Source organism: Nocardioides conyzicola (assembly GCF_039543825.1).
Taxonomy (GTDB): Bacteria; Actinomycetota; Actinomycetes; order Propionibacteriales; family Nocardioidaceae; genus Nocardioides; species Nocardioides conyzicola.
Genome location: NZ_BAABKM010000002.1, coordinates 736,745 through 1,188,998 on the forward strand (window position 1 = coordinate 736,745; position 452,254 = coordinate 1,188,998).

General features: G+C 70.2%; 448 protein-coding genes and 6 tRNA genes (2 of these 454 cut by a window edge). 202 read left to right on the forward strand and 252 right to left on the reverse strand.

The features are described from left to right. The 6 genes in view from ABEA34_RS06620 to ABEA34_RS06645 are tightly spaced (at most 23 nt apart) and all read right to left on the reverse strand, a layout consistent with a single transcriptional unit that may run on beyond the window. A protein-coding gene (locus ABEA34_RS06620) for a GH39 family glycosyl hydrolase (protein ID WP_345520449.1) crosses the window boundary here: on the reverse strand, positions 1-298 show its beginning. It extends 1,529 nt beyond the left edge of the window; the window shows 298 of its 1,827 coding nt (coding positions 1-298); it begins with the start codon at positions 296-298; its stop codon lies off the left edge, out of view. Further along, positions 295-1,842, reverse strand: a complete 1,548-nt coding sequence (locus tag ABEA34_RS06625; protein WP_345520450.1) for a glucoamylase family protein — start codon at positions 1,840-1,842, stop codon at positions 295-297. The genes ABEA34_RS06620 and ABEA34_RS06625 overlap by 4 nt, the downstream gene beginning before the upstream one ends. Before the next feature lie 23 nt (positions 1,843-1,865). Beyond that, entirely contained in the window at positions 1,866-2,762 is an 897-nt protein-coding gene (locus tag ABEA34_RS06630; protein ID WP_345520451.1) for a carbohydrate ABC transporter permease, read from the reverse strand. A gap of 4 nt (positions 2,763-2,766) precedes the next feature. Then, entirely contained in the window at positions 2,767-3,669 is a 903-nt protein-coding gene (locus ABEA34_RS06635) for a carbohydrate ABC transporter permease (RefSeq protein WP_345520452.1), read from the reverse strand. A gap of 1 nt (position 3,670) precedes the next feature. After that, positions 3,671-4,954, reverse strand: coding sequence for a sugar ABC transporter substrate-binding protein (locus tag ABEA34_RS06640; protein WP_345520453.1), 1,284 nt, complete (start codon positions 4,952-4,954; stop codon positions 3,671-3,673). Beyond that, on the reverse strand, positions 4,951-5,928 hold the full coding sequence (locus tag ABEA34_RS06645) for a LacI family DNA-binding transcriptional regulator (RefSeq protein ID WP_345520454.1): 978 nt from the start codon (positions 5,926-5,928) through the stop codon (positions 4,951-4,953). The genes ABEA34_RS06640 and ABEA34_RS06645 overlap by 4 nt, the downstream gene beginning before the upstream one ends. A gap of 117 nt (positions 5,929-6,045) precedes the next feature. Between ABEA34_RS06645 and ABEA34_RS06650 the strand changes: the two genes are divergently transcribed. Further along, complete coding sequence (locus tag ABEA34_RS06650) at positions 6,046-6,675, forward strand: maleylpyruvate isomerase N-terminal domain-containing protein (RefSeq protein WP_345520455.1); 630 nt, start codon at positions 6,046-6,048, stop codon at positions 6,673-6,675. 96 nt (positions 6,676-6,771) lie between these two features. Here the strand turns inward: ABEA34_RS06650 and ABEA34_RS06655 are convergent, their stop codons facing one another. Together ABEA34_RS06655 and ABEA34_RS06660 are read right to left on the reverse strand one after the other, a co-directional pair. Next, positions 6,772-7,161, reverse strand: a complete 390-nt coding sequence (locus ABEA34_RS06655) for a DUF2237 family protein (RefSeq protein WP_345520456.1) — start codon at positions 7,159-7,161, stop codon at positions 6,772-6,774. A gap of 14 nt (positions 7,162-7,175) precedes the next feature. Next, entirely contained in the window at positions 7,176-7,604 is a 429-nt protein-coding gene (locus ABEA34_RS06660) for a hypothetical protein (protein WP_345520457.1), read from the reverse strand. 31 nt (positions 7,605-7,635) lie between these two features. On the opposite strand from ABEA34_RS06660, the gene ABEA34_RS06665 reads away from it, so the two are divergent. Beyond that, on the forward strand, positions 7,636-8,058 hold the full coding sequence (locus ABEA34_RS06665) for an SHOCT domain-containing protein (protein WP_345520458.1): 423 nt from the start codon (positions 7,636-7,638) through the stop codon (positions 8,056-8,058). On the opposite strand, the gene ABEA34_RS06670 is transcribed toward ABEA34_RS06665, so the two are convergent. Then, positions 8,055-11,180, reverse strand: a complete 3,126-nt coding sequence (locus tag ABEA34_RS06670; RefSeq protein WP_345520459.1) for a heavy metal translocating P-type ATPase — start codon at positions 11,178-11,180, stop codon at positions 8,055-8,057. The two genes, ABEA34_RS06665 and ABEA34_RS06670, sit on opposite strands and share 4 nt — an antisense overlap. Positions 11,181-11,420: 240 nt before the next feature. Here ABEA34_RS06670 and ABEA34_RS06675 point away from each other — a divergent pair, with 240 nt between their 5' ends. After that, on the forward strand, positions 11,421-11,588 hold the full coding sequence (locus ABEA34_RS06675) for a hypothetical protein (protein WP_345520460.1): 168 nt from the start codon (positions 11,421-11,423) through the stop codon (positions 11,586-11,588). A 2-nt stretch (positions 11,589-11,590) separates the two neighbouring features. Here the strand turns inward: ABEA34_RS06675 and ABEA34_RS06680 are convergent, their stop codons facing one another. The 3 genes from ABEA34_RS06680 to ABEA34_RS06690 are packed head-to-tail and all read right to left on the reverse strand — an operon-like array spanning position 11,591 to position 13,619. Continuing rightward, positions 11,591-12,574, reverse strand: coding sequence for an aldo/keto reductase (locus tag ABEA34_RS06680; protein WP_345520461.1), 984 nt, complete (start codon positions 12,572-12,574; stop codon positions 11,591-11,593). An 18-nt stretch (positions 12,575-12,592) separates the two neighbouring features. Further along, positions 12,593-12,736: a hypothetical protein gene (locus ABEA34_RS06685; protein ID WP_345520462.1), complete on the reverse strand. Its 144-nt coding sequence runs from the start codon at positions 12,734-12,736 to the stop codon at positions 12,593-12,595. 46 nt (positions 12,737-12,782) lie between these two features. Then, positions 12,783-13,619 (reverse strand): methyltransferase domain-containing protein, encoded by an 837-nt coding sequence (locus ABEA34_RS06690; protein WP_345520463.1) that lies wholly within the window; start codon positions 13,617-13,619, stop codon positions 12,783-12,785. A 31-nt stretch (positions 13,620-13,650) separates the two neighbouring features. Here ABEA34_RS06690 and ABEA34_RS06695 point away from each other — a divergent pair, with 31 nt between their 5' ends. Then, complete coding sequence (locus ABEA34_RS06695) at positions 13,651-13,983, forward strand: TfoX/Sxy family protein (RefSeq protein WP_345520464.1); 333 nt, start codon at positions 13,651-13,653, stop codon at positions 13,981-13,983. On the opposite strand, the gene ABEA34_RS06700 is transcribed toward ABEA34_RS06695, so the two are convergent. Together ABEA34_RS06700 and rlmC are read right to left on the reverse strand one after the other, a co-directional pair. Next, entirely contained in the window at positions 13,964-14,308 is a 345-nt protein-coding gene (locus ABEA34_RS06700) for a TraR/DksA family transcriptional regulator (RefSeq protein WP_345520465.1), read from the reverse strand. The genes ABEA34_RS06695 and ABEA34_RS06700 overlap by 20 nt on opposite strands. Continuing rightward, positions 14,305-15,429, reverse strand: coding sequence for a 23S rRNA (uracil(747)-C(5))-methyltransferase RlmC (rlmC, locus tag ABEA34_RS06705; protein WP_345520466.1), 1,125 nt, complete (start codon positions 15,427-15,429; stop codon positions 14,305-14,307). The genes ABEA34_RS06700 and rlmC overlap by 4 nt, the downstream gene beginning before the upstream one ends. Before the next feature lie 90 nt (positions 15,430-15,519). On the opposite strand from rlmC, the gene ABEA34_RS06710 reads away from it, so the two are divergent. Beyond that, entirely contained in the window at positions 15,520-16,974 is a 1,455-nt protein-coding gene (locus ABEA34_RS06710) for an MFS transporter (protein ID WP_345520467.1), read from the forward strand. On the opposite strand, the gene ABEA34_RS06715 is transcribed toward ABEA34_RS06710, so the two are convergent. The 3 genes from ABEA34_RS06715 to ABEA34_RS06725 all read right to left on the reverse strand — a co-directional run bounded on the left by ABEA34_RS06715 (position 16,964) and on the right by ABEA34_RS06725 (position 20,230). Beyond that, the gene (locus ABEA34_RS06715) at positions 16,964-18,604 is read right to left on the reverse strand and encodes an alpha/beta hydrolase (RefSeq protein ID WP_345520468.1); all 1,641 of its coding nucleotides are present in this window, start codon (positions 18,602-18,604) and stop codon (positions 16,964-16,966) included. The genes ABEA34_RS06710 and ABEA34_RS06715 overlap by 11 nt on opposite strands. 396 nt (positions 18,605-19,000) lie before the next feature. Further along, the gene (locus ABEA34_RS06720) at positions 19,001-19,612 is read right to left on the reverse strand and encodes a hypothetical protein (protein WP_345520469.1); all 612 of its coding nucleotides are present in this window, start codon (positions 19,610-19,612) and stop codon (positions 19,001-19,003) included. 27 nt (positions 19,613-19,639) lie between these two features. After that, complete coding sequence (locus ABEA34_RS06725) at positions 19,640-20,230, reverse strand: RNA polymerase sigma factor (protein ID WP_345520470.1); 591 nt, start codon at positions 20,228-20,230, stop codon at positions 19,640-19,642. Between the two features lie 96 nt (positions 20,231-20,326). On the opposite strand from ABEA34_RS06725, the gene ABEA34_RS06730 reads away from it, so the two are divergent. The 4 genes from ABEA34_RS06730 to ABEA34_RS06745 all read left to right on the forward strand — a co-directional run bounded on the left by ABEA34_RS06730 (position 20,327) and on the right by ABEA34_RS06745 (position 23,407). After that, positions 20,327-20,860 (forward strand): hypothetical protein, encoded by a 534-nt coding sequence (locus ABEA34_RS06730; protein WP_345520471.1) that lies wholly within the window; start codon positions 20,327-20,329, stop codon positions 20,858-20,860. A 106-nt stretch (positions 20,861-20,966) separates the two neighbouring features. After that, a complete protein-coding gene (locus tag ABEA34_RS06735) occupies positions 20,967-21,383 on the forward strand; it encodes an ATP-binding protein (protein ID WP_345520472.1) in 417 nt (138 codons plus the stop codon). 45 nt (positions 21,384-21,428) lie between these two features. Beyond that, positions 21,429-22,298 carry a DUF1295 domain-containing protein gene (locus ABEA34_RS06740; RefSeq protein WP_345520473.1) on the forward strand — a complete coding sequence of 290 codons (870 nt, stop codon included), beginning with the start codon at positions 21,429-21,431 and terminating at the stop codon, positions 22,296-22,298. Then, positions 22,295-23,407, forward strand: a complete 1,113-nt coding sequence (locus tag ABEA34_RS06745) for an NAD(P)/FAD-dependent oxidoreductase (protein WP_345520474.1) — start codon at positions 22,295-22,297, stop codon at positions 23,405-23,407. The genes ABEA34_RS06740 and ABEA34_RS06745 overlap by 4 nt, the downstream gene beginning before the upstream one ends. Positions 23,408-23,537: 130 nt before the next feature. Here the strand turns inward: ABEA34_RS06745 and ABEA34_RS06750 are convergent, their stop codons facing one another. The 7 genes from ABEA34_RS06750 to ABEA34_RS06780 form a co-directional block, all read right to left on the reverse strand. Then, the gene (locus ABEA34_RS06750; RefSeq protein ID WP_345520475.1) at positions 23,538-24,692 is read right to left on the reverse strand and encodes a fatty acid desaturase family protein; all 1,155 of its coding nucleotides are present in this window, start codon (positions 24,690-24,692) and stop codon (positions 23,538-23,540) included. Between the two features lie 65 nt (positions 24,693-24,757). Next, positions 24,758-26,308, reverse strand: a complete 1,551-nt coding sequence (locus ABEA34_RS06755; RefSeq protein ID WP_345520476.1) for an alkaline phosphatase D family protein — start codon at positions 26,306-26,308, stop codon at positions 24,758-24,760. 74 nt (positions 26,309-26,382) lie between these two features. Beyond that, the gene (locus tag ABEA34_RS06760) at positions 26,383-27,342 is read right to left on the reverse strand and encodes a hypothetical protein (protein ID WP_345520477.1); all 960 of its coding nucleotides are present in this window, start codon (positions 27,340-27,342) and stop codon (positions 26,383-26,385) included. A 19-nt stretch (positions 27,343-27,361) separates the two neighbouring features. After that, positions 27,362-27,763 carry a hypothetical protein gene (locus tag ABEA34_RS06765; protein WP_345520478.1) on the reverse strand — a complete coding sequence of 134 codons (402 nt, stop codon included), beginning with the start codon at positions 27,761-27,763 and terminating at the stop codon, positions 27,362-27,364. A gap of 60 nt (positions 27,764-27,823) precedes the next feature. Then, on the reverse strand, positions 27,824-28,756 hold the full coding sequence (locus ABEA34_RS06770) for a nuclease-related domain-containing protein (protein WP_345520479.1): 933 nt from the start codon (positions 28,754-28,756) through the stop codon (positions 27,824-27,826). A 50-nt stretch (positions 28,757-28,806) separates the two neighbouring features. Then, positions 28,807-29,295 carry a TspO/MBR family protein gene (locus tag ABEA34_RS06775; RefSeq protein ID WP_345520480.1) on the reverse strand — a complete coding sequence of 163 codons (489 nt, stop codon included), beginning with the start codon at positions 29,293-29,295 and terminating at the stop codon, positions 28,807-28,809. 2 nt (positions 29,296-29,297) lie between these two features. Further along, positions 29,298-30,677 carry an NAD-dependent succinate-semialdehyde dehydrogenase gene (locus ABEA34_RS06780; protein WP_345520481.1) on the reverse strand — a complete coding sequence of 460 codons (1,380 nt, stop codon included), beginning with the start codon at positions 30,675-30,677 and terminating at the stop codon, positions 29,298-29,300. Positions 30,678-30,712: 35 nt separating this feature from the next. Between ABEA34_RS06780 and ABEA34_RS06785 the strand changes: the two genes are divergently transcribed. After that, positions 30,713-31,135, forward strand: coding sequence for a DoxX family protein (locus ABEA34_RS06785; RefSeq protein WP_345520482.1), 423 nt, complete (start codon positions 30,713-30,715; stop codon positions 31,133-31,135). 50 nt (positions 31,136-31,185) lie between these two features. Further along, positions 31,186-31,605: a ScoMcrA-related endonuclease gene (locus tag ABEA34_RS06790; protein ID WP_345520483.1), complete on the forward strand. Its 420-nt coding sequence runs from the start codon at positions 31,186-31,188 to the stop codon at positions 31,603-31,605. A gap of 10 nt (positions 31,606-31,615) precedes the next feature. On the opposite strand, the gene ABEA34_RS06795 is transcribed toward ABEA34_RS06790, so the two are convergent. Together ABEA34_RS06795 and ABEA34_RS06800 are read right to left on the reverse strand one after the other, a co-directional pair. Continuing rightward, entirely contained in the window at positions 31,616-32,815 is a 1,200-nt protein-coding gene (locus ABEA34_RS06795; RefSeq protein WP_345520484.1) for a cysteine desulfurase-like protein, read from the reverse strand. Positions 32,816-32,838: 23 nt separating this feature from the next. Further along, positions 32,839-33,393, reverse strand: a complete 555-nt coding sequence (locus tag ABEA34_RS06800; RefSeq protein ID WP_345520485.1) for an RNA polymerase sigma factor — start codon at positions 33,391-33,393, stop codon at positions 32,839-32,841. A gap of 123 nt (positions 33,394-33,516) precedes the next feature. Here ABEA34_RS06800 and ABEA34_RS06805 point away from each other — a divergent pair, with 123 nt between their 5' ends. Continuing rightward, entirely contained in the window at positions 33,517-36,042 is a 2,526-nt protein-coding gene (locus ABEA34_RS06805; protein ID WP_345520486.1) for an ATP-binding protein, read from the forward strand. A gap of 61 nt (positions 36,043-36,103) precedes the next feature. Further along, the gene (locus ABEA34_RS06810; RefSeq protein WP_345520487.1) at positions 36,104-36,715 is read left to right on the forward strand and encodes a GNAT family N-acetyltransferase; all 612 of its coding nucleotides are present in this window, start codon (positions 36,104-36,106) and stop codon (positions 36,713-36,715) included. Here ABEA34_RS06810 and ABEA34_RS06815 read toward each other — a convergent pair. The 7 genes from ABEA34_RS06815 to ABEA34_RS06845 form a co-directional block, all read right to left on the reverse strand. Next, positions 36,683-37,522 carry a helix-turn-helix transcriptional regulator gene (locus ABEA34_RS06815; RefSeq protein WP_345520488.1) on the reverse strand — a complete coding sequence of 280 codons (840 nt, stop codon included), beginning with the start codon at positions 37,520-37,522 and terminating at the stop codon, positions 36,683-36,685. The two genes, ABEA34_RS06810 and ABEA34_RS06815, sit on opposite strands and share 33 nt — an antisense overlap. Beyond that, positions 37,522-38,283, reverse strand: a complete 762-nt coding sequence (locus tag ABEA34_RS06820; protein WP_345520489.1) for an SDR family NAD(P)-dependent oxidoreductase — start codon at positions 38,281-38,283, stop codon at positions 37,522-37,524. Before ABEA34_RS06820 ends, ABEA34_RS06815 begins: the two co-directional genes overlap by 1 nt. A 77-nt stretch (positions 38,284-38,360) precedes the next feature. Then, a complete protein-coding gene (locus tag ABEA34_RS06825) occupies positions 38,361-38,747 on the reverse strand; it encodes a type II toxin-antitoxin system VapC family toxin (protein ID WP_345520490.1) in 387 nt (128 codons plus the stop codon). Beyond that, a complete protein-coding gene (locus tag ABEA34_RS06830; protein WP_345520491.1) occupies positions 38,744-38,989 on the reverse strand; it encodes a type II toxin-antitoxin system Phd/YefM family antitoxin in 246 nt (81 codons plus the stop codon). Before ABEA34_RS06830 ends, ABEA34_RS06825 begins: the two co-directional genes overlap by 4 nt. 35 nt (positions 38,990-39,024) lie before the next feature. Then, complete coding sequence (locus ABEA34_RS06835) at positions 39,025-40,212, reverse strand: hypothetical protein (protein WP_345520492.1); 1,188 nt, start codon at positions 40,210-40,212, stop codon at positions 39,025-39,027. Between the two features lie 101 nt (positions 40,213-40,313). Beyond that, positions 40,314-41,267, reverse strand: a complete 954-nt coding sequence (locus ABEA34_RS06840) for an SDR family oxidoreductase (RefSeq protein WP_345520493.1) — start codon at positions 41,265-41,267, stop codon at positions 40,314-40,316. Continuing rightward, on the reverse strand, positions 41,264-41,674 hold the full coding sequence (locus ABEA34_RS06845; RefSeq protein ID WP_345520494.1) for a MerR family transcriptional regulator: 411 nt from the start codon (positions 41,672-41,674) through the stop codon (positions 41,264-41,266). Before ABEA34_RS06845 ends, ABEA34_RS06840 begins: the two co-directional genes overlap by 4 nt. Positions 41,675-41,950: 276 nt before the next feature. Between ABEA34_RS06845 and ABEA34_RS06850 the strand changes: the two genes are divergently transcribed. Both ABEA34_RS06850 and ABEA34_RS06855 read left to right on the forward strand, forming a co-directional pair. Further along, a complete protein-coding gene (locus ABEA34_RS06850) occupies positions 41,951-43,360 on the forward strand; it encodes a gamma-glutamyltransferase (protein ID WP_345520495.1) in 1,410 nt (469 codons plus the stop codon). A gap of 58 nt (positions 43,361-43,418) precedes the next feature. Next, positions 43,419-45,701 carry a TPM domain-containing protein gene (locus ABEA34_RS06855; RefSeq protein ID WP_345520496.1) on the forward strand — a complete coding sequence of 761 codons (2,283 nt, stop codon included), beginning with the start codon at positions 43,419-43,421 and terminating at the stop codon, positions 45,699-45,701. Positions 45,702-45,871: 170 nt separating this feature from the next. On the opposite strand, the gene ABEA34_RS06860 is transcribed toward ABEA34_RS06855, so the two are convergent. Both ABEA34_RS06860 and nrdR read right to left on the reverse strand, forming a co-directional pair. Further along, positions 45,872-48,769, reverse strand: a complete 2,898-nt coding sequence (locus tag ABEA34_RS06860; RefSeq protein WP_345520497.1) for a vitamin B12-dependent ribonucleotide reductase — start codon at positions 48,767-48,769, stop codon at positions 45,872-45,874. A gap of 150 nt (positions 48,770-48,919) precedes the next feature. Continuing rightward, the gene (nrdR, locus tag ABEA34_RS06865) at positions 48,920-49,402 is read right to left on the reverse strand and encodes a transcriptional regulator NrdR (protein WP_345520498.1); all 483 of its coding nucleotides are present in this window, start codon (positions 49,400-49,402) and stop codon (positions 48,920-48,922) included. A gap of 458 nt (positions 49,403-49,860) precedes the next feature. Here nrdR and ABEA34_RS06870 point away from each other — a divergent pair, with 458 nt between their 5' ends. After that, positions 49,861-50,643 (forward strand): sigma-70 family RNA polymerase sigma factor, encoded by a 783-nt coding sequence (locus ABEA34_RS06870; RefSeq protein WP_345520499.1) that lies wholly within the window; start codon positions 49,861-49,863, stop codon positions 50,641-50,643. Positions 50,644-50,649: 6 nt separating this feature from the next. Here the strand turns inward: ABEA34_RS06870 and ABEA34_RS06875 are convergent, their stop codons facing one another. Continuing rightward, positions 50,650-53,355 carry an AAA family ATPase gene (locus ABEA34_RS06875; protein WP_345520500.1) on the reverse strand — a complete coding sequence of 902 codons (2,706 nt, stop codon included), beginning with the start codon at positions 53,353-53,355 and terminating at the stop codon, positions 50,650-50,652. 107 nt (positions 53,356-53,462) lie between these two features. Between ABEA34_RS06875 and ABEA34_RS06880 the strand changes: the two genes are divergently transcribed. Further along, on the forward strand, positions 53,463-54,332 hold the full coding sequence (locus ABEA34_RS06880) for an alpha/beta hydrolase (protein WP_345520501.1): 870 nt from the start codon (positions 53,463-53,465) through the stop codon (positions 54,330-54,332). On the opposite strand, the gene ABEA34_RS06885 is transcribed toward ABEA34_RS06880, so the two are convergent. After that, positions 54,329-55,279, reverse strand: coding sequence for an ATP-binding protein (locus ABEA34_RS06885; protein WP_345520502.1), 951 nt, complete (start codon positions 55,277-55,279; stop codon positions 54,329-54,331). The two genes, ABEA34_RS06880 and ABEA34_RS06885, sit on opposite strands and share 4 nt — an antisense overlap. A gap of 91 nt (positions 55,280-55,370) precedes the next feature. On the opposite strand from ABEA34_RS06885, the gene ABEA34_RS06890 reads away from it, so the two are divergent. Then, entirely contained in the window at positions 55,371-55,736 is a 366-nt protein-coding gene (locus ABEA34_RS06890; RefSeq protein WP_345520503.1) for a hypothetical protein, read from the forward strand. Here ABEA34_RS06890 and ABEA34_RS06895 read toward each other — a convergent pair. Both ABEA34_RS06895 and ABEA34_RS06900 read right to left on the reverse strand, forming a co-directional pair. Next, positions 55,733-56,140, reverse strand: a complete 408-nt coding sequence (locus ABEA34_RS06895; RefSeq protein WP_345520504.1) for a DUF3052 domain-containing protein — start codon at positions 56,138-56,140, stop codon at positions 55,733-55,735. The two genes, ABEA34_RS06890 and ABEA34_RS06895, sit on opposite strands and share 4 nt — an antisense overlap. A gap of 109 nt (positions 56,141-56,249) precedes the next feature. Beyond that, complete coding sequence (locus ABEA34_RS06900; protein WP_345520505.1) at positions 56,250-56,603, reverse strand: LysM peptidoglycan-binding domain-containing protein; 354 nt, start codon at positions 56,601-56,603, stop codon at positions 56,250-56,252. Positions 56,604-56,836: 233 nt separating this feature from the next. Between ABEA34_RS06900 and ABEA34_RS06905 the strand changes: the two genes are divergently transcribed. The 8 genes from ABEA34_RS06905 to ABEA34_RS06940 all read left to right on the forward strand — a co-directional run bounded on the left by ABEA34_RS06905 (position 56,837) and on the right by ABEA34_RS06940 (position 65,372). Further along, complete coding sequence (locus ABEA34_RS06905; protein ID WP_345520506.1) at positions 56,837-57,226, forward strand: GntR family transcriptional regulator; 390 nt, start codon at positions 56,837-56,839, stop codon at positions 57,224-57,226. Beyond that, complete coding sequence (locus ABEA34_RS06910; protein WP_345520507.1) at positions 57,223-58,131, forward strand: ABC transporter ATP-binding protein; 909 nt, start codon at positions 57,223-57,225, stop codon at positions 58,129-58,131. Before ABEA34_RS06905 ends, ABEA34_RS06910 begins: the two co-directional genes overlap by 4 nt. Then, complete coding sequence (locus ABEA34_RS06915; protein WP_345520508.1) at positions 58,128-59,159, forward strand: ABC transporter permease subunit; 1,032 nt, start codon at positions 58,128-58,130, stop codon at positions 59,157-59,159. The genes ABEA34_RS06910 and ABEA34_RS06915 overlap by 4 nt, the downstream gene beginning before the upstream one ends. A gap of 69 nt (positions 59,160-59,228) precedes the next feature. Continuing rightward, positions 59,229-59,945, forward strand: a complete 717-nt coding sequence (gene lexA, locus ABEA34_RS06920) for a transcriptional repressor LexA (RefSeq protein WP_345520509.1) — start codon at positions 59,229-59,231, stop codon at positions 59,943-59,945. An 88-nt stretch (positions 59,946-60,033) separates the two neighbouring features. After that, positions 60,034-60,843: a phosphatase PAP2 family protein gene (locus ABEA34_RS06925; protein WP_345520510.1), complete on the forward strand. Its 810-nt coding sequence runs from the start codon at positions 60,034-60,036 to the stop codon at positions 60,841-60,843. A 3-nt stretch (positions 60,844-60,846) separates the two neighbouring features. Beyond that, on the forward strand, positions 60,847-62,532 hold the full coding sequence (locus ABEA34_RS06930) for an alkaline phosphatase D family protein (RefSeq protein WP_345520511.1): 1,686 nt from the start codon (positions 60,847-60,849) through the stop codon (positions 62,530-62,532). Further along, positions 62,529-63,767 carry an alkaline phosphatase family protein gene (locus ABEA34_RS06935; protein ID WP_345520512.1) on the forward strand — a complete coding sequence of 413 codons (1,239 nt, stop codon included), beginning with the start codon at positions 62,529-62,531 and terminating at the stop codon, positions 63,765-63,767. Before ABEA34_RS06930 ends, ABEA34_RS06935 begins: the two co-directional genes overlap by 4 nt. A 57-nt stretch (positions 63,768-63,824) precedes the next feature. After that, positions 63,825-65,372 carry an MXAN_6640 family putative metalloprotease gene (locus ABEA34_RS06940; protein ID WP_345520513.1) on the forward strand — a complete coding sequence of 516 codons (1,548 nt, stop codon included), beginning with the start codon at positions 63,825-63,827 and terminating at the stop codon, positions 65,370-65,372. Here ABEA34_RS06940 and ABEA34_RS06945 read toward each other — a convergent pair. From ABEA34_RS06945 to ABEA34_RS06990, 10 genes are all read right to left on the reverse strand, one after another. Then, a complete protein-coding gene (locus tag ABEA34_RS06945) occupies positions 65,358-67,340 on the reverse strand; it encodes an ATP-dependent DNA helicase (protein WP_345520514.1) in 1,983 nt (660 codons plus the stop codon). The genes ABEA34_RS06940 and ABEA34_RS06945 overlap by 15 nt on opposite strands. A gap of 142 nt (positions 67,341-67,482) precedes the next feature. Continuing rightward, entirely contained in the window at positions 67,483-68,445 is a 963-nt protein-coding gene (locus tag ABEA34_RS06950) for a sugar phosphate isomerase/epimerase family protein (RefSeq protein WP_345520515.1), read from the reverse strand. A gap of 57 nt (positions 68,446-68,502) precedes the next feature. Then, a complete protein-coding gene (locus ABEA34_RS06955) occupies positions 68,503-69,507 on the reverse strand; it encodes a sugar phosphate isomerase/epimerase family protein (protein ID WP_345520516.1) in 1,005 nt (334 codons plus the stop codon). Positions 69,508-69,530: 23 nt separating this feature from the next. Next, a complete protein-coding gene (gene xylA / locus ABEA34_RS06960) occupies positions 69,531-70,694 on the reverse strand; it encodes a xylose isomerase (RefSeq protein ID WP_345520517.1) in 1,164 nt (387 codons plus the stop codon). Further along, entirely contained in the window at positions 70,691-71,878 is a 1,188-nt protein-coding gene (locus ABEA34_RS06965; RefSeq protein WP_345520518.1) for a Gfo/Idh/MocA family protein, read from the reverse strand. Before ABEA34_RS06965 ends, xylA begins: the two co-directional genes overlap by 4 nt. Before the next feature lie 71 nt (positions 71,879-71,949). Further along, positions 71,950-73,017, reverse strand: coding sequence for a substrate-binding domain-containing protein (locus ABEA34_RS06970; protein ID WP_345520519.1), 1,068 nt, complete (start codon positions 73,015-73,017; stop codon positions 71,950-71,952). A gap of 63 nt (positions 73,018-73,080) precedes the next feature. After that, complete coding sequence (locus tag ABEA34_RS06975; protein WP_345520520.1) at positions 73,081-74,106, reverse strand: ABC transporter permease; 1,026 nt, start codon at positions 74,104-74,106, stop codon at positions 73,081-73,083. Beyond that, a complete protein-coding gene (locus ABEA34_RS06980; RefSeq protein WP_345520521.1) occupies positions 74,103-75,626 on the reverse strand; it encodes a sugar ABC transporter ATP-binding protein in 1,524 nt (507 codons plus the stop codon). The genes ABEA34_RS06975 and ABEA34_RS06980 overlap by 4 nt, the downstream gene beginning before the upstream one ends. After that, positions 75,623-76,831, reverse strand: a complete 1,209-nt coding sequence (locus tag ABEA34_RS06985) for an ROK family transcriptional regulator (RefSeq protein WP_345520522.1) — start codon at positions 76,829-76,831, stop codon at positions 75,623-75,625. Before ABEA34_RS06985 ends, ABEA34_RS06980 begins: the two co-directional genes overlap by 4 nt. 185 nt (positions 76,832-77,016) lie before the next feature. Next, positions 77,017-78,207: an ROK family transcriptional regulator gene (locus ABEA34_RS06990; RefSeq protein WP_345520523.1), complete on the reverse strand. Its 1,191-nt coding sequence runs from the start codon at positions 78,205-78,207 to the stop codon at positions 77,017-77,019. Positions 78,208-78,275: 68 nt separating this feature from the next. Between ABEA34_RS06990 and ABEA34_RS06995 the strand changes: the two genes are divergently transcribed. Together ABEA34_RS06995 and ABEA34_RS07000 are read left to right on the forward strand one after the other, a co-directional pair. After that, positions 78,276-78,788, forward strand: coding sequence for a hypothetical protein (locus tag ABEA34_RS06995; RefSeq protein ID WP_345520524.1), 513 nt, complete (start codon positions 78,276-78,278; stop codon positions 78,786-78,788). Positions 78,789-78,802: 14 nt separating this feature from the next. Continuing rightward, a complete protein-coding gene (locus ABEA34_RS07000; RefSeq protein WP_345520525.1) occupies positions 78,803-79,513 on the forward strand; it encodes a hypothetical protein in 711 nt (236 codons plus the stop codon). A gap of 51 nt (positions 79,514-79,564) precedes the next feature. On the opposite strand, the gene ABEA34_RS07005 is transcribed toward ABEA34_RS07000, so the two are convergent. Next, positions 79,565-80,833 carry an HNH endonuclease signature motif containing protein gene (locus tag ABEA34_RS07005; protein ID WP_345520526.1) on the reverse strand — a complete coding sequence of 423 codons (1,269 nt, stop codon included), beginning with the start codon at positions 80,831-80,833 and terminating at the stop codon, positions 79,565-79,567. 250 nt (positions 80,834-81,083) lie between these two features. Continuing rightward, complete coding sequence (locus tag ABEA34_RS07010) at positions 81,084-81,767, reverse strand: SGNH/GDSL hydrolase family protein (protein ID WP_345520527.1); 684 nt, start codon at positions 81,765-81,767, stop codon at positions 81,084-81,086. A gap of 116 nt (positions 81,768-81,883) precedes the next feature. Here ABEA34_RS07010 and ABEA34_RS07015 point away from each other — a divergent pair, with 116 nt between their 5' ends. After that, the gene (locus tag ABEA34_RS07015) at positions 81,884-82,768 is read left to right on the forward strand and encodes an alpha/beta hydrolase (protein WP_345520528.1); all 885 of its coding nucleotides are present in this window, start codon (positions 81,884-81,886) and stop codon (positions 82,766-82,768) included. On the opposite strand, the gene ABEA34_RS07020 is transcribed toward ABEA34_RS07015, so the two are convergent. Further along, complete coding sequence (locus ABEA34_RS07020) at positions 82,765-83,976, reverse strand: MFS transporter (protein ID WP_345520529.1); 1,212 nt, start codon at positions 83,974-83,976, stop codon at positions 82,765-82,767. The two genes, ABEA34_RS07015 and ABEA34_RS07020, sit on opposite strands and share 4 nt — an antisense overlap. 71 nt (positions 83,977-84,047) lie before the next feature. Here ABEA34_RS07020 and ABEA34_RS07025 point away from each other — a divergent pair, with 71 nt between their 5' ends. Further along, the gene (locus ABEA34_RS07025; RefSeq protein ID WP_345520530.1) at positions 84,048-84,902 is read left to right on the forward strand and encodes a LysR family transcriptional regulator; all 855 of its coding nucleotides are present in this window, start codon (positions 84,048-84,050) and stop codon (positions 84,900-84,902) included. Here ABEA34_RS07025 and hflX read toward each other — a convergent pair. Continuing rightward, positions 84,899-86,371, reverse strand: coding sequence for a GTPase HflX (gene hflX / locus ABEA34_RS07030; RefSeq protein WP_345520531.1), 1,473 nt, complete (start codon positions 86,369-86,371; stop codon positions 84,899-84,901). The two genes, ABEA34_RS07025 and hflX, sit on opposite strands and share 4 nt — an antisense overlap. Positions 86,372-86,426: 55 nt before the next feature. On the opposite strand from hflX, the gene ABEA34_RS07035 reads away from it, so the two are divergent. Beyond that, entirely contained in the window at positions 86,427-86,987 is a 561-nt protein-coding gene (locus ABEA34_RS07035) for a nucleoside/nucleotide kinase family protein (protein WP_345520532.1), read from the forward strand. Here the strand turns inward: ABEA34_RS07035 and ABEA34_RS07040 are convergent. Further along, complete coding sequence (locus tag ABEA34_RS07040) at positions 86,984-87,802, reverse strand: helix-turn-helix domain-containing protein (protein ID WP_345520533.1); 819 nt, start codon at positions 87,800-87,802, stop codon at positions 86,984-86,986. The two genes, ABEA34_RS07035 and ABEA34_RS07040, sit on opposite strands and share 4 nt — an antisense overlap. A gap of 50 nt (positions 87,803-87,852) precedes the next feature. Here ABEA34_RS07040 and ABEA34_RS07045 point away from each other — a divergent pair, with 50 nt between their 5' ends. Then, positions 87,853-88,377 carry a maleylpyruvate isomerase family mycothiol-dependent enzyme gene (locus ABEA34_RS07045; RefSeq protein ID WP_345520534.1) on the forward strand — a complete coding sequence of 175 codons (525 nt, stop codon included), beginning with the start codon at positions 87,853-87,855 and terminating at the stop codon, positions 88,375-88,377. 83 nt (positions 88,378-88,460) lie between these two features. Here ABEA34_RS07045 and ABEA34_RS07050 read toward each other — a convergent pair whose 3' ends face one another. The 7 genes from ABEA34_RS07050 to miaA are packed head-to-tail and all read right to left on the reverse strand — an operon-like array spanning position 88,461 to position 95,036. Continuing rightward, positions 88,461-89,237, reverse strand: coding sequence for an SDR family NAD(P)-dependent oxidoreductase (locus tag ABEA34_RS07050; RefSeq protein WP_345520535.1), 777 nt, complete (start codon positions 89,235-89,237; stop codon positions 88,461-88,463). 46 nt (positions 89,238-89,283) lie between these two features. Then, positions 89,284-90,102 (reverse strand): diaminopimelate epimerase, encoded by an 819-nt coding sequence (dapF, locus tag ABEA34_RS07055; protein WP_345520536.1) that lies wholly within the window; start codon positions 90,100-90,102, stop codon positions 89,284-89,286. Further along, the gene (locus ABEA34_RS07060; RefSeq protein WP_345520537.1) at positions 90,095-90,745 is read right to left on the reverse strand and encodes a pyridoxamine 5'-phosphate oxidase family protein; all 651 of its coding nucleotides are present in this window, start codon (positions 90,743-90,745) and stop codon (positions 90,095-90,097) included. Before ABEA34_RS07060 ends, dapF begins: the two co-directional genes overlap by 8 nt. Positions 90,746-90,766: 21 nt before the next feature. Continuing rightward, entirely contained in the window at positions 90,767-92,587 is a 1,821-nt protein-coding gene (ggt, locus tag ABEA34_RS07065; RefSeq protein ID WP_345520538.1) for a gamma-glutamyltransferase, read from the reverse strand. Between the two features lie 43 nt (positions 92,588-92,630). Next, positions 92,631-93,182 carry a dihydrofolate reductase family protein gene (locus ABEA34_RS07070; RefSeq protein WP_345520539.1) on the reverse strand — a complete coding sequence of 184 codons (552 nt, stop codon included), beginning with the start codon at positions 93,180-93,182 and terminating at the stop codon, positions 92,631-92,633. Next, a complete protein-coding gene (locus ABEA34_RS07075) occupies positions 93,179-94,084 on the reverse strand; it encodes a helix-turn-helix domain-containing protein (protein WP_345520540.1) in 906 nt (301 codons plus the stop codon). Before ABEA34_RS07075 ends, ABEA34_RS07070 begins: the two co-directional genes overlap by 4 nt. Before the next feature lie 4 nt (positions 94,085-94,088). Then, on the reverse strand, positions 94,089-95,036 hold the full coding sequence (miaA, locus tag ABEA34_RS07080; protein WP_345520541.1) for a tRNA (adenosine(37)-N6)-dimethylallyltransferase MiaA: 948 nt from the start codon (positions 95,034-95,036) through the stop codon (positions 94,089-94,091). 18 nt (positions 95,037-95,054) lie between these two features. On the opposite strand from miaA, the gene ABEA34_RS07085 reads away from it, so the two are divergent. Genes ABEA34_RS07085 through ABEA34_RS07110 form a run of 6 tightly spaced genes read left to right on the forward strand, consistent with a single transcriptional unit; the run spans position 95,055 to position 96,577 of the window. Next, positions 95,055-95,234, forward strand: a complete 180-nt coding sequence (locus tag ABEA34_RS07085) for a hypothetical protein (RefSeq protein ID WP_345520542.1) — start codon at positions 95,055-95,057, stop codon at positions 95,232-95,234. 1 nt (position 95,235) lies between these two features. Next, the gene (locus ABEA34_RS07090) at positions 95,236-95,439 is read left to right on the forward strand and encodes an antitoxin (protein WP_345520543.1); all 204 of its coding nucleotides are present in this window, start codon (positions 95,236-95,238) and stop codon (positions 95,437-95,439) included. Positions 95,440-95,448: 9 nt separating this feature from the next. Beyond that, positions 95,449-95,592, forward strand: a complete 144-nt coding sequence (locus ABEA34_RS07095; protein ID WP_345520544.1) for a hypothetical protein — start codon at positions 95,449-95,451, stop codon at positions 95,590-95,592. Further along, positions 95,589-96,062 carry an NUDIX hydrolase gene (locus tag ABEA34_RS07100; protein WP_345520545.1) on the forward strand — a complete coding sequence of 158 codons (474 nt, stop codon included), beginning with the start codon at positions 95,589-95,591 and terminating at the stop codon, positions 96,060-96,062. The genes ABEA34_RS07095 and ABEA34_RS07100 overlap by 4 nt, the downstream gene beginning before the upstream one ends. A 24-nt stretch (positions 96,063-96,086) precedes the next feature. Next, positions 96,087-96,353: a hypothetical protein gene (locus tag ABEA34_RS07105; protein ID WP_345520546.1), complete on the forward strand. Its 267-nt coding sequence runs from the start codon at positions 96,087-96,089 to the stop codon at positions 96,351-96,353. Then, positions 96,350-96,577 (forward strand): hypothetical protein, encoded by a 228-nt coding sequence (locus ABEA34_RS07110; RefSeq protein ID WP_345520547.1) that lies wholly within the window; start codon positions 96,350-96,352, stop codon positions 96,575-96,577. Before ABEA34_RS07105 ends, ABEA34_RS07110 begins: the two co-directional genes overlap by 4 nt. Before the next feature lie 3 nt (positions 96,578-96,580). Here ABEA34_RS07110 and ABEA34_RS07115 read toward each other — a convergent pair whose 3' ends face one another. Beyond that, a complete protein-coding gene (locus ABEA34_RS07115) occupies positions 96,581-97,270 on the reverse strand; it encodes a hypothetical protein (RefSeq protein ID WP_345520548.1) in 690 nt (229 codons plus the stop codon). 100 nt (positions 97,271-97,370) lie between these two features. Next, a complete protein-coding gene (gene miaB / locus ABEA34_RS07120; protein WP_345520549.1) occupies positions 97,371-98,846 on the reverse strand; it encodes a tRNA (N6-isopentenyl adenosine(37)-C2)-methylthiotransferase MiaB in 1,476 nt (491 codons plus the stop codon). Positions 98,847-98,909: 63 nt separating this feature from the next. Here miaB and ABEA34_RS07125 point away from each other — a divergent pair, with 63 nt between their 5' ends. The 5 genes from ABEA34_RS07125 to ABEA34_RS07145 are packed head-to-tail and all read left to right on the forward strand — an operon-like array spanning position 98,910 to position 103,593. Continuing rightward, entirely contained in the window at positions 98,910-100,394 is a 1,485-nt protein-coding gene (locus ABEA34_RS07125; RefSeq protein ID WP_345520550.1) for a CehA/McbA family metallohydrolase, read from the forward strand. A 41-nt stretch (positions 100,395-100,435) separates the two neighbouring features. Further along, on the forward strand, positions 100,436-101,548 hold the full coding sequence (locus tag ABEA34_RS07130; protein ID WP_345520551.1) for a TIGR03857 family LLM class F420-dependent oxidoreductase: 1,113 nt from the start codon (positions 100,436-100,438) through the stop codon (positions 101,546-101,548). Then, positions 101,545-102,564: a phosphotransferase family protein gene (locus tag ABEA34_RS07135; protein ID WP_345520552.1), complete on the forward strand. Its 1,020-nt coding sequence runs from the start codon at positions 101,545-101,547 to the stop codon at positions 102,562-102,564. Before ABEA34_RS07130 ends, ABEA34_RS07135 begins: the two co-directional genes overlap by 4 nt. A gap of 10 nt (positions 102,565-102,574) precedes the next feature. Next, positions 102,575-103,417, forward strand: a complete 843-nt coding sequence (locus ABEA34_RS07140) for a patatin-like phospholipase family protein (RefSeq protein ID WP_345520553.1) — start codon at positions 102,575-102,577, stop codon at positions 103,415-103,417. Continuing rightward, positions 103,414-103,593, forward strand: coding sequence for a hypothetical protein (locus ABEA34_RS07145; protein WP_345520554.1), 180 nt, complete (start codon positions 103,414-103,416; stop codon positions 103,591-103,593). The genes ABEA34_RS07140 and ABEA34_RS07145 overlap by 4 nt, the downstream gene beginning before the upstream one ends. A 59-nt stretch (positions 103,594-103,652) precedes the next feature. Here the strand turns inward: ABEA34_RS07145 and ABEA34_RS07150 are convergent, their stop codons facing one another. After that, positions 103,653-104,435, reverse strand: a complete 783-nt coding sequence (locus ABEA34_RS07150) for a trans-aconitate 2-methyltransferase (RefSeq protein ID WP_345520555.1) — start codon at positions 104,433-104,435, stop codon at positions 103,653-103,655. Between the two features lie 64 nt (positions 104,436-104,499). On the opposite strand from ABEA34_RS07150, the gene ABEA34_RS07155 reads away from it, so the two are divergent. The 5 genes from ABEA34_RS07155 to ABEA34_RS07175 all read left to right on the forward strand — a co-directional run bounded on the left by ABEA34_RS07155 (position 104,500) and on the right by ABEA34_RS07175 (position 109,608). Then, on the forward strand, positions 104,500-104,988 hold the full coding sequence (locus ABEA34_RS07155) for a MarR family winged helix-turn-helix transcriptional regulator (protein ID WP_345520556.1): 489 nt from the start codon (positions 104,500-104,502) through the stop codon (positions 104,986-104,988). Between the two features lie 5 nt (positions 104,989-104,993). Next, on the forward strand, positions 104,994-106,205 hold the full coding sequence (locus ABEA34_RS07160) for a sensor histidine kinase (protein WP_345520557.1): 1,212 nt from the start codon (positions 104,994-104,996) through the stop codon (positions 106,203-106,205). Further along, positions 106,202-106,867 (forward strand): response regulator, encoded by a 666-nt coding sequence (locus ABEA34_RS07165; RefSeq protein ID WP_345520558.1) that lies wholly within the window; start codon positions 106,202-106,204, stop codon positions 106,865-106,867. The genes ABEA34_RS07160 and ABEA34_RS07165 overlap by 4 nt, the downstream gene beginning before the upstream one ends. A gap of 96 nt (positions 106,868-106,963) precedes the next feature. After that, positions 106,964-107,716 (forward strand): ABC transporter ATP-binding protein, encoded by a 753-nt coding sequence (locus ABEA34_RS07170; RefSeq protein ID WP_345520559.1) that lies wholly within the window; start codon positions 106,964-106,966, stop codon positions 107,714-107,716. A 5-nt stretch (positions 107,717-107,721) separates the two neighbouring features. Further along, positions 107,722-109,608, forward strand: a complete 1,887-nt coding sequence (locus ABEA34_RS07175) for an FtsX-like permease family protein (RefSeq protein WP_345520560.1) — start codon at positions 107,722-107,724, stop codon at positions 109,606-109,608. On the opposite strand, the gene ABEA34_RS07180 is transcribed toward ABEA34_RS07175, so the two are convergent. The 3 genes from ABEA34_RS07180 to rsmA are packed head-to-tail and all read right to left on the reverse strand — an operon-like array spanning position 109,609 to position 113,121. Next, entirely contained in the window at positions 109,609-111,399 is a 1,791-nt protein-coding gene (locus tag ABEA34_RS07180; protein ID WP_345520561.1) for an ABC-F family ATP-binding cassette domain-containing protein, read from the reverse strand. Next, complete coding sequence (locus ABEA34_RS07185; protein WP_345520562.1) at positions 111,392-112,294, reverse strand: 4-(cytidine 5'-diphospho)-2-C-methyl-D-erythritol kinase; 903 nt, start codon at positions 112,292-112,294, stop codon at positions 111,392-111,394. The genes ABEA34_RS07180 and ABEA34_RS07185 overlap by 8 nt, the downstream gene beginning before the upstream one ends. Continuing rightward, positions 112,291-113,121: a 16S rRNA (adenine(1518)-N(6)/adenine(1519)-N(6))-dimethyltransferase RsmA gene (gene rsmA, locus ABEA34_RS07190; protein WP_345520563.1), complete on the reverse strand. Its 831-nt coding sequence runs from the start codon at positions 113,119-113,121 to the stop codon at positions 112,291-112,293. Before rsmA ends, ABEA34_RS07185 begins: the two co-directional genes overlap by 4 nt. Before the next feature lie 156 nt (positions 113,122-113,277). On the opposite strand from rsmA, the gene ABEA34_RS07195 reads away from it, so the two are divergent. Next, positions 113,278-116,157 carry an immune inhibitor A domain-containing protein gene (locus ABEA34_RS07195; RefSeq protein ID WP_345520564.1) on the forward strand — a complete coding sequence of 960 codons (2,880 nt, stop codon included), beginning with the start codon at positions 113,278-113,280 and terminating at the stop codon, positions 116,155-116,157. Positions 116,158-116,219: 62 nt separating this feature from the next. On the opposite strand, the gene ABEA34_RS07200 is transcribed toward ABEA34_RS07195, so the two are convergent. Then, entirely contained in the window at positions 116,220-117,362 is a 1,143-nt protein-coding gene (locus ABEA34_RS07200; RefSeq protein WP_345520565.1) for a resuscitation-promoting factor, read from the reverse strand. A gap of 190 nt (positions 117,363-117,552) precedes the next feature. Here ABEA34_RS07200 and ABEA34_RS07205 point away from each other — a divergent pair, with 190 nt between their 5' ends. After that, positions 117,553-118,839 carry an alpha/beta hydrolase domain-containing protein gene (locus ABEA34_RS07205; protein ID WP_345520566.1) on the forward strand — a complete coding sequence of 429 codons (1,287 nt, stop codon included), beginning with the start codon at positions 117,553-117,555 and terminating at the stop codon, positions 118,837-118,839. 85 nt (positions 118,840-118,924) lie between these two features. On the opposite strand, the gene ABEA34_RS07210 is transcribed toward ABEA34_RS07205, so the two are convergent. From ABEA34_RS07210 to rsmI, 3 genes are read right to left on the reverse strand one after another with little or no spacing between them, the layout of a single operon-like run. Next, a complete protein-coding gene (locus ABEA34_RS07210; RefSeq protein WP_345520567.1) occupies positions 118,925-119,746 on the reverse strand; it encodes a TatD family hydrolase in 822 nt (273 codons plus the stop codon). Further along, the gene (locus tag ABEA34_RS07215; RefSeq protein WP_345520568.1) at positions 119,743-120,594 is read right to left on the reverse strand and encodes an alpha/beta fold hydrolase; all 852 of its coding nucleotides are present in this window, start codon (positions 120,592-120,594) and stop codon (positions 119,743-119,745) included. The genes ABEA34_RS07210 and ABEA34_RS07215 overlap by 4 nt, the downstream gene beginning before the upstream one ends. Continuing rightward, on the reverse strand, positions 120,591-121,448 hold the full coding sequence (gene rsmI / locus ABEA34_RS07220; RefSeq protein ID WP_345522765.1) for a 16S rRNA (cytidine(1402)-2'-O)-methyltransferase: 858 nt from the start codon (positions 121,446-121,448) through the stop codon (positions 120,591-120,593). Before rsmI ends, ABEA34_RS07215 begins: the two co-directional genes overlap by 4 nt. 15 nt (positions 121,449-121,463) lie before the next feature. Between rsmI and ABEA34_RS07225 the strand changes: the two genes are divergently transcribed. Then, positions 121,464-123,176, forward strand: coding sequence for a dolichyl-phosphate-mannose--protein mannosyltransferase (locus tag ABEA34_RS07225; protein WP_345520569.1), 1,713 nt, complete (start codon positions 121,464-121,466; stop codon positions 123,174-123,176). On the opposite strand, the gene ABEA34_RS07230 is transcribed toward ABEA34_RS07225, so the two are convergent. Next, positions 123,173-124,117 carry an SDR family NAD(P)-dependent oxidoreductase gene (locus ABEA34_RS07230; protein WP_345520570.1) on the reverse strand — a complete coding sequence of 315 codons (945 nt, stop codon included), beginning with the start codon at positions 124,115-124,117 and terminating at the stop codon, positions 123,173-123,175. The genes ABEA34_RS07225 and ABEA34_RS07230 overlap by 4 nt on opposite strands. Before the next feature lie 39 nt (positions 124,118-124,156). Here ABEA34_RS07230 and ABEA34_RS07235 point away from each other — a divergent pair, with 39 nt between their 5' ends. Both ABEA34_RS07235 and ABEA34_RS07240 read left to right on the forward strand, forming a co-directional pair. Further along, positions 124,157-124,564 (forward strand): pyridoxamine 5'-phosphate oxidase family protein, encoded by a 408-nt coding sequence (locus ABEA34_RS07235; RefSeq protein WP_345520571.1) that lies wholly within the window; start codon positions 124,157-124,159, stop codon positions 124,562-124,564. 10 nt (positions 124,565-124,574) lie between these two features. Beyond that, on the forward strand, positions 124,575-124,835 hold the full coding sequence (locus ABEA34_RS07240) for a DUF3263 domain-containing protein (protein ID WP_345520572.1): 261 nt from the start codon (positions 124,575-124,577) through the stop codon (positions 124,833-124,835). Positions 124,836-124,844: 9 nt separating this feature from the next. On the opposite strand, the gene ABEA34_RS07245 is transcribed toward ABEA34_RS07240, so the two are convergent. The 6 genes from ABEA34_RS07245 to ABEA34_RS07270 form a co-directional block, all read right to left on the reverse strand. After that, positions 124,845-126,284: a PepSY-associated TM helix domain-containing protein gene (locus tag ABEA34_RS07245; RefSeq protein WP_345520573.1), complete on the reverse strand. Its 1,440-nt coding sequence runs from the start codon at positions 126,282-126,284 to the stop codon at positions 124,845-124,847. A 78-nt stretch (positions 126,285-126,362) separates the two neighbouring features. Beyond that, positions 126,363-127,058: a hypothetical protein gene (locus tag ABEA34_RS07250; protein WP_345520574.1), complete on the reverse strand. Its 696-nt coding sequence runs from the start codon at positions 127,056-127,058 to the stop codon at positions 126,363-126,365. 34 nt (positions 127,059-127,092) lie between these two features. Beyond that, complete coding sequence (locus ABEA34_RS07255) at positions 127,093-128,841, reverse strand: hypothetical protein (RefSeq protein WP_345520575.1); 1,749 nt, start codon at positions 128,839-128,841, stop codon at positions 127,093-127,095. Further along, the gene (locus ABEA34_RS07260) at positions 128,838-129,902 is read right to left on the reverse strand and encodes a WxL protein peptidoglycan domain-containing protein (RefSeq protein ID WP_345520576.1); all 1,065 of its coding nucleotides are present in this window, start codon (positions 129,900-129,902) and stop codon (positions 128,838-128,840) included. The genes ABEA34_RS07255 and ABEA34_RS07260 overlap by 4 nt, the downstream gene beginning before the upstream one ends. An 86-nt stretch (positions 129,903-129,988) precedes the next feature. Further along, positions 129,989-131,827, reverse strand: coding sequence for a purple acid phosphatase family protein (locus tag ABEA34_RS07265; protein ID WP_345520577.1), 1,839 nt, complete (start codon positions 131,825-131,827; stop codon positions 129,989-129,991). 197 nt (positions 131,828-132,024) lie between these two features. Then, entirely contained in the window at positions 132,025-133,239 is a 1,215-nt protein-coding gene (locus ABEA34_RS07270; RefSeq protein ID WP_345520578.1) for a HupE/UreJ family protein, read from the reverse strand. A 142-nt stretch (positions 133,240-133,381) separates the two neighbouring features. Between ABEA34_RS07270 and ABEA34_RS07275 the strand changes: the two genes are divergently transcribed. Both ABEA34_RS07275 and ABEA34_RS07280 read left to right on the forward strand, forming a co-directional pair. Next, positions 133,382-134,056: a type 1 periplasmic-binding domain-containing protein gene (locus ABEA34_RS07275; RefSeq protein ID WP_345520579.1), complete on the forward strand. Its 675-nt coding sequence runs from the start codon at positions 133,382-133,384 to the stop codon at positions 134,054-134,056. Positions 134,057-134,076: 20 nt separating this feature from the next. Then, the gene (locus ABEA34_RS07280) at positions 134,077-134,814 is read left to right on the forward strand and encodes an alpha/beta fold hydrolase (RefSeq protein WP_345520580.1); all 738 of its coding nucleotides are present in this window, start codon (positions 134,077-134,079) and stop codon (positions 134,812-134,814) included. A 47-nt stretch (positions 134,815-134,861) separates the two neighbouring features. Here the strand turns inward: ABEA34_RS07280 and ABEA34_RS07285 are convergent. The 8 genes from ABEA34_RS07285 to ABEA34_RS07320 form a co-directional block, all read right to left on the reverse strand. After that, positions 134,862-134,937: transfer RNA gene (locus tag ABEA34_RS07285), tRNA-Ala, on the reverse strand. Between the two features lie 60 nt (positions 134,938-134,997). Beyond that, positions 134,998-135,471: an SRPBCC family protein gene (locus ABEA34_RS07290; protein WP_425576882.1), complete on the reverse strand. Its 474-nt coding sequence runs from the start codon at positions 135,469-135,471 to the stop codon at positions 134,998-135,000. Next, positions 135,468-136,301, reverse strand: coding sequence for a divisome protein SepX/GlpR (gene sepX, locus ABEA34_RS07295; protein ID WP_345520582.1), 834 nt, complete (start codon positions 136,299-136,301; stop codon positions 135,468-135,470). Before sepX ends, ABEA34_RS07290 begins: the two co-directional genes overlap by 4 nt. 67 nt (positions 136,302-136,368) lie before the next feature. Beyond that, complete coding sequence (locus tag ABEA34_RS07300; RefSeq protein WP_345520583.1) at positions 136,369-136,971, reverse strand: GNAT family N-acetyltransferase; 603 nt, start codon at positions 136,969-136,971, stop codon at positions 136,369-136,371. Next, complete coding sequence (locus ABEA34_RS07305; protein WP_345520584.1) at positions 136,968-137,444, reverse strand: MogA/MoaB family molybdenum cofactor biosynthesis protein; 477 nt, start codon at positions 137,442-137,444, stop codon at positions 136,968-136,970. Before ABEA34_RS07305 ends, ABEA34_RS07300 begins: the two co-directional genes overlap by 4 nt. Beyond that, entirely contained in the window at positions 137,441-137,914 is a 474-nt protein-coding gene (gene moaC / locus ABEA34_RS07310; RefSeq protein WP_345520585.1) for a cyclic pyranopterin monophosphate synthase MoaC, read from the reverse strand. The genes ABEA34_RS07305 and moaC overlap by 4 nt, the downstream gene beginning before the upstream one ends. Next, positions 137,914-139,155, reverse strand: a complete 1,242-nt coding sequence (glp, locus tag ABEA34_RS07315; RefSeq protein WP_345520586.1) for a molybdotransferase-like divisome protein Glp — start codon at positions 139,153-139,155, stop codon at positions 137,914-137,916. The genes moaC and glp overlap by 1 nt, the downstream gene beginning before the upstream one ends. A 4-nt stretch (positions 139,156-139,159) precedes the next feature. Beyond that, positions 139,160-140,548 (reverse strand): UTP--glucose-1-phosphate uridylyltransferase, encoded by a 1,389-nt coding sequence (locus ABEA34_RS07320; protein WP_345520587.1) that lies wholly within the window; start codon positions 140,546-140,548, stop codon positions 139,160-139,162. A gap of 32 nt (positions 140,549-140,580) precedes the next feature. Here ABEA34_RS07320 and ABEA34_RS07325 point away from each other — a divergent pair, with 32 nt between their 5' ends. The 4 genes from ABEA34_RS07325 (at position 140,581) to ABEA34_RS07340 (ending at position 142,615) form a co-directional block, all read left to right on the forward strand. Continuing rightward, positions 140,581-141,159, forward strand: a complete 579-nt coding sequence (locus tag ABEA34_RS07325; protein ID WP_345522766.1) for a 5-formyltetrahydrofolate cyclo-ligase — start codon at positions 140,581-140,583, stop codon at positions 141,157-141,159. A gap of 72 nt (positions 141,160-141,231) precedes the next feature. Then, entirely contained in the window at positions 141,232-141,537 is a 306-nt protein-coding gene (locus ABEA34_RS07330) for an FmdB family zinc ribbon protein (protein ID WP_345520588.1), read from the forward strand. Positions 141,538-141,601: 64 nt separating this feature from the next. Continuing rightward, positions 141,602-142,231: an SAF domain-containing protein gene (locus ABEA34_RS07335; protein ID WP_345520589.1), complete on the forward strand. Its 630-nt coding sequence runs from the start codon at positions 141,602-141,604 to the stop codon at positions 142,229-142,231. A gap of 9 nt (positions 142,232-142,240) precedes the next feature. Then, a complete protein-coding gene (locus ABEA34_RS07340; RefSeq protein WP_345520590.1) occupies positions 142,241-142,615 on the forward strand; it encodes an MscL family protein in 375 nt (124 codons plus the stop codon). Here ABEA34_RS07340 and ABEA34_RS07345 read toward each other — a convergent pair whose 3' ends face one another. The 4 genes from ABEA34_RS07345 to ABEA34_RS07360 all read right to left on the reverse strand — a co-directional run bounded on the left by ABEA34_RS07345 (position 142,616) and on the right by ABEA34_RS07360 (position 145,670). Next, on the reverse strand, positions 142,616-142,777 hold the full coding sequence (locus ABEA34_RS07345; protein ID WP_345520591.1) for a hypothetical protein: 162 nt from the start codon (positions 142,775-142,777) through the stop codon (positions 142,616-142,618). Positions 142,778-142,787: 10 nt separating this feature from the next. Then, positions 142,788-144,038 carry an LCP family protein gene (locus tag ABEA34_RS07350; protein ID WP_345520592.1) on the reverse strand — a complete coding sequence of 417 codons (1,251 nt, stop codon included), beginning with the start codon at positions 144,036-144,038 and terminating at the stop codon, positions 142,788-142,790. Positions 144,039-144,285: 247 nt separating this feature from the next. After that, positions 144,286-145,167, reverse strand: coding sequence for a hypothetical protein (locus ABEA34_RS07355; protein ID WP_345520593.1), 882 nt, complete (start codon positions 145,165-145,167; stop codon positions 144,286-144,288). Beyond that, on the reverse strand, positions 145,164-145,670 hold the full coding sequence (locus ABEA34_RS07360) for a SigE family RNA polymerase sigma factor (protein WP_345520594.1): 507 nt from the start codon (positions 145,668-145,670) through the stop codon (positions 145,164-145,166). The genes ABEA34_RS07355 and ABEA34_RS07360 overlap by 4 nt, the downstream gene beginning before the upstream one ends. 393 nt (positions 145,671-146,063) lie before the next feature. On the opposite strand from ABEA34_RS07360, the gene ABEA34_RS07365 reads away from it, so the two are divergent. Then, positions 146,064-146,139, forward strand: a tRNA-Arg gene (locus tag ABEA34_RS07365). Positions 146,140-146,500: 361 nt separating this feature from the next. Next, positions 146,501-147,253, forward strand: coding sequence for a hypothetical protein (locus tag ABEA34_RS07370; RefSeq protein WP_345520595.1), 753 nt, complete (start codon positions 146,501-146,503; stop codon positions 147,251-147,253). Positions 147,254-147,664: 411 nt separating this feature from the next. On the opposite strand, the gene ABEA34_RS07375 is transcribed toward ABEA34_RS07370, so the two are convergent. Beyond that, a complete protein-coding gene (locus ABEA34_RS07375; RefSeq protein ID WP_345520596.1) occupies positions 147,665-148,261 on the reverse strand; it encodes a hypothetical protein in 597 nt (198 codons plus the stop codon). Positions 148,262-149,045: 784 nt separating this feature from the next. Here ABEA34_RS07375 and ABEA34_RS07380 point away from each other — a divergent pair. The 5 genes from ABEA34_RS07380 to ABEA34_RS07400 all read left to right on the forward strand — a co-directional run bounded on the left by ABEA34_RS07380 (position 149,046) and on the right by ABEA34_RS07400 (position 152,833). Then, positions 149,046-149,525 carry a hypothetical protein gene (locus ABEA34_RS07380; protein ID WP_345520597.1) on the forward strand — a complete coding sequence of 160 codons (480 nt, stop codon included), beginning with the start codon at positions 149,046-149,048 and terminating at the stop codon, positions 149,523-149,525. 377 nt (positions 149,526-149,902) lie between these two features. Further along, entirely contained in the window at positions 149,903-150,679 is a 777-nt protein-coding gene (locus tag ABEA34_RS07385; protein ID WP_345520598.1) for an aldo/keto reductase, read from the forward strand. A 158-nt stretch (positions 150,680-150,837) separates the two neighbouring features. Continuing rightward, on the forward strand, positions 150,838-151,593 hold the full coding sequence (locus ABEA34_RS07390; RefSeq protein ID WP_345520599.1) for an SDR family oxidoreductase: 756 nt from the start codon (positions 150,838-150,840) through the stop codon (positions 151,591-151,593). A 9-nt stretch (positions 151,594-151,602) separates the two neighbouring features. Continuing rightward, a complete protein-coding gene (locus ABEA34_RS07395; RefSeq protein WP_345520600.1) occupies positions 151,603-151,815 on the forward strand; it encodes a hypothetical protein in 213 nt (70 codons plus the stop codon). 49 nt (positions 151,816-151,864) lie between these two features. Beyond that, positions 151,865-152,833, forward strand: coding sequence for a cytochrome c oxidase assembly protein (locus tag ABEA34_RS07400; RefSeq protein WP_345522767.1), 969 nt, complete (start codon positions 151,865-151,867; stop codon positions 152,831-152,833). Positions 152,834-152,984: 151 nt separating this feature from the next. On the opposite strand, the gene ABEA34_RS07405 is transcribed toward ABEA34_RS07400, so the two are convergent. Further along, complete coding sequence (locus ABEA34_RS07405; RefSeq protein WP_345520601.1) at positions 152,985-153,440, reverse strand: MarR family winged helix-turn-helix transcriptional regulator; 456 nt, start codon at positions 153,438-153,440, stop codon at positions 152,985-152,987. Positions 153,441-154,215: 775 nt separating this feature from the next. On the opposite strand from ABEA34_RS07405, the gene ABEA34_RS07410 reads away from it, so the two are divergent. Then, positions 154,216-156,666 carry a glycoside hydrolase family 3 C-terminal domain-containing protein gene (locus tag ABEA34_RS07410; RefSeq protein WP_345520602.1) on the forward strand — a complete coding sequence of 817 codons (2,451 nt, stop codon included), beginning with the start codon at positions 154,216-154,218 and terminating at the stop codon, positions 156,664-156,666. A 163-nt stretch (positions 156,667-156,829) separates the two neighbouring features. Here ABEA34_RS07410 and ABEA34_RS07415 read toward each other — a convergent pair whose 3' ends face one another. From ABEA34_RS07415 to ABEA34_RS07445, 7 genes are all read right to left on the reverse strand, one after another. Further along, positions 156,830-157,852 carry an amidohydrolase family protein gene (locus ABEA34_RS07415; protein WP_345520603.1) on the reverse strand — a complete coding sequence of 341 codons (1,023 nt, stop codon included), beginning with the start codon at positions 157,850-157,852 and terminating at the stop codon, positions 156,830-156,832. Beyond that, positions 157,849-160,062, reverse strand: coding sequence for a xanthine dehydrogenase family protein molybdopterin-binding subunit (locus tag ABEA34_RS07420; RefSeq protein ID WP_345520604.1), 2,214 nt, complete (start codon positions 160,060-160,062; stop codon positions 157,849-157,851). Before ABEA34_RS07420 ends, ABEA34_RS07415 begins: the two co-directional genes overlap by 4 nt. Before the next feature lie 29 nt (positions 160,063-160,091). Beyond that, entirely contained in the window at positions 160,092-160,586 is a 495-nt protein-coding gene (locus ABEA34_RS07425) for a (2Fe-2S)-binding protein (protein WP_345520605.1), read from the reverse strand. Next, positions 160,579-161,454, reverse strand: a complete 876-nt coding sequence (locus ABEA34_RS07430) for an FAD binding domain-containing protein (RefSeq protein WP_345520606.1) — start codon at positions 161,452-161,454, stop codon at positions 160,579-160,581. Before ABEA34_RS07430 ends, ABEA34_RS07425 begins: the two co-directional genes overlap by 8 nt. 96 nt (positions 161,455-161,550) lie before the next feature. Continuing rightward, the gene (locus ABEA34_RS07435) at positions 161,551-162,378 is read right to left on the reverse strand and encodes an ABC transporter ATP-binding protein (RefSeq protein WP_345520607.1); all 828 of its coding nucleotides are present in this window, start codon (positions 162,376-162,378) and stop codon (positions 161,551-161,553) included. Then, positions 162,375-163,367, reverse strand: coding sequence for an ABC transporter substrate-binding protein (locus ABEA34_RS07440; RefSeq protein ID WP_345520608.1), 993 nt, complete (start codon positions 163,365-163,367; stop codon positions 162,375-162,377). Before ABEA34_RS07440 ends, ABEA34_RS07435 begins: the two co-directional genes overlap by 4 nt. 50 nt (positions 163,368-163,417) lie before the next feature. Next, the gene (locus tag ABEA34_RS07445; RefSeq protein ID WP_345520609.1) at positions 163,418-164,188 is read right to left on the reverse strand and encodes an ABC transporter permease; all 771 of its coding nucleotides are present in this window, start codon (positions 164,186-164,188) and stop codon (positions 163,418-163,420) included. Between the two features lie 216 nt (positions 164,189-164,404). On the opposite strand from ABEA34_RS07445, the gene ABEA34_RS07450 reads away from it, so the two are divergent. Continuing rightward, entirely contained in the window at positions 164,405-165,031 is a 627-nt protein-coding gene (locus ABEA34_RS07450; protein WP_345520610.1) for a TetR/AcrR family transcriptional regulator, read from the forward strand. 394 nt (positions 165,032-165,425) lie between these two features. On the opposite strand, the gene ABEA34_RS07455 is transcribed toward ABEA34_RS07450, so the two are convergent. Beyond that, the gene (locus ABEA34_RS07455; RefSeq protein WP_345520611.1) at positions 165,426-166,334 is read right to left on the reverse strand and encodes a LysR family transcriptional regulator; all 909 of its coding nucleotides are present in this window, start codon (positions 166,332-166,334) and stop codon (positions 165,426-165,428) included. Positions 166,335-167,111: 777 nt separating this feature from the next. Here ABEA34_RS07455 and ahpC point away from each other — a divergent pair. Genes ahpC through budC form a run of 3 tightly spaced genes read left to right on the forward strand, consistent with a single transcriptional unit; the run spans position 167,112 to position 170,055 of the window. After that, positions 167,112-167,675 (forward strand): alkyl hydroperoxide reductase subunit C, encoded by a 564-nt coding sequence (ahpC, locus tag ABEA34_RS07460; protein WP_345522768.1) that lies wholly within the window; start codon positions 167,112-167,114, stop codon positions 167,673-167,675. After that, positions 167,675-169,249 carry an alkyl hydroperoxide reductase subunit F gene (gene ahpF, locus ABEA34_RS07465; protein ID WP_345520612.1) on the forward strand — a complete coding sequence of 525 codons (1,575 nt, stop codon included), beginning with the start codon at positions 167,675-167,677 and terminating at the stop codon, positions 169,247-169,249. Before ahpC ends, ahpF begins: the two co-directional genes overlap by 1 nt. 35 nt (positions 169,250-169,284) lie before the next feature. Beyond that, positions 169,285-170,055, forward strand: coding sequence for a meso-2,3-butanediol dehydrogenase (budC, locus tag ABEA34_RS07470; RefSeq protein WP_345520613.1), 771 nt, complete (start codon positions 169,285-169,287; stop codon positions 170,053-170,055). Between the two features lie 348 nt (positions 170,056-170,403). On the opposite strand, the gene ABEA34_RS07475 is transcribed toward budC, so the two are convergent. Next, positions 170,404-171,162 carry an IclR family transcriptional regulator gene (locus tag ABEA34_RS07475; RefSeq protein ID WP_345520614.1) on the reverse strand — a complete coding sequence of 253 codons (759 nt, stop codon included), beginning with the start codon at positions 171,160-171,162 and terminating at the stop codon, positions 170,404-170,406. A 104-nt stretch (positions 171,163-171,266) separates the two neighbouring features. Here ABEA34_RS07475 and ABEA34_RS07480 point away from each other — a divergent pair, with 104 nt between their 5' ends. The 6 genes from ABEA34_RS07480 (at position 171,267) to ABEA34_RS07505 (ending at position 177,628) form a co-directional block, all read left to right on the forward strand. Then, a complete protein-coding gene (locus ABEA34_RS07480; RefSeq protein ID WP_425576862.1) occupies positions 171,267-172,034 on the forward strand; it encodes a CoA transferase subunit A in 768 nt (255 codons plus the stop codon). A gap of 136 nt (positions 172,035-172,170) precedes the next feature. Next, positions 172,171-172,833 carry a 3-oxoacid CoA-transferase subunit B gene (locus ABEA34_RS07485; RefSeq protein WP_345520616.1) on the forward strand — a complete coding sequence of 221 codons (663 nt, stop codon included), beginning with the start codon at positions 172,171-172,173 and terminating at the stop codon, positions 172,831-172,833. Between the two features lie 325 nt (positions 172,834-173,158). Next, positions 173,159-173,962 (forward strand): cyclase family protein, encoded by an 804-nt coding sequence (locus ABEA34_RS07490; protein WP_345520617.1) that lies wholly within the window; start codon positions 173,159-173,161, stop codon positions 173,960-173,962. 9 nt (positions 173,963-173,971) lie between these two features. Beyond that, positions 173,972-174,487 carry a gamma carbonic anhydrase family protein gene (locus ABEA34_RS07495; RefSeq protein ID WP_345520618.1) on the forward strand — a complete coding sequence of 172 codons (516 nt, stop codon included), beginning with the start codon at positions 173,972-173,974 and terminating at the stop codon, positions 174,485-174,487. Then, the gene (locus tag ABEA34_RS07500; RefSeq protein ID WP_345520619.1) at positions 174,484-175,728 is read left to right on the forward strand and encodes a glycerate kinase; all 1,245 of its coding nucleotides are present in this window, start codon (positions 174,484-174,486) and stop codon (positions 175,726-175,728) included. Before ABEA34_RS07495 ends, ABEA34_RS07500 begins: the two co-directional genes overlap by 4 nt. A 346-nt stretch (positions 175,729-176,074) precedes the next feature. Beyond that, positions 176,075-177,628: a DHA2 family efflux MFS transporter permease subunit gene (locus ABEA34_RS07505; RefSeq protein WP_345520620.1), complete on the forward strand. Its 1,554-nt coding sequence runs from the start codon at positions 176,075-176,077 to the stop codon at positions 177,626-177,628. Here ABEA34_RS07505 and ppc read toward each other — a convergent pair. The 14 genes from ppc to ABEA34_RS07575 all read right to left on the reverse strand — a co-directional run bounded on the left by ppc (position 177,560) and on the right by ABEA34_RS07575 (position 194,779). Further along, on the reverse strand, positions 177,560-180,250 hold the full coding sequence (gene ppc / locus ABEA34_RS07510) for a phosphoenolpyruvate carboxylase (protein ID WP_345520621.1): 2,691 nt from the start codon (positions 180,248-180,250) through the stop codon (positions 177,560-177,562). The genes ABEA34_RS07505 and ppc overlap by 69 nt on opposite strands. A 305-nt stretch (positions 180,251-180,555) precedes the next feature. Beyond that, a complete protein-coding gene (locus ABEA34_RS07515) occupies positions 180,556-181,260 on the reverse strand; it encodes a GntR family transcriptional regulator (RefSeq protein WP_345520622.1) in 705 nt (234 codons plus the stop codon). Between the two features lie 66 nt (positions 181,261-181,326). Continuing rightward, entirely contained in the window at positions 181,327-182,238 is a 912-nt protein-coding gene (gene kce, locus ABEA34_RS07520) for a 3,5-dioxohexanoate:acetyl-CoA acetone transferase (protein WP_345520623.1), read from the reverse strand. Between the two features lie 18 nt (positions 182,239-182,256). Next, on the reverse strand, positions 182,257-182,910 hold the full coding sequence (locus tag ABEA34_RS07525) for a histidine phosphatase family protein (protein WP_345520624.1): 654 nt from the start codon (positions 182,908-182,910) through the stop codon (positions 182,257-182,259). 69 nt (positions 182,911-182,979) lie between these two features. After that, positions 182,980-184,248, reverse strand: coding sequence for a Tm-1-like ATP-binding domain-containing protein (locus tag ABEA34_RS07530; protein WP_345520625.1), 1,269 nt, complete (start codon positions 184,246-184,248; stop codon positions 182,980-182,982). 113 nt (positions 184,249-184,361) lie between these two features. Beyond that, positions 184,362-186,752, reverse strand: coding sequence for a xanthine dehydrogenase family protein molybdopterin-binding subunit (locus ABEA34_RS07535; protein ID WP_345520626.1), 2,391 nt, complete (start codon positions 186,750-186,752; stop codon positions 184,362-184,364). A gap of 23 nt (positions 186,753-186,775) precedes the next feature. Further along, positions 186,776-187,297, reverse strand: coding sequence for a (2Fe-2S)-binding protein (locus ABEA34_RS07540; protein ID WP_345520627.1), 522 nt, complete (start codon positions 187,295-187,297; stop codon positions 186,776-186,778). Further along, positions 187,294-188,166: an FAD binding domain-containing protein gene (locus ABEA34_RS07545; RefSeq protein WP_345520628.1), complete on the reverse strand. Its 873-nt coding sequence runs from the start codon at positions 188,164-188,166 to the stop codon at positions 187,294-187,296. Before ABEA34_RS07545 ends, ABEA34_RS07540 begins: the two co-directional genes overlap by 4 nt. 42 nt (positions 188,167-188,208) lie before the next feature. Continuing rightward, positions 188,209-189,264, reverse strand: a complete 1,056-nt coding sequence (locus ABEA34_RS07550) for a zinc-dependent alcohol dehydrogenase (RefSeq protein WP_345520629.1) — start codon at positions 189,262-189,264, stop codon at positions 188,209-188,211. A gap of 621 nt (positions 189,265-189,885) precedes the next feature. Continuing rightward, the gene (locus ABEA34_RS07555) at positions 189,886-190,587 is read right to left on the reverse strand and encodes an ABC transporter ATP-binding protein (protein WP_345520630.1); all 702 of its coding nucleotides are present in this window, start codon (positions 190,585-190,587) and stop codon (positions 189,886-189,888) included. Between the two features lie 49 nt (positions 190,588-190,636). Continuing rightward, complete coding sequence (locus ABEA34_RS07560; RefSeq protein ID WP_345520631.1) at positions 190,637-191,389, reverse strand: ABC transporter ATP-binding protein; 753 nt, start codon at positions 191,387-191,389, stop codon at positions 190,637-190,639. Then, a complete protein-coding gene (locus ABEA34_RS07565; RefSeq protein WP_345520632.1) occupies positions 191,389-192,732 on the reverse strand; it encodes an ABC transporter substrate-binding protein in 1,344 nt (447 codons plus the stop codon). The genes ABEA34_RS07560 and ABEA34_RS07565 overlap by 1 nt, the downstream gene beginning before the upstream one ends. Beyond that, complete coding sequence (locus tag ABEA34_RS07570; protein ID WP_345520633.1) at positions 192,732-193,799, reverse strand: branched-chain amino acid ABC transporter permease; 1,068 nt, start codon at positions 193,797-193,799, stop codon at positions 192,732-192,734. Before ABEA34_RS07570 ends, ABEA34_RS07565 begins: the two co-directional genes overlap by 1 nt. Next, on the reverse strand, positions 193,796-194,779 hold the full coding sequence (locus ABEA34_RS07575; protein ID WP_345520634.1) for a branched-chain amino acid ABC transporter permease: 984 nt from the start codon (positions 194,777-194,779) through the stop codon (positions 193,796-193,798). Before ABEA34_RS07575 ends, ABEA34_RS07570 begins: the two co-directional genes overlap by 4 nt. 1,474 nt (positions 194,780-196,253) lie before the next feature. Between ABEA34_RS07575 and ABEA34_RS07580 the strand changes: the two genes are divergently transcribed. Continuing rightward, on the forward strand, positions 196,254-197,006 hold the full coding sequence (locus tag ABEA34_RS07580) for a metallophosphoesterase (RefSeq protein WP_345520635.1): 753 nt from the start codon (positions 196,254-196,256) through the stop codon (positions 197,004-197,006). 67 nt (positions 197,007-197,073) lie between these two features. Here ABEA34_RS07580 and ABEA34_RS07585 read toward each other — a convergent pair whose 3' ends face one another. Then, positions 197,074-197,961 carry a helix-turn-helix domain-containing protein gene (locus tag ABEA34_RS07585; protein ID WP_345520636.1) on the reverse strand — a complete coding sequence of 296 codons (888 nt, stop codon included), beginning with the start codon at positions 197,959-197,961 and terminating at the stop codon, positions 197,074-197,076. A gap of 368 nt (positions 197,962-198,329) precedes the next feature. Between ABEA34_RS07585 and ctaF the strand changes: the two genes are divergently transcribed. From ctaF to ABEA34_RS07615, 6 genes are all read left to right on the forward strand, one after another. Further along, the gene (ctaF, locus tag ABEA34_RS07590; protein WP_345520637.1) at positions 198,330-198,725 is read left to right on the forward strand and encodes an aa3-type cytochrome oxidase subunit IV; all 396 of its coding nucleotides are present in this window, start codon (positions 198,330-198,332) and stop codon (positions 198,723-198,725) included. Between the two features lie 56 nt (positions 198,726-198,781). Then, positions 198,782-200,209 (forward strand): Fe-S cluster assembly protein SufB, encoded by a 1,428-nt coding sequence (sufB, locus tag ABEA34_RS07595; RefSeq protein ID WP_345520638.1) that lies wholly within the window; start codon positions 198,782-198,784, stop codon positions 200,207-200,209. 5 nt (positions 200,210-200,214) lie between these two features. Continuing rightward, positions 200,215-201,393 carry a Fe-S cluster assembly protein SufD gene (gene sufD / locus ABEA34_RS07600; RefSeq protein WP_425576883.1) on the forward strand — a complete coding sequence of 393 codons (1,179 nt, stop codon included), beginning with the start codon at positions 200,215-200,217 and terminating at the stop codon, positions 201,391-201,393. A gap of 47 nt (positions 201,394-201,440) precedes the next feature. Then, the gene (gene sufC / locus ABEA34_RS07605) at positions 201,441-202,199 is read left to right on the forward strand and encodes a Fe-S cluster assembly ATPase SufC (protein ID WP_345520640.1); all 759 of its coding nucleotides are present in this window, start codon (positions 201,441-201,443) and stop codon (positions 202,197-202,199) included. A 355-nt stretch (positions 202,200-202,554) separates the two neighbouring features. Then, a complete protein-coding gene (locus tag ABEA34_RS07610; RefSeq protein ID WP_345520641.1) occupies positions 202,555-203,745 on the forward strand; it encodes an acetyl-CoA C-acetyltransferase in 1,191 nt (396 codons plus the stop codon). 78 nt (positions 203,746-203,823) lie between these two features. After that, positions 203,824-205,020, forward strand: coding sequence for an XdhC family protein (locus ABEA34_RS07615; protein WP_345520642.1), 1,197 nt, complete (start codon positions 203,824-203,826; stop codon positions 205,018-205,020). 337 nt (positions 205,021-205,357) lie between these two features. On the opposite strand, the gene ABEA34_RS07620 is transcribed toward ABEA34_RS07615, so the two are convergent. Continuing rightward, on the reverse strand, positions 205,358-206,173 hold the full coding sequence (locus ABEA34_RS07620) for an NAD(P)H-binding protein (RefSeq protein ID WP_345520643.1): 816 nt from the start codon (positions 206,171-206,173) through the stop codon (positions 205,358-205,360). Positions 206,174-206,359: 186 nt separating this feature from the next. Between ABEA34_RS07620 and ABEA34_RS07625 the strand changes: the two genes are divergently transcribed. Beyond that, the gene (locus ABEA34_RS07625; protein ID WP_345520644.1) at positions 206,360-206,680 is read left to right on the forward strand and encodes a winged helix-turn-helix transcriptional regulator; all 321 of its coding nucleotides are present in this window, start codon (positions 206,360-206,362) and stop codon (positions 206,678-206,680) included. Between the two features lie 145 nt (positions 206,681-206,825). Here ABEA34_RS07625 and mobF read toward each other — a convergent pair whose 3' ends face one another. Continuing rightward, positions 206,826-210,359, reverse strand: coding sequence for a MobF family relaxase (gene mobF / locus ABEA34_RS07630; protein WP_345520645.1), 3,534 nt, complete (start codon positions 210,357-210,359; stop codon positions 206,826-206,828). Between the two features lie 515 nt (positions 210,360-210,874). Between mobF and ABEA34_RS07635 the strand changes: the two genes are divergently transcribed. The 32 genes from ABEA34_RS07635 to ABEA34_RS07790 all read left to right on the forward strand — a co-directional run bounded on the left by ABEA34_RS07635 (position 210,875) and on the right by ABEA34_RS07790 (position 243,229). Beyond that, complete coding sequence (locus ABEA34_RS07635; protein WP_345520646.1) at positions 210,875-211,303, forward strand: hypothetical protein; 429 nt, start codon at positions 210,875-210,877, stop codon at positions 211,301-211,303. Next, on the forward strand, positions 211,288-212,241 hold the full coding sequence (locus ABEA34_RS07640; protein WP_345520647.1) for a hypothetical protein: 954 nt from the start codon (positions 211,288-211,290) through the stop codon (positions 212,239-212,241). Before ABEA34_RS07635 ends, ABEA34_RS07640 begins: the two co-directional genes overlap by 16 nt. A gap of 132 nt (positions 212,242-212,373) precedes the next feature. Further along, the gene (locus tag ABEA34_RS07645; RefSeq protein WP_345520648.1) at positions 212,374-212,955 is read left to right on the forward strand and encodes an SAF domain-containing protein; all 582 of its coding nucleotides are present in this window, start codon (positions 212,374-212,376) and stop codon (positions 212,953-212,955) included. Positions 212,956-212,996: 41 nt separating this feature from the next. Further along, positions 212,997-213,719: a MinD/ParA family ATP-binding protein gene (locus ABEA34_RS07650; protein WP_345520649.1), complete on the forward strand. Its 723-nt coding sequence runs from the start codon at positions 212,997-212,999 to the stop codon at positions 213,717-213,719. After that, positions 213,716-215,200 (forward strand): TadA family conjugal transfer-associated ATPase, encoded by a 1,485-nt coding sequence (locus ABEA34_RS07655; RefSeq protein WP_345520650.1) that lies wholly within the window; start codon positions 213,716-213,718, stop codon positions 215,198-215,200. The genes ABEA34_RS07650 and ABEA34_RS07655 overlap by 4 nt, the downstream gene beginning before the upstream one ends. Further along, entirely contained in the window at positions 215,197-216,072 is an 876-nt protein-coding gene (locus ABEA34_RS07660; RefSeq protein WP_345520651.1) for a type II secretion system F family protein, read from the forward strand. The genes ABEA34_RS07655 and ABEA34_RS07660 overlap by 4 nt, the downstream gene beginning before the upstream one ends. Beyond that, positions 216,069-216,971, forward strand: coding sequence for a type II secretion system F family protein (locus tag ABEA34_RS07665; protein WP_345520652.1), 903 nt, complete (start codon positions 216,069-216,071; stop codon positions 216,969-216,971). The genes ABEA34_RS07660 and ABEA34_RS07665 overlap by 4 nt, the downstream gene beginning before the upstream one ends. A 72-nt stretch (positions 216,972-217,043) precedes the next feature. Then, complete coding sequence (locus ABEA34_RS07670) at positions 217,044-217,250, forward strand: hypothetical protein (RefSeq protein ID WP_345520653.1); 207 nt, start codon at positions 217,044-217,046, stop codon at positions 217,248-217,250. 10 nt (positions 217,251-217,260) lie between these two features. Continuing rightward, complete coding sequence (locus ABEA34_RS07675; RefSeq protein WP_345520654.1) at positions 217,261-217,662, forward strand: TadE/TadG family type IV pilus assembly protein; 402 nt, start codon at positions 217,261-217,263, stop codon at positions 217,660-217,662. A gap of 38 nt (positions 217,663-217,700) precedes the next feature. Then, positions 217,701-218,135 (forward strand): TadE/TadG family type IV pilus assembly protein, encoded by a 435-nt coding sequence (locus tag ABEA34_RS07680; protein ID WP_425576863.1) that lies wholly within the window; start codon positions 217,701-217,703, stop codon positions 218,133-218,135. Then, entirely contained in the window at positions 218,132-218,581 is a 450-nt protein-coding gene (locus ABEA34_RS07685; protein WP_345520656.1) for a TadE/TadG family type IV pilus assembly protein, read from the forward strand. Before ABEA34_RS07680 ends, ABEA34_RS07685 begins: the two co-directional genes overlap by 4 nt. Next, on the forward strand, positions 218,578-221,922 hold the full coding sequence (locus ABEA34_RS07690; RefSeq protein ID WP_345520657.1) for a LysM peptidoglycan-binding domain-containing protein: 3,345 nt from the start codon (positions 218,578-218,580) through the stop codon (positions 221,920-221,922). The genes ABEA34_RS07685 and ABEA34_RS07690 overlap by 4 nt, the downstream gene beginning before the upstream one ends. Positions 221,923-222,294: 372 nt before the next feature. Continuing rightward, positions 222,295-222,534 (forward strand): hypothetical protein, encoded by a 240-nt coding sequence (locus ABEA34_RS07695; protein WP_345520658.1) that lies wholly within the window; start codon positions 222,295-222,297, stop codon positions 222,532-222,534. A 227-nt stretch (positions 222,535-222,761) separates the two neighbouring features. After that, a complete protein-coding gene (locus ABEA34_RS07700; RefSeq protein WP_345520659.1) occupies positions 222,762-223,709 on the forward strand; it encodes a bifunctional DNA primase/polymerase in 948 nt (315 codons plus the stop codon). Positions 223,710-224,127: 418 nt separating this feature from the next. Continuing rightward, positions 224,128-224,946 carry a serine/arginine repetitive matrix protein 2 gene (locus ABEA34_RS07705; RefSeq protein ID WP_345520660.1) on the forward strand — a complete coding sequence of 273 codons (819 nt, stop codon included), beginning with the start codon at positions 224,128-224,130 and terminating at the stop codon, positions 224,944-224,946. Beyond that, positions 224,939-225,949, forward strand: a complete 1,011-nt coding sequence (locus ABEA34_RS07710; protein ID WP_345520661.1) for a ParB N-terminal domain-containing protein — start codon at positions 224,939-224,941, stop codon at positions 225,947-225,949. The genes ABEA34_RS07705 and ABEA34_RS07710 overlap by 8 nt, the downstream gene beginning before the upstream one ends. A gap of 296 nt (positions 225,950-226,245) precedes the next feature. Continuing rightward, positions 226,246-226,695 carry a hypothetical protein gene (locus ABEA34_RS07715; protein WP_345520662.1) on the forward strand — a complete coding sequence of 150 codons (450 nt, stop codon included), beginning with the start codon at positions 226,246-226,248 and terminating at the stop codon, positions 226,693-226,695. A gap of 13 nt (positions 226,696-226,708) precedes the next feature. Then, positions 226,709-227,854 carry a C40 family peptidase gene (locus ABEA34_RS07720; protein WP_345520663.1) on the forward strand — a complete coding sequence of 382 codons (1,146 nt, stop codon included), beginning with the start codon at positions 226,709-226,711 and terminating at the stop codon, positions 227,852-227,854. A gap of 39 nt (positions 227,855-227,893) precedes the next feature. Then, complete coding sequence (locus ABEA34_RS07725) at positions 227,894-228,184, forward strand: DUF6112 family protein (protein WP_345520664.1); 291 nt, start codon at positions 227,894-227,896, stop codon at positions 228,182-228,184. A 46-nt stretch (positions 228,185-228,230) separates the two neighbouring features. Then, the gene (locus ABEA34_RS07730; protein ID WP_345520665.1) at positions 228,231-228,536 is read left to right on the forward strand and encodes a DUF6112 family protein; all 306 of its coding nucleotides are present in this window, start codon (positions 228,231-228,233) and stop codon (positions 228,534-228,536) included. 77 nt (positions 228,537-228,613) lie between these two features. Next, on the forward strand, positions 228,614-229,876 hold the full coding sequence (locus ABEA34_RS07735; protein WP_345520666.1) for a conjugal transfer protein TrbL: 1,263 nt from the start codon (positions 228,614-228,616) through the stop codon (positions 229,874-229,876). After that, positions 229,873-231,357 carry an SCO6880 family protein gene (locus ABEA34_RS07740; protein ID WP_345520667.1) on the forward strand — a complete coding sequence of 495 codons (1,485 nt, stop codon included), beginning with the start codon at positions 229,873-229,875 and terminating at the stop codon, positions 231,355-231,357. The genes ABEA34_RS07735 and ABEA34_RS07740 overlap by 4 nt, the downstream gene beginning before the upstream one ends. A gap of 111 nt (positions 231,358-231,468) precedes the next feature. Then, positions 231,469-231,888, forward strand: a complete 420-nt coding sequence (locus tag ABEA34_RS07745; protein ID WP_345520668.1) for a hypothetical protein — start codon at positions 231,469-231,471, stop codon at positions 231,886-231,888. Beyond that, positions 231,885-233,417 (forward strand): ATP-binding protein, encoded by a 1,533-nt coding sequence (locus ABEA34_RS07750; protein WP_425576864.1) that lies wholly within the window; start codon positions 231,885-231,887, stop codon positions 233,415-233,417. Before ABEA34_RS07745 ends, ABEA34_RS07750 begins: the two co-directional genes overlap by 4 nt. Then, a complete protein-coding gene (locus tag ABEA34_RS07755) occupies positions 233,414-234,505 on the forward strand; it encodes an ArdC-like ssDNA-binding domain-containing protein (RefSeq protein WP_345520669.1) in 1,092 nt (363 codons plus the stop codon). Before ABEA34_RS07750 ends, ABEA34_RS07755 begins: the two co-directional genes overlap by 4 nt. A gap of 11 nt (positions 234,506-234,516) precedes the next feature. Further along, positions 234,517-234,981 (forward strand): hypothetical protein, encoded by a 465-nt coding sequence (locus ABEA34_RS07760; RefSeq protein ID WP_345520670.1) that lies wholly within the window; start codon positions 234,517-234,519, stop codon positions 234,979-234,981. Continuing rightward, positions 234,978-236,708: a type IV secretory system conjugative DNA transfer family protein gene (locus ABEA34_RS07765; protein ID WP_345520671.1), complete on the forward strand. Its 1,731-nt coding sequence runs from the start codon at positions 234,978-234,980 to the stop codon at positions 236,706-236,708. Before ABEA34_RS07760 ends, ABEA34_RS07765 begins: the two co-directional genes overlap by 4 nt. A 259-nt stretch (positions 236,709-236,967) precedes the next feature. After that, positions 236,968-238,971, forward strand: a complete 2,004-nt coding sequence (locus tag ABEA34_RS07770) for a KAP family P-loop NTPase fold protein (RefSeq protein WP_345520672.1) — start codon at positions 236,968-236,970, stop codon at positions 238,969-238,971. Further along, positions 238,955-239,677, forward strand: a complete 723-nt coding sequence (locus ABEA34_RS07775) for a hypothetical protein (protein ID WP_345520673.1) — start codon at positions 238,955-238,957, stop codon at positions 239,675-239,677. Before ABEA34_RS07770 ends, ABEA34_RS07775 begins: the two co-directional genes overlap by 17 nt. Then, entirely contained in the window at positions 239,674-241,047 is a 1,374-nt protein-coding gene (gene qatC / locus ABEA34_RS07780; RefSeq protein WP_345520674.1) for a Qat anti-phage system QueC-like protein QatC, read from the forward strand. Before ABEA34_RS07775 ends, qatC begins: the two co-directional genes overlap by 4 nt. 14 nt (positions 241,048-241,061) lie before the next feature. Then, the gene (locus ABEA34_RS07785) at positions 241,062-241,820 is read left to right on the forward strand and encodes a TatD family hydrolase (protein ID WP_345520675.1); all 759 of its coding nucleotides are present in this window, start codon (positions 241,062-241,064) and stop codon (positions 241,818-241,820) included. Positions 241,821-241,972: 152 nt separating this feature from the next. Next, the gene (locus tag ABEA34_RS07790; RefSeq protein ID WP_345520676.1) at positions 241,973-243,229 is read left to right on the forward strand and encodes a DUF5677 domain-containing protein; all 1,257 of its coding nucleotides are present in this window, start codon (positions 241,973-241,975) and stop codon (positions 243,227-243,229) included. Between the two features lie 70 nt (positions 243,230-243,299). On the opposite strand, the gene ABEA34_RS07795 is transcribed toward ABEA34_RS07790, so the two are convergent. Next, on the reverse strand, positions 243,300-243,665 hold the full coding sequence (locus ABEA34_RS07795) for a hypothetical protein (protein WP_345520677.1): 366 nt from the start codon (positions 243,663-243,665) through the stop codon (positions 243,300-243,302). A gap of 432 nt (positions 243,666-244,097) precedes the next feature. On the opposite strand from ABEA34_RS07795, the gene ABEA34_RS07800 reads away from it, so the two are divergent. Then, the gene (locus ABEA34_RS07800; RefSeq protein ID WP_345520678.1) at positions 244,098-244,634 is read left to right on the forward strand and encodes a hypothetical protein; all 537 of its coding nucleotides are present in this window, start codon (positions 244,098-244,100) and stop codon (positions 244,632-244,634) included. A 104-nt stretch (positions 244,635-244,738) separates the two neighbouring features. Further along, positions 244,739-245,197 (forward strand): DUF488 domain-containing protein, encoded by a 459-nt coding sequence (locus tag ABEA34_RS07805; RefSeq protein WP_345520679.1) that lies wholly within the window; start codon positions 244,739-244,741, stop codon positions 245,195-245,197. Here ABEA34_RS07805 and ABEA34_RS07810 read toward each other — a convergent pair. The 3 genes from ABEA34_RS07810 to ABEA34_RS24130 all read right to left on the reverse strand — a co-directional run bounded on the left by ABEA34_RS07810 (position 245,194) and on the right by ABEA34_RS24130 (position 247,363). Continuing rightward, positions 245,194-246,027 carry a hypothetical protein gene (locus tag ABEA34_RS07810; protein WP_345520680.1) on the reverse strand — a complete coding sequence of 278 codons (834 nt, stop codon included), beginning with the start codon at positions 246,025-246,027 and terminating at the stop codon, positions 245,194-245,196. The genes ABEA34_RS07805 and ABEA34_RS07810 overlap by 4 nt on opposite strands. A gap of 66 nt (positions 246,028-246,093) precedes the next feature. Beyond that, positions 246,094-246,723, reverse strand: a complete 630-nt coding sequence (locus ABEA34_RS07815) for a HEPN domain-containing protein (RefSeq protein ID WP_345520681.1) — start codon at positions 246,721-246,723, stop codon at positions 246,094-246,096. Between the two features lie 376 nt (positions 246,724-247,099). Continuing rightward, positions 247,100-247,363 (reverse strand): helix-turn-helix domain-containing protein, encoded by a 264-nt coding sequence (locus ABEA34_RS24130; protein ID WP_425576865.1) that lies wholly within the window; start codon positions 247,361-247,363, stop codon positions 247,100-247,102. Positions 247,364-247,584: 221 nt separating this feature from the next. Here ABEA34_RS24130 and ABEA34_RS07820 point away from each other — a divergent pair, with 221 nt between their 5' ends. The 4 genes from ABEA34_RS07820 (at position 247,585) to ABEA34_RS07835 (ending at position 250,221) form a co-directional block, all read left to right on the forward strand. Beyond that, positions 247,585-247,986 (forward strand): single-stranded DNA-binding protein, encoded by a 402-nt coding sequence (locus ABEA34_RS07820; RefSeq protein WP_345520682.1) that lies wholly within the window; start codon positions 247,585-247,587, stop codon positions 247,984-247,986. An 8-nt stretch (positions 247,987-247,994) separates the two neighbouring features. Then, a complete protein-coding gene (locus ABEA34_RS07825) occupies positions 247,995-248,492 on the forward strand; it encodes a hypothetical protein (RefSeq protein WP_345522770.1) in 498 nt (165 codons plus the stop codon). Between the two features lie 113 nt (positions 248,493-248,605). Next, positions 248,606-248,917, forward strand: coding sequence for a hypothetical protein (locus ABEA34_RS07830; RefSeq protein WP_345520683.1), 312 nt, complete (start codon positions 248,606-248,608; stop codon positions 248,915-248,917). Further along, the gene (locus ABEA34_RS07835) at positions 248,914-250,221 is read left to right on the forward strand and encodes a hypothetical protein (RefSeq protein ID WP_345520684.1); all 1,308 of its coding nucleotides are present in this window, start codon (positions 248,914-248,916) and stop codon (positions 250,219-250,221) included. The genes ABEA34_RS07830 and ABEA34_RS07835 overlap by 4 nt, the downstream gene beginning before the upstream one ends. Positions 250,222-250,285: 64 nt before the next feature. Here ABEA34_RS07835 and ABEA34_RS07840 read toward each other — a convergent pair whose 3' ends face one another. Both ABEA34_RS07840 and ABEA34_RS07845 read right to left on the reverse strand, forming a co-directional pair. After that, entirely contained in the window at positions 250,286-251,281 is a 996-nt protein-coding gene (locus ABEA34_RS07840; protein WP_345520685.1) for a tyrosine-type recombinase/integrase, read from the reverse strand. A gap of 336 nt (positions 251,282-251,617) precedes the next feature. After that, positions 251,618-251,980: a helix-turn-helix transcriptional regulator gene (locus ABEA34_RS07845; RefSeq protein WP_345520686.1), complete on the reverse strand. Its 363-nt coding sequence runs from the start codon at positions 251,978-251,980 to the stop codon at positions 251,618-251,620. A gap of 334 nt (positions 251,981-252,314) precedes the next feature. Here ABEA34_RS07845 and ABEA34_RS07850 point away from each other — a divergent pair, with 334 nt between their 5' ends. Together ABEA34_RS07850 and ABEA34_RS07855 are read left to right on the forward strand one after the other, a co-directional pair. After that, a complete protein-coding gene (locus ABEA34_RS07850) occupies positions 252,315-252,965 on the forward strand; it encodes a hypothetical protein (RefSeq protein WP_345520687.1) in 651 nt (216 codons plus the stop codon). Beyond that, positions 252,952-253,767, forward strand: coding sequence for a hypothetical protein (locus ABEA34_RS07855; RefSeq protein WP_345520688.1), 816 nt, complete (start codon positions 252,952-252,954; stop codon positions 253,765-253,767). Before ABEA34_RS07850 ends, ABEA34_RS07855 begins: the two co-directional genes overlap by 14 nt. Positions 253,768-253,811: 44 nt before the next feature. Here ABEA34_RS07855 and lhgO read toward each other — a convergent pair whose 3' ends face one another. Continuing rightward, positions 253,812-255,002: an L-2-hydroxyglutarate oxidase gene (gene lhgO / locus ABEA34_RS07860; protein ID WP_345520689.1), complete on the reverse strand. Its 1,191-nt coding sequence runs from the start codon at positions 255,000-255,002 to the stop codon at positions 253,812-253,814. A gap of 10 nt (positions 255,003-255,012) precedes the next feature. Further along, positions 255,013-256,188 carry a saccharopine dehydrogenase family protein gene (locus ABEA34_RS07865; RefSeq protein ID WP_345520690.1) on the reverse strand — a complete coding sequence of 392 codons (1,176 nt, stop codon included), beginning with the start codon at positions 256,186-256,188 and terminating at the stop codon, positions 255,013-255,015. 43 nt (positions 256,189-256,231) lie between these two features. On the opposite strand from ABEA34_RS07865, the gene ABEA34_RS07870 reads away from it, so the two are divergent. After that, positions 256,232-256,501 carry a DUF2277 domain-containing protein gene (locus ABEA34_RS07870; RefSeq protein ID WP_345520691.1) on the forward strand — a complete coding sequence of 90 codons (270 nt, stop codon included), beginning with the start codon at positions 256,232-256,234 and terminating at the stop codon, positions 256,499-256,501. After that, positions 256,498-257,313, forward strand: coding sequence for a Sir2 family NAD-dependent protein deacetylase (locus tag ABEA34_RS07875; RefSeq protein WP_345520692.1), 816 nt, complete (start codon positions 256,498-256,500; stop codon positions 257,311-257,313). The genes ABEA34_RS07870 and ABEA34_RS07875 overlap by 4 nt, the downstream gene beginning before the upstream one ends. Here ABEA34_RS07875 and ABEA34_RS07880 read toward each other — a convergent pair. Then, positions 257,310-257,996, reverse strand: a complete 687-nt coding sequence (locus ABEA34_RS07880) for an iron-dependent transcriptional repressor DtxR (protein WP_345520693.1) — start codon at positions 257,994-257,996, stop codon at positions 257,310-257,312. The genes ABEA34_RS07875 and ABEA34_RS07880 overlap by 4 nt on opposite strands. Positions 257,997-258,043: 47 nt before the next feature. Between ABEA34_RS07880 and ABEA34_RS07885 the strand changes: the two genes are divergently transcribed. From ABEA34_RS07885 to ABEA34_RS07900, 4 genes are all read left to right on the forward strand, one after another. Further along, positions 258,044-259,384, forward strand: coding sequence for a cryptochrome/photolyase family protein (locus tag ABEA34_RS07885; RefSeq protein WP_345520694.1), 1,341 nt, complete (start codon positions 258,044-258,046; stop codon positions 259,382-259,384). Between the two features lie 68 nt (positions 259,385-259,452). Beyond that, positions 259,453-260,439: a hypothetical protein gene (locus ABEA34_RS07890; protein ID WP_345520695.1), complete on the forward strand. Its 987-nt coding sequence runs from the start codon at positions 259,453-259,455 to the stop codon at positions 260,437-260,439. Next, positions 260,432-261,133, forward strand: a complete 702-nt coding sequence (locus ABEA34_RS07895; protein ID WP_345520696.1) for a hypothetical protein — start codon at positions 260,432-260,434, stop codon at positions 261,131-261,133. Before ABEA34_RS07890 ends, ABEA34_RS07895 begins: the two co-directional genes overlap by 8 nt. A 26-nt stretch (positions 261,134-261,159) precedes the next feature. Continuing rightward, entirely contained in the window at positions 261,160-262,761 is a 1,602-nt protein-coding gene (locus ABEA34_RS07900; protein WP_345520697.1) for a glycoside hydrolase family 13 protein, read from the forward strand. On the opposite strand, the gene ABEA34_RS07905 is transcribed toward ABEA34_RS07900, so the two are convergent. The 5 genes from ABEA34_RS07905 to ABEA34_RS07925 form a co-directional block, all read right to left on the reverse strand. Beyond that, on the reverse strand, positions 262,762-263,226 hold the full coding sequence (locus ABEA34_RS07905; protein WP_345520698.1) for a MarR family winged helix-turn-helix transcriptional regulator: 465 nt from the start codon (positions 263,224-263,226) through the stop codon (positions 262,762-262,764). After that, positions 263,223-264,776 carry an MDR family MFS transporter gene (locus ABEA34_RS07910; RefSeq protein ID WP_345520699.1) on the reverse strand — a complete coding sequence of 518 codons (1,554 nt, stop codon included), beginning with the start codon at positions 264,774-264,776 and terminating at the stop codon, positions 263,223-263,225. The genes ABEA34_RS07905 and ABEA34_RS07910 overlap by 4 nt, the downstream gene beginning before the upstream one ends. Positions 264,777-265,225: 449 nt before the next feature. Beyond that, positions 265,226-267,217, reverse strand: coding sequence for an ABC transporter ATP-binding protein (locus tag ABEA34_RS07915; RefSeq protein ID WP_345520700.1), 1,992 nt, complete (start codon positions 267,215-267,217; stop codon positions 265,226-265,228). After that, positions 267,214-268,950, reverse strand: a complete 1,737-nt coding sequence (locus tag ABEA34_RS07920; RefSeq protein WP_345520701.1) for an ABC transporter ATP-binding protein — start codon at positions 268,948-268,950, stop codon at positions 267,214-267,216. Before ABEA34_RS07920 ends, ABEA34_RS07915 begins: the two co-directional genes overlap by 4 nt. Further along, a complete protein-coding gene (locus ABEA34_RS07925; protein ID WP_345520702.1) occupies positions 268,950-269,540 on the reverse strand; it encodes a TetR/AcrR family transcriptional regulator in 591 nt (196 codons plus the stop codon). Before ABEA34_RS07925 ends, ABEA34_RS07920 begins: the two co-directional genes overlap by 1 nt. 69 nt (positions 269,541-269,609) lie before the next feature. Between ABEA34_RS07925 and ABEA34_RS07930 the strand changes: the two genes are divergently transcribed. Further along, a complete protein-coding gene (locus ABEA34_RS07930) occupies positions 269,610-272,531 on the forward strand; it encodes a hypothetical protein (protein WP_345520703.1) in 2,922 nt (973 codons plus the stop codon). Here ABEA34_RS07930 and pdxH read toward each other — a convergent pair. Next, positions 272,509-273,150: a pyridoxamine 5'-phosphate oxidase gene (gene pdxH, locus ABEA34_RS07935; RefSeq protein ID WP_345520704.1), complete on the reverse strand. Its 642-nt coding sequence runs from the start codon at positions 273,148-273,150 to the stop codon at positions 272,509-272,511. The genes ABEA34_RS07930 and pdxH overlap by 23 nt on opposite strands. A 77-nt stretch (positions 273,151-273,227) precedes the next feature. Between pdxH and ABEA34_RS07940 the strand changes: the two genes are divergently transcribed. From ABEA34_RS07940 to ABEA34_RS07950, 3 genes are read left to right on the forward strand one after another with little or no spacing between them, the layout of a single operon-like run. Continuing rightward, on the forward strand, positions 273,228-274,334 hold the full coding sequence (locus ABEA34_RS07940) for a citrate synthase 2 (RefSeq protein ID WP_345520705.1): 1,107 nt from the start codon (positions 273,228-273,230) through the stop codon (positions 274,332-274,334). Then, on the forward strand, positions 274,322-275,182 hold the full coding sequence (locus ABEA34_RS07945) for an SDR family NAD(P)-dependent oxidoreductase (RefSeq protein ID WP_345520706.1): 861 nt from the start codon (positions 274,322-274,324) through the stop codon (positions 275,180-275,182). Before ABEA34_RS07940 ends, ABEA34_RS07945 begins: the two co-directional genes overlap by 13 nt. Continuing rightward, positions 275,179-275,598 (forward strand): GNAT family N-acetyltransferase, encoded by a 420-nt coding sequence (locus ABEA34_RS07950; RefSeq protein ID WP_345520707.1) that lies wholly within the window; start codon positions 275,179-275,181, stop codon positions 275,596-275,598. The genes ABEA34_RS07945 and ABEA34_RS07950 overlap by 4 nt, the downstream gene beginning before the upstream one ends. Here ABEA34_RS07950 and ABEA34_RS07955 read toward each other — a convergent pair. Further along, positions 275,585-276,688 (reverse strand): NAD(P)H-dependent amine dehydrogenase family protein, encoded by a 1,104-nt coding sequence (locus tag ABEA34_RS07955; RefSeq protein WP_345520708.1) that lies wholly within the window; start codon positions 276,686-276,688, stop codon positions 275,585-275,587. The two genes, ABEA34_RS07950 and ABEA34_RS07955, sit on opposite strands and share 14 nt — an antisense overlap. Before the next feature lie 72 nt (positions 276,689-276,760). Between ABEA34_RS07955 and ABEA34_RS07960 the strand changes: the two genes are divergently transcribed. Further along, on the forward strand, positions 276,761-277,498 hold the full coding sequence (locus tag ABEA34_RS07960; protein ID WP_345520709.1) for an SDR family oxidoreductase: 738 nt from the start codon (positions 276,761-276,763) through the stop codon (positions 277,496-277,498). Here the strand turns inward: ABEA34_RS07960 and ABEA34_RS07965 are convergent. After that, entirely contained in the window at positions 277,495-278,091 is a 597-nt protein-coding gene (locus ABEA34_RS07965; RefSeq protein WP_345520710.1) for a hypothetical protein, read from the reverse strand. The two genes, ABEA34_RS07960 and ABEA34_RS07965, sit on opposite strands and share 4 nt — an antisense overlap. Before the next feature lie 9 nt (positions 278,092-278,100). Then, positions 278,101-278,568, reverse strand: coding sequence for a GNAT family N-acetyltransferase (locus tag ABEA34_RS07970; RefSeq protein ID WP_345520711.1), 468 nt, complete (start codon positions 278,566-278,568; stop codon positions 278,101-278,103). A 51-nt stretch (positions 278,569-278,619) separates the two neighbouring features. Here ABEA34_RS07970 and serC point away from each other — a divergent pair, with 51 nt between their 5' ends. Further along, positions 278,620-279,741 carry a phosphoserine transaminase gene (serC, locus tag ABEA34_RS07975; RefSeq protein WP_345520712.1) on the forward strand — a complete coding sequence of 374 codons (1,122 nt, stop codon included), beginning with the start codon at positions 278,620-278,622 and terminating at the stop codon, positions 279,739-279,741. Positions 279,742-279,750: 9 nt separating this feature from the next. On the opposite strand, the gene ABEA34_RS07980 is transcribed toward serC, so the two are convergent. After that, on the reverse strand, positions 279,751-280,455 hold the full coding sequence (locus tag ABEA34_RS07980; RefSeq protein ID WP_345520713.1) for an NUDIX hydrolase: 705 nt from the start codon (positions 280,453-280,455) through the stop codon (positions 279,751-279,753). Positions 280,456-280,549: 94 nt separating this feature from the next. Here ABEA34_RS07980 and ABEA34_RS07985 point away from each other — a divergent pair, with 94 nt between their 5' ends. Then, complete coding sequence (locus ABEA34_RS07985) at positions 280,550-281,557, forward strand: SPFH domain-containing protein (RefSeq protein WP_345520714.1); 1,008 nt, start codon at positions 280,550-280,552, stop codon at positions 281,555-281,557. Beyond that, a complete protein-coding gene (locus ABEA34_RS07990) occupies positions 281,557-282,435 on the forward strand; it encodes a diacylglycerol kinase catalytic domain-containing protein (RefSeq protein WP_345520715.1) in 879 nt (292 codons plus the stop codon). The genes ABEA34_RS07985 and ABEA34_RS07990 overlap by 1 nt, the downstream gene beginning before the upstream one ends. Here ABEA34_RS07990 and ABEA34_RS07995 read toward each other — a convergent pair. Then, on the reverse strand, positions 282,432-283,277 hold the full coding sequence (locus tag ABEA34_RS07995; RefSeq protein ID WP_345520716.1) for an NAD(P)H-binding protein: 846 nt from the start codon (positions 283,275-283,277) through the stop codon (positions 282,432-282,434). The genes ABEA34_RS07990 and ABEA34_RS07995 overlap by 4 nt on opposite strands. A gap of 84 nt (positions 283,278-283,361) precedes the next feature. Here ABEA34_RS07995 and ABEA34_RS08000 point away from each other — a divergent pair, with 84 nt between their 5' ends. Both ABEA34_RS08000 and ABEA34_RS08005 read left to right on the forward strand, forming a co-directional pair. Beyond that, positions 283,362-284,078, forward strand: coding sequence for a TetR/AcrR family transcriptional regulator (locus ABEA34_RS08000; protein WP_345520717.1), 717 nt, complete (start codon positions 283,362-283,364; stop codon positions 284,076-284,078). A 122-nt stretch (positions 284,079-284,200) separates the two neighbouring features. Next, positions 284,201-285,463, forward strand: coding sequence for an MFS transporter (locus tag ABEA34_RS08005; protein WP_345520718.1), 1,263 nt, complete (start codon positions 284,201-284,203; stop codon positions 285,461-285,463). On the opposite strand, the gene ABEA34_RS08010 is transcribed toward ABEA34_RS08005, so the two are convergent. The 3 genes from ABEA34_RS08010 to ABEA34_RS08020 are packed head-to-tail and all read right to left on the reverse strand — an operon-like array spanning position 285,406 to position 286,798. After that, positions 285,406-286,077, reverse strand: a complete 672-nt coding sequence (locus ABEA34_RS08010; RefSeq protein ID WP_345520719.1) for an alpha/beta fold hydrolase — start codon at positions 286,075-286,077, stop codon at positions 285,406-285,408. The two genes, ABEA34_RS08005 and ABEA34_RS08010, sit on opposite strands and share 58 nt — an antisense overlap. 47 nt (positions 286,078-286,124) lie before the next feature. Next, entirely contained in the window at positions 286,125-286,511 is a 387-nt protein-coding gene (locus ABEA34_RS08015; protein ID WP_345520720.1) for a hypothetical protein, read from the reverse strand. Next, positions 286,508-286,798, reverse strand: coding sequence for a YiaA/YiaB family inner membrane protein (locus ABEA34_RS08020; RefSeq protein ID WP_345520721.1), 291 nt, complete (start codon positions 286,796-286,798; stop codon positions 286,508-286,510). The genes ABEA34_RS08015 and ABEA34_RS08020 overlap by 4 nt, the downstream gene beginning before the upstream one ends. Before the next feature lie 72 nt (positions 286,799-286,870). Between ABEA34_RS08020 and macS the strand changes: the two genes are divergently transcribed. The 3 genes from macS (at position 286,871) to ABEA34_RS08035 (ending at position 289,560) form a co-directional block, all read left to right on the forward strand. Beyond that, entirely contained in the window at positions 286,871-288,010 is a 1,140-nt protein-coding gene (gene macS, locus ABEA34_RS08025; protein WP_345520722.1) for a MacS family sensor histidine kinase, read from the forward strand. A gap of 20 nt (positions 288,011-288,030) precedes the next feature. After that, positions 288,031-288,663 carry a response regulator transcription factor gene (locus ABEA34_RS08030; protein WP_345522771.1) on the forward strand — a complete coding sequence of 211 codons (633 nt, stop codon included), beginning with the start codon at positions 288,031-288,033 and terminating at the stop codon, positions 288,661-288,663. 210 nt (positions 288,664-288,873) lie between these two features. Next, positions 288,874-289,560 carry a hypothetical protein gene (locus tag ABEA34_RS08035; protein WP_345520723.1) on the forward strand — a complete coding sequence of 229 codons (687 nt, stop codon included), beginning with the start codon at positions 288,874-288,876 and terminating at the stop codon, positions 289,558-289,560. Between the two features lie 5 nt (positions 289,561-289,565). Here the strand turns inward: ABEA34_RS08035 and ABEA34_RS08040 are convergent, their stop codons facing one another. From ABEA34_RS08040 to ABEA34_RS08055, 4 genes are read right to left on the reverse strand one after another with little or no spacing between them, the layout of a single operon-like run. After that, positions 289,566-290,534 carry an aldo/keto reductase gene (locus tag ABEA34_RS08040; RefSeq protein ID WP_345520724.1) on the reverse strand — a complete coding sequence of 323 codons (969 nt, stop codon included), beginning with the start codon at positions 290,532-290,534 and terminating at the stop codon, positions 289,566-289,568. A gap of 1 nt (position 290,535) precedes the next feature. Further along, positions 290,536-291,414, reverse strand: coding sequence for an aldo/keto reductase (locus tag ABEA34_RS08045; protein ID WP_345520725.1), 879 nt, complete (start codon positions 291,412-291,414; stop codon positions 290,536-290,538). Between the two features lie 10 nt (positions 291,415-291,424). Next, positions 291,425-292,675 (reverse strand): RNA polymerase sigma factor, encoded by a 1,251-nt coding sequence (locus tag ABEA34_RS08050; RefSeq protein ID WP_345520726.1) that lies wholly within the window; start codon positions 292,673-292,675, stop codon positions 291,425-291,427. Continuing rightward, positions 292,672-293,091 (reverse strand): YciI family protein, encoded by a 420-nt coding sequence (locus tag ABEA34_RS08055; RefSeq protein ID WP_345520727.1) that lies wholly within the window; start codon positions 293,089-293,091, stop codon positions 292,672-292,674. Before ABEA34_RS08055 ends, ABEA34_RS08050 begins: the two co-directional genes overlap by 4 nt. 135 nt (positions 293,092-293,226) lie before the next feature. On the opposite strand from ABEA34_RS08055, the gene ABEA34_RS08060 reads away from it, so the two are divergent. The 3 genes from ABEA34_RS08060 to ABEA34_RS08070 are packed head-to-tail and all read left to right on the forward strand — an operon-like array spanning position 293,227 to position 294,343. Beyond that, positions 293,227-293,706, forward strand: coding sequence for a DUF2975 domain-containing protein (locus ABEA34_RS08060; RefSeq protein ID WP_345520728.1), 480 nt, complete (start codon positions 293,227-293,229; stop codon positions 293,704-293,706). After that, on the forward strand, positions 293,706-293,939 hold the full coding sequence (locus tag ABEA34_RS08065) for a helix-turn-helix domain-containing protein (RefSeq protein ID WP_345520729.1): 234 nt from the start codon (positions 293,706-293,708) through the stop codon (positions 293,937-293,939). Before ABEA34_RS08060 ends, ABEA34_RS08065 begins: the two co-directional genes overlap by 1 nt. 47 nt (positions 293,940-293,986) lie before the next feature. Continuing rightward, complete coding sequence (locus ABEA34_RS08070; protein WP_345520730.1) at positions 293,987-294,343, forward strand: YciI family protein; 357 nt, start codon at positions 293,987-293,989, stop codon at positions 294,341-294,343. A gap of 21 nt (positions 294,344-294,364) precedes the next feature. Here the strand turns inward: ABEA34_RS08070 and ABEA34_RS08075 are convergent, their stop codons facing one another. The 7 genes from ABEA34_RS08075 to ABEA34_RS08105 form a co-directional block, all read right to left on the reverse strand. After that, complete coding sequence (locus ABEA34_RS08075) at positions 294,365-295,459, reverse strand: acyltransferase family protein (protein WP_345522772.1); 1,095 nt, start codon at positions 295,457-295,459, stop codon at positions 294,365-294,367. Continuing rightward, a complete protein-coding gene (locus tag ABEA34_RS08080; protein WP_345520731.1) occupies positions 295,452-295,958 on the reverse strand; it encodes a macro domain-containing protein in 507 nt (168 codons plus the stop codon). Before ABEA34_RS08080 ends, ABEA34_RS08075 begins: the two co-directional genes overlap by 8 nt. Before the next feature lie 2 nt (positions 295,959-295,960). Further along, a complete protein-coding gene (locus ABEA34_RS08085; protein WP_345520732.1) occupies positions 295,961-296,965 on the reverse strand; it encodes a DNA topoisomerase IB in 1,005 nt (334 codons plus the stop codon). Next, complete coding sequence (locus tag ABEA34_RS08090) at positions 296,949-297,923, reverse strand: hypothetical protein (protein ID WP_345520733.1); 975 nt, start codon at positions 297,921-297,923, stop codon at positions 296,949-296,951. Before ABEA34_RS08090 ends, ABEA34_RS08085 begins: the two co-directional genes overlap by 17 nt. Continuing rightward, positions 297,923-299,134 carry a class I SAM-dependent methyltransferase gene (locus ABEA34_RS08095; protein WP_345520734.1) on the reverse strand — a complete coding sequence of 404 codons (1,212 nt, stop codon included), beginning with the start codon at positions 299,132-299,134 and terminating at the stop codon, positions 297,923-297,925. Before ABEA34_RS08095 ends, ABEA34_RS08090 begins: the two co-directional genes overlap by 1 nt. A gap of 79 nt (positions 299,135-299,213) precedes the next feature. After that, on the reverse strand, positions 299,214-301,934 hold the full coding sequence (locus ABEA34_RS08100; RefSeq protein WP_345520735.1) for an FAD-binding and (Fe-S)-binding domain-containing protein: 2,721 nt from the start codon (positions 301,932-301,934) through the stop codon (positions 299,214-299,216). Position 301,935: 1 nt separating this feature from the next. Beyond that, the gene (locus ABEA34_RS08105) at positions 301,936-303,192 is read right to left on the reverse strand and encodes a hydroxyacid-oxoacid transhydrogenase (protein WP_345520736.1); all 1,257 of its coding nucleotides are present in this window, start codon (positions 303,190-303,192) and stop codon (positions 301,936-301,938) included. A 59-nt stretch (positions 303,193-303,251) separates the two neighbouring features. Here ABEA34_RS08105 and ABEA34_RS08110 point away from each other — a divergent pair, with 59 nt between their 5' ends. The 8 genes from ABEA34_RS08110 (at position 303,252) to ABEA34_RS08145 (ending at position 313,276) form a co-directional block, all read left to right on the forward strand. After that, complete coding sequence (locus tag ABEA34_RS08110; RefSeq protein WP_345520737.1) at positions 303,252-304,427, forward strand: glycoside hydrolase family 5 protein; 1,176 nt, start codon at positions 303,252-303,254, stop codon at positions 304,425-304,427. A 146-nt stretch (positions 304,428-304,573) separates the two neighbouring features. Next, positions 304,574-304,825 carry a hypothetical protein gene (locus ABEA34_RS08115; RefSeq protein ID WP_345520738.1) on the forward strand — a complete coding sequence of 84 codons (252 nt, stop codon included), beginning with the start codon at positions 304,574-304,576 and terminating at the stop codon, positions 304,823-304,825. Beyond that, positions 304,822-306,963 carry a glycosyltransferase gene (locus ABEA34_RS08120; RefSeq protein ID WP_345520739.1) on the forward strand — a complete coding sequence of 714 codons (2,142 nt, stop codon included), beginning with the start codon at positions 304,822-304,824 and terminating at the stop codon, positions 306,961-306,963. The genes ABEA34_RS08115 and ABEA34_RS08120 overlap by 4 nt, the downstream gene beginning before the upstream one ends. Further along, entirely contained in the window at positions 306,960-308,684 is a 1,725-nt protein-coding gene (locus ABEA34_RS08125; RefSeq protein ID WP_345520740.1) for a hypothetical protein, read from the forward strand. Before ABEA34_RS08120 ends, ABEA34_RS08125 begins: the two co-directional genes overlap by 4 nt. Then, positions 308,684-309,634: a hypothetical protein gene (locus ABEA34_RS08130; RefSeq protein WP_345520741.1), complete on the forward strand. Its 951-nt coding sequence runs from the start codon at positions 308,684-308,686 to the stop codon at positions 309,632-309,634. The genes ABEA34_RS08125 and ABEA34_RS08130 overlap by 1 nt, the downstream gene beginning before the upstream one ends. After that, complete coding sequence (locus ABEA34_RS08135; protein ID WP_345520742.1) at positions 309,631-310,779, forward strand: hypothetical protein; 1,149 nt, start codon at positions 309,631-309,633, stop codon at positions 310,777-310,779. The genes ABEA34_RS08130 and ABEA34_RS08135 overlap by 4 nt, the downstream gene beginning before the upstream one ends. Continuing rightward, positions 310,779-312,236 (forward strand): substrate-binding domain-containing protein, encoded by a 1,458-nt coding sequence (locus tag ABEA34_RS08140; RefSeq protein WP_345520743.1) that lies wholly within the window; start codon positions 310,779-310,781, stop codon positions 312,234-312,236. The genes ABEA34_RS08135 and ABEA34_RS08140 overlap by 1 nt, the downstream gene beginning before the upstream one ends. Beyond that, complete coding sequence (locus tag ABEA34_RS08145; protein WP_345520744.1) at positions 312,233-313,276, forward strand: hypothetical protein; 1,044 nt, start codon at positions 312,233-312,235, stop codon at positions 313,274-313,276. The genes ABEA34_RS08140 and ABEA34_RS08145 overlap by 4 nt, the downstream gene beginning before the upstream one ends. On the opposite strand, the gene ABEA34_RS08150 is transcribed toward ABEA34_RS08145, so the two are convergent. The 25 genes from ABEA34_RS08150 to ABEA34_RS08270 form a co-directional block, all read right to left on the reverse strand. Then, positions 313,273-314,154, reverse strand: a complete 882-nt coding sequence (locus ABEA34_RS08150; RefSeq protein ID WP_345520745.1) for an NUDIX domain-containing protein — start codon at positions 314,152-314,154, stop codon at positions 313,273-313,275. The genes ABEA34_RS08145 and ABEA34_RS08150 overlap by 4 nt on opposite strands. A gap of 10 nt (positions 314,155-314,164) precedes the next feature. Further along, complete coding sequence (locus tag ABEA34_RS08155; RefSeq protein ID WP_345520746.1) at positions 314,165-315,400, reverse strand: geranylgeranyl reductase family protein; 1,236 nt, start codon at positions 315,398-315,400, stop codon at positions 314,165-314,167. Between the two features lie 12 nt (positions 315,401-315,412). Further along, positions 315,413-316,447 (reverse strand): hypothetical protein, encoded by a 1,035-nt coding sequence (locus ABEA34_RS08160; RefSeq protein WP_345520747.1) that lies wholly within the window; start codon positions 316,445-316,447, stop codon positions 315,413-315,415. A 14-nt stretch (positions 316,448-316,461) separates the two neighbouring features. Continuing rightward, complete coding sequence (locus ABEA34_RS08165) at positions 316,462-316,938, reverse strand: DUF4232 domain-containing protein (RefSeq protein ID WP_345520748.1); 477 nt, start codon at positions 316,936-316,938, stop codon at positions 316,462-316,464. Positions 316,939-317,059: 121 nt separating this feature from the next. Further along, positions 317,060-320,947 carry a DNA-directed RNA polymerase subunit beta' gene (locus ABEA34_RS08170; protein WP_345520749.1) on the reverse strand — a complete coding sequence of 1,296 codons (3,888 nt, stop codon included), beginning with the start codon at positions 320,945-320,947 and terminating at the stop codon, positions 317,060-317,062. Positions 320,948-321,054: 107 nt separating this feature from the next. Further along, complete coding sequence (rpoB, locus tag ABEA34_RS08175; protein WP_345520750.1) at positions 321,055-324,543, reverse strand: DNA-directed RNA polymerase subunit beta; 3,489 nt, start codon at positions 324,541-324,543, stop codon at positions 321,055-321,057. Between the two features lie 223 nt (positions 324,544-324,766). Next, positions 324,767-325,549, reverse strand: a complete 783-nt coding sequence (locus tag ABEA34_RS08180) for a J domain-containing protein (protein ID WP_345520751.1) — start codon at positions 325,547-325,549, stop codon at positions 324,767-324,769. Then, positions 325,546-326,142 carry a hypothetical protein gene (locus ABEA34_RS08185; RefSeq protein ID WP_345520752.1) on the reverse strand — a complete coding sequence of 199 codons (597 nt, stop codon included), beginning with the start codon at positions 326,140-326,142 and terminating at the stop codon, positions 325,546-325,548. The genes ABEA34_RS08180 and ABEA34_RS08185 overlap by 4 nt, the downstream gene beginning before the upstream one ends. Beyond that, complete coding sequence (locus ABEA34_RS08190; RefSeq protein ID WP_345520753.1) at positions 326,139-327,410, reverse strand: MCE family protein; 1,272 nt, start codon at positions 327,408-327,410, stop codon at positions 326,139-326,141. The genes ABEA34_RS08185 and ABEA34_RS08190 overlap by 4 nt, the downstream gene beginning before the upstream one ends. 11 nt (positions 327,411-327,421) lie before the next feature. Further along, complete coding sequence (locus ABEA34_RS08195; RefSeq protein WP_345520754.1) at positions 327,422-328,843, reverse strand: MCE family protein; 1,422 nt, start codon at positions 328,841-328,843, stop codon at positions 327,422-327,424. Beyond that, positions 328,840-329,964, reverse strand: coding sequence for an MCE family protein (locus ABEA34_RS08200; RefSeq protein ID WP_345520755.1), 1,125 nt, complete (start codon positions 329,962-329,964; stop codon positions 328,840-328,842). The genes ABEA34_RS08195 and ABEA34_RS08200 overlap by 4 nt, the downstream gene beginning before the upstream one ends. Before the next feature lies 1 nt (position 329,965). Next, positions 329,966-330,931, reverse strand: a complete 966-nt coding sequence (locus ABEA34_RS08205) for an MCE family protein (RefSeq protein ID WP_345520756.1) — start codon at positions 330,929-330,931, stop codon at positions 329,966-329,968. A 61-nt stretch (positions 330,932-330,992) separates the two neighbouring features. After that, entirely contained in the window at positions 330,993-332,027 is a 1,035-nt protein-coding gene (locus ABEA34_RS08210; protein ID WP_345520757.1) for an MCE family protein, read from the reverse strand. Continuing rightward, on the reverse strand, positions 332,024-333,325 hold the full coding sequence (locus ABEA34_RS08215; RefSeq protein ID WP_345520758.1) for an MCE family protein: 1,302 nt from the start codon (positions 333,323-333,325) through the stop codon (positions 332,024-332,026). The genes ABEA34_RS08210 and ABEA34_RS08215 overlap by 4 nt, the downstream gene beginning before the upstream one ends. Before the next feature lie 4 nt (positions 333,326-333,329). Beyond that, positions 333,330-334,157, reverse strand: coding sequence for an MlaE family ABC transporter permease (locus ABEA34_RS08220; RefSeq protein WP_345520759.1), 828 nt, complete (start codon positions 334,155-334,157; stop codon positions 333,330-333,332). A 5-nt stretch (positions 334,158-334,162) separates the two neighbouring features. Continuing rightward, positions 334,163-334,948: an MlaE family ABC transporter permease gene (locus ABEA34_RS08225; RefSeq protein ID WP_345520760.1), complete on the reverse strand. Its 786-nt coding sequence runs from the start codon at positions 334,946-334,948 to the stop codon at positions 334,163-334,165. 15 nt (positions 334,949-334,963) lie between these two features. Continuing rightward, complete coding sequence (locus ABEA34_RS08230; RefSeq protein ID WP_345520761.1) at positions 334,964-335,917, reverse strand: ABC transporter ATP-binding protein; 954 nt, start codon at positions 335,915-335,917, stop codon at positions 334,964-334,966. Between the two features lie 234 nt (positions 335,918-336,151). After that, positions 336,152-336,541 carry a 50S ribosomal protein L7/L12 gene (rplL, locus tag ABEA34_RS08235; protein WP_345520762.1) on the reverse strand — a complete coding sequence of 130 codons (390 nt, stop codon included), beginning with the start codon at positions 336,539-336,541 and terminating at the stop codon, positions 336,152-336,154. An 89-nt stretch (positions 336,542-336,630) separates the two neighbouring features. Then, positions 336,631-337,323, reverse strand: a complete 693-nt coding sequence (gene rplJ, locus ABEA34_RS08240) for a 50S ribosomal protein L10 (RefSeq protein ID WP_345520763.1) — start codon at positions 337,321-337,323, stop codon at positions 336,631-336,633. A gap of 219 nt (positions 337,324-337,542) precedes the next feature. Then, positions 337,543-338,502 carry a D-2-hydroxyacid dehydrogenase family protein gene (locus tag ABEA34_RS08245; RefSeq protein WP_345520764.1) on the reverse strand — a complete coding sequence of 320 codons (960 nt, stop codon included), beginning with the start codon at positions 338,500-338,502 and terminating at the stop codon, positions 337,543-337,545. A gap of 76 nt (positions 338,503-338,578) precedes the next feature. Next, the gene (gene rplA / locus ABEA34_RS08250; protein WP_345520765.1) at positions 338,579-339,298 is read right to left on the reverse strand and encodes a 50S ribosomal protein L1; all 720 of its coding nucleotides are present in this window, start codon (positions 339,296-339,298) and stop codon (positions 338,579-338,581) included. 58 nt (positions 339,299-339,356) lie between these two features. Beyond that, entirely contained in the window at positions 339,357-339,785 is a 429-nt protein-coding gene (gene rplK / locus ABEA34_RS08255; protein WP_345520766.1) for a 50S ribosomal protein L11, read from the reverse strand. Between the two features lie 134 nt (positions 339,786-339,919). After that, positions 339,920-340,810 carry a transcription termination/antitermination protein NusG gene (nusG, locus tag ABEA34_RS08260; protein ID WP_345520767.1) on the reverse strand — a complete coding sequence of 297 codons (891 nt, stop codon included), beginning with the start codon at positions 340,808-340,810 and terminating at the stop codon, positions 339,920-339,922. 36 nt (positions 340,811-340,846) lie between these two features. Continuing rightward, the gene (secE, locus tag ABEA34_RS08265) at positions 340,847-341,095 is read right to left on the reverse strand and encodes a preprotein translocase subunit SecE (RefSeq protein WP_345520768.1); all 249 of its coding nucleotides are present in this window, start codon (positions 341,093-341,095) and stop codon (positions 340,847-340,849) included. Positions 341,096-341,151: 56 nt separating this feature from the next. Continuing rightward, positions 341,152-341,224 (reverse strand) — tRNA-Trp (locus tag ABEA34_RS08270). 157 nt (positions 341,225-341,381) lie between these two features. Between ABEA34_RS08270 and ABEA34_RS08275 the strand changes: the two genes are divergently transcribed. From ABEA34_RS08275 to ABEA34_RS08290, 4 genes are read left to right on the forward strand one after another with little or no spacing between them, the layout of a single operon-like run. Beyond that, the gene (locus ABEA34_RS08275; protein ID WP_345520769.1) at positions 341,382-342,590 is read left to right on the forward strand and encodes a pyridoxal phosphate-dependent aminotransferase; all 1,209 of its coding nucleotides are present in this window, start codon (positions 341,382-341,384) and stop codon (positions 342,588-342,590) included. Positions 342,591-342,592: 2 nt separating this feature from the next. Beyond that, on the forward strand, positions 342,593-343,606 hold the full coding sequence (locus ABEA34_RS08280; RefSeq protein WP_345520770.1) for an adenosine deaminase: 1,014 nt from the start codon (positions 342,593-342,595) through the stop codon (positions 343,604-343,606). Between the two features lie 13 nt (positions 343,607-343,619). Continuing rightward, complete coding sequence (locus ABEA34_RS08285) at positions 343,620-344,156, forward strand: DUF4190 domain-containing protein (RefSeq protein WP_345520771.1); 537 nt, start codon at positions 343,620-343,622, stop codon at positions 344,154-344,156. Then, entirely contained in the window at positions 344,153-344,566 is a 414-nt protein-coding gene (locus ABEA34_RS08290; protein WP_345520772.1) for a DUF4190 domain-containing protein, read from the forward strand. Before ABEA34_RS08285 ends, ABEA34_RS08290 begins: the two co-directional genes overlap by 4 nt. Positions 344,567-344,569: 3 nt before the next feature. Here ABEA34_RS08290 and ABEA34_RS08295 read toward each other — a convergent pair whose 3' ends face one another. From ABEA34_RS08295 to ABEA34_RS08335, 9 genes are all read right to left on the reverse strand, one after another. Further along, the gene (locus tag ABEA34_RS08295; RefSeq protein ID WP_345520773.1) at positions 344,570-345,595 is read right to left on the reverse strand and encodes a UDP-N-acetylmuramate dehydrogenase; all 1,026 of its coding nucleotides are present in this window, start codon (positions 345,593-345,595) and stop codon (positions 344,570-344,572) included. Continuing rightward, positions 345,588-345,977 (reverse strand): MaoC/PaaZ C-terminal domain-containing protein, encoded by a 390-nt coding sequence (locus tag ABEA34_RS08300; RefSeq protein ID WP_345520774.1) that lies wholly within the window; start codon positions 345,975-345,977, stop codon positions 345,588-345,590. Before ABEA34_RS08300 ends, ABEA34_RS08295 begins: the two co-directional genes overlap by 8 nt. Next, positions 345,974-346,375: an FAS1-like dehydratase domain-containing protein gene (locus ABEA34_RS08305; RefSeq protein WP_345520775.1), complete on the reverse strand. Its 402-nt coding sequence runs from the start codon at positions 346,373-346,375 to the stop codon at positions 345,974-345,976. The genes ABEA34_RS08300 and ABEA34_RS08305 overlap by 4 nt, the downstream gene beginning before the upstream one ends. A 72-nt stretch (positions 346,376-346,447) precedes the next feature. Next, a complete protein-coding gene (gene rpmG / locus ABEA34_RS08310) occupies positions 346,448-346,618 on the reverse strand; it encodes a 50S ribosomal protein L33 (RefSeq protein ID WP_345520776.1) in 171 nt (56 codons plus the stop codon). Between the two features lie 47 nt (positions 346,619-346,665). Then, positions 346,666-346,739 (reverse strand) — tRNA-Met (locus ABEA34_RS08315). A 55-nt stretch (positions 346,740-346,794) separates the two neighbouring features. Continuing rightward, positions 346,795-346,867 (reverse strand) — tRNA-Thr (locus ABEA34_RS08320). Between the two features lie 74 nt (positions 346,868-346,941). Further along, positions 346,942-348,342: an amidase gene (locus tag ABEA34_RS08325; protein WP_345520777.1), complete on the reverse strand. Its 1,401-nt coding sequence runs from the start codon at positions 348,340-348,342 to the stop codon at positions 346,942-346,944. Between the two features lie 18 nt (positions 348,343-348,360). Then, positions 348,361-348,741, reverse strand: a complete 381-nt coding sequence (locus tag ABEA34_RS08330) for a DoxX family protein (protein ID WP_345520778.1) — start codon at positions 348,739-348,741, stop codon at positions 348,361-348,363. 10 nt (positions 348,742-348,751) lie between these two features. Further along, positions 348,752-349,966 carry an ROK family protein gene (locus ABEA34_RS08335; protein WP_345520779.1) on the reverse strand — a complete coding sequence of 405 codons (1,215 nt, stop codon included), beginning with the start codon at positions 349,964-349,966 and terminating at the stop codon, positions 348,752-348,754. Between the two features lie 88 nt (positions 349,967-350,054). On the opposite strand from ABEA34_RS08335, the gene zwf reads away from it, so the two are divergent. Genes zwf through ABEA34_RS08360 form a run of 5 tightly spaced genes read left to right on the forward strand, consistent with a single transcriptional unit; the run spans position 350,055 to position 355,656 of the window. Continuing rightward, positions 350,055-351,551 carry a glucose-6-phosphate dehydrogenase gene (gene zwf / locus ABEA34_RS08340; protein ID WP_345520780.1) on the forward strand — a complete coding sequence of 499 codons (1,497 nt, stop codon included), beginning with the start codon at positions 350,055-350,057 and terminating at the stop codon, positions 351,549-351,551. Beyond that, a complete protein-coding gene (edd, locus tag ABEA34_RS08345; RefSeq protein WP_345520781.1) occupies positions 351,548-353,419 on the forward strand; it encodes a phosphogluconate dehydratase in 1,872 nt (623 codons plus the stop codon). Before zwf ends, edd begins: the two co-directional genes overlap by 4 nt. Continuing rightward, positions 353,403-354,038, forward strand: coding sequence for a bifunctional 4-hydroxy-2-oxoglutarate aldolase/2-dehydro-3-deoxy-phosphogluconate aldolase (locus ABEA34_RS08350; RefSeq protein ID WP_345520782.1), 636 nt, complete (start codon positions 353,403-353,405; stop codon positions 354,036-354,038). The genes edd and ABEA34_RS08350 overlap by 17 nt, the downstream gene beginning before the upstream one ends. After that, positions 353,986-354,807, forward strand: coding sequence for a class I SAM-dependent methyltransferase (locus ABEA34_RS08355; protein WP_345520783.1), 822 nt, complete (start codon positions 353,986-353,988; stop codon positions 354,805-354,807). The genes ABEA34_RS08350 and ABEA34_RS08355 overlap by 53 nt, the downstream gene beginning before the upstream one ends. Before the next feature lie 24 nt (positions 354,808-354,831). Beyond that, on the forward strand, positions 354,832-355,656 hold the full coding sequence (locus ABEA34_RS08360; RefSeq protein WP_345520784.1) for an alpha/beta fold hydrolase: 825 nt from the start codon (positions 354,832-354,834) through the stop codon (positions 355,654-355,656). Here ABEA34_RS08360 and ABEA34_RS08365 read toward each other — a convergent pair. Genes ABEA34_RS08365 through ABEA34_RS08375 form a run of 3 tightly spaced genes read right to left on the reverse strand, consistent with a single transcriptional unit; the run spans position 355,637 to position 359,600 of the window. Beyond that, positions 355,637-356,212: a DNA-3-methyladenine glycosylase I gene (locus ABEA34_RS08365; RefSeq protein ID WP_345520785.1), complete on the reverse strand. Its 576-nt coding sequence runs from the start codon at positions 356,210-356,212 to the stop codon at positions 355,637-355,639. The two genes, ABEA34_RS08360 and ABEA34_RS08365, sit on opposite strands and share 20 nt — an antisense overlap. Positions 356,213-356,244: 32 nt before the next feature. Continuing rightward, on the reverse strand, positions 356,245-357,216 hold the full coding sequence (locus ABEA34_RS08370) for a pirin family protein (RefSeq protein ID WP_345520786.1): 972 nt from the start codon (positions 357,214-357,216) through the stop codon (positions 356,245-356,247). Positions 357,217-357,230: 14 nt separating this feature from the next. Next, positions 357,231-359,600, reverse strand: coding sequence for an FdhF/YdeP family oxidoreductase (locus ABEA34_RS08375; protein WP_345520787.1), 2,370 nt, complete (start codon positions 359,598-359,600; stop codon positions 357,231-357,233). A gap of 126 nt (positions 359,601-359,726) precedes the next feature. Here ABEA34_RS08375 and ABEA34_RS08380 point away from each other — a divergent pair, with 126 nt between their 5' ends. Continuing rightward, a complete protein-coding gene (locus tag ABEA34_RS08380) occupies positions 359,727-360,572 on the forward strand; it encodes a DUF2189 domain-containing protein (protein ID WP_345520788.1) in 846 nt (281 codons plus the stop codon). Positions 360,573-360,649: 77 nt separating this feature from the next. Then, positions 360,650-361,069, forward strand: coding sequence for a nitroreductase family deazaflavin-dependent oxidoreductase (locus tag ABEA34_RS08385; protein WP_345520789.1), 420 nt, complete (start codon positions 360,650-360,652; stop codon positions 361,067-361,069). On the opposite strand, the gene ABEA34_RS08390 is transcribed toward ABEA34_RS08385, so the two are convergent. Beyond that, positions 361,050-362,279, reverse strand: coding sequence for a homogentisate 1,2-dioxygenase (locus tag ABEA34_RS08390; RefSeq protein WP_425576866.1), 1,230 nt, complete (start codon positions 362,277-362,279; stop codon positions 361,050-361,052). The genes ABEA34_RS08385 and ABEA34_RS08390 overlap by 20 nt on opposite strands. 16 nt (positions 362,280-362,295) lie before the next feature. Here ABEA34_RS08390 and ABEA34_RS08395 point away from each other — a divergent pair, with 16 nt between their 5' ends. The 6 genes from ABEA34_RS08395 to ABEA34_RS08420 all read left to right on the forward strand — a co-directional run bounded on the left by ABEA34_RS08395 (position 362,296) and on the right by ABEA34_RS08420 (position 367,729). Then, a complete protein-coding gene (locus ABEA34_RS08395) occupies positions 362,296-363,153 on the forward strand; it encodes a hypothetical protein (protein WP_345520791.1) in 858 nt (285 codons plus the stop codon). Next, on the forward strand, positions 363,146-364,252 hold the full coding sequence (locus ABEA34_RS08400; protein ID WP_345520792.1) for a fumarylacetoacetate hydrolase family protein: 1,107 nt from the start codon (positions 363,146-363,148) through the stop codon (positions 364,250-364,252). The genes ABEA34_RS08395 and ABEA34_RS08400 overlap by 8 nt, the downstream gene beginning before the upstream one ends. 64 nt (positions 364,253-364,316) lie before the next feature. Further along, on the forward strand, positions 364,317-364,721 hold the full coding sequence (locus ABEA34_RS08405; RefSeq protein WP_345520793.1) for a hypothetical protein: 405 nt from the start codon (positions 364,317-364,319) through the stop codon (positions 364,719-364,721). A 132-nt stretch (positions 364,722-364,853) separates the two neighbouring features. Further along, complete coding sequence (locus ABEA34_RS08410; RefSeq protein WP_345520794.1) at positions 364,854-366,038, forward strand: GNAT family N-acetyltransferase; 1,185 nt, start codon at positions 364,854-364,856, stop codon at positions 366,036-366,038. A gap of 21 nt (positions 366,039-366,059) precedes the next feature. Next, positions 366,060-367,001, forward strand: coding sequence for a phosphodiesterase (locus ABEA34_RS08415; protein ID WP_345520795.1), 942 nt, complete (start codon positions 366,060-366,062; stop codon positions 366,999-367,001). A gap of 2 nt (positions 367,002-367,003) precedes the next feature. Further along, a complete protein-coding gene (locus tag ABEA34_RS08420; protein WP_345520796.1) occupies positions 367,004-367,729 on the forward strand; it encodes a ZIP family metal transporter in 726 nt (241 codons plus the stop codon). 67 nt (positions 367,730-367,796) lie between these two features. Here ABEA34_RS08420 and ABEA34_RS08425 read toward each other — a convergent pair whose 3' ends face one another. Together ABEA34_RS08425 and ABEA34_RS08430 are read right to left on the reverse strand one after the other, a co-directional pair. Further along, a complete protein-coding gene (locus ABEA34_RS08425; protein ID WP_345520797.1) occupies positions 367,797-368,507 on the reverse strand; it encodes an acyltransferase in 711 nt (236 codons plus the stop codon). Positions 368,508-368,601: 94 nt separating this feature from the next. Beyond that, positions 368,602-368,684 (reverse strand) — tRNA-Tyr (locus tag ABEA34_RS08430). Positions 368,685-368,803: 119 nt separating this feature from the next. Between ABEA34_RS08430 and ABEA34_RS08435 the strand changes: the two genes are divergently transcribed. After that, complete coding sequence (locus tag ABEA34_RS08435) at positions 368,804-369,295, forward strand: YajQ family cyclic di-GMP-binding protein (RefSeq protein ID WP_345520798.1); 492 nt, start codon at positions 368,804-368,806, stop codon at positions 369,293-369,295. A 12-nt stretch (positions 369,296-369,307) separates the two neighbouring features. Next, on the forward strand, positions 369,308-370,381 hold the full coding sequence (locus ABEA34_RS08440; RefSeq protein ID WP_345520799.1) for a hypothetical protein: 1,074 nt from the start codon (positions 369,308-369,310) through the stop codon (positions 370,379-370,381). Here ABEA34_RS08440 and ABEA34_RS08445 read toward each other — a convergent pair whose 3' ends face one another. From ABEA34_RS08445 to ABEA34_RS08460, 4 genes are all read right to left on the reverse strand, one after another. After that, complete coding sequence (locus tag ABEA34_RS08445) at positions 370,382-371,362, reverse strand: sulfate/molybdate ABC transporter ATP-binding protein (RefSeq protein WP_345520800.1); 981 nt, start codon at positions 371,360-371,362, stop codon at positions 370,382-370,384. 82 nt (positions 371,363-371,444) lie between these two features. Beyond that, a complete protein-coding gene (locus ABEA34_RS08450; protein WP_345520801.1) occupies positions 371,445-372,275 on the reverse strand; it encodes a sulfate ABC transporter permease in 831 nt (276 codons plus the stop codon). Further along, the gene (gene cysT / locus ABEA34_RS08455; protein ID WP_345520802.1) at positions 372,268-373,113 is read right to left on the reverse strand and encodes a sulfate ABC transporter permease subunit CysT; all 846 of its coding nucleotides are present in this window, start codon (positions 373,111-373,113) and stop codon (positions 372,268-372,270) included. Before cysT ends, ABEA34_RS08450 begins: the two co-directional genes overlap by 8 nt. Further along, entirely contained in the window at positions 373,113-374,123 is a 1,011-nt protein-coding gene (locus tag ABEA34_RS08460) for a sulfate ABC transporter substrate-binding protein (protein WP_345520803.1), read from the reverse strand. The genes cysT and ABEA34_RS08460 overlap by 1 nt, the downstream gene beginning before the upstream one ends. A gap of 313 nt (positions 374,124-374,436) precedes the next feature. Here ABEA34_RS08460 and ABEA34_RS08465 point away from each other — a divergent pair, with 313 nt between their 5' ends. The 3 genes from ABEA34_RS08465 (at position 374,437) to rarD (ending at position 378,486) form a co-directional block, all read left to right on the forward strand. Next, entirely contained in the window at positions 374,437-376,368 is a 1,932-nt protein-coding gene (locus tag ABEA34_RS08465) for a 2-oxoacid:acceptor oxidoreductase subunit alpha (protein ID WP_345520804.1), read from the forward strand. After that, entirely contained in the window at positions 376,365-377,453 is a 1,089-nt protein-coding gene (locus ABEA34_RS08470) for a 2-oxoacid:ferredoxin oxidoreductase subunit beta (protein ID WP_425576867.1), read from the forward strand. The genes ABEA34_RS08465 and ABEA34_RS08470 overlap by 4 nt, the downstream gene beginning before the upstream one ends. 124 nt (positions 377,454-377,577) lie before the next feature. Beyond that, entirely contained in the window at positions 377,578-378,486 is a 909-nt protein-coding gene (rarD, locus tag ABEA34_RS08475; RefSeq protein WP_345520805.1) for an EamA family transporter RarD, read from the forward strand. Positions 378,487-378,489: 3 nt separating this feature from the next. Here rarD and ABEA34_RS08480 read toward each other — a convergent pair whose 3' ends face one another. Then, positions 378,490-378,951, reverse strand: a complete 462-nt coding sequence (locus ABEA34_RS08480; protein ID WP_345520806.1) for an SRPBCC family protein — start codon at positions 378,949-378,951, stop codon at positions 378,490-378,492. 60 nt (positions 378,952-379,011) lie between these two features. On the opposite strand from ABEA34_RS08480, the gene ABEA34_RS08485 reads away from it, so the two are divergent. Then, positions 379,012-379,464 (forward strand): DUF6174 domain-containing protein, encoded by a 453-nt coding sequence (locus tag ABEA34_RS08485; RefSeq protein ID WP_345520807.1) that lies wholly within the window; start codon positions 379,012-379,014, stop codon positions 379,462-379,464. Here the strand turns inward: ABEA34_RS08485 and ABEA34_RS08490 are convergent. From ABEA34_RS08490 to ABEA34_RS08580, 19 genes are all read right to left on the reverse strand, one after another. Continuing rightward, positions 379,461-380,465 (reverse strand): polyprenyl synthetase family protein, encoded by a 1,005-nt coding sequence (locus ABEA34_RS08490; RefSeq protein ID WP_345520808.1) that lies wholly within the window; start codon positions 380,463-380,465, stop codon positions 379,461-379,463. The genes ABEA34_RS08485 and ABEA34_RS08490 overlap by 4 nt on opposite strands. Next, the gene (gene nuoN, locus ABEA34_RS08495; RefSeq protein WP_345520809.1) at positions 380,462-382,060 is read right to left on the reverse strand and encodes an NADH-quinone oxidoreductase subunit NuoN; all 1,599 of its coding nucleotides are present in this window, start codon (positions 382,058-382,060) and stop codon (positions 380,462-380,464) included. Before nuoN ends, ABEA34_RS08490 begins: the two co-directional genes overlap by 4 nt. After that, on the reverse strand, positions 382,060-383,589 hold the full coding sequence (locus ABEA34_RS08500) for an NADH-quinone oxidoreductase subunit M (protein WP_345520810.1): 1,530 nt from the start codon (positions 383,587-383,589) through the stop codon (positions 382,060-382,062). Before ABEA34_RS08500 ends, nuoN begins: the two co-directional genes overlap by 1 nt. Then, a complete protein-coding gene (gene nuoL / locus ABEA34_RS08505) occupies positions 383,586-385,517 on the reverse strand; it encodes an NADH-quinone oxidoreductase subunit L (protein WP_345520811.1) in 1,932 nt (643 codons plus the stop codon). The genes ABEA34_RS08500 and nuoL overlap by 4 nt, the downstream gene beginning before the upstream one ends. Positions 385,518-385,530: 13 nt before the next feature. Continuing rightward, positions 385,531-385,830 carry an NADH-quinone oxidoreductase subunit NuoK gene (gene nuoK / locus ABEA34_RS08510; RefSeq protein ID WP_345520812.1) on the reverse strand — a complete coding sequence of 100 codons (300 nt, stop codon included), beginning with the start codon at positions 385,828-385,830 and terminating at the stop codon, positions 385,531-385,533. Then, positions 385,827-386,660, reverse strand: a complete 834-nt coding sequence (locus ABEA34_RS08515) for an NADH-quinone oxidoreductase subunit J (protein WP_345520813.1) — start codon at positions 386,658-386,660, stop codon at positions 385,827-385,829. The genes nuoK and ABEA34_RS08515 overlap by 4 nt, the downstream gene beginning before the upstream one ends. Then, positions 386,660-387,235 (reverse strand): NADH-quinone oxidoreductase subunit NuoI, encoded by a 576-nt coding sequence (gene nuoI / locus ABEA34_RS08520; RefSeq protein WP_345520814.1) that lies wholly within the window; start codon positions 387,233-387,235, stop codon positions 386,660-386,662. Before nuoI ends, ABEA34_RS08515 begins: the two co-directional genes overlap by 1 nt. Further along, on the reverse strand, positions 387,235-388,518 hold the full coding sequence (nuoH, locus tag ABEA34_RS08525) for an NADH-quinone oxidoreductase subunit NuoH (RefSeq protein ID WP_345520815.1): 1,284 nt from the start codon (positions 388,516-388,518) through the stop codon (positions 387,235-387,237). Before nuoH ends, nuoI begins: the two co-directional genes overlap by 1 nt. Further along, entirely contained in the window at positions 388,515-390,908 is a 2,394-nt protein-coding gene (locus ABEA34_RS08530) for an NADH-quinone oxidoreductase subunit G (RefSeq protein ID WP_345520816.1), read from the reverse strand. Before ABEA34_RS08530 ends, nuoH begins: the two co-directional genes overlap by 4 nt. After that, positions 390,905-392,215 (reverse strand): NADH-quinone oxidoreductase subunit NuoF, encoded by a 1,311-nt coding sequence (gene nuoF, locus ABEA34_RS08535; RefSeq protein ID WP_345520817.1) that lies wholly within the window; start codon positions 392,213-392,215, stop codon positions 390,905-390,907. The genes ABEA34_RS08530 and nuoF overlap by 4 nt, the downstream gene beginning before the upstream one ends. Then, positions 392,208-392,960, reverse strand: a complete 753-nt coding sequence (nuoE, locus tag ABEA34_RS08540) for an NADH-quinone oxidoreductase subunit NuoE (RefSeq protein WP_345520818.1) — start codon at positions 392,958-392,960, stop codon at positions 392,208-392,210. Before nuoE ends, nuoF begins: the two co-directional genes overlap by 8 nt. After that, positions 392,957-394,309 (reverse strand): NADH-quinone oxidoreductase subunit D, encoded by a 1,353-nt coding sequence (locus tag ABEA34_RS08545; RefSeq protein ID WP_345520819.1) that lies wholly within the window; start codon positions 394,307-394,309, stop codon positions 392,957-392,959. Before ABEA34_RS08545 ends, nuoE begins: the two co-directional genes overlap by 4 nt. Next, positions 394,309-395,022, reverse strand: a complete 714-nt coding sequence (locus ABEA34_RS08550; RefSeq protein ID WP_345520820.1) for an NADH-quinone oxidoreductase subunit C — start codon at positions 395,020-395,022, stop codon at positions 394,309-394,311. The genes ABEA34_RS08545 and ABEA34_RS08550 overlap by 1 nt, the downstream gene beginning before the upstream one ends. A 67-nt stretch (positions 395,023-395,089) precedes the next feature. Then, a complete protein-coding gene (locus ABEA34_RS08555) occupies positions 395,090-395,644 on the reverse strand; it encodes a NuoB/complex I 20 kDa subunit family protein (protein ID WP_345520821.1) in 555 nt (184 codons plus the stop codon). 9 nt (positions 395,645-395,653) lie between these two features. After that, a complete protein-coding gene (locus tag ABEA34_RS08560; RefSeq protein ID WP_345520822.1) occupies positions 395,654-396,013 on the reverse strand; it encodes an NADH-quinone oxidoreductase subunit A in 360 nt (119 codons plus the stop codon). A 218-nt stretch (positions 396,014-396,231) separates the two neighbouring features. After that, a complete protein-coding gene (locus ABEA34_RS08565; RefSeq protein ID WP_345520823.1) occupies positions 396,232-396,708 on the reverse strand; it encodes a hypothetical protein in 477 nt (158 codons plus the stop codon). Beyond that, positions 396,705-398,210 carry a hypothetical protein gene (locus ABEA34_RS08570; RefSeq protein ID WP_345520824.1) on the reverse strand — a complete coding sequence of 502 codons (1,506 nt, stop codon included), beginning with the start codon at positions 398,208-398,210 and terminating at the stop codon, positions 396,705-396,707. Before ABEA34_RS08570 ends, ABEA34_RS08565 begins: the two co-directional genes overlap by 4 nt. Next, positions 398,203-398,508 carry a hypothetical protein gene (locus ABEA34_RS08575; RefSeq protein ID WP_345520825.1) on the reverse strand — a complete coding sequence of 102 codons (306 nt, stop codon included), beginning with the start codon at positions 398,506-398,508 and terminating at the stop codon, positions 398,203-398,205. The genes ABEA34_RS08570 and ABEA34_RS08575 overlap by 8 nt, the downstream gene beginning before the upstream one ends. A 109-nt stretch (positions 398,509-398,617) precedes the next feature. Continuing rightward, positions 398,618-399,307, reverse strand: coding sequence for a demethylmenaquinone methyltransferase (locus tag ABEA34_RS08580; RefSeq protein WP_345520826.1), 690 nt, complete (start codon positions 399,305-399,307; stop codon positions 398,618-398,620). A 168-nt stretch (positions 399,308-399,475) separates the two neighbouring features. On the opposite strand from ABEA34_RS08580, the gene ABEA34_RS08585 reads away from it, so the two are divergent. Beyond that, complete coding sequence (locus tag ABEA34_RS08585; protein WP_345520827.1) at positions 399,476-400,369, forward strand: L,D-transpeptidase family protein; 894 nt, start codon at positions 399,476-399,478, stop codon at positions 400,367-400,369. Here ABEA34_RS08585 and ABEA34_RS08590 read toward each other — a convergent pair. Beyond that, positions 400,357-401,004: a hypothetical protein gene (locus tag ABEA34_RS08590; RefSeq protein WP_345520828.1), complete on the reverse strand. Its 648-nt coding sequence runs from the start codon at positions 401,002-401,004 to the stop codon at positions 400,357-400,359. The genes ABEA34_RS08585 and ABEA34_RS08590 overlap by 13 nt on opposite strands. A gap of 64 nt (positions 401,005-401,068) precedes the next feature. On the opposite strand from ABEA34_RS08590, the gene ABEA34_RS08595 reads away from it, so the two are divergent. Beyond that, on the forward strand, positions 401,069-402,295 hold the full coding sequence (locus tag ABEA34_RS08595) for an isochorismate synthase (protein WP_345520829.1): 1,227 nt from the start codon (positions 401,069-401,071) through the stop codon (positions 402,293-402,295). A gap of 18 nt (positions 402,296-402,313) precedes the next feature. Beyond that, positions 402,314-402,670 carry a hypothetical protein gene (locus ABEA34_RS08600; protein ID WP_345520830.1) on the forward strand — a complete coding sequence of 119 codons (357 nt, stop codon included), beginning with the start codon at positions 402,314-402,316 and terminating at the stop codon, positions 402,668-402,670. An 87-nt stretch (positions 402,671-402,757) separates the two neighbouring features. Here ABEA34_RS08600 and ABEA34_RS08605 read toward each other — a convergent pair whose 3' ends face one another. After that, complete coding sequence (locus ABEA34_RS08605) at positions 402,758-403,396, reverse strand: MBL fold metallo-hydrolase (protein WP_345520831.1); 639 nt, start codon at positions 403,394-403,396, stop codon at positions 402,758-402,760. A gap of 18 nt (positions 403,397-403,414) precedes the next feature. Here ABEA34_RS08605 and ABEA34_RS08610 point away from each other — a divergent pair, with 18 nt between their 5' ends. Both ABEA34_RS08610 and ABEA34_RS08615 read left to right on the forward strand, forming a co-directional pair. After that, positions 403,415-403,909, forward strand: coding sequence for a GNAT family N-acetyltransferase (locus tag ABEA34_RS08610; RefSeq protein WP_345520832.1), 495 nt, complete (start codon positions 403,415-403,417; stop codon positions 403,907-403,909). Further along, a complete protein-coding gene (locus ABEA34_RS08615; protein WP_345520833.1) occupies positions 403,906-405,132 on the forward strand; it encodes a cytochrome P450 in 1,227 nt (408 codons plus the stop codon). The genes ABEA34_RS08610 and ABEA34_RS08615 overlap by 4 nt, the downstream gene beginning before the upstream one ends. Here the strand turns inward: ABEA34_RS08615 and ABEA34_RS08620 are convergent. The 3 genes from ABEA34_RS08620 to ABEA34_RS08630 form a co-directional block, all read right to left on the reverse strand. Continuing rightward, entirely contained in the window at positions 405,081-406,859 is a 1,779-nt protein-coding gene (locus tag ABEA34_RS08620) for a hypothetical protein (protein WP_345520834.1), read from the reverse strand. The two genes, ABEA34_RS08615 and ABEA34_RS08620, sit on opposite strands and share 52 nt — an antisense overlap. A gap of 31 nt (positions 406,860-406,890) precedes the next feature. After that, positions 406,891-408,759 (reverse strand): Na+/H+ antiporter, encoded by a 1,869-nt coding sequence (locus tag ABEA34_RS08625; RefSeq protein ID WP_345520835.1) that lies wholly within the window; start codon positions 408,757-408,759, stop codon positions 406,891-406,893. 81 nt (positions 408,760-408,840) lie between these two features. Then, positions 408,841-409,200 carry a hypothetical protein gene (locus ABEA34_RS08630; protein WP_345520836.1) on the reverse strand — a complete coding sequence of 120 codons (360 nt, stop codon included), beginning with the start codon at positions 409,198-409,200 and terminating at the stop codon, positions 408,841-408,843. A gap of 22 nt (positions 409,201-409,222) precedes the next feature. On the opposite strand from ABEA34_RS08630, the gene ABEA34_RS08635 reads away from it, so the two are divergent. Beyond that, positions 409,223-409,840 (forward strand): hypothetical protein, encoded by a 618-nt coding sequence (locus ABEA34_RS08635; protein WP_345520837.1) that lies wholly within the window; start codon positions 409,223-409,225, stop codon positions 409,838-409,840. Here the strand turns inward: ABEA34_RS08635 and menD are convergent. The 3 genes from menD to ABEA34_RS08650 are packed head-to-tail and all read right to left on the reverse strand — an operon-like array spanning position 409,821 to position 413,295. Further along, on the reverse strand, positions 409,821-411,386 hold the full coding sequence (menD, locus tag ABEA34_RS08640) for a 2-succinyl-5-enolpyruvyl-6-hydroxy-3-cyclohexene-1-carboxylic-acid synthase (protein ID WP_345520838.1): 1,566 nt from the start codon (positions 411,384-411,386) through the stop codon (positions 409,821-409,823). The two genes, ABEA34_RS08635 and menD, sit on opposite strands and share 20 nt — an antisense overlap. Beyond that, the gene (locus tag ABEA34_RS08645) at positions 411,383-412,324 is read right to left on the reverse strand and encodes an o-succinylbenzoate synthase (RefSeq protein ID WP_345520839.1); all 942 of its coding nucleotides are present in this window, start codon (positions 412,322-412,324) and stop codon (positions 411,383-411,385) included. Before ABEA34_RS08645 ends, menD begins: the two co-directional genes overlap by 4 nt. Then, the gene (locus ABEA34_RS08650; RefSeq protein ID WP_345520840.1) at positions 412,321-413,295 is read right to left on the reverse strand and encodes an AMP-binding protein; all 975 of its coding nucleotides are present in this window, start codon (positions 413,293-413,295) and stop codon (positions 412,321-412,323) included. Before ABEA34_RS08650 ends, ABEA34_RS08645 begins: the two co-directional genes overlap by 4 nt. A 36-nt stretch (positions 413,296-413,331) precedes the next feature. Here ABEA34_RS08650 and ABEA34_RS08655 point away from each other — a divergent pair, with 36 nt between their 5' ends. The 4 genes from ABEA34_RS08655 to ABEA34_RS08670 are packed head-to-tail and all read left to right on the forward strand — an operon-like array spanning position 413,332 to position 415,917. After that, positions 413,332-414,573, forward strand: coding sequence for an MFS transporter (locus ABEA34_RS08655; protein WP_345520841.1), 1,242 nt, complete (start codon positions 413,332-413,334; stop codon positions 414,571-414,573). 10 nt (positions 414,574-414,583) lie between these two features. Beyond that, on the forward strand, positions 414,584-415,459 hold the full coding sequence (locus tag ABEA34_RS08660; protein ID WP_345520842.1) for a 1,4-dihydroxy-2-naphthoate polyprenyltransferase: 876 nt from the start codon (positions 414,584-414,586) through the stop codon (positions 415,457-415,459). 39 nt (positions 415,460-415,498) lie between these two features. Beyond that, positions 415,499-415,744, forward strand: a complete 246-nt coding sequence (locus ABEA34_RS08665) for a hypothetical protein (protein ID WP_345520843.1) — start codon at positions 415,499-415,501, stop codon at positions 415,742-415,744. Positions 415,745-415,782: 38 nt separating this feature from the next. Next, on the forward strand, positions 415,783-415,917 hold the full coding sequence (locus ABEA34_RS08670) for a hypothetical protein (protein ID WP_345520844.1): 135 nt from the start codon (positions 415,783-415,785) through the stop codon (positions 415,915-415,917). Positions 415,918-416,002: 85 nt separating this feature from the next. On the opposite strand, the gene ABEA34_RS08675 is transcribed toward ABEA34_RS08670, so the two are convergent. After that, complete coding sequence (locus ABEA34_RS08675; RefSeq protein WP_345520845.1) at positions 416,003-416,263, reverse strand: DUF4229 domain-containing protein; 261 nt, start codon at positions 416,261-416,263, stop codon at positions 416,003-416,005. A gap of 44 nt (positions 416,264-416,307) precedes the next feature. On the opposite strand from ABEA34_RS08675, the gene ABEA34_RS08680 reads away from it, so the two are divergent. Next, the gene (locus ABEA34_RS08680; RefSeq protein ID WP_345520846.1) at positions 416,308-416,523 is read left to right on the forward strand and encodes a hypothetical protein; all 216 of its coding nucleotides are present in this window, start codon (positions 416,308-416,310) and stop codon (positions 416,521-416,523) included. A 67-nt stretch (positions 416,524-416,590) separates the two neighbouring features. Here ABEA34_RS08680 and ccsB read toward each other — a convergent pair whose 3' ends face one another. From ccsB to hemL, 6 genes are read right to left on the reverse strand one after another with little or no spacing between them, the layout of a single operon-like run. After that, the gene (ccsB, locus tag ABEA34_RS08685; RefSeq protein ID WP_345520847.1) at positions 416,591-417,610 is read right to left on the reverse strand and encodes a c-type cytochrome biogenesis protein CcsB; all 1,020 of its coding nucleotides are present in this window, start codon (positions 417,608-417,610) and stop codon (positions 416,591-416,593) included. Next, positions 417,607-419,208 carry a cytochrome c biogenesis protein ResB gene (gene resB, locus ABEA34_RS08690; RefSeq protein WP_345520848.1) on the reverse strand — a complete coding sequence of 534 codons (1,602 nt, stop codon included), beginning with the start codon at positions 419,206-419,208 and terminating at the stop codon, positions 417,607-417,609. Before resB ends, ccsB begins: the two co-directional genes overlap by 4 nt. Further along, positions 419,205-419,966 carry a cytochrome c biogenesis CcdA family protein gene (locus tag ABEA34_RS08695; RefSeq protein ID WP_345520849.1) on the reverse strand — a complete coding sequence of 254 codons (762 nt, stop codon included), beginning with the start codon at positions 419,964-419,966 and terminating at the stop codon, positions 419,205-419,207. Before ABEA34_RS08695 ends, resB begins: the two co-directional genes overlap by 4 nt. Beyond that, positions 419,959-420,549: a TlpA disulfide reductase family protein gene (locus ABEA34_RS08700; RefSeq protein WP_345520850.1), complete on the reverse strand. Its 591-nt coding sequence runs from the start codon at positions 420,547-420,549 to the stop codon at positions 419,959-419,961. Before ABEA34_RS08700 ends, ABEA34_RS08695 begins: the two co-directional genes overlap by 8 nt. Further along, positions 420,546-421,244, reverse strand: coding sequence for a histidine phosphatase family protein (locus ABEA34_RS08705; protein ID WP_345520851.1), 699 nt, complete (start codon positions 421,242-421,244; stop codon positions 420,546-420,548). Before ABEA34_RS08705 ends, ABEA34_RS08700 begins: the two co-directional genes overlap by 4 nt. A 10-nt stretch (positions 421,245-421,254) precedes the next feature. Beyond that, on the reverse strand, positions 421,255-422,577 hold the full coding sequence (hemL, locus tag ABEA34_RS08710; protein ID WP_345520852.1) for a glutamate-1-semialdehyde 2,1-aminomutase: 1,323 nt from the start codon (positions 422,575-422,577) through the stop codon (positions 421,255-421,257). Positions 422,578-422,849: 272 nt separating this feature from the next. Between hemL and ABEA34_RS08715 the strand changes: the two genes are divergently transcribed. Together ABEA34_RS08715 and ABEA34_RS08720 are read left to right on the forward strand one after the other, a co-directional pair. Beyond that, positions 422,850-424,037 carry a lytic transglycosylase domain-containing protein gene (locus ABEA34_RS08715; RefSeq protein WP_345520853.1) on the forward strand — a complete coding sequence of 396 codons (1,188 nt, stop codon included), beginning with the start codon at positions 422,850-422,852 and terminating at the stop codon, positions 424,035-424,037. Between the two features lie 364 nt (positions 424,038-424,401). Continuing rightward, positions 424,402-425,658, forward strand: a complete 1,257-nt coding sequence (locus ABEA34_RS08720) for an HNH endonuclease signature motif containing protein (RefSeq protein ID WP_345520854.1) — start codon at positions 424,402-424,404, stop codon at positions 425,656-425,658. A 112-nt stretch (positions 425,659-425,770) separates the two neighbouring features. Here ABEA34_RS08720 and hemB read toward each other — a convergent pair whose 3' ends face one another. The 7 genes from hemB to ABEA34_RS08755 form a co-directional block, all read right to left on the reverse strand. After that, on the reverse strand, positions 425,771-426,760 hold the full coding sequence (hemB, locus tag ABEA34_RS08725) for a porphobilinogen synthase (protein WP_345520855.1): 990 nt from the start codon (positions 426,758-426,760) through the stop codon (positions 425,771-425,773). 20 nt (positions 426,761-426,780) lie between these two features. Further along, the gene (locus ABEA34_RS08730; protein ID WP_345520856.1) at positions 426,781-428,433 is read right to left on the reverse strand and encodes a bifunctional uroporphyrinogen-III C-methyltransferase/uroporphyrinogen-III synthase; all 1,653 of its coding nucleotides are present in this window, start codon (positions 428,431-428,433) and stop codon (positions 426,781-426,783) included. Continuing rightward, the gene (gene hemC, locus ABEA34_RS08735) at positions 428,430-429,389 is read right to left on the reverse strand and encodes a hydroxymethylbilane synthase (protein ID WP_345520857.1); all 960 of its coding nucleotides are present in this window, start codon (positions 429,387-429,389) and stop codon (positions 428,430-428,432) included. The genes ABEA34_RS08730 and hemC overlap by 4 nt, the downstream gene beginning before the upstream one ends. Further along, positions 429,386-430,678, reverse strand: coding sequence for a glutamyl-tRNA reductase (locus ABEA34_RS08740; protein ID WP_345520858.1), 1,293 nt, complete (start codon positions 430,676-430,678; stop codon positions 429,386-429,388). Before ABEA34_RS08740 ends, hemC begins: the two co-directional genes overlap by 4 nt. Before the next feature lie 76 nt (positions 430,679-430,754). Further along, positions 430,755-431,432, reverse strand: coding sequence for a redox-sensing transcriptional repressor Rex (locus ABEA34_RS08745; RefSeq protein ID WP_345520859.1), 678 nt, complete (start codon positions 431,430-431,432; stop codon positions 430,755-430,757). Between the two features lie 165 nt (positions 431,433-431,597). After that, entirely contained in the window at positions 431,598-431,840 is a 243-nt protein-coding gene (locus ABEA34_RS08750; protein ID WP_345520860.1) for a glutaredoxin family protein, read from the reverse strand. After that, positions 431,837-433,435: a class I adenylate-forming enzyme family protein gene (locus ABEA34_RS08755; protein WP_345520861.1), complete on the reverse strand. Its 1,599-nt coding sequence runs from the start codon at positions 433,433-433,435 to the stop codon at positions 431,837-431,839. The genes ABEA34_RS08750 and ABEA34_RS08755 overlap by 4 nt, the downstream gene beginning before the upstream one ends. A 53-nt stretch (positions 433,436-433,488) precedes the next feature. Here ABEA34_RS08755 and ABEA34_RS08760 point away from each other — a divergent pair, with 53 nt between their 5' ends. The 3 genes from ABEA34_RS08760 (at position 433,489) to ABEA34_RS08770 (ending at position 436,533) form a co-directional block, all read left to right on the forward strand. Beyond that, complete coding sequence (locus tag ABEA34_RS08760) at positions 433,489-434,379, forward strand: HAD family hydrolase (protein ID WP_345520862.1); 891 nt, start codon at positions 433,489-433,491, stop codon at positions 434,377-434,379. A gap of 110 nt (positions 434,380-434,489) precedes the next feature. Beyond that, the gene (locus ABEA34_RS08765; RefSeq protein WP_345520863.1) at positions 434,490-435,260 is read left to right on the forward strand and encodes a sigma-70 family RNA polymerase sigma factor; all 771 of its coding nucleotides are present in this window, start codon (positions 434,490-434,492) and stop codon (positions 435,258-435,260) included. Between the two features lie 79 nt (positions 435,261-435,339). After that, positions 435,340-436,533, forward strand: coding sequence for a DUF5667 domain-containing protein (locus tag ABEA34_RS08770; RefSeq protein ID WP_345520864.1), 1,194 nt, complete (start codon positions 435,340-435,342; stop codon positions 436,531-436,533). 13 nt (positions 436,534-436,546) lie between these two features. Here the strand turns inward: ABEA34_RS08770 and ABEA34_RS08775 are convergent, their stop codons facing one another. The 5 genes from ABEA34_RS08775 to ABEA34_RS08795 form a co-directional block, all read right to left on the reverse strand. After that, positions 436,547-437,698, reverse strand: a complete 1,152-nt coding sequence (locus ABEA34_RS08775) for a lysophospholipid acyltransferase family protein (RefSeq protein ID WP_345520865.1) — start codon at positions 437,696-437,698, stop codon at positions 436,547-436,549. After that, the gene (locus tag ABEA34_RS08780; RefSeq protein ID WP_345520866.1) at positions 437,691-438,743 is read right to left on the reverse strand and encodes an NAD-dependent epimerase/dehydratase family protein; all 1,053 of its coding nucleotides are present in this window, start codon (positions 438,741-438,743) and stop codon (positions 437,691-437,693) included. Before ABEA34_RS08780 ends, ABEA34_RS08775 begins: the two co-directional genes overlap by 8 nt. Before the next feature lie 22 nt (positions 438,744-438,765). Next, positions 438,766-438,867 (reverse strand): 30S ribosomal protein bS22, encoded by a 102-nt coding sequence (locus ABEA34_RS08785; protein ID WP_008356322.1) that lies wholly within the window; start codon positions 438,865-438,867, stop codon positions 438,766-438,768. A gap of 157 nt (positions 438,868-439,024) precedes the next feature. Beyond that, positions 439,025-439,228, reverse strand: a complete 204-nt coding sequence (locus tag ABEA34_RS08790; protein ID WP_345520867.1) for a helix-turn-helix domain-containing protein — start codon at positions 439,226-439,228, stop codon at positions 439,025-439,027. Positions 439,229-439,420: 192 nt separating this feature from the next. Further along, positions 439,421-440,620: an acetoin utilization protein AcuC gene (locus tag ABEA34_RS08795; protein ID WP_345520868.1), complete on the reverse strand. Its 1,200-nt coding sequence runs from the start codon at positions 440,618-440,620 to the stop codon at positions 439,421-439,423. 166 nt (positions 440,621-440,786) lie between these two features. On the opposite strand from ABEA34_RS08795, the gene trpS reads away from it, so the two are divergent. The 5 genes from trpS to ABEA34_RS08820 all read left to right on the forward strand — a co-directional run bounded on the left by trpS (position 440,787) and on the right by ABEA34_RS08820 (position 443,749). Then, the gene (gene trpS, locus ABEA34_RS08800; protein WP_345520869.1) at positions 440,787-441,755 is read left to right on the forward strand and encodes a tryptophan--tRNA ligase; all 969 of its coding nucleotides are present in this window, start codon (positions 440,787-440,789) and stop codon (positions 441,753-441,755) included. An 84-nt stretch (positions 441,756-441,839) separates the two neighbouring features. Next, positions 441,840-442,256, forward strand: coding sequence for a hypothetical protein (locus ABEA34_RS08805; RefSeq protein WP_345520870.1), 417 nt, complete (start codon positions 441,840-441,842; stop codon positions 442,254-442,256). Further along, positions 442,253-442,702, forward strand: a complete 450-nt coding sequence (locus tag ABEA34_RS08810; protein ID WP_345520871.1) for a DCC1-like thiol-disulfide oxidoreductase family protein — start codon at positions 442,253-442,255, stop codon at positions 442,700-442,702. Before ABEA34_RS08805 ends, ABEA34_RS08810 begins: the two co-directional genes overlap by 4 nt. Next, positions 442,668-443,342, forward strand: coding sequence for a TetR/AcrR family transcriptional regulator (locus tag ABEA34_RS08815; protein ID WP_345520872.1), 675 nt, complete (start codon positions 442,668-442,670; stop codon positions 443,340-443,342). The genes ABEA34_RS08810 and ABEA34_RS08815 overlap by 35 nt, the downstream gene beginning before the upstream one ends. Beyond that, the gene (locus ABEA34_RS08820; protein ID WP_345520873.1) at positions 443,339-443,749 is read left to right on the forward strand and encodes a hypothetical protein; all 411 of its coding nucleotides are present in this window, start codon (positions 443,339-443,341) and stop codon (positions 443,747-443,749) included. The genes ABEA34_RS08815 and ABEA34_RS08820 overlap by 4 nt, the downstream gene beginning before the upstream one ends. Here the strand turns inward: ABEA34_RS08820 and ABEA34_RS08825 are convergent. The 9 genes from ABEA34_RS08825 to ABEA34_RS08865 form a co-directional block, all read right to left on the reverse strand. After that, positions 443,703-444,260, reverse strand: a complete 558-nt coding sequence (locus tag ABEA34_RS08825) for a TerD family protein (protein ID WP_345520874.1) — start codon at positions 444,258-444,260, stop codon at positions 443,703-443,705. The genes ABEA34_RS08820 and ABEA34_RS08825 overlap by 47 nt on opposite strands. A gap of 41 nt (positions 444,261-444,301) precedes the next feature. After that, positions 444,302-444,862: an SRPBCC family protein gene (locus ABEA34_RS08830; protein WP_345520875.1), complete on the reverse strand. Its 561-nt coding sequence runs from the start codon at positions 444,860-444,862 to the stop codon at positions 444,302-444,304. Beyond that, positions 444,862-445,665 (reverse strand): pyrroline-5-carboxylate reductase, encoded by an 804-nt coding sequence (proC, locus tag ABEA34_RS08835; protein ID WP_345520876.1) that lies wholly within the window; start codon positions 445,663-445,665, stop codon positions 444,862-444,864. Before proC ends, ABEA34_RS08830 begins: the two co-directional genes overlap by 1 nt. A 5-nt stretch (positions 445,666-445,670) precedes the next feature. After that, positions 445,671-446,606, reverse strand: coding sequence for a proline dehydrogenase family protein (locus tag ABEA34_RS08840; RefSeq protein ID WP_345520877.1), 936 nt, complete (start codon positions 446,604-446,606; stop codon positions 445,671-445,673). Between the two features lie 39 nt (positions 446,607-446,645). Further along, positions 446,646-447,377: an ABC transporter permease gene (locus tag ABEA34_RS08845; RefSeq protein WP_345520879.1), complete on the reverse strand. Its 732-nt coding sequence runs from the start codon at positions 447,375-447,377 to the stop codon at positions 446,646-446,648. Beyond that, positions 447,374-448,084 (reverse strand): ABC transporter ATP-binding protein, encoded by a 711-nt coding sequence (locus ABEA34_RS08850; protein WP_345520881.1) that lies wholly within the window; start codon positions 448,082-448,084, stop codon positions 447,374-447,376. Before ABEA34_RS08850 ends, ABEA34_RS08845 begins: the two co-directional genes overlap by 4 nt. A gap of 141 nt (positions 448,085-448,225) precedes the next feature. Further along, entirely contained in the window at positions 448,226-448,822 is a 597-nt protein-coding gene (locus ABEA34_RS08855) for a TetR/AcrR family transcriptional regulator (RefSeq protein WP_345520882.1), read from the reverse strand. After that, positions 448,819-449,613 carry a sugar phosphate isomerase/epimerase family protein gene (locus tag ABEA34_RS08860; protein WP_345520883.1) on the reverse strand — a complete coding sequence of 265 codons (795 nt, stop codon included), beginning with the start codon at positions 449,611-449,613 and terminating at the stop codon, positions 448,819-448,821. Before ABEA34_RS08860 ends, ABEA34_RS08855 begins: the two co-directional genes overlap by 4 nt. After that, positions 449,610-450,545 (reverse strand): Ppx/GppA family phosphatase, encoded by a 936-nt coding sequence (locus ABEA34_RS08865; RefSeq protein WP_345520884.1) that lies wholly within the window; start codon positions 450,543-450,545, stop codon positions 449,610-449,612. Before ABEA34_RS08865 ends, ABEA34_RS08860 begins: the two co-directional genes overlap by 4 nt. Positions 450,546-450,592: 47 nt before the next feature. Here ABEA34_RS08865 and ABEA34_RS08870 point away from each other — a divergent pair, with 47 nt between their 5' ends. From ABEA34_RS08870 to ABEA34_RS08880, 3 genes are all read left to right on the forward strand, one after another. Next, the gene (locus ABEA34_RS08870) at positions 450,593-451,357 is read left to right on the forward strand and encodes a DUF3109 family protein (RefSeq protein ID WP_345520885.1); all 765 of its coding nucleotides are present in this window, start codon (positions 450,593-450,595) and stop codon (positions 451,355-451,357) included. 72 nt (positions 451,358-451,429) lie between these two features. After that, entirely contained in the window at positions 451,430-452,068 is a 639-nt protein-coding gene (locus tag ABEA34_RS08875) for a VOC family protein (protein WP_345520886.1), read from the forward strand. Between the two features lie 112 nt (positions 452,069-452,180). Next, positions 452,181-452,254: the 5' portion of a class I SAM-dependent methyltransferase gene (locus ABEA34_RS08880; RefSeq protein ID WP_345520887.1), read on the forward strand. It continues 514 nt past the right edge of the window; only the first 74 of its 588 coding nucleotides appear in the window; it begins with the start codon at positions 452,181-452,183; its stop codon lies off the right edge, out of view.

Sequence of the window (452,254 nt, forward strand, 5' to 3'; positions counted from 1 at the left end):
CGGCGTACCACCGTTCCTCGCCCGGCGCGCCGGTCGTGTCGACGTACGGCGGGTGCGGGACGGCGAGCACGTCCCGGCCGGCGTGGTCGAGCTCCGACCACGGGCCGTCCGGTCCGTCGGCCACGTGGACCTGGTAGCCCACGGCGCCGTCGACCGGCTTCCAGTCGAGGGTCACCTGCGAGCCGCCGGCGACGGCGACCAGGCCGTCGGGCGGCTCGAGCTCCGGCGCGTTGCCGGCGAAGGCGACGCCCGTGCGGACGCCGATCCGGTCGTCCCAGTCCTGCTTCGCGTCCGTCATCGGGCGAACACCTCCTGCTTCATCAGCGGGTGCAGCGACGACTCCATCGCTCCCTTGGCGACGTAGCGCCGCATGTCGTTGCCGGCCAGCGCGTTGCCGAGCGCGGCCATCACCATCCCCTGGTCGAGCGACAGGTAGTGCTTCGACACCTGGCCGCTGCGGACGGCGACGGCGTCGTAGAAGCCGCCCTTGCCGTAGGCGTCGAAGTGGCGCCTGAGCTTGGCCAAGTTGGCCAGCGCCGCCTTCGGCGCGTAGCGCAGCGCCAGGAACGACGCGTGCGGGGTGACCACGCCGTCGCCGTACGACGTCGGGGCGGGCGAGCCCGCACGGTCAGGGCAGCCCTCGAAGGGCTGGTCGACGGTGGTGCGCTCCTGGTCGGAGGTGTAGCCGGGACCGTCGAGGCCGAGCTGGTCGACGCCGTACTCGCGGTAGCCGCCGGCGGGGTTGTTGGACGGCGAGAAGCCCCAGTAGCCGTACTTCGCCTCCTTCAGCCCGTGCTGGATCTGGCCGCGCACGTAGCGCGGGTGGTTGACGGCCCACGAGCGCGGGCCCCACTTCTCCTCGGGCACGAACAGCGGCACCATCAGCGCCTCGAACATGCTGCCGCCCCAGGTCGGGACGATGTGGGTGCCGCGATAGGGCAGCGCCCCCTCGAAGACGTCGATCTTCTCGCCGCCGGCCGTGTAGGTCCGCCACGAGCCGACCGGCTTGGTCTCGGTCCACGCGTAGTCGCAGCTGTCGTTGGGGAAGGTGCGGAACGTGCCGTAGTAGTGCTTGGCCGGGATCTGCCCCGAGGCGATGCCGAGGTACGACGCCATCCGCGGCTCGGTGTTGAACGCGCCGTAGTGGTGGCCGGTGTACCAGACGTCGGTGCCGAGGCCGCAGTAGTCGCCGGGGACGGCGGCCGACTCCTGCGGGTCCTCGTCCCAGAAGCCGCCACGAATCTGGCCGCCCTGGCCCTCGGCCTCGTTGTAGTAGCAGCCGAAGTCCATGCCCTTGCGGATCGCATCGGCCTGCCTCTTCAGCGACGGGTCCGCGCGTGAGACGAGCAGCAGCGCGGTCGCGAGCCACCCGTTGTCGACGCTCGAGAGGAAGGGCTTGATCGTGCTGCCGTCGGTCGGGAAGGTGCGCAGCTTGGCGCCGGTGGTGGGGCTGTACCAGTTGTAGAACATCCCCGAGCCCTCGTGCCGGTCGAGACCCGCGACGGTGTGCACGGTCCGGGCGAGGCGGCGGTGGGCGGCCCGGTCGCTGATCAGCCCGATGTCGCGGGCCGCGACGGTCGACCAGAGGTAGGCGCCGATGTTGGTCGGCGAGGTGTACGCCGCGCGCGACGAGGCCTTCAGCCCGCCGCCGACGTTGTCGGCCGGCAGCCCGGTGCGGGGCACCACCATGGCCCGGACCGAACGCCACGTGTCCGCGGCGTACCTCTCCAGGGTCTGGTCGTGGCCGCGGCGTTCGGTCTCCAGGTCGGCCGAGGCCGAGAGCGGAGCGAGCAGGACGGTCGCGAGAGCAGCGACCAGGACGGTGCGCACCGAGTTGCGCATGTGGATCTCCTGACGGGTGATGGTTACTTGATTCCGGTCATGGCGACGCCCTGCATGATGAAGCGCTGCAGGAGCAGGAAGACGACGAGCACGGGGATGACCACGACGACCGAGCCGGCGAGCAGCAGGCCGTACTGGGTGGCGTTCTGGCCGACGGCGTAGAGCGCAAGGGCGACGGGCAGCGTGTACTTGTCCTCCGAGGTGGCGACCACCAGCGGCCAGAGGAAGTTGTTCCACGACGCCAGGAAGGTGAGCACGCCGAGGGTGGCGATCGCCGGCCCGCACAGCGGCATGATCACCCGCGCGAAGATCGTGAGCTCGCCGGCGCCGTCGACGCGGGCGGCCTGGATCAGCTCGTCGGGCAGGCCGAGGACGTACTGCCGCATCAGGAACACCCCGAACGGCCCGGCCAGGAACGGCAGGATCATCCCGGGCAGGGTGTTGGTCAGCCCGAGGTTGGTGGTCAGCACGAAGAGCGGCACGAACGTCACGACGCCCGGCACCATCAGCGTCCCGAGCACCAGCGCGAAGAGCACCCGCTTGCCGGGGAACTCCAGCTTGGCCAGGGCGTAGCCGAGCATCGAGCAGAAGACGACGTTGCCCAGCGTCACGGCCAGCGCCACGATCGCCGAGTTCAAGAAGTACGTCGGGAAGTCGAGCCGCGTGAAGAGCTGGTCGTAGTTCTCGGTCGTGACGTCGTGGGGCCACCAGGTCGGCGGGATCGCGCGCACCTCCGGCTCCGGCTTGAACGACGACAGGACCATCCAGATGAACGGCACGACGACGACGAGCAGGCCGACGGCCATGACGACGTACAGCCAACCGGGCGTGCGCAGGCCGTCGGCGCCGCGCTTCTGCTTCGGCGGTCGCTGGGCCGGCTCGACCGGGTCGACCGTGGGAGCATCGAGGGTCTGGGTCATGTCATCAGTCCTTGGTCCGCAGCACGCGGAACTGGAAGAAGGTGAGGAGCACGATCGCCAGGAAGAGCAGGTAGCTGGCGGCCGCGGCGTACCCGTAGTTGCCGTAGCCGAACTGGTCGAACGCGAAGAACGTGACCGACCTCGTCGAGTCGAGCGGGCCGCCCTTGGTCATCACGAAGGCCTCCTCGAAGAACTGGAGGTAGCCGATGCCGGTGATCACCGCCCCGAAGAGCAGCACCGGACGCAGCGCCGGCAGCGTGATGTAGCGGAAGCGGCTCCAGCCCGACGCGCCGTCGACCTCGGCCGCCTCGACCTGCTCGCGCGGGACGGTCTGCAGCCCGGCCAGGAAGATCACCATCAGGGTGCCGAAGTTGCGCCACGCCGCCATCACGACCAGCGACGGCAGCGCGGTGCTCGTGGAGTCGAGCCAGGCCGGCCCGTTGATGCCGACCCAGCCGAGCGCGGCGTTGAGCAGGCCACCCTGGTCGCGGAGGATGTACTTCCAGACCACCGAGACCGCGACGATGCTCGTCACGACCGGGAGGTAGAAGCCGACCCGGAAGAAGCCGCGCGAGCGGCTCAGCCCGTTGAGGCCGACGGCCACCGCGAGCGCGATGCCCATGGTCAGCGGCACGCCGAGCACCAGGTAGAGCAGCGTGTTGAAGGTGACCTTGCGGAAGAGCGGGTCCTGGACCAGGTCGACGTAGTTGGCCAGGCCGACGAACTCCACCGAGAACGGGTGCCGCAGGTCGGTGCTGCGCATGTCGGTGAAGCTCATCCCGAGGCTCGCGAGCACCGGGCCGGCAGTGAAGACCAGGAAGAGCACCACGAACGGCGACGCGAGGATCCACCCGGCCACGGCCTGGCCGCGCCGGGTGGGGTCCTGGTGGACGGCGGTGGCGCTCATCTCAGAGCCCGGTGCCGATCGACTTGGCCTCGGACTGCATCTGCTTCACGGCGTCCTCGCCGGACAGGTCGCCGCGCGACGCCTGCTCGACGAGACCGTCGATGGAGGCCGCAACCTGCTCCCAGGTGGGGACGGAGGGCGGCGACTGCGCGTCCTTGAGCTGCTCGCCGAAGACCTTCAGCTGCGGGTCGGTCGACAGCTCGCCGGTGTCCCAGGAGGCCTGCACGGCCGGCAGGTCGCCGACCTCGTCGTAGAACTCCTGCTGGACGTCGGGCTCGGAGAGCCACTGCACGAACTTCCAGGCGCCGTCGGCGTTGTCGGTGTCCTTGAAGACGGCGAGGTCGCCGCCACCGACGAACGACGTGCCCATGCCGTCGTCCTTGCCGGGCAGCGGTGCGACCGCGTAGTCACTCTCGTCGACCCCGGCGTCCTCGACCAGCCCGGCGTGCCAGGGACCGGAGATGAAGGAACCGATGCTGCCGTCGGCGAAGCCGCTCTCGAGCTCGCCCGGGTCGAGGGTGCGCGTCATCGACAGCCCGTCGTCGAAGTAGGACGTGTAGTAGTCGAGCGCCTCGGCCATCTCGGGCGAGTCGATCGTGTACTCGGTGCCGTCGTCGTTGGTCAGCGTCGCGCCGTCGGTCCAGGCGAAGGGCAGGTAGCTCTGCCACGAGCCGGTCTGGCCGGGCTGGAGGTTGAGGCCGTACTTCGCGCCGCCCTTGGACTTGAGGTCCTCGGCGAACTGCTTCAGGTCGTCCCAGCTCGTCGGCGCCTGGTCCCACCCGGCCTTCTTGGCGAGGTCGCTGCGGTAGTAGAGGACGCGCGTCTCGACGTACCAGGGCACGCCGTACGACGTGCCGCCGACCTCGGTCGACTGCCAGGCGCCGGGAAAGAAGTCCGCCTCGTCGACGAGGCCCTCGGGCGTCGGCATCAGCCCACCGGCCTCGGCGAACTCGCCCATCCACGTGGTGCCGATGAGGCTGACGTCCGGTCCCTCGCCCGCGGCGATCGCGTTGGAGATCTTGTCGTGCGCGGCCTCCCACGGGACGGCGGTGACCTTCACGTCGGCGTCGGGGTTGGCGTCCTCGAACTCCTCGACGAAGTCACCGAGCTTCTCGCCCTCGGTGCCCATCGCCCAGACCTCGATGGTGCCCTTCGCCTTGCCGTCGGCGATCGCGGTGCTCTGCGCCTCGCCTCCTGCTCCGGCGTCGTCGTCGCGTCCGCAAGCGGTGAACGCGAGGCTGGCGGCGGTGGCGAGGCCGACCAGGGTGATGGTGGTGCGCTTCATGCGTGTTCCTTCCCGAGAGTGGTGCTGGTGCGAATCACGAGCTGCGTGGGCAGGACCTCGTGTCGTGGGGTGCTGCGGGTGCCGACGATCAGCTCGTCGAGCAGGCGCGCGGCGGTGGAGCCGAGGTCGCGCATCGGCTGCCGCACGGTCGTCAGGCCGGCGTACCGCGCGGCCATCACGTCGTCCCAGCCGGTGACCTTCACACGCCCCGGGATGTCGACGCCGGCGGCGCGGAGCCGACCGAGCATGCCGAGGGCGAGCTCGTCGTTGGCGCAGATGAAGGCGTCGGGCAGCGCGCGGTTGAGGTAGTCGCCCACGAGGTGGGCGCCGGCCGTCTCGTCGAGGTCGTCGACGTGGTGGAGCTCGACGTCCGTTGAAACCTCCTGGACCCCGGCGAAGCGCTCGGCCACGTCGGGGGAGGTCGAGGGATCCCCGACGAAGACCAGGCGGTGGGCGCCGAGGTCCAGGAGGTGCTGGGTGAGCGCGCGGGCGCTGGTGTGGTTCTCCGCGTTGACGGAGTCGACGCCGCCGACGGGCGGGCGGGCGACCAGGACGACGTGGGCGCCGCGGGCGGCGAGCCGCTCGACGCTCTCGTCGGAGACGGTGCGGCCGAGGATCACCAGCCCGTCGCAGCGCTCGGCCATGGCGTGCACGGCGGCGTCCGCCTCCTCACGGCCACGGGTCGAGAGGATCAGCACGGACCGGCCGAGCTCGGCGGCGACCGACTCGTAGCCGAGCACCACCTCGGCGTAGTAGGGACCGGACAGGTCCGGGAAGACGATCCCGTTGGCCGCGTGCCGGCGCTCGGCGAGCTGGCGGCCGAGCTGGCTGGGCACGAACTCGAGGGCCGACGCCGCGGCCCGGACCCGGTCGCGCGTGGCCGGCCGGACGGCGTCGGAGTCGCGCATCACGCGGGAGACGGTGGCGATGGAGACGCCCGCCTCACGCGCCACGTCGCGGATGGTGGCTCGCACCGGCGCTCACCTCCCGAGTGGTTGCCTGGATGAAACCGGTTACATGACCGTACTACCCGGACGTGTCGGGCGTCACACCTCGACGTCGAAAATCCCCCGAGGCTTTACCTTCGGAGGATGACCAGCCTCGACGACAGCCGCGCGACGTACGAGCTCGCGGCGGCAGCCTTCCTCGACCTCGCCGAGCGGGTGCCGCTCGAGAGGTACGCGGAGCCCGGGCTCGGCAACTGGGACCTGCGCGCGCTGATCGGGCACACCGGGCGCTCGTTCGTCACCGTCGCGACCTACCTGGCCACGCCGGTGGCCGTGGTCGAGGTGGAGGACGCGGCCGACTACTTCTCGGTCGTCAACCGGCTCGTCCACGGGGCCGCCCGCGACTCCGTCCACCAGCGGGGCATCGAGGCCGGGGTCGCGCTCGGCGACGACCCGCTGGCCACGCTGCGCCGGTCACGCGACGAGGCCGAGCTGGCGCTGGACATGCTCGAGGGCGTCGACGCCGTCGTCACCACCGCCGCCGGCGGGATGCGCGTGAGCGACTACCTCCCGACCCGGACGTTCGAGCTCACGGTCCACTCCCTCGACATCGCCCGCGCGACCGGCCTCGCCTTCGAGCCGCCCACGGACGCGCTGGCCGACACCCTCGCGCTGGCGAGCGCCAGCGCCCTGCAGCAGGGGCTCGGCACCGACGTACTGCTCGCGCTCACCGGCCGCCAGCCGCTGCCGGAGGGGTCGTCGGTCGTCCCCTGACCGTCGAGTCGGGACTTGTGACGGTCGAGTCGGGACTTGTGACGGTCGAGTCCGCCAGAACTCCCGACTCGACGGTCGAAACTCCTGACTCAACCCTCAGAGCAGCGAGCTGGGGTCCCCTGGGACGTCGACGGAGTGCTGCTCGAGGTGCGCGAGCGGCACGATCTCAAGGGCGCGGGCGTTCGTCGACGCGAGCACCACGGGCGGGGCGAGGCCGTCCTCGAACGCCTCCAGCCACCGCGAGGCGACGACGCACCACCGGTCGCCCGGGGCGAGGCCGAGGAAGCCGTACTCCGGCCGCGGCGTCGACAGGTCGTTGCCGACCGTGCGCTGGTGGCGCAGGAAGTCCTCGGTCACCACGGCGCACACCGCGTGCAGCCCCACGTCCTCGGACCCGCACGAGCAGTAGCCGTCGCGGTAGAACCCGGTCATCGGCTCGGTGCCGCACGGCTGGAGATCGCCACCGAGGACGTTGCGCTCTGCCATCGGTGAGGTGCCGATCAGTCCGCGAGCGCCCAGATGCCGGGCTGACCCTTGGTCATCACGCCTTCGGCGAGCAACGCCTGGCGGGCCCGGCGGGCGGCGTACCGCCAGCGCAGCTCGCCCTCCGGCGTCGTGTCGTGGTCGGCGGTCGTCAGCCGCTCCCCCATCGCCGCCTCGAGGGCGACGAAGAGCTCGTCCTGCTCGAGGCTGCCGCCGTGCTCGCGCAGCACCTCGAGGATCTGGAGCCGGAAGGCGTCCGGCGGCGTCCACTTGCGGGGTACGGCGCGGGCAGAAGCGGCGGCGGGGGCCACCTTGCGGCGGGTCACCGGCGTGGCCCGGGGAGTGCTCGCCCGGCTCGCTGCCGGCGGGGGCGGCGGTGGTGGGTTGCCGTGGATGCACGTGCTCCGCGGAAGGTCGCACAGGTCGCAGTAGTCCGGCTCGCTCATCGATGCCAACAGTAGCCGTAGGCTGGCAGGCGTGGACGAGGAGAGCCGTACGGCGACCGGGCGGCTGCAGGGCATGCCCGCTCACCTCGAGCTCACCGACGAGCGACTCGTCGTCCGGATCGGCGACGAGGCGGTCCCGCGCCACGACGTGCCCTTCCACCAGATCACCGAGGTCGAGGACGTCGTCGGCCTCTGGACCGGCTACCTCACCGTCCACATGGGCGAGGCGAAGCTGATCTTCGCCCGCGTCCCGAAAGCCGAGGTCAAGCCGATGGCCCGGACGCTGCGCCGGCTCGTGGCGCAGGCCGGGCCGGCACCCGACGAGGCTCCGGTCGCCGGGCACAGCCCCACCCCGCTCGAGGAGCTGGAGCGACTGGGCCGGCTCCGGGACGCAGGAATGCTCACGCCGCAGGAGTTCGACGAGGCCAAGCGGAAGTTCCTCGACAAGCTCTAGCTCGCGTGCACCACGAACGGCGCGGTCACCACCGTGCCGTCGGCGAGGCGCACCTGCGCCCAGAGCCGGTAGGCGCCCGGCCGGTCGAAGCGCACGTGCAGGTCGAGCTCGGGCCCGAACGTCGTGCCCGGGAGCGCCGGCACTGGCCGCCCGCGGTCGTCGTACGTCTCCGCGTGCCGGTGCTGGAAGCCACTGCCGTCGGCGCGCATCACCACGACGTGACCGGCCGCGCCGAGGTAGGGCTGCAGGCCGTCGGGCACGCCCAGGGTGAAGTCGCTGGTCTCACCGACCCGCGCGTCGCCGTCGAGCGTGAGCCGGACGCCGTCGACCGTCGCCTCGCGGACGTCGGAGGCCGGCACCGGTACGGCGGGCGGCGGGTCCCCGGCGACCGTGACCTCGTGGACGTCCAGGACGTCGGCCAGCTGCCCCTGCTGGCGCAGCTCCGTGTGGAGCGCGTACGTGCCGGCGGTCGGGAACGTCGCGTCGACCGCCAAGACCCCCGCCTCGCCGGTCGGCTCGGGGTGCAGGTGCGCGAAGGTGCCCAGGTCGGCGCGGGTGACGATCAGGTGCATCCAGACCTGGTGGGTGCGGACCAGGTCGTCGACCGGCTTCCCGTCCGCGTCCCGGACGGCGATCGTGATCGTGACCGGCTCTCCGGGACGTACGACGGCGGGCACGTCGTACGCGACCGTCAGGCCGGCGTCGTGGGCGCTCATCGGCGGGATGTCGGTCTCCTCCATCACGCTCATCTGCGGCCGCATCGGCATGCCCATGCCCTCCTGGAAGGACAGCACACCGTTCATGCCGCGCTCGGCCTGGTCGGTGCGGCTGAGCCAGGTGAACCCGACGCCGATCGCGACCGCGAGCACCGCGATCCCGGCCAGGTAGGCGCCGTCGAGGACGCGCCCCCGGCTCGGCCGACGCAGCCGGAGCGCGTTGGTCACGACGCTGACCGAGCTCATCGCCATGGCCGCGCCGGCCAGGACCGGGTCGAGCAGGAGGCCGTCCCACCAGTAGAGGGCGCCGGCCGCGACCGGGATGAGCAGCACGTTGTAGGCGAACGCCCACACGAGGCCCTGCTTGATCGTGGTCACCGTCCGGCGGGACAGCTCGATCGCCGACACGACGCCACCGAGGTCGCCACCGACCAGGGTGACGTCGGAGGCGGCCACCGCGACGTCGGTGCCGGTGCCGATCGCGATGCCCAGGTCGGCGCGGGCGAGCGCCGGGGCGTCGTTGACGCCGTCGCCGACCATCGCCACGACGTGGCCGGCGGCCTGGAGGTCGGCGACCCGGTCCGCCTTGTCGCCGGGGCGTACGCCGGCCAGCACGTGGTCGATGCCGACCTCGGCCGCGATCGCGCGCGCGGTCGCCTCGTGGTCGCCCGTCACCATCCAGACCTCGAGGCCGAGCTCCCTGAGGGCCGCGATCGCCGCGGCTGACGTGGGCTTCACGGTGTCGGCGACCTCGAGGCGGCCGGCGTACGCGCCGTCGACGGCGACCAGGACCCCGGCCCCGTCGGCCGTGACGCCGTACGCCGAGAGGTGGGCGGCGTTGCCGGCGACGACGGTGCGTCCGGCGACGCTGGCGACCACGCCGTGACCCGGGGTGGAGTCGAAGCTCGTGACCGGGGGGATCGCCAGCCCGCGCTCGTGTGCGGCCCGCACGACCGCCTCGCCGACCGGGTGCTCGCTGCCGACCTCGGCCGCGGCGACCAGGGCCAGCAGCTCGTCGCCGGCCCAGCCGTCGACGGTGGTGATCGTGTGCAGGTCGGGCTGACCACGGGTGATGGTGCCGGTCTTGTCGAGTACGACGGCGGTCAGCCGGCGCGCGGTCTCGAGCGCGAGGCCGTCGCCGATCAGGATGCCGAGCTCGGCGGCGCGGCCGGTCCCGACCATCACCGCGGTCGGCGTGGCCAGCCCGAGGGCGCACGGGCAGGCGATGATCAGCACCGCGACCGTCGTACCGATCGCGAGGGTCAGGCGATCACCGTCGGGACCGAAGGCGAGCCAGGCGAGGAACGTCGCGAGCGCGACCACCAGGACCGCCGGCACGAACCACGCAGAGACGCGGTCGGCCAGGCGCTGCATCGGCGGCGCGGACGCCTGGGCGTCCTCGACCAGCCGCACGATCTGCGCGAGCGCGCTGTCGGCGCCGACCGCCGTGGTGCGGACGACGAGGGTGCCCGTGGTGTTGACCGTGGCGCCGATGACCGTGGCCCCGACCGTCTTCGCGACGGGCTCGCTCTCGCCGGTCAGCATCGACTCGTCGACCGCTGAGCGGCCGTCCGTGACGACGCCGTCGACGGGCAGCTTCTCCCCCGGGCGCACCCGGACCAGGTCACCGACGGCGACCGCGGCGAGAGGTACGTCGACCTCCGCCTCGCCGCGCAGCACCCGTGCCGTCGCGGGAGCGAGGTCGACCAGGGCGCGGAGCGAGGAGGCCGTGCGCTTCTTGGCCTTCAGCTCCAGCCAGCGGCCCAACAGGATCAGCGCCACGACGATCAGGGCGCTCTCGAAGTAGAGGTGCAGGGGCAGGCCCCACCGCTCGGCCAGCCCGGGCCAGAGCACCACGAACGCGCCGTACCCGTAGGCCACGCCGGTGCCGAGCGCGACCAGCGTGTCCATGCTGGTGGCGCCGTGCTTGAGGTTGGCCCACGCCTGGCGGTAGATGTCCTGGCCGGCCCAGAACTGGACGACCGTCGCGACGACGAGCAGGAGCGGCATCAGCCAGTCCATGGTGTCGAGGTGGAGCGGCAGGTACATCACGGCCATGAACACCAGGCCGGTCGCCAGCGCGACCTGCCACCGACGGCGCAGCTTCGCGATCTCGGTGTCGCGGCGCGCGTCGAGCTCGGCGGCGGGGTCGGTCCGCTGCTCGGGCCGTGCTGCCTGCCGCAGCGTCCCGGCGTACCCCGCCTTCTCGACGGCGGCGCTCAGCATGGCGGCGTCCACGGCCTGCGGGTCGTAGGTGACCGCCGCGGTCTCGGTCGCGAGGTTGACCGACGCGTCGACGACGCCGTCGACCCGGGTGAGCGCCTTGGTCACCCGGTTGACGCAGGACGCGCACGTCATCCCCTCGATGTCGAGGGTCGACTCGGTCAACGTCTGGGTGGTGCTCACCCGACCGACCGTAACATACCCCCAGGGGGTACCCAAGCCTGTCGGATCGATCCGGATAGCCACGGGCGAGATGGCTGTCCCCCTGCCCTCAGAGCGACCAACTCGTCCGTGGCTATGCCGACGAGCCGGTCTGAGGTACCCCGGCCACGCGCACGGCCGGACAACCTAGGGAGTTCCTCCGATGTGGGCGGGTGCCTCAGACGAGCACCTTGGGGTCATCGACAACGACCTCTCAAGGAGATGACCACGATGATCGCCTCGATCTCGATCGCCGACCCCACCGCCGCCCTCATGCTCGCCGAGCTCGAGGTCGACCACTACGGCACCGTCCGCACCCGCCGCAGCAACCTGCGCCGCCGGCAGCGCCGCTTCCAGCAGCAGGCGCGGCTGCGCAAGCTGCTGGCCTGAGCTCACCAGCGGTGGTGCACCGCTGCCCGGAAGTGCTCGTCATAGATGCGGCGGACGCCGTCGAGCAGCGCCGCGGGCAGCGGGTCCGCGTCGCCGGCCGCCGCGTTGGCGCGGGCCTGCTCGGCGTTGCGGGCCCCCGGGATCACGGTCGTCACGCCGGGCTGCTGCCACGTCCATGCGAGCGCGACCTGGGCCGGGGTGAGGCCCGTCGGGCCGACCTCGTCGATGAGCGCCGAGAACTCGCGAGCCGCCCGGACCCCGGTCTCGAAGTCCACGCCCGCGAACGTCTCCCCCACGTCGAACGCGCTGCCGTCGCGGTTGTAGGTCCGGTGGTCGTCGGCGGCGAAGGTCGTCTGCTCGTCGTACTTGCCCGACAGCAGCCCGGACGCCAGCGGGACCCGAGCGATGATCGCGACGCCGGCCTCCTGGGCCGCCGGCAGGACCTCATCCAGCGGCTTGAGCCGGAACGCGTTGAGGATGATCTGGATCGAGGCCACGTGCGGCCGAGCGATCGCCGACAGCGCCTGGTCGCAGGTCTCGACGCTGAGCCCGTACGCCGCGATCGCCCCCTCGTCGACCAGCGTGTCCAGGGCGTCGTACGTCGCGTCCGCGTCCACGGTCGCGCTCGGCGGGCAGTGCAGCTGCACCAGGTCGAGGGTGTCGACGCCGAGGTTGCGCCGGGACCGGTCGGTCCAGGCGCGGAAGTTGTCGAGGGAGTAGTTCTCAGGCACCTGGTCCATCCGGCGGCCCATCTTGGTGGCGACCGTGATCCCGTCGTGGGACTTCAGGAACTTGCCGATGACCTGCTCGCTGCGCCCGTCGCCGTACACGTCGGCGGTGTCGAAGAAGGTCACCCCCGCGTCGACCGACGCCTCCAGGACCGCGAGGGCGTCGTCCTCGGAGACGTCACCCCAGTCCGCGCCGAGCTGCCAGGTGCCGAGGGCGACGACGGAGATCTTGCTCTTGCTCAGGGTGCGCTGCTCCATGGCAGCGAGTGTGTCAGGTCAGCTGTGGCGCACGAAGAGCAGCACCCGCGCATCGCGGGCCACCTGCTGGTGCTGGCGCTGGCGGAGCCCGGCGAGCCGGCGCTGCTTCTCGGCGGCGGTGAGCGAGCTCCAGTCCGGGCGAGTTGCGCTGAGAGTCTGCATGTCGCTCAGGAGCGAGCGACACGACGGCAGATACCTCGGGCTTCGGCTAGTCCTTGCGGCACACGAACCCGAAGACCGTGATCGCCGAGAAGGCCCAGCCCGCATCGGCCGCGGCGGACTGGGTGCGCAGTGTCTCCTCGGCCTGCGCGGGCGTGATGGTCCCGTCGGTCACCGCCTGGTCGGCGGCGAGCCGGGACATGTGCGAGCCCATGAGCACGTCCTGCGGATAGACCAGCGCCGACGAGCCGACGTCGGGATCGACGTGCAGCCCGGCGGTCATCGCCTGGCGCGGCAGGTGCCGCGCAGCCGTCGGGTTGGCGATCTGGGACATGAAGGCGTCGAGCATCGCGCGGCCGACAACCGGGTCGATGTCCGACTCCACCCGCGAGGCGTGGTCGGAGTCGAGCAGCAGCGCGCGTCCGCCCGGCCGCAGCACCCGCGCGATCTCGACCACCGCGGCCTGGGCGTCGGGCACGTGCTGGAGCACCCGCTCGCACCAGACGACGTCGACGCTCTCGTCGGGCAGGGGGAGCTCGGTGGCCAGCCCCTGGCAGAACTCGACCTCGACCCCGTGGGACGCGCAGCGCTCCTCCGCCACCCGCCGCAGCATCGCGTTGGGCTCGATGCCGAGCACCCGGGCGTCCGGTCCCGCCAGCCGCGCCAGGCGGCGGGTCATCGTCCCGGTGCCGCTCCCGATGTCGACACAGGTGTCGCCCCGGCGTACGTCGGCACCCGCCAGCGCCCACGCCCGCAGCCGCTCGATCGACGGCGCGGCATCCTGGGCGTCGAGCACGCTGACCATGGCGTGCACGGCGTCCGCATCCACGGTCCCCGGCCGGAAGGCCGTGCCCAGCGTGAACGACGTGCCGCTGACCTCACTCATGCTCATGCTCCAGGTTGGCACAATCGGGACCATGGCGTACGACGAGAAGCTGGCCGACCAGCTGCGCGAGATCGCGGCCGGCGTGCCGGGTGTCAGCGAGCGGAAGATGTTCGGCGGGCTGGCCTTCCTGGTCGAGGGCAACATGGCCGTCGCCGCCAGCAAGGAGGGCGGGCTGCTGCTCCGGGTCCCGCCCGAGCGCACCGACGAGCTGCTGGCCGAGCCGCACACCGACGCGTTCGTCATGCGCGAGCGGTCGATGACCGGGTGGCTGCGGGTCGACCCGCCCGGCGTCGCGACGTACGCCGACGTGGAGCGCTGGGCCGGGATCGGGCTCGACTACGCCGCTACGTTGCCGCCGAAGTAGCGCACCCGACGCAGGTCGTGGCCGTGGGTCGCACCTCCAGCCGCGCCGCCGGGATCGGCTGCCCGCAGACCGCGCAGACGCCGTACGTACCGTCGTCGAGGCGACCCAGGGCCGCGTCGATCTCGGTCAGGTGGGTCTCGGCCTGGCGCACCAGGGCGCCCACCTGCGACCGCTCGAAGGCGATCGTCGCACCCTCGGGATCGTGCTCGTCGTCGGCGTTGGTGTCCTTGGACGCCTCGACGAAGCCGCGGTAGTCGCCCCGCAGCTCGGCCAGCCGTTGCGTGGTCCGTCGCCGCTCCTCGGCCAGCCGGTCCCGGGCGCTCATCGGCGCCGCAGCAGGGCGAGCACCTCGTAGTGCCCGGTGTTGGGGAACATGTCCAGCAGCTGCCCGCGCACCGGTCGCAGCGACGGCATCGCGGCGAGGTCCTTGGCCAGGCTGACGGCGTTGCAGCTCGAGTAGAGGACGTGCTCCACGCCGGACGACTCCAGCCAGCCGCTGAGCTCCGGCCCGATCCCGCGACGAGGCGGGTTGACCACCACGAGGTCCGGAGGGGCGCCGGAGCCGAGCGCGTACGCCGTCGCGTCGCCGACCTCGAAGCGCACGTCGGCGAGCCCGGAGTCCGCCGCCGTCAGGTTCGCGCTCGCGACCGCCTCCCGGCTGACCTCGATGCCGGTCACCGCCACGCCAGCCCGCGCGAGCGACAGGGCGAAGCCGCCGACGCCGGAGTAGAGGTCCCACACCGAGGCCGGTGCGAGGTCGGCCGTCCAGGCCCGGGCCCGCTGGTAGAGCTCGGCCGCCATCGCCGTGTTGGTCTGGAAGAAGCTCTGCGGCCGCAGGTGCAGGTCCAGCCCGGCGACCCGCATCCGCAGCGTCTCCTGCTCGGTCAGCACGATCTCGTGGTCGCCCTCGAGGATCGCCTTGTGCTCGGGCTGGATGTTGACCGACGCCACGACCAGGGCCGGCAGCGCCGCCCGGAGGGCGGGCAGGTGCTTGCGGATCCGCGCCACCGGCTCCTGGGAGCGCAGCACGCAGCGGACCATGAGCTCGCCGTCGGGCGACTCCGTGACGATCAGGTGCTTGAGCTCGCCCCGCCTGCCCGGCACGTCGTACGGCGTGAGCGCGGCCGTCCGCACGAAGTCGGCCAGCACGGGGAGGGCCGCCCGGATCCCGGCGGTGTGCAGCGGGCAGTCGCGCAGGTCGGTGCCGCCACCGGCAGGGTTGAGGATGCCGAGCGTCGGGTCGTCCACCGATCCGCTGACGACCATCTTCGCCTTGTTGCGGAAGCCGAGCTGCGCGCTCGCGACCGCCGGCTCCCAGGGCGCCTCCACGAGCGCGGCCACCTGGCGCTGCTTGTCGACCAGCTGCACGCCGTACGGCAGCCCGAGCCAGCTGCACGACCGGCAGCGTCCGGCGTCGAAGTGGTGGCAGAGCTGGTCGAGTGACATGGCGCGCCCAGGCTACGGGGAGGGACGGATCACACTGGATTCGCGAAGGTTGACGGAATCAACCGATACCGCGAGGGGTTGGACGCTGAGATGACTACTGCACTCGCCCGCCGGACCGACTACCGCCTCACCTTCCTGGTGCTGTGCGTCGGGGTCGCGTCGTTCTCGCTCCTCCAGTCCATGGTCAACCCGGTGCTGCCCACCATCCAGGCCGCCCTCCACACGGACCAGGCCACGGTGACGTGGGTGCTGACGGCGTACCTCGTGTCCGCCTCGATCTTCACCCCGATCATCGGCCGCGTCGGCGACAAGGTCGGCAAGGAGCGGATGCTGGTCGTCGCGCTCGGCGCGCTGGCCGTCGGCTCGCTGCTGGCCGCCGTGGCCGGCACCATCGGCGTGCTGATCGCCGCCCGGGTCATCCAGGGCATCGGCGGCGGCGTGCTGCCGCTGACCTTCGGCATCATCCGCGACGAGTTCCCCCGCGAGAAGGTCGCCTCGGCGATCGGCATGGCCGCCGCGCTGCTGGCCGTCGGTGGCGGCGTCGGCCTGGTCATCGCCGGACCGCTGGTCGACGCGCTGAGCTACCACTGGCTCTTCTGGATCCCGATGGTGATGACCATCGTCGCCGCCGTCGCCGCGGCCGTGTGGGTCCCCGAGTCGCCCGAGCGCACCCCCGGCCGCATCAACGTCGGTACGGCGCTCCTCATGTCGGTGTGGCTGGTGGCGCTGCTGGTCGGCGTCAGCCAGGGCCACCACTGGGGCTGGTCGTCGGGCAAGGTCATCGGCCTGTTCGTGATCGCCGCCGTCATGCTGCCGGTCTGGGTGATCGCCGAGGCGCGCAGCAAGGAGCCGCTCATCGACATGCAGATGATGCGCATCCCGACCGTGTGGACCGTCAACCTGGTCGCCCTGCTCTTCGGCATGGGCATGTACGCGATGTTCGCATTCGTGCCGCAGTTCCTGCAGACCCCCGAGGTCGCGGGCTACGGCTTCGGCGTCAGCGTGAGCGAGTCCGGGCTGCTGCTGCTGCCCCAGACCGTCGCGACCTTCATCGGTGGCATCGCGGCCGGGCGCCTCGCGGCCCGCTTCGGCTCCAAGGCCCTCCTCGTCGTCGGCGCCACACTGACTGCGGTCGGCACCTTCGGGATGGCCTTCGCGCACGGCGAGCTCTGGATGGTGCTCATCGAGACCTCGATCCTCGGACTGGCCTTCGGCCTCGCGTTCGCCGCGATGTCCAACCTCGTGGTCGCCGCGGTCCCGCAGAGCCAGACCGGCGTCGCGAGCGGCATGAACACCAACATCCGTACCGTCGGCGGCGCGATCGGCTCGGCCGTGATCGCCACCGTGGTCACCAGCAGCCTGCTGCCGACCGGCGTGCCGACCGAGTCCGGCTACACCCACGGCTTCCTGCTGCTCGCGATCACCTCCACGGCCGCGGCCGTGGTCTCCGTGCTGGTCCCGGTCGTGAAGGCCGTGACGCACGTCGTGCCCGGCCCCCAGGCGGAGGCCGAGCACGACGACGCGGTGGCGACGACTACCGCTTGAGCTGGGCCGCCGTGATCAGGTCCCGGAGCGAGCCGAGCCGGTCCTGAGCCGCGGCCGACCTGCGCGCGGTCGCGGTCGGTGACGTCGCCTCCGGCGGCGGCACCGGCTCACACTGCGCGTCGGAACGGTTGCCGCGCACCCGCGTCGGCAGCGCACCGGTGAGCAGGTAGGCGGCGATCTTGTCGTCGGTGCAGGCGACGCCGGACAGCGACCCCGCGTGCGTCGTACCGCCCACGCCCTCGATCAGCACCGAGCGCGGGAAGCGCTTGCGCACCTCCAGCGCGCCGGCGTACGGCGTCGCCGAGTCCTCGGTCTCCGAGATCAGCAGGATCGGCGGCGCGCTCTTGCCCTTCACGTCCACCGGCCGGGCGGACGGGGCCGCCCAGTCGAGGCACGGCGTGTTGTACCAGGTGTTGTTCCAGGCGAGGAACGGCGCGTACGAGTGGATCCGCCACGCGTCCTTCTCCCAGGTCTTCCACTTCGACGGCCACGGCGCGTCGGTGCACTGCACCGCGAGGTAGTTGGCGAAGGTGTTGTCCGAGCCGGGCCCGGTCGGGTCGCCGTAGTACTCCTTGGCCGGACCGAGGTCCCCATCCGCTGCCGCCACGAGCACGTGCGCGACGGCGTCCCAGTCGTAGACGTAGTAGGCGGCGCCCACGAAGACGTCGTTCCAGTCGGCCGCACCGAAGTCGGCCTCCGGGTGGTCGGTCAGCTGGTCGAGCACGTCGTAGTAGAGGTCGCGCACGGCGTCACCGTCGGTGCCGAGGCCGTACGCCGCGTCGTTGTCGGCGATCCAGTCGAAGTAGGTGTTGATGTTCTTGTCGAACTGCTTCTCCTGCTCGAGGTTGGCGTCGTACCAGACGTCGGTCGGGTTGACCACGCCGTCGAGCACGAAGCGGCGCACCCGGTCGGGGTACTTCGTCGCGTAGACCTGCGCCAGGTAGGTGCCGTAGGAGAAGCCGTAGAAGTTGATCTTCTTCGCGCCGAGCGCCTTGCGGATCGTGTCCATGTCCTGCACCCAGTCGGTGGTGTGGGTGTGGCGCAGGAGCTTGCCGCCGGCGGCGGCGCAGTCGTCGGCGTACGCCGAGGACTTGGCCCACCAGAACTCACGGACCCCGCGGTGGTCCGGCACGTACGCCGGGCGCCCGGGGGCGAAGTAGTCGGGATCGCAGCTCAGCGACGGCACGCTGCGGCCGACGCCGCGCGGGTCGAAGCCGATCCAGTCGTAGGGGTCACCGCCGCCGTTCGGCACGAACGCCCCGAGCCGGGCCAGCCCGAGCCCGGAGCCTCCGGGACCGCCGGGGTTGACCAGCATCGGGCCCTGGGCGGCGGCGTCGGAGGTCTTGTGCGCGATCTTCGAGACCGCGAGCTGGATCTTCTCGCCGCGCGGCTTCGCGTAGTCGAGCGGGACGGTGAGCATCCCGCAGGTCGCGCCCGCGTTGCGCAGGCTGGCCGTCGGGCACTCGCCCCACGCGATCGGCGGCGGGGTGTAGCCGGGGTGCCCGTGATGCTTGGCGTGGTGGGGCTTCGCGTGGTGCGGGGCCGCGGTGGCGACGCCGGTGGCGGCGAGCCCCAGCGCGAGCCCGAGGGTGGCGGCCGCAGCGAGGACGCCCGAGATGCGTCGGTTCACGTATTTCCTCCGAGCAGGTGGTCGGCCTCCACGAGGGGACGCCGGGTGGACCCCGATGTCCACCTCGGGCACCACATCACGGCGATTCGTCCGGTGTAAACCCCCATATGGTGCAACAACGTGCGGCGCAGAGAGATGAGGCGGCCCCCTACGCTGGCGGGGTGGAACCCGACTTCGGCGTGCTGCTGGCCGTCGCGCACGGCACCTTCTTCGACCGCCTGCACCGGCACATGGCCGCGGCGGCGGCGAGCACCCCAGGATGTCAACCATGGTGAGCGGCTGGTGTGGCCACCCGAGCGGACCCGCAGCTGTAACGCCGGGTTACTGACTCTTCAGCGGGGGTTGCAACCCCCTGGGAACAAGCAGTAACCCGGCGTTACAGCCGACGCGCGCCCCTCAGCCGAGGCCGAGCTGCGCCAGGATCTGGTTGAGCAGCGCCACGAGCTGGGCGAGCAGCCCGAAGTCGTCGAGCAGACCCGTGACGGCGCACAGCAGGTTGCCGAGCAGGTTGCCGGCGCCGGCGACCGCCACGATGTTGAGCACGACCCGGTCGAGGTGGACCTGGAGGCCGAGGACGTCGAGGTCGAGCGGCGCCAGCACCAGGTGCAGGATGTCGCAGGTCGCGAGCGCGGCGGCCCGGTCGCCCGCCCGCACCGGGGTGCCGTTGATCGACTTCACCCGGAGCGTCTTGAGCTGGGCGAACCGGGTCGTCGAGCCGTTCTTCTCGTGCACGACGCCCTGGACCAGGCCGCGGACGAAGACCTTGCCGTCGTGCCGCGAGAACTTCAGCGGCACGAACGCGCCGGTGACCTGCCGACCCTTGCTGGTCTCGCCGACCACGCGCGAGGTGAGCTTCCCGGCCTTGGTCTGGGCGACCGGGGCGGCCGTGGCCCGGTGGGTCGAGCCGGAGCTCGAGGCGTCGGCGGCCTGGAAGCCGACGAGGCAGAGTGCGAGGGCGAGAACGACGGCCGTGAGCCGGCCGGCGGGTGAGACGAAGAGCTTGGACATGATGCCTCCCGAGAGTGCGGTTTCCCCTCACATGCCTGAGACGCCGCCGATCGTTACATCGACGGCGGTCCCGCCTGCCGCAACGAGCTTGCGGAGGCGCCGCAGCCCGCGGTGGTGGGCGACCCGGACGGCGGTCGCGCTGATGCCCAGCGCCAGGCTGGTGGCGGCGACGTCGAGGCCCACCACGTCGATGCAGGCGACGACCTGGGCCTCCCGCTCCGGGAGCGTGGCGACCAGCCGACGGGCCAGGTCCGCGCCGACGACCTGCGGCGCCGGATCGCCGGTGCCACCCGACGCCGCCTCCAGCTGGTCGGCGGCCAGCGGCGTCGTACGCCGCGCGTGGGACACGCGGTAGCGGCTCCGCGACACGTTGCGGGCGATCCCGAAGAGCCACCCGGCGAAGTCGTGGCGGTCGCCCTCGAAGTCGGCGACCCGCCGGGCCGCGGTCAGCCACGCCTCGGCGGCGATGTCCTCGGCGTCGGAGGCCGGGTCCTCGTGGTGCAGGTGGCGCAGCCAGACCACGAGGCGCTCCGCGTGGTCGCCATACAGCTCGGCCCAGGCCGCCTCGTCCCCGTCGCGGGCGCGCGCGACCAGCTCATCTCCCTGTGCGCGCACCATCAACGGCACCCTCCCGAGCGGGCCTCCCGGTCGAACTGTGCCCCTCTCGGGCCCTCTCCTCACCCGTTTGCCGCAATCGCGTGGCATCGTCGGGGCATGGGGAGTCCGGGATCGCGTCGGCAGCTGCGTCGCGGCCTCCGCGCGGACACCTCGCGGCGCCGGTCGGACCCGGACCTCACCCGGCGGCTCGCCGCGGAGGCCGCCGCGTCGACACCGGCTCCCGCGACCTCCCGCCGGAGGACCGTGCTGGTCGCCGTCGCATCGGTCCTGCTGGCCGTGCTCGCCACGCTGGGCATCGCGTCCGCGACCGGGGCGTCGTGGGCACCCTGGTCGCCCGACGCGCCCGAGCCGACGCATCCACCGGCACCCGCGACGCCCACCACCGCCGACACCGCCGGCACCTCCGGGACCCCGGAGCCGACGACTCCCGGTCCGAGCGAGACCTCGACGCCGTCCGATTCGGCGCCGCCACCGTCGAGCAGGACATCGTCGCCGACGAGATCGGCGACGCCGCACGCACCGCCGTCGCCGCGCGGCGCGGGTCCGTCCGGCAGCCCGACCCTGCCCACGGTGCCCTCGCTGCCGCTCTCGGGGCTGCCGTCCGCTTCGGTGCCTGCCTCGGTGGGGTGAGTTCCCGCACAAACTTGGATCCGTCGCTGGACATCAGTTTCCGAGCCGTTGTACGGGGCACACCCTGTGTAGCCGAAGACCGATCAGGTCCGGAAATGAGGAGATCATGAGCTGCACCGGTGGGTCGACGTCGAGCCACTCGACGCGACTGTCGACGCGGATGGCCCTCGAGCCGTCGGCGCAGACCGGGTCGCTCGCTCGTCGAGAGCTGCGCCAGCTGCTCGACACCGCGCAGGTCGACCGGGACATCAGCGACACCGCTGTCCTCCTGGCCACCGAGCTCGTCACCAACGCTGTCGAGCACGGCCGCGGCTCGGCGTACCTCGATGCCGCCGTCCGGGACCGGGCCATCCGGCTCGAGGTCAGCGACAGCAGCACCGTCGTGCCCCGGCCCAACACCGGCGTCTCGGAGCTCGATGAGCGCGGTCGCGGGCTGATCCTCATCGACGCGCTCGCCTCGCGCTGGGGCGTCCTCCCCCGCCCGGACGGCAAGACCGTCTGGTGCGAGCTCGACATCGCCTGACCCTTTCGGGCCCAGAACAAGAACCTGTTCTAGTACCGTCTGCCCGTGAGCAAAGCTGCGTCGCTGACGCGAGTCGGCCTGGCCTACGTCCTCGCGATCGCCGTCGGCGCCGCCTGGCTGTACCTCGGCCCGGACACCGACCACCTGTGGCTGGACGGCCTGATCGCCGACGTCCTGGCGACGCTCGTGATCTTCGTCTTCAGCCGCATCCACCACAACTCGAGCTTCTACGACGCCTACTGGAGCGTGCTCCCGCCGCTGCTGGCGATCTACTGGTGGAGCGAGAGCACACCGGACGTCAACGACCTGCGCGCCTGGCTGGTCATCGGCGTGATCCTCGTCTGGGCGGTCCGGCTCACCGGCAACTGGATCTATGCGTTCCCGGGCTTCCCGCACGAGGACTGGCGCTACCCGCTGCTGAAGGACGGCAAGGGCAGCATGGAGCCGCTGGTCGACCTCTTCGCGATCCACGTGGTCCCGACGTTGCAGGTCTTCCTCGGGATGGTGCCGGTGTACGTCGCGGTCACCCGCACCGGCCGCGACGTCGGCTGGCTGGACATCGTGGCCGTCGTCGTCGGCCTCGGATCGGTGGCGCTCACGTACACCGCCGACCTGCAGATGTACCGGTTCGCCCGCACCAAGCAGCCCGGCCAGGCGATGGACCAGGGCTTGTGGGGCTGGTCGCGCCACCCCAACTACCTCGGTGAGATCGGCTTCTGGCTCTCGCTGGGCATCTTCGGCCTAGCGACCTCCCCGTCCGACTGGTGGTGGGTCTTCGTCGGCGCGCTTGCCATGGTCGCGCTCTTCCTCGGCGCGAGCATCCCGATGATGGAGGAGCGCAGCCTCGAGCGCCGCCCCAGCTACCAGGACGTCATCGACCGGGTGCCCAAGCTGCTGCCCCGGCCACCGCGATGACCCGCCCCCGGGTCGTCGTCGCCGGCCTCGGGGACAGCGGCCTGCTGACCGCGATCCACCTGGCCCGGTACGTCGACGTCGTCGGCATCTCGGCCAAGTCCGCCCTGGTCAGCGGCCAGGAGCTCGGCACCCGCCTGGCCCGGCCCGACCAGTGGGCGCGCGACTACTACGTCCCGTTCGACCGCTACCGCCGGCTCGACGGCGCGCGGACCGTGCACGGCACGCTCACCGGCGTCGACCTGGAGGCCCGCACGGTCGGCGTACGCCTCGCCAGCGGCAGCGCGTCCGAGGAGGCGTACGACGTCCTCGTCGTCTCCACCGGCGTCACCAACGGCTTCTGGCGTCGGCCGGACCTCCAGTCGGCCGACGAGGTCGAGGCCTCGCTGGACGCCGCCCACCAGCAGCTCGCGGCGGCCTCCTCGATCAACGTCGTGGGTGGCGGCGCGGCGGCCGTCAGCACGGCCGCCAACCTCGCGACGACCTGGCCCGACAAGCTGGTCGCCCTCTACTTCCCCGGCGACCGGCCGCTGCCCCGGCACCACCCGGCCGTCTGGACCACGGTCGAGCGCCGGCTCGCCGACCGGGGGGTCGCGCTGCACGCCGGCCACCGCGCCGTCGTACCCGACGGGTTCGCGTGCGACCGGATCACCACCGAGCCCGTCGAGTGGAGCACCGGCCAGCCGGCCGCGGCCGCCGACGCCACCGTCTGGGCGATCGGCCGGGTCCGGCCCAACACCGGCTGGCTCCCCCCGGAGCTGCTCGACGACGACGGCTTCGTCCGGGTCTCCCCCGACCTCCGGGTGGTCGGCACGGACGACGTCTTCGCCATCGGCGACGTCGCCGCGACCGACCCGATCCGCTCGTCGGCGCGAAACCGCGCCGACAAGCTGCTCGCGAAGAACATCCGGGCGCACCTCGCCGGCAAGCCGCTCGGGGAGTTCAAGGCACCCCGCGGTCGCTGGGGGTCGGTGCTCGGCGTCCAGGACAACGGCCTGGAGGTCTTCGCCCCCAATGGCAAGGCGTTCCGCTTCCCGGCCTGGTCGATCGACAGCGTGCTCCAGCCGTGGATCGTGCGCCGCGGCATCTACGGCGGGGTCCGCCGTCCCTGATGCGACGCCCATCGCGCTTGTAACGCCGGGTTACCGGCTGTTGCCCCGTGCTGCAACCCCCAGGGTAGAGCACATAACACGGCGTTACAGCCGGCGGCGACCCCCACCAGGCCAGCGCTCCGCAGCAGGGTCAGACGGGACGCTTGACCAGCTGCCGCAGCTGCGGGACCAGGTTGCGGCGGTTGGTCTGCTCGAGCCAGCCGTTGGGCAGCGAGAGCCGGATGACCTTGTGCCAGGCGCTGGCGACCTGCTTGACCAGCGGCCGCGCGTTGTAGTCGAGGTCGTACTTGTCGAAGAGCGCCCGCACCTTCGGCGCGATCTCGAAGTAGCGGTTGCTCGGCAGGTCGGGGTAGATGTGGTGCTCGATCTGGTGGGACAGGTTGCCGGTCATCAGGTGCAGGAAGCGGGAGCCAGAGATGTTGGCCGAGCCGAGCATCTGACGGACGTACCACTCCCCCTTGGTCTCCTTCTCGTCCAGCGCCGGCTGCTCGAAGGTCGACACTCCCTCGGGGAAGTGGCCGCACATGATCACCGAGTGGCTCCACAGGTTGCGCACCAGGTTGGCCGTCGCGTTGGCGGCGAGCGTCGAGCGCCACGCGGGGCCCGACAGCGCGGGGTAGACCACGAAGTCCTTGCCCAGCTGGCGCCGCGCCTTGGCCAGGGTCAGCCGGACCTCGGCCTTCTTCTCCGGCGACATGTCGCGCTTCTCGCGGATGTGGTCGCCGAGGTCGAGGTCGAACATGGCGATGCCGTACTCGAAGATGCACGCCGTCACGAAGTTCCAGGCCGGCTGCACCAGGTAGCGGCGCTTCCACTCCTGGTCCTCGTCGACGCGCATGATGCCGTAGCCGAGGTCGTTGTCCTGGCCGATGATGTTGGTGTACGTGTGATGGGTCTCGTTGTGCGCCTTCTTCCACTGCGCCGCCGGCGAGACGTGGTCCCACTCCCAGGTCGACGAGTGGATCTTGGGGTCGCGCATCCAGTCCCACTGACCGTGCAGGACGTTGTGCCCGATCTCCATGTTGTCGAGGATCTTGGCCAGCGACAGGCCCGCCGTGCCCAGGACCCACATGCTGCGGCTGCGGCTGCGCATCAGCACCGCGCGGCTGCCCAGCTCGATCAGCCGCTGTGCCCGCACCACGCGCCGGATGTACGCCGCGTCGCGCGCCCCGCGGCTGTCGAGCACGTCCTGCCGGATCGCGTCCAGCTCCGCTCCCAGGCGCTCGACCTGCTCCGGGGTCAGTCCTCCGGCGATGGTGGTCGGGCGCTCGAGCGTGGCCGTCATGCTCCTCAGTGTGCACCCGCCGGCAAGGGTCACCTAAGTTGCGGGTGTCTCCGTATAGACCGCCGTCACTCCGGGTCCAGCTCCTTGCTGAAGAGCACCGCACCTGACAGGTCCCTCAGGGTGACGGTCATGCGCCCGTCGTCACCGACCGCGGCGTGGCCGAAGAACTGGTTGCCGGTCCGCGGCGACTCGTTGGCGGTGGCGGCGGTCTTGCTGAAGACCACCCTCGGTCCGAACGTCGCGTCGAGCTCGTTGGGCCCGAACGTGCCTGCGGCGATCGGCCCGGCGACGAACTCCCAGAACGGGTCGAAGTCCGTGAACGCGGCGCGCGAGGGGTCGTAGTGGTGCGCCGCGCAGTAGTGCACGTCCGCCGTCATCCAGACGACGTTGCGCACCCCGGCCTTCTTGAAGGCCGACAGGACGCCGGCGATCTCGAGCTCCTTGCCGAGCGGAGCGCCGGGGTCGCGATTCGACAGGCTCTCCTGGTTGACCGGCCCGTCCGGGACGACGAGCCCGAGCGGCAGGTCGTTGGCGATCACCTTCCACGTGGCACGCGAGCGCCGTACCTCGCGGATCAGCCAGTCGGTCTGCTCGGCACCGAGGATGTGCGTGCCTCCCGGCTCGAGGCCGGAGGTGTTGGGGTCCTTGAAGGTGCGCATGTCGAGGCAGAAGACGTCGAGGTGCCGGCCGCGCTCGACCTTGCGGTAGATCCGGGACGGCGCGAACCCGTCGCCACGGCGGTGGGCGCGTGGATCGGCGATCGGCTGGTACTCCTGCCACGCGCGACGCGCCCGTAGCGCCAGCACGTCCACGCGCTTCTCCGTGTACCGGTCGTCGACGAGGACCTGCCCCGGGTACCAGTTGTTGTGGGTCTCGTGGTCGTCCCACTGCGCGATGATCGGCACGTCCGCGGCGAGGTCGCGGAAGTTGGCGTCGAGCCGGGTGTAGCGGTGCCGGCCGCGGTACTCGTCGAGGGACTCGGCCACCTTGCCCACGCCCTCCGCCACGACGTTGCGCCAGACCGCACCACCCGGCTCGGTGACGGTCTCCGCGATCGGGCCGTCGGCGTAGATCGTGTCCCCGGAGTGCAGGAAGAAGTCCGGGCGGGTGTCGAGCATCCGCCGGTAGCCGACCAGGCCGCCGAGGTCGGGATTGATCCCCCACCCCTGGCCACAGCTGTCCCCGGTCCACACGAAGCTGGTCGCATCGCGCCGCTCGGAGGCGGTGGCGAAGCTCGCCACCTGGCTCTCGCCGCGCCGCCCGCGCTCGTCCTCGAACGACAGCCGTACGTCGTACCCGCGGCCCGGTGTCATCCGGTCGAGCGCGATCTTGGCGGTGTAGTCGGTGTCGGGGGTCGCCCAGGGCCCGAGGATGCGCTCGCGGTGGCGCCCGCTGCTGATCTCGGCGACGAGCCGGCCGCGCCCCGACGACCGGGCCCAGAGCACGGCCTCGCGGGTGGTCACGTCGCCGGTCTGCACGCCGTACGGCAGCTCGAGCCGGCGGGAGATCAGGCCGGCGGCTCTGGCAGCGCCGGCCGGGATGATCGCGGCGCCAGCGCCCAGGGCGCCGGCGCGGAAGAGGGTACGTCGGTGGAGGTGGTTCCCGAGAGTGGACATACCGGCCACGGTGCGCCTCCCAGGCAGCATCCCGGTGACGACGAGGTGACCGGTCGTCGTACCTCTGGGAAGGTTCAGTACTCCGCGTCGACGCCGGGGAACACGACCTCCCGCGCCCCCTTCACCTCGAGCAGCTGCTTGCAGGTGGCGGCGTCGAGGTCGCAGGCCAGCAGGTAGCCGGGGATCGTGTCCGGGACGGTCGAGTCGAAGCTCATCGGGAAGCGGTCCTGCGCCAGCACCAGCATCGTGTGGTCGTCGAGCCAGCCGCCCTGGGTCTGGAAGCGGTGGCCGAAGTCGACCTGGCGGTGCCTGACCCGCAGCTTGCCGGTGGTGCGGGCGTCCACCCGGTAGCGTCCGTCGGGCGACCAGAAGTCATAGCCGGTCGTCGGCTCGAGCCTCGGCCCGTGCTCCGAGGTGGTGCTCTCGCCGGTGGTGAGGTCGGAGGTCACGATCGCGCCGCTGCCTTCGGCGTTGCGCCAGACCAGCCTCTCGTCGGTCAGGTCGATGACGCCCGGCGACAGCTCCTCGTAGCGGTCGGCCAGGTCGTCGCCCTTCTCGCCGCCCATGCCGTCGGCGTTCTCGTAGACCCGTTCGCCGGTCGCGGTGTCCACGACCACGGCCTGGGCGACCCGTCCGGCCGGACGCTTCGGGCCGTTGCGCTCGACCCAGGCGGCCAGCCTTCCGCTCGGCGAGGTGATCACGCGGTCGAACGCGTAGACGTCGCGGACCGGCTCCAGGGTCGTCCCGTCGAAGAAGGACTCGTGGAACGGCCCGTTGTCGGGGTCCTTCGTGAGCCTCAGGTAGAGCCCGTACGGCGTCCAGCTCATCGACTGCACGAGCTGCGGGCTGACGTCGTACGTCTTCTCGCCGACGTGGATCGTCGAGCGCTGCGCCCAGACCAGCTGGCCCGGCTCGAGGACAACGGGCCGCGGTTGCCCGGTCGGCTCGCGCATGCCGGACGGCTCGGTCGTCCGGTCACCGCAGCCGGCGACGAGCACGAGCCCGAGGAGGAGGCCCACCCCACGCCACGTCATCGATCGATCGTGCCACGCCTCAACAGCGGTCGAGGGCACCCAGGCCGTAGGCGCGCTCGCCGGTGATCCCGACCTGGCTGCCGACGATCAGCCAGACGCGCGATCCCCGCTGGAAGTCGAGCGTCACGGCGTTGCTGACGGCGCCGGGGCGGACGGTGCGCGTGTAGGTCCAGGCGTTGCCGGGCTGGCCGTTGGCACGCACCCGGTTGAGGCCACCGGCCGCGCGGTCGGTGCCGTGGGTGTTGTTGACCCGCACCCGGACCCGGACCTTCCCGTTGTCGAGTGGCTTCTTGCAGGCCTGGGTGACCGCGCCGTGCCAGCGCACGGTCGGGGTCCATGCCGCCTGCGCGGGCGCCGCCAGGGTCGTGGCGACGACGACGCCGGTGGTGAGGAGGCCGACGGTCACGCTGCGAGGAGTCATGCCGCGACCGTGCCCGGCGGCCGACGCCGGCAAACCGGACTCGTGTCGTCCGCCTTCCGGCTAGGACACGACCCAGTGCGCCTCGTCGGTCGGCCTGCCGCTGACCGCGACGGAGAACGTCTCGGCCGCCCGGTCCGGCGGCAGCGCGAACCGGTAGGTGACCACCCGCTCCTTGCCGGGCTCGAGCCGGACCCCCGCGAGGTCGCTCCCCGACCGGCCGACCGACGCGGCCGCGCGGAGGTCGTCGAGGCCGAGGCTCGCGACCAGGCTGTCCATCGCGAACGACTCGCTGCCGTCGTTGCGCACGGTCAGCCGCACGACGTACCGCCGTCCCGGGCCCTCGACCCGTTCGGCGGTGAGCTCCAGCGGTGGGCGGGTCGTCGTACCGGCCACCCAGATCGTCTCCCCGACCCGGGGCGTCTCCGGCAGGTTGCCGGCGCGGGCCTGCTCGTACCGGGCGGCCGCCCACGGCACCGCGGCGATCGTGGCGGCGGTCAGCAGCAGGAAGAGCGCCAGGCGGCCGGTCGATCCGATGTGCCGGACGCGGCGCTTGCCGCCGCCGGTCAAGGTACGGCGAGGCCCGCGTCCGCGCCTTACCACCGACGTGACGGTGGCGCGGGCCGCGACCAGCTGGTCGCGCTCGAGCACCCGCGGCCGGCCGAGCAGCATCGCGACGATCGTCTCGGGGGTGCACACGAGGACGCCCGACGGCTGGTCGTCGCCCGGCTCGGCCGCACAGAGCACGGCGTGCACGGTCCTCCGGCTGAGCCGGGCGCCGCTCGCGAGCGCGTCGGCGGCCGCCGTACCTGCCGCCACGGCCGACCGGCCGGTCCGGCCCGACACGACCACGAAGGCCCCGCCCGGCCCGACGACCACGTGGTCGATGTCGGCGACCTTGCGGCCGGGCCAGGCGACGTCCTCCAGGACGGTCCACTCCGACGGCAGGGCGAGCAGGGCACGCGCGGTCTCGTCCTGAGTCTCCGCCTCGGTCATCGCGACCTCCCCGTTCGGGTCGGACGCTAGGCCGCGAGCACTGCCCGGTGCTATGGATGCGGCCCAGAAATGGCCGAATGGCCGACCCGGTTGCGCCACCAGATCGAGGCGTTGAGCGCGGTGGCGAAGCCTGACCACACGGCGTACGGCTTCAGCGCGAGGGCCGCAGTGAGGTCGTGCTTGGCCGCCTCGCGGACCAGGGCGACGTTGACGACGTCGAGCGCGACGATGACGCCGAGCCCGGTCGCCGGTGACTGGCGCACGAAGAACGCCCAGCACCAGCCCGCGTTGAGCGCGAGGTCGGCGGTCGTGAGCGCCAGCATCCGCCCGCCGTCCGGCCCGGCCTTGTCCAGCGCGCGCCCGGTGCCCCAGCCGATCAGCCCGTAGAGCGGCGTCCACACCAGCGGGAAGGCGACGGCGGGCGGCTGCCAGGCGGGCTTGTCGAGCGAGCGGTACCACGCGCTGTCCGGCTTGGTCCCGAGGAAGCCGATGCCCGCGGCCGCGGCGGTGATGCCCGCGGCCACGAGCCGGGCGCGCATGGTCAGCCGACCTTCGGCTTGTAGATGAGCTTCTTGTTGACGAACTCGTCGATGCCGTAGGCCCCGAGCTCGCGCCCGACACCGGAGCGCTTGGTGCCGCCGAAGGGCAGGTCCGCGGCCGAGCCTTGCGCGGTGTTGATCCAGACCATGCCGGTGTCGAGGCGGTCGGCGACCTCCTCGGCGTACGACGGGTCCTCGCTCCAGACGACGCCACCGAGCCCGAAGGGCGAGCTGTTGGCCAGCTCGACCGCCTCGTCGGCGTCGGCGACCTTGTAGACCACCGCGGCCGGCCCGAAGAGCTCCTCCTTGTAGGCGCGCATCTCCGGCGTCACGTCGGTCAGCACCGTCGCCTCCATGAACGAGCCGGGCCGGTCCACCCGCTTGCCGCCGACCTTGACCGTCGCGCCCTTGTCCACGGCGTCCTCGATCTGGGAGAGCAGGTTGGTGAGGGCGCCCTCCGAGGAGAGCGGCCCGTACGCCGAGCTCGGGTCGGTCGGGTCGCCCGGCGTGAGGCCGGACATCGCCGCGGTGAACTGCTCCACGAAGTCGTCGTACAGCTCGTCGACGACGATCATCCGCTTGGCCGCGTTGCAGGCCTGACCGGCGTTGCCCATCCGGCCCTGGACCGCGGCCTTCACGGCTGCACCGAGGTCGTCGGCGCCGAGCACGATGAAGGCGTCGGAGCCGCCGAGCTCGAGCACGACCTTCTTCAGGTTGCGTCCCGCGACCTCGGCCACGGCGGCACCGGCGCGCTCGCTGCCGGTCACGGAGACGCCGACGAGGCGCTCGTCGGCGATCATGTCCGCGGCCTGGTCGTTGGTGGCGAAGACGTTGATGTAGGCATCGGCCGGCAGCCCGGCGTCGTGGAAGATCTGCTCCATCGCGAGCGCCGACTCCGGGCACTGCGGCGCGTGCTTGAGGATGATCGTGTTGCCGATCATCAGGTTGGGCGCCGCGAAGCGGGCCACCTGGTAGTAGGGGAAGTTCCACGGCATGATCCCGAGCAGCGACCCCACCGGCTCCTTGCGGACCAGCGCGTCGCCGCCCATCGCCGGGTTGAGCGGGGTGTCAGCCAACAGCCCCGGACCCTCCTCGGCGTAGTAGCGGTAGATCGAGGCCACCAGCCTGATCTCGCCCTTCGCCTCGGCGAAGCGCTTGCCCATCTCCCGGCCGATGATCGCTGCGAGCTCGTCGCGGCGCTCGTCGTACAGCTCGGCGACGCGCAGCAGCACCTTCGTCCGCTCGCTCTTGTCCGTCGCCTTCCAGGAGGCGTACGCCGCGTGCGACCGCGCCAGCACCTCCTGGACCTCCGCATCCGTCGCCGTCTCGAACTCTCGCTCGACCTCGCCCGTCGCCGGGTTGACCACCTGGTAGTCGCTCATCCCGCCACGGTACGTCGGCGACCTACAGTCGGGACATGTCGCTCCTGGATGCGCCGCCCACCTCCGCCCCGCGCACGGTCGCCCGGAGGGCCCTCGGGGCCATCCTGGTCTTCGCCGGGATCAGCCACCTGACCTTCGCGCGCGACGAGTTCGTCGCCCAGGTCCCGGACTGGTTCCCCGTCGCCGACGACCCGGTGGTGCTCGTCTCCGGGATCGTCGAGATCAGCCTCGGAGCCGCGCTGATCGCCTTCGGCCGCGGGCGGATCGGCGTCGGCCTGCTGGCCGCCGCCTTCTTCATCGCGATCTTCCCGGGCAACATCGCGCAGTACGCCGAGCACACCGACGCGTTCGGGCTCGACACCGACCAGAAGCGCTTCATCCGGCTCTTCTTCCAGCCGGTGCTCGTCGCCTGGGCGCTGTGGTCGACGGCCGCCTGGCGGGACCGCCCGCGGCGCTGACGCCCCGCGCGGAATGACGGAACGCACCCTCGCGGACCTACTGTGAGCACATGGTCGCCTGGACAGCAGTAACTCGTCAGCACGTGCTCGCCGCGATCCACGAGTACGACGAGGTCGGCCAGGACGAGTTCCTCAGCAAGTACGGGTTCACCCCGTCGAAGGACTACGTCCTGCGGCACGCCAGCAACAGCTACGACCCGAAGGCGATCGTCGGCGCCGCGCTCGGCTACGCGACCGGCACCGCGGCGACGTCCGCGGACTTCTCCGGCGGCAAGACCGGCCCCGCCAAGGTGCTGCGCAACCTCGAGTTCGACGTCCTCTCCCCGGAGAAGGCCGAGACCGCCGAGGTCGTCCCGACCACGACGATCGCCAACGCCCGTCGCACCAACGGCATCGAGCCCGTCGTGGCCATCTGCCCGACCTGCTTCCTCGCCCTCTCCGCCAACGGCACCTGCGACAACTGCGACTGACCGGCCGCGTCTAGGACGCGATCGCGGCGATCCCGGTCAGCAGTCGGTCGACGTCGTCGGCGTTCGTGTACGGCGCCAGCCCGGCGCGTAGCGCTCCGCCGTCCCCGAGGCCGAGCCAGCGCGACGCCTCGATCGCGTAGAAGTTGCTGGCCGGCGCGTTGACGCCGAGGCCGGCCAGGTGCTCGTAGACCTCCCGGTCGCTGCGCCCCTCGACCGAGAAGTAGACGGTCGGCGTACGTCGCGCGGGCGCGCCGTGACGGCGTACGGCGTCGATGTCCTGGAGCCCGGCGAGCAGCCGCTCGAAGAGCCGGTCCTCGTGCTCCTCGAGCGCCCGCATCGACTCGAGCACCCGGGTGCGGCGGTCCGGCGCGTCAGAGGCGAGCCCCGCGATGTAGTCGACCGCGGCCGTCGTGCCCGCGAGGACCTCGTAGGGCAGGGTGCCGAGCTCGAACCGCTCCGGCACCCGCTCCGTCGCGGGCAGCAGCTTGTCGGGGTGCAGCCGCTCGAGGAGCTCGGGGGCGGCGACCACGATGCCGTGGTGGGGCCCGAAGAACTTGTAGGGCGAGCACCCGAAGAAGTCGGCGCCCAGCGCCACGACGTCGAGCGGTGCGTGCGGCGTGAGGTGCACGCCGTCGACGTACACGAGCGCGCCCACGGCGTGCGCGGCCTCGGCGATCGCGGGGAGGTCCGGACGGGTGCCGAGCACGTTGGAGGCGCCGGTGACCGCGACGACCTGCGTGCGCTCGGTCAGCTCGGCACGGACGTCGTCGACCGAGAGCTCGCCGGTGCCGCGGTCGAACCCGACCCACCGCACCTCCGCCCCCGCCGACTCCGCCGCCTGCACCCAGGGGCGGATGTTGGAGTCGTGGTCGAGCCGCGTCACCACCACCTGGTCGCCGGGCACCCACTGCCGCGCGAGGGCGCGGGAGACGTCGTACGTCGCCTGGGTCATCGACCGCGCGAAGACCACCCCGTCGGCGTCGCAGCCGAGGAGGTCGGCGACCGCGCTGCGGGCACCGACGACGACGTCCTCGGCCCGGCGCTCGGTGGCGGTGACCGTGCCGCGGTTGGAGAGCCCGGCCGTCATCGTCGCGGCGATCGCCTCGGCGACCTGGCGCGGGACCTGGCTTCCGCCGGGGCCGTCGAAGTACGCCGTACCGCCGTCGAGGGCCGGGAAGTCGCTGCGCACACGCGCGAGGTCGAAGGTCATGGCGCCATCATGACGGGGACGGCTCAGCAGGGCACCGGCGGCGCCAGCGCGACCCGGAGCCGCTGCAGGCCGTAGTGCACCCGGGTGCGCAGGGTGGCGGGGTTGATGCCGAGGTCGTGGGCCACCTCGCCGCCCGGCCGGTCCAGGACGATCGTCTCGACGACGGCCCGTCGCTGCTCCTCGCTGATGGCCAGCAGCGCCTCGCGCAGCTCGGCCCGCAGCAGGAGCCGGTCGATGTCGCCGGTGTCGTCTCCCTCCTGGACGCCCGCGTCCCCGGGCGCGACCGGCGGCCGCCGGGTGCGTGCGCGGACCAGGTCGACCGCCACGTTGCCGGTGATGGTGAGCAGCCACCCGGTGAGCGGGCCGACGGCGGGGTCGAAGGTCGAGCAGGCCCGCCAGGCCCGGGTGAACGCCTCCTGCACCGCCTCCTCGGCGAGGTGCGGGTCGACGACGATGCGCCTGGCCCGGGCCAGCATCCGGGGGTGATGCTCGGCGTACGCCCGGGCCAGGCCGTCCTCGGTGCACAGCCCGGCGCAGCCGCCGGGACGGCAACCGCTGGGGGTGGGGTGTGCGTCCATGCCACCCAGGCTCGGCCGGGTGGCCGGTCGCCGGCATCGGCAACGGCTGCCCATCCGAACGCGGTGGACTGCCCATCCGAAACAGCGGTGACGCGCCCACGCTGCCGGTGCCACGATTGACCGGTGGCGCTTGACCTCCTGGAGCGGCAGGGCGAGCTGCGGACGCTGACGGCGCTCGCGGCCCGGGCCGCCACCGGCCACGGCGCCACCGTCCTGGTGTCGGGCGAGGCGGGCATCGGCAAGACCAGCCTGCTGCGGTCGTTCGCCGAGACCCTCCCCCGCGGGACCCGCGTCCTGGCCGCCGGCTGCGAGGACCTGCTCACGCCGCGGGCGCTCGGCCCGCTCCGCGACGCCGTCCGCGGGTACGACGGCGCGCTGGCGGCCGCCCTCGCCGGTGACCCCGGACCGGACGCGGTGTACGCCGCGGCGCTCGACGACCTGGCGGCCGCGCCGAGCGTGCTGGTCGTGGACGACGCGCACTGGGCCGACGGCGCGACCCTCGACGTGCTCCGCCTGCTCAGCCGCCGGATGCCGGACCTGCCGGCGCTGCTGCTGGTGACCTACCGGGACGACGAGGTCGTGGGCAGCCACCCGCTGCGCAGGGTGCTCGGCCGGATGACCGGCGCCGACGTCGTCCGCCTGCGGCTCGACCGGCTCAGCGCGGAGGCCGTCGGCGAGCTCGCGGCCGGCGTCGACATCGACGCCGAGGAGCTGCACCGGCTGACGCTGGGCAATCCCTTCTACGTCACCGAGGTGCTCGCCGCTCCGGAGCAGGAGGTGCCTGCGACCGTCGTCGACGCGGTGCTGGGCCGGGTCGGGCAGCTGAGCGACGACGCCCAGCGGGCCGTGCAGCGCCTGGCCGTGGTGCCCCGAGGCGTCGAGCTCGGCCTGCTCCGGACGCTGCAGCCGGACCTCACGCCGATCACCGAGGCGGAGGCCGCGGGGGTGCTGACCATGCGGGGCGACCTGGTGCGCTTCCGGCACGAGCTGGCTCGCCGTACCGTCGACGCCTCGTTGCCCGCGAGCCTCTGCGCCGAGCTCAACGCCAACGTGCTGCGCGCGCTGCTGTCGATGCCGTCGCCCGATCCCTTCCGCCTGCTGCACCACGCCGTCGCCGCCGGTGACGACGACGCGGTCGTCACCCACGGGCTGGTCGCGGGGCGTACGGCGGCGCGGTCGGGCGCCTACCGCCAGGCCGCGTCGTGCTTCCGCCTGGTGCTCGACCGGGACCCGCAGCTGCCGGCAGAGCGACGGGCCAGGCTGGCCGAGGCGTACGCCTGGGCGCTGTCGCACAGCAACGAGCTGCACGCGGCCGCCGCGGCGGCGCAGGACGCGGTCACCCTGTGGGAGCGGGCGGAGGGCGGTGGCGAGTTCGTCCGGGCGGTGGTCACGCTCTCGCGGCAGCTCTGGCTGACCGAGCGCACCGCCGAGGCGCGGGTGGCCGCCGTCCGCGCCCTCGACCTCGCGCGCCGCCAGGGGCGGTCCACGGACCACGCGCTGGCGCTGGTCAACCTCGGCGGGCTGCTCGTCGTCGTGGACGACGAGACCGCCGGGCTCGTGCACCTGGACGCCGCCCGCGAGCTGGCCGACGAGCTCGGGGCTCGCGACATCGGGGTGCTCGCCCGCAACTACACCGGCTCGGCACGGTTGCAGCTCGGCGACCTCGGTGGCCTCGACGACCTCCACGCGAGCATCGAGATGGCCCGCGCCGACGCCCACCACGAGGGCGTGCTGCGCGGCTACTACAACCTGGCCGAGGGGACCTGGCGGCTCGGCCGGTACGACGAGGCGCTGGCGTTCATCGCGCAGGGCGAGGAGTACGCCCGGGACCGCGACTTCCCGGTCCACGCCTACATGTTCGAGGCGCGGCGCTACCGCCGGCTGGCGATGCAGGGCCGGTGGGCCGAGGCCGTCGCCGGGCTGCGCGAGCTGGTCGACGGACGCGGGGACCCCGGCATGATCGGGCGCGAGACGCTGCCGGTGCTCGCGCGGCTGCTGGTGCGCCAGGGCCACCCCGACGCTCCCGCACTGCTGGCCGAGTGCGTCCGGCACGCCGAGCGCGCGGACGTCCTGGAGTGGCTGGTCCCCACGGGCGTGGTCGTGCTCGAGGACGCGTGGCTGCAGGGACGCCCCGAGCTGGCCGGCCACTGGCCCGAGCTCCTGCTCGCGCGGACGGACCGGCCGGGCTGCGACGTCCAGCGCCGCGAGGTACGCCGCCACCTCGCCCGGCTCGGGCACCCGGCCGGGGCGCGCGGCGACGGGTCGGCCGACGGGGACCCGTACGAGCAGGCGCTGGACCTCCTGGAGTCGGCTGACCCGGCCGTGGTGCAGCAGGCGATCGGGGTGCTCGACGGCCTGGCCGCGCGCCCGGCCGCCGACCTGGCCCGGGCGCGGCTGCGCGACCTCGGCGTACGACGGGTGCCGCGTCGGCCCGCGGGCGAGGTCGTCGAGAACCCAGCCGGGCTGACCGCCCGACAGGTCGAGATCCTGCGGCTGCTCGCCGCCGGCCTGTCCAACGGCGCGATCGCCGATCGCCTCGTGCTCTCCACCCGGACGGTGGACCACCACGTCGCCGCCGTGCTGGCCAAGCTCGGCGTGCACTCCCGGCACGAGGCCGCCGCCGAGGCGACCCGTCTCGGCCTCGCGTGAACATCGCGCTCCTCGCCGTCGTGCCCCTCCCGACAGACACCTGACTGATGGGAGCAACGACATGTCCGTGTCCACGTACGTGGAGGAACCGGCCGGCTGCGGCGCGGTCACCGTCCGCCTGGCGACCCGGGACGACCACGCCGCGATGCGCGCGGTGATCACCGCGGCGTACGCGCAGTACGAGATGGCGGTCGGCCCGGAGGCCTTCGACCGCTACCTCGCCGACCTGCTCGACCTCGACCTGCACGCGAGCCACGGCCCGCTGGTCGTCGCCGAGGTCGACGGGGTCGTGCGCGGCTCGGCCGCGTTCTACCCCGAGAGCGCCGCCCAGGGCCTGGGCTGGCCCGCCGGCTGGTCGGGCGGCCGCGCCCTCGCCGTCCACCCCGACGCGCGGGGCCACGGCGTCGCCCGGGCGCTGGTCGCGGCGTGCGAGGAGCTGGCCCACGAGTACGGCGCGCCGGTCTTCGCGTTCCACACCCTGGAGCTGATGACCGACGCGATCCGGCTCTACGAGCGGCTCGGGTTCGTCCGGGCGCCGGCGTACGACCGCGACCTGCTGCCGCACTTCGGCGTCACCGCGGGCCCGCCGCTGCGCGCCATCGCCTACCAGCGGACGTTCGCCGCGACCGAGCGCCGGCCCTCAGGACTGCAGCTGCTGCGACCCGATCACTGAGATGAGGCGCAGCTTCTCGGCGCTCTCGCTGCCCGGCACGGCGGTGAAGACGAGCAGCCCCTGGGACTGGTCCAGGTCGAAGAGGGTCTGGCAGTAGACCTCGACGACGCCCACCTCGGGGTGTCGGATCCGCTTGAACTTGGTGTGCTTACCGCCGACCTCGTGCTCGGCCCAGACCCGCGCGAAGTCCGGGCTGGTCGCGAGCAGCTCCTCCACCAGCTCCTCGGCGCGCGAGCCCGCCCCGTCGCGGGTGTAGGCCGCGCGCAGGTCGGCGGTGAAGATCCGGCCGTGGAGGTCGTGGTCCTCCTCGGGGTAGAGGTCCCGCGAGGAGGGATCGGTCCACCAGCGGTAGACGACGCTGCGCGCCAGCCCGGCGTACGACGTCTCGTCGCCGACCAGCGCGACCGCGGGCGGGGTCTGCAGCAGCGTCTCGCCGAGCCCGTTGACCACCATCGCCGGGGTGTCCTGGAGGCGGTCGATGACGCGCATCAGCCCGGCGTCGACGTGGTCCGTGCGCAGCGCACGCTGCGGGGCCGCGTGCCCGCCGAGGCGGAAGAGGTGGTCGCGCTCGTCGAGCGAGAGCCGCAGCCCGCGGGCGAGCGCGGCCAGCATCTGCTCGGACGGCGTGGTGCTCCGCTGCTGCTCGATCCGCGAGTAGTAGTCCACCGACATCCCGCACAGGGCGGCGACCTCCTCGCGGCGCAGACCGCCGGTACGCCGCCGCGGCCCGCGCGGGAGACCGACGTCCTCCGGCTGCAGCGCCTCGCGCCGGGTCCGCAGGAAGTCGGCGAGCTGGGCGCGGTCCATCACAGGTTCATACCACCGGATGCCTCCACCCTCTGGCCGGTGACCCAGCCCATGGCGTCCGAGGCGAGCGCCGCGACCGCGGCACCGATGTCGTCGGGGTCGCCGACGTGGCCCATCGCGATCAGCCCGGAGAGGTGGTCGCGGACCTGGTCGCTGTCGCGCAGGTAGCCGCCGCCGAAGTCCGTGCCCGTCGCACCGGGCGCGATCGTGTTGACCGCGATCCGCCGCGAGCCGAGGGCCTTGGCGAGGTAGCGCGTGTAGACCTCGATCGCGCCTTTCATCGAGGCGTAGACGGCGTACGAAGCGTCGCCGGTGAAGCGGGTCAGCCCGGTCGAGGTGTTGATGATCCGCCCTCCGTCGGCGACCAGCGGCAGCAGCTCCTGGGTGAGCAGGACCGGTCCGGTGAAGTGGACCGCCGTCATCTGCTGCACCTGGTCGGACGTCGTCTCGCCCAGCGGGGTCTCCAGCATCGCGCCGGCGTTGTTGACGAGGACGTCGAACGTGTCGCGTCCCCAGTCCGTCAGACCCCGTCGTACGTCGTCGGCGAACGCCGCAAAGGTGTCGGTCTCGGTCGTGTCGAGACGGTACGCCGCGGCCCTCCGGCCCAGCGCCTCGATCCGCGCGACGACGTCCTGCGCCTCGTCGGCATTGCTGCGGTAGGTGAGGATGACGTCGACGCCGGACGCGGCGAGGGCGAGCGCCTCGCTGCGGCCCAGGCCGCGGTTGGCTCCGGTGACAAGGGCGATCTTCTGAGTGGTCATGCCTCCACGGTGCCCCGGTCGGCGGACCGGATGAAGGCCGCGTCCATCCCGGGACTCAGAGTCCCTGGATGAGGCGATCAGGCGGGCGCGACGACGGTGATCCCGACCTCGGCTCCGGCAGCTGCCAGACGGTCGTCGTACGTGACCAGGAAGTCGACGTCGAGTCGCAGTGCACCAGCGAGGTGCAGTGCATCGAGCGAGCGCAGGTCGCGTCGCGGCATGGTCCCGGCTTCCCGGTAGGCGGTGTCGGCGAGCGCGTACAGCTCCACTCCCGCGAGAACACCGGTGACCGCCTGCTGGCTGAGGCCGAGACGTACGGCGAGCCGGCGCAGCTCGGTCTCGAGCAGCAAGGTCGCGACAGGTCGTAGAGCCGGCTGATCGAGCCACCGCGCCAGCGCCACGGACTCCGGCTCGGCGACGAGCAGCTTGGCCGCAGCGGACGTGTCGAGGTAGCAGCGGGTCACAGGCGTTCGTCACGCAGCGCGTCGAGCTCGCCCTGCACCGTGCCCTTGAGCTCCACTCGGGGGAGATCGGAGAACCCGCCCTGCCGGCGCGCCGGACGGACTCGCCGCAGCTCCGGCGTCGGGTCGGAGACAGGGACGAGTCGGGCGACGGGCACGCCGGCGTTGGTGATCGTGAACGACTCGCCTGCCTCGACCGCACGCAGCACCTCACCGCTGCGGTTGCGCAGCTCGCGATGACTCACCGTCTCCACCTGGTCAACGTAGCACGCGTAGCACACTAGGCGGCCGCTCGGCTGAGCTCGGCAAGCCGAAGCAGCCGGCCACGCGCGGGATCCGGGACCCGGTCGGCCCAGTGCTCCCACCTCGCGCCATGCTCGCCCAGGACCAGGCCGCCACGGGCCTCGGCGTACCCGTGCGCGTTGACAGCCGCCGCCCCGACGTACGGCGCATCGCCGTTGCCACCGAACGAACCTGCCGCGACATCACGCAGGATCCGGTACGCCGCGCGTCCGACCTCGTCGCGACCGCGCGCGAGCTGGTCCAGGGTGCTGGCCAGCGCTCCCTTCGGCGTCGCCCGTGTGACCAGCGCGAGGCTGGGGACGTCGGTGACGAGCTCACGGTCCTCGCTCCAGACGACTGCCGGATCAACGCGCCCCGAGCTCATCGCCTCGACGAGAGCAGTGATCCAGGCACCTCGCCGGTCTCCGGTCGAGGCTGCGCGGGCCGTCCGCTCGTCCACCGGCAGCGGACGGGTGTCGAACATCAGCGCCGGTGTCGTGCCGCTCGGCACCAGCCGCCCGAGGAGCCAGCCGGCGTCGTCGGCGTGGACCTGTCCGCCGAGGTCGAGAAGCTGGATCGACCGGTCCTCGGCGAGACCTCGCACCACCAGGGGCTCCGGGGCGCTCGACTCCACTCGGTACCCGCCGATCCGCGCGTCAACCCAGCCACGCGCCAGCGAGGCGCTCTCGGCGAGACGCCCGGTCGCCGTCGTGTCGAGGAAGCACTCGAGCCCTTGGAGCTCGTAGCTGCAGATCTGGTGGAAGGCCCAGTGCTCGCCGGCGGTCCGTGCGGCGATCTTCACCGGATCGCCACCGTCGAGGTAGGTCGCCTCGATCTCGTCGACGCAGAACATCTTCAGCGTGTAGTCGAGTGCGACGTGGGTGATAGCAGCGCCCTCACTTCCACGATCCTCCGATCGGGTGCACTGGTAGGCAGCCCAGCGCGCCCACATCCACGGCGTCATCTCGTCAGCCAGGTCCGCCAGCTGCCTCAGGAGGACGACGTGGCCACTCCGCTGGAACATCGGGATGCCGCGGTGGTACTCGAGCGCAGTAGCGGCGTCACCGGCGCGCTCGGCGGCGAACGAGCTGTCGAGGAACGCGTGGTAGTCGTGCGTCATCAGGTCGCTGATGCGACGACCGCGGCGGAAGCCCGGGTTCGTCCGGGAAGAGTGGTCACGAGTCATGTCCACCACTGAACGTCGCGGAGGCCGGCGTCGCCAGACCCATTCGGCGATCTGTGGAGAACTCGCAGGTATCCGCCAGGCCTGTGGATGAGCGGGTTGCCTCAGCCCAGCAGCCCGAACCGGTCCAGGCTCGCGACGGTGTCCACGATCGTGTCGGCCGCTGGCCGCGGGTCCCAGCCGAGGGCCGCGCGCGCCTTCGAGACGTCGAACTCGTTGACCGGCACCGGGTCGCCGTCGACCTCGCGGGTCGGCGCCAGTGCCGCCCGCTCCCCCAGCCGCTCGCGCAGCGTGTCGGCCATGCCGAGCCACGACGTCGCGGGCGGCGAGGTGAGCAGGAACCGCTGACCCGCCGCTTCCGGCGCCGTCAGCGCGCGTACGTGGGCCTGCGCCACGTCGCGGACGTCCGCGATCCCGAAGGACTGCCGCGGCGCCTCGGCGAACTGCCCCGACAGCAGGCCGATCACCAGGCCCGCGGAGCTCCCGACGCTCGCCCCCAGGACCGGCCCGAAGATCCCGGTCGGGTTGAGCACGACCAGCTCCGGACCGCCATCGGCGTAGTCCCACGCGGCCCGCTCGGCGATGACCTTCGAGAGCGGGTACGGCGCGAGCGACTCGCTCGGCTCGGTCCAGTCCTCCTCGGTCCACGGCCGGCCCACCGATCGTCCGTAGCCGATCGCGGCGAACGACGACGTCAGCACGACCCGCCGTACGCCGCCGGCCCGGGCCGCGGCCAGCACCCGCAGCGTCCCCTCTCGGGCGGGGACGACCAGGTCGTCCGGGTCGTCCGGCTGCGCCAGCGGGATCGGCGACGCCACGTGCAGCACGCCGTCGCACCCGGCCACCGCGTCGACCCAGCCGCGGTCGTCGGTCAGGTCGGCGGCCACGACGTCGATCCCCGACGGATCGGCGCCACCCTCCGCCACCATCGCGCGCACGTCGTCGGCGCGAGCGAGGTCGCGAACGGTCGTGCGCACGTCGTACCCCTCGCCCAGCGCGGCGACGACCGTGTGGGACCCGAGGTAGCCCGAGCCACCGGTCACCAGGACCCTGGTCATCGGATGTCCCTTCCTGCTTGGAGCTCGGCGACGACGGCCGCCTCGGCCACGGCGTCCCCGGCCTCGCGCGCGGCCCACAGCCGCTCCTTGGTCTCGATGTAGTGGAGCCGGGCGTGCAGCTGGTCGAGCTCGGCGCGCAGGCGTACGGCGTGCCGCTGCAGCAGCAGCTTCTGCTCGCGCGCGTCGCCGTCGGCCCGCTGGTCGCGGTAGCGACGCAGGTCCTCGATGCCCATGCCCGTGGCCCGCAGGCACGAGAGCCAGGTGAGGTCGTCGACGACCTCCTCGCTGTAGAAGCGGTGCCCGCTGCTCTCGTCGCGCGGGATCGGCGGGACCAGCCCGATGCGTTCGTAGTAGCGCAGCGTGGCCTGGCTCAGGCCCGTGCGCTCGGAGACTTCATGGATCAACACCCCTCCACTGTGCCGACCCTGAAGCGCTTCAGGTCAAGTCCAGGCTCAGGGCCCCCGCACGCTGATCGGTGAGGTGATGACCGAGGCCCTGCCCGCCGCCTGTCCCACGGCAGGCAAGGCCCCGGCGCTCTGCACGACGCCGACACAGACGACGACCACGGATGCCGCCGGTCCACGAGTGCGCATGGCCGATGCTCCCTCCGTTGCCGAGGTCGACGGTGGCTTTGCCCCAGGATCTACCGAGATTCCGGTAGGCGCCTGCCGTACGGTGCGCTCATGCCCGATGTCGCGATCGCCGCCCCCAACGAGGCGGCCGCCGACGCCGGCGAGCAGGTCGCACGGGCCGGCGGCAACGCCGTCGACGCCGCGCTCGCCGCGTCCCTGGTGACGATGGTCAACGAGGTCGGCCTGGTCTCGCTGAGCTCGGGCGGGTTCGTGACGATCCAGCCGTCGGGCGGCGGCGCGCCGTACACGGTGGACGGCTGGATGGACATGCCCGGCCGCGGCGGCGGACCGCTCGGCGGCGGCACCTGGGACATCCACACCGGGTACGGCGGCGGCGTGGACATCACCATCGGACCCGGGTCGGTGGCGGCGCACGGCTCGGTGGCGGCGTTCGAGGAGGCGCACCGGCGCGACGGGCGGCTGCCCTGGCGGGAGGTGGTCGCGCCGGCGATCGACGTCGCGCGCGGCGGCTTCCGGCTGAGCGCCGCGTCGCGCTACTACCTGGAGTACGTCCACGACTCGATCTTCGGCTGGGACGAGACCAGCCGTGCGGCGGTCCACGACCTCCAAGGCGAGATCGTCACCGACCTCGTGGTCGTGCCCGACCTGGCCGACTCGCTCGAGCTGATCGCCACCGAGGGCGCGGTGGCGCTCCACACCGGCGACCTCGCCCGGCTGATCGCCACCGACGTCCGCGCGCGCGGTGGCCTCCTCGGCCCGGACGACCTGGCGGCGTACGCGCCCGTCACCCGCCCCTCCCTCGCCACCCGCGCCGGTCGCTGGACGCTCGCCACCACGCCGCCGCCCACCGTGGGCGGCATCAGCGTCGCCGCGATGCTCGGGCTCCTCGAGGGCCGCCCGCAGGGCGCCTGGACCGACGCCGACGTCGAGCTGATGATCCGTATCCAGCGCGAGGTCCTCGGCCGGGGTCCCGCCTCGCTCCTGGAGTCGAGCTCGACCACCCACTGCTCCGCCACCGACACCGAGGGCGGCGCCTGCGCGGTCACGGTGTCGTCGGGCTACTTCTCCGGGATGATCGCCCAGGGCACCGGCATCTGGCTCAACAACACCCTCGGCGAGCAGGAGCTCAACCCCGGTGGCCTCCACGCCCTGGCTCCGGGCACCCGCTTGCTGTCCAACATGGCGCCGACCGTCGGCCGTCACGCCGACGGCTCGGTCCTCGCCATCGGCTCCCCCGGCGCGGGCCGGATCGCGACCGCCATCACCCAGGTCCTCGCCGGGATCGCGGGCGGCCTGAGCCTGCAGGAGGCGGTCCACCACCCCCGCGTGCACGTCCACCACCCCGGCCGTCCCGACGAGGTCGTCAAGCGCGAGACCGAGGAGGGCCTGACCATGTACTACGGCGGCGTCGGCGTCACGCTCGTCCACCCCGACGGGCACCTGGTCGCCGCGGCCGACCCGCGCCGCGAGGGCGCCGTACGCCTGGTCCGCAGCACCTAGCCGCGGAGACCGCCTGAGACGTCGGGTTGCGGCAGGTCCAGACGGGCACGATGTGCGCATGCGCAGGTATCTCGTGGCCCTCGGCCTCGCCCTCGTGGCCTCGGCAGGGAGCCTGGGCTTCGCGGCCTCCGGCACGGCCGCCGCTGCGCCGCTCTGCTCCGACAAGGTCGTGACCGACCGCGCCGACGTCCTCGACGACGCCGCGGTCGAGCGGGCGGCCGCCCGCTTCGACGACCAGGTCGTGGTGAAGGTCCTGTCGTTCAGGACGACCAACGGCCGCGACCTCTACGACCTGCTCCTCGACGCCCGGGCACAGTGCCACGGCTGGGGCTTCCAGGCGGACGGCTCGAGGTCGCTGCTGATCCTCGGCGTCGCCACTCAGGACCGCAAGCTCGGCAGCCACTACGACGGGGCAGCGCTGGAGACGTTCGAAGCCGCCCGCGACCACGCCGAGGTCGACGGCATGGGAGCCAACTTCGGCAACGGCGACTGGACCGCCGGCATGGTCGACGGGCTGACGATCTACGCGCGGGCCTACGCCCGTACGCCCACGCCGAGCACCGACCCGGACCCTGACAGCTCGATCCCGCTCGGCGGACCCGAGCAGGCCTCCGGCTCGGGGACCGGCAGCAACTGGGTCCTCGGCGGGCTGGGCGGCCTGTGCGTCGTCGGCGCCGCGGCGTACGGCGGGACGAGGCTGTGGCGATGGCGGGCCGCGACCACGAACGCGCGCGCCACGCTGAGCGGCGCGACCGACGAGATGGCGACGACGTGGGTCGAGGTCGACGGCGGGCGGGAGTACGTCGCCGCCCGGGTCGACGCGCTGCCCCAGGTCTCGGACGCGACCGTCACCCGGATCCGGACCGAGCACGCGGCAGCGGTCGCGGCGCTCGAGGCTGCCACCGCCGGCTACCTGGAGAGGTCCCAGACCTACTCGACCGAAGCCGTCGCGAAGATGGATGCGGACGAGGCGTCAGGCGGAGTGGTCCCCGTCCAGCAGACCACCGCCCAGCTGCGCGCAGCACGAGAGGCGCTGACCCGGGTCGAGCAGTCCGTCACAGCGTTCGAGCAGGTCCGCGACCAGCTCCCGGCCCGGGTGGCCGAGCTGCGCGCCGCGGCCACCCGCCTGACCACGCTCCTCGCGGAGCGGCAGGGCGAGGGCTACCGGACCGCCGACATCGACGGTGCGCGGACGGCGGCCGAACAGGCCGCCCGCGACGCGGAGACCCTCGGCGGCCAGCTGCGATGGGGCGACGCCGACGCCGTGGTGGCGGCGGCGATGACCACCGTCGCCGGACACGAGGCCTGGCTGACCGGCCTCCCCGGCTACCTCGCCGACCTGGGCACCGACACGGCCGCCCTGGAGGCCCGGGCGACCGAGCTCGACACCGCGATCGCCGAGGCCTACGTGACGACCGAGCACCTCGAGGCGACGTACGACGCGTCGTGCCTCGAGGGGGTGCGCGGCCGGGTCGACGCTGCGAAGGTCGCGCGGGTCGCACTGACCGACGCGCTGGCGACCATCCGGGCGAACTCGTCGATGACGACCCAGGAGTTCCGGCTGGCCCGGGAGCAGATCACCGCCGCCCGCCTCGCCGCGGACGCCATCGCGACGGACGCGGCGACGGCCGGGGTGCGGGAGCGCGAGCTCGAGCAGCTCACCACCGAGCTCCCGCTCACCGGACAGCGGCTGGCCGCGGAGGCCTACGCCCTCACCGGTCAGGTCGAGGACAACGCGGCGGCGATCTCCTACCTGGCCACCGCCCCCGACATCCGCCCCATCGGTGCCGAGGCCGCCGCGCTCGGCGAGCAGGCGGCGGCCCCCAAGGCGCCGCTGCTCCGACTCAAGACCGACCTCGACGCCGTCGCGGCGCGACTGGCCGCCAGCACCGCCACCGTCACGGCCGCGATCACCGACTACGAGGAGACCCAGCGCTCGTTGCGCGCGGCCGAGGCGGCCGTCACCGAGGCCCGGAGCGAGGTCGGCCGCCCCGACATCGGCAGCCACGCCCGTGCCGCCGCCGAGGAGGCCGCGGCCCTGCTCGACCAAGCCTCCGGGCTCGCCACCCTCGATCAGATCCGACGCGGGGCCGACGCGGCTCGCAGCACGGCCAACGACGCCGTCGCCATGGCCCGCCGCGACCGGCGCGAGGCCGAGGAGGAACGCGACGCCGCGCGCCGCCGAGCCGCGGCGGCCAGCGCCTCGCGCCGGTCCTCGTTCTCCAGCTTCGGCAGCAGCAGCGGCGGCTCCCACCACTCGTCGGGCGGCGGAGGTGGCTCCCGGAGCTCCGGCGGCGGGGGCTCGCGCGGGTCGGGTGGCGGAGGTTCGCGCGGCTTCTGACCCACGACGCACAAGCGTGCCCGCTAGATTCGCGCGACCGTCGAGGGCACCCAATAACGTCATACGGATGGAGCGTTCTAGGGCTCTTTCCGTATGACGTTATTCGGGACCTACGCCGAAATGGGACGAGGCCCCCGACTGTCGCCGGGGGCCTCGTTCAACACGCGTGATCAGCTGCAGCCGCTGGTGCTGCCGCAACCCTCGCAGACGTAGCAGGAGCCGGCGGGGCGCATCTTGGTGCCGCAGGTGAAGCAGAGCGGCGAGTCGACGGCGGTGCCGGTGATCTGCTCGAGGAGCTCGGCCGAGGTGTGGGCCGTGGCCGGGGCGGGCTTGGCGGCGGCTGCCTCCACGTCCGGGGTCTCGGCCACGGGGGTCTCGACCACGGAGGTGCCCGTCTCGACGACGGGGCCGGCGTCGAGGACGTCGATCTCGATGAGGTCGGCGGCGTTGTTGCCGGTCTCGGGGACGGGCTCGTAGGAGCCGGTCTCGAGGTAGCGCTGGCGCTCGTCGGCCGAGTAGATGCCGAGGCCCTCGCGGGTCTCAAAGTCCAGGTAGTCGAGGGCCAGGCGCCGGAAGACGTAGTCCATGACGGACTGGGCCATCCGGATGTCGGCGTCGTCGGTGAGGCCGGCGGGCTCGAAGCGCTGGTTGGTGTACTTCGAGACGAAGGTCTCCAGCGGCACGCCGTACTGCAGGCCGATCGAGATCGAGATCGAGAACGCGTCCATCACGCCGGCCAGGGTCGAGCCCTGCTTGCCCAGCTTGAGGAAGATCTCGCCGAGCGTGCCGTCCTCGTGCGCACCCGAGGTCATGTAGCCCTCGGCGCCACCCACGGTGAAGGAGGTGGTGCGCGCGATGCGGGACTTCGGCAGGCGCTTGCGGACCGGGGCGTAGACGACCTTCTCGATCACCTTCGGCTCGGCCTCGACCACGGCGGCAGCGTTGGAGTCCGCGCCCTTGTTCTCGCCCTTGCCGGTCGCCAGCGGCTGGCCGACCTTGCAGTTGTCGCGGTAGACGGCCGTCGCCTTGAGGCCGAGCTTCCAGGACTGCAGGTAGATGTCCTCGATCTCCTCGACGGTCGCCGACTCCGGCAGGTTGACCGTCTTGCTGATCGCGCCGGACAGGAACGGCTGGGCCGCCGCCATCATCCGGACGTGGCCCATCGGGGCCAGGGCGCGGGCGCCCATCGCGGTGTCGAAGATCTCGTAGTGCTCGGTCTTCAGGCTCGGGGCGTCGATCACGTGGCCGTGCTCGGCGATGTAGCTGACGATCGCCTCGACCTGCTCCTCGACGTACCCGAGCTTGCGCAGCGCCCGCGGGATCGTCTGGTTGACGATCTGCATCGAGCCGCCGCCGACGAGCTTCTTGAACTTGACCAGCGAGAAGTCCGGCTCGATGCCGGTCGTGTCGCAGTCCATCATGAAGCCGATGGTGCCGGTCGGCGCGAGCACCGAGGCCTGCGCGTTGCGGAAGCCGTTGACGGCGCCGAGCTCCTGCACGTCCGCCCAGGCCTGGGTGGCGAGCTGGTGGACCTGGCGGTCGGCGATGCCGAGCGTGCGGACCGTGTCGTTGGCGGCCTGGTGCTTGCGCATGACCCGCTTGTGGGCCTCCGCGTTGCGGGCGTAGCCGTTGTAGGGGCCGACGATGCCGGCGAGCTCGGCCGAGCGCTTGTAGGACTGGCCGGTCATCAGCGACGTGATCGTGGCGGCCATCGCGCGGCCACCGTCGGAGTCGTAGCCGAGGCCCATCGCCATCAGCAGGGCGCCGAGGTTGGCGTAGCCGATGCCGAGCTGGCGGTAGTCGCGGGTGGTGTCGCCGATCGCCTCGGTCGGGAAGTCGGCGAAGCAGATCGAGATGTCCATCGCGGTGATGATGAAGTCGACGGCCTTGGCGAAGCGCTCGCCGTCGAAGGTGTCGTCGTCCTTGAGGAACTTCAGCAGGTTGAGCGACGCCAGGTTGCACGAGGAGTTGTCGAGCGACATGTACTCCGAGCACGGGTTGGACGCGGTGATCCGGCCCGTCTCCGGGTTGGTGTGCCAGTCGTTGATCGTGTCGTCGTACTGCAGACCCGGGTCGGCGCAGGCCCAGGCGGCCTCGCTGATCTTGCGGAAGAGCTCGCGGGCGTCGACGGTCTCGATGACCTCGCCGGTGCCGCGCGAGCGCAGCCCGAACTCGGTGCCGTCCTCGACGGCGCGCATGAAGGCGTCGTTGACCCGGACGGAGTTGTTGGCGTTCTGGTACTGGACGCTCGTGATGTCGGCGCCACCGAGGTCCATGTCGAACCCGGCGTCGCGGAGGGCGCGGATCTTGTCCTCCTCCTTGGCCTTCGTCATCACGAACTCTTCGATGTCCGGGTGGTCGACGTCGAGCACGACCATCTTGGCCGCGCGACGCGTGGCGCCGCCCGACTTGATGGTGCCGGCCGAGGCGTCCGCGCCACGCATGAACGAGACGGGACCGCTCGCCGTGCCGCCGGAGGAGAGGAGCTCCTTGGAGGAGCGGATGCGGGAGAGGTTGAGGCCGGCGCCGGAGCCGCCCTTGAAGATGAAGCCCTCTTCCTTGTACCAGTTGAGGATCGAGTCCATCGAGTCGTCGACGGAGAGGATGAAGCAGGCGGAGACCTGCTGCGGCGACGGGGTGCCGACGTTGAACCAGACGGGGCTGTTGAACGAGAAGTACTGGTGCACGAGCAGCCAGGTGAGCTCGTGCTCGAAGACCTCGGCGTCGGCCTCGGCCGCGAAGTAGCCGTGGTCGATGCCGGCCTTCGTGTAGGTCTTCACGATGCGGTCGATGAGCTGCTTGAGGCTCCACTCGCGCACGTCGGTGCCGACGGCGCCGCGGAAGTACTTGGTCGTGACGATGGTCGAGGCGTTGACCGACCAGAAGTCGGGGTACTCCACCCCGCGCTGCTCGAAGACCGTGACACCGGTCTTCCAGTTGGTCTGCACGACGTCGCGACGCTCCCACGTCAGCTCGTCGTACGGGTGCACTCCCGCAGTGCTGAAGACCCGTTCGATCTTCAGTCCGGCCCCTGCCTTGGCGGCCTTGCCGCTCACCGTCTCCGTCATCCCTCTTGCGTCCCGTCTTTCGAGGTTGGTGTTGCTTCGATCATTACTGCTGCCACCGACACCGGCTCCGGTCGTGCGGAGCCTCGATGGCGACGATTGGTGGGCCCGGCGCACGTAGCTTCCCCACTGCGCACGCCGGGCCGTCTGTGGTCAGCCCGTGGGAACGGGCTGAGGGGTGTCGGCCACGCCGCGCTCGGCGCGCAACGTGGCGATCTCGTCCTCGAAGTCGTCCGCGGACTCGAAGGCCCGGTAGACGCTCGCGAAGCGCAGGTAGGCGACCTCGTCGAGGGCGCGGAGCGGGCCGAGGATGGCCATCCCGACCTCGTGGGCGGGGATCTCGGCGGCGCCGGCGAGCCGGAGCGCGTCCTCCACCGCCTGGCCCAGGCAGGCCAGCTCGTCCTCGGAGACCGGCCGGCCCTTGCAGGCCTTGCGGACGCCGGCGATCGCCTTGTCCCGCGTGAACGGCTCGCTCGCGCCGGAGCGCTTGAGCACGGTCAGCTGCATCAGCTCCACGGTGGTGAAGCGACGCTCGCAGGACGAGCAGGTACGCCGGCGGCGGATCGAGCCGCCGTCGTCGGCCACCCGCGAGTCGAGGACCCGGGTGTCGGTGTGGCGGCAGTACGGACAGTGCACGGGTCTCTCCTCTCGACGGATGTGGGCGCGCTACAAACACCCCGTGACGGGGTGCGCTGGCCTGTGGAAAACGGGGGTCACACTGTGTACAACAAGCCTTCACCTGTGGGTCTTCCGCATCCATCTGTGAACTAGATGTGGATAACTACATCGGTGTAAGTACTAGATGTAGTGGTAACCGTACGCCCGCTCGGGGGCGGGTGCAAGTGGTCGCGAGAAGTTCCTGGGCCGGGGCGCCGCGGCGTCGCAAAACCGCAGGTCAGCGGCCCGCCGTACGCCGAAATCCGTGTCGGGCGCGCGCGTGTCGCGGCGTGTCGGTCCGGCCCCTCTCCGCCTGAGCACGAGAAGCGATGACGTCTTTCACCCGGAGGGGTGGTTTTACTTTGCACTACCGACGGCAAATCACAGGTGACGGCCCACCCCCGAGCCGCGCAGTGAGAACGAAGAAGGTCACCGCGATGCCCGCAGCACCGACCGCCGTCCCGAACGAGACCCGCTCCGAGACGACTGCTCGACTCTTTGCCGAACGACGCGACGCCGACGCCGGCGAGCGCGCCCAGATCGACGAGGCGCTGATCCGCCTCAACATGAAGGTCGCCGTCGACGCGACCCGCCGCTTCCGCAGCCGGGGCATCGCGACCGACGACCTCGAGCAGGTCGCCTACCTCGGCCTGGTCAAGGCCGTGCGCGGCTTCGACCCCGACCGCGGCTTCGACTTCCTCAGCTTCGCGATCCCCACGATCCGCGGAGAGGTGCGCCGCCACTTCCGCGACCTCGGCTGGATGGTCCGCCCGCCGCGGTCGATCCAGGAGACGCAGAGCAAGATCATCGGCTGCGAGAGCGAGCTCTTCCAGATCCACGGCCGGGCGCCCCGACCCTCTGAGATCGCCGCCCACCTCGGCCTCGAGCTCGACGCCGTCGTCGAGGCGCTCGGCGCCACCGGCTGCTTCGCCCCCGTCTCCCTCGACGCGCCGGTCGGCGCGGACGACGAGTCGCTCACGCAGCGGCTCGGCGGCCTCGACCACGACTTCGACGTCGCCGAGGCGCGGGCCGTGCTGGCCCCGTTGCTGGCTCGCCTCACCCCGCGTGAGCGCAAGATCGTGGAGCTGCGCTTCTTCCGCGGCGCCACCCAGTCGGAGATCGGCAAGGAGATCGGCGTGACGCAGATGCAGGTGTCGCGGCTGCTCACCCGGCTGATGTCGCGGATGCGCGAGCAGCTCGAGGTCCCCAGCGCCGCCTGACCGCGATCAGGACCCTTCGCGGGCCTCGACGATGTCGCGCAGCTGCGACCGGGCGGTCACGCCCAGCTTGGGGAAGGCGTTGTAGAGGTGCGCCGACACCGTCCGCGGTGAGAGGTAGAGCGACGCACCGATCTCGCGGTTGGTCAGCCCCGACGCCGCGAGCCGCACCACTTGGCGCTCCTGCGCGGTGAGGTCGCCCCAGGCCGACGACGAGGACTGCGCCGTCGCGACCCCGGCCGCCCGCAGCTCGGTGCGAGCGAGGTCCGCCCAGGCCCGGGCGCCGAGACGCCCGAAGACCTCGTACGCCGCCCGCAGCTGCGTGCGCGCGGCCGTCGGCCGGTGCTGGCGACGCAGCCAGACGCCGTACTCCAGCTGCGCGTTGGCCAGCTCGAACGGCCACTGCGCGGCCTCCGGGTCCGCGGTCGCCTCGAGGTGGAAGGGCTCGGGATCGTCGGCGATCAGGGCGCGGGCCCGGGCCAGCTGGAGCCGGTGCCGCGGCCCGGGATTCGTCATCCGGAGCGCGGCCACCTCCATCACCGGCCCGACCTCGTCGGCCGCCCCGGCCCGGACGGCGGCCGCGACGTAGTCGGCGAGGTGGCGGTAGCCGAGGTACTGGTGCACCGGCTCGCCGTCGGGACGGAAGAGGCCGCGCAGCTGCTCGTGCACGCCGACCGGGTCGTGCTCGTCGAAGTGCACGTAGGACATCGCCACCCGCACGCTCATCTCCAGCGCCAGGCACTCGCCGATCTCGATGTCGAGCAGGACCTCGGCGCACAGCCGGCGAGCGAGCGCCACGTCACCGCGGACGCCCGCGACCCGGGCCCGCAGCTCGCGGGCGTTGCCGGCGGCGTACGACAGCTGCTCGACCTCGGCGACGTCGGAGAGCATCCGCGCCGCCTGCTCCACCTCGTCGTACAGCCCCACGTCGAAGTGCAGGAGCGCCAGGCACGCCAGCGTCTGGCTCAGCTGCCCCGACCCCTCCGCGCGCTGCATCAGCTCGACGGCCCGGCGCTGCCGGGTGCGCGCGACGGTCGGCTCGTCCAGGATCCATGCGGCGGCGCCCAGCAGCATCTCCTGCGAGGCCACGAGCTCGGGCGGGTACGACGCGTCGAACGGCGGGGCGTCGCGCACCAGCGCCAGGACGTCGGCGGGCCGGGCGAGCGGGTCGATGAGCGCGCGGACCCAGGCCCGGGCGGCCCGCTCCATCACCAACGCCGGTCCCTCCGAGGGCGTCGCCTCGCGGTCGTAGCGCTCCAGCCAGTCCGCGACCAGCCGGGTGTCTCCCCCGGTCGCATAGGTCAGCGTCGCGAGCGTCGTCAGCGAGGCCCAGCCGAAGCCCTGGTCGACGTGCACCAGCTGGTCGAGCGCGTCGACGAGGGCGAGCCGGGCGTCGGTCTGACGCATGGTCTGGGCGAGCGCGTAGGCGACGAAGTGGCTCGCCCGGGCCCGCGTCGCCGGGTCGTCGCTCTCCTCGCGCAGCCGCGCCGCGGCCTGGGCCAGCCACTCGAAGTGCCCGACGGGGAAGCCCATCGCCAGCGCCGCGAGCATCCGCTCGTCGTGGTCGGCGCGGAGCGGGCTGAGCTCCGCCGCCCGCATCATCATCCGGGTCGCCTCGAAGCCCGCGCCCCGACGCTTCGCGCGCTCGGCGGCGGCGACCAGCTGGACGGCGACGTCCTCGTCGGCGACGACCGTCGCCTCGGCGCGGTGCCACGCCCGGCGGTCGGGGTCGTCGTCGTACGCCGTCGCGAGGTCGTCGTGGGCGCTCAGCCGCTCCTCGGTGGTGGCCACGGAGTACGCCGCCGCGCGGGCCAGCGGGTGCCGGAACTGCACCTGCCGCTCGACCACCCGCACCAGGCCCGTCGTCTCGGCGACCGCCAGCGCGGCCACCATCTGGCCGGGCCGACCGACGCGGCCCAGGACGCCCAGGTCCCCGCCGCCGGCCGCGGCGAGCAGCAGCACCCGCCGGGTCGGCGCGGGCAGGTCGACCAGCTCGGCGGCGAAGGCCGCCTCGACCGTCGAGAGGCCCAGCTCGTCGACCCCCGAGCTGGCCGCGCGGCCGAGCTCGAGCAGCGCGAGCGGGTTGCCGGCCGACCGGTCGATGACGGCCGCGAAGGCGAGGGCGTCCAGGTCGAGGCCGGCGCGCCGCAGAACTAGCCCGGCCTGGCTCTCCGACAGCGCCGGGACCTCCACGGTCGGGTGGCCGAGGAACGCGTCCGGCGGCTGCTCCCCTCGGGCCGCCGCCACCACCGACACCTGCGTGCCGGCGAGCCGGTTGGCGACGAAGCCCAGCACCGCGAGCGAGCTCTCGTCGAACCACTGCACGTCGTCGAGGACGACCAGCAGCCGGCCGGACCCGGCCCGCTGCTCGAGCCGGCCGGCCACGTCGAGCCGCAGCCGCAGCGGGTCGCCGGCGAAGACCTGCTCCAGCGCGTCGGTGGCACCGGCGCCGGCCAGCAGGTCGACCAGCGCCGCGAACGGCAGCCCCTGGTCGGCGGCATGACCGGTGACGGTGAGGACGGTCCACCCCTCGGCAGCCGCCGCGCGCGCCGTACACCCGAGGACCGCGCTCTTGCCCGCACCGGGGATGCCGACCAGCGCGGCGCAGCGCCCACCCTCGCCGAGCAGGTCGCGCAGTCGGGCGAGGAGGTCGTCGCGACCCACCAGCCCGTCGAGCTCGCCTGCCCAGAGACCCGATCCGGCGGACCCTGACATGCGATTCATCGTAGGGGCGGCACACCTAGGTCAGGTGACGGATGTGCAGAGGGTGGACGGCTCTCTAGCGTCGGAACCTCACCCCCTCCACGCATCCGGGAGCACCCATGACCGACCCGACACCCACCCTCACCGACAACGAGCTCGCCGAGATCGAGGTCGCCAACTCCTCCGGCAAGCAGCCGGTCGTCTTCGTGCACGGCCTGTGGCTGCTCTCCAGCAGCTGGGACCGCTGGCGCGAGCTCTTCGAGGAGGCCGGTTACGCGACCATCGCGCCCGGCTGGCCCGACGACCCGGAGTCGATCACCGAGGCCCGGGAGCACCCCGAGGTCTTCGCCCACAAGATGGTGCAGGGCGTCACCGACCACTACCTGGCCGCGATCGCCCGGCTGTCGACGAAGCCGGCCGTCGTTGGCCACTCGTTCGGGGGCCTGATCGCCCAGAAGATCGCCGGCGAGAGCGTCTCGGCCGTCACCGTCGCCATCGACCCGGCACCCTTCCGCGGCGTGCTGCCGCTGCCGGTCTCGTCGCTCAAGTCGGCGTTCCCGGTGCTCGGCAACCCCGCCAACTCCGGCAAGGCCGTCACGCTGACGCTCGAGGAGTTCACGTACGGCTGGGCCAACGCGCTCGACGACGACGAGGCGCAGCAGCTCTACACGGAGTACCACGTCGCCGCCCCTGGAGCCCCGCTCTTCGAGGCGGCCTCGGCCAACCTCAACCCCTTCAGCCAGGTGAAGGTCAAGACCAAGAAGGCCGAGGACCGCGGCCCGCTGCTGCTGATCTCCGGCGAGAAGGACCACACGGTCCCGTGGGCGATCACCAACTCCAGCTACAAGCGGCAGAAGCGCAATGACGCCCTCACCGAGATCGTCGAGATCAAGGACCGCGGCCACTCGCTGACCATCGACCACGGCTGGCGCGAGGTCGCCCAGACCGCGCTCGACTTCGTGCAGAAGCACGGGCCAACGACAGCCTAGGAGGCAGCGGAGCGGGCGTCGTCGGGGAGATCGAGCACGAACCACGAGGTCGTGCCGACGGCGTCCTGCTCCGAGCCCCAGCTGTCGCTGAGCGCGTCGACGAGCACCAGCCCGCGGCCGAAGACGCGCAGCGGGTCGTCGTCGCCGAGGACCTCGGCCGACGTGGCGGCCGCGCCGCCGTGGTCGCGTACGGCGACCGTCAGCATGCCGTCGTCGAGGGTCAGGATGAGCTCGCTGGTCGCGCCGGCGTGGATGACGGCGTTGGTGACGAGCTCGGAGAGGCAGAGCTCGGCGGTCTCCGTCGGGTCGTCCGCGACGCCCCAGCCGGCCAGGGTCTGACGCAGGAACCTCCGGGCCAGGCCCGGCGCCCGCGGGTCGTCCTCGAGCGAGAGCGAGGCGGTCTGTGCGGGTGCGGCGGCGCCGGTCGGGGCCGTGCCCTCCGGTGCACCCACGCCGCGCGCCCGCACCCGGCGTACGGCGTCCGCGGCCTGCCGGGCCAGGGTCGTCAGCACGCCGCGCTGCGCGTCGGAGAAGTCCTGCGGGCGGTCGTAGTAGACGAGCAGCCCACCGATCGGGCTGGCGATGCCGGGCAGCGGGAGCACGGCCAGGGCGCGGGTGCCCGCCTCGCGCTGGGTGGCGACCAGGCCGGCGTACCGCTCGCCGAAGCCGTCGAGGTCACCCAGCACCGGGACACCGGTGCGCACCACGCTGGTGAGCGGGACGTCGTCGTACGCGTCGATGTGGCACCACTGCGCCGGCTCGTCCAGCACGTCGTCGGGAGCGGTCAGGAAGCGGAGCCGCCGGCCACCGCCCTCGACCAGCGCGACGCCGACGCGGCGGACGTCCGGCAGCGCGAGGAGCTCGCGCAGCACCGCTCGCGCGACCGAGTCGACGTCGGCCGCTCCCGCGAGTCCGACGGGGCCGGAACCTTCGCGGTAGCTCCCCACCCGATCAGGGTAGATCACCCTTTCGGATGAACGGCGCGTCGCGGTGACGCGGCATCCCAGGACGTCAGGGTCCATCGGTGACAATGGCGCGGTGACGGGTGCAACGGGTGGCAAGCGGGTGGGGTCGCGCCGTGGCCCGCGACGAGGAAGATCGTTCCGGCCCGTCCTGCTCGTGCTCGCCCTCGGCATCACGCTGGCGGTCGTGGCCTGGGGCTACCTCGTGTACGCCGCGATCGACTTCGGCTCGACCGCGCGCGGCGGCGACTCCCAGGCATGGTGGTTCCTGGCGATCGCGTCGGTCGGCGCGGTGGCGTGCCTCTTCTTCGGGCTGATGCTGGTCGCCCGCCTGCTGCGCCAGCTCGGCATCACCCGGGCTCCGGCCCCTCGGGAGTCCGCCGACTCCCCCGTCGACCCCGACGCTCCTCGGCCGATCGGCGGGCGCCGGGCCGCTCGCTAGCGATCCCGGAGCCGGCGCACGAACTTCAGGCCGGACCAGGTCTCGTCGATCGCGGCCACCTTCACGTCGACCCAGCCGAGCCGCAGACCGAGGTCGCGCACCGCGCCCTCGCCGAGGTCGCTGGCGATGCCGAGCCGGCGCTGCGCCGCCTGCTTGGGCCAGCAGACCCAGACCATCCCCGCCGTGACGGTGCGGTCGAACAGCACCGGCAGCCTCGCCTCGAGCTCGGCCAGCCGGGTGTGGAAGGTCAGGGTCACGTCCAGGCCCGACGCCGGCAGCCGGCGTACGACGCGCGCGCCCGTCTCCTCCAGCTCGAACCCGTCCGGAGCCCGGTCGAGCAGCACCCGGTGGTCGTCCTTGACCCCGAGCTTGCGCAGCAGCGCGGTGCCTGAGTAGCCGGCCATGCGCTCACGATAAATGCCGCGAGGGGCGGAGCCTCACGGCTCCGCCCCTCGTCTTCCCCGGTCCGTCGGGCGGGGTCGAATCGCCCGACGAAATCTGTGTGTCGCCCGGTCAGCTGACGGGGACGAGCAGGCGCTGCCCCGACTGGAGCGAGCTGTGGTCGAGCGCGTTGAGCTTCTCGATCCGGTCCATCATCGACGCGACGTCGCCGTCGTCGGAGGCCGCGGACGCGATCCCCCAGAGGGTGTCGCCCGGCTCGACGAGCACGACGGTCGTCGGCTCCGGGGTGCCGGCGTCGCCGGTGGCCACGGAGCCCGAGGCGACCATGATGCCGACGGCGAGGACCGCCATCAGCGCCAGCACCACGACGACGGCGCGCCCGCGGCGGGTGAGCCGGACGCTGCCGCTCGGCCGGGCCTGGACCCGCTGGAAGGTGAGGGTCTGGTCGATCGTCATCGTGCTCATGTGGGGCTCCTGGGGAAGGTGGTCTTCTCGTTGACACCAGTTCTAGTGGCGACCACCGACAGTCGGTCCTGCTCCGTCTGGGCCACCGTCTCGATCAGGTGTTCGATCGAACGTGTGTACGACGTTAGAGCACCTGTTCGAACGACGCAAGCATTTCGGCCGAACAATTGTTCGATGGACTTGTCGGGCGACATCGATCTATTGTGCTAGTCACCTAGATGAATGGAGTCCTGATGATCGAGTTCTCGTTGGACACGCGGTCCGGCGTCTCGCCGTACCTCCAGGTCGTCCACCAGGTACGCCGGGCCCTGCGGCTCGGCCTGCTGAGCGAGGGCGACCAGCTGCCGACCGTCAAGGACGTCGTCGCGAGCCTGGCGATCAACCCCAACACGGTCCTCAAGGCCTACCGCGAGCTGGAGCGCGACGGCCTGGTCGCCGCCCGTCCGGGCGTGGGCACCTTCGTCACCCGGACCCTCGCCGACTCCTCGCTCGCCGCGCACGAGCCGCTGCGCCGCGACCTCGCCCGCTGGCTGGTCAAGGCGCGGATGGCCGGGCTCGACGAGGAGAGCATCGAGGCGCTCTTCGTGAGCACCTTTCGCTCCGTGAACGAGGACATCGCATGACCGCCGTGGTCGCCGCGCGAGGCCTGGGCAAGCAGTACCGCCGGCGGCTGGGACAGAAGAAGTGGGCGCTGCGGGACTGCTCGCTCGAGATCCCCGAGAGCCGGGTCACCGGGCTGGTCGGGCCCAACGGCGCCGGCAAGACCACGCTAATCGACCTCGTCGTCGGCCTGCTGGCCCCGACCGTCGGGTCGATCGAGGTGTGCGGCGGCGTCCCCGGCGCCGGCGCGGCCCAGCTGGCGAAGGTCGGCTTCGTCGCGCAGGACACCCCGACGTACGCCGGGCTCACCGTCGCCGAGCACCTGCGCCTGGGCGCCCGGCTCAACCCACGCTGGGACGACGCGATCGCCCGCGGCCGGATCGAGCGTCTCGGCCTCGACCCGGGCCAGAAGGCCGGTCGGTTGTCCGGCGGCCAGCGCGCCCAGCTCGCCCTGACCCTCGGCCTCGCCAAGCGCCCCGAGCTGCTCGTCCTCGACGAGCCGGTCGCGAGCCTCGACCCACTGGCGCGTCGGGAGTTCCTCTCGGCGCTGATGGAGGCGGTCGCCGAGCACGAGATCAGCGTGCTGCTGTCCTCCCACGTGATCTCCGACCTCGAGCGCGTCTGCGACCACGTGGCCGTCCTGGTCGACTCCCAGATCCGGGTCGCGGGCGACGTCGACGACGTGCTCGCGACCCACCACCGGCTCTCCGGCCCGCGCCGCGAGCCGGACACGCTGCCGGCCGACCTCCACGTCGTCTCGGCCAGCCACACCGACCGGCAGTCGACGTACGTCGTCCGCACGACCGCGCCGATCCTCGACCCGGCCTGGTCCGTCACGGCCCTGAGCCTCGAGGACCTCGCCCTCGCCTACATGGAGCGCGCTGCGGCCGCCGCCTCCCCCCGTCCCGAGCTCGAGGTGCTCCGATGATCTGGCTGACCTGGCGGCAGTTCCGCACCCAGCTCCTCATCGCCGTCGGACTGGCGGCGGCGGCCTGCGTGGTCCTCGCGGTCACCGGCCCGAGGCTCGCCGACCTCGCGAGTCGCGACGTCAGCATCTACGACCTGCTCACCAGCAACGACCGGCTGCTCTTCTACGGCGGCGTCCTCCTGCTAGCGGTCGCGCCACCGCTGATCGGGGTCTTCTGGGGTGCGCCGCTGGTGGCGCGGGAGCTCGAGACCGGCACCTTCCGGCTGGTCTGGAACCAGTCGGTCACGCGCAGCCGGTGGCTCGCGGTCAAGCTCGGCCTGTCCGTGCTGGCCACGGTGGTGGTCGTCGGAGCGCTGAGCCTCGCGATCACCTGGTGGGCACACCCGCTCGACGGGGTGACCGGCGCCCAGCACGGCAGCCTGCCGCTTCGGCTCACCCCGGTCTCGTTCGCGATGCGCGGCCTCGTGCCGGTGGGGTACGCCGTGTTCGCGCTGCTCCTCGGGACCCTGCTCGGCCTGGTGCTGCGGCGCTCGCTCCCGGCGATGGCGCTGACCCTGGCGGTCTACGTGTGCGTCCAGGTCGCGGTGCCGCTGTGGGTGCGCCCGCACCTCGTGCCGGCGACCACGTCGTACACGGTCATCTCCGAGTCCAACCTCGACGGCATCCTGTCGGACGGCTCGGGGACGTGGCGGATCAGCGTGCAGGCGAAGGGGCCGGGCGACTGGGTCCTGTCCAACCAGACGGTCGACGCCGACGGTGACGTCGCCGCCCTGCCCTCGGCGGTCACCGACTGCCTGCCGCAGCCCCCGAGCGAGCACGAGAGCGGCACCGCGCGCGTCGAGCCGGCGCCCGGGACCCTGGACACCTGCCTGGGCAAGCTCGCCGACGCGGGCTACCGGCAGCGCCTCGTCTACCAGCCCCGCACCCACTTCTGGCCGCTGCAGTACGCCGAGACCGGGCTCTACCTGGTCGCGTCCGCCGGCCTCGCCGCGCTCACGTTCTGGCAGATCCGGCGGCGGCGGACATGAGAGCGGGGCCGACACGCCCGTTCGAACAAATGTTTGAACAGAGCGCCCGTGATGGCTAGCGTGACCCCCATGGTCAAGAAGATGACGGTGCGCGAGCTGCCCGACGGGCCGCCCGACGCCACGGGGCTCACCCCCCGCCAGCAGCGCGTCCTCGCGACGATCAAGGACGCGATCGAGACGCGCGGCTACCCGCCGAGCATGCGCGAGATCGGCGAGGCCGTGGGGCTGACCAGCTCCTCGAGCGTCGCCCACCAGCTGAAGGTGCTCGAGGCGAAGGGCTTCCTCAAGCGCGACCCCAACCGGCCGCGGGCGCTCGAGGTGTTCCTGCCCGAGGTGATGGCGGCCCGGCGCTCGCTCGGCAGCGCCGACGAGTCGTCGTACGACGAGACCGGTCTGGGCGACCAGGTGCCGGCCGCGGCGTACGTCCCGCTGGTGGGTCGGATCGCGGCCGGCGGCCCGATCCTGGCCGAGGAGACCTACAACGAGGTCTTCCCGCTCCCCAAGCAGCTGGTCGGCGACGGCGAGCTCTTCCTGCTCGAGGTCTCCGGCGACTCGATGGTCGAGGCGGCCATCTGCGACGGCGACTACGTGGTCATCCGCAAGGAGCAGACCGCCGACAACGGCGAGATCGTCGCGGCGCTGATCGACGGCGAGGCCACGGTCAAGACACTGCAGCGCAAGGACGGAAAGGTGTGGCTGCTGCCACACAACGCCAACTACGATCCCATTGACGGGACCAACGCCACCATCCTCGGGAAGGTGACCGCGGTCCTGAGGCGGGTCTGATCACCCGGGAATGACCTGATCGGACCCTGGGTTGCTTTAGGGGGAGATCCCCGATGCCACGGGAGGGCCGATGAAAGACGCTGGTGCTGTGACCACGGCACCTGCTCTCGCCCGCCAACGGACGATGCCCGGCTGGGCGCGCGCCATCATGGAGCTGCTCCTGATCCTGGCGCTCTGGGTCTTCTACAGCCTGGCCCGGCTGCTGGCCGACACCAGCCTGCAGCCGGCGCTCAACCGCGCCAACGACCTGCTGCACATCGAGGACCTCCTGGGCATCAGCTGGGAGGGCCCGCTCAACCAGCTCTTCACCGACCACACGGTGCTCGGCCTGGCCGGCAGCTACTGGTACGCGACGCTGCACTACGTCGTCACCGCCGCCGTGCTGGTCTGGCTCTGGCGGCTCGGCGCCGACCGCTACGGTCCGGCCCGGCGGGCCCTGGTGATCGGCACGCTGCTCGGCCTCGCGGCCTACCTGATGATGCCGACGGCGCCGCCGCGCTTCCTCAGCGGGTACGTCGACGTGCTCAGCCTGCACGCGGCCGACGGCTGGTGGGGTGCCGATGCCTCGGCTCCCCGCGGTCTCGGCGGTCTGACAAACGAGCTGGCGGCGTTCCCGTCGCTGCATGCCGGGTGGTCGCTGTGGGTGGCGCTGGCGCTGCAGGTCTACGCGACCCGCAAGTGGGTCCGGGTCCTCGGCTGGGCGTACGCCCTCGGCACCGCGATCGTCATCGTGGGCACCGGCAACCACTGGGTGATCGACGCGCTGATGGGCTGGCTGGTGATCCTGGTGGGCTGGGCGGCCGCCCAGGCGATCGGCCGGATCTCGCTGCCGTCGCTCTGGCCTCGGAGAACATTGGATGAACGACCATCACGCGAGGAGTCAACGGTCGTTGATTGAGGCATGACTGAGGACATGCCACCGTCGCTCCCCCTCGCCGACGCCCAGCTGCGCCGGCGCGCCGTCCTCGCCACCGGCACCGCGGGTGCCGCGGCACTCACCGTCGCCGGCCTCCCGTCCGGGCCGGCCGCCGCAGCCGGCCACCGGCCTTTCCGCCACGGGATCGCCTCCGGTGACCCGCTCCCCCACGCCGTCCTCATCTGGACCCGGGTGACGCCGACCGCGGCCAGCACCCCCGGCTCCGGCAAGGGCCCGCGCGTCAAGGTCGCGTGGGAGGTGTCGACCGACCGCCGCTTCCGGCACGTCGTACGTCGTGGCACGTTCAGCACCGGGCCGAGCCGCGACCACACGGTCAAGGTCGACGTGACGGGGCTGAAGCCGGCGACCTGGTACCACTACCGCTTCCTGCTCGACGGCCACACCAGCCGGGTCGGGCGGACCCGGACGGCGCCCGCGGTCTCGGCCTCGCCCAAACACCTGCGCTTCGGGATCGTCTCGTGCGCCAACCTCCAGGCGGGCTGGTTCAGCGCCTACCGCGGGCTCGCGGACCGCGACGACCTGCACGCGGTCATCCACCTCGGCGACTACTTCTACGAGTACGGCCCGGGGCAGTACGGCTACGGCAACGACGACCGCGACATCCGCAAGCACGTGCCGTCGCACGAGGTCCTCTCGCTCGCCGACTACCGGCAGCGGCACGCGCAGTACAAGCAGGACGGCGACCTCCAGGACCTGCACGCGAAGTACCCGTGGATCATCACCTGGGACGACCACGAGGTCGCCAACGACCAGTGGAAGGCCGGCGCCGAGAACCACACCACCGGCGAGGGCTCCTTCGTACGACGCCGGGCCCGCGCACACCGCGCGTACGACGAGTGGATGCCGGTCCGGATGAACGGCACCGCGGCCCTGCGCGACGGCGACCGGCTCTTCCGGCGGTTCCGCTTCGGCCGGCTCGCCGAGCTGAGCATGCTCGACCTGCGCACCTACCGCGACGAGCAGCTCAAGGTCCCGGACGGCCACGTGAGCGACCCGGACCGCACCATCACCGGTCGGCAGCAGATGGACTGGCTCAAGAAGGGCCTCCGCCGCGGCGGCGGGCAGTGGAAGGTCGTCGGCAACCCGGTGATGATCGCGCCGGTCGACTTCGGTGCCCTGCCCGACGGCCTGGTCGACCCGGTCGACGACGTGACCGGGCTGCTGCCGCGTGACGGCGTCGCCTACAACGTCGACCAGTGGGACGGCTACACCGACGACCGCCGCGAGGTCTTCGCCCACATCCGCGACCACCAGGTCACCGACGCGCTCTTCATCACCGGCGACATCCACTCGGGCTGGGCGGCCGAGCTCCCGTACGACGCGTCGACGTACCCCCTCGGTGACTCCGCCGGCGTCGAGTTCGTGTGCTCGTCGGTGACCTCCAACAACCTCAAGGACATCACCGGCACACCGCCGCGGACCACGAGCGTCGCGGTGGAGGAGCTGATCAAGGCCAACAACCGGCACATCCAGTACGTCGACTTCGACAGCCACGGCTTCTCGGTGCTCGACCTGACGGCGACTCGGGCGCAGATGGACTGGTACGTCATCGGCGACCGGGCCGATCGGGACACCCCGATCACCTGGTCGACGTCGTACGCCACGAAGACCGGCACGGGCCGCATCGAGAAGGTGGCGAAGCCGCTGTGAACCTGGAGCGCCGTACCTTCCTCCAGGCCGGCGCCGCCGGCCTCGTGTTCTCCAGTCTGCCCGGCGCCGCGGCGTACGCCGCCCGTCCGCGCAAGCGCGCCTACGTGCTGGTCATCGACGGCTGCCGACCCGACGAGCTCGACAGCGGGCTGACCCCGCGGCTGGCCGCGCTGCGCGGCAGCGGGCTGCGCTTCCCGCGGGCCGCGTCGATGCCCGTGATGGAGACCATCCCCAACCACGTGATGATGATGACCGGGCTGCGCCCCGACCGGACGGGCGTGCCGGCCAACTCGATCTACGACCGTCGCGCCAAGGTCGTGCGCGACCTGGACCGGGCCAGCGACATCCGCTGCGACACGATCATCGAGCGGCTCAACCGTCGCGGCGCCACGACCGGCACCGTGCTGTCGAAGGAGTACCTCTACGGCGTCTTCGGCGGTCGCGCCACGCACCGGTGGGAGCCGCGGCCGACGCTGCCGATCACCGAGCACGCGCCCGACGTCTTCACGATGGAGGCGGCGCTGACGATGCTCGAGGACTTCGACCCGAACCTGATGTTCGTCAACCTCGGCGACATCGACCGGTTCGGGCACGCCGACATCACCGGGCCGCTCGGGCTGAAGGCCACCCGGCGGGCCGCGCTGGCCGACACCGACGCGCAGGTCGGCCGCTTCATCGACGCGCTGCACGACCAGGGCAAGTGGAGCCACTCGATCGTGATCGTGCTCGCCGACCACTCGATGGACTGGTCGACGCCCGACCACGTGATCAGCCTGACCGCGCCGCTCGCCGCGGACCCGCTCCTCGCCGGCAAGGTCCAGATCGCCGACAACGGCGGCGCCGACCTCCTCTACTGGACCGGTCCGGCGTCGCAGCGCGCGGACGCCGTACGCCGGATGCGGCGGATCGCCCGGGCCCAGCCCGGGGTGCTGTCCGCCCACGACCGCCGCGAACGCACCCTGCGGCTCGGCCCGCAGGCCGGCGACGTGGTCGTCTTCTGCAAGGCCGGCTGGCGCTTCAGCGACCCCGACCCGGCGACCTCCAACCCGATCCCCGGCAACCACGGCCACCCCGCCACCCGAGCGATCCCCTTCTTCATCGCCGGCGGCCACTCCGTCGTACGCCGTCGTGCGGACACCCGCGTCGCCCGCACCGTCGACGTCGCCCCGACCCTCGCCTCCTTCTTCAAGGCCGGTCACCCCCGAGGCGGCTACGACGGCCGCGCCCTGCTGTAGGCGCCGGCCGACACGCCGGGTTGGGCGTTTCTTGGTCCGGTCGTGGACAGTAGGGGGGTGCGTATTCCTCTCGGTCGCCTGACCCTGCCCGCAATCACGCTGCTCGCCGCCACGCTCGTCGGCGGGGCTCTGTCGATGCCCGCTCACGCCGAGACGGGCAACCCGGAGCCCACCGCGTCGACCGATGCCGCGGCGGACGCGCTGGACCAGGTGCAGTCGATCCTCGCCGACCCCGCAGCCGCCGACGCCGACGGCCGCGACCTGACGCTCGCGCTGCGCGACCTGCGGATCCGCCAGGACCAGCTCTCCCGCACGGACCGCGCCCAGGCCTCCCGGCTGCTGAGCCGCCCGCCGCAGGTCTACGGGTGGACCAACGAGCAGACCCGGGCGTTCGGCGACAACGTCCTGGTCCACTGGGACAACGGCCAGGCCACCTCCGACTTCGTGAACGACGCCGGCAACGTCGCCGAGCACGTGCTGGCGACGTACAAGGCGGCCGGCTACCGCGCCCCGATGCCGGACGGCACGGCGGGCGGCGACAGTCGGCTCGACATCTACCTGGTCGACTTCAGCGCCGCCGGGCAGCAGGGTCTCTACGGCTTCTGCGACGGCTCCGTGGCCCCGCCGCGCAACGGGCCGTACAACACCCCGGCGTACTGCGCGTTCGACCACAACTTCTCGAGCTTCCCGGCACTGACGCCGGCGCAGAACCTCCGGGTGACCGCGGCGCACGAGCTCTTCCACGCCACCCAGTTCGCCTACGACTACTACGAGGACGCCTGGTTCATGGAGGCGACGGCCACCTGGGCGGAGGACGAGGTGTACGACGACATCAACGACAACCGTCAGTACCTCCCCCTCAGCCCGCTGGCCCAGCCCCGCCAGTCGCTCGACCAGTTCAACAGCAGCAGCCTGCGGCAGTACGGCGAGTGGATCTTCTTCCGCTACCTCTCCGAGCGCTTCTCGAAGTCGCAGGGCGGGCTGCCGGTGATCGTGCGCAGGATCTGGCAGCGCGCGGACAGCACCCGCGGCACCCAGCACGACCTCTACTCGATCCGGGCGGTCAGCAAGGAGCTCGCCTCGCAGGGCACCGACCTGCGACGGGTCTACGCCCAGTTCGGCGACGCCAACCGGCGGCCGGCCCGCGCGTACGAAGAGGGCTCGCACTACCGCGCCGCCGGTGCCGCGCACACCTGGACCTTCACCCCGCGGAGCCACGACACGCGCTGGAAGACCTCGCGCGTCGACCACCTGGCCACCTCCACCCTGGCGGTGAAGCCCAGCGCGAGCATGAAGCGCTGGCGGCTCCGGGTCCAGGTCGACCTGCCCAACCGCGCGAGCGGCGTGGCGGCGATCGTGACGAGGTACGACGCCAAGGGCCGTCCCAGCAGCAAGCTGGTCAAGCTGTCGAAGTCCGGCAACGCGACGATGCGGCTGCCCTTCGACTCACGCCACCTCACCCGGGTCGACGTCACCCTCTCCAACGCGGGGATCCGCTACGCCAGGTGCTTCAGCGGACCGGTCGACGGGGTCTCGTACTCCTGCAGCGGCGTCCCGAAGGACGACAACCGCCCGATGCGCTACCGGATCTCAGCGATCCGCTGACAACCGCTTCAACGCCTGGCGTACGACGGCGGGGTCGGTCGTCGTCCACATCGGCGGCAGGCTCGCCCTGAGGAAGCTGCCGTAGCGCGCCGTCGCGAGCCGCGGGTCGAGCACGGCGACGACGCCGCGGTCGGTGCTGGTGCGGATCAGCCGGCCGGAGCCCTGCGCCAGCAGGAGCGCGGCGTGGGTGGCAGCGACCTGCATGAACCCGTTGCCGCCGGCCTGGTCGGCCGCCTTCTGGCGGGCGCTGAGCAGCGGGTCGTCGGGCCGCGGGAACGGGATCCGGTCGATCAGCACCAGCTGGCAGGTGTCGCCGGGCACGTCGAGGCCCTGCCACAGGCTGAGCGTGCCGAAGAGACAGGTGTGCGGGTCGCCGACGAACTGCGCGGCGAGCTCAGGCAGCTGCGCGTCGCCCTGGGCGAGGGTGGTCAGGTGGGGCAGCCGCTCGCGGACCGCCTCGGCCGCGGCCTCGGCGGCGCGCCGTGAGGAGAACAGCCCCAGCGTCCGGCCCTCCGCCGCGTCGACCAGCTCGACGATCTCGTCGACCATCGCCGAGCTCATGCCGTCGCGGCCCGGCGGCGGCAGGTGCTTGGCGACGTACAGGATCGCCTGCCGGCCGTAGTCGAACGGGCTGCCCACGTCGAGCCCGCGCCACGGCATCGCGTCACCCGATGGCGCCGGCGCGGCGTCGCTCCCCAGGACCCGCTCGGACGGCTTGAGGCCGACGCTGGTGGCCACGGTCGCGAAGTCGCCGCCGAGCATCAGGGTCGCGGACGTGAAGACGACCGTCTTGTCGGTGAGCAGCCGGTCGCGCATGGGCCCCCACACCTGCAGCGGCGCGACGCACAGTCGCGGCGGCATCCGCTCGGTGCCCTCGGACATCCAGAGCACGTCGGAGTCGAGGTCGGCGGCCATCCGCTCGGCGGTCGCGAAGACCTCCTGCACGGCGCCCTTCGCCTGGGTGAGGCCGGCATCCGCGTCCTCGCCGGCCTTGGGGTAGGCCGAGACGCACGCGCGGGCGGCGTCGCGCACCAGGACCAGCGCGTCGGACAGCTCCTCGGGGATCCGGTCGAACCGGCCCGGGCTCGCCTCGGCGATCGCGTCGCGCAGGGCGTCGGCGGCGTCGGCCAGGTCGTTGGCCTGGTCGCCCTCGATGTGGCGCTGGCTGCGCCGGGCGGCCCGCTCCACCTCGGCGGCCCAGAGCTCGTCGGTGGCGGCCTGGGTCACGCGGGTGGTCAGCTCGTGGGCCTCGTCGATCACCACGACGTCGTAGTCGGGGATCATCGGGACGCTCTCGATGGCGTCGATCGCGAGGAGCGAGTGGTTGGTGACGATCAGGTGGGAGCGGTGCGCCTTCTCCTTGGCCACCTCGGCGAAGCACTCCTGCCCGAACGGGCACTTCGCGGCGCCCAGGCACTCGCGGTGGTTGACGCTGACCTGGCGCCACTCGCGGTCGGTGTGCCGCGGCGCCCGGTCGCGCTCGCCGCTGCCCTTGCCCTCGACCTCGGCCTCGGCCCAGGTGCGCAGCTCCAGCACCTTCTTGCCGAGCGACCCCTCCGGCAGCACGACCTCGAGGGCGCCCTGCTCGTCGGGCACGCCCTCGCGGATGCGGTGCAGGCAGGCGTAGTTGGAGCGGCCCTTGAGGACGGCGTACGACGTGTCGACGTCCCCGCCGATCGGGGCGGCCTTGACCGCCTCGACGAGCCGCGGGAGGTCGCGCTCGACCAGCTGGTGCTGCAGCGCGAGCGTCGCGGTGGCGACGACGACGCGGTCCTTGTGCAGCAGGCTGGGCACCAGGTAGGCGAGCGACTTGCCGGTGCCGGTGCCCGCCTGGACGAGCAGGTGCTCCTCCTGCTCCATCGCGTGCGTGACCGCCTCGGCCATCTGCACCTGGCCCGGGCGCTCCTGCCCGCCGAGCGCCGCCACGGCGGTCGCCAGCAGCTCGGTCACGGTGGGGGCGTCAGGCACCCGAGAACCCTAGCCGCGGGGTACCCCTCTCGCTGAGGCTGTCCCCAGGAGCGGCTGTAACGCCGGGTTAGCTGCTGTTCCCAGGGTGTTGCAACCTGGTGGGAACAGTCCGTAACCCGGCGTTACAGCCCGCGCGTGCGCCTCAGTACTCCACGTGGTCGAGGTAGAGGTGCCCGACGGCGGCGGTGGTGAGCGGCGTGACGTCGGGGGTGTCGTTCTCGACGATGTACTCCTCGACCTCGTGGCTGCGGAAGATCCGCGGGAAGTCGAGCACGCCGGTGCCGAGGTCGCACATGTCGCCGGTGGCGCCGTCGCGGTCCTTCACGTGGAACTGCCGGACGGTCTGCGGCGCCTGACGGACCACGTCGATCGCGAACCCGTTGGGGTCGGCGGCTCCGGTGTTCACACCACCGGTGTAGGCCCAGTAGAGGTCGACCTCGAGGTGCACCAGCCGCTTGTCGAGCCGTGACGTCAGCACCTCCCACGGGGTCAGCCCGCCGCCGAGGTCGATCGTGAACTCGTGGGCGTGGTTGTGGTAGCCGTACCTCAGCCCGTACCGCTTCGCGACCGCGGCCTCGGCGTTCATCTGGTCGGCCCAGGTCTGCCAGTCCGACAGCGACGTCGAGTTGAGGTAGGGCACGACGACGTACTTCTGGCCGAGCGTGACCGCGTTCTCCAGCTTGGTCCGCAGCGCGGCCGCGTCGGCGCTGATGCCGTCGTGGCTCGACGACGCCTTGATGCCGATGCCGCGCAGGAAGTCCCGCATCTGCACGGCCGTCTTGCCGTAGTAGCCGGCCATCTCGACCTTCTCGTACCCGTACTGGGCGAGCCGGGTCAGGACGGCGTCGAAGCCGGGCGACCCGCCGAGCGCGGCCCGCAGCGTGTAGAGCTGGATGCTGATCCGGTCGTGCTCGACGGTCCGCTTGCGCGGGCGGTGGCCGTGGCCGCGGCCGCCGTGGGCCTCCGCGGGCGCGACCAAGCCGGACCCCAGTACGGCGGCGCCGGCGACTCCCGCGGCCGCGCCGCGGAACAGCGTGCGCCGACTGGCGCCCTTCTCCTCGAGCGAGCGGCGCAGGGCGCCCTCGCCGTCATATCCGAAACACATGACGAACTTCCTTCCCGAGACGTGCACGTGCTCCCGGACCGGTCGGTCCGGGACGATTCAGTCCTTCGTGGAGAACGCCGCGTCGAAGGCGGCGGTGGGTGCGTCGAACGCGAGCCGCCTCACGAACTCCAGCGCCTCCGGGGCACCGACCAGGCGGTCCATCCCGGCGTCCTCCCACTCCACCGAGATCGGCCCGTCGTACCCGATGGTGTTGAGCATCCGGAAGCACTGCTCCCACGGCACGTCCCCGTGCCCGGTGGACACGAAGTCCCACCCACGGCGCGGGTCGGCCCACGGCAGGTGCGAGCCCATCCGCCCGTTGCGGCCGTTGCCGGTCTGACGCTTCGCGTCCTTGCAGTCGACGTGGTAGATCCGGTCCTTGAAGTCCCACAGGAAGCCGGCCGGGTCGAGGTCCTGCCACACGAAGTGCGACGGGTCCCAGTTGAGCCCGAACGCCTCGCGGTGCCCGATCGCCTCCATCGTCGCGACCGTCGTCCAGTAGTCGTAGGCGATCTCGGAGGGGTGCACCTCGTGCGCGAACCGCACCCCGCACTCGTCGAAGACGTCGAGGATCGGGTTCCACCGGTCGGCGAAGTCGCGGTAGCCGGCAGCCACCATCTCCTCGGTCGCCGGCGGGAACATCGCGACGTACTTCCAGATCGCCGAGCCGGTGAACCCGACGACCGTCTTCACGCCGAGCTTCTGCGCGAGCCGGGCGGTCATCTTCATCTCCTCGGCCGCCCGCTGCCGCACCCCCTCGGGGTCGCCGTCGCCCCACACCTTCGCCGACAGGATCGCCTCGTGCCGCTCGTCGATCGGGTCGTCGCAGACGGCCTGGCCCTTGAGGTGGTTGGAGATCGCGTAGACGGACAACCCGTGCTTCTCGAGCAGGTCGAGCTTGCCCTGCACGTAGGCGTCGTCGTCGGCCTGCCAGGGGTCGAGGTGGTCGCCCCAGCAGGCGATCTCGAGCCCGTCGTACCCCCACCCGGCCGCCAGCCCGGCGACCTCCTCGAACGGCAGGTCGGCCCACTGGCCCGTGAACAGCGTGATCGGTCGTGGCATGTCAGTTCCTTCCGGTGGTGGGCTCAGCGGACACCGAGCAGGTGCTCCATCGCGAGCTGGTCGAGGGCTTCCATGGCGACGCTGCGGGCACGCAGCGCATCGAGGTCGTACGCAGCGTTGCGGACGTCGTCGAGCGACTCCCCCGGTGCGACCGTGGGCTGCTCGAGCTCCATGACGCCGGCGGCCTCGACCGCGGCGACGACCTCCGGGTCGGCCCGGAACGCCTGCACCTTCTCGCGCAGGATCAGGTAGTTGCGCATGCAGCCACGCGCCGACTCCCAGACGCCGTCGATGGCCTCGGCCCGCGGCGGCTTGTAGTCGAAGTGCACGTAGCCGTCGTAGCGCCGGTCGGTGCCAGCACCGAGCATGGCGTCCACGGTCCAGAAAGCGCCGCGCAGGTTGCCGGCGCCGAAGCGGAGGTCCTGGTCGAAGCGCGGCCCGTGCTGCCCGTTGAGGTCGATGTGGAAGAGCTTGTCGTGCCACAGCGCCTGGGCGATGCCGTGCGCGAAGTTGAGCCCGGCCATCTCCTCGTGCCCGACCTCGGGGTTCACGCCGACCATCTCGGGGTGCTCGAGCTCGGAGATCAGCGCGATCGCGTGCCCGATGCTCGGCAGCAGGATGTCACCGCGCGGCTCGTTGGGCTTCGGCTCCAGCGCGAACCGCATGTCGTAGCCCTGCTCGATCACGTAGGCGCACACGGTGTCGAGCGCGTCACGGAAGCGGTCCATCGCCGCGGGCACGTTCTTCGAGCCGCCGTGCTCGGCACCCTCGCGGCCGCCCCACATCACGAACGTCTTCGCGCCGAGCGAGGCCGCCAGGTCGATGTTGCGCAGCACCTTGGCCAGCGCGTAGCGGCGCACCTCGCGGTTGTTGGCCGTGATCGCGCCCTCCTTGAAGACCGGGTCGGAGAACGTGTTGGTGGTGACCATCTCGACGACGAGCCCGGTGTCGGAGAGCGCCGTGCGGAAGCGGTCGAGCGTCGCCTCGCGCTGGGCGTCGTCGGGCAGCAGGTCGTCGTCGTGGAAGGTCACCGCGGCCGCGCCGAGCTCGGCGAGCGTGTACGTCGCCTCCACCGGGTCGAGGAGGTCGCGGGAGGCCGGACCGAACACGTCGACGCCCTGCCAGCCGACGGTCCAGAGGCCGAAGGAGAACTTGTCGTCGGGACTGGGGGTGAAGCGGTCGCTCATGCGGGGGGAATCTCCTGCCAGGTACGGGTGTCGGAGCTGGACTCGACGGCGGCCAGCACGCGTTGGACGTTGAGGCCGTCGGCGAACGACGGACTGGGATCGGTGCCGTCGGCGATCGCGGTGACGAGGTCGACGACCTGGTGGGTGAAGCCGTGCTCGTAGCCGAGCCCGTGTCCCGGCGGCCACCACGCGGCGACGTACGGGTGCTCGGGCTCGGTGGCGAGGATGCGCCGGAAGCCGGCGACCTCCGCGTCGTCGGAGGCGTCGAAGAACTCGAGGACGTTCATGTCCTCGAAGTCGAACGCCACGCTGCCGGACGAGCCGTTGACCTCGATCCGGATCGCGTTCTTGCGGCCGGTCGCGAAGCGGGTCGCCTCGAAGACCCCCATCGCACCACCGGCGAAGGTCGCCAGGAACGACGCGGCGTCGTCGACGGTGACCGGCCCGCGCTCCGTGCCGGTGCCACCGCCCCCGAGGCTGCCGGAGGTGTCGCCCGCGGCGTACGGGCGCTCCTTGACGAACGTCTCGAGACGGCCGGTCAGCTCGGTGATCCGGGTGCCGGTGATGAACTGGGTCAGGTCGACGATGTGGGCGCCGATGTCGCCGAGGGCGCCGGAACCGGCCTTCTCCTTGTCCAGGCGCCACGACAGCGGGGCCTCGGGGTCGGCGATCCAGTCCTGGAGGTACTGCGCGCGTACGTGGCGGACCTCCCCGATCCGTCCCTCGGCGACCAGCTGGCGGGCCAGGGCGATCGCCGGGACCCGGCGGTAGGTGAAGCCGACCATCGCGCGCACCCCATGTGCGCGTGCCTGGTCGGCCGCGGCGCTCATCGCCTCGGCCTCGGCGACGGTGTTCGCCAGCGGCTTCTCGCACAGCACGTGCTTGCCCGCCTCGAGCGCCGCGATCGCGATCTCGGCGTGCGTGTGGCCGGGGGTGCAGATGTCGACGATGTCGATGTCGTCGCGCGCGATCACCTCGCGCCAGTCCGTCGAGCTCTCGGCCCACCCCAACCGCGCTGCCGCCTCGGCGGCCCGGTCGGCGTCGCGACCGACGACCACCGCCATCACGGGGTGGGCGGGCAACGCGAAGAAGTGCGGAGCGGTGCGCCAGGCCTGCGAGTGGGCGTTGCCCATGAACGCGTGCCCGATCATCGCGACACGCAGGGAACTGCTCGGGTCGGTCATGCGGTCTCCCAGGTGGAGGTGCCCGCCCCCGGCCCCTGACGGAGAGGGGGCCGGAGGCGGGCAGGTGTCGGTCAGGACTTGAAGGCGGAGCCGATGAACTGGTCGACGTTGTCCGCGGTCACGACCGGCGCGTAGAGCTGGACCTTGCGAGGAACCTCGACCTCGACCAGGTCGCTCATGGCCTTGCCCTGCACCAGCAGGCGAGCGAGCTTCACGCCGTCGGCGGCCTGCGTCGACGGGTAGATGACCGTCGCCTTGAGCACGCTGTCGCCGCTCTTGATGAGATCCATCGCGTTCTTCGAGCCGGCGCCGCCGATCATCTCGAACTCGTCCCGGTCGGCGTTCTTGATGGCCGCGAGGACGCCGACACCCTGGTCGTCGTCGTGGTTCCAGAGGAAGTCGATCTTCGGGGCCGCCTGGAGCAGGTTCGTGGCCGCCTCCTCGCCACCCTCGACCGTGAAGTCGGCGGCGACGCGGTTGTCGACGTCCAGGCCACACTCGGCCAGCGCGTCCTTGAAGCCCTGGCTCCGGTCCTGGGTGAGCGGCAGCGAGTCGATGCCCGCGATCTCGGCGACGACGGCGTCCTTGTTGCCGTCGGCCTCGCTGCAGACCCACGCACCGGCCGAGACGCCCATGCCGTAGTTGTCACCGAGGACGGTCACGCGCGCCGCGTTGGGGTCGTCGAACTCGCGGTCGACGTTGATGACCGGGATGCCCGCCGCCATCGCCTTAAGGGCGATCGGGGTCATGGCCGCGCCGTCGAAGGGCAGGAGCACGATCGCGTCGACCTTGTCGTTGATGAAGGTCTCGACCTGGCTGATCTGGACGTTGACGTCGTTGGTGCCCTCGGCGACCTTGAGCTCGACGTCGTCGTACTTCGCGGCCTCCTTCTTGGCGGAGTCGGTGATCGATCCCATCCAGCCGTGGTCGGCGGCGGGTGCCGAGAAGCCGATGACGACCTTGTCGCCGGACTCGTCGTTGGAGCCCGCCGCGGCCGCGGTGGTGGGGGCGTCGGCCGCGTCGTCGTCGCCCCCGCCGGAGTCGTTGCTCGTGCAGGCAGCGAGGGACAGGACCGCGACGCCGGCGACCAGGCCGGAGGCGATGCGCTTCCTTCTCAGGGTGGTGGACCGCAGGGACATGGTGGTGCTCCTTGAGTGGTGCGGAGGTGTGATGCGGATGTGAGGTGGTGCGGTGATGTTTCGCTAGGTGCTGCTCCGAGACGCCAACCGCTGCTGCAGGAGCACGGCGGCGACGATGATGGCTCCCTTGAAGAGCGACTGCTCGGAGAAGGAGCGGTTGTTGAGGATGAAGATGTTCGTGATCGTCGAGAAGATCAGGACGCCGAGGACGGTGCCGACGATCGTGCCGCGGCCGCCGGTCAGCAGGGTGCCGCCGATGACGACCGCCGCGATCGCGTCGAGCTCCAGGAGGGTGCCGTGCGTCGAGCTGCCGGTCGTCGTCTTGGCGACCAGCATCAGGGCGGCGATGCCGCAGCAGAAGCCGATCAGCACGTAGAGGTAGACCGTGTGCCGCTTCACGTTGATGCCGGCCAGGCGCGCGGCCTCGGGGTTGCCCCCGACGGCGACCGTACGGCGCCCGAACGTGGTGCGGTTGAGCAGGACCCAGCCGGCGGCGGAGACCAGGGCGAACAGCCAGATCTGGACGTCGATGCCCAGGACGTCCCGGTCGAAGAAGTCGTCGAACCCCGGGACGTTGACGATCTGGGTCTTCTTGTCGCTGATGATCTCGGCCAGGCCCCGGGCGCTGGCCAGCATGGCCAGGGTCATGATGAACGGCACGATCCCGCCGTACGCGATCAGGAGTCCGTTCACGAGGCCGCACGCCGAGCCGACCAGCAGCGCGACGACCACCATCCAGACCCAGGACGTGTCCTGCGCGAGCTCCTGGGTCGCGACCGTGGTGCACCAGACCGACGACAGGGCGACGATCGCGCCGACCGAGAGGTCGATGCCGCCGCCGATGATGACGAACGTCATCCCGATGCTGACGACGCCGGTGACCGCCGCCAGCCGCAGGATCGTCGTGGCGTTGTCCCAGTCGGCGAACCGGCTCCCGGCCGTGATGGAGCCGACGATGCAGATCAGCAGCAGCGCGACGACCAGCCCCGCGTTGCGTCCGACGCTGGAGCGCAGCACGGCGAGCACCGGGTTCGGCTCCCGTGCGGTCTCGAGTGCGGCCTTCTCGACCCTGACGCTGTCTTGGCTCATGCCGAGACCTTTCCTTCCATGACCAGGTCCAGGACCCGGGACTCGTCGATCTCGCTGGCGCCGGACTCGTGCACGACCTCGCCCTCACGGACGACGAGCACCCGGTCGGCGAGCCCGAGCACCTCCTCGATCTCGCTGGACACGACCACGACGGCGACGCCGCTGTCGGCCAGCGTGCGGATCAGCTGGTAGATCTCGCTCCGGGCGCCGACGTCGACGCCGCGGGTGGGCTCGTCGAGCAGGAGCACCCGGCACTCGCGCAGCAGCCAGCGGGCCAGCACGACCTTCTGCTGGTTGCCGCCGGACAGGGTGCGGACCGCTCGGGTCACACCGTCGGGGCGTACGTCGAGGCTGGCCGTGAGCTCGGCGGAGCGACGGCGCTCCTCGCCCTGGTTGAGGAACCCGAGCCGGGCGAAGCGCGTCATCGACGACACCGTGATGTTGCGGTAGACCGCCTCGTCGAGCAGGAGGCCCTGGCTCTTGCGCTCCTCGGGCGCCAGCCCCATCCCGGCGTGCACCGAGGAGGTGACCGATCCCCTGCGCAGTCGCTTGCCGTCGACGTGGACGGTCCCGGTGGTGGCCCGGCGCGCGCCGTACACGGTCTCGAGGATCTCGGACCGACCGGCGCCCACGAGACCGGCGAGGCCGACGATCTCGCCGGCGTGCACGGTGAGGTCGACTCCCGTGAACACGCCGGCGAGGCTGAGGTCCCGCACCTCCAGCACCGGCACGCGACCCTCGCGGGGCGTCTCGGTGCGGGGCGGGAAGACGTACTCGATGGAGCGGCCGGTCATCAGCCGGATCAGCTCGGCGGTCGGGGTGTCGGCGACGGCGAGGCCGGTCGAGACCGTGCGGCCGTCCTTGAGGACCGTGATCCGGTCGCCGATCTCCCGGATCTCCTCGAGGCGGTGCGAGATGTAGACGACCGCCACCCCCTCGGCGGTGAGCCCGCGGATCACCCGGAAGAGGTTGTGCACGCCCTCCTGGTCGAGCACCGCGGACGGCTCGTCGAGGACGAGCAGCCGGGTGTCGTGGGAGAGCGCGCGGGCCATGCTGACGATCTGCTGCGAGGCCGGGGGCAGCTCGTCGACGATGCGCGACGGCGAGATCTCGGGGTGCCCGAGGCGGGTCAGCAGCTCGCGCACCCGCTTGTTGACCCGGCTGCGCTGGGTGAACCCGGCCCGCGAGACCTCGTGGCCGAGGAAGACGTTCTCGGCGACGTCGAGGTGCGGGACGAGGTCGAGCTCCTGGTAGATGGTCGCCACACCGTGCCCGATCGCCTTGGCGGGCGAGGAGAACCGCGTCTCCTCGCCGTCCCAGGAGATGGTCCCCTCCTCGGGCTGGTGGAAGCCGGAGAGCACCTTGATCAGCGTCGACTTGCCGGCGCCGTTCTGGCCGAGGAGGCAGTGCACCTCGCCGGGGCGGACGTCGAGGTCCACGCCGTCGAGCGCACGGACGCCCGGGAACTCCTTGACGATCCCGGTCATCTGCAGCAGCGGTGCCGTGGTGGTGGCGGTCATCGAGCTCCTCCCATGAGTGCGGCGGGCGGCGACGCCACGATCGTGGGGTCGTCGAAGACGGCCTCCAGGGCGACGGCGGCGCCACCGCGCACCGCGGCGGTGAAGCCGAGCGTCGAGATCTCGACCCGGGTGCCAGCCGCCTGCGGGGCGACCACGCCGCCGAGGAGGTGCTCCTCGATCGCCGGGCGCATCCGCTGGCCGATCTCGGCGAAGTAGCCGCTGAGCACGATCGCGGCCGGGTTGAGCGCGTTGGTCAGCATGGCGGCACCGACACCGACCCAGCCGCCGACGCTGTCGAGCGCGGCGATGGTGCGCATGTCGCCCAGGTCGGCGCGGCGGTTGAGCTCGACGAGGCGGTCGTCGAGCGACATCGCGGGGTCGCGCATCGGGTCGTCGGGGTCGGCGGCCGCGTCGAGGAGCGCCCGCAGACCGCTGACGGTCTCCCAGCAGCCGACCCGGCCGCAGCCGCAGCGACGGCCGCCCTGGTCGACGATCATGTGGCCGAACTCGCCGGCGTACCCCTGGTGTCCGCGCAGCAGGCGCCCGCCGGCGATGATCCCGCCACCGACGCCGACCTCGCCGAAGATCACCAGGATGTCCTGGCGGTTCGGGTCACCGGGCGTGGCCTCGGCGATCGCGGCGAGGTTGCCCTCGTTGTCGATGGAGATCGGGTACGCCGCGCCGAGGCGGCCGCGCAGCTCGGCGCCGACCGGGACGTCGCGCCAGCGCAGGTTGGGTGCGACGGTCAGCATCTCGCGCGTCCGGTCCAGCAGGCCGGCGACGCCGACCGTGGCGCCGACGACGTGGCCGCCGCGTGCTCGGACGTCGGCCTCGGTGCGCTCGATGAGCTCGACCAGCCGGTCGAGGACCTCGTCGACGGCGACGCGGTGGGCGTCGAGCGGGAGCCGGTGCTCGGCGACCACGTTGCCGGCCAGGTCGAGGGCGATGGCGGCGACGTGGTTGACGTTGATCTCGGCGCCGATCCCGCAGACGGCGGACCCGTCGAGCTCGACGGAGGTGCCGGGGCGACCGACCCCGCCGCGCTCGATGCCGGCGGCCCGGACCAGGCCGAGCTCGGCGAGCTCGGCGACCAGGGCCGACGCCGCGGAGCGGGTCATCCCGAGCTCGGCGGCGAGCCGGGCGCGCGACCGCGGGCCGTGGTCGCGCAGCTGGCGCAGGACGAGGGAGAGCTTGGCGCTGCGCACCCGGCGACCTCCCGACCCTCGCGGCGAGCGCCGTCAGTCCCTGTGACTGCGGTCACTCATTTGTTGAGATGCCGCACAAAGTAGGCCGAACGAGACGGCGCCCGCAAGCGTTTCGGGCGAAAGAATGCAAAGTCGTGCACAAACTTTGCAAAGTAACCTTCGAAAGTTCGGGCTCTGTGGTCGCCCTAGGGTGCGTACACCGACGAACTGATCATCCGCGCCGCGCCGATGACGCCGCCCTCGTCGCCGAGCTCGCTGAGCACGATCGGCAGGTTGCCGGTGGCCAGGGGGAGGGAGCGTCGGTAGGTGACGCCGCGGATCTCGGCGAGCAGCGCGTGCCCGAGCAGGGTGACCCGACCGCCGACCACGATCAGGCCGGGGTTGAAGAACGACACCAGGCCGGCCAGCACCTCGCCGATGTGCCGCCCGCTCTCCCGGATCAGCTGCACCGCCTGCGCGTCGCCCTGGGAGACCGCGAGGCCGACGTCGGCGGCGGTGAGCTCGCCCTTCTCGGCGAGCAGCGCCGCCAGCACCGGCGACCGGCCGCTGCGGGCGGCGCTCGTGGCGTCACGAGCCAGCGCCGCACCGCCCGAGAAGGCCTCCAGGCACCCGGTGTTGCCGCACGCGCAGGTCGGGCCGAAGTCCTCCACCCGGATGTGGCCGATGTCGCCGGCGCACCCGTTGACGCCCCGGTAGAGCTGGCCGTCGATGACGATGCCGCAGCCGATGCCGGTGCCGATCTTGACGAACAGGAAGTCCTGCGCACCCTTGGCGACCCCCGCGTGCTGCTCGCCCACGGCGAGCACGTTGACGTCGTTGTCGAGCACGACGGGGCAGCCGAGCTCGCGGGAGACCGCGTCCCGCACCGGGTAGCCGTCCCACCCGGGCATGATCGGCGGCGACACCGAGACGCCGCGGCTGAAGTCGACCGGACCCGGTACGCCGATGCCCGCGCCCATCACCTGCTCGACGCCGACCTCCGCAAGCACCTCGCGCACCAGCTCCAGAGCCGAGGCCAGCACCACCTCGGGTCCCTGCCGGATGTCGCTCGCCCGGTCCCGGGTCGCGAGCACCGTCAGCCGGCCGTCGGTGACGCCCACGGACATGCCGGTGGCGCCGATCGAGATCCCCACGAACCGGATGTCGGGCGACAGGTCGACCAGCGTCGAACGACGCCCCCCACGCGACGCCGCCGGTCCCGCCTCCTGGGCGAGGCCGAGCTCCGCCAGACGGGCGACCTCGGCCGCCACCGTCGTACGGCTGACCTCGAGTCGGTCCGCGAGCTGGGCCTTGGACAGCGGCCCCTCGTCGCGGAGCTGGGCGAGGATCCGGGCCTGCATCGGGCTCTCGGCCCGGCCCGCCAGGGAATGACGCACGCCGGGAGTCTCGCACGGTTGTCCACAGGTCGGCGTCGTCGCGGTTTTGTGGACCTGCCCGGCGGGGCATGATCGGCGACGTGAGCCGTACTCGGGCGGCCCTCACCGCCCTCTTCCTGATCCCGGTGCTCCTGCTCGCCGGATGCTCCGACGACGAGCCCAAGCCGAAGTTCGCGCCGCCCTCGTCGGAGGCTCCGACGTCGCCGACTACAACTGAGGTGGACCCACAAGCAGCCTTCATCGATGAGTTCTTCTCCGAGGTCACCAACTCGATCTCATCAGGAGATCCCACGCCATTTCTGGAGATGGCGCCAGGCTGCAAGAACTGCCAGGTCATCGCTCGGAACCTCTCCGCCGCATACGAGGACGGCGGACGCATCGAAGGTGGACGCTGGACGGTCGAGTCGGCCACTAAGTCCAGCGAGTCGGAATGGAGCCTTTCGCTACGAACGGCCGAGGAGCGATGGCTGGATGCAGACGACCAAGTCGTCAAGATCGTCGATCCCGCCACGTTGCAAGTGAGTTTGCTACTCAAGCCTGCCGGCTCCGGTTGGACGGTTCAGGAGATGAAGCTCGGGTGATTACACGACTTATCGTGGCCAGCCTTGTGAGTGCGGTGATGGCCGCACTCACAACCAGCGCAGCAGCCCTTGGGTCCAACGAGAAGAACAAGCCGGTACACGTCGGCACCACGATCGGCGGGCTTTGGGCCGGCGTAACCGAGGAGACCAACGAATCCGCGACCACCGCTCAGACTGCGGTGTTCGCCGGACATGTCGATGTTGGCAGTGGCCTGTTCAACGGCTTCTGCGCTGGCGCGAACTGGACGGTTGCCTGCGACCCTGAGGACGTGGAGACGCCGCCGGCGTTGACTCCCGGCATCGTTGCTTCGGCGTTTAGCCGCATCCCGTTGCCGGAGGCGAAGCTGGTGATCCAGCCACCGAACGGCCGCACGTTGGTGAACTTCGAGACGAACTTCTACACCGAGCAGGGCGAGTTCACCCGCGCGGTGACGCTGCTGGGGCAGCGGGTGGAGCTGCGGATCTGGCCGGCGTCGTTCGGGTGGCGGTACGGCGACGGTGAGTCGGAGCGGACGACGAGCCCGGGTGCGGCGTACCCGGACCTGAAGATCACCCACACCTACCTGGAGAAGGGGCGGGTGAGCCCGCGCGTGGACGCGACGTACGCCGCCGAGTTCCGCGTCGGCGGCGGCCCGTGGCGCGACGTCGCGGGCACGGTCACGATCCCAGGCACCCCGCAGCAGCTGCGGGTGGTCGAGGCGCGACCGGTGCTGGTCGGCGGCTGACGCCACCCGCGACATGGCTGTGACCCCGTCGGCGGTGCCGGCGGGGTGGTTTCAGTGGGTATGTCGGGTGTGGGTGGTGTCCCAGGCGTAGGAGTACCCGTACGGGGTGGTCCAGGTGAACCATGTGGGTCCGGTGCGTACGACGGTCCATCCGCCGTGGGTCTTGTACCGGTGGTGGCCTCTGCAGAGGGGTGCGAGGTTGGGGGACTCGGTGTTGGTGCCGTCGAAGTTCTCGAGGTGGTCGAGGTCGGCCGGCCGGGCGGGTCTGGTGCAGTGCGGGAACACGCAGGTGGCGTTGGTGAGCACCGCCTGTTCGCGCATCCGGTCGGTGGGCCGGTAGGCGTCGGTGTGCAGGTGCTCGTTGAGGTCGATGACCGGGCGGATCGTGACCCGGGTGTTGGTGCCGGCGCACCAGCCCTTCACCTGCTCGACGGACACCGCGGAGCGGCTGTTCTCGACACCCGCGGCGCCACCCGTGACGGCGTGCTCGGAGAGGTGGACGTAGATCACCAGCTCCCGCTTCCGCGGCGCCGGCCGCTCTCCCGTCTGGAGGTCGAGGGTCAGCTCCCGGCGGGCCAAGGCCCCGGCGGCGAGGGAGCGGCGGACGTTGAGGGACTCGGTGGAGCCGAGGTCGGCGAGCTCTTTGGCGCCGGCGGTGATGGCGTCGTTGAAGTCGATCGCATCGGCCAGGTCCAGCTCCCCGTCGACGTGGACGGTCCCGTTGAACGACACCTGGTCCAGGTCGACGTCGAGGCAGCGTTCGTCGGCGGCCTCCCGGCGCCGCTTCTCGGCGAGGTCGGGGTCGAACCGGCGGATCGCGTCCTCGACGGCGCGGTCGATCTGCGCGAACGAACACCGCCCCACGTCGTGCGCGAGGTGAGCGTCCACGTGCCGCGCACCCGCTGCACAGAGCGGCTTGGTGGCCTGGGCGATCTTGCGGGCCTTCCACACCTGCACCCGACCCGACGTGACCGCGGCCCAGATCTTCGGGAGCCGGTAGCGGATCTCCACGGCGTCCCCCAGGTACGTGCGCCCCGCGTCGGTCGACATCCCCAACGCCAACGCGAGGTCACCGACGCAGAACTCCGCCACCAGAGGTGCCCCAGGTCCGGCGACCGCGAGCTCGCCCTGAGTGCCGTCCACGGTGGCGGCATCGTCCAGGGTGTCGGTCGGGTTCATGACCGCCCACGCAACGGCAAGGTGCAGCCGGTCAACCTCGGCAGTTGCGAGGACCTGGTGGTTGGCGTGAAGCGCGGCCAGCACCTGGTCCGGCGAGTCGTACGACTCCCCGGATCGAGTGGCGTCCTGGCCTTCGCTCATAGGTCAACCCAAGCACTGGCCACCGACATTCAGACCCTGAAAACCCTTGTTTTGACCGGGATGTGGACACTTTCCCGAAATATTTCCGCGGGATTTTCGCGGCCTCCGGTGGGGTGGTTGCCGGCGACCGGAAACCCGGCCGCGGACCGCAACCCACCGCCCGCCGTACCCGGCGTAGCTGCCTATCGGCGGCCGACCCGAGCGGACCCGCAGCCGACTGGCAGCCGACTGGCAGTCGACGATGGTTTCCTCAACCACCGAGGGCGGCGAGCTGGCTGGCGACATAGTCGCCGAACTCGGTGTGCCCGGCGGGGGTGAGGTGGAGGCGGTCGTCGCGGTAGGGCAGGTCGAGGCTGGTGGTGCTGATGTAGGGGACGTCGTAGCGGGCGGCGAGAGAGGCCAGGAGGGCGTCGACGTGAGGGACGGCTCGGGCGCGGGAAGGGGCGCTGGCGGGGCCGACCACGACGACGCGGTGGCCGCGGAGCTGGTGCATCAGGCGGTAGAAGCCGGCGCGGATGGCGGCGTCGGGCTGGTCGTAGTCGTTGAGGCCGCCCTCGACCACGACGAGGGATGCGCCGCCGCGCACGGCGCGGGCCGCGCGGTCGGCGAAGTCGACGTGGGCGCACGGGCTGGCGTGGGAGCTGAAGCCGGAGCCGGAGAAGCCGGCGACGTGCACCCGGCCGTCCAGGCGGGAGGGCCAGGACCTCGACGAGCGGTCCAGGCCGAGCCCGGCCGACCACGAGTCGCCGATGACGACGACGCGCTCCCCCGAGCCGGTGACGGCTGCCGCACGGGTCCGCGAGTCGGCGCTGAACCGCTCGCACCGGGTCACGTCAGCACTCTGGGCGCGCACGCCCAGGGCGACCGTCAGGGCCGCCGCCATCACCGTGATCGCGATCGCGCCCACCAGCCACGACCGTCGTACTGACTCCATCAAGCTCCTACGCTCCCCGAGTGCTTCACCACCAGACTCAGCGTTAGGACGGCTGAGATGTTCCGGAATGACGGAGATTGGGCGGCTCCGCTATCGAATCGTGATCTTCTAGGGCCGTGAGCGACCTCCTGAACGTCCCCGGACCCGACGGCCGCACGATCGAGATCCTGGTGGGAGGGGACCCGGACGGGTTCGGCCTCCTCTTCCACGGCGGCTCTCCGTCGGCGGCCGCGGCGTACCCACCGTTCGACGCGACGGCGCGGGCGCTCGGCCTGAGGTTCGTGACGATCTCGCGACCCGGGTACGGCGGCTCGACGCCGCGACCCGCACCGGGGCGGTACGTCGACGACGTGGTCGAGTCGGTGGCGGTGCTCGACCACCTCGGCATCGACGAGTTCGTCACGCTCGGCTGGTCCGGCGGTGGACCGCGGGCGCTCGCCTGCGCCGCGCTGCTGCCCGACCGGTGCCGTGCGGCGACGTCCCTGGCCGGGGTCGCGCCGTTCCACGGGGAGGGCCTGGACTGGTTCGCGGGCATGGCGGAGGAGAACCACGAGGAGTACCACGCCGCCGAGCAGGGGCCGGAGGTCTACGGGCCGTTCGTGGAGGAGCACATGCTGCCGATGCTGGCGGCGTCGCCGGACGAGGTGGCCGAGGCGATGGGCGGCCTCGTGACGCCGGTCGACAAGGCGATGGTCACCGACGAGTTCGCTGACTGGATGAGCCGCACCTTCAACGCCGCCGGCGCGCAGGGAGCCGTCGGCGTCCGCGATGACGGCATCGCCGCGGTCAGCCCGTGGGGCTTCGAGCTCGCCGACATCCGGGTGCCGGTCGCGATCTGGCAGGGGCGCCAGGACGCGATGGTGCCCTACGAGCACGGCGAGTGGCTCGCCGCGCACGTCCCGGGCGCCCGGGCCCACCTCTTCGAGGACGAGGGACACCTGTCGCTCGTCGGCAGGCTCGAGGAGATCCTCACCGACCTCAAGGCGATCGCCGGGGTCTAGGGCGCGGCGACCAGGGCGGGCGTACGACGCAGGACGCCGGCGAGCACGACGGTGACCCCGAGCAGCAGCAGCGCGAGCAGGACGACGCCCAACCAGCCCGCGCCGGTCCACGCGGGGCCGGCGACGCTGCCGAAGACCGACGACCCGAGGTAGTAGGCGAAGAGGTAGAGCGACGCCGCCTGGGCGGCCGAGACGCCGCCCGCGTGGGCGCGCGCCGGCACCCAGCCGCTGGCAATGCCGTGGACGACGAAGAAGCCGGCGACCAGCAGCCCGAGGCCGACGACGATCGCGGTCAGGGAGTGGGAGAGCGTCAGCAGCAGTCCGACCAGGGCGAGGACGCACCCGAAGGGGAGCACGGCCCGACGGCCGAGCTGGTCGGCCATCCGGCCGGAGACCGCGGAGCTGAGCGTGCCGAGCGGGTAGACGAGGAAGACGAGGCTCGCGGCGCCCAGCCCGAGGTGGAAGGGCGCCGCCTCGAGCCGGAAGCCGAGGGTGTTGAAGACGGCGACCAGCATGCCCATCGAGCAGCCGCCGATCCCGTAGAGCGCCAGCAACGCGGGGTCCGAGACGGCGCGCAGGGTCCGGCCGAGCACCAGCCGGAGCCCGGGCGGCGAGGCGACGAAGTGGGCGGACGGCGGCAGCAGCACGCGTACGGCGAGCGCGCAGCCCACCGCCAACAGACCGGACGCCGCCAGCGCCCAGCGCCATCCCGCGAGCTCGCCGACCGCCCCTGTCAGCAGGCGGCCGGACATGCCTCCGAGCGCCGTACCACCGATGTAGAGACCGGCCGCCCGGGCGTGCGCCGAGACGTGCAGCTCCTCACGGAGGTACGCCGTCGCGACGGCGGGCAGCCCGGCGAGGGCGACGCCCTCGAGGAACCGCAGGACCAGGACGCTCGACCAGGTCGGCGCCACGGCACAGGCGAGCGCCACGACCGCCGAGGCGGCCAGGGACCCGTGGATGAGCCGGGTCCGGCCGAGCAGCTCGGAGGCCGGTCCCGCCACCAGGAGGGCGAAGCCGAGCCCGAGGGTCGTGAGGGAGAGCGTGAGGGTGCTGGCGGAGGTCGAGACCCCGAAGGCGGTGGCGAGGTCCGGGAGCAACGCCTGCGTGCTGTAGAGCAGGGCGAAGGTCGCGAGGCCGGCGACGAAGAGAGCCGCGACCACGCGGCGGTAGTCGGCGCTCCCCGGGCGATGTCCCTCGATCTCCACGGCGTCGACTGTGCCGCGCCGATCGTCATACTTCCAATGTGTCGAATGCCTGATCGTCATACGATCCGTGCATGATGCTTCGCGACCTCGACTGGCTGCTGACGGTCGCCGACCTCGAGCACGTCACGGATGCCGCAGCGGTGCTCGGCGTCCCGCAGCCGACGCTCTCGCGCGCCATCGCGCGGGTCGAGGCCGAGCTCGGCGTCCGGATCTTCGAACGCGTCCCCGACGGCGTACGCGTCACCCCGGCGGGCGAGCTCGTCGTCACGGCCGCACGCGAGCTGGGCACCCGGCACACCCAGCTGGTCGACGACCTCGCCTCGATGCTGGACCCCGATGCCGGTGTCGTGCGCCTGGCCTTCCTCGACTCGATGGCGGGGCTGCTGGTGCCGCGGCTGCTGCGCGACTTCCACCGGGTCGCCCCGCGCGTGCGGCTGGTCCTGCGCCAGGAGCCCTCGCGGGAGATCGTCGACGACCTGGCGACCGGCGCCGCGGACCTCGCGATCACGACCCGCCAGGACGGCCTGGGATGGGCGCCCCTCCTCGACGAGCGCGAGGTGCTCGTGGTCCCCGCGGGGCACCGGCTCAGCGGCCGCAAGCGGGTCGCGCTCAGCGAGCTCGCCGACGAGGAGCTGGTGATGATCCCGCCGGGTTTCGGCTACCGGCAGCTGGTCGACGACCTACTGCGGGCGGCGGGCATCGCCCCGGCGATCTCCTTCGAGAGCCAGGACCTCGCGACGATCGAGGGGCTAGTGGCCGCCGGCCTGGGCATCGCGATCGTGCCCGAGCACTTCGCCGGAGCGTCCGGCACCGTCGGGATCACCTTGGCCGGCGCGAGCGTACGGCGCTCGATCGGCCTGGTCTGGCGCACGGACCGGGAGCTCTCCCCCGCCGCCGCGAGATTCCGCGACTTCGTGGGCTCCTAGAGCGCGTAGGCCTCGAGCTCGCCGGCGAGGTCGGCGTTGGCCCGACCCGCGACGATCGTGCCGTCGCCGGTGTGGTCCATCGAGGCGATCTCGCCCTGCTGGTGCAGGCGGTTGATCAGGTCGCCGCGCTCGTAGGGCACCAGCGCCCGGAACTCGACCTGCGGCCGCGGCAGCTCACCCTCGATCAGGGCAAGTGCGTCGGCGATGCCGTCGCCGGTCTTGGCCGACACGACCACCGAGTGCGGCTCGCGCTGGCGCAGTCGAGCGAGCACCATCGGGTCGGCCAGGTCGGCCTTGTTGATGATGATCAGCTCGGGGACCTTGGTCGCGTTGATCTCGGCGAACACCTCGCGGACCGCGGTGATCTGGCCCTCGGGGTCGGGGTGGGAGCCGTCGACGACGTGCAGGATCAGGTCCGAGTCGGCGACCTCCTCGAGCGTGCTCCGGAACGCCTCCACCAGCTGGTGCGGCAGGTGCCGGACGAAGCCGACGGTGTCGCTCATCGTGTAGACCCGGCCGTCAGCGGTCGACGTACGACGCGTCGTGGGGTCGAGGGTCGCGAAGAGCGAGTCCTCGACCAGGACGCCGGCGTCGGTCAGCCGGTTGAGCAGCGACGACTTGCCGGCGTTGGTGTAGCCCGCGATCGACACGCTCGGGATGTGGTTGCGACGGCGTTCCTGGCGCTTGGTGTCGCGGGTGCCCTTCATCTCGCGCAGGTCGCGGCGGAGCTTGGCGATCTTGGTGTTGATCCGGCGGCGGTCGGTCTCGATCTTGGTCTCACCGGGACCACGGCCACCGATACCGGCACCGCCGGCGACCCGGCCACCGGCCTGGCGGGAGAGGTTGCCACCCCAGCCGCGCAGGCGCTGCTTCATGTAGTTGAGCTGCGCCAGCTCGGTCTGCGCCTGGGCCTCGCCGGAGCGGGCGTGCTGGGCGAAGATGTCGAGGATCAGCGCGGTCCGGTCGACGACCTTGACCTTGAGCTTGTCCTCGAGGTTCCTCAGCTGGCTGGGGGCGAGCTCGCCATCGCAGATCACGGTGTCGGCGCCGGTCGCCTGGACGATCTCGGCGATGCCCTCGACCTTGCCGCGCCCGACGTACGTCGCGGGGTCGGGCGTCTGCCGGCGCTGGTAGATCGCCTCGAGCACCTCGGACCCAGCTGTCTCGGCGAGGAGCGCGAGCTCGGCCATGGAGTTCTCGGCGTCCTCGACGGAGCCCTCGGTCCAGACGCCGACGAGCACGACGCGCTCGAGCCGGAGCTGGCGGTACTCGACCTCGGTGATGTCCTCGAGCTCGGTGCGCAGGCCGGCGACCCGGCGGAGCTGGTGCCGCTCAGCGAGCTGCATGGCGCCGACGGTCGGGTCCTCCTCAGGATCCGCCCCGGAGTAGCCCGACTCGACGATCTCGTCGTCCCAGTCGGCGGTCTCCTCGAGCTCGGAGTCGAGGGTGAAGTCAGATGCGTTACTCATACGCCCTCAAGAGTACGTTCGCGCGCCTGAGCGGGCGAACCCTTAACGTGACCGCATGCACCTGCCCGACCTACCGCGCGGGATCCGCCTCCTCGGCATCACCGGCGCGCCCGGGGTCGGCAAGACGACCGCGGCCGCCGCGCTGGGGCTCCCCGTGGTGCCGATGGACGGCTTCCACTACGCCGACGTCGAGCTCGTACGGCGCGGCCTGCGCGACCGCAAGGGTGCTCCGGACACCTTCGACGCGGAGGGGTACGCCGCGCTGCTGCGCCGGGTGCGCGCCCGGGAGCCGGACGTGGTGGCGCCGATGTTCGAGCGCGGCCTCGAGCAGCCGCTCGCCGGCGCGATCGCGGTCCCGGCCAGCGGGACGGTGGTGACCGAGGGCAACTACCTGCTGCTCGACCAGCCGCGCTGGCTCGCCGTACGCCGTGAGGTGGAGGTGGTCTGGCACCTGCACGTCGACGACGCCGTACGCCGTGAGCGGCTGGTCGCGCGGCACGTCGAGTTCGGCAAGACGCCCGACGAGGCGCGGGCCTGGGTCGCGCGGGTCGACGACGCCAACGCCGCCCTCGTCGAGGCCGCGGCCGACCGGGCCGACCTGGTGATCGAGCTCTAGCTCGGCGGGCGGGGCTCGGCGGCGAACTCCCCCGGCGTGAGCCCCGTGACGGCCCGGAAATCGCGGCCGAAGTGCGCCTGGTCGGCGTACCCGAGGTCGGCGGCGACGCGGGCGAGGTCGGGCCGGTCGTCGATGGCCAGCCGCTCGGCGGCCTCGTGCAGGCGGCGCCGCTGGATCAACCACTTCGGCGACAGCCCGATGCGGCGTGCGGTCAGCCGCTGCAGGGTGCGCTCGGCGATCGCGAACTTCTCGCAGACCTGCCCGACCCGCTGGACGGCGGTGTCGCCCTCGACGTACTCCACGATCGCGTTGACCAACCGGCCCTCGTCGTCGACGGGCAGCAGCGCGGACAGCGCCTCCTCGACGGCGGCGACGGCGACCTGCCGACGCGCGGGGTCGTCGGGGTCGTCGCCGATCGCCTGCCGGATCGCCTGCACGAGTTCGTCGTCGGCCAGCGGCACCGCCGCGTCGGTGAGCTGGTCGACGGGGCCGCCGACGAGAGCGAGGCCCGCCGCGGGCTGGAGCATCGTGCCGAGCGCCCAGCCCGAGCCGGCGAGCTCCGTCGTGGACAGGCCGGTGCTCGGGCCGACGAGCAGGGCATAGCTGTCGGACACGACGATGAGGCAGACGGGGTACTGCAGCACCCGCTGGGTGGAGGTCGCACCGTCCGGGAACGACCAGACCGGCATCCAGTAGCGGCGTACGACGTCGGCGAGGCCGGGGCTCGGCGCATAGCGGTGGATCGGCGGGGTGTAGCCGGACGCGTCGAGCAGGTGCGCCCGCTCGGTCGGGTCGATCGGTCGCGCTCCGGTCATGTGTCGGATTCTTTCAATCCCCACTGACACCGAAACGCCATCGTGGAGGCATGAGCTTCTACCTCGATGCCGCCGACCGCTTCTCCGCCACCGTGGACGCCACCGACGACTGGTCCGCGACCAGCCCGTGCGAGGGCTGGACCGCCGCCGACGTCGTTGACCACGTGGTCGACACCGAGCGCCAGTTCTTCGAGACCCACGGCGCCGACCTCGGCGAGCGCCCTGCGGGCGCACCTCCCGAGGTGTGGGCGGCCCACCTGGCCGCCGTACGACCTCTCGTGTCGGACGACGACTTCCGGGGGCGCGAGTACGACGGCTTCTTCGGGCGGACGACGATCGGCGCCACCCTCGACGCGTTCTACGGCTTCGACCTGGTCGTCCACGGCTGGGACCTGGGGTCCGCGACCGGGCGGCCCACCACCTTCACCGACGCCGACATGGATGCGATGGAGCAGGCGTTCGTCGGCTTCGGCGACCACGCGTACGACGAGGGCGTCTTCCGCCAGCCCGTCGAGGTGGCCGACGACGCCCCGCGCCAGGAGAGGCTCCTGGCGCGGATGGGGCGCCGCGCCTGACCGGGTGATGTCGTCGAGTGACGCGAAACGGCCCTCGATCACGCGGATCGAGGGCCGTTTCGCGTCACTCGACGCAGGTGGGGCTACTTCGGGGGCATCCGGATGCCGCCGTCGACGCGGATGACCTCGGCGTTCATGTAGCTGTTGGTGATGCACTCGACCACCATGCTGGCGAGCTCGTCCGGGACGCCGAGGCGCTTGGGGAAGAGCACGTTGGAGCCGAGGTTGGCCTTGAACGCCTCGGAGTCCGGGCCCTCGCCGTAGATCGGGGTGTCGATCAGGCCGGGGGCGACCGTGTTGAGGCGGATGCCGGAGGCGGAGAGGTCGCGGGCGACCGGGAGGGTCATGCCGACGACGCCGCCCTTGGAGGCGGAGTACGACGCCTGCCCGATCTGGCCGTCGAACGCGGCCACGCTCGCGAGGTTGACGATCGCACCGCGGCAGCCGTCGGCGTCGGGCTCGTTGCGGCTCATCGCGGTCGCCGCGAGGCGCACCACGTCGAAGGTGCCGATGAGGTTGATCGCGATCACCTTGGTGAAGGCCGCGAGGTCGGCGGCCGAGTCGAACTCGCCGTCGCGGCCGATGGTCCGCTGCGCCCACCCGATGCCGGCGGAGTTGACGACCGCGCGCAGCGGCGCGATCTCGGCGGCCGCGTTGACCGCGGCCTTGATCTGGTCGGTGTTGGTCACGTCGACCTGGGCGAACACGCCGCCGATCTCCTGGGCGAGGGCTTCACCCTTGTCGGCCTGCAGGTCCGCGACCACGACGATCGCGCCCTTGGCGGCGAGCTGGCGGGCGGCTGCTGCGCCGATGCCCGACGCGCCTCCCGTGACGATGGCACTGGCTCCGTTGATGTCCATGGTCCCGGAGCATAGCCACCGAGACAGCGGAACTGTCACGGTCGGGTCAGAGGTCGGTGGTCCCCCGGGCCACGACGACTGCCGGACCGGTCAGCAGGACCCGGTCCTCCGCGGTCCAGGTCACGGTGAGGGTGCCGCCGGGCACGTCGACCCGGTAGGCGACGTCCTCCGCGGGAGGTCCGACGACTCCGTCGGCCACGGCTGCAGCGACCATCACGGCGCCGGCGCCCGTGCCGCAGGACCGGGTCTCGCCCGAGCCGCGCTCGTGGACGCGCATGGCGACGTGCCGCTCGGCGCGGCGTACGACGAACTCCACGTTGACGCCGTGCGGGTACGTCGCCTCGTCGTGGTCCGGGGCCTCGAGCAGGGTGCCGGCGTCGTCGAGCGAGTCGACGAACGCGACGGCGTGCGGGTTGCCCATGTCGACGTGGCGGGCGACCCAGGCGTGGCCGGGTACGGCGACCTTGGACTCACCGAGCACCGTCGGCTCGCCGAGGTCGACGGTGATCAGGTCACCCTCGACGGTCAGCGTCTTCACGCCGTCGCGGGTGCCGACCGGGACCGGCCGGGACGGATCCACGAGGCCCTCCTCGACGAGGTGGCGCACGAAGACCCGGATGCCGTTGCCGCACATCTCCGACAGCGAGCCGTCGGCGTTGCGGTAGTCCATGAACCACTGGTCGTCGTCGCGTACGACGCGCAGCACGCCGTCCCCGCCGATGCCGGCCCGCCGGTCGCAGAGCGCCCGGACCCGCTCCGCCATCTGCTCGTCGGAGAGGTCGCCGTGCACCGAGCCGTCGTGGTCGGGCAGCAGCACGAAGTCGTTCTCCGTGCCGTGGCCCTTGAGGAACGCGTACTCAGGCATGGGACGCTCCGTAGAGGCCCTTCGCGTAGTTGTCCTCGGCGTAGTAGGCGTCGAGCTCGTCCAGCGACATCCCGCTGGGCTCGACGTCCTTGGCGATCACCGCGCGCCGCGGGACCGTGCCGTTGGGGTCCCAGGTCTCCGGCTTCCACAGGCCGGAGCGCAGGAACGCCTTCGCGCAGTGGAAGAAGATCTCCTCGATCTCCACGACCACGGCCAGGATCGGACGGTGTCCCTTCACGAGCATCTCGTCGAAGAACGGTGCGTCGCTGACGAGCCGGGCGCGGCCGTTGATGCGCAGGGTGTCGCCGCGGCCGGGGATGAAGAAGTTCAGGCCGACGTGAGGGTTCTGGAGGATGTTCTTGTAGCCGTCGGCCCGCTTGTTGCCGGGTCGCTCGGCGAGCGCGATGGTGTGGTCGTCGATGACGTGCACGAGCTGACCGGCCGGGTCACCCTTCGGGGAGGCGTCGCACTCGCCCAGGGCCGACGCGGTCGCGAGCACGCAGAACGGCGTGGCTGCGAGCCAGTCACGGTCGACGTCGAGCAGTGCCGTACGACCCTTGTCGCGGGCGCGCTCGTTGGGCTCACCGAGGAGGCCGACCAGGTCGTCGACGGTCGTGATCTCGGTCCAGGTGGAGGTGGGCACGCCTCCACGATACGGGCCGAGTCACCGCCTTTTCCTGGTGACGACCGCTGCCGCACCGCCACCGCGGCGGTCCGGCTCGGCCGCGACGGTCACCTGCCGGCCCGGACCGAACTCGATCCCCGTGGCGGCACCGATCTCGTGGGTCCCCGTGAACTGGTCGTCGTAGGTCACCACGTCGTGCCCGAGCGCATCGAGCGCACCGCCCCAGCGCTTGGCGAACGCCGGCTCGGCCAGGTCCTGGGCGGTGTTGCGCTGCGTGGCCCGGGGCGCCGCGATCGCCCGCGGGAGCGTCATGCCGAGGTCGAGCCGGTTGACGAGCACCTGCAGCACGGTGGTGATGATCGTGGAGCCGCCGGGAGATCCGACCGCCAGGAAGGGCTTGCCCTTCTTCAGCACGATCGTCGGCGACATCGACGAGCGCGGCCGCTTCAGCGGCTCGATCCGGTTGGGGTCTGCGGCGTCGTACTCCGTGCTGAAGTCGGTCAGCTCGTTGTTGAGCAGGAACCCGCGACCGGGCACCACGATGCCGGAGCCGCCGGTCTGCTCGATGGTCAGCGTGTACTCGACCACGTCGCCCCACTTGTCGGAGACGGTGAGGTTGGTGGTCTGGGTGTTCTCCGTGTCACCGGTGCGGGTGCCGGTGGTGCGCGCCTTGTCGCACTGCCCGTCGTACGACGTGACGTCGCCGGCCTCGACCGGCTTGGCCAGCGTCGCCGTGGGGCTGATCTCGCACGCGCGCTCGGCGGCGTACTTGTCGGAGAGCAGGTCGCGCAGCGGGACGTCGACCTGCGCGGGGTCGCCGACGTACGTGCCGCGGTCGGCGAAGGCGAGCGCGCTGGCCTCGAGGTAGCGGTGCAGCGCCTGGACCCGGGGCAGGCCGCCGAGGTCCGAGCGCTCGAGGATGTTGAGCGCCTCGCCGACCGTGGAGCCACCGGACGACGACCCGCCCATGCCGAAGACCTGCAGCCCGCGGTAGCCCACCTTCGTCGGCTTCCGGTCGAGGGCGCGGTAGCGCTTCAGGTCGCGCTTGACCAGGAAGCCCTTCGGGACGGGCAGCTTCGTGGACTTCGTGGTCGGAGGCTTGCGGACGGCCCGGACGATCTCGCTGCCGATCGCGCCGTCGTAGAAGGGCTTCAGCCCCTTCTTCGCCAGCAGCCGGTACGTCGCCGCGAGGTCCGGGTTGCGGAACGTGCTGCCGACCCGCGGGGCGTGCCCGCCGCGCCAATAGAGCTTCCTGGTCGAGGTGAAGGCCTTGAACCGCTTCTCGTTCTGCTGCACCTGGCCGCGGAATGTCGGGTCGACCTCGAATCCCCGGTCGGCGAGCCGGGCGGCCGGGCGCAGCGACGCGCCGAGCGAGCGGCTCCCCCACCGGTCGAGCGCGCGCTGCCAGGTCGCCAGGGTGCCGGGCACCCCGACCGACACGCCGCTGGTGACGAGCTCGGGCGAGAAGTTGTAGGGATCACCGGTCTTCGGGTCGATGAACGCGTCGTGCGGCATCGCCGCCGGCGCGGTCTCGCGACCGTCGATGGTCTGCACCTTGCCGGTCCTCGCGGAGTAGTGCACGAAGTAGCCGCCACCTCCGATGCCGGCGCTGAACGGCTCCGTGACGCCGAGCGCGGCCGCCGTGGCAACCGCAGCGTCGGTCGCGTTGCCGCCGGCGCGGAGCACCCGCAGCCCGACCTGGGTGGCGTACGGGTCGACCGAGGTCACCGCTCCCCCGGACCCACGTGCGGTGGCGTGCTTCGGTGGTTCGCCGGCCGTCGGAGCCGCGTGCGCGGGACCCGACAGCGAGACCAGGGTGGCAGAGACGGACAGGGCCGCGAGGGCAGCGACGACGCGCATGGATCAACTCCCGAGAAGTAGGTGCTCCTCTGCCCGTGCCCCCTCAGCCAGGAGGTAAACGCGGTCCCACGACGCGGTAGCGCGCACCGACGAACGCCCGGTTGCGGTCGACCTCGAGCAGCTCCAGGTCGAAGCGCCGCGGGAAGAGCGGCTTCCCGGACCCGAGCGTGACGGGCGCGATCGACACCACGACCTCGTCGAGCAGGCCCGCCTCGGCGAACTGCGCGGCCAGGTCGCCGCCGCCGACCATCCACAGGTCCTTGCCGCCGGCGGCGGCCACCATCTCCGCGTGCACCGCGGCCACCGGCGCGGCCGTCAGCTCGATGGTGTCGGCCACGACCCGCAGGTCGCGGTGCGTGAACACCCAGCAGGGCTGCTCGTACGCCCACACGTCGCCGATCCGGTCGTTGTGGTCGAGGACCCACTCGTACGTCGTCGATCCCATCGCGATCGCGCCGATCGTCGCGATGAACGCGCCATAGCTGAACGGGCCGTCCTCGTCGATCGGCTGCGTGAGCAGCCAGTCGAGGGAGTCGTCGTCGTCCGCCAGGAACCCGTCCAGCGTCGTCGCCGTGTAGAAGACCGTCTTGCTCACGCGTTCCCTCCGGTACGTCGTCGCAGCCACTCGATCGGGTCGCCGTGGTCGAGGTCCAGCCCGGCGGAGCGCATCAGGAGGCGGGTCAGCTGGCGGCGGTGGGCGGCGTACGTGAGCACGTGCGCCACCACGCTGCCCAGCTGGAAGCTCTCGGGCGGCTCGCAGAGCGCGTCGACGAGCACGTCGTCCCACCCACCGCGGCGGTCGATGTCGCGGACGGCGGCCAGCCAGCGCGGTGCGATCTCGTCGTGGCGCTCACGTAGGGCCGCCGGCTCGTCCCCGCGGCGCTCCGGGAGGTCGGCGCCCTCGATGGCCGCGACCCAGACCTCCTTGGTCCACACGTGGTGCTCGAGCACGGACGCGACCGAGCTCTCGTCGCCGTCCCACGACAGCACGACGGCACCAGGCAGCCGGATGGCCCGGTAGTCCTCGTCGGAGAGCTGCTTGGCCCGGTCGATCAGGTCCGCGGTGTCGTCGAGGTCGTGCTGGACGAGCTGTTCGGTGAGCGGGTTCATGGTCACCTCGTTGGAGTGCACCCACAGAGATGTCGGTGGGTGGAAGTGGATGCCGTTGGGCGCCGGGAGCCAGTGGTGCCCGGACGTCGGCCGGCTCGGCGGCTGGCCGTACGCGCGGGAGAAGGCCCGGCTGAACCCCTCGACGGAGTCGTAGCCCGCCCCGAAGGCCACGTCCGTCACGCTGGCGCCCTGCCGCAGCTGCCAGGCGGCGCGTTCGAGCATCACCCGGCGCCGCATCGCGACCGGAGGCTCACCGGCGCCGGCCGTGAGCTGGCGGGTGAAGTGGTACGGCGAGGAGTACGCCCCCTCGGCCATGTCGTCGAGCCGGTGGTGGTCCTCGTCGAGCACCGCGTCGAGCAGCTCCCGGAGCCGATCCCGTCCCGTCATGTCCTCAGTCTGGCGCCGGGGCAGCCTCGCGCACCCGACCGATCTTGCTCAGGGCGTGCTCGACGAGGTCGGGGTCGTCGTACCGGAGCCAGGTGATCCGCGGGTCCTTGCGGAACCACCCGTCCTGGCGCCGCGCGAACCGCCGGGTGGCGTACATCGTGCGGTCGCGGGCCTCCTCGAGGGTGAGCTCTCCGCGCAGGTGCGCCACCACCTCGCGGTAGCCGATCGCCACCGAGGCGGTGCGGCCGTCGGCCAGCCCCTCGTCGAGCAGCCGCTCGACCTCGGCCACGAAGCCGGCCTCGAACATCAGGTCCACGCGCCGCTCGATCCGCTCATCCAGGGTCGGGCGGTCGATGTCCACGCCGATCTGGACGGTCAGCGGGTCGGCGTACTCCAGGGTCGGCAGCGAGGCGCTGTAGGGCCGGCCGGTGATCTCGATGACCTCGAGGGCGCGGACGGTGCGTCGCCCGTTCTCGACCAGCATCCGGCCGGCGGCCTCCGGGTCGAGGGTGCGCAGCCGGTCGTAGAGGGCGGCCGGTCCCAGCTCGGCGAGCTCGGCCTCCAGCCGGTCGCGGACGGCCGTGTCGGTGGCGGGGAACTCGAAGCGGTCCACGATGGCCCGGGTGTAGAGCGCCGAGCCGCCGACGAGGACCGGGGTCCGCCCCACGGCGCGCAGGTCGTCCACGACGTCGCGCGCCCACACCTGGAACTGGGCCACGGTGGCCGGAGCGCGGACGTCGAGGGTGTCGAGCAGGTGGTGCGGGATGCCGCGGCGCTCGGCGGGCGGCAGCTTCGCCGTACCGATGTCCATGCCGCGGTAGACCTGCATGGCGTCCGTGTTGACCACCTCGCCGCCGAGGCGCTCCGCGAGGTCCAGCGACAGCTTGGTCTTCCCGGACGCGGTCGCGCCGACCACGGCCACGATCGGCACGCGGTCGGGGGTTGGCTGCACGTGGCTAGTGTGGCAAACATGACTGCACCGGTGCCCGAGGAGAACGACGAGCCGACCGCGACCCAGGACGACCGCACGCCGCCGGGCGAGCACCCGAGCGAGATGACGGAGGGCAACGACGCGACACCTCCGGGCGAGCAGGAGGAGAATGCGGAGACGTCGCTCGACGAACCGTCGGACGGCAGTGGAGGTGAATGACATGAGCTTCATCGACAAGGCGAAGGACGCGGTCTCGGACGCCGTGGACAAGCACGGCGACAAGATCGCCGAGGGGATCGACAAGGCGGCCGGCCTGGCCGACGAGAAGACCGGCGGCAAGCACAGCGACAAGATCGCCGGCGGCGCCGCAAAGGCCAAGGACGCCCTCGACAAGCTCGACGGCAAGAACGACGACATCCGCTGAGGTGGTCCCGTGAGTGAGTTCGACATCGAGGAGACACCGCCCGACGAGGACGTCGCGGAGGACGAGGTGCTCTCCGAGGACACCGGCACGATCTACGACGCCACCGGCGAGGCGGAGACCACGCCGCACGAGCTCGTCGAGGACGACGAGTGACGCAGGGCCCGACGCACGGCCGCTTCGTGGTCGTGCCGGCGGCGTACGTCTTCCTCCTTCGTGACGGGGACGCCGGCACCGAGGTCCTGCTGCAGCTGCGGCAGAACACCGGCTACATGGACGACCACTGGGCCGCGGCCGCGGCGGGACACGTGGAGCGCGGCGAGACGGCGTACGACGCCGCGCACCGCGAGGCGCACGAGGAGCTCGGCGTCTCCGACCTGGACCTGGTGTTCGTGACGTCCATGCAGCGCACCGGTCACGACGAGCCGATCGACGAGCGCGTCGACTTCTTCTTCACCGCCCGCTCGTGGTCCGGCGAGCCGCGGATCGTCGAGCCCGACAAGGCCGCCGACCTGCGCTGGTGCCCGCTCGACGCACTGCCGGACCCGGTCGTGCCGCACGAGCGCTCCGTGTTGGAGTCGCTCCGAACGGGTACGACCACGGCGTACTCCACCTTCGGCTTCTGAGCCACTTCCTGCGAGGAGATCCACGTGACGCCCGACGACCTCGGCCCCATGCCCGACCCGGTCATCGAGCCCGGCGAGCCCAACCCCGGGGGCGTCGACGCCCTGCAGGACGACAGCGGTCCGATCGCGATCCCCGACCTCACCCCGGACGAGAACCCGGCCCTCGACGACAAGGCGCCCGAGACCGTGAAGAAGGAGGTCTCGGACAGCGAGGACACCTCCACCGAGGCCACCGAGTCGGGCGACGGTGACGAGACCGACCACCAGCCGGAGAAGGAGTCCCCGGCGTGACCGGCCGCGACGACAGCGACGAGGAGCTCCAGCGGTCCACGCCCGGCTCCAGCGGACCCGAGCGCGCCGCCGGCGGGATGGGTGTCAGCAGCGAGCGGGTCGGTCCGACCGGCCCGGGCCAGACGGCGACCGACGGGCTGCGCGACGTCTCCGAGGACGAGCGCGAGCCCGGCGAGGAGACGCCCCCCGAGCAGTCCGCCGATGGGGCCTCGCGCTCGGAGTGATCGCTACGGACAGCTGACGCTCGCGACGTCGGTCGACAGCACCCTGCTGCCGCGCGCGGTCACCTCGACATGCGTCGATCCCCCGGAGGGAACGGGCAGGTAGTAGTTGACGCTCGACGTGGGCCGGACTGCCAGCGAGGCCGAGGAGTCGCCGTACGACGACGCGACCGTGTACCCGACCGTGGCGTCGCTCGTGCCTCGGTTGTCCAGCACGATCCTGGCGACCGAGTCGTGGCCCTGGCACCCAACGCCGCCGAGCGCAGCCACCGGGTGGACCGTCGCGACGTAGCACGACGACTGCGCGGGGACGATGGCCGAGAGCACGAGGCTCTTGCGACCCATCTCCGGGACCCGGACCCGCACCGAGGCCGTGGCCCGTTGCGCGACGGACACGACGACGGTCCGCTTCCGGTGTGCGGCGACCCACCGGTAGACGACCGGATCCGCGTACCGGTCACCGGCGCGAACGACCCTGAACTGCACGCGGCGCGAGGAGCGTCGGTTGTCGAGGACGATGGTGCGTCTGGTGATGCCCGCGGAGGCGCCCTGGACACAGGTGACGTGGCGCGACAGCTTCGCGCGCGCGTCGTACACAGGCGCTGCGGCGCCGGCGTCCGCAGTGGTCAGCGTGGCGGTCAGCAAGCTGGCGACGGTGCCGAGGACGGCGGTCGCCCCGATCGTGGTGGTGCGCATGGAGGAGGTCCCTTCCCGAGACGAGATCGATGAGGGCGACAGCCTCTGCCTCGCTCGTGCGCCGATCAAGGACGCTCTCGGGACCTGTGGACAACCCGTGTCAGCGGCAGGCGGGAGCGTCCGGAAGTGGCGCCGGTACGCCGAGGGTCGGCATGCCGAGGCCGACGCCGACCGGCGTGGCTCCCGGTTCCTGAGCCTGTCGATGGGCCCACGCGTCGCCGGATCGCGTCCGTCGTACGGCGAGGACCGGGCCGTCGGCGACCAGGTGGTGCGGGGCGGCGTACGTGATCTCGACGGTCACCCGGTCGCCCGGTCGCACCTCGACGTCCTCGGGCGGGGTGAAGTGCACCAGCCTGTTGTCGGGGCCGCGGCCGGAGAGCCGGTGGGTCACCTTGTCCTTGCGGCCCTCGCCCTCGGAGACCATCAGCTCGACCCGTCGGCCGACGAGCCTCTTGCCCTCGTCCCACGCGACCTCGTTGACCAGCGCGGCCAGCCGGTCGTAGCGGTCCCTGACCACCTCGGGCGGGATCTGGCCGTCGAGGGTGGCGGCGGGGGTGCCGGGACGCTTGGAGTACTGGAAGGTGAAGGCCCCGGCGAAGCGGGCCTCGCGCACCACGTCGAGCGTCGCCTGGAAGTCCGCCTCGGTCTCGCCCGGGAAGCCGACGATGATGTCGGTGGTGATCGCCGCGTCGGGCATCGCGGCGCGGACCCGCTCGATGATGCCGAGGTACTTCGCCTGCCGGTAGGACCGGCGCATGTCCTTGAGCACCTTGTCGGAGCCGGACTGCAGCGGCATGTGCAGGGAGGGCATCACGTTGGGCGTCTCGGCCATCGCCTCGATGACGTCGTCGGTGAACTCCGCCGGGTGCGGGCTGGTGAAGCGGACCCGCTCGAGACCCTCGATCTCGCCGCAGGCGCGCAGCAGCTTGGAGAACGCCTGCCGGTCGCCGAACTCCACGCCGTACGCGTTCACGTTCTGGCCCAGCAGGGTGATCTCGGAGACGCCCTCGGCGACCAGCGCCTCGACCTCGGCGAGGATCTCGCCCGGGCGGCGGTCCTTCTCCTTGCCGCGCAGCGCGGGGACGATGCAGAACGTGCAGGTGTTGTTGCACCCCACCGAGATCGACACCCACGCGGCGTACGCCGAGTCGCGCTTGGTGGGCAGGGTCGACGGGAAGACCGCGAGCGACTCGAGGATCTCGACCTGCGCCTCCTCCATCACCCGCGCGCGCTCGAGGAGCACGGGCAGCGAGCCGATGTTGTGGGTGCCGAAGACGACGTCGACGTACGGCGCCTTCGTGGTGATCGTCGAGCGGTCCTTCTGCGCCAGGCAGCCGCCGACGGCGATCTGCATGCCCGGGTTGGCGGCCTTGATCGGCGCCAGGTGGGAGAGGTTGCCGTAGAGCTTGTTGTCCGCGTTCTCGCGCACCGCGCAGGTGTTGAAGACGACGACGTCGGCCTGCGCGTCAGCGGGGGCAGCGACGTAGCCCGCGTCCTCCAGCAGCCCCGTCAGGCGCTCGGAGTCGTGGACGTTCATCTGGCACCCGTAGGTGCGGACCTCATACGTACGTGCCATGGCCAGAAAAGGGTACGGCGGTCCTGCCCACCCGCCGAAAACCAGGGCTACGCTGCCGCCACCATGAGCTCCCACCTCGACCGTCGCGCCCTGCTCCTCGCCGGAGCAGGCGTCGCCACCAGCGCCGCCCTGATGACCTTCGAGCCGGCCGCCGCCGGCACCACGACGACGAAGGTGTTCAAGGGCAGGTTCGCCGGCTCGCACGTGCCCGACTGGGTCTACCTGCCCTTCCACGTGCCGGCCGGCGTGCGCGAGATCAAGGTGAGCTACAGCTACACCCCGACCACGGGCGGCGTGACCACCACGAACGTCGTCGACATCGGGATCTTCGACCCGTCCGGCGCCGGGCTCGGCAACGCGGCGGGCTTCCGCGGCTGGTCGGGCGGTGCCCGCAGGTCCTTCCGGCTGAGCCGGACCTCCGCGACGCCGGGCTACCTCCCGGGCCCGATCAGCAAGGGTCGCTGGCGGATCGCGCTCGGTCCCTACCAGATCAACGGCGCGGGCACGCCGTACGAGGTGCGGGTGACGCTCCGGCACGGCAAGCCCGGCCCGAAGTTCAAGCCCGTGATCGCACCGACGTCGGTCCCGGGCACCGGTCCGGGCTGGTACCGCGGCGACCTGCACGTCCACACCGTGCACTCCGACGGGTCGCAGACGCAGCGTCAGGCGTACGTCGCCGCCAAGGCGGCCGGCCTCGACTTCATCGGCAGCTCGGAGCACAACACCAGCTCGGCGCAGCTCACCTGGGGGAAGCACGTGCCCGCCGACTTCCTGGTCGTCCCCGGCGAGGAGGTCACCACCCGCGCCGGCCACTGGCTCGCGGCCGGGCTCCCGGTGCGGCGGCCGAACGGCACGTGGATCGACTGGCGCTACCGCCCGGAGGACGGCAGGCTCGCGCGGTTCGCCCGGCAGGTGCGCGGCGCCGGTGGCCTCGCGATCGCCGCCCACCCGGCCACCCCGGTCGACTCGATCCGCTGGGACTTCGGGTACGACGACATGGACGCGATCGAGGTCTGGAACGGGCCGTGGTCGGGGTTCAACGCGGTCACCAACAGCAACGCCGTGGACCAGTGGCACCAGCTGCTGGTGGACGGCACGTTCCTGCCCGCGGTGGGCAACTCCGACTCCCACAGCTCCGGCCAGAAGATCGGCGCCGCGCACACGGTCGTGCGGGCCGCGTCGCTCTCGGTCGGCGCGGTCATCGCCGGCTACCGCGGCGGGCACTCGTGGATCACGGCGTCATCGGGCATCGACCTCGACTTCACCGCGACCCTCGGCGACGTCAGTGGTCAGTGCGGCGACCGGGTGCCCAGCGGGCCGGGTGACAGCGTCGCCGTACGCCTCGAGGTGAAGAGCGGCCTCACGTCCGGAGACACCGCCACGCTGATCGGTCCCGACGGTGTCCTCGGCACCGCCGTCGCCGCGGGCAGCGCCGTCACGCTCACGGCCGACGTGACGGGCGGTACGGCGTTCGTGCGGGCCGAGGTCAGGCGGGGCACGACGATGCTCGCGCTGACCAACCCGATCTTCCTCACCGGCACGGGGTAACTACCTGACGCGTGTCAATTCGACTGCTAGCGTGCCCGGCTGTGACTGACACCACGTCCCCGCCGGACGGCCAGGACCTCCCGGAGCTGGGCTGCTACGGACTCGCCGGTCACTCCGCGAGCCCGCGGGACCTGCTCGCCGAGGTCCGCCTCGCCGAGCGCCTCGGCATCGGCTCGGTCTTCCTCTCCGAGCGCTTCAACGTCAAGGACGCCGCCGTGATGGCCGGCGCGGCCGGCGCGGTGAGCGAGAACATCGGCATCGCCACCGCCGCCACCAACCACAACACCCGGCACCCGCTGGTCACCGCGACGTTCGCGACGACCATGCACCGGATGACCGGCGGCCGGTACGCCTTCGGGCTCGGCCGCGGCTTCGACCTGCTCTTCGACGTGATGGGGGTCCCGAAGATCACCGGGGCGCAGATGGAGGACGCGATCGGGATCTACCGGTCGCTGTGGCACGGACAGGCGGTGATGGGCCACGACGGCCCCGCCGGCCACTACCCGTACCTCTCGCAGGACAGCTCGTTCGACGAGGACATCCCGGTCCTGATGATGGCGATCGGGCCGCGGTCGCTCGAGCTCGCCGGCCGCGTCGCGGACGGCGTCGTCCTGCACACGTTCCTGTCCGACGAGACCCTCGCGCGCTCCGTCCGGATCGTCCGCGACGCCGCCGAGACGGCGGGTCGGGACCCGGCGTCGGTCCGGGTCTGGGCCGTGATGGCGACCGTCGAGGAGTCGATCACCGAGGAGGCCCGACTGCGCAAGCTGGTCGGCCGGCTGGCGACGTACCTCCAGGGGTACGGCGAGGTGCTGGTGCGGGCGAACGGCTGGGACCTCGCCGCGCTGGAGCGCTTCCGCGCCGACGACCTGGTGCAGGGCTACCCCGGTGCGTTCGACGCCATCGGGACCGTCGAGCAGCTGAGCCACCTGCGCGACGACGTCCTGCCCGCGGAGTGGCTGGCCGCCTCGGCGACCGGCAGCGCCGCCCAGTGCGCCGTACGCATCCAGGACCAGCTCGACGCCGGTGCGGACAGCGTCATCCTGCACGGCGCCACACCCACCGAGCTCGCGCCGGTGCTGGACGCGTGGCGCGAGATCCGCCCGGCCGAGCGGCTCGCCGGGCTGCCCACCAACCCGGGGCGGTCGCGATGATGCTCGAGGAGCTGACCGCCGCCTGGCTCGGCGAGGTCCTGGGCCGCGAGGTCGGCGAGCTGGCCGTCGAGCAGGTCGGCACCGGCCAGATCGGGACCTGCTTCCGGCTCCGCTTCGGCGCGGACGAGTCGGTGCTCGTCAAGCTGCCCCCTCCCGACACGTCCGCCCGCGACATGATGGCCGGCGCCTACCGGGGCGAGGTGCGGTTCTACCAGCAGCTCGCCGCGACCGTCGCCGTCCGCACCCCTGACTGCCACCTCGCGGAGATCGCCGAGGACTCGGGGGACTTCGTGATCGTCCTCGAGGACATGGCGCCCGCCGAGCAGGGTGACCAGATCGCGGGCTGCACCGGCGCCCAGGCCCGCGATGCCGTGGTCAACCTCGCCGGCCTGCACGGCCCGCGATGGTGCGACCCGACGCTGGCCGACATCGACACGCTCTCGGTCAACGGCCCGGACGACATCGCCCTGCTGCTCGACATGTGGGAGCCGACCTGTGAGCTCTTCCTGTCCGGCCTCGGCGACCTCATCCCGGCCGAGGACGCCGCGACCCTGCGCGCCTGCGGGACCGTCATCGAGCGCTGGCTGCTGGCGCGCAGCGAGCGGTTCGCGCCGGTGCACGGCGACTACCGCCTCGACAACCTGCTCTTCCCGCCCGACGGCGGGGCCGGCGTGGTCGCCGTGGACTGGCAGACCCTGAGCCTGGCCCTCCCCGCCCGCGACCTCGCCTACTTCGTCGGCACCAGCCTCACCACCGACGACCGGCGGCTCCACGAGCGCGAGCTCGTGGCCGCCTACCACGCCGCGCTCACGTCGTACGGCGTCGAGGGCTACTCAGCCGAGCAGTGCTGGGACGACTACGTGTTCGCCATGATCCAGGGACCGCTCGTGTCGATCTTCGGCTGCGCCTACGGCACCCGGACCGAGCGGGGCGACCGGATGTTCGCGGTGATGATCGCCCGCACCTGCGCGGCGATCCGCGACCTCGGCACGCTCGCGCTGGTCGCGGGCCAGTAGGTTCGCAGGCATGACGCTGCGACGTGGGTTGGTGCTGGGTGGCGGCGGGATCACCGGGATCGCGTGGGAGACCGGCCTGCTGTTCGGCCTCCAGGAGCTCGGGGTCGACGTGACCGAGGCCGACGCCGTCGTCGGCACGTCGGCCGGGTCGGTCGTCGGCGCCCAGGTCACCACGGGCAACACGCTCGCGGACCTCTACGCCTACCAGGTCTCCACGCCTCGCCCGGCGCCGCTGGCGTCGATCGGGCCCGGCGTGATGGTCGGGTTCGCCTGGTCGATGCTGCGGGCCCGCGGCGAGCTGGAGGCCTTCGGCCGGCTGGTCGGCCAGTGGGCCGTGCGCCGGGCCGCCGCCGGCAGGACGCCGACCGTGGAGGAGCGCTTCGCCGCCATCCGCGAGCGGCTGCCGGTCCAGGAGTGGGCCGGCGACGGCCGGTTGCTGGTCACCGCCGTTGACGCCACCAGCGGCGCGCTCCGCGTCTTCGACGGCTCCGACGGCGTCTCGCTGGTCGAGGCGGTCGCCGCGAGCTGCGCCGTACCCGGCGTCTACCCGCCCGTCCCGATCGACGGCCGTCCCTACATCGACGGCGGCGCCCGGTCGGGCTCGAACGCCGACCTGCTCGCCGACTGCGACCGAGTGCTCGCGTTCACCCCCGTGGACCGCGCCTTCGGGCCGATGCGGACCGCCGGCCAGCTGCTCGGGTCGGTCCCCCACCTGGTGGTCTCACCCGACGCGGACTCGGTGGCCGCGATCGGCAAGAACGTCCTCGACCCCGCCCGGCGCCCGGCCTCCGCACGGGCCGGCTTCGCGCAGGCCACCGCCGTCGCGCCGCTCGCCCGGGAGATCTGGTCGTGAGCGAGCGCAAGGTCAGCTGGTCGCTCCTCGTGGTCGCGCTGCTGCTGCTCGTCCCCGTCGCGGGCGGCGTCGCCCTGCTGACGTACGACGGCGGCAAGGCCCTCGGCCTCGCGCTGATCGGGTTCTTCGGCGCCGGCGTCGTCGTGCTGGGGCGCAAGGCACTCACCGGAGGTTGATTCGTGAGTGGTGACCGTTGAGTCGGGAGTTCTGACCACCAGAAGTCCCGACTCGACCGTCAGAAGTCCCGACTCGACGCGAGCTGGGCCACGACGAAGACCCGGCGGAAGGGCAGCACGACGCCGTACGCGTGCTCGGGGTACGCCGCCGCGAGCCGCCGCTTGAACTCCGCCTCGAAGCCCGGCCGCAGGTCGTCGGGCAGCGCCTGCAGGGTGGGCCGGGCGCCGGTCCCGGAGACCCAGGTGAAGACCGGGTCCGGGCCGGTGAGCAGGTGCAGGTACGTCGTCTCCCACGCATCGACCCGGCAGCCGAGGCCGGCGAGGACGTCGAGGTAGACGGCCGGGTCGTGGCTGCTCGGGACGGCGACGCCGGCGGTGTGCTCGGCGTACGGCGCCTCCGCGGCCAGCTCGTCGCGGATCGTGTGGCTGGGCTCGTCGAAGTTGCCGGGCACCTGGAAGGCGAACCACCCGCCGGGTGCGACCTGCCCGACGAGTGCCGGCAGCAGGTCGAGGTGGCCGGGGACCCACTGCAAGGTGGCGTTGGAGACGAGCACGTCGACGCGCTCCGGGGGCGCCCACGACCGCAGGTCGGCGACGTCGAAGGCGACCCGCGGCTCGGTCGCGCGAGCGGACGCGATCATCTCCGGGCTGGAGTCGAGCCCGACGACGTCGGCGTCCGGCCAGCGGTCCGCGAGCAGCGCGGTGAGGTTGCCGGGACCGCAGCCGAGGTCGACGACGGTGCGCGGTGCGGTGGCGCCGATCCGCGTCAGGAGGTCGACGAACGGGCGGCCGCGCTCGTCGGCGTACGTCAGGTAGCGGTCGGGGTCCCAGGTGTGCGTCATGACGTCATCGTCTGCCCGATTTATCTTGATGTCAAGATTCTCGACGCTCCGGTACGCTCGACCCATGCGGGACGAGGTCGACGAGCTGGTCGAGGCGTGGGCGAGCCAACGCCCCGACCTCGACCTCGCGCCGGTCGAGGTCTTCAGCCGGATCAGCCGGCTCGGCCGCCACCTCGACCTGGCCCGCAAGGACGCCTTCACCTCCGCGCAGGTGGAGTCCTGGGAGTTCGACGTGCTGGCCGCGCTGCGGCGGGCGGGCGCGCCGTACGAGCTGTCCCCCGGCAAGCTGCTGCGCGAGACGCTCGTGACCAGCGGGACCATGACCAACCGGGTCGACCGCCTCGTCGACCGCGGCCTGGTCGAGCGCCTCCCGGACCCGCACGACCGCCGCGGCGTCCTGGTGCGACTCACGCCGGAGGGCAAGGTCGCGGTGGACAGCGCGTTCGAGAAGCTCCTGGACGCCGAGCAGACGTTCCTGGCCGGGCTCCCCGAGAAGGACCGGGTCAAGCTGGCCGGGCTGCTGCGCACGCTGCTGTCGCCCTTCGCGGGCTGAGCACCGTGGAGTCTCGACGTCGCGCCGTCGCCGGCGGGTGCTGGCTGCTGGTCGCCGCGGCGTTCCTGCTGCTGCCCGCGCTCGCCGAGTCGGACCCCACCGCGCATATCCCGGCGGTGGCGTCGCTCGGGTGGTGGGCCGGCGCCGTCCTGCTGACGGCCCAGGCCGGCCTGCTCCTCCGGGCCTGGCACACGCCGCGGGCCGTGCTGGTCGCCGTCGCCGCGATGGCGCCGCTCGCGGCGCTGGCCGGCCTCGACGACGCCACCAACCTGACCTCGCTGGCCGTCATGGTCGCGACGTACGTCGCCGCGACGTGCCGCCCGGTCGCCACGCTGTGGCCCGCACTCGTGGCCGCCGCCGCGCTGGTCACCGCCGGCGGGATCATCAGCGGCGTCCGCACCGACACCGAGGCCTCGGCGGCCGTCGGCGGGTCGCTGCTGCAGGCGGTCGGCTCCGTCGGCCTGGCCCTGCTGGTGGCCCTGATCGTCAGCTCGCGACGCGAGGTCCGGCTGGCGCGGGAGCGTCAGGTGGAGGCGCTCGAGCGCGAGCAGACCGCCTTGGTGCAGGCGGCGATCGCGCGCGAGCGGACCGCCATGGCCCGGGAGCTCCACGACATCGCCGCGCACCACCTGTCGGGGATCGCCGTGATGACGGCCGCCATCGCGACCCAGATCGACACGGACCCGGCCGCGGCCAAGCTCGCGGTCGGGCAGGTGCGCCGGGAGAGCACCGAGGTGCTGCGCGACCTGCGCAGCCTGGTCGGCCTGCTGCGCGAGGACCAGGAGGCCGGCGACACCCGTCCCGAGAACCTCCAGGGCATCGCGGCCCTGGTCGGCGACCGCGCCGGTGCCGGGCAGCCGGTCGACCTGACCGTCCTCGGCGGCCCCGAACGGCCCGACCCCGGCGTGGGTCCGCTCGCCCAGCTGGCGGCGTACCGGATGGTCCAGGAGTCGCTGGCCAACGCGGCCCGTCACGCGCCCGGTGCGGCGACGCACGTGGTCATCGACGAGCGCGAGCCCACGACGGTCCGGGTGACCGTCGCCAACGACCCGAGCCTCGGCGCCCGTGCGCAGCCCGGGTCGGGCTTCGGGCTGGTCGGGATGCGCGAGCGCGCCGAGCTCACGGGGTCGGCGCTCGAGGCCGGCCCCACCGACGAGGGCGGCTGGCGGGTGTCGCTGGTGCTGCCGCGCGAGCAGACGGACGAGGAGGACGCATGATCCGGGTCGTGGTGGCCGACGACCAGGCGCTGGTGCGCGCCGGCCTGAGCACGCTGCTCGGTGCCGAGCCCGACATCGAGGTCGTGGGCACAGCGGCGGACGGGGACGAGGCGGTCGCGATGGCGCGCGAGCTGCGGCCCGACGTCGTCTGCATGGACATCCGGATGCCGGGCCGGGACGGGATCAGCGCGACCCGGGCGCTGTGCGGCCCGGGGGTCGAGGACCCGGTGCCGGTGCTGGTGCTGACGACGTTCGACATCGACGACTACCTCTTCGGCGCCCTGGAGGCCGGGGCCTCCGGCTTCCTGCTCAAGGACGCCGACCCCGCCGTGCTGGTCCAGGCGGTGCGGTCCGTGGCTGCGGGCAACGGCACCCTCGACGACGCCCTGACCAAGCGGGTGCTGCGCGAGGTCGTCGACCGACGGCAGACCCAGCCGGTCAGCGCCGGCCGCGGGACCGACCTGCTCACCGCGCGGGAGCTGGAGATCGTGCTGCTGCTGGCCCAGGGCATGTCCAACGACGAGATCGCCCGCGAGCTGGTGCTCGAGCAGTCGACGGTGAAGTCCCACCTGGCCCGCATCCTGCCCAAGCTGGGCGTCCGCTCCCGCCTGCAGGCAGCCGTCTGGGCCTACCAGAACAAGGTCGTCGACCTCCCGGACTGACCGGTCGACGCGGGTGCCTGCATCGAAAGATGCAACCTGGGGATCTCCTCACGACGGCTCTCGTACGGCGGTCGCGCGGCTCCTAGCGTCGATGACATGAACTCCCCCACCAGCACCGCCACCATGGCCCCACCGGCCGTGCACCTCATCGACGTCCACAAGACCTATCCCGGCGCCGAGCCCGTGCACGCCGTGCGCGGCGTCTCGCTCGCCCTCCCCACCGGCTCGTTCACCGCCGTCATGGGCCCGTCCGGGTCCGGCAAGTCGACCCTGCTCAGCTGCGCCGCCGGCCTCGACACCCCCACCAGCGGCCGGATCCTGGTCGGCGACCGCGAGATCGGCTCCCTGTCGAGCGACGCCCTGACCCGCTTCCGTCGCGAGCACGTCGGCTTCGTCTTCCAGTCCTACAACCTGATCGGGCACCTGACGGTGATCGACAACATCCGGCTGCCGATGGTGCTGGCCCGCCGCGAGCCCGACCCGGGCTGGCTCGCCGAGCTGGTCGCCGCCGTCGGGCTGACCGGGCTCGAGGACCGCCGCCCGGGGGAGCTGTCCGGCGGGCAGGCCCAGCGGGTCGCCATCGCCCGGGCGCTGCTCCCCCGCCCCACCGTGGTCCTCGCCGACGAGCCCACCGGTGCCCTCGACTCCCGCACGGGCACCCAGGTGCTCGAGGTCCTGCGCGAGACCGCACGGCGCCTCGGTCAGACCGTCGTCGTGGTCACCCACGACCCTCGCGTCGCGGCTGCCGCCGACCGGGTCCTCTTCCTCGCCGACGGCCGGCTCGTCGACCAGCTCGACCAGCCCACCGTCGAGCAGATCACCGCGCGCATGATCGCGCTGGGGCGGTGACGGCGATGACCACGACAGACGTGAAGCAGGCCTGGACGTCGGTGCGCGCCCACCGTGGGAGCCTCACCGGGACGTTCCTGGTGATCGCGCTCGCGGCCGCGCTGCTCGCCGCGACCGGTCGCCTGCTCGAGTCCGGGCTGCGTGCCTCCGGCACCGAGGACGACACCGGGATGCTGGCCGCCCTCGCCGGGTCCTTCGCCGGCACGGCGCTGGTGGTCGTCGTGCTCGTCGTCGCCTCCACGGTGACGCTGGCGCTGCGCCAGCGCCGCCGCGAGCTGGCCCTGCTGCGCGCTGTCGGCGCCACCCGGACGCAGGTACGCCGCGCGATCGGCACCGAGCTGCTGCTGCTCACGCTGCTGGCCGCACCGCTCGGTGCCGTCCCCGGGCTCGCCGCTGCCGGGCTGACCCGGCCGCTGCTCCGCGACGCGGGCATGCTGGGTGACGGCACCCCTCTCGTGCTCGCCCCCACGGCGGCTGTCGCCGCGGTCGTGCTGTTGCTCCCCGTGGCGCTCCTGGCCGGCCGGCTCGCGACCCGCGAGACGCTGCGGCAGCCCCCGACCGCCGCCGTGCGCGACAGCGGCGTCGAGCAGCGTGAGGTCGGGAGGGTGCGGCGCACCCTCGCGACCGTCCTGGCCGCTGTCGGGTTGCTGGCCGCCGGCTCGCCCCTCGTGGTGCCGGGCACGGTCGGCAGCGCCTCCGCCGCCACGTCCGCGCTGCTGCTCGTCGCGGCCGCGGCACTGGCCGGGCCGCTCCTGGTCACCTGGCTGCTCGACCGCACGGGTGCGCTCTCCGGTCGGGTACGCCGCCCCGCCGCGCGGCTCGCCCTCGCCAACAGCCGCGGCTTCTCGCGTCGTCTCGCCACCGTCGTCGTCCCGCTCGCGGTGATGGTCGCCGTCGGCACCGTGCAGGGCAGCGTCAACAGCGCCGTCGTCTCGGCCGGCAACGAGCAGCTGCGCGCCGGGCTGAAGGCCGACCTGGTCGTCTCGGCCACGGACGACGCTCCCCTCGACGCGGGCGCCGTGGCGGCTGCTCCCGGCGTCGAGCACGCCTACCCGCTGGCCGGCGTCACCGCGCAGGTCCGCACCGACGACGAGGACGTGCCGGGCCTCTCGGCCCTGTCCTGGGAGTCGATGCCGCTCAGCGTGCTGCCCGAGGGCGGCACCGGCACGGCGTACGACCCCGGGGTGGTGGCGGGCTCGCTGAAGGCGCTCGACGAGCCGGGCACCGTCGCCGTCAGCACGGACGCCCGCTTCGAGACCGGGCACGGGCTCGGCGACGAGGTCGAGGCACGGCTGCCCGGCGACCGCGTCACGACGATGCGCGTCGTCGCCGTCTACGAGCGGGGCCTGGGCTTCGGTGGCTACCTCGTCGGCGCGCCGACGATGGCCGCCGAGGGCGTCCCGACGCCGACCGACACCGTCCTGGTGGAGACCGCCGACCCGACCTCGGTGCGCCAGGAGCTGGCGGACCAGGGCATCACCGCGACCGCGCCGGCGGCGTACGCCGACAGCGCCACCACCGCCGACGCCGGTGAGCAGCGGCTCTCGCTGGTGCTGCTGCTCGCGCTGCTCGCGTTCGTGGCGGTCGCCGCCGCGAACGCCCTGGTGATGGCCACCGCGGGTCGGCGCGACGAGCTCGTGCTCCTGCGCCGCACCGGCGCGACCCGTCGCCAGCTGGTGACGATGTCGCTGGTCGAGGCGCTGGTGACGGCAGCCGTGGCGTGGCTGGTCGGCACCGTCGCCGTCGTGCCCGCGGTGATCGGGGTCAGCGCCGGGCTGCTCGGGTTCGCGGTCCCCGCCGTCGACCTCACGACGTACGGCGTGCTCAGCCTGGTCGTGCTGGTGGTGTCGGTCGGCTCCATCGTGCCGACCGTCGCCGCGCGGTCGAGGTGACTACTCCAGCAGCTCGGAGGCGTCGAGCCACTCGAGCTCGAGCTCGTCCTTCTCCGTCGCCAGCGCGGTGAGGCGAGCGCTGAGCCCGGCCAGCCGCTCGTAGTCCTGCGCGTGCTCCAGGATCTCCGCGTTGATGGCGGTCTCCTCGATCGTGATCCGGGCCAGCCGCTTCTCGATCCGGGAGACCGCCTTGCGGGCGGCCCGCTCCTCGGCGCCCCCCACCCGGGCCTTGGTCGCGGTGCCGGCGGCGTTGGCGGCCTGCTGCGAGGTGGTGCCCACGTCGAGCTGGCCGGACGCGAGACCGCCGGCCCGGCGCTCGAGGTACTCGTCCACGCCGCGGGGCAGCATCGAGATCTGGCCGTCGCCGAGCAGCGCCCACACCGAGTCGGTGACCCGCTCGAGGAAGTACCGGTCGTGGGAGACCACGATCAGCGTCCCCGGCCAGCCGTCGAGGAAGTCCTCGAGCACGTTGAGGGTGTCGATGTCGAGGTCGTTGGTGGGCTCGTCGAGCAGCAGCACGTTGGGCTCGTCGAGCAGCAGCATCAGCAGCTGGAAGCGCCGGCGCTCGCCACCCGACAGGTCGCCGATCCGCGCGGTCAGCTTGTCCCCCGTGAAGCCGAAGCGCTCCAGCATCGAGGTCGCGGTGATCTCCTGCCCGTCCGCGGTCTTGGTGACCCGGCGGTAGGACTCGACCATCGGCAGCACCCGGGCGTCGGGGTCGAGCTCGTCGAGCTGCTGGGTCAGGTGCCGCATGGCGACCGTCCGCCCCTGCTTGACCTTGCCCGCCGCGGGAGCGAGGGCACCGGAGATCAGGTTGAGGACCGAGCTCTTGCCGGCGCCGTTGACGCCGACGATGCCGACCCGGTCGCCGGGACCGAGGCGCCAGGTGGCGTGCTTGAGGAGCGTGCGCTCGCCCCGGACCAGGTCGGCGTCCTCGATGTCGATGACGTCCTTGCCGAGCCGCTGGGTCGCGAACTTCTGCAGCTCGAGGCGGTCGCGCGGCGGCGGCACGTCCTCGATCAGCGCGTTGGCGGCCTCGATGCGGAACTTCGGCTTCGACGTCCGCGCCGGCGGCCCGCGGCGCAGCCACGCCAGCTCCTTGCGGGCGAGGTTCTGCCGACGGATCTCGGAGGCCGACGCCTGCCGGGACCGCTCGGCCTTGGCCAGCACGAACGCGGCGTACCCGCCCTCGTAGGCGTCGACCACGCCGTCGTGGACCTCCCACGTCCACTGGCACACCTCGTCGAGGAACCACCGGTCGTGGGTGACGACGACCATCGCGGACGGACGCTTGACCAGGTGCTGGGCCAGCCACGCGACGGCCTCGACGTCGAGGTGGTTGGTGGGCTCGTCGAGCACGATCAGGTCGTGGTCGCCGAGCAGCAGCTCGGCCAGCGAGCACCGGCGGCGCTCGCCACCCGACAGCCCGTTGACCTCCCGGTCGAGCGCGACCCCGGCGAGCAGCACCTCGACGATCTCGCGCATCCGGTAGTCGGCGGCCCACTCGTGGTCGGAGCGGCCGCCGAGGACGGCCTCGCGCACGGTGTGGGTGTCGTCGAGCTCGTCGCCCTGGTGGAGGTAGCCGATCAGCAGCCCGCGCTGCTGGGAGACCCGGCCGGCGTCGGGTTCCTCGATGCCGGTCATCACCTCGAGCAGCGTGGTCTTGCCGTCGCCGTTGCGGCCGACGATGCCGATCCGCTCACCGACCCCGATGCCCAGCGAGACCTCGGTGAGCAGCGGGCGGACGCCGTACGACTTGGAGACGCGCTCGAGGTTGAGGAGGTTAGACATAGGTCACCGTGTGCGCCCCGGCGACCGCGCCCGTGGTCACGAGCACGACGTCGTACGCCGCGCGCAGCTCGGCCGCGGTCTCGCGGGCGTCGTCGGCCGACTCGGTCAGGAAGACGCAGGTCGGTCCCGACCCGGTCACGACCCCTCGCAGCGCGCCGGCGGCCTCGCCGGCGTCGATCAGCAGCTGCAGGTCGGGCCGCAGGTCGAGCGCGGCGGCCTGCAGGTCGTTGTGGAGGGCGCTGGCGAGGGCGTACGGGTCTCCTGCGGCGAGGGCGGCGAGGAGCGCCTCCGGCACCGGGGGTACGGCGGGGGCGTCCGGGAAGAGCCGGTCGAAATGGCGGTAGATCTCGGGCGTCGACAGCCCGATCGGCGAGGGCACCAGCACCCACCACCAGGTGCCGGCGTCGGCCACCGGCTCCACGACCTCGCCGCGCCCGGTCCCGAGCGCGGTGCCGCCGAGCAGCGCGAACGGCACGTCGCTGCCCAGCTGCGCGGCCAGCGCGAGCAGGTCGTCGTCCGTGGTGTTCGCACCCCAGAGCCGGTCGAGGGCGACCAGCGCGGCGGCGGCGTCGGCCGACCCGCCGGCCATCCCGCCGGCGACCGGGATCGCCTTGTCGATGTGCACGTCGCCGCTGATCGCGAGCCCGTGGTGGGCGGCGAGCAGCGCGGCCGCCCGGTCGACGATGTTGTCGCCGGCCAGCGGCACGTGGCTGCGGTCCATCCAGTCGGACACGGAGACGTCGACCGACCAGCCGTCGGCGTCGTCGACCGTGAGATCGTCGTACACGCCGACCGCCTGGTAGACGCTCGTGAGCGGGTGGAACCCGTCGTCACGCGGGGCCCCCACGCCGAGGTGGAGGTTGATCTTGGCCGGCGCACGCACCGTGATGCTCACGTGGGGAGTCCTTCTGCGATGCGGACGAAGTCGTGGATGGTCAGGGTCTCACCCCGGGTGAGCGGCTCGACCCCCGCCTGCTCCAGCGCGGCGTCGACGGCCTCCCCCGGGGCGAGGGAGCGCAGCGCTCCGCGCAGCGCCTTGCGCCGGTGCGCGAACGCCGCGTCGACGACCTCGAAGACCCGCTCGCGCGGCACGGTCGTGGTCGGCGGCTCGTGCTGGGTCCACGCCACCAGGCCGGAGTCGACGTTGGGCGCGGGCCAGAAGACGTTGCGGCCGACCGTGCCCGCGCGGCGTACGTCGGCGTACCAGGCGGCCTTCACCGACGGCACGCCGTACACCTTGGAGCCGGGGCCGGCGGCCAGCCGGTCGGCCACCTCGGCCTGCACCATCACCAGTCCGTGCCGCAGCGAGGGCAGCAGTGCCATCAGGTGCAGCAGCACCGGCACCGAGACGTTGTAGGGCAGGTTGGCGACCAGCGCGGTCGGCGGCGGACCCGGCACGGAGTCGACGCGCAGCGCGTCGGCCAGCACCACCTCGAACCGGTCCGCCTGGGCCGGTGCGTACGCCGCGATCGTCTCGGGCAGCAGCCCGGCCAGCTTGGGGTCGAGCTCGATCGCCACCACCCGTTGGGCCACCTCGAGCAGGGCCAGCGTCAACGAGCCCAGACCCGGACCGACCTCGAGGACCACGTCGTCGGCGGTGATCCCGGAGTCCCGGACGATGCGACGCACCGTGTTGGCATCGATCACGAAGTTCTGTCCGCGCTGCTTCGTGGGCCGCAGGTCGAGGCGCGCGGCGAGCGCCCGGACGTCGGTTGCACCCAAGAGTCGTGGGTCAGATGACGTGTCGGGCACAAGTCCCAGCGTAACCAGCAGATTTCGCCAGAAGTTTTGCGGTCACATTCCGTCCATCCGTAGGTAAGGTCCTCGCACCAGACCAGGCGACTCGGGGTTGCCTGACAAACTCGGAGGAATCAGTTGATGAGACGTGCCACATCGGCGGTGAGTGCACTGGCGGTGGCCGCAGTGCTGCCGTTCGTCACCACCGCACCGGCCAACGCCGCAGACTCGGGTCTGCGCTCGGCACCACAGGCGGACCACAGCGCGAAGAAGCTGGACAACCGCCCGAGCCCGCTGGCGTCCCAGCGGAGCTCTGCGCGCCAGCAGGCCGTGCAGGAGCTCGCCAGCGGCGACGCCACCCTCAAGGGCCGGGGCAAGAGCCGGACCATCCAGCGCGCCGACGGGTCCGAGGTGGACTACCCGGTGAGCCAGTCGGCCAAGCTGCTGACCTTCCTGGTCGACTTCGGTGACGGCGCGGGCAACCCGGCCTTCCCGACCCAGACCGCCGGCCCGGTCAACAACGAGATCCCCGAGCCCGCTGCGTCGGACAACACGACGTACTGGAAGGCGGACTTCAACCGCGAGCACTACCTGGACATGTTCTTCAACGGCATGCCCGAGCAGGACGGCGAGTCCTTCAAGGACCTCTACGACGAGATGTCCAGCGGCCGGTTCGACCTCGAGGGCGACGTGTCCGACTGGGTCACCGTCGACCACCCGGAGTCGTACTACTCGGACGCAGCGGGCGCCGAGAACCAGCCGGAGATGACCAACTTCATCGGCGACTCCGCCAACGCCTGGTACGCCGCGGCGACCGCGGGCAAGACGCCGCAGCAGGTCAAGGACTACCTCGCCCAGTACGACGTCTGGGACCGCTACGACATGGACGGCGACGGCAACTACAACGAGCCCGACGGCTACATCGACCACTTCCAGGCGGTGCACGCCGGCGAGGGCGAGGAGGCCGGTGCGGCACCGTGGACGATCTGGTCCCACCGCTGGTCGGCCAACATCGCCGGCTACGGCACGGACGGGCCCGCCGAGGGCTCGTGCGACGCCTGCTTCCCGGTGGGTGGTGTCGAGATCGGTGACTCCGGCTACTACATCTACGACTACACCACGGAGCCGGAGAACGGCGGCCTGGGTGTCTTCTCGCACGAGTTCGGTCACGACCTCGGCCTGCCGGACTACTACGACACCGGCGACGGCGACAACAGCAACGGCTACTGGACCCTGATGGACTCCGGCTCGTGGCTCGGCCACGGCCAGGACTCGATCGGCTCCGGCGCCGGGCACATGGGTCCGACCGAGAAGCTCTTCCTCGGTTGGTACGGCACCGAGACCGATGACGGCTTCGACGACCTGGCCGTCGTCGATGGTCTCGGCGACCCCCAGGAGGTCACGCTCGGCCCGTCGTACCACGCGACCTCGGCAGGCAAGCAGGCCGTGATGGTGACGCTGCCGGACGGCCACGACACGGCCAACGGTCCCGCGAGCGGTGACTACCTCTACTCCGGCACCCGTGACGGCACGACGGTCACCGCGACGAGCCCGACGATCACCCTGCCCAGTGGCTCGCCGCAGCTCACCGCAAGCGTCGCCTACAGCATCGAGAACGGCTACGACTTCGCCTACCTGCAGGTCTCGGACGATGGTGGCGGGACGTGGACGAGCGTGCCGACCAGCAAGTCGGCCGCCGGCACCACCGGAATCACCGGCAGCCAGACGACCTTCTCCGACCTCACCGCCGACCTGAGCGCGTACGCCGGGGACGCCGTCAAGCTGCGCTGGTCGTACGTCACGGACGGCAACACCCACGGGGCGGGCCTGCTGGTCAAGAACCTGTCGGTGGGGTCCTACACGACCTCGTTCGGCGCGAGCAACGACTGGACCCTCGACGGGTTCTTCTCGGTCGTCGGTGGCACGTACACGTACGACTTCTCGCAGTCCTACATGGCGGAGAACCGCACCTTCGACGGCTACGACAAGACCCTCACCCAGGGCCCGTACAGCTTCGACTACGCGAGCTCTGCCCCCAACAAGGTCGACCACTACTCCTACGAGGACGGCCTGCTGCTCTACTACACGAACGGTGCCTACGGTGACAACAACACCAGCGAGCACCCCGGTCACGGCGCCAACCTCCCGGTGGACGCCCAGCCGGACATCCTCACCTGGAGCGGCACGGGAGCGTCGTCGGCGGGCAACGGTCGGTTGCAGTCCTTCGACGCGACCTTCGACGTCGACCAGAACAGTGCGCTCAACCTGACCAAGGAGGTCAGCGGCGGCACGCAGTCGGTGTCGGCGCCCGCTCGGGCAGCGGTCCCGGTGTTCGAGGACAGCAACCCGGACGCGTACTACCGGGCCGACGCTGGCCACGGCTGGTTCTCGACCAAGGTCGCCGGTGTCGGCACCGAGATCCAGGTGGTGTCGTCCAACGAGACCACGGACACGAAGGTGCTCAAGATCGGCGCCAAGTTCGTGGCCGCGACGTCGGCCGCCACGATCAGCGGCTCGCCCAAGGTCGGCAGCGTCCTCACGTCGCAGGCACCGAAGTGGTTCCAGTCCGGAGTGACGTCTTCGGTCAAGTGGCTGCGTGACGGCAAGGCGATCAAGGGTGCGACCGGCGCCAAGTACCGGGTCCAGCCTGCGGATGCGGGCCACCGGATCTCGGTCTCGGTGACGGGCGCCAAGTCCGGCTACACCTCGACCACCGCGACGTCCGCCAGCACGGCGAAGGTCGCGAAGGGCAAGGTGACCCTGTCGGTCAAGCCCGGCAAGGCCAAGCCTGGCAAGAAGGTCGCCGTCACCATCAAGGCGACCTCCGGGTCGGAGAAGGCCACCGGGAAGGTCAAGGTGACGTACGCCGGCAAGAGCCTCGGCAAGGTCACCCTGAAGAACGGCAAGGCCACGGTGAAGCTGCCCGGCAAGAAGAAGGGCAGCTACAAGCTGAAGGTGTCGTACCCCGGCGCGACGGGCTTCGGCTCGGCGAGCAAGACGATCACCGTCAAGGTGAAGTAGCAGCACCATGAAGAAGGGCCCCGGTGCACTGCACCGGGGCCCTTCGTCATGTCAGGCGCGGATCAGCGAGGCAGTCCCAGGGAGGCCGCGCAGCCCGGCCACGCGCCGTACCCGCCGGACGCGTCGCGGACCTTGGTCGCGATCGCGATCTGGGTCTCGCGGCTGGCGTTGCTCGGCAGGCCCGAGCCGCCGTTCGCGCGCCAGGTGCCGAGGTTGAACTGCAGGCCGCCGTAGTAGCCGTTGCCGGTGTTGATCGCCCAGTTGCCGCCGGACTCGCACTGGGCGAGCCGGTCCCAGACGGTGTTGCCGCCGCCGAAGTTCGTCGCCGGCGCCTTGGTGCCGACCTTGACGATCTCGTCGACCGGCGCGCGCCGGACGTCCTGGCTCAGGACCTTCTTCACCGTGACGTCGCCGTTGCGGTAGACGATGCGGTAGGTGACGTCGCGGATGCCGGTCCGCCCGTCGCGGACCACGGAGGTCTCGCCCTCGTACATCGAGGAGTCCTCGCGCTCGACGGTGTGGAAGTCCACGGGCTCACCGGCCACGTGCTTCTTCACCACGCGGATGCTGGTGAAGACGAGCTTGTCGCCGTCGTGGAGCACGTGGTCGGCCGCGGGCCGGGTCTGGTCGTTCTTGTCGGCGTCGACGCCCAGCTCCTCGAGCGCGTCCTCGACCGTCAGCGCGGTCAGGGTGCGGTGGACGGATTTGCGGTCGCCGATCTTGACGACCAGGTCCTTGGGGGTGACGACGTCGAGCTTCATGCCCTTGCGGTCGATGCCACCGCCGCGGCTGGTCGAGAGGTCGGCGCCGGCGTACGTGTGGCCGATCTCGTCGAGCGCACGGGAGACGGTGGTCGAGGTGACCCAGTACGTCGTCGGCTTGCCGTCGACGTTGACCTCGAAGGGCCGGGCGAAGTGCACCGAGATGCGGCTGCCGTCGCTGATCGCCTCGTCGGGTGCCGGGAGGACGTCGTCCTTCGGGCCGATCTCGACGCCCTGGGCGTCGAGCACGTCACCGACGGTGCCGCCGAAGGCGGTCACTTCCTCGGACTTGCCGTCGAGGGTCAGGGTGACGGTCTTGCTCAGTGCGGTGTAGCCCCAGGTGCTGCCGGCGACCGCCAGGACGACGACCGCGGCGAGCGCGATCATCAGGGGTCGACTGGTGGTGGCCTTGCGCAGCCAGGTCGTGTGCTCGTTGTCGGGCACGTTTCTCCGAACGTCGTGCTCCCCGGGCCTCGGGCGTCGGCGGCCAGGAAACAGCCGCCGACAGCAGGTGAAATCAGGTCCCGATCCCGGCCATCAGTGGTTCAGACCACCAAGGTTCGGCGGCGAAAGCAAACCGAACTTGTCATCTTTCGGGCCTCCGTGACAGGGATCTCGTGAGTAAAGTCGCCGCGTGCCCGCTCCCCGAACAGCCGCCTTCACCCCTCTGACCAGCGGAAACGGCGTCTCGCTGATGGCCGCGACGCCCGGTCCAGACCTCGATGCCGCCAGCTGGGTCGAGACCGAGCTCTCCGCCGCCGGGACGGCGGTCTCGTACGCCGAGGAGCCGCACCCGGACGCGGCGTACCGGACCCGCGTGGTGGTGCGCCGACCGGCCTCGCCAGCCTCGTCCAGCGGCACCCTGGTGGTCGAGTGGCTCAACGTCAGCAGCGGCTCGGACGCGGGTCCGGACTGGACCTACCTCGCCGACGAGCTGGTCCGGCAGGGCCACGCCTGGGCGGGGGTGTCCGCGCAGTTCATCGGGGTCGAGGGCGGGTCGGCCGCGGTCGACGCCGGGGCCGGGCCGTCCGGGCTGAAGACGGTCGACCCGGAGAGGTACGGCGCGCTGCTGCATCCCGGCGACGCCTACTCCTACGACATCTACACGCAGGTCGCGCGTGGGCTCGCCGAGTCGCTCGGGGCCACGTGCGTGCTGGCGATCGGTGAGTCGCAGTCGGCGTTCGCGCTGACGACGTACGTCAACGTGGTGCATGCGCAGACCGCTCTCTTCGACGGCTTCCTGATCCACAGCCGCCCCGGCTCGGCGATGCCGCTCGGCACGCCGGGTGCCGGCATCGACCTCGCCGTGCGGATCGGCGCCCGGCCGACTCCGGTCCGCGACGACACGGACGTGCCGGTGATCATCGTGCAGACCGAGGGCGACCTCTTCGGACGGATCGCCTACCTGCCGGCCCGCCAGCCGGACGCGACGCTGCTGCGGCTGTGGGAGGTGGCGGGCGCCGCGCACGCGGACCGGTTCCAGATCGGCGAGTTCGAGACGTTCCTGGGCTGCCCGGACCCGGTCAACCGTGGGCAGCAGGCGTACGTCGTGCGCGCGGCCCTGCGGTGGCTGGAGTCGTGGGCGCGGGGCGGCGCGCCCGCTCCGTCCGCGCCGCGGCTGTCGGTGGAGGGGGACGGCTTCGTGCTCGACCCCGTCGGCAACGTGGTCGGTGGGGTCCGGACACCCGTGGTCGACGCGCCCGCCGACGTCCTGTCCGGCTATGCCGCGCCCGGCGCCTCACCGATCTGCGCGCTCTTCGGTCGGACCCTCCCCCTGCCGCACCCGATCTGGTCGTCGCACGACGACTACCTCACGGCGTACGCCGCCGCCACGGACGCCGCGATCTCGGCCGGCTTCGTGCTGGCCGAGGACCGTGACGCCGTACTCGCCGAGGCCCGGCCGGACCCGCTCCCGGCCTAGCTCCTCAGGCACTTCCTCAGCTTCTGGGGCCTTGCAGTGCCCGAGAAGCTCAGGGATACCCGGTTAACCGGGTATCCCTGACCACCTACCAACCCCCACCGAACGCCACCTCGGTGTTGGCGTCGAGGGCGGCGCAGAGGTCACCCAGGTCATCCCCGCGGACGGAAGCCATGGCGCGGACGGTGAGCGGCACGAGGTACGACGCGTTGAGCTCGCCGCGGTGCGGCGTCGGGGTGAGGTACGGCGCGTCCGTCTCCACCAGGACCCGGTCGAGCGGGGCGATCGCAAGCGCCTCGCGCAGCCCGGACGCGTTCTTGAAGGTCACCGTGCCGGCGAAGGAGAGGTACGCCCCGCGCGAGAGGCACGCGCGAGCGAAGTCGGCGTCGCCCGAGAAGCAGTGCATCACCCAGCGCTCCGGGACGCCCTCGCTGTCCAGCACCCGCAGCACGTCGTCATGGGCGTCGCGGTCGTGGATCACCAGCGTCTTGTCGAGCCGCTTGGCGAGGTCGATGTGCCGGCGGAACGACTCCTCCTGCACGGCCCGCCCCTCCTCGCCGGTCCGGAAGTGGTCGAGCCCGGTCTCGCCGACCGCACGCACCCGGTCGTGCGCGCCCGCGAGCGCCTCGATCTCGGCCATCGCGTCGTCGAGCGACGCCAGCCGCGGCGCCTCGTTGGGGTGCAGCGCGACGCCGGCCACGAGAGCGTCGTACGTCGCGGCCGCCTCGACCGCCCACCTCGCGCCCGGCAGGTCGCAGCCGATCTGGACGATCCGGGGCACGCCGACGGCCGCGGCCGCGGCGAGCGCCTCGACCACGGGCACGGCGGGCTCGTCGCCGCGCGCGATGTCGAGGTGGCAGTGGTTGTCGACGACCGGGTGCGGCAGCGGCTCGGGGGCCGGAGGCCTCATGCTCCGACCTCGGAGGCCAGCACCCGCTCGATGATGGCGGCGGCGCAGTCGTCCGGCGCCTGGGTCGGGATCCAGTGGCTGACCCCGCTCAGCTCGAGGAACTGGTACGGCGCGTCCACCCACTCCCGGGTCGCCTCCGCGCCGCCGCGGGTGATCGCGATGTCGCGGTCGCTCCAGAGGAAGGTGGTCGGGACGGTGGTCTTGTAGTCGGTCGAGCCCGGCTTGAGCAGCGGGAGGGCGCGGTACCACCCCAGCGCGTGCGGCAGCGCGCCGTACTCGACGATCTCGCGGCGGAAGCGCTCGACCTCGTCGGCCGTCATCCCGGCCTTGCGCATGCTCCGGTCGAAGCGGCCACCGACCGAGCGCGCGCTGAGCTCCGGGACCAGCGGGACGTTGAAGAAGAGCATGTAGCGGGACCGGCGGCGCTGGCTCTTGGTCTTCATGGCACGCGCGAAGGCCGCCGGGTGGGGCACCGACACCGCGGTCCAGCTGCGGACCAGGTCGGGGCGACGCAGGGTGACGGCCCAGCCGACCGCCGCGCCCCAGTCGTGGCCGGCGAGGTGCACCGGCTCGCCGACCTGCTCGATCAGCGCGACCACGTCACCGACCAGCTTCGACATCCGGTAGTCCCGGCGGCGCCGCGGCCGGGCGCCGGGCGAGTAGCCGCGCTGGTCCAGCGCGAGCGTCCGCAGCCCGGCCTCGTGCAGCAGCGGCGCGACCAGGCGCCAGGTCGAGCTCCGCTCGGGGAAGCCGTGCAGCAGCACCACCGGCTTGCCGTCGCGGGGCCCCTCGTCGAGGACGTCGAACGTCAGGCCGTCGTGGTGCAGGACGCGGATCCGGTCGGTCATGCCTTCCTCTCTCCCCCGTGCACGAGGTTGTAGACCTCGCGCTTCGGTACGCCGGCGCGGCGGGCGACCTCGACGATCGCGTCCTTGCGGGGCTCGCCGTCCGCCTCGAGCTCCGCGACGGCCGCCAGCAGGCTGGCGGGGTCGGAGCCGACCTCGGCGTACGGCGCGGCTCCGGCGACCACCATCGTGACCTCGCCCCGCACCCCCTCGGCCGCCCAGGTCACCAGGTCCGCGAGCGGCCCACGGCGTACCTCCTCGTGGGTCTTGGTCAGCTCCCGGCACACGGCGGCCGCGCGGTCGCCGCCCCACGCCTCTGCCATCGCGGCCAGCGCCGCCTCCGTGCGGTGCGGTGCCTCGAAGAAGACCATCGTGCGCTGCTCGCGGAGCAGGTCGGCGAGCCGCCGCGAGCGCTCCCCCGCCTTGCGGGGCAGGAAGCCCTCGAAGCAGAACCGGTCGACCGGCAGCCCGCTCACGGCGAGGGCGGTCAGCACGGCCGAGGGGCCGGGCACGGCGGTGACGACGACGTCGTGCTCGACCGCGGCCACGACCAGCCGGTAGCCGGGGTCGGAGACGCTGGGCATCCCGGCGTCGGTCACCAGCAGCACGCGCTCGCCGGCGAGGAGCGCCTCCAGCAGCACCGGCGTCCGCGCCGACTCGTTGCCCTCGAAGTACGACACGACCCGGCCGGTGACCGTGACCCCCAGGTCATGGGTGAGGCGACGCAGCCGCCGGGTGTCCTCGGCGGCGACCACGTCGGCGGTGGCGAGCTCCTCGGACAGCCGGGGCGGGGCGTCGGCGACCCGCCCGATCGGCGTCGCTGCGAGGACGAGCACGCCGGGGTCAGGAGTCACGATCTAGAGTCTTCCACCGTGACGACCGCCGCGCCGCCTGAGCCTCCGCAGGAGCGTGTCGGCCTCTCGACCAACGCGGCGGGCAGGGCCGTGCCGTCGGCGTGGGAGCGGGCCCGGAGCCGGATGCGTGCCGAGGACCCGTTCGTCGGCTGGGCGGGCAGCATCTCGGTCGCGCTGCTGGCCCTCTTCCTGCGGTTGTGGCACCTCGGCCAGCCCCGGGTCTTCGAGTTCGACGAGACGTACTACGCCAAGGACGGCTGGTCGCTGCTGCACTACGGCTACGCGCGCGACTACGTCACGAAGGCCAACGAGCACATCCTCGCCGGGCAGACGACGGGGCAGTGGAAAGACACCCCCGAGATGGCGGTCCACCCGGACGTCGGCAAGTGGCTGATCGCCCTGGGCGAGAAGGCCTTCGGGATGGACCCGTTCGGCTGGCGGGTGTCGGCCGCCGTCGTCGGCGCGCTGATGGTGCTGGTGATGTGCCGGCTCGCGCGCCGCCTGACCGGCTCCACGCTGCTCGGCTGCATCGCCGGCCTCCTGCTGTGCTTCGACGGGCTGCACTTCGTGCTCTCCCGGCTCGCCCTGCTCGACATCTTCGTCGCGTTCTTCATCCTCTGCGGCGTGCACTGCATCGTGGCCGACCGCGACTGGCACCGCGCCCGGATGGCCCGCCTCGTCCCGGAGCAGCTCGACGGCCGGGCGTGGGGACCCGTCCGCGGCCTGCTCTTCCGCCCCTGGCTGGTCGCGGCCGGGGTCGCCTGGGGACTGGCGTGCGGCACGAAGTGGGAGGCGGTCTACCCGATGGCGGCCTTCGGGCTGCTCGCCTGGGTCTGGTCGGCCGGCGCCCGGCGCTCGTTCGGGGTCCGCTGGTCGGTGCCGAAGTCGGTGCTCGCCGACGGGATCCCGGCCTTCGTGCAGATCGTCCTGGTCGGCCTCGTCGTGTACGTCGCGAGCTGGACCGGCTGGCTGGTCAACGCCCACCAGTACGAGGAGAACCTCTCCTCGACCCAGTACACGCGCTTCGTCGCCGAGGGCAAGACCTGCGACGACCCGGCCAAGCTGAACGACGACCGCTGGCCGACCGCCGGGGAGCCCGACGCCCACGGGCTCGGCGAGGTGACCCAGTCGCTGCGGTCGCTCTGGTACTACCACCACGACGTCTACGAGTTCCACACGCACTTCCTCAACTGCAGCAGCCACACCTACGCCTCGAAGCCGTCCGGGTGGCTGCTGCTCAACCGTCCGGTCGGGGTCGCCGCCGACACCGATATCCAGCCGGGCACGCAGGGCTGCGACGCGCCGGCCGGCAGCACCTGCCTGCGCCAGGTGCTGCTGCTCGGCTCTCCCACGATCTGGTGGGCAGGGTGCCTCGCCCTGCTCCTCGCCCTGGTGACGTGGATCGGCGCCCGGGACTGGCGGTACGGCGTCGTCGTCGTCGGCGCCGCGTCGACCTGGCTGCCCTGGCTGCAGTACGACGACCGGCCGATCTTCTCGTTCTACGCGGTCATCACGCTGCCGTTCATGGTCCTCGCGATCACGATGGCCATCGGGCGGATCCTCGGGCGGTCGACCGCACCCAGCCCCCGGCGTACGGCCGGCGTGGTCGTCGTCGGCGCCTACCTGGTGCTGGTGCTGCTCAACTTCGCCTGGTTCTGGCCGATCTGGACCAACCAGCTGCTCACGCACAGCGAGTGGCTGGACCGGATCTGGTTCTCCAGGTGGATCTAGAGACCTAGCTGCTCCGACACCCAGGCCCACATGCGGTCCCGCTCCACGTCGCCGGTCCTCGTGCGCCGGAGCAGCTGGGTCGGCCGCGGCTGCCGGTCGTGCCACAGCCGGCCACCCTCGGGCGGCGGCTCGGTGGCGGAGATCCAGACGGTCGTCTCGGCGCCGCCCGCGGCGTCGCGCAGGAGCGGGCCGGTGATCTTGCGGAAGGTCGGCAGCGACTCGGCGACCCCGGGGGTGTCCGCCCACCCGGGATGGGTCGCGTGCACGTCGACACCCAGCGGCTGCCAGCGCCGCTGCAGGATCGGCAGCAGCTCGATCTGCGCCCGCTTGCTGCGCGCGTAGGCCGTCGTCCCGGAGTACTCGCCGGTGAGGAACTCGGGGTCGTCGTCGCGCAGCCGCTGCGTGTACATGCCGCCGGACGTCACCAGCACCACCCGTCCGTCCCGCAGCCGCTCCCCCATCAGCTCGGTCATCAGCACCGGCGAGAGCACGTGCAGCGCCATCGTCATCTCGTGGCCCTGGGGCGACTCCGTGCGGGTCGGCGGCATCGCGCCGGCGTTGTGGACCAGCACGTCGACGTGGTCGGTCGACGAGGTCGCGAACCGGCGTACGTCGTCCAGGTCCGCGAGGTCGCAGCGCTGCACGTCGAGCCGGGCGAGCGGCAGCCGGCCCTGGACCTCGCGCACGACCCGGGCGCCCTTGTCGGTGTCGCGGACGACCAGCACGACCTCCGCACCCAGGGCGGCCAGGCCCTCGACGGTCGCGGCGCCGAGCCCGCTGCTGGCCCCGGTCACCAGGGCGCGACGCCCGACCAGCGCGTCCGGCTCCGGATCGTCCGGCCAGGTCGCCAGGTGCCGGCGTACGGCGGGGCCGATCCTGGTGTAGCCGGGGGCGACCGTGCGGTCCAGGAGGGTGTCGACGAGTCGCGCGAAGCTGGGCATGCCTCGAAGGTATCCGCCCACCCGTGCCAGCATGTGCGCGTGACGTCGTGGCAGCCTGGCTGGGAGGCCTTCCCCCCAGCGCTCCTGGAGTTCTGGACCGAGCGGCATCTGTGCACGCTGACGACCCTGCGAGCGGACGGGCGCCCGCACGTCGTCCCCGTCGGGCTGGCGCTCGACCACGAGGAGCGGTGCGCGTGGGTGATCACCAACGGCGCCTCCCGCAAGGCGCACCAGGCCGCCGCCGACCCCCGGGTCGCGGTCTGCCAGGTCGACGGGGGTCGCTGGTCGACGCTCGAGGGCCGCGCGGAGGTCCGGAGCGACGAGGCCTCCGTGCAGCGGGCGGTCGAGCGGTACGCCGCGCGCTACCGGACCCCGAAGCCGAACCCGCTCCGGGTGGCCCTGCGGATCGAGGTGGACCGGTTCCTCGTCTCCAGCGGCCTCGTGTGAGGATTTCTCCATGCACGGAGAAGGTGACCAGCTGACCGACCTCGACCGCGAGATCCTCGCGTTCGAGGAGGACTGGATCTCCCACGCCGGTGCCAAGGACGAGGCCGTCCGCGAGCGGTTCGACCTGTCGCCGACCGGCTACCACCAGCTGCTCAACCGGCTGATCGACCTGCCGGCGGCCGAGCAGCACGCCCCGCGGCTGGTCCGCCGCCTGCGCCGGAGGCGGACCGCGCGCCACGAGGAACGCAGCGCGCGGCGCGCCTCCCACTGACCAGGGCGCTCAGGTCACGGCGAACCACCGGCCGAGCGCCGGCACGCGTCGCAGCACCAGCTGGTCGAGGACGAGCACGACCAGCAGCGACAGGCCGAAGAACGGCAGGAAGACCCCGAGTGCGACCAGGCCGACCGCGAGCAGCGGGGTGCCCTTCACGGGCATCCGCCCGCGCGGCGCACCGAGCGTCGCCGCGCCTCTCGGCCGGCGGCGCCACCACATCAGCGGCCCGCTCAGGCACATGAAGATGATCCCCGCGCACATCAGCGCCGAGCCCCAGAACGACCACAGTCCCAGGCTCCTGCCCTCGTGCAGGCCGATGCCCTGCGCGACGACCTTGGCCAGCACCGGGTAGTCGTCGAAGCCGTACGTCGAGAGCACCTCGCCGCCGTACCGGTCCACGTGCACGGTCTTCTCGTCCGACGGTGCGTCGAACGCGTAGCCGATCACGGAGAACACCCCGCCGGCGTCGTCGGCCGCGGGGAGGGCGACGGTCATCGGGTGCCGCAGCCCCGCGCGGTCGGCGACCTCCAGGGCGGTGTCGACGTTGGCGACGCTGCGCTCCTCGCCGTCGGCCGGTGGTGTGGACGAAGGGACCTCCGAGTCCTGCTGCGCCCACGGGATGTCCTTCGCGTGGCTGTGCGGCAGAGACTCGTCGAGGGTCGAGGACGGGTTGCTGGCCGCGCCGGGGTCGACGCTCCACAGCGACGTGCCCCGCTCGGTCGCGAGGGTCTGCACCTTCGCGCCCCAGAAGTCGGTCCACGGCAGCCCGCTGACCAGCAACGTCAGCAGCCCGACGCCCGCCACGGCCCCCACCAGGCCGTGCCGCCAGCGCAGCCGTGCGCCGCGCCGGTCCGCCTGGCGCGCGCGCCGCCGGGCGCGGAAGCCGCGCACGAAGAGGTAGTAGCCCGTCAGCGCCATCACGACGGCCCAGCACGCGCCGAGCTCCAGGACGTACCCGCCCCATCTGCTCCCGGTCATCAGGTCGGCGTGCAGCCGGATCGCGGTCCCGGAGAGGGTGGCGTCGGGGTCCAGGGAGCCGAGCACCTCGGGTCCGTACGGGCTCACGTACACGTCACGACCCTCACCCGCGGCCGTCGTGATCGAGACGACGGTCGGGCTGTGGGCGTTCTTGGGCTCGGTCAGCGAGACCGCGGTGGAGCCGGGGTACGCCGACTCCACGACGGCGAGCTGCTGGAGGTAGGGCTGCGCCACGGCCCCGGCCGGCGGGTCGACCTTCATCAGGTCCGGGTGCAGCAGCGGCTCGAGCTGGAAGCGGAAGAGGTAGATCAGGCCGGTCACCGCGAGCAGGAGCAGCACGGGGACGACCAGGAAGCTGGCGAAGAAGTGCCACCGCCACACGGCTCGGAACCAGCCGCCGGAGGTCGTTGGCCGGGTGGGTCGGGGTGGGTCTGCGGGGTCGCGTCGGGACGCGAGCACGTCGGTCATGGTTCTCCTCGAAGTGGTGGGCGCGCGGGAACGCGCAAGTACGCCACGGCCCTGTGCGGGCGCGGCGTGGTCTGCTGGTCAGGCAGGGAGGAGAGGTGGCCCGCGTCGTGAGTCGGGGCGGACCAGCCAGACCGAGCGCGGCCCGGTGAGGGTGCGCTCGGCCGTGACCGAGGTGAGTCGAGGAGCGGTGACGACGGGCCGCAAGGCCCAGGCCGCGGCGAGGATCCGCCGGCCGGTGAGGGCGACCAGCGTCCAGAGGCAGCGTTCGCCGTACCCGAGCCAGAGGCCGACGAGCGCGGCGACGACGAGGTGCGCGGCCATCATCGGTGCGTGCGCGGACAGGTCGCCGATCAGGTGGCCGATCGGCAGCGTGGGAGCCAGCCCGCCGGGCTGGTCGCTCGCGCCGGTGTAGGCGTCCTGGAGCGAGCCGACCCGTCGGCCGTCGAGGACCGGCAGGGTGCCCAGGGCGCTCGACCGCGGGGCGGCGGCGCTCGCCGTCGACCGGTCGCCCGCGTGGCCGGCGGTGACCGAGAGCACCAGGTGGAGCAGGGTCTGGCCGCCGACCAGCATCGCCACGATCCGCACCGAGGAGGCCGGCCGGCTGAGCATCGGCGCGCTGAGCAGCACGGACATCGCGAGGAGCACGGCGAGGAAGAACGGTCCGGGGAGAAGACCGTCGGCGCTCACGTGACCGATGACGCCCAGGACGAAAGAAAGGGAGCCCACCACGAGTGCGCGCGCCCACAGCACGGCGGGGTCGACCCGGGCTTCCACGGCGCTCAGTCTTCCATGCGTCCGACGCAGCCGATCAGGTCACCTTCCCGGTGGGCCGGCTCGTCCTGGTGACGGTGGCGTAGCCGGTGAGCCGGCCGGTCACCTGGACGGTGATCCGCTTGTGGTCGAGCTTCCTGGTCAGCCGGAGCCGCGAGGAGGTCGCTCCGCTGATCCGCTTGCCGTTGGCGAACCAGCGGTAGGTCAGCCTGACCCCGGGCGTCCAGCGGCCCGGCTTGGCGGTCAGGATCCGGCCGACCTTGGCCTTGCCCTGGATCTTGGGCGTCGCCGCCGTCAGCGTGCCCGCGGCGACCTTGGCGCTCGCGGCCGAGACGACCGAGGCCGGCCGGTAGCCGGTCAGCGACCCGGTGACCGTCACGGTGATCCGCCTGCCGACCTCGCGGGCGGTCAGGACGACCGTGGACGAGCTGGTGCCGAACGAGCGACCGTCCGCCTTCCAGGCGTAGGTGAGAGTGGCCCCGGGCGTCCAGGAGCCCGTGGTGGCGACCGTGAGCGTCCGCCCGACCTTCGGCGTGCCGGCGACCGTCACCTTCGACGGTGCCGTCAGGTCCGGGAGGGGTACGCCGGCGACGGGGCCGACCGCCGCGGACTCGATGCTCCGACCGGTGTAGCCGGCGAGGGAGCCGGCGATCTCGACCGAGATCGACCGGCCGGCCTCGGCGTTCGTGAGCGTGATGGCGCCCGGGGCGGTGCTGAACGCGACGCCGTCGGCCTTCCAGGTGAAGACCACCTGCGTGCCCGGCGTCCACTCGCCCGCGACGACGGCGCTCAGGGTCGAACCCACGGTCGGCGTACCCGTGATGGTGACCGACGTCGGCGCGGCGAGCTCGCCCGGCGTCACGGTGGCCGTCGCGACGGACGGGGCCGACCAGGCGGAGGTGGCGTAGCCGGTCGCGGAGACCCGGTCCTCGACCGTGATCGCGTGGCCGACCTGGCCGGCGGCCAGGGTCACCTGCGGGCCGGTGGCGAACTCCGCGCCGTCGGCGAGCCAGCGGTACTCGTACGCCGCGTCGTCGGGCACGTCGTCGCCCGCGGCCGGGCTGGCGGTCAGCGTGCCGGCCATCGAGGCGGTGCCCGCGATCGACGGCGCGCCCGGCTGGGCGAGCGTGGCCTCGACGACCTGCTCGGTCACGGTCGGGGCCGACCACTCCGAGTCCAGCCGGCCCGGGGCGGTCACGAACGTCTTGAGGGTGAGCGGGCTGCCGACCAGGGCGCGACGGAGCTCGAGGTCCGGACCCGTCGCGAAGGCGCTCGGGCTGTCGCCGGCGAACCACTCGTAGTGGTAGGTCGCGCCGTCGGGCAGGTCGACCTGTGCCCCCGGAGCGGCGTGGAGCGTCTCCCCGAGGACGAGCGCACCGATGACCTTCGGGGCAGCCGGCTTCGCGAGGTGGCCCCAGGCGACGCGGGGGAAGTCGCAGCTCGCCGCGAACGTGCGACCGCCTGCGCCCCGGACCTGGACGGCGAGGTGCACGGGCGCGCCCACGACGTCGGGGCGCGCGGTGAGGGTCGAGCCGTGGACCGGGGCGCCGAAGCCGGTGCCGGACCAGGTGTAGCGGGTCTGGCCCGCACCGGCGCCGACCACGGTCGCGGTGACCGGGGCACCGACCGCCGGAGAGCCGTCGAGGTCGACCGAGCCGGCGCCGTCGTACGAGCACGGCCCGTCGGCAGCGGACGCCGGTGCGGCGAGACCGAGCTGGGTGAGCCCGGAGAGGGCGAGCGTGGCCGTGACGAGACCCGCGGCCCACCGGCTGCGACGGAGCGTCACTTGCCGGCTCCGGCGCTCTCGCGGACCGCCTGCGCGACCGCTTCCTGGACCCGCGCGTCCTCGCGGCGCTTGGCCTCGGCGCGGCGCCGTCGGGTGAGGACGACACCGAGGGCGACCCCCGCGGCGACCACGAGGAGCAGGACCAGCAGCGCCCAGGGGACGGCCCAGGCGTGGGTCGTGGTGTCGACGGGCGCGAGCGGGTTGACCGAGCCGGCGGCGTCGGTCATCAGCGGCGTCAGGGTGACGGTGCCGGTCAGGCGTACGGCGGGCCGCAGCCCGTGGATTGGCACCGAGACCTGCCACTTCTCCCCGGGCAGCAGCTCGGGCGAGTCGGGTACGTCGGCGGCGTCGACGCCGAGCCGGCCGAACGGGCCGGTCACGGAGACTTTCTGCCCAGCGGCGAGGATCGCGTTGCCGGTGTTGTGGATCGTGTAGTCCACGGTGGCGCCAGAGGTCCCGAACGGGTTCTTCGGGCCGTCGAACGAGACGTGCAGGCCCTCGACGCTCAGTCCCGGATCCAGGTCGCCGCCGACGCGCAGCCGGACCTTGAGGGCGAGCCGGCGGTCGACGTTCATGTTGGCGCCGGTCCCCTCCTGCCGCAGCGAGGTGATGATGCCGCCGAGGTAGTCGCCGGGCGTCGCGTTGTCCGGCAGCGTCAGCCGGAACGGCACCTCGACCGACTTCCCGGGCTGGATGCGGACCGTGTCGCGGTCGGCGTGCACCCACGCGCCGATGCTGGCCGACTTCTGGTCCGGGGTGAGCAGGTCGAGCTGGCCGCCGTCGGTCGTGAAGCCGTCCGCCGCGTAGACCGCCAGCTCGATCGGCTTCCTGCCGTGGTTGGCCACCACGAGGCCGTCCCGGACCGAGCCGCCGGGGTTGACCGTGTAGCGGTAGTTCTGCCGGTCCGCCCCGAACGTGTTGGAGGCGGTCCGGACCGCCCAGGCGACGTCGTCGTCGGCGGCGTACGCCGTGCCCGCGCCCACGCCGACGAGTCCGACGGTCGACAGCAGCGTGGCGAGCAGGGCGAGGACGACGGTGCGGGACTGGCGGGTGCGCGGCATGTGGTGTTCCTCGTGAGACGTGCAGCAGGTGAGAGGGGGTGGTGGGGTGGGCGCCCGATCGCCCACCCCACCGGGGTGGTGGTGCGTCAGCTCACCGCGGTGATGGTGAGCGTGGAGCGGTAGTTGCCCTTGTCGATCGACGTCGGGAACTTCAGGTTGAGGTCGGCACCGAGCTCGGCGTCGCCGAGCGAGTGACCGGCCGCGGCCGAGCCCAGGGTCCGCGAGACCGACAGGCCGGTGCCGGCGCTGAACCCGGACTCGACCGGGTCACCGGCCGCGGCGCCCGCACCCTCGCCGAAGACGTGCGGCTGCCAGCCGAGGAACTTGCTGGAGAACGTCTTGGCGCCGTCCTTGAAGTCGGCCACCTGGCCGTTGACCGCCCACGCCGCGCCGGAGGGCCGGGTGTCGGTGACGGTGATCGGGTTGATGTCGCCCGAGGCCAGGAAGAACCCGTGGCCCTCGGCCGCCCGGCCCAGGTCGACCAGGTCGTTGTTGCCGTCGATCGACCAGCCGAACTCTCCCGGGCCGGCCTGCGGGACGTCGACCGAGATGGCCTGGCCCTCGCCGTTGTACGGACGGATCGCGACCTTGTCGATCGTGGAGCCGACGGTGCCGTTGGGCGAGACCTCGCTGCGGATGTCCTCGACGACCAGCTTGTCGTGACGCACCGCGACCTTCACGTAGGACCGCTTGTTCTCCTGGCTCTCCACCGAGTTGGCGTAGTGGCGCTTGCGGCCGGAGCTCGTGTCCGTCGGGTCGGGGCCGAACTCACCGGCGACCGGAGCGGTCAGGGCGTAGTACTTCGACCCCGAGGCGGAGTTGCCGGTCACGTAGACCACGCCGCCCGGACCCTGGAAGACCTCGGCCGCGCCGGCCTGCTCGTCCGGGTTCGCCTTCTGGCCGTTCTTGATCAGGTAGCTGCGCGAGTAGGCGTGGTCGTGACCCTGCAGGACCAGGTCGACGCCCAGGGTGGAGAACGCCGTCGGGAAGTCCTGGCGGCGGACCTTCGCGTCGCCGTCGTTGGCGTGCGAGGCCGGCGAGTAGATCGAGTGGTGGTAGACCAGCACGGTGTACTTCGCTGCGGCGCCGTGCGCGTTGATGACGTCGGTGACGTACTGGATGTGCGCGGCGTCGGAGCCGGCCGCGTAGGCGTTGCTGTTCAGGTCGATGAACAGCACGTCCTTGTAGATGTACCAGTAGTCACCGCCCGAGTTGGTGGCGCCGGTGTAGAAGGCCGCCGACCGGTCGGTGTTCGGCGTCCAGAAGTGCTGCTCGTAGGCCTTGCCGCCCACGTCGTGGTTGCCGATCGTCGCCGCCCACGGGTACTGGCGCAGCTGCGACGGCGCGAGGAACGCGTCCCACTGCGACTCGGTGTTGGCGGTCTCGACCTGGTCGCCGCCCGAGACCAGCAGCTCGCTGTCCGGGTTGGCCGCCAGGGCAACGTTCAGCGTGTCCGCCCAGCCGGCGCCGTCGTTGGCGACGTTGCCGGAGGCGCCGATCTGCGGGTCACCGAAGAAGAGGAAGTCGAAGTCGCCCTCGAAGTCCTGGGTCTTGAAGGAGTACGTCGGCGACCAGGCGCCAGCGGCCCCGGCGCGGTAGGAGTACGCCGTGTCCTCCTGGAGGCCGTCGATCGTGGCGTGGCCGTTGAAGCCGCCGTTGACCGAGTTGGCGGCGACCGTGGCCGAGAAGGTCACCGCGTCGGACGGGAACTCACCGGCGACCAGCGACGCGGTCGGGGCGACCTGCACCACCTGGGCGGTGTTGGTCGAGGCGTACCACGACACGACGCGCTGCGACTCCGAGGAGCCGACGGTGAGGACGACACCAGAGAGGGTCGCCGGGTCGTCGGCGTTGGCCGTGGACATCAGGCCGGTGCCGAGCACCGACGTGAGGCCCAGGACCGCCGCGGTGGCGCCGAAGGCCACGCGACGTCGTACAGACCCGGAGGCCTGCACACATTCGTTCAACTTCATCGAGTTCCGTCCGTTCGGGGTTCGAGAGAGGAGAGGGGTGCTGTCCGCCCGAGTTGGTCAGCGGGCCGAATCTCTCGGTGGCGGATGTACTCGAGATGAACTCGGACGAGCGTGTCGGCGGCACGTTCCGGAAGACGTGGCGGAATTGCTCAGACCCCTAGCAAACGCTGGACGAACCAGACAAGGCCCATCGCTGACACACCGGCTGCGATGGCACCGGTGACCCACAGCCCGACGGTGGGCGCGCGGTGTCGGAGGAGGGCCAGCAGCGGGAACACCAGGATGATGATCGAGAGCTGCACGGACTCGATCCCGATGTTGAAGACGAGCAGCGACCACAGCAGCGTCCACGACCAGGCGGCGTCGATCCCGAGGGCGCCGGCGAAGCCGAGGCCGTGCACCAGGCCGAAGCAGAACACCACGGCCAGCCGGCTCCAGCCGGCCCGGTCCAGGCTGAGGTGGCCCTCGCCGCTGTCGATGTCGAGGGCCCCGGAGCCGTGCCGCCAGAGCCGCCAGAGGTACCAGCCCGCGACGACCGCGATCGACAGCGCGATGATCGGCTCGACGACCTCGGACGGCACGTCGACCAGGCCGAGCGCGGCCAGCACGAAGGTCACCGAGTGGGCGATCGTGAACGTCGTCGCCGCGAGCACGATCTCGCGCAGCCTGCGCGACCCGGCGATCAGGGCGAGCAGGAAGAGGATGTGGTCCAGGCCGAGGAGCAGGTGCTCGGCGCCGAGCTTGAAGAACTCCCAGAACCGCTCGGCGGTGGACTGATGGGTCGAGAACGATGGCTGCTGGGCGTCCAGCGCGGCGCTGCCGGACCGGAGGTCGAGGTCGTAGGTGACGATCGTCTTCGTGCCCTTGACGTAGCCCTCGGAGTCCGGGAAGAGCCGACTGCTGATCTCGTGCTCCTGCGCGGCGCCGGGGCACGTGTAGTCGAGGACCAGGAACGCGTACGGCACGCCGTCGCGCTGCTCGATCGTGGCGCCGCCGTCCTGGCTCGGCGTGCAGTCCGCGCCGCCGGCCGCGACCCCGAAGCGCTCGGTCACGTAGGCGAGGACGGTGTCGGCGTGGTCGTCGAGCGCGGCTGCCTGCGCCTTCGTGTCGCCGGCCTGGAACGCGCCGTCGCCGTCCTGGAAGAGCGGGTCGTCGTCCTCCGCGTCGGCCGCCGAGACGACGAGCAGGTCGTACTCGAGACCGACCTCGGCGCGGACGTGGCCGGACCCGGGCGACGTGACGTCGGCGTACACCACCGAGGAGAAGCCGTGAGCCAGCGCCGGGGCCGCGGTCAGGAAGACGGCGGTGAGGACGAAGACGGCCGCGAGGGCGGCGTGGACAGCGCGGCGTACAGGGTTCGGCACGGCTCCTCTTTCGTGTTGGCGAGCGCAAGTTGTCGGTCCCAGGTGAACGGACGGCAGCCCACCGGCGAACCCGTCACGAAAGGACTCCGACCAACCCCTCTGCGGGCCCAGATCCCAGCCAGACATGGGATAGGAACCTCCTGTGCACCTGCGACATCGCCCTGCCCTCACGCTGGCCGCCACCATCGCGATGCTCGCGCTGGCGGCCGGGTGCGGCTCGTCCGACGACTGGTCCGGACCGCACGCGGAGCCCTCGGCCATCGGCGCTCTCGGTGACGGGTTCACCGCGTCCGCGCTCCCCCCGGCGCCCGAGTCGACGATCACCCCGCGCCCCGGCTCCTGGGACGACGTGCGCCCGTCGGCGGACTACCGCGTCGTGTTGCTCACCGCCGGCGACGACGACGCCACCGGCACGCTCGTCGACGCCGTCCGCGACTGGGCCGACGACGAGGACGTCAGCCTCAAGACCGTCACGGCCACCGACCCGCACCACTACATCGCGAAGATCGACCAGGCCATCAAGATGGGCCCGGACCTGATCATCACGGCCGGCAACGAGCTCGTGGACCCACTGGCGACGGTGACCGCCAACCACCTCGACCAGCCCTTCCTGGTGGTCGGCGCCGAGCTCGCGGAGCCGACCCACAACGTCACCGCCGCCGACTGGACCGGCGCCTCCTTCCGGGGCGAGGGGCTCGGCGCGTCCTCGACGTACGACCCGTCGTCGTTCACGCCCGAGCGGGCGCGGGACGCCGTACGGTCCGGCGTCGCCGCGGTCCTCAGCGGCCTCACCGGGATCGTGATCTGGCTCGACTGACGCCATCTAGAGTGCTCGCCGTGCCCTACGTCGACCTCCTCGGTCACCCGAGCTACCACGAGATCGTCGGCGCCGGCGAGCCGCTGATGCTCCTCCACGGCGGCTACTGCTCGATCGAGCACCTCCGCCCGCTCGGTGACGCCCTGGCCGACACCTACCGCGTGCACGCCCCCGAGCGCGTCGGTCACGGGCGTACGGCGGACCGCGACGGCCCGTTCAGCTACGCCGCCGGTCTCGAGGAGACGGTCGCCTACCTCGACGCCGTCGGGCTGGCCTCGGCGCACGTGGTGGGGTTCAGCGACGGCGCCATCCTCGGGCTGCTGCTCGCGCTGGAGCACCCGGGGAGGGTTCGATCGCTGGTGTCGATCAGCGGCAACGTCGACACCGACGCCTTCGTCTCCGACGAGGAGGCCGCGCACACCATGACGGCGGAGGCGTCCGCCCAGCTCGACCGCGAGTACGCCGACCTCTCCCCCGACGGCCCCGAGCACGGTGAGGTCGTCGTCGCGAAGCTGACCCAGATGTGGCTCACCGAGCCGCGGATCACCCCGGAGGTGCTGGCGACGATCACCGCGCCGACGCTGGTGATGGCCGGCGACCACGACATGGTCCGACCCGACCACACGCTGCTGATCGCGCAGAGCATCCCCGGCGCCCAGCTGGCGATCGTCCCCGGCGCCGGCCACCTGGTCGCCCACGACCGGCCGACTCTGGTCGGGCTGACGGTGCGGGAGTTCCTCGACGCGCACCGCGGCTGACGGACAAAAGCATCCGGCCCGCCGCTGAGCGACGGGCCGGACCACACTGGTGGAGCTGAGGGGATTCGAACCCCTGACCTTCTCATTGCGAACGAGACGCGCTACCAACTGCGCCACAGCCCCAAGTGCGTCGGAAACGTTAGCACCCGGATTCGGGAGCGGCCGAATCGCCCCACGACACGCTCAGGAGAGCAGCAGTCCTTCGAGGCGCTCGAGGGCCTGGCGGGCGTAGCCCTGCCACATCCGGCCGAAGGCGGGCATCAGCAGGGACGTGGCCGAGGACGACGGGTGGACGGACCAGGACCAGGTGATCCGGACGCCGGTGCCGGCCTTCTCGAAGGTCCAGAGGCCGTCGATGGAGGACGCCAGCGGACGCATCGGGCCGTGCACGCCGTCGATCCGGTAGCCGAAGGAAGTCGGCCGGTCCAGGGACACCAGCGTCTCGCGCATGGTGCCCCGGTCGGCGAGCACGATGGTGCGGGTCTGGCCGACGATGCTCCACTCGCCGCCCTGGTCGCGCACCTCACGGATCGCCGGCAGCGCGGCGTACCGGCGCGAGAAGAGCGTGGGCAGCGGCAGCGGCAGCAGGGTGTCGAAGGCGCGGGCCACCCCGACCGGATAGGTCCGGCTCCGGGAGAGGGCCAGCGCTTCGGTCAGGAGCCGACCGCCTGCTGGTCGTCGCCGTCGCGACGCGACTTCCGCGCGGCCTTGTCGGCCTCGTCGGCCTCGCGGGCCAGCTGGGAGTCGGCGTCGGTGCGACCGGAGGTCCACACGCCGGTGGAGTCCAGGTCGATGGTGCGAACGGTACGGCGCGTGGCCGTGGGCTTGGTGACGTACGTCGGCAGCGTGACCGGCACCGGGTCCCACATCGCCGGGTCGACGATCGCCGCGATGCCGGCGGAGGTGTCGACCATCGGGTCGATCTCGTCGTCGAGCTCGGTCTCGGCGACGGCGGGCACGGGAGCCTCGACCGGCTTCTCCTCGACCGGGGCGTCGGCCGGCATCCTCGTGGTCGGCGCGAGCACCTTGCGCTCGCCCTTGACCATCAGGCGGCACGCGACCAGCCAGGCGACGAGCAGCGCCGCCGGGATGGCGACGTACGGCCACGCGATGACCGAGAAGGCGGCGACGGCGACCACGGCGAGGTTGACGACCAGCAGCGCCGCCAGGACGTTGCGGCGGCGCTTGGTCGCGCGCTTCGCGGCGGCGCGGCGGGCAGCGGTCGGTGCGACCGGAGCCGCCTGGACCGTCGGCTCGGGCGTCGGCTGGGCCGCGGGCTCGGCAGCCGCCGGCGCGGTCGCCTGGGCGGGCGTCACCAGACGGGCCGTCTTCTTGTCGACCGGCTCGCGCCGGGCGAGCACCCGCATCGTGTGCGAGAAGCGGTCCACCGTGCGGCTCCGGGCGACCTCGTCGTGGTGCTTGAGCGCCTTGGGCACGAGGTAGACGGCCCACGCCACGGCGAGGGCGACGAAGATCAATGCGCTCATGTCCACGAGAGAGAGGTTATGAGTGCTGCCTCATCGGACCTCGGATGTCAACAGGTGTGTCGCAAATTCACTCGTGTGACTGTTGGGATTCGAGCCGGGCGATCATCCCGCCCGGGCACTCCTCGACGGTGACCGCGTAGATGCGGTGGTCGCGCCACGCGCCGTCGATGTGCAGGAACCTCGGGGCGTAGCCGACCTCCCGCAGGTCGAGCTTCTCCACGACCCGCAGCGAGTTGGAGTTCTCGGGCCGGATCGCGATCTCGATCCGGTGCAGGCCGGCGACCGTGAAGCAGTGGTCGATCACCATCGCCACGGCGCGCGGCATCACCCCGCGCCCGGCGTACTGCTGGTCGATCCAGTAGCCCACCGACGCGAACTGCGCCGAGCCGCGCACGATGTTGTTGACGGTCACCTGCCCGGCGAACCGGCCGTCGACGTCGATCGCGAAGGGGTACGTCGTGCCGGCGCGCGCCTGCCGGTGGAGCCGTCGCACGAGGCTGCGGAACGTCGCGGGCCGCGCCTCCGCGCCGGGCGGCACGGTCGCGTCCCAGGGGATCAGCCAGGCCGCGTTGCGGCGGCGGGCGTCGCGCCAGGCGCGCGCGTCGGAGGCGGCCAGCGGCCGCACCGTCACGTCACCCGTGCGCAGCCGGGCCGGCCAGCCGCGGCTCAATGATCGCTCCCGACGACCTGTTCCACGGCGTGCACGAGGATCGGCCGCAGCACGGCGAGGCCGTCCTTCACTCCCCCGCGCGAGCCCGGGAGGTTGACGACCAGGCAGCTGCCCACGACGCCGGCCACGCCGCGCGACAGCACGGCGGTGGGGATGCCGGTGGCGACGCCGTACGCGCGGATCGCCTCGGCGATGCCGGGCACCTCACGGTCGAGCAGCGGCCGGGTCACCTCGGGCGTGCGGTCGGTGGGGGTGAGGCCCGTGCCACCGGTGGTGAGCACGACGCGGGCGCCGCCCTCGGCGGCGGCGGCGATGGCGGCGCCGACGGGCTCGCCATCGGGCACCACGACCGGCGCGTCGACCACGAAGCCGAGCTCGACCAGGAAGTCGACGATCAGCGGGCCGGTGGTGTCCTCGTAGACGCCGGCGGCCGCGCGGTTGGAGGCGACGACGACCTCGGCCCGCATCGTCATGGCCGGGCCCAGTCCCCGGACTTGCCGCCCGTCTTGGTCTCGACCCGGATGTCGGTGATCACCGCGCCCTTGTCGACGGCCTTGACCATGTCGACGACGGTGAGCGCCGCGACCGAGACCGCGGTCAGCGCCTCCATCTCGACGCCGGTGCGGTCGGTCGTCCGCACCGTGGCGCTGATCTCGACCGCCTCGTCGGCGACGGCCAGGTCGACGGTGACGCCGGAGACGGCCAGCGGGTGGCAGAGGGGGATCAGCGCCGGCGTCTGCTTGGCGCCCATGATCCCGGCGATCCGGGCGACCGCGAGCGCGTCGCCCTTCGGCACGCCCTCCCCGCGGAGCAGCGCGACGACCTCCGCCGACACCAGCACCCGACCGGACGCCGTGGCCGTGCGCGCGGTGACGGCCTTGCCGGAGACGTCGACCATCCGGGCTGCGCCCGATGCGTCCACGTGCGTCAGACGGTCGGCCATCAGAACTCCTCGTCGAGCCTCAGCACCTGCACCTGCTCGCCGGCCGCGACCGCGGTGACGTCGGCGGGCACCACGACCAGCGCGTTGGACGATGCCAGATCGCCGATCAGGTGGGAACCGTGTCCGCCGACCGGAGTCACGGAGGCACCGCCCCGGTCGACGTCGTACTCCGCCCGCACCATCTGCTCCCGCCCGTCCGGCGACGAGATCGCGTGAGTGAGCCGGGCGGATACCGCCGGCCGGACGTAGGGCGTACGCCCCATCAGCTTCCGGATGGCGGGCAGCACGAACTGCTCGAAGGAGACGTACGACGAGACCGGGTTGCCCGGCAGCGTGAAGATGGGCGTCCGGTCGTCACCGACGAACCCGAAGCCCTGCGGCTTGCCGGGCTGCATCGCGACCGAGCCGAACCACACCGTGCCGAGCGGCCGCAGCGCCTCCTTGACGACGTCGAAGTCGCCCTGCGAGACGCCACCGCTGGTGACGACGATGTCGGCCCGGACGAGCTGGTCCTCGAGCGCGTCGAGGAAGGTCCGCGGCTCGTCGGGCACGATGCCCACGCGGTAGGCGATGGCGCCGGCTCGCCGGGCGGCGGCGGCCAGCAGGAACGAGTTGCCGTCGTAGATCGAGTCCCGGCCCAGCGGGGTGCCGGGCTCGCGCAGCTCGGACCCGGTCGAGATCACCACGACCCGCGGCCGGGGCCGCGACCGGACGGTCGCGCGGCCGACGGAGGCGAGGAGGCCGATGTGGCGCGGGCCGAGGACCGTGCCGCTCGAGACGAGCATGTCGCCGACCGAGACGTCCTGGCCGGCCGGGCGCACGTGCTGGCCCGCGGTCGACGCGCGGTCGATCCGCACCTGGGCGACGCCGCGGTCGGTCCACTCGTAGGGCACCACGCTGTCGGCGCCCGCGGGGATCGGCGCACCGGTCATGATCTTGGCCGCCGTGCCGGGCGCGAGCGCCATCAGGCCGCCCTGGCCGGCGCCGATCTCACCGATGACCGGCAGGTGCACGGGTGCCGCCTCGGTCGCGGTGACGACGTCCTCGGCGCGGACGGCGTACCCGTCCATCCCGGAGTTGTCGAAGGACGGCAGTGCCACCTCGGCGATGACGTCCTCGGCCGCGGAGAGGCCGAGGGCCTCCATCAGCGGCTGGGGGAAGTCGGTCAGCGGCTCGATCGCCTCGAGGATGCGCGCACGGTGCTCGTCGACCGTCCAGAGCTCGGGTTCCGGTCCACCCATCCCGTCAGGCGTCCGAGCCGGTCGAGAGCACCGAGTCGGCCGGGATCCGCTGGGCGGACGTGGCGTCGAGGTCCACGTCGCCGACGACCTGGACGCCGTGCCCGAAGGTCCAGTCCCCTGCGACGCGCAGCGACTGCGCCTTCCGCATCGAGGGCGCGCCCTCGGGGAAGCGCTTGTCGAAGTCGCCGACCAGCTTGTAGAAGTGGCTGTCGAGGTCGACGTACGGCAGCTCGACGGCCACCTGGTCGAGCACGAAGTCGCGGCCGATGTCGTAGACGTCGGAGCGCAGCACGAGCAGGTCGTTGGTGGTCTTCACCGGCACGAACCGGTCGCGGCCGACCTCGATCAGCTGCGACCCCTCGAAGACCTCGATGGCCGCACCCATGGCGGTCTCGATCTGGATCACCTCGGGGGTGGTCTTGTCGCTGGGGTCGAGGTTCTTGACGTTGCGGATCATCGGGAGCCCGAGGATGCCGTCGCGGCGGTCGAGCTCGTTCTGCATCGCCACCAGGTCGAACCACAGGTTGTTGGTCGAGCAGAACCGGTGCCGGTCGAGGTCGGCCAGCGCCTCGAGGTCCTCGGGCAGCGTCTGCGCGGTCTCGCGGAGCACGATCCGGCCGTCGGACTTGCGGCGCGCGAAGTGGCCGCCCTTCTTGTCGGACGGCGTACGGCGGACCGCCTCGATCGCGAACGGTGCCCCGCTGGCGGCGAACCACCCGGCGACGCGGGGATCGGGTACGGCGCCGAGGTTGTCGGAGTTGGAGACGAAGACGTAGCGGTAGCCGGCCTCGATGAGCTGGTCGAGCAGCCCGGTGCCGCGCAGGGCCGTGTAGAGGTCGCCGTGGCCGGGCGGGCACCACTCGAGGTCGGGTTCCTTCGGGTAGGTGGCGGGGCTCAGGTCCTTCGCCAGCAGCTTGGGCTCCTTGTTCTGCAGGAACTCCAGCGGCAGGCCCTCGACCGGCAGCGCGTCGTAGCGCGCCAGCGCGGCCATGGTGTCGCCCGAGGTGCGGAAGCTGTTCATGAAGATCAGCGGCAGCGGCGCGTCGTACTCCCCGCGCAGGTGCAGCACCTGGCGCGCGATGATGTCGAGGAAGCTCAGGCCGCGGCGGACGCAGAGCAGCGACTTGGCGCGGTCCATGCCCATCGAGGTGCCGAGGCCGCCGTTGAGCTTGATGACCGCGGTCGCGCGGATCGCGGCGGCGCCGTCCTCGTCGGACACGGCGACGTCGCCGAGCGACTCGATCGACACCGGGTCGATCGACGACTCGGGGATCATCCCGGTCTCCCCGTGCTCGAGGAGCCGGAAGTAGTGGGCGAAGGTCTCGATCGCGACCTCGTCCACACCGGCCGCAGCCATCTTGTCGCGCGCCTTCCGCAGGCCAGCACTACCCATGTTCACGATCGTAGGCTTCCCTCGTGGCGCCCATGCAATCACCTGCCAAAACAGCGGTCCGGGACCGGCTGCTGACCGACCGGCGACGGCGTCCGCTCGCCGAGGTGGTCGCGGCCGCCCGGGCGACGGCGGACCACCTCCTCGCCGTCCCCGAGGTACGCCGGGCGGCGACCGTCGCGGCGTACGTCTCGATGAACGGCGAGCCCGGCACCGCTCCGCTGCTGGACGCCCTGAGGGCGGCCGGCAAGCGCGTCATCCTGCCCGTGCTGCTCCCCGACGGCGACCTGGACTGGGCGGCGTACCGGAGCCCGGAGGACCTCGCGCCGGCCCGGCTCGGACTGCTGGAGCCGGTCGGCGAGCGGCTGGGTCCGGACGCGGTGGCCACCGCCGACGTGGTGCTGGTGCCGGGGCTGGCCGTCGACCGCACCGGCCTCCGGCTCGGCCGCGGCGGGGGCTCCTACGACCGCGCGCTCGGCCGGGTGCCGGTGGGCACCTTCACCTGCGTGCTGCTCTACGAGAGCGAGGTCGGCGTGCCGGTGCCGGCCGAGCCCCACGACCGTGCGGTCGGCTGGGCGGCGACGCCGGCAGGGGTCGTCCGCCTCGGCTCCTGATCCGCTGGCCTCCTCGGGTATCCTTGGCACTCGTCCGGGTTGAGTGCCAGACGAGATGCCTCGAGGAGAACCGTGCCCACCTATCAGTACGCCTGCACCGAGTGCGGCCACGCCTTCGAGCAGGTCCAGAGCTTCTCCGACGACGCACTGACCGTGTGCCCGGAGTGCGAGGGCAAGCTGCGCAAGGTGTTCAACGCCGTCGGCGTCGTCTTCAAGGGCTCCGGCTTCTACCGCACCGACTCCCGCGCCGGCTCGACCGCGACGGACCCTGCGGTCGCGAAGTCGGAGACGAAGACCGAGACGAAGTCCGAGTCCAAGAGCGAGACCAAGAGCGAGTCGAAGCCGGCCCCGGCCGCCGCCAGCAGCTCCTCCGACTGACCTCGTCCACGCACCCTGTGGAGAGCGGGAGCGCCGACTGCCGGTCCTCTCCTAGCGTCACGGCATGGCCGTCCGTGACCGTCTCGCCACCACCCGCCGCACCCTCCGCCGCGCGGTGCTCAGGCGCCGCCGGCTGCTCGCCGGGCTGCTGACCGCCGTCGCGGTCGCCGCCGGCCTGCACGCCACCACGGCGAAGCCGCCGCCGCAGGTCGCGGTCCTGGTGGCCGCCCACGACCTCCCGGCCGGGGCGGTCCTCGAGGCGGACGACGTACGCCGGGCCGCGTTCGCCCCCGGCTCGGTCCCCGACGGTGTGGCCGACGACCCTGCCGGGCGCACCCTGGCGGCACCGATGCGGGCCGGCGAGCCGGTGACCGACGTTCGCCTCGTCGGTCCCGCCCTCACCGACGGCTACCCCGGGCTGGTGGCCGTGCCCGTCCGGCTGCCGGACGCCGGCATGGCGGGGCTGCTGCGCGTCGGCGACCGGATCGACCTGGTGGCCGCGGACCCACAGGGGAGGTCGGCCGAGACGGTCGCGGCCGGCGTACCGGTGCTCGCCCTGCCGGACACCCCCACCGAGGTCGGCGCGGCCGGCCTCACCGGGCGGTTGGTGGTCGTCGGAGCCGCGCCGGGAGACGTCACCCGGATCGCCGACTCCTCGGTGCGGGCCTTCGTCACGATCGCATTTTCGGACTAGCGTCAGTCCATGACCGGTTTCAAGAACTTCATCCTCAAGGGCAACGTCATCGAGCTCGCCGTTGCGGTCGTGATCGCCACCTCGTTCGGCGCGGTGATCAAGGCAACGGTCGCGCTCCTGCTCGGGCTCGTCGGCAAGCTCGGGGACCAGCCGGACTTCAGTGACTGGAAGCCCTACGGGCTGCTCTTCGGCGTCTGGGTGACCGCGGTGGTCTCGTTCCTCATCCTGGCGGCCGTCGTCTACTTCGTCGTGGTGCTGCCGTACACGAAGGCCAAGGAGCGATTCTTCCCGAGCGACGCTCCGGGTGCGCCCGCCGACGTGCAGCTGCTGGAGGAGATCCGCGACCTGCTGGCCGCCCAGCAGGGCCGACCGCCGACGGCCTAGTCAGTCACCGTGGTGCGGCGGCACCTGTCGCCGCAGCCACTCGTCCGAGGCCGACTCCCCCCGGGCCGGCGCCTCGTCGCGCTCGTCCCCGGTCGTGTCCGGCAGGGCGTCGCCGAATACCTCGGCGAGCCGTCGCCGGCGCTCCCAGTCGCTCTCGGTCATCTGCTCAGACTCACACGCAGAGGCCGGCGTTGGCGAGCGCCTGGGCGCTGGCCTCGTCCTCGGGCTTGCTGGTCGGGCTCGAGCTCGGGCTCCCTGACGGGCTCCCGGAGGGGCTGGACGACGGGCTGGAGCCGGGCAGGTCGCCGGCGCTGATCACGTCGGAGCTCAGGCGCCGCGTCAGCGGCTCGTCCTTGCGGACCTTGGCCCAGACCTGGTTGGCCTGCGGCTGCACCAGGGCCAACCGGTTCGGGTCGCTCGGCGCCGCCATGATCGGGATCGTGAGGAACTGGATGTTGTCGAGGCCGATGCTCTTGAACTGGTTGCCCAGCTCGGCGATCTTGACGACGTTCTTCAGGCCGGGGTCCACGGTGAGCGACTTGGTGGCCGAGTCGAGGAAGCGCACCAGCCGGTCCGGTCGCGCCAGGGTGCCCGCGGTGACGACCTGGTGGGCCATCGAGGCGATGAACGCCTGCTGCCGCTTCATCCGGCCGACGTCCGAGCCGTCACCGACGACGTACCTCTCCCGCACGTAGTTGAGGGCCTCGTTGCCGTGCAGCTTGCGGGTGCCTGCGGGGATGTGGATGTGGTGGTCGGGATCGTCGATGTCCTCGGGGATGCACATCGAGACGCCCCCGATGGCGTCGACCATGCCGCGGAAGCCCTCGAAGTCGACCTTGACAAAGTGGTCGAGGCGGATGCCGGTGACCTGCTCGAACTGCTGGATCGTGCAGGCGGGGCCACCCACTGCGAAGGCCTCGTTCCACATCACCTGGTCGGCGCCGGCGATCTTCTCCCCGTTGGCCTTCTTGCACTCCGGCCGGTCGATCAGCAGGTCACGCGGGATGCTGATGCCGTAGGCACGCTTCCGGTCGGCCGAGAGGTGCAGCAGGATCGTGGTGTCTGACCGCTCGCCGCCACCGGTGAGGCCGTCGATGTTGTTGCCGGCGCCGTCGCGGGTGTCCGAGCCCATGATGAGGACGTTGAGCGGCTCCCGCGGGCCCTCGACCTTGACCTTGTCCGGGCGGTTCGACAGCTGCGACGACGGGTCGAGGACCTCGAGGTTGCCGTTGAGGTGCCGGTAGAGGAAGACCACGCCGAGGCCGGTGGCGAGGCCCAGGACCACCACCGTGGACAGGAGGACCTTGCCCACCGTGTGCCGCTTGCGCACCTTGCCGCGCCGCTTGGGACCGCTGCGCACCTCGGCCTGGGGGGTCACGTCGCCGGGCTCGGACGGAGTACCGTCGAGTTCAGCGTCGGACACAGATCTACCTCTAGGTCGGGGACTCGGGCCGCTCGGCGGCGCGCCCGAGCCTACGGTGCGAACCTGAATTGTCCCTGTGACCCGGCGCGGGGGCCAAACTGCCGCCTACTACGATGACGGGGCACGCCCCAGTAGACCGTGTTGAGAACTTATGGTGCCGCTCGGGTCGCCTCTGCTCCTCGAACGATTGAGCAGAAGTGTGCCGATCCGGAACAAGGGCTTTCTTCGTCTGGCTCAGAGGTCAGCGTTAGTGGTGCCCGAGCGTCTCGCCCGAACACCCGCTGATCGTGTCTGGACGCCATGCCCCGTCCGTCTCGGCCACTGTCACTACCGCGCGCGTCGTGCCATCGGCCCGTAGGAGCGCGACGCGGGCCTTGCCGGTATTGACCTCATCAGGTGCACTGGCGGATTCATCATCGGACAGAAGCGAGGCTGCAGCCAGTTGCGGTGTCGCATACCGAGGCTGCTCGCCTGTCCAGTCCTCGAACGTCGACTGTTCGAACTGGTCGGGTGTCCGACATTCGAGCGCATATACGTCCCGTTCGACGGGAGTGGAGCGGACCGGGATAGTTCTGATCGTCCCGTGCGCGACGAGGGTCACCTCCGACGGAGGCTCGGTGAGGCCATCAACAGAGACGGTGACTCGCCCGGCGTCAGCCGTGCAAGGGCCGTCGCCGACGTCGTCCCGAACTTTGAGGATGAAGGCGCCTTTGTCCGTGACTGAGGCCGAGGCTTCGGGTGGGCAACTGCTGCTGTAGGCCATATCGGAGACGTAGATGAGTGTCTGGTCATCGGACTCCCAAGCGGCCATGTCCGTGAAACTGGCGTCGCCGAACATCGCGGCGACGGGCTCGGATACACCGGTCTCGACATGAGCGACCAGAGGCTGTCCGGTATCGGCTGCGATGGCGCGATTTGCCTCGTCGCCGCTGGTGCCGGGAAGACCTCGGGTGGCTAGGAATCCTCCGCCGACGATGACGGCGGTCATGGTTGCGACACCGGCCAGGGCGGTGCGGCGCTTGCGGCGTCGCGCGACGTGCCCTGCGGCAATAACGTCTTTGATGGGGGCGCTGCCGGTTGGGATGTCGTCCCAGAGTCGGTCGAGAGTGGCGGGGGGCTTGTCGGTCATCGCTGGGTTCCTTCGGCGAGGTCGGACAGATGGCTGTTGGTCGCGAGTTGATTGAGAGCGCGCGAGAGGCGGCTCTTGACGGTTCCGGGGGCGATACCGAGGACTTCGGCGGTCTGTCGCTCGCTGAGGTGTGCGTAGTAGCGGAGGACGACGACCTCGCGGTTCACCTTCGAGAGGTCACCCAGTGCCCGGTTGACGGCGTCGGACATGTCGACCTGGCGCGTCGGATCGTCGGAGCCTGCGTCGGGAAGGGCGGCGGTTGGTCGTTCACCCCACCAACGTCGTCGACGGCTGTCTCGGTGGCAGTTCAGCAGGATTCGGTAGACGTAGGCGTCGCGGTCGGTTGCCTTTTCCACTCTTCGCCAGCCGGTGTAGCAGCGCAGCAGCGTGGTCTGGACGAGGTCGTGTGCTTCATCCAAGTTGCAGCCGAGAAAGACTGCTGAACGGACCAGGGTCGGCCAGCGGGCGCTCGCGTAGGCGGAGAAGTCTCCGTCGTGGTCCATCTGCCCTCCTCAGGTCCGCTGCTACTCGTCCGACGAGTTGGTGTTCGTACGAGGTTCCATCGACAGCATGGATGTGGGAGCGGTGTGCTCATCGCGGGTCTGGTGCTCGTGGTTCACGTGTTCGTTGACCGGGCCGTGACGGCCGGGCTCACGTCTGATGCTGCCCTCCAGGTCGCGCGTACGTGGATGCCTCAGAGAACGCATCCGCGACCGGGCACCTGAGCACCCCGCGCCCTCAGGGCAGCGGGGCACGCGTGCTGCCCTCACACGGAAACGGCCTCTGAGCACCGACCAGTTCGGTCACGCTCAGGGGCCGTATTCGTGTCGTCAACCGTCGGCTGCCAAACTGTCCACCGTCAGTGGACGCTTTCAACACGAATGTGCACATGGCCCGCCCCAGTAGCTCAGTGGATAGAGCAGCCGCCTCCTAAGCGAAAGGTCGCAAGTTCGACTCTTGCCTGGGGCACCAACGCAAAAGCGCAGGTCAGATCGTTGAGTAGGCCTCTGATCTGCGCTTTTGTCATCTGCGAGCTCCTGTCGGGCGGTGCCGGCCCGTGTCAGCCTGGGTCGTCCCGACTTGTGGAAACGACCTGTTAACGGGGATTTGACGGGCGGTCTATGTGAATTCTATGTCAATTTCTGGTGCCCGGCCTGGGCAGCTTGGGTCGCTGACAACTCCTGCTCCGCGCCGTTTGTGGCGATGATCGACGCCCTTCGCGGGGTGCGGGATCAACCCATCCGACTCCGAGATCGCATCACGCGAGGGCGGACTCGCGTACCCACTGATCCCAGCGTTCGCCAAGCCTGTTTCGCGGCCAGGAAGCGAATCGGTGGCGCTGGTGGGACACCTCTGTGGTGGAGGCGACGAGATGGATCAGGATCGAGCCGAGGTCGAGACTTGGGCAGATCAGCACGCCGACGACCTCGTCACCGAGGTCGAGCGTCACGGAGTGCCGATCACGCGTGGAGAGGCGCTCTGGCGATTGCTCAGCGCCGTCGCCATCGTCCAAGCACCTGAGTATGCGATCGACGACGGCGGCGAGCCGAAGCCGATCGAGCCGGGCTCGGACCGTCAGGTGTGGCGCCGCCCGGACTTCGTTGAGCAGGTGGCAGCCGGAGCGGTTCACTTTGCGGGGAGGGTCTACCTTCCAGTCGACCTAGCGACGTCCACTACCGGCGTCGCGATCCCATGGGGCGTGGCGACCGAGCTCGTCACGCGTCTGAGCGCGTTGCTCGCAACTGGGCTGACACTAGAAACCTCACTGGTCGGGCTCGCGCCTCCACGCGATCTGGCACCGCTCATCGTCCGGTTGAGCTCTAGAGTCGCCGAGACGATTGCCTGGGTCGGTGACGACGACATCATCAATGACACCAAGGTCAACGGCCGGCGCTACCTGCTAGTCCGAGCGTGCGACGCGTGGCGCGCCGCGGAGATTCTCCGCCATGCCGGTAACGCCCTCGCCGATGACGAGTCGTTGGCCCGTAGTGACGGGACCGACGGATTCGATGACCTAGCCGCCCAGTCTGCGCGGCACACATTCCTGTGGGAGTTGGACACATGGATCAATCCGACCGATCCGTGATCGAATCTGGCAGCCGAGTATGTCCGGCCTCAGGCAGAAGGCGAGGGCTACGGCCCGGTCCCCGGGTCCAGATTCGAACCGGAATCCTCTGGACAAGATCGGAGGCTCGCCTGCGGCCGTCTCAGACTCAGCATTCCCTCGGAGAACCTCGGGTTAGCGAGGAAACTCCCCGTCGGACGCCCCCAAGTCTATCGGAGCGTCTGGGGAGGCCTGCCGGTCGTTTCTGATGACTTTTCGATGACGTGTCGAGTCGTCGCCCGCGGCGTGGTCGAGCCCCGAAGACCGTGCTCGTCGTCGCCGTCTCGACCCGGCGTCGAACCGCCGCCTGCCGGGCAGGGTACGTCTGTGGCTGAGGCCTGCCCGAGGCTGCGAATTTCTGGTGCAGGATCCGACTGGCAGTGCCGCCACCGCCTACGCCTCTATGTTGAGCCATCCAAGGAGCTGTTCGCCGGTATCCGTGAGACCACTGATAACTGAGTGACCGCCCCAAGACACAGTCCCGCTGAGGAGGCCCTCGCCGATCAGCGCTCGAATCACCGCTGACGGGAATCCGGCGACCGCATTCGTGACCTGGCTATGCAGTTCCTTCTCGGCGGCCGGATGAGCCTGCCGACGCTCGCCAGATGCGTCAACGATCGCTTCCGCTCGACGCACTTGTTCGAGCGCTCGTACATGGGGGGCGTCGATTCTTTCCAGGATCGAGGTAAGTACTGTCGCCTCATCGATCTCTGCGTCGTCTAAGACGGCCCCAGCAACTACACGCCCCAAGAGGCGCCGCTTGCTCGCAAGACCGCTCGCCGCCGCGACGAGGATCGCGCGCGAAGTCAGTGCGTCAAGTTCCTCCGACGATGCCAGTCGCGCGTCGAGCTCTTCCAGGCCGCCGGCGGCAGCCGCAGCCGGGGCTACAACGTCACCGGCTCGGGCAGACCAACGTTGCCTGAAGGTCAGGCTGACCCCTGGGAGGATGGCTCCGGTTCCGACGGTGAACTCGATCTCGGTATCGGCCATGAGTCGAGCCTATGTTCACGGCCCCCGTTCCCATCGCAACCGCTACCGCTCGCGATGCCGGGGATGCCTCTCGCCCTCACGCCGAACTCGCCCGCAAGGTGCGTCTATCCGCCACGTTAGAGGATCGTGCAGCTCAGTTTGGCTGCTCCGCGGGAGCGCTCCATGACCGTGCGCCCCCGCGGGAAACATCGCTATTGATCGTTGTCGGGGTGCAATCCTTCTGGTGGTGCTTAGATGCACAGTCATGAGCCTGTTGCGGCGACTCGCTGCGCTTTTGCTGATCGTTGTCGGCTTGTTCGCTGCGACGCCGACTGCCCCAGCACTCGCTCACCGAGACGGATGCCACGCGGCTCACAGTTGCCCGAGCGATGCCAACCCGCCCAGCTACACGTGCGGCGATACGGGGAACTACAACTTCTGCCCGGGCTTGAGTGGTTCGGCTTTCGCGAGCGGTGGCACCACTGCCACGGTTGGTTCAGCACTGGATGCATACGTCTCGTGGTCAGTAGCCGTTATCTCGGCCTCGACTACGTATCAGTGGTATCGCTCCGGTGTGGCAATCCCAAGCGCAGTGACTACGTCCTACACCGTGACGCTCGATGACATTGGACAGGTGCTCGTCATGACGGCCTCAGCCGTTGATGGACGCGGGCAGTCCGCCACAGCATCGACTTCCCCGGTAACACCGGCGTACCCACCACTCCCCACTGGGTCAGCGTCTCTGAATACGTCCACGGCGACCATTGGCACCACTGTCACTGCCACCGTCCAGTGGAGCAGGGCGGTGTCCGCCACCTATCAGTGGTTCCGCGCCAACGTTCCGATCGCCGGAGCGACTACTGCCGTCTACACAGCAACGAGGGCCGACTTGGGCCAACCTCTGAAGCTCGTTGCGGTAGCCACCGAATACGGCCGCACAGTGACCGTCGCGACACCTGTGCTGACGCCAATGGCTACTTCGAAGCTCACCCTCGAGACGCGTCCTACCATCCGCGCAGGCGGGAAAGCAGTCGTGCGTGGAACTCTCTCGACCTCCGCCGGACCCGCGGGGCGCATCGTCAGGATCACGACATGGCAGAAAGTGGGACACCGCTGGTTACTCCGCAGCAATGTGACCACGACGGTGTCGAAGACGGGCAACTTCACCGTTAAGCAGCGAATCCGTTCGAGCCAGAAGGGCTCATGGCGCTTCAAGGCCTTCTACGCTGGTGCCGCAGGCGTCAAGGCCGCACAGTCGTCCTACGCCCCTCTTCTTGCTCGTTGAACGAGACCCTCGGCCAGACCTCGCCGCCTGTCGATGCGCTGCCAGGTAGCGGCGTTGATTGATCTCGCATCGGTCGGGCCGCGTCTTTCCACCGCGAGTTGGCCTAAGGCGAAGCGCTTTCGTACGACAGGAGAGGGCACTCAGGTCCCTACGGACCGGGCACACACACTGGGACCGTCGTGCGCAGCCCCCGCCCCGCCTTGCTAGTGATCGACGAGCCGCCGAACGGCGCGGGCTAGCTCTCGACCGACAGTTCTTCAGCCTGGGAACGCTCCACGAGCGTTCGCATCACGGGGCGGCTGTCAGCACGCGCGATCGTCCAAGGCCTCGACTCATTCGTCCAACCCGGGCGAGGTGGTTATCTCTAGCGTTGAGGTGTGTCCACCAAGCTAGATCGATCGGCCTCCATTCGAGAAGCCATTCCACCCGTAGGCCTCGGGACCTGGCCGCTGAAGGGCGATACCGCGTACCGGATCGTGCTGCAGGCGCTCGAGATGGGATACCGCCACCTCGACACGGCGACTTACTACGGCAACGAGGAGCAGATCGGTCGGGCGCTGCGCTCTAGCGGGCTACGACGCGACGAGGTCTTCATCACGACGAAGATGCCGCAAGGTAACGCCGGGCGTGAGCGCGCCACCATCGAGGAGAGCCTTCAGGCGTTGCAGGTAGATGCCGTCGACCTGTGGCTTGTTCATTGGCCCCCGGCAGGCAAGTCTGCCCCTGACACGTGGGCTGAGTTCCTGCGTGCACGAGACGATGGGTTGGCCCGTTTCGTAGGCGTGAGCAACTACGACGTATCGCAGCTGGACGAACTCACCGCGGCCCACAAGGAGGCCCCGGCACTCAACCAGATCCGCTACGGCCCGAGCCTCCACAGCCAGCTGCTCCTCACTGAGCACGAGCGGCGCGGCATCGTGGTCGCCGGTTGGAGCCCATTCAAGTCCACCAACCTGGCGCACCCCGTGCTCGTCAGGATCGCCGATAATCACGGCATGTCCGCTGCACAGGTTGTCGTCCGCTGGCACATCCAACATGGCGTCATTTGCTTGCCGCGATCGACCAACGTCGGTCGGCTTCGCTCGAACCGGGACGTGGATGGCCTCGTCCTCACACCGGAGCAGATCACCGCAATCGACAAGCTGGCCGACTAATCAGACCTCGGGACTCGATCACATTCAGTGATCGGCCAGTCCCCCCACGCCAAAACCTCGCATCTCACTGAGAGTGCCAATCGCGATTGCGTCCCCTTCTCTCTGGCCGCCGACTGACCTCATTAGTGCCGTCTGCACCACAACTCGACAGGAGCCTCATGTCCATCTCAACCGCGGTCAACAGCGCCACCGCACCCAGCCCTCGTCCGCGTACGGCGGTCGTCGTTGGTGGCACCAGTGGAATGGGCCGCGCCGTCGCTGAACTGCTGCTCAGTCGAGGTGAGCGCGTCATCGTCACCACCCGGTCGCCCGAGGGCGATGCTGCACGAGAGTTGGCAGCCAACGGCGTGTCCGTCGTATGCGCGGACATCACAAAGGAAGACGGGCTCGACGAGGTCGTCGCGGCCGTGGATGCGAGCAACGTCGACCACTTGGTTCTTAGTGCCGCCCAGCTTCAGTACAAACCGTTCCGTGAGTTCTCCGCCGAGGAGGCTTCCCTCACAGTCGTCGGCAAGATGATGGGATACTGGCGAGTCGTTCATCGCTTGGCTCCGCTTCTGGCAGACGACGCCAGTGTGGTGCTCTTCTCGGGAGTCGCGGCGGCCCGCCCTGGACCGGGGACGGCAGCGGTCACGGCTGCCAACGCAGGCATCGAGGGACTTGGCCGCTCTCTCGCCGTTGAACTGGCTCCCATTCGAGTCAACGTTCTCAACCCCGGCATCTTCGATACCCCGTCGTGGGACGGGATGCCCGAAGCTGAGCGGCGCGCATTCTTCTCAGCGACCGCAAAGTCGCTTCCGGCAGGACGCGTGGGCGAGCCAGCCGACGCCGCCGACGCTGTTGCGTTCCTTCTGGACAATCCGCACGTCACTGGTACAACGCTGACGCTCGACGGCGGCGGCCTGCTCGTCTAGGAGATGACAATGACCTCGATCGCTCCACCAATGAGCGTCGCGCGATCAGTGTCCGTGGTGCTTACTGCAACCTCGATCGTGGCGGCCATCGTGGGCGCAATTTGGTTCGCCCTCACGAACGAGGAAATCGGCACGTTAATCAGCGTGGTCGTAACCACGACCTCGGGGCTGGCCGCGGCCCTGTTGTCCTCAGCCCGTCCAACCCCACAGCAGGACTACTGACATGACTACCGGGGTCGCGTATGCCATCACCGGGAGCATTGCGCATGGAATGGCGGGCGACAGCCCTCCACGTCCGCCACTCACCTGGTCCACGTTCCTATCGACTTGGACGCCAGCACGGGGTTGGCTCGTCGCTTGCGTACTAGTCGCCGCCGTCTACCTATTGACGCTCGTCAGACGGCAGCGTGCCCACCCCGTACCCCGCTGGCGTCCGCCGGTCTTCCTCACGGGTTTGGCGCTGCTCTGGTCTGCCAACGCATCGGCTATCGACGGCTACGCGATGGCCGTCTATTGGATGCACATGGTGCAACATCTGACCCTGATCATGGCCGTTCCGCTGCTCCTAGTACTCGGTCACCCGCTGCAAGTTCTCGGCCCGGTCCACGGCGCGCCAAACGTTGTAACTCAGCGCGTCCTGGCCACACTGACCCATCCTCTAACCGGGGTCGTCGTGTACTCCGCTGTCATCGCGGTCACTCACCTGACCGGCTTTATGGACGCGATGGCGATGAACCCGACACTGGCCACCGTCGAAAAGGCCCTCTACGTGGGTGCGGGGCTTTGCCTGTTTGGTCCTACGGTTGCGGAGGACGCCCCCCGGCCGGCGCCATATCTGCTGCGATTCGTGGCACTAATGTTGGCGATGGTGCCAGACACCCTGGTAGGGATCGTTCTGCTGCAGACGAGCACGGACCCGTTCCCGATGATGACAGCGATGCGCCCCACGTGGGCACCTCCGGCGTTGGACGACATCAACACGGGCGGCGCACTGATGTGGGCCGTCGGTGACGGTCTCATGATGTTGGCTGCCGTCGGAGTGATGATCTCCGTGGTGGCCTCCCCCGCTCGACGGACGCGGATGACCGGTCGTTGGCTCGATGGAGCTCGCAACGCAGCCCTCGCTGACCAGGTCGCCCATGGGGGCGGCACATGGATCGAGGATGACGACGCCGACGGCGATGCGGCTCTCGCGGCGTACAACGACATGCTGGCGCGGCTCGAGGAGACCAAACGGTGAGACCCGATGTCAGTGCTGCGGCCGTCGCGGGTGCTCGTCGTGGCGGCTGGCCGATGGCAACACATATACGCCGGATCGTCGGGCCTGACCATGCGAACAAGCTCGATCGTGCAGCGACGGGCGCCCCGGGACGCTGGCGAGTTCTAGCCGGTCACCCCTCTGAAATGGTCCCGTCCGCCGCACCGGATGAGGCAGCCAGGAACAACCGCAGATGCAGGAGGCGGTCGTCGTTCAGCAAGCCGGCTACGCACCGATGCAACTCGGCCTCGACGATGGCGCGCGCCTCGCTGATCAGTTCCTCGGCGCAGCCTGTCAGTTCCAGGAGCGACGAACGTGCGTCATACGGGTTGCTCGTGCGCCGCAGGAGCCTCGCCTCCACAAGCCGGCCAGCAACCTTGCTCGCCGCTCCCGCGGTGATGTCCAGTGAGGCCTGAATGTCACGAGTTCGGCACGGAGGATCAAACCGCACCGCTTCGAGGGTCCGGTATTGAACCAGGGATATCCGGCAGCCCTGCCGGAGCTGAGCGTCGAGGGCTCGTGCCACTCTCGCGTGTAGGCGATCGAACTCGACGTAAGCAGCGAAGGTGGCGCTGGGAGGCGCGTCCATCTCACGCTCCTCAGCGGCCCACTCGTCTTCAGAGAGTGGGCGAACGAGATCGCCAACTGACAGAGAGCGCCTAGTCAGCATCCCCGCCACCGACGCACGCGGTCGTTTGCTCGCACACCCGGCGTCGGTTGCGCGAACTTGCCCGAGCAGACCCGTCGAACCACCTGCACCTCCCTGCAAAAGGCAATCTTATCGATTATCGAGAGGAAACGCTAGGGTGAGGTTTCATTCCTCGGAATGGACTGTCCCAATGCTCGACCGCCCGTTGCCCCACCCGGGCCCGCGAGCCTTGGATAAGACTCCGGCAATGTGGCCAGGGCCACATGAGCCGGCGCTGCGAGGAAGTCTGTAGGCCCCCTCGGAGTGCTGTTGGTACACAGCTCGGGCGTAGAGGGACGCCCAGCTCACTGCGACCGCTGACCGCGCAGGCGCGGTCCACTGCATAAAGCAACATCTCGGGAGTGGAGCAAACATGCCAACCTCACACCGATCTCGCGCGCTCAGACGCGGATCAATCCTCCTGGTAGGCGCAATCAGCGTCTGCCTCACCGTTCCGGCCCTCGCCGACCCAGGCGACCGCGTCCAGAGAAACAACGAACGTCGTAGCGACCTAGTGCTACCCGACGGCATCGACAACCAACGGCGCGCACGCCCACCCCGGTCAGTCGAGGAGGTACCGCGCAAGGACCGCACGTGGCTCCGAGCCTCTCTCACGCCGCGCGAACGAGCACGCCTCCTTCTCGAACAGATGACCATCGAAGAGAAGGCTGACTTGATGACCAGCGACATCGGTCCTCACGCCTACTACAACGCACCGATCCCCCGCCTTGGGATTCCTGCGATGAAAATGGCGGATGCAACTGCGGGGATTGGTCCCCGTGGCTGGACAGTGCCGGGGACAGGAGATCGCGCCACAGCGATGCCTGCGGGCCTGGCGCTGGCTGCAAGCTTCGATCCCGAACTTGCCAAGCGCTACGCGAGCGTGGTGACCGATGAGGCGCGCCGCACCGGGCACAACATTCTCCTTGGGCCCAACGCCGACATCATTCGACAGCCCTGGTGGGGTCGTGAGTCGGAGACGATGAGCGAAGACCCCCTGCTCACGAGCGCGATCACCACCCCGTACGTGCGAGAGGTTCAATCTCAGAACGTCATCGCCGACATGAAGCACTACATCGCCTACAACCAAGAGACCAACCGTGCCAACGGGCAGAACACCATCGTCTCTGAGCGTGCGATACACGAGACGTACCTGCCACCCTACGAAGCAGCCATCAGGGACGCACGCCTGGGCAGCGTCATGTGCTCGTTCAACAAGATTGGTGGCACCTACGCGTGCGAGAACGACCACGCCCTGGGCGACTGGCTACGCGACGAGTTGAACTTCGACGGGTTCGTGATCAGTGACTTTGGAGCCGTGCACAGCACCGTTCCATCGGTACTCGCGGGAACCGACGTCGAGGCGGGAACGCAAGCGTTCTACGGCCCTCGACTCGTCCAGGCAGTCGCCAACGGGGAACTCAGCGAGGCTGACCTCGACGCTTCCGTGCTGCGCATCCTGCGCACCATGTTTCGGATCGGACTGTTCGACACGAACTACACCGTGAGTCCACTGCCGGTTCGCGCCCACGGTGCCGTGGCCAGACAAGTCGAGGAAAGAGCGATCACGCTGCTAAAGAACGGGTCGGGAGCCAACGCTGCTCTCCCGCTGAGGGCAAACGACCTCGACTCCATCGCCGTCATTGGAGGTGACGCAAATATCGCCATGGCGCAGAGCGGCGCGCCATACGTCAAGCCCACCTACTCCGTCTCTCCGCTCGACGGCATTCGCAACCTCGCCGAGCAGCGAGGAATCTCGGTGGACTACGCCCCCGGCACGGACCCGGTAAACGGCGCGTCCATGTTGGGCGGATTCCAGGCGGTCCCATCGGCGGTACTTCGCCCGCAGGAAGGCAACGAGGCCGGCCTGACGGCGTACTTCTGGAAAACAACCGATCGTGCTCCTGCCCCCGACGTGGTGCGCGTAGAGCGGCAAGTCAACTATGACGTCGCCCTACTGAGTGCCTCGGACGGGTTGCGCTCATCCCAGGTGCTGCCGCCCCCGGCAGCCAATGGGCAGACCGCCGGTGCCGCCGTATACCGCGGCACCATTACGCCGCCAACTTCCGGGGAGTACCGCTTCAGCCTGAGTGGCTGGGGGACGGCACGTCTCGAGATCGGCGGCAAGGAACTCATCGACATGAGCGGCGAGAACGGATACCGCACCCTGGAGTCGCAGTCGATTGACTTGCAGGCCGGAAGGCCATATGACATCCGCGTCGACTACGTCGCAGATCATCCGCTTGCAGCAATCGACCAGGGTGCACTCAAGCTCGGGTGGGAGACACCGTCGGGAACCGTCTCTCCGGACATCGCAGCCGCTGCCAAGATGGCACACAACAGCGATGCAGCCATCGTGGTCGTCACGAACTACGAGAGCGAGCAGCGAGACCGCGACGACCTTGTCTTGCCCAATAATCAGAACCAGCTGATCAGCGAGGTGCTGGCGGCAAATCCGAACACAATCGTGGTGTTGCAGACCGGTGGTCCCGTCGAGATGCCTTGGCTGCCGGACGCCCCTGCAGTCGTTCAGACCTACTTCGGCGGTCAGGAAGTCGGGTCGGCATTGGCGAACGTACTGTTCGGCCGGGTTGCACCCCAGGGAAGGCTGCCTCTTACGTACCCCGCATCCGAAGACGACGTGCCGGTGCCCAGCCCCTTAGACGGCATTGCGGACCCCGATGTGTCTTATGACGACGGTGTCTTCGTGGGCTATCGCAGCTACGCAACTACTGGAACTAAGCCATTGTTCGCGTTCGGCCATGGTCTGACCTACACCCGGTTCCGATATGGCGGGCTACGCCTCAACTCGGACAACAAGGCGCGGATCCGAGTGAGCTTCACCGTCCGAAATGTCGGCAGCAGAGCGGGCGTCGAAGTTCCCCAGGTGTATCTCGGTTCCTTGCCGACCTCGGTACCCACACCGGCTCGCTCGCTCGCCGGCTGGGCTCGGGTCCAACTCCGCCCAGGCCAAACTCGGCGGGTCACAGTGACGATCGACCGTCGTCAGTTGTCGTACTGGAGCGAAGAGGACGAAGGCTGGGTCACTCCGGCAGGTTCCGTTCGCGTCTTCGTTGGTTCTTCGGTGGCCGATACCGCGCTTCGCGGTACGGCGCGAGTGAACTGATCCGTAGCGATCACACCGCAGCGAGCGAGGCGTCCGTCCCGGTCGACCGGGACGGGCGCCTCGTGCCTGCCGAACCGTCACCAGTACCGAACGATGGCGGGCACGACCGACTCATTAGACCGCCGCTCACGGTCCTGCCGAGCGAACGACGAAGCATCCGCCGTCACGCCGAGCAGGCGGGGCACCGCGGGACAGAAGGCAAACGGTACAGCTGGCGAGCGTTCTTGTGAGCAATGCTGGCGGTGGCATCCGCACCGAGGTCGGATGCGATCAGAGTTGCGACCGGGTGCGGCTCCCATGGAAACGGCAGGTCGGAACCAAGGACGAACCGGTCCGCGCCGTAGACCTCGACCAGGAACCCCAAGAGACGCGGGTCGAGCACGACGCTGTCAAAGTACAGGCGGCTGACGCCCTCCTGGACGTCGACGTCGGTCTCGGACCACCCGATCTCGTGGTTCCGAAGCACCCTCGGCGCCACCGCGGCGAAACCTCCGCCACCGTGGCAGGCGATGAATGACAGCTCGGGGTGCCGATTCAGCACGCCGGCGTAGAGAAGCCGGGTCAGCGCGATCGCCGTCGGCTCCGCCCTCCCGACAGCGTTCTTGAGACCGGCGACGTTCAGCTCTCCCGGCACGTCGAGGCGCGTGGGATGCAGCAGAACGGGCATGTCCAACGCGGCGGCTGCCTCCCACACGGGATCCAGCTCAGCAGATCCGAGGTGAAGGCCGCCGGGAAGGTCCGTACCGATCATGACGCCGTGACAGCCCAAGGCGCGAGCTGCGTGCAGCTCCGCGACCGCTCGGGACGGAAAGATGAGCGGGATCGTCGCCATGGGGAGCTGGTGCGGGTTGCCCGCGCACATCTCGACCAGCTCGATGTTGTACGCGCGGCACCAATCGACCGCGACGGTCTCAGGCAGCGTATAGCCGAAGAAGTCGGTCCAGGGGCCTAGCAATTGAAGGGCTACGTGCTGAGCGGCAGACGACGCGGCAAGTGCGGCGGCACTCGTCATCGACAGAGGGACCGGGGGTGAGGACGCCATGTCGACGAAGGTCAACATCGAGGAGGTGCCGTTAGAGGACAGCTCGATCCCCGGAAACTCACCACGCCCCACACGCTCCAGCAAGGCTGGCGGGACCGCGTGAACGTGAACGTCGATCGCAGCGATGCACGGGTGTGTCGTCACTGCACAGCCTCGCTTCGCTCGGCCGCGGCGATGTCCTGCATCTCTGCCCAGATCCGCTCGGCGGTGATGGGCAGCTCCCGGATGCGAGCACCCGTGGCATGCTGCACCGCAGCAGCGAGCGCCGGCGCGACGGCCAGGATGCCGCCCTCGGCGAGCCCCTTGCTCCCTTGTGGTCCGGGACCGTCGCCGTTCTCTTGGAACAAGCTCACCGACTCGCGCGGAATGTCGACGATCGAGGGGATCCGATAGTCGAGCGAGCTTCCGTTGAGCAACGCACCCTCTCGGTAGACGAGCTGTTCCGACAGGGCCAGGCCCATTCCCATGACGACGCCGCCTTCATCGAGTCCGATCGCTCGGGTTCGGTTGATGATGCGTCCGGCGTCGGTGACGTGGACGACGCGGTGGACGTCGAGCAGACCCGTCTCGGCATCGATCGACAGTTCCACGGCGGTCACGACGGCCTCGAAGAAGGGCGTCGGCCCGCCGAGCACGTGGTTGGCGTCGGGCAACATCCGGAACTGGCCTCGGCCCTGGAGCTCACCCGAGCCAGGACCGAAAGTCGCTGACATGACGTCCTGGTAGGTGCCGCGCCACTCCCCGGCCTTCACCACGCCGTCGACGATGGACACGTCCGTCGCCGCGACCCCTCCGAGGTCGGCGGCATGTTCACGGACGGCGTCGCTGAGGTTTCCGACGGCGTCCTGCAGAGCCCGTCCCATGTGCACAAGTGACCGACTGGAAGCCGTCAAGGCATCGAACGGCACGACGGCTGTGTCGGCCATCTGGACGATGACCTGGTCCCGCGCGAGGCCGAGCCAGTCGGCGACGAGTGCGGCGTACGTCATGACTGCACCCTGGCCCATCTCGGAGGTCCCGACGAGGGCACAGACACTTCCGTCGGCGGCCATTCGCACCGTCGCCTGCGAGGTCGTCGCCGGCACGCAGCTCTTCATCCCGAAGGCGAGACCTCGGCCGCGTCCCGGCGCCACGGGTACGTGCCAGTCCATCGCTGTGGCCGCCATCCGGACCAGTTCCGGCCAGTCACCGTCGACCGGCGTCTCGCCGGCGACAGTCGGTTCGCCGCGCTCCTTCATGTTGCGTAGCCGCAGTTCCACCGGGTCGATCCCAAGCCTGCTGGCGGCCTCGTCCATCTGCCCCTCGACAGCGAACACGAGGTGGCCGGCGCCGAACCCACGAAACGCTGTTGTCGGCGGTGTCGTCGTGTACAGGCCTCGGGCCACGACCTTCGCTGCCGGCGTCCGGTAAGGCCCGCAGGCGTGCAGGCCGGACTTGGACACTACCCGGGTGGAGATGTCGGCGTAGGCGCCGACCAGGAAGTCGGCATGCAGCTCCTGGAAGGTCAGTCGCCCGTTCGCGTCGAAGCCCGTGCGGATCCGAACTTCGCACGCCTCGCGCTGGCCGGTGAGGAAGCTCTCTTCTCCTGACAGAGTTATCTTGAGCGGTCGGCCAAGCAGGCGGCTGAAGACAGCGACGACCGGGCCTAGCTTGGCGTATCCCTTCCCTCCGAAGCTCCCGCCCATCGGTGTTGCCCGGACGCGCACGCTACTGGCTGGCAGCTCCAGCATGTCGGCGATGACTCGACGCAGCTGGAAGGGGTGCTGGACGGTGTCCCTGACGGTGACGCCGTGGGCCTCGGGGATCGCGACCGCGCTGTAGGTCTCGATGGCGAAGTGGTGCGCGAAGGGTGCCTCGTACCGGTTGTCCAGGACGAGCGCGGATGTTGCCTCCGCCTCGGCCAGGTCGCCCCAGCCGAAGTCCCACCGCCCCATGACGTTGGGTCCGTCATCGTGCGCGAGGTGCGGGTAGTCGTCCGTGTGCAGCGGATCTGCTGCGGCGGCACCTTCCACCGTGTGCCAACCCGGCAGGGACTCGAAGTCGACCCGGAAGCGTGCGGCGCCGGCGACGGCCGCGTCGCGGGTCTCCGCGACCACCAGCGCTACCGGCTCGCCGTAGTAGCGGGTCTCGCGGAAGGCGAGGACCGGCTGGTCCCGCACCACCGGGCCGAAGCGCGGCGGCCCCGCGTCGCCGAAGTCGGACGCCGTGAACACCCGGACGACGCCAGCGGTGGACAGAGCCTCTGTCGCGTCGGTGCTGATGAGCCGCGCGCGCGCGACCGGCAGGCGCACCAGCGCGCCGTGAAGGGTCCCGGCCGGCGTGAGGTCGTCGGCGAACTTGATGGATCCGGTCAAGCGCTCGATCTTCGCCGAGGGATGACCGGTCACTGCAATCGCCCCCGCTCCTCGGCCGCGGCCTCGACCGCGGTGACGATGGATTCGTAGCCGGTGCATCGGCAGTAGTTCCCGGACAGCGCCTGCTCGATGTCGGCACGCGACGGATGGGCGGTCCGGCACAGAAGCGCTGTCGCCGAGACGACCATTCCGGGCGTGCAGTATCCGCACTGGGCTGCGTCGCACCGCATGAATGCGTCCTGCATCCGACTCGGCTCGCCCTCGTCGGCCAGACCCTCCACGGTGGTGACCTGGTGCCCGTGAGCCGATGCGGCCAGCACCAGGCACGCGTTGACCGGCCGGTCGTCTAGGAGGACGGTGCACGCACCGCACTCACCCTGCTCGCAGTTGAATTTGGTGCCAGTGAGCCCGACCCGATCTCGCAGGACGCTTAGCAACGTCGCCGACGCAGGTGCGGATACCGTGGTCTTTCGGCCATTCACCTCGAATGCGGACTCGACGGGTCCAGCGGCGACTTCAGTCACGGGGGTCCTCCTGGTTGCGGGCTGCGGCGCGCTGATATGCGCGGCGAACGCACACCCGCGCCATTGCGAGCCGGTAGCGCGCACTCGCACGGATGTCGCTGATGGGGGTGACGTCAGCGGCGAGCGCCTCGTCCAGGACATCGTTCGCCGGGGACCCGTCCGTGGTCAGGACTTCTGAGACGGTGCCGAGACGTTGTGCCGTCGGTCCCAGCGAAGCGCACGCGACGCGGACGTCACCGTCCCTGACGACGCATGCGATGCCGACGAGCGCCAGGTCCACGCCGCGGGTCCGGCCGAGCTTCTCGTACGTCGAGCCGTGCTTGCCCGGGTCGACCAGTGCGATGTACTCCACCCACTCACCCACGCCCAACGCAGTCGTTCGCGGCCCCGTCCAAAACTGCTCCATCGGTACCTCACGACGGCCGCCGGGCGACCGGACACCCACGACCGCGTCGTACACCAGCAGGGTCGGCGAGGTGTCCGCCGCAGGCGAGGCGTTGCAGGCGTTCCCGACGAGGGTGGCGCGGCTCTGGATCTGCAGGGATCCGACGCACAGCGCCGCCTCTCGCAGGGCTCGGAATCGTGCAGCGACCACCGGATCCTGACTGAGGCGCCACAGCGACGCTGACGCGCCGACGACCAGCCGACCGTCGACAAGGTCGATGCCCGCCAGCTCGCCAAGGTCTGCTATGTCGACGACGTGAGCCGGCGCGCGGAGTCCCGCGCGTATCTGGACCAGGAGGTCCGTGCCCCCGGCAATCACTCGCACCTCCCCGCCGTACCGAGCCACGAGGTCGTCGACCTCGTCAACCGTTCGAGCTCGGTGGTAGGTGAAGTCAGAGGCTCCGATGGCCGGGCCGGCCAGCACTGCAGCTCCGACATTCGGGTGAGACATCGTGTCGCTCCAGAATCGCTCTGCCGGCCAGGGCCGGTCGAAGAAGGACGGGACAGCTCAGGCCTCGCACTACCCGCGTGCGGGCTCCGCGGCGGCACCTGGTTCGAGGAGACGCCGGATCTTGGAGATGAGGTCGGCGCGGTACGTCGCGTGCTCCGGATCGGCGAACTCCCGGGGTCGAGGGGTTTCGACCTGGTAGTCGGCGATGATGGTCCCCGGACGGCCACTCATGACGATGATCCGGTCGCTCAGCAGCACAGCCTCGGAGATTGAGTGCGTGATCAGCAGCACGGTGGGTCGACGCTCCATCCAGATCCGTTGAAGCTCGAGGCCCATCCGGTCCCGAGTCAGGGCATCTAGAGCGCCGAACGGTTCGTCCATCACCAGTAGCTCGGGTTCAAGGAGAAGCGCACGGCAGATTGCGACGCGTTGCCGCATGCCACCTGACAGCTCGTACGGACGCTTCTCCTCGAATCCGGCTAGTCCTGCGCTGGCCAGCAGTTCCATCGCCGTCGCCACCGACTCCTTCTTCGGCCGCTTTCGCATGTCCGCCGGGAGCAGGACGTTCTGGAGAACGGTCCGCCAATCCATCAGCAAGGAGTCTTGGAACACGATGCCCATCGACTGCGGTGGCTTGGTGATCCGCTCACCGCCGACGCGGGCCTCACCCGCCGACGGTTTGAGGAGACCAGAGACCACCTTGCTTGTCGTCGACTTTCCGCACCCGCTGGGGCCGATGATCGAGACGAACTCCCCGGCGGCGATGTCGAGATCGATCGGGCCAAGCGCGTGAACCGGTCCGGTTCTCGTGTTGTACCGAATGGTGACCGCATCCATCTGGATGGCGACACCTCGCTCATCGGTCTTCCCAGCAGACAGGGTGGCGGCACTGCTCATTTTGCCGTCTCGAGGTAGTCGTTGGAGAAGTAGGCTTCGGGCGCATCGTCAGGCGCCTCGACGTCGCCGTACTCGGTCATCAGCTTCGAGGTCGCCTCCCAGTCGGCGGCGTCCTGCACGAGGTATGGCTGGCCCTCGGTCGCTGCGGAGTGCAGAAGATCAGTAGACGCCTGGATCTGTCCGAGTGCGATCGTCTTGTCGCCGGTGTCTACCACCTTCACGTAGTCGGCGGCTGCGGCCTCGGGGTCCTTGACTGCGAATGCGATGGATTCCTGCGTTGCGGCCAGGAACTTCTTGAGGACGGCGCTGTTGCTCTTTGCCCACTTGTCGTTGACAACGATGCACAGTCCGAGGGCGTCGACGCCGTTGTCGGAGTACTTGAGGGATCGGACCTTGGTATCCATCGCGTTCTCGATCACGAACGGCTGAAGCGTCCAGAAACCGAGGAAGGCGTCGGCCTTCCCGCTGAGCATCGTCGACGTCTTGCTCGACGCGTCTGCGGTCTGAACGAACGAGGTGTCGTCAGGCTTCATCCCGTTGGTCTGGAGCACAGCGGGCCACAGGACGGCGTTGACGTCGCCCGGGCCTACCGCGATGGTTTTGCCCTTAAGGTCCTCGATCGTCTGGACCGGGGAGTCCGCCTTGACGATGACGGCCATGGGGTTGCGCTGGTTGAGACACCCGACGCTCGTGACCGGCAGCCCGGCGGCCGTGCCCTTGATGACTGAACCGGCATCCACCAGCCCGATTGGATCGCTTCCGCTGGCTACGAGCTTGAGGACGGTGGCGCCACCGGTTCCTTCCTCCGCCTTGAGCGTGATGCCGGCGTCGGCGTATATGCCTTCTTCCATTCCGGTCGCGAACCACGCGTGGTCCGAGGCGTACCAGGGGAAGTTGAGTCGCAGCGGGACGGTGTTGCTTCCGTCCGCCGTGGTGTCGCCTTCGCTGTCTCCGCAGGCCGCCAGGCCCAGCGCAAGTGCGATGGCCACCAGTGCGCCCAGGCTGGACCTGCGACGCTGATTCATTCGCGGAAGCCGCATCAGAGAGTTCTCGCTGAGAGGTCGCGACGTGTGGAATGCCATGGAATTGTCACCCTTTCGATGATCTCAACTAGGTAGAACAGTGCGAGTCCGAGAAGGGTCAGGACGGCGATGATCGCGAAGAGAAGCGACGTCTGGAGGTTGGCGTTGGCCTGGAGCAGCATGTAGCCCAGCCCCTCGGTGGAGCCCACAAACTCGGCGACCACGGCACCGATGACGGCCAGCGTCACGGCGATCTTCAGGCCTGCGAAGAAGTGTGGGAGTGCCGTCGGGAACTGGACTCGCCTAAACGTCGACCACATTCCTGCCCCCATCGTGCGCAGCATCTCGTTCATCTCCGGAGGCGCGGACCTAAGACCCGTGATGGTGTTCAGCAGTACGGGGAAGAAGCAGATCAAGAAGGTCGTAAGGATCTTTGGCGTCGTCGTGAACCCGAACCACACGACGAACAGCGGCGCGACGGCGACCTTGGGCACCGTCTGAAGAACCACCAAGATGGGGAACAGTGCTCGCCACACAATCCTTGACGCAACCAGGATCATCGCGAGCGGGAGACTGACCACCACAGCCAGGATGAATCCGACAACCAGCTCTCGCGTGGTTACTAGGAGATTGGTCCAGATCGCATCACGGGATTCGACCGCGGCACTCCAGATGTCTGTAGGTGCCGGAAGGATGTATTCCGCAGGAGAGAACAGCCAGACGCCGAGTTCCCACGCGATAATCAGCAGCACGAACACGCCGACCGGCAGAACCTTCTCGGCGATCATGCCCGCGGTCACATTGGCCGAAGGCCTCGTAACCCCGCGGGCTTCCGGTTCCACTGTTACTAGCGCCACACCTTCTCCTTGACTCCTGACCGGAACCACTGGCTTCAGCGCGTTTCCGATTTCGAAACGATCCGTTTCGTTTTGATCTCGCAACGAATGTAGCCTTCGTCACACGGGGCGGTCAAGGATTTCAACGATTAACGAGAGGATTCGCCCATGGAGGCATCGACGTCCGACACGAGCGCAGTGAGGAGCAGCGGGCGACCGCGCAGCCGGCGTGCCCACGACGCGATCATTGAGGCAACGGTCGAGCTGCTGGCTGCCGTCGGCTACGGCGACATGTCCATCGAAGCCATCGCTGAGAGGGCCGGCGTGGGGAAGAGCACGATCTACCGATGGTGGCCATCCAAGGGGGCCCTGGCCGGCGAAGCTCTTGCGCAAGGCCTCAACCGGGGTCCCGAACCGCCGACCGGCAGCACGCGGGAAGACCTGATCCGCACCATCGAGGTGACGATCGGCAACTACTCCGATTCCAGCGCAGCGATGTCGATCCTGCCGGCGCTGGTGGCGCATCTGGAGAGGGATCCGGAACTCCTCCAAGCCTTTCGGCATAGCTTTCTGGAGCCGCGTCGAAGGAACGGTCGAGCACTCATCGCGAGCGCAGTCGAACGAGGCGACCTCCCGGAAGACGTAGACCCCGACCTGCTCATGGACATCTGGGCCGGCGCCATCTTCTACCGATCATTGGTGTCCGGCGGACGCCTAGAGGGCGTGAGCGGGCAACTTGCCGAGTTCATCCTCTCCGGACGGCTTCCGCGACTGATGCCTGACGACCAGCCCTGACCCAGGCTCGATATGTTGCGGTCGATCGATGCGTGGCGACCATGTCGCAGTTGGACCAGTAGCCGCCTTCTGGCTTGAGAGCTCTGCAACGGTCGAAGGCGATGATGCACGGCGCGCGAAACACCTCGCCTGCGTAGCACCGGTAACACGAACCCGACATGACCAGCGGGCCGGGAGCCGGGCTCGGTTGGGGTGCCAGCACCGGGTTCGCCGAGCGGGCGCGATCGAACTGTCGCGGCTACCGCCACTGTGATCTCGACACCCGGATGGGGACGGACCCCAAGCGCACTACGTCGGACCGGAACCTGAAATTCGTGCTGGAAGGTCTACTGCTCGCGCAGCCGGGTACGGCGCGCCCGAACTGACAGGTCTATATTGCGCAGGTCTCCTAGCACTAAACTGGCGGACGTCTGCCCCGATTCCGGGTCGCGCTTTGGCGGATCAGATCGCAAAACTCCTGAGTCGCCACACTGGGACTCACATCGCGACGCCAGCAGAGAAATAGCGCCCACGGATACGGCGCGTCGGCGATCGGGACCCTCGTGCACCCAGAAGCCGAAACAGCGTCAGGTATGACCGCGACACCGACTCCCGCAGCGACGAAACTGGAGATGGCCGCCAGGTCGCGGAGCTCAGCTACGAGGTGGCGCTGGAGGCCTCGACGGGCGAGTTCGGCGTCGAGGATCACACGGTTGCTGGAACCGGCAGCGGTATCAATCCACGGTTCACCTGCAAGATCTTTCAGTCGCAGTCGCCGGCGTCCGCCTAGCCGGTGGTCAGTCGGCAACAGCGCGACGAATGGGAACTCAGCAATCGCCTCCACTTCGATGTCCGTACCGGACTCGACTGGAGAGGCCGAGACGACAAGGTCGACACGGCCTTGACGCAGATCGTCGACTGGGTCACTCAAGCCATCCCGTGCAGCCATGATCACGAGGTCGTCCTGAGGATGCCGTTCGCTGAAGATGCGGATCAGATGCGGAAGGTCAAGGACATTCGCGGGCGCCGAAAGCCCAACCCGGACTCGGCTTCGCAATTCGGCCAAGGCGCCTTCTGCAGGAGAGCTGTGCATTCGCTCGTACGCCGAGACCAGCGCCCGCGCCTCGGGGAGAACCCTCTTACCGTCTTCGGTCAGGGAGACTCGTCGGGTTGTGCGATCGAGCAGCGTCACGCCGAGCTCGCGTTCCAGACTCCGCAGGGCGGCCGACACGGTCGATTGCGCGGCACTCAAACGCTCCGCGGCACGTGTCACGCTCAGTTCCTCGGCGACGACAACGAAGTGCTTGACCGTGCGAATGTCCACTAAGACATTATGCAGTCACGTTGATGACTCGTGCAGAATTTATCGTTACTGGTGAACCTCCTGCGAGCTCCGTCGGACTCGAAAGAGTTCGTGTCGTCCAGCCGGCGGTCGCAGGGAGGTTCGCTGAGCCGGTCCGGGCAGCGTCACCATTGCGCTGTCCGCCCACCTCTGCCCTTGTCCCCCAATGCGCAGAGCCAACGTGCCCGACAGTTCCGGTCGAAGTCCAAGACCATCCTTGAATCGTTCAAGTCTTCGGGGCAGGTTGCGACGAAACTCAAGACATGACGCGAGTGCCTGACGAGAGAGCGAGCCGATGACGGCCTTGCAGGTCCCCCGCGCTTCGTCGAGGTCGAGCCGCTCCGCGATCTCATGGGTGGCGTCGTCCGGCCCGGCCGCAACCACAAGGACTCTTTCGGAAACCCCACCGGAGACCGCTGGCCTGGCGCTACCGATCGACGCGTTGATGCCTGAAGCGATGATCGGGCCCAGCTGGTCCGCCGGCCACAAGCCGGCAGCGGTGGACGCGCCGTCGTTCTCACGCGCATCACACTGCTCCTGCCCACGCACCGCACACGTACGCCGCGACGTCCCATCCAGCCCGACGATGGCGGGCGCAGACGAACTTTCTTCGCCTGGCCCCTCGCCGACGAGCTACGGATGGCGCAGGAGTCAAGCGAAACCGTCGCGTCCGGCAGCACATCAGAGTTCCATCTGCTCGCCGCAGTTCTAAATCACATCGCTCGGCTACACGGCCACGGAAACGAAAGACGTCACGACATGCCACAGATCGGCTCCACCATCACACCCTTCCAGCTCAACGCCTACAGAAATGGCGAGTTCATCGAGGTGAACGAGAGGGACTTTGCCGGTCGGTGGAACGTGCTGATGTTCTACCCGGGCGACTTTACGTACGTCTGTCCGACCGAGCTCGAAGATCTCGCCGAGCACTACGACGAATTCGCGAAGCTGGGCGTCGAGGTGTACTCGGCATCGACCGACAGCCACTTCGCCCACAAGGTGTGGCACGACTCGTCCTCGGCGGTCGGAAAGGTTCAATTTGCGATGCTGGCTGACCCGGCCTTGCGCTTCGCACGCGCCTTCGACGTTCTGGTCGAACAGACCGGTCAAGCCCTGCGAGGTACTTTCGTCATCGATCCGGAGGGAGTCATCCGTGTCCTCGAGGTCCACGACGACGGTGTCGGGCGCAACGCCGCAGAGCTGCTCCGCAAGGTCAAAGCAGCCCAGTACGTTGCCACCCATCCCGGCGAGGTGTGCCCGGCCAAGTGGGACAACGACGAAGCGGCCCTCGCCCCCACCTTTGATCTCGTGGGCAAGATCTGATGCTCGACGACTCCGTGCGATCACAGCTCACCAGCTATCTCGACCTCCTCGTCACACCGGTCATCATCACCACGGTTCTCGATGAGAGCGATTCTTCCCATCAGGTGCGCGAGCTGCTGGCCCACTTCGGTGCACACCCGCTCATCCAACTGAGCGAATCCGATCCGCGCGACGAAGCACGTGTCCCCTCGTTCAGCGTGGCGGCCGCGGACGCTCCCGCCCGGGTCGAGTTTGCAGGACTCCCGCTCGGTCACGAGTTCTCCTCGCTCGTGTTGTGCGTCCTCCAAGCTGGGGGCGTCGCCGTGAAGGGGGAGCAGAGCCTCCTCGATGCAGCGGTCGGACTAGCAGGCCCCCTGCACTTCGAGACCTACTTCTCACAGAGCTGCCAGAACTGTCCCGAGGTTGTTCAGGCGCTCAACGCGCTGGCCGTCCTCAACACCAACGTGACGCACACTGCTATCGACGGCGGCACCTTCCCCACAGAGGTAGAAACCCGCGGGGTGTTGAGCGTCCCGAGCGTCTATCTCAACGGGGAAGTCTTCGCTCAAGGCCGGATGGGTCTCGCCGAAATTGTGCGACGCCTGGACGTGGCCTTTCCCGACCAGGTACCGGAGGCATTCAACGAGGGCGGCCACTATGACGTCCTCGTGGTCGGCGGGGGGCCTGCCGGCGCCACAGCCGCGGTGTACGCCGCCCGGAAGGGTCTCCGAACAGCGATCGTCGCAGAGCACCTCGGGGGACAAGTTCTCGACACCGCGAGCATCGAAAACTTCACTTCGGTGCGACACACCGAAGGAACACAGTTCGCCCGTGAACTTGAAGAGCAGGTCCGAAGCTATGAAATTGACGTCGCCCTGGGTCACCGAGTGACGGCTTTGACGACCAGCACCGACACCAACGTCGACGCGATCAGCGTTCTACTCGAAGGCGGCACGCGGCTAACCTCGCGCACTGTCGTGATCGCTACCGGTGCGCGGTGGCGCACTCTTGGCGTCCCGGGCGAAGATGCGTATCGCAACAGGGGCGTCTCGAACTGTCCCCACTGCGATGGGCCGTTGTTCGCCGGCAAGGATGTCGCCGTTGTCGGCGGCGGCAACTCGGGAGTGGAGGCCGCCATTGACCTTTCGATGGTCGCGCGATCCGTCACGCTGCTGGAGTACGCCGAGCGCTTGAGCGCGGACCGAGTTCTGGTTGAGGCAGCCATGGCGAGACCCAACGTCACCATCGTGACGGCGGCACAGGTGACGGGCGTGGTCGGTGATGAGCAACGGGTCACCGGCATCGCGTGGACACCAACGGACGTCGATGATCGGCGGATCGTGGACATCGACGGCGTGTTCGTCCAGATCGGGTTGCTGCCCAATACTGAATGGCTCACTGAAGAAGTCGGGCTCAACACCTCCGGTGAAGTGGTCGTGGATCGTCATGGCCGCACGACCATGGCGGGCGTCTTCGCCGCCGGCGACTGCACCGATAACCCCTACAAGCAGATCGTCACCGCCGCAGGCGATGGAGCCCGCGCTTCCATTGCGGCCTTCGAGTATCTCGTCCGGCTTCCAGTCGCCGCTGCCTGAATTCATAAGTACCACCTACCCGAACGGATAGCCCTATGACAGCCAACACCTACGCATTCGCTGGGAAGACCGTCTTCATCACAGGCGGCGGCAGCGGGATAGGACGCGCCATCGCCAAGGCGTTTTTGGCCAACGGCGCGAACGTTGCGATCGGAGGCCGCCGCCGTGAACGGCTGCTGGAAACCCTTGCCGGGGAGCCCGCGGACCGCACGCTGGCCGTCGAGGTCGACGTTTCCGACGGCGCTGCAGTCGACGCCGCCGTCAGCAAGGTCATCGAGAGGTTCGGTCAGCTCGATGTGGTTGTCAGCAACGCTGCGGCTTACGCTCACGGCGACTTCGTCGATCTTGGCGGCAGTGAATGGGAGACGATCCGCTCGACCAATATCGACGGATTCGTGCACATCGCGCGCCGCACCTTGCCAGAGCTCGAGCGAACGGGGGGCAACCTTGTCGCAGTCGGCTCGGTCTCCGGCTTCCGTGGGGACTGGGGTCAGGCTCTTTACAACGCCAGCAAGGCCGCCGTCATGAACTTCATCCAGTCACTGGCGCTTGACTATGGGGAGCGCGGTGTACGACTCAACGCTGTCGCACCGGCCGCAACCCGAACCGAGATGACTGAAGCGTTTAGTCAAGATGAGGCCGCGGTCGCAGCAGCGACGAACCGGGTCGCACTGGGGCGTCTTGGCGAGCCGATCGACGTCGCTCCTGCTGTTCTGTTCTTGGCCAGCGACGACGCGCGCTACATCACCGGCGCATGGCTGCCAGTCGACGGCGGCACGAGCGCGTCGACGGGTCAAGCGCACTGACAGTCCCCTGTGCGACGGCGATCGTGTTCGTCCCCAGATCCAGCGACGATGAACCGCCGACTCGCCTGGTCGGATACCTCTCGCCGGCCCCTCTTAGGCAGTTCGCAGCGCTCCTTCAGTGTCTACTTTGGGAATGACGGCCGGCTCTCACAGTTGCCGCCGCCTCGGCACCGCGACTCCAGTGCGCAGTGCGGCCCAAGGACTGGCGTGGGGGGCGAACACGACAACTCGTGCGACGTCACGAAGCGTCGTTGAGGGTGGACAGCAGAACGACGGTCGGACCACGCGCAGCGGTGGGTCCCGTTGCGCGAACGTCGAGGTCCTGGCTCGACGGGCACGAGACCAATCTCAACGACGCTCGAGCGACTTGGTCAGTTCATGGGCCGTCCTCAGCAAGAGCTTGCCGAGTTCTGCCCGACGCGTGTCGCCGAAGCGCTGTTCGATTCCCGTCAGACTCAGGGCCCATCGGGGCCGCTCCCCCACCCCAAACACCGCAGCTCCCATGCCCCAGCTTCCCTCGACGATCAGGCCCGGGTTGACCGCGTACCCGGCTTGCCGCGTCTTCGCTAGGCGCTCACGTACGGCTTCAGCGGCGTGCTGTGGTCCGAAGGTCCTGGTGAGATCGTTGCGGGCCAAGTAGTCATCAACTTCGGTCGCAGGCAGATACGCGAGGATCGCGAGGCCGGCTGATGCAACCCCTAACGGGAACCTCGTACCTTCGCTCAGGACATGCGAGCGAATCGGAAAGCTGCCGTCCTCCCGAATCAGACAGATCGTCTCGTCACCTCGGCGCGCCGAGAAGAACGCGCTCTCGCCGGTTGCCACCGACAGGTGCCTCACAAAGGGCTGCGCTATCGCAGTGACGTCGTAGCGTGCACCTGCCGCTGTTCCTAGCAAGTACAGCTCGGCACCGAGAAGCCAACGCCCTATTTCGTCCCGGTCGACCAATCCTTCGGCATGTAAGGAACTGAGGAGCCGGTGGACGGTCGGGCGCGCGAGATTGGTGATCCTTGCGATGTCCGAGGTGGTAGCACCCTGTGGCTCCGCTCGCGCAAGTGCTCGAAGCACGACCCCAGCGCGACCGATGACGTCCGATGGGGTGTTCATTGTATGAACGCTACCCAACGCCCCGGTTCAGTCTGCGAATAGATCCTCACTGAATCAAAGGCCGCCGTTGACGATTATCGATGGCGCACCGTTCACTGGATGGCGTGGACAAGCTAGTAGCTTCGGCGGCGGAGGCCGTCGCCGACATCCCCAACGCGGCAACGCTGGCCGTCGGCGGCTTCGGGCTGTGCGGGATCCCATCCGTGCTCATCGAGGCGCTCCTTCAAGCAGGGCCGCACAGCCTGGAGGCAGTGTCCAACAACTGCGGCGTCGACGACTGGGGCCTGGGAAGGCTCCTCTCCGCCAAGCGCTTGCGCCGAATGGTGGCCTCCTACGTCGGCGAAAACAAGGAGTTCGAGCGTCAATACCTCCGCGGCGAGCTCGAGGTCGAGCTAACACCGCAGGGAACCCTCGCCGAGCGCATGCGAGCAGGCGGCTCCGGGATTCCGGCGTTCTTCACCGCCACCGGAGTCGGCACGCAGGTGGCCGACGGCGGCCTCCCTTGGCTCTACAACGTCGACGGTAGCGTCCGCATCGCCTCACCGGCCAAGCCAACCGAGTATTTCCATACGCCGGAGGGACCGAAGGAGTTCGTGCTGGAGAGGGCGATCGTCGCCGACTTTGGCCTCGTCCGCGCCTGGAAGGGCGACCGGCATGGCAATCTCGTCTTCCGGGAGTCGGCGCGAAACTTCAACCCTCTCGCCGCAATGTGCGGCCGAGTGACGATCGCCGAGGTGGAAACTCTCGTCGAACCGGGCGAGATCGACCCGATGCAGGTGCACACCCCAGGCGTCTACGTGCAGCGCGTCGTCGCACTCACGCCTGCGCAGGCAGCCGACAAGCGTATCGAAAGGAGGACGGTACGGACATGAGCCGAACCCGGGCCGTAAGTCCTCTCGACACGCGAGTGCAGCAGCCGCCTGGCGCTTCATTGGCTCACGCACCTGCCACAACTGACGCGCCTGGTGCGCTACCTGTCGAGATGCCGACCGCAGAGGGGGCCCAACGATGAGTTGGAGTCGTGAAGAGATGGCGGCTCGAGCCGCAGCTGAACTGTCGGATGGGTCGTATGTCAACCTCGGCATCGGACTCCCCACGCTCGTGCCAAACTACGTGCCGCCGGACGTGGAGCTGGTCTTGCAGTCCGAGAACGGTATTCTCGGCTTCGGTCCCTACCCGTTCGAGGGGGAGGAAGACCCCGACCTGATCAATGCCGGCAAGGAAACGGTCACGCTGCGGCCCGGCGCGTCCTTCTTTGACTCGGCCATGTCGTTCGGGATGATCCGCGGCGGAAAGATCGACGCCGCGATCCTAGGAGCGATGCAGGTCTCCAAGACAGGCGACATCGCTAACTGGATGATCCCCGGCAAGATGATCAAGGGGATGGGCGGTGCGATGGATCTCGTCCACGGAGCGAGGAAGGTCATCGTGCTGATGGAGCACGTCGCTAAGGACGGGTCGTTCAAGATCGTCGAGGAGTGCAGCCTTCCCTACACCGGACGCCGTGTCGTCCAGCGAGTGATCACAGACCTCGCCGTCATCGACGTTCACCCTGACGGACTGCATCTCGTTGAGCTTGCCCCCGACGTGAGCGAGGACGAGGTCCGAAGCAAGACTGAGCCGCCCCTGACGGTTGCGCTCGAAACACCTACACCGTCGCCGACGTACTGACCCGCAGTTCAGCCACATCAGCATCAGAGCCCGTCCCCGCGTCCACGCCCGCCGGTGCAATGGACGCTGGGACGCTTCAATGCCAATGGCTGTGGCCAGCACCATGGCCGCAGTGGGCAAGCGGGCCTAACTAAGGCTGTGGCGTTTCCCAAAGTGACGACGCTCACCGTACTATCGATAATCGAGTGCAGTCGCCAGAGAGGGGCAGACGATGTCGTCAGCAATTAGCGAGAGCCAGCAGTCAAGCTACAGCGAAGTAGGACCTGCTGGTGTCCAGAGTCCGCACGAGGTCCTCGACGCCTTGCGCATGCCACAGAGCGGCCAGGTGTACTCGCTCGCCCTTCCTCGGTTCACCGGCATGCCGCTGTTCGGTGCGCACCCGCCATTCCAAGTGTCGATGTACCGGACCCCCAACGGTCTGCGGGGCGACGGCATCGAACCATGGGGACCGCACAACGAGGTCAACCTGCAATACATGGCCGAGACCGTCAGCGGCACTGCGCACAGCGGCGCCCACGTCGACGCCCTGGCACACATGACCATCGGCGAAGACGACCACTGGTACGGCGGCGGCAATGCCCGGGAGCATCTCGGCGACCGAGGCCCAACGGTCGGTGATGGCGCCAAGCTCCCCGTCTTCATCCGTCGCGGCGTTTTGCTCGACGTCCCCGGATTTCTCGGCGTCGACGCTCTGAACTCGCATCAGCCGGTCAATGCAGACGAGCTCCAGCGGGTCGCCGCGCACCAAGGCGTCACAGTCCAGGCCGGCGACGTCGTGCTCATCCGGACCGGCTACCTCGGTGCGTGGCCCGACGCCGCCAAGATGGCAAACCACACGACGGCTGGCCCCGACATCTCCGCCGCTCGCTGGCTACTGGATCAAGGCGTCGTCGCTACCGGAAGCGACACCGAGACCTATGAGGTACAGCCCGCACCAGACCGCGGCAGCCCTGCCAACCCGCAACCGGTGCACACACTCCTTCTCATCGAGAACGGCATCTACCTGTTCGAGGGCATCTACCTCGAGGAGCTGGCGCGGGACAAGACTTACGAGTTCCTGTTCATCGCCCTTCCTCTCAAGATCAACGGAACGACCGGGTCGATGCTCGACCCGGTGGCGATCGTCTGAGGGCTCTCGATGCGAATCGAACTTGGACCCGCGGCCCCCACTTCCGATACGACGGCGTGGATTGCGCCTACGGCAGTCATCGCTGGGGCCGTCACGATCCAATCGGAGGCGAGTGTGTGGTTCGGTGCAGTACTTCGCGGTGACGGCGACGAGATCACGATCGGGTCAGGGACCAACGTTCAGGATGGCAGCATCATCCACGCTGACCCGAGCTACGCAGTAAAGGTTGGTCAGCAAGTCTCTGTCGGGCACGGGGCGGTCCTTCACGGATGCACGATCGGCGACAAGACACTCATCGGGATGCGCGCGGTTGTTCTCAACGGCGCCGTGATCGGCGAACAGTGCCTCGTGGCCGCGGGCTCTGTCGTGCTTGAAGGCTCGACCTTCGAGCCTCGAACGCTGATCGCAGGCGTGCCGGCCAAGGCAAGGCGTCCACTGACCGATGCGGAGTGCGCCGAAATCGAACGCAACGCGGAGAACTACCTGCGCCTCGCCGCCCGGTATAGGGATGCTGTCGAATCATGACCGCCACGTTTCGAGTGGTCCTCGCGCCCGACAAGTTCAAGGGCTCACTTCGCGCATCCGAGGTCGCCGACACGATATCCACCGTGTTGCAACACCTCGCTCCAAGCATCGAAGTCACCCGGCATCCCATCGCAGACGGAGGTGAGGGATCTGTCGAACTCGCGCTGTCTGCCGGCTTCGAGCCGATCTCCGTGCCGGTCACCGGGCCGCTCGGCGCTGCGGTGGAGGCGATCTTCGCGCTGAAGGACCGCGTGGCTGTTCTCGAAATGGCATCTGCGGCCGGTCTGGGGCTGTTGCCTAGCGGCCCGAACAGCGACACGGCCTGGGACGCCACTACATACGGAGCTGGCGAGCTGATCTCCGCGGCTCTTGACCGTGGCGCAGCACGGATCATCATCGGTGCTGGCGGAAGTGCAACCACCGATGGAGGAATGGGGGCAGTGGAGGCACTCGGTGTTGACGTGCATGCACTGGGACAGCCCGCACACCGGGCCGACACTCAGCGAAACGGGCTGGACCCGCGACTGGCCGACGTCGACCTGATTGTCGCCTGCGATGTCGACAACCCGCTCGTGGGCCCCCATGGTGCGGCCCATGTCTACGCGCCGCAGAAGGGCGCTGACGACGCGTGCGTCGCGCAGCTTGAGCTGCGCTTGGCGTGGTGGGCGGACGCGGTCGCGAAAGCCACCGGGGCGGATCTTCGCGATAGTCCAGGCGTCGGAGCAGCTGGTGGTTTCGCGTTCGGACTTGTTTCGCTTGCTGGTGCTCGGATTGTGTCGGGGGTCGAGATCCTGAGTGAGCTGACCGGCCTGAACGAGGTAGCGGCCAGAGCTGACCTTGTCGTCGTCGGGGAAGGTTCCTTGGACCAGCAGAGCCTGCGAGGCAAGGGACCGATCGGCGTTGCCCGTCTGGCGTCATCGCACGGTGTCCCGGTGGTCGCTGTGGCGGGCCGGAATCTTCTTTCCGAGTCCGAGTGGAGAGAGGCTGGCTTGCGTGCCGTCTACGTCCTCTCCGATATCGAGCCCGACCCGAAGGTCTGCATCGCAGACGCTCGCCGGCTCCTCGCTGAGCTCGCGGTCACGCTCGCCGACGACTGGCTGCCGGCTTTGACGCAGGACGCAGGGCGCTCCGCCCGCTCTCATGACGGAGACGGGTCGCACTCCAACCCAGATCCGCTGTCTCCGGATGAGTATCGGGAAGCGTTGCTAAGTACGGTCGTTCGTTCTGAGGAATCGGGCTGAGCAACCAACCGCACAAAACCGGGCCCGCCGCCGTCCACTGACGAGCGACCGGCTTGGGGGCAGGGGCCGTGCCGGCGTCGGACCTTCGCTCCGCCGCAGTCCGAATGTTCCGTCAACATCCAAGAGGGTCGACGGATCGTCCATGTAGAAGCGTCGGCTCATTTGTTGAGTCAAGAGGTGCACAGGTTGTGCCCTGTTACCTCCGAGACCGTCGCGCGCTGAACGCTGCCAACGCGAACCACAACACTCCAGAGCTGGCTCGCGGCAGTTTCAGCACCGACACCCCATGTGCGGCCCCGTGAGAACGAACTGATCGGGCGGGTCGCAGAGTGAAGGGAGCGATTGCATGCCGACCAATGAGACCAGCAAGTACACCGTCGCCGTCCTGGCTACGCTCGCCCTATTCGTCGACCTCGTCGACCTCACCGCCGTCAACGTCGCCCTTCCGACGATCCAACGAGACCTCGGCGCGACGACGGGAGCGGCGCAGTGGTCGATCACTGCCTATGTTCTAGCCCTTGCGATCATCATGACGACAAGCGGCTGGGTCGTCGACCACCTCGGCGAGAAGTGGGCGTTCGTTCTAGCCCTCGTGGTGTTTGCACTGGGCTCCGCGATGTGCGCCGTCGCGTGGAGCATGCCTGCGTTGATCTGCTTTCGAGCACTCCAGGGCGCTGGCGGAGGTCTCCTCGTTCCGGTCAGCATGGCCACGCTCTTCCAGGCGTTTCCGGCTGCGGAACGCGGCCGTGCATCGGCGATCTTCTCGACACCGGCTGCGTTGGCGCCCGCGGTCGGGCCTTTGGTCGGCGGCCTTCTGGTCACCGTGGCGTCGTGGCGGTGGGTCTTTCTCATCAACGTACCCGTGTGTCTGGTTTGCCTGGTCGTAGCCGTCCTCGTCCTCCCTGCTCGCCAGGAGCGGAAGAACTCGCCGCTTGATCTGGGAGGCTTCGCGACGGGCGCAGCGACCGTTGTTGCGCTGGTGCTCGGCCTCGCACTGCTCTCAGAGGACTGGCGTGGACGGACCGGCTGGCTGCTCCTGGTGGGCGGTGCTGTGCTCGTGTTCGGCTTCGTGACGATCGAGCGCCGCAGTGCTGCGCCGCTCGTTGACGTGCAGCTCTTCTGCGAGCGCTCATTCGCTGCGGGCAACGGCGCGATGGCGTTGGCTGCCGCATCCTTCGGTGCGACCCTCTTCGTTCTTCCGTTGCTCCTTCAGGATCTGCGCGGCGTCGGCGCGCTAACCAGCGGAGCGCTCATCGCATGCCACGCTCTGGGCAGCGTCATCGGGACGCCGGTGGCTGGCAAACTCGTAGAGCGAGGACATGCGCGATCGTCGCTTTGCTGGTCGCTTGCCGGTACGGCCGCTACAACCGCGTGCATTGCGGCGGTGGCGGTTAGCATGCCGTGGCTGTTGGCTGGTCTGCTTCTCCTCATCGCTGGAGTGTTCTTCGGTATCTCCGTGGTCCCTCTGCAGACGGCCCCCTTCGAAGGACTGCCTTCGGATGGCCTGACTGGACCGACATCCGTGCTTAGCGTGATTCGTCAGATCGGTCTGGCTGTCGGCACATCCGTTGCGGCAATGGTGCTCGGGATCGCAGGGGTGGCCGGATCTGCGGCCACGGCAACTCACGGCTATGTCGTCGCACTGTTCGTTGCTGCTGCCTTCGCCGTCGCCGGCGGCCTGGTTGCAATGCAGCTCCCCCATCGGGCGACCTACAACACCACGAAAGAGGCACCCCCAGTTCAGGAGATCGACGCGCACCGCCACCACAGCGCCTATCGGCAGCGAGTTTGCTGCGGTTTCTGCGACGATGTCTGGAGGTGCCGGACCACCTCAGCCAGTGTTCCGCATCCCGGCCGCGATACCGCTGATCGTCAGCAAGAGAGCGCGTTCGAGCGCTGAACCGGTCTCCCCGTTACGTCTGCGGGTCAGCAGTTGAACCTGGAGCCAGTGGAGCGGTTCGAGGTACCTTTCGCGCACCTCCAAGGTGGTGCGCAGAATCGGATCCCGTTCAAGTAGCTGCGCCTGCGCAGTCACCTTGAGTATCCAGTCGACCGTTAGCCTGTACTCCTGCGCGATCACGTCGAAGATGGGCTGCAACGGCGCGTCGACGAGGGCGCGAACGTACTGCTCCGCGATCGCTAGATCGGTCTTGGCCAGGGTCATCGCGACGTTGTCGATGAAGGTGCGGAAGAAGGGCCACTGTTCATACATAATGTGTAGTTCGGCCTCGCGCTCACCAGCCGCGGCCAGGCCCGTACCGACACCGAACCAACCGGGAATGATCTGCCGGGACTGTGTCCAGCCGAAGACCCAGGGGATGGCACGAAGGTCGTCCAGGCCACCATCCGCATTGGGTCTACGTGCCGGTCGCGAGCCGATGTGGAGCGCCCCCAGCAGATCGACGGGGGTTGATGCGAGGAAGTACGCGGAGAGCCCGTCATGTGCCATCAGGTCGCGGTATCGGCCTTCAGCACTGACCGAGATGGAATCCATGATGGTGTCCCAAGTCTTTGCCTGCTCCGCGGAACGGGGGTCATGATCGAGCAGGACGCTCGCCTCGAGGGTGGCGGCAACCATCAGCCCCAGGTTCTCTCGAGACAGGACCGGCAAGGCGTACTTGTCCGAGATGACCTCGCCTTGCTCTGTCATCTTGATCTCCGAGCCAACCGTTCCCCACGGCAAGGCCGTGATCGCATCGTAGGTAGGCCCCCCGCCTCGGCCCACGGACCCGCCGCGTCCGTGGAAGAAGACGACCCGAAGCCCATGCCGTGCCGCAACCTCGAGGGCCCGGCGCTGCGCGCGCTGAATCTGCCACTGCGACGTGGCGATCCCACCTGCCTTGTTCGAGTCTGAGTAGCCGAGCATGACCTCCTGCACGTTCCCGCGCAGAGTAAGGAGGCTGCGGTACGAGGGGTCTTGGAAGAGAGCGTCCAAGATCTCGCTTACGTTCTCGAGTTCGACAATCGTCTCCAGCAACGGCACGAAGCCGATCCGCGCGACGTCGGCGGCAAGGTCCACCAGACCGGCTTCACGTGCGAGCAGCACGGCGGCGAGTATGTCGTCCGCGTCGTGGGTCATGGAAACGATGTAGCTCTCGATGGCGCGGTCACCGAGAGTGTCAAGGGTTCGGTCGATGACCCGGAACGTCTCCAACGTCCTGTTCGCGTCCGGGTCGAGCTGGACCCGCGATGGGGCGAGAGGTCGACGCTTGGCGAGTTCGTCTGAGAGGAGCCGAAGGCGCTCCTTCTGACCGAGCTCGGCGTAGGGACGAGGGAGCTCCCCAGTTCTGTCGAACAGCTGGCCGATGGCGTGGTGATGCTTTGCTGAGTGCTCTCGGATGTCAACGGTGGCTAGAGTGAACCCGCTTGCTTGGACGATTCTGATGAGTCGTTCGACCTCGCCGGCGGCCATGAGTGGTCCCTGGTTCTTCGCGACCGACTTGTGGAGCAGGAGCAGGTCGTCCATCAATTCTGGGGCGTCGTGGTAGTCGCGTCCGGGCGTGTGGGTTTCGCCAGTCTTGATGCGTTCGAGGGTCAGTTCGAGCCTAGCGTCGAGGCAGCTGACGAATAGTCGGTAGGGCTCTTCGGCGTGCAGGCGCAGGTAGCGAGGGTCGACTTCAGGGAGGTTCGCGAGGTATGAGCGCAGGGTCGCCTTGAGTTCGGGTGAAACCGCCGAGAGCCGCTCCGAGACCGACAGATCGGCTCGGAGCTCTTGGAGCGCTCGGCGGATGAGTCGGATCCCGTGGAAAGCTTGCGACTCCAGGATCTCTCTCGTGGCGGCCGGGGTCACGTTCGGGTTGCCGTCTCGGTCACCGCCGATCCATGATCCGAACCGTAACGGAGTCGCCCGCAACGGCAATTCGATCCCTCGCGCTTCGAGCTGCTCGCACATGTCCTCGATGACGTCCGGCAACGCCGAGGCCGTCAGCGCTTCCAGGTAGTAGATGCCATTTCGTGCCTCGTCGAGCGGCTCGGGGCGACGCGGGCGGATCTCGTCGGTGGCCCAGAGAAGGTCGATCGTTTCTGCCAGACGTCGTGTCCGCCGGGGAGAGTGAGGTTCGTCCAAGAGTGCGGCGACTCGGCTGAGCTTCTCAAGGCGAGAGCGTCGGGCTACTTCAGTGGGGTGCGCCGTCAGGACAGGTCGCACTGTAACCTGCGATGCGGCAGCCGCGAGCGTTGGCTGGGCGACGCCGGTGGCATCCATCCGGCGTAGAGCACGTTCGAGCCATGTGCCGTCTCTCTCCTGCTGTTCGAGCAGTGCCCGGCCCCGATGCACCTGCTCGGTGACGTTCGCGAGATGGAAGTAGGCAGTGAAGGCACGTGCGAGCTTCGCGGCGGTCTCGAGATCGAGCCCTGTTACGGTCGCCAGCGATGCGCTCTTAGCGTGAGTACGGACAGTCTCGACTAGGTCCAAGAGCTCGGGCCCCTCGCTGCGTACTAACGCGTCTCCGAGGAGCGAAGTGACGAGGCGTACGTCGCGGCGAAGGTCTTTAGGAAGGTTGGTAGAAGGCACAGCGATCACGTCTCTCGATCTGTGTATGTGTCATGGGCGGCTACTGCCGGCAGACCATTCCGAGCGCGGTTGAGAGGCAGCTCGGTGCGCCTGTTCGTCGCAGATGACGGCTCGGCGCCCGTGCGACCGGCATATAGGGAGCCGCCCGGGACCGTTGCTACGCGGCGTAGCCGGCAGCCAGCAGCCAGCACCGTCGACGTCAGCACATGCCGACCGTGCCGAGCACCCAGAGGTGGACTGTGACCATTTCGGTCACGCTGGATGGCTGGCACTTTGCGCCGGTGAGCGTCTTCCGGCAGAGGGATGACGCGCGGTCAGGCGGCGCCGCCGCCCCCGGTGTCTCGGAGAAGTTCGGCTTGGAAGTGGTTCTCGAACAACGCGCTGACGTTGCGCTGATGCGTCCGTGCCGCGACGGCTGCCGAGACAGCATCACGACGTTCCAGGGCCTCGAGAATGGTCTGGTGCTCGGCGATGATCGACCCGATGTCTACTCGCGGCAGCGTCAAGGTAATGAACGTCCGCGCGAACGGCTCGAGTTGGTCGAAAACGTGCTGAATGGCTTCGTTGGCGGAGGTGGTCGCGATGATGCGATGAAAACGCGCATCGGCCTGTGTCATGGCGACGAAATTCCGCTCGGCCTGATGGGCTTGCATCTCCTCGAACGTGGTACGCAGCTCAGCAAGGATCGACTCATCCATCAACGGGGAGGCAATGGTCGCTGCCAACGCATCCAGCTCGGACCGGACGAGACTGATGTCGGCCAGTTCCTTGCTGGTGGGTAGCCGCACCCGCGCCCCGCGACGAGAGTGGAAGGTCACGATGCCGATCGCAGCCAGGTCACGGAGCGCCTCTCGTACCGGAGACTGGCTCGTGCCCAACTCTTTGGCGACCTGGAGCTCGACGATGCGCTCTCCCGGCTTGTAGTGGCCGTGCATGATCCGATCGAGGAGCACCTTCTTCACCGACGTCGAAAGCAGCTCCCCACCAAACGGGACCGCGGGACTGCCTTCTTTCGTCACTGCGTTTCTCCTCAGACCTACTGACGTTTCCGGAGATCGTCTCACGCTTGCCATCGCGGCTGGCCCTTACTGTGCCGAACGGAGCTGAAGCCGGCGCCGCGCTTCGGCCGGGGTGGCTACTTCGCGGTAGAGGACCCGGGCAGCTTCGGTGATCCGCTCGACCTGGACGCGGCTGGACTCGGCGAGCTTGCCAGGACCGTCCCACAAAGAGTCCTCCAATCCCACCCTAGCGTTGGCACCCAGCGCGAGCGCGATGGAGCCGGTACGGATTTGGGCTGCCCCCGCGCCGAGGGTGGACCACTCGAACTGGTCTCCGAAAAGCCGGACTGCCGTGCGACGCAGATGGAGGAGATCCTCGACGTCAGCACCGATACCGCCGAGCAGGCCGACCACGCTCTGGATGAAGAGTGTCCCTTGGACAAGGCCACGGTCGAGAAAGTGCGCCAGGTTGTAGAGATGCGCGGTGTCGTAGCACTCGAACTCGAACCGCGTCCCCTGGTCACCGCAGGTCTTCAAGATCCGCTCGATGTCCGCGAAGGTGTTCTTGAAGACGAGATCCTTGTTGCCCAGGTGCTTGCGCTCCCAGTCGAACTTCAGATCCGGGAATCGGTCGAGCATGGGGAACAGGCCCATGTTCATGGTGCCCATGTTCAATGAGGCGAGTTCGGGGGCAAGGTCGACAGCGGGACCGATGCGCTCCTCGACGCTCATGTGCGGGCTTCCGCCGGTGGTGAGATTGATGACGACATCGGACTTGCTCTGGATCTCGGCGATGAGTTCCTTGAACAGGCCGGTGTCCTGGACCGGGTGTCCGTCTTGGGGGTCACGGACGTGGAGATGCACGATCGCGGCGCCAGCGTCGGCGGCGGCGAGCGCCGCCTCTGCGATCTCAGCCGGTGTGATGGGCAGGTAGGGCGACATCGACGGTGTGTGGATGGCCCCGGTTGGGGCGCAGGTGATGATGGCGGGTGCTGGCATGACTTCTCCTTGAGAGGTTCAGGAAGTCGCCGGTGCGACTTCGTCGATCAGTAGCGACTCGGCCGTGACCGTGAAGGCGTAGCCGTTGACGTACGGCGGCTCGCCTCCATCGGTGCCGCGCAGTCCCAGTCCGACCGATCGCAGCACTGGCGAATGAGTGATGGCGACGATGGTGCGGCCCCGCCACGCAGGCACGTCGTTCAAGCTGGCGGCGAAGGCAGCGATGCGTCGTTGCACCGATGCCGCGTCGTCGCCGGGCGGCGTCTTGTGCGCGACCCAGAACCCGACTCGTTCGGGATGGCGGAGCCATTCGTTGAAGAACGGTGCAGCGTCGACATCGGCGGGGGCCAGGTGGGCCGTCTGCTCGGCGAACGCCTCCGCGGTACTGACCATGGACACGCGATCACCTCCGAGGTAAAGGTCGGGGTTCCGCAGCGCAAACGAGTCCGCGACGTCTGGCCGTCGTGCTTCGGGGGCGTCCAGCCCGGCGACGACCGCCTCGGCGGTCTCGCGGGTTCGACGCGTGCCGCCGTAAAGGACAACTGCGACATCGTGGCCGTTGTCGCGGATCCACTGACCCGCTCGGTGAGCCTGCTTGTGGCCGGTGTCGGTGATGGCGACGTCACCGCGGTGGCCGTCGACGTGAGCGTGCCTCAGGAGCAGCAGCTGCACTGCGTCGTTCTCGATGATCTCGACTCCTCGTTCAATAGCTGGCTGATGCCAGGTGGCGTGCAGGTCAGGTCAGCTGACCGACGCGGCCTGCTTGTTCTGTGCTGCAACCCACTGCTTCATGAACAGATCGAAGATTGCGTCGGCGAACGCCTCGTCGTTGATGTTGTTCGGCATCTCGAGGAGCTCGACGGACGGGTCCAGGTGCTTGCGGATCGCGTCGAAGAGGGCGGTCACGTCAACGTCGTGCCATTGGCTGCCCTGCTTGAAGTAGTTGTCGAGCCCGTTCAGGGGCAGGCCGACCGCCCTGGCCCCCGGCGCACGATTGACGTGGTCCGCGACGTACTCGCCCAGTTTCGCCAGCTCCTCGGGCGTGGCCAGGAGCGACGTGATGTTCGGGTTGTGGATCAGGACGTTGCGCTCCGGGACGTTGTACTCCGGCGGGATCGTGTCGACGGCGCCGAAGTTGAAGCACTCGATGGCACCAGGCACGACCACCTGCGGGATGCCCGTCCGCACGGCCGCTTCCATGCGCTCGCAGCCGGGATCGAAGATGCCGTGGTTCCAGTGGTTCAAGAGCTCGGCGAGCGTGAAGTCGATCAGACCGTCGATGGCGCCGTGGTCGATGAGGTGCTCCATGCCGGCGCCCTCGCCGACCGCGTGGAACGTGACGACCTCGAAACCTTCGTCCTCGAGGCGGCTACGAACCCGCATGACACCGGGGGTGGTGACCCCGAACATCGAAATCGCGATAAGGGGCTTGCTCGCCTGGGCCTGCGTCTGCGTGTGCTGGCGGCCCTTTGCCATCCCGGCGACGGCGTGTGCGGCATTTCCAAGGACCAGCTTGGAGATGCTGTTGAGTCCAGCGATGTCCGTGACCGCGTTCGCCATCAGCATGTCCGAGTACCCGACGTAGGGGCGGGTGTTGTTCGACGCCATTGTGCTGACGATGAGCTTGGGGACTCCCATGCCGAGGTACTTGAATGCACCGCTAAGGAGGTCAGTGCCTCCGGTTCCTCCAAGTCCGATGACGGCGTCGATGCGGTCCTGTGCGACGAGCTCGTCAAGGACGATGCGCAGCCCTTCGCTCATCTTCGTGATCGCGAGCACGCGTCCTCCGGCGCCCTCGACGCCGGACTGGAAGTCGTCCAGGCTGATCCCGGCGCGCTCGGCGACCTGGGCCGCGTCGATGTCGGGGCGGAAGAAGGGGACCCCAAGGACGCCGCAATCGACGACGAAGACGTCGACTCCGGCGGCAATCAGGCAGTCCCGGACGTAGGCGTACTCGGCACCCTTGGTGTCCAGCGTGCCGGCGAGGCAAACAACGGGGTTGCGATCCATCTTGTTCTCCGATCAGGGTTTCTGATTTTGCGAATGCTTCGTAGAGGTGATGGGCTCACCTCTGATGGCGTACTACTGAAAATCGGGGACGGTGTCGGTTGACCCGTCAGCCGCTATGCGCCTGCGGCTTTGGCCTCCTGCATTGCCGTCCAAACCCGCTCAGGTGTTAGTGGCAGGTCGCGAACGACCGTTCCGATTGCTTCGTTGACGGCGGCGCCCAGCGCCCCTGATGTGCAGAGAAGGGCGCCTTCGCTGATGCCCTTCGAACCGTAGGGGCCTGGGCCGTCATGGTTTTCGATCCCGTGGGTGCGGAGGTCGAGGGGAACGTCCTTGAACGTCGGGATCCGGTAGTCGAGGGCGCCTAGGTTCCGAATCACGCCGTGCTCGTCGATGAGAAGCTGTTCCATCTGGCTGTGCCCGAGGCCCATGATCGAGGCGCCTTCGTCTTGCGAGATCACCTGCGTGGGGTTGAGTTCCCTGCCAACATCGCTCACCGACACGTGCTTGTGGAGGAGGAGTTCCCCGGTCTCCATGTCGACCTCAACCTCGATGGCGGTGCAGTTGAATTCGTAGAACGCCGCATCACCCCCCAGCGGGTGTCCCTTGCGGCCGCGCATTCGTGACGTTCCCTGCCCGACGAACTCTCCGCCGAGCGCTCCGAGCGCAACCCGAGAGGCCTCGAGTAGTGGCATCGGACCGTCAGGAGTGCGGAGGAAGCCGGGCTCCTCGGAGAGTGACTCCTCGTCGACTCCGGTCTCCTCTGAGTACAGCGCCAGGACGCGGCGGCGGATGTCACGGCATGCTTCCAGAACGGCGTTGCCCATGAAGACCGTCGACCGGCTTGCTGAGGTCTGCAGATCGAACGGGACGATGCCGGTATCTCCGCTGACGACCCGAACCAGCTCCAACGGGGTCCCGAGCTCGTCGGCCACGATTTGCTGCCAGAGGGTACGGGCACCTTGACCCATGTCCGAAGTGCCGGCATAGGCGATTGCGCTGCCGTCGGCCAGGAACCGGACAAGGCTCTGGGACAGACCAGAGGTCGCGCCGGGCTTGATAGCGACCGCGATCCCGCGTCCGCGGTTTGCGGGCAGGGGTTCATCCCAGCCGATTAGCTCTGCGGCCTTCTCTAGTGACTGGTGCCAGTGTCCATCCGCGGTTGCCTCATAGGGCCCGCGGAAGAAGGCCTCCCCCTTGCGGACCAGGTTGCGGCGACGGATGTCCAGGCCGTTGAGTCCAAGTGCTCGGGCGCCTGCATCGATCTGCGACTCAGTCGCCCACGCGACCTGGGGACAGCCGAAGCCGCGGAAGGCGGTGCTGGGCGTCGTGTTCGACATGACCGCGCGAGAGGACGTGCGCACGTTCGGGATGCGGTATGGGCCTGCGCCGACATAGCTGCCCTTCGCCATCACTCGCGGGGCGACGTCGGCGTATGCGCCGATGAGGTAGTCGCACTCGAGGTGATGGAACACGAGTTCACCGTCGTCGGAGAATCCCGTCCGTGCATGGACGCGACAGGCGGCGCGGCGCATCATCTGGAAGGTCTGCTCGAGGGACAGGACGAGACGGCATGGCCGACGAAGACGCAGCGCAAGGAACGCAATCAGCGGCTCCAGCTTGGGATTCTGCTTACCACCGAAGCCGCCGCCCGGGTCGGGCGCCACGACGCGAACCTGTCCGAGGGCGATACCGAGCACCTTGGCAATGGTGCGTTGCAGCAGGTACGGGTGCTGTACCGGCGAGTACACGTCAACGCCGCCGGAGTCGGTAGGTACGACAACACTGCCGCCCGGCTCGATCGGGAAGTGCGTGACCATCGGGAACGTGTAGGTGTTCTCCACAATGACGTCTGCTTCATCAGCGGCTCGGACGACGTCACCCCACTCGTATAGGGCAGTCTCGAGGACGTTGGTGTGTCGGTGCTCGTCATCTTCGGGGCGATGAGACGGATCCCTGACCAGTGGTGCATCGGGCGCCAGCGCTTGGTCGAGCGTGAAGACGCCAGGACGTTCCTCGTACGAGACGGTCACTTCGCGGGCCGCCGCTTGTGCCTGGTCCAGCGTCTCTGCCACGACGGCCACGACGGGCTCGCCGTGGTAGATGACCTCGCCGTCTGCGAGAACAGGACGGTCCTGGTGGGAGACGCCGAAGCGTGGCATCGGCTCGGGAAGATCGGCAGCACTGACCACAGCGAGGACCCCGGGCATCGCCCTCGCGCGAGCTGTGTCGATTCCTGTGATGGTCGCCCGGGCGACTGGGAGTGTCACCAATGTGACCTGGGCGGCATCGGTAAAGCGGAGGTCGGAGACGAACTGCTGGGTGCCAGTGACTCGGTCGGCGCCTCCATATCGGCGGATCGAGGCGCCGACCTGCTTGTCGTCGGCCTCGTGATGACCGTCGGCGGCTGCGGTGGCCTTGGCGCTTTCGGCAAGCAAGACCGCGCTCTCTGCATCCAGTGGTGCGCCTGTCATCTGACGCTCGTCGTCGATCGTCCGCTGGGACACGTCGCTGTGCCCTGCGTTATTCTTCATCGCGCGGCTCGCTTCGCGGCGGTCCGCTGTACGGCCTCGACGATCCGTTGGTAGCCGGCGCAGCGGCAGAGGTTGCCAGACATCCCTTCGCGGATGTCCTCAACCGATGGCTCCGGGTTGGTCCGAAGTAGGTACTCGGCCGACATCACCTGTCCAGGGATGCAGAAGCCGCACTGCACAGCGCCGGCTTCAAGGAAGGACTCCTGCAGATCGTTCATGCCACAGGATGAACCGGCGCCTAGACCTTCAACAGTGAGCAGGTCGAGGCCTTCCACCTCCGCGGCAAGCATCAGGCAGCTGTTGACAGCCTGCTCGTTGATGAGGATGGTGCAGGCGCCGCATTCACCCTCTGCGCAGCAGGTCTTGGTTCCGGTCAAGCCTAAGTCGTAGCGCAGCGCGTCCATGAGCGTGCGGTGCGCAGGGACCCGGAAGTGGGCGGTCTGTCCGTTGACCGTGCAGTTGACGTCGACCAGTTCTGTCCCGGCCTGATCCACGTTGGTCGTTCCGTAAGTCGTCATGAGTCTCTCGTTTCGCTTACTCGGCCGTGCTCAGCGAGTCCTCGGCGCTGCGCTGCCCGGATGACAGCACGTTTGGCCAGCACGCGGAGCATGGCCGCCCGATACGGTTGGCCCGCGCGTACATCACCGATGGGGGTCGCAGGCGCCAGGAGAAGGTCCAACGCGTTTTGCAACTCGTCTGGTGACGAAACGTCAACGGGATCGGTTGGCCCGCCCACGAGCGTGATGGGCCCGACGGCGCCGAGTCCGGCCGTCAGCCGGCCGTCCGCGTCGACGGCGACGCCAATGCTGCAAGTCGCAAGGTCGACCCCACGCCGCCTCGTCATGCGCTCGAACGCCGACGATGCACCGTGTGGCGGGCGCGGAACACGCAGTGACGTGACCAGCTCGCCCGGCTGGCACAACGTGCGCCGCGGACCCAAGAAGAAGTCCTTCAGGTCGGCGGTGCGCTCACCCTCGGTCGAGGCGATCGTCACCGAGGCTCCCATGGCCACCAACGGCGGTGAGGTGTCGGCAGCCGGCGACCCGTTCGCTGAGTTGGCGATGAGGCTTGCGCGGTTGCGGATGGCCACCGAGCCCACGAGGAGGGCTGCTTCGGCCAGGCCAGGCAGCCACTTGCGAACGGTCGGATCAGTCGCGACCATCGTCATGGTCGCGGTCGGGCCAAAGGTGATTCCCTCGTCGTCGACGGCAATCGGCGCCGGGAGGTCGGCGACCCGCTTAATGTCGACCAACAGTGACGGGTCGACCTTGTCGTGGCGGTAGGCGACCAGCAGGTCAGTCCCACCCACGATGACCCTGGCGGTGTCCGGTTCGCTGGACAGCGCAATGATCGCATCAGCCGTTGTTTCGGGCCTGTAGTAGCGCATCGAACAAACCTCCTCTCGCACGCTCAGACGGATGGGCCTCGGTCACGGATTGACGATGATCTTGATCGCGCCGCTGGCCCGGTCGTTGAAGGTCGCGAGGGCTTTGTCGTACTCCGACAGCGCGAAGTTGTGGGTGATCAGCTCCTTCGCGCGGATACGGCCGTTGGCCATAAAAGGCAGCACACGTCGCATTTCGCCAGCTGATGCGCGGGATCCCACAAGTTCGAGCTCGTCGAGAACGAGCGGCTGGCACTTGATGGCGACATCCTCGGTCGGGATCCCGACCATTGCGCATCGCCCGCCGCGTCGCAGCATGGCCATGGACCACTGGACGGTGAGAGGGGTACCAGCGCACTCGAGGACGACGTCGGCGCCAAGCCCGCCCGTGAGATTCCTGACTTCCTGGACCGGATCCCCCGCGTTCGTGTCGACCGTCTCGAAACCGAGGGTCGCGGCGCGGTCGAGCCGGTACCCACGGCCAACAACGATGACCCGTGCGGCGCCGCAAATCAGTGCTGAGTCGGCGGCGAGGAGTCCCACAGCGCCAGCACCGATGACAGCAACCGTGTCGCCGGCTTTGATATTGCCGCGGCGGGCAACGTGCAGCGCAATGCTGGCCGGGTCGGCGAGTGCGCCCTCGTCAAAGCTCATGCCTTCGGGCAGCTTGAAGATGCACTTCACATTGTGAACGGCGTAGGTGGCGTTGACGCCCTGGACGTTGTGCCCGTACTGCGAGTGGAGACCCGGCTTGCCGTAGTTCTCGCAGAGGTTGTACTGACCCTCAACACACTTCTGGCATGCGCCGCAAGCGTTGTGGCTAGTGCCGGCCACGCGGTCTCCGACATTCCAACCGAAGGTGTCCGCGCCCTCGCCGAGGGCCACGATCTCGCCCGCCCACTCATGGCCGGGAGTGAAGGGGAAGCCCAGTGGCCAGAATCCCGGGTAGTCACCATTGATGAGGTGTGCATCGGTACCGCAGATGGAGACGGAGCGCACGCGGGCAAGAACCTCGTTGCGACGGGGCTCCGGGACGGGCAGGTCGGCGATGTCAAGGACCTTCGGCTCTCGAACGACCAGGGCCTGCATCATTTGCGTCATGTCTCACTCAATTCCACGTCGGGCCGCACCAGGAGCAGCGCTCTATCGATAATCGAAGGTAATCGCCGTCACACTGTGCGTCAAGACACAACGCGGTTATTTCGGCTGATGGCGCGCCCGGACCCGGCGGCCGGTCGCCCAGGAGAATCCGCCGCGGGCTGAGTCCGGCCATCGGCGCTCCTCTGTCGATGGCACGACGCACGAAGGCGGGCGGATCGACCGCAAGACAGCCTGAACCGGCCTTATGCGCGCGCTTCGACTTATTGCCGGCGGTTGTCGAGGCTGTGGCGTACTGGTGTCGCATACTCCGCCGGACCGCTCAGGCACGAACGACGAGCGCGTCGCCGTGCTGGCTCACGCAACAGGAGGCTGCACTCTTGCCATGACTGCCGCCGCGGTCCGTTAGCAGACATGAGGGATACGTGACACGCCTTACCGCCGCCACCCGCACCAGCAGTTCTGGGGCTTGCTGGCTCGAGAGGATGTAACGCCGGCTCCGACCCCCGTAGCTGCTGCTCGGAGCCGGCGTTAGATTCGTGGAACCGAGAAGGCGACCGCACTAGTCCCGAGTTGGTATGTGCTCTTCTCGGAAGCGAACCTGCTGTGGCGGTTCCGCTGTCGCTACCGCGGATGGCTCTGGGCGCTGCCCAATTCCAAATGTTCGGCGTCGTCGACGCCGATCCCGAGATACCGACGCTGTAGCACCGGGTCATCGCGGAGCTGGGCAGAGGTGAGTTTGGCGACCACCCGACCGTTGGCGATCACAACGAGATTGTCGGCGATTGCTGTTGCAGCAGCCAGGTTCTGCTCGACAACGAGAAGGTTCATTCCCTCGTCCGCCAACGTTTGGCACGCCCCAACAACCTGCTCAACGACGATCGGCGCAAGACCTTCCGACGGTTCATCCATGACAAGCAACTTGGGCTGCGTCAACAACGCTCGACCGATGGCGAGCATCTGCTGCTCGCCACCTGACAAGGACGTCCCCTTCGTCTTCTTCCGCTCCGCCAATCGGGGAAACAGACTGAAGACACGCGCCTGCGTCCACGGACCACGACGCTCTGCCACCCGCAGCGTCTCCTCGACGTTCAGCGATGAAAACAACCTCCGGCCCTGCGGCACGTAGGCCACGCCCAACCGGGAGCGCCGGTACGCCGGCAGCTGAGCGATCTGCCGACCAAAGACCGAAATGGAACCGTCAACCCGGCCACGACCGCTCAGAACACCGGTGATGGACTCGCACAACGTGGTCTTGCCCATGCCGTTGCGCCCGACGATCCCAAGGCGTCCACTCGCCAGGTCGAGGTCCAGGTCCTGAAGCACGTGGGCTGACCCTCGCCAGCCCTGAAGTCCACGGATCTCGAGCGCATTCTCAGACATGAGCACTCCCGAGGTAGATGTCGTGGACAAGCTGGCTGTCGCTCGCCTCGCCAGGAGTGCCGTTAAACATGACCGTGCCGTCGACCATCACCGTGACTGAATCTGCGACCGCCAGCGCAACGTTCATGTCGTGCTCGATCAGCAGCAGAGTGAGGTCCTCGTCAAGTTCGTCCAGCAATTCTGTCAACATGACGCGCTCCGAAGGTGATAGGCCCGCGGCCGGCTCGTCAAGGATGAGCAGCCGGGGCTCCGAGGCGAGTGCCATCGCCAGCTCCAACTGTCTCTTGCCGCCGTGTGAAAGCGCGTCCGCGAGCATCCCGCACTGGTTGGCGAGCCCGACACGATGAGCGAGCTCTCTCGCGCGTTCGCGTCGAGCGCGCGTTGCTCGACCGCCAGGAAACGGGCGCCAGCGACCACCGTGAGCACCGGCTAACGCGAGCATGAGGTTCTGCTGCACATTCAGCCCGGCGAACAGCTTCGATTCCTGGTAGGTGCGAGCAAGACCTCGCCCAACACGGCGCCGGCCGCTCTCCCGGGTGACGTCGACGCCGAAGACGTCGATCTCGCCCGAACTCGGCGGGACCACACCGGAAATGAGGTTGACCAGCGTGGTCTTGCCTGCCCCGTTGGGCCCGAGGAGGGCACGCTTGGTGCCCACCTCGAGCCGCAGGTCAACGTCGTGGACGGCGACCAGGCCACCGAAGCGTCGGGTAACGCTGCGCAGTTCGAGTGCGGGTGTCGACATCACGGGCAGCTGGGGTGATCGCGGTCGTTGGCCGGCTGGTCGACGTACTCGGCGCGGTCCATACCGAGGGTCTGGTTGACGTCGGGGATCGTCTTGATCATCTTCGACGCGCCGTCGGTGACCTGGAAGATGTAGTTGTTGGCGATGGCCTGACGGTTCTCGTCGAGCTTGACAGGCCCGGACGGACTCACGACCTGCATCCCGGAGAGCGTCTCGTTGAGGGCCTTGTGCCCGTCCTCGAGCTTGCCTCCGATCGTGTTGAGCGCATCGAGCGTCGCCTTCATCTCGGTGTAGTAGCCGACGTCGAACAGTCCGGGCGGCGCAGCGTTGGGGAACAGCTTCGTGAGCTGGGCTGCATAGGCCTTGTACTCAGGGGTGTCGAGCTCAGCGACCGGACCGGCCGAAACGATGCCTTCGGCCCGCTCGCCGAGTCCCTTGACGACCGAGCCGTCGACCGCGATCGATCCGCCGAGGATCGGCTTGCCCGCCAGCGGAGACTGGTCGATCTGCTTAGTGAAGTTCAGAACATCCGCTCCGCCGAGCGCCACGAGGATCGCATCGACGTCCGTCGGCATCGTCGCGATGAAGGAAGAGAAGTCCTTCGTACCCAGCGGAACCCAGATCTTGTCCGGGACCTGCCCGCCGGCGGCACAGTACTGGGTCATGAACCCGCCAACCTGGTCGTAAGGAAAGGAATAGTCCTCGCCGAGCGTGACGACCTTCTTGTATCCGAGGTCCGTGAACGCGTAGTCACCGAGGCCGGCCATCCACTGAGCGCCGTCGGTAGTGAACCGGAAGAAGTTCGGCGCCGGGTCACGCAGTGTCGTGTTCTGGGCACCGGAGGTGCCGTTGACGAACGTGGTGTCGAGGTGTTGCTTGGCGTAGTCCTTGACGGCCAGACCCTCGTCGCCCGAAAGCGGTCCGACGACCACGTCCACGTCGTCCTTTTCGACCAGTCTCTGCGTGGCCGCGAGCGCTGCGTCCGGAGTGGCGTCGGAGGACTCGACGACGAGCTCGACCTTCTGCCCTCCGATCGTAAGGTCCTTGATGCCGTTGCGGTCACCGGTGCCATCCAGGGTCGCTCCCGCGTCGACGAGCGCGACCTTTGCCCCCATGTTGGCGGCCTGGCCGAGGGCGGCGTAAGGCCCGTCGAGCGTGGAGAGCAGCCCAATCTTGATGACGCCGTCACCGGCGGCCTTGCTGTCCTTCTGCGCTGAGCCAGCGATGCCGCCTCCGGTCGAACTGGACCCGTCTGACGAGCTACTACAGGCAGCGACGGCGAGGGTGGACAGAAGAAGCAGCGTTGCAGAGGCTGCCCGGGTCGTGGTGCGTGAACGGGTCATCAGTGGTTCTCCTGTTGCGTTGGTGAGGCGGAAACTGGCGTCGACGCGGGGGCACGCAGGCGTCGAAGGCCCGAGATGGAGGTGGCGACGAGGCCGGGGACGCCGTTGGGCGAGACCAGGACGACGCCCATGAACACGAGGCCGATCACGGTGAGGTAGTGGTCCGTGTAGTCACTGAGGTAGACGGTCATGATGCTGAGAAGGAGGGCTCCCAGCCAGGCCCCTTCGAGGCGCGCGACGCCGCCGAGCACGACGATGATCAGAATGTCGATCGTCCGGGTGATGTCGAGCGAACCGGGTGAGACCTGGCCGTTGAACCAGACCGAGATGACTCCGCCGATTGCGGCAACGACTCCCGCGACCGTGAATCCGACGACGCGGACCAGGGTGGGGTTCATGCCGAGGGCACGTGCGCGGTCGGGTGAGTCCCGGTCTGCTTGAAGTGCGAGGCCGAGCGGCGAGTGAGCGAACCCGTACAGCGCCAGGAGACAGACCACCGCGGTGCCCAGCGCGAACCAGTAAAAGTTGTGCGGGTCTGACAGGGACACCGACCCGATGGAGGGGGGCGCGACCCCGTTGATGCCGCTGAAGCCGTACGTGAAGGGGCGGTACTGGAGCGCGAAGTAGTAGATGAAGACGCCGACAGCCAAGGTGAGCATCAAGAAGTAGACGGCTCGCGCACGTGCAGCCAACGCGCCAACAGCGAACGCGAGCGCGACCGCCACAGAGATGCCCACACCAGCTGCAGCCCACTGGTTGACGCCCCGGGTGACCGACAGGTTCGCGGTGACGTACGCGGCGACGCCATAGATGCCCGTTTGCGCCAAGGAGATCATGCCGGCGTACCGGATGAGGAACGTCAGGCTAACCGCAACGGTGCCGAGCCACAGCGATCGGATAAGGATCTGCACGAAGAAGTAGGGAGTCAGGACGTACGGCGCGGCGACCAATGCGATCGCCACAACGGCGATCGCGGCCACGGCCGCGAGCCGATGCCGTCCCAATCCCGCGAGACGCACTGCATCGGTCGTGCCCATCAGGCTGGCTCTGCGGTCGACGGCGCTCACTGGACGCCGCCGAACAGACCCTGCGGACGGAAGGCCAGCACGACGATCATCACGGCAAACGTGACGAGCACCGAGTACGTCGGAAGATGCACCTGAGCGAAGGCCTCAACGAGCCCGACGAGCAGAGCTCCTGCTGCTGCACCTGGAACACTTCCCAGGCCGCCCACAATGACGACGAGCAGCGAGATCAGCAGGTAACGGGCATCCTCGCCCTGCGAAATCGATAGGTAGGAACCTCCAGCAACTCCAGCAACTCCAGCGAGTAGGGCACCTAGGCCGAACACGAGACTGAGCAGAAAGGGGACGTTCACTCCGGTGGTAGCGAGGATGGCGGGGTCATCCACACCTGCACGAATCGTCATCCCGAGTCGGGTGCGCTGCAGCAGGACGTACAGGCCGGCTCCGATCAGGAGCGCGAACCCCACTAGGGCGATCCTGTACTGGGAGTACACCAGAGTGCCGACGTGGATCGAGGAATCGAGTACTGACGGCGCACCGATGTCGAGGGCTGTGCCGCCCCACACCGAGAGGGTCACGTCAGCGACCACGACGGTGAGGCCGATGGTGAGGAGCGACTCACGGATGGGATCGCTGGCGACGCGCCGCAGCAGGAGCACCTGAAAGACCAACCCCATCGCGCCCACGGCCAGGCCCGCGCCGGCAAGGGCCAGCAGCCAACTTCCGATCGCCTCGTGGATCGAATAGCCGATGTAGCCGCCTGCGAGGTAGAAGCTGCCGTGGGCCAGGTTGGTGACGCGCAGCAGCCCGAAGATGAGGGTGAATCCGCTGGCGACGATGAAGTAGAGCGCCGCCGAGCTCACTCCGTTGAGCACTGTGCTCACGAACAGCAACGGATTGCTTGCTAGATCGCGGCCGCAGAAGGCGGCCAAAGAGATGGCGGCGGCGACCGCAAGCATCTGCTGCGCACTGACTCGCGCCCTGGGAGGGCTACGCCTCACCACCGGTTCCAACACTGCCACGTCGTGCTCCTCGATAACCGCTAATCGATAATTGTCAGCGAACGTAGGTGATGCACGCCACATGCGTCAATGACTTCCGCAGAACTTTGCTCAACACCGTGGACTCAACCCGGCACGGACGGCGGCACCGCCAGGGGTGCCGCCCAACTAACAGCGCGAGGCTCGGCAGCACAGGACCTGCGAATCATCACGTCCCAAAGACACGGCCTCGCAGCCGCAATCCCCTGCTGCCGTGCCGATAGGAACGAATCACCACATTGGGGGCGCGCTAGCCCGTCCGCGTCGAGATCGCAAGCAAGCTGATGGCACGGACGGGCCGCTCAGCGCCAGACTGGAAGACCCCAGTCTCTGCGAGTGCCTCGAGTCCGCCGCTAGCTGAAGGAACCAGCGGCTGCAGCGGACCCGATGGGGCCCCCTCCTATTCGCCCCCACTTCAACGGGCGCGGAAGGAAGCCTCCAACCCGGCAGCGTGCATCGGCACTGTCGAGACAGGAACGTCCTCGCGACAGCGCGCTGTGGGCGGGGCCGTTCGAGCGCTGGACCCAATTCCACATGCCGCCACGGCTAGCTGCTACTTGAGCGTCGAGAGGTCACGGGTGTCGGATCGTCCAATAACCGAGCTCGATCCTCTCACTGCGGCACGGCGATCTAGAGCAACCTCGAAAGTGAACTCGGCAATGGCCGGAACACAAGAAGGGTGGAAAGACATGTCTGAGCTCGGTTATACGGTGTGGTTTACATTTATGGCACTCTGGACCGGCGCTGTCCTATTCTTCGGAATGCTTGTCGCAAGCCGCTCCGAGGACCGAGTGATCAAGCTCCATCCGAGGGAAACGCAGTCGTCTGCGGCCAAATCCACGCTCACCGTTGCGTCCCCAGAGTGGGTTGAAAGCCACGCGCACGAATTCCCCTTTGTCGAAGAACAAGATGCAGCACCGGTAGCACCTGCAACTCGTGAAGCGCGCGCGGCCCACTAACAGACCTCAGACCGCTGTGTATCGACTTCCAGCCGGACCCCGACTAAATCGACCCGGGCGCAGCATTGTTGGTGCAAAGTCATCCGCTCACGGTGAGCGTCGAGGAGATGGCTGAAGTGCCACGAACACGCGCACCCCGTGCGACTTGTCGCTGCCGATTGGCCCGCCGACGCATCCGTTGGCCGGGCTCGTCACTTACCTACCGGTCACTTTGGGCAACCCACTCCCACAGATTCCTAGACCAAAGCAGAGATCCACCCTTGGCTCGCGACCGCTAAGCAGTGCCTGACTCCGTCAGGGACCTTGTGTGGCGGCGCGCTCATAGACGTTCGCAGGTACACAGGTCACGCACTGCGGACTGTAACCTCGCCGAGTCCGCTTCGGCGCAACGATCAGCGCCCTCTTCGCCGGTACCAGGCAAGAGTGGGCGGTCTGCCCAGAGTCAGGTTACAGAGGGAGAAGGCATGTCGTCGAGAACCGAAGCTGGCCGATTCGCCATGTCGGACGTGCACGGCCACATGCCGGCCTTCATGTCGATCTTGCACAGTCACGGCTTGGCCGAGTCTGCTGAGCACTGGACGAAGCAAGGTTCCGAACTCTGGATCTTGGGCGACTATCTCGACCGCGGCGACGAGGGGCTCGCCGTCGTCGACGCAGTTCGCACCCTCCAAAGGCAAGCACCCAACCTCGGCGGCGCTGTGCATCCGCTGCTAGGCAACCACGAACTGCAGTTCCTAGCGGCCGTGCACTTCGGAGACCGCGAGATATCGGGCGACGGAGAGACGTCTTTCCTTTCGAACTGGCGCCGATACGGCGGGCGGGACGAGGAGATGGCAGCCGTGTCGGAGGAGCAGGTGCAGTGGATGACACATCTCCCGCTCCTCGCGATGTCAGAAGGCGACCTCCTCATGCATTCCGACACACGTGCGTACTTGGAGCTCGGCAGCACGGTCGCCGAGATCAACGAGGCTGGCCACGCCATTATGACGAGTCGTAACAGTGGGGAATGGGCGCGCCTGCATTGGATCATGACTCGGCGCGGGGAGTTCAAGTCGCCGGAGTCTCGAGCCGAGGTTCTCTCCGCGCTGAGCGCGCACCGGATAGTGCACGGACACACGCCGCTCCGAACCGGTTTCGGCCTGTCTGGGCGCTCCGCCGCAAGGCCGTTCTCGTACGGTGACGGTGAGGTCTTGGCCATTGACGGCGGCGTCTTCGAGGACAACGGACGTCTGATCCTCGCCGAACTGTAGAGCGGCTCGGGTGCGCGAACCGGCAGAAATTGCGGTTTGAAAGCAAGCGACTCTTCGACGTCGCTGCTCAGCGTGGACCGGCGGCTTGCTGGCGCCACCCCTTCGGAGACACGCCATTTATCTGGCGGAAGCGTCTGCTGAAGTAGGTCGGGTCGGGGTACCCGGTCCTCCGTGCCACCAACTCGACCGGAAGGTCTGTCGCCATGAGGAGTTGCCTGGCTTCAGTCATGCGCCGTTCGGTGATCCACTCAAGGACTGTGCGCCCAGTCCGCGCCTTGACCACGGCCCCGAGATGAGTTGGTGAGACGTTCACAGCGGTGGCGACGTCTGCGGTAGAAAGCGGGCCACGGAAACCTTCTTCGATGACCTCGAAGCATTCGGCCAGGAGCGGCAGATTGTTGCTGCGATATTGACTGGTTACGTCCGCAGCGAGTCGAGCTACATTCACCAGCAACAAAACGACTTGGGCCGCGCTCGCTGTCCGATAACCGGCCTCACGTTCTTCTAGCTCCCGTTGCATCTCGTCGAGTAAGGACTCCAGCATCGGGCGTCGATGCGGGGGCAGGGTCAGGCGACCCAGCGGGGGGTTCTCTTCTGAGACTAGGAAAGCGCTTAGTAGCGGGTTGGCGCGCCATAGCGGTAGCGAGCCGGCGATCTCCGGCACGGACGCCATGGCACTTGAGGAGAACTCAACGACCCAACCTTGCGCATCCCCCATCTGAGTCAAGCCGTGGACCTGATTTGGAGGGACAAGGAACAGAGTTCCAGGCGAAATTTCCAGAGTGTGCCCACCAAGCCGATGCGAACCTCCCCCACTTCGGAAGTACAGAATCTCCAAGTCGTGATGGGCATGATCACCAACCGTGACCCGCGGATGGGAGCGGTCGAAAAATGTCACGCTGACCGGCGGCCTGAGCGGCCCGGCATCAACCGGCCCGTAATACGGAATCGACATGCCGCTCGGCTTCACTTCGCATCTCACCCCGTCATACTCGGCCGGTCGAGCGAGCCGCCAGCCTGACCGCAGTCTCGCGGTGCGACCGGATGTCCATCGTAGTGCGCGGCTCCTTTGCGTGGGCGATGTCCATGCCCGGCGTTGCATCGTTCAACTCTGAGCCCCTCAGCCGGACGAACCTTTCTGTATGGACCTCTTCGAGTCTCTCGGCACCCTTGCTTTCGGCGGATCTCGGTACTTTGCGCGTCCGCCCGCCCGGCAGGAGTCGGCGTGACTGCATTCCTCATCGCTACGATCGCCATCCTGATCACCTTGGTTGGTGGGTGTATCGCCGCCGTGATGTGGCCTGGCCGCCGTCGGGAACCCTGATGAGGGCTCTCATCTGGTCAGCTGCCCTGTGTGCGATCTTTTGGGGGATCTCGGCACCACTGTATTGGTTCACGGCTCATGAACCTGCCGGGACTGCCGGCCTCGTGTTCGTAACGTTGATGGCTCTCATGCTGTTGGGATACTCGGCGCTGACGCACGCTCGGAGCCCCCAACAACTCGATGATCTTCTGGACGCTGAGATCGAAGAGGGCGCCGGCGAGCTCGGGTTCTTCCCTGCTAACAGCTGGGCTCCCCTTTCTCTGGCAGCCGCCATCGGCGTATTGACAGTCGGCGTGGCCGTCGGGTGGTGGCTCACGGCCATCGGGATCGGCCTAGTGACGATCGCCGCCATTCACTGGGTCTTCGAGTACTACGTCGGCGAGTACGCGCACTGATGCTGCCCGGCGTTCCCCGTTCGCCTTCCCTTCACAAGACCAGTTGGAGACCTCCCATGACTGAACTAACTGAGCGGCGCGAGCTCGCCGCATCCCTATCGAGCCAATCGGGCTACGCCTATGGCTGGGCCGACTCCGACGCCGCCGGTGCGGCCGCCAAGCGCGGCCTGAGCGAGGAGGTCGTCCGGGACATCTCCGCGAAGAAGAGCGAGCCGCAGTGGATGCTCGACCTGCGCCTCAAGGGCCTCAAGCTCTTCGGCCGCAAGCCCATGCCCAACTGGGGCTCGGACCTGTCGGGCATCGACTTCGACAACATCAAGTACTTCGTCCGCTCCAGCGAGAAGCAGGCCGCCACGTGGGACGACCTCCCCGAGGACATCAAGAACACCTACGACAAGCTCGGCATCCCGGAGGCGGAGAAGCAGCGCCTCGTGTCCGGTGTCGCGGCGCAGTACGAGTCCGAGGTCGTCTACCACTCGATCCGTGAGGACCTCGAGGAGCAGGGCGTCCTCTTCCTCGACACCGACACGGCGCTCAAGGAGCAGCCGGAGCTCTTCCAGGAGTACTTCGGCACGGTCATCCCGGTCGGCGACAACAAGTTCGCCGCGCTCAACACCTCGGTGTGGTCGGGCGGCTCGTTCATCTACGTCCCGCCGGGCGTCCACGTGGACATCCCGCTGCAGGCCTACTTCCGGATCAACACCGAGAACATGGGCCAGTTCGAGCGCACCCTGATCATCGTCGACGAGGGTGCCTACGTGCACTACGTCGAGGGCTGCACCGCCCCGATCTACTCGTCGGACTCGCTGCACTCCGCGGTCGTCGAGATCATCGTGAAGAAGGGCGGCCGCTGCCGCTACACGACCATCCAGAACTGGTCCAACAACGTCTACAACCTCGTCACCAAGCGCGCCGTCTGCGAGGCCGGCGCGACCATGGAGTGGGTCGACGGCAACATCGGCTCCAAGGTGACGATGAAGTACCCCGCCGTCTACCTGATGGGCGAGCACGCCAAGGGCGAGACGCTCTCCATCGCGTTCGCGGGCGAGGGCCAGCACCTCGACAACGGAGCGAAGATGGTGCACGCCGCGCCGAACACGTCCTCCAACGTGTTGTCCAAGTCAGTCGCGCGCGGCGGCGGCCGGACTTCATATCGCGGCCTTGTCGAGATCCGCGAAGAGGCAGCCGGGAGCCAGTCGAACGTCATCTGCGACACGCTCCTGGTGGACACGATCAGCCGCAGCGACACCTATCCGTACGTCGACATCCGCGAGGACGACGTCTCGATGGGCCACGAGGCGAGCGTTTCGCGAATCACTGACGACCAGCTCTTCTACCTCAGGAGTCGGGGGTTGAAGGAGGACGAAGCCCGAGCGGTCATCGTGCGCGGCTTCGTCGAGCCGGTCGCCAAGGAGCTGCCGATGGAGTACGCCCTCGAGCTCAACCGGCTCATCGAGCTCCAGATGGAAGGAGCCATCGGGTGACGGTGATGGACAACGTCAACCACTCACTCGAGCTCCGCCGAGGAAACGAGCCTCGCGTCGACTCCCACCTCCACCCGGAGGGCTCCTTCCGGGTGGAGGACCATATGGTCCCAACGGGTCGCGAGGAGATCTGGCGGTTCACCCCGCTACGGCGCCTCAGGGGCCTGCATACCGACACACCGCTCGACGGCGACGGGATGGGTGCCGAGGCCGACTTGCCCCAGGGCATAGCGGTGCAGGTGATCGCCGCCGACGACCCGCGTCGCGGCTCGAGCGGCTTCGTACCGGCCGACCGCATCGCGGCCCGGGTCTGGGCAGAAGCCCGCACAGTCTGGGCGATCGACGTCGCAGCCGAGGCCGTGGTCGAGAAGCCCGCGTACATCACCCTCACAGGTACGGACGCTGGCGTTGCGAGCGCGAACCACGCAATCCTCACCGTCGGTCCTCACGCCAAAGCGACGATCGTCTTCCGCTACGAGGGCAGCGCCACGCTAGCCGACAACGTCGAGATCGTCGTCGGCGACGGCGCGCAACTGACCGTCGTCTCGATCGATGACTGGACCGACGATGCCGTCCACGTCGGTCACCGTCACGTGCGAGTCGGTCGCGACGCGACTTTCAAGCACGTCGACATCACCTTCGGGGGTGATGTCGTCCGCAACGACACCACCGTCGAGTACGCCAGCCCGGGCGGTCGGGCGGAGCTGCTCGGGCTCTACTTCGCGGACGAGGATCAGCACATCGAGCACCGGCTCTTCGTCGACCACACGGCGCCGAAGACGAAGTCCCACGTCGTCTACAAGGGCGCGCTGCAGGGTCAGGGCGCGCACACGGTCTGGATCGGCAACGTGCTCATCCGCACGGTCGCCGAGGGCATCGAGACCTACGAGGAGAACCGAAACCTGGTGCTCTCCGACGGCTGCCGGGCCGACTCGGTGCCCAACCTCGAGATCGAGACCGGCGAGATCGAGGGCGCGGGCCACGCGTCCGCGACCGCCCGCTTCGACGACGAGCAGCTCTTCTATCTGCGCTCGCGTGGCGTCTCCGAGTCCGAGGCCCGCCGTCTGGTCGTGCACGGCTTCTTCATCGAACTGATCCGCCAGATCGATGTGCCGCAGCTCGAGGAAAGGCTGAAGGCCACCGTAGAGGCCGAGCTCGACAAGAACGTGTCGCGCGGTCCCTGACCTCTCCTGACACACCCCCAACCACCCCAGAACGGAGTCACCCCAGCATGAGCCAGCTCGAGATCCAGGACCTGAAGGTCTCGGTCGAGACCGAGTCCGGCCCGAAGGAGATCCTCAAGGGCGTCACACTCACCATCGGCGCCGATGAGACGCACGCGATCATGGGCCCGAACGGCTCGGGCAAGTCGACGCTCGCCTACTCGATCGCCGGCCACCCCAGGTACACGATCACCGGCGGGACGGCCACGCTCGACGGCGAGGACCTCCTCGACTTGTCAGTCGACGAGCGCGCCCGCGCCGGCCTGTTCCTCGCGATGCAGTACCCCGTGGAGGTGCCCGGCGTCTCGGTCGCCAACTTCCTCCGCACCGCAAAGACGGCTATTGACGGCGCGGCGCCTAACCTCCGCACGTGGGTAAAGGATGTCAACGGCGCCCTGGCGAAGATGAACCTGGATCCGACGTTCTCCCAGCGCTCGGTCAACGAGGGCTTCTCAGGTGGTGAGAAGAAGCGTCACGAGATGACGCAGCTCGCGCTGCTCGACCCGAAGGTCGCGATCCTCGACGAGACCGACTCCGGCCTCGACATCGACGCGCTCAAGATCGTCTCCGAGGGCATCAACAACTTCCGCCAGCGCGAGGGCAAGGGCGTCCTGCTGATTACGCACTACACCCGGATCCTCCGCTACGTGAAGCCCGACCATGTGCACGTCTTCGTCGACGGTCGCGTCGCCGAGTCCGGCGGTCCCGAGCTCGCCGAGGAGCTGGAGGCCAACGGCTACGACAGGTTCTTGAAGGCGTCGGTCTGAGGCCGATCGCGCCCGCCGACTCCATACTCCCTTGGCTGGGACAGGCTGCTCCGGACTCTCCAACCAGTACGCCTGAGGTTTCAATTCTTGACGTCGTGATCCAAGATCCTCAGTCTGTTCGCAGCGTTCGCTGAACGAACGCATCGACCTATCGGTCGCCATCCTGCGGGCAATCGATCACCGCAACGGCCCGAGATATTGACCCCGGTATAGGGGGAACGTTCACTCGTATCTCAGAGTCAAGGTGTCCAGTCAGCGAAGCGGCCCAAGCGCGCCGTCGCGTGTGCGGCAATGAAGCCCCCTCGCACCGGCCGGGGTTGGTGGGCGGCGTGAACCAAAATCGGAGGATGTCCACATGTCCGAAACCGTCATCGTGGCAGGGGCGCGTACCCCGATCGGCCGACTGAGTGGTGGGCTCAAGGACTTGACCGCGGCCGACCTGGGTGGTCATGCGATCAAGGGTGCCCTCGAGAAGGCCGGCGTCACGGGCGATCAGGTGGACTACGTGATCATGGGGCAGGTCATCCAGGCCGGCGCGGGCCAGAATCCGGCTCGTCTGGCGGCAGTCAACGGGGGGATCCCGATGGGCGTGCCGTCGATCACGATCAACAAGGTGTGCCTGTCCGGCCTAAACGCCATCGCGCTTGCCGACCAGCTCGTCCGTGCCGGCGAGTGCGAGATCGTCGTGGCCGGCGGCATGGAGTCGATGACCAACGCGCCGCACTTCCTGCCGAAGTCGCGCGAGGGCATCAAGTTCGGCGACGTCAAGCTCGCCGACTCGATGGCCTACGACGCCCTCTACGACCAGTTCACCTCACAGGCGATGGGCCTGCTCACTGAGGAGCGCAACGCGGCCGCCCAGAACCTGACCCGTGAGGAGCAGGACGCCTTCGCCGCACAGTCGCACCAGAAGGCGGCGCTGGCCTGGAAGAACGGCGTCTTCACCGACGAGGTCGTCCCGGTCTCGATCCCGCAGCGCAAGGGTGACCCTGTGGTCGTCTCGACCGACGAGGGCGTCCGCGGCGACACCACGCTGGAGTCGCTCGGCAAGCTGCGCCCGGCGTTCAGCAAGGACGGCACCATCACGGCGGGCTCCGCCTCGCAGATCTCCGACGGCGCGGCCGCTGTGGTCGTCATGAGCAAGGCCAAGGCCGAGGAGCTCGGACTGGAGTGGCTCGCCGAGATCGGCGCGCACGGGCAGGTCGCCGGACCCGACTCGACACTCCAGCTGCAGCCGGCCGTCGCCACGGCGAAGGCATGCGAGAAGGAGGGCATCAGCCCGACCGATCTCGACCTCGTGGAGTTCAACGAGGCCTTCGCCGCGGTCGGTATCTCCTCGGCGCGCGAGCTCGGCCTCGATGAGTCGAAGGTCAACATCAACGGCGGGGCCATCGCGCTCGGTCACCCCGTCGGCATGTCCGGCACCCGCGTCGTGCTGCACCTTGCGCTGGAGCTCAAGCGCCGCGGCGGCGGGGTGGGTGCGGCGGCTCTGTGTGGTGGCGGCGGCCAGGGCGACGCCCTCATCGTGCGGGTGCCCCGTTCTTGACGCGGACTAGTGTTGTCGCTGCCCTCCCGTGCGGCCACTGCACGAAGACCGTTGGTCCGCCGATGATCGGTCGTTGTGATGCGTGATGTGCTCGACGAGCTGATGCGGTGGTGGGAGTCCGGCGAGACGGTCGGCGTCGGCACCGTGGTGGCCACCTTCCAGAGCGCTCCCCGGCCGCCGGGGGCCTCGATGCTGGTCGGGCCGGACGACACCGCCGTCGGCTCGGTCTCCGGCGGCTGCGTCGAGGGTGCGGTCTACGACCTCGCCCAGAAGGTCGCGGCGACCGGCGAGCCGGTGCTGGAGCGCTACGGCGTCTCGGACGACGACGCGTTCGCGGTCGGCCTCACCTGCGGCGGCATCCTCGACGTCTACGTCGAGAAGGTCCACCGGGCCAGCTTCCCCGAGCTCGGCGAGGTCGCCGCCGACGTCCGCGCCGGTCGCTCCGTCGCGCTCGCCACCGTTATCGAGCACCCCAATCCCGCGGTCCTCGGCCGGCGCGTGGTCGTCCGCCCCGACGGCACCACGGCTAGCGTCCAGGGCTCCCTCGGCTCGCGGCGGATGGACGACGCCGTCCGTGACGACGCGCTCGGCCTGCTGGCCCAGGGGCAGAACGCGACGCTCACCTACGGGCCCGACGGGGAGCGCCGCGGCGAGGGGATGCGCGTCTTCGTGTGGGCCTTCGCGCCCAAGCCCCGGATGCTGGTCTTCGGCGCGATCGACTTCGCGGCCGCCGTCGCGCGGATGGGCGCCTTCCTGGGTTACCACGTCACCGTGTGCGACGCGCGCCCGGTGTTCGCGACGCGCAGCCGATTCCCCGACGCCAACGAGGTCGTCGTCGACTGGCCGCACCGCTACCTCGCGGCTGAGGCGGAGGCCGGTCGGGTCGACGCCCGCACGGTCGTCGCCGTGCTGACCCACGACCCGAAGTTCGACGTCCCGCTGCTCGAGGTGGCGTTGCGGCTGCCCGAGGTCGGCTACGTGGGCGCGATGGGGTCGCGCCGCACGCACGAGGACCGCGAGAAGCGGTTGAAGGATGCGGGGCTGACCGCCGGCGAGATCACCCGACTGAGGAGCCCGATCGGCCTCGACCTCGGCGCCCGCACCCCCGAGGAGACCGCCATCTCCATCGCCGCCGAAATCATCGCCGGCCGTTGGGGTGGTTCCGGCCGCCCCCTGGGACGACTTCACGGCCGAATCCATGGCAATTCACTAACCGTATCGGCAGCGCCGGAGCGTCCGTTCGCCCAACTTACGGAGCGCCCCGTTTCCCGCTGACCAACGCACAGGCCGAGCCGTGCCTTCACAGGACCAACGGCTGTGCACGGGGACTACACCGAGGTCACCGCGTTTCGCTGAACGAGTACCAGCGCCCCTCTACCCGCTTCAGCCATCATGGGGGCCGCCTACGCTGCACGAGGATGCGCAGCTCGCGCATGGGCCTCCACCGGGCCATCCGACCTTCGCTCGAACCCGATGCTGGGCAGCTCGGCCCTCCCTCGGTCGCCGCGCATACCCCCGATAACGCCGAGAAGGAGGAACGGCTGCGCGCTAACGGCCACCTGCTCCGGACCCAACTGCTCGATCAGGCCGAGACGAGAACATCGACTCCGCTTCAGCGAGCCTCGGGACGCATCGCAGCCGCCGTGTCGGCCGCTACCGCCAGCGCATCGGTCAGCGGCCGGTCGAGCAGCTGGGCAAGGTCGGGGCTGGAGTTGCTGAGATACCCATGTCGGACGTTGGTGGCGATCGAAGCGAGCATTGGCGGCTGGAACGGCAGCAGTGCATCGTCCGCAAGGAGACGGGCCCGGTACTCGCCAAGGTCGATGGATCGGTGGGCGACCTCGAGATGTTCGGCGACGTCCCTGGCGGAAATCGGTTCACCGACAAGGTCGTAGGTCTTGCCAGCGTGACCGGCGGGGTCGCTCGCAACCGTGGCCGCTGCGGCGGCCAGGTCGACGCGAGCCACAGCTGAGAGCACACCATCGCCGAAGGCCGACTCCAGACCGTTGGGCGTCCACGTCAACAACGCTCCGATGAGCTCGGCATATAGACCATTACGCAGGATCGTCCAGGCAACACCGCTGTCCCTGACCAGGTCCTCCGTGACGCGATGGGCGAGTGCGAACCCGAGGTGGTCCCCCGCCCCGGTCAAGCTGGTGTAAATCACATTCATCACGCCGTCGCGGACAGCAGCATCAAGAACAGTCCGATGCCGAGCGATGACCTGATCGTCCTCGGCATACCCGGCCGAGACCAGGACGAGTGTCGAGATGCCAGTGAGGTCCAGGCTGGCGGGATCTTCGAAGTCCAGGTAACGCTGCCCATCGGCAGGAGTCCGGCTGCCGCCCAAGGCGGCCACCTTTCGGTCGGCCAACTCCTGAAGCGTAAGTGATGCGAGCTGTCCGGTAGCGCCGGTCACCAGGATCATGACAGTTCGTCCTCCAACGTGGTTCTCATCAGTAACTAGAATGAGTTTCGAGCGGCCGAGGTGAGCCCACAAGGAGGCAGTTTGATGTCAGTGACGCACACTGAGGTAACCGCTGGAGCTGCGGCTCTCGACCCGTGCGGACAGCCCGACCACCCCGACTGCGGAATCCGTGATGTCCTCGATCGCGTGGGCGACAAGTGGTCGGTCCTCGTGATCGTTGAGCTTGCGAACGGAGCTCGGCGCTTCCGACAGCTGCAGCGCGCCATCGATGGAATCTCCCAGCGAATGTTGACGCTCACGGTGCGCCGGCTGGAGCGCGACGGGCTGGTGCTCCGGACCGTGTATCCGACCGTGCCGGCCCAGGTCGATTATCGACTCACCGAGACCGGGGCGAGTCTGACCCATCTTGTTAAGGCACTCGCCGACTGGTCGCTTGAGCACCGGGACGGCATCGCCCACGCACGCCAGGCTTACGACGCGTCGTATCCGGACAACGAGATGAGGTGACCGTCCCGGTCATCAACTTCATGACCCGCAGCAACCAGCCACTCGCATCAGCGACCCTCGGCTCGGGTCGTAGCTGGCCGGGGCGGCCGCGGACGGACTCGCTGACCGGAAGCCTGGCTGTGGACAAAACTGCAGATGGCACCCTCTATGGAGCAGAGATGGATGGCATCTCTGTCACAGGCGAGTGTTGTTGTCGATCGCTGGCACCCAGTTTCGCGGCGGCTCGTGTCGCCCACAACGCCCGTTGCCGCTCATTGCGTTGCGCATCACTGACGGCACCGCCGCCGAGGGCTTTGTCCCCAGTGACTTGGTAGCGGTCGCGGTACGCCGCGATCGTCGCGACGGCATTGGTCCAGTCTTCGCGATCATTCGGATCTGACGGTTGCTCACCGAGGCGGCGTACCCAGGCCGATCTTGTCGTGACTGCTTCGTCTGCGAGGGCGCTCGCGCGGGTCTCGATCAGCTCAATGCGTTCGTCGATGGCCGTCCGGTCCTCATCACTCATCTGCCCCAGTGGTGCAGGGATGAGTCCGGCGATCAATCTGGGACGCAGGCGACAGCCGTGCGGCGATGACCCGGCTGCCTGGTCGATGCGGTGGCGAAGGACTGCGGCGATGTCGTCTGCGTCGTCGAGTCCGTGTTGAGCAACGATCTGTGGGACGAGGTTCTCCAGGTCGTGGCGGTAGGCCTCAGCCCTTCGTAGTGCTGCTGCGAGTGGGCCGAACGCGGTGGACCCCATGACGGAGGCGTGCTGCTCCGTCGTAAGACCGGAACGGCGCAAAAGGTCGATGAATCGGTCGTGCTGGGCGTCGGCCGCGATGATCTCGAGCTCTGCAGCCAGTCGGTCGATGCCGCCGTGGAGCTCGGACTCGGACTCGAGCGTCTGGTGGGCCGAGAAGGCCGCGCCGGTGTGCTGCAGCACGCCGTGGAGGACGGTTCGGGCGGTGACGTCGTCGGATTCCGGTGTCGTGTGGCTGTCGTCGGGTTGGTCGAGAGCGACGTACACGATGTTGGCGTCGCGTCCCCGGCTCATCGATACATAGAGGTTCTCTCTCGTGGTCGAGGCAGTGACCACGACGTGGGAGGTGTCGACAGTGATGCCCTGGGCGCGGTGCGCTGTGATGGCGTAACCGAGGTCGAGGTGGTGAGCGACGTACTCCGGCGGCAGGACCGTGGTCCCCCGACGTCGGGGGTCGCTGCGGTCGACGACGATTGACCCGTTTCGGCGGATGTCGGTGATGCGCCACCGGTCGCCGTTCTTGACCCACCCGTCCCGTCGCGGGGAGATCGTCAGGAGGGTGCGGTCGTTGCGTCGGGTGATGACGACGTCCCCGACCGATGCCCGGGTGTCTCCAACGAGGTGGACCTCGCGGCTGTCGAGGGCTCCCTCCAGGATGAGTCGTTCGGCGCGGGCGCGCTCGTTGAGTGCGCGGACAGCCGACGTCGATTCGGTCACCAGCACGCTGGCTTTGCCGGCGTCGGTATCTTTGCGCCATGCCTGGTAGGCGGTGTCGAGCATCTCGTCCGTGACGCCTTCACGAACACGGTTCTGCTGGGCGTAGATAGAGATCACCTCGACCTCGCCGCGACGCAAGGCCAGGGACGCTTCCTTTTCCCACTCGTGGGTAAACCGGTGGATCTCGCTCAGCTCGGGGGTATCGGTGCGCCGCTCGACGAGCAGGGTGAACGCTCCCCCGGCCTCGACAGACTGAAGCTGGTACGGATCGCCGACGAGGAGCGCCTTCGCGCCGGCGCCGGCGGCGATGCCGGTGAGCCGGTCGAGAGTGGTGGTGCCGGCAAGGGTGGCCTCGTCGATGATGAGGAGTTGCCCCGAACGGAGCTCGGTGCGGCCGTGGTCGTAGTCGTGGAGCCACTTCGCCGTGTTGTCACACGCAATTTCGAGGTCGTCGGCCAAAGCCTGCGCGGCCGCAGCGGACGGGGCGAGCCCGACCACGCTCTCCCGCCCGTGCTCGACGGTCCAGGCCGCGCGCAAGGCCCGCATGGCAGTCGTCTTCCCGGTGCCGGCGGGACCGACGAGCACATCGACCTGACGTCCCGAACCGGTAATGGCCTCCAGCGCCACCCGCTGCTGCTGACTGATCGGACTGTGCCCGCGGTCGACGACCCGGGCCACGACAGATGGACAGACTCGGGGTGCCACGGTTGCCTCGGCACGGTCCAGGAGCCGTGCCTCAGCCTCGATCACAGCTGTTGAGGAGTACTTCACGGCGTGTCGCGGCCGGAAGACGCTGGTGCCGTCATCGCGCTGGAACCTGGCCGGGCTGAGGGCCAGCTCAGGCGGAGTCAGGGACACCGAGCGGAGTTGAGCCGCATCGACCACCAAGCCGACCAGGGTCTCGCGGTCCTGGGTGCTGGCGAACCGGAATCCCATGGCCTGCCTCGACGCCTCCGCCACCAGGTTCCAATGCGACCATACCGACCGCTTCACGCTGACCGCGGCCACGACATCGCCCGCGATCGCTTCGATCACCCTCAGGGGGACCTCGTCCACCGTGATCGACCGAGCGGAGCGGCCGAGCAGGGACGCCGCCCACGAGGTCGGGTCAGTCCGGAGTAGCCCACCAGCCCGCCTCCGCCACTCGTTTGTCAGGTCGGCCAGCGACTGGGTCTCTTTCGGTGGTCTGGTCGCAAGCGTCGCCTGGGCACGGAGCTCGACGATCTTCTTCTCCGACGGCATCCGCCCGTGCCGGCTCACGTAGTCGGCGATCAGTTGATCCTTCTTCAGCTCGATCTCCCGCGTGCGGCTGGAGAACTCCCGAATCAGGTCCTCGCTGACGCCGGCGATCTCCCACTGCGGATTCCGGTCGGCACCGCGCTGGCGTATCTCCCACCCCACACCGAGCTCACGGGTAAGCCGGTCGGCGAGGAGCGCGTTGTAGTGCGCCGACAGTCCCGTGACTGAGGCGAAGATCGGCCTTCCGTCGAGGCTGCGCCACCGCCCGTCCCACAGGGTCATGACCTTGTTCGCCACGACAACATGGGTGTGGAGCTGGGGGTCGCCGGCCCGGGAGTCGTAGTGGTCGTAGGCGACCGCCGCGACCCCGGCGACACCAACCTGAGCGGCGGCGCCGTCCCGGTCGCCGACCCCGGTCCGGGTGGCGGCGACCTCGCGCTCGAAGTAACCGAGCACGTCGGCGACCGCGGCGTGGTGCGCTGCCACGATGCGCTCCTGGGTTGCCGCGTCGGCGACTCCCCAGAGGACCGAGACTGACTTTGGGACGCTGAAGGTCAGGTCGAACCCTGCCACCGGGTGTCTTCCGCCAGCGGCGGTCTCGTCGGCCTCGACGCGGGTGGTCTCCGCGGCACGGTCCGCGGCGGTCAGGTTCGGGTCGAGGGCATCGAGCCGCTTGCTGATCCGCTCAGCCAGCGGCTGGTAGGTCGCGTACGCCCGACCCAACTGGTGCCCGGTGAGCGGGTCGCGGCCCATCCCGATCAGCAGCGCGAGCTGTTCCTCGGTGACCTCCATCCCCGGTCGGAGCTGCCCGTCGCCGAGCGCACTGAGCCCGGAGCCCATCCACCGACCCGGCGGCGTGCCGACCTCGGAGTAGTAGCGGGTCAGTGGTGTCGACAGCGTCCGGTTGCCGTCACCGGCAGCCACGCTGCGCAGCAGGTACTGGTAACCGCTGCCCGCCGACATCCGCCGCATCGACACCGTCACCGCCGGATCCGCTCCACAGCCCTCAGGTGCGTGGGTTCCTCCACAGGACCCCTCGATCTGCAATGCGTGTGAAGCCGAGGAACGGTGGAATCGAGACGGAGCGCAGGACCAGGACGCGACCGGGTCGGACCGACGAGCTCAGCCTGACGCAGTTCCTGGGGGCCGATGGACGGGCGGGCGCACCTGAGCCAGTAGAGGACCTGACCAAGAGGCGGGTTCAGGAGCAGAGATCGGGCTTACGATGAGGCACAGACGATGTGAACGCACCGCGCGCGTGGCGTCGTCCGCGCCTCGAGCCGACTGGTGAGAGGGAGCAGGAACCGCACATGACCAGATCACTCGGGGTGAAGGCATGGGCGATCGGCACTGCGGTGTTGGTCGCAGTGACCGCGTGCGCCAATTCTGAGCCAGATCCGACACTGTCTCCGACCAGTTCGTCCTCGCCGAGGGCACCCTCGACAAGTCCTTCGTCGACATCGCCGACTGATTCGGCAGCGACCGCCGCGAGTGAGGCGATGGGACGGTACTTCGCTGTCATTGATGAGCTGGGCAAGGACCCTGACCTCGCCCTCAAGAAGCTTGACTCTGTGGCGACCAGCACGCAGTTGAGCGCCGAACGAATGTTGTTAAGAGGCCAGCACGACCGGGGCGAGAGGCAGGTCGGAGACACTCACATCGCCGAACTGACGGTGCAGTCGGTCAATCTCGAGAACTCCGATCCCGCAGCGGGCAAGGTGCCCACAGTCGCAATCGATGTCTGCTGGGACGTAAGCGCAGTGGATGTCCTGGACCGGGACGACAGGTCTATCGTGCCGACGGACCGCCCGGATACTGGATGGACCCGATACGTCGTAGCGAACTACAAGTACGCCGCCGACCCGGTCGGAGGCTGGCGGGTCGCGACCGGCAAAGATCTTAAGCAGGCGCCATGCAGGGTCTCCTGACTCGTGGGGTCGTTGTCGCCGCGTTCGCGTTCACCGCCTTGCCTCTCGGTACGGCGTCTGCGGACACCGTGTGCCAGCAAACCAACCCGGCTACCGGCGTGTGCCTGGTCTGGGTCGAGGTGCCGGCTGATCCGGAGCCGACCGCGGGTCCCACGGACGATGGGCCAAAGGACTCGGGCTCTGGGGCGTCCTGCTACTGGGATCCGAGCAAGCAGGGACTTGCGGGGCCGCCGGCGGGACCGGTCCCCTGCACCTCGGAGTACGGCTACTGGTCGAATGCGTACAACTGCTACCTCAAGGCGCTGACCCCTCCGCTGCCTGCAGGGGATCCGGCCTGGCAGGGTCACGAACCCGGCGACGGGGCCGTCTATCTATGCTTCCAACCGCAGACCGGGCTGGCCATCCAGGTCTGGGCTCAGGACCCCCCGGCCGGGTCCGGCGTCGGTCCGACTCCCCGTGAGGTCGCGCAGCTCGCGGTCGACCAGATGCAACTGTCGGCCATCGACATTGGCATCGTTCCCGAGCCACGCCCCGGCAGCGTCGGTCTGGTGGGCATGCCGGTGTGGATGTGGGCGAAGGCCACGAACGAGCACACCATCGGCCCGGCCACGGCCACCGCGTCGGCAGGCGGGATCACGATCACCGCGACCGCGAAGCTCCTGCATGTCACCTGGAGCATGGGCGACGGTGCCGACGTCATCTGCAACACGGTGGGTACGCCGTACAAGCCGTCGTACGGGCGCAAGGACTCGCCCGACTGCGGCCACATCTATAAGACGTCGAGCGCCCATCAGGCCGACGACGCCTACACGGTGACCGCGACGTCGAGCTGGGTCATCACCTGGTCGGGCGCCGGCCAGACAGGAACGATCCGGCTCGACGGACTCGCCCGCTCGACCCAGATCCGGATCGGCGAGGCGCAGGTGCTCGTGAACTGACGAACTGCCCGGGAGGTACGAGGAATGTCTACATCTGCCCGAGAGGACCGGCGAACCGGCCCGCACCCGACCGCGGCTGCGGCCAGCGCCGACTTCGTGCCGCCTCCTAAGTTGCGCAGACGCCCAGCGCTGGTGATCGCCGCGGTCAGCGTGACCGCACTCGGCTGCCTGATCGGTGCATGGGCGTGGAGCGCGACCACCGACACCCAAGAGGTTCTGGCAGCTCGGGACACGATCCACCGCGGCGAGGTGATCGCACCCGGAGACATCGAGCGGATTCGCATCAGCGGTGACCCGGCCCTCACTCCGTTGCCGGCCTCTGCGTACGACGACGTCGTCGGCGCACGGGCCTCACTCGACGTCGCTGCCGGTGGGCTGCTCACCAGGGAGGCGATCGCGACAGACCCGATTCCCCCGAAAGGTCAGTCGGTCGTCGGGATCTCGCTCACGGCTGCACAGGTGCCGGGCCTGCCGCTGCACGGCGGCGACAAGGTCCGCATCGTCGCCACCCCCAGTGAAAGCGGCGACACCCCGGCAGGTTCCCCGCAGTTCACGGTCGGTGAGGTCGTCAACACCTCCATGGACGAGACCACGGGCAACATCGTGGTGAACGTCCTTGTGCCCTACGCGGACGCCGGCGTTCTGGCCGCGCATGCCGCGACCGGAAACGTCGCGCTGGTACTGGACTCTGTCCAGGACGTGGGGGCCGAGTGATGGCCGTTATCTGCCTGACCTCCGCCGGCGGGTCACCTGGAGTGACCACCACTGCCGTCGGCCTTGCGTTCTGCTGGCCGCGGCCCGTCCTCCTAGTCGAGGCCGACCCGACCGGAGGGTCAGGGATCCTCGCCGGGTTCCTCAAGGGCACCGCACCGTACGACGGCGGGCTGGTCGAGATCGCCCTCTCGCCGTTGAGCACGGCGGATGCGCTGCGCGAGGTCATCCGTCCTCTGAGCCCCCACGTGACACTCGTCGCTGGTACCCGGACCCATGGACAAGCAGCGGCGCTACGCGATGTCTGGGAGCCGCTCACAGCTGCACTCGCTGACCTGGAGAAGAGCGGCCAAGACGTCATCGTCGACGCCGGTCGGCTTGGACTCGTGGGGTCCCCGGCTCCGCTCCTTGACACCGCTGACGCAACCTTGCTTCTCACCCGCACGAACCTGCCCTCGATCTCCGCCACTCGGTCCTGGGCCGAGACGGCCCGCCACCCGGCGAGCGGCTGGCGCCACCCCGGGCTTCTCTTAGTTGATGAAGGCCGGCCCTACCGAGACACGGAAGTGTCCAAGGTGCTCGGAGTACCAGTCGTGGCCGACCTGCCCGATGATCCCGTTGCTGCAGCGGTCTATCACCGTGGAGCCAAGCCTCCGCGCCACTTCGACACCGGGCCCTACGTCCGCGGCCTCCAGGCCGCCGCACAGTCGATTCAGGCCCACGTCGCCCGCGGCCGGTTCGCCCTTGTCGAGGAGGCCACACGATGAGCGAGGCGTACCGCTACCAGCACGAGTACGGCGACCTCACCCGCCTGCCGCTGTTCACCGAGCCAACCGAGCCGACCACCCTCGGTTCGCCGCCGGCGCCGGCACCGCTCGGGAACACTGCCACTGATGCGCCGTCGACCAGCCTCGTGGTCGACTGGTCGGCGGTCGCCGAGTTGCGAGCTCGAGCCTCTGAACAGCTGAGTCAGGCCGTCGCATCGGATCGGAGCCGACTCGACAAGGACGCTCAGCAGGAGCTCGGCCGATCCATCGTCCTGGACCTGGTCGAGTCCGCGATGGCCGAGGACATCGACAAGGGCCGCGCGGCATGGAGTCCGGAGCGACAGCGGACAACAGCCCAGGCCGTCTTCGACTCGCTGTTTCGCCTCGGCCGCCTCCAGCCGCTGGTCGACAACGACGACATCGAGAACATCGTGATTGTCGGCCACGACAATGTGCTGCTCGAGCTGATCGACGGCACCCTGGTAAACGGTCCGGCGGTCGCCGACTCGGATCAGGAGCTGATCGACTTCTTGGTGTTCCTCGCCTCCCGCAGCGAGGTCAATGCACGCTCCTTCTCCGAGGCCCAACCGCGCCTTCACCTGCGACTCGACGGTGGCTCGCGCCTGGCTGCCGCAGCCTGGGTGACCCCTCGCCCGTCGGTCGTCATCCGTCGGCACCGGCTGATGCAGGTCACGCTCGAGGACCTCGTGGCGCGGGAGATGATGACCGAGACGGTCGCCTCGTTCCTGCGCGCAGCGGTGCGGGCACGCCGCTCGATCGTCGTAGCCGGCGCCCAGGGGGCAGGCAAGACAACGTTGGTCCGCGCCTTGTGCGCGGAGATCGACGCGATGGAGGCGATCGGGACCTTCGAGACCGAGTACGAGCTCCACCTCCACGAGTTGGGCCGTCACAAGATCGTCCACGCTTGGGAGGCCCGCCCCGGCTCCGGCGAGCGCGGGGCGGACGGCCGACAGGCCGGGGAGTTCACCCTCGACGAGGCACTCGTCGACTCCTTCCGGTTCAACCTGTCGCGCCAAATCGTCGGCGAGGTTCGCGGCAAAGAGATCTGGGCCATGATCAAGGCCATGGAGTCCGGGACGGGCTCCATCTCCACCACCCACGCCGCCGACGCTGTCGCCGCCGTCCGGAAGCTCGTCACCTGCGCCATGGAGGCCGGCTCCCACGTCACCCAAGGGCTCGCGACCAGCAAGCTCGCGGCGACAGTCGACGTCATCGTCCAGCTGAGCATGACCACCAGCACGGGTGCCGGGGGTGCGCAACGGACGCGTCGGGTCGCGGAGGTCATCGCCCTGGCTCCCGGGGAGAAGGAGGTCGGCTACGCGACCACCCACGTGTTCCGCGCCAACGGCTCCGGGGTCGCACAGCCCGAGGTGCTCCCGGACGAGTACCGAGCACTCGCCCAGCACGGATTCGACCTCGCCGGCTACCTGGCCGCGCAGCCATACGGAGTGCCGTCGTGAGCCCGCTCGCGGCAGCCCTGGCCGGTGGGCTGATCACTCTCGGCGTCCTCGGAATCGTCGTGGGGGTGCTCCCGACCGCCGAGGTCCCTCGCACCCAGCGACGCACCAGCCGTCGGCACGCAAGCATGACCAGGCGGACCCAGATGCTGCTTCTTGTCGGACTTGGGGTCGGGGTCATCGGCTGGGTGATCACGGGATGGGTACTCGCCCTCGTCATCGCTCCCGTGGGGGTGATCGGACTGCCGGCCCTGCTGGCCGCTCCGCCGGCCGCCTCCCAGATCAACCGGCTCGAGGCGATGGAGGAGTGGACGCGCTCGCTGGCCGGCGTCCTCACCGTCGGGATCGGGCTCGAGCAGGCACTCGTGGCCACCCTGCGTTCAGCCCCAGCGCCGATCGACACCGAGGTCACTCGGCTGGTGGCCCGTCTCCGGGCCCGATGGGACACCGAGACCGCACTGCGGGCGTTCGCCGACGAGCTCGACGACGCCACCGGGGACCTGATCGCCGCGAACCTCATCCTCGGCGCCCGGCGCCGAGGCGCCGGCCTCGCGAGCGTGCTGGAGGGTCTTGCCGAATCCGTCGCCGCAGACGTCCGGGCGCGGCGTCAGGTGGAGGCCGACCGCGCGAAGCCGCGCTCGACCGCCCGGTGGGTGACCCTGATCAGCGCCAGCGTGCTGATCGTCCTAGCCCTCTCAGGTCAGTACGTCCAGCCGTACGCCAGCCCGATCGGCCAGGTGATCCTCGTGGTGCTGCTCTCGGCGTACGTCGCCACACTGATCTGGATGCGGCGGATGGCGATTGGCAAGCCGTTGCCGAGGTTCCTCAATCCTCGAGGTGAACCATCACGCATCGACGCTGCGATGTCGTCGTGATCACCGGACTTCAGCTCGCGATCCTCGCCGGCGGAATGGTCGGCCTCGGACTGTGCCTCCTGGTGGCCCGTCTGCTGCCCGCGGAGCCAGATCTCGCCGACTCGCTGGAGCGCGTGTCGACGACGCGCGCCCGGTCGAACGAACGGGTCCTTGAGGGACAGAGCGGAAAGGAACGTCTCGGGCTGTGGGGGCTCCGCGTGCTCCCGCCCGGGCTGTGGGCACGCACCCCGACCCGCGAGCTCGCCCTCCTGCGGATCCCGATCGCACAGTTCTACGGCGAGAAGCTCACGTTCGCGGGACTAGGGCTCCTCATCCCCCCGTCCCTGACGCTGCTGTTCAACATCCTCGGCCTCGGCATCCCGCTCCAGATCCCGGCGCTCGCCTCACTGGTGCTCGCAGTCGTCATGTTCTTCATCCCGAACTACAACGCCGTCGACGATGCCCGCAAGGCACGCGTCGAGTTCGCCCGTGCGCTCGGCGCGTACATCGACCTGGTCGCCCTCGAACGGCACAACGGCATCGGCGCCCGACAGGCCATGGAGGCAGCAGCCGGAGTCGGCGACTCCTGGGTCTTCACCCGCCTCTCCGAAGAGCTGACTCGCTCGCGATGGTCCGGACTGCCGCCCTGGGATGCGCTGCACACCTTGGCGACAGAGCTCGGACTGCCTGAGCTCGACGACTTCGCTGACATCATGCGGCTCTCCGGAGAGGAAGGAGCAAGCGTGTACGCCACCCTGCGGGCTCGGTCGGCGGCGATGCGTGCGGCGATGCTCAACGATGAGATCGCGCAGGCCAACGCCGTCGGTGAGCGCATGACGATCCCCGGCTCGCTGCTCGGCGTCATCTTCATGGCGCTCCTAGTGACCCCTTCACTGCTTCGCATGCTCACCAGCGCCTAACACCCGAACAGCAAGCCCTCAACCTCTACTCGATCGCACCCATCCAGAACGGAAACCATCAGGAGGAATCCCATGTTGAACCTGGAGTTGAAGGTCCTGGTCCTGCTGCAACTGGCAACGCTCGCCATCGACGACGAAAGGCGCTCGACTCGGCGTGACGAGCGTGGTTCGGTCACTACCGAGTACGTGCTGTGGGCAGTCGCGGTGATCGCCATCGTCGGCATCGTCGTCGCCGCGGTCACGGCCTACGTCCAGGCACAGTCCGGCAAGATCAAGTAGCCGCTCCCCAATGAGCAGGGAGCGAGACGAGCGGGGATCGGCCTCGATCCAGCTCGTCATCCTCCTGCCTGCGCTGTTCGCGGTCCTGTTCGTAGGCATGCAAGCGGCGCTGTTCTACCACGCCCGCACGGTCGCCATCGCCGCCGCCCAAGAAGGTGCCCGAGCGGCCGGCGCCGAGCACGGCCACGAGTCCGATGGAGTCCAAGCCGCCAACGACTTCATCGTCGAGGCCGGTGGTCACGACGTCCTCACCTCGACCTCATCGACCGCCAACCGCACCGCGACCCAGGCCACCGTCACCGTCAGCGGGTTCAGCCTCAGCGTGATCCCCGGTTGGCACGTCCGGATCACCCAAAGCGCGACCGCCCCGGTCGAGCGACTGACCGCTCCCACCGCCGCGAGATCCCCATGAGACGCCCATCGACGCGCCGCCCTTGGATGGGACCCGGGATGGAACCCGTGAGGCAGCGAGACGAGCGCGGGTCCGCAGCGATCGAAGCAGTCATCGGCGTCCCGGCGTTCGGCCTCTTCATTGGCCTGATCATCCTCGGCGGCCGGACGGCCAGCACTCATGAGGCCCTGCAGTCCGCTGCTGCCGAAGGCGCGCGATCCGCCTCGATCGCCCGCGACGCACAGGACGCCCAGGACCAGGCACGCCAGGCCGCGGTCGCCAGCGTCACCAACCAGAACCTCGGCTGCGCGGACGTCAAGGTCAGGGTCGACACAGGCGACTTCACCAAGCCCCCCGGCGTGCCCGGGACGGTCGAAGTCACCGTCTCGTGTCGTCTGGCGCTCGCGGATCTCGCCGTACCGGGAGTCCCGGGCTCCCGCATCATGCACGCCACCATGTCGAGCCCCATCGACACCTGGCGGGAGACACCATGACCACAACCCGCACCGGGCGAACAGGCGAGGCCGGACGCGATGAACGCGGCTCCATCACGGTCTGGATGGCGCTGGCGAGCTTCGCGATGATCTTCCTGGTCGGCCTGGCCGTCGATCTCGGAGGACAGGTCCACACTCACGAGCGGGCCCACGACGTCGCCGCTCAAGCGGCCCGCGCCGGCGGCGAAGAGGTCGACAGCAGCACCGCTGTCCAAGGTCACGCGTTGAGCATCAATCCCGCAGCAGCGAGAGCGGCCGCCCAGCGCTACCTCGACGCTGCCGGGGCGAGCGGGACCGTGACCATCACTGGCGGCAACACCCTCCGGGTGACTGTCCGCGACACCTACGACCCGCAGTTCCTCGGACTGATCGGGATCAACCATCTCGCCGTCACGGGCACGGCAACGGCCCAGCTCATTCGCACCCTCGGAGGTAGCGAGCGATGACCATCCCTACCCACCAACCCAGCCGTCGTCCCCGCCGCATTCCCCACCGAGATTCGCGGTTGCTAGGACTCGCGGCCACCGTCTCCCTGGTCGCCTTCGTGGCTGGCGTTCCCGTCCTGCTGCTGACGATCGCGTCCGTTCCAGATCCGTCCGCGTTCTCCTGGTCGCGACTCACCGCCCCCGACGACGGAACCCTGGCACTGCAAGTCCTGACCTATGTCTGCTGGGCGGCCTGGGCGATCTTCACCTGTCAGCTTGTCGCAGCGATCCTCTCCCAGATCCGAGGAATCCGTGCACCACGGCTACCCGGACTCGTCTTCCCTCAGCTGGCCGCCGACCGTCTCGTCGCGGCCGCCGCACTCCTCTTCGTGGCCGTGCCGGCCACCACCGCGCTCCTGCCGACCCCACATGCCGACGCCTCCCCGACCCAGACGGCAGGGCGAGCACCACAGCCAACGACAGCATCAGCAATCGGGGCAGCAGTAGGGCTGCCGCAAGCAGCGCACACCCCGACCTCCGCTACGGCTTCCCCGACCCTCAACGCTCAGCAGAGCTCCGCGCACATGCTGCCTGCGAGCCCGACTCCGCGCATCGAGTCGTACACCGTCAAGCGGGGTGACAGCCTGTGGCGGATCGCGGAGGACCGGCTCGGCGACGGCGCCCGCTACGTCGAGCTCGTCGAGCTCAACCGGACCGTTCTCGGCGACCGCCCCGACTTCTTGATCCCAGGCACCTCGCTCAGGGTCCCGACGACCGAGCCTCCACCCACAGATCCTTCGGCCAAAGTCGAGACCTCGCACGCGTACGTCGTCAGGCCGGGCGACACGCTCACGCAGATCGCCGCGGCCGAGCTCGGTGAACCCGGCGCCTACCCGACGATCTTCGAAGCCTCGCGCGACACCGTCCAGCCTGATGGCCGCCGTCTGACCGATCCGGATCTGATCTACACAGGTTGGACGCTGACAATCCCCGACCGCCCCGAATCCCGCGTCGGGTCAGACGAGCATCCCCAGCCACGGCATGGCAATGCACCGCAGCGCGCCCCGCGGCCGCCATTCGTCCCTGGACCGCACACCGACGCCACGTCACCCGAGACGCCGCCCGAGACCGCGCCGCGCGAGACCTTGCCCGCCGATCCGCCGACCGCCGGCACTCCCGGACACACCAGCTCCGCGGACGAGTCCGACGCCCAGGCGTCCCAACATCTGACGTCGATCGAGGACACCCCACCCAGCCACGACATCGCCCCGCCGTCCTGGATGCTCCCAGGACTGGCCGGCGCGGGGTCGGTCCTCGGCGGTGCTCTGTGGCTGGTGTTGCGCGCGCAGCGGCGCACCCAGCTACGCCACCGACGGCCCGGCACGATCGTCGCACCGCCGCCGCCGGAGCTGATCCCTGCCGAGAGGACCGCCTGCGCAACCGCTTCGGTGATCGCACCGCGCGTCGACGCACTCGACACGGCGCTGCGCCTGCTTCCGGGTCACCTTCACCTGCTGGTCGCGACGATCGGCGACGGTGCGATCTGCTTGATCCTGCGAGAGCCGGCCGAGCTGCCGGAGCCGTGGAGCGGCGCCGGCACCGAATGGCAGATCAGGATCGTCGACGTTCCCGAGCCACCGTCCGACTCCTTCCCGCCGTACCCGCTCCTGGTGAGCATCGGGCAGGACACGGACGGGGAGTTCGTGTTCCTCAACCTCGAGGAGCTGCGGACCATCACGGTCTCCGGCGATCTCGACAGGACGCAGGCTCTCGCACGCCACATCGCCGCGGAGATCGCAGTCAACCCGTGGGCGAGCGTCACCACCGTCGATCTCCTCGGCTTCGGAGCCGACCTGGCGTCGTTCAACCTCGGCCGCGTCCGCACCCACCCCGTCGGAGACACCGCGTTCATCGGCGACCTCACGCGCGGCCTGGCCGCGATCACCGCACCATCCGACCCCGATGACTTCTCCGTCGCGATCATCGCGGACACGGATGGACCAGCCGCCGATCTCGACCAGCTCGCCCGGGCGATCCAGTCCATCCCGGGCCGCTCCTCCGCGGCGCTCATCGAGCTAGCCGCCAACCCGCGACCCGACGGTGCTCACCTGGAGGTCACCGCCGACGGACTGCTGTGCGAGGCGCGTCTCGGCGTGGAGGTCATCGCCGCCGGTTTGAGTGAGGACGAGGCGCGAGCCTGCGCGCTGCTGCTGGACCTCACACTCGACCAGTCCATGATCCCCGTCCCAACATCGACCTCAGAGCCGGCACAGGTCCCCGGGGCACTAGTCGGCGTCGAGGCAGTCTGCGATCTGGGTGGTGCGCTACTCAAGGATCTGACCCGGCCCCGCGACGAACACCATGAGGGCCCTGCCGACGAGAGGTCCCTGCTCCCGCTCGAAGCGCACGTGTACGCCGACGCCGCAGCGACCACGATCGAGGACGTCGAAGTCCTCGCACCACGGGCGACCCCACAGGCCAAGGCCGCAGTGGAGGCCGTGGACCCGGACCTCGACGAGGATCTGGCCCGATGGGAGTCCCCCACCATCGCGTCGGCCAAGCTGACCCTCCTTGGCCCCGTGGGCGCCCGCACCACCGGGGACGCGAAGACGACAGCCCATCGCCGACCGTTCTACGTCGAGCTACTGGCCTACCTCGCACTCCATCCACGCGGGGCCACCGCCGCCGAGATCGCCGACGCCTTCGGTCTCAAGCCCGACCGGGTCCGAGTCGACATGAGCCAGCTGCGCCGCTGGCTAGGCAACGATCCCCGTACCGGCGACCCCTACCTGCCCAGGGCCACGCCCCAGACGGGGCCCGCGACGGGCCCTGTCGCCGGCGCCGACACCGCGGCCGTCTACCGGGTCCATGGCGTCCTGTCCGACCTCGACCTGTTTCGCCGTCTCCGCGCGCGCGGACAGAGCCGCGGCGCACCGGGCATCAACGACCTGGTCTCCGCATTGCGCCTGGTCACCGGTGAGCCGTTCACGCACCTGCGCGAGGACCACTGGAACTGGCTGCTCGACGGCGACCGGTGGGACCACGTCATGAGCGCCGCCATCGTCGACGTCGGCCACATCGTCACCACCCATGCGCTCGCCAACGAGGATCCCGAGCTGGCGCTATGGGCGGCCCAGATCGCCTACCGCGCCTCGCCCTACGACGAGGTCGCCCAACTCGACATCATCGCGACTGAGAAGGCGCACGGCGACAACGACCAGGCCGATGCAGATCTCGACCAGAAGATCCTCGACCGGCGCGACGACCACATGCCGCCCATCGACATCCCGGCCCGCAGCAGCCAGGTCCTCGGACATAAGCACTGGACCAGCCGCGAAACCCGCCCCCGCCGAACCGGCTGACCGGCCGGCGCCCCGAAGGTGGGGCCCCGCCCTCGGCAACACCGCACGCGAGGCGGGCCGTTAGCGCCATGGGCCGTTGTTCCAGACGTTGATGTCGCTCTTGGCCGGGCGAAGCACCGACGCAGGCAACCACGCCTGCTGGATCGAGTCGCGCAGGCGGGTTGTCCAGCCAGATGACCCAGGCATGCCAGCGTGCTCCGTCACGCTGCCAGTCGAGGATCAACCCCGGCGCGGGCGGCGGGTAGTTGCCCGGCCCGAATCGCACCCAGCAATGCCGCCAGCGACCGGGCTGCGGCCACGCGTCGCGCTTCGGCGGATTCGAGGACACGAGCTCATCTTGCCCCACGCTCGAACATGTGTTCGACTACGGTCATGGGATCGACACCCAAGCTGACACCCGGGGAGCGGCAGTACATGGCCGGGTACGACGAAGGTCGGACCCTGGCCCTGCGGACCGGCTCATCCGCAGCTGGCCACCACTGGCTCGCCGTGCATCGCGACGCCGACAGTGACCGCACTGCCTTCATCGCCGGCTACGAATGGGCACTGTGGGACTACGAGGACGCCAACGGGCTGACCCACGCTCCCGACAAGGACCGAGCCGTCGGGTGAGGGGGAGAACCCAGCCCGGAATGCACTGAACCACGCCAACCGGCGAGTGCTCAATGCTCGGAGAGCTCCCGGGAGGGGTTTACGCGGAGCCAGGCAAGCCCTCGGCTGAACTTTAGGGGGAACGCCCTCTGACCTGGGAAAACGCAACGTTCCCCCCAGCGTTCCCCCCAACGTTCCCCCTGCTTGTTACCGAATTCTGGTAACACCCACACGTCAGTGTCTGACGCATGCTCGATCCAGAGAACCCGATTCCCGAGTGGACCCCCTCGACGATGCAGCGGGTGGCCGCCGAGCCGACCCTGGCGGCTGCCGCGATCCGCTACGCGAATCTCGGGATCCCGATCTTCCCGTGCGTGCCGGGCGGCAAGCAGCCGTTGACTCCGAACGGGTTCCACGACGCCACATCGTCGGCCCGCGTCGTCCACGGCTGGTGGCAGCGCACCCCCCTAGCGAACATCGGTCTGCCGACCGGTGCAGGTGCCGGCGTGGTCGTGGTCGATGTCGATGTTCATCACGGCGGCAGCGGGTTCGCTCCGTTCGAGCGCGCTCGAGCTCGGGGGCTCGCGGAGGGTTGGGGGTGGATGGTTCGCACACCCTCCGGCGGAATCCACGCCTACTACCCAAGCGCGCCCGCCCTGGTGCAGCGCTCCTGGCAGGTTCCCTCGGCCCACGTCGACTTTCGGGGCGACGGCGGCTACATCATCGCTCCACCCTCACTGATCACCGTGGACGGTGCGCCGACGGTGTACGAGGTGATCGCGACCGCACCCAGGCATCCCGTGCCGCTCGACGCGACCGGACTGCGAGGGTTCCTCGAGCCTCCTCGCCGCTCTTCCCTGGCCGCGTCGCCGGGCGTGACTTCGGGCCTCCCGACGGCCGGCTGTCGGCCCGAGGCGCTGGCACGCGTGGTCGCTCTGGCTCCCGAAGGGGGTCGTAACCGGGCGCTGTTCTGGGCCTCATGCCGCATGGCCGAGGACCGCGACCAGACACTGCAAAGCGCGCGGGCGCACCTGATCCCGGCAGCTCAGCATGCCGGGCTTCCTGATCAGGAGATCGAGTCGACGATTGGCTCGGCCTTCCGGATCGCCTCCCGGCTCAGCCCGGCCGCTCGCAGTGGGAGCCGCCTTGGCCCTACCGCTTCGAGCATCCGGTCGAGTGAGGCGGCGCAGCTGTGAACACCGATGTCGAGTACCGACGCCACCTCCCTCCACACGGCCAGCGACCACTCACACCAGGTTTGCCCGTCGACTCCGCCCAGGACGTCGAAGCAGCAGCCAGGTACCTGGCCGAGCGCCGCGACCCGTCCCTCGCGCCGACCACGGGCGCGCGGTCACCCGGGGTCGCGGGAGTCACCTGGGTCAGGCCGACCGAGATGGCCGCCTACGCCGCGCCGGTCCTCGGGCGCGGGATCGATCTGCAGGCCGATCTGATCCGGCGGGCGCGGCGCGGTCCAACCAGAAGTGCCAGGGCACTCCCCCGTCTCCTGACGCACTCCACGCGAGCGATTGCGCAATCACCATCAGTCCCACCGTCAGCCCCGCCATCGACCCCGCTACCGACGCCGCCGGTTGCCCACGAGGAAGGACCATTGCTATGAGCCGTTCATTCGAGACCTCCGAGGGTCTGCGCCGCCTGTTGATCCGCCTGCGCGTCTGCGGCCCGCGAGCGTGGGAGCACGATCCAGAGGCGCGCGAGCTCATGGCCTACACCACCCTCAAGTACCAGGCACTCGCGCGTAAGCACCGCTGCGACCCGACTGCAGGTGCCGCTGCGGCGTTCGAGGCAATGCGCACCTACGCCGTCCGCACCGCGACGGACCCGTGGGCGGTAGTCACCATGGCGGTCAAGGTCTCCCTGATCGCCGAGGAGCGCGCCGCCGGACTCATGTGCTCGGTCGACCAGGCCCGGCGCCCCGAGTTCTCCTCCCAGCACGACGTGCAACGGTTCTGCGACACCGACTCCGACCTTCCCAGCTTCCTCCCAGAGCTGGCCGTCGGACCGGTCGAGCCGGTCATCTCCGAGCAGGGTCGACCGACCACCGCCCACGAGGCCGTCGATGCGACCATCAACCTGTTCGCCGCCCTGGGCTGGCCCCGAGATACAGCCACCTGCCTGCTCGACTACATCGGGGCACGGCTGATGGAATCCGGCTCTCGCCCCCGGGCGCACGCCGCGCTCCGTCGCGACCATTCCGCCCGAGCGTTGCTCGACCTCGACCAAGCGGTGTGGTCAACGATGTTGCGCATCATCTTGGGCAACCCGAACCCCGACGAGGTCTACACCTCTGACGGACACGGCGTCTTGCTGAGGCTGCTTATCGGGCATCACGTCACCGAGCTCCTTGACGACGACCTGCTCGTCTTCGAGATCAGCGACGCCGCGCCGTCCAGGAGAGGCGCAGTCGATGCATGAAACCCAGCCCGAGTCCCGGCTCGACACGCGAGGTCGGATCGAGCTCGACCGAACGATCGACTCGATCGTCGTCGGGACGCGGTATCGCAAGGACCCTGGCGACCTCACCGACCTCATGGCCTCCATTGATCAACTCGGCCTGCTGCAACCCGCGACGATCACCCCTGACGGTGTCCTCGTGTGTGGGTGGCGCCGCTTGGAGGCTGTGCGGCGGCTCGGGTGGCGCTCGATGAACGTGTGGGTTCGCTCCGGCATCTCCGGCAGGCTCGAGTCCCTGCTCGCCCAGCAGGATGACAACGACCTGCACAAGCCACTCAACGAGATCGAGAAGGCCACGCTCTACCGCGAGCTCAAGCAGGTGCGCGCCGAGGAGGCCGAGCGACGCAAGCAGGCCACTCAGTTCGGAGCCGAGTCATACGGCGGAGCCTCCGGTGGTGCGTCGGACGCACCACCGGGCGAAACGGGCAAGGCCCGTCGCCAGGCGGCGATGGCGATCACCGGCAAGGCGTCCTACGACACACATGAACGGGTCTGTGCGCTCATGGACTGGGCCTCGCGCAAGGCCACCCCTCCCGAGATCCGGGCCATGGCTAACGACGCGTTGCGCAGGATCGAGGCCGGCGAGCCGGTGAAGCCGCTGCACCGCGAGGTCAAGGACGCGTGGGACGAGGTCCAGGACCGTGAGGCCGAGACTGGGCTCGCTCGGCTGGCACGTGAGGCCCTCGAGCGCGTCAAGGGTGAGAGCGGCAGCGCCGGGCCTAAGCGGACCGAGCTCGGTCGCAACCAACGCCCGACCAGCCACTACCGCAGCGTCCGGTCGTTCATCCTGACCTGGACCGAGCTCGACGGGTGGACCGAGACGTACGACGTCGACGCTCTCGCCATCGAGCTCGCCGACGCGGACTGGGAGCGGTTCGACCGCGTCGTGACCGCCACCATCGCGTTCCGCGACCAGCTCACCGCCGCGCGGCGCGACGCCCGAACGGCGGACCAGACGGGATAGGTCGCGCACCTCAAGGTCATCCCGACCCATCGTCATTCGGAGTCCTCGCGATGTCCCACCTGACCACCCACCCGTTCACCGGCCGCCAGCTCCTGCTGCTCCTCGCGGGCGCGCTCGCGCTGTCCGCCCTCGCTGCCGGTCTCTACGGGTTAGCGCGAGGACCCGGCGGGGCGAGTCCATTACCGGCGAGAACGTCAGGCCCGGTTCACGATGCAGAGGCGGTGAAGATCCACGATCAACCAGTCGACGCGCACGTGGACCCTCAGGACCGGCCACTGCCCCATACCGGCGATCCGGTGACGTACGCCCGGGCGGTCGCGAGCTCGCTCTTTGACTGGGACACGACCACGGGGTTCCTCCCGGTCGACTACACAGCACCCGTCCTGGCCGACGCCGACCCGTCCGGTGAGGAGACACCCGGGTTGCTCATCGACGTCGCGACCTATCTGCCGACCCTCGAGCAGTGGCTTGACCTGGGGGCGATGGAGGTGGCGCAGTCCCTGGCGATCGACGAGGCATCCATCCCCGCGTCATGGGCGGTCGCCGACGAGCAGGCCCGCGGGCAGCTGCGACCCGGGACCACCGCGGTGACCATCAACGGCACCCGCCGTCGCAGCGGGACCTGGGACGGAACCGCGGCCGAGACATCGTCCCCGGTCTCCTTCACGGTTTTCGTTGCCTGCGCACCGTCGTTCGACCGCTGCCACGTCCTGCGCCTCTCTGAGCTCGACAACCCGTTGAGGTGACCCTTCGGTGGGGGTGAAGATCATCGCGTCTGCGGCGCTGTCGGTCCTGCTCGCACCCGGGGCGGCCATGCTCGGGGTCGCGGCGCTGGTCGGACCCGCAGCGGCCGGATCCGCTGACTGTCTGTGGGACGACCTGGCAACGGAAAGCGTCGAGGTCGTCGGCGCGGTCCCGGCTGCCCTCACGGCGGCCAACGGCAACGGCGCGTCCGTCACGCTCAACCATCGCCAGCTCACCCGTGCCGCGACAGTCATCGCGGTTGGCAGCAGCGAGCAGGTTCCCGCCCGTGGCCAGCTGATCGCGGTCATGACCGCGATCACCGAGTCCTCGCTCCGGGTTCTCTCGAACATCGGCGCCTACCCTCAGTCGGCTCAGCTGCCCAACGACGGTGACGGTGGGGATCACGACTCCGTCGGGATGTTCCAACAACGACCCGCCGCGGGGTGGGGCAGTGTCGAGAACCTGATGGACCCCGTGTGGTCAGCGCGTGCCTTCTACGGTGGACCGAGCGGCCCCAACCACGGCTCGCCACGTGGGCTCCTGGACATCGACGGCTGGCAGGACATGGACCCTGGGGCTGCGGCCCAAGCGGTGCAGGTCTCCGCCTATCCGGACCGGTACGCCATCAACCGGCCCGTCGCCGAGAAGGTACTGGCCGTGCTGAGCGGCGCCGGCGTCGTCAGCGGAACCCTCAGTCGAGGGAACAGGGGCTTCGACTGTGCGCAACTTGCCGAAGATCAGACTGGCAGCGTCCCTGGCGGACTTCCACCTGGCTTTCCGGGCGCTCTCATGGCAGCGGCCGCTGCGAAGATCGGCACCCCGTACGTGTGGGGCGGCGGCGATTTCAACGGCGCCACAGGTGGGGGCTTCGACTGCTCGGGCCTTGTGCTCTATGCCGCCTACCGGGCTTCCGATGGGCGGATCCGGCTGCCCCACTACAGCGGCTCGCAGATCCACGCCGGCCTGGCCGTCGGCTGGAGTGAGAAGCGGCCCGGCGACCTGATCTTCTTCAGCTACCCCGGAGCCGGCGGGCCGCACCACGTCGCCATCTACGTCGGCGGCGACCGGATTCTGCAGGCCCCACACACCGGCGACGTCGTCCGCTACGGCACGATCGGCGAGTTCGCGGGCCAGATGATGACGATCCGACGTCTCGGCTGAACCGGTACGTCGCTGGCGGACGAGTCGCACCTGGGCTGTATGCGCAACCTTCCTAGCGCCGCGAGTGCGGTCGGTCCGAACTTCGGTGCTGTCGGCGGGTCCGGCCAGCTGCGCGTCATCGTCGGTGCCCTGCTGACCTACGGCCTGGTCGTCGCGGTCCTGATGCTCGTCGTGTCGGCCGCGACCTGGGCGATCGCGTCGGGATCCGGTTCCTGGCACGTCGCCCAGAAGGCGAGGGCCGGCTGCTTGGTGGCGATCGGCGGGGCCGTCCTCACCGGGTCCGCGCTGCCGTGGGCGAACTGGCTGCTGGGCCTCGGCGCACACCTCTGAGACGCAAACACCGTTTCGACGTCCGACCATGACTTCTGGAGCCACCATGAATCTGTCCGCAACGGCACTCCTGCTCCCGTTCGACATCAACATCAGTCCGAACTCCAACGGCTTGCCGGGGATCCAGCAGCTCCGCAGCGTCGTGGGCGCCTCGATGACCATAGGCCTGATCCTCGCCGTACTCGCCCTAATCATTTCGGCCGTCGTCTGGGCACTCGGCGCCAACTCCTCGAACCCGCACCTGGCCGGGCGAGGCAAGACCGGCGTCCTGGTAGCCCTGGGCTCGGCCATCGTCTGCGGCGCTTCGGTCACGCTGGTGAACTTCTTCTGGCACGTAGGCCAGCAGGTCTGAGGCGGCCCGTCATGGCTGTGTGCGACGTACCGGTCATCCATCAGGTCTGCAACGAGGCCGGCGACGCCGCAGGTGCCGTGGTCACCGCCCCCTTCGACTGGCTCGCCCAATCGATGGCCGGCGCCGCGCAATGGATGTTCGCCGCCGTCTGGACGGTCATCGACACCACAACGTTCGTCGACGTGACCAGCAAGCAGTACCGAGGCGTCTACAGCATCATGTTCGGCATCGCCGTCTTCGTGATGCTCGGCTTCTTCATGCTGCAAGTCATCGGTGCCATGATCCGCCGCGAGCCGGCCGCACTTCCGCGGGCCGCGCTCGGACTCGCGAAGTCGATCCTCGGCTCCTTCGTCGCACTCGCACTCGTCGGCACCGCACTCGAGGTCACCGACCAGCTCTGCGTCGGCATCGTCAACGCCGCCGGCACCAACATGGACGAGATGGGCGACAAGCTCGCCGTCCTCGCCGCAGGCCTAGGCGCCATCAGTCTCACCGCACCCGGCGCGGGTGCGATCGTGACGATCTTCCTCTCGAGCCTGGCCATCATCGGCGCGATCGTCGTATGGATGAGCCTGTTGATCCGCAAGGCCCTGCTGTTAATCGCGATCGTGTTCGCGCCGATCGCCCTGGCCGGGTCCAGCTGGGACCACACCCGCTCCTGGGTCAGCCGGTGGGCGACATTCGTGGTCGCGATGATCCTGTCCAAAGTCGTCCTGGTCGTGATCTTCCTCCTGGCGACCGCCCAGGTCGCCGCTCCCATCGACGCGGACCTGGAGTCGGCCAGTCAACCGATCGCCGGCGTGGTGCTGATGCTGATGGCCGGGTTCGCGCCGTACCTGACCTACAAAGCCATCGCCTTCATGGGCTTCGACATGTACCACGCGATGTCGGCCGAGCAGGAGGCCAAGAGCTCCCTCAACCGGCCGATGCCAATTCCGCTCAGTCATCGTGCCGGATCCGCCGCACCGACCAAGGTGCTCGGCGCGGGCGCACCCGGAGGCGGAGCCCCAGCCTCGGCTGCGTCCTCCCCCGGAGGCCCGACAGTCGGCGGCTCGGGTGCTGGGTCGGCGGGTGCTGGGTCGGGTGGCAGTGCTGCTAGCGGTGGCGGCGCCGCGGCCGGCGGGGCCGCAGGCGGTGCCGCCGCTGCGGCGGGACCGGTCGCCGCAGCCGCAGTGGTGGCCAAGGAGTCAGCGGCCGCAGGGCCTCGCCTGGGGAACTTCGTCGCTGCCCAAGCCAGTGGGCACAGCGAGGCAAGTCGCCCGTCCGAGCCGGCCACGACACCTCCGAGGGTCGCGGAGCCCGAACTCGCGGGACCCCGATCTGGGGCTGATCGCCGATGAGCTCCAGCTCGACGTCCCAGGAACAGGTGACGCCGGTGAAGTTCTCCCGACTCAGCCGCCGCGGCGTGATCCTCGGGCTCTCCGGCTCGCAACTGCTGGTGGCGAGCATCGGCGCCGCCTGCCTCTTGTTCGGCCTGTACGCCGGCGTCGTCTTGGTCGCTCTACCAGCCACCGCGACGTGCGCAGCGCTCGCGTTCCTCAGTCTCGGGGGACGCAGGCTCATCGAGTGGGGCCCGATCGCCGCTCGCTGGGTGTGGCGCTCGGCCGGCGGCCAGCTCCAGTTCCGCCGACGCATCCTCAAGCCTCGACCCGCAGGGAGCCTGGCCCTTCCGGGCGATGCCGCGAGGTTGCGGCAGTGGGTTGATCCAGACACGGGCGCCGTGATGGTCCACGACCCGCATGCAGCGACCCTCACCGCGGTCGTCGGAGTCTCCCACCCAGCGTTCGTGCTGCTCGACCCCGCCGAACAGGAGCGCAAGGTCGTCGGCTGGGGCCGGGTCCTGGCTACGGCCTGTCGCTCCGGACGGCTGGCCTCGCTGCAGGTCACCGAACGAACCCTTCCCGACTCGGGCAAGGGACTTGCTGACTGGTGGGCTCAACACGGCCGCCCCACGGCGAGCCGCGCCGGGACCCAGGATCGAATCCCAGGCGGGTGGGCTGCGACGACGTATGAGGAGCTCATCGAGCGTGCTGGACCCGCTGGGGAGCGCCACGCCAGCACGATCTCGATCTCGCTGGACCTCAAAGCCGCGCGACGCGCGATCCGCGCGGCCGGGGGCGGCAACCGCGGCGCGGCCGCCGTGCTGCGCCAAGAGATGTCGACAACCACGGCCGCACTACGCTCAGCCGACCTGACCCCGTCGGACTGGCTGACCCCCGGCGACCTTGCGCTGATTCTCCGCGCGGCCTACGACCCGGCCGTCGCCGGTGCACTGGAGCGCCACGGCGACCTCGGCCGCGACCTGGCGACCGCCGGGCCGGTCGCGGTGAGCGAGTCCTGGGACAGCCTGCGCAGCGACTCGGCACACCACTGCGTGCTCTGGATCAGCGAGTGGCCGAGATCGCTCGTCTTCCCCGGCTTTCTCGCTCCGCTCCTGCTGTCATCGGGAATCCGGCGCACCTTCACCCTCCTCTACACCCCGATGCGCACCGACCGGGCCGCACGCGACATCCGCAAGAAGAAGACCGAATACATCTCGGATGCCGCCCAACGTCACAAGATCGGTCAGATCGAGGACGCCCAACAGACCGCCGAGTTCCACGACGTGCTCCAGCAAGAAGCCGACCTGACCGCCGGTCACGGCGTCTTACGGACGACGGGGCTGGTCGTGGTCAGCGCAAGCGACCCCGACGAGCTCGAGCGTGCCGTTGCGGCCGTCGAGCAGGCAGCGATCCAAGCCTCGTGCGAGACCCGCCGACTGTGGGGCCAGCAAGCCCAGGCGTTCGCGACGGCAGCGTTGCCACTCTGCCGCGCCCTGTGACCCCGCTCTGTGGCGCGGTCGATCTCGCAAACGACGCGACCGCAGGCAGAGACGACGCACCTGTTTCACGAGTCCCCTTCCGGCCTCGTCCCTGCATTCCAGGAGCCAATGATGCCGACCTTCCACGATCCCGTAGCTGACGCCACCGAAGTTCGCGAGGCGATCCGAGGCCTGGCCCACGCGACCCGCTCGGTCGACGACCCGACCGCGATCTGTCAGGTCCTCGGATCGATCAGCTCCGCCCTCGCCTCACTGACACAGACCCTGCACCAGCTCGGCGACACCCACGATCGCCCAGCGATCCGCCGCGCCTGGATCAACAGTGACTCACGGGCCGACTGTGCCTCCTCCTACCGGGTCTCGTGGGAGCTGCACCGCGCAGCCGAGATGACCCATCAGGTCGCCGCAGCGGTCGACCGAGCACACGAGATCGAAGCCACGATCGCCTACGACCACCCACCGGTAAACCCCGCTCACGGGGTGCCCTCCGAGCGCACGGGTCCGATCCACGATCACGAGATGTCACGGTGACCACCCGAGACGCCGACAGGGGCGAGAAGCGGCTGCACGCAACAGTCCTGGTCTCCCCGAACCGCGAACGACGCCGGGACCGCAAGCTCCGCAAGGCTGCCGCCCGGGCGCGGATGGCGGAGGATCGCGACGCTCGCCGTGCCCAGGCTCGCCGCAAATCGGTCGGACTCGCGGCTGAGAAGCGGTCGACCGTGACGTTGCCCAGTGGCGGCGAGCCGGGTCCGGCAACGCTCCGCACACCCGGACGGTTGCGGCTGCCGCGCCATCAGGACACCTCCGCCACCCTGGCCGGCGCCTACCCGTTCCTCGCCGAGGGCGGGCTGGGCAGCGAGGGTGTCTTCGTTGGCCAGGACCTCTACTCCGGAAGCTCGTTCGTCTACGACCCCTGGATCCTCTACGCCCGAGGCGTCATCACCGCACCCAACGTCGTCCTCGCTGGCATCGTCGGCTCCGGGAAGTCCTGCCTCGCCAAGAGCCTCTACGCCCGATCGATCCCGTTCGGGCGCCGGGTCTACGTGCCCGGCGACCCCAAGGGCGAGCACACCGCGGTCGCCGAAGCAGTCGGCGGCCGCGCCATCGCCCTGGGCCACGGGATGGCGAACCGGCTCAATCCCCTCGATGAGGGACACCGCCCCACCGGGCTCGACGACGCCCAGTGGGCCAGCCAGATCGCCTCACGGCGACGCGACCTGGTCGGCGCGCTGGCCGAGACCGTCCTCGACCGGCGCCTCACCCCCCTTGAGCACACAGCCGTCGACATCGCCATCGACCACACCGTCCGCACCGCGGACGTTCCCGTTCTGCCGATGGTGGTCGACCGCATCCTCTCCCCCGACCGCGGCGACAACCACGACGGGCGGCTCGCCGAGGACGGACGCCTCGTCGGGCACGCGCTACGGCGCCTCGTCGCCGGAGACCTCGCCGGGCTGTTCGACGGACCCTCGACCGTCACCTTCGACCCAACGTTGCCAATGATCTCCCTCGACCTGTCGCGCGTCACCGAGAACGCAACCCTGATCTCGGTCCTGATGACCTGCGCCTCGGCCTGGATGGAGTCAGCCCTTCTCGACCCCACCGGCGGCCAACGCTGGGTGGTCTACGACGAAGCCTGGCGACTGATGTCCCACCCCGCGCTGCTGCGGCGCATGGACGCCCACTGGCGGCTCGCCCGGCACTACGGCATCGCCAACATGCTGATCTTCCACAAGCTCACCGACCTCGACAACGTCGGCGACCACGGGTCCGCGATGCGTGCCCTCGCCTCCTCACTCCTCGCGAACGCCGAGACCCGAATCGTCTACCGCCAAGAGTCCGACCAGCTCGGCGCAACCTCGGCCGCACTCGGCCTCACCGGCACCGAACAGTCCCTGATCCCCACCCTCGGCACCGGCCAGGGCCTGTGGCGGATCAAGCACCGCTCGTTCGTCGTCCAGCACCAGCTGCACCCCGCCGAGCTCGAGCTGTTCGACACCACCGGCCGCATGACCGGCCGGAGCAGCTCCGAACGCGACGGAGGGCCGTCGTCATGAACACCTCGACCCGTGCGCACGCCTCGCGCGAAGCCAAGCTCGAGGCACTCCAGCAGCAGCTCACGGACTCCGTCGCTGCACTCGTCACAAGCGAGGACTGGACGCGGGCCCTGACGTTCGCTGCGCAGTTCCGCTCACGCAGCTTCAACAACACGATGCTGATCTACGCCCAGCACTACGCCGCCCACCAAGCCGGCCGCGTTCCCGAACCCAGTCCGACCTACGTCGCCGGCTTCCATCAGTGGCTCTCGCTCGGCCGTCACGTCGAGAAGGGCCAGCACGGGTACGGCATCCTCGCGCCCCTCACCGCACGATTCGCCTCCCGAACACCATCCGATCCAAGCTCGTGGCACCGCCTCGCGCGCGGCGAAAAGCCCGCCTCCGGAGAGAGCGTAAAGTCGAAGCTCGTCGGCCTCAAACCCATCCACGTGTGGGACGTCTCCCAGACCGCCGGCGCCCCTCTCCCCGACCGCCCGCGTCCCCACGTCCTGCAAGGCCAGGCACCCGCCGGGCTGTGGGACGGGCTCGCCGACCAGATCACCGCCCACGGGTTCGAGCTCCGACTCGTCTCGACCGCGGACGCGATCGGAGGAGCCAACGGACTCACCGACTTCCTCACCCACGAGGTCTCCATCCGGATGGACATGGACGACGCAGCACAGGTCAAGACGCTCGCCCACGAACTCGGTCACCTACTGCTACACGAGCCCCGCGAGAGCGGGCGCACCCCCGAGGTCACCGACGAGGTCGTCGCGGACGCAACACTGCATCGCGGGATCGCCGAGGTCGAAGCGGAGTCGGTCGCGTTGATGGTCGGCGCCGCCCACGGCCTCGACACGTCCGCCTACACCGTGCCCTACGTCTCGACCTGGGCATCAAGTGTCCCCGGGAGGACACCGGTCGAGGTCGTCGCCTCGACCGCCGAGCGGGTCCGAAACGCCGCGATCGGGATCCTCGAAAAGCTGGACACCCCGAAAGTCGGCGACGGCGATCCACCCGGACTGGACCGCGACGCGCCCACCCGATGGTCCCGAACCGCCCCGGTCGCCACCGGTACACAGCGCGACCAGGCAGCAATCACGCTATGAAGATCCCGGCTGTGCTCAGCACCGTCCACGCCACGATCGACGCCGACGGCCTCCTGCGGATCGACCTCGACGGAAAACCACACCCCACCCCCGACGAGCGCCGTCGCAGCGACCTGCGATCGGTCCTCGACGAGATCACCGCCAAGATCGGGAACCCGGTCCGGGTCGAGGTCAGCGAACACGACGGGACGACGTACTCCGACATCGTCACTCCCCCCGCGGACACACCGGGCAGCACACAACCGACCGGTATGGCGCACGCCGCGCCGCCTGCAGTACCAGCCGCCGGGCTCACCGGCTCGGGATTCCAGCCAGGAGAGAACGTCGCGGTCGCCTGTGTCCTCTGCATTCAGGCCGCTGGCGCAGATGGCCAAGCTGCCGTGCACCTCCCGCCTTCACTCCTGACCAGGCCGGGATTCACGATGCTCCTCATCGGGATGACGTCGGCAAACGTTGCGCAGATCGAGCCCACGTGAACAGCCGCGGCCAGTCGGTCGACCACGAGCTCACCAACGCCGCTCTGCTCCTCATCTGCGGCGCGCTCGTCCTCGCAATCCTGCTTCGGGCGGCCGGGTCGGTCGCCGCGTTCGTGACCGGTGCCTCGCAGCCCTCCCGTGGTGCTGCGGCAGGGATGGGTGTGCTCTCCACCCCCAGTCGTCCAGGCACCGCGCTGGGGGTGAGCGGTCTCAACCCGACCGTCTATTGGGCGACCCTGCTCGTCCTCGTCGCAGCACTGGCAGCGGTCGTCTGGCTCGCCTGGGCGCTCATATCCCGGACCAGGCATCGCACCGCTCGGGACCCGGCGCGCATCCACGGAACCGCCGACCGGAGGGACGTCGACACTTCCGCCTCACGCAAGGCGCTCCTACGCCGCGCAAGAACCCTGCGGCCCTCACTGAATCACCCCGATCCTGCAGACGTCGGATACCTGCTCGGCACCAGCCGCGGTCGCGAGATCTGGGCGTCGGTGGAGGACTCCATCCTCGTCATCGGCCCACCACGATCAGGCAAGGGACTCCACCTGGTCATCAACGCCATCCTCGACGCTCCCGGCGCCGTCGTCACCACCTCCACAAGACCCGACAACATCGCGGCCACCATCGCGGCCCGCCAGGCCCACGGACCGGTCGCGGTCTTCGACCCCCAGCGGCTCACCGGCGGGCTCGCCGCAGTCGAGGGCGTCGGCGTCCGTTGGTCACCGATCCGCGGATGCGAAGACCCGCTCACCGCGATGATCCGAGCGGCCGGACTCGCTTCCTCAACTGGACTCTCGTCTGGGGGCACCGACTCCGGCGGGTTCTGGGAAGGTCGGGCTCGAGCCGTCATCCAGGCGCTCCTCCACGCCGCCGCACTAGACCGACTCCCGACCCGCACCCTGTTCGAGTGGTCACTCTCAGCGACCGCCGCGATGGACGCCGTCAGCATCCTCGCCATCCATGCCGACGCCGCGCCCGGCTGGGCCGACTCGCTGCGCGGCATGATCGAGAGCGACCCAAGAACCCGCGACTCCATCTGGATGGCCGTCTCCCAAGCCATGGCCTCACTCGCGGACCCTCAGGTCCTCGACGCCGTCAGCCCTCCACCGGGCGAAGAGTTCGACCCGGCCCACTTCCTGAGCGAAAACGGCACCCTCTACCTGCTCGCGACCGGAGCAGGCGCGAGCGCCGCATGGCCTCTCGTTGCCGCGTTCGTCGAAGACCTCACCGAGGCCGCCCGCCACCTGGCCGCCTCATCTCCTGGCACCCGACTAGACCCACCCCTGTTGCTAGCCCTCGACGAGATCGGCAACCTCGCGCCACTCCCCTCGCTGCCCGTGCTGATGGCCGAAGGCGGCGGCACCGGCATCACCCCCATGCCGGTCCTGCAATCGCTGTCCCAGGCAAGGAGCCGCTGGGGCGACCATGCGGCTAGCGCCATCTGGGACGCTTCCATCGTGAAGGTCATCCTCGGGGGCGCATCCGGCTCTAGAGACCTCCAAGACATCTCCGTTCTCATCGGCGAACGCGACGAACGGTCGGAGTCCGTCAACATCGGCGACTACGGCTCTCGATCAGTCCAACGGTCCACTCGGCGGGTGCCGATCATGCCTCCCGAACGCATCCGCACCTTGCCGTTTGGTACGGGCCTCGTTCTCCTTCGCTCGGCGCCGCCGATCATCGCCAAGCTCAGGCGTTGGTCCGAGCGGGAGACCATGAAGGACTGAGTCAACACGGAGGAAAGCGGCCCGCCGCCCCCGCAGAGGCACGTGCACCCCGCCCACTATGACGCGCCTCCGGAGACTCGTCCCTCACTCGTCCCAAGCAGACCGCACACGCAGGCGCCGCTACTTGTCGATGGCCGAGAACGTGGGGCAGCTTTGACGTGGTCTCTCAAACCCCACCGCACCCGCGGGTCCATGCGTGATGATGCTCACGTGCCGCACTTGATGCGCGCGCGTCACGACTTGGAGTGAGGGATGTGCAGTGTGGGCTGACAATGAGGCCGACTTCGATCTACTCGGGTTCGACTTTCTAGTCGACGGACTCGTCGTCGCGCTCACCGAGCCGCGGCTCCTTCCTCTCACCGTCGGCGTCCTCGGTGACTGGGGTTCCGGCAAAAGCAGTCTGATGCGCATTGCCGGGCGTGAGGTGGCCGCGCTAACCACCAGCGTCGAAAGCGAGGAGGGTCCGAAACCTAAACCGCGCTATCTCGTCGTCGAGTTCAGTCCCTGGCAGCACGAGGACTACGACGACGTCAAAACGGCGTTGATGACGTCAATCCTCGATGCACTACACGAAAACGCGCCGTCCCTGAAAGCCGAAATCAATAGGTTAAGGAAGATCGTCGATGGCTTGAAGAGGTTGGGGCGGCGCAGCGGCCGGGTCGGGGCTTCAGTGGCTGCTGGTGCGACACCGATCGTCCTCCAACTAACAAGCCCAGACCTGGACCCAGGCGTCGTGGACCTGGCCGCCGCGGGCGCAGGAGCCCTCGCAGGAGAAGTGAATGCGGCGCTCGCTGACCCTCCCGCTAGCGCGGGCGAGAACGAGCGCGCAACGGTGTACCCAGAAGACATCAAGACCTTCCGGACCCTATTCGGCGACCTCGTCGCCGCCGCCCCCTACGAAGCAGTCATCGTTCTCATCGACGATCTTGACCGATGCCTTCCTGAGACCGTGGTGGATACCTTCGAGGCAATCCGATTGTTCCTTAACACCCCGCAGACGGCGTACGTCCTTGCGCTGAACCAGACAGTCGTCGAATCTGCGATCGATTCACGCTACCCGGACCTGAAGAAGCAAGACGGTGCCGGTATTGGCCGCGACTACCTCGAAAAGATGCTTCAACTTAAGGTGGCCATCCCTCCGCTCTCGGCGCCAGAAGCCGAGACGTACGTCAACCTGCTCTTTGCCGAACTCCACTTAGGCGAAGACGAATTCATCAAGGTTCGGGCTGCAGCCGACGCGATTCGCGCGGCAGGTGACCTCACCGTCGCGTTCAACACCGGCATAGCCGGCGAAGCTCTGGGTAACATCCCGAGCCAGTTAGCCATCGACCTGTCCTGGGCCGCGGAGATAACGCCCATCCTCAGCACGTCTCTTCGAGGTAACCCGCGCCAACTGAAGCGGTTTCTCAACAACCTGCTCCTTAAGTACCGAAGCGCGGCGCGCCGTAGTATCGACCTGAAGCTGCCGATCCTGGCCAAACTCATGGTTCTCGAGGACCAACACCAAACCGACTTTCAAAGGCTTTTCGACTGGGCGATCGCCGCAGGTGGAAGCTGTCCTGAGATCGCTGAAGCCGAAGACCGTGCGCGCGGCGTTGCACCAGCGTCCGTCGCACCGGTATCGCCTAGCAAGATTGTAGGGTCCAGGGCTGCGAAGAAGGCACCAGCAATCCCCGCAAAGACGCCAAGTGCGCCCGAGATGGTGTCTGAGGCCCAGACCTGGGCGGACAAGCCGCACATTGCCGCGTGGCTCCGGGCTGAGCCGCCATTCAAAGGCGTTGACCTCCGGAAGTACTTCACCTACTCCCGAGATAAGCTCTCGTTCGGAGTTTCGGCGTCACGCCTGACCCCAGTTCTTCAGCAACTCCTCTCCCGGGTTCAGAACGAGCTCAACGCGAGCCGCCGCAGCTACTACCAGCAGGTCAAGGACCTCGACAGTGCAGAGCAAGCACAGTTCATGGAGGCACTCCTCGAGCGGGTGCAGCGCGCGCCAGCTGGCACAGCTCTGACCGCGGCCCTCGAGCTGGCAGAACAGATCCCCGACATCGTTCAGCAGGTCTGTGACGTGCTGAAGCGAATCCCCGTGACGAGCATCCCGCCAGAAACCGCCTCAAAGGCTGTCAATCGTCTCCCCCAGGACAGCCCGGGCGTCCGCAGCCTCTTCGACGTGTGGGCAACCAGTGACAACAACGCGCTCAGAAGCGTCCTAGAAGCGTCACTAGCCGCGCAAGGAAGGACGGGAACCAGTGGGGACCTCGGCTGACCGCACCGCCGGCAAAGGTGGCGACTGGACACCACTCAAGGTGGCAACAACCAGCTACGTGCGCGGGCTCGGCCGCACGGACTCCAGAGGAAGAGCCGAACGAGTCATTGCCCGCCACGTCGCGGTTCTCGGCGGCGCTGCAGCGGCCGCATCAACTGGAGTCGCCGGCTCGCGAGGAATCAGCCGGCTCGGTGCACTCCTCTCCGGCTTTGCCACAGGAGGCGTCCAACAGACTCTCAACACCCTCGGGCTCGTACGGCTCGTCGGCCAAGACCGCTTTCTCGTCCTTGACGAGCTCGTCACCTTCATCGGCGGCACTGGCGACGACCTCGACGCCCAGGCTGCCCGCGATGCCAGCTGCGACATCCTCGACGAACTTTTCGGCGATGCGGACTCCTGGCAAGAGCTCGCGGGTGTCGGAGTGACCGAAGTCGAGCTCAAGCACCTACTCGAACGCTTCCTCGCCTTGTACATCTACAACCGAATGCCAGTCGTTGCCGAGCGACTCAGCCGCCTCGATCCCGCGTCTCAACGTCAAGCCGACCAGCAGATGCGCGACATCATCGAGAATCTTGTCGGCATCGCGCTCCCTAACGACGTCGGCAATATTGACTGGGAAGGCGCGCAAGGCAAGACCATCGCGGAGAGTGCGATGAAGTCGGCATACGAAGCAATCAGCGCACTCGATGCAGAGGACCAGGCATGACCGAGTACCGCGTCCGAACCGACCTCTCCGGGCAACTCCCTACCGACCCCCATGTACGAGTCCTCGACTGGGCGCCAGGCCGTCCCGAAGCGACGATTCAACTCGGCAAACAAGCTGGCGGCAGGTTTCTCGACGGATGGCGCGCCCCACGCGAAGCCCTCGACCTTCTGCTTCTCGGCGCAACTGCCTACTGCGCGGACAAGACCGCGCTGCGTACCGAGACCGCCGACGGCTGGACTCGCAGCCTTGAGGTCAGCATTCCGGTCGTCGACCCCAAACGGTGGCAGGACAGTGGTGTCGGGTCCGTTCTCAACTTCCTGACTGGCGACCGATGGACCGTCAACACATATGAAGAACCGCTATCCCCGATCAAGGGACTGACACGGGTCCCTGAGGACGTGACCCCAGTCGGCCCCATCGACGCCGTCTGCCTGTTCTCCGGTGGCCTCGACTCCCTCACCGGAGTCATCGACCTTCTTGAGGAGGACCCCGACCGTCGCCTGTGCCTCGTCTCACACAACGAGGGCGGACAGGCATCGACCGCACAAGAGAAACTCGTCCGCGAACTCAAAGCCCACTATGGGCCAGATCGGTTCATTGCCAAGCAGCTATTCCTTCGCCCGGCCCCAGAGAACAACTTGCAACAGCGTCCACTTCCGAGCCCTCGCGAGAACACCACGCGCGCCAGGTCACTCCTGTTCCTCACTACGGCGCTGGCGCTTGCAGCATCCGTCGGCCCCAGGACGCCCCTCTATATCCCCGAGAACGGGTTCATCGGGATCAACGTCCCGCTGACGCGAGCTAGGAGCGGGAGCTACAGCACGCGCACGACACATCCGCACTTCATCAAGGGCCTGCAGGAGGCGATCCATCAGTTGGGCGTCTCCAACCCAATCCTTAACCCCTATCGGTTGAAGACGAAGGGCGAGATCCTTGCTGAAACGCTCAACCCCGACCTCCTCCAGCGGCTGGCACCGTACAGCGTGTCCTGCTCCCATCCTGAGGCCGCACGCTACGTGCAGAAGAGACAAGGGAACTGCGGCTATTGCTTCCCGTGCCTCATTCGCCGAGCCTCGATGGCACACGTCGGATGGGACACCGACCCCCAGTCGAACTACGCCTGGGACGCGCTGACTGGCAAAGAACTCCTTGACCGAAGCACGGCCCGCGCAGCCGATCTACGGGCTGTGATCAACGGCGCATTCAACGACCGACCTGACCGCGACATCCTCCGTAACGGCCCTATCCCGGACGGCGAACACGAGGCCTTCATTCGCGTCTGGCGCGAGGGCCTGTCAGAACTGCAAGACTGGCTTCATAACGCGTCCGACCACACCAAAGCGCGCCTCGAGCGACACGGCCACATCTAACTAGAACCGGGATGATGAACCCCGCCCACCTCATCGACACCCACTGCCATATCAGCGCCTACAGCGACCCAGTCGCCATTGTTCGCGCCGCCGAGTCCAACACCTCCATTGTCGCAGTCACCGAGAGCCCCGAAGAGTACCGACGCCTACGCACCCGGCTCGGACGACGCGATCACATTCAAATTGCTCTCGGCCTCCACCCGCTCAGATCCCACACCTTCACTCCCAACGACCTTGCACGCTTCTTTCGACTCGTCCCCGAGACCACCTGGATAGGCGAAGTCGGCCTCGACTTCTCGCGACAAGGAGCCGCCACCAAGAAGGAGCAACTCCGGGTCTTCGACGCCGTCCTCACGGAAGCCCAGCCTGGACAGCACCCACTCACGGTTCATAGCCGTGGCGCAGAGGCTGACACCGTCGGCTTCCTAGCGCAGGCCAAACTGTCCGCCGTACTGCATTGGTACACCGGACCGATTGGTCCAATAGACGCTGCGCTCGACGCCGGCCTTTACTTTTCATACAACATCGCCATGGTTCGCTCAAAGAAGTTCGCAACACTCCTACGAGCGATCCCGCGCGACCGGACCCTCCTCGAGACCGACGGTCCGTACGCGCGCGCAGCGCACGGGCCAGCCCAGCCCCACCAGATCAACGAGGTCGTTGCGGCTCTGGCCCGCGGCTGGGGCATCAGTCGCTCAGAAGCAACCGACGTGATCATTGGGAACCAGCGCCGGTTCATCGCCAACGCCTCAACGAGTCCGATTCGCGACTAGCGCCTACCTGCAACATGCGACCTTCTAGCGTTGGCGGCGCCAGGTCGTCATAACGCCGCCTGACGGACTCACGGGTCTTGCCATCTTGGGCAATCAGATACCCAGGGTTGAGTACATGTAGCGGTGTCGGTGACTCCTGCAAGGATCGTCGTGTGTTTCACGCACCGCTCCCGCGCCTGACCACGATCCTCGCCACAACGTCCAAGTCGATGGTCGACAAACTCAAAAAGCTCGGAGTTCTGCAAGAGGGCTTCCGTCCGCGTCGCCATCGCGAGGTGGAACCACCCCGGCTCAACCGCTTCGACTCCATCGCTCGAACCACGCTTGATCGCGTACTGAAAGAGCAAGCCGGTGCGGATCCAGAAGGCCACTATGAGCGACTGCACGAGCTGATCGAAGACGGTGCCTTCGAGCGGATCCTCTCCGACGCAGACGGCAAGGTCACCGACCTCATCTACACCTCTCTCCAGCAATCTGCTCCAAAGTTGGTCAGGTCCATTCGCGCCAATGAGAGACGGCTCGAAAAGACGATGCGCGAGGTCTGGGGACAGGCCGACGAGATCTTCCAGGCCTCCAATTACATCGGTTACGAGCTCGGCGCCGACATCGCGAGGAACAACCCGCACCCAAGTCCAAAGTTGCGGGCACTGCTGGGAGCTCATGGCCGTGCCCTGCGTACTGGTAGCGAAGTCCGCCAATTGGCCATGTCAGGGTTCCACGACGGCGCCGGCGCTAGGTGGCGCAGCCTGCACGAACTAGCCGTGCTTATCGACGTTCTCGCCAAGTCTGACGTCGAGATATCAGAGCGGTACCTCGCATACGCGCGCATCGAGTCCTGGTGGGACGTCAAAACGTTTCAAGAGCACGCCGACGCACTCGGCCACCACCCGTTCTCAGACGAAGATGTCGATGCAGCGAAGACGGCCGCGAGGGAAGTGACTGAACGTTGGGGACTCGAAATGGACAAGCCCCACGGGTGGGCGTTCCCGTTGTTCCCCGGCCAGAAGGCTGTCAGGTTCACCGACCTCGAATCACTCGCGGGGTTGTCACATATGCGCCCCTACTACCGCCTGGGGAACCATCACATCCACTCCGGCCCACGTGCTGGTGAGCTCAACTACGGCGACGTCACACCGCGCGGAACGCCAGCCATCACCGTCGGCGCCAGCGTATTCGGCGACATCGCCGAGACTTGCCACGGCGCGATGATCAGCGTTCACCACGCAACAGCGAACCTCGTGGTTGCCCACCTGTCCGAACGAGATGGCAAGCGAGAAGGCATGGGGCTAGACCTGCTCGTCGGTCTGAAGGCCCAAGCACGATTCGTCGAGGACGCGGGTGACCTCTGGAGCAGCGCAGCCGACGAGGCACGCCTTAGGGGCTGGTTCACCCACAGGCCCAGCGACTAGCTGAGTGTCCGGGCGTACCGTCTGGCCGTCGTAATGCATGGGTCTTTTCGCGGCGACTCACCCGAGTTCATCATCGCCGGAGCAATTCCTCGGGTCGAGTGAACCCAGCGAGGTCGTCTTCGAAGTCCCTAACTCCGAGGTCGAGCATGAAGACGGTCAGCCAGTCTCGGATCATCTCGTCGAGATCGTCATCGGACGCCTCAGAGGACATCTGGGGCAGAACTGCCTCGACACTGTGACTGCTGCTGTCTCGTAGGTACGGATCCAGATTCACTACCTGGGTGACTGCAAACCCATCTCCTGACTGAAGCCAGGCTCTCCAAGGCGTGGAGATGGCGGGTTCGGCTGCCCCCAGGGCTTCAGCAACTGCGCCGCAGACATCCCGAATAGCAGTCACATGGGCGAAGAGTGCGCAATAGAGGTCGTCAAAGGCCAACGGCACCAACGTACCCCCAGCGCTACGCAGACGCGTTCCAAGGAGACAGGACATCAATCTGCCCTCAAGCGCCAAGTGAGCCCCGCTGCTCAGTTCAATTTCGCTAGTGGTCGTAAGGGGTCCACCGTCACTGGGCGAGAGCGCGGTGAGCCACGTTGATCGCCGGTCTCTCACCTTCCATCTAATCCTGGGAACATCACCACGCTCGGTGAGCCAGAGGCCGCGCGGGATGTGCGAACTCTCCAATGCCTCAATAGCTGCATTTCGTGCGGGTGACGTCAGCCATGGTCGACGCGTCACTCGCTCAGGAAGGCGGAGGCCACCCATCACGCGGATACCAACATGCAGGGGATCGCCATCGTCGCCCCATAACGGGAGCCTCTGCGGGTCGTGAACGGCGGGAGCGAATCCAACAGTCGAAGCCCCAGCTGCGTGCCGGTCTCGGTCGACGAGCTCGACGACGCGACGTCGGTCTGCTGGGACCGTCGCACCGGGGACTCTATAGACAACGCGGCCAGAGATCAGGACCGGATGAGGGAAGGCATCCGCATCGACACGGAGCACGATGATGAGTCGATCTGTATCGGGTATGGCGACCGGAATGGTCTCCGGGAGCACCTCAAGGTGGCCGCGGAGATGCTCGACGAGTCCGTCAAGATCCGACCGAGGTATTCCAGGCAGACGGCCTTCGCGCGGCGACGAACCGCCGTCCACCCCCACGAGCACGATGCCGCCATCGGCGTTTGCAAGTCCCGCAACTGCTTCCGCGATGTTCGAACCGGAACGTTTCAGCTTGAGTTCGAGCGACATCGACTCGGCAAGCAGGTCGGCTGCCTCGGCGTCGGCAACGAATCGCTCCAGGACCGCGAACGTCAACCTCGACGCTTCAACTTCGTACAGGTTGTGGCTAAATATCACATCCTGACTCTATTGCGGTCGAACGTGCCCGCTTCGAAGGCGGCTGCCTGAGACACTTGGAGACGATGCCCCATCCGGCCGCGATTGTCGAAGCGTTGTCTCCCTAGTCGATGTGTCGGAGGCGGATCCAGCGCTGACCGGGCATCATGGCGCCCATGAGCACGACGTCGAGTCCGGGTCTGGTCTCAATCGGCTACGAGGGACGCACGCTCCAAGATCTCCTCGAGGTCCTCGCCGCCGAGGGGGTCGCGGTCGTCGCCGACGTTCGACTCACACCCCTCTCGCGCAAGCCTGGCCTGTCGAAGACGAAGCTCGCAGCGGCCCTCGCCGGGGCCGGCATCGAGTACGTACATCTGCGCTCACTGGGAAACCCGAAGGACAACCGAGCGCCGTTCTGGTCCGGCAGCCCTGCTGTCGGCGTGCGCCGCTTCCGTCGCATGCTCGCCGACCCTGAGAGGTCAGCATCGATCGACGAGCTCGCGGCGATCGCTAGCGAGCGTCGCGTCGCGGTGCTCTGCTTCGAGCGGGACCACGACCGGTGTCATCGCCAGGTCGTCCTCGATGCGACGACTGAGCGCCAGGGTGTCAGCTCGGCCCCAGTGGCCTACGCCTAGAACAGACCTTCTTCCGCTAGCGGCGCTTTCTTGGGCCACCAGACTCCGAGCACCATGAACGTGCGCAGATGGAGTTTCTGGTTGCCGAGATAGAAGTACGGGTCTCGCTGGTCGCCACACAGCTTGTCAAGAAACTTCTCGCGGATACGACCTGGGATCTCGCTGCGCTCGTAACGGCTCGACCAGTCGCGGCCGGCCTGGCCGACCTCCCAGTCGATGAGTGTCTGGGCGTGGGTCGGGCAGCCCGAGCTGAGGCATCGGTAGCGGTACTTCACGAGGTATGGCATGGGCTCGAGTTGGCTTGGTCGATCGTCCCCGAAGAGGTCGACCTCGGCGAGCATCTCGGCCAATGCGATCTGCTCAGCATCGAAGCCTGGGTTCACCTTGACCTCGACGTCGAGGACCTCGGCAGGTTTCACCAGCGCGAGCGACGGCGCTGGTCCACCGCCGACGTTGGCCTTGAGAATCTCGCATGCGGTCATGTCGCCCAAGAGATCCCCCAGCTTTGCGCGCCGAGCTGCCCAGAGGCCGTCCCGCCCGGACTCCAGCGACTCGACAACCTCGATCGACTCGAAGTCCGCATGATGACTCTCAGGTCTGGCATCGACGCCCCGACGTACGTCGACATCGACGATCTGGTACTTCCTGAACCTCGCCGCAGCTGGAAGATCCCTGAACGGAACCGGGAACAAGCGGATCCACTCCGGCTTCCCCCGGTCGAGGCGTACACCAGCCACGCACACGACCTCAGACCTGTTCCTCTTGCTCAGCTGGGGATACGCCTTCACGGTAATCAACACGCGGGCGCGGTCCTTGGCGGGCACTTGCATCCCGGCACGGTACGACTGAGTCAGGCTGTCCCGCAGGCGGTTGCGGTGATCCGCGGGACCGTGCCCCTACTTCTGCACCGCGTCCTTCGTCAGTCGAGTGATCCGACCGACGAAGGACCGCGCACGGTAAAACGCGACGTGGGCGGCAGAGCGGCGCGGAGCCGGCGGGCTGCTGGCTGGCAGCTTTGCGGTGTGCATGACGACTTCTACCAACTCGGTCAGCTCGCCGAGGTTCAGACAACACCACCGCGGGTTGATGTTGCCGTAGCGGATATTCACGCCGTCCTTAGTGATCCTTCGCAGATTGTTGATCTGCTCAGCCATCTCTATCCGTTGGTCAAGGGCAGTGTCGGCCCACCCACCGAGCTTGTCGATCTCTCTCACGATGCGGCGCAGGTCATGGGTCTTCATGCGGTCGCCAACGTCGATCGGCGACGAGCGCACCCATCGGACCTTCAACGCGAGCTCGCAAGCATGGTGTGCGAGGAAGATCGCCGGCGCGGCGAAGGCCCACCCGGACGACACCCCGTCAGACGACACATACAAGGTCAGGAGCGCCACGTTGTACTCCTCGGCGTATCGCTCCATTCTCTCGACATGGTCTTCGCCCTCGGGCGGCTGGATGCAAGCGCCGCCCGACGGGTGATCAGTTAGATCGCTGTGGTCGTAGAGCAAGGGCAGCTTGAACTCGGCCATAAGTCGCACCGTACAGACCGTGACGGCACCACACTCACCGGTTTCCCGGCCCCGATTCACGGTGGAGAGGGGTGGGCGCCGGAACCACGCGACCTTCGCTGCAGAGATTCGCGGTCTCATCGCATGGGTGGGACCTTAGTCATCGCCTACATAGCCCGACACATGAACGGGAGTGCCCAGCCCCACCATCAGCATGAGGGCACCTCTACCAGCGTCTTCTCGCCGCGCATTGGGCTCTTGACTGGGCGGGGATGGAACGGAACGCGACCTTCAGAGCCAGTGCCTCCACTTAGGAGATGGTCAAGGGGCCTAGGGCTCACGCATTCGATCGCATGCGGGTCGGTCTCAACAGCGCCGCCCTGGTCGAACGGGCATCTCAATCACGCACTGGGCCGTCGACCGCAGTGATTGGACAAGCACCCCGGGGCCGGCGCCGTACACCCGAGCAGTCGAGCGCCCGCCGCACGGCGGTCTGAGTTCGGGCGGTCAGCTCCGCCAGCTCTCGCAAGGATCGGCCAGCCTGGTACTCCTTCGCGACATAGGCGACGAGTTCAGCCCGCTGATTCGCGGTCGGCCTGGTCGTGTTGGTGCCGACGAACTGAGGGAGCGGCTCAAGCACAGGCCGACTGGGATACGGCATGAGACCACGTTACGACGGTCGCGTGGTCAGGCGCTCGACGAAGCTGCAGGCCCATCCACTCCCTGGTCGGGCCTCGCCTGCGCGGACCCCGGCCTCCGGAAGCGGACAGGCTCTTAAACCTGACATCAGCGGGCTGCCACGTCGCACGCACCTGGGTATCGAGAGCGGTGCCATAGGAGTGTCGCGCGAGATTGGGAGTCCTTATGTCTATCCCTACGCAGATGAGCTTGGTCGGCTTCATCGCCGCAGACCCGGAGCTGCACTTCACGACAGGTGGCGCGGAGTACGTCCGTGTCCGCGTCGGTGTCGAGCAGTGGCGCAAGGAGGTCGACGGCGGCTTCACGAAGCTGGACCCCTCGTTCCACGACATGGTCGCGTTCGAGAGCTCTGCGCGTGAGTTGCACGCGCGGTTCCGCAGGGGTGACTCGTTCGTGGCCAGCGGCTACGTCCATGAGTACGAGCTTGAGCGGGACGGCGGGAGCGTGATCAAGGAGGAGTTCGTGGCCCGCAAGATCGGGCACAACGTCAACAAGACTGCCTACGAGGTCCAACGACGACGCCCTGCGCCGTCGTCGGCGCCCGCGGCTCCGCAGCCATCGGCCGATCCCGCCATCGGATTCTGACCGTGCCGATGATGTCCGCCGCAGCAATTCGCGACGAGCCACCGGGGCCGATCAACTGGAACCTCCTCGACGCCGAGGCGGCCGAGGCCGAATGGCGGGACCTGGATCGGTTCGTGCTGTGGCTCAAGACCGCGTTCGGGCTCTCGCCGGCGATCGTGCCGCCGTACTGGCACCGTCACGACGAGCTGATCTGGGAGCTCTCCGCTCTTCACCTGCACTTCCTGGCGTGCTTCGACGAGATCGCTTCACCCTCCGCGCCGATCGCTTGGATGCGCGACTTCTCCGATGCCCGGCATCGTCTACGCGAGTGGGTGGCAACCTGCGGGACCCGGCTCGATGGTGACCGCCCGACCCGACAAAGCAGGTGGCCCGGCGAAACCGCCGAGACTCGTGGCGGCGAGGTCAAGATCGCCGATCGTGCCGCCGACTTCGAGGAGTTCGTCCGTACCGACGTGCTCCGACGCCGACGCACCCAGGCCATCGTCGACCGACAGCTCCTCGGCTGAACCCAAACCGACCGCAGCCTTGCCGCAACGCGGTCTGTCCACAGAACGACGCCGGGTCGCGACGCGTTCTCACCGATCCGCTCGACCATTCAGGAGACCTGTGGGAGGTTGCCATGCGACTGGCACATGCGCACACTCTCGCCCTGGCCCGCACCTACGTGGTCGCGCTCGCCGACCACGCGGCGGCCGAGGACGTGGCTTCGGCGTACGAACGCGTACTGATCGAGCTGGATCGGCTGCACGACGACCAGGGCCCCGACATCGATCTCGAGACCGTCACCGGTGGCAGCGACCTGTGGTTCGAGCTCGCGATCGTGGCGATCGCGAACCTGATCCGCCACGGCGTCGATCCACTGAGCGTCGAGCTGATCTGCTGGATGCTCGTCGACGCCCACGCCGCTGACGCCGCCATGGGCCGCGGGTGATGTACGCCGAGACGGGCGCCGCGATGCGTGCTCCGCTCGCCGAGCTGCTGCGACAGCACCGTACGCAGCATCGACTCGGCGACTCGCCCTCGCAGCGCGCTGAGGCCGGCTACGAGATCCGGCGGTACCGCCACACCATCCTTGCCTGGTGCAGCCAGGCACTGGACTCGGTCAGTCCCTTGACGTTCTCGAACCAACCGTCAGCGCGTGCTAATCCGTTCCACGTCGCTGGCGCTGGTCAGGGCACCTCGCCTGCCGGGGAGCTCGGCCGCTCTATCGACCTCGCCCTGACCCACGACCGGGCACCGCGGGCGACCATCGACCAGCTCACCACACCTACCGGACACCCGCATGTCGAGCTGTGGCGTCAGGTCGCTCGGGCCGCTGCCCTTGCCGAACACGACACGGCACCCGCGATCGCGTCGACCATGACTGCGCCCCAGGCTCAGGCGGTCGTGGCGGACGTTGCCGCGATCGTCCAGGCACTGGTCGTGCTCGACCAGCGCCACCACAACACCCCCGAATGGCAACACCTACCTCAGAGCGGCCATCTCGGCTGGGCCGCCCTCGCAGCGTCACTCGACGTGAACCTCGGGCAACCGGACTACACCGTGGACCGGCTGGGTTGGCACCCCCGAGTGAAGGCGATCCCCGGTCCGGCACGACCTGGGATCCTCGGCGTGCTTCAGGCCCAGCACAACCTCGTCGTCAAACTAGGATCCGCGCTCCCCAGCACGGTCCACCTGCGCTACGTGATCGACTCCCAACGACTGCTGTCACGCCACCTCACGCCGTTCGCATCACGCATCGACAACCGGCTCGCCGAACACTGGAACAATCGAGCCGACACCTATGCCGACCTACAACGACAGTTCCGCAGCATCAGCGGGCTCCTCGGCACCGGCGGCGGGGCCGCGGCCGCGGAAGGCGCCAACGCCGTCGCCCGCCTCCGGAGCCTGCCGGCCGACACGATCGTGGAACCCCGGGTCCTGGGCGGCCTCCAACTGCTCTTCGGTCGACTCGATCAGCACATCGCCGACCTCGTCGAGGACGGCATCGCGAGCGGCGCCTTCGCCCAACGCATCCGACTCCCCCGACCTTCTGAGACAGACGACCTGGTTGCGCCCGACCGGGACCAACTGGCCCCGGTCGACGCCGTGGACAACCGTGGCCTGATCGACACCGTCCGCAGCCTCGCCGCCCCCGGCAGCAAGCCTCGGGCGACGCCCGGCGCAAGCCGTGCCGAACTCCACGCGGCACTCGTCCATCGGCCTGAGCGGCGTCCGAGCGGCCTGGCGCTGTGACTGCATGCGCACCCGACGAACTGAAGACCCGTGGCGACACCACCGGCCCACGATGGTTGCGTCGTCAAGCGGAGGCGTCAGTGCGACCCGATGACGCCCAGCCGAGCGCTTGCAGCGAGTCGGCGATGTCGTCCTTGGCTCCGGAGACGTAGCGAGCGATGGTGAACTCGGCCGACTCATGACCGGCCAGCGTCGCGACCCGCGAGGCCGGCTGATCGAGGTCTTCCAGCTGCCAGGTCACGAAGGTGTGGCGCAGCGAGTGCCACGTCAGCGCCCACGATCGCTGCTTGCGGGTCCTGCCCTCACCCCAGGGCTTGACCTCGTCGATGTAGGGCCAGTCCGCGGCGAGCGCCGCGGGCTCGAAGACGTCGCGATGGAAGTTGCCGCCCAGCAGCCAGGTGCCGCGTTCCGAGGGGAACAGCAGGCCCTTGGGATTGATGCCGGCAGCTCGCTCTGCCTCGATCTCCTCCAGGCGGAGGTCGATCGCCTCGGCGAGCGGGTATCCGGTTGGCGTGACGCGCGGATAGGTGGTCCACCGGCGCTTGTTTCCCTTCGGTGGCGCGAGGTGCGGTCCGCCGATCGTCTCGAGCCGCCACAGCACCCGGATCCGGCCGTCCCGGTGGACCGCGGTGTCATCGAGGACGGCGAGCTCACCGCGGCGCACCCCGGAGTACGCCGCGAGCTCGACCGCCAGCGCCCGCCAGCCCTTGTGTCCCCTGCGCCGACGCGTCGTCATCGATTCGCGGAGCGCGCCCACCTGGTCATGCGTGGGGCGCCGACTGCGGGGCACGAACTCAACCCGGCCGTCGCTCTGCTCGACAACCGTCACGACGCGAGCGCCGTGCCACCACACCGTCGCGAGGTCGATGACCTGATTCTCGAGCAGGTAGTCGCCCTGGCGCAGAGCGCCGACCAACGAGCGGGCCGCCCTGCGGACGTTCCTGCCCTCCGACTCGGTGGGGGCCAGATTGACGGCCTGCTGAACGTGGGACCGTCGCAGCTCGAGATGGCGGGTGGACCCGAACACCGGTCTGAAGTAGCGATCCGCGTAGTAGGTCATCGTCTTGGTGTGCGACTGACCCCAGGATCCGCGGGGCTTGGGGCGATCGGGCGAGAGCCAGTAGTCGATCCCCACCGATGTGCGCTGCTCAGTCCGTGGTGTGGAGCCGGCGAGGATGAGCTGCTCTCGAGCCAGGGCCTTCGCCCACGCCCGGTCGAAGTACCTGCCTGCCGTGGTGCCCTCCTGGGGGTTGCCCCACACGATCCGGTAGTACGGCACCGACGCGGTCGGTGCGTAGACCGCCACCAGGCCGACCGGGGTGTCCCACGCCGCCTGGTCGTCGTTCGGGCGCGTTGGGTCCTCGGTCGGGTCGTAGCTGCGTGGGCGTGCCATGGATCAGCTCTCAGCGTGGCCGACGGCATCGGTGCGAGACGGCGCGGCAGCGGGGGTGCGCCGCACGCGTCGCAGTGCTCGTGGTCGCGGTGCGGCCGTCCGGCTCACCGGCGGGACCGTTCCCTGGACGGCGGAGGGAGCGCGCCGTTCATAAACCTTCTTCGGTGCGCGGTGGGCGTCGATGTAGGCGAGCACCTCGTGGGCGTACCAGCGGTAGCAGGAGTCGGACATGACCAACGGGTCGGGGAAGTCGGGATCCCGGGTGCGGGCGTAGGCCGCCGTGCGCCGGAGCTGGAGCAGGGCGGCGATGTCGTGGATGGTCAGGAGGGCCGGTAGCTCGTCCCGGAGATCGGATGAGGTACTCACATCACGCAGGTGCTCGGACCGTGCCAGCGTGTGCCGGGCCGTCGCGCGCACCCGGCTCGCGTGCCGCGGGGCCGGTCGGCCGTATGGGAACCGTATGTGAACTACCCGTCCGCCGCGGCTCCTTCGCAGGTCAGCGGCATTTGTGCAGCCGCCTCCTAAGCGAAAGGTCGCAAGTTCGACTCTTGCCTGGGGCACCGATGCGGAGCGTCAGACCATCCGGTCGACGACGTGCTCCGCGATCGCCATGCTGAGGACACAGCCCTTTACAGATAACCACCGGAAGCGGCAATATTCTGTTGTGGCCAACAGGGGCGACTTCCTGACGACCCACGAGGTGTCCGACCTCCTGGGCGTCGAGGCACGCCAGGTCCGCGTCCTCGCCGAGACGGGATCCATCACCCGCGTCGCCCGCGGCATCTTCGACCGCACATCGGTCGAGCGCTACCGCGCCGAGCGCGGCTCAGGCCGGACCCGAACCTGGGCAGAGCACACCGCCTGGGGGGCTATCGCAGAGCTCTCGGGCGCGGCGCCGTTGGGCCTGGGAGACACCCAGAGGTACCGAGTTCGCGCCACCCTGCTCGAGATCACCGACCCGACCGAGCTCGTCACCCGGTTGCGCGACCGCGCGACCGTCACGACGTGGTCAGGTCACCGTTCCGTCATCGCGCGCGTCCGCGATGAGCTGGTCATCCCCGGCCGTCGGCGGCTCGGGCTGGCGGAGGACGACACCGTCGTCGACGGCTACGTCCACGCAGAGCGAATCGCGGACCTAGTGCGTCGCTGCCGGCTGGTCGAGGACACCACCGGATCCATCACCCTGCGCCACACCTCAATGGACATCGACTTCGTCGCGTACCTGGCAACGTTGAACCGGACGCTCTCCGCCGTGGACGCCGCCACCTCCCTCGACCCGCGCGAACGCGGCGTAGGGGAACAAACCCTCATCGGCCGGTTGGAGCTGTTCCGCGAGAATGCCCGACGGTAAGCATCAGGGCGGCGAGCGCCCCACCATCGACGTCGCCGCCGCCGTCGGCGGCTGGCCCGACCCGTGGCCGAACGTCGCCGAGATCGCCGCGGTGCTGCCGACCGACAAGTGGACCCTGGTCGGCGGCCTGATGACCCAGCTGCACTCCATCCACCACGGCATCGGCATCGTGCGTCCGACCAACGATGTCGACATCGTGCTTCACATCGAGACCTCTCGCGGCGTCGCCTCCGAGACCGCAACTGCACTGCGCTCCCTCGGCTACGACCTGCGCCCGGCCGTCGATCCCCGCGACAACACCGCACACCGCTTCTACCGCGGCACGAGCAAGGTCGACCTGGTCACCAACCGTCCTGACGACGACCTGGAGGAGGTGGTCGACGTCGTGGTCGCCGACCACCACGCTCCGAAGGTCACCGAAACGCTCGCCGGGCGCGACATGGTGCGCATCGAAGGCGGGACGCAGGCTTTGCGACGCACCATCAACGCGCGTTTGGAGATCGAGCCCGGAACGACCACCACCGTCTCGGTGCCCGGCCCGTTCGGCGCACTCATCTTGAAGGCCGCTGCGTACAAGACAGACTCGCGCGACCCCGACCGCCACCTGCGCGACGCCGTGGCCCTGCTTGCCTGCATCGACGACCCGTTCGCCGAGCGGGAGGGATTCACCGGCTCCGACCGCTCTCGGCTCCAGGCCCTGCGTACCCGGCTCACCCCCGACGACATCTCGTGGACGACGCTGACCGGTCAGCGCCGTATCGACGCCGAGACGGCCCTGGCGATCCTCACCGACGGCGACTGACCGGGACCGAGGCGCTCTTCTACCCGGGCACCCGACGCCTAGCGTCAGACCATCCGGTCGACGACGTGCTCCGCGATGGCGAGGCCGGACGTCGCCGCGGGCGACGGGGCGTTGCGGACCACCGTGATGCCGTCCTCCTGCTGCACGACGAAGTCGTCGACCAGGGAGCCGTCCCGCTCGACGGCCTGTGCCCGGATGCCGAGGCGGGTGCGGGTCACGTCGGCGACGCCGATCGCGGGGACGTACCGCTGCGCGGCGCGCAGGTAGGCGCGCGTCGAGACGACGCCGCCGAGCTCGGTGAGGCCCGTGCGCCAGTGCTCGCTGGCAAAGCGCCAGAAGCCGGGCCAGGCGAGGGTGTCGGCCAGGTCGCGAGGCGACAGCGACAGCCGGCTGTAGCCCCGTCGGCTGAGGGCCAGGAAGGCGTTGGGCCCGACCTCGAGCGACCCGTCGACGCGACGGGTGAAGTGCACCCCGAGGAAGGGGTAGCGGGGGTCCGGGACCGGGTAGATCATGCCGCGGACGAGGTCACGCTTCGCGGCATCGACCGCCAGGTACTCCCCGCGGAACGGCACGATCCGAGGAGCCGCCGGACCGCCGACCAGGCCGGCGAGCCGGTCGGACTCGAGGCCGCCGCAGACGACGAGTCGGTCCACGGCGTACCGCTCCGAGCCGCACGTCACCTCGATCCGGCCGTCACGCCGGTCCACGGCGGTCACGGTCGTGGACAGCAGGACCCGGCCACCCGCGTCCGTGATCTCCCGGCCGATCCGCTCGGCGACCGCGACGTAGTCGGTGATGGCGGTGCACGGCGAGTGCAGCGCCACGAGCCCGGCGGCGTGGGGCTCGATGTCGGTGATCCCGGCGCCGTCGACCCGCTGCAGCGCGGGTACGCCGTTGCGGCGTGCGGTCTGCTCCAGCGCGTCGAAGCGGCCCAGCTCGGACCGGTCGACGGCCACGACGAGCTTGCCGCACTCGTCGTACGGCAGCGCGTGCTCGGCGCAGTAGTCCTGCAGCAGCGAGCGCCCGCGCGTGCAGAGCTCGGCCTTGAGGCTGCCGGGTCGGTAGTAGAGGCCGGCGTGGACGACGCCGGAGTTGTGGCCGGTCTGGTGGGCGGCCAGCCGGTCCTCCTTCTCGATGAGGAGGATGCGTACGCCGGGCCGACGGCGGGTCAGCTCGCGGCCGATGGCCAGACCGAGGATGCCGCCGCCGACGACCCCGATCGTCTCCTCGGTCATCGGGCGCCCATCAACCGAGGACGACCTCGAACCGCAGCCCCGCCGCCTGGAGACGGGCCAGCAGCGGCTCGCCCATGGCCTGCGCGGTGGTGACCTGCCCGGCGGTCTCCGGGTTGTCGTCGAAGGCCAGGCAGAGCGCGGACTCGGCGAGCATCTTGGCGGTCTCGTCGTAGCCGGGGTCGCCGCCCGAGACCCGGGTGTGCAGGGTGCGCCCGTCGCCCTCGGCGACGAAGTCGACGGTGAACCACGACTTCGCCCGCCGCGCCTCGTCAGGCCCCTCGCCCGGCTTGACCCGGTCGAGCGCGAAGCGCCGCAGCGGCGGCACCTGGGCGGTCAGGAACATGGAGGTCACGGCGGCCGCGCCACCCGCGGCGTACCGGAGCGTCTTGGTGCCGGCGTAGTGCGAGTAGCGGAAGTCCGGGCCGTACGACGCGAGCGCGGCGCCGCTGCGGGCGACCACGAGCGGGTCGATCGTCGGCATCGGGAGCAGCCAGTAGCCGAGCAGGCCGTCCTTGTGCGGCTTGCCCGCGACGGCGCGCGACTTCCGGCCCTCGGGTCGCGGCTCGACCCGACGGCGCTGCTGGACGACCGCTTTGGTCTGGCGCGCCCGCGAGAACGCCGTCATCGCGGAGTGGAAGGTGCCGCCGGAGAACATCGCCCCCGCGCGCACCACCCCGCGGACCGTGACCGGACCGCGGCCCTGGAACTGCTGCAGGGTGTAGAGGACGCCGAGGTCGTGCGGGATCGAGTCGAAGCCGCAGGCGTGCACGATCCGGGCGCCGGTGCGGACGGCCGTCTCGTGGTGGGCGAGGTACATCTGGTCGACGAACTCGGGCTCCCCGGTCAGGTCGACGTAGTCGGTGCCCGCCTCGGCGCAGGCCGCGACCAGCGGCTCGCCGTACGCGACGTAGGGGCCGACGGTGGTGATGACGACCCCGGCCCGGCGGGCCACGTCGGCCAGCGACGCGGGGTCCTCGACGTCGGCGTGCAGCAGCGGGAGCTCGGCGAGCGCCGGGTCGACCTCGGCCAGCTGGCGGCGTACGTCCTCGAGCTTGGCCTGGTTGCGACCCGCGAGGCCCCACCGCAGCCCGTCCGGGGCATGCCGGGCGAGGTAGTCGGCGGTCAGTCCGCCGGTGAATCCGGTGGCGCCGAAGAGGACCAGGTCGAGCTCGCGGGAGTCGGGCATGCGACCCATGTTGACAGGTGCGTGAGCGACGTATTCTCGAGGCATGTGCCGCAACATCCGACCCTTGAACAACTTCGAGCCGCCGGCCACCTCCGACGAGGTCTCCGCTGCCGCACTGCAGTACGTGCGCAAGGTGAGCGGCACGACCAAGCCGTCGCAGGCCAACCAGGCGATCTTCGACCAGGCCGTGCGCGAGATCGCGCACATCACCGAGCACCTGCTCGAGGACCTGGTCACCACCGCGCCGCCGAAGAACCGCGACGTCGAGGCCGCCAAGGCACGGGCCCGCGCCGAGCTCCGGTACGCCCGTTGACCGTCGCCGCGACCTCGGCCCACGCCGAGGCGCTCGCCCTGCTGCGCGATCGACCGCTGGTCGTGCTCACCGGTGCCGGGCTCTCCACCGACTCGGGCATCCCGGACTACCGCGGGCCGGGAGCGCCGACGCGGATGCCGATGACCTACCAGGAGTTCGTGTCCGGGCCGGCCGCTCGCCAGCGCTACTGGGCGCGCAGCCACCTGGGCTGGGGCCGGATGCGGCGGGCGGAGCCCAACGCCGGGCACCACGCGCTGGCGCGGCTCGCGCCCGAGCTGCTGATCACCCAGAACGTCGACGGCCTGCACGAGCAGGTCGGGACCCCGCGGCTCGTGGCGCTGCACGGCCGGATCGCCGAGGTCGTCTGCCTGGACTGCCGGTCGACCTCGCCGCGGACCGCGCTCCAGCAGCGGTTGACGGAGCTCAACCCGGGGTTCGCGGAGCGGCACGCGGACGTCGTCTCCCGCCCCGACGGCGACGTCGACCTGGACGAGACCGCCGACTTCGTCGTACCCGACTGTGGGTGCGGCGGAGTGCTCAAGCCCGACGTGGTCTTCTTCGGCGAGAACGTGCCGCCTCCCCGCGTGGCCCGGTGCTACGAGGCGGTCGACGCGCTGGTCGACTCCGACGGAGCGCTGCTCGTCGCCGGCTCGAGCCTGACCGTGATGTCCGGGCTGCGCTTCGTCCGCCGGGCGGCGAAGGCCGGCACGCCGGTCGTGATCGTCAACAGGGGCGAGACGCGCGGCGACCCGCTGGCCACCTGCCGGGTCGACGTCGGCTGCAGCGAGTTCCTGACGGAGCTCGCGGGCTAGAGCTTGCGCACGAAGATGTGGTCGGCCGCCTCGGGCACGATCTCGGCGGTCTCGCCGCCGGAGCCCACGAGTACGCCGGCCTCGGTCGTCACGACCGTGACGGTCTTGTCGGGCAGCGCGCCCACGCGGCGCATCGCGCTCATCAGGATCTCGTCCTTCTGCATCTCTTCGGAGATGCGGCGGACCAGCACCCGCCCCTCGGTCGCCTCGGCCGCCTGCGACAGCGGCTCGACGCCGTCCATGAAGGACTCCCCCACCTCGAGCTCGCCGAGCTCGTCGAGGCCAGGGATCGGGTTGCCGTACGGCGACTCCGTGGGGTGGTCGAGCAGCTTGAGCAGCCGGCGCTCGACGGTCTCCGACATCACGTGCTCCCAGCGGCAGGCCTCCTCGTGCACGAGCTCCCACTCGAGCCCGATGACGTCGGTGAGCAGGCGCTCGGCGAGCCGGTGCTTGCGCATCACCCGCACCGCCAGCCGCAGGCCCTCGTCGGTCAGCTCGAGGTGCCGGTCGCCCTCGACGGTCAGCAGCCCGTCGCGCTCCATCCGCGCCACGGTCTGCGACACGGTCGGCCCGGACTGGTGCAGCCGCTCCGCGATCCGCGCACGCAACGGGACGATCCCCTCCTCGACCAGCTCGTAGATGGTCCGGAGGTACATCTCGGTGGTGTCGATCAGATCGCTCACGCGGGCCATTCTGTCTCATCGACCATAGGGCTGGCAGGCTGGCGTCGATGGCTTCCGTGATGTGGTTCCGCCGCGACCTCCGTCTCGCGGACAATCCAGCCTTGGTCGCGGCCGCCGCCGACGGCCCCGTGCTGCCCCTCTTCGTGCTCGACCCGGTGCTGTGGGGCGCCGCCGGGCCGAGCAGGCGGGCCTACCTGGGCGCGTCGCTGCGCAGCCTCGACGCGTCCCTGCGCCAGCGCGGGTCCCGGCTCTCGGTCGTGCGTGGCGACCCGGTACGCCGGGTGGCGCTCGCCGCCCGGGAGGTCGGGGCGTCCCGGGTGCACCTCGCCGCCGACTACGGTCCCTATGGGCACGCCCGCGACGCCGCCGTCGAGGCGGCACTGGCCGAGCACGAGATCGAGCTCGTCCGCACCGGCTCGCCGTACGCCGTGGCGCCGGGGCGGGTCACCAACGGCAGTGGCGAGCCCTACAAGGTCTACACGCCCTTCTCCCGGGCCTGGGCCGACCACGGCTGGCGCGCTCCGGTCGAGCCGCCCCGCGACGGCGGCTGGCTGGAGCTCGACGAGGACACCACGGAGATCCCGGACCCGGCGGTCCCGGCCGGTCTGGAGCTGCCCGAGGCGGGCGAGGCCGCGGCGCGACGCCGGTGGCAGGAGTTCCTCGACGACGTCGCGGCGTACGACGAGGAGCGCGACCGCCCCGACCTCGACACGACCTCGCGGATGTCGACGCACCTGAAGTGGGGCGAGATCCACCCCCGCACCCTGCTCGCCGACCTCGGCCGGCTGCGCAGCTCGGGGGCGGCGACCTACCGCAAGGAGCTCGCCTGGCGGGAGTTCTTCGCCGACGTGCTCTTCGCCCGCCCGGAGACCGCCCGCGACTACCTGCGCCCCGAGTACTCCCGGATGCGCTACGACGAGCCCGGCGACCACCTCGTGGCGTGGCAGGAGGGCCGCACCGGCTATCCCGTCGTCGACGCGGGCATGCGCCAGCTGCGGGCGACCGGGTGGATGCACAACCGGGTCCGGATGATCGTGGCCAGCTTCCTCGTCAAGGACCTGCACCTGGAGTGGCAGCACGGCGCGCAGCACTTCATGCACTGGCTCGTCGACGGCGACCTCGCGTCCAACCAGCAGAACTGGCAGTGGGCCGCGGGCAGCGGCGTCGACGCCGCGCCGTACTTCCGGGTCTTCAACCCGACGACGCAGGGCAAGAAGTTCGATGCCGCCGGGGAGTACGTCCGCCGGTGGGTCCCGGAGCTGGCCGATGTCGCCGACCCCCACGACCCGTCGGCCGACGACCGCGACCGGGTCGGCTACCCGCTGCCGGTCGTCGACCACGCCGCCGAGCGCCGCGAGGCCCTCGACCGGTGGGAGGAGATCCGCTGACTTAGGTCGGGGGCGGTCGCGACCTGGGGCGCTTCCGGCGCCGGTGGCCGGACCCTAGCGTCGAACGCATGCGCACCGCCTGGCTCCCCGCCCTCGGACTCCTCGTCCTGGCACCGGTCTGCGCCGAGTACCTCTGGGGCTACGACGACAGCACCGGTCACCCCGGCACGCTGATCGGCAACCTCATCGTCTTCTCCCCGCTGTACGGCGCGCCCGCGCTGCTGATCCGTGAGCTCGCCCGGCGTCATGGGCTGGGCTGGCCGGGGATCCTGCTGCTGGCGGGGGCCTTCGGGGTCGTGCAGGCCGCCATCGTCGACCAGTCGATGTGGAGCACCGACTACCGCGAGATCCCGTACTGGCAGGACATGGCGGCGCCGACGTACCTCGCCCCGATCGGGCTCAGCCTCTACCTCGCCCTGTCCTTCGTCGGCGGGCACGTGATCCTCAGCATCGGCTCGCCGATCGCGCTGGTCGAGACGCTGACGCCCGGGCGCCGCCACGACCCCTGGCTCGGGTCCGTCGTGCTGTGGGTGGTCGCGTTCCTGTACGCCGCCGCGTGCGCGCTGGTGATGAAGGACGCCTACGACACGGGTGAGGCGACCGCTACCTGGGGCCAGCTGGTCGCGTCCGCGGTGGCGGCAGTGGGACTCGTGGCGGCGGCGTACGTCGTCGGCCGGCGGCCGGCCCTGATCGTCCCGGGCGCCGTGCCCCGGGCGCTGCTGGTGTGGGGGGCCGCCTTCCTCGCGATGGTCGGCTGGGTCGCGATCCCGCCGACCCGGATCGGCACCGCCCTGGTCGCGCTGCTCGCCCTGTGGGTGGCGGTGGCCTTCTGGCAGTGGTCGCGCCGGGGCGACTGGGGCCAGCCGCACGTCCTCGGCCTCGCGAGCGGGGCCGTCGTCGCCGCGGGGTGCTTCGCGTTCCTGACGACCCCGATCGGCTCGGTGAGCGATGCCGAGAAGTACGGCCACAACATCGCGCTGCTGGCGCTGATGGTGACGCTGAGCCTCTGGGCCGCCCGTCGGGCAGGGCCCGGGTACCGTCAGGCGCGTGCCTGACCTGCTCGTGACCCGCCGCTTCTGCGGTCCCCCGTCCTCGGGCAACGGCGGCTACACCGCCGGCGCGCTCGCCTCGCAGGTCGACGCGGCCGTGGTCTCGGTCTCGCTGCTCGCGCCACCTCCGCTGGACACCCCGATGTCCGTGGCGGTCGTCGACGGCTCCACGGTCGCGAGCGCCGACGGCGCCCCGGTCGCACGGGCCGAGGTCGGCACGATCGACCAGCCCACGGTCGCCGCCGTGCCGGTCGAGGAGGCGCGCGCCGCGGAGCGGGCCTTCGTCGGCCTTGGCTCCCACCCGTTCCCGACCTGCTTCGTGTGCGGTCCGGATCGGACCGACGGCCTGCGGATCTTCCCAGGGCCGGTCGCCGGCCCGGACGGGCCGACCCACCTGGCGGCGACGTGGACGCCGGATCCCTCCGTCGCCGACGACCTGACGGCGGTGACCTGGGGCGCGCTGGACTGCATCGGCGGCTGGGCCGGCGGCCTCGCCGACCGGACGATGGTGCTGGCCCGGATGACCGCCCGGCTCGACGTACTGCCCCGGGTCGGGGACGAGCACGTGGTCGTCGGGCTCGCCCGTCGTACCGAGGGCCGGAAGACCTTCACGGCCGCCGCCCTCTACGGCCCGGACGGCCGCCTGCGCGGCCGCGCAGAGCACCTCTGGATCGCGGTCGACCCCGCCGCCTTCGCCTGACCGACGCGCTCCCTAGGATGGAACCCATGGGCTTGACCGATAAAGACAGCGGCCACGAGTGGTGGCGGCACGCCGTCACCTACCAGATCTACCCGCGCAGCTTCGCGGACGCGAACGGCGACGGTGTCGGCGACATGCTGGGCATCACCACGCGCCTGCCCTACCTGCGCGACCTCGGCGTGGACGCGATCTGGCTCTCGCCCTTCTACACCTCGCCCCAGCACGACCACGGGTACGACGTCGCGAACTACTGCGACGTGGACCCGCTCTTCGGCACGCTCGGTGACGCCGACGCGATGATCTCGAAGGCGCACGCGCTGGGCCTCAAGGTGATCGTCGACCTGGTGCCCAACCACAGCTCCACCGAGCACGTGTGGTTCCAGGCCGCCCTCGCCGCCGGCCCGGGCAGCCCCGAGCGGGCGCGCTACCTCTTCCGCGACAGCCCCGAGGGCGCCCCGGAGGGCACGCCGCCCAACAACTGGCGTTCGGTCTTCGGTGGCCTCGCGTGGACGCAGGTGCCCGACGGCCAGTGGTACCTCCACCTCTTCGACTCCAGCCAGCCCGACTTCGACTGGCGCAACCCGGAGGTCGGCGACATGTTCGTCGACGTGCTGCGCTTCTGGCTCGACCGCGGCGCCGACGGCTTCCGCGTCGACGTCGCGCACGGCCTCTTCAAGGAGGAGAGCCTCCGCGACCAGGTGGTCGAGGCGGGCGAGGAGCCCGACAGCGGCGCGCAGACCGACACCTCGATGGTCGAGCGCACGCTGCGCGACGAGCCGATGTGGGACCAGCCCGAGGTGCACGACGTCTACCGCCGCTGGCACCGCGTGCTGGCGGAGTACGACGGCGACCGCATGTTCGTCGCCGAGGCGTGGACCCAGTCCCCCGAGTCGATGGCGCGCTACATCCGGCACGACGAGTTCAGCCAGGCGTTCAACTTCGCGTGGCTGCTGGCCTCGTGGTCGGCGGCCGAGTTCAGCGACGTCATCACCGGCACGATGGACGCCCTCCGGCCGGTCAACGGCTCCCCGACGTGGGTGCTGAGCAACCACGACGTCGTCCGCCACGTGACCCGGTACGGCGGCGGCGCGATCGGCCTGGCCCGGGCGAAGGCGGCCACGATGACGATGCTCGCGCTCCCCGGCTCGGCGTACGTCTACCAGGGCGAGGAGCTCGGGCTGCCCGAGGTCGAGGTCGCTCCGGAGCACCGCCAGGACCCGCTCTTCATCCGGACCGGCGAGGGCGGTCGCGACGGCTGCCGGGTACCGATCCCGTGGAGCGGCACGGCCGCGCCGTACGGCTTCGGTCCGGGCAGCGGCCAGCCGTGGCTCCCGCAGCCGGCGGACTGGGCCGACCTGACGGTCGAGGCCGAGGAGGCCGACGACGACTCGACCCTCGAGTTCTACCGAGCAGCGCTGAAGGCGCGCCGTACGTTCGCGACGACGGCGGGCGACGAGGTGGAGATGCTCGACCTCGGTGCCGACGTGCTCGCGTTCCGGCGCGGCCCGGTGACCGTGGTCCTCAACTGTGGGACCGAACCGGTCGCCCTGCCCGACGGCGAGGCGTTCCTGGCCAGCGGCCCGGTCGACGGCAAGCTGCCGGCCGACACCGCCGTCTGGCTGCGCTGACTAGGCGTCCAGCGCCGCGTTGTAGCTGGCGAGCATCCGGACGAACTCCGACAGGTCGCTGTCCGGCCAGTCGCCGAGCCGGTCGTCCAGCCAGCGCCGGCGGTCGTCCCTCACCTCGTTGATCCGGGCGGCGGCGGCGCCGCTGATCGAGATCAGCGTGGCGCGGCCATCGTCGGGGTCCGGCGTCCGGTCGACCAGGCCCAGGTCCAGGAGGTGCTGGACCTGGCGGCTGATCGCGCCCTTGTCGATCCCGAAGGCCTCGACCATCGCCGACGCGCGCTGCGCGCCGTGCTGGTTGAGCCAGGTGAGCATCAGGTACGACGAGGACTGCAGGTCCGGGTGCACCGACCGGGCCCGCTCGCCGATGACCCGCCGGATCCGGCGGATCATCACGCCGACCTCCTGCTCGAGGCCGCCGAGCAGGTCGGCCCGCGCCGTCGTACCTCGTTGCGTCATGGAGCTCATCGTGCCGCTTCCTCGCTGACGACGGCGTGGTGCAGCTCGGCGGCGACCAGCGGGTCGGCCTCGACCTGGGCCTCGAGGTTCGTCGTGCGCAGCGGCACCTCCTTGATGAGGAGGACGCAGATCAGCGCGATCACCGCGAACGGCGTGGCGACCAGGAAGATGTGGCCGAACGACTCACCGAAGGCGTGCTCCACGAAGGTCAGCGCCTGGCCGGACAGGGTGCTCAGGTCGGGTACGTCGTGGCTCTGGTGGTCGACGCTGCCACCGGTCTCGGCCGCGAGGTTGGCCGCGACCTCGTGGGTCAGCAGCGCGCCGAGGACGGAGACGCCGATCGAGCCGCCCATCGAGCGGAAGAACGCGACGACCGCGCTGGCGGAGCCCATGTCGGCCATCTTGACGTTGTTCTGCACCGAGAGCACGAGGTTCTGCATGGTGGCACCCAGCCCGATGCCGAGGATCGCCATGAAGACGCCGATCGCGACGAGGCTGGTGGTCTCGTCGATGGTGCCGAGCAGGGCGAGCCCGATGACCACCAGGACCATGCCCCCGACCAGGAACCGCTTCCACCGCCCGGTGTTGCTGATGATCCGACCCGACACGACGCTCGAGATCGACAGGCCGCCGACCATCGCGATCGACATCAGGCCGGCCTCGGTCGGGCTCATGCCGCGGGCCGTCTGGAAGTACTGGCTGAGGTAGACGGTGGAGCCGAACATCGCGATGCCGATCGCCACCGACGCCACGGTCGCGAGCGCGATGGTGCGGTCCTTGAAGAGACGCAGCGGGATGATCGGCTCGACGGCGACCCGGGCCTCGACGTAGATCGCGGCCGCGATGACGGCGATGCCGGCGACCACCAGGAGCGCGGTCATGCCGGACTCCCACGCGAACTGGTTGCCCGCGAGGCTGACCCACACGAGCAGGATCGAGACGCCGGCGACGATCAGCGTGGCGCCCAGGTAGTCGATGTGGACCTCGCGCTTGATCACCGGCAGGTGCAGCGTCTTCTGGAGCAGGAAGAACGCGACCACCGCGAAGGGGAGGCCGACGAAGAAGCAGCCGCGCCAGCCGAGGGCCGAGTCGACGATGACGCCGCCGATGAGCGGGCCGCTCACGGTCGCGAGGGCGAAGACGGCGCCCATGTAGCCGGAGTACCGGCCGCGCTCCCGCGGCGACACCATGGTCGCGATGACGACCTGCACCAGGGCGGTGAGGCCACCGACACCGAGACCCTGGACGACGCGGGCGCCGATCAGCACCTCCATGCTCGGGGCGAGCGCGGCGATCAGCGAGCCGACCGTGTAGATCACCAGGGCGAGCTGCACCAGCAGCTTCTTGCTGAAGAGGTCGGACAGCTTGCCCCAGATGGGCGTGGTCGCGGTCATGGCGAGCAGGGTGGCGACGACGACCCAGGTGTACCCGGTCTGGCTGCCGTGCAGTTCGCTGACGATGCGGGGCAGCGCGTTGGTCACCACGGTGCTCGACAGCATCGCGACGAACATGGCCAGCAGCAGGCCGCTGAGGGCCTCCAGGATCTGGCGGTGGGTCATCTGGCCGTCCTCACCGGAGGACGGGGCAGCGACGGGTGCGGGTGACGCCTGGGACACGGAAGCTCGATTCACGATGACTAGAAGGTTGTCGACGACAACTATATTCCCGCAAGGGGCTGAGTCGTGACTTCTGACGGTCGATTCCGGAGATTCGACCGTCAGAACTCCCGACTCAACGGTCAGAAGTCACGAATCAACCCGGGAAATGCAGCGACCCGCAGGCGTTCGGGCCCTGGTGGGCCCGGCTCCGGTGGACGTGATGACCGGATCGCCTGCGGGTCGGGTGACTGCTTGGGATTCACCAGCAGCCTGTTGCTGATGGGCTGCTAGCGGGCAGCCACCTCACGCGTCCTTGAAGAATTCATTCTTCGGACCACCTCCTTTCCCGTGTACGAGAACGGTAGGTCGCGGCTCCGGCGCTTTCAACCGCATTTCCGCAACCGTCGCCCTCAGATCACCTCGGTGGCCGCAGCAGCGAACTGCGCGTGGTAGAGCCGCGAGTAGGCACCCTCGGCGACGAGCAGCTCCTCGTGGGTGCCCTGCTCGACGATCGCGCCGTCCTCCATCACCAGGATCAGGTCGGCGTCGCGGATCGTCGAGAGCCGGTGCGCGATCACGAACGACGTGCGGTCGGTCCGCAGCGCGGCCATGGCCTGCTGCAGCAGCAGCTCGGTGCGGGTGTCCACCGACGAGGTGGCCTCGTCGAGGATCAGCAGCGCCGGGTTGGTGAGGAACGCCCGCGCGATGGTGACGAGCTGGCGCTCGCCCGCGGACAGGTTGGAGCCCTCCTCGTCGATCACCGTGTCGTAGCCGTCGGGCAGCGAGTGCACGAAGCGGTCCACGAACGTCGCCCGCGCAGCCTCGAGCACCTGCTCCTCGGTCGCGTCGGGCCGTCCGTACGCGATGTTGTCGCGGATCGTCCCGCCGAAGAGCCAGGTGTCCTGGAGGACCATCCCGATCTGACCGCGCAGCGTCGAGCGCGGCATGGCCGTGATGTCGACGTCGTCGATCGTGATCCGGCCGGCGTCGAGGTCGTAGAACCGCATCACCAGGTTGACCAGGGTGGTCTTCCCAGCGCCGGTCGGGCCGACGATGGCGACCGTCTGGCCCGGGCGCGCGACCAGCGACAGGTCGGTGATCAGCGGGCGGTCCTCGTCGTAGCGGAACGACACGTGCTCGAAGGCGACCTCGCCACGGCGTACGGCGGGGGTGGTCAGCGCGGCGGCGTCCTCGGTCTCCTCGTCGGCGTCGAGCAGCTCGAAGACCCGCTCCGCCGACGCGACGCCGGACTGCAGCAGGTTGGCCATCGACGCCACCGTGGTGAGCGGCTGCGTGAACTGGCGGCTGTACTGCACGAACGCCTGCACGTCGCCCAACGACAGCGACCCGCTCGCGACCCGGAGGCCGCCGATGACGGCGATCACGACGTAGTTGAGGTTCCCGATGAACATGATGGACGGCATGATCAGACCGCTCACGAACTGGGCGCCGAAGCTGACCTGGTAGAGCTCCTCGTTCTCGGCGGCGAAGCGCTCCTCGACCTCGTGCTGCCGGCCGAAGACCTTGACCAGCGCGTGGCCGGAGTAGGCCTCCTCGATCTGCGCGTTGAGCTTGCCCGTACGCCGCCACTGGGCGACGAACTGGCCCTGCGAGCGCTTCATGATCGTGCGGGTGACGACCAGCGACATCGGGACGGCGATCAGCGCCACCAGCGCGAGCAGCGGCGAGATCCAGAACATCATGCCCAGCACGGCCAGCACGGTCATCAGCGAGGTGAGCAGCTGGCTCATCGTCTGCTGCAGGGTCTGGCTGACGTTGTCGATGTCGTTGGTGACCCGGCTCAGCAGCTCGCCGCGAGGCGAGCGGTCGAAGTAGCCCAGCGGCAGCCGGTTGATCTTCTCCTCGACGTCCGAGCGCATCCGGTAGATCGTGTTCTGGACGACCCCGTTGAGGATGTAGCCCTGCAGCCAGGCCAGCAGCGAGGCGCCGGCGTAGATCGCGAGCACGACCATCAGCACGTGCCCGAGGGCCGTGAAGTCCACGCCCTGGCCGGGGACGACGTGGTCCATCGACGCGAGCATGTCGGCCTGCCGGTCGTTGCCCTGCGCCCGGAGGTTGTCGACGGCCTGGTCCTGGCTGACCCCGGCGGGGATCCCGCGGCTGATCAGCCCGGAGAAGATCAGGTCGGTGCCGTGCCCGAGGATGCGGGGCCCGACCGACATCAGCCCGACGCTGACGACGCCGAGCACGACGACCGCGATCGCCTGGACCCGGTCGGGCCGCATCTGGCCGACGAGCCGCTTGGCGGAGGGGCCGAAGGTCATCGCCTTCTGGGCGACCATGCCGCCGCCCATCGGGCCCCGGCCGGGGCCGCCCATGGGGGCCTCGATCCGCTCGGTGGCCTCGAACTCCTGCTTCTTGGGCTTCTCGGTGGTGCTCATGCCGCCTCCTCGGCCGTCATCTGGGAGGAGACGATCTCCTGGTAGGTCTCACAGGTGGCGAGCAGCTCCCGATGGGTGCCGCGGCCGACCACCCGGCCGTCCTCGAGCACGAGGATCAGGTCGGCGTCGATGATCGTGGTCACCCGCTGCGCGACGATCACGACCGTGGCGTCCCGGGTCTCGGGCCGCAGGGCAGCCCGCAGCCGGGCGTCGGTCGCGAGGTCGAGCGCCGAGAAGGAGTCGTCGAAGAGGTAGATGCCGGGCCGTCGGATCAGGGCCCGCGCGATCGCGAGCCGCTGCCGCTGGCCGCCGGAGAAGTTGGTGCCGCCCTGGACGACGGGCGAGTCGAGCCCGTCGGGCATCGCCTCGACGAAGTCACGGCCCTGCGCCACCTCCAGCGCGTGCCACATCTCGTCCTCGGTCGCGTCCGGCTTGCCGTACTCGAGATTGCTCCGGACGGTGCCGCTGAAGAGGTAGGCCCTCTGCGGGACGAGCCCGATCTGGTCCCAGAGCAGGTCCGGGTCGACGCGCCGTACGTCGTGGCCGCCGACGCGCACCTCACCCTCGGTGGCGTCGAAGAGCCGTGGCACCAGGTTGACCAGGGTCGACTTGCCGGCACCGGTCGACCCGATCACCGCGATGGTCTGGCCGGGCCGGGCGGAGAAGGTGACGTCGCTGAGCACCGGCGCCTCGGCACCCGGGTAGGCGAAGGTCACGCGCTCGACGTCCAGGTGTCCCCGCAGCTCGAGGTCGGGGGCGATCGGGAGCTCCGGCGAGGGGACGGAGGTGTCGGTGTCGAGCACCTCGGCGATGCGGTGACCGCAGACCGAGGCCCGCGGGATCATCATCAGCATGAACGTCGCCATCATCACCGACATCAGGATCTGCATCAGGTAGGACAGGAACGCCGTGAGCGCTCCCGGCAGCATCTGGCCGCTGTCGACGCGGTGGCCGCCGAACCAGATGACGGCGACGCTGGAGACGTTCACGACCAGCATCACCAGCGGGAACATCGTGGCCAGCCACCGGCCGGCCCGCACGGACACGTCGGTGAGGTCGGCGTTGGCCTCCCCGAAGCGCTTGGTCTCGTAGGGCTCGCGGACGAAGGCCCGGACCACCCGGATGCCGGTGATCTGCTCACGCAGCACCCGGTTGATCTCGTCGATGCGCGCCTGCATCTTGCGGAAGTTCGGGACCATCCGGCTGACCACGAGACCGACGCTGACGAAGAGCGCCGGCACGACGATCGCCAGGATCCAGCCGAGGCCCACGTCCTCGCGCAGCGCCATGATCACGCCGCCGACCATCATGATCGGCGAGGACACCGCGATGGTGCAGGCCATCAGCACCAGCATCTGCACCTGCTGCACGTCGTTGGTCGTGCGGGTGATCAGCGACGGGGCGCCGAACTGCTGGACCTCCTTCGTCGAGAAGCTCCCCACGCGGTGGAAGAGCGCGGCGCGGACGTCACGGCCGAAGCTCATCGCCGTGCGCGCGCCGAACCACACGGCCGTCACGGAGCACACGATCTGGACCAGCGAGACGCCGAGCATGATCGCGCCGATCCGCAGGATGTAGCCGGTGTCGCCCGTGATCACGCCGTTGTCGATGATGTCGGCGTTGAGCGTCGGCAGGTAGAGCATCGCGACGACGCCGATGAACTGGAGGACGACGACGATCGTCAGCCAGAGCTTGTACGGCGCGAGACGGGCGCGCAGCAGGCGGAGCAGCATCAGTTTCTCCTCTGGAGGCCGAACAGGATCGTGTCCACGATCTGCTCGGGGGTCATGAGTCGCCCGTCGGCGATCTTGTCGTGGCTGCCGGCGAAGGTGAGCAGCCGGAGCACGTGGATGAACTCCTCGACCGGCACCGTCAGCTGGTCGGCGTCGGCGCCCACCACGTCGGCGAGGAGGGCGCCGAGGTAGGCGCGCCAGTCGTTGGCGGCGTCGGAGTCGTGCAGGTGGGTCGGCGGGCCGACCAGCTCCATCTTCTGCATCAGCCCGAACGTCGCCCGGAACCGCTGCTGGAGGATCGAGACGACCTTGAGGAGCCGGGCGCCCAGCGGCTGGTCGCGGTCGATCTCCTCGATCCGGGCGACCAGGTCCCCGGGCTCGAACGCCCGCGCGATGGCCGCGTCGATCAGCTCGTCCTTGGTGGCGAAGGCCCGGAACACGGTGCCCTCGGCGATCCCGGCGGCCTCGGCGATGTGCTTGGTGGTGACGGCACGGCCGTGCACCCGCAACAGCTTGAGCGTCACGTCGGTCAGCTCGGATCGGCGCTCCTCCGGCGACATCGGCCGGGCGCGCTCACGCTTGGTGTCCACGACGGAGGAGCATAAGTGAGTGAGCACTCACTCACAACTGCTTTCCGGGAAAGTCCCTAGAGTGCGGCCGTGCGCGTACGTCGGGCGGCCCAGGTCGTCGTCACCCTCCTGGTGCTCGGGCTGCTGGGCGGGGTGGTCGCCGCCGGCATCTCCGCGTCGCTGGGCATCCGGACCGAGGCCAAGGAGGTGCCGGCCGAGACGCTCGCCGCCGCTCCCCCACGGGCCGCCGTGCCACCGCCCGAGCTGGCCGGCATCGACGCGGCCGACACCCTGCGCACCAAGACCGCCGTCGCCGAGCTGCGCGACGCGGTGGCCGACGCCGACGGGACGCGCGGGCGCGCCAGCCTCGTCGTACGCCATCGGGACGGCGACGAGGACGACGACTCCTACCGGTTGAGCGGTACGCCGCAGGCGCTCCGGATCACGGCACCCAGCGAGACCGGCGCGGTGCGCGGCATCTACGACCTGGCCCTCGCCGCCCGGGAGGGCCAGCCGCTGACCGAGCACCTCGGCGAGGAGGTCACCTCGCGGCTGCCCTTCCGGATGGTCGACCTCGGCGCCGCCGGCGTCGTCCCCGACCCTGAGGAGTGGAGCAAGGGCGACGACTACTCCCACAACTCCCGGGCGTTCGAGGACGTGATCCTCCCGGGCCCGCCGTACGTCGACCGGACCGCGCTGGCCACGGCCCGCGCCAGCGTGCTGGCGTACGCCGAGCACGCGGTCGCGGAGGGCTACAACGCGATCGCGGTCCCGGGCTTCCTGGAGTACGTCACCTTCGACGACCTCGACGTGTACGGCGACGGCGACGACCACGTGGCCCGGGCTCAGGCGATGCGCGCCGCGTTCGGCCCGATCTGGCAGCGCGTGCACGACCTCGGCCTGGAGGTCTACCTGCGCACGGACATGCTCGCGCTGACGACACCTCTCGAGAAGTACCTGCGCCAGCACTTCGACCTCGACGCCGAGGACCCCGGGCTCTGGGACGTCTATGCCACCGGGCTCGACGAGGTCTACCGCGAGATGCCGTACGTCGAGGGCGTCCTCATCCGGATCGGCGAGGCCGGGAAGGTCTACGACCTCGACGGCTGGGACTACTACTCCGACCTCGGCGTCACCACGGTGCCGGCCGTCCGGGCGATGCTGACGGCCTTCACCGACGAGGCGGAGCGCGCGGACCGGACGGTCATCTTCCGGACCTGGAGCGTGGGCGTCGGCGCGGTCGGCGACTTGCACACCGACCCCTCGTCGTACGACGAGGTCCTCGACGGCATCGACAGCCCGCACCTGGTCGTGTCGACCAAGTACACCCTCGGCGACTTCTACTCGCACCTGCCGCTCAACGACACCCTCGAGACCGGCGACCAGCGCCGCATCGTCGAGCTCCAGAGCCGGCGCGAGTTCGAGTCGTACGGCGCCCTGCCCAACGACCTCGGCACCCTCTACCAACAGGCCCTCCAGCACTTCCTCGCCGCGAACCCGCACGTCGAGGGCATCTGGACGTGGACCCAGGACGGTGGCCCGTGGCGCGCCGGTCCGATGACGCTCGAGCTGAGCAGCGGCTTCTGGCAGCTCTACGAGCTCAACACCGTGCTCGCCGCCCGGCTCGCCCGCGATCCCGACGCGGACCCGGCGGAGATCACGAGCGACTGGGTGCGGCGCTGGTTCTCGACCGACCCCGCCACCGTGCGGGCGATCACCGACGCGATGGCGCTGTCCCGCGACGCGGTCACCCACGGGCTCTACATCGGCCCGTACGCCGACAGGCGGGTCTTCGCGATCGGGCTCGAGCCGCCGCCGATGATGTGGATCTTCGAGTGGGACATCCTCACCGGCGACAGCGCGGTGCTCGACGTCATCTACTCGGTCTCGAAGGACCGGCTCGACGAGGCGATCGACGAGGGCGACGCGGCCGTCGCGACCGCCGAGCAGATGCGCCGGCTCGTGATGGGCACCGACCCGACGACCTGGCGGGACCCCGCGCTGCGCCAGCACTTCGTCGACACCCTCGACTACCAGGTCAGCCTCTTCGACCTGCTCGCGGCGTACCGCGCGATGGTGCTCCGCCACGCCCAGTGGCTCGACACCGGCGACGGCGAGGCCCGGGACGCGTGGGCGGTGGCCCGCGACCGCTTCGACGTCGCCGCCGCCGACCACGAGAAGAGGTACGCCGGTGACGTCGACCTCCCGGCGTACAACCTGACCGCCGCCCGCCTCGGCGAGGAGCGGGCCGGGCGCGACCTGCCGATGGCCTGGCTGGCCCGCGCAGGCCTGCTGGTGCTGCTGCTGGTGCTTGCTCTCACCCGCACCGGTCGCACGCTCGTGCGCGCGGCAGTGACGCCCTGGCGCGAGCCCGGTCCGGCCAACCGCTGGCTCGTCGTGGCGATCCCGGTGGTGGCCGTGGCGTGGAGCCGGCTCGTGCTCACCTGGTTCCTCGCCCCCGCCCACCTGCTGCTGGTCGGGCTCGGCTGGGCCGTCCTGGCCGCCGTCGTCGCGGCGACCCGCTCCTGGCGGGTCGCGGCTGCCGTCGGCGGCGCCGTCACCCTGCGGGCGCTGCTGCTCCTGGCGGTGCTCGCGGTCCGAGGACCGGGCGGCTACTGGTTCGCGTTCTGGGCCGAGCCCGGCCGGCGCACGGCGTACGTCGTCGTGTCGTTCGTGCTCGTCGGCTGGGTGCTCGCGTGCCTGGTGTGGTCGCTGGCCGCCTCGGTCGGCCGGCGCCGCGCGGCCGCGGTCTGCGTCGGCGTCGTCGGCGCGACCCTGCTGGCCGTCGGCGCCCTGCTCGCCGCGGTCGGCCTCGAGGACGCGATGACGACCTGGAACGACCAGCTCGCGCTGCTGCCCTGGGGTCTGTCCCGGATCCTCGGGATCACGGTCTACCTCGGGATCCCGACGTCGCTGCCCTGGTACGTCCTCAGCGTCGGCGCCGTGCTCGCCGTCGCTGCACTCGCCCTCGGGCTGCCGAGGCGGCGGGCTACGGCGCCAACCGCTCCGTGACCCAGCCCGACGTCGTACGCCGGTAGACGAGCCGGTCGTGCAGCCGCGACGTACGTCCCTGCCAGAACTCCACGACCTCGGGGCGGACGACGTAGCCGCCCCACTCCTCGGGCGTCGGCACGTCGTCGGGGTGGCGCGCCTCCGCGTCGGCGTACGCCGCCTCGAGCTCGGCGCGGCCGGACACGACCTGCGACTGGTGCGAGGCCACGGCCCCGAGCTGGGAGCCGTGCGGCCGGCTGGAGAAGTAGGCCTCGACCTCGTCGCGAGGCAGCGGAGACGCCACGCCCTCCACCCGGACCTGGCGCTCGAGGAGGTGCCACGGGAAGAGCAGCGCGCAGCGCGGGTTGGCGGCGAGCTCGGCGCCCTTGCGGGAGCCGGTGTTGGTGAAGAAGACGAAGCCGTCGTCGGACACGCCCTTGAGCAGCACCATCCGTGAGGACGGCGCGCCGTCCGGGCCGACGGTGCTGACCACCATCGCGTTGGCGTCGTGCTGGAGCGCCTCGTGCGCCTCGCTCATCCAGCGGTCGAACATCGCGATCGGGTCGGCGGCCAGGTCGGTCTCGTCGAGCCCGGCGCGCGCGTAGTCCTCGCGGAGGCCGGAGAGGTCCAGAGGGGGCATGCCTCGACCCTAGTCCGGGGCAGGTGCAGAATGCGGGGCGGTGCTTGACACCCGTCAACTTCGACCTGAGGAGCCCGATGACCGAGGTACACCACGGACTGGAGGGCGTCGTCGCCTTCGAGACCCAGATCGCGGAGCCGGACAAGGAGGGCTCGGCGCTGCGCTACCGCGGCGTGGACATCGAGGACATCGTCGGTCGGGTCCCGTTCGAGAACGTCTGGGGGCTGCTCATCGACGGCAGCTACACCCCGGGCCTCGCCCCCGCCGAGCCCTACAACCTGCCGGTCCACACCGGCGACGTGCGCGTGGACGTGCAGGCCGCGGTCGCGATGCTGGCGCCGGCCTTCGGCTTCGGGCAGACCTACGACATCAGCGACGAGCAGGCGCGCGAGGACATCGGCCGGCTGGCCGTGATGGTCCTGTCGTACGCCGCGCAGTCCGCCCGCGGGCTCAACCAGGCCGTGGTGCCGCAGCGGGTCGTCGACGAGGGCAAGACGCTCGCCGAGAAGTTCCTGATCCGCTGGAAGGGCGAGGCGGACCCCAAGCACGTCAAGGCGATCGACGCCTACTGGAGCTCGGCGGCCGAGCACGGCATGAACGCCTCGACCTTCACCGCGCGCGTCATCACCTCCACCGGCGCCGACGTCGCGGCCGCCTTCTCCGGCGCCATCGGCGCGATGAGCGGCCCGCTGCACGGCGGCGCTCCCTCGCGGGTGCTCGGCATGATCGAGGAGGTCGAGAAGCGCGACGGCGACGCCACGTCGTACGTCAAGGAGCTGCTCGACAGCGGCGAGCGACTGATGGGCTTCGGCCACCGCGTCTACCGCGCGGAGGACCCGCGGGCCCGCGTGCTGCGGCGTACGGCGAAGGAGCTGGACGCCCCGCGCTACGCGGTCGCCGAGGCGCTGGAGCAGGCCGCGCTCGCCGAGCTGCGCGAGCGACGCCCGGACCGGGTGCTCGAGACCAACGTGGAGTTCTGGGCCGCGATCGTGCTCGACTTCGCGGAGGTGCCGGCGCACATGTTCACCTCGATGTTCACCTGTGCGCGGACCGGCGGCTGGTCGGCCCACATCCTCGAGCAGAAGACGACCGGCCGGCTGATCCGGCCGTCCGCGATCTACACCGGCCCGGCGGCGCGCCCGGCCTCCGCCGTCGACGGGTGGCGGTCCGAGTGGGACGTGTGACGGTCGACGTCGACGCCCACTTCGGCGGCAAGACCGCGATCGTGACGGGCGCCGGGTCCGGGATCGGCGTCGCGCTCTCGCGGGCCCTGGTCGGCGCGGGCGCGCACGTGGTCTGCGCCGACCTCGACGAGATGGCCGCCTCCCGCACCGCCGCGTCGATCACCGGGCCGGGCTCGGCCCGGGCCGCCCGGCTCGACGTCACCGACGCCGCAGCCGTGCAGGCGCTGGTCGACTCGGTGCAGCCGGACCTGCTCTTCAACAACGCCGGCATCACCTTCGGCGGCGAGACCGAGGACCTGACGCTCGCGCAGTGGGACGCGATCATCGACGTCAACATCCGCGGCGTCGTGCACGGCGTCGCGGCGGCGTACCCGCTGATGGTGCGCCGCGGCTCCGGCCAGATCGTCAACACGGCGTCGATGGGTGGGCTGATGGCGGCCGGCCTGATCACGTCGTACGTCATGACGAAGCACGCCGTCGTCGGGCTCTCGCTCGCGCTGCGCACGGAGGCGGCCGCCAAGGGCGTCGGCGTCACCGTCGTCTGCCCGGCCGCGGTGGACACGCCGATCCTCGACAAGGGCTACATCGGCAGGTTCCACGGCCGCGACTTCTACCTCAAGGGGCAGGGCGTCCGGCACCCGCTCGACCCCGCCGTCTTCGCCGAGCAGGTCCTCGAGACCGTGGCGGCGGACAAGGCCATGCTCGTCACGCCGCGGCCGGCGCGGATCGCGTGGCGGCTCGGCCGGTTCTTCCCCGGCTTCGTGCAGAAGCAGGCGATCGGCTTCGTCGCCAAGCAGCGCAAGCTGCAGGACAAGCGAGCGAAGAAGGAGCTGAGGTCGGCGGCGTGAGCCTCACCTTCCGTACGGCGACGGCGCGCGACGCGGCCGACGTCCTCGCGTTCTGGGCCGGCTCGGCCGAGGACGCGCACCGCCCGAGCGACAGCACCGCGGCCGTCGAGCGACTGGTCGACCGCGACCGCGACGCCCTCCTGCTCGCGCTCGACGGCGAGCGGATCGTGGGCACGGTGGTCGCCGGGTGGGACGGCTGGCGCTGCCACCTCTACCGGCTTGCGGTCGACCCCGCCCGACGGCGCGAGGGCATCGGCCGCGAGCTGGTGGCCCGGGCCGAGGCCAGGTTCACGTCGTACGGCGGGACGCGGGCGGACGCGATGGTCCTCGATGACAACGAGCCCGCCCATGCCGCGTGGGCGGCGGCCGGCTACACCCGTCAGGCCGAGTGGTCGCGCTGGGTCAAGCCGTTGTGACAGCTGACGGGTCGCTCGGCGCGACGTACGTCCCGCGACCCGTCGGCAACGGCAGGTCGAGCGTGGTGCGGATGCCGGGCGCAGCGGCCCGGACGTCCGGGATCGCGTTCACGATCCGGCCGCAGGCGGCGACGATCGCGGCGTGGTTGTGGTCACCGTGCTCGCTGCTCGGCACCACGTCCACAACGTACGACGGCTCGCCGGTGATCTCGATCCGGTAGGCGCCACCGCCGGACGAGGGCCGCGCCCAGTCGGGACGGAGGTCGTCGCGGGTCCGGGTGACGTGCTCGACCACGATCGCGGGATGCCCGTCGACCAGGCCGCTGATGGAGAAGTGCAGGGCGGCGATGGTGCCCTTCTCGATCCGGCCGGCGGCGATGTCGTAGCTCTCCGGCGCCGGCTCCGCCTCCCAGAACTCGACGACCTCGTCGACCTCGATGCCGAGGCCGGCGGCCATCATCCGGATCGCGGTGCCCCAGGCCAGCGCGAGCACGCCGGGCAGGAAGAGCAGCGGGGTGGAGTCCACCGGGCTGCCGAAGCCCATCAGGTCGAACATCACCTCGGTGCCGTCGTACGTCGCGTAGTCGGCGAGCTCGTAGCACCTGATCTGCTCGACCCGCTGGCAGGTGCTGGCGAGCGCGAGCGGCACCAGGTCGCTGGCGAAGCCCGGGTCGACGCCGGTGATGTAGACGGACGCGCCGCCGGCCTGGGCGGAGGCCTCGACCTTGTCGATCACGGCCTGCGGCATGGTGCCCCACGGGTACTGCAGGGTCCCGGGCGCCGAGCCGACGACATCGATGCCCGCCTCGAGCAGCCGGCGTACGTCGTTGGTCGCCTCGCGCGGCCGGGTGTCGCCCATCGCGCAGTAGACGACGCACTCGGGGCCGGCGGCGATGAGCGCGTCCAGGTCGCCGACGGCGCTGATCCCGGTGACCGTGTCGACCCCCGCGAGCTCGCCGGCGTCCGTGCCGACCTTCTCCGGCGTCGAGGTGGAGACGGCCACCAGCTCGAACCGGTCGTCGGCGATGAGCTGGCGCAGGGTGAGCCTGCCGGCGTTGCCGGTGCTGACCTGAGCGACGCGGATGGCCATGAAGTCTCCCTGAGCTCTGCCCGAAATTGGAACGTGTTCTACCTGCCGAAAAACTAGGTTATCGTCCCGCGCATGGGACGTGTAGACGGCAAGGTCGTGCTCATCAGCGGCGGCGCGCGCAACATCGGCGGGGCCAGCGCCCGGATGCTGGTCGCCGAGGGCGCGAAGGTCGTGATCGGCGACCTCCTCGACGAGGAGGGTGCCGCGCTCGCGGAGGAGCTCGGCGACAACGCCCGCTACGTCCACCTCGACGTGACCAGCGACGCGGACTGGAAGAGCGCGGTCGCGCTCACGGTCGCGGAGTTCGGCAAGCTCGACACCCTCTTCAACAACGCCGGCATCTTCAACGGCGGCCAGCTGCAGCGCTACAAGCAGGAGCTCTGGCAGCAGATGCTCGACGTCAACCTGACCGGCGCCTTCCTCGGCATCCGCGCATCCGCCGACGCGATCATCGCCGCCGGCGGTGGCTCGATCATCAACACGTCCTCCATCGAGGGGCTGCGCGGGACACCGTGGGCGCACGGGTACGTCGCCTCCAAGTGGGGCCTGACCGGCCTGACCAAGTCCGTCGCCATGGAGCTAGCTCCGCACGGCGTCCGGGTCAACTCCCTGCACCCCGGGCGGATCAGCACCCCGGCCACCGACCAGATGCCCGCCGACCTGATCCCGATCCCGCTCGGCCGCCCGGGTCGGCCGGAGGAGGTGGCGGCGTTCGTGGTGTTCCTCGCCAGCGACGAGTCCAGCTTCACGACCGGGTCCGAGTTCGTCGTCGACGGCGGGACCGTCATGCACATCCCGACCAACGTCTAGCGCTGGACCGGTCGCCTGGTCGTCCGGTCGAGGTACGCCGCCCCGCGCGGTGAGATCTCGTAGCCGACGTCGAAGCTGCGGGTGAGGCCGAGGGCCTTCAGCTTGCGGACGTCGATCTTGAACGGGTCGCGCTCGCGGCCCATCTCGGCCGCCAGGTCCGGCGCCCGCGTGTGCGGACGCCGCCGGATCACGTCGAGGGTCGCCATCGTCCACGCACCGTGGCTGCTGGCCCGGTCGAGCCGCTCCAGCCTGGCGTCGATCGCGGCGACGTCCGCCTCCGTCAGGTCGGCGCTCTCCCGCAGCGCGATCCGCGGGTCGGGGCCGACCCACCCCAGCGCCACGCGGTAGGTGTCGCCCTCGGTGACCTTGTCGAGCTGCCTGCGAAGCCGGTCGGCGTCGGGCCACCCGGCGGCGACGGCCTCCTCGTCGGTGATCGCGCCCGGGTCGACGACCGCGACCGCGTCGACGCGGACCACCCCGCCGACCGTGACGAACTGCGACCCGACCACCACGTCCTGCCGGCGCCAGCGTCGGAAGGCCAGGCTCACCGAGCCGTCGGCGACCCCGTGCGCGACCTTGGGTGGCAGCAACATGCGGCCACCCTAGAGACGCTTGCCGTAGCAGCGCGAGATCGGCTCGTCCTTGTAGTGACCGAAGGCCGGGACCTCCACGTAGCCGCTCGACAGGTAGAGCGCGATCGCCTCGGGCTGCCGGGTGCCGGTCTCGAGGACCATCGCCTCGGCGCCGTGCGCCTGGGCGTCCGCCTCGAGGTGGGCCAGCATCTGCCGGGCCAGCCCGCGGCCGCGGGCCGGGGCGGCGACGTACATCCGCTTGATCTCGGCCGAGCTCGTGGTGCCGAACGCCTCGACGCCGGTACGCCGCCACGCACCGGTCGCCACCGCCTCGCCGTCGAGGTACCCGACGAAGAAGCTGCCGCTCGGCGGCTCGAACATCAGCGGGTCGAGCGGCGTCTCGTCCGGGCCGCCGTACCGGACCACGTACTCGGCCTGGACCTCGTCGATCAGCCGCAGCGCGTCGGCGTGGCCGTAGCCGACGCGGTGGATGTTCATCATCTGTCCTGTCCCGGGGGTTCGCTGGATCGGCTGACAGAATAGGTAACCGTGACCGACACCCTTCGCATCCCCGCCGACCTGCTGCCCTCCGACGGGCGGTTCGGTGCCGGGCCCTCGAAGATCCAGCCGGCACACCTCGACGCCCTCGCCGCGACGGGCACGTCGCTGATGGGGACGTCGCACCGCCAGGCGCCGGTGCGCGAGCTCGTCGGTCGGGTCCGCTCCGGCCTCGCCGACCTCTTCTCGCTGCCGGACGGCTACGAGGTCGTGCTGGGCAACGGCGGGGCGACGGCCTTCTGGGACGTCGCGACGTTCGGGCTGATCGAGCGGAAGAGCCAGCACCTGGCGTTCGGCGAGTTCTCGTCGAAGTTCGCCACCGCGGCCACCGCCGCGCCCTGGCTGGACGCCCCGTCGATCATCGCGTCCGACCCCGGCACCCGTCCGGTCCCCGTCGCCGAGGACGGCATCGACGTCTATGCGTGGGCGCACAACGAGACGTCGACCGCGGTGATGGCTCCCGTCGTCCGACCGGCCGGCGCCTCCCCCGACTCGCTGGTGCTCATCGACGCCACCTCCGGCGCCGGAGGGCTGCCGGTCGACGTGCGCGAGACCGACGTCTACTACTTCGCCCCGCAGAAGAGCTTCGCCTCCGACGGCGGCCTGTGGCTCGCCCTGATGTCGCCCGCGGCACTGGACCGGGCGGCGTCGATCGCCGCCACCGACCGGCACATCCCGGCCTTCTTCGACCTGCCGACCGCGATCACCAACTCCGTGATCAACCAGACCTACAACACCCCGGCCGTCGCGACGCTCTTCCTGATGGCCGAGCAGATCGACTGGATGAACGGCGCGGGCGGGCTGGAGGGCATGGTCGCCCGGACCACGGCGTCCTCGGACGCGCTCTACACGTGGGCCGAGAAGTCGTCGTACGCCTTCCCGTACGTCGCCGACCCCGCCGACCGATCGCTGGTCATCGGCACCATCGACTTCGAGCAGCCCGTCGACGCGTCCGCGATCGCCGCGGCGCTCCGGGCCAACGGGATCGTCGACACCGAGCCCTACCGCAAGCTCGGCCGCAACCAGCTGCGGATCGCGATGTACCCCGCCGTCGACCCGGCCGACGTCGAGGCGCTGACGGCCTGCATCGACTGGGTCATCGAGCGCCTCTGAACCCGACCGCTAGCGTCGCGGCTGGGTGAGCGGCGGCTGGAGCTGCTCGGCCGGGCCCCTCCGATAGAGGAGGGCGGGACGACCGCCGTCCCGGGTCGTGGTCTCCCCGGTCGGCTCGAGGAAGCCAGCGGTCTTGGTCGCCTTCCGGTGGAAGTTGCGGGCGTCGATCTCGGTGCCCCACACGATCTCGTAGACGCGACGCAGCTCGGCGACCGTGAACTCGGCCGGGCAGAACGCCGCGGCCAGGGACGAGTACTCGAGCTTCGCGCGGGCCCGCTCCACCCCGTCGCGCAGGATCTCCGCGTGGTCGAAGGCGAGGCGTACGTCGGCGCCCTCGAGCTCACTGACCGGCATCCAGGTCGCAGCCTCGGCGTCCGTGCCGGGCAGCGGGACCGGCAGGTCGGGCGCGAGCCCCAGGTAGGCGACGCTCACGACGCGCATCCGGGGGTCCCGGCGCGGTGAGCCGTAGGTGCGGAGCTGTTCGACGTGCACCTGAGCCGGCGTCAGACCGGTCTCCTCGGCGAGCTCCCGAGCGGCCGCCGCGTCGAGCTCCTCGGTCGGCCGCACGAACCCGCCCGGCAACGCCCACCGGCCCCGGAACGGACGCTCACCCCGGCGTACGGCGAGCGCGCACAACCGGTCGTCGCGGATCGTGAGCACGACCAGGTCGACGGTCACCGCGACGGCGGGGTACGCAGTCGGGTCGTAGGCCATGCCCGACACACTACTCATTTATCGTCACCTTGACGAGAACCGAGCGGCGGGTTATCGTCACAACGACGATAAACATCGACTCGAGGCGGTCCCCATGGCTGACATTGCTCGCTATCCCTTCGCCCGACACCTGCGCGGGACGCCGACCACCCACGTCCAGCACGTGCGCAACGGCAAGACGGTGCACTCCGGCGTCGGTGCTGCGTTCTGGTTCCGCCCGTTGAGCGCCGTGATCTCGGAGGTCCCGGTCGACGACCGCGAGCTCCCGCTGCTGTTCCACGCGCGGACGTCCGACTTCCAGGACGTCACCGTGCAGGCGACCGTCACCTTCCGGGTCACCGACCCGGTGACGGCCGCGGGCCGCATCGACTTCTCCATCGACCCCGAGCACGGCCAGTGGCGCGGCACCCCGCTCGACCAGGTGGCCGGGCTGCTCACCGAGACGGCCCAGCAGTACGCGCTCGACCTGATCGCCGGCGCCGACCTGACCAGCACGCTGACCGGCGGGGTGACGCCGGTGCGCGAGGCCATCGCCGCCGGGCTCCAGAGCGACGGCCGCCTCTCCGAGACGGGGATCGCCGTCATCGGCGTCCGCGTGGTCGCCATCCGCCCGGAGCCCGAGGTCGAGAAGGCACTGCGGACGCCGACCCGCGAGCAGGTGCAGCAGGACGCCGACGCGGCGACCTTCGAGCGCCGGGCCGTGGCGGTCGAGCGGGAGCGGGCCATCGGCGAGAACGAGCTCCAGACCCGGATCGAGCTCGCCCGCCGCGAGGAGCAGCTGGTCACCCAGCGCGGCGCCAACGCGCGTCGCGAGGCCGAGGAGGCGGCCGCCGCCGGCACGATCGCCACCGACGCGGAGGCCCGTCGGGCCGAGCGGCTCGCCGAGGCCAACGCCGCCGCCACCCGGGTCAACGGCCAGGCCGAGGGCGAGGCCGAGGCGGCCCGGCTCGCGGCGTACAAGGACCTGTCGGAGACGGTGCTGCTCGGCCTGGCGGTCAAGGAGCTCGCTGCCAACCTGCCCCACATCCAGAGCCTCGTGCTGACCCCCGACCTGCTGGCACCCGTGCTCGCCCGGCTCGGCAGCAGCACCCAGGAGACGTGATGGCGCTGGCACCTCGGGTCGTCGTGGTGCACCGGCGCACGGAGCTCGAGGAGCTCACGGCGCGCCACGGCACCCGCGGCCAGGTCGCGTTCTTCCTGACCAGCCGGGGGCTCGACCTCGACGAGCTCGAGGAGCGGCACCGGGCCAACCAGGCCGCCATCGACGAGGTGACCCGCGCCGTGCCGCTGGACTGGCGCCGCGGGACCGTCGAGCGCGGCGACCTCGACCGCTTCCTCTTCGCCCCCGAGGACCTGGTCGTCATCGTCGGCCAGGACGGGCTGGTCGCCAACGTGGCGAAGTACCTGGACGGACAGCCGGTCATCGGGATCAACCCCGATCCACGTCGCAACCCCGGCGTGCTGGTGCGGCACGCGCCCGCCGCGGCCGGAGCCCTGCTCCGCGGCAGCGGCACGATCGAGCAGCGGACGATGGTCGAGGCGAGCACCGACGACGGCCAGCACCTGCTCGCCCTGAACGAGATCTACCTCGGCCACTCGAGCCACCAGACCGCGCGCTACCTGCTGACGGCCCCCGGGTCCCCCGCCGAGCACCAGGCCTCATCGGGCCTGATCGTCGCGTCCGGCACCGGCTCGACCGGCTGGTGCCGCTCCACCTGGCAGGAGCGCCGCAGCCCCCTGGTGCTGCCCCTCCCGACCGAGCGGCGCCTCCTCTGGTTCGTCCGCGAGGCCTGGCCGTCGCCGTCGACCGGGGTCGGCGCGACCGAGGGTGAGCTCAACGACGTCTCGCTGGAGATCGAGGTCGAGACGGACGGGCTGGTGGCGTTCGGCGACGGCATCGAGAGCGACCGGCTCGCGCTCGACTGGGGACAGACCGTCCGGATCGGCGCGGCCGCCCGGCAGCTCCGGCTCGTCGTCTAGCTGAGCAGCAGGTCGCCCACGGTGCGCGGTGCTCGGCCGAGAACGGTCTCGAGGGTCGTGTCCTCGTTGGCGAAGAGGCCTGCGTGCGCGGCCTGGTAGATGCCGAGCGTGAAGCGCGCCATGAACTCCGCGGTCCCTCCTGCGACCTGGGCGGCGAGCCACGCGTCCTCGCCGACGACCACCCGCTCGACGTCCCTCCCCGCCAGCTGGGCAGCGAGCGCGGCCACGTCCTCGAACGTCGGCGACTCACTGGCGGCGATCGTGACCGGTCCGTCGTACGCACCGTCGGAGAGCAGGACAGCCGCGGCCGCCTCGGCCGCGTCGGCGCGCGCCGTCCAGGAGACCGGCCCGTCGACCGGGACGGTGACGACCCCGGTCTCGCGCCACGGACCGATCAGCCACGACAGGCTGTGGGCGTAGAACCCGTTGCGCAGCGAGGTCCAGGCGACACCGCTGTCCGCGAGGACCTGCTCGGTGGCGGCATGGTCGCGGGCCGGACGGAACGGGCTGTCGGGCGAGGCGCCCTGGTGGCTCGTGTAGAGGATGCGCCCGACCCCGGCAGCGACCGCCGCCTCGATCGCCGAGCGGTGCAGGCTCACCGCATCGGCGGCGGGGTCGCTCGACGACACCAGCAACAGCTGGTCGGCTCCGTCGAACGCACCCGGCAGCGACTGCGGCTCGGCGTAGTCACCGCGTCGTACGGCGACCCCCCTGTCCGCGAAGCGCTCGGCTCGCGACGGGTCGCGGGCCACGACGACCAGCTCGCTGGCCGGCACCCGCTCCAGCAGGTGGTCGACGGTCGCGCCGTTGAGTGGTCCGGTGGCACCGGTGACGATGATCATGGTCAACCCTCCGTGTTATCAGTGATATCGATCTGACCGTACCTTTGGAAACCAGTGATAACAAGTCGCTGTTATCGTTGAAACATGCCCGACGCGTCCGCCACCTCGACCGACCACCGGGCGCGGATCGTCGACGTCGCCGCCCAGCTCCTCCGTGAGCACGGCGCGGCCGCGGTGACCACGCGGGCGGTCGCCGAGGGCGCCGGCGTCCAGGCGCCGACGATCTACCGGCTCTTCGGCGACAAGGACGGGCTCATGGAGGCCGTGGCCGAGCACGTGCTGGCCACCTACGTCTCCGCGAAGGCCGCCGTCGTCGAGGCCGCCGAGGCAGACGACGTCGACCCGCTGGACGACCTGCGCGCAGGCTGGGACTCGCAGATCGACTTCGGGGTCGCGAACCCCACTCTCTTCGGCTTCCTCAGCGACCCTGCCCGGGGGCTCTCCTCCCCCGCGGCCCGGGCCGGCGCCGACGTCCTCCGCGCCCGCGTGCACCGAGTCGCGCTCACCGGCCGACTCCGGGTCGGCGAGGACCGGGCCGTCGACATCATCCGGGCGGCCGGGACCGGCACCGTCACCACGATCCTGTCGACTCCGCCGGAGCGCCGGGACCACGGTCTCGCCGACGCGATGTACCAGGCCGTGCTCGGCCAGATCCTCGTCGACGCGCCGGCAGCCGCGCCGGGCGAGCCCGCGGCGGCGGCCGTCGCGTTCCGCGCCCTCACGCCGGACCTCGACATGCTCACCGACGCCGAACGAGCACTCCTCGGCGAGTGGGTCGACCGCGTCATCGACACTCTCTGAGGGACGCCTCGGCGAATCGGCACTCCTCGCGCGGTCGCAGTAGGCTGGGCGGAGCACAGGGTTTCACGCGTCTTGGAGGTGGGTTCGGCGCGTCGTTCAGACGCACCCGAAAGGCCCACCCCGTGTCACCGCTCGCCTCCTACCGGCGGCTCTTCGAGCTCGCCGGGCCGACGTACGTCGTCGTCGCGTTCCTCGCCCGGCTGCCGCTCGCCATGAGCCAGCTCGGCACCCTCCTCCTCGTCTCCGAGGCCACCGGCAGCTACGGGCTCGGCGGACTGTCGGCCGGCGCCCTCGCCGTTGCCAACGCCGTCGGGGCGCCCTTCGCCGGTGCGCTCGCCGACCGGGTCGGCCAGCGCCACGTCGTGCTGGTCCAGTCGCTGGCGGGCGCCGCGGCGCTCGGCCTGCTGGTCCTCCTCGTGCACGTCGGTGCGTCGGACCTCGCCGTGGTCGCCACCGCCGCCCTCGCCGGACTCTCGATGCCGCAGGTCGGGCCGCTCGCCCGGGTGCGGTGGCGGCCGATCACCGCACGGACCGGCGCCCAGCAGCGCCGGCTGGTCGACGTGGCGTTCTCCTACGAGGGTGCGGCCGACGAGGCGTCCTTCGCGATCGGCCCGGCCCTGGTCGGGATCGGGGTCGTCGCCCTCTCCCCCGGCGGAGCGCTGCTGCTCGCGGCGGCGCTGCTGGCGACCTTCGGCACGGCGTTCGCGCTGCACGGCTCGGCCCGCATCGTGCGGGGCTCCGGCGCCGCGCTGCCGACCGGGCGGCTGGTGACACCGGTGCTGCTCGTGCTCATCGGCGCGCAGGTCCTGATCGGCACCCTCTTCGGCGCCACCCAGACCGGCACGACCGTGCTCGCCACCGAGGCGGGTCACCCCGGCGTCGCGGGTCTGGTGCACGCGACCCTCGGCCTCGGCAGCGCGATCGCCGGCATCGCCACCGCCTTCATCCCGGCCCGCATCGGCCCGGAGCGCCGGATCCGGTACGCCGCGAGCGCGCTCCTCGTCCTCTCCCTTCCGCTCCTCCTCGTCGACTCCCTGCCGACGCTGACCATCGCGGTCGCGCTGCTCGGCTGCGCCGTCGCGCCGTTCATGATCGGCGTCTTCACGCTCGCCGAGCGGGTCGTCAGCCCAGCCAAGGTCGCCACCGCGATGACCGTGCTCGCCAGTGCGACCGGCATCGGCTACGCCCTCGGCTCGACCGTGGGGGGTCGGCTCGCGGACCAGCACGGCTACACCGCGGCGTTCGCGGTGACGGTGACCGCCATGGCCGGCGCGCTCGCCCTGGTCGGTCTCGCGCAGCGCGCGTTGCACGACGCGCTCGAGGTCGCTCAGTCGCCGACCAGCACGCCCGCGACCAGCCCGGGGTTGGCCAGCGCGACCAGGTGACCGCCCGGCACGACGGTCAGGTCGATGCCCAGCCGCTCCCGGGCGACCCGCTGCTGCAGGTCGGGCGGGAACAGCCGGTCGTCCGCGCCCGCGATGCCGCTCGTCGGCACGTCGGGCCACCGGTCGAGCGGCCACGGCTCGGTGAAGGAGCGCTCCGACTCGTCGGAGCCGCCGCCGGCGAGGATCTCCTCCGTGACGTCGGGCGGTACGTCGTGGAAGAAGTCCTCGACCATGTCGAACTCCTCCGGCCGACCGTCCCGTCGGGCCGCGGCGCGGGCCGCCTGGCCCTGCCCGACGTTGCTCCACCACTCGCCGGCGGTCTCGCCGGGCGCCGGGACCATGGCGTTGAGCAGCACCAGCCGCTCGACGTCGAGGCGGTCGACGGCCAGCGGTGCACTGAAGCCGCCCAGCGACTGGGCGACCAGCACGAGAGGTCCGGCGTCGCGTGCGACGGCGACGATCTCGTCGGCGTACGCCGCGAGCCCGGCGGACTCGTCCGCCGCCGGCAGCTGGACGGGGATGCCGCGGTGGCCACGGGCCTCGAGCTCGGCGACGAGGCGGTCCCAGAAGCGGGCGTCGCCGCCGGCACCCGGGACGAGGAGGAAGGTCGTCATGGAGGTCCCGACCGGGGTCGGGAGTGGAACTCATCGGCGCGGAGCGGTCAGTCCACCCGGTGCCAGCCGGCTGGGAGGGGCAGGTGGTCGTTGAGGCAGTCCTGCTGGTCGCCCCCGTCCTGCTCGATGAGCGTCCAGCCGTCCTTGTCGCAGTTGTAGGACATCGGCCGGTTGCCGAGCGGATCCCACCGCACGCCGGCGGGGAGCGGCTCGTCGACCGGGTAGCAGTCGTTGCCGGCGGGGGCCTCGCCGTCGGAGCACTGCCACTCGTCGCCCATCGGGTCGAACGCGCGGAGGAGGCCGAGACCGAGGGCGGCGACGGTCGCGATGCCAGCGAGGGCCAGCACGGGGACGAGGAGGAGGCCGGCCCAGCGACGCCAGCCCGTGGGCTCCGGTCGCCCCTCGGGGCCGGGACGCGGGTAGGGCGTCGTCACGCGACCTCCTTCCACGGATCGTGCTCGGCGAGGATCCGGTCGACGCGTGCCTGGTCGAGCCGGGAGACGACGTACTGCGTCTCCTGGGCGTCGCGGACGCACTTGGCGAGGGAGAAGGACGAGGTGGTCAGGAAGAGGGTCCCGAGAGCCAGGAAGGCCTTGGGCCACGGATCGGCCGGCAGGTAGAAGATCGCGACCATCATGGTGAGCAGTGCGATGCCGAAGGCGAGGGCGGACTGCGCGAAGAAGGCGGTGGTGTTCTTGCTGGAGGGCGTGTGGTTGTCCATGCCCCGAGTCTCGGCGGGGCGCAGGCAGCCGGTCATCGGTACGGATACTCAACTGGTGCGACACTGCGGCGTGTGAGCTCGTGGACGTCGCCGGCGTCGATCGCCATCAAGGACCAGATGTTCCGCGCGCTCGCGGTCCTGCGGGTCGTCCTGCTCGTCAACGCCGTGGTCCTGAACCTCTATCGGGCCGACAACTTCCAGCGGCCGGTCGCGGGCGCGGTCTGCATCGTGGTGATGGTGGCGTGGACCGCCTTCGCCGTCTGGGCGTACGACGAGGCGCGCCGCCGTACCTGGCTGCTCCTGGGTGCCGACCTGGCGATCGCCATCGGCCTGCTGCTCGCGACGCCGCTGGTCAAGGGGCCCGGCTTCAGCGCCAGCGTGCCCGGCTTCTGGGTCGTCGGGGCGCTGGTCGCGTGCGCGATCCACTACCGGGTCGTCGGCGGCCTGGTCGCCGGTGTGCTCCTGGCCACCGCCGACCTCGCCACGCGGGAGCACATGGGCCAGTCGGACTACGGCAACGCCTTCCTGCTCGTCATCGGCGGGGCGATCGTCGGCTACCTGTGTGACTCGCTGCAACGGATGGCCACCGAGCGCGACGTCGCCGAGCGCGAGGCCGCGATGGCCGCCGAGCGCGCCCGTCTGGCGCGAGCGGTGCACGACGGGGTGCTCCAGGTGCTCGCCCTGGTCCAGCGACGCGGGCGCGAGCTGGGTGGCGAGGCCGGCGAGCTCGGCCGACTGGCCGGCGAGCAGGAGCGCGAGCTGCGCGGGCTGATCCGGGCCCAGGAGGCCGTCAGCACCCTCGGCCAGGACGCGACGGTGGACCTGGCCGCCGAGCTGGCGCGGCTCGAGCACGGCCAGGACGTCACCGTGTCGGGTCCGGGCACGCCGGTGGAGCTGCCCGCCGCCACCGCCCGTGAGCTGGTCGCGGTGGTGCGGGCGTGCCTCGACAACGTCCGGGTCCACGTCGGCGAAGACGCGCCCGCGTGGGTGCTCCTGCAGGCGTTCCCGGACCGCGTGGAGGTGTCGGTCCGCGACGACGGGCCGGGCATCCCGGCCGGCCGGCTCGAGGAGGCCGCCGCACAGGGTCGGCTCGGCGTCGCCGAGTCCGTCCGCGGCCGGATCGCCGACCTCGGGGGCACCGCGGAGCTGTCCACCGGCTCGTTCGGCACCGAGTGGGAGCTCGTCGTACCCCGACTAGGCTCGACGCCGTGAGCGAGGACCCGATCCGCGTGATGGTCGTCGACGACCACCCGCTGTGGCGTGACGCCGTGGAGCGTGACCTCGCGGCCGCGGGGCTCGACGTGGTCGCCGTCGCGGCCGACGGGCGCGAGGCGCTGGCCCGCTTCCCCGCGGCCCGGCCGCAGGTGGTGGTCCTCGACCTGCAGATCCCGGCCCCGGACGGGGTCGAGGTGACGACGGAGATCGTGCGCCAGGACCCGTCGGTGCGGGTGCTGATCCTGTCCGCGTCGGGCGAGCACGCCGACGTGCTCGCGGCGGTGAAGGCGGGTGCGACCGGCTACCTGGTGAAGTCGGCCTCGCGCGAGGAGCTGCTGACCGCCGTACGACGGGTCGCCGACGGGGACCCGGTCTTCACCGCCGGGCTGGCGGGCCTGGTGCTCGGCGAGTTCCAGCGGATCTCGGACGCGCCGACGCCCGACCCGTCGGAGCCACGGCTGACCGAGCGCGAGACGGAGGTCCTCAAGATGGTCGCCAAGGGCCTCTCCTACCGCCAGATCGCCGACCGCCTGGTGCTGTCGCACCGGACCGTGCAGAACCACGTCCAGAACACGCTCACCAAGCTGCAGATGCACAACCGCGTCGAGCTCACCCGCTACGCCATCGAGCGCGGACTCGACGCCGAGTAGCCGCTCTGTGTGGCCGAGGCCACGCCTCTGCACGCCCGATCATGGGACAGATCACGTCCGGATGGGGATCACCGTGGGGTCGGTCGGGCGTTCTACCAGGTGCGCCCGGTGGGTCATCTTTCGCCTGCGCCGTCCTGCCAGGACCTCACCTCCGGGTGGGTCACGCCGCCGTTCCGGCCGCCACTGGCTCGCCTACGAAGGATCTTCGGTTTGTCCGCATCACCCTCGTCCCTGTTCGACCGCGCCGCTACGGCCCCCGCCCGGGTGCTCGTCGCACTGGCCCTCGTCGCCGTGACCGCCACCACCGTGGTGGCCGGCCACCGGCACGGAGCATCCGCGCCCGCGGCATCCGTCGCCGACGCGGCGGCCGAGGTGCCGCCCGCCCACGAGCCCGCCGTACGCCGTGACGTCGTCTCCCGCTCCGGCGACCGCCGGCACGGGGCCACGACGGCGGCCGTGCGGCGCGCGGCGCCCCTGGTCCGCAAGCCCATCCCAACAATGCCGGAGGCGCGCAGCGACGCCGCCGAGACGGTCGCGGCGGCCGAGGCCTCGGCGTACAACATCCCCGGCCACTGCCTGGGCTGGGCGCGCGAGCAGGCGGACATCCCGTCGCGGTACGCCGACGCCGCCACCGCGTGGGAGCACGCGCGCGGCCGCCACCCCGGCGACCTGACCCCGCCGGAGGGTGCTGCGGTCTACTGGCTGGGCGGCAGCGGCGGCCACGGCCACGTCGCGATCTCCGTCGGCGGCGGCCTGGTGCGGTCGTCGGACGCCGGCGGCTACGGCGTGGTCGCCACGGTGCCGCTGCGTCGGCTGACCCGAGAGTGGCACCTGACGTACGTCGGCTGGTCCGACTCGGTCAACGGCTACCGGATCCCCGGCGTCGCCCGGACCTGACCGGGTCAGTAGCCGCTCGGCAGCCGCAGCGTGTAGTGCTCCTCGAGGGCCGCGGCCTCCTCCTCGGTGAGGTGGACGTCGAGGGCGGCGACGGCGTCGGCCAGGTGGTGGTCCTTCGTGGGTCCGACGATCGGCGCCGACACGACGGGGTTGCGCAGCACCCAGGCGAGGGCGACCTGCGCCATCGGGACGCCGCGAGCGTCGGCGATCCGCGCGACGGCCTCGACGATGGGGCGGTTCTCCTCCCCGACGTACCTCTGGCCCATCGGGTCGTTCTCGGAGCGCAGCGTCTGCTCGCCCCACGGCCGGGCGAGCCGGCCCTTGGCGAGCGGGCTCCACGGCACCGAGCCGACGCCCTGGTCGGCGAGCAGGCCGAACATCTCGCGCTCCTCCTCGCGCTGCAGGAGGCTGTACTGGTTCTGCATCGAGACGAAGCGCGTCCAGCCGCCGAGGTCGGCGGCGTGCTGCAGCTTGGCGAACTGCCACGCCCACATCGACGAGGCGCCGAGGTAGCGGACCTTGCCAGCCTTCACGACGTCGTGGAGGGCCTCCATCGTCTCCTCGACCGGCGTCTGCGGGTCGAAGCGGTGGATCTGGTAGAGGTCGACGTAGTCGGTGCCCAGGCGGGTCAGGGAGGCATCGATCTGCTCCATGATCGCCTTGCGGGACAGGCCGGAGCCACCCGGACCGCGGTGCATCGGGAAGAACACCTTGGTGGCGAGCACGACGTCCTCGCGACGGCTGAACTCCCTGATCGCGCGGCCGGTGATCTCCTCCGACGTACCCGCGCTGTAGACGTTGGCGGTGTCCCAGAACGTGATGCCGAGGTCGACGGCCTGGCGGAACATCGGCGCCGCCGCCTCGTCGCCGAGCGCCCACTCGTGGGCACCGCGGGAGGTGTCGCCGAAGCTCATGCAGCCGAGCGCGATCCGGCTCACCTGCAGGCCGGAGCTGCCGAGGCGGGTGTAGTCCATGTCAGGCCTCCGGGATCTCGCGGCTGAAGGCGGGGAAGACGACGTCCTCGGGTGCGGGCCCGCCGCGCTTGCCCGTGTCGAGGGCGTCGATGCTCGCGAGCTCGTCGGCCGACAGATCGAAGTCGAAGACGTCGATGTTCTCGGCGATGCGGGCGGGCTTCGTGGACTTCGGGATCACCTGACGGCCCTCCTGCAGGCCCCATCGCAACATCACCTGGGCGGGCGACTTGCCGTGGTGGGCCGCGACCGCGCCGATGACCGGATCCTCGAGCGTGCTGGTGTGGCCGCTGTCGCGGTAGAAGGTGATGCCCCCGATGGGCGCCCAGGCCTGGTTGAGGATGCCGTGCTCGACGTCGTACGCCTGCACCTCGCGCTGCTGGAAGTAGGGGTGGACCTCGATCTGGTTGACCGCCGGCACGACCGTCGCGACCTCCATCAAGCTGACCAGGTGGTCGACCATGAAGTTGCTGACGCCGATCGCCCGCACCTTCCCCTGCTCGAGCAGCGTCTCCAGGGCACGGTAGGCACCCAGGGTCCGGTCGAACTCCGCCGGCCAGACCTGGTGCAGGATCAGCAGGTCGATCTGGTCGACGCCGAGCTTGCCGGCGCTCTTCTCGAACCCGTGCAGGGTCTCGTCGTAGCCGAAGTCGTTGAGCCAGATCTTGGTCTCGATGAAGACGTCCGACCGGTCCACGTCGGAGGCGTGGATCGCCTCGCCGACCTGGCGCTCGTTGCCGTACGCCGCGGCGGTGTCGATGTGCCGGTAGCCCGCGTCGAGGGCGGCGTGGACGGCGTCGCGCGTCTCGTCGGGAGGCGTCTGGAAGACACCGAAGCCGAGTGCCGGCATCTCGACGCCGTTGTTGAGGGTGTAGGTCTCCATGGTCCCGACGCTACTCGGGGCCCAGCGCGGCCAGCTTGCGGTCGAGGACCCGGCGCTCGGGCTCGCTCCCGCAGAGGCGTACGGCGTCCTCGAGCTCGCGTCGCGCCTCGTCGGTGCGCCCGAGGCGGGTGAGCAGCTCCCCGCGGACGGTCGGCAGGAGGTGGCTGCCGGGGAGGGCGCCGGTCTCCACCAGGTCGTCGACGATCGGCAGCGCGGCGGCGGGTCCGTCGGCCATCGACACCGCGACCGCGCGGTTGAGCTCGACGACCGGCGACGGGGCCAGCCGACCCAGCGCCTCGTAGAGCACCACGATCCGGCCCCAGTCGGTGTCGGCGACCGAGGGCGCGACCGCGTGCGTCTCGGCGATCGCCGCCTGCACGCCGTACGCCCCGAGGCCGCGGCCGACCTTTCCCGCCTGGGCCAGCGCGGCGCGGCCGCGCACGATCGCCGACCGGTCCCACCGTCGGCGGTCCTGGTCCTCGAGCAGCACCGGCTCGCCGTCGGCGTCGAGACGTGCCGAGAACCGCGCCGCGGTGAGCTCGAGCAGGGCGAGGAGCCCGTGCACCTCGGGCTCGTCGGGCACGAGGTGGGCGAGCACCCGCGCCTGCCGGACCGCCTCACGGGCCAGGTCGGTGCGGATCAGCGCGCTCCCGCCCGTCGCCGACGAGCCCTCGGTGAAGATCAGGTAGACGACGCTGAGCACCGGGCCGAGCCGCTCGCGACGCTCGTCGGGCGGCGGGACCTCGAAGGGCACGTTGGCGGCGGCCAGCGTCTTCTTCGCCCGGGTGATCCGGGCCTGCACCGTCGCGGTCGGGACCAGGAAGCCGCGCGCGATCTCGTCGCTGGTCAGGCCGCCGACCACCCGCAGCGTCAGCGCGACCTGCGACTCCCGCGACAGCACGGGGTGGCACGAGATGAACATCAGCGCGAGCACGTCGTCCTCGATGCGGTCCGGGTCCCAGTCGGGCTCCTCGGCCTCGTCGGCCTGGTGCGCGAGCGCGGCGTACCTCTCGTCGAGGGCCGACCGGCGCCGGAAGGCGTCGATCGCCCGCCGCCGGGCGGTGGTGAGCAACCACCCGGCGGGGTTGGCGGGTACGCCGTCGCGCGGCCAGGTGACCAGCGCCTGGGCCAGCGCCTCCTGGGCGACGTCCTCGGCCAGCGCGAAGTCACCGGTGTGGCGGGCCAGGCTGCTGACGATGTGGGCGGACTCGATCCGCCACACCGCCTCGACCGCCGCGCGCGTCGCTCCGGGTCCCGTCACAGCTGACCGTTGGCCTCCCGCCAGGCCCGCTCACGCTGGACGTACGGGTTGTCCTGCGGGAACTCGTCGATGCTCGGCACCCGGCGGATCTCGGTCTTGATGCCCGGCCGGGTCATCGGCAACCGCTTGGCCCACTCGACGGCCTCCTCCTTCGAGGCGACGTCGAGGATGTAGTAGCCGCCGAACAGCTCCTTGGTCTCGCCGTACGGCCCGTCGGTGACGACCGGCGGCGTTGACGAGTAGTCCACGACGACGCCCTCCTCCGCAGGGTCGAGACCCTCGGCGGCGACCAGCACCCCGGACGAGATCAGCTCGTCGTTGAAGCGGCCCATGGCCTCGAGCATCTCGTCGAAGTCGACGTCCGCGAAGGACGCGACGGCCTCGTCGTTGCCGCGCATGATCAGCATGTACTTCATGGCTCTGCACTCCTTCTGGGTCGTCCTTCGACCCTCTCACCCAGCAGACGAACGACTCAGCGGTCCGATCGACAACAGGGGTGAGATTTCTAGAAATCTATTGATCTTCGATAGATATCCGGTGATCATCGATCCATGATGTGGGAGCAACGAGTCGTCGTACCGCTCAAGATCTGCCTCGTCGGCCTCTTCGGGATCCTGCTGGTCTTCCAGACCCTGTCCCTGCCCGGGCAGTTCCGCTACATGGCGGAGCAGCACCCGGAGGACGCCGACCAGCGCTGGCCGCTGACCGCGATCGCGGTCTTCCTGGTGCTGTGCGTCCAGGTCGTCGTGGTGGCGACCTGGAAGCTGCTCGGCCTGGTGTCGGCCGACCGCATCTTCACCCGGGACTCGCTGGTCTGGGTCGACGTCATCCTCGGGGCGATCGGTGCCGCCTGGCTGGTGGTGCTGGCGATCTTCCTCTGGGTCGGCTTCCACGCCGACGACCCCGGCGCGCCGATGCTGCTCCTGCTGATCCTCGCCTCCGGCACCGTGCTCGGCCTGCTGATGGTCGTCATGCGCGCCCTGCTGCGCCAGGCGACCGTGCTGCGCACCGACATGGAGGGCGTGATCTGATGGCGATCGTCGTGCGCATCGACGTCGAGCTCGCCAGGCGCAAGATGAGCGTCGGCGAGTTCGCCGAGCGGGTCGGCCTCACGCCGGCCAACGTCGCCGTCCTCAAGAACGGGCGCGCCAAGGCCGTCCGCTTCAGCACCCTCGAGGCGATGTGCCGGGTGCTCGGCTGCCAGCCCGGCGACCTGCTGGAGTGGGTCGACGACGACTCCCGAGCGGCTGTCGATTCCGGGTGACCTCGCCCGTCATCGACATGTCAGCACCCGCACGGGAGGATCCCAGGATGGACCAGAGTCGCCGATACCTGCTGCTGCTACCCGCTCCGGAGGAGGAGTGGGCGTCGCTGCCGGAGTCCGAGGTCGAGCTCGGGATGCAGAACCACGGGCGGTTCCACGAGGCCCTGGCCACGCGGGGTCACCACCTGGTGATGGCCAGCCCGCTCGAGCCCTCCGCGCAGGCGGTCTCGCTGCGCAACACGGGCCGCGGGTCGGCGATGGTCACCGAAGGACCGTTCACCGAGTCCGTCGAGCAGATCGTCGGCTTCTACCTCGTCGAGTCGAGCGACGAGGCCGACCTCCTGGAGGTCGTGCGCGAGTTCGCCGAGGGTGGCGACCACGTCGAGCTGCGCCGCCTGGCCTAGGACGCAGCGAGACCGGACCGGTCAGGCGGCGGTCGTGACCGCCGCCGGCCCCCAGCGCCGTCGGACCGCGGCGTCGAGCGGCCCGACGACGTACGGCTGCAGGACCCGGTGCACGACGTGGCCACCGATGTTGCAGCCGACGACAGCCACCAGCCCCATGAGGGCGAGAGCGGCCGGTGAGTCCCCGCCCGGGAGGCGGAACCACACGACGGCGAGCGCGGTCAGCATGAACACGTGGAAGAGGTAGGTCTCGTACGAGTGGTCGCCGGCGACCCCGAGGGCGGCGTCCAGCCGGCCGCTCGGGCGGTCCCGCCGCGCACTCAGCGCGATCGCGACGGTGCCCACGGCGACGGCGGCCGTCAGCGCCCACTCGGCACTCCTCGGCAGCGGTGCCCCGGTCAGCCACGCGACCACGACGGGCAGCGCGAGGCACGCGACGATGGGGGCTGTCACCCATCGCAGGCTGGCGCGCCAGGGCCGCAGCCCGAGGAGGACGCCGACCCCGAACATCAGCACCATCGGGTCGGCGTAGAAGTCGAGGAGGCCGGGGAGCGTGCCCTGGTCAACGAAGCCCAGCGCACCCAGCGTCAGCATCATCGGCACGCAGACGGCCAGGCCGACCCGCCGCGGGAGGAGCAGGCACAGCGCGAACACCGCGTAGAAGAACATCTCGTAGTTAAGGGTCCACCCGAGGGCGAGGATCGGCTGCCACTCCCCGTCGGAGTCGACGTAGGGGATGAAGAGCAGGCTCTTCACGAGGCGTACGGCGAAGTCTGGTTCGGTGATCTTCACCGGGATGGCGATCGCGGTGGCCAGCCAGTAGAGCGGGACGATCCGGGTGATGCGTCGGGCGGCGAAGTAGCCGGCACCCCGCCGCGTCCCGGCCGAGCGGTGGGTGGTGACGCACATGATGTAGCCGCTGATGACGAAGAACGTCGCGACGCCGAGGGCACCGATGAGCACGCTGTAGTAGCGCGCGCCCTCGGGAAGCGCTCCGGCGTCGACCTGCTTGTCGAGGACGTGGTCGACGACCACCATCGACGCGGCCAGGCAGCGCAGGACCTGGAGGTGGTGCAGCCGGGGGCGGGTGGCCGGCAGGTTCCGGACCTCAGCGATGGTCGTGACCCAGCGCGTCCTGGATCATCGAGTACGTCGGGCCGTCGAACGCCACCAGCCGCGCCTCGGTGACCGAGGTGCCGGCCGACCGGAAGACCTCCAGCGCGCACGCGATCGCGTCGTCCTTGGGCCAGCCGTAGGCACCGGCGGAGATCAGGGGGAACGCCACGGTCGCGGCACCGATCTCGTCGGCCACCTCCAGGGCGCGGGAGTAGCACGAGAGCAGCAGGCCGCGGTCGGTCTCGCCGCGGTTGCGGTTGGGCCCGACCACGTGGATCACCCACCGTGCGGACATGTTGCCGGCGGTGGTCCACCCGGCGTCACCGGTCGCCAGGCCCTTCGGGAAGCGCCGTCGACAATCCTCCAGCACCGCCGGTCCCCCGGCCCGGTGGATGGCGCCGTCGACCCCAGCGCCACCGCGCATCGCACGGTTGGCGGCATTCACGACGGCGTCGGTCGTCTGCTCGGTGATGTCGCCCTGGACGGCGGTGATCTCCACGGTCAGGCCTCCTTCAGGAGCTTGAGCGTCGCACGCTCGAGTGCGGCCTGACGCTCGTCGGGCGTGTCGAAGGTACGCCGGGTCGCGCGGCGGATCGTCCGGCCCTCCTCGTAGGCGTCGATCACCCGCGGGTCGACGTACGACGAACGCGCCAGCGTCGGGGTGTTGCCGAGGAACGACGCGACCTCCTTCATCGCACCGGAGACCGCCCTCTTCCTCGACGCCTTCGTGACACCCGGCTCCGGCGTCTCGGCGAGCGCCGCCGCGGCCAGCACGGTCGCGTGCCAGGTGCGGAAGTCCTTCGCGGTCGCGTGCAGACCGGTGGAGGCGCGGACGTACTCGTTGACGAGCGCGGGCAGGACGGAGCGCCACGACCGGCCGTCCTTGTAGGACAGCAGCCGCAGGTCGGCACCCCGCCGCCGGCGCATGATCTCGACGGCCTCGACCACGACGCCGTCGTCGATCTCGATCTCGTGCTCGACCCCGGACTTGCCGACGAAGGCGAACACGAGCCGGTCCTGGTGGCGGCGTACGTGCCGCCGCTCCAGGGTGGTCAGCCCGAACGAGCCGTTCGTGTCGGCGTACACGTCGTTGCCGATCCGGAAGTAGCCCAGGTCGAGGAGGCGTACGGCGACCGCGCACGCACGCTCGAGCGGCATGCCCTCGCGGCCCAGGTCGGTGATGACCAGCTCCCGCGCCCGGGTCAGCGCCTTGCCGAACTCCAGCATCCGGTCGAACTTCTCCGCGTCCCGGCGGGCCCGCCAGTCCGGGTGGTAGAGGTACTGACGGCGCCCGGCGTCGTCGGTGCCGACCGCCTGCAGGTGCCCGTTGGCGTACGGCGTGACCCACACGTCCGTCCAGGCGGGCGGGATGACGAGGTCGCGGACGCGCTGCGCGTCGTCCTCGGGCAGCCGCGTGCCGTGCTCGTCGAGGTAGACGAAGCCGCGACCGGCCCGCCGGCGGGTCCAGCCGGGCTGGTCGGGAGAGGTGCTACGAAGCCTGACCACGACGACGAAGTAGCCATCCGGCGCCGACCGCAAACGCCAGCCCGCCACCGAGCAGCCACGGCCAGAGCGGCTCGTCCTCGGCATCATCGCCGCTCGGCGCGGCCTGCGGCTCGACCGTCGGCGTCGGCGTTGGCGTCGGCGTCGGCGCGGGCGGCTGCATCGCGGCGGCCGCCGCTGTCGGGAGCCTCATCTGCAGCACCTCGCTGGACTGGCCCTCCGAGCTGAGGTAGAGCCGGTCGTCGGCCCCGACGGCGATCCCCTCCCCCTGGTCCTGCGACGGCAGCGGGAAGGAGGCCAGCCGCTCGTGGCCCGGGAAGGAGTAGACCGCGGCACTGGAGTAGCCCCGCACCACGTAGTGCTTGCCGTCCGGGAAGAACGACCCGTCGGTGGCGAACGCGAAACCCTCCGCGACCGCACGCAGCTTGTTGGGATGGTCGGCGGACAGCCGGCGCGGGGCCGCGTAGGTGGTGCCGCCGAAGACGTCCTTCGAGACCACGAAGAGCTGCCCGGTCCGCGGGTCGGCCATCAGCGTCTCGGCGTCGTGCGCGCCGTCCGGGTAGACCAGCTCGTACGACGCGGGCGTGACCTGCTGGTCGCGCTCGCCGTACGGCACCCGCAGCACCGTGATCGAGTCGCGGGAGCGGCGGTTGTCGCCCGTGTCGCCCACCCACACCTCGCCGGGTCCGGCCGGGGCGAGCGACTCCACGTCGGTCGGGTCTCCCGCCCACGAGGTGACGCCGACGGTCCGGCCGGAGCGGTCCACCACGAACACGCGGCCGCTGTCGCCCGAGTCGTTGACGGTCAGGAAGAGGTCGCCGGCGACGACCAGCCCGCTGGACTCGACGATCGCGGGGTCCTGGAAGCTGAACACGACCGCGGCCCGCGGCGCTGCCGGGGCAGCCGTCGCACCGACGACCATCGACAGCGCGGCCGCGACGCCCAGCACGCGATCCAGCATCAGACCCCGAGGAGCTCGGCCAGCTTGGGGTGGAGGCCCCACTCCGTCACGAGCTCGTCGTACTCCTTGCGCACGGACCCGCCCTTGACCGGCCCGCCGGTGCGGACCGCCCGCAGCATGGTGTTGCGGGGGGTGTGCTGGCTCTCGACGAACTGCACGACGTCGACCCGGTAGCCCTGCAGCCGCATCAGCGACGCGCGCAGCCCGTCGGTCAGGGTGTCCGCGAGCCGCTCGCGCAGGATGCCGTGCCGGGTGAGCATGGCGTACGGCGAGGGGGTCGGTGCCTTGCGGATCTGGGCCGCGATGTCGTGGTGGCAGCAGGGGGCGGCGAGCACGAGCTGGGCGCCCCAGCCGACCGCCTGTGCCAGCGCCTCGTCGGTCGCGGTGTCGCAGGCGTGCAGCGCGAGCACGACCTCCGGTGCCGGGTCGAGCACGACCCCGCCGATGGTGCCGACCACGAAGTCGGCCTGGACGCCGAGCTCGGCGGCCACCGAGCTGTTGTGCTCGCGCGACTGCTCCTTGACGTCGACGCCGGTCAGCCGCACCGGCAGCTTGCGCACGCCGGTCAGGTAGCGCTCCGCGGCGAACGTCAGGTAGGCGTTGCCGCAGCCGAGGTCAACGATCCGCAGCGGCTCCTCGACCGTCGGCCGACGGAGGTGCCCCTTGTCGATCGCCTCGGTGATCGAGCTGTCCAGGAGGCGCAGGAACTCCTCCACCTGCCGGTACTTCGCCTGCCTGCTGGGCTTGATCCTGCCCTCGTCGTCGGAGATGCCGAGCACGATGAAGACCGGGTCGTTCTCCGGCAGCAGCCGCTGCTTGGACTTGTCGTGGCTCCGCTCCACGGGAGCGGCCACGGCCCGGTCGGTGGTCCGCACCGTCGCGGTGAGCTTGGAGTTGACCCGGAGCTGGTGGCTCTGCGTGGCGGTGTCGACGTGCCACTCGCCGTACGGCTCCTCGAGCAGCGCATCCACGGCGTCGCGTGCCGCGTCGCCGACGGCGTGATTCTCGGTGAACGCCTGGGTGGCGTCGTACGTCGTGATCTGCAGGTGGGTGCCGGCCTTGAGGTCGACGTACCGCATCTCCGCGCGGCGCCACGTCGGCTGCTCCCCCTTGCGCCTGCCGGACGCGACGGCCTTGACCAGCACCTCGGGGTCGAGCAGGTAGGAGCGCATCCGGTTGAGCTCGCGGAGCAGCGGCTGGGGCTCGGACATCACTTCACCGCCGCGATCACGACGATCAGCAGCAACGCCACCAGGGCGATCGGGATGACGAGGCGACGCTGCCGGGGATTCACGCAGTGATTCTAGAAGCGAACAGCTCGGCCAGGTGCATCGTCGGGACGTCGGCGAGGTCGTCGAGCTGCACCCGGCAGGACATGCCGTCGGCGAGCACCACGGCACCCGGGTTGGCGCGTACGGCGGGCAGCAGGTGGGTCTCGGCCACGGCCACCGAGACCTCGTAGTGGCCCTTCTCCATGCCGAAGTTGCCGGCCAGCCCGCAGCAGCCGGCGACCTGGGTGACGGTCGCGCCCGCGCGCTCGAGGAGCCGCTTGTCCGCGGCCCAGCCGAGGATCGAGGCCTGGTGGCAGTGCGGCTGGGCCACGATCTCGGTCCCCGTGAGGTCCGGCAGCGGAACGTCGAGCCGCTCGAGCAGCTCCGCGAAGGTCAGCACGTCGAGGTTCGCGCCGGTCAGCTCGGCCGCGTCGCTGCGCAGGGTCGCCAGGCAGGAGGGCTCCAGGCCGACGACCGGCACCCCGGACTCGACGTACGGCGTGAGCGTGCGGACGGTGCGCTCCATGATCGTCCGCGCTTGGTCGAGCTGGCCGGTGGTGATCCAGGTGAGGCCGCAGCAGGCGTCGTCGGCGATCACGCGTGCGGTCACGCCGACCGACTCCAGGAAGCGGATCGCCGCGTGCCCGTTGTCCGGGAAGAAGTGGTCGCTGAACGAGTCCGCCCAGATCCAGACGTCCGGCACGACGTCGGGCACCCCGACGGACCGACGCAGGGTCGTGGGCGCGAAGGCCGGGATCGACCGGCGCTGGTCGATGCCGGCCGTCGCCTTCGCCATCCGAGCGATCGGGCCGACCTTCAGCATCCGGTTGGCCAGCGGCGCGATCGGCGCGGTCAGCGCGGCCCACTTCGGCAGCCGACCCAGCAGGTAGTGGCTGCGCGGCCGCTTCACGCCGAGCACGTCGTGCTTCTGGTGCAGCGCCTCGGCCTTGTACGTCGCCATGTCCACGCCCGTCGGGCAGTCGGACGCGCACCCCTTGCAGGCCAGGCAGAGGTCGAGCGCGGCATCGACGGCCGGGTCGGCGAGCCCGCCGACGAGCTCGCCGTCGAGGGCCTCCTGCAGCACCCGCGACCGACCCCGGGTCGAGTCCTTCTCGTCGCGCGTCGCGAGGTACGACGGGCACATCACGCCGTTGGTCTTCGGGGCCACGCAGCGGCCGACGCCGGTGCAGCGGTGGACCGCGTTGCCGAGGTCGCCGTCGTCGTGGAGGAGCTTCAACCCCGCGTTGATCGCGTGCCGCGGCCGGGTCGGCCGCAGGTCGGCGTCGAAGGGTGCCGGGTCGACGATGTTGCCGGGGTTGAGCAGGTTGTCGGGGTCGCAGATCGCCTTGACCGCCCCGAAGAGCGCGACCGACTCCGCGTCGTACATGACCGACAGGAGCTCGGAGCGGGCCCGCCCGTCGCCGTGCTCGCCCGACAGCGATCCCCCGTGCTCGTGCAGCTTGTGCGCGCACGCGGTCAGGAAGTCGCGGAATACCGTGGATCCCTCACTGAAGGGGAAGTCGATGCGCACGTGCACGCAGCCGTCGCCGAAGTGCCCGTAGGGGACGCCGTCGAGGCCGTGCTCCCGCAGCAGCTCGTCGAAGTCGCGCAGCCAGGCGCCCAGCCGCGCGGGTGGCACCGCGGCGTCCTCCCAGCCGGAGTACGCCGGCCGCGACAGGCTCAGCGCGGCCAGGCCGGCGCCGTCCTCGCGGATCCGCCACAGCGCGGCCGCCTCGGGCCCCTCCTGGACCACGCGGTGCCCCAGCGCACCGGCCTCGGCCACCACCCGCGGCACCAGGTCGGGGTCGGTGACCTCGACGAAGAGCCAACCCGCGCCGTCGGGCAGCTCCGGCACCGCGCTGCCCTTAGCCCGCACCAGGTCGACGATCCGCGCGTCGAGGCCCTCGCAGGCGATCATCCGGCCGTCGGTCGCGGCGATCAGTGCCGGTACGGCGTCGGCCGCGTCGATCATCGAGGGGTAGCCGAGCACCACGAGCTGCCGGCCGGTCTCGTCCTCGACGAGCCGCACGGTCGCGCCGGTGACCACCGCGAGCGTGCCCTCGGAGCCGGCGAGGAAGCGGTCGATGTTGCGGCCGTTCTCGGGCAGCAGGTGCTCCATCGAGTAGCCGCTGACCTGGCGGCCGAACTGACCGAAGCTCGTCCGGATGTGCCCGAGGTGCTCGTCGACCAGCGTCTCGAGACGGGCGGCCACGTCGGTCGCACCGGGCGCCCACGCGACGTCCAGGTCGACCACGTTGTCGACGGTGCGGCCGTAGCCGAGGGCCCTTGATCCACAGGCGTTGTTGCCGATCATGCCGCCGATCGTGCAGCGGGTGTGGGTCGACGGGTCCGGACCGAAGCGGAGGCCGTACGCCGCGGCCGCGCGCTGCAGGTCGGCGTGCACGACACCGGGCTGCACGACCGCCGTACGCGCCTCCCGGTCGATCGAGACCACCTTGTTGAGGTGCTTGAGGGTGTCGACGACGATGCCGGTGCCGACGGCGTTGCCGGCGATCGACGTGCCCGCTCCCCGCATCGTCACCGGAGCCCCGGTCACCCGGGAGACGTCGAGGATCGCGGCCAGCTCGTCGGCGTGCCGTGGTCGGACGACGACCTGCGGGACGACGCGGTAGAGCGACGCGTCCGAGGAGTAGAGCGCCCGGGTCAGCGTCGAGTCGTCGACGTCGCTGATGCCCCGACGACGCAGCTCACCAACCAGGTCCAGGGGCGTCTGCGTCACGTCACCAGTGTTCCATCGACCGCCGGAAGACCGCGGCCAGGTCCTCCTCCGTGGGACTCCTCGGCGCCGTCGCAAGCAGCCGCTGCTGCTGCAGGGCGCCCGCGACGAGATCGGGGACGTCGGCCTCGCCGTACCCGATCTCGGCCAGGCCGCTCGGGATCCCGATGTCGCGCATCAGGGTCGTGAGCACGGTGGGCAGGGCGTCGGGGCCGTCGCCCGCCGACGGGTCGAGCAGCCGGGCGGCGTGCAGGTGCCGCTCGGGTGCCGCGTCGAAGGTGAACCGGAAGGCCTCGGGCGCCGTCAGGGACACCGCCATCCCGTGCGGCACCATCGGCTCGTCCGGGTAGCCCTCCGGCCGGTAGTCGCGGACCCGGCCCGCGATCGGGTAGGCGTTGGCGTGCGGGATGTGCACGCCGGCGTTGCCGAAGCCGAGCCCGGCGAAGGTCGCCGCCAAGGCCATCTGCTCACGCGCACCGGCGTCGCCGCCGTCCCGCACCGCCTCGCGGAAGGCCCCGGCCAGCAGGCCCAGCGCCTTCTCCGACCACAGGTCGGCGATCGGGTTGGCGCCGCAGTAGGGCACCCGCTGCTCGGGCGTCTTGGCGGCGAAGTCGGCGTACCACCGCGCGGTGTAGCTCTCCAGCGCGTGGCACAGGATGTCCATGCCGGCGGCCGCGGTCACCAGCGTCGGCTGCGTCATGGTCAGGGTCGGGTCGACGACCGCCATCACCGGTCGGAGCGCGGGGTGGCTGATGCCGGTCTTCACGTGCAGCGACAGCACGTCGAGCACGCAGATCGTCGTGCTCTCCGCCCCGGTGCCCGTCGTGGTCGGCACCGCGACCAACGGCAGCAGCGGCTGGCTCGGCGGCTGCGCCCGGCCGACCGGCGCGTTGATGTAGTCCATCAGCTCGCCCGGGTTGGTGGTGAGCAGGTTGACGGCCTTGGCGGTGTCGATCGAGGACCCGCCGCCGACCGCGAGGATCGCGTCGAAGGGGCCGGCGTCGCGGGCGAACGCGATCGCCTCGTCCAACGAGGCATCCGTCGGCTCGACGTGCGTGCCGTCGTACGTCGTGACGCTCACGCCGTACGCCGCGACCTGCTCGGCGATCCGGGCCGGGTGCCCGGTCGCGGCGACACCGCGGTCGGTCACGAGCAGGACCCGGCGGGCTCCCATCCGCACCAGGTCGTGGCCGATCTCGGCCGCCGCACCGGCCCCGAACTTCAGCGCCGGCGAGGCGTAGGTGAAGACGGTCTCGCTCATTCGGCAACCATAGTTGGGCCCGAGGGCCGTACCATGCGTGGTTGAAAGAGGGGGGCTTCATGCGGCACGCGCGTTGGATCGTGCCGGTGGCGGCGGTCGTTGTGCTGCTCACCGGCGGTGCGATCTATGCCGAGCGTCGCGACCCTGCGCCCGCGCAACCGGGCGTCGACACGGGGGCGCCGCAGCCGGTCGTCGACGGCAACCGCCTGGTCGACCAGCGCAGCGACGCCACCTTCGTCCCGCGCGGGGTCAACTGGAGCAGCTTCGAGTACGCCTGCACCCAGGGCTGGGGCATGTCCTCCCTCGACACGCTCGGCGTCGGCGACGCGGCGAACAGCCAGGCCGCCGCGATCGCCTCCTGGGGGGCAAACACGGTGCGCCTCCCGCTCAACCAGGACTGCTGGCTGGGCACCCGCGGGGCACCCGTGAGCGACCAGTTCGAGGAGCGCACCTCCCAGGGCTACCGCCACAGCGTCGACACGTTCGTCAAGGCCCTCAACCGGCAGGGGCTGGTCGTCATCCTCGACCTGCACAGCCGCAAGCGGATCGGCCAGCCGGAGTTCGGCAACGTCGCGATGCCCGACTCCGAGTCGTTGTCCTTCTGGCGCTCGGTCGCGGGCGAGTACGCCGGCAACCCGTCGGTGATGTTCGACGCGTTCAACGAGCCGTACTCACGCTACGACGCGACCGACACCCTCGTCTTCGACCTCACCTGGGAGTGCTGGCGCGACGGTGGCTGCCAGGCGCCAGTCGAGGACGACCAGTCCGCCACCGACGGCCAGATGACCTACCCGGTGCAGGGCGTCGCCGCGGTCGTCGCCGAGATCCGCGACGCCGGCGCGCCCCAGCCCATCCTGCTGGGTGGCCTGGACTACGCCAACGACCTGTCCCACTGGCTCGACTTCGCGCCCGACGACGACCAGCTCGTCGCCTCGTTCCACAGCTACGACTTCAAGGACTGCAACGACGCGAAGTGCTGGGACGCGGTCCTGGCGCCGATCGCCGACCGGGTGCCCGTCCTCACCGGCGAGCTGGGGGCCAAGGACCCCGCCGACGGCTACGTCGCCCGCTACCTCGCGTGGGCCGACAAGCACGAGATCGGCTCGCTCTTCTGGGTCTGGGCGGACCACCCGACCGACCCGATGGCGCTGGTCCGCGACCAGGCCGGCACGCCCACCACGTACGGCGCCCTGGCCCGTCGTCACCTGCGGGCGGCCGCAGCGGACGACAGCTGACCGGAACGCCCGTTCGATCCCTTTCCACACTGTTACCCCATTGTGGATCGCACGTTGACGCTCCGACGATCCCGCCCCATTAGCCTTTTTTCAGCTGGGGGGAACGCGTCTCGGGTCGCATCGCGACTACGCAAGGGGATCTAACGATGAACGTGCACGCCGGTCAGGCGCGCCACGAGCGCATGTCGACGGGGGCCGCCGTCGTGCGCGTCCTGGTGACCTTGGCGCTCTTCTTCCTGGTCTTCATCCCGTTCCTCATCGCCCCGTTGCTGGCCCTCGGCGCCGGCTTCCTCGTCTACTTCGTCTGGCGCTCGCGCGGCAGTCGACCGAGCCGCCCGGTCACGCCCGGCTCGACGACCGCCCCGTCCGCCTCGGGATTCGGAGCCGGAACGTCATGACCACCACCACTTCTGCCGCACCCACCCGGGCGCGACTGGGCGACGGCGTGTCCGCCGACCTCGGCCGACTGCTGCCCGAGGGCATCTGCCGCACCTTCCGGGTGATCCCGTACGCCGTCATGGACGGCGTCGTGCTCGTCGCCGCCACCGACGTCGACGACGTGATCACGCAGCAGGTCGTCGCCGAGCGCATCGACCGTCAGGTCCAGCTGGTCCGGCACACCGGCAACGAGGTCACCGAGGCCATCGACTCGATCTACCCGCCCCTGGAGGGCCAGATCGAGACCGCCGAGGAGCGACGGGCCCGGGTGCAGCTGTCCCGGATGCTCACCAGCAGCGGCCTGGTGACCAACGAGCAGCTCCAGCTCGGCATGCTCGAGTACTCGCGGACGGGAGACCCGCTGGGCGACATCCTGGTCGCCCACGAGGCGATCTCGGAGGACGTCCTGGTCGCGGCCCTGTCCGAGCTCCACCAGATGCAGCGGGTCGGCCTCGCCGACTTCGTCCCGGACCTCGAGGTCGCCCGTCGCCTGCCCGAGCACCTCGCGCAGCGGCTGCAGGCGGTCCCGGTCGCGGCGACCGAGGACCTGGTGCTGCTCGCGACGGCGCGGCCGCTCGACCCCGAGCAGACGCTCGACGTCGAGGAGGCCCTCGGCTCGCCCTTCCGTCAGCTGCTGGCCAACCGCACCGAGCTCGACCAGCTGATCCAGCGGGTGCACAGCGAGCACTACGCCCACATCTCGACCGTCTCGCTGATGGAGTCGCAGCCCGAGGCATCGGCCCACGTCGTCTTCACCGGCAACCAGAAGGCGGTGAGCGTCTGCGTCGGGATCGCCGTCCTGCTCAGCGCCATCGTCTGGCCGATGGCGACCCTCGTCGGCGTGGTCGCCGTCTGCTCGCTGATCTACCTGCTGGTGTCCTGCTACAAGTTCCAGCTCACCTTCCGGGCCCTCGGCACGCACCTCGAGACCGACATCACCGACGAGCAGATCGCCGCGCTCGACGACCGGACGCTCCCGATGTACACGATCCTGGTGCCGCTCTACAAGGAGGCCGGGATCGTCCGCCGCCTCGTGCGCGGCATCAACGAGCTCGACTGGCCGCGCACCCGTCTCGACGTGAAGCTGCTGTGCGAGGAGGACGACCTCGAGACCGTGGCGATGATCAAGTCGCTGAACCTGCCGCCGCACTTCCACCTCGTCGTCGTGCCGGACAGCCAGCCGAAGACCAAGCCCAAGGCCTGCAACTACGGCCTCCAGCTCGCGACCGGCACCTTCTGCGTCATCTTCGACGCCGAGGACCGCCCGGACCCCGACGAGCTGAAGAAGGCGTACCTCGCCTTCCAGACGGTCGCCTCCAACGTCGCGTGCATCCAGGCGAAGCTCAACCACTTCAACCAGGACCAGAACCTGCTGACCGCCTGGTTCGCCAACGAGTACTCGATGCACTTCGAGCTGGTGCTGCCGGCGATGGGTGCCGCCGGCTCGCCGATCCCGCTCGGCGGGACCTCCAACCACTTCATCACCTCGGTGCTCCGCGAGCTCGGCGCGTGGGACCCGTTCAACGTGACCGAGGACGCCGACCTGGGCATCCGCCTCCACCGCCAGGGCTACCGCACGGCGATGATCGACGCGACGACGCTCGAGGAGGCCAACTCCAGCGTGCCCAACTGGATCCGCCAGCGCAGCCGGTGGATCAAGGGCTACTTCCAGACCTGGCTCGTGCACATGCGCAGCCCCGGCACGCTCGCCCGGGAGACCGGCTTCCGCGGCTTCGTCAGCTTCAACCTGACGATGGGCAACGCGTTCGTCCTGCTGATGAACCCCATCTTCTGGAGCCTGTCGACGATCTACCTGCTGACCCAGGCCGGGTTCATCCAGCAGATGTTCCCCGGCTTCGTCTTCTACGCGGCGAGCGCGTTGCTCTTCGTCGGCAACTTCGTGTTCGTCTACCTCAACGTCGCGGGCAGCCTGCAGCGCGGCGAGTTCGGCATCACCCGGACCGCCCTGCTCTCGCCGCTCTACTGGGGCCTGATGAGCTGGGCCGCCTGGAAGGGCGCCATCCAGCTCTTCACCAACCCCTTCTACTGGGAGAAGACCGAGCACGGTCTCGACGACGGTGAGGGTGACGAGCTGTGAGCACCACGCCCGAGAAGACGCTCGCCGCACCCGACGCCGCGTCGGACGCCGACAAGGCGGCCGCCCACATCCTGGCCTCGCGCCAGCGCAAGGCCTCGCTGGTCCAGTCGATCCACCAGCGGACACCCGACATCAGCCGGCGCACGTGGGAGAGCGCCGCGGTCTTCGCGGGCTTCACCGGGTTCTACATCTGGTTCGGCTACTGGATGGTCGTCAAGATGCACGTCATCGGCTTCGAGACCCTCGACCGTCTCAACCGGGCCCTGATGATCTGGCACAACAACCCGGCCAAGCTCTCCGCCCTCGGCTTCGACTACCCGCCGCTGGCCACCCTGCTGGTGTCGCCGCTGGCGATCTTCCCGGCGGTCACGTCCTCGCTCATCGCGGTCCCGATCGCCTCGGCGGTGTTCGCCGGGCTGACGATGCTGGCGCTCAACACCATGATGCGCCGCGCCCAGCTGATCGCCCCGCTGCGGTACGCCGCCCTGATCGCGCTCGGCGCCAACCCGCTCTTCCTGCTCTACGCCTCCGGCGGCGCCCGCCAGTTCATCTGGATCTCCTTCGTGGTCGTCGCCATGGGCGCGGTCATGGCCTGGTACATCACGGCCGACGTCCGGTTCGTGATGCTCGCGGGCCTGGCGTTCTCGGTCGCCGCGCTCTCCGGCTACGGCAGCCTGCTGTGGTTCGTGCTCACCGCGATGATGATCGGCGCGATCCTGGCCAAGCTCGGCGCCGACGGCAGCGAGGTCGAGGGCACGACCGTCGGGTTCGCGGTCCCGACGGCGTACGTCATCGCGCTGTGGACGGTCTTCAACCTGATCCTGCTGGCCAAGCCGTTCTACTGGATCACCGCCGCCAGCGACACCGGCGGTGGCGACCCCGGGACCTTCACGGGGGTGGAGCTGCTCCAGGACACCGCATCCCTGGTGCTCTACGGCGCCCCGATCGCGATCGTGGTGCTGCCCGTGCTGATCTTCGTCGGCATCGCGCGCAACAACCCGCTGGCCCTCTGGCTCGGCGTCCTGCTCGGCGCCGCCATCGTCTCGCCGGCGCTGTCCGTCGCGCTGAAGCTGACGGACTCGCCGATGCAGATGCGCAACGCGCTGCCGATCCTGCTCTTCTCCGTCATCGGCGCCGTCTGGATCGCCCGCTCGGCCGAGTCCAACAACATGATCGTCAGCATCGCGCTGATCGTGCTGCTGCTCGTGAGCATCCCGTGGACCTTCCAGGCGATGAAGAGCTACCGCTACCAGAACCTCGAGTCCAACTTCGCCGCCGCGATCTCCACCCGCGACTCGCAGGAGGGCGCCAAGACCCTCAGCGGGTCCATCGTCGGCGACCGCGACGAGCAGGCGACCGCGGAGTACATCACGGCCAACATCACCGATCAGAACTCGATCCTCACCGACAACTCGCAGACGTACGCCGTGATGCTGCTGACCGGGCGTCCCGACCTGTTCGTCGACCGGGTCGACGAGAGCGACGGGCCGTGGAAGGCCATCGCCCGCGACCCCGCACTGCACGTCAACTACATGCTGATCTTCACGGGCGGCAACGACCTGCTGTCGCAGATGTACCCCAACGCGGCGGACGGCTCCGACCCACGGCTCCCGGTGATCTACCGGACCGACCGCTACGTCCTGCTCGGCGTCCCGCCCAACTTCGATCCCGACGGCGGCACCACGGCCAACCAGACCAGCTCGGAAGGGGCAGCTCAGTGATGGACCAGAAGGTCACCCCGATCCTGCCGCCGCCGAGCGTGGACGACCTGCTCGCGCTCAGCGCCGAGGCCCGTCTCGGCCAGGTCGACTTCGCCAGCCGGCTGGTGGCGGCCCCTTCCAACGACGCTCCCCTGGCCACCGTGACCTCGGTCGACGACCGTCGCCGTGCCGTCGCCGTCGAGCCCGAGCCCGTGGTCGAGACCGAGCCTGCGGCCGTGGTCGAGCCGGAACCGGAGCCGGAGGCGGTCGTGGAGCCGGAGCCGGCACCGACGCCCGCCAAGCCCGCGCCCCGCAGCCGGCCGAAGCCGGCCGCGAAGGCCACGCCCAAGGCCGCTGCGGCCAAGCCGGCCGCGCGCAAGCCCGCTGCGAGCCGCCGCAAGCCGGTCCCCGAGGCCACGGCCGCGGAGCCGATGACCGAGGGCACCGTCGACGCCGTCATCGCCGGGGCCATGGGCACCGATCACCGCGACGAGCTCGTGGAGGACGCCGTCCTCGCCGACGCCGCGCCGACGCTGCGCTTCTCGACCGAGCCGGCCCCGTCGCCGCGCCGCATCGCCCGGGCCCTCCCGGTCGTCCCCGAGCAGGCACCCGACGACGCCTACCTCGGCGGCAGCGTGCAGGAGGTCGTGGACGCGGCGATCGAGCGACTGCGGGACGCGGAGAACGCGGCCCTCCAGCACGTCGCCGCCCTCGAGACCGAGGCCGCTCGCCGCGCGGAGCTGCTGACCGCCCAGGCGGAGCTCGACGCCGAGCTGATCCGGATCACCGCACGCCGTGAGGCGCACGCGATCATCAGCGCCGCCCGCAGCCAGGCCGGCCTCGGCGGCCAGTCGCCGCGGGAGAGCCGTCAGCTCGCCGAGATCAGCGACGCCGTCTCCCGGTTGGCCGAGTCGATCGAGTCCACCCTGGCTCCGCGGCATCCCTTCTCGACCCAGGGGGACCAGGCATGAGCGCCCGGCTCCGCAGCACCGGTGCCGCCGTCGTGCTCGCGTCGATCGCTGCGCTCGCCCTCGCCGGGTGCGGCGGCAAGGACGCCGGCTCGACGGACAAGCCGGATCTCGAGGTCCTGGTCAACCCGACCGACTCCGCCGCGGGTGTCGCCGTGCCGGAGCGCCGGTTCTTCGCCGCCGACTCGCCGTGGAACACGCGGATCGACGGCGCGGGCGTCGACGACCGGTCGTCGCGGATGATCAGCCAGGCGCGCGAGCGCGTCGGCGTGGTCCAGCGGACCGGGTCGGACAAGCTCGACACCCAGCGCCGCATCGTCAACGCGGGCGTCTACATCAACACCGAGCGCTGGACGACCGCCGTGGTCGCCGGCGGCAAGCCCACCAAGCTGGTGTGCCGCCAGCTCGTCTGCGGCGACGGCGCCGAGACCACAGTCCTCAGCATCCCGTCCGACGTCGATCCCGACCCCCGCTTCGACGGCTGGTTCACGGTGTTCGACGTCAGCAAGCCGATCGCGTACGACCTGTGGCGGGCCCGTCGCGAGGACGACGGCACCATCTCCTACAACTTCATGCGGCAGTGGGACACCGACGGTCCCGGCTTCCAGGCGCCCCAGAAGGTGAGCGCCCGCGGATCCGGGCTGCCGTTGTTCGCCGGCCTGATCCGTCCCAAGGAGCTCCAGGCGGGACTGATCAACCACGCGCTCGCGATCAGCGTGCCGGGACCGGCGCAGGGCGTCTTCGTGCAGCCCGCGTCGTCGACCGACGGCAACGGCCGGATCACCTCGTTGCCCGAGGGAGCCCGGATCCGGCTCAAGGCCGGCGTCCAGCTCGCGCGGCCCACCGACCCGAAGACGGGCAAGCCGATCCCGATGACGCCGCAGCAGCAGCGCATGTCGGACGCGATCGTCGCAGCGCTGCGGACGTACGGCGCGATCGTGGTCGACCGGGCCGCGGTCCCGACGCTGTACGCGCAGCGCGACGTCACCTCCGACATGATCGCCGGCAACGAGCTCGGTGGGCTGCACCTCGACGACTTCGAGGTCGTCAAGCTCGGCCAGCGCTACCGGTTCACCCCGGGCGGCCAGTCCGCACCCACGACCACCACCAGCCCGTCCGCCGCGGCAACGAGCACGGAGGACAACTGATGGCCACCCACCGGAGGACCGGCCGCGCGGCCGCGCTCGCCCTGGCCCTGTCCGGCGCGCTGCTGCTGGCGGCGTGCTCGCAGGAGGACCCCCAGGACGCGAGTGACCTCGTCGCCAACGCCCAGGCTCAGGACTACGCGGCCCAGCAGGCCTCGCAGCGCCAGATCGCCAAGGCCAACAAGGCGCTCCCGGACCGTCCCGCGGGCCAGCTCGACATCGACGGGACGACCACGTTCACCCTGACCAACGACGAGGTCGGCCGCTACAACGCGACCGGCACGTCGTCCACGATCAACGTCGGCAACCACACCCAGGACGAGGCGTTCCAGGAGCTGTGCGCGGGCAAGATCGACCTCGTCAACTCGGAGCGACGGATCACCCGTAGCGAGTGGGAGGCCTGCCAGGCCGTCGGGCTCGACGTCGTCCAGTTCCAGATCGCGTCCGACGGCATCGTCGTCGCGGTCAAGTCGGAGTCCGACGTGGGCGGCGACTGCCTCAGCACCGACCAGGTCCAGGAGGTCTGGCGTGCCGGGTCGCCGATCACGAACTGGAAGCAGCTGGGCCTCGACGACATCCCGATGGCGGTCGGCGGGCCGTCCTCCACCGGGTTCCCGGTGGAGTTCTCCGAGTTCGGCAAGACCGTCCTGGGCTCGCCCTCCCCCAGCCAGACCGACCTGAGGTCCGACTACTACAGCTACGACCGCTTCTCCCAAGCCCGCACGTTCCTCAACGGCGGCACCCGGCGCGCCAAGCTCGCCCAGGCCTACCCCGACCGCGCCCGCCAGCTGGGGCTCCGCAAGTCCGAGCTGATCTCGTCCCGGCAGGTACTCGTCGACGCCCAGGACGAGCTGCGCACGGCCAAGGCCGAGCGGGCCAAGGGCATCCGGGACAAGCGCACCCCCGCGGCCCAGGCCAAGGACATCGCCCGCGTCAGCGCGGCCCAGGTCGCCGTCGACAAGGCGACCGACGACGTCCGGGCGGCGAAGACCCGGTACGCCGCGGCCAAGCACTCCGCGGACACCGCCGCCTCGGCTCGCCGCGCGGTCGAGCGCAGCGTGGGGCACGTGATCTACGCACGGTTCAGCTCCTACGAGCTCTTCGAGGAGGAGCTGCGGCCCTTCGAGATCACCCTGCCCGACGGGCACCGCAACTGCGTCTTCCCCAGCCAGACCACGATCGCGAGCGGTGTCTACCCGCTCTCGACCCAGGTCCTGATGACCACGACGACGCGGTCGCTGGAGCGCAAGGAGGTCCAGGGCTTCCTCAAGGACTACCTGACCTCCGCGCAGTCCGCCGCCAAGGACGCCGCCATGATCAGCCTCACGGACGCGACGATCCAGGCCGAGCTCAACTGGGTCGACGGCAGCACCCAGCCCGAGCTCGTGGTGCCCGACCCGGACGAGACCGAGCCCGCGGACCCGGACGAGACGGCAGAGCCGGGCGCGCCGGCACGATGACCACCCCGCCTCGTCGCCACCTCGGCCTCGGCCTGCTGCTCGTCCTGAGCCTGCTGGCCGGTCTCGGCACGCCGTCGTACGGCGAGCCGGGCTCGACCGCCCGGGTCGCGGCGAGGAAGGCGGTCCAGCAGGACAAGCGCATCGTCGTCAGCTGGAAGGGCGAGAGGAAGCGCCGGGTCTACCAGAAGAGCGCCAGCGTGCCGGGCATCGGGCAGGTCGACCTGGTCTGCCGGCCCAAGAGCACCCAGATCCGGATCCGGCCCAACAGCCGGGCGCCGGAGACCCAGCTGTGGATGGCCAAGTTCGAGCAGAAGAACGGCCGTGACGTCGTCGCGGTCAAGAACGTCCGCGTGTACACCTACGCCACCGCGGCCGACAACGGGCGAGGCGGGACCGGCCCCAAGGCGCACGAGGGGCTCAACCAGAAGTCGCCGATCGAGGACTTCCGCAAGGGCAACGCCTACGGGCTGATCAGCCAGCGTCCGGGCCGCAACCTCGACGGCGGGGGCGCGTTGGCGACGCCGGCGACGTCCTTCCAGCTGACCTGGTGGTGGGAGCGGTTCGCCTACCCCGGTCACCAGTACTGCAACATGGCCCTCACCCTGCACACCGACACGACGCGCCAGTTCGGACTCTCGTGGCACGGCACCGACGAGGGACTGCGGCAGACGACGAGCACCACGACGATCCCCGGCCTCGGCGACGCGATCGTGACCTGCGAGCCCGGCAGCAACGCCAACGACCAGACGGTGGCGTTCCGGCCGACCGGAGCCAAAGCCGCGACGTCGTTCCTCGACTACGAGTACATCCAGGGCGAGGGCGACGTCGACGACCACGTCGACCACGTCGACGACCTCGACCACGACCCCGTCACCGGCCTGCTCGGTCCGGTCGACCTCCCCCGCAACGGCATGATGCGGCTCTGGGTGTCGATCGGCGGCGTCAAGAAGGCCTACGTGCTGTCGTCCAACTACGTCGTCAACAACGACGCGAAGCCTGGCGTCAACGCGTGCGAGGTGGCGGCGACCCCACTGCCCTAGGTCGTGGGACTCCGGAGCGCCTCGCGCACCAGGTCCAGGACGGGCACCGCACCGGACTCGATGTCCGTGACCGGCACCCAGGCGACCGCGTCGGTGGTGCCGTCGACCTCGGTGAGCACCGGCTCCGCAGCGTCGTCGACGACGACGTCGAAGGCCAGTGCGACGGCGTGGAAGTCCTCGTAGCGACCCGACGGCGCCGTACCGCTGAAGTGGTCGTCGTGCACCGCGACCAGCTCGCCGACGGAGCCGTCGAGGCCGCACTCCTCCCGCAGCTCGCGGAGCACGGCGCTGCGCGGCGACTCGCCGTGGTCGACGCCACCGCCGGGCAGGGTCCAGGAGCCCGTGTGGAAGCCGCGAGCGGAGATCCGGGTGAGGAGGACCGCGCCGTCACGACGGACCAGGGCGTAGGCGCCGAGGCGCTGGTGCCGGAACGGTCGGTGGTCGGCGAGCGCCTCGAGCACCATGGGGACGACCGGCACGCTGCCGTCGAGCACGTCGGCCACCGACTGCCAGGCCGCGGCCATCGTCGAGCCGCCGACCTCCAAGACCTGCGGCGGCGGGGCGTCCGGCGACACCCAGCCCTCGTAGACGATCCGCAGCGCATGGGCGTCCACCCGGCGGCCGTCGCGCCACACGCCGGGCAGGTGGGCGGAGTAGACCCGGGCCGTCTCGCCGACGACGGCGTCCAGCCCGGTCTCCTCGTGGATCTCGCGCACCACCGCGTCGCGGGGGTCCTCACCGTGGTCGAGGCCGCCGCCGGGCAGCGTCCACAGCTCGTCCGGGGTGACGGTCGGAGCGAGCCTGCTCAGCAGCATCGCACCGTCGCGCAGGATCACGGCGTACGCCGCGACGCGCTGGCGCTTCGGCAACCCGCTCATCGGCCGGCCATCATTGGAAGGGCGGCCGGTGGTCACGGGCGAGGGAGCGACGGCCGGCCCAGCGCCAGACCCGGGCCGCGCGGTCGCGGTCCTCGTCGGTGACCAGGTTGCCCATCCACCGCAGCGCGAGCGTCATCAGCCAGTCGGAGCGCATGCCGACCGGACCGAGCGCCGGCAGCAGGTGCGGGACGGTGACCAGGCCCGCGAGCCGGCGAGCGATCGAGAAGGACTCGCCGTAGTGGTCGCGGAGCAGGGCCGGCCAGGCCCGCGCCAGGTCGTCGCGCTCGCTCATCATCTCGGCGACGAGCCGACCGGTCTCGAGGCCGTAGTCGATGCCCTCGCCGTTGAGCGGGTTCACGCACGCGGCGGCGTCGCCGACCAGCGCCCAGTTGGGGCCGGCGACGTTCGAGACGGCGCCCCCCATCGGCAGCAACGCCGAGGTGGGCATCCGCAGCTCGTCACCGAGCTGGAACTCCTCACGCAGCTCGCTGGCGTAGTGCGCCATCAGCGGCTTGACCGCGAGGTCGGCGGGTCGCTTGGCGGTGGCCAGGGTGCCGACGCCGAGGTTCACCTCGCCCGTCCCCAGCGGGAAGATCCAGCCGTAGCCGGACAGGATCTTCCCCTCCTCGTTGCGCAGCTCGAGGTGCGAGCTGATCCACGGGTCGTCGGACATCCCGGAGGCGACGTACGAGCGGCCGGCGACGCCGTACACGGTCTCGCGGTGCCACTCGCGCCCGAGCACCTTGCCGAGCGGGGAGCGGACGCCGTCGGCGACGACGAGCCGGTTGCACCGGATCTCCACCGGGCCGGCGTCGGTCCGGAAGACCACGGCCGACACCCGGTCGCCGTCGCGCCGGACGTCGACCGCCCGGTGCCCCTCCACGGCGGTCACGCCGGACTTGATGGCGGTGGTGCGCAGGTGGTCGTCGAGCTCGGTGCGGGCGACGGCCGAGCCCCAGTCCGGGAGGGTGCCGCCCGGCCAGGGCAGCAGCAGCGTCTGGCCGAAGCCGTGTGCCCGGAGCCCCTGGTTGACGGTGTGCGCGCGCAGCCAGTCCTCGAGCCCGAGGCGGCTGAGCTCACCGATCGCGCGCGGGGTGAGCCCGTCGCCGCAGGTCTTGTCGCGGGGGAAGACCGCCGCGTCGGCGAGCACCACCTCGGCGCCTCCGCGCGCCGCCCACGCTGCTGCCGCCGACCCGGCCGGGCCGGCGCCGACGACGAGGACGTCGGTCTGGGTCGGGGTGCTCACGCTCCGATTGTCTCAGCGCAGCACCGAGTGGGTCACGCTGGGTCGCCGCGCGCCGAGGAAGAAGATCCCGGGCAGCCCGCGCGTCTCGAAGCCCTCGCTCAGGTTGTACCTGAGGGTGGACCACCGGATCCGCATCGTGCCGGTGCGGTCGTTGCTGACGAAGAACACCGCACCGCCTCCCTCGAGGGCACTGTTCTGCTCCACCAGGGTGCCGGCGAGGTCGAGGCGGAAGCGGTTGCCGTCGAGGTAGATCGCGCCGCCGCTGCCACCTCCGGGCGTGCCATCGCGCGCCGGGTTGGCACCGTGCCCGGTCGCCCGGTTGCCGACGAAGGTGCTGTTGAGGACCGTCCAGGAGACCCCGATGCTGCTCAGCGCCCCGCCGTTGCTGCACCGGCCGCCCCGGAACGTGCTGCCGACGACGTACGCCGGTAGGTCGCGGTGCTGGTCCAGCACGCGCACCGCCGCTCCCCCGACGTCGGGTCCCCGCCGGTCGCAGCGGTTGCCGAGGAACGTCGAGTCGACGATCTTCAGGCGGCCGCCGCGCACGAAGATCGCGCCACCGCCACCGCCGTCGTACCGCTGCCCCGTCGCGTTGCCGTGCGCGAGGGTCAGGTGCTGGACCACCAGCTGCGGCGTCGCCTGGTCGTCGCAGTGCGACGTGGTCCAGTGCTGCCGCCGATCGCAGGTGTCCTGGTAGAGGATCCGCCGCTTGCCGCCGCCGTCGAGGGTGACCAGGCCGCCACCGTCGATCACCACCCGGCGCGAGTCGTTGACGACCTTCGCGGTCTGCTTCATGCGGATCGTCACCGGCGCCGGCCCGCAGTCGAAGGTGATGACGCCGCCCTGCCTCACGGCCCGCACCACGGCGGCCGACGTGCAGCTCGCGCGGGTGCCCCGGCCCACCACCCGGTCGGGGTGCGAGGTGTCGACCGCGCGGCCGTCCCGCGGGACCGGCACGGGTCGCACCCCGCGCTCGCCGGCGTACGACGGTGCGGCCGGCGTCAGCAGGGTGACGGCGAGCAGGGCGGCGAGGACGACCCGAGTCATCCGTCGAGGCTAGTTCATGGCCGCCGGTAGGCCCGGTGTGCCAGCAGGTGCACGCGGCTGTTGCGGCAGCCCGTCGTGGGGTGCGGCACGAACTGCGCGCGGGTCTCGTCCGGCAGGTAGACCCGGAACCCGTCCACGTGGGCCCGGCGGCAGCGCCCGGCGTACGGGCCCCACGACGTCTCGACGACCGCGCTCACCACTCGCTGGCCCGGTCGGACCAGGAGGGTGCGGACCCGGCTGGACGTCCGCGTCGCGGCGGCACCGACCTGGGTGCCGTCTCCGCCGCCGACGTACGACAGCCCGCCGTACCCATGGATCGTGCACGCCTGGTCCGACGTGTTCCGCAGCACGATCCGTCCGTAGCGGTGGCTGGTCGCGGCGTCGCCGCCGCGGTAGGACGCCGTCAGCTGGGCGTTGGTGCAGGTCGGCGGCTGCGCCTGCGCGGGGGCGCCGGTCGCGGTCAGCAGACCGGCCAGCAGGAGTGCGCTCATCAGCATTCTCTTCATGGGGGTGGGACGCGCACCGGTGCTCCCGGGTTGTCGAGCCGCCGCACATCGACCCCGAAATGGCAGAGGCCCCACCACCCGCAGGGTGATGGGGCCTCTGGACGACTCAGTTCTGGTAGGACCCGAAGTCGAAGTCATCCAGCGCGACGGCCTGGCCGCCATTGCCGAACTCGTAGTCGTAGGAGTCGTAACCGGTGACGGAGTACGCCGCGGCGCGGGCCTCCTCGGTGGGCTCCACCCGGATGTTGCGGTACCGCTCGAGGCCGGTACCAGCCGGGATCAGCTTGCCGATGATCACGTTCTCCTTCAGACCGCGCAGCGAGTCCGAGCGACCGTGGATCGCCGCGTCGGTGAGGACGCGGGTGGTCTCCTGGAAGGAGGCCGCCGAGAGCCACGACTCGGTCGCCAGCGAGGCCTTGGTGATGCCCATGAGCACCGGGCGACCCGAGGCCGGCTTGCCGCCCTCGGAGACGACCCGACGGTTCTCCTCCTCGAACCGGCCACGGTCGACCAGGTCGGAGGGAAGGAGCACGGTCTCGCCCGACTCGATCACCGTGACCCGGCGCAGCATCTGCCGGACGATGATCTCGATGTGCTTGTCGTGGATCGCCACGCCCTGGCTGCGGTAGACGGCCTGGACCTCGTCCACCAGGTGCTCCTGAGCCCGACGGACACCGAGGATCCGCAGGACGTCCTGCGGGTCCGGCGTACCGACGGTGAGCATCTGGCCGACCTCGATGTGCTCGCCGTCCGCGACCAGCAGACGCGACCGCTTCGAGACCGGGTACTCCTGGACCTCGGAGCCGTCGTCCGGCGTGATCAGGATCTTCCGGGTCTTGTCGGTCTCGTCGATCTCCACGCGGCCGGCGGCCTCGGCGATCGGCGAACGACCCTTGGGCGAGCGGGCCTCGAAGAGCTCGACCACGCGGGGCAGACCCTGCGTGATGTCGTCGGCCGAGGCCACACCACCGGTGTGGAAGGTACGCATGGTCAGCTGCGTGCCGGGCTCACCGATCGACTGGGCCGCGATGATGCCGACGGCCTCGCCGATGTCGACGAGCTTGCCGGTGGCCAGCGATCGGCCGTAGCACTTCGCGCAGGTGCCGGTCTTGGCGTCACAGGTCAGCACGGAGCGGACCTTGACCTCCTCGATGCCGGCAGCGACCAGCTCGCCGATCTTGACGTCGCCCAGGTCCTCGCCCGCGACGGCGAGGACATCGCCGGTCTTCGGGTGGGTGACCTCGGTGGCCGCCGACCGGGCGTACGCCGCGGTCTCGGCGTTCTCCGCCTTGACCACGCTGCCGTCCTCGAGCCGCTCACCGATCCGCTTGGGCAGACCGCGCTCGGTGCCACAGTCGTCCTCACGGATGATGACGTCCTGCGACACGTCCACCAGACGACGCGTCAGGTAGCCCGAGTCGGCGGTCCGCAGAGCGGTGTCCGCCAGACCCTTGCGGGCACCGTGCGTCGCGATGAAGTACTCGAGGACGGTCAGGCCCTCACGGAAGTTGGACTTGATCGGGCGCGGGATGATCTCGCCCTTCGGGTTGGCCACGAGACCACGCATGGCCGCGACCTGCCGGATCTGGTTCATGTTTCCGGAGGCACCCGACTCGACCATCATGTAGATCGGGTTGGCGCGGTCGAAGGTGAGCTCCATCGCCTTGCCGACGTCGGCCGCGGCCTGGGTCCAGATCTCGATGAGCTCCTGACGGCGCTCCTCGTCGGTGACCAGACCACGCTCGAACTGGGACTGCACCTTGGCGGCCTGGGCCTCGAAGACCGACAGGATCTCGGCCTTCTCCGGCGGCGTCGTGACGTCGTCGATGGAGACCGTGACACCCGAGAAGGTGGCCCAGCGGAAGCCGGTGTCCTTCAGGGCGTCCAGCGAGGCGGCGACCTCGACCTTGGTGTAGCGCTCGGCCAGGTCGTTGACGATCGCGCCGAGGGCCTTCTTGCCGACCTCGTAGTTCACGTACGGGTAGTCCGCCGGCAGGGTCTCGTTGAAGATCGCCCGTCCGAGGGTGGTCTCCAGCGTGATCTGCTCGCCGGGGGCGAGCGGCTCGAGGCCGAGCTCCATCGGCGGGACGATGTCGTTGAACCGGATCTTCACGTTGCTCTGCAGCGCGATCTCGCCCCGGTCGAAGGCCATGATGGCCTCGGCCTGGGACGCGAACGCCCGACCGTCGCCGGGGGTGTTGTCCCGGTCGGTGGTCAGGAAGAACAGGCCGATGATCATGTCCTGGGTAGGCATGGTCACCGGACGGCCGTCCGACGGCTTCAGGATGTTGTTGGTCGAGAGCATCAGGATCCGGGCCTCGGCCTGCGCCTCGGCCGACAGCGGCAGGTGCACCGCCATCTGGTCACCGTCGAAGTCGGCGTTGAACGCCGAGCAGACGAGCGGGTGGATCTGGATGGCCTTGCCCTCGATCAGCTGGGGCTCGAAGGCCTGGATGCCGAGGCGGTGCAGCGTGGGTGCGCGGTTGAGCAGCACCGGGTGCTCGGTGATGACCTCTTCGAGGACGTCCCACACCACGGCGTACCGGGCACCGGACGTCGCCCGCTCGACCATCCGCTTGGCGGACTTGATGTTCTGCGCGTGCGACAGGTCGACGAGGCGCTTCATCACGAACGGCTTGAAGAGCTCGAGCGCCATCTGCTTGGGCAGACCGCACTGGTGCAGCTTGAGCTGCGGACCCGACACGATGACCGAACGGCCCGAGTAGTCGACGCGCTTGCCGAGCAGGTTCTGCCGGAAGCGACCCTGCTTGCCCTTGAGCATGTCGGAGAGCGACTTGAGCGGGCGGTTGCCCGGCCCGGTGACCGGGCGACCACGGCGGCCGTTGTCGAACAGCGAGTCGACGGCCTCCTGCAGCATCCGCTTCTCGTTGTTGACGATGATCTCGGGCGCGCCGAGGTCGAGCAGCCGCTTGAGGCGGTTGTTGCGGTTGATCACGCGGCGGTACAGGTCGTTGAGGTCGGAGGTCGCGAAGCGGCCACCGTCCAGCTGCACCATCGGACGCAGGTCCGGCGGGATGACCGGCACGGCGTCCAGGACCATGCCCTGGGGCTTGTTGCCGGTCTTGCGGAAGGCGTCGACGACCTTGAGGCGCTTGAGGGCGCGGACCTTGCGCTGGCCCTTGCCGGTGGCGATGGTCTCGCGCAGCGACTCGACCTCGGCCTCGGTGTCGAAGTCCTGGAGGCGCTTCTGGATCGCCGTGGCGCCCATGTAGCCCTCGAAGTACTTGCCGAACCAGTTCTTCATCTCGCGGTAGAGCATCTCGTCGCCCATGAGGTCCTGGACCTTGAGGCTCTTGAACGTGTCCCACACCTCGTTGAGGCGGTCGATCTCGCGCTGGGCACGGTCACGGAGCTGCTTCATCTCGCGCTCGGCGCCGTCCTTGACCTTGCGGCGCTGGTCGGCCTTGGCACCCTCCGCCTCCAGGGCGGCGAGGTCCTCCTCGAGCTTCTTCGCGCGGTCCTCGACGGCCGAGTCGCGGCGCTTCTCGAGCCGCTCGCGCTCCAGCCCGACCTTGCCCTCGAGCGAGGACAGGTCCTTGTGGCGCGCGTCCTCGTCGACCGAGGTGATCATGTAGGCCGCGAAGTAGATGACCTTCTCGAGGTCCTTCGGGGCCAGGTCGAGCAGGTAGCCGAGCCGGCTCGGGACACCCTTGAAGTACCAGATGTGGGTGACCGGTGCGGCGAGCTCGATGTGGCCCATCCGCTCACGACGCACCTTCGACCGGGTGACCTCGACGCCACACCGCTCGCAGATGATGCCCTTGAAGCGCACGCGCTTGTACTTGCCGCAGTAGCACTCCCAGTCCCGGGTGGGACCGAAGATCTTCTCGCAGAAGAGGCCGTCACGCTCAGGCTTGAGCGTGCGGTAGTTGATCGTCTCCGGCTTCTTGACCTCGCCGTGGCTCCACGTACGGATGTCATCCGCAGTGGCCAGGCCGATCCGAAGCTGGTCGAAGAAGTTCACATCAAGCACGATGGCTGTTGTCCTTCGTTAGTACTGGTGGTCGAGCTTTGTGGACTGATCTCCCCGGGAGACCCGGCCGGCGGCCGTGACCGCCGGGCCGGGTCCTCGTGGGGTGGTCAGACTTCTTCGACGGAGCTGGGCTCGCGGCGGGACAGGTCGATGCCGAGCTCCTCGGCGGCGCGGAAGACGTCTTCCTCCGCGTCGCGCATCTCGATGGCCGTGCCGTCCTGCGACAGCACCTCCACGTTGAGGCAGAGCGACTGCATCTCCTTCACGAGAACCTTGAACGACTCGGGGATACCGGAGTCGGGGATGTTCTCGCCCTTCACGATGGCCTCGTAGACCTTGACGCGACCGGGCACGTCGTCGGACTTGATCGTCAGCAGCTCCTGCAGGGCGTAGGCGGCGCCGTACGCCTCCATCGCCCAGACCTCCATCTCGCCGAACCGCTGGCCGCCGAACTGGGCCTTACCGCCCAGGGGCTGCTGCGTGATCATCGAGTAGGGGCCGGTGCTGCGGGCGTGGATCTTGTCGTCCACGAGGTGGTGGAGCTTCAGGATGTACATGTAGCCGACCGAGACCGGCTCCGGGAACGGCTCGCCGGAGCGGCCGTCGAACAGGTCCGCCTTGCCGGTCGCGTCGATCATCCGGACACCATCCCGGTTGGGGTTGGTGGCACCGAGCAGGCCGGTGATCTCGTCCTCGCGGGCGCCGTCGAAGACCGGGGTCGCAACCCGGGAGTTCGGCTCGGCCTTGTCCGCGTGGATCTTGATCAGGCGCTTCTTCCAGTCCTCGTCCTTCGGACCGTCGTGCAGGTTGAGGTCCCAGCCCTGCTTCGCCAGCCAGCCCAGGTGGAGCTCGAGGATCTGACCGATGTTCATCCGTCGCGGGACACCCAGCGGGTTGAGGACCACGTCGACCGGGGTCCCGTCCTCCATGAACGGCATGTCCTCGATCGGCAGGATCTTCGCGATGACGCCCTTGTTGCCGTGACGGCCGGCGAGCTTGTCACCCACGGAGATCTTGCGCTTCTGCGCGACGTAGACGCGGACCAGCTGGTTGACGCCCGGCGGCAGCTCGTCGCCCTCTTCGCGGTCGAAGACCCGGACGCCGATGACCGTGCCGGACTCACCGTGCGGCACCTTCATCGAGGTGTCGCGCACCTCGCGCGCCTTCTCACCGAAGATCGCGCGGAGCAGGCGCTCCTCGGGGGTCAGCTCGGTCTCGCCCTTCGGCGTGACCTTGCCGACCAGGACGTCGCCGGTGTTGACCTCGGCGCCGATGCGGATGATGCCGCGCTCGTCGAGGTCGGCCAGCATCTCCTCGGAGACGTTGGGGATGTCCCGGGTGATCTCCTCCGGCCCGAGCTTGGTGTCGCGGGCGTCGACCTCGTGCTCCTCGATGTGGATCGAGGTGAGGACGTCCTCCTGCACCAGACGCTGGCTGAGGATGATCGCGTCCTCGTAGTTGTGGCCCTGCCACGGCATGAACGCCACCAGCAGGTTGGTGCCCAGCGCCATCTCGGCGTCGTCGGTGCACGGCCCGTCTGCGACGGGGCTGCCCACCTCGACCCGGTCACCCTCGGAGACCAGCGGACGCTGGTTGATGCAGGTGCCCTGGTTGGAGCGCTTGAACTTGGCCAGCTTGTAGGTCGTGTAGGTGCCGTCGTCGTTCATCGTCTCGATGAACTCGGCGGACACCGCCTTGACCACACCGGCGTCGGTCGCGACGACCACGTCGCCGGCGTCCACCGCGGCGCGGTACTCGATGCCGGTGCCGACCAGGGGCGAGTCGCTCGTGATGAGCGGCACGGCCTGGCGCTGCATGTTGGCACCCATGAGCGCGCGGTTGGCGTCGTCGTGCTCGAGGAACGGGATCAGCGCGGTCGCGACCGACACCATCTGGCGCGGCGAGACGTCCATGTAGTCGACGTCCTCGGGCAGGACCTCGGAGACCTCACCGTCGCGCTGGCGGACCAGCACGCGCTCCTCGGAGAAACGACCCTTGTCGTCGAGGCCCGCGTTGGCCTGCGCGATGACGTACTTGTCCTCGTCGTCGGCGGTCAGGTAGTCGACCTTGTCGGTGACCTTGCCCTTCTCGACCTTGCGGTACGGCGTCTCGACGAAGCCGAACGGGTTGATCCGTCCGTACGACGCGAGCGAGCCGATCAGGCCGATGTTCGGGCCTTCCGGGGTCTCGATGGGGCACATGCGGCCGTAGTGCGACGGGTGGACGTCGCGGACCTCCATGCCGGCGCGGTCGCGGGACAGACCACCCGGGCCGAGCGCCGAGAGCCGACGCTTGTGCGTCAGGCCGGCGATCGGGTTGGTCTGGTCCATGAACTGCGAGAGCTGCGAGGTGCCGAAGAACTCCTTCAGCGCCGCGACCACGGGCCGGATGTTGATCAGGGACTGCGGCGTGATCGCCTCGACGTCCTGCGTCGTCATCCGCTCGCGGACCACGCGCTCCATGCGGGCCAGGCCCGTGCGGAGCTGGTTCTGGATCAGCTCGCCGACCGTGCGCATGCGCCGGTTGCCGAAGTGGTCGATGTCGTCGGCGGCGACCTCGAGCGCACCCTGCGGCGACTCGACCTCGGTCTGGCCGTCGTGGAGCGCGACGATGTAGCGGATCGCGGCGACGATGTCGCTGACGGTCAGCGTCTGGTGGTCGAACGCCTCGACGAGGCCCAGCTTCTTGTTGACCTTGTAGCGGCCGACCTTCGCGAGGTCGTAGCGCTTCGGGTTGAAGTAGTAGTTGTTCAGCAGCGTCTGCGCAGCCTCACGCGTCGGCGGCTCGCCGGGACGGAGCTTGCGGTAGATGTCGAGCAGCGCGTCGTCCTCGCCCTGGGTGTGGTCCTTCTCCAGGGTCAGCTCGATCGACTCGTACGCACGGCCGTCGGTGCTGTTGGGGTCCGCGAACTCGCGACGGATGTCCTCGATGGTCAGGCCCAGGGCCTTGAGGAGCACCGTGACGTTCTGCTTGCGCTTGCGGTCGAGCCGGACGCCGACGAGGTCGCGCTTGTCGATCTCGAACTCGAGCCAGGCACCGCGCGACGGGATCAGCTTCGCGGTGTAGATGTCCTTGTCGGACGTCTTGTCGGCGGTCCGCTCGAAGTAGACGCCCGGGGACCGGACGAGCTGCGAGACGACGACGCGCTCGGTGCCGTTGATGACGAAGGTGCCCTTCGGCGTCATGAGCGGGAAGTCGCCCATGAAGACCGTCTGGCCCTTGATCTCACCGGTGTCGTTGTTGGTGAACTCCGCAGACACGTAGAGCGGTGCGGAGTAGGTGAAGTCCTTCTCCTTGCACTCGTCGACCGTGTACTTCGGGTCGTAGAAGACCGGGTTCTCGAACGAGAGCGACATCGTCTCGGAGAAGTCCTCGATCGGCGAGATCTCCTCGAAGATCTCGGTCAGACCGGACTTCCGGGAGACGTCCTCGCCAGCCTCGAGACGACGCTCGACGACAGCATCCCAAGCGGCGTTCCCGACCAGCCAGTCGAAACTGTCGGTCTGGAGCGAGAGGAGCTGCGGGACTTCGAGTGGCTCTGAGATCTTTGCGAAAGAGATGCGGCGGGGGTTACCAGAGGTGGTGCGCGCGGCCAAGAGGTGTCCTTCGACGGTTACGCTTGAGATCGGCGTCGACCCACCACAAAACCAGCCACCGGGCAGGCTGGAGAGCATTTGAGAGCGGACGCAAAGGAACAGGCTACCGCACGCAGGCAGCCGCCACAAACCCCGGTTTCAGATCACTCCTACGACACAGGGTGGCGTTGGCGACGATCATGAACTCCCGCGGCGGCCAGGTCAAGCACCGCGGCGCCGCGGTTCAGGTGTCGAGGCCCGAGACGAGCCAGTCGCCGTCGACCCGCTCCATCGTCACGGTGACCCAGTTCTTGTAGACGACCGGCTGCTTGTCGGCCTTGTTGGTCCGCGACTGGTCGACCAGGAGGAAGACCTGCACCCGGTCGTCGTCGGCCCGCACCACGCCGGAGCTGACCAGCTTGGCCTTGACCACCGTGCCGGTCGACGGGGCGTTGGCGGCGATCACGCCGTCGAAGAGCTTGGCGTACTCCTTGCGGTAGGCGCCGGTCAGGTAGCCCTCGGCCGCGGCCTTCGAGTCGTCCAGGTGCGCGGCGTCGTACGACAGGATCGGCACGATCGCGCGCTCGGCCGCCGACCGGGCCGAGGCAGAGGCCTGGTCGACCGACCGGTCCGAGGGCACCGTGGCCGCGACGACGACGGCCGCGCCGGCGATCAGCAGGGTCACGACGGCGACGCCCACCAGCAGCCATCCCGGGACGAGGCGCGGCTGGCGGGTGACAGCGGCCGTGGTGGTGGTCGTGGTCTCGGCCGCAGGCTCGGGCTCGAGGTCGGGCTCGGGGTCGGGCTCCGGTGGGGCCGGCGCGATCTCGGCGTCGTACGCCGCCCGCCGCTGCGGGTCCAGCAGCACCTCGGCCGCCTGGTTGAGCAGCGCGAAGCGACGGTCGGTCGGGTCGAGGTCGGCGATCGCGGCACGCCAGGCGGCCCGGACCTCGTCGGCGGAGGCGTCGGGCGCGACGCCGAGGAGGTCGTACCAGCTCGGGCTCTGCGGGCTCGCGGGGCTGCTCACTGGCCCTCCTCCGCCTCGACGGGGGCGTAGTCGTCGACCAGCCAGGTGTCGCCGGAGCGGACCAGGTCGACCTTCCACCGCAGCACGTCGGGGTCGGACGCGACCCGCTTCGCTGCGTCCTTCGGGTGCTGGGGGTCGGGATAGCTGCTGGTGAAGCCGCCCGCGACGATCGCCGTGGCGGAGTCGGCGTCGACGGACTCGACCCCGACGCCGTACACCTTGGCGGTGCGGCCGTAGCCGGCCTGGGCGACCGTCTGCTCGGCGATGGGAAGACCTTGCTTCTCGAAGTCGGCCGCGAACTTCGGCGTGATCACGCCGGTCACCTGCTTCTGGTAGTCCGGCAGGTGGCCCTGGGCGTCGAGGTCGTCGGGGCCGTAGGTGTTGAGGCGCAGCACGAACTGCTCCGTCTGGCGCAGGACGGCGTCGCGCTCGGACTGCACCTCGTCGGCCGCACCGCGGCGCTCGGCGAGCAACCAGACCAGCGTGCCGGCGGCGGCGAGCAGGGCGATCACGAGGATCCCGAGCAGCGCCAGGCGGAACCGGCCGTTGGGCGCGTGCGGGGTCTCCTCGGGCGCTGCGTCCGCGTCGGTCATCCCTGGCTCTCGGTCAACGGCTGGAGATAGAGCCATTTCCACGTGTCCTCTCCAAAGCTCTCAGGTGCCAGCGTGCCAGGCTGGGCACTGGCCGCGTCGACGCGGCTGCCCCAGTGGAGCTTGCCGGTGTCGCGATCGTAGGAGGCGACGACCGGGGCGCGGTAGGACGCCGGCGCGCGCTTGAGGTTCTGGATGCCCCGCGGGTCGCTCTTCGTGGGCGGCTCGGTGCAGCCGGCCTTGGTGTTCATGGGCCGGTTGCTGCCGTCCTGCGGCGGGCGGGTGTCGGTGCTCTCGTAGCCCTGGTGGCAGACCGGGTTGTCGGTGATGATCAGGCCGAAGTGCGCGTCGTACAGCCCGGTGTCGGGAGACTTGTCCACGACGGTGAAGCCGCCCTCGACGACGTACGGGTAGATCACCAGGATCTGCTCGATGCCGGGCAGGTGCTTGACGATCACGTCGCCGGTCGTCACCAGGTTGTTGAGGAGCTCGGCGAGGTCGACCTTGTTGTCCTCGAGGAAGGTGCGCAGCTGGGTCGCGGTCGCCGAGCCCTGGTCGATGATCTCGCGCAGCGCCTTGTCGGACCCGGCCAGCGAGCCGCTGAAGAGGCTGAGCTGCTGGGCGAAGGTGCGGATCGCGCTCGCCTTGTCGGACTGCGTCTGGAGGACGGTGTTGCTGTCGCGGATCAGCGCGGTCGTGGTGTCGAAGTTGGCGTCGGCCTCGTTGATGAACGCGTTGCCGGTGTCGATGATGCGCTGCAGGTCGGCCCCGGTGCCGGCGAACGCCTGGCCCAGCTCGTCGACCGTCGTCGCGAGCGAGTCCTTGTCCACGGACTCGACGGTGTTGGTGATGTCGGCGAGGAACTTCTCGGTCGCGATCGGCGTGCGGGTGTCCGCCATCGCGATCTCGGAGTGCTCCTTGAGGTACGGCGCCTTGTCGGTGCGGGGCTGGAGCTCGACGTACTGCTCGCCGACCGCGGACCGGTTGCCGACCACCGCGAGCGTGTCGGCGGGGATGTCCTGGTCGGAGTTGTTGATGTCGAGGTAGGCGTCGACGCCGTCGTCGGTGAGGACCAGCTTGCCGACCGAGCCGACCTGGACGCCTCGGTAGGAGACCTCGCCGCCCTCGTAGATGCCACCGGAGCGCTCGAGGTGGGCGACGACCGTGTAGTGGTCGTCGAAGAAGATCCGGTCCAGACGGGCGTAGCGGGCACCCACGTAGCTGACGCCGAGGAGGGTGATCGCGACGAAGACGAGAAGCTGGAGTCGCACGCGGCGGGTGATCATCGGGTGCTCACCATCCCGGGGACGAGCAGGCGGACGAGGGCGGGGTCGAAGGTGCGACTGAGGTCTCGGAACGTCGGGCCGCGCGACGACTGGGCAGGCCCGGTGGGCGCCCGACCGACGCCGAGCAGGTCGCCGAGGACCGGTACCGACGGCTGCGCGCCCGGCAGCCCGGGCAGGTCCGGCAGTCCCGGGATCTGGGCGAGGGCCTTGCAGACGGCCGAGTCCCGGTTGCGCGGCTTGAGGCAGGCCTCGCGCAGCTTGGTGAGGCCCTCGAGGGTCCTCGTGAGCTTCTTGCAGGGCTTGCTGTTCAGGTCTCCGCTGGCGAGGCACCGCGTGAGCAGGTCGACGACCTTCGTCGGGTCGAGGTCGCTCGGGAGCAGGGTCGGGAGGCCCGTCGGGGCTCCGGAGACACCGCCGGACAGGTCGAGGTCGAGCTCGACCGACAGGTTGGTGTAGTCGCCCATGTGGAGGTTGCGCGCGACCTGCGGGTCACGACCGACGACCTCGTCCACGAACGGGTAGGTCAGGAACACGTTGAACGACTTCACGAAGTTGTCGCCGGAGTTGGCCAGCTCGGTGAGGACCGGGTTGAGCTGCTTCAGCGACTCGACGGTGCCGACCTTGGAGGCGTTGATGACCCGGACGCCGACCGAGCTCAGGTTGTCGAGGGCCTTCAGCATCTTGACCAGGTCGCCGCGCTGCTTGTCGAGCGACGTGAGCGCGCTGGGGAGCTCCTCGAGCGCCGCGTCGATCGATCCCTGCTGGGTGCGGACCGACTTCGCGAGCCGGTTGACCGACTCGATGGCGGTGACGATGTCCGCCTTGTTGTCGTCGAGCTGGGTCATGAACTTGCGGATCTGGACCAGCACCGAGCGGGTCGCGCCCTCCCGGCCGTCCAGCGCCTTGTTGACCTCGCTGGCGATCGTCTTGAGCTGGGCGACACCGCCGCCGTTCAGCACCAGGCTCAGCGCGCCGAGCACCTCCTCGACCTCCGGGTTGCGTCCGGTCTGGTCGAGCGAGAGCGTCGCGCCGTCGGCGAGGGTGCCCTCGGGCGCCTCGTCGGTCGGCGGCCCCAGGGACACGAACTTCTCGCCGAGCAGGCTGGTCTGGCGGATCTCGGCGACCGTGTTGGCCGGGAGCTCGACGTCCTTGCGCACGTCCATCGTGACCACGGCGTGACCGTCGTCGAGCGTGATGTCGGTGACCTGGCCGACGCTCACGTCGTTGACCTTCACCGTCGTCTTCGGGACGAGGTCCAGCACGTCGGCGAAGTCGGCCGTGACCGTGATCGCGTCGTCGCCGACGTCGGTGCCGCCGGGCAGCGGCAGCTTGTAGACGTCGAGGTCGCAGCCGGTCAGCAGCAGGGCAGCGGCCAGGGCCGCGACCAGGGCGCGCAGGGCGGTACGGGGCCGGGTCATCGTCCCGCCTCCACGAGTCCGCCGAGGGTGGCGTCGTACTTGTCGGTCGACGTCCTCCCGTTGGGTGCCGAACGACCGAGGGCCTGCTTCACCAGGTCGCACAGCGCACCGGAGTCGTCGGCCTGGCCGACGATCCCGCAGAGGAAGGTCGACGGGTCGCTGGTGATCTGGTTGACGGTCTCGCCGAGGTTGGCGTTGGTGTCGAGAGTGCCGGCCTCGGGGTTGTAGGTCAGCGCGAGGTTGTTCAGCGCGAGCGGGGCCGAGTCGAGGATCTGGTCGAGCTCGGAGCGGCGCTTCACGAGCACCTTCGACACCCGGTTGAGGCCCTTGATGTTGCGGCCGAGCACGGCACGGTTCTCCTTCACGAAGCTCGACACCTGGCCGAGCGCCGTCGCCAGGTTGCTGAGCGCCTCGGAGAGCTCGGTCCGCTCGCCGGACAGCATCTCCGACACGTTGGCGAGCGAGTCGTTGAACTGGCGCACGGTCTTGTCGTTGGTCGCCAGCGTGCCGATGAAGCCCTCGAGCTTGCGGGCGGAGCCGAACAGCTCCTCCTTGTTGTCGTCGAGGGTCTTGCTCAGCTTGCTGAAGTTCTTGATCGTGGTGTTGAACTTCGCGCCCTGCCCGCCGAAGTTGGCAGCGGTCGTCTCGAGGAGGTCGGTGAGCGCACCCTCCTTGTTGGCGCCGGTCGGGCCCAGCGCGACCGTGAGGTCGTCGATGCTCGAGTAGATCTGGTCGAGCTCGAGCGGCACCGCCGTCTGGTCCACGGTCATCGTCGCGCCGTCGGCCAGCACGGCTCCCCCGGTGTAGACCGGCGTGAGCTGGATGTACCGGTCGCCGACGACCGACGGCGCGATGATCGCCGCCTTGGCGTCGTCGGGGACCTTCACGTCGGCGTCGTAGTGCATGGTGACGACGACGTCGGTGCCCGACGGCGTGACCTTGTCCACGGTCCCGACCGGGACGCCGAGGACGCGGACGTCGCTGCCCTCGTAGATCGAGATGGTGCGCGGGAAGTGGGCGGTCAGCGTCTTGGTGTCGTCGCCGCGGAACATCGTGAACGCCGCCGCGATCAGGAGCAGCACCAGCACGGCCGGCACGGCGACCCGCTTCAGCGTGGCCATGTCAGCCACCCACCTTCGGGGCCGGGGGCATGTTCTGGATGTAGGTGTCGAACCACGGGCCGTTGCCGAGCGTGCTCGCGAAGACCCGGTAGAACGGCGCCATCAGCCGCAGGCTGTTGTCGAGGTTGTCCTCGTTCTTGTTGAGCACCGCCACCACGTTCTCGAGGTGCTCCAGCGCCGGCTTCAGGTCGGCGCGGCTCTGCCGGATCAGCGAGGTCAGCTCCTTGGACAGGCCGCTCGTCGACACGAGCAGGTTGTGGACCGCCTCGCGGCGTGCCACCAGCGCTCGGAACAGCACGTCGGAGTCCTTCATCAGCCCGACGATGTCCTCGTCGCGGTCGTCGAGGACCGTCGAGACCCGGTCGAGGTTCTTGAGCAGGGTGTTGATCTGACCGTCCCGCTCCGCGATGTTGGCCGAGAGGGCCGACACCCCGCTCAGGGCGTTCTTGAACTCCTCAGGGGTGTTGCGGGTCAGGTCGGCGAGCGTGCCCAGCGACTTCGCGAGCTGGTCGGTGTCGATCTTGTCGGACGTCTCGGCGAGACCCGAGAAGGCGTCGACCACGTCGTACGGCGAGCTGGTGCGCTCGACCGGGATCTCCGCGCCCTTCGCGAGCTGGCCGGAGCCGGCGGGCTCGAGGGAGAGGTACATCGCCCCGAGCAGCGTCTTGACCTTGATCGCCGCGTGGGTCTCCTTGCCGAAGCCGGAGCCCGACTCGATCCGGAAGGTGACCTTGACGTGGTCGCCGTCGAGCCCGACGGACTCGACCTTGCCGACGCGGACGCCGGCGATCCGGACCTCGTCGTTGGCCTTGAGGCCACCGGACTCGGAGAAGGCGGCGTAGTAGGTGTCGCCGCCGCCGATGACCGGGAGGTCCTGGGCGCGGAAGGCGGCCATCACCAGCAGGACGACGGCGGCCAGGCTGACGGCGCCGATGATCACGGGGTTGCGCTCGCGGAACGGCTTCATCGGGGTCCCCTCGAAGCTGTTCGGGGGAGCGACGCGGAGGAGAAGAACGTCGTGGGGTGATTCATCCGAGATCACACCTGTCGCTGCCGGCGTTGTAGTCGACCGGGGCGGACACGCCACCCGGCAGCCGCACCCGACCCTGGAAGTGGCAGAGGTAGAAGTTGAACCACGAGCCGTACGTCGCGGTGCGGCCGACCTTGTTGAGCTTGATCGGCAGCACCTGCAGCGCCCGGTCGAGCTCGGCCTTGCCGCTGTCGAGGTTGCCGGCGAGGCGCCGCAGCTGCTTGATGTCGCCGACGAAGGGCTCGCGGATCCCGGACACCAGGTCGGCGGTCTGGACGGACAGCTCGGAGATGTCGTCGAGCGAGCCGAGGATGGCCTCGCGGTCGTCCTTGAGGCCGCCGACGAACGTCCGGAAGGTCGTGATCAGCTGGCTGAGCTGGTCGTCGCGGTCACCGATGTGGTCGAGCACCTCGTTGAGGTTGTCGATCAGCTCGCCGATGACCTGGTCGCGGCTGGCCAGGGTCGAGGTCACCGAGGCGGTGTGGGACAGCAGGCCCTCGAGCGTGCCGCCCTCACCCTGGAAGACCTGGATGATCTCGTAGGAGAGCTGGTTGATGTCGGCCGGCGACAGCGCCTGGAAGAGCGGCTTGAAGCCGTTGAAGAGGACGGTCAGGTCGAGGGCCGGGGTGGTCTGCGCGACCGGGATGGTGTCGCCCGGCTCGAGCTCGCCGGTGTCGCCGATCTCGTCGGACAGCGAGATGTAGCGCTGGCCGACGAGGTTGCGGTAGCGGATCGTGGCGTGCGTGGCCTTGCTGAGGGTCTCGGTCTTGTCGACGCTGAAGGTGACCCGCGCTCGGGTCCGGTCGACGACCTCGACACCCTTGACCGTGCCGACCTTGACGCCGGCGATGCGGATGTCGTCGCCCTTGACGACGCCGGTGGCGTCGACGAAGACGGCGCGGTAGTCGTTCTTGGCCGTGAACGAGATGTTGCCGATCAGCACGACGAGCACGGACGTCGCCAGCGTCGTGACGACGATGAACACGAGCAGCTTGACCAGGTCCGAGGTCGTACGGCGGTCGAGGAGCTTCATCGCAGCGACACCTCCGCCCCACGGGCCATCGGACCGAGCAGCAGCACGCCGAGGTCGGGTACGTCGGAGTCGCTCACGCCGAGCGCAGGGCCGAGCAGCGAGCGGAGGAGCGCGGTCTCCTCGGCGCTTCCGGGTGCGCTGGTGCGGAAGCTGGCGTTGGGCGCGACCCGGCTGGTGCCCTTGCCGGTCGGCTCGTCCACGCCGTCGTTGAAGTTGGGCTGGTGCCGCACGGGGTTGGACTGGTTCCACGGCGGGTTGGGCAGGTGCAGGCAGTTGGGACCACGGTTCTCGCCGAAGCGAGGGGTGTCGCCCGCGTTGTAGGCCCGGGGCTGGTGGGGCAGCGTCTCGAGCACGATGTGCAGCGTGAAGCCGCGGAACGCCTCGGCCTGGAGCTTGCCGGCGTTGACGATGCCGCGGGTCAGGCAGTTGTACTCCGGGGCGTACTTCGCGAAGACCCGGAGCTGCTGCTGGCCGACCTCGCTGAGCCGGATCAGGTTGTCGCCGTTCTGGTCGAGGAAGTCGGTGGCGGTGTCGGAGAACGCGGACACGTCCTGGAAGAGGGCGTGCAGCTTCTTCTCGCGTCCCTCGAGGGTGCCCGTGGTGACGACGGTGTCGTCGAGGATCTGGGCGATCTGCGGCATCACGTCGGCGTAGTTGTCGGAGACCTGCGAGGTGAGGCGGAGGTCCTCGACGAGCTTCGGGATCTGCGGGTTGATCCGCTTGAGGTAGCTGTTGAGGGTCTCGATGTTGTCGCCGAGCTGGTCGCCGCGGCCGTCGAGCGCGGTCGCCAGCGCGTTGAGGGTCTGGTTGATCTGGGCCGGCTGCACGGTGCGCAGCAACGGGTAGAGGTCGGAGAGCACCTCCTCCACCTCGGTGGAGACGACCGTGCGCTTGATGGTCGCTCCGGCCTCGATGTGGTCGGTCTCGGGCTTGTCCGGCACCACCAGCGCGACGTACTTCTCCCCGAAGAGGGTCTTGGGCACGATCGACCCGGTCACGTCGGCGGGGATCGAGTCGAGCTGATCGGGGAAGATCCCGAGGGTCAGGTCGGCGCCGTCACCCGCGCCGTTGGCCTTGAAGTCGAGCACCTCGCCGACGAGGACGCCGCGGATCTTGACGTCCGCGCGCTCGGGGAGCTGGAGACCGATGGTGGAGGTCTGCAGGGTCACCTTGTCGTAGTCGGTGTACTTCTTCGTGAAGATCGCGTAGGTCAGGTAGACCCCGGCGACGAGCAGGCAGAGGAAGACGATGCCCATCACCTTGGGCAACGAGGCGCTGCCGAGCGAGCTGCGAGCCATGCCGTCACCCACCGATCCGCACGGTGGTGGTCGCGCCCCAGATCGCCATCGACAGAAACAGGTCGATCACGTTGATCGCGACGATGCTGGTGCGCACCGCACGGCCCACGGCGACGCCGACCCCGGCCGGACCGCCGGAGGCGTTGTAGCCGTAGTAGCAGTGGATCAGGATGACGGTCACCGCGAAGACCAGCACTTTGCCGAAGGACCAGAGCACGTCGCCCGGCGGCAGGAACTGGTTGAAGTAGTGGTCGTAGGTGCCGGTGCTCTGACCGAAGAACTGGGTGACGGTCAGCCGGGTCGCGAAGTACGACGACAGCAGGCCAACCACGTAGAGCGGGACGATCGCGATCAGACCACCGATGATGCGGGTCGTCACGAGGAACGGCAGCGACGGGATCGCCATCACCTCGAGGGCGTCGATCTCCTCGGAGATCCGCATGGCGCCGAGCTGGGCGGTGAAGCCGCACCCGACGGTGGCGGCGAGCGCGATGCCCGCGACCAGCGGGGCGATCTCGCGGGTGTTGAAGTAGGCGGAGACGAAGCCGGAGAACGCCGAGGTGCCGAGCTGGTTGAGCGCGGCGTACCCCTGCAGGCCGACCTCGGTGCCGGTGAAGAAGCACATCGCGGTGATGACGCCGACGGTGCCGCCGATGACGGCCAGGGCACCGGAGCCGAGGGTGACCTCGGCCAGGATGCGCAGGATCTCCTTCTTGTAGCGACGGATCGTGCGCGGGGTCCACGCCAGCGCCTTGACGAAGAAGAGCAGCTCCGCGCCGAGGTTGTCGAGGAACCGGGCGGGTCGCTCGTAGACGGCCTTCATGTTCGCCATCGCCGTCAACCGGTCTTTGGTGGGACGAGCTGGAAGTAGATCGCGCTCATCACGAAGTTGACGATGAAGAGGAGCATGAAGGTCACGACGACCGACTCGTTGACCGCGTCGCCGACGCCCTTCGGGCCGCCGGCGGCGTTCATGCCCTTGTAGCAGGCCACGACCGCGGCGATCAGCCCGAAGACGAGCGCCTTGAGCATGCCCTGCCAGAGGTCCGGCAGCTGGGCGAGCGCGGTGAAGCTCGCTATGTAGGAGCCTGGGGTGCCGTCCTGCAGCACGACGTTGAACACGTAGCCGCCGGCGACGCCGACGACGCTGACGAGGCCGTTGAGGAAGAAGGCGACCAGCATGCAGGCGAGGACGCGGGGTACGACGAGGCGCTGGATCGGGTCGATGCCGAGCACCATCATGGCGTCGAGCTCCTCGCGGATCTTGCGCGCGCCGAGGTCGGCCGCGATCGCCGAGCCCGCGGCACCCGCGATCAGCAGGGACGTCGCGATCGGTCCGGCCTCACGGACCACGGCGAGCACGGCCGCGGAGCCGGTGAAGGACTGGGCACCGAACTGCTTGATCAGGCCACCCACCTGCAGGGCGATCACGGCGCCGAACGGGATCGCGACCAGCGCGGTCGGGATGATCGTCACGGACGCGATGAACCAGGCCTGCTGGATGAACTCGCGCATCTGGAACGGGCGGCGGAAGAGCCCGCGGCCGACGTCGAGGCCGAAGGCGAAGAGCTTGCCGGCGGTCCCGACGGGCGCGAGGACGCGCTGAGCGGTCGAGGAGGACATCAGGTCACGCTGCCGTCAGCCACCGGTGACCATGGACATGTTCTCCGCGAACGAGCCGGGGGGCGGGGTGACGTTGTTGTCGCGGCACCAGCCGCCGGGCTCGCGCTGGCTGCGCCGCGGGATCCCGTTGGAGGGCTCGAGCTGCAGCGGGATCGGCGGCAGCGGGGGCATGACGAAGCCCTTCTCGGCCTCGAGCTCGTCGGCGTCCTTCTCCTCGGACATGCCGATCGGGCCGACGGTCTGGGCGTTGAGGAACTGCCGCACCACGGGCTCCTCGGACGACAGGAGCATCTCGCGCGGGCCGAACATCGCCAGGTGCTTGTGGTAGAGCAGCCCGATGTTGTCGGGGACCGTGCGGGCGGTGTTGATGTCGTGGGTGACGATCAGGAAGGTCGCGTCGATCTGCGCGTTGAGGTCGATGAAGAGCTGGTTGATGAACGACGTGCGCACCGGGTCGAGGCCCGAGTCGGGCTCGTCGATCAGCAGGATCTCGGGGTCCAGGACCAGCGCGCGCGCCAGGCCGGCGCGCTTGCGCATGCCGCCGGAGATCTCGCCGGGCAGCTTGTCCTCGGCACCGACCAGGCCGACCAGGTCCATCTTCTCCATGACGACGTCACGGATCTCGGACTCGGACTTCTTGGTGTGCTCGCGGAGGGGGAAGGCGACGTTGTCGAAAAGGTTCATCGAGCCGAACATGGCGCCGTCCTGGAACAGCACCCCGAACAGCTTGCGGATCTCGTAGAGGTCCTTCTCGGAGCAGCTCGCGATGTCCGTGCCCTCGATCATGATCGAGCCCTGGTCGGGCTTGAGCAGGCCGATCAGGGCCTTGAGGAAGACGGACTTGCCGGTGCCGGACGGGCCGAGCATCACGGAGACCTCGCCCGCGGGGATGGTCAGCGAGACGTTGCCCCAGATCAGCTGCTTGCCGAACGACTTGCTGAGGTCGTCGACCTTGATCTCCACACCCATGAGCGTCCCTGTCCCTCTCGTCGCCGCACGCGCCATGGCGCGTCCGGACCGATCCCCGACTCCCTGCGGTAACAACGCGGCCGAACCGGCGAAGTTACGCGCGGGTTTCCTTCCCGATGTGACGGCGGATACACCTGCCCGAGGGCGCAGGTCTGGACCGTTGCCGAAATGACACGAGGGGCGGTCACCTCTCGGTGACCGCCCCTCGTGGGGTGCAGCTCTAGGACAACAACGTCACTTGACGGTGACGGTGGCGCCGGCGGCCTCGAGGGCCTCCTTGGCCTTGTCCGCGGCGGCCTTGTCGACCTTCTCGAGGATGGCCTTCGGGGCGGCCTCAACGAGGTCCTTGGCCTCCTTCAGACCGAGCGAGGTGAGGCCGCGCACCTCCTTGATGACGTTGATCTTCTTCTCGCCCGCGGACTCGAGGATGACGTCGAACTCGTCCTGCTCGGCAGCGGCCTCGGCGCCCGCGCCACCGCCGGCGGCGGGAGCAGCGGCAACGGCGACCGGAGCAGCGGCGGTGACGCCGAAGGTCTCCTCGAACTGCTTCACGAACTCGCTGAGCTCGATCAGGGTCATTTCCTTGAACGCGTCGAGCAGCGCGTCGGTGGTGAGCTTCGCCATGGTGGCGGTTCCTTCCATTCGGTGGTCCGGTGGACGAGGTGGTCGTCCGGACCGGGTTTCAGGTGGTGTGTACCGGGCTGATCCGAGGATCAGGCCTCGGTGGCTTCGCCCTCGTCGGAGGCCTCGGCGGCGGGGGCGTCAGCCTCCACCGCAGGGGTCTCGTCGGCGGGGGCCTCGGTCTCGGCGGCCGCCTCGGGGGCGGTCTCCTCGGCCGGGGCCTCCTCGGCGGCGACCGGCGTACCGGCACCACCTGCGAGGATCGAGGGGTCCTGCTCGGCCTTCGCCTGCAGCGCACCCGCGAGACGGGCGGCCTGTGCGAGAGGAGCGTTGAGCAGGTAGACGGCCTGGCTGAGCGACGCGAGCATCGCGCCGGCCAGCTTGCCCATCAGCACCTCACGCGACTCGAGGTCCGCCAGCTTGGCGATCTCGGAGGCGTCGAGGGGCTTGCCGTCCAGGACGCCACCCTTGATGACAAGGGTGGGGTTGGCCTTGGCAAAGTCACGCAGACCCTTGGCCGCTTCGACCACGTCGCCGTTGATGAAGGCGATGGCGGTCGGGCCGTGCAGCAGGTCGTCCACGCCTTCGATGCCGGCCTCGGAGGCGGCGATCTTGGCGAGCGTGTTCTTGACCACGGCGTAACTGGCGTTCTCGCCGAGGGAGCGCCGCAGGTCCTGCAGCTGCTTCACGGTGAGACCGCGGTACTCGGTCAGCACAGCACCGGCGGAGTCGTTGAACGAGTCAACGATCTCCGCGACGGCTGCCTGCTTGTCTGCCCGCGCCATGGGTCTCCTTCCGGTGGTCGACCACCGGCGTCCCGGTCCCGGAAAGACGAACGCCCCGAGCGCAAGGCTCAGGGCGTGGAATTCGCGGATCGCTCCGCGGTTCTGCTCTGTCCCCTGCGCGGGCCGTTCGCTCTCGCGAACCCTTCGGTCGAGCTGTGGGAACAGCGCGACAACCGGCGGTCATTGGTTTCGTGGAGAACAGTACGGGCGTCGCGTCCGTCAGGACAAATCCGTGAGCACGCGCACCGGTGCGCCGGCCCGCCAGGCAGCGATGTCGTCGACCGCCTCGGTGAAGAACCTCCGGTAGTTGCCCTCGGTGACGTAGCCCAGGTGCGGGACCGCGAGCACGTTGGAGAGCGCCAGCAGCGGGTGGTCGCCGGGCAGTGGCTCCTCGTCGTACACGTCGAGGCCGGCGCCGGCGATCCAGCCCGCGCGCAGCGCGTCCACCAGGGCCCCGGTGTCGACCAGGCCGGCCCGGGCCGTGTTGACGAGGTACGCCGTCGGGCGCATCGCCGCGAGCTCGGGCGCCCCGACGATGCCGCGGGTGGTGTCGGCGAGCACCAGGTGGAGAGACACGACGTCGGAGCCGGCGAAGAGCTCGTCCTTGGTGACGAGCCGGACCCCGGCCTCCGCGGCGCGCTCCGTGGTCAGGTGCGGGCTCCAGGCGGCGACGTCCATGCCGAACGCCTGCCCGACCCGGGCGACCCTCTCGCCGATCCGGCCGAGCCCCACCAGACCGAGGGTCGCGCCCGCGAGGTCGGTGCCGACCGTCGACTGCCACGGCGTGGCCGGGTCGGCGAACAGCTCGGACTCCGCGACCAGGTGGCGTGCCAGGCCCAGGATGAGCGCCCACGTCAGCTCGACCGTGGGCGAGGCCAGCGACCCGGTGCCGCAGACCGTCACGTCGTAGTCGCGGCACGCCTCCAGGTCGATCGACGCGTTGCGCATCCCGGTGGTCACCACCAGCCGCAGGTCGGGCAGGCGGCCGACCAGTGACCGGGTCACCGGGGTGCGCTCCCGCATCGCCACGACGATCTCGGCACCGTCGAGGATCTCGGCCAGCACGTCCTCGTCGTCGACGTGGTCCCGCACGGAGGCGACCGTGACGCCGTCGAGCACCGACCAGTCGGCGTACGACGTCGCGACACCCTGGTAGTCGTCGAGGATCACGCAGTGCACGGACCCAGCCTTCCACGTCCCGGGAACGACCAAGGCCCGCCACCCTGACGGGTGACGGGCCTCGGTCGGTGCAGCCTCAGGCGGAGGCGTCCTCTTCGGACGCGACGTTCTTGGTGCGGTTGGGGTCGACCTGCACACCCGGGCCCATCGTCGTGGAGACGGTGACCTTGCGGATGTAGCGGCCCTTGGAGCTGGCCGGCTTGAGGCGGAGGACCTCGTCGAGGGCCGAGGCGTAGTTCTCCGCGAGCTGGGTCTCGGAGAAGGACGCCTTGCCGATGATGAAGTGCAGGTTGGCGTGGCGGTCGACGCGGAACTCGATCTTGCCGCCCTTGATGTCGGACACGGCCTTGGCCACGTCCGGCGTCACGGTGCCGGTCTTCGGGTTCGGCATCAGGCCACGCGGGCCGAGCACGCGGCCGAGACGGCCGACCTTGCCCATCATGTCGGGCGTCGCGACGACGGCGTCGAAGTCGAGCCAGCCGCCGGCCACCTTCTCGATGAGCTCGTCGCCACCGACGACGTCGGCACCGGCCTCACGGGCCGCCTCTGCCTTGTCGCCGTTCGCGAACACGAGGACCTTGGCGGTCTTGCCCGTGCCGTGCGGCAGGTTGACCGTGCCGCGGACCATCTGGTCCGCCTTGCGCGGGTCGACGCCGAGGCGCATGACGACGTCGACGGTCTCGTCGAACTTCTTCTTGCTGGTGGTCTTCGCGATCTTGATCGCGGCCAACGGGGCGTAGAGCTCGTCCTTGTCGAACGTCTCCGTCGCCGCGCGGTAGGTCTTGCTGCGCTGCATGAGTGTTCCTCTTCTTTCAGGAGATGTGGTTAGCGAGCCAGCGCGGCTCTCCCACGTTTCAGTCAGTCGTGACGCCCATGGAGCGGGCAGTGCCTTCGACGATCTTCATGGCTGCGTCGATGTCGTTCGCGTTCAGGTCGGGCAGCTTGGTCTGGGCGATCTCGCGCACCTGGTCCTTGGTCAGCTTGCCGACCTTGACCGAGTGGGGCGTACCGGAGCCGGACTTCAGGCCGGCGGCCTTCTTGATCAGCTCGGCGGCCGGCGGGGTCTTGGTGATGAACGTGAACGAGCGGTCTTCGTAGATGGTGATCTCGACCGGCACCACGTTGCCGCGCATGGACTCGGTCTGCGCGTTGTAGGCCTTGCAGAACTCCATGATGTTCACACCGTGCGGACCGAGAGCGGTACCGACCGGAGGAGCGGGAGTCGCGGCGCCGGCCTGCAGCTGCACCTTGACGAGCGCGGCGATCTTCTTCTTGGGAGGCATCGTGCTTCTCTTTCTGTTCTCGTGGTCATGACGAGGGAGTACGTCGTGCGCCCTCTGCCACCTTCGTGCTGCCGGGTCCACCTGGACCGGACAACCTGTCTATTGTGCTCCGCGCTTTGAGGAGCGCGAAATCCTCAGACGCGCTGGATCTGGCTGAAGCTGAGCTCGACCGGGGTCTCCCGGCCGAAGATCTCGACCAGGGCCTTGACCCGCTGGGACTCGGCGTTGATCTCGGTGATCGTCGCGTGCAGCGTGGCGAACGGACCGTCGACCACCATGACCGAGTCGGACACGTCGAAGTCGGCGACCTCGACGGGCTTCTTCGCGACGGCGCCGGACGAGCCGGTCGACGTGCCGGCGGCGGCAGCCTCGGCCTCGGCGCGGGCGACCACGGCGGGGGCGAGCATGCTCTCGACCTCGGACATTGACAGCGGCACCGGCTGGTGGCTGTGTCCGACGAAGCCGGTCACCGACGGGGTGTGGCGGACCGCGGCCCACGACTCGTCCGTGAGGTCCATCCGGACCAGGACGTAGCCAGGGAGAACGGTGCGCTTGACCATCTTGCGCTGGCCGTTCTTGATCTCCGCGACCTCCTCGGTGGGGACCACGATCTCGTGGATGTAGTCCTCCATGTTGAGGGAGATGATGCGGTTCTCGAGGTTGGACTTCACCCTGTTCTCCATGCCGGAGTAGGTGTGCACGACGAACCAGTCGCCGGGCTTCGCCCACAGCTCGCGGCGGAAGACCTCGAGCGGGTCGTTGTCGTCGGTCTCCTCGTCGCCGCCCTCGGCGTCCGGGCCCTCGTCACCCTCGGCCTCGGAGAGCTCGGCGGTGGAACCGTCGGCCTCGTGGTCGTGGAGACCCAGGGTCTCGTCGGTGTTCTCGTCGGTGACCTCGGCGTCGAGGCGCGGGTCCTCCTCGACCTCGGGACCGTCATTGGGCTCGCCGTACTGGTCCTCGAGCGTCGGCGTGGTCTCCTCGGTCTCGACCGAGTCGTACTCCTGCTCAGACACGTCCTGCTCCATCACGTTGGGTGCTGCTGTTGTCGATCCGCCGGTGGGTCAGGATCCTGAGCCGCCCGAGAAGACCTCGAAGGCGAGCTTGCCGAAGCCCAGGTCGAGCAGCGAGACGAGCGTCATCATGAAGATCACGAACACCATCACCACGATGAAGTAGGTGATCAGCTGTTCCTGCGTCGGGTAGACGACCTTGCGGAGCTCGGCCACCACCTGGCGGTAGAAGGTGGGGAGGCTGGTGCGCTTGTGGGCGCTGCCGCCCCGCTCACCGTGGACCGCCTTGCTGTCCGGCACTCCGTCACCCTTTCCTCGTTCGACCGTGGTCGGTCGGCCTTACCTGTTTGACCTTGCAGGGCACGAGGGACTTGAACCCCCAACCTTCGGTTTTGGAGACCGATGCTCTGCCAGTTGAGCTAGTGCCCTTCGCAGACTTCTGCGAGGTGGAACCTCGAGCGCCGACCCACCCGAGGGCAGGGCAGAGCCTCCGGCAATCCACCAAAACGGGAGTCTACGGGGTGGGGTGATCCAGAGTCCAAACCGGCTGGCGGACCGCCCCGGGCTCCACCCTACGATGGAGGACATGACTTCCTCTCCTCGCTCCCGTCGCGTCTCCCAGCGGGTCGGAGCCATCGCCGAGTCCGCGACGCTGAAGGTCGACGCGAAGGCCAAGGCGCTCAAGGCCGAGGGTCGGCCCGTCATCGGGTTCGGTGCCGGCGAGCCCGACTTCGCCACGCCGGACTACATCGTGGAGGCCGCGGTCGAGGCGGCCCGGGAGCCGAAGAACCACCGCTACACCCCAGCTGGCGGGCTGCCGGAGCTGAAGAAGGCGATCGTCGAGAAGACCGCCCGCGACAGCGGGCTGGTGGTCGAGCCGGCCCAGGTGCTGGTCACCAACGGCGGCAAGCAGGCGATCTACGAGGCGTTCGCGGCGATGCTCGACCCGGGCGACGAGGTGATCGTGCCGGCGCCGTACTGGACGACGTACCCGGAGTCGATCCAGCTCGCCGGCGGCGTCCCCGTCGAGGTGCTGGCCGACGAGACCCAGGACTACAAGGTCACCGTCGAGCAGCTCGAGGCCGCCCGGACCGAGCGGACCAAGGTGCTGCTCTTCGTCTCCCCGTCGAACCCCACCGGCGCCGTCTACACCGCCGACGAGATCCGGGCGATCGGCGCCTGGGTCGAGGCCAACGGCCTGTGGGTGCTGACCGACGAGATCTACGAGCACCTCGTGTACGACGACATCGAGACCGGCTCGCTGCCGGTCCTGTGCCCCGAGCTCGCCGACTACACCGTGGTCGTGAACGGCGTCGCCAAGACCTACGCGATGACCGGCTGGCGGGTCGGCTGGGTGATCGGGCCGAAGGACATCGTCAAGGCCGCGACCAACCTGCAGTCCCACGCGACCTCCAACGTCGCCAACGTCTCACAGCGGGCCGCCGTCGCCGCGCTCGAGGGCGACCTGACGGCCGTCGACGAGATGGGGGTCGCCTTCGACCGCCGCCGCAAGACGATCGTCTCGATGCTCAACGAGATCGAGGGTGTCTACTGCCCGACGCCGGGCGGCGCGTTCTACGCCTACCCGTCCGTCAAGGGCCTGCTGGGCAAGGAGTACGACGGCCGCCTCATCACCACGTCCGCCGAGCTCGCCGAGTACATCCTCGACGCGGCCGAGGTCGCGATCGTGCCCGGCGAGGCGTTCGGCTCCCCCGGCTACCTGCGCCTGTCGTACGCCCTGGGCGACGACGACATCGTCGAGGGCATCACGCGGCTCCAGAAGCTGTTCGCGTAGGAGTGCGCGACCTCCTGGCGCTGCCGAAGGCACACCTGCACCTGCACTTCACCGGGTCGATGCGGCACGCGACCCTGCTCGAGCTCGCTGCCCGCGACGGCATCGCGCTGCCGGACCAGCTCGTCGAGGAGTGGCCGCCGACGCTGTCCGCGGCGGACGAGAAGGGCTGGTTCCGCTTCCAGCGGCTCTACGACGTGGCGCGCTCGGTGCTGCGCACCGAGGACGACGTACGACGTCTCGTGCGCGAGGCCGCGGAGGACGACGTCCGCGACGGCGGCCGGTGGCTGGAGATCCAGGTCGACCCGAGCGGCTACGGCGCACGGTTCGGCGGCATCACCGCCTTCACCGACCTGGTGCTCGACGCCGTGCGCGACGCGTCCGCGGCGACCGGGCTCGGCATGGCGGTGGTGATCGCCGCCAACCGCACCCGGCACCCGCTGGACGCCCGCACCCTGGCCCGCCTCGCCGGGCAGTACGCCGGCCGCGGCGTGGTCGGCTTCGGCCTGTCGAACGACGAGCGTCGCGGGAGCACCGCCGACTTCGCGTCCGCCTTCAGGATCGCCGACCGGGCCGGGCTCCTGCTCGCGCCGCACGGTGGTGAGCTGCGCGGCCCGGAGCACATCCGGGTCTGCCTCGACGCGCTCGGCGCCGACCGGCTCGGCCACGGCGTCCGCGCGGCCGAGGACCCGGCCCTGCTCGACCGGATCGTCGAGGCCGGCGTGGCCCTCGAGGTGTGCCCGGTCTCCAACGTCGCGCTCGGCGTCTACTCCGACCTCACGTCGGTGCCGCTGCCGACGCTGCTGGCCGCGGGCGCGACGGTCGCCCTCGGCGCCGACGACCCGCTGCTGTTCGGCTCGCAGCTCGCCGGCCAGTACGCCACGATGCGCGCCGCCCACGACCTGACCGACGACCAGCTGGCCGAGCTGGCCCGGATGTCGGTGCGGGCGTCGCGCGCTCCCGAGGACATCCGCACCGCCGCCCTGGCGGACATCGACGGATGGCTGGCCGGCGCCTGACAAGATGGCGCCCATGACGACCGGACCCGAGAACCCGTACGGCGAGCAGGAGCCCACCGAGCCGCCGACGCACCAGCCCTACGGTGCTCCGACCACGCCCCCGCCGTACGGCGCGCCGCAGCAGCCCTACCAGCAGCCGTACCAGCAGGCGCCGTACCCCCAGCAGGGCTACGGCCAGCCGTACCAGCAGCCGGCCTACGGCCAGCCGGTCCCCTACGTCACCGCGCCGCCGACCGACGGCCTCGCCCTCGGCGCCCTGATCACCGGCATCGCGGCCCTGGTGCTGTCGTGCGCGTACGGCGTCGGGCTGCTGGCGTCGCCGGTGGCCCTGGTCCTCGGCAAGGTGTCGATGAACCGCATCGCGCGCTCGCAGGGTCAGCTCGGCGGCCGGGGCCTGGCGGTCGCCGGCTTCGTGCTCGGCATCGTCGGCACCGTGCTGCTGGTGCTCGCCATCGCGGTCGTGGTGATCATCATCATCGTCGCGATCAACGACCCCGACGCCTTCGACGACGCCTCCTCCGCGGCCGCGCTCGTCGGCCTGCGGTCATGACGGACGGCCCCGAGAACCCGTACGGCGGCCCGCAGCAGCCCTACCAGCAGCAGCCACCGCCGTACGGCTACGGCCAGCCGTACGCATACCGGCCGCCCGCGCCCAAGCACCCGTCGGCGACGACGGCGATGGCGCTCGGCATCGTCGGGCTCGCCGGCATCATGACCTGCGCCGGCGTCACGCTGGTGGTCTCCCCGTTCGCGTGGGCGATCGGGGGCCGGGCGGTCCGCGAGATCGACGCCGCACCCCCAGGCACCATCGGCGGTCGGGACGAGGCCAACGCCGGCCGGATCATGGGCATCATCGGGACCGTGGCGCTGATCCTCGCGGTGCTCGCCGTGATCGCGTTCGTCGTGCTGATCGTCGCGGTCTCGCCCGACTCGGGCTCGACGACCTACAGCGACTACTGAGCGCTACAGCTCGCAGCCGACGAGCACCGGCTCGTTGACCAGCACGATCCCGAAGCGCTCCGCGACACCGTCGCGCACCTCGCGGGCGAGCGCGAGCAGCTCGTCGGTCGAGGCACCGCCGCGGTTGGTGAGCGCCAGCGGGTGCTTGCCCGAGAGCGCCACCGTGCCAGTGCCGTAGCCCTTCGCGAAGCCGGCGTGGTCGATCAGCCAGGCGGCGCTGGTCTTGGCCCGGCCGTCCGCCTGCGGCCAGGACGGCGCGCCCTCAGGCACGTCCTCGGGGTCGACCACCGGGTTGGTGAAGAACGACCCGGCGCTCCAGGTGTCGTGGTCGGTCGGGTCGAGCACCATGCCCTTGCCGCCGCGCAGCTCCAGCACCGCGCGGCGTACGTCGGCCAGCGGAGCGCGCTCGCCGAGCTCGACGCCCAGGGCGCGGGCCAGCTCGGCGTACGCCACCGGTGCACCGAGGTCGCCCTGCCGGAGCTGGAAGGTCACCGAGAGGACCACGTGCCGGCCGGGATCGGCCTTGAAGCGTGACGTGCGGTAGCCGAAGTGGCAGTCGGCGGCGGCGAAGGTGCGGACGCCGCGCAGGGTGCGGTCCCAGACCCGCACCCGGGCGATGGTCTGGCTGACCTCCTGGCCGTAGGCGCCGACGTTCTGGATCGGGGTGGCGCCGACCGAGCCGGGGATGCCCGAGAGCGCCTCGATGCCCACCCACTCGCGCTCGACGGCGAGCGCGACGAGGTCGTCCCAGACCTCGCCGGCGGCGACGGTGACCATCGCTCCCCCGCAGCTCGCCTCGTCGGTGGCGTCGATGTCGGCGCCGGCGGTCGCGACCTCGATGACGGTGCCCTGGAAGCCGCTGTCGGCCACGACCAGGTTGCTGCCGCCGCCGAGCACGAGCACGGGCTCACCGGCGGTGTCGGCGTCGACGAGCGCGGCCGTGAGCTCGGCCTCGGTGGTCGCCCGCACCCACCGCTCGGCGGGGCCGCCGAGCCGGAGCGTGGTGTGGTCCCTGAGCTGCTCAGTCATCGGCGGGGACACGCAGGACCGCCTTGGGCATGCCGAGCACCTTCTGCCCGCCGCAGGTGACGGTGAGGGCGACCGTGGTCAGCCCGTCCTCGGTGGCCTTGGTCTCGCCGGCGACCTCGACCTGGACGCCGCCCTCGGGGGGCACGACGACCGGGTGGGTGAACTTGCAGCCGAAGCTGACGACCTCGGCACCGGGGAACCAGTCCGAGACCGCACCGGCGACCAGCGCCATCGTGTACATCCCGTGCGCGATCACGCCCGGCAGCCCGACGCTGGCGGCCACGGCGTCGTCCCGGTGGATCGGGTTGTGGTCGCCGCTGGCCTCGGCGTACCGGACCAGGTCGGCGCGGGTGATCGTGAAGGTCCGGGTCGGCAGCGTCATTCCGGGGCTCCCCGGTGGACGAGGGTGGCGCCGGTCGTGCAGACAAGGGATCCGGCGGCGTCCGTGATCTCGCTGGTGGTGCCGATGATGTCGTTGCCGGCGATCTGGCGCAGGGAGGTGACCGTGAGCGTCGCGGTCAGCACGTCGCCCGGCACGACCGGGCGCTCGTAGGCGAACCTCTGCTCGCCGTGCACGATCCGGAAGAGGTCGACCGACTCCGCCTCGAGGAAGGCGTTCATGGCGTCGAACGCCAGCACGATCGGGTACGTCGCGGGAGCCGCACCCCCGTCGTACGCACCGGCGGTCGCGGCGACGAAGTCGCGGACCTTCGCCTCGGTGACCTCGTGGGGCTGCGTGGGCGGGTACGCCCGGCCGACGAGGGACTGGTCGACTGGCATGGGCCTAAACATAGACGTCGACCCGCCCGAGGAGCTCGGACGGGTCGACGTCGAAGAAGCGGGCGAGTCCGCTCAGCGCGTCTCGCGGTGCATCGTGTGCTTGCGGTCCCGCGGGCAGAACTTCATGAGCTCCATGCGGTCGGGATCGTTGCGACGGTTCTTCTTGGTGATGTAGTTGCGCTCCTTGCAGTCCACGCACGCAAGCGTGATCTTGGGGCGCACATCGGAGCTCTTGCTGGCCACGGGAAATCCTTTGTCGATTCGGGTGATGCTGGTCGATCTGGTCCGAGTAGCGGGAGCGGGACTCGAACCCGCGACACCACGATTATGAGTCGTGTGCTCTAACCACCTGAGCTACCCCGCCAGGGGGACAGGGTGCCCATCGGCCAGTCTAGCGGCCGATGGGCTCCCGCACCCAGAGCCCCTTTACGGAATCGAACCGTAGACCTTCTCCTTACCATGGAGACGCTCTACCGACTGAGCTAAAGGGGCAACGACGGAGAACTGTACACAGAGGTTCCGGGGATCGGGAAATCGCCCGGGACCTCCGCGTGGAGGGCCCGCTCTCAGCCCGTGATCGACGCCCAGGGGGACGCTTCCTCGAGCTCGTAGGCGAGCTCCAGGAGGGTCGCCTCGGCGCCCGCTCCGGCGGTGAACATCATCCCCTGCGGCAGCCCCGCGGACGTGGTCGCGAGGGGCAGGGAGACCGCAGGATCGCCGGTCGCGTTCTGCCACGGCGTGAACGCCACCCAGTCGAGGATCCGGCCCATCACGACGTCGTACGACGCCGTCGGGTCCAGGTGGCCGACGAGCGGCGTCTCGTGCGCGAGCGTGGGCGTCAGGGCGACGTCGTACGACCGGTGGAACTCGGCGGACACCGCCTGGGTCCTCCGCAGCCGGCGGATCGCTCCGGGCACCTGGTGGAGGTGGCGCCGGCAGTGCCGGTCCAGGCCGAGCGTCAGGTTGTCGAGCCGGCTGCGGTCCCAGGTGGGTCCGGCGGCGCGGCGACCGGTGCGGACGATCATCATCGCGAGCATCGCCCAGTAGAGGAGGAAGTCGTCGGGCAGGGTCGTGGGGGCGGGGTGCGGGACCTCCTCGACCTCGTGGCCGAGCTCCTCGAGCAGCCGCGCGGTCTTGAGGGTGAGCTGCACGACCTCCGGCGAGGAGGCCCGGCCGATGCCGGCGGTGTGGACCGCGACCCGGAGCCGCTTGCGGCCCGGCCGGGTGACGTCGCCTATCGGCGGCAGCAGCAGCTCGCGGTAGACCCGCTCGGACTCGCGCAGGAACGCGGCGGTGTCGCGCACCGAGCGGGTCAGGACGCCGTCGGAGACGATCCGCACCGGCATCTGCCGGGTGATCTTGTCCTGGGCGAGCCGGTCGCGGGTGGGCTTGAGCCCGACCAGGCCGTTGACCGCCGCCGGGATCCGGATCGAGCCGCCACCGTCGTTGCCGTGGGCGAGGGGGACGGCACCCGCCGCCACCAGGGCCGCCGTGCCAGCGGAGGACGCGCCGGCGGTCCGCTCCGGGTCCCACGGGTTGCGCACCGGGCCGAGCCGCGGGTGCTCGGCCGAGGGGCTGAACCCGAACTCCGAGAGCTGGGTCTTGCCCAGCGGCACCAGACCGGTGGCGAGGAACATCCGGGCGAAGTCGCCGTCCACGGCCAGGGGCGCCGAGCGGAAGGCGTCGCATCCCTGCTGGGTCGGCATGCCCGCCACGTCGACGTTGTCCTTGAGGAACGTCGGGACGCCGGCGAAGTAGCCACCCCGCGGGTCGCGGGCGTCGTTGCGGGCGCGGTCGTAGGCGACGTACGCCACCGCGTTGAGGTCGGCCTGGACCCGCTCGGTCCGGGCGATCGCGGCCTCGACCACGTCGGGGATCGAGACCGCTCCCTCCTGGATCGCGGTGACCACTCCGACCGCGTCGAGGTCACCCAGGGCGTCGTCTCCGAACGCGTGCACGCGGCTCACGAGCCGAGGCTAGCCCGCTCAGAATGCGTGGGGACCGAATCGCCAGTAGGCGAGCGCCGCGCACATCACGACCAGGGCGATGGTGCGCAACGCGTCGGGCAGGAACTCCCGGCGGCGTACGTGCACGACGAGGGCCCCGGCGGTCAGCAGCGTCAGGCAGGTGGCCGCGACGGGCGTGACGATCCCGACGCCCACGAGCGGCGGCACGACCAGGCCGACGGCCCCGAGCACCTCGGCCCAGCCGAGCGCGCGCAGCTGCGGCTCGGTGTAGTCCTCCGCCCAGGTCAGCCCTTCCGCGACGATCTCCTCGCGGGACCGGGTGAGCTTGAGCACGCCGGTGCCGAGGAAGAGCGCCGCCAGGAAGCCGGCGAGGATCCAGAGCCAGGTGTTCGGTTCCACGTGCGGCACCCTATGACGCGGCTGCGGCCAGCCTTGCGTCGACGGCGACCGGCGCGAGCACGTGGTCGAGGGCGAGGGCGGCGCAGCCGACGAGGCCGGCCCGGTCGCCGTGGGTCGCGGGCAGGAACTGGAGGTCCCGGGTGGCCAGCGGTGCGGCCAGGGCGTAGACGCTCTCCCGGATGCCGGCGACGTGGAAGTCGAAGGCCGAGGCCATGTCGCCGCCGATCACGACCGCTGCGGGGTTGAGCAGGTTGATGGCGATCGCCAGCACCTCGCCCAGCTCGCGGCCACTGTCGCGCAGCAGCCCGCGCGCGGTCGGGTCGCCCTGGAGTGCGAGCGCCACCAGGTCGCGCAGGTGGCCGACCTCGTGGCCGGACTCGCGGGCGCGCGCGACGAGGGCCCACCCGCCGGCCAGCGTCTCGAGGCAGCCGGTCGCGCCGCACCGGCACTGGAGCCCGGCGGCGGAGTCGACCTTGGTGTGCCCGATCTCGCCGGCGGCGCCGAGGTGGCCGCTGAGCACCCGGCCGTCGGCGATGATGCCGAGGCCGAGACCGGTGGAGGCCTTGAGGACCAGCACGTCGTCGAGCGCGGCCGACCGGCCGAGCAGCTCCGAGCGGGCGAGCACGTCGGCGTCGTTGCCGACGAAGAGGGGCGCGTGCGTGACCTCGCCGAGGTACGGCGCGAGCGCCACGCCGTCCCAGCCGGACATCACCGGCGAGCCGATGCTGATCCCCCGCTGCGAGTCGAGGGTGCCGGGGAGGCTGAGCCCGACGCCGAGCACGGGCGGCTCGACGCCGTCGAGCAGGGAGGCGAGGCGGCCGGCGATCTGCGGCATCAGCTCGTCGGGGCCGACCCCGACCTCGTGGTCCTGGGAGTCGGACGACAGCTCCTCGCCGTCGAGGTCCATCACCGCGAGCTGGCTGCGGGAGCGGCCGATGGCGATCGCCACGACGACGCCGGCGTGCTGGTTGAAGATCAGGGCGCCGGGAGGGCGGCCGCCGGTGGAGGCGAGCTCCTCACCGAGGAGCAGCAGGCCGGCCGAGGTCAGGGAGCTGACCCGGGTGGTGATGGCCGTGCGCGACAGACCGGTGAGGGTCCTCAGCTGGGATCGGGTGCTGGCCCGGCCGCTGCGCACCAGGTCGAGCAGCTCGCCGGCGGTCGCCGGGGCCGCGCTCTCGCGCGCTTCGGTCCGCTGTGCGGCGGCGCGGGTCGGGGTCTGCGTCACGGGCGAAAGCATAACGCCCCCTACTTTGAACCTGAAAGAACCTTAGTTGTGCTTGCATTGGGCCGAACTTGTTCCTACCGTGGACGACATGGACCAGAACATCACCCCGCATGTGCTCCCCACCGCGTGCGACTTCACCGTCTTCGGCGGGACGGGTGACCTGGCGCTCCGCAAGCTGCTGCCGGCGCTCTACCACCGCGACCTCGAGGGCCAGCTGCCCGCCGACTACCGGATCCTCGGCGTCTCCCGCTCCGACCTGGACGACGCCGGCTGGCGCGCCGAGGTGCGGACCGCGCTCGGCGTCCACGTCGACGCCGCCGACCTGTACGACGGCGCCGTGGACCGCTTCCTGGCCCGGCTCTTCCACCTCAACCTCGACGCCGAGGCCCCCGAGGACTGGGACCGCTTCCACGCGCTGCTCAAGGACCGACCGCACCCGGAGGAGGCCGTCCGGGTCTTCTACCTCGCCGTCGCCCCGAAGCTCTTCGGCTCGATCTGCCAGCGCCTCGACGAGATCGGCGTCGTCGACGAGCACGCCCGCGTCGTGCTGGAGAAGCCGATCGGCCACGACCTGGCGTCGGCCCGCGAGGTCAACGACGCGGTCGGCCGGGTCTTCGCCGAGCCGCAGATCTTCCGGATCGACCACTACCTCGGCAAGGAGAGCGTCCAGAACCTCCTGGTGACGCGCTTCGCCAACACCTTCCTCGAGCCGCTGTGGAACTCGCGCTGGGTCGACCACGTCGAGATCACCGTCTCCGAGACCGTCGGGGTCGGTGGCCGCGGCGAGTACTACGACAACGCCGGCGCACTGCGCGACATGGTGCAGAACCACCTGCTGCAGCTGCTCTGCCTGGTGGCGATGGAGCCCCCGACGTACGTCGGCCGCGAGACCGTCCGCGACGAGAAGGTCAAGGTGCTCCAGGCGCTGCGGCCGATGGCGGCCGAGGACGTGGACCGCGACACCGTGCGCGGCCGGTACGACGCCGGCCTGGTCGACGGCGTCGCCGTGCCGTCGTACGCCGACGACCTGGGACACGGGGGCTCGCGCACCGAGACCTTCGTGGCCCTCAAGACCGAGGTGCAGAACTGGCGATGGGCCGGGGTGCCGTTCTACCTGCGCACCGGCAAGAGGATGGACCGACGGGCGTCCGAGATCGTGGTGGTGTTCAAGGAGCCCCCGCACTCGATGTTCCCCGGGGCCGAGGGCACTACCGCGCCGAACCGGCTGCACATCCTGGTCCAGCCCGACGAGGGCATGCGCCTGCACCTCACCGCCAAGGAGCCCGGCCCGGGGGGCTACCGCCTCCGGCCGGTCTCCTTGGACCTCAGCTACGCCACCGCCTTCGACGCGCGGCTGCCCGACGCCTACGAGCGGCTGCTGATGGACGTCATCAAGGGCAACCCGACGCTCTTCATGCGCCGCGACGAGGTCGAGGCCGCGTGGACGTGGACCGAGCCGATCCTGCGGCGCTGGGCGGCCACGCCCGAGCGCCCCAAGCGCTACCCGGCCGGCACCGCCGGACCGACGTCCGCCGCGATGCTCCTCGAGCGGGACGGCCGTACCTGGACGGAGCCCGACCAGTGACCCAGACCCTCCATCCCACCCTCGCGGCCGTCACGGCCCGCGTGGTCGAGCGCAGCACCGAGAGCCGTGCCGAGTACCTCCGCCGGATCGAGGCCGCCACCCAGGCGGGCCCGGCCCGCGAGGCGCTCGCGTGCGCCAACCTCGCCCACGGCTTCGCCGCCGCCGAGCCCACCGAGAAGGTGGCGCTGCGCGGCCGGGTGAAGCCCAACCTCGCCATCGTGTCGTCGTACAACGACATGCTCTCGGCCCACCAGCCCTACCGCGACTACCCGGAGGCGCTGAAGAAGGCCGTGATCCGCGCCGGCGGCATCGCGCAGTTCGCCGGCGGGGTGCCCGCGATGTGCGACGGGATCACCCAGGGCCGCGACGGGATGCAGCTCTCGCTCTACAGCCGCGACGTGATCGCGATGTCGACCGCGATCGCGCTCTCGCACGACATGTTCGACGGCGCGCTGATGCTCGGCGTCTGCGACAAGATCACCCCCGGCCTGCTGATGGGCGCCCTGGCCTTCGGCCACCTCCCGACCGTGTTCGTGCCCGCCGGGCCGATGACGTCCGGCCTCCCGAACTCCGAGAAGGCGCGGATCCGCCAGCTGTACGCCGAGGGCAAGGTCGGCCGCGACGAGCTGCTCGAGGCCGAGGCGGCGTCGTACCACTCCGCCGGCACGTGCACGTTCTACGGCACCGCCAACTCCAACCAGCTGCTGATGGAGGTGCTCGGGCTGCACCTGCCGGGCTCCTCGTTCGTCAACCCCGGGACGCCGCTGCGCGAGGCGCTGACCCGCGCCGCCGGCCGCCGGGTGACCGAGATGACGCCGCAGGGCGGCGACTTCACCCCCATCGGCCACGTCGTCGACGAGAAGGCGATCGTCAACGCGTGCGTGGCGCTGCTGGCCAGCGGCGGCTCGACCAACCACACGATGCACCTGGTCGCCATCGCCCGGTCCGCCGGCATCGCGCTCACCTGGGACGACCTGTCGGACCTGTCCGCCGTCGTGCCGCTGCTGAGCCGGATGTACCCCAACGGCGAGGCGGACGTGAACCACTTCCACGCCGCCGGCGGGATCGGCTTCCTGGTGCGCACGCTCCTGGCCGCCGGCCTGCTGCACGACGACGTACGGACGATCGTCGGCCACGGCCTGTGGCGCTACACGCAGGAGCCGGTGCTGCGCGGCGACGAGCTCACCTGGGAGGACGGCGCGACCGAGTCGCTCGACCTCGCGGTGCTGCGTCCCGCCGACGCACCCTTCTCCCCCGACGGTGGCCTGCGGATGCTGACCGGTCCGCTCGGCCGCGCGGTGATCAAGACCTCGGCGGTGAAGCCGGAGCACCGGCTGGTGACCGCGCCGGCGGTGGTCTTCGACGACCAGCACGACTTCCTCGAGGCGTTCGGCCACGGCCGGCTCGACGGCCGCGACTTCGTCGCCGTGATCCGCTACCAGGGTCCGGCCGCCAACGGCATGCCCGAGCTGCACAAGCTGACCCCGGCCCTCGGTGTGCTGCAGGACCGCGGGCAGAAGGTCGCGATCGTCACGGACGGCCGGATGTCCGGCGCGTCCGGCAAGGTCCCGGCCGCCATCCACGTGACCCCCGAGGCCGCGCTGGGCGGCCCGCTCTCGCGGATCCAGGACGGCGACGTGATCACGGTCGACGCCGACGGCGGCCTGCTGGGCCTGCACGTCGACCACGAGGTCTTCACCCGCCGGCCGATCACCGGCCGCGCACCCCAGGGCGCCGAGTGGGCCGGCACCGGCCGCGAGCTCTTCGCCGCCTTCCGCGCCACCGTCGGCACCGCCGACACCGGCGCCAGCGTCTTCCCGGGCGTCACCGCCCCCGGCCAGGAGGTCCGTCTTGTCCAGCCAGTCTGAGTTCGCTCCCTCCGTGCTCGACGCCGTGCCGGTGATGCCGGTCGTCGTGCTCGACTCGCTGGAACACGCCGTGCCGGTCGCCCGCGCGCTCGTCGCGGGCGGCCTGCCGGCGATCGAGCTGACACTGCGTACGCCGGTCGCGCTCGAGGCCATCCGCGCCATCGCGTCGGAGGTGCCCGAGATCCTGGTCGGCGCCGGCACGATCACCACCCCGGCCCAGGCCAAGGAGGCGCTGGAGGCCGGCGCCCAGTTCCTGGTCTCCCCCGGCACCACCCGGTCGCTGCTGCACGCGATGCAGGACACCGGGCTGCCCTTCCTCCCCGGCACCGCGACGGTCTCCGAGGTGCTCGCGGCCCTCGAGGCCGGCTGCAGCGAGATGAAGTTCTTCCCGGCGGAGTCGTCCGGCGGCACGGCGTATCTCAAGGCGATCGCCTCCCCGGTCCCCGCGGCGCGCTTCTGCCCGACGGGTGGCATCACACTCGCCTCGGCCCCGTCGTACCTCGCGCTGCCCAACGTCGGCTGCGTCGGCGGCTCCTGGATCACCCCCGCCGACGCCCTCGCGGCCGGTGACTGGGACCGGGTCACCCGACTTGCCGCGGAGGCTGCCGCGCTCGGCTGAGGCGGGCGCGGCGTCGCTTGTAACGCCGGGTTATTGGCTGTACCCAGGGGGTTGCATCACCGTCGGAACAGCTCATAACCGGGCGTTACAGCCGGCGCCGGGCACTTCGCTAGGGTCGCGACCGTGGACCCACGGACCGACGAGCTGCGGGCGGCCCACGACGTCCTGGCAGAGGTGTACGCCGAGCGCCTCGCCGGCATCCTCGACCGGATGCCGGTCGAGCGGGCCGTCCTCGGCCTCTTCGCCGAGCTCGTGCACGCGGCCGGCAGCGGCACCGAGGTCGGGGACCTCGGGTGCGGGACCGGCCGGCTGGCGCCGTACCTCGTCGCCCAGGGGTTCACCCCCCCACGGGGTCGACCTGTCGCCGGAGATGATCCGGGTCGCGCGCCGCGACCAGCCCGGTCACGACTTCGAGGTCGCCGACCTGCGGGCGCTGCCGTTCGGCGACGCGTCGCTGGACGGTGCGCTCGGGTGGTACTCGCTGATGTACCTCCCGCCCGAAGACCGCGCCCTCGCCTTCGGCGAGCTGGCCCGCGTGGTGAAGCCCGGTGGCCTGGTCGCGGCGGCGTACAAGGCCGGCGACGACAGCGCGCGACGCGGCGGCCAGACGCTCGACCTCGGCATCGCGTTCGACATCTGGTGGATGTCGTCCGAGGAGGTGGAGAGGCGCTTCCGTGAGGCGGGGTTCGAGGTCGTGCTCTCGGCGACGAAGCCCGCCGATCCCGACGAGGTCCAACCGCAGGGCTACCTGATCGCCCGCCGGACCTGATGAGGTGTGCTCATGCTGCCCCGCGTGCACGACCTCAGCCTGCCGACGCACGACGTCGGCGTCCTCGAGTGGGGCCCGGCCGACGGGCGGTTGGTGGTCGCGCTGCACGGGTTCCCTGACACGGCGTGGACCTGGCGACGGGTGGCGCCCCTCCTGGTCGAGCTCGGGTTCCGGGTGGTCGCGCCCTTCCTGCGCGGCTACGCACCCTCGGGCATCCCGGCGGACGGCGACTACTCGGTCCGGGCCCTGGCCGCCGACGCGGTCGCCCTGCACGAGATGCTCGGCGGCGGCCCGGACACGGTGCTGCTCGGCCACGACTGGGGCGCCATCACGACGAACGCGGTGGCGGCCGACCCAGGCTCGCCGTACGGCGCCCACGTCTCGCTCGCGGTGCCGCCGCTGACGGCGATGAACCCGTCCCGGGCGACGCTGCGTCCCTGGCTGACGGCGATGGCACGCCAGCCGTTCCACTCCTGGTACATCGCGGCCAACCAGGTGCCGGGCCTGTCCGAGCGGAACTTCGAGCGGCTCACCACGCGGCTGTGGCGCTCGTGGTCCCCGGCGTACGACGCCAGCGAGGACCTCGCGCTCCTCCGCTCGGCCGTGCCGGACCGCGAGCACGCCCGTGCTGTCGTGTCCTACTACCGGGCCATGCTCGGGAGCGGGATCAAGCCGGCCCTTGCCGAGCCGGTGCAGCCGCTGTTGGTCCTGCACGGCGACGGTGACCGGTGCATGGAGCCCGGCCTGGCACGGATCGCCGGCGCGACGATCATCCCCGGCGCCGGGCACTTCCTCCAGCTCGAGCAGCCCGAGGCGGTGGCGCGAGAGGTCAGCCGCTTCCTCGCCTGAAGCACCCGACCAGGTGCGGGTCGAAGATGCCGATCGCCTCCATCAGCGCGTGCATCGTGGTCGGTCCGACGAACGCGAAGCCGCGCTTCTTGAGCTCCTTGGACAACGCCTTCGACTCCGCGGACATGGTCGCCATCTCGGCGGTGTCGGTCGGCGCCGGCGGGACCTCCGGGGCGAACGACAGCATGAACGCCTCCAGCCCCTCCTGGTCCCGCAGGGCCACCGTCGCCCGGGCGTTGGTGATGGTGGCCTGGATCTTGAGCCGGTTGCGGACGATGCGGGCGTCGTCCATCAGCCGCGCGAAGTCGGCGTCGTCGAAGGCCGCGATCGCCTCCGCGTCGAAGTCGTGGAAGACCTCGCGGAAGGCCGGCCGCTTGTTGAGGATCGTCGACCAGGACAGCCCGGACTGGAAGGCCTCGAGCGTGAGCCGCTCGAGGTACGCCGCCTCCCCGTGGACCCGCCGCCCCCACTCCTCGTCGTGGTAGTCGCGCATCACGCCCGCGCCGCCCGCCCACGGGCAGCGCGCGACTCCGTCCTCACCGATCAGCGGTCCCATGGCCCCATCCTGACCGACCGCGCCGACAGCGGCTAACGACGTTCCTTCAGGCGGGCGTTGGGCAGCGGCGGTGCCGGGATGGGCGGGAGCTCGTCACCGACCGGGATGCCGAACCAGCCGTCGGACAACCGCCCGTCGCTGATCTGGTCCTGCCACGCGGAGCGCCACTCGACGACCTCCTCGTGCGTGCGGGCCACGATGTTCCACCACATCACGATCGCCTCGCCGAACGGCGGGCCGCCGAGGAGCAGCAGCCGCACCGGCTCGTCGTACGACGTCAGCGTGAGCGTCGCCGCGCCGGGCGGGACGTAGGCCAGGTCGTCCTTCTTGGTCTCGGTCCCGGCCACCGAGAGCACCCCGGCATCGACCAGGACGCCGTGCTCGAAGGTCGGGTCGACGTCGAGCTCCACGGTGGTGCCGGGCTCGAGGAGGATCTCGGCGCCGAGGAGGGGCGTGTACGTCGAGACGGGGGAGGTGTCGCCGAGCAGCGAGCCGAGGAAGACCCGGGCCTCGAGTCCCGGGCGCGTCATCGGGCTCGGCGCGTGGTGGGCGAAGGTCGGGTCGACGAAGCGGTCGGCGTCGGGCAGTGCCACCCAGAGCTGGGCGCCGTGCAGCGTCGTGGTCGACGGCGGCGAGACCTCGGAGTGGCTGATGCCGCGGCCGGCGGTCATCAGGTTGACCTCGCCGGGCCGCACCATCGCGTGGTGGCCCGCGCTGTCGCGGTGCTCGACCTCGCCGGTGAAGAGCCAGCTCACCGTCTGCAGCCCGGTGTGCGGGTGCGGCGGGACGACCATGCCACCGGTGTCGGCGACCTGGTCGGGGCCGTAGTGGTCGACGAAGCACCAGGCACCGATCAGCGACCGCTCGCGCTGGGGCAGCGTACGGCGTACCCGCATGGCGCGCGGACCGCCGAGAGGTACGTCGCGGGGCGTCATGATCCCGACGCCCGTTGCCGTGGCGGTGTGGCAGTCGAGCTCCGGCGGCTTCTCCTCGAGGTTGCTCACGGCACCATTGTGGATCAGCTCAGGTGCTCGGGCTGCACCGTTCGCTTCGAGCCGCTGTCCCGGGCGGCGCCCGCGTCGCTCGACTCGGTGACGCCCTTGCCTCCGTGCGGCGGCACCACGAGCCGGATGATCACGGACTTCGACGTCGGGCAGTTGCTCCCGATCGCCGTCGAGTCCAGGGGGACCAGCGGGTTGGTCTCCGGGTAGTACGCAGCCGCGCAGCCCCGCGGCTGGTCGTACGGCACGACCCGGAAGCCGGGGGCGTTCCGCTCGGACCCGTCCGACCACTCGCTCACGATGTCGACGATCGAGCCGTCCGCCAAGCCGAGCGCCGTGATGTCCTCGGGGTGCACGAAGACGACGCGGCGCCCGTTCTTGATGCCGCGGTAGCGGTCGTCGAGCCCGTAGATCGTGGTGTTGAACTGGTCGTGCGACCGCATGGTCTGCAGGAGCAGCCGTCCCTCCGGGACGTGCAGCACGTCGGTCGGGCTGACGGTGAACATCGCCTTGCCGACCTCCGTGTCGAAGGTCCGCGAGTCCCGCGGCGGGTGAGGCAGCACGAACCCGCCGGGCCGGCTCACCTTCTCGTCGTACGCCGCGCAGCCCGGCACGACGCGGGCGATCCGGTGCCGGATCTCGGTGTAGTCGGACCGGAAGTCCTCCCACGGGAGGCCGTGCCGGTCACCGAGGGTGGCGATCGCGAGCGAGCAGATGATGTCGACCTCGGACTTCAGGTACGGCGACGCCGGCTTCAGCGGGCCGTGCGAGGCGTGCACGGCCGACATCGAGTCCTCGACCGTCACCCGCTGCAGCCGGCCGCCGGTGAGGTCGCGCTCGCTGCGGCCCATCGCCGGCAGGATCAGGGCCTCCCGGCCGGTGACGACGTGCGAGCGGTTGAGCTTGGTCGAGACGTGGACCGTGAGGTCGGCGTTGCGCATCGCCTGCTCGGTGACCTCGGTGTCGGGGGCCGCCGAGACGAAGTTGCCGCCCATCCCGATGAAGATCTTGGCCTTGCCGTCGCGCAGCGCCTCGATCGCCTTCACGGTGTCGAGGCCGTGCTCGCGAGGCGGGTCGAAGCCGAACTCCTTCTGCAGCGCGTCGAGGAAGTGCTCGGGCGCCCGCTCCCAGATCCCCATCGTCCGGTCGCCCTGGACGTTGGAGTGGCCGCGCACCGGACAGAGCCCGGCGCCCGGCTTGCCGATGTTGCCCTGCAGCAGCACCACGTTGACGATCTCCTTGACCGTCGCGACCGCGTTGCGGTGCTGGGTGATCCCCATCGCCCAGCAGACGACGGTCGCGTCGGACTCCTGGAACAACCGGGCCGCCGCCACGATCTCCCTGCGCTCCAGACCCGTCGCGCGGCGTACGGCGTCCCAGTCGAGCTCGCGCGCGGCCGCTGCCCACTCCTCGAACCCGTGCGTGTGCTCGGCGATGAAGTCGTGGTCGAGCGCGTCCCACTCGAGCAGCAGCGCGCCGATCGCCTGGAAGAGGGCGAGGTCGCCGTTGATCCGGACCGGGAGGTGCAGGTCGGCGAGCGCCGTGCCGGGGCCGGCGAGGCCGCGTACCTTCTGGGGGTTCTTGAAGCGGACCAGCCCGGCCTCGCGCAGCGGGTTGACCGAGATGATCTTGGCGCCGCGCTGCTTCGCGATCTCGAGCGCGCTGAGCATCCGGGGGTGGTTGGTGCCGGGGTTCTGGCCGGCGACCACGATCAGCTTCGCGTCGTGGACGTCCTCGAGGCTGACCGAGCCCTTGCCGATGCCGATCGCCTCGGCCAGCGCGACCGACGTCGACTCGTGGCACATGTTGGAGCAGTCCGGCAGGTTGTTGGTGCCGTAGGCACGGGCGAAGAGCTGGTAGGCGAAGGCGGCCTCGTTGGAGACCTTGCCCGAGGTGTAGAAGACCGCTTCGTCCGGCGACGCGAGCCCGTTGAGCAGACCGCCCATCAGCTCGAAGGCCTGGTCCCACGCGATCGGCTGGTAGTGCGTGGCGCCGGCGCGCAGCACCATCGGCTCGGTGATCCGGCCCTGCTGGCCGAGCCAGTAGTCGGTCTTGTCGCGGAGGTCCTCGATCGAGTGCTCGACGAAGAAGCCTCGGTCGACCCGACGCAGCGTGGCCTCCTCGGTGACCGCCTTGGCGCCGTTCTCGCAGAACTCCGCCGTGTGCCGGTGGCTCGGGTCGGGGTCCGGCCAGGCGCAGCCCTGGCAGTCGAAGCCGTCGGCCTGGTTGAGCTTGAGCAGCGTCTGGGCGGTACGCCGTACGCCCATCTGCTCGACCGCGAACTTCATCGCGACCGCCACCGCCGGCACCCCCGCCGCGGACTTCTTCGGTGCCTCGACCTCGAGGTGATCGTCGTTGACGTCCTGCCGCGGTGCTCGCCTGCTCATGATGTCCATCCTGCCTCGCCTGTGCACAGGCGCCAGTCGCAATAGTCCGGGTCGGCCCTGGCCGCCGGTACCCCGTACCCACTACTTTCAGGTGTCTGCCGCCCTTGCGACGTACGAGGAGACCCGATGTCCACCCATGAGCCCCCTCCCGAGCAGGTCCCGCCTCCCTCCGGTGAGTCCGGCGAGGTCCCGCCTCCGCCGCCCCCGACGGGTGGGTACGGCGAGGCGCCGCCGCCGCCTCCTCCCGGCCCGCCCGCGCCGCCCGCCGGTGGCGACAGCTACAACCTGGGCAACGCGCTGAGCTACGGCTGGACCAAGTTCCAGGCGAACTTCGGCCAGATCGTCGTCGCGGTGCTGGTCCTCGTGGTCGCCGTGGCGGTGGTGCAGATCGTCGGCTACCTGGTCTCCAACGCCGTCCGGTGCGACCCGAAGATCACCTACAACTCCGACGGCACGTTCGACACGGACACGTGCAGCGGCGGCCTCTTCGCGCTGTCGACGTTCGTCTCGCTGCTCTTCTCCGCGGCGGCGTTCATCGTCTCGATGATCATCAGCGCCGGCATCGTCCGCGGCGCCCTCGACATCACCGAGGGGCGCCAGCTCGACCCGAAGACGCTGCTCCGCACCGACAACCTGGTCCCCGTGATCGTGGCGTCGCTGATCATCGGCGTGGCGACCTTCGTGGGCCTGGTGCTCTGCATCCTGCCGGGCATCGTCGTGATCTTCCTGACGCAGTACACGATCTACTTCATCGTCGATAAGGGCCTGGAGCCCGTGGAGGCGATCAAGGCGAGCATCGCGTTCACGACGCAGAACCTCGGCAACGTCCTGGTCTGGTACATCGTCGGCGGCATCATCGCGCTGGTCGGCTTCGCGATCTGCTTCGTCGGCGCGCTCGTGTCCGTCCCCGTCGTCATCATCGGCACGGCGTACACGTACAAGACGCTCAACAACGAGCCGGTCGCCGCGTGACCCGGTGCCGGTCCGGCAGTTAGCCGCGCATGGGTCTTCTCACGCCACTCGCTGTCCGGATCGGCGCCATCCCGTGGATGCCGAAGCTGCTCCCCCAGATCGTCTGGACCGACCGCAAGCTGCAGCGCGTCACCGGCGGCCGGGTCAGCGTCCTCGACATCGCGGGGCTGCCCAACCTCGTCCTCACCGTCGTGGGCCGCAAGAGCGGGCTGCCGCGCAGCACGCCGCTGCTGTGCGTGCCGGACGGCGACACCTGGCTGATCGCGGGCTCCTACTTCGGCGGCCCCGACATGCCCGTGTGGGTGGGCAACCTGCGCGCCGCCGGTGAGGCCGAGATCGCGTACGACGGTCAGCAGCTGCCCGTCACCGCCACCGAGCTCGCCGACGACGACCGGGCCGCGGCCTGGCTGGTGATGCTGCGGACCTGGCCCAACTTCGCACGGTACGAGGAGCGCACCGACCGGCTCATCCCGGTCTTCAGGCTCGAGCGTCGTTAGCCCACGTCCAGGCGTACGCCGGGTCCTCGACCGCGAGCCCGCCCTCGCCGAGGTCGAGCGGGGCGAAGGTGTCGACCATGACGGCCGACTCGTCGAAGTAGTCGACGCCGAGGGACGCCTCGATCGCGGACGGCTGCGGCCCGTGCGCGTAGCCACCGGGGTGCAGTGAGATCGAGCCCAGCCCGATGCCGGATCCCTTGCGGGCCTCGTAGTCGCCGCCGACGTAGAACATCACCTCGTCGCTGTCGACGTTGGAGTGGTAGTAGGGCACCGGGATCGACAGCGGGTGGTAGTCGACCTTGCGCGGCAGGAAGTTGCAGACCACGAAGTTGTGGCCCTCGAAGACCTGGTGCACCGGCGGCGGCTGGTGGACCTTGCCGGTGATCGGCATGTAGTCCTCGATGTTGAACGTGTACGGGTAGAGGCAGCCGTCCCAGCCGACGACGTCGAACGGGTGCGTCGCGTAGGTCAGCCGGGTGCCGACGATGCCGGCGCTGGTGCGGTGCTTGACCAGGACGTCCACGTCCGTGCCCTCCACGAGGAAGGGATCGCTCGGGCCGTGCAGGTCGCGCTCGCAGTACGGCGCGTGCTCGAGCAGCTGGCCGTAGCGCGAGAGGTAGCGCTTCGGTGGCGCGATGTGGCTGTTGGCCTCGATCGCGTAGAGCTGGCTGGCCTCGGCCGGCACCCAGCGGTGGGTGGTGGCGCGGGGCAGGAGCACGTAGTCGCCGGCGCGGTAGGCGACCACGCCGAAGACGCTCTCGACGACGCCGGTACCGGACTCGACGTACACGCACTCGTCGCCGATCGCGTTGCGGTAGTACGGCGACGCCTCGGTGCCGGTGACGACGTACGAGATGCGCACGTCGTTGTTGCCGAGCACCAGGCGCCGGTCGTTGACGGGGTCGGTGCCGGTCGCCAGGTCGTGCAGCTTGAGGTGACGCGGCCTGAGCGGGTGGTTGGGGGTGCGGCTCTGGTCGGGCAGCTCCCAGACCTCGGAGCCGACGATCGCCGACGGGACGCCGCGGTGGTAGAGCAGCGACGAGTCGGAGGAGAAGCCCTCCTCCCCCATCAGCTCCTCGTAGTAGAGCCGACCCTCGGGGTCACGGTGCTGGGTGTGCCTCTTCTGAGGTACCTCGCCCACGGTCCGGTAGTACGGCACGCTGCCTCCACTGTCCGATAATCGCACGCATTCGTTCGTTATTTGTTGCATCGCTAGAGTAGCGATCGTGTCAACGGACCCCCTCCCGACCCTGCCACCGACCTGGCGCGGCCTCGTCGACGACGCCGCGATCTTCCCGCCGGGCGACGCCCCGCTCCACGAGGCCGCGGCCGCGCACCAGGCCCGCCGGCACGCGGCGTACGCCGACCTGGTCGGCACGTTCGTGGTGCGCGACACCGACATCCCGACGCTGCGTGCCACCCCACTCGCGCTGTCGGTCGTCGTGACCGGCGGCGCGGGCCAGGTGGCCGGCGCCGCCGGCCTCGGCCGCAAGCTGCACGTCGCCATCGAGGGGCTCGAGATCGCGCTGCGCGACCCGGCTGACCCGGTCGGCGCCGCCCGGCGCGTGGTCGCGGCGGTCGACGCCGCCCGCGCCGACGGGGTGCTCGACGACCACGTGCCGATCTATGTCGAGATCCCCGCGTCGTGCTCGGAGCCGAGCTGGCAGGCCGCCGCCGACGAGGTCGCCGCCGCCGAGCACCGCCTCAAGCTCCGCACCGGCGGGCTCGACGCCCACGCCTTCCCGAGCGCCTCGAAGCTGGCCGGGTGGATCGACGGGGCACTGGACCGCGAGACGCCGTTCAAGTGCACGGCCGGGCTGCACCGCGCCGTACGCCACACCGGCGACGACGGCTTCGAGCACCACGGCTTCCTCAACGTCCTCGTCGCGACGCGCCGGGCCTTCGACGGCAGCCCGGTCGCCGACGTCGTCGAGCTGCTCGAGGAACGCGAGACCGCCGTGCTCGTCGAGACGGCACGGGAGCTGGACCTCGCCCGGGCACGTCGGTGGTTCACCTCGTTCGGCTCCTGTTCCGTCGACGAACCGCTCGACGACCTCCTCACGCTGGGACTCCTCGATGACTGACCCCGGCTTCGGCCTCGACCACCTGCCGTACGGCGTGTTCTCCGTCGACGGCGGGCCGCGCCGCGTCGGCGTACGCCACGAGGACACGGTGGTCGACCTGGCCGCCGCGACCGGGCGGCCCGAGCTGGACGCACCGTCGCTGAACGCCTTCCTCGCGCTCGGGCCCGCGGTCTGGCACGAGACCCGGTCGCAGGCACGCACGCTCGCGGAGTCCGGCGAGCACGCCGTCCCGCTGGCCGACGTCACGCTGCACCTACCGTTCGAGGTCGCCGACTACGTCGACTTCTACGCCTCGGAGCACCACGCGACCAACGTCGGTCGGATCTTCCGTCCCGACGGCGACGCACTCCTGCCGAACTGGAAGCACCTGCCCGTCGGCTACCACGGCCGCGCGGGCACGGTCGTCCCGTCCGGCACCGCGGTGGTGCGGCCGCGTGGACAACGACCGGGCGGGCACTTCGGTGCCTCGACCCGGTTGGACATCGAGGCGGAGCTGGGCTTCGTGGTCGGCGTCGGCTCGGCGCTCGGCACGCCCGTCCCGTACGACGCGTTCGCCGACCACGTCTTCGGGGTCGTCGGGCTCAACGACTGGTCGGCCCGGGACATCCAGGCGTGGGAGTACGTCCCCCTCGGGCCCTTCCTCGGCAAGTCCTTCGCGACCTCGGTCTCGCACTGGGTCACCCCGCTGGAGGCACTGGCCGAGGCGTGGGTCGACCTGCCCGGCCAGGACCCGGAACCCCTGCCCTACCTGGGTCCTGGCGCCACCCGGGGCCTCGACATCGACGTCGAGGTCGTCGTCAACGGCACGGTGATCAGCCGCCCGTCGTACCGCACGATGTACTGGTCCCCCGCGCAGATGCTGGCCCACCTGACCGTCAACGGCGCCTCCCTGCGCACGGGTGACCTCTACGGCTCCGGCACGATCAGCGGACCTGAGGCCGACCAGCGCGGCTCGTTGCTCGAGATCGGCTGGGGCGACGAGTCGGCGTTCCTGGCCGACGGCGACGAGGTCGTGCTCCGCTACACCGCACCCGGCACCGGAGGCGGCCGGATCGCGCTCGGCGACGTATCCGGCCGGATCGCGCCTGCCGCGGATTGACCGACACCCCGCTGGGGAAGACGTACGGTCCCACGCACGTCGGTCCGGGAACGGGAGTGCCCAGATGAGTGATCGCGCCAACGCAGCCAACACGGTGACCGCCCTCGTCGTCGGAGGAGTGCTGGCCATCGCCGTCGGCACCCTCCTGGCCACCGTCGAGTGGCCGCACGAGTCGACGTACGACGACGCGGAGGGCAGCGCCGTGCTCGCGTACGGCGGCGTGCTGATGATCGGGCTCGGCCAGCTCGCGCTCTTCGCGGCGGTCGTCGCCTGGGCCGTGACGCTGGGCATCCGCTGGAGCGGGCTGACGAACGAGGTCGACTACATCGTCCGGCGCGCCGTCGGGGTGAAGGACGACACCCCGACCGGTCGTGGACCGGTGACCCGCAAGCGCTCCGGAGACCTCACCGCGATCCAGCCGCTCGGCCCGGTCAGCGACACCGGCTTCCTGGACGAGGACGGGCGCTGACCCGCTAATCGGGTTGTCGCGGCTGCACCCCAGCGCTTGAGTGGAGGGATGAGCGACACCCAGATCACGGTCGGGCCCGCGACCGACGCCGACCGCTACCTCGCCACCGACCAGACCGTGTAGTTCGCGGAGGTGCCGACCGCCTCCACGGAGGAGCAGCTGCTTGGGCTGCCCGTCGACCAGCGGTTCGCCGCCCTGCCCGAGGGCGATGTCGACCCCGGCACCTACCCGGGGATCTACGGCGTCTTCCCCCTCACCCTGGCGATCCCCGGCCCGGAGGCCGGCCTGCGCCAGGTCCCGTGCGCCGGGCTCACCTGGGTCGGCGTGCACCCCGACCACCGCCGCCGGGGCGTGCTCACGGCGATGCTGCGGCACCACTTCGAGCAGGTGCACGCCCAGCCCGGCACCCACGTCTCGGCCCTGCATGCCAGCGAGCCTGCGATCTACGGCCGGCACGGGTACGGCCTCGCCTCGTTGGAGCTCGAGGTCAGCCTGTCCCGCGGCACGACGCTGGCGGCGCCGGGCCTGGACGAGGCCGCCGCGAGCGTCACCACGCGGATGTCGACGGTCACCGAGCCCGACGTACCCGCCCGGATGCGGGAGTGCGACCTCGCGTACGCCGAGCTGGGCGCCGTCGTGGGAGAGCAGGGCTACTACGAGCGCGTCTGCCAGCAGCTGCCGGAGAGCCTCCGGGGCCGAGAGCCGTCACGGGTCCTGTTCGCGCGGCGCGACGGCGCGGACGTCGGGTTCGTGGCGTTCCGCCGCACCGACAAGTGGGAGCACGCACGACCCAACGGGACCCTCGAGGTGTGGGGGTTGTGCGGTGCGCCCGCGACCAGGCTCGCGCTGCTCCGGCGAGTGCTCGACTTCGACCTCGTCTCGACCGTCAAGGTCCGCTCGGTCGGCGCCGACGACCCGCTGCTGCTCTGGGCGGGCGGCCCTCGCGCCACCGGTGGCATCCAGACCTACGACAGCCTCTGGGTCCGGCTGGTCGACCTGCCGGAGGCCCTGACGGAGCGCGCGTGGAGCGCGACCTGCGACGTGGTGCTCGACGTCGCCGACCGGGCGGCACCGTGGAACGAGGGCCGCTGGCGCGTGCGCGCCGACGCCTCCGGGAGCGCGACCGTCGAACGGACCACCGACGACGCCGACCTCCGGCTGCCGGTCGAGCTGCTCGGCGCGGCGTACCTCGGCGGCACCAACCTCCTGGGCCTCGCGCACGCGGGCCTCGTCGCCGAGCAGCGCCCGGGCGCCGCCCGCGAGCTGTGGCGCGCGCTGCGCTCGGACGTCACCCCGACGGCGGCCGTGGGCTTCTAGCGATCGCGGTAGCGTGGCGCCGTGCAGTTCGGCCAGTACCCCGCGCCGGGGCACGTCGTCGCCCACCTCAGCGATCCCCACCTGCTCGCCGGCAAGCGGTTGTACGGCGAGGTGGACACCGAGGTCGGGCTCGCCCTGGCACTGGCGCGGATCGCCCGCGTCGACCCGCTGCCCCAGGTGCTGGTCTTCACCGGCGACCTCGCGGACAAGGCCGAGCCGGCGGCGTACGCCCGGCTCCGCGAGCTCGTCGAGCCCCTGGCCGCGGAGATGGGCGCCCAGGTCGTCTGGGTGATGGGCAACCACGACGAGCGGGCGCCGTACGCCGCCGAGCTGTTCGGCGAGACCGTCCCCGAGGGCGCCGCGCCGACCCAGGACCGCGTGTACGACGTCGCGGGGCTGCGGATCGTGTCGCTCGACACCAGCGTCCCCGGCTACCACCACGGCGAGATCACCGACGCCCAGCTGGCGTGGCTCGCCGACGTGCTCGCGACGCCGGCGCCGCACGGCACGCTGCTGGCGCTGCACCACCCGCCGATCCCGATCCCGATGATGGCCGCCGCGGAGGTCATCGAGCTGCTCGAGCAGGATCGCCTGGCCGCGGTGCTCGAGGGGACCGACGTGCGCTGCATCCTCGGCGGGCACTTCCACTACTCGACGTACTCCACCTTCGCCGGCATCCCGGTCTCGGTGGCGTCCGCGACCTGCTACACGTCCGACCCGGCGCCGCTCGAGCGGTTCGTGTCCGGCGTCGATGGGCACCAGGCGATGACGATGGTGCACCTGTACGACGACCGGGTCGTGCACACGATCGTGCCGGTCGACGAGGCACCCGAGGTGAGCGGCTACTCCTCCGACGTACGCGCGCAGGTCGAGGCCCTCTCCCCCCACGAGAGGCGAGAGCTGCTCTCGCGCAAGGACTCCCCGCTCTACACCGGCGAGCTCCAGGTCCCCGGGACGGTCTGACCATGGTCGCCGCCCTCTTCTGGGGCCTCTTCTCCTCGGCGGCGCTCTACCTCGGCCAGCTGCTCGCGAAGCCGCTCGGGAGGTCGGAGCGCGCGGTCGGCCTGATGATGGGCTTCGGCGGCGGCACCCTGCTCGCGGCGGTCGCCTACGAGCTGATCCCCGAGTCCAACATCACGGACGGCTGGCAGATCATCGCCGCGGCCATGATCGGCGCCCTCACCTACTACGTCGGTGACCGGATCATCGACAGCCGTGGTGGCGAGGCCCGGGTGGCCGTCGCCGCCGGCAAGGGCAAGGGCGGCTCCGGGATGGCGATGTTCCTCGGCGCCCTGCTCGACGGCATCCCGGAGGCGTTCATCCTCGGCCTCGGGCTGGCCCTCGGCGGCAGCATCAGCCTCGCGTTCCTGGCCGCGATCTTCGTGTCCAACATCCCGCAGGGCCTGGCCGGCACCACGAGCCTGCAGGAGGCGGGGACGCCGGACCGCCGGATCGCGGTCATGTGGACGCTGCTCACGATCGCCTGTGGCGCGGCCTCCGGGCTGGGCTACCTGATGGCCGACCACCTCAACCACGTCGGCACCTACGCCAGCGCCTTCGCCGGCGGCGCGGTGCTGATGATGCTCGCCGACTCGATGATCCCGGAGTCCTACCGCCACGGCGGCCGGCTGGTCGGCCTGCTCACCGTCGTCGGCTTCCTGGCTTCGGGGGTGCTGACCGTTCTGCAGTGAGCTGGGGGCGCGGCGGGTTTCCCCGGGTGACCGGGGATTCCTGGGGCGGGTGGGACTCGCAGCAGCCCTACGCCGTCGCCTCGCCCTCGGCCTCGGCGGCGGCCGCGGCGGCCAGGCCGAACGGGCCGTAGAGGACGGGGCGTACGTCGCCGCGGGTGCCGACCCAGCCGACGCCGGGCTCGAGCCGGCGCAGCACGCGGGCGGGCGCACCGCCGACGACGGTGTGGTCCTCCACGACACCACGCACCACGGAGCCTGCGGCGACGACGACGTTCCGGCCTATCCGCGCGCCGGGCAGGATGATCGCGCCGTGCCCGATCCAGGTGCCGGAGCCGATCTCCACGGGGTCGTGCGTACCGAACTGCTCGCCGATCGGGAGCTCGGGGTCCTGGTAGCCGTGGCTGGCGTCGGACACGAAGATGTCCTGGCCGAACCACACGCCGTCGCCGATCACGATCGACTCGTGCGCGATGATCGTGCACCGCGCGCCGATGACGCACCGGTCACCGATCACCAGGGCCCGCTCCGGGGCGCGGGTGTCGAGGACGCCGTACCCCACGGCCAGGCTGACGTAGCGCCCGACCAGGGTGTCCTCACCGATGTGGATCGAGCGCTGTCCCATGAGGGTGGCCATCGGGTACCCGAGGCTGCTGCCGCGGCCGAGGCTGCCGAACTGGTCCGCCGCGCGGGTGCCCGGCACGATCTGCCCGACCCGGTCGACCAGGCGCGCCCCGGTCAGCACGGCACTGTTGGCGAGACGCCTGGCGATGCTCTTCACAGCCCGGAGGCTAGCGGGCGGACCGGGCGTACGTCGTCGATCGGGTCCGCCCGAAATGAGCTGACGCCCCGATCGGCGAGGATCGGGGCGTCAGTGGCAGGTGAAGGATTCGAACCTTCGTAGGTATACACCGACGGATTTACAGTCCGTTCCCATTGGCCGCTCGGGCAACCTGCCAGGGACGTCATCGCTGGCCGTTTGGCTCGGCGACAACAAGGCGAAACAATAGCGCAGCCCCCGCGGCAGACGAAAACCCACGCACCCCTTCTCGGGGTGCCGCAGACGGAGGAGTGAAGATGGCCGACTCGTCGTTCGACATCGTCAGCAAGATCGACCGCCAGGAGGTCGACAACGCGCTCGGCCAGACGGCCCGCGAGATCGCGACCCGGTTCGACTTCAAGGGCACCGGCGCCACCATCGAGTGGCAGGGAGACGAGGCGATCGAGATCTCCGCCTCCGCCGACGACCGCGCGAGCGCCGTGCTCGACGTCTTCAAGGACAAGCTGATCAAGCGCCAGCAGAGCCTGAAGATCCTCGACGCCTCGGAGCCGCGGCAGTCCGGGCAGCAGTCCAAGATCACCATCGCGCTCAAGGAGGGCATCTCGTCCGAGGACGCCAAGAAGATCTCCAAGCTGATCCGCGACGAGGGCCCCAAGGGCGTCAAGGCGCAGATCCAAGGCGACGAGCTGCGGATCTCCTCCAAGAAGCGCGACGACCTCCAGGCCGTGCAGGCCCTGGTGAGGGCGCAGGACTACGACTTCGCGGTGCAGTTCACCAACCGCCGATGAGCCGTTGAGCCGTTGAGGCGCGGACGCCGGCTCCCGGTGCTGCTGCTCGTGGTCGCCCTGGCGGCCACGGGCTGCACGAGTGACGGCGCAGGGACGGACGCGGTTGGCTCGACCGACCCGTCGTCCCCCGCGCGCCCGGCCGCCCAGCACGCGGAGCCGCCGGCACCGTTCCGAGCGGCGACGACCGAGGCGCCGCCGGGCTACGTGCTCGCCCAGTGCTCGGACCTGCGCCGGCAGGACAAGAACTCGGGGCTGGCGGTGCGCTTCCTCGTCCCGCCCGGCTACCACGCCACCGACCGCGACGGCGCCTCGTGCGGCTTCGGGGCCGGCTTCGGCACCGAGTTCTACGTCGGCTTCGACCCGCGGACGACGCTGAAGTCCGACAAGGAGACCACCGTCGACCCGTTCGAGGACGAGGGCGGCGACGACTCCGTCAGCGACATCTCGTACGTCGCGGACACCCCGGTGTACGGCCGTCATCGCGGCGAACGCCTGGACTACTACTGCTACTGCGACGGCCAGGACCTCGACGAGCGCTCGGTCCAGGCACGCGGCGTGCGGCTCAGCTGGACGACGCCGCACGGGCAGCAGCGACGACACGAGGCGGCGTACGACGTCGTGACGGCCAGCATGGCGCTGGTCCGCAGCGACCGGAGCACCTGCCGCTCACGCGGCCGGACGACGCTCTTCCGGCCACCGATCCCGCAGACCGAGTCGATCGACAACTACAGCGCGGCCTGCCACCTCTACCTGCGGCCGGGCCGCAACGCGCTCCAGCGGTACGCCGAGCTCGAGCTGCGGCCACGGACCACGCTGGCCGAGCGCGCCGCCGTCCTGCGGCAGCGCAAGCACGTCGCGGGGGTGCGCTACGAGCCCGGCGCGGCGACCCTCGGTGGTCAGCCGGCCGACCGGCTGGTCTGGGTGATGGTGCGGGAGAAGCCGGGTCAGTACGGCGAGCCGGCCGGACGCTGGCGCGCCGTGACCGTCGGCACTGCCGACGCATGGGCGACCTGGACCGCGCCACCGAGCCGGTGGCGGACCGAGTCGAAGGACGCGCAGCGCTTCTTCGACTCGATCCGCCCCTGATCACGCAGTAGCGGCCCGCACCGACGGCATCGTCAGGGCGCCGGCAGCGGCCGTCACCCAGACCCGGGCGCCGGTCTCGAGACCGAGCTGGCGAGCATGCGTGCGGGTGAGCACGACCGTGACCTCCTCGCCGTCGTCGGTGAGCACCGTGGCGCGCACCTCGAAGCCGACCCGCAGCAGCCGCGAGATCGTGCCCTCGGCCGCCTCGGACACCTGCGGCGTCAGGGAGAGGTGCACGTCGTGCGGACGCAGCATCACCCCGTTGAGCGTGGTGATCTCGCCCAGGAAGCCCATGACGAAGTCGTTGGCGGGCTCGTCGTAGAGCTGGTCCGGCGTGCCGACCTGCTCGACCCGGCCCTCGTTGATGACCACGATCTCGTCGGCGACCTCCATGGCCTCCTCCTGGTCGTGGGTCACGAACACCGTGGTCACGTGCACCTCGTCGTGGAGTCGGCGCAGCCAGTCGCGCAGCTCCTTGCGGACCTTCGCGTCGAGCGCACCGAACGGCTCGTCGAGCAGCAGCACGGTCGGCTCGACCGCGAGCGCCCGCGCGAGCGCCATCCGCTGCCGCTGCCCGCCCGAGAGCTGCGAGGGCAGCCGGTGGGCGAACTGCGAGAGGTGGACGAGCTTGAGCAGCTCGTCGACCTTGTCCGCGATCTCCGCCTTCGGGCGCTTGCGGATCTCCAGGCCGAACGCGACGTTCTTGGCCACGGTCATGTGCTTGAAGACGGCGTAGTGCTGGAAGACGAAGCCGACGTTGCGCTTCTGGGGCGGCAGCTGGGTCGCGTTGGTCCCCTCGATGTTGATCGTGCCGGAGTCGGCCGAGTCGAGGCCCGCGATGATCCGCAGGAGGGTCGACTTGCCGCCGCCGGACGGCCCGAGGAGGGCGGTCAGCTGGCCGGTGGGTAGGGACACGTTGACGTCGTCGAGCGCGACGAAGTCACCGAACTTCTTGTTGACGCCCTTGATCTCGATACTCATGCACGTACTCGCTTCGCTCCGTGCGCGCATGAGGCACCCTGCACGCGGTATTGAATGATGAGCTCACTTCGTTCGCTCATGACTACTTCTGCTCCTTGGGCCGCAACAGGGCGACGACGATCAGGCACAACACTGCCGCGAAGACGAGCATGAAGGCCACGGAGTACGCCGTCTCCTGTTGGAAGTTCTGGTACTTCTGCTGGACGAGCACGGTCGCGACCTGGGTCTCGCCGCCGACGTTGCCGGCGACCACCTTGACGGCGCCGAACTCACCGAGGGCGCGCGCCAGGCTCAGCACGACGCCGTACACGACCGCCCACTTGATGCCGGGCAGCGTGACCCGGCGGAAGACCTGCCACGCGTTGGCCCCGAGACTGCGCGCGGCCTGCTCCTGGTCGTCGCCGAGCTCCTCGAGCACGGGCACGACCTCGCGGATCACCAGCGGCAGGATCACGAAGCAGGTCGCCATGACCATCCCCGGCTTGGCGAAGATGATCTGCAGCCCGTGGTCCTCGAGCCATGGCCCGAACCAGCCGAAGCGGCCGTTGTAGACCAGCACGAGGGCCAGACCGACCACGACCGGTGAGACCGACAGCGGCAGGTCGATGAGCACGGACAGCGCCCGCTTGCCCCAGAAGTCGTAGCGCACAAGCAGCAGCGACATCCCCACACCGAAGACGGTGTTGATGATGACTGCCGTCACCGCGATCTGGGCGGTGAGCTTGAGCGCATGCACGACGTCGGGGTCGGCCAGCGCGTCCTGGATGCCGGTGAAGCCGTCGGCGAAGGTGTGCTTGACGACGTACGCCGTCGGCCAGGCGACCAGCATCACGAGGTAGACGATGACGAGGAGCCGCAGCACCCACTTGACGACGGTCGACTTGTTGGCGACCGCGTTGCTCGAGCTACTCACGTCGGGCCACCCGTCGCTGGATCACGTCGAGCGCCACGATGGCCAGCAGGGCGACGAGCAGCATGATCGTCGCGACCGCCGCTGCCTGCTCGGTGTTGCCGCCCTCGAGGAACGAGAACAGCCGCACCGACACGACCTCGGTCTTGCGCGGCAGGTTGCCGGAGATCAGCACCAGCGCGCCGTACTCGCTGATGCCGCGAGCGAAGGACAGCGCGGCGCCGGCGAAGATCGCCGGCACCAGCGACGGCAGGATCACCCGTCGGAACGTCGTGAAGCGGGTCGCGCCGAGCGACGCCGCGGCGTCCTCGACGTCGGTGTCGAGCTCCTCGAGCACCGGCTGCACGGTCCGGACGACGAACGGCAGCGTCACGAACGCGATCGCGAGCAGGACCGCCCACCGGGTGCTGTTGACCTCGACGCCGATCGGGCTCTCCGGCCCGTAGAGCGAGAGCAGCACCAGGCCGGCGACGATCGTCGGCATCGCGAACGGGACGTCGATGATCAGGTCCAGCAGTCCCTTGCCGGGGAACCGGTCGCGGACCAGCACCCACGCGATGATCGTGCCCATCACCATGTTGATCGCGGTGATGATCAGCGAGGACACCACGGTCAGCACGAGGGCCGAGCGGGTGTTGTCGTTGGTGAAGACGTCGGCGAACGTCGAGAGGCCGCCACCGGCGGCCTTGACGATGATCGCGGAGAGCGGGATCAGGACCAGCAGGCTGAACCAGATCATGGAGACGCCGAGCCCGAAGGCCGACACCGGGGTCAGAGAACCGGACGAGGCCGACCGGCGCTTGCGCGCCGGCCGGCCGCCCACTGCGACTGCTGAGGCCATTACTGGCCCGAGTCCGCCTGGATCTTGGTGAGGATGCCGTCGTTCTCGTCGAAGTACTTCGTGTTGGCGTCGGCCCAACCACCGAAGTCACCGTCGATCGTCAGCAGCTTCGCCGGCTCCGGGAACGGGTCGCTCTCGTCGTTGGCGCCCTTGACCTCGACGTCACCGACGTCGGTGAGGGGGCGGTAGCCGGTCTCGGCGTACAGCTTCTGGCCGTCCTTGCTCTTCTGGAAGTCGAGGAACGCCTTCGCGGAGTCCGAGGCGTCCTCGGTCAGGGCGCACGGGTTCTCGATCAGCAGGGTCGAGTCCGGGATGACGTAGTCGAAGTCCTGGCCGCTCTGGCGGGCGAGGATGGCCTCGTTCTCGTAGGAGAGGAGGACGTCGCCGGTCCCGCTGGTGAAGGCGGTGGTGGCGTCGCGACCCGAGTCGGGCAGCGCGACGACGTTGTCGAAGAAGCTCTTCATGTACGTCTCGGCGTCGGCGTCGGAGCCGCCCGCGCTGATCACGGAGCCGTACGCCGCGAGGAGGTTCCACTTCGCGGAGCCGGAGGACGCGGGGTTCGGGGTGACGATGCCGACGCCCGGCTCGGCCAGGTCCGCCCACGTCTTGATGTTCTTGGGGTTGCCCTTCTTCACGACGATGACGACGACGGACGTGGTGCAGATGCCCTTGGTGTCGTTGTCCTTCCAGTCCTTGGCGACGATGCCCTCGTCGACGAGGCGCGTCACGTCGGGCTCGAGGGACAGGTGGACCTCGTCGGCCTTCTGGCCGGCCACGACCGCGCGGCTCTGGTCACCGGAGGCGCCGTACGACCCCTTGACGTCGACGTCCTTGCCGGCGTCGGTGTCGTTGAAGGCGTCGATGACGCCCTCGTTTGCCTGCTGGAGAACGGAGTAGCCAACGACGTTGACGGTGTCGCCACTGTCGCTGGACGAGTCACTGGAGCACCCCGTCAAGGCCAGCACCCCGGCGGCCGTGAGGGCCGCCGCAACCTTGATCGTCTTGTTCATCGTCATCTCTTTCCATGCCCCGGAGAAGGGACACTTACTAGGTAATGCCGAGCAGACTAGTCGACTTAACTCGATTGGTAGTCAACCTGACCTCATCTTGAGAACGTGTCGTGCGTCACCGATCCACCGAGAGAGACGGCTCCGGGTGGCCCGACCCGCGGACTATCGTGGGGAGCCGTGCGCATGGGGCGCGCAGACAGGAACTGGAACGTGTTCCAGTTCCTGGCGTACCGCGAGTACGATCGAGGGCGTCGTGTGCCCACCACGGGCTGGGCGCGACCACGAAGACGCAACAGAGGGAAGTGGGCGCAGAGTGTCCAAGCAGGTCAAGCAGCTCGACCGGGTGATCATTCGGTTCGCGGGCGACTCCGGTGACGGCATGCAGCTGACCGGGGACCGGTTCACGCAGGAGTCGGCCGTGTTCGGCAACGACCTGGTGACGCTGCCGAACTTCCCCGCGGAGATCCGGGCACCTCAGGGCACCCTGCCGGGCGTCTCGTCGTTCCAGGTCCACTTCGCCGACCACGACATCCTCACCGCGGGTGACGCACCCGACGTGCTGGTCGCGATGAACCCGGCGGCGCTGAAGGCCAACCTCGGCGACCTGCCGAAGGGCGCGGCGATCATCGTCGACACCCACGACTTCACCGGCCGCAACCTGACCAAGGCGGGGTACGACGCCAACCCCCTGGACGGTCTCGGCGATGCCGGGTCACCGCTCGGCGAGTTCGCCGTCCACCCGGTCGACCTGACCGGCATGACGGTCGAGGCGGTCAAGGAGTTCGGCCTGTCCCGCAAGGACGCGGCGCGCGCGAAGAACATGTTCGCGCTCGGCCTGCTGTCCTGGATGTACGGCCGTCCGATCGACTCGACCCTCGCCTTCCTGGAGAAGCGGTTCGCGAAGGTCGCCGACATCCGCGACGCCAACATCACCGCGTTCAAGGCGGGCTGGAACTTCGGTGAGACCACCGAGACGTTCGTCGTCCAGTACGAGATCAAGCCGGCGCCGATGTCGGCGGGCACCTACCGCAACATCACCGGCAACCTCGCCCTGTCGTACGGCCTGGTCGCCGCGGGCGTGCAGTCGGGCCTCCCGGTCTTCCTGGGCTCCTACCCGATCACCCCGGCGTCCGACATCCTCCACGAGCTGAGCAAGCACAAGGCGTTCGGCATCACCACGCTGCAGGCCGAGGACGAGATCGCCGGCGTGGGTGCCGCGATCGGCGCCTCCTTCGCCGGATCGCTGGGCGTGACCACGACCTCGGGTCCGGGCATCGCGCTCAAGTCCGAGGCGATCGGCCTCGCCGTGATGACCGAGCTGCCGCTGATCGTCGTCGACGTCCAGCGCGGAGGCCCGTCGACCGGCCTGCCGACCAAGACCGAGCAGGCCGACCTGCTGCAGGCGATGTTCGGGCGCAACGGCGAGGCCCCGGTCCCGATCGTGGCCCCGCAGTCGCCCGGCGACTGCTTCAACGCGGCGATCGAGGCGGCCCGGATCGCGGTCACCTACCGCACCCCGGTGATGCTGCTCTCCGACGGCTACCTCGCCAACGGCTCCGAGCCGTGGAAGATCCCGGAGATGGCCGACCTGCCGGTCATCGACCCGGGCTTCGCAACCGAGCGCAACAAGACGGTCACGGCCAAGGACGGCACGGAGTCCGAGGAGTACTGGCCCTACCTGCGCGACGAGGAGACCCTCGCGCGCCCCTGGGCCATCCCCGGCACGCCCGGCCTCGAGCACCGCATCGGCGGCCTCGAAAAGGGCGAGGGCCACGGCAACATCTCCTACGACCCGGCCAACCACGACTTCATGGTCCGCACCCGCCAGGCCAAGGTCGACCGGATCGCCGACTCGCTGCCGCCGCTGCAGGTCGACGACCCGTCGGGCGAGGCCAAGGTGCTGGTGATCGGCTGGGGCTCGACGTACGGCCCCATCGGCGCCGGCTGCCGCCGGGTCCGCAAGGCCGGCTACCGCGTCGCCCAGGTGCACCTGCGCCACCTCAACCCCTTCCCGAAGGACCTCGGCGACATCCTCAAGCGCTACGACAAGGTGCTGTGCCCCGAGATGAACCTCGGCCAGCTCAGCCTGCTGCTGCGCGGCCGGTACCTCGTGGACGCCATCGGCTACAACCAGGTCAACGGCATGCCCATCAAGGCGGCGACTCTCGCCGAGGCCATCGGCAACCTGGTTGCCGAGGCCGAGGGCATCACCGTCGACCTCACGCCTCAGGAGGCGAGCAAGTGACTGCGACCGAGAACCTGCCCTTCCCCGGCCTGCGGTCGGGGGTCGAGCTGGTCCCGACCAACGACGAGCCCCAGACCGGCAAGGAGTACACCTCCGACCAGGAGGTCCGCTGGTGCCCCGGCTGCGGCGACTACGCCGTGCTCAAGGCCGTCCAGGGCTTCCTGCCCCAGCTGGGCCTGCGCCGCGAGAACATCGTGTTCGTCTCCGGCATCGGCTGCTCGTCGCGGTTCCCCTACTACCTCGACACCTACGGCATGCACTCGATCCACGGCCGCGCGCCGTCGATCGCGACCGGGATCGCCACCGCCCGCGAGGACCTGTCGGTGTGGGTCGTCACCGGTGACGGTGACGCGCTGTCGATCGGCGGCAACCACCTGATCCACGCGCTGCGCCGCAACGTCAACATGACGATCCTGCTCTTCAACAACCGGATCTACGGCCTGACCAAGGGCCAGTACTCCCCCACCTCCGAGGCCGGCAAGATCACCAAGTCGACCCCGATGGGATCGCTCGACCACCCCTTCAACCCGGTGTCGCTGGCGCTCGGTGCCGAGGGGTCGTTCGTGGCCCGCACCATCGACTCCGACCGCAAGCACCTCACCTCGGTGCTCTCCGCGGCCGCGGCCCACCGCGGGACGTCGCTGGTCGAGATCTACCAGAACTGCCCGATCTTCAACGACGGCGCGTTCGACGCGATCAAGAACCCCGACACCAAGGCCGACGCGATCATCCCGCTCGTCCACGGCGAGGCGATCCGCTTCGGCGTCGAAGGCAGCAAGGGGCTGATCCGCGACAGCGAGACCGGTGGCGTGAAGGTCGTCGACGTGGCCGACGTCGGCGAGGACGCGATCCTGGTCCACAACGCGCACAACCCCGACCCGACGATGGCGTTCGCGATCTCCCGGCTCACCGACTCCGGCTACCTCAACCAGTCGCCGATCGGGATCTTCCGCCAGGTCGAGCGCCCGACGTACGACGACGGCGCCCGCGCCCAGATCGCGACCTCCCGCGAGGCCGCCCCGGGCACGCCCGCCGAGCGTCTCGCCAAGCTCATCGGCGGCGGCGACACCTGGACGGTCGTGTAGCGCACCGCTCCGTAGACAGACACACAAAGGGTCCCCGCCCGAGAGCGGGGACCCTTTTGTGTATCAACGCACCGGCTGGATACCCAGTCATGGGCCCGTCTAACCATCCACCTATCCTGAGCGCGTGCCAGACGCCCGTCGTGGATTGCTGTTCGGCGTCGCGGCCTACGCGATGTGGGGTCTCTTCCCGCTCTACTGGGGGCTGCTCGAGCCCGCCGGCGCCTTCGAGATCCTGGCCCACCGGGTGCTGTGGTCGTGCGTCACCATGTCCGTGCTCCTCCTGCTGCTCCGGCGCGGGCCGCAGCTGCTGGCGATCTGGCGCGACCGGCGGGTGCGGCTGCTGCTGACGGTGGCCGCCGTCGTCGTGAGCGTCAACTGGGCGACCTACATCTGGGGCGTCAACCACGACCGGGTGGTCGAGACGTCGCTCGGCTACTTCATCAACCCGCTCGTGACGGTGCTGATGGGGGTGGTGATCCTCAAGGAGCGGCTGCGCCCGCTGCAGTGGTGGGCGATGGGCATCGCGACGGCCGCCGTGGTCGTGCTCTCCGTCGACTACGGCCGCCTGCCCTACATCGCCCTGGTGCTCGCCTTCACGTTCGGCAGCTACGGGCTGTGCAAGAAGACCGCCAACGTCGGCGCGACCGACAGCCTCACCTACGAGACGGCGGTGATCGCGCCGTTCGCGCTCGCCTACGTCGCCTGGCTCGGCGCCACCGGCGGCTCGAACTTCGCCAACCACGGGGTCGGCCACTCGCTGCTCTTCATGGCGACCGGCGTCATCACCGCCGTCCCCCTCATCTGCTTCGGCGCCGCCGCGACCCGCGTCTCCATGGTGTCCCTGGGACTGCTGCAGTACCTCGCGCCCATCATCCAGTTCGCCCTCGGGATCCTGTGGTTCCACGAGGACATGCCCGCCGGCCGCTGGGCCGGCTTCGTGCTGGTCTGGATCGCGCTGACGATCTTCACCATCGAGGCGGTCAACCACCGCCGGCGTCAGCTGCGGCTCACCGTCGAGGCGAGCGCCGCCTGATCGTCAGGCCGCGGCGAAGTGCGCCCGGATGCCCGCGAACATGGCCGCGTGCGCCTTGACGGCCTCGCGGGCGGTGTAGCCGACCAGCGGACGCGGCGCGGAGATCCGCAGCCGCTCGGTGACGCGGGTGCCGCCGGACCCGGGGTCGAAGGTGACGGTGCCGAGCAGGCGCACGCTCGGCGACTGGTGCGCCTCGGTCTCCACCGGGCCGTGCACGGGGACGTGCCACCCGGCCCGGTAGGTGATCCGGAAGTTGAACGGGCCCATCCGCAGCTGGTCCACGACCCGGTAGGTCTGCCGGTAGCCGTCGGCCTCGTCGGTGCGCGACAGCTCCTCGACGGACACGATGAGCGGGTGGACGACCTGGAGGCTGTCCAGGTCGACGTAGAGGTCGCGCACCTGGTCGGGCGGGGCGGGCACGTCCTCCGTCAGTGTCCGCTCGGCCTCGGCGATCCACCAGCTCATGGCGTCAACGTAGTGGGTCAGGGCCGGGAACCGGCGTCCTGGCGCACGCGTCCCACTGCTATGAGTCGAAAGGTCTGGATCGCAGGTGCAGCGCTGGTCGCCGCGATCGTGGCGGTCGTCGTCTCGACCCACCTCGACGACTGGGCGGCCGCCCGGGCCCATGGCAGCGCGCAGCGGCTCTGGGAGTCGCGCGAGCCGACGACGTACTCGTTCGACTACACGGCCTGCAGCGGCATGTGCGAGCCCTGCCACGCCCACATCACCGTGACCGACGGTGAGGTCACGAGCGTGGCCGGCGGAGGCGGGTGCCGCGGCCTCGACCGGGACAGCGCGCCCACCATCGACACGATCTTCGAGATGGAGGAGCGGGACCGCTCGGCCGAGATGACCGACTCGTTCGAGATCCGCTACGACCCGACGTGGGGGTTCCCGGCGTCCGTCGTGCTGCACTGCCCGCCGGAGACGAGCGACTGCGGCACCAGCTACGAGGTCACGGGCTTCCGGGAGCGCTAGCTGGAACGGGTGGCCACGATGTCGGCGAACGCCTCGAGAGCGTCGCGGACGGAGCCCTCGGGCACGGCGGCGAGGTGCTGCTTGGCCTCGGTGGCGCGCGCGATGACGTAGGCGCGGGCCTCGTCGAGGGCGGGGTGCTTGCGGAGCAGGTCGAGGGCCTCGGCGTGCCGGTCGTCGTCGGTCAGGTCGCCTGCGAGCAGCTCGAGGAGGCGGGCGTCGGCGGGGTCGGTGGAGGCCTGGGCCATCAGCACCGGCAGCGTCGGGACGCCCTCACGGAGGTCGGTGCCCGGGGTCTTGCCGGACTCGTCGGTCTCGGACGCGATGTCGAGGATGTCGTCGGAGAGCTGGAAGGCCGAGCCGACGATCTCGCCGTACGCCGTGAGCGCCTCCTCGACCTCGCGGGAGGCACCGCCGAAGCGGGCGCCGTAGCGCGCGGAGGTCGCGATCAGGGAGCCGGTCTTGCCGGCCACGACCTCGAGGTAGTGCTCGAGGGGGTCCTCACCCGGCTGGGGCGCGACCGTCTCGAGGATCTGGCCCTCGACGAGCCGGGTGAACGTCTGCGCCTGGATCTTGACCGCGTCGGCGCCGAGCTCGGCGGTGAGCTCGGAGGACTTCGAGAAGAGGAAGTCGCCGGTGAGGATCGCGACGTGGTTGCCCCAGCGCGTGTGCGCGGCATCGGCGCCCCGGCGCAGGTCGGCCTCGTCCATGACGTCGTCGTGGTAGAGCGACGCGAGGTGCGTGAGCTCCACGACGCAGGCGGCGGTGATGACCTCGTCGGCGTCCGGCCGGTCCCCCACCTCGGCGGCGAGCAGCACCAGCAGCGGGCGGAACCGCTTGCCGCCGGCCTCCATCAGGTGGCTCGCCGTCTCGGTCACGAAGGCGGCCCGGCTGCGGACGTGCCCGGCCAGTGCCTCCTCGACCCGGTCGAGGCGCTCGACCAGCCGCGCGGCGAGCGCCTCGTCACCGACGGGGAGCGCGAGGGCGGCAGATCCGGACGTCACCTGAGGAATTGTCCAGCATGGTCGGCCAGAGTGAGAACCGGGCCGGGTACGACGCCCAGGACGACCGTCGCAGCGATGCCGACGGCGATGGTCGCCGAGGTCAGCAGCGACGGCCGCGCCACGCTCGCGAGCTCGCCTGCGTCGGGCGCGACGTCGACGAAGAACATCAGCACGATCACCCGCACGTAGAAGAACACCGCGACGATGCTGCACAGGATCGCGGCGATCACGACGGGCCACGCACCGGCCGACAGGGCGACGGTGAAGACCGCCCACTTGCCGACGAAGCCGGCGGTCAGCGGGATGCCGGCCATCGAGAGCAGGAAGAAGGCGAACAGGCCCGCGACCAGCGGCGACCGCCGACCCAGCCCCTGCCAGCGCGCGAACGTCGAGGCCTCACCCGACGAGTCGCGCACCAGCGTGACCACCGCGAAGGCGCCGAGCATCGCGAAGCCGTACGTCGTCAGGTAGAAGAGCACCGCCTGCAGGGAGGTGACCTCGCCGTCGGACAGCTCCGAGGCCTGCTGGACGCCGAGGACGCCGGTGAGCAGGAAGCCGGTGTGCGCGATCGACGAGTAGGCGAGCATCCGCTTCATGTCGGTCTGCACGACGGCGAGCACCGCGCCGACGACCATCGTGAGGATCGCGATCACCCACAGCATCGGCTGCCAGGTCCAGCGCTCCGAGCCGAAGGCGACGTAGAAGAGGCGCAGGATCGCGCCGAAGGCCGCGATCTTCGTGCCGGCCGCCATGAACGCCGTGACCGCGGTGGGTGCGCCCTGGTAGACGTCGGGCGTCCACGAGTGGAACGGCGCGGCGCCGACCTTGAAGAGGAGGCCGACCGACAGCATGCCGATGCCGATCAGCAGCAGCGGCTGGTTGGAGAGGTCGTTGCGGACCGCCTCGTTGATGGCGGCGTACTCCATCGACCCGGCGAAGCCGTAGGTCAGCGCGACGCCGTACAGGAAGAAGCCGGAGGAGAAGGCGCCGAGCAGGAAGTACTTGAGCGCCGCCTCCTGGCTGAGCAGCCGGCGCCGCCGGGCCAGGCCGCAGAGCAGGTAGAGCGGCAGCGACAGGACCTCGAGTGCGACGAAGAGCGTCAGCAGGTCGTTGGCCGCCGGGAAGATCAGCATCCCGAAGACCGCGAACATCAGCAGCGGGTAGACCTCGGTGTGCTCGAGACCGCTCTTGGACGCCTGGCGCTCCGCCTCGGTGCCGGGCAGCGCGGCGGCCTGGCCGGCGAACGCCGACACCCCGCCTTCGAGCCGACGCTCGGCGAAGAGCAGCACGCCGCCGAGCGCGACGACCAGGATCAGGCCCCAGAAGAAGACGGTCGGGCCGTCGACGGTGATCGTGCCCTCGACGTCGATCGCGCCGCGGGCGGCGCCGTCGGCGCGCACGGTGAGGTCGCGGGCGACCAGGACGGTGCCGACCAGCGCGGCCACGAGGCCCGCCGCGGCGAGCACGGTCTGCACGAGGAACCGGCGTCCACGCGGCACGAACGCCTCGACGACGACGCCGACGCAAGCGACGCCGAAGATCAGGATGAGGGGCCAGATGTCGGCGTACTCGATGGTGGGCTTGACGAAGTCCATCAGTGAGCACCTTCCTCGGCCGCGGGGACGGTCGGCGGGTCGTCGCTGACCCCGACGTGGTGGAGCAACGAGTCGACGGTCGGGTTGACCACGTCGAGCATCGGCTGCGGGAAGAACCCGAAGACGACGAGGGCGGCGATCAGGGGTACGACGGCGACCAGCTCGCGCCGGCCGAGGTCGAGCATCCCCTCGTCGCTCGGCACGGCGGGACCGGTCATCGTGCGCTGGTAGAGCCAGAGCACGTAGACGGCGGCCAGCACGATGCCGGTGACCGCGACCGCGCCCACCCACCAGTGGTAGTCGAACGCCGCGATCATCACCAGGATCTCGGAGACGAACTGGCTCAGGCCGGGCAGGCCCAGCGTGGCCAGGCCGGCGACCAGGAACAGCCCCGCGAGGATCGGCGCACGCTTCTCCACGCCGGTGATCTCGCTGATCAGCGAGGTGCCCTTGCGCCGGATCAGGTAGCCCGCGAGCAGGAAGAGCGCGGCCGTGCCGACGCCGTGGTTGACCATGTAGAGGATCGAGCCGGAGCCGCCCTGGCTGGTCAGCGCGAAGATGCCGAGCGTGATGAAGCCGAAGTGGCTCAGCGACGTCAGGCCGATCAGGCGCAGGATGTCGTCCTGCCCGATGGCGAGGAACGCGCCGTACACGATCGAGATCAGCGCCAGCGTGATGACGACCGGGGTCGCCCACTGCGAGGCGTTCGGGAAGATGCCGAGGCAGAAGCGCAGCATCCCGAACGTGCCGATCTTGTCGAGGATGCAGACCAGCAGCACGCTCGTGCCGGGCGTCGCCTTCTCGGTGGTGTCGGCCAGCCAGGTGTGCAGCGGGAAGAGCGGCGCCTTGACGATGAACGCGACCATGAAGCCGACGAAGAGCCAGCGCTCCCAGGTCGTGCTCATGTCGAGCTGCGCCAGGTCCTTCAGCAGGTACGACGGGGTGCCGGCGTCGGCCGAGACCACGTAGAGCCCGATGACCGCGGCGAGCAGCACGAGGCCGCCACCGAGCTGGTACATCAGGAACTTCAGCGCAGCGAAGCCACGGCCCTCGCGGCCGAACCCGCCGATCAGGAAGTACGCCGGGATCAGCGTCGCCTCGAAGACGACGTAGAAGAGGAAGACGTCGGTGGCCGCGAAGACGCACAGCGCAAAGGCCTGGAGGGCCAGCGCCCAGGCGAAGAACGCCGCCGGGTTGCGGCCGTCGGCCTCGTGCCAGGACGCGACGAACACGACCGGGACCAGACCGACGGTCAGCAGGATCATCATCAGACCGAGGCCGTCGACGCCGAGCGCGTAGTGCACGCCGAGCGCCTTGATCCAGGTGTGGGTCTCCTCGAGCTGCATGCCGGCGCCGTTGTCGTACTGCGTGGCGATGACGATGCCGATCACGGCGGTGAGGAGGGCGAACGCCAGCGCCACCTGCTTGGGCAGCGCGGTCTCGCGGCGGGTCTTGGGCAGGAGCGCCGTGACCAGCGCGCCGACGAGCGGCACGACGATCAGGATGCTGAGCAGGGGCAGATCACTCATGCGAGGTTCACCGCCAGGAGGGCCAGGCCGACGATCAGGGCGCCGACGAGGATGGACAGGGCGTAGGAGCGGACGTAGCCGTTCTGGACGCGGCGGGCGAACCCGGCGAACAGCCCGACCGCGACCGGCCCCCCGGTGAGCACGCCGTCGACGGCGTACTTGTCGGTGGCCAGCAAAGCCGTGGTGAGGCGCCGGCCGGGGTTGACCACGAGCGTGTCGTTGATCGTGTTGCCGTAGAGCTCGTTGCGGCCCGCGCGGGTGGCGAACGAGACGTCCTGCGGAGCCTCCCGGGGTACGTCGCGCTTGCCGACCAGCAGCCAGGCGACGGCCACACCGGCCGCGACCACGAGCACGGCCAGCACCGTGACGGCGAGCGCCGGGATCGGTGGGTCCTCGTGGTGGGCGGTGCCGACGACCGGGGCCAGGAAGTCCACGATCCAGTCGCCGATCAGGAAGACGCCGCCCAGGATCGAGAGTGCGGCGAGCACCATCAACGGGACGGTCATCACCGACGGGGACTCGTGCGGGTGGACCCCCTTCGCCCAGCGCTTGTTGGTGAAGAACGTCATCAGCATCAGCCGGGTCATGTAGAAGCCGGTGACGCCGGCGCCGAGGAGGGCGCAGATGCCGACCAGCCAGTTGTCGGCCAGGGCGGTCTCGATGATCTTGTCCTTGGACCAGAAGCCCGAGAAGCCGGGGAACCCGATGATCGCGAGGTAGCCCATCCCGAAGGTCAGGTAGGTCACCGGCATCGCCTTGCGCAGCGCGCCGTAGTGCCGCATGTCGACGTCGTCGTCCATGCCGTGCATCACCGAGCCGGCACCGAGGAACATGTTGGCCTTGAAGAAGCCGTGCGTGAGCAGGTGGAAGATCGCGAACGCGTAGCCCGCGACGCCGAGACCGGCGGCCAGCATCATGTAGCCGATCTGGCTCATCGTGGAGCCGGCGAGCGCCTTCTTGATGTCGTCCTTCGAGCTACCGATCCAGGCACCCCAGAAGATCGAGATCACGGCGACGACCACCACCGCGGTCTGCGCGTGCGGTGCGAGCTCGAAGACGAAGTTGGAGCGCACGACCAGGTAGACGCCGGCGGTCACCATGGTCGCCGCGTGGATGAGCGCCGACACCGGGGTCGGGCCCTCCATGGCGTCCAGGAGCCAGGCCTGCAAGGGGAACTGCGCCGACTTGCCGCACGCGCCGAGCAGGAGCAGCAGGCCGAGGATCGTCACCGTCGTCGAGGACGCGTCACCGGCACCGACGCTGATCACCGTGAAGCTGGTCGACCCGAAGGTGATGAAGAAGAGCATGATCGCGAGCGACAGCCCCATGTCACCGACGCGGTTGATCACGAAGGCCTTCTTGGCGGCGGCGGCCGCGGTCGGCTTGTGCTGCCAGAAGCCGATCAGCAGGTACGACGCCAGGCCGACGCCCTCCCAGCCGAGGAAGAGGCCGAGGTAGTTCTCCGACAGGACCAGCATCAGCATGGCCGCGACGAAGAGGTTGAGGTAGCCGAAGAAGCGGCGCCGGCGAGGGTCGTGCGCCATGTAGCCGATCGAGTAGACGTGGATCAGCGATCCGACGCCGGTGATCAGCAGCAGGAAGAGCGCCGAGAGCGGGTCGTAGAGCAGGTCCATGCCGACGTCGAGGTGGCCGGTCTGGAACCAGGTGTAGAGGTGCTGGTCGATCTGGCGCTCGTTGTCCTCGCGGCCGAGCAGCGAGACGAACATCGCCAGCGAGATCGCGAACGAGCCGATCGGCAGCAGCGTGCCGAGCAGGTGACCCCACCTGTCGGTGAACCTCCCGCCGATCAGCAGGACCGCCGCGCCGGCGAGCGGTAGCGCGATCACCAGCCAGAGCAGGGCGAAGACCCCGTCCGCCGCGGTGGGGTCGACGACGGGGATGCCCGCGCCTTCGTGGAACGCATACATCAGTCAGACGCTCCTAGAACTTCAGCAGGCTGGCGTCGTCGACCGAGGCCGAGCGCCGGGTCCGGAAGATGGTCATGATGATCGCGAGTCCGACCACGACCTCGGCTGCGGCCACCACCATCACGAAGAAGGCGGCGATCTGGCCGTCGAGGTTGCCGTGCTGCTTGGCGAAGGCCACCAGGGCGAGGTTGGACGCGTTGAGCATCAGCTCGACGCACATGAAGACCACGATCGCGTTGCGGCGGGTCAGCACGCCGACACAGCCGATGGTGAACAGGATCGCGGAGAGCACGACGTACGCCTGGATGTTCATGGGGTGCCATCTCCCGTCGCGGGTGCTTCCTCGGTGGTCGAGGCCGGCGGTGCCGCGCCGCCGCTGCCGCCGGCGTGCGGCGCCCAGCCGATCTGCTTCTCGATCGCGTCGATGGCGTCGGCCGTGGCCGGAGCCGAGCGGATCGTGCCGCGGGCCGCGAGGACCCGGGAGACCGAGCTCGGCGCCGCGGTGCCGTCGGGCAGCAGGGCCGGGGTGTCGACCGCGTTGTGGCGGGCGTAGACGCCCGGAGGAGGCAGCGGGCCGAGGTGCTTGCCGGACTCGGCGTAGTCCTTCACCCGCTGGGCGGCGAGCTCGGGCTGGCGGGCCTTCGGGGTCAGGCGCTCGCGGTGCGCGAGCACCATGGCGCCGACCGCGGCCGTGATGAGCAGCGCGCTCGTGGTCTCGAACGCGAACACGTAGCGCGAGAAGAGGATGTCGGCGAGCGCCTGGATGTTGCCGGGCGCGTTGGCGTCGTCGAGGCCGACGGCCGTGCCGAGCGAGATCTGGCCGAGGCCGACCACGAGCCCGGCGCCGAGCACGATGCCGGCGCCGATGGACAGAGCCCGCTGGCCGCGGATCGTCTCGACGACGGAGTCGGAGGCGTCGACGCCGACGAGCATCAGCACGAACAGGAAGAGCATCAGGATGGCGCCGGTGTAGACGATGATCTGGACGGCGAAGAGGAACGGCGCGTCGAGCGCGGCGTACAGGATCGCCAGCGAGATCATCACGACGGCCAGCAGCAGTGCGGCGTGCACGGCCTTGCGCACGAAGAGGATGCCGAGGGCGGCGATCACCATGATCGGGGCGAGGATCCAGAAGGCGACCATCAGGCGTCACCCCCCGGCGTCGGAGCGGGCGCGCTGAACTCCCCGCGGTAGTAGGCACCCTCGTCGTCGCCGAGCATCATCGCGTGCGGCGGCTGGATCATGCCGGGCAGGAGCGGGGCGAGCAGGTCGGACTTCTCGTAGATCAGGTCGGCCCGGTTGTCGTCGGCGAGCTCGTACTCGTTGGTCATCGTGAGCGCCCGCGTCGGGCAGGCCTCGATGCACAGGCCGCAGAGGATGCAGCGCAGGTAGTTGATCTGGTAGACGCGGCCGTAGCGCTCGCCCGGGCTGAAGCGACCCTCGCCGTTGGCGTCGTCGTCGTTGGACGCGCCCTCGACGTAGATCGCGTCGGCGGGACAGGCCCACGCGCACAGCTCGCAGCCGATGCACTTCTCGAGGCCGTCGGGCCAGCGGTTGAGCTGGTGCCGGCCGTGGAACCGCGGCGCGGTCGGCAGCTTCTCGAAGGGGTACTGCTCGGTGACCACCTTCTTGAACATGGTGCGGAAGGTGACGCCGAAACCCGCGACGGGGTCCCAGAGCTGCTCCTTCATGGACTTCGACTGGTCGTTCTGGGCCATCAGGCTTCGCCTCCGGAGACGGTGGAGCTCGAGGTGAACGTGAGCGGCTGGGCGGCGCCGCGCACCGCACCACCCGAAGGCATCGGCGGGACCGGGAACCCACCCGGGTGCGGTGCGACCTCGACGGCCTCGGGCTCGTCCTCCGACTCCCCGACGAAGAAGAGCACCAGGAAGATCGCCGCGAGGATGCCGATGCCGATCAGCAGCCAGCGCCGGTCCAGGCCGCCCTCGAGGGAGATCGACCGGATGGTCGCGACCGCGACGATCCACACGAGCGCGACCGGGATCAGCCGCTTCCAGCCGAACGCCATGAACTGGTCGTAGCGCAGCCGCGGCAGCGAGCCGCGCAGCCAGATGAAGACGAAGATGAAGAAGAGGACCTTGCCGAAGAACCAGATCACCGGGACGTAGCCCTCGTTGGCGCCGGCCCAGAGGTGGTCGATCCAGAACGGCGCGTGCCAGCCGCCGAGGAACAGCGTGGTGGCCAGCGCGGACACCGTCGCCATGTTGATGTACTCGGCGAGGAAGAAGAGCGCGAACTTCAGCGAGCTGTACTCGGTGTGGAAGCCGCCCACCAGCTCGCCCTCGGCCTCGGGGAGGTCGAAGGGCGCCCGGTTGGTCTCCCCGACCATCGCGATGCAGTAGATGACGAACGACGGTGCCAGGATCAGCCCGAACCACAGGTCCCCCTGCGCCGCGACGATCTCCGAGGTCGACATCGAGCCGGCGTACAGGAAGACCGCCACGAGGGCGAGACCCATCGCGACCTCGTAGGAGATCATCTGGGCGCTGGAGCGCAGCCCGCCGAGCAGGGAGTACGTCGAGCCGCTGGACCAGCCGCCGAGCACGATGCCGTAGATGCCGATGGACGCGATCGCCATCACGAACAGGACCGCAACCGGCATGTCGGTGAGCTGGAGCGGCGTCTCCTGGCCGAAGAAGTTGACCTTGGGGCCGAACGGGATGACTGCGAACGTCACGAACGCCGGCACGGTCGCGAGGACCGGTGCGATCACGAACACGATCTTGTCGGCGGCCTTCGGGGTGAGGTCCTCCTTGAGCGCCAGCTTCACGCCGTCGGCCAGCGACTGCAGCAGTCCGAAGGGGCCGTGCACGTTGGGGCCGATGCGGTGCTGCATGCGGGCCACCACGCGGCGCTCCCACCAGATGTTGAAGAGCGTGAGGAGCACGAGGATCACGAAGATCAGCACGGTCTTGATGAGGATGACCCACCAGACGTCGTGCCCGAAGTCCGACAGGTTCGTGTCCGCCATCGGGATCATGCGTCGTCTCCCTTCGCGATCGAGACCGGGCTGCCCGGCGAGGCCAGGTCGGCGAGGAGGCCGTTGCCGGTGGAGTTGGCCGGGATCCAGACGACGCCGTCGTCGAGGTCCGCGACCTCGGCCGGGAGCGTCACCGAGCCGCGGTCACCGGTGATGGTGAGGGTCGGGCCGTGGGCGTCGTACGTCGCCCGCGAGACCCGCGCGACCGTGGCCCGCGCCGTGGCGCGGTAGGCCTTGTCGCCGTCCTGCATCGAGCCGTTGTCGACGAGCAGCTTCCAGCTGGACAGGGTGTGGTCGGCGCCCTTGGGGCGTCGACCGGCCGGAGCCGGACGGGGCTTCTCGAGGGCGGCACGCTCGCCGTCCCACGGCCCCATCTCCACCATCTCGGCCCGCGCCTCGGCGACGGTCCGGAAGCCGAGGGGACGGTCGAGCTCCTCGGCGATGCCGGCCAGGATCCGCAGGTCGGGCAGCGAGGTCGGGCTGGAGAACACCGCGTCGAAGGTGCGCGGCCGGCCCTCCCAGGTGACGAACATGCCAGCCTTGTCGACCACGGGAGCGACCGGGAAGACCACGTCGGCGGCGCGGGTCACGTCGGTCTCGCGCAGCTCCAGCGCCACCACGAACGACGCGGCGGCGATCGCGGCGCGGGTCGCGGCCGGGTCGCTCGTGTCGTCGGGGTCGACGCCACCGATGACCAGGCCACCGAGCTCGCCGGAGGTCAGCGCGGCGACGATCGCGTCGGCGTCGCGGCCGACCTTCTCCGGGAGGGTGTCGACGCCCCAGTCGGCGGCGGCGTCCACGCGGGCGGCCGGGTCGGCGACCGGGCGACCGCCGGGCAGCAGGTTGGGCAGGCAGCCGGTCTCGACGGCACCGCGGTCGCCGGCGCGGCGGGGCACCCAGGCCAGCCGCGCGCCGGTGGTGGCGGCGAGCCCGGCGGCGGCGGACAGCGCGCCGGGCACGGTGGCGAGACGCTCACCGACCAGGATCACCGCGGTGCTGTCGATGCCGTGCTCGGCGTGGTCGACGAGGCTCTCGAGCGCGGCCGTCTCGGCCCCCGGGGCGGTGCGCACCAGGTGGCCGTTCATCTTGGCGAGGCCGCGGGTGGCGTACGGCGCGATCGCGAGCACGCGGGTCGTGCCGTGCATGGTCGCCTTGCGCAGGCGCAGGAAGATCGTGCCGGCCTCGTCCTCGGGCTCGAGGCCGGCCAGGACGACGGTGCCCGCGGTCTCGAGGTCGGCGTACGTGACCGTGCTGCGCAGCACGACCTCGGACGCCAGGAAGGACGCCTCCTCGGCCGAGTGCGGCCGGGAGCGGAAGTCGATGTCGTTGGTGCCGAGCGCGACCCGGGCGAACTTGGAGTAGGCGTAGGCGTCCTCGGCGGTCACCCGACCACCGGTGAGCACGCCGGACGCGCCCGCCGCCTGGAGGCCACGGGCTGCGACCGCGAAGGCCTCGGGCCACGACGCCGGCCGCAGGGACCCGTCCTCGTCGCGCACCTGCGGGTAGCCGAGACGGTCGGCCGCGGTGGCGTAGTGGAACGCGAAGCGGTCCTTGTCCGTGATCCACTCCTCGTTGACCTCGGGGTCGTTGCCGGACAGGCGACGCATCACCTTGCCGCGGCGGTGGTCGATCCGGATCGCGGAGCCGCACGCGTCGTGCTCGGCGATGCCGGGCGACGAGACCAGGTCGAACGGGCGGGACCGGAACCGGTAGTCAGCGCTGGTCAGCGCGCCCACGGGGCAGATCTGGATGGTGTTGCCCGAGAAGTACGAGTCGAAGGGCTCGCGCTCGTAGATGCCGACCTGCTGCAGGGCACCGCGCTCGATCAGCGCGATGAACGGGTCACCGGCGATCTGCTCGGAGAAGCGGGTGCAGCGCGCGCAGAGCACGCAGCGCTCGCGGTCGAGGAGCACCTGGGCGTTGATGTTGATCGGCTTCGGGTAGGTGCGCTTCACGCCGCCACCGGCAGAGAAGCGGGACTCGCCGCGGCCGTTGGACATCGCCTGGTTCTGCAGCGGGCACTCACCGCCCTTGTCGCAGACGGGGCAGTCCAGCGGGTGGTTGATCAGCAGGAACTCCATGATCCCCTGCTGGGCCTTGTCGGCGACCGGGCTGGTGGCCTGCGTGTTGACGACCATGCCCTCGGCGACCGGCAGCGTGCACGAGGCCTGCGGCTTGGGGAACCCGCGCCCGTTGCCGGCGTCGGGGATGTCCACCAGGCACTGGCGACAGGCGCCGACCGGCGCGAGCAGCGGGTGGTCGCAGAACCGCGGGATCTGGACGCCGACCTGCTCGGCGGCCCGGATCACCAGGGTGTCCTTCGGGACGCTGACCTGGACGCCGTCGATGGTCAGCGACACCAGGTCGGTCTTCTCCGGCGTGGTCGTCATGCGGAAACCTCCTGTCCTGCCCAGGCGGTCGATCGGGCCGGGTCGAAGGGGCACCCGCCCTCGGTGAGGTGCGCGACGTACTCGTCGCGGAAGTACTTGATCGAGCTCATGATCGGGCTGACGGCGCCGTCGGCCAGCGCGCAGAACGAGCGGCCCAGGATGTTGTCGCACTGGTCGAGCAGGAGGTCGAGGTCGGCCTCGGTGCCCTGCCCCTTCTCCAGCGCCGTCAGGGTCTGCACCAGCCACCAGGTGCCCTCGCGGCAGGGCGTGCACTTGCCGCAGGACTCGTGCTTGTAGAACTCGGTCCAGCGCAGCGTCGCGCGGACGACGCAGGTGGTGTCGTCGAAGATCTGCAGCGCCCGGGTGCCGAGCATGGAGCCCGCCGCGCCGACGCCCTCGAAGTCGAGCGGCATGTCGAGGTGCTCGGCGGTCAGCAGCGGCGTGCTGGAGCCGCCGGGCGTCCAGAACTTCAGGTCGTGACCCTCACGGATGCCGCCGGCGAGGTCGATCAGCGTGCGCAGGGTGATGCCGAGCGGGGCCTCGTACTGGCCCGGCTTCTGGACGTGACCGGAGAGCGAGAAGATGCCGAAGCCCTTGGACTTCTCGGTGCCCATCGACGAGAACCAGCCGTGGCCGTGCCCGATGATGCTCGGCACCGAGGCGATCGACTCGACGTTGTTGATGACCGTCGGGCTCGCGTAGAGGCCGGCGACGGCGGGGAACGGCGGGCGCAGCCGTGGTTGGCCACGACGCCCCTCGAGGCCCTCGAGCAGGGCGGTCTCCTCGCCGCAGATGTAGGCACCCGCACCGGCGTGGACGACCACGTCGAGGTCGAAGCCGGAGCCGTGGATGTCCTTGCCGAGGTGGCCGGCGAGGTAGGCCTCCTGCACCGCACGCTGCACGCGTCGTACGACGTGGAGCACCTCGCCCCGGATGTAGATGAACGCCTTGTTGGCGCGGATGGCGTAGGAACTGATGATGACGCCCTCGACCAGCGTGTGCGGGCTGGCCATCATCAGCGGGATGTCCTTGCAGGTGCCCGGCTCGGACTCGTCCGCGTTGACGACGAGGTACTTCGGCTTCGGGTTGTCCTGCGGGATGAAGCCCCACTTCATGCCCGTGGGGAAGCCGGCGCCTCCGCGGCCGCGGAGGCCGGACTCCTTGACCTCGTTGATGACGTCGTCGGGGGCCATCGCGAACGCGGTGTCGACGGCGGCGTACCCGCCGCGCGCCTCGTACGACGCGAGCGTCCACGCCCGGTCGTCGCCCCAGTTGTCGGTGAGCACCGGCGTGAGCACGTCAGTCATCGCTGCGCTCCTCTTGCTTGGTCTCGGTCTCCGCGCGGGAGGTGTCGGCCTGCTCGACCGCCTCGGCCTTGGTGTCGGCGGTGCGGCCGCTGCCGGCGTCGGTGTCGGGGTGCGGCGCGGTCCAGCCGCGCTCGCGGGCGATGCCGAGGCCGACCAGCGAGGCGGGGCCGGCGGCCGGTCCCTCGTCGGCGAGGTCGTCGGGGAAGCCGGCGAGCACCCGCTCGGCCTCGCGCCAGGTGACGATGCGCGGGCCGCGGGTGGAGTGGACCTCGGCCCCGTCGCGGAGGGCGTCGACGAGGCCGACGGCCGCCTCGGGCGTCATGTTGTCCATGAACTCCCAGTTGACCGTCATCACCGGTGCGTAGTCGCACGCGGCGTTGCACTCGATGTGCTCGAGCGTGATCTTGCCGTCGTCGGTGGTCTCGTCGTTGCCGACGTCGAGGTGCTCCTTGAGGCGGGAGAAGATCTGGTCGCCGCCCATGACCGCGCAGAGCGTGTTGGTGCAGACGCCGACGTGGTAGTCGCCGACGGGCCGGCGCTTGTACATCGTGTAGAACGTCGCGACGCCGCTGACGTCGGCGGCGGTGATGCCGAGGACCTCGGCACAGGCCTCGATGCCCTCGGGGGTGATCCGGCCCTCGACCGACTGCACCAGGTGCAGCATCGGGAGCAGGCCCGAGCGGGCCTCGGGGTAGCGGGCGCCGATCGCGCGCAGCTCGTCGTACGTCTCTTGGGTCAGGCTCATCGGTCGACGCCTCCCATGACGGGGTCGATGGACGCGATCGCGACGATGACGTCGGCGACCATGCCGCCCTCGCTCATCACGCTCGTGGCCTGGAGGTTCGTGAACGACGGGTCGCGGAAGTGCGCCCGGAAGGGGCGGGTGCCGCCGTCGGAGACCACGTGCGCCCCGAGCTCGCCGCGGGGCGACTCGATCGGCACGTAGGCCTGGCCGGCCGGGACCCGGAAGCCCTCGGTCACCAGCTTGAAGTGGTGGATCAGGGCCTCCATCGACTCACCCATGATGTGTCGGATGTGGTCGAGGCTGTTGCCCATGCCGTCGCTGCCGATGGCGAGCTGGCTGGGCCAGGCGATCTTCTTGTCGGCGACCATGACCGGTGCGCCGTCGAGCTTGGCGAGGCGCTCCGCGGCCTGCTCGATGATCTTGAGCGACTCCCACATCTCGGCGAGGCGGACCCGGAACCGGCCGTACGAGTCGGCGGTGTCCCAGGTCTGCACGTCGAAGTCGTAGGTCTCGTAGCCGCTGTAGGGCTGCGTCTTGCGGAGGTCCCACGGGTAGCCGGTGCTGCGCAGCACCGGTCCGGTGATGCCGAGCGCCAGGCAGCCCGCGAGGTCGAGGTGGCCGACGCCCTCGAGGCGGGCCTTGAAGATCGGGTTGGCGTTGCAGAGGTCGGCGTACTCGGGAAGGCGCTTCTTCATCAGGGCGATGAAGCTGCGGATCTCGTCGAGCGCACCGGGCGGGAGGTCCTGGGCGACGCCGCCCGGTCGGATGAAGGCGTGGTTCATGCGCAGGCCGGTGATCAGCTCGAAGAGGTCGAGCACCAGCTCGCGCTCGCGGAAGCCGATCGTCATCACGGTCAGGGCGCCGATCTCCATGCCGCCGGTGGCGATGCAGACCAGGTGGGAGGAGATGCGGTTGAGCTCCATGAGCAGGACCCGCATGACCTGGGCCTTCTCGGGGATCTGGTCCTCGATGTCGAGCAGCCGCTCGACCCCGAGCACGTAGGTCATCTCGTTGTAGAACGGGGAGAGGTAGTCCATCCGGGTGCAGAACGTGACGCCCTGGACCCAGGAGCGGTACTCCATGTTCTTCTCGATGCCGGTGTGCAGGTAGCCGATGCCACAGCGGGCCTCGGTCACCGTCTCGCCCTCGAGCTCGAGGATCAGGCGGAGCACGCCGTGGGTCGACGGGTGCTGCGGGCCCATGTTGACGACGATGCGCTCGTCGGCGCTCTCGTCGTCCATGGCGGCGAGGCCGTCGACGATCGAGTCCCAGTCCTGACCGGTGACGGTGAAGACCTTGCCCTCGGTGGTGTCGCTGGCGCCTGCGTACAGATCCTGGTCTGCGCTCATCAGTTGTAGCTCCTGCGCTCGTCGGGCGGCGGGACCGTCGCGCCCTTGTACTCCACGGGGATGCCGCCCAGCGGGTAGTCCTTGCGCTGGGGGTGGCCCGGCCAGTCGTCGGGCATCAGGATGCGGGTGAGTGCGGGGTGGCCGTCGAAGACGATCCCGAACATGTCGAAGACCTCGCGCTCGTGCCAGTCGTTGGTGGGGTACGTCGCCACGATCGACGGGATGTGCGGGTCGGCGTCCGGGGCGGTGACCTCGAGCCGGATCCGGCGGTTGTGGGTCATCGACAGCAGGTGGTAGACCGCGTGCAGCTCGGCGCCGGTGTCGGCCGGGTAGTGCACGCCGTTGACGCCGGAGCACAGCTCGAAGCGCAGCCGCGGCTCGTCGCGCAGCACCTGGGCGACGACCGGCAGGTCCTCGCGGCGTACGTGGAAGGTGATCTCGCCTCGGTGGATCACGACCCTCGGGGTGGCGAGCTCGAGGCCGGCGTCGGTCGCCGCCTGCTGGAGGGCGTCGGCGACCTCGTCGAACCAGCCGCCGTACGGGCGCTGGGCGTCACCCGGGTAGACGATCGGCGCGGTGAGGCCGCCGTACCCGCTGGTGTCGCCGGAGCCGTGGACGCCGAACATGCCCTGGCGTACGCCGACCTCGTGCACCTCGCCGGTCTGCGCCGGGAGGTTCTCCGGGGTGTTGTCGGTGTGGTCCTGTTCCGTCATGCGGGGTCCCCTCGGAATTGTTCGGCGGAGGAGCGCAGCGGGGGAGGCGAAGAATTCCGTGGGGTGCTCATCGGAGCTGGCCCCGCATGTCGGAGGTGGGGAGCGCGCGCAGGGCCTGGGTCTCGAGCTCCTCGATCTCACGAGCCCGGTTGGCGCCGAGCTTGGTGTGCTGCACCTGGTCGTGGAGCTTGAGGATCGCGTCGATCAGCATCTCGGGGCGTGGCGGGCAGCCCGGGAGGTACATGTCGACGGGCACGACGTGGTCGACGCCCTGGACGACGGCGTAGTTGTTGAACATGCCGCCGCTGCTGGCGCAGACGCCCATCGCGAGGACGTACTTGGGGTTGGGCATCTGGTCGTAGATCTGGCGGAGGACCGGCGCCATCTTCTGGCTGACCCGGCCGGCGACGATCATCAGGTCCGCCTGGCGCGGGCTGGCCCGGAAGACCTCCATGCCGAAGCGGGCCAGGTCGTACTTCGGGCCACCGCTGGTCATCATCTCGATCGCGCAGCAGGCCAAACCGAAGGTGGCCGGCCAGAACGACGCCTTGCGCATGTAGCCGGCGACGCCCTCGACGGTGGTGAGGAGCACGCCGCTCGGGAGCTTCTCTTCAATTCCCATGGTTGGTCCTCAGTCCCACTCGAGGCCGCCGCGTCGCCATACGTACGCGAAGGCGACGAAGACGGTGGCGATGAAGATGACCATCTCGACCAGCCCGAAGAGCTTCAGGGCGTCGAAGCGCACCGCCCACGGGTAGAGGAAGATGATCTCGATGTCGAAGACGATGAAGAGCATCGCGGTGATGTAGTACTTCACCGGGAAGCGCCCGCCGCCGACCGGCTGGGGTGTCGGCTCGATGCCGCACTCGTAGGAGTCCGCCTTCGCGCGGTTGTAGCGCTTGGGGCCGACGAACGCGCTCATGGCGACCGACCCCACGGCGAACAACGCCGCGAGGAGGGCGATCGCCAGGACCGGCGTGTAGAAGTCCATGCCTCGCGTTCCTTCCTCTGCCCGCTACGCCCGGACTCCGTCCGGACGGGGCATTTGTGACTTTGTGAACTGAATCACTAAGTGGCGCGGAACACAGTTAACCACTCCGGATCGGGTGGTGCACGCGAGGGTCGGCGCGGCGGGCGAATTGGGGCCGAAGGTCCCGAATATCCCCACTGACCTGGGGATTTAGGAGATGCTGTCGTGACCTAATTCGCTCAGGCGCCCGGGGGTCGCTCGAGGTCCTCGGCGCTGTCGAATCCGCACTCGTCACGCAGCCACGCGACGAACCGCTCGTTGACGTCCTGGTACTTGCCGAGCTCGGCCTGCAGCTCGGCGGCGGCCTGGTCGGCCGTGCTGTCGTCGGCGAGGTCGTAGCGCTCGAAGACACCCTTCGCCCCGGTCCACGTCTCGTGTGCCGCCTTCGCGCCTTCGCGCTGGTCGGAGGGGACCTCCCCCGCCAGGTCGTCGGTCAGGTCGACCAGGGTGTCGACGGCGCCCGGGATCTCCGCCGCCGAGGGCGGTCCACCTTGGTCGCCGGTGAAGTAGCCGACGTACCAGACGTAGTCGTTGGCGGTGTCACACAGGCCGGCCGCGCTCGAGTCGTCAGAGCTGCAGCCGACGAGTCCCGCGGTGACGACGATCAGCGTCGCCACCCAGGCGGCAGCGGTGCGGGTGCAGCGGAGGACGGTCATCTCACCCCGTAGTAGGACACGTCAGCCGGGCCGATGGACGACTGCGAGTGGTGGAAGTTGTACGGCTGCTTGACGAGATCGCCGTCGGAGTCGACCCAACCGTAGCTGGACTGGATCACGGCATCGCCGGAGTCCCGGCTCTCGAAGACGTCATAGACGTTGAGCAGCGCCCGGATGCGCCCGTCGTCGTTCTGCTCGAGCGAGACCACGTAGGCGTGGTGCGCGTTGTCGTCGATCCCCTGCGCGGCGAGGAAGCCCTCCGTGCCCGAGATCGCGAGGTCGAGCCCACCGCCGATCCGGCCGACGCGGTCCGGGTTGACGCCGGGCAGGTCGGCGTCGGCCTCGACCGAGGCGTCCTCCGGGAGCTCGGGGAGGGCGTGCGAGGTGTGGCCGCCGTCGAGCGTCGGGAAGCCGGCATCGTTGAGGTGCAGGTCGCCGGCGAGGTCGGTGCGCCGGATCAGGTCACCGGCCGGCGACATGTCACCACCGGCGACGCCACCGAGGACGACGGCGACCTTGTCGGAGCCGTGCACCTCGTCGAGCTGGTCGTACCCGGAGTGCCGGCCGATCAGGTGCCACCCGTCGTCGCTCCCGTTGAGGTCCTGGATCCGCGGGGCACCAGGATCGGAGTCGGCGCCATAGGGGTGCCCGTCGATCATGACCTGGGGCGCGACCAGCGGGTACATCCGGCCGTCGGGACCCTCGATGAAGCCTCCGCCCTGGTAGCCGCTGAGCCGCCCGTCCTCGGGCAGGTCGTCGTCCCCGCTGTACAGCGCCGGGAAGCACGCCTCCAACCCGACCTGACGCAGCCAGTCCTCCCGGTCGCCCGACCGGAAGGCGTCCATCGGATCCCAGGACTCCGGGAAGGTGACCGGCAGCAGCGAGTTGCCCAGGCCCTCGCCGCCGAGCCGCTGGAGCAGGTCGTACGCCGTGTCGGCGACCTCGGGAGGAAGCAGCAACGCGTCGAGGCTCGAGGCGAGCTGCTGGTCGGCCTCGCCGGCGGCCACGAGTGCGTCGCGGATCGCATCGGCGTGCTCGGTCGCCAGCGCGTCGGACGCGGCGACCTTCTCGTCGTAGGCCTCGCGGTAGGACTCGACCTGCTCGGTGGTCGCGTCCGAGGAGTAGGCGTAGTCGGGGACCGACGGTCCGTGGACCGTGCCGTCGTCGTCCACCCGGCAACCGTCCGCGCTCGCGGCCGCGAGGCAGGTCACCACCTTGTCGCGTGCCGACGTGAGCGCGTCGCAGCCGCCCTGCAGGACGTGCACTGCCTGGCCGAGGACCGCGGCGAGCTGGTCGCCGAGGTGGACCTGGTGGCCGACGGCCGCTGCCGCCGCCTCCCCGCCGTCACCCTGCCAGGCGGCGAGCAGGTCGGTCCGGGTCGCGACCAGGGTGTCGACGCCGGCGCCCACCTCCTTCTTGGCGGCACGGACGGCGTCGGCGGCGGGCACCAGCTTGCTGGGGTCCCAGGCGGCGACGGCGGCCGGGGTGAGCGCCTCACTCACCGGCGGTCACCTGCATGATCTCGTCGACGACGTGCTCGTCGGCGTCCCGGTAGGCACCGGCCGCCTGCACCGTGCTGCCGGCGAGGCCGTTGATGCCGACGGCGTACGCCGAGGTGCCGGTCGACAGCCGGATCGCCAGGGAGGTCACCGCCGCGGCGGTCTGCGTGCCCGGGAGCCCGGCGGCTCCGCCGGCCACGGCGTCGGCGGTCTCGATCTCGATCAGGCCGTTGGCGACCGCGACGAAGCGACCCGAGGCGCTGGCCAGCGCCTCGCCCTGAACCACGATGTCTGCTGCCATCCCACGCCCCCGCACGCGTCCCCGAGCTCTGATGGTGTCGACCGCGTGATGCCCGTCATGGTCGTGGTCGAAACCGCGCCCTGGGGGGCGCGGGTGACCGACGACGTCGTCAGCGGGTGGCGCGGTGCAGGGCGACGATGCCGCCGGAGAGGTCACGCCACTGGGGCGCCTCCCACCCGGCGGAGGCGATCAGGGCGGCGAGCCCGCGCTGGTCGGGCCACGCCCGGATCGACTCGGCGAGGTAGACGTACGCGTCCGGCGCCGAGGAGACGGCGCGGGCGATCGGGGGCAGCGCCTTCATCAGGTACTCGAGGTAGACGGTGCGGAACGGCGCCCAGGTCGGGTGGCTGAACTCGCAGACCACCAGGCGGCCGCCCGGACGGGTGACCCGGCGCAGCTCGCGCAGCCCCGCCTCGGGGTCGACGATGTTGCGCAGGCCGAAGGAGATCGTCACGGCGTCGAACGTCGCGTCCGCGAACGGCAGCTGGGTGCCGTCGCCGGCGGTGAACGGCAGGTGCGGCTTGGCCTTCTTGCCCACCTGCAGCATCCCGAGCGAGAAGTCGCACGGGACGACGACCGCGCCGCGGTCGGCGAAGGGCTGGCTCGACGTACCGGTGCCGGCGGCCAGGTCGAGGACCCGCTCCCCCGGCTGCGGGTCGACGGCGGCGATGACGGCCTTGCGCCAGGTGCGGTCCTGGCCGAGCGACAGCACGTCGTTGGTGACGTCGTAGCGACGAGCGACGGAGTCGAACATGCGACGGACGTCGGACGGCTGCTTGTCGAGCTCTGCGCGGACCACGGGCAGAGACTACGCAGCCCGCCGGACGCCGTAGGAATCGGCCGGTCGCCCCGTGCGGCCGGTCACAGGTTGGTCACGACGCGCACGACCCGCCGATCGGATGCAACCGACCGGCCCGCCCAGGCGTCACCCTCGTGTCCGACTCACCTACTTCCCCGGGAGAGCTCCATGTTGTTCCTGCGTCGTCTCCTGCTCGTCCTCGCCACGGCGGCCCTGGTCTGCGCCGGCGCGTTCGTCGCGGGCTACGCCCTGAGCGACAGCCCGGCCGACCGGCCCTCCGCGACCGGCACTCCCGGTGCCCCCGAGCCCGAGCCCACGACCACTCCGACGGCGACTCCGACGGCGACGCCCACGTCGACCCCGACCGGGCAGCCGACGTCGGATCCCACCACCCCGCCGGCGAAGCCGAAGCCCCCGAAGCTCGAGCCGGGACCGCGGCTACTGGGTACTGGCGACCAGGGGCCGCAGGTGCGCGAGCTCCAGGCCCGCCTGAAGCAGATCGCGTGGTTCGGCGCCGACGTCACCGGGACGTACGGCGACCTCACGCGCGACGCCGTCCGTGGCTTCCAGGCGAAGCGCGCGATCCCGGTGACCGGCGAGGTCGACCGACGCACCCTCGACCGGTTGGACGCGATGACCGTCGAGCCCACGGACGCGGAGCTGCACAACCGCGGCAACACCCCCGGCGCGCTCGACCCGCGCTGCCGGGTGGGCCGCGTGCTCTGCATCGACAAGAGCAGCTCGACGCTGCGCTTCGTCGTGGACGGGAAGGTCCAGCAGACCCTCGACGCCCGCTTCGGCGCCTCCGGGACACCGACCCGCGAGGGCGTGTTCCACGTCTACCTCAAGGACGCGGACCACGTCTCACGCCTCTACGGCTCGGCCATGCCCTTCGCGATGTTCTTCGACCGCGGTCAGGCGGTGCACTACTCCTCGGACTTCGCGGCCCGCGGGTACGCCGGCGCCTCGCACGGCTGCGTCAACATCCGTGACCACGGCGGCGTCGCGCACCTCTACGACCAGGTGCGGGTCGGCGACACGGTCGTCGTCTACTGGTCCTGAGCGTCCTGGAGGGACTTCAGCAGGTCGTCGGCGACACCCACGAGGGCGTCGGCGGCGACCGCGGACGAGCCGATCTGCACGGTGACCTCGCCCCGGGACACCTGGCACTGGCTGAACGCGACCGGCGGCGCCTGGCCCTCGGCCTGTGCCTGCCCGTAGGTCAGGATGCAGGCGCCGTCGCCGACCTTGGCCAGCTCGGTGGCGGCCTGGCCGCCGGAGTTGTCCGGGTCGGGAATGCTGTTGGGGGCGAACGCCCCACCGGTGGACTGGAACGCCTGCACGAAGACGGCCTCGGTGCCGTTGGCGACGTACGTGCGCGTCTCCGCCGACGTGCCGAGCGCGTCGGGGAGCACCTTGTTGCCGAACTCGCGGTTGGCCTGCTCCTGCTTGGCGATCTCGTCGGCCTGGTCGGCCAGCTGGCCGCCCGCGAACGCCGCCGGGTCGTCGGACGCGACGTACCCACCGGGCAGCTTGTCCGGCAGGGTCAGCGTCAGCTCGGCGCTCTCGTCGCTGGCCGGATCGCCCTGTGCCTTCGGCAGCCCGATCGCGAACGCGGCCATCAGGCCGAGGAACAGCAGACCGAGGAGGATCGCGACCACGGTCGGGGCGCGGCCGGCGGTTGTGGGGGTGCTCACGCGCTCCGACGCTACTAGCCCGGCCGAGGCGGGGATCCAGTGGGTCCGTGGGTAGTCTCGGCCCGTGACGCTGACCGTGCGCACCTCCCGCCTCCAGCTGGCGGAGGCGACCCGACTCCTCGACCTGGTCCCCACCGACCGACCGGTGACCTGGCTGCGTCGCGGGGACGGACTGGTCGGCTGGGGGGTCGCCGCCGAGGTCCGCACGCACGGCGCGACCCGCTTCGCGGACGCCGACAAGTGGTGGCGCGAGACCACCGCACGGGCGGTCGTGACCGACGAGGTCAACGAGCCCGGGACCGGACCGGTCGCCTTCGGCACCTTCACCTTCGCCGACGAGCCCGGCGAGTCCGTGCTCGTCGTCCCCCGCATCGTCGTAGGACGCCGCGGCGACATCGCCTGGCTGACCGTGGTCGGCGACGAGCCGGCCCCCGCGCTCGACGCCACCGAGGCCCCGGCCGCGCCCGTCGGCGTGAGCTTCGCGGACGGCGCCCTCAACGGCGAGCAGTGGATGTCGGTCGTGGCGGACGCCGTGGCCCGGATCAGCCGCGGCGACCTGGAGAAGGTCGTGCTGGCCCGCGACCTGGTCGCCACCGCCGACGAGCCGATCGACGTGCGCTGGCCGCTGCGCCGGCTCACCGACACCTACCCGATGTGCTGGACCTTCCACGTCGACGGGATGTTCGGCGCGACACCCGAGATGCTCGTCCGCCGCGAGCGTGGCCTGGTCACCTCGCGGGTGCTCGCCGGCACCATCCGCCGGACCGGCGACGACGGCCGCGACCTCGCCCTCGCCGCCACCCTGGCGCGGTCCTCGAAGGACCTCGAGGAGCACGAGTACGCCGTACGCTCCGTCGCCGACGCCCTGGAGCCGCACTGCTCCTCGATGAACGTGCCCGAGGCGCCGTTCGTGCTGCACCTGCCCAACGTGATGCACCTCGCCACCGACGTCGCCGGGGTCGTCCACGACGCCGCGACCGTCTCGTCGCTGCAGCTCGCCGAGGCCCTGCACCCGTCGGCAGCCGTCGGCGGCACGCCCACCCCCGTCGCGACCACGCTGATCGCGGAGATCGAGGGCATGGACCGCGACCGGTACGCCGGCCCCGTCGGCTGGATGGACACGTCCGGGGACGGCGAGTGGGGCATCGCGCTGCGCTCCGCCCGGATCGACGGCAGCACCGTGCGCCTCTTCGCCGGCTGCGGCATCGTGGCCGACTCCGACCCCGAGGCCGAGCTAGCCGAGGCGCAGGCGAAGTTCGTGCCGGTGCGGGACGCGCTCACCGCCGACTGAGTACGGCAGGATGTCGCCATGACGGCGACGGTCGAGGAGCCGGTGAAGACCGGCGGGTGGCGGCTCTGGCTCGCCGGGGCGACGGTCCTGGTCTGCGCGGCGCTGGTCGTGCTCGTCGCCGGAGGGCTGGATCGCGAGACCGTCCGGGACAAGGCGGACCAGCAGAGTCTCGACTTCGGGCTGCCGGTCGCGTGGATCCACCAGGACCAGACCGCGCTGGACCCGCCGTTCCCGGCACGGGTCTCGGTGGCCTCACCCCTGGAGAACCCGACGGACCTGTCCGGCCTCGCCTTCTTGGTGGACCTGCTGGTCGTGCTGGCCGTGCTCGGCGCAGGCGTGCTCGTCGTACGTCGTCTGGCGCGACCGCGCGCCTGACTCCTCAGGCACTTCACCAGGTTCTCGGGCACTGCACTGCCCGAGAACCTCAGGGATACCCGGTTAACCGGGTATCCCTGAAGGGGGCTACAGGTCCTCGCCGTCCGCGCGGCGGAGGTACTCCTGGCCGGCCTTCGGAAGGAACTGGTTCATCTGCATCTCGAGGATGCCGTGGCCGGCGTCGCTGTAGACCCGGTCGTGGATGGCGAGGTTGCGCGGCGCCTTCACCGCGCGGGCGAAGTCGATCGCCTCGGACGCCTTGAGCCACGGCGCCGACGAGGGCAGCAGCAGGACGTCGATCTCCTCGCCGGGCTCGGTGAGCGAGTCGCCCGGGTGGTAGATCTTCGCGTCGCCGGCGGTCAACACGTACCCGCTGTTGAAGAGCCGGGTCAACTCCGGGTGGATGACCGCGTGCATCTCGCCGACCGCCGTGACCGGCAGGCCACCCACGTCGAAGGCCTCGCCCGGTGCGACCACGGTGATCCGCTCGGCGAGGCTCGGGGTGTCCTCGCGGATCTTGGCCGCGACCGCCTCGATCGTGAACACCGGGGCGTCGGCGGCGAGGAGGTTGTCGGGCAGGTAGTGGTCGGGGTGCTCGTGCGTGATGAGCACGGCGTCCGCGCCGTCGACGGCCTCGGCATCGGTGAACATGCCGGGGTCGAGGACGACCGTGGTGCCGTCGTGCTCGATGCGGACGCAGGCGTGGCCGAACTTCGTGATCCTCATGATCCCTACGATGCCACCGTGAGCCATCTCGACGACGTGCGGCTGCGCCCGGCCGTCCCCGCCGACGCCGCGGCCGGTGCCGCCCTGCACCTGGCCTGCTGGCGCGAGGCCTACACGCCGTACGCCGACCCGGCCCGGCTCGCGGAGCGACTCGCGTCGGACGAGCGCTTCGTCGCGGCCTGGACCAAGCAGCTCGCCGAGGGCCCGCCGCGCGTCCTCGCCGAGGCCGACGGCGAGCTCGTCGGCTTCGCGGTGGTCGGCGCCAACCGCGACCCCGACGCACCGGCACCCACCGAGCTCTACGCGATCTACACCCGCGCGGCCTGGTGGGGAACGGGGCTCGGCCAACAGCTCTGGGACGCCGTACGTCCAGATCGGCCGTGCTCGCTGTGGGTGCTCGAGGACAACGCCCGCGCTCGTGGGTTCTACGCCCGCAACGGCTTCGTCCCGGACGGCGCCCGTGAGCTCTACGAGGACCTCGGCACGTGGGAGATGAGGATGATCAGGCCATGACGTACTTCGACCTCGCGGACCCGACGTTCGACGTGACCTCGCCCGTGGTCCATGCGGCTCGCGACGACAGCTGGTACGTCGAGACCAACTGGGGCTGGGCGGTGCTCCGGCACGCCGAGGTCAGCGCGCTGCTGCGCGACCGGAGGTTCCGGCAGGGCAACGCCCGCTGGCCGGCGCAGAACGGCATCCACTCGGGGCTCTTCTCCGACTGGTGGCAGGAGACGCTGCTCAGCCTCGAGGGCGACGACCACTCGCGGATCCGCCGGCTGCTGATGCCGGCCTTCCGCAACAAGACCATCGCGGCGATGCGGCCGCGCTTCCAGGCGCTCGCCGACGAGCTGGTCGACGGGTTCGCCGAACGGGGGACGGTCGAGTTCGTCAGCGAGTTCGCGGAGCCGTACGCCGCGCGCATCATCTGCGTGCTCCTCGGGCTGCCCGAGGACAACTGGCACCAGGTGGCGACGTGGGCCGACGACCTCGGGGCGTCGTTCTCCATCGACGTCGGCAACCAGGTGCCCAAGATCGAGGCCGCGCTGACCGGGCTCTACGAGTACGTCGGCCAGGTGGTCGCCGACCGGCGGGCGCATCCGCAAGACGACCTGGTGACGACCCTGGTGCAGGCGAGCGACGACGGCGACCGGCTCACCGAGCACGAGCTCGGCGTGGCGCTGGTCTTCCTCGCGTTCGCCGGCATGGAGACCACCCGCAACCAGCTCGGCCTGGCGCTCCAGACGCTGCTCGCCCACCCGGAGCAGTGGCGGCTCCTGGGCGAGCGCCCCGACCTCGGCGACAACGCCGTCGAGGAGGTGATGCGGGTCAACCCGACCGTCACCTGGGTGACCCGCGAGGCGCTCGAGGACGTCGACTTCCAGGGCCTGCACATCCCGAAGGGCGGCATCGTCCAGACGCTCTCGCACAGCGCCGGCACCGATCCGTCGGCGATGCCCGACCCGGCGTTCGACATCACCCAGCAGCGGCCGCCGCACCACGACTTCGGGGCCGGGGTGCACCACTGCCTGGGGCACTTCGTCGCGCGCACCGACATGGCCGTCGCCCTGCCGCTGCTGGCGCGGCGCATGCCGGGCGCCGTACCCGACGGCCCTGGTCGGTGGCTGCCGGTCTCCGGCAACACCGGGGCTCTGTCCTTCCCGATCCGCTTCGAGGCGACGGGTCAGGCCAGCCCGATCGTCTCCGAGGCGACCGACCTGCCGCCGTCGAGGTAGTCCAGCCGCACCCAGGTCCGACCAGCGGTGTCGATCTGGGCGGACCAGTGGGCTACGGAGGCACCCTGACCGCCTCCGCCCCCGACATGCTGCAGGGGCCCGTCGGACGCGGTGTAGGTGATGCGCTCGTACGGGTCCGACCTGGCCCCGCGTGCATTCGGGTCGAAGCCGAACTCGTGGGTGAACACGAAGCCCAGCCAGAGCTTGCCCGCTGCTCGCCCGATCGGCAGCCGCTCGATGCGCAGGCCGTCGGACAGGGCGATGGCGAAGCCCCCCTCGTTCTCGGGCTCCAGCACCTCGACGGCGATCGGGCCGCGGTCCGCGATCGCCTGGTCGCGGAGTTCGAGCTCGCGGTAGCGCTCGAGCACCTGGGCGTCGTGGTCGTGCTCGACCTCCAGCTCGTCGTCCTCGGCGTCGTCATCCGGGTCCAACCACCCCTCGGCCACCCGCCAGGTGTCGAAGGCGCCGGCCTCCTGCCGCCGCCGGTCCACGTCGGCGGCCGCCGCGAGCTCTGCTGCGGAGAGAGGTGCCGGCAGGAGCCCCGCGAGCTCGTCCCATCGGGCCGGGTCGGAGGCGAGCACCTGCCGGACGACGTCCGCGAACTCCAGCATCCGGGGCGACGGGGCGAGGCTGTCGATCCGACGCCCCCGGTGGTCCTCGACGACGCGCGCTCCTCGGTCGAGCCGTGTGCAGGTGAACGTCGAGGCGGCAGCCGCGAGCGCGCCGACGGCAGCGGAGTAGGCATCGGCGTGGCTGGTGTAGCGCAGCGCCTCGAGGGCGTTCGCGGGCAGCCAGGCGTGGCACTGCGCGAGCGCGCCGACGGAGGCCTCGTCGAAGGTCTCGTCGACCAGGCGTCTCTGCCGCTCGGCCTCAGCGGTCGCCCGTCGTCGCAGTTCCGCGATGCCGGGCGGGAGGGACGTGCCGGCGCCCGACCCCAGCTGGGCGAGGACCGCCTGAACCGCGGGCTCGTCGGTCAGGCCGGCCTCCCGGACCGCTGCCAGGGCCGACCACTCCGCCAGGCTTCGAAGGGCCTCCGGATCCATGGCGTCCATGGCGTCCTGGGCACCAGGGAGGGAGTGGTCGAGCGGCCCGTAGCCGCTCGAACCCGGGGTGTACGTCGACAGGTCCGACGGCCGCGCGACGATGGCTCGCGGACGGGAGCCGTCGAGGTCGGTCCGGCTGAAGCCGACCCCGGCATACGTCTCGACCATGGCGGCTCCGACGGTCAGCAGGTCCGGTGGTTCGTCACCCATGCACAACCGTGCCAGCGCTCGCAGCGCTCGGGGCACCTCCTCCAGGTCTTCCTCGTCCACGTACGACAGGTCGACCGAGCCGACCACCTTCCCGCGGCGTGCGCACGTCACCTGGACGGCACCGTTGACGTTCCAGTACAGACTGGCCGCGACCTTCCCGGCTCCGACCCGGGAGGCCTCTCGCAGCACCTCGGTGCGCGAGCCCTCGAAGCCGTTGAACTCGAACACCACCGCGGCGCCCGCTGTCGGGGCGACCCAGATCTCGTTGCGGTCGTCGCCGAGGTCACCGAGGGCGGCCCGTTCTCCGAAGCCGGCCGCGGAGGTGTCGCGCTCTTCGCCAGCGTCGGCGGGGTCGTGCCCGAACGACCGGGCAACCGCTTCCGGGTCGGCGTCCGGCACCACCGTGACGCATCCGGCTACCTGGAGCTCGGAGTCCGACAGCCAGGCGTACGTCGTGGGGTCCACAGAGGCCATGCGCGCAGCGTAGGGCGCATCCCGGTCGGCGTCAGGCGGTCAGGTGATGGATGTAGCACCAGCGCCAGTCCTCGCCGGGCTCGACCGACTGCATGACCGGGTGGGTCGTGTCGTGGAAGTGCGCGGTGGCGTGCTGCAGGGGTGAGGAGTCGCAGCAGGCGACGTTGCCGCACTCGAGGCACCGGCGCAGCGCCACCCACTGGGTGCCGGCGTCGAGACAGGCCTGGCAGTACTCCCCGCGCGGCAGGTCGGCGACCGGGTAGGCCAGCAGGTCGTCGCAGGTCTCCCCCGTCGTCCAGCGACGGCGGGCGTACGACGCCGCCTCGTCGCGCTCCTGCTCCGCGCTGTCGAGCATCGACTCCTCGACGTCGAGCATCGCGAGCACGTCGGCGATCACCTCGGAGGCGATGGTGCCGGACCGGCGGATCTCCAGGATCCGGCTGCGCTCGGCGTTGATCATCTGCATCCGGATCCGGTAGTACAGCGCGGCCGGCGACTCCTGGTCGGCCGTCGTGCCCAGGCGCTCCCAGGCCGCGAAGTTGCGCTGGTCGAGCCGCTGCCGGATCAGGTCGCAGACACCGGTCTGGTCGTCGTACTCGATCTTGTCCAGCTCCTGGATCGCGGCCTTGGACGCCTGCTGGAGCAGGGTGGCCCGCGCGAGCGCGTCGTCGAGCGGGTCCGGTGCCGGCACCTTGAGCACCCGGGCGAACCACGGCAGGGTGAGCCCCTGGATCAGCAGGGTCCCGGCCACGACCGTGAACGCGATCGCGAAGAGCACCTCGCGGTCGGCGGTGTCGTCGGGGATCAGGAACGCGGCCGCCAGGGTCACGACGCCACGCATGCCGGACCAGCCGAGCAGGAACGTGAAGGACCGGGGCGGCACCAGCCGGTTGCCGGCCTCGTCGATCGGACGCGCCAGCGCGTAGCGGGCGACGAAGACCCAGATCATCCGCAGCGCGATCACCGCGACGAGGGTCAGCAGGCAGACGGCGACGATCCGCGACCAGGACATGTCGCTGTCGGCGAGGTCCTGGTAGAGCCACTGGGCCTGGAGACCGATCAGCGCGAAGACGGTGTTCTCCAGCAGGAACGCGATCGTGCGCCAGTTGATCCGCTCGGCGATCCGGGACTGGGCCGTCTGCAGGATCGGAGCCTTGTGACCGAGCAGGAGCCCGGCCACGACGACCGCGACGACACCCGAGGCGTGGATCTCCTCGGCGGCCAGGAAGCAGGCGAACGGGATCACGAACGAGAGCCCGACGTCGAGCACCGGGTCGCTGATCCGCTTGCGGAGCCAGCCGACCAGCATGAACCCGACGAGACCGACGAGCACGCCGCCGCCGGCCGCGCGCGCGAAGTCCCAGCCGACCTCCCACCCGTTGATGTGACCGGCGATGCTGACGCCCAGCGCCGTCCGCAGCGCGACCAGGGCCGTCGCGTCGTTGAAGAGGGACTCGCCCTCGAGGATCGTCACGACCCGGCGCGGGAGCCCGACCTTGCGCCCGACGGCGGTCGCCGCGACGGCGTCGGGCGGCGCCACGACCGCGCCGAGCGCGAACGCGACGGGCCACGAGACCCCGGGCACCATCTCGTGGACCAGCCACCCGACGCCCGCGGTGGTGAAGAGAACCAGGCCCACCGACAGCAGCAGGATCGAGCGACGGTTGGCGTTGAAGTCGACCAGGGACGACGTGATCGAGGTCGAGTAGAGCAGCGGCGGCAGCAGCCCGAACAGCACGACCTCGGGCTCCAGGTGGACCTGCGGCACGAACGGCAGGAACGACGCCGCGACGCCGGCGACCACGAGCAGGAGGGGGGCGGGTACGCCGATCCGGCCGGCGACGGTGACTCCGGCGAGCACCCCGACGGCGAGCGCGACCAGCAAGAAGGCGATCTCCACGGGCCCATCCTTGTCGACGAACGTTTCGAGAGCGTGATCCGTTCGCTCAGGGCGCAGGCGGAGGCCGCCCCGTCGCCCCGGTCAGGCCTGCGGAGCCGGCCGCACCAGGGTCGCGCGGCCGGCGGTGAAGTCGGCGAGGTAGTCCAGGTAGGCGCCCTCCCCCTGTTCGCCGGGCTCGACCAGCATGCTCGAGGCCTGGACCCCGTCCTGCAGGCTGACGGCGACGTGGACGGCCCGGTCGGCCGGCACCTCGAAGAAGACGCGGCCCCAGTAGACGACGTACTGCCGGCCGTCGATCCCGACCGTCGGGACGATCCGGTCGCGGGCGGTGGACGAGAGGAACGTCCCCTTGCTCCGCAGGTCGATGGTCAGCATCCGCCGAGGTCCGGTGTGCCACTCGACGTACGGGACGACACCGGGCTGGGTCGGCTGCTCGGTCATGGCGGCAGCCTACGGTGGCGTCGTGGCCTACCTGTTCGTCCCCAGCCCGCTGTTGGGCCCGGCGACCTGGGCGCCCGTCGCCGACCTCCTCGGCGGCCGGGTGGCGGCCGTCGGTGACGCGATCGAGACGCCCGACGGCGAGGTGGTGCTGGTCGTGCACAGCAACGCCGGCCTCCATGCGCCCCGGCTCGCGGCGCAGCTGGAAGCCCGCGCCACCGTGTACGTCGACGCCGCGCTCCCCGGTGACGGCCCGGACACGACGCTCGCACCGCCGCGGTTCCTGGCGTTCCTGGAGACCATGGTCGACGACGACGGCCTGCTGCCGCCGTGGACGCAGTGGTGGGGCGACGAGGTCGACGACCTCTTCCCCGACGTCGAGACGCGCGCGGCGGTCGAGGCCGAGCAGCCACGGCTTCCGTTGTCCTACTTCACCTCGAGGGTCTCGGTGCCGACCGGTTGGGCGGAGCGGCCGAGCGGCTACCTGGCGTTCGGGGACACATACGCCGAGGAGCTCGCCCTCGCCCGGTCGCACGGCTGGCCGGTGACGGTGCTGCCCGGTCGGCACCTGCACCAGCTGGTCGACCCGGTCGCGGTGGCCGCGGCTGTAGCGGACCTGGCGGCTAGGGCCGGAGCGCCCTGATCCGGGCGTCGAGCTCGCGGCGGTTGTCGCGGCGTACGGCGACCTCGACGACCTCGATGCCGCCATTGGGGCTGGCCAGGGCCTGGTCGAGCTCGGCTGACGAGCCGACCTTCCAGTGCGGGGTCCTGGTGGCGGCGCAAAGGGCGGCGAGGTCGACGCCGTGCGGGGTGCCGAAGAGCTTCTCGAAGCGGTCGTCGTACGCCGCGTCGCCCTGCTCGAGCATCGTGAAGATCGAGCCGCCGTCGTCGTTGACGACCACGATCGTCAGGTCGGGCACGGGCTCGCCGGGCCCGATGACCAGGCCGTTGGCGTCGTGCACGAACGTCACGTCCCCCATCAGCGCGAACGCCCGGGTCGTGTCGGGCCGGGCCAGCGCGGCCCCGATCGCGGTGGAGATGGTGCCGTCGATGCCGGCGAGCCCTCGGTTGGCGATCACCTTGCGGTGTCGCCCGACCTCGTAGCGCGGCACCATCAGGTCGAGGTCGCGGATCGGGCTGGACGCGCCGACGACCAGCAGCCCGCCGGGCGGCAGGGCGCGGGCGACGGCGCCGGCGACCTCGTGCGGCGTCAGCTCAGGCTCGGCGGCGAGCAGCGCGTCGAGCCGCCGGCCGACGGTCGTGTCGGCCGCGTGCCACTCCTCCAGCCAGGCGGGGCCGTCCGGCTCCTTCACGTGTGGAACGACCGGCAGCCGCTCGTCGACCGGGAACGGTCGCTCGGTCCACACGCCCCCCGTGGGGGTGTCGATGACGGTCACGTCATCGCGAGCGAGCAGCCGGCTGACCGGACGCGACAGCGTCGGGTGTCCGCAGACGACGACCCGTTCGATCCGGTCACCGAGCTCTCCGGAGAGCAGCAGCCGGTAGGTGCGGATCGCGGTGGCGCCGGTGCGCGAGCCGCTCGACGGCTCGGCGAGCAGGGGCCAGCCTCCGGACTCGGCGAGCTGTCTGGCCTGCGGCCCGGCGTCGTCGCCGGCGACGACCACCGTGCGGGGACCGCTGCTCAGCCACGCCATCACGGCCGGGATCACGGGCCGCGGTGCGGGACCGGGCGCGACGTCGGGCTGCCACGTGTCGTCGGGCAGCAGTGGGTCGTCCAGCGGCACGTTGAGGTGCACCGGGCGCAGGACGTGCAGGTCCAGGCCTGCACTCGCGTCCTGAGTGGCGACGAGTGGGCCGAAGACGCCGACCTGGTCGGTGGTCTGGTTGGCGTTGGTGCCGCGCAGCCGGGCCGGGCGGTCGGCGGTCACGACGACCAGCGGCAGCCCGGCGTGGGCGGCCTCGAGGACCGCGGGGTGCAGGTTGGCGACGGCGGTGCCCGACGTGCAGATGACGGCGGCACGGTTGCCGTTCTTGGTGAGCCCGAGCGCGAGGAAGCCGGCCGTGCGCTCGTCGATGCGGGTGTGCAGCCGGACCAGCCCGGCCGCAGCGGCGTCGTACGCCGCGAACGACAGCGGGGCGTTCCGCGAGCCCGGAGCGACCACGATCTCGCTGACGCCCGCCTCGACCAGCGCGGTCACCACGGCGCGCGCGGTGTCGGTGGCGATCATGAGGATCGATCCTGCCGCAGCGCCAGCACCTCGGCCAGCCGGGCCTCCCAGTGCGCGACCCGGTCGGGGTCGGCGTGCACGAGCGACTCGTCGACGACCGGCAGCCGCACCGGCAGGGCACCGTCGACGGGCAGCAGCGACTCGTCGACGATGTCGGCGGCCAGCAGCTGCACGGTCGCGAGCCCGCAGGCGTAGGGCAGCTCGGGCAGGGCCGCCGCCAGCGCGACCCCGGCCGCGATCCCCAGGGACGTCTCCAGCGCGGACGAGACGACGACGGGCAGGCCGATGTCCTCCGCGATCCGCAGGCACGCGCGCACGCCGCCGAGCGGCTGGACCTTGAGCACGGCCACGTCGGCGGCCTCCAGGTCGCGCACCCGGTAGGGGTCCTCTGCCCGGCGGATCGACTCGTCGGCGGCGATGGGTACGCCGACGGCCCGGCGTACCCGCGCGAGGTCCTCGACGCTCGCGACGGGCTGCTCGACGTACTCGAGCCCGCCGGCCGCGCGGTCCAGGACGGGGATGCCGGCGATCGCGGTGTCGAGGTCCCACAGCCCGTTGACGTCGATCCGGATCCGGCCGTCGGGGCCGATCGCGTCGCGGACCGCCTCCAGCCGCGCCTGGTCGTCGGCCAGGGTCTGGCCGGGTTCGGCGACCTTCACCTTGGCGGTCCGGCAGCCGCCGCGCAGGACGACGGCGTGCGCCTCCTCGGGACCCACGGCGGGCACGGTGACGTTGACGGGCACCGAGTCGCGGAGCGGCGCAGGCCAGTCACCGGCGGCCGCCTCCTCCGCGCAGCGCAGCCAGGGCTCGGCGACGGCCGCGTCGTACTCCAGGAACGGGCTCCACTCCCCCCAGCCGGCCGGGCCCGGGATCAGCACGCCCTCGCGGACGGTGATGCCGCGGAACCTCGTGCGCATCGGCAGGCTGTAGACCCTCATGCGAGGCCCCGCAGCGTGAGACGGTCCGGCTTGCCGTTGGGCAGCAGCGGGATCTCGTCGAGGACGACCAGCTGCCGCGGCGCCCACGACCGCGGGTGCGCCTCGGCCACCCAGGCTCGGGCGCCCTCCACCGACACGGGGCCGACGACGAAGGCGACGAGCCGGTTGCCCCACTCCTCGTCGGGTACGCCGAGCACCTCGGCCGCGACGACGTCCGGGTGCTCACGGAGCCGGGCGGCGACGGCCGGGGCCGGGACGTTGACCCCACCGCTGACCACGACGTCGTCGACCCGGCCGAGCACGTGCAGCCGGCCGTCCTCGTCGAGCCGGCCGGCGTCGGAGGTGAGGAACCACCCGTCGACCAGCACCTCGGCGGTGCCGTCCGGGTCGCCGTCGTACCTCTCGAAGAGCGTGGGTCCACCGATCCGGATCCGGCCACCGGGGTCGAGGGCGACCGCCACGCCGTCGAGGGCGTACCCGTCGTAGACGCAGCCGCCGGCGGTCTCCGCGGAGCCGTACGTCGCGACCACGCGCACCCCGGCTCCCTCGGCGCGGCGACGGAGCGCGGGGTCGATCGGCCCACCGCCGAGCAGCACGGTGTGGAAGCTCTGCAGCGCCTCCGCATCCGTCTCCAGCAGCCGGTGCAGCTGGGTCGGCACCAGCGACACGAAGTCCGCGTCGCGGGACGCCGCCGCGAACGACTCGTGCTCCTCGAGCAGCACCGGGTCGTGGCCGGCGACCAGCGAGCGACAGATCACCTGCACGCCGGCGACGTACGACGCGGGCAGCGCGAGCAGCCAACGCCCGGACCCCCCGAGGCGGCGTGCGGAGGCCGCCACGGACGCCCGGACGGCGGCCCGGGACAGGACGACCCGCTTGGGACGGCCGGTCGAGCCGGACGTCTCGACCACCCACGGCTCCGGGTCCTCGGCGGCCAGCCAGGCGTCGAGCTCGCGGACCGCGTTAATCACGCGACCGACACTATCCGTGCGTGATGGGATGCCGGGGTGCCGTCCCGCCTCGACCGGTTCCTCCCGCCCACCCCGCTGGCGCGCCGGCTGTCGATGCAGTCGATCCTGTTCGCGTTCGGCGAGGGCGCGTTCATCACGGGCAGCGCGGTGTTCTTCACGCAGGTGGTCGGGCTCAGCGCGGCGCAGGTCGGCCTGGGCCTGACCGCCTCCGGGATCGCGTCGTTCGCGCTCGCCGTACCTCTCGGTCGGCTCACCGACCGCATCGGCCCCCAGCGGATGTGGGCGCTCGCCGCCGGTGGCGAGGCGGCGCTCTACGCCGTCTGGCCGTTCATCGGAGGCTTCGCCACCTTCATCGCGATGATGGTGCTGCTCGGGCTCGTGGACACCGCCGGACGTGCTGGTCGCGGCGCGTACACGATCGACGTGTTCCCCCGCGAGGAGCGGGTCCAGTCGCTGGCGTTCATGCGGGCGGCGCTCAACATCGGCTTCACCTTCGGCGCTCTCCTCGGTGGGCTCGCGCTCGCCTTCGACAGCGACTCGGTGATCCGCGCGGTCCCCTGGCTGACGGCGGCGATCCTGGCGTGCAACGCGGTGCTGATCGCGCGGCTGCCGGACGCCGGTCACGACGCGCTCGAGACGCCGGCCGAGAAGGCGCTCAGCCCGGCCGCCCTGCGCAACAGGGGCTTCCTCGTCCTGGCCACGTGCAGCGGGGTCCTCGGCACCAACCAGGTGCTGCTCAACGTCGTCATCCCGCTCTGGCTGGTCCAGGAGACCGACGCGCCCCGGGTGCTGCTGGCCTGGCTCTTCGGCACCAACACGGTGATGGCCGTGCTGCTCCAGGTGCCGGCCGCGCGCGGGGTGAACTCGGTCGGTACGTCGCTGCGCGCCGCGAGGCTCAGCGCCGGCTTCTTCGTGCTGTCCTGCCTGATCGTCCTGGTCACCCACGACACCCTCGGGTGGACCACGATCGTCCTGGTCTGGCTGGGGCACGTGACGGTCACCGGGGCCGAGCTCTTCCAGTCCGCGGCCCAGTGGGGCTTCCTGTCGGAGCTCTCGGACCCGGAGCGGCGAGGTGAGTACCAAGGTGCCGCGCAGCTCGGCGGCACCCTCGGCGGGGTGTGGGCACCGGCGGCCTTCACGTTCCTGGCGATCCACTGGGGTACGCCGGGCTGGCTGCTGATCGCCGCCATCATCGTGGCGGCCGTCGTGGCGATGGGACCGGCCGCCAGGTCGGCCGAGCGCTACCTGGCGCGCACCCAGCAGCCGGCGACTGCTTGAATCCTCGTTTGTGGCAACTCCCGCACAGTGGCTCGCCGGCGCGCGACCGCGCACGCTCCCCGCAGCCGTCTCCCCCGTCCTCGCCGGCACCGGGGTCGCGGCGTACGTCGACGACGCGGTGTGGTGGAAGGCGCTGCTCGCGCTCGTCGTGGCCCTCGCGCTGCAGGTGGCGGTCAACTACGCCAACGACTACTCCGACGGGATCCGCGGCACGGACGCCGACCGGGTCGGGCCGCTGCGGCTCGTCGGGTCGGGGGCCGCACCAGCCGCCGCGGTGAAGCGGGCGGCCTTCCTCGCCTTCGGCGTGGCCGCGGTCGCGGGCCTGGTGCTGGCCGCGACGACCGCCTGGTGGCTGCTCGCCGTAGGCGTCGTGTGCGTGCTCGCCGCGTGGTTCTACACCGGCGGCTCGAAGCCGTACGGCTACCTCGGCCTCGGCGAGGTGATGGTGTTCGTCTTCTTCGGGCTGGTCGCGGTCGTCGGCACGACGTACGTCCAGACGAGGTCGTGGGAGTGGGCGTCGCTCTGGGCCGCCGTCGGCATCGGCGCACTGGCCTGCGCGATCCTGGTCGCCAACAACCTGCGCGACATCCCGACCGACACCGTCGCCGGCAAGCGCACGCTCGCGGTGGTGCTCGGGGACCGGCGCACCCGCCTGCTGTACGCCGTCCTCGTGGTCGTCGCGGCGGCGGCGGTCGTGGCCGTCGCGGTCGTCACCTCCTGGTGCGTGCTGGTGGGCCTCGGCTTCCTGGTGCTGGCGCTCCCCGCGACCCGGACCGTGCTCGGCGGCGCCGTCGGCCCGGGACTGATCCCGGTCCTGCAGCAGACCGGCCTGGCCGAGCTGCTCTGGGCGGTGCTGGTCGCGGCCGCACTCGTGGTCTGCGGCTGACCTCACCCAGACGCTCCCGGTGTGTGCGACATTGTCGCCATGCCCCGAGTCCCGCTGTCCCTCGTGCTGGTCCTCGCGGTCTTCGAGGCCGCGCTCCTGCTGATCGTCGGCGCCGCCATGTGGCACCACGCGCCGAGCCCCGCCGACGGAGCCGTCGGCAAGGGTCTCTTCACGCTTGGGGCAGGAGTCGCGGTCCCGACCTTCGTGCTGGGTTTCCGGATGCTGAACAGCCTCCCGGAGCACGCCCCCTCCGCGAGCGCGCGCAGTGACTGGGACGAGGCCTGACCGGACGGCGGCCACGGCGCCCGGCGTACGCTCGGAGCATGTTCTGGCTGATCGTGCTGATCGTGGTGGTCGCGGCCGTGCTGGCCTACCGCTTCCGGGTGTCGCTGCTCGCGCGGCTCCTCGGCCAGGACCGGTCCCGAATCGACCGGCAGCTCAACCGCCGCAAGGACTGACGGCGGAGGTACGTCTCCCGAGTCGGCGCCGTCGCGAGCGGAGTTTCGCGCCGCGCAGTAGGCGCTTCCGACTCGGGCGACGTACCTAGTCCGCGTCTTCCTTGGACTTCATCTCGTCGATCTTGGCCGTCATCGCCTCGGCGCGCGTCTCCACGCGCCGCGCGAGCGCCTCGCGCGGGTGGTTGAGCAGGAAGTACGACCCCACGCCGCTCATCAGGAACGCGATGATGACCGCCAGCAGGATCGGCACGTGGTCGTCGACCAGGAACCAGATCCCGATGACGATGCCCAGCGAGCCGAGGAAGAGCGCCAGCCGCAGCAGGGTGTAGATCCAGAACTCCTTCACGGGCCCAGGGTAGGCCGTGACCAGGCGGGTCCTACGCTGGAGGGGTGCTGAAGTTCCTGCTCGTCGTGATCCTGGTCGCGGTCGTCATCTACCTGACGACGCGCGCGATCCAGCGGCGTGGCATCGCGCCGACCCCGAGGCCGCGTCCGAAGCGTCCCGAGCCGCCCCGGTTCGTCGGTCCCGACGACGACCCCGACTTCCTCCGCGACCTCGATCGCAAGCGGAAGCACCCGGAGCATCCCGAGGACCCCGACGCCTGACGGGTTGAGTCGGGACTTCTGACGGTTGAGTCCGGACTTCTGACGGTCGAATCTCCCGACTCGAGCGTCAGAAGTCCCGACTCGACGTGTCGGGGACGACCTGGATCTGCTTGGTGCCGGCGTACGAGTGCTGGGACGTCGTCGAGAAGTAGTTGATCCCGATGAAGTTGAACCACAGGGTCGCGACCCCGACGAGCGCGAGGATCGCCGCGTTGCGGCCCTTCCAGCCGGCGGTCGTGCGCGCGTGCAGGTAGGCCGCGTAGACGACCCAGGTGATGAACGCCCAGACCTCCTTGGGGTCCCAGTTCCAGTACGACGACCAGGCCTGGTGCGCCCAGATCGGGCCGGTGATCAGGACCGCGAAGGTCCACACCGGGAAGCCGAAGGCGTGCAGCCGGTACGCCGTGCGGTCGAGCACCTCGGGCTTCGGGAGGCGGGCGACGTACCCGTGCTCGGCGGCCGCACCACCCGCGACCGCCCGGGCCTTGACCAGGTAGAGCGCCGACGTGATGCCGCCGAGGGTGAAGGCGCCGGTGGCGATGATCGCGGAGACGACGTGGATCACCAGCCAGTACGACGAGAGCGCCTCGGTCAGCGGCGCCACCGGGGCGTAGAGCCAGATGACGGCGACCATCAGGATCGTGAGCACGAAGGCGAGCACGATCGGCGCCATCCAGGCCAGTCGGAACTTGCGGTAGAGCGCGACGTAGAGGAACGCGACCACGAACGTGCCGGTCAGCGTGAACTCGTACATGTTGCCCCACGGCACCCGGTTGGGGTCCGCGGCCATGCCGCGCGAGAAGAGCGAGACGGCGTGCACCGCGACCGCGAGGCAGGTGACGAGGTAGCCGAGCCGGCCGAAGAGCGCCGTACGACGGACCCGCTCCTCGGACTCGTCATCGGGGCCGGTCGCGAGCGCCACCCCGCCGGGGATGTCGATCGAGTCCTCGGAGGCACGGCCCGACGCCAGCGGCACCTTGCGCAGGGACGCCCACTCGACGAGGTGCGCCAGGAGGGCGAGGAAGTAGAGCAGCCCCGCGGCGGCGATCGCCTGGTTGCTGAGGCTCTCCCACGCTGTGTCGGTCACGACTCGTCCTCTCGTTGCTGCTGCGACTGGGGGCCTTGCAGGGCGGCCACCAGCTCGTCCACGACGACCGCGACGTCGCCGCCACCGGACCGGTCGAGGGCGGCCACCTCGACCAGTGTGCCGTCACCCTCGCGACGGGCACGAACCCAGACCCGTCGGGGCCGGATGAAGAGCGACCCGAGCAGCCCGACCAGGGCCATGACCACGCCGGTCAGCGCGATCCACTTGCCGGGCGTCTGGCTGATCTGGATCTTGTTCCAGCGCTCGAGCCCGTCGAAGCTCACGGTCCCCAGGCCGTTCGGCAGCTTCACGGACTCGCCCTCGGCGAGGTCGACGCGGTACGGCGCGCCGTTCTTCTTCGTGAGCATCGTGGTCTTCGTCTTGTCGAGCGAGTAGACGGACTGCGCCACTCCATCGTCCATGCCGAGGTCGCCGGTGTAGACGAGCATCGAGATCATCGGGTTGAGCGGCTTGCCGAGGAGCGAGTAGTAGCTGCCGGTGTCCTGGGAGAACGCGACGGTCGGGTAGAACTCGCCCTCCAGCCCGATCTGCGTCGGCTCCGCCTCGGGCGCCTTCACGACGCCGATCGACTGGAAGCTCGGGCTGGTCGGCAGGAACACCGTCGGCCCGCTCTGGACGACGTCGCCGTTGCCGTCACGGATGGTGATGACCGGGGCGTAGCCGTGGCCGATCAGGAACACGTCGGTGTTGCCGATCGTCAGCGGGTGGTTGACCCGCAGGTCGTAGGTCTTCTTCGGGCTGTCGAGCGACTCCTGGTAGGAGAGGTGCGACTTGAAGCCCCGCGCCATGCCGGCCCGCGGGCCCGTCGTCAGCCAGTCGACGTCGAAGTCGTCGATCGAGAACGAGAACGGCTCCATCCGGTCCGCCTGGAAGAGGCTGCCGGGCTTGAACTCGTCGTACTGGTCGGGGCTGTTGGCGAAGCCGTACTGGTCGCCGACCAGCATGATCACGCCGCCCTTGTAGCCGAACAGCCCGCCCATCGCGAAGCCGACCAGCACCACCAGCACGGACAGGTGGAAGACCAGGTTGCCGACCTCGCGGAGGTAGCCGCGCTCGGCCGAGACGGAGTCGCCGCCGTCGGCGACCGAGAGGCGGTAGCGACGACGCTTCAGCAGCGCGGTCGCCCGCTCGAGCGCCACCTCGGGCGCCTCGGTGGTGCCGTACGACGCGTGGTCGGGCAGCCGGGTCAGGTTGCTGGGTGCCTTCGGGGGCTTGGCCCGGATCCCGCGCCAGTAGTGGAAGGTGCGCGGCACGATGCAGCCGACCAGTGAGACCATCAGCAGGATGTAGATCGCCGAGAACCACGCCGAGTCGTAGACCGAGAAGAGGCCGAGCCGCTCGTAGACCGGCGTGAGCTTCGGGTGGTCGGACTGCCAGTTGGAGGTCTTGAGGGCGTCGACGCCGGTCTGCGGGATCACCGAGCCGGGGATCGCCGCGAGGGCCAGCAGGAGCAGCAGGATCAGCGCCGTGCGCATCGACGTGACCTGGCGCCACACCCAGCGCAGCAGCTCGCGGAAGCCCAGCTCGCCGGGGCGCCGGTCGTCCTCGGGCGGACGGGTGGACAGCGAGGTGCTCACACCGACACCTGCGTGGTGTCGACGAGGTGGATCTGCATCCAGCTGACCATCTGGTCCCACCAGCCGGTGAGGAGGAGTACGCCGACCGCGACCAGCATCAGCCCGCCGGCCCGCATCACCCACACCTGGTGGCGGCGTACCCACCCGAAGGCCGACAGCGCCTTCTCGTAGGCCAGCCCGGCCGCGATGAACGGCAGCCCGAGGCCGAGGGCGTAGACCGCGGCCAGCAGCGCGCCGCGTCCGGCCGTGGACTCGGCGAACGCGAGGGTGCTGATCGCGCCGAGGGTCGGGCCGACGCAGGGCGTCCAGCCCAGGCCGAAGAGGAAGCCGATCACCGGGGCGGCGGCGAGGCCGACGGCCGGCACCTGGTGGATGCGGAAGTCACGCTGGAGGAAGGGCAACCAGCCCGCGAAGGCCAGGCCGAGCAGGATCATCAGGACCGCCAGCACGGTCGTGATCTGGTCCTGCCACTCGAACAGCCAGCTGCCCAGGGCACCCGACGCGGTGCCGAGGATGACGAAGACCGTCGCGAACCCGAGGACGAAGAGGACCGAGCCGAGGAACATCCGGCCCCGACGCGTGCCGGCGACACCGTTGGCGAGGTCGGCGCCGGAGAGCCCGGTCGCGTAGGAGAGGTAGCCGGGCAGGACCGGGAGCACGCACGGTGAGAAGAACGACACCAGCCCGGCGATCAGCGCCACCGGGATCGCCAGCACGAGCGAGCCGGAGAGCGCCGTGTCCTTGAACCAGTCACCCATCCGTGGTCCCGCCCGACGACTTGCCGGCGATCTCGTCGACCACGTCGAGGAGCGTCTGCTTGCTCGGGATGTCGCCGGAGATGACCGCGGCGACGCGACCCTCGGCGTCGAGCACGATCGTGGTCGGGATGGCCGCCATCGGCGCCTTGCCGGCGAACGCCAGCGCGGCCTTGCCCTGCACGTCGTAGATCGACGGGTAGTCGGCCCCGACGCTCTTCATGAACGCCAGCCCGTTGTCGGCGCTCGAGTCACGGATGTTGATGCCCAGGAACGCGGCCTCGTCGCCGAGCTCCTTGGCCGCCTTCGACAGCATCGGCATCTCGGAGCGGCACGGGCCACAGCCGGACCACCACTTGTTCACGACCAGCACCTGGCCGCGGTAGTCCTTCGAGTCGATCGGGTCGCCGGTGAGCGACGTGCCCGTGAACTCGACGGCGCCGTCGCGGTCGGACGGGTCGATCACCCGGACCTGGCCGTCCCCACTGATGAAGCCCTTGTTGCCGGTCTCGCCGAGCGAGGTGCAGGCGGTCAGGGCGAGCAGCAGCGGCGCGGCGCACCCGACGAGGATCCCCTTCAGGGTCACGGACGCTGCTCCTCGGGTGCCCCGCCGGCGGAGAACGGCGCCTTCTTGTCCTTGAGCGGGATCAGGTCGCCGGCCGGCTCCGAGTAGCTCACCTGCGTGATCCGGTCGCCGACGAAGTGCAGGGACGTCAGCGAGCACAGCGTGCACTGCCGCCGACGCGGGTCGTGCAGCTGGCGGCGGCCCTCGACGTGCAGGCGCGTGGTCCAGATCGGCAGCTGGTGGGAGACGATCACGGCCTCGTGGCCGACGGCGGCGGCGCGGGCGTCCTCGACCGCGGCCATCATCCGGGCGACGATCTGCTTGTGCGGCTCGCCCCACGACGGCGTGACGGGGTTGTAGAAGTGCCGCCAGATGCTGGGCCGCTTGATGATCGACCAGGCGCCCTGGCCGAAGCTCAGGCCCTCGAGCTTGTTGCCCGACTCGATCACCCGGTCGTCGGTGACGATCTCCAGGCCGCGCGCGGCCGCGAGCGGACGGGCGGTCTCCTGCGCCCGCTCCAGCGGCGAGGCCCGCAGGTGCACGATGTCGCGGTCGCCGATGCTCTCCGCGATCCGCTCGGCCATCCGGTTGCCGAGCGCCGAGAGGTGGAAGCCGTCGCGGCGTCCGTAGAGGATGCCCTCCGGGTTGTGCACCTCGCCGTGGCGCAGCAGGTGCACGATCGTGTCGGGGCTGTGCTGGTTCTCTGGGAGGCTCACTGGGTCTCTCCTACGCCTGGGCGGCGGCGGCCGCACGGGCTGCGTCGGGCAGCGCGTCGAGCACGGTCTGCACGGCGCGGTCGTCGTGGGCGGCGGACAGGAACCACGCCTCGTACGCCGACGGCGGGAGGTAGACCCCGGCGTCGAGCATCGCGTGGAAGAAGGCGGCGTACGCCGTGGAGTCGGTGCGCGACGCATCCGTGAAGTCGCGGACCGTGCCCTCGGCGAAGAAGACCGAGAACATCGTGCCGGTGGACTGCACGACGTGGGCGACGCCGGCCTTGCTCAGGGCGTCGGACGCCGCGGCCTTGATCGTGTCGGCCGCGGCCCCGATGTGGTCGTAGACCTCGTCGGTCGCGAGCCGGAGCGTCGCGAGCCCGGCCGTGGTGGCGATGGGGTTCCCGGACAGGGTGCCGGCCTGGTAGACGGGGCCCTCCGGGGCGAGGTGCGACATGACGTCGGCCCGGCCCCCGAACGCCGCGGCCGGGAAGCCACCGCCCATCACCTTGCCGAAGGTCATCAGGTCCGGACGCCAGCCCTCGACGGCCCCGTCGAGTCCCCACTGACCCAGCTTGCTGGCGCGGAAGCCGGTCATCACCTCGTCGCTGACGAAGAGCGCGCCGTACCGGCTGCAGGTCTCCGCCAGGAAGGCGTTGAAGCCGGGCTCGGGCGGGACGACGCCCATGTTGCCGGGCGCGGCCTCGGTGATGAGGCAGGCGATCCGGTCGGGGTACTCGGCGAAGACCTTCTCGACCGCGGCCCGGTCGTTGTAGGGCAGCACCAGGGTCAGCTCGGTCGACGAGACCGGGACCCCCGGGGTGCCGGGGAGCGCGAACGTCGCCAGGCCCGAGCCGGCGGAGGCCAGCAGGGAGTCGACGTGACCGTGGTAGCAGCCGGCGAACTTCACGATGACGTCGCGACCGGTGAAGCCGCGGGCCAAGCGGATCGCCGACATGGTCGCCTCGGTGCCCGACGACACGAAGCGGACCCGCTCGACCGGGGTGCGGCCGACGATCTCCTCGGCGAGCTGGACCTCCGGCTCGGTGGGGGTGCCGTACGACGTACCGCGGGCGACCGCCTCCGCGACCCGGGCCTGCACCTCGGGGTGGGCGTGCCCGAGCAGCATCGGGCCCCAGGAGCAGATGAGGTCGACGTACTCGTTGCCGTCGACGTCGGTCAGCCAGGCGCCGGCCGCTGACCGGATGAACCGCGGGGTGCCGCCGACCGCGTTGAACGCCCGCACCGGCGAGTTCACCCCTCCCGGGGTCACCGCCAGTGCCCGCTCGAAGAGCGCGGCGCTCGCGGTGGTCTCAGGGGTGGGTCGGCCGGTCACCGGCCCATTGTCCCCGAGCGCACCAACCGGCTCCCGGCGAGGTCCCCCACGAGCGCGAGGGGGGTGGGCCAGACCACGTCCCGGCCGGATCGCCATGGCCATGGAGAACGTGTTTCACCGTCATGACCTGCGGGAATGGTCGTCTCACGAGTGAACGGCTGCACGGCTCCGCCCAGCGACGTACCGTAACCGGTGAGGGGCTCGGTCGTTTGACGTCCGTCACACGGGGTGCGGGGAGCACGCCGAGTCCGAGGGAGCAGGAGCACAGGGAAATGACCAGGTCCACAGCGCGCTTCGGTCGCGGCCACAAGATCATGGCCCTCGTTCCGCTGGCCGTCCTCTCGATCGCCTGGACCGCGAGCATCGCGACGACCGGCGCCGGCACCGCCCTCGCCGACGCGAACACCGACCACACCCTGCCAGACGGGACCAGCCTCCCGACGGAGGCCATCGAGGCCCCCGCCAGCGTCTCGGCAGCGGGCGGCGTCGCCCCCGGCATCACCGGCGACGCCCAGCAGGCGGTCGCGACCGCCTCGACCTCCGGCATCCCGGCCGCCGCGCTCGCGGCCTACCAGCGGGCCGAGACCGTCATCAACTCCGCCGATGACCGCTGCCACCTGTCGTGGCAGCTGATCGCCGCGATCGGCCGGGTCGAGTCCGACCACGGCCGCACCAACGGCAACTCGCTCGACAGCAAGGGCGTCGCCGAGCCCGGCATCTTCGGTCCCCCGCTGAGCGGCGCCGACGGCACGAGCAAGATCGCCGATACCGACGCCGGGCAGTACGACGCGGACAGCACCTGGGACCGCGCGGTCGGCCCGATGCAGTTCATCCCCTCCACCTGGTCGGTGGTGGGCGTGGACGCCGACGGCGACGGCCAGCGCAACCCGCAGGACGTGGACGACGCGGCGCTCGCCACCGCCGTCTACCTCTGCTCCGGCGGCGACGACCTCAGCACCACGGCGGGCCAGCGTGCCGCCGTCTACCGCTACAACCACAGCCAGTCGTACGTCGACCTCGTGCTGTCGATCATGGCGGCCTACCTCGACGGCGAGTTCACCTCCGTGCCCAACGGCGTCACCTCCGCCGGGTACGTCGTCCCGCAGCTGCCCGGCGCGACCGGTGGCGGCGGTGGCAAGTCGCACCACGGCGGCAAGCACCACCCTGGCAAGGGCCCCGGCGGCGGCAACGACAACGGTGGCACCAGCCAGCCCAGCACATCGCCGACGACCTCGCCGACCCAGCACCCGAGCACCCCGGCCGTCCCCACCGACGGCCCGAAGGTGCCGCTGCCCACGCTGACGCTGCCGCCGCTGCCCTCCACCTCGGTCGGCCCGGTCGACCAGCTGCTCACCGAGGTCCAGGCCCGCGCCCAGTGCCTGCTCGACGGCTACGTCGACAACCCGCTCAAGAGCGACGACCCGTACGACCAGTGCGTGTACGCGTACACGCACCACTGACGGAGGACGCGTCAGGCCCGCACTGTCGGTCGGCTGCGGGTCCGCTCGGGTCGGCCGCCGACAGGCGATGACAGCGGGTACGGCGGGTAGCTGGTTGCGGTCCGCGCCCGGCTTTCCGGTGGTCGAGCAGCGAGCGTCGTCTGTCAGTGGGCTGCGGGTCCGCTCGGGTAGGCCGCCGATAGGCAGCAACGCCGGGTACGGCGGGCAGCGGGTTGCGGTCGCCGCCCGGCTTTCCGACCGCCGGCAACCACCCACCGGCGGCCGCGAAGAATCCTTCGGAAGTATTTCTGGAAAGTGTCCACATCCCGGTCAAAACAAGGGTTCTGAGCACCTGACTGTCGGTGGCCAGTGCTTGGCTAGACCCATGAGCGAAGGCCAGGACACCACTCGATCCGGGGAGTCGTACGACTCGCCGGACCAGGTGCTGGCCGCGCTCCACGACCGCCACCTGGTGGTGAACCAAGCAGAGATCGACAAGCTGCACCTGGCCGTGCAGTGGGCGGTCATGAACCCCACCGACACCCTGGACGATGCCGCCACCGTGGACGGCACCCAGGGCGAGCTTGCGGTCGCCGGACCTGGTGCGCCGTTGGTGGCGGAGTTCTGCGTCGGTGACCTCGCCCTCGCGTTGGGCATGTCGACCGACGCCGGCAGGACCTACCTGGGTGATGCGGTCGAGATCCGCTACCGGCTCCCGAAGATCTGGGCCGCGGTGACGTCGGGTCGGGTGCAGGTCTGGAAGGCCCGCAAGATCGCGCAGGCCACCAAGCCGCTGTGCCGTGACGGTGCGCGTCACGTGGACGCCCACCTGGCCCACTACGTGGGGCGGTGTTCGTTCGCGCAGATCGACCGGGCCGTCGAGGACGCCATCAGGCTCTTCGACCCCGAGCTCGCGGAGAAGCGGCGCCGGGAGGCCGCGGACGAACGCTGCCTGGATGTGGACCTGGACCAGGTGTCCTTCAACGGCACCGTCCACGTCGACGGGGAGCTCGACCTGGCGGATGCGATCGACTTCAACGACGCCATCACCGCCGGCGCCAAAGAGCTCGCCGCCCTCGGCTCCACCGAATCGTTGAACGTGCGCCGGTCCATGGCCGCCGGGGCGCTCGCCCGCCGCGAGCTGACCCTCGACCTCACGACGGAAGAGCGGCCGGCCCCGCGGAAGCGGGAACTGGTGATCTACGTGCACCTGTCGGAGGCAGGTGTCGCGGGTGTCGAGAACACCCGGTCCGCCGTGTCGGTCGACCAGGTGAAGGGCTGGTGCACCGGCACCAACACCAAGGTGATCATCCGCCCGGTCATCGACCTCAACGAAGACCTGTCGACGGACGCCTACCGACCGACCGAGGCGACGCGCGAGCAGGCGGTGCTGACCAACGCGACCTGCGTGTTCCCGCACTGCACCCGACCAGCAAGACCGGCCGACCTCGACCATCTCGAGAACTTCGACGGCACCAACACCGAGTCCCCCAACCTCGCGCCCCTCTGTCGGGGTCACCACCGGTACAAGACCCACGGCGGCTGGACCGTGCGACGGACCGGACCCACGACCTTCACCTGGACCACCCCGTACGGGTACTCCTACGCCTGGGACACCACCCACACCCGACATACCCGCTGACCACACCCCGCCGGCACCGCCGGCGGGGCCACACCCATGTCGAGGCTGCTACGTCCGGTCGATCCGCACCAGGACGCCGCGCTCGTGCTGCCGCACCTCGACGACGCTCAGCTCATCGGGACGCAGCCGCTCGCATCAGCCGGGCGGCCTCGGCGGCCCAGTAGGTGAGCACGATGTCGGCGCCGGCCCGGCGGATCGACGTGAGCGTCTCGAAGATCGCGGCCTCGCGGTCGATCCAGCCGTTAGCCGCGGCGGCCTCGACCATGGCGTACTCGCCGGAGATGTTGTAGGCCGCGACCGGTACGTCGACGGCGGCGCGGACCCGCTGCACCACGTCGAGGTAGGCCAGCGCCGGCTTGACCATCACGATGTCGGCGCCCTCGGCGACGTCGAGCAGTGCCTCCCGGACGCCCTCGCGGGCGTTGCCGGGGTCCTGCTGGTAGGTGCGCCGGTCGCCCTCGAGCGACGAGTCGACGGCCTCGCGGAAGGGACCGAAGAAGGCGGAGGCGTACTTCGCGGAGTAGGCCAGGATCGAGACGTCGGTGTGTTCGGCGTCGTCGAGCGCGGCCCGGATCACCGCGACCTGGCCGTCCATCATGCCGCTGGGGCCGACCATGTCGACGCCGGCGTGGGCCTGCGCGCGCGCCATCTCGGCGTACGCCGCCAGCGTGCGGTCGTTGTCGACCCTGCCGTCCGCCGTCAGCACGCCGCAGTGACCGTGGTCGGTGAACTCGTCGAGGCACAGGTCGCTCATCACCGTGAGCGCGTCGCCGACCTCGGCGACCACGTCGGTGATCGCGAGGTTGAGGACGCCGGCGGGGTCGATGCCGCCCGAGCCGGTGGCGTCCTTGGTCTCGGGGATCCCGAAGAGCATGACGCCGCCGAGCCCGAGGTCGGCGGCCTCGGCCACCGCCTTGAGCAGGGAGTCGCGGGTGTGCTGGACGACACCGGGCATCGACGAGATCGGCTTCGGCTCGGCGAGTCCCTCACGGACGAAGAGCGGCAGCACGAGCTGGCGCGCCTCGAGCGACGTCTCCCCGACCATCCGGCGCAGGGCCGGGGTGGTGCGCAGCCGTCGTGGCCGGACCAGGGGTCCGGCCACCGGGGGGACGTCGCGCTCGGTCACTCCGCGCGCACCCGTCGCCGGGCCGACGGCTTGCGCTCGGACGGCTTGGTCACCGGCTGGCCGGCCTCGACGAGCGAGGCGCGACGGGCCGCACCGAAGTCGGCGAGCGCGTCGACGAGCTCCTCGACGTCCGGGCGGCTGGCCAGGACGTCGACGCGCAGGCCGTGCTCCTCGGCGGTCTTGGCCGTGGCGGGGCCGATCACCGCGATGATCGTCGAGGCGTGCGGCTTGCCGGCGATGCCGACCAGGTTGCGCACCGTCGAGGACGAGGTGAAGACCACGGCGTCGAACTTGCCGGTCTTGATCGCATCGCGGGTCTCGGGCGGCGGCGGAGCCGCCCGGACGGTGCGGTAGGCCGTGACGTCGTCGCACTCCCAGCCCAGGTCGATCAGGCCGGCGACGAGGTTCTCGGTGGCGATGTCGGCGCGGGGCAGGAAGACCCGGTTGATCGGGTCGAGCGCCTCGTCATACTCCGGCCAGTCCGCCAGCAGCCCGGCAGCGGACTGCTCACCGGACGGCACCAGGTCGGCGCGCAGGCCCCACTGGCCGATCGCCTCGGCGGTCTTGTCGCCGACCGCCGCGATCTTGAGACCGGAGAAGGCACGGGCGTCGAGGCCGTACTCCTCGAACTTCTCGCGCACCGCCTTCACCGCGTTGACCGAGGTGAAGGCGATCCACTCGTAGCGGCCCTCGACCAGGCCGCGGACGGCCTTGTCCATCTGCAGCGGGTTGCGGGGCGGCTCGACGGAGATCGTGGGGACCTCGTCCGGCACGGCGCCGTAGCCGCGCAGCCGCTCGGAGAGCGAGCCCGCCTGCTCCTTGGTGCGGGGCACCAGGACCCGCCAGCCGAAGAGCGACTTGGTCTCGAACCACGACAGCGTCTCGCGCAGGTCGACGACGTCACCGACGACGGTCACCGCGGGCGGCGCCATCCGGGCGGTCCGGGCGTCGGCCGCGATCCGCTCGAGGGTGGAGGTCACCGTGGTCTGCTCGGTGGTGGTGCCGACCCGGGTCATCGCGACCGGGGTCTGCGCCGACCGGCCGGCGGCGACGAGCGCCTTGGCGATGTCACCGATCTGGCCGACGGCCGACAGCAGCACCAGGGTGCGCTTGTCGGCGTACTGGCTCCAGTCGACCTTGTCGCCACAGGTGACGACGGCGACCTCACGGTGGTCCTTCGTCGTCAGCGGGATGCCGGCGTACGCCGGGACGGCGTTGACCGACGAGACGCCGGGGACGATCTCGAAGGCGAGGTCCGCCTTGACGCACGCCTGCGCCTCCTCAGGCCCGGAGGCGTAGAGGAACGGGTCACCGGACAACAGCCGGACGACGCGCTGGCCCTTCTTGGCGTGCCGTACGACGACCTTGCCGCGCGCGGCGTGCGTCAGCGGCTGGCCGTCCTCGCCGAAGCCGCCGTCGACGATCTCGGGGCCGACCGGCTCCGCGTCGGCATCGGCGGACACCGGCAGGTCGAGGACCTGTCGGATCAGCTCGGCGTGCTCGGGCACCTCGGTCACCACGACGTCGGCGCGGCGCAGCAGCTCGACGGCGCGCACCGTCAGCAGGCCCGGGTCGCCGGGGCCGCTGCCGACGAACGACACCCAGCCGCGCGGCAGGCTCTGGTTCGGGCTGGTCTTGGCTCGGGTCATGCGTTAGGCACCTTGTCTAGCGAGTCGTTCGTTGGTTGCGTCAGGTCAGCAGCGCCGTCGGCGAGCATCTCCTTCGCGAGCCGGTCACCGACGCCCGCGGCGTCGGCGGGATCCCCGGTGGCGGACATCCGCACCGAGAGCCCCCCGTCGGGTGACAGGGCGATCGCCCGCACCCACAGCTCCTCGCCGTCGTCGCCCTCGACCATGTCGGCCAGGGCTCCGATCGGCGCGGAGCAGCCTCCTTCAAGCGTCGCGAGCACGGCTCGCTCCGCCTCGACCGCGGCGCGGGTCCGCGGGTCGTCCAGTGCCTCGCGCAGCTGAGCCGCAAGGTCGTCATCGGTGCGGCACTCGACCGCGAGCGCGCCCTGGCCGGGGGCCGGGAGCATCTGCAGCGGGTCGAGCACCTCGGTCGCCTCGGCAAGCCGGCCCAGTCGCGCCAGGCCGGCGCGGGCGAGCACGACGGCGTCGTACTCGCCGGACCGGACCTTCGCGATCCGGGTGTCCACGTTGCCGCGGACGCCCACGACCTCGACGCCGAGCCCGAGCGCGTGCAGCTGGGCGGCACGGCGCGGCGACCCGGTGCCGACGCGGCTGCCCACGGGCAGCTCGCCGAGCGTCAGGCCGTCGCGGGCGACGACGACGTCGCGCGGGTCCTCGCGGGTGGGTACGGCGGCGAGGGTGATGCCCTCGGCGGCGTACGTCGGCAGGTCCTTGAGCGAGTGCACGGCGACGTCGACGCGGCCGTCGAGCAGCGCGTCGCGCAGCGCGCTGACGAAGACGCCGGTGGACGAGGCGCCGGCGATCGGCGTGCCCGCGGCCTGGCTGCGGTCGCCCTCGGTGCTGATCTCGACCAGCTCGACCTCGCGACCGAGGCGCGCGGCGATCTGGTCGGCGACCAGCTGGGACTGGGTGGTGGCGAGGACCGAGGCTCGGGTCCCGACGCGAACGGCGCTCATGTCAGGCCCTCGGGGCGGGTGACGGCGTCGACGGCCTCGGGGTCGAGGGCGAACAGCTCGGCGAGGGCGGCGGCGTAGGACACCGCACCGGACTCGTTGGCCAGCTGGCGGACCCGAACGGTGGGCTCGTGCAGCAGCTTGTCGGCGACCCGGCGGACCGTGTGCAGGACCTCCGCGCGGGTCGCGGGGTCGAGGTCGGGCAGCCGGCCGGCCAGCCGGTCCATCTCGGCGTCGACCACCGAGGTGGCCATCGACCGCAGCGCGACGACGGTCGGGGTGACGCTCGCCTGGCGGCGGGCCGTCAGGAACGCCGCGACCTCCTGGGTGACGATCCCTCGGACGGCCTCGACCTCGCGGCCGGCCTCCGAGTCGCGGAGCTCGTCCGCGAGCTCGGCAAGGTTGATCAGCGTGACGCCCGGCAGCGCGCCGGTCTCGGGCTCGACGTCGTGCGGCAGCGCCAGGTCGATGATCGCGAGCTCACGGCCGTCGGCGGTCGCGGCGGCCACCATGGCCGCGGTGACGATGGTGCCGGTCGAGCCGGTGCACGAGACGACCACGTCGGCGCGCGCCAGCTCGTCCGCGACGTCGCTGAGCAGCGCCGAGCGGGCGCCGTACTCGTCGGCGAGGCGCGCGGCGTTGCCGGCGGTGCGGTTGGCGACGGTGACGCTGGCGGCGCCCCGGCGCGAGAGCGTCGCGGTGGCGAGGCCGGCCATGGCACCCGCGCCGAGCACGAGTGCGCGCTTGCCGGTCAGGTCGCCGACCGCGGTGTGGCTGCGGTCGAGGGCGGCCGAGACCAGCGACGGGGCGGCGCGGTCGATGTCGGTCTCCGCGCGGGCGCGCTTGCCGACGCGCAGCGCCTGCTGGAAGAGCACGTTGAGCGCGGGCCCGACGGTGCCGATCTCCTGGCCGGCACTCAGCGCGTCCCGGGTCTGGCCGAGGATCTGCCCCTCACCGAGCGCCATCGAGTCGAGCCCGGCGACCACCTGGAAGAGGTGGGAGACGGCGCCGTCGTCGTAGTGCACGTACAGGTGCGGGATCATCGCCTCGGTCGCCTCGCCGGCGCGCTCGACGAGCAGCCGGGAGACCTCCTCGACGCTGCCGTGGAACCGGTCGACGTCGGCGTAGATCTCCAGCCGGTTGCAGGTCGAGATGACCGTCGCCTCGGTGACGTGCTCGCACGCGGCGACGTCGTCGATCAGCTTGTGCACGCCGTCGCCGTCGAGGGCGACCCGCTCCAGCAGCGAGACCGGAGCGGACTTGTGGGAGATGCCCACCACCAACACACTCATGCGCGTACTCGCTTCGCTCCGTGCGCGCATGAGGCACCGAACACACTGCCCTGGATGGTTCGCTCGCTTCGCTCGCTCACGCCGTGGCCGCCTTCCGCTGCTCGTGGTACGCCAGGATCTGCAGCTCGATCGACAGGTCCACCTTGCGTACGTCGACCTGGTCGGGCACCGCGAGCACGATCGGCGCGAAGTTGAGGATGCTGGTGACGCCGCACGCGACCATCCGGTCGGCGACGTCCTGCGCGGCGACGGCGGGCGTCGCGATCACGCCGATCGCGACGTCGTGGTCCCGCACGATCTGCTCGAGGTTGTCGAAGGCCTGCACCTCGATGCCGGCGACGACCTCGTCGCGGCGCGCCGGGTCGGCGTCGAGGAGCGCGACCACCCGGAAGCCACGGCTGCGGAAGCCGGAGTAGTTGGCGAGGGCCTGGCCGAGGTTGCCGATGCCGACGATCACGACGGGCCAGTCCTGGGTGACGCCGATCTCGCGGGCGATCTGGTAGCGCAGGTACTCGACGTCGTACCCGACGCCGCGGGTGCCGTAGCTGCCGAGGTAGGAGAGGTCCTTGCGCAGCTTGGCGCTGTTGACGCCCGCGGCCGCGGCGAGCTCCTCGCTGGAGCAGGTGCTGGTGCCCTGCTCGGAGAGCGTGGTCAGGGCTCGCAGGTAGATGGGCAACCGCGCGACGGTTGCTTCGGGAATGTCCCGAGAGCTGTCGGCTGAGGTCCGTCCGGTCACTGCAGTTGCCTTCTCCATAGCCAGGGGCTGCTGGGCCGTCGTCGGGCGCAGAGGAACGTCTCCGTTCCAGGTGCCCGGCGGCCAGATCACTGTAGGAGTTTGTGAACGGGAGAACAAAACGAGAGCGGGCGAATCCGCCCCTGGGACTAGCACATGTGACATGAGCCACGCCCAGCGGGTCGATCAGGCGGTCAGTGCGGTCCGTAGCCGCTGCTCGTCGACCCGCCAGAAGTCGTGCTGGCGACCGTCGACGAAGGTCACCGGGATCTCCTCGCCGAACCGCTCCCCCAGCGCCGGGTCGTCGTCGATCGAGACCTCGGCGTACGTCTCGCCGAGCTCCGCGCAGACCCGCTCGATCACCGCGCGGGCGTCATCACAGAGGTGGCAACCCGGTCGGGAGTAGAGGGTGACCCGTGGCCCGGTCATTCGAGCAGGCCGAGGGTACGGCGCCGCTCCATCCCCCGGAGGCGGCCCTTCTGGACCTTGCCGGTGACCGTGCGCGGCAGCTGGTCGACGATCTCGATCCGCGACGGCTGCTTGAACCGCGCCAGCCGCTCCGCACAGTGCTCACGCACCGCGTCGACGAGAGACGCGTGGTCGGCACCCGATGCCCGGACGTAGGCGACCACGGCCTCGCCGGTCCGGTCGTCCGCGACCCCGATCACCGCGACCTCCGCGACGCCCGGGACCTCCTCGATGACGTCCTCGACCTCGACGGGGTAGACGTTGAAGCCGGAGACGATGACGAGCTCCTTGAGCCGGTCGACGAGGAACAGGTCGCCGGACTGGTCGAGGAAGCCGACGTCGCCGGTCGACCACCACCCGTCGGCGTCCGGGCCGCCGGCGCCGTCGGGCCAGTAGCCGCTGAAGAGGTTGGCCCCCCGGATCTGGATCTCGCCCGGGTCGTCGCCCTCCGGCGGGTGGCCGTCGTCGTCGATCAGCCGGATGTCGATGTCCGGCAGGGCCGCACCGACCGAGCCGACCTGGAAGCTCTTGCTGCACAGGGTGCTGGTGACGACCGGGGAGGCCTCCGTCAGGCCGTAGCCCTGATGGACGGGCACGCCGGTGCGGTCGGTGAACTCGCGGACGACCTCGGGGCTCAGCGGTGCCGAACCCGACAGCATCAGGCGGACCGGGCCGAGCCGCTCCTTGAGGTCGGGCTCGGGTCGCCAGTAGGCGAAGACCGGCGGGGCGACGGGGACCACGCTGCACGCCTCGTCGTCGATGATCGCCAGCGTCTCCTGGGGGTCGAAGCGCTCGACGAGGACGAGCTTGGCCCGGTGCCGGAGCACGCCGCCGAGCACGGCGTTGAGGCCGTAGACGTGGAAGAGCGGGAGCACGCCGAGCACGACGTCGTCGCCGTGCATCATCGGCGGCTCGACCTGGGCGACCTGCTCGATGTTGGCGAGGAGCGCCCGGTGGGTGAGCATCGCGGCGCGGGGCAGCCCCGACGTACCGCTCGTGTAGAGGAGGGCCGCCAGCTTCTCGGGGTCCTGCAACGGCAGCGCCGGCCGGGCGATGTCGGCGCGCAGGTGGTCGTAGGACCGCTCACCGGGCAGCAGGGTGGCGCCGACGACCACGACCCGAGGCACGACGGCGCGGGCCGCCAGCTCCGGGTCGAGCGCGTCCCCGCCGTCGACGACGCTGCGGACCACGTCGACCGCGGACCGCATGGTGACCACGGTGTCGGTGTCGGCGACGACCATGCGCGCACCCGAGTCCGCGATCATCCGCGCCAGCTCCCCGGCCTTGGCGAGCGGGTTGACCGGCACGGCCACGGCCTGCGCCCGGAGCACCCCGAGGTACGTCGTCACGAACTCGATCCGGTTGCCGATGGCGATCAGCACTCGGTGCCCGCCGACGATGCCCGAGGCAGCCAGGCCGGTGGCGATCCGACCCACCTCGTCCTCGAGCTGGGCCCACGTCAGGCTGCGGCCTCCGGCCTCGACGACCGCGAGGCGGTCGGGGCTCTCTCCAGCCGCCAGGGTGACGAGCTCAGCCACGTCGCGGATGCCGGACATGGGGGGATACTTCCACACCCCGCGACCCTGGCGGGTGGGTCTACCCTGCCGGTGTGACGCCCGCCGACCGGAGACCGCGACCGCGACCGCGCAACCTGCAGCAGCGGTCAACGTTGGCGGGCGAGGCGGCCGCCGCTGCGACCGAGGTGGAGTCGGCACTCGCTCCGCCCCAGGATCCCGGGGCTGCTGCGTTCTTCGACGTCGACAACACCGTGATGCAGGGCGCGAGCATCTTCCACCTCGCGCGCGGGCTGCACCGACGCAAGTTCTTCACGACCCGCGACATCCTCGGCGCCGCGTGGAAGCAGGCGTACTTCCGGATCGTCGGCGTCGAGGACCCGGAGCACGTCGCCGAGGCCCGCTCGTCGGCTCTGAGCTTCATCGCCGGCCACACGGTCGCCGAGCTCGAGGAGCTCGGCGAGGAGATCTTCGACGAGGGCATGGCCCACCGGATCTGGCCCGGCACCCGCGCCCTCGCGCAGCTGCACCTCGACGAGGGACAGCGGGTCTGGCTGGTCACCGCCGCACCGATCGAGATCGCCCAGATCATCGCCCGCCGGCTCGGGCTGACCGGCGCCATGGGCACCGTCGCCGAGCACGTCGACGGGGTCTACACCGGCCAGCTGGTCGGCGACATGCTGCACGGCCCCGCGAAGGGGGAGGCCATCAAGGCGCTGGCCGCGCGCGAGGGCCTGGACCTGCGCCGCTGCTCGGCGTACTCCGACTCCTACAACGACCTGCCGATGCTCTCCCTGGTCGGCGACCCGTGCGCCATCAACCCGGACCACAAGCTGCGTGCCCACGCCCGCGAGCAGGGCTGGCGGATCCGGGACTACCGGACCGGGCGCAAGGCGCTGCGGGCCGGACTGGTGGTCGGCGGGGTCGCCGGTGCCGCCACCGGCACCGTCGCCGCGGGGCTCGCCCTGCGTGGCCGGCGCCGCTGACGCTCGTCACATCTCAGGCACTGGGCTTTACCCGCCTGGTCTGGTCCAGGAGGAGTAACTCGCGTTTACTGGGGAATGGCTCCGTGGGAAGCAGCCGGGAGGGTTCGCCAATGGGACAGGTCGGTCACGACGTCGCGCGCGGGCTCGACTCGCTGCGCCACCTCGTCATCGAGGTCCTCCTGGCCGAGCGTCCCGTGCTCGCCGGCGTCCCGTGGCTGCTCTCCACCGAGGCGGTCGCGAACGCGCGCAGCGTCACCGGCTCCGGGTCAGGCTCCGGAGGCGGGTACGACGACTCCGAGCTGGCGACCTCCTCCGAGGAGGACGAGGCCGAGCGGGGCCGCCTGATCGCGCTCGTCGAGCTCGCCCGCGGGGGCGACGCCGAGGCGTTCGGCCTGCTCTACGACCACTACCAGGGGTCGGTCTACCGGTTCCTCTACTACCGGACGCGCTCCAGCACGCTGGCCGAGGACCTCACCTCCGAGACCTTCTTCCGCGCGCTGCGGAGCATGAACGGCTTCCGCTGGCAGGGCAAGGACTTCGGCGCCTGGCTGATGACCATCGCCCGCAACCTGGCCACCGACCACTTCAAGGCCGGCCGGACCCGGCTCGAGATGCCCACGGAGGACATGAGCCTCCACGACGACTCGACCGACGGACCCGAGGGCATGGTGCTCGCCGGGCTGACCAACGAGGTCCTGATGCAGGCCCTCACCGAGTTGCCGGCCGAGCAGAGGGACTGCCTGGTGATGCGCTTCCTCCAGGGCATGAGCATCGCCGAGACGGCGGCCGTCCTGGGCCGCAGCGACGGCGCCGTGAAGCAGCTCCAGCTCCGCGGGGTGCGCAACCTCGCCAAGCTGATGCCGGAAGGGATCCGGGACTGATGGCGCGGCTCCCTGAAATCGTTTACGTTCCCGCTCGATCCGCCGTAACTCCGTCGCCTCACGCCTCGTTGAGGTCAACATGACATGGGGGTTCCGGGCGCAACGCGGCGCCGACGACTTCGACACCCTGGTCGAGCAGCTCTCGACCGGTGGCAGCACCTCGACCGACCCGCGGTCCGCCGAGCTCCTCGAGCTCGTGGGAGCGCTCCGCTCGGTCCCCGATCCGCAGCCCCGTCCCGAGTTCGTCGCCGACCTCCGGGGTCGGTTGATGGCCGAGGCCGAGACCGCCCTGGTCCCCACCGACGTGAGCCGGCTCCAGCTCCCCGCGCGGCGTACCGCCCGCGAGCGCCGGATCGCCGCCGTCGTCGGCGGCATCGCGATCGTGGGCGCGTCCACCTCGGTCGCCATGGCGTCCCAGTCCGCTCTGCCGGGCGAGTCGCTCTACCCGATCAAGCGGGCCATCGAGTCGGCCCACGCCGGGCTGTCCGTCGGCGAGGCTCGCAAGGGCGACACCGAGCTCTCCAACGCCGCCGGCCGGCTCGACGAGGTCAACGCGCTGACCCGGAGCGACGGCCTCGGCAGCGACGAGCGGATCGCCCAGACGTTGAGCACCTTCACCTCGCAGGCGACGTCCGCCGCCGACCTGCTGCTGTCCGACTACGCCCACACCGGCCGCGAGTCGTCGATCGTCCGGCTCCACGACTTCGCGTCGAGCAGCATGGACCAGCTCGGCGCGCTCGAGCCCGACATCCCGTACGCCGCCCGCGACGAGCTGATCGCCGCTGCCAGCACGATCTCCCAGATCGACGCCGAGGCGAGCCAGCAGTGTCCCGCCTGCGGCGGCACCCCGATCGAGTCGATCCCGCTGCCGCTCGCCGGCGAGCAGATCCAGCTGCCGTCGTCGGCGCCGGCCGCTCCCACGTCGCACTCCACCGACCGTCCGGGCCGCGGCAACGGCAAGGGCCCGGACAAGGGCCCGGCCAAGGGCAACGGCCCGCAACTCCCCGACGTCGGCGACAACGTGCCCCCGGGCAGCGTGCAGCAGCCCGGCTCGCCCGGCGCGTCCTCGAGCCCCAACGCGGTCCAGGACCTCGCCGCCGGCCTGACCAGCGCGCTGACGGGCAAGGGCGGCGCCGGGACCGGCACCTCCGGGAGCAACCCGACGAGCTCGCCGCTGGGCCAGGTCATCGACGGGGTCGACGAGATCCTGCACGGGGTCCTCGACCCGATCACCGGCGAGCTGGTCCCCCCCGGCAGCACGACGACGCCGTAGCTGGCGCGTCTCCCTACCGGAAGACCGACTGCCGCTTCATCAGGAGCGAGTAGAGCGTCTGCTGGATGGTCTCGCGCACCTGGTCGGTCACGTTGAAGACCAGCATCGGGTCGTCGGCCGCGCCCGCGTCGAACTCGTCGGTGCGGATCGGCTCGCCGAACTCCAGGAGCCACTTCGACGGCAGCGGCACCAGACCCAGGGGGCCGAGCAGCGGGAAGAACGGCGTGATCGGGATGTACGGCACGCCGAGCAGCCGGGCCAGCGACGGCACGTTGCCGACGAGCGGGTAGATCTCCTCGGCGCCGACGACCGACAGCGGGATGATCGGGACGCCCGTGCGGACGGCGGCGGACACGAACCCGCCGCGGCCGAAGCGCTGGAGCTTGTAGCGCTCGGCGTACGGCTTGCCGATGCCCTTGAAGCCCTCCGGCCAGACGCCGACGAGCTCACCGCTGCTCAGCATCCGCTCCGCGTCCTCGGTGCAGGCCAGCGTGGCACCGCTGCGCCGCGCCATCGATCCGACGAACGGCAGCCGGAAGACCAGGTCGGCGCCGAGGGGCCGCAGGAACCGGCCGATCTCGTCGTGGATGGACACCATCGTCATCAGGCCGTCGACCGGGACCGTGCCGGAGTGGTTGGAGACGACCAGGGCGCCGCCGTCGGTGGGGATGTTCTCGATCCCGCGGACCTCGACCCGGAACCACTTCTGGGCGATCGGCCGCAGCGCCGCCATCAGGAAGCGCTCGGTGATCTCCTGGTCGAAGCCGTACTCGTCGATCCGGTAGTCGCCGGCGACGCGGCGTCGCAGGAAGGCCAGGAAGCGGGCGAGCTGCGGCTCCCAGTCGGCGCCGAACACCTCGGCCGCCGCGCCCTGGACGGCGGCGAGCCAGTCGCCCGCAGGGATCCCGCCCTTCGGCGTGGGGATCTCGGTGGTGACCGGCGGTCGCGTGGCCGTCACCGGCTGCTCCGGCTCGGGTGCGGCCTTGGGCTTGGGCTTGGGCTTGGCCTGCGCTGCGGGCTGGGGCCGGGTCGTCGACTTCGGGCCGGTGGCCTTCGCGGGCGCGGCCTTGGGAGCCAGGCTGCGGGCCGCGGAGGACGGCTGGGTGCCGGTCGCCCGGCCGGGTCGGCCGCGGGTGCCGATCGGGATGATCTCGGCGTCACCCATGGTCGCTCCCAGGGACAGCAGGTACGGCGTCCGGGTCCGGAAGCCTCTCGGCAAGGCGGCTGAGCAAGCGGTCGGTGCGGCCCCCGGTCGGGGCGAGCGCGCCGGCCAGGTCGGCGAACGCCTCGGCGGTCGAGTACCTGGGCTCGAAGCCGAGGTGGGTGCGCATCCGGGTCGTGTCGACGCCGCGACCGTAGGTGAGGAACGCGGTCTGCTCGGGCGAGAAGTCGGCCACCCGGGCCGAGCGGAGCAGCGAGCCGACGTTGCCGACGGCGAACGACGGGAGCCCGATCGTGGGCCGCTGCAGGCGGCGCAGCGCCTGGGACAGCATCAGCAGACCGTCGCCGGCGACGTTGAAGGTGCCGGCGACGTCGGTGCGCGTGGCGTGCAGCAGGGCGTCGAGGAGATCGGCCTCGTGGAGGAACTGCAGCCGCGCGTCGTGGCCGAGCACGGTCGGGATGACCGGGAGCCGGAAGTACGACGTGAGCGGGCTGGTGACGCCGGGACCGATCACGTTGGCCGCGCGCAGCAGCGTCACCCGGACGTCCGGGCGGCGACGCGCGAAGCCGCGGACGTAGCCCTCGATCTCGGCGACGTCCTTGGCGTAGCCCGAGCGCGGCGCGCGACGCGGCTCCATGTCCTCGGTGAACATGGCCGGGTCGCGGCTGCTCGCGCCGTACACGGTCGTCGTCGACTTCACGACGAGGGTGCGCAGGCCGGGCGCCTTCTGGCACGCGGCCAAGAGCTGCATCGTCCCGATGACGTTGAGCTCTTTCATCGTGTTGCGACCCCCGGCACTGCCGGGGGTCGAGATCACGCTCATATGGACGACGGTGTCGACGTCCTCCTTGACGATGACCTTCGCGATCACCGGGTTGCGGATGTCGGCGCGCACGAACGAGACGTCGCCGATGTCACCGCGGGGCGGGACAGCGTCGACGCCGATGACCCGAGCGACGTCGGGGTCGGCTGCGGCAGCGCGCGCGAACTTCCGACCGAGGTCACGTGAGACCCCGGTGACGAGGACGACCCTGCCGACGCTGCCCATACGGCGAAGGAGCCGCTCGGCCCTACTTGCCGAGCTTGCGACGCTGGACGCGCGTCTTCTTGAGCAGCTTGCGGTGCTTCTTCTTGGCCATGCGCTTGCGCCGCTTCTTGATGACAGAACCCACAGGGAAACCTTTCAACAGCCATACAGCTGCCACCGGACCAGCCCGGCGGACCGGCCCAGCCTATCCGGGGTTGATGCCCGGGCAGAATCGGGCCGGTCCATCCGGACCGGGTGAGCCGTGTCTCAGCGCCCGCCAGGGCCGATGAGCCAGCCGGGGGTCAGCCGGCGTTGTAGAAGCTCTTGCGGAGGTACTCGTCCACATCGGACTCGAGCACCCGGAAGGAGCGGCCGACCCGGACGGCCGGAAGGTCGCCCCCGTGGACAAGTCGGTAGACGGTCATCTTGGAGACGCGCATCATCCCTGCCACTTCGGCAACGGTGAGGAACTTCGAGTCAGAGCCGTCCCCGGAACTGGTAGCCATCGTGCACCGATTCTTTCTGTCTGGCGCGCCACCGGCTTCCCCGCCGGTGATCACACGCGCCACGCATCCGTGAGAATAGAGCCTGATGTGACTCGTGGGGAAGGGGTTCACCAAAGAAGCGAAAGGGACACGGCGTGTCCGCTTGCGCGCACGTGACCCCGGTGATCTCGCGAGGGGCCCCCGGGGGGACGGTCAGGGCAGCGGGTCGAGACCGTGCAGCGGGAACGCCTCCATGCGGGTGGCGTGGATCGCGCGGTCCAGCCAGGTGTCCGGGTCGTAGCCCTCGCCCCAGTCGCGGTACGCCGGCGTACGCCCGTCGGTGAGGCGCATCGGTGCCACCCGCCCGAGCCGCTCGCGGACGTGCTCGCGCCAGGAGTCGGGGGTCTCCAGCGCGGGGTCGAGTGGCGCGCCGGAGAGGATCGCCAGCAGGTGCGTCCACGCCCGCGGGACGACGTCGACGACGGCGTACCCGCCGCCCCCGGTGGCGACCCACCTGCCGGCGCACAGCTCGTGGGCGAGCTCGTGCACGGCCAGGTAGGCGGCCCGCTGGCCGTCGACGGTGAGCATCAGGTGCGCGAGCGGGTCCTCGGCGTGGGAGTCGCAGCCGTGCTGGGTGACCAGCACCTGCGGGTCGAACTCACGCAGCAGCGGGGGTACGACGGCGTGGAAGGCGCGTAGCCAGCCGGCGTCGCCCGTGCCTGGCGGCAGCGCGACGTTGACGGCCGAGCCCGGCGCCTCCGGGCCACCCAGGTCCTGCGGGAAGCCGGTGCCCGGGAAGAGCATCTGGCCGGTCTCGTGCAGGGAGATCGTCAGCACCCGGGGGTCGTTCCAGAAGATCCGCTCGACGCCGTCGCCGTGGTGGACGTCGAGGTCGACGTACGCCACCCGCTCGGCGCCCTGGTCGAGCAGCCACTGGATGCCGACCGCGACGTCGTTGTAGATGCAGAAGCCGCTGGCCCGCCCGGGCATCGCGTGGTGCAGCCCGCCCGTGATGTTGGCGGCGTGCAGGGACTCCCCGCTCCAGACCTGGCGGAACGCCTCGACGCTGGCCCCGACGATGTGCGCGGTCGCGTGGTGCATGTCGCGGAAGATCGGGTTGTCGTCGGTGCCGAGCCCGTGGGCCCCGTCGGCGGAGAAGGGGTCCCGACCGGCGCGCATGACCGCCTCGATCAGCTCGGGTCGGTGCACGGTCGCGATCAGGTCGTCGCTCGCCACCGGCGCGGGCACGACGCGCAGGCGCTCCCCCACGACGCCGAGGTCGGTCGCCAGTCGCATCGTCAGGTCGACGCGCAGCGGCGACATCGGGTGGTCGGGGCCGAAGTCGTACTCGGTCAGGCTCTGGTCGAAGACGACCGTTGCCGGTCCTGAGCACGGGACCGACGGGGAGGACACGTGACGGACGTTACCGGTACGGTTGGAACGTGCTGACGACCCGTTCCACCCAGTGGTGGCCCGCCTGACCGGCGGCCCACCCTCGAAGCACACCTTCCATCGGCCGCCCACGGGCGGCCGTTCTGCATCTCCGGACCACCCGTGGGCTCTCACTCCAGGAGATCCCATGTCCTCCCACCCGCACCGCAAGCTCTCGCTGCTCACCCCGAGCGGCCACCTGACCCTCGGCAACCTGCTGGGCGCCCTGCGCCCGATGGCCGCCGGCCAGCACGAGGCCGACTGCTTCTACGGCATCGCCGACCTGCACGCGCTGACGACGCCGCACGACCCGGCCCGCCTGCGGGACACCGTCCGCGAGACCGCGACGATCCTGCTCGCCGCCGGCCTCGACGAGTCGACGCTCTTCGTGCAGAGCTGGGTGCCGGCCCACGCGCAGCTGGCCTACCTGCTCGAGTCCACGGCGTACACCGGCGAGCTCAACCGGATGATCCAGTTCAAGGAGAAGGGCCGCGGCGTCGACTCGACGCGGGTCTCGCTCTACACCTACCCGGCGCTGATGGCGGCCGACATCCTGCTGTACCGGCCGCAGGAGGTGCCGGTCGGCGCCGACCAGCGCCAGCACGTCGAGCTCACCCGAGACCTGGCGATCCGCTTCAACACCACCTACGCGCCGGTCTTCACGGTGCCCGAGGTGACCGTCCCCCCTGTCGGCGCGCGGGTGATGCGGCTGGACGACCCGCTCCGCAAGATGGGGAAGTCCGACACCTCGGCGGCCGGCGTGATCGCGCTGCTCGACCCGCCCGACGTCGTACGCCGGAAGGTGGCGCGTGCGGTCACCGACTCCGACACCGGCCCCGACGCCGTACGCACGGATCCGGCGAAGCCCGGCGTGACCAACCTGCTGGACATCCTCTCGGCCTGCGGCGGCTCGGCCGACGGCATCACGACGTACGGCGCCCTCAAGCGAGCCGTGACCGATGCGGTCGTGGCCGAGCTCGCGCCGCTCCAGAAGAGGTACGCCGAGCTCGCGGCCGACCCGACGCACGTGGACGGGATCTTCCGCGCCGGGGCCGCCCGCTGCCGGGAGGTGACCGCCCCGGTGCTGGCGGCGGCGGAGGCCGCGATCGGTCTCTGAGGATCCGCTCTTGAACATGTTCAAAACTTGGGTTACGGTCATCCCGTCCATTAGTTGAACACGTTCAAGAACCGGAGAAGCCCCATGACCTGGACCGTCGGCACCTATGTCGTCTACCTGCTGCTCACCCTCCCGCTGACCGTCTGGGTGGCGACCACCCTGTCGCGCAACGGACGCGTGTTCCTCGAGGACGTGTTCGCCGGCAACGAGGACCTGACCGACGCCGTCAACCGGCTCCTCGTGGTCGGCTTCTACCTGCTCAACCTCGGCTTCGTGGTGCTCTTCCTGCGGATCAGCGACCCGGTCGAGGAGCTCGGCGGCCTGTTCGACACGCTCAGCGTGAAGGTCGGCGTGGTGATGCTGACGCTCGGCGTCCTGCACTTTCTCAACGTCTACGTCTTCAACGCGATCCGCCGGCGGAGCCGGTTCGAGCAGGCCCGGGTCGCCCCCGTCGCGCCGCAGGCGTTCCTCCCGCCGACCCAGCCCGCCTACCCGCGATGACGCCCGACGACCTGAGGCTGACCGTCCTCACCGACCCGGCGTGTCCGCTGTGCCGACGCTTCGCGGACTGGCTGGCCCGCCAGCCGCTGCTGGTGCCCCTGGAGCTCGTGCCCGCAGGCTCGCCCGAGGCGCGCAGCCGCTTCCCGATGCTCGACCACGCGCGGACGGTCGAGGAGATCACCGTCGTCGGCAGCGACGGTGCGGTGTGGACTCACGAGCACGCCTGGGTGATGTGCCTGTGGGCGACCCGGTCGCACCGCCGCAACGCGATCCGGCTGAGTCGGCCGCACCTGCTCCCCCTGGCCCGGGGCGCGGCCTACAGCGCGGCCGGCATCCGCCACCTGCTGGCCCGCCGTCAGGTCGGCAACGAGGTCCGGGTCGAGCTCCGAGGAGGTGACTACGCTGATGTCTGTGCCGGACCCTGCAGCCCGCTCGCCCAAGGCTGAGCAGACCCGCCGGACCATCGTCGACGCGGCGATGCGGCTCTTCCGCACCGCCGGCTACGACCGGTCGACCATGCGCGCGATCGCCGCCGAGGCCGGGGTGTCGGTGGGCAACGCCTACTACTACTTCGGCTCCAAGGAGCACCTGGTCCAGGCGTTCTACGACCAGCTCCAGGAGGAGCACGCGGCGGCCGCCGCCCGGGTCCTGGCCACCGAGCGCGGCTTCGCCGACCGGCTGAGCGGCGTCCTGCTCTCCTGGGTCGACGTGGCGGCACCCCACCACGCGTTCGCCAGCCAGTTCTTCCAGAACGCCGCCGATCCCTCGAGCCCGCTCTCGCCCTTCAGCCCGGAGTCGGCGCCCGCGCGTGACGCCAGCATCGCCATCTTCGAGGAGCTGCTCGCCGGCGCCGACGTCAAGGTCGGCGCCGCCCTGCGCGCCGAGCTGCCGAGCCTGCTGTGGCTGCTGCTGATGGGCATCGTCCTCTTCTGGGTCTACGACACCAGCCCCGACCAGGCCCGGACCCGCCTGCTGGTGCGCCGGGTCGCACCGATCGTCGACCGGCTCGTGCGGCTGTCGCGGATGCCCGTCGTACGCGGCGTCGTCGACGACCTGGTCGGCCTGGTCAAGGAGCTGCGGTCGTGATCGGCCGGGTCGCAGCGGCGGCGTACGTCGTGGTCGTGGCGACGGTCGCGACGGTCGGCTTCACCACCGGATCGACGGCCGGGATCCTGATCGCGGCGGCGCTCTCGCTGCCGGCGAGCGTCCCGGCGATCGTCGGCTACTACCTCGTCTACGGCCTGCTGGCCCTGGTGCCGGGCGCCAACCCGGACAGCAGCACCGGCTCGATGTCGTGCACCGCCGAGGGCGTGTGCTCGGGCTCGAGCAACGGAGACCTCGCGACGTGGTTCGTCGTCGCGACCGACGCGGTGGGGATCGTGGCCCTGACCGCCGCCGCCGTGCTGAACGTCGTGCTCCTCCGGATGGTCCGGCGCGGTCGCCGGGTCAGAGGAAGCGCTTCAGCTTCAGCCCGGACTCCGTCGGGAGCTTGACGGCGATCCCCTCGGCGACCGCCCGCAGCACCCAGCCGTCCCCGGAGCGGGCGATCCGGGCCATCACGACGCCGGTCTCGGGCACGCCCAGGGTCAGCGTGATCCGCGCGAGCTCGGTGCCCTCGTCGTCGACGACGCGACAGTAGGCGTTGGCGACCCACTCGAGGCTGTGACCGTGGTAGCTGGTGACCAGCAGGAAGATCGTGTCGATCTGCCGGTGCACCTGCGCGAGGTCCACGGTGATCGTCTCGTCGTCACCTTCGCCACTGCCGGTGGTGTTGTCGCCGAGGTGCACGACCGACCCGTCACGGGTCGTGCGGTTGTTGTAGAACGCGAGGTCGAAGAGCTGCCCGCCGCCGAACTCGACCGCCGAGGCATCGAGGTCGACGTCACGGTCGCCGCCGCTGCTGAACGGTCCGGCGCTGGGGTTCTTGTCCCACCCGAGCCCCATCCGCAGCAGGCCGCCCCCGGCGGGCAGCTCGATCTCCTGGCCCTTGCTCAGCTCGATCACGAGGTCGACGCTACCGCCCGGCGCGGCCGGTGCTCACGACATCAGGATGCCGACGGGCCCGGGTTCGGTTCGGTCCGGGCGTCGCGCTCGGCCAGCCACTTCAGGGTGCGCAGCTGCTTGCGCATCATCACCAGGTCGCCCCAGGCGAGGAGCCGCGACCTCGTCCAGCGCAGCGGACCGTCCTGGGCGACGGAGATCCGACACACGATCCGGGATCCGGCGCCGGCGGGCTCCGCGGCGTACGTCATCGCGACCGGGCCGAAGAGCCGTCGCCCGGCAGCCGTCGTGATCGCGGTCCAGTGGTGCGGCGCCTCGAACGCGACGAGCTCGAAGACGACCGCCATCCGCTGCCCGGGGACGAGGCGGTCCGCGCCCGGCGTGAGGGTGCGTGGGCTCCTGCGGCCGCGGTTGTCGATCCAGTCGTACGAATAGGGCGCGACCGCGATCTGGCACAGCCAGCGCCAGGTGAGCTCCTGGGACGCGGCGACGGAGATGCTCCGGGTCATCGACAGCATCGTCCCGTCGACGAGGTGGTCGGCGGCGTACGGTCGGCGCGCCTCGGCCCGGGTCGCACCCCAGGTCAGCGGCAGCGCCATGGTCATCAGCTTCCTTCGGCGAGTTCCCGGGACCGGTCGCGGGCGGCCTCCATGGCAGCGAGGAACGCCGCTCGGACCCGGTGGATCTCGAGCTCGCGCAGGGCGGCGGCCGTCGTACCGGCGGGCGAGGTGACCTGCTCGCGGAGCACGGTCGGGTGGGTGCCGGTCTCGCGGAGCATCTTGGCGGAGCCGACGAGCGTCTGGACGACGAGGTCGGTGGCGGTCGAGCGCGGCAGCCCGAGGTGCACGCCGGCCTCGATCATCGACTCGACGACGAAGAAGATGTACGCCGGCCCGCTGCCGGAGATCGCCGTGACCGCGTCCTGCTGACGCTCCGGGATCCGCAGCACCTTCCCGACGGACGCCATCAGCGCCTCGGCCTCGGCGAGGTCCTCCTCGCTGCAGTGGCTGCCCGGGGAGATCGCGGCCATGCCCTCGTCGACCAGCGCCGGGGTGTTGGGCATGACCCGGACGACGGCGACACCCTCGGGCACGCGGGCCTCGATGAACGCCGTGGTGATGCCGGCAGCCAGCGAGACCAGCAGCTGACCGGGACGCAAGACGGAGGCGATCTCGTCGAGCACGTCGCCCATGTCCTGCGGCTTGACGACCAGCGCGATCGTGTCGGACTTCTGCGCGGCCTCGACGTTGGAGACCACGGCGACGCCGTACCGGTCCTCGAGCTCCTTGGCGCGGTCGGCGCGCTTCTCGCCGACGAGGAGGTTGTCGACGCGGCGGCCGGCGCGGACCAGGCCCGACAGGAGGGTCTCGCCCATCACGCCGGCGCCGAGGATGGCGGTCTGGGACATGCTGCCTACTTCTTGGAGATGAGGGACTTCACGAAGAATGACAGGTTCTGCGGACGCTCCGCGAGCCTTCTCATCAGGTAGCCGTACCACTCGGTGCCGTAGGGGACGTAGACGCGGACGCGCTCGCCCTTCTCGGCCAGGCGGCGCTGCTCGTCGGGGCGGATGCCGTAGAGCATCTGGAACTCGTAGGTGCCCGGCGTCCGGCCGTAGCGGCTCGCCAGCGAGCCGGCGATCTCGATCATCCGCGGGTCGTGGGTGGCGATCATCGGGTAGCCCTCGCCGGCCAGCAGCACCTTGAGGCAGCGGACGTAGGACTTGTCGACGTCGAGGCGGTCCTGGAAGGCGACGTCCTCGGGCTCGAGGTAGGCGCCCTTGCAGAGCCGGACCCGCGAGCCCTCGTGGGCCAGCGCGCGGCAGTCGGCCTCGGTGCGGTGCAGCATCGCCTGGAGGACGGCGCCGGTCTCGGGGAAGTCCTTGCGCAGCTCGCGCAGGATGCTCAGCGTCGAGTCGGTGGTGGTGTGGTCCTCCATGTCGAGGGTGACCGTGGTGCCGGCGTTGCGGGCGGCGCGGCAGATGGTGCGGGCATTCTCGAGCGCCGTCTTGTGGCCGACCTCGGGGAGGAACTGGCCGATGGCGCTGAGCTTGACCGACACCTCGGCGCCCCGGGTCAGGCCGCGGGCGGAGAGCTGCTTGAGGACGTCGACGTACGCCGCGACCGTCGCCTCGGCCTGGTCGGCGTCGAGGGTGTCCTCGCCGAGGAAGTCGAGCGTCACCAGCAGCCCGTCCTGGGCGAGCCCGGCGGTCGCGTCCGCGGCGGACTCGTTGGTCTCGCCGGGGACGTAGCTGCGGACGATCCCGGCCGAGACCGGCATGGTGCTGACGAGCTTCTTGACCTGGCCGCTGCGGGCAAGCAGGAGAAGGGGCTGACGGAGGAGCGACATGCCACTCAGGCTACGACGGGGACGTGCGGATGCCCGATTTCAGGGTGTACGGCGCCGCAGGGTCGCGGCGCCCAGGGCGAGCCCGGCGACGGCGTACGCCGCGACGACCACGAGGTCGCGCCAGACGTCTCCGGTGGCGGTCGTCTCGGTGAGGGTCTGCATCGCGTCGACGGCATAGCTGAGCGGCAGCACGTTGCTGACCCACTCGAGCACCTGCGGCAGCTGGTCGCGCGGGACGAAGAGGCCGCACAACAGGATCTGCGGGATCACCACGGCCGGCATGAACTGCACGGCCTGGAACTCGGTCTGCGCGAAGGCGCTGACGAACAGGCCGAGCGCCGTACCGAGGACGGCGTCGACGACGGCGACGACGAGCAGCAGCCAGACCGGCCCCTGCACGTCGAGGCCGAGCAGGCCGACGCTGAGGCCGACCGCCAGCGACGCCTGGACGGCGGCGACCGCCCCGAAGGCGAGCGCGTAGCCCAGCAGGAAGTCGAGCTTGCCCATCGGCATCGCGAGGAGGCGCTCGAGGGTGCCGCCGCTGCGCTCGCGGAGCGTGGTCACGCTGGTCACCAGGAACATCACGATGAACGGGAACATCGCGAGCAGGGCCGGCCCGACCTGGTCGAAGACCGGGGTGTCCTCGAACATCCACCACAGCAGGGTGATCAGCAGGCAGGGCAGGACGAGCAGCAGGGCGAGGGTGCGCCGGTCGCGGCGGATCTGGGTCAGCACGCGGCCGGCGACGGCCAGCGTGATGCGGGGCGTCATGCGTCTCGCCTCACGATCGCGAGGAAGGCGGCGTCGATCGAGTCGGCCTGCGCCTCCCGCTTGATGTCGTCGGGTGACCCGTCGGCGATGATCCGACCGTCGCGCATCAGCAGCAGCCGGTGGCACCGCTCGGCCTCGTCCATGACGTGGCTGGACACGAACACCGCGGTCCCGGCGTCGGCGAGGCGGTGGAAGAGCGCCCACAGGTCCTCGCGGAGGACTGGGTCCAGACCGACCGTGGGCTCGTCGAGGACGAGCAGGTCGGGGCTGCCGAGGAGCGCGACCGCCAGGCTGGCCCGGCTGCGCTGGCCGCCGCTGAGCCGGCCCACGACCTGGTCCCTGCTGCGGGCCAGGTCGACCGCCTCGACGACCCGATCCACCTCGCCGCTGTCGACACCGAGCACGCGGGCGAAGAAGCGGAGGTTCTCGGCGACCGTCAGGTCGTCGTACACGCTGGCCGCCTGGGTGACGTAGCCGACCCGGTCGCGCAGCGGCCTGCTCCCGGCCGCCTCGCCGAAGATGCTGACCGTCCCGGCCCGCGTCCGCTGGACGCCGACCAGGCAGCGCATCAGCGTGGACTTGCCGCAGCCGCTGGGGCCGAGCAGGCCGGTGACGCCACCGCCGATCCTGAGCTCGAGCCCGTCCAGCACCGGGCGCGCCCCGCGGCGTACCCGGAGCCCACGAATCTCCACCGCGTTTTTCACCATGTGATGAATTGTGGCCAATGCAGGCTGCCTGAGGCAAGGACTTCTCAGGCACTTCCTGAACTTCTCGGGCCTTGCACTGCCTGAGAAGCTCAGGGATCCCCGGTAAACCGGGTATCCCTGGGATCCCCGGGACAGGTGGGACTACGGCAACGGCCCGTCCAGATACCGCTGCAGGGTCGGGGCGTACGTCGCGACCAGCTGGTCGGCCGGCGCGGAGGCGAGGGGCTCGACGGCGAGGACGTAGCGGATCACGACGAGGCCGACGAGCTGGGAGGCGACCAGCTGCATCCGGCGCTCCGGCTCGTCGAGGCCGAGCGCCACGCCGACGGGCGCGAGCACCATGCGGAAGAACCCGTCGCGCACCAGCTGCTGGCCGCCCGGCTCGAGGACGCCGCGGACCAGCGCGAGCAGGGGCAGCCGCGTCTCCTCGATGTCCCACACCTTCACGAAGAGCTGCATCAGCCGCTCCCCCGCGCCATCCACTCCCGCCTCGACCACCGGCAGCAGCGCGACACGGGGGTCGACCCGCAGCTCGAGCGCGGCCACGAACAGGTCGTCCTTGGACCCGAAGTAGTGGTGCACCAGTGCCGCGTCGACACCGGCCGCGGCTCCGACGGCGCGGACCGACGTCCCGGCGTAGCCGTGCACGGCGAACAGCTCACGGGCCGCGGCGAGGATCGCCGCCCGGGTGTCGGGAGCCCCAGGCCGGCGGCCGCGGCGAGGAGCGTCCGAGGTCACGGGGTGCCCACCGCCAGGTGCTCGCGGGCGAACTCCAGCGACTCGACCAGGTCGCGTTCGCGCTCGGTCCGGTCGACGCACTTGCGGGTGTTGATCTCGAGCACGACCTCGCCGGAGAAGGCGGTCGTCGCGAGGTGGCGCAGGAAGGACCCCGCGTTCATCGACCCGCGTCCGGGCACCAGGTGCTCGTCCTTGGCCGACCCGGTGCCGTCGGTGAGGTGGATGTGTCGCAGCCGGTCGCCGAGACGCGTCGCCATCTCCACCACGTCGGAGCCCGCGATCGCGGCGTGGGACAGGTCGATGGTCGTGTTGGCGTAGGGCTCGGTGGACGGGTCCCAGCCGGGCAGGTACATCTCCGCCTTGCGGCCGGAGGCCCGCCACGGATACATGTTCTCGACCGCGAAGGCGAGCCCGGTCGAGGCCTCCAGCGCCGCGATCCCGTCGACGAACTCTCGGGCGTACGCCTTCTGCCAGCGGAACGGCGGATGGACCACGACCACCTCGGCACCGACGGCGTGCGCCATCTCGGCCGACCGCTCGAGCTTGCCCCAGGGCTCCGTGCCCCAGACCCGCTGGGTGAAGAGCAGGCACGGGGCGTGCACGGCGGAGATCGGCACCCCGTGGTGGTCGGAGAGCTGCTTGATCGCCGACGTCTGCTGGCTCAGCGCGTCGATCCCGACCATCACCTCGACCGTGTCGTAGCCCAGTGACGAGGCGTACGAGAACGCGTGGGCGGAGGACTCGGGGTAGACCGAGACGGTCGACAACCCGATCCGGGGCAGCGTGCTCATGGGAGATCACCGATCTGGTCGAGACGCTCGAGGATCACACCCTCGCGCAGTGCCCACGGGCAGATCTCGAGCGCCGAGATCTCGAAGATGTCCATGACCGCCTCGGCCACCAGCGCGCCGGGCACGATCTGGTGGGCCCGGCTGGCCGAGACGCCCGGCAGGCCGGCCAGCTCGTCGCGGGTCATCGACGCCAGCTTGGGGACCCAGTCCGCCAGCGCGTCCGCGGACAGGGCGCGCGGCACGAGCGGACCCTCGGCCGACGGGGCGGCACCGCAGATCCTGGCCAGCGACCGGAAGGTCTTCGACGTCGCCGCCGCATGGTCGGCGATGCCGTGGCGCAGCAGTCGTCCTGCGTCGCGGGCGATGTCGGCCCGGATCTGCTTGCGCAGCCCGCGCACCGCGTCGTCGTCGAGCCGTCCGTTCGCGAAGTGCTGGCGCGCGAGCCTCGCGGCCCCCAGCGGGAGCGACCACGCAACCTCGGGCTCCTCGTCGGCACCGCCGGCCATCTCCAGGGAGCCGCCGCCGATGTCGAAGACCCAGAGCCGCCCGGCGGACCAGCCGAGCCAGCGTCGTACGGCGAGGAAGGTCAGCCGCGCCTCGTCGTCGCCCGACAGGACCGCGATCGGCAGCCCGGTGCGCTCGTCGACCTCGCCGAGCACCGCGTCGCAGTTGCCGGCGTCGCGGACCGCGGAGGTCGCGAAGGCCAGCATGTCCTCGCAGCCCTTCTCCTCGGCGACCCGGAGCGCCTGGGCGGTGAAGGCGGCGAGGGCGTCGATCCCCTGCTGGGACACGGATCCGGCGTCGTCGAGGTGCTCCGCGAGACGCAGCGGCTCCTTGTAGGAGAAGGCCGGCAGCGGCGCCGCGCCGCGGTGGGCGTCGACCACCAGCAGGTGTCCGGTGTTGGACCCGATGTCGAGGACGCCCAGTCGCATGTGCCCAACGTACTAGGGGTTTGTCCCAGGACCCGTAGGGTTGCGGCGTGCCCGAAGTCGACCTGGTCTTTCCCCGCGCGTACGTCGAGTTCGTGAACCCCGCCGACGAGTCGGAGGTGCTGCGCTGCGATCTCACCTGGCTGACGTCCAGCTACAAGTGCATCTTCGGCGAGGGATGCTGCGGCATCTACGCGGATGCGCCCGACGTCGGCTGCTGCACCCTCGGCGCGCACTTCGCCGACAAGGCGGACGAGAAGCGGGTCGCGGCGTACGTCGACCTGCTCGACGACAAGCTCTGGCAGCAGAAGCCGAAGGGCCGCGCCGTCAAGAAGAAGGACTGGATCGAGGTCGACGAGGACGGCGAGCGCAAGACGCTCACCACGGTCGTCGGCGGCCAGCAGGCGTGCGTGTTCCACAACCGCACCGACTTCGAGCTCGGGGCGGGCTGCGCCCTGCACGCACTGGCGTTCGTGCTCGAGAAGAACCCGGTCGAGACGAAGCCGGACGTGTGCTGGCAGCTGCCGATCCGCCGTACGTTCCGCACGGTCGAGCGCCAGGACGGCACGTCGTACACGGAGGTCTCGATCGGTGAGTACGACCGCCGCGGCTGGGGCCCCGGCGGCCACGACCTCGACTGGTACTGCTCGGGCAACACCGAGGCGCACGTCGCCACCGAGGCCGTCTACATGACCCACGAGGCCGAGCTCACCGCTCTCATGGGCAAGGCGGCGTACGACGAGCTGGTGCGGCACTGCGACGCGCACGTCCGGTCGCGCTCGGCGCTGGCGCTGCATCCCGCCGACCCCCGCTGACCGGAACTCTCGACGTCAAGAAACACCGACCCCGGTGTCCGCGACCGTCACGAGGGCGCCCAGAATCTCCACATGCGCTTGGACCATCTCTCTTTCGCCGCAGGACCAGATGGCCTCGCCAGCACCGCCCAGCGACTCGGGGGACTGCTCGGCAAGGACTTCGTGGACGGCGGGGTGCACCCTCGCTTCGGCACCCGCAACATGATCCTGCCCCTCGCCGGTGACACCTACCTCGAGATCGTCGAGGTCCTGGACCACCCGGCCTCCGACAAGGCCCCGTTCGGCCAGGCCGTGCGTGCCCGCTCCGCCCTCGGCGGCGGCTGGCTCGGCTGGGTCGTCGCGGTCAAGGACATCTCCGTCGTGGAGGCCCGTCTCGGCCGCGAGGCCGTCACGGGCAGCCGCCACCGCCCCGACGGCGAGGCCCTCCGCTGGAAGCAGATCGGCGTCAGCGGCCTGATGGCCGACCCCCAGCTGCCGTTCTTCATCGAGTGGGAGAGCCCCTCGGAGATGCACCCGAGCACGGGCGCCGACGAGGACTTCTCCCTTGCCTGTCTGGAGATCGCGGGCGACCCGCAGCGCGTCAGCGAGTGGCTCGGCGAGTCCGTCGAGGCGCCGCTGGAGGACGTGAAGGTCGAGTGGGTGGCCCCCAACGGCACCCCGGGCATCCTCGCCGCGCAGTTCCAGACGCCCCGCGGCCTGGTCCGGCTCTGACGCCCTGAGCGTCTCCCCCGGGGCTCGGCCGAGCCCCAACATCTGGAACCACCCCGCGACGTACGAGACCGAGAACCGCGCGGTCGACCCGGACGGCGCGATCGAGGCCGCGATGCGGTCGGTCGCGTCGTGGGACGGGCGAGCGGTGCTCGACGTCGGCTGCGGCACGGGCTTCCACCTCCCCTG

Bases quoted from the DNA above. Each gene is read 5' to 3' on its own strand.
- ABEA34_RS07215 (WP_345520568.1), bottom strand. From the start codon at position 120,594: ATGACCGACCGGATCCGCGTCCTGCACCACGACGGCCTGACGTTCGAC.
- rplL (WP_345520762.1), bottom strand. From the start codon at position 336,541: ATGGCGAAGCTCACCACCGACGCGCTGCTCGACGCGTTCAAGGAAATG.
- ABEA34_RS08385 (WP_345520789.1), top strand. From the start codon at position 360,650: ATGCCGAAGCTGCTCCCCCAGATCGTCTGGACCGACCGCAAGCTGCAG.
- ABEA34_RS08110 (WP_345520737.1), top strand. From the start codon at position 303,252: ATGCGGCACGCGCGTTGGATCGTGCCGGTGGCGGCGGTCGTTGTGCTG.
- ABEA34_RS08165 (WP_345520748.1), bottom strand. From the start codon at position 316,938: ATGAGCGCACTCCTGCTGGCCGGTCTGCTGACCGCGACCGGCGCCCCC.
- ABEA34_RS06655 (WP_345520456.1), bottom strand. From the start codon at position 7,161: ATGGCAGAGCGCAACGTCCTCGGTGGCGATCTCCAGCCGTGCGGCACC.
- ABEA34_RS06780 (WP_345520481.1), bottom strand. From the start codon at position 30,677: ATGAGCGACTACCAGGTGGTCAACCCGGCGACGGGCGAGGTCGAGCGA.
- ABEA34_RS06915 (WP_345520508.1), top strand. From the start codon at position 58,128: ATGATCTGGCTGACCTGGCGGCAGTTCCGCACCCAGCTCCTCATCGCC.
- ABEA34_RS07025 (WP_345520530.1), top strand. From the start codon at position 84,048: ATGATGCTTCGCGACCTCGACTGGCTGCTGACGGTCGCCGACCTCGAG.
- nuoL (WP_345520811.1), bottom strand. From the start codon at position 385,517: ATGTATGCGTTCCACGAAGGCGCGGGCATCCCCGTCGTCGACCCCACC.
- ABEA34_RS08715 (WP_345520853.1), top strand. From the start codon at position 422,850: ATGACCAGGTCCACAGCGCGCTTCGGTCGCGGCCACAAGATCATGGCC.
- ABEA34_RS07405 (WP_345520601.1), bottom strand. From the start codon at position 153,440: ATGGACGCGCCTCCCAGCGCCACCTTCGCTGCTTACGTCGAGTTCGAT.
- ABEA34_RS08575 (WP_345520825.1), bottom strand. From the start codon at position 398,508: ATGGCAGCAGACATCGTGGTTCAGGGCGAGGCGCTGGCCAGCGCCTCG.
- ABEA34_RS07155 (WP_345520556.1), top strand. From the start codon at position 104,500: ATGCGGGACGAGGTCGACGAGCTGGTCGAGGCGTGGGCGAGCCAACGC.
- sufC (WP_345520640.1), top strand. From the start codon at position 201,441: ATGAGCCAGCTCGAGATCCAGGACCTGAAGGTCTCGGTCGAGACCGAG.
- cysT (WP_345520802.1), bottom strand. From the start codon at position 373,113: ATGGCCTCAGCAGTCGCAGTGGGCGGCCGGCCGGCGCGCAAGCGCCGG.
- ABEA34_RS08720 (WP_345520854.1), top strand. From the start codon at position 424,402: ATGAGCGAAGGCCAGGACACCACTCGATCCGGGGAGTCGTACGACTCG.
- ABEA34_RS06835 (WP_345520492.1), bottom strand. From the start codon at position 40,212: ATGACTCGTGACCACTCTTCCCGGACGAACCCGGGCTTCCGCCGCGGT.
- ABEA34_RS07360 (WP_345520594.1), bottom strand. From the start codon at position 145,670: ATGGACCACGACGGAGACTTCTCCGCCTACGCGAGCGCCCGCTGGCCG.
- ABEA34_RS07075 (WP_345520540.1), bottom strand. From the start codon at position 94,084: ATGACGGGACGGGATCGGCTCCGGGAGCTGCTCGACGCGGTGCTCGAC.
- ABEA34_RS07355 (WP_345520593.1), bottom strand. From the start codon at position 145,167: ATGACCGACAAGCCCCCCGCCACTCTCGACCGACTCTGGGACGACATC.
- ABEA34_RS06625 (WP_345520450.1), bottom strand. From the start codon at position 1,842: ATGCGCAACTCGGTGCGCACCGTCCTGGTCGCTGCTCTCGCGACCGTC.
- ABEA34_RS08515 (WP_345520813.1), bottom strand. From the start codon at position 386,660: ATGGTCGCCTTCTGGATCCTCGCCCCGATCATGGTGATCGCCGCCCTC.
- ABEA34_RS07705 (WP_345520660.1), top strand. From the start codon at position 224,128: ATGAGCCGTTCATTCGAGACCTCCGAGGGTCTGCGCCGCCTGTTGATC.
- ABEA34_RS06800 (WP_345520485.1), bottom strand. From the start codon at position 33,393: ATGGACGCACACCCCACCCCCAGCGGTTGCCGTCCCGGCGGCTGCGCC.
- ABEA34_RS06640 (WP_345520453.1), bottom strand. From the start codon at position 4,954: ATGAAGCGCACCACCATCACCCTGGTCGGCCTCGCCACCGCCGCCAGC.
- ABEA34_RS07995 (WP_345520716.1), bottom strand. From the start codon at position 283,277: ATGATCATCGTCACCGGTGCCACCGGACCACTCAACGGCGCGACCGTC.
- ABEA34_RS07195 (WP_345520564.1), top strand. From the start codon at position 113,278: ATGAGACGTGCCACATCGGCGGTGAGTGCACTGGCGGTGGCCGCAGTG.
- ABEA34_RS08030 (WP_345522771.1), top strand. From the start codon at position 288,031: ATGGTCGTCGACGACCACCCGCTGTGGCGTGACGCCGTGGAGCGTGAC.
- ABEA34_RS06795 (WP_345520484.1), bottom strand. From the start codon at position 32,815: ATGACCTTCGACCTCGCGCGTGTGCGCAGCGACTTCCCGGCCCTCGAC.
- ABEA34_RS07050 (WP_345520535.1), bottom strand. From the start codon at position 89,237: ATGGACATCAACGGAGCCAGTGCCATCGTCACGGGAGGCGCGTCGGGC.
- ABEA34_RS06735 (WP_345520472.1), top strand. From the start codon at position 20,967: ATGAGCTGCACCGGTGGGTCGACGTCGAGCCACTCGACGCGACTGTCG.
- ABEA34_RS07965 (WP_345520710.1), bottom strand. From the start codon at position 278,091: ATGTTGCTGCCACCCAAGGTCGCGCACGGGGTCGCCGACGGCTCGGTG.
- ABEA34_RS07135 (WP_345520552.1), top strand. From the start codon at position 101,545: ATGATGCTCGAGGAGCTGACCGCCGCCTGGCTCGGCGAGGTCCTGGGC.
- dapF (WP_345520536.1), bottom strand. From the start codon at position 90,102: ATGCCTGAGTACGCGTTCCTCAAGGGCCACGGCACGGAGAACGACTTC.
- ABEA34_RS07655 (WP_345520650.1), top strand. From the start codon at position 213,716: ATGAGCGAGGCGTACCGCTACCAGCACGAGTACGGCGACCTCACCCGC.
- proC (WP_345520876.1), bottom strand. From the start codon at position 445,665: ATGTCCCAGACCGCCATCCTCGGCGCCGGCGTGATGGGCGAGACCCTC.
- ABEA34_RS08830 (WP_345520875.1), bottom strand. From the start codon at position 444,862: ATGACCATGGCGCTGCCGCTGACCTGGGGTGCGACCCGGGCCGAGGCG.
- ABEA34_RS07400 (WP_345522767.1), top strand. From the start codon at position 151,865: ATGGCGGGCGACAGCCCTCCACGTCCGCCACTCACCTGGTCCACGTTC.
- ABEA34_RS07865 (WP_345520690.1), bottom strand. From the start codon at position 256,188: ATGCCCGACTCCCGCGAGCTCGACCTGGTCCTCTTCGGCGCCACCGGA.
- ABEA34_RS06720 (WP_345520469.1), bottom strand. From the start codon at position 19,612: ATGTCCAAGCTCTTCGTCTCACCCGCCGGCCGGCTCACGGCCGTCGTT.
- ABEA34_RS07695 (WP_345520658.1), top strand. From the start codon at position 222,295: ATGGGATCGACACCCAAGCTGACACCCGGGGAGCGGCAGTACATGGCC.
- rplJ (WP_345520763.1), bottom strand. From the start codon at position 337,323: ATGGCGCGGGCAGACAAGCAGGCAGCCGTCGCGGAGATCGTTGACTCG.
- ABEA34_RS07840 (WP_345520685.1), bottom strand. From the start codon at position 251,281: ATGACCTACTACGCGGATCGCTACTTCAGACCGGTGTTCGGGTCCACC.
- ABEA34_RS08665 (WP_345520843.1), top strand. From the start codon at position 415,499: ATGCCCCGAGTCCCGCTGTCCCTCGTGCTGGTCCTCGCGGTCTTCGAG.
- xylA (WP_345520517.1), bottom strand. From the start codon at position 70,694: ATGAGCGACCGCTTCACCCCCAGTCCCGACGACAAGTTCTCCTTCGGC.
- ABEA34_RS08400 (WP_345520792.1), top strand. From the start codon at position 363,146: ATGACTGACCCCGGCTTCGGCCTCGACCACCTGCCGTACGGCGTGTTC.
- ABEA34_RS07040 (WP_345520533.1), bottom strand. From the start codon at position 87,802: ATGACCGGAGCGCGACCGATCGACCCGACCGAGCGGGCGCACCTGCTC.
- nuoN (WP_345520809.1), bottom strand. From the start codon at position 382,060: ATGGACTTCGTCAAGCCCACCATCGAGTACGCCGACATCTGGCCCCTC.
- ABEA34_RS07410 (WP_345520602.1), top strand. From the start codon at position 154,216: ATGACCAGCGACATCGGTCCTCACGCCTACTACAACGCACCGATCCCC.
- ABEA34_RS06680 (WP_345520461.1), bottom strand. From the start codon at position 12,574: ATGGAGCAGCGCACCCTGAGCAAGAGCAAGATCTCCGTCGTCGCCCTC.
- ABEA34_RS08865 (WP_345520884.1), bottom strand. From the start codon at position 450,545: ATGCGACTGGGCGTCCTCGACATCGGGTCCAACACCGGACACCTGCTG.
- ABEA34_RS07500 (WP_345520619.1), top strand. From the start codon at position 174,484: ATGACCGCCACGTTTCGAGTGGTCCTCGCGCCCGACAAGTTCAAGGGC.
- ABEA34_RS24130 (WP_425576865.1), bottom strand. From the start codon at position 247,363: ATGCCGTATCCCAGTCGGCCTGTGCTTGAGCCGCTCCCTCAGTTCGTC.
- hemC (WP_345520857.1), bottom strand. From the start codon at position 429,389: ATGAGCGCCGTTCGCGTCGGGACCCGAGCCTCGGTCCTCGCCACCACC.
- ABEA34_RS07830 (WP_345520683.1), top strand. From the start codon at position 248,606: ATGCGACTGGCACATGCGCACACTCTCGCCCTGGCCCGCACCTACGTG.
- ABEA34_RS08120 (WP_345520739.1), top strand. From the start codon at position 304,822: ATGACCACCACCACTTCTGCCGCACCCACCCGGGCGCGACTGGGCGAC.
- ABEA34_RS08875 (WP_345520886.1), top strand. From the start codon at position 451,430: ATGCGCTTGGACCATCTCTCTTTCGCCGCAGGACCAGATGGCCTCGCC.
- ABEA34_RS08300 (WP_345520774.1), bottom strand. From the start codon at position 345,977: ATGACGCTGCCGACCCGGACCTTCACGATCACCCGCGCCGACCTGGTC.
- ABEA34_RS08200 (WP_345520755.1), bottom strand. From the start codon at position 329,964: ATGGCCACGCTGAAGCGGGTCGCCGTGCCGGCCGTGCTGGTGCTGCTC.
- ABEA34_RS07340 (WP_345520590.1), top strand. From the start codon at position 142,241: ATGACCGGTTTCAAGAACTTCATCCTCAAGGGCAACGTCATCGAGCTC.
- ABEA34_RS07010 (WP_345520527.1), bottom strand. From the start codon at position 81,767: ATGGAGTCAGTACGACGGTCGTGGCTGGTGGGCGCGATCGCGATCACG.
- ABEA34_RS08645 (WP_345520839.1), bottom strand. From the start codon at position 412,324: ATGAGGGTCTACAGCCTGCCGATGCGCACGAGGTTCCGCGGCATCACC.
- ABEA34_RS07530 (WP_345520625.1), bottom strand. From the start codon at position 184,248: ATGGATCGCAACCCCGTTGTTTGCCTCGCCGGCACGCTGGACACCAAG.
- ABEA34_RS07245 (WP_345520573.1), bottom strand. From the start codon at position 126,284: ATGACCGACGTGCTCGCGTCCCGACGCGACCCCGCAGACCCACCCCGA.
- ABEA34_RS08160 (WP_345520747.1), bottom strand. From the start codon at position 316,447: ATGACTCGGGTCGTCCTCGCCGCCCTGCTCGCCGTCACCCTGCTGACG.
- ABEA34_RS08775 (WP_345520865.1), bottom strand. From the start codon at position 437,698: ATGGGTGACGCCGAGATCATCCCGATCGGCACCCGCGGCCGACCCGGC.
- ABEA34_RS06650 (WP_345520455.1), top strand. From the start codon at position 6,046: ATGACCAGCCTCGACGACAGCCGCGCGACGTACGAGCTCGCGGCGGCA.
- ABEA34_RS07740 (WP_345520667.1), top strand. From the start codon at position 229,873: ATGAGCTCCAGCTCGACGTCCCAGGAACAGGTGACGCCGGTGAAGTTC.
- ABEA34_RS08730 (WP_345520856.1), bottom strand. From the start codon at position 428,433: ATGACCCGAGCCAAGACCAGCCCGAACCAGAGCCTGCCGCGCGGCTGG.
- ABEA34_RS07815 (WP_345520681.1), bottom strand. From the start codon at position 246,723: ATGGCCGAGTTCAAGCTGCCCTTGCTCTACGACCACAGCGATCTAACT.
- ABEA34_RS07585 (WP_345520636.1), bottom strand. From the start codon at position 197,961: ATGTCGATTCCGTATTACGGGCCGGTTGATGCCGGGCCGCTCAGGCCG.
- ABEA34_RS07175 (WP_345520560.1), top strand. From the start codon at position 107,722: ATGACCACGACAGACGTGAAGCAGGCCTGGACGTCGGTGCGCGCCCAC.
- ABEA34_RS07905 (WP_345520698.1), bottom strand. From the start codon at position 263,226: ATGAGCTCCATGACGCAACGAGGTACGACGGCGCGGGCCGACCTGCTC.
- ABEA34_RS08460 (WP_345520803.1), bottom strand. From the start codon at position 374,123: ATGAACAAGACGATCAAGGTTGCGGCGGCCCTCACGGCCGCCGGGGTG.
- ABEA34_RS08210 (WP_345520757.1), bottom strand. From the start codon at position 332,027: ATGAAGCTCCTCGACCGCCGTACGACCTCGGACCTGGTCAAGCTGCTC.
- ABEA34_RS07240 (WP_345520572.1), top strand. From the start codon at position 124,575: ATGCACGGAGAAGGTGACCAGCTGACCGACCTCGACCGCGAGATCCTC.
- ABEA34_RS07810 (WP_345520680.1), bottom strand. From the start codon at position 246,027: ATGCAAGTGCCCGCCAAGGACCGCGCCCGCGTGTTGATTACCGTGAAG.
- ABEA34_RS07170 (WP_345520559.1), top strand. From the start codon at position 106,964: ATGAACTCCCCCACCAGCACCGCCACCATGGCCCCACCGGCCGTGCAC.
- ABEA34_RS08225 (WP_345520760.1), bottom strand. From the start codon at position 334,948: ATGTCCTCCTCGACCGCTCAGCGCGTCCTCGCGCCCGTCGGGACCGCC.
- ABEA34_RS08065 (WP_345520729.1), top strand. From the start codon at position 293,706: ATGGCGATCGTCGTGCGCATCGACGTCGAGCTCGCCAGGCGCAAGATG.
- ABEA34_RS08140 (WP_345520743.1), top strand. From the start codon at position 310,779: ATGGCCACCCACCGGAGGACCGGCCGCGCGGCCGCGCTCGCCCTGGCC.
- ABEA34_RS06855 (WP_345520496.1), top strand. From the start codon at position 43,419: ATGCGCAGGTATCTCGTGGCCCTCGGCCTCGCCCTCGTGGCCTCGGCA.
- ABEA34_RS07230 (WP_345520570.1), bottom strand. From the start codon at position 124,117: ATGCCCAGCTTCGCGCGACTCGTCGACACCCTCCTGGACCGCACGGTC.
- ABEA34_RS08765 (WP_345520863.1), top strand. From the start codon at position 434,490: ATGGGACAGGTCGGTCACGACGTCGCGCGCGGGCTCGACTCGCTGCGC.
- ABEA34_RS08045 (WP_345520725.1), bottom strand. From the start codon at position 291,414: ATGGAGACCTACACCCTCAACAACGGCGTCGAGATGCCGGCACTCGGC.
- ABEA34_RS08790 (WP_345520867.1), bottom strand. From the start codon at position 439,228: ATGGCTACCAGTTCCGGGGACGGCTCTGACTCGAAGTTCCTCACCGTT.
- ABEA34_RS07090 (WP_345520543.1), top strand. From the start codon at position 95,236: ATGAGCTTCATCGACAAGGCGAAGGACGCGGTCTCGGACGCCGTGGAC.
- ABEA34_RS07450 (WP_345520610.1), top strand. From the start codon at position 164,405: ATGGAGGCATCGACGTCCGACACGAGCGCAGTGAGGAGCAGCGGGCGA.
- ABEA34_RS06725 (WP_345520470.1), bottom strand. From the start codon at position 20,230: ATGGTGCGCGCACAGGGAGATGAGCTGGTCGCGCGCGCCCGCGACGGG.
- hflX (WP_345520531.1), bottom strand. From the start codon at position 86,371: ATGAGTAACGCATCTGACTTCACCCTCGACTCCGAGCTCGAGGAGACC.
- ABEA34_RS06755 (WP_345520476.1), bottom strand. From the start codon at position 26,308: ATGTCCACTCTCGGGAACCACCTCCACCGACGTACCCTCTTCCGCGCC.
- ABEA34_RS08070 (WP_345520730.1), top strand. From the start codon at position 293,987: ATGGACCAGAGTCGCCGATACCTGCTGCTGCTACCCGCTCCGGAGGAG.
- ABEA34_RS08850 (WP_345520881.1), bottom strand. From the start codon at position 448,084: ATGGTGAAAAACGCGGTGGAGATTCGTGGGCTCCGGGTACGCCGCGGG.
- nuoF (WP_345520817.1), bottom strand. From the start codon at position 392,215: ATGACTGACGTGCTCACGCCGGTGCTCACCGACAACTGGGGCGACGAC.
- ABEA34_RS06770 (WP_345520479.1), bottom strand. From the start codon at position 28,756: ATGACCGAGGCGGAGACTCAGGACGAGACCGCGCGTGCCCTGCTCGCC.
- ABEA34_RS08555 (WP_345520821.1), bottom strand. From the start codon at position 395,644: ATGGGAATTGAAGAGAAGCTCCCGAGCGGCGTGCTCCTCACCACCGTC.
- ABEA34_RS07745 (WP_345520668.1), top strand. From the start codon at position 231,469: ATGCCGACCTTCCACGATCCCGTAGCTGACGCCACCGAAGTTCGCGAG.
- ABEA34_RS07785 (WP_345520675.1), top strand. From the start codon at position 241,062: ATGAACCCCGCCCACCTCATCGACACCCACTGCCATATCAGCGCCTAC.
- ABEA34_RS06685 (WP_345520462.1), bottom strand. From the start codon at position 12,736: ATGCAGACTCTCAGCGCAACTCGCCCGGACTGGAGCTCGCTCACCGCC.
- ABEA34_RS08605 (WP_345520831.1), bottom strand. From the start codon at position 403,396: ATGAGGATCACGAAGTTCGGCCACGCCTGCGTCCGCATCGAGCACGAC.
- ABEA34_RS06930 (WP_345520511.1), top strand. From the start codon at position 60,847: ATGACTGAGGACATGCCACCGTCGCTCCCCCTCGCCGACGCCCAGCTG.
- ABEA34_RS08010 (WP_345520719.1), bottom strand. From the start codon at position 286,077: ATGACGACCTTCCTCCTCGTCCCGGGTGCCGGCGGCGACGCCCGCTTC.
- ABEA34_RS07670 (WP_345520653.1), top strand. From the start codon at position 217,044: ATGTTGAACCTGGAGTTGAAGGTCCTGGTCCTGCTGCAACTGGCAACG.
- ABEA34_RS06635 (WP_345520452.1), bottom strand. From the start codon at position 3,669: ATGAGCGCCACCGCCGTCCACCAGGACCCCACCCGGCGCGGCCAGGCC.
- ABEA34_RS07680 (WP_425576863.1), top strand. From the start codon at position 217,701: ATGGAACCCGTGAGGCAGCGAGACGAGCGCGGGTCCGCAGCGATCGAA.
- ABEA34_RS07990 (WP_345520715.1), top strand. From the start codon at position 281,557: ATGGCGCTGGCACCTCGGGTCGTCGTGGTGCACCGGCGCACGGAGCTC.
- ABEA34_RS08445 (WP_345520800.1), bottom strand. From the start codon at position 371,362: ATGAGTATCGAGATCAAGGGCGTCAACAAGAAGTTCGGTGACTTCGTC.
- pdxH (WP_345520704.1), bottom strand. From the start codon at position 273,150: ATGCCCCCTCTGGACCTCTCCGGCCTCCGCGAGGACTACGCGCGCGCC.
- ABEA34_RS06660 (WP_345520457.1), bottom strand. From the start codon at position 7,604: ATGAGCGAGCCGGACTACTGCGACCTGTGCGACCTTCCGCGGAGCACG.
- ABEA34_RS07910 (WP_345520699.1), bottom strand. From the start codon at position 264,776: ATGACCCACCGCCAGATCCTGGAGGCCCTCAGCGGCCTGCTGCTGGCC.
- ABEA34_RS06910 (WP_345520507.1), top strand. From the start codon at position 57,223: ATGACCGCCGTGGTCGCCGCGCGAGGCCTGGGCAAGCAGTACCGCCGG.
- ABEA34_RS08805 (WP_345520870.1), top strand. From the start codon at position 441,840: ATGACCTGGACCGTCGGCACCTATGTCGTCTACCTGCTGCTCACCCTC.
- ABEA34_RS07260 (WP_345520576.1), bottom strand. From the start codon at position 129,902: ATGCCGCGCACCCGCCAGTCCCGCACCGTCGTCCTCGCCCTGCTCGCC.
- ABEA34_RS08295 (WP_345520773.1), bottom strand. From the start codon at position 345,595: ATGACTGAGCAGCTCAGGGACCACACCACGCTCCGGCTCGGCGGCCCC.
- ABEA34_RS07045 (WP_345520534.1), top strand. From the start codon at position 87,853: ATGAGCTTCTACCTCGATGCCGCCGACCGCTTCTCCGCCACCGTGGAC.
- ABEA34_RS07435 (WP_345520607.1), bottom strand. From the start codon at position 162,378: ATGAGCAGTGCCGCCACCCTGTCTGCTGGGAAGACCGATGAGCGAGGT.
- ggt (WP_345520538.1), bottom strand. From the start codon at position 92,587: ATGCGCGTCGTCGCTGCCCTCGCGGCCCTGTCCGTCTCTGCCACCCTG.
- nusG (WP_345520767.1), bottom strand. From the start codon at position 340,810: ATGGAGCAGGACGTGTCTGAGCAGGAGTACGACTCGGTCGAGACCGAG.
- ABEA34_RS07635 (WP_345520646.1), top strand. From the start codon at position 210,875: ATGGGACGGTACTTCGCTGTCATTGATGAGCTGGGCAAGGACCCTGAC.
- ABEA34_RS07140 (WP_345520553.1), top strand. From the start codon at position 102,575: ATGACGCTGCGACGTGGGTTGGTGCTGGGTGGCGGCGGGATCACCGGG.
- ABEA34_RS07035 (WP_345520532.1), top strand. From the start codon at position 86,427: ATGCACCTGCCCGACCTACCGCGCGGGATCCGCCTCCTCGGCATCACC.
- ABEA34_RS08845 (WP_345520879.1), bottom strand. From the start codon at position 447,377: ATGACGCCCCGCATCACGCTGGCCGTCGCCGGCCGCGTGCTGACCCAG.
- trpS (WP_345520869.1), top strand. From the start codon at position 440,787: ATGTCCTCCCACCCGCACCGCAAGCTCTCGCTGCTCACCCCGAGCGGC.
- ABEA34_RS06745 (WP_345520474.1), top strand. From the start codon at position 22,295: ATGACCCGCCCCCGGGTCGTCGTCGCCGGCCTCGGGGACAGCGGCCTG.
- ABEA34_RS07560 (WP_345520631.1), bottom strand. From the start codon at position 191,389: ATGTCGACACCCGCACTCGAACTGCGCAGCGTTACCCGACGCTTCGGT.
- ABEA34_RS06880 (WP_345520501.1), top strand. From the start codon at position 53,463: ATGACCGACCCGACACCCACCCTCACCGACAACGAGCTCGCCGAGATC.
- ABEA34_RS07345 (WP_345520591.1), bottom strand. From the start codon at position 142,777: ATGACCGAGAGCGACTGGGAGCGCCGGCGACGGCTCGCCGAGGTATTC.
- ABEA34_RS07825 (WP_345522770.1), top strand. From the start codon at position 247,995: ATGATGTCCGCCGCAGCAATTCGCGACGAGCCACCGGGGCCGATCAAC.
- ABEA34_RS06695 (WP_345520464.1), top strand. From the start codon at position 13,651: ATGGCGTACGACGAGAAGCTGGCCGACCAGCTGCGCGAGATCGCGGCC.
- ABEA34_RS06790 (WP_345520483.1), top strand. From the start codon at position 31,186: ATGGTCGCCTGGACAGCAGTAACTCGTCAGCACGTGCTCGCCGCGATC.
- ABEA34_RS08405 (WP_345520793.1), top strand. From the start codon at position 364,317: ATGAGTGATCGCGCCAACGCAGCCAACACGGTGACCGCCCTCGTCGTC.
- kce (WP_345520623.1), bottom strand. From the start codon at position 182,238: ATGCCAGCACCCGCCATCATCACCTGCGCCCCAACCGGGGCCATCCAC.
- ctaF (WP_345520637.1), top strand. From the start codon at position 198,330: ATGAGGGCTCTCATCTGGTCAGCTGCCCTGTGTGCGATCTTTTGGGGG.
- ABEA34_RS07115 (WP_345520548.1), bottom strand. From the start codon at position 97,270: ATGCGCACCACCACGATCGGGGCGACCGCCGTCCTCGGCACCGTCGCC.
- zwf (WP_345520780.1), top strand. From the start codon at position 350,055: ATGGACCAGAACATCACCCCGCATGTGCTCCCCACCGCGTGCGACTTC.
- ABEA34_RS07970 (WP_345520711.1), bottom strand. From the start codon at position 278,568: ATGAACATCCACCGCGTCGGCTACGGCCACGCCGACGCGCTGCGGCTG.
- ABEA34_RS07675 (WP_345520654.1), top strand. From the start codon at position 217,261: ATGAGCAGGGAGCGAGACGAGCGGGGATCGGCCTCGATCCAGCTCGTC.
- ABEA34_RS08060 (WP_345520728.1), top strand. From the start codon at position 293,227: ATGATGTGGGAGCAACGAGTCGTCGTACCGCTCAAGATCTGCCTCGTC.
- ABEA34_RS07445 (WP_345520609.1), bottom strand. From the start codon at position 164,188: ATGATCGCCGAGAAGGTTCTGCCGGTCGGCGTGTTCGTGCTGCTGATT.
- miaB (WP_345520549.1), bottom strand. From the start codon at position 98,846: ATGGCACGTACGTATGAGGTCCGCACCTACGGGTGCCAGATGAACGTC.
- ABEA34_RS07725 (WP_345520664.1), top strand. From the start codon at position 227,894: ATGCGCAACCTTCCTAGCGCCGCGAGTGCGGTCGGTCCGAACTTCGGT.
- ABEA34_RS07700 (WP_345520659.1), top strand. From the start codon at position 222,762: ATGCTCGATCCAGAGAACCCGATTCCCGAGTGGACCCCCTCGACGATG.
- ABEA34_RS08220 (WP_345520759.1), bottom strand. From the start codon at position 334,157: ATGGCGAACATGAAGGCCGTCTACGAGCGACCCGCCCGGTTCCTCGAC.
- ABEA34_RS08040 (WP_345520724.1), bottom strand. From the start codon at position 290,534: ATGGACTACACCCGCCTCGGCAGCTCCGGCCTGCAGGTGAGCCGGATC.
- ABEA34_RS07870 (WP_345520691.1), top strand. From the start codon at position 256,232: ATGTGCCGCAACATCCGACCCTTGAACAACTTCGAGCCGCCGGCCACC.
- ABEA34_RS08780 (WP_345520866.1), bottom strand. From the start codon at position 438,743: ATGGGCAGCGTCGGCAGGGTCGTCCTCGTCACCGGGGTCTCACGTGAC.
- ABEA34_RS08530 (WP_345520816.1), bottom strand. From the start codon at position 390,908: ATGACGACCACGCCGGAGAAGACCGACCTGGTGTCGCTGACCATCGAC.
- qatC (WP_345520674.1), top strand. From the start codon at position 239,674: ATGACCGAGTACCGCGTCCGAACCGACCTCTCCGGGCAACTCCCTACC.
- budC (WP_345520613.1), top strand. From the start codon at position 169,285: ATGACAGCCAACACCTACGCATTCGCTGGGAAGACCGTCTTCATCACA.
- ABEA34_RS08365 (WP_345520785.1), bottom strand. From the start codon at position 356,212: ATGGGACCGCTGATCGGTGAGGACGGAGTCGCGCGCTGCCCGTGGGCG.
- ABEA34_RS06860 (WP_345520497.1), bottom strand. From the start codon at position 48,769: ATGACGGAGACGGTGAGCGGCAAGGCCGCCAAGGCAGGGGCCGGACTG.
- rplA (WP_345520765.1), bottom strand. From the start codon at position 339,298: ATGCAGCGCAGCAAGACCTACCGCGCGGCGACGGAGACGTTCGACAAG.
- lexA (WP_345520509.1), top strand. From the start codon at position 59,229: ATGGTCAAGAAGATGACGGTGCGCGAGCTGCCCGACGGGCCGCCCGAC.
- ABEA34_RS07180 (WP_345520561.1), bottom strand. From the start codon at position 111,399: ATGTCTAACCTCCTCAACCTCGAGCGCGTCTCCAAGTCGTACGGCGTC.
- ABEA34_RS07615 (WP_345520642.1), top strand. From the start codon at position 203,824: ATGCGTGATGTGCTCGACGAGCTGATGCGGTGGTGGGAGTCCGGCGAG.
- ABEA34_RS07395 (WP_345520600.1), top strand. From the start codon at position 151,603: ATGACCTCGATCGCTCCACCAATGAGCGTCGCGCGATCAGTGTCCGTG.
- ABEA34_RS08285 (WP_345520771.1), top strand. From the start codon at position 343,620: ATGACGACCGGACCCGAGAACCCGTACGGCGAGCAGGAGCCCACCGAG.
- lhgO (WP_345520689.1), bottom strand. From the start codon at position 255,002: ATGACCGAGGAGACGATCGGGGTCGTCGGCGGCGGCATCCTCGGTCTG.
- ABEA34_RS06820 (WP_345520489.1), bottom strand. From the start codon at position 38,283: ATGACCACTCAGAAGATCGCCCTTGTCACCGGAGCCAACCGCGGCCTG.
- ABEA34_RS07335 (WP_345520589.1), top strand. From the start codon at position 141,602: ATGGCCGTCCGTGACCGTCTCGCCACCACCCGCCGCACCCTCCGCCGC.
- ABEA34_RS06980 (WP_345520521.1), bottom strand. From the start codon at position 75,626: ATGACCGCCACCACCACGGCACCGCTGCTGCAGATGACCGGGATCGTC.
- glp (WP_345520586.1), bottom strand. From the start codon at position 139,155: ATGGGTGGACCGGAACCCGAGCTCTGGACGGTCGACGAGCACCGTGCG.
- ABEA34_RS06690 (WP_345520463.1), bottom strand. From the start codon at position 13,619: ATGAGTGAGGTCAGCGGCACGTCGTTCACGCTGGGCACGGCCTTCCGG.
- ABEA34_RS07960 (WP_345520709.1), top strand. From the start codon at position 276,761: ATGGGACGTGTAGACGGCAAGGTCGTGCTCATCAGCGGCGGCGCGCGC.
- ABEA34_RS07545 (WP_345520628.1), bottom strand. From the start codon at position 188,166: ATGCGCTACTACAGGCCCGAAACAACGGCTGATGCGATCATTGCGCTG.
- ABEA34_RS06810 (WP_345520487.1), top strand. From the start codon at position 36,104: ATGTCCGTGTCCACGTACGTGGAGGAACCGGCCGGCTGCGGCGCGGTC.
- nuoE (WP_345520818.1), bottom strand. From the start codon at position 392,960: ATGAGCCTGACCCAAGAGACGTACGACGAGCTGCGCGCGATCGGCGCC.
- ABEA34_RS06970 (WP_345520519.1), bottom strand. From the start codon at position 73,017: ATGTCCCTGCGGTCCACCACCCTGAGAAGGAAGCGCATCGCCTCCGGC.
- ABEA34_RS06900 (WP_345520505.1), bottom strand. From the start codon at position 56,603: ATGAGCACGATGACGATCGACCAGACCCTCACCTTCCAGCGGGTCCAG.
- ABEA34_RS07320 (WP_345520587.1), bottom strand. From the start codon at position 140,548: ATGGGTAGTGCTGGCCTGCGGAAGGCGCGCGACAAGATGGCTGCGGCC.
- ABEA34_RS08105 (WP_345520736.1), bottom strand. From the start codon at position 303,192: ATGAGCGAGACCGTCTTCACCTACGCCTCGCCGGCGCTGAAGTTCGGG.
- ABEA34_RS07390 (WP_345520599.1), top strand. From the start codon at position 150,838: ATGTCCATCTCAACCGCGGTCAACAGCGCCACCGCACCCAGCCCTCGT.
- ABEA34_RS07820 (WP_345520682.1), top strand. From the start codon at position 247,585: ATGAGCTTGGTCGGCTTCATCGCCGCAGACCCGGAGCTGCACTTCACG.
- ABEA34_RS07985 (WP_345520714.1), top strand. From the start codon at position 280,550: ATGGCTGACATTGCTCGCTATCCCTTCGCCCGACACCTGCGCGGGACG.
- ABEA34_RS07610 (WP_345520641.1), top strand. From the start codon at position 202,555: ATGTCCGAAACCGTCATCGTGGCAGGGGCGCGTACCCCGATCGGCCGA.
- ABEA34_RS08420 (WP_345520796.1), top strand. From the start codon at position 367,004: ATGGTCGCCGCCCTCTTCTGGGGCCTCTTCTCCTCGGCGGCGCTCTAC.
- ABEA34_RS08020 (WP_345520721.1), bottom strand. From the start codon at position 286,798: ATGGACAACCACACGCCCTCCAGCAAGAACACCACCGCCTTCTTCGCG.
- ABEA34_RS06765 (WP_345520478.1), bottom strand. From the start codon at position 27,763: ATGACTCCTCGCAGCGTGACCGTCGGCCTCCTCACCACCGGCGTCGTC.
- moaC (WP_345520585.1), bottom strand. From the start codon at position 137,914: ATGGCCGACCGTCTGACGCACGTGGACGCATCGGGCGCAGCCCGGATG.
- ABEA34_RS08750 (WP_345520860.1), bottom strand. From the start codon at position 431,840: ATGACCGGGCCACGGGTCACCCTCTACTCCCGACCGGGTTGCCACCTC.
- ABEA34_RS06870 (WP_345520499.1), top strand. From the start codon at position 49,861: ATGCCCGCAGCACCGACCGCCGTCCCGAACGAGACCCGCTCCGAGACG.
- ABEA34_RS08500 (WP_345520810.1), bottom strand. From the start codon at position 383,589: ATGAGTGATCTGCCCCTGCTCAGCATCCTGATCGTCGTGCCGCTCGTC.
- ABEA34_RS08630 (WP_345520836.1), bottom strand. From the start codon at position 409,200: ATGACCGAGCAGCCGACCCAGCCCGGTGTCGTCCCGTACGTCGAGTGG.
- ABEA34_RS06630 (WP_345520451.1), bottom strand. From the start codon at position 2,762: ATGACCCAGACCCTCGATGCTCCCACGGTCGACCCGGTCGAGCCGGCC.
- ABEA34_RS07125 (WP_345520550.1), top strand. From the start codon at position 98,910: ATGAGCTCCCACCTCGACCGTCGCGCCCTGCTCCTCGCCGGAGCAGGC.
- ABEA34_RS06815 (WP_345520488.1), bottom strand. From the start codon at position 37,522: ATGGACCGCGCCCAGCTCGCCGACTTCCTGCGGACCCGGCGCGAGGCG.
- ABEA34_RS06875 (WP_345520500.1), bottom strand. From the start codon at position 53,355: ATGTCAGGGTCCGCCGGATCGGGTCTCTGGGCAGGCGAGCTCGACGGG.
- ABEA34_RS07305 (WP_345520584.1), bottom strand. From the start codon at position 137,444: ATGACGATGCGGGCCGAGGTCGTCGTCGCCTCCAACCGCGCGGCCGCC.
- ABEA34_RS08740 (WP_345520858.1), bottom strand. From the start codon at position 430,678: ATGAGTGTGTTGGTGGTGGGCATCTCCCACAAGTCCGCTCCGGTCTCG.
- ABEA34_RS07685 (WP_345520656.1), top strand. From the start codon at position 218,132: ATGACCACAACCCGCACCGGGCGAACAGGCGAGGCCGGACGCGATGAA.
- ABEA34_RS08545 (WP_345520819.1), bottom strand. From the start codon at position 394,309: ATGAGCGCAGACCAGGATCTGTACGCAGGCGCCAGCGACACCACCGAG.
- ABEA34_RS07890 (WP_345520695.1), top strand. From the start codon at position 259,453: ATGCGCACCGCCTGGCTCCCCGCCCTCGGACTCCTCGTCCTGGCACCG.
- ABEA34_RS07485 (WP_345520616.1), top strand. From the start codon at position 172,171: ATGAGTTGGAGTCGTGAAGAGATGGCGGCTCGAGCCGCAGCTGAACTG.
- ABEA34_RS08810 (WP_345520871.1), top strand. From the start codon at position 442,253: ATGACGCCCGACGACCTGAGGCTGACCGTCCTCACCGACCCGGCGTGT.
- ABEA34_RS06975 (WP_345520520.1), bottom strand. From the start codon at position 74,106: ATGAGCCAAGACAGCGTCAGGGTCGAGAAGGCCGCACTCGAGACCGCA.
- ABEA34_RS07150 (WP_345520555.1), bottom strand. From the start codon at position 104,435: ATGACGCACACCTGGGACCCCGACCGCTACCTGACGTACGCCGACGAG.
- ABEA34_RS08185 (WP_345520752.1), bottom strand. From the start codon at position 326,142: ATGACCGACGCGGACGCAGCGCCCGAGGAGACCCCGCACGCGCCCAAC.
- ABEA34_RS08230 (WP_345520761.1), bottom strand. From the start codon at position 335,917: ATGGGTGTGGAGATCAAGGTCGACGACCTCAGCAAGTCGTTCGGCAAG.
- ABEA34_RS07900 (WP_345520697.1), top strand. From the start codon at position 261,160: ATGGGCTTGACCGATAAAGACAGCGGCCACGAGTGGTGGCGGCACGCC.
- ABEA34_RS07920 (WP_345520701.1), bottom strand. From the start codon at position 268,950: ATGCTGCTCCGCCTGCTGCGCGCCCGTCTCGCGCCGTACAAGCTCTGG.
- rlmC (WP_345520466.1), bottom strand. From the start codon at position 15,429: ATGTCACTCGACCAGCTCTGCCACCACTTCGACGCCGGACGCTGCCGG.
- ABEA34_RS08135 (WP_345520742.1), top strand. From the start codon at position 309,631: ATGAGCGCCCGGCTCCGCAGCACCGGTGCCGCCGTCGTGCTCGCGTCG.
- ABEA34_RS07620 (WP_345520643.1), bottom strand. From the start codon at position 206,173: ATGATCCTGGTGACCGGCGCTACCGGACAGCTCGCATCACTTACGCTT.
- ABEA34_RS06955 (WP_345520516.1), bottom strand. From the start codon at position 69,507: ATGCCACGACCGATCACGCTGTTCACGGGCCAGTGGGCCGACCTGCCG.
- ABEA34_RS07375 (WP_345520596.1), bottom strand. From the start codon at position 148,261: ATGGCCGATACCGAGATCGAGTTCACCGTCGGAACCGGAGCCATCCTC.
- rplK (WP_345520766.1), bottom strand. From the start codon at position 339,785: ATGCCTCCCAAGAAGAAGATCGCCGCGCTCGTCAAGGTGCAGCTGCAG.
- ABEA34_RS07165 (WP_345520558.1), top strand. From the start codon at position 106,202: ATGATCCGGGTCGTGGTGGCCGACGACCAGGCGCTGGTGCGCGCCGGC.
- ABEA34_RS08145 (WP_345520744.1), top strand. From the start codon at position 312,233: ATGACCACCCCGCCTCGTCGCCACCTCGGCCTCGGCCTGCTGCTCGTC.
- ABEA34_RS07940 (WP_345520705.1), top strand. From the start codon at position 273,228: ATGACCGAGGTACACCACGGACTGGAGGGCGTCGTCGCCTTCGAGACC.
- ABEA34_RS07325 (WP_345522766.1), top strand. From the start codon at position 140,581: ATGCAATCACCTGCCAAAACAGCGGTCCGGGACCGGCTGCTGACCGAC.
- nuoK (WP_345520812.1), bottom strand. From the start codon at position 385,830: ATGAACATCCAGGCGTACGTCGTGCTCTCCGCGATCCTGTTCACCATC.
- ABEA34_RS08600 (WP_345520830.1), top strand. From the start codon at position 402,314: ATGACGGCGACGGTCGAGGAGCCGGTGAAGACCGGCGGGTGGCGGCTC.
- nuoH (WP_345520815.1), bottom strand. From the start codon at position 388,518: ATGATCCCGATGGCGGACACGAACCTGTCGGACTTCGGGCACGACGTC.
- ABEA34_RS08390 (WP_425576866.1), bottom strand. From the start codon at position 362,279: ATGCAACAAATAACGAACGAATGCGTGCGATTATCGGACAGTGGAGGC.
- ABEA34_RS07730 (WP_345520665.1), top strand. From the start codon at position 228,231: ATGAATCTGTCCGCAACGGCACTCCTGCTCCCGTTCGACATCAACATC.
- ABEA34_RS07505 (WP_345520620.1), top strand. From the start codon at position 176,075: ATGCCGACCAATGAGACCAGCAAGTACACCGTCGCCGTCCTGGCTACG.
- ABEA34_RS08860 (WP_345520883.1), bottom strand. From the start codon at position 449,613: ATGAGCACGCTGCCCCGGATCGGGTTGTCGACCGTCTCGGTCTACCCC.
- ABEA34_RS08480 (WP_345520806.1), bottom strand. From the start codon at position 378,951: ATGAGCTGGTGGATCGCCGAGGCCGAGCGGACACTGACGGAGGACGTG.
- ABEA34_RS08745 (WP_345520859.1), bottom strand. From the start codon at position 431,432: ATGGAGAAGGCAACTGCAGTGACCGGACGGACCTCAGCCGACAGCTCT.
- ABEA34_RS08195 (WP_345520754.1), bottom strand. From the start codon at position 328,843: ATGACCCGGCCCCGTACCGCCCTGCGCGCCCTGGTCGCGGCCCTGGCC.
- ABEA34_RS08770 (WP_345520864.1), top strand. From the start codon at position 435,340: ATGACATGGGGGTTCCGGGCGCAACGCGGCGCCGACGACTTCGACACC.
- ABEA34_RS08375 (WP_345520787.1), bottom strand. From the start codon at position 359,600: ATGAGCAGGCGAGCACCGCGGCAGGACGTCAACGACGATCACCTCGAG.
- ABEA34_RS08205 (WP_345520756.1), bottom strand. From the start codon at position 330,931: ATGAAGCCGTTCCGCGAGCGCAACCCCGTGATCATCGGCGCCGTCAGC.
- menD (WP_345520838.1), bottom strand. From the start codon at position 411,386: ATGATCGCCACCGACACCGCGCGCGCCGTGGTGACCGCGCTGGTCGAG.
- ABEA34_RS07885 (WP_345520694.1), top strand. From the start codon at position 258,044: ATGGCTTCCGTGATGTGGTTCCGCCGCGACCTCCGTCTCGCGGACAAT.
- ABEA34_RS06775 (WP_345520480.1), bottom strand. From the start codon at position 29,295: ATGCGCGCCCGGCTCGTGGCCGCGGGCATCACCGCCGCGGCCGCGGGC.
- ABEA34_RS07540 (WP_345520627.1), bottom strand. From the start codon at position 187,297: ATGACGACTTACGGAACGACCAACGTGGATCAGGCCGGGACAGAACTG.
- ABEA34_RS08215 (WP_345520758.1), bottom strand. From the start codon at position 333,325: ATGGCTCGCAGCTCGCTCGGCAGCGCCTCGTTGCCCAAGGTGATGGGC.
- ABEA34_RS08000 (WP_345520717.1), top strand. From the start codon at position 283,362: ATGCCCGACGCGTCCGCCACCTCGACCGACCACCGGGCGCGGATCGTC.
- ABEA34_RS08435 (WP_345520798.1), top strand. From the start codon at position 368,804: ATGGCCGACTCGTCGTTCGACATCGTCAGCAAGATCGACCGCCAGGAG.
- ABEA34_RS08560 (WP_345520822.1), bottom strand. From the start codon at position 396,013: ATGGACTTCTACACGCCGGTCCTGGCGATCGCCCTCCTCGCGGCGTTG.
- ABEA34_RS08585 (WP_345520827.1), top strand. From the start codon at position 399,476: ATGTTGTTCCTGCGTCGTCTCCTGCTCGTCCTCGCCACGGCGGCCCTG.
- ABEA34_RS06785 (WP_345520482.1), top strand. From the start codon at position 30,713: ATGTCGCTCCTGGATGCGCCGCCCACCTCCGCCCCGCGCACGGTCGCC.
- ABEA34_RS07565 (WP_345520632.1), bottom strand. From the start codon at position 192,732: ATGACCCGTTCACGCACCACGACCCGGGCAGCCTCTGCAACGCTGCTT.
- ABEA34_RS08615 (WP_345520833.1), top strand. From the start codon at position 403,906: ATGACGTACTTCGACCTCGCGGACCCGACGTTCGACGTGACCTCGCCC.
- ABEA34_RS07710 (WP_345520661.1), top strand. From the start codon at position 224,939: ATGCATGAAACCCAGCCCGAGTCCCGGCTCGACACGCGAGGTCGGATC.
- ABEA34_RS07955 (WP_345520708.1), bottom strand. From the start codon at position 276,688: ATGGCCATCCGCGTCGCTCAGGTCAGCACCGGCAACGCCGGCAGGCTC.
- ABEA34_RS08095 (WP_345520734.1), bottom strand. From the start codon at position 299,134: ATGTCCGAGCCCCAGCCGCTGCTCCGCGAGCTCAACCGGATGCGCTCC.
- ABEA34_RS08275 (WP_345520769.1), top strand. From the start codon at position 341,382: ATGACTTCCTCTCCTCGCTCCCGTCGCGTCTCCCAGCGGGTCGGAGCC.
- ABEA34_RS08755 (WP_345520861.1), bottom strand. From the start codon at position 433,435: ATGTCCGGCATCCGCGACGTGGCTGAGCTCGTCACCCTGGCGGCTGGA.
- ABEA34_RS06840 (WP_345520493.1), bottom strand. From the start codon at position 41,267: ATGACCAGGGTCCTGGTGACCGGTGGCTCGGGCTACCTCGGGTCCCAC.
- sufB (WP_345520638.1), top strand. From the start codon at position 198,782: ATGACTGAACTAACTGAGCGGCGCGAGCTCGCCGCATCCCTATCGAGC.
- ahpF (WP_345520612.1), top strand. From the start codon at position 167,675: ATGCTCGACGACTCCGTGCGATCACAGCTCACCAGCTATCTCGACCTC.
- ABEA34_RS06675 (WP_345520460.1), top strand. From the start codon at position 11,421: ATGACCACGATGATCGCCTCGATCTCGATCGCCGACCCCACCGCCGCC.
- ABEA34_RS07210 (WP_345520567.1), bottom strand. From the start codon at position 119,746: ATGAGGCCTCCGGCCCCCGAGCCGCTGCCGCACCCGGTCGTCGACAAC.
- ABEA34_RS06850 (WP_345520495.1), top strand. From the start codon at position 41,951: ATGCCCGATGTCGCGATCGCCGCCCCCAACGAGGCGGCCGCCGACGCC.
- ABEA34_RS08150 (WP_345520745.1), bottom strand. From the start codon at position 314,154: ATGAGCGGGTTGCCGAAGCGCCAGCGCGTCGCGGCGTACGCCGTGATC.
- ABEA34_RS07005 (WP_345520526.1), bottom strand. From the start codon at position 80,833: ATGAGCGAAGGCCAGGACGCCACTCGATCCGGGGAGTCGTACGACTCG.
- ABEA34_RS08565 (WP_345520823.1), bottom strand. From the start codon at position 396,708: ATGACCGTCCTCCGCTGCACCCGCACCGCTGCCGCCTGGGTGGCGACG.
- sufD (WP_425576883.1), top strand. From the start codon at position 200,215: ATGGACAACGTCAACCACTCACTCGAGCTCCGCCGAGGAAACGAGCCT.
- ABEA34_RS06710 (WP_345520467.1), top strand. From the start codon at position 15,520: ATGACTACTGCACTCGCCCGCCGGACCGACTACCGCCTCACCTTCCTG.
- ABEA34_RS06895 (WP_345520504.1), bottom strand. From the start codon at position 56,140: ATGGCCGGCTACTCAGGCACCGCGCTGCTGCGCAAGCTCGGGGTCAAG.
- ABEA34_RS08840 (WP_345520877.1), bottom strand. From the start codon at position 446,606: ATGTCGCTCCTCCGTCAGCCCCTTCTCCTGCTTGCCCGCAGCGGCCAG.
- ABEA34_RS07855 (WP_345520688.1), top strand. From the start codon at position 252,952: ATGCCCGACGGTAAGCATCAGGGCGGCGAGCGCCCCACCATCGACGTC.
- ABEA34_RS08090 (WP_345520733.1), bottom strand. From the start codon at position 297,923: ATGCTGGATCGCGTGCTGGGCGTCGCGGCCGCGCTGTCGATGGTCGTC.
- ABEA34_RS08485 (WP_345520807.1), top strand. From the start codon at position 379,012: ATGAGTCGAAAGGTCTGGATCGCAGGTGCAGCGCTGGTCGCCGCGATC.
- ABEA34_RS06965 (WP_345520518.1), bottom strand. From the start codon at position 71,878: ATGACCGACCCGAGCAGTTCCCTGCGTGTCGCGATGATCGGGCACGCG.
- ABEA34_RS07475 (WP_345520614.1), bottom strand. From the start codon at position 171,162: ATGAACACCCCATCGGACGTCATCGGTCGCGCTGGGGTCGTGCTTCGA.
- ABEA34_RS08550 (WP_345520820.1), bottom strand. From the start codon at position 395,022: ATGACGGAACAGGACCACACCGACAACACCCCGGAGAACCTCCCGGCG.
- ABEA34_RS08695 (WP_345520849.1), bottom strand. From the start codon at position 419,966: ATGGGTGACTGGTTCAAGGACACGGCGCTCTCCGGCTCGCTCGTGCTG.
- ABEA34_RS06905 (WP_345520506.1), top strand. From the start codon at position 56,837: ATGATCGAGTTCTCGTTGGACACGCGGTCCGGCGTCTCGCCGTACCTC.
- ABEA34_RS07495 (WP_345520618.1), top strand. From the start codon at position 173,972: ATGCGAATCGAACTTGGACCCGCGGCCCCCACTTCCGATACGACGGCG.
- ABEA34_RS08055 (WP_345520727.1), bottom strand. From the start codon at position 293,091: ATGAAGTACATGCTGATCATGCGCGGCAACGACGAGGCCGTCGCGTCC.
- ABEA34_RS08380 (WP_345520788.1), top strand. From the start codon at position 359,727: ATGTCCACCCATGAGCCCCCTCCCGAGCAGGTCCCGCCTCCCTCCGGT.
- ABEA34_RS06995 (WP_345520524.1), top strand. From the start codon at position 78,276: ATGATCGGCGACGTGAGCCGTACTCGGGCGGCCCTCACCGCCCTCTTC.
- ABEA34_RS08290 (WP_345520772.1), top strand. From the start codon at position 344,153: ATGACGGACGGCCCCGAGAACCCGTACGGCGGCCCGCAGCAGCCCTAC.
- ABEA34_RS07580 (WP_345520635.1), top strand. From the start codon at position 196,254: ATGTCGGACGTGCACGGCCACATGCCGGCCTTCATGTCGATCTTGCAC.
- sepX (WP_345520582.1), bottom strand. From the start codon at position 136,301: ATGAGCGCATTGATCTTCGTCGCCCTCGCCGTGGCGTGGGCCGTCTAC.
- ABEA34_RS06730 (WP_345520471.1), top strand. From the start codon at position 20,327: ATGGGGAGTCCGGGATCGCGTCGGCAGCTGCGTCGCGGCCTCCGCGCG.
- ABEA34_RS06700 (WP_345520465.1), bottom strand. From the start codon at position 14,308: ATGAGCGCCCGGGACCGGCTGGCCGAGGAGCGGCGACGGACCACGCAA.
- ABEA34_RS08130 (WP_345520741.1), top strand. From the start codon at position 308,684: ATGGACCAGAAGGTCACCCCGATCCTGCCGCCGCCGAGCGTGGACGAC.
- ABEA34_RS07980 (WP_345520713.1), bottom strand. From the start codon at position 280,455: ATGGCCTACGACCCGACTGCGTACCCCGCCGTCGCGGTGACCGTCGAC.
- ABEA34_RS08115 (WP_345520738.1), top strand. From the start codon at position 304,574: ATGAACGTGCACGCCGGTCAGGCGCGCCACGAGCGCATGTCGACGGGG.
- ABEA34_RS07915 (WP_345520700.1), bottom strand. From the start codon at position 267,217: ATGAGCACCACCGAGAAGCCCAAGAAGCAGGAGTTCGAGGCCACCGAG.
- ABEA34_RS06750 (WP_345520475.1), bottom strand. From the start codon at position 24,692: ATGACGGCCACGCTCGAGCGCCCGACCACCATCGCCGGAGGACTGACC.
- ABEA34_RS08620 (WP_345520834.1), bottom strand. From the start codon at position 406,859: ATGGCCTCTGTGGACCCCACGACGTACGCCTGGCTGTCGGACTCCGAG.
- ABEA34_RS07690 (WP_345520657.1), top strand. From the start codon at position 218,578: ATGACCATCCCTACCCACCAACCCAGCCGTCGTCCCCGCCGCATTCCC.
- ABEA34_RS07805 (WP_345520679.1), top strand. From the start codon at position 244,739: ATGAGCACGACGTCGAGTCCGGGTCTGGTCTCAATCGGCTACGAGGGA.
- ABEA34_RS08670 (WP_345520844.1), top strand. From the start codon at position 415,783: ATGTTCTGGCTGATCGTGCTGATCGTGGTGGTCGCGGCCGTGCTGGCC.
- ABEA34_RS08305 (WP_345520775.1), bottom strand. From the start codon at position 346,375: ATGCCAGTCGACCAGTCCCTCGTCGGCCGGGCGTACCCGCCCACGCAG.
- ABEA34_RS07640 (WP_345520647.1), top strand. From the start codon at position 211,288: ATGCAGGGTCTCCTGACTCGTGGGGTCGTTGTCGCCGCGTTCGCGTTC.
- ABEA34_RS07085 (WP_345520542.1), top strand. From the start codon at position 95,055: ATGACTGCACCGGTGCCCGAGGAGAACGACGAGCCGACCGCGACCCAG.
- ABEA34_RS06760 (WP_345520477.1), bottom strand. From the start codon at position 27,342: ATGACGTGGCGTGGGGTGGGCCTCCTCCTCGGGCTCGTGCTCGTCGCC.
- ABEA34_RS06950 (WP_345520515.1), bottom strand. From the start codon at position 68,445: ATGTGTTTCGGATATGACGGCGAGGGCGCCCTGCGCCGCTCGCTCGAG.
- ahpC (WP_345522768.1), top strand. From the start codon at position 167,112: ATGCCACAGATCGGCTCCACCATCACACCCTTCCAGCTCAACGCCTAC.
- ABEA34_RS07550 (WP_345520629.1), bottom strand. From the start codon at position 189,264: ATGACGCAAATGATGCAGGCCCTGGTCGTTCGAGAGCCGAAGGTCCTT.
- ABEA34_RS07755 (WP_345520669.1), top strand. From the start codon at position 233,414: ATGAACACCTCGACCCGTGCGCACGCCTCGCGCGAAGCCAAGCTCGAG.
- nuoI (WP_345520814.1), bottom strand. From the start codon at position 387,235: ATGGCCCAGAACGACCAGTCGAAGTCCATGAAGGAGCAGCTCTGGGAC.